The sequence below is a fragment of the Pseudomonas sp. Q1-7 genome, assembly GCF_028010285.1.
Lineage (GTDB): Bacteria > Pseudomonadota > Gammaproteobacteria > Pseudomonadales > Pseudomonadaceae > Metapseudomonas.
The window spans coordinates 3,877,252-4,334,554 of record NZ_CP116304.1; the positions used below are offsets into that span (position 1 = coordinate 3,877,252).

The 457,303-nt window shown below is 65.2% G+C and carries 413 protein-coding genes, 1 tRNA gene and 8 pseudogenes (2 of these 422 running past the window's edge); 175 read left to right on the forward strand and 247 right to left on the reverse strand.

Annotation, left to right across the window (positions count from 1 at the left end):
- The 3 genes in view from PJW05_RS18010 to PJW05_RS18020 are tightly spaced (at most 45 nt apart) and all read left to right on the forward strand, a layout consistent with a single transcriptional unit that may run on beyond the window.
- Positions 1-1,331, forward strand: partial view of an HD domain-containing phosphohydrolase gene (locus tag PJW05_RS18010; protein ID WP_271408334.1) — the 3' portion only. The gene continues 16 nt to the left of window position 1, outside the view; only the last 1,331 of its 1,347 coding nucleotides appear in the window; its start codon lies off the left edge, out of view; it ends in the stop codon at positions 1,329-1,331.
- Entirely contained in the window at positions 1,328-1,864 is a 537-nt protein-coding gene (locus tag PJW05_RS18015; RefSeq protein ID WP_271408335.1) for a response regulator, read from the forward strand. Before PJW05_RS18010 ends, PJW05_RS18015 begins: the two co-directional genes overlap by 4 nt.
- A gap of 45 nt (positions 1,865-1,909) precedes the next feature.
- Positions 1,910-7,627 (forward strand): EAL domain-containing protein, encoded by a 5,718-nt coding sequence (locus PJW05_RS18020; RefSeq protein ID WP_271408336.1) that lies wholly within the window; start codon positions 1,910-1,912, stop codon positions 7,625-7,627.
- A 656-nt stretch (positions 7,628-8,283) separates the two neighbouring features.
- Here the strand turns inward: PJW05_RS18020 and PJW05_RS18025 are convergent.
- Positions 8,284-8,988 (reverse strand): TetR family transcriptional regulator, encoded by a 705-nt coding sequence (locus PJW05_RS18025; RefSeq protein WP_271408337.1) that lies wholly within the window; start codon positions 8,986-8,988, stop codon positions 8,284-8,286.
- A 115-nt stretch (positions 8,989-9,103) separates the two neighbouring features.
- Here PJW05_RS18025 and PJW05_RS18030 point away from each other — a divergent pair, with 115 nt between their 5' ends.
- Both PJW05_RS18030 and PJW05_RS18035 read left to right on the forward strand, forming a co-directional pair.
- Positions 9,104-10,654 (forward strand): flavin-containing monooxygenase, encoded by a 1,551-nt coding sequence (locus PJW05_RS18030; protein ID WP_271408338.1) that lies wholly within the window; start codon positions 9,104-9,106, stop codon positions 10,652-10,654.
- The gene (locus PJW05_RS18035) at positions 10,651-11,535 is read left to right on the forward strand and encodes an SDR family NAD(P)-dependent oxidoreductase (RefSeq protein WP_271408339.1); all 885 of its coding nucleotides are present in this window, start codon (positions 10,651-10,653) and stop codon (positions 11,533-11,535) included. Before PJW05_RS18030 ends, PJW05_RS18035 begins: the two co-directional genes overlap by 4 nt.
- Before the next feature lie 36 nt (positions 11,536-11,571).
- On the opposite strand, the gene PJW05_RS18040 is transcribed toward PJW05_RS18035, so the two are convergent.
- From PJW05_RS18040 to PJW05_RS18060, 5 genes are all read right to left on the reverse strand, one after another.
- Positions 11,572-12,921, reverse strand: coding sequence for an OprD family porin (locus tag PJW05_RS18040; RefSeq protein ID WP_271408340.1), 1,350 nt, complete (start codon positions 12,919-12,921; stop codon positions 11,572-11,574).
- Positions 12,922-13,025: 104 nt separating this feature from the next.
- Positions 13,026-14,402, reverse strand: a complete 1,377-nt coding sequence (locus tag PJW05_RS18045) for an MFS transporter (RefSeq protein WP_442969170.1) — start codon at positions 14,400-14,402, stop codon at positions 13,026-13,028.
- 178 nt (positions 14,403-14,580) lie between these two features.
- Positions 14,581-14,919, reverse strand: a complete 339-nt coding sequence (locus PJW05_RS18050; RefSeq protein WP_271408342.1) for an NIPSNAP family protein — start codon at positions 14,917-14,919, stop codon at positions 14,581-14,583.
- Positions 14,919-16,643, reverse strand: a complete 1,725-nt coding sequence (locus tag PJW05_RS18055; RefSeq protein WP_271408343.1) for an FAD-dependent oxidoreductase — start codon at positions 16,641-16,643, stop codon at positions 14,919-14,921. Before PJW05_RS18055 ends, PJW05_RS18050 begins: the two co-directional genes overlap by 1 nt.
- A gap of 81 nt (positions 16,644-16,724) precedes the next feature.
- Positions 16,725-17,558, reverse strand: coding sequence for an SDR family NAD(P)-dependent oxidoreductase (locus PJW05_RS18060; protein ID WP_271408344.1), 834 nt, complete (start codon positions 17,556-17,558; stop codon positions 16,725-16,727).
- Between the two features lie 220 nt (positions 17,559-17,778).
- On the opposite strand from PJW05_RS18060, the gene PJW05_RS18065 reads away from it, so the two are divergent.
- The 9 genes from PJW05_RS18065 (at position 17,779) to PJW05_RS18105 (ending at position 28,001) form a co-directional block, all read left to right on the forward strand.
- Entirely contained in the window at positions 17,779-18,663 is an 885-nt protein-coding gene (locus PJW05_RS18065; RefSeq protein WP_271408345.1) for a helix-turn-helix domain-containing protein, read from the forward strand.
- Positions 18,664-18,904: 241 nt separating this feature from the next.
- Entirely contained in the window at positions 18,905-19,813 is a 909-nt protein-coding gene (locus tag PJW05_RS18070; RefSeq protein ID WP_271408346.1) for a glutamate/aspartate ABC transporter substrate-binding protein, read from the forward strand.
- 311 nt (positions 19,814-20,124) lie between these two features.
- Positions 20,125-20,871 (forward strand): amino acid ABC transporter permease, encoded by a 747-nt coding sequence (locus PJW05_RS18075; RefSeq protein WP_271408347.1) that lies wholly within the window; start codon positions 20,125-20,127, stop codon positions 20,869-20,871.
- Positions 20,868-21,536, forward strand: a complete 669-nt coding sequence (locus tag PJW05_RS18080) for an amino acid ABC transporter permease (protein ID WP_271408348.1) — start codon at positions 20,868-20,870, stop codon at positions 21,534-21,536. Before PJW05_RS18075 ends, PJW05_RS18080 begins: the two co-directional genes overlap by 4 nt.
- Entirely contained in the window at positions 21,533-22,267 is a 735-nt protein-coding gene (locus tag PJW05_RS18085) for an amino acid ABC transporter ATP-binding protein (protein WP_271408349.1), read from the forward strand. The genes PJW05_RS18080 and PJW05_RS18085 overlap by 4 nt, the downstream gene beginning before the upstream one ends.
- Positions 22,268-22,389: 122 nt before the next feature.
- Positions 22,390-24,294, forward strand: a complete 1,905-nt coding sequence (locus PJW05_RS18090; RefSeq protein ID WP_271408350.1) for a sensor histidine kinase — start codon at positions 22,390-22,392, stop codon at positions 24,292-24,294.
- Positions 24,295-24,338: 44 nt separating this feature from the next.
- Positions 24,339-25,613 carry a sigma-54-dependent transcriptional regulator gene (locus tag PJW05_RS18095; RefSeq protein WP_271412252.1) on the forward strand — a complete coding sequence of 425 codons (1,275 nt, stop codon included), beginning with the start codon at positions 24,339-24,341 and terminating at the stop codon, positions 25,611-25,613.
- A gap of 184 nt (positions 25,614-25,797) precedes the next feature.
- Positions 25,798-27,081, forward strand: coding sequence for an NTP/NDP exchange transporter (locus PJW05_RS18100; RefSeq protein ID WP_271408351.1), 1,284 nt, complete (start codon positions 25,798-25,800; stop codon positions 27,079-27,081).
- Positions 27,078-28,001 carry an aldo/keto reductase gene (locus tag PJW05_RS18105; protein ID WP_271408352.1) on the forward strand — a complete coding sequence of 308 codons (924 nt, stop codon included), beginning with the start codon at positions 27,078-27,080 and terminating at the stop codon, positions 27,999-28,001. Before PJW05_RS18100 ends, PJW05_RS18105 begins: the two co-directional genes overlap by 4 nt.
- Positions 28,002-28,112: 111 nt before the next feature.
- On the opposite strand, the gene PJW05_RS18110 is transcribed toward PJW05_RS18105, so the two are convergent.
- The gene (locus PJW05_RS18110; RefSeq protein ID WP_271408353.1) at positions 28,113-28,862 is read right to left on the reverse strand and encodes a 3-oxoacyl-ACP reductase family protein; all 750 of its coding nucleotides are present in this window, start codon (positions 28,860-28,862) and stop codon (positions 28,113-28,115) included.
- 119 nt (positions 28,863-28,981) lie between these two features.
- On the opposite strand from PJW05_RS18110, the gene PJW05_RS18115 reads away from it, so the two are divergent.
- Complete coding sequence (locus PJW05_RS18115) at positions 28,982-29,914, forward strand: LysR family transcriptional regulator (protein ID WP_271408354.1); 933 nt, start codon at positions 28,982-28,984, stop codon at positions 29,912-29,914.
- Between the two features lie 246 nt (positions 29,915-30,160).
- A complete protein-coding gene (locus tag PJW05_RS18120; RefSeq protein WP_271408355.1) occupies positions 30,161-30,397 on the forward strand; it encodes a hypothetical protein in 237 nt (78 codons plus the stop codon).
- A 288-nt stretch (positions 30,398-30,685) separates the two neighbouring features.
- Here PJW05_RS18120 and PJW05_RS18125 read toward each other — a convergent pair whose 3' ends face one another.
- Positions 30,686-31,315, reverse strand: coding sequence for a class I SAM-dependent methyltransferase (locus PJW05_RS18125; RefSeq protein ID WP_271408356.1), 630 nt, complete (start codon positions 31,313-31,315; stop codon positions 30,686-30,688).
- 111 nt (positions 31,316-31,426) lie between these two features.
- Here PJW05_RS18125 and potE point away from each other — a divergent pair, with 111 nt between their 5' ends.
- The 4 genes from potE to PJW05_RS18145 all read left to right on the forward strand — a co-directional run bounded on the left by potE (position 31,427) and on the right by PJW05_RS18145 (position 35,096).
- On the forward strand, positions 31,427-32,776 hold the full coding sequence (gene potE, locus PJW05_RS18130; RefSeq protein ID WP_271408357.1) for a putrescine-ornithine antiporter: 1,350 nt from the start codon (positions 31,427-31,429) through the stop codon (positions 32,774-32,776).
- Positions 32,773-33,663, forward strand: coding sequence for an amino acid ABC transporter substrate-binding protein (locus PJW05_RS18135; RefSeq protein ID WP_271408358.1), 891 nt, complete (start codon positions 32,773-32,775; stop codon positions 33,661-33,663). The genes potE and PJW05_RS18135 overlap by 4 nt, the downstream gene beginning before the upstream one ends.
- Positions 33,664-33,744: 81 nt before the next feature.
- Complete coding sequence (gene ada / locus PJW05_RS18140) at positions 33,745-34,809, forward strand: bifunctional DNA-binding transcriptional regulator/O6-methylguanine-DNA methyltransferase Ada (protein ID WP_271408359.1); 1,065 nt, start codon at positions 33,745-33,747, stop codon at positions 34,807-34,809.
- Entirely contained in the window at positions 34,806-35,096 is a 291-nt protein-coding gene (locus tag PJW05_RS18145; RefSeq protein WP_271408360.1) for an Ada metal-binding domain-containing protein, read from the forward strand. The genes ada and PJW05_RS18145 overlap by 4 nt, the downstream gene beginning before the upstream one ends.
- A 58-nt stretch (positions 35,097-35,154) precedes the next feature.
- Here the strand turns inward: PJW05_RS18145 and PJW05_RS18150 are convergent, their stop codons facing one another.
- Positions 35,155-35,850 (reverse strand): lipopolysaccharide kinase InaA family protein, encoded by a 696-nt coding sequence (locus PJW05_RS18150; protein ID WP_271408361.1) that lies wholly within the window; start codon positions 35,848-35,850, stop codon positions 35,155-35,157.
- A 199-nt stretch (positions 35,851-36,049) separates the two neighbouring features.
- Here PJW05_RS18150 and PJW05_RS18155 point away from each other — a divergent pair, with 199 nt between their 5' ends.
- Positions 36,050-36,394, forward strand: coding sequence for a cupin domain-containing protein (locus tag PJW05_RS18155; protein WP_271408362.1), 345 nt, complete (start codon positions 36,050-36,052; stop codon positions 36,392-36,394).
- 251 nt (positions 36,395-36,645) lie between these two features.
- On the opposite strand, the gene PJW05_RS18160 is transcribed toward PJW05_RS18155, so the two are convergent.
- On the reverse strand, positions 36,646-37,443 hold the full coding sequence (locus tag PJW05_RS18160) for an SDR family NAD(P)-dependent oxidoreductase (RefSeq protein ID WP_271408363.1): 798 nt from the start codon (positions 37,441-37,443) through the stop codon (positions 36,646-36,648).
- A 593-nt stretch (positions 37,444-38,036) separates the two neighbouring features.
- Positions 38,037-39,062, reverse strand: coding sequence for a sterol desaturase family protein (locus tag PJW05_RS18165; RefSeq protein ID WP_271408364.1), 1,026 nt, complete (start codon positions 39,060-39,062; stop codon positions 38,037-38,039).
- A gap of 91 nt (positions 39,063-39,153) precedes the next feature.
- Between PJW05_RS18165 and PJW05_RS18170 the strand changes: the two genes are divergently transcribed.
- From PJW05_RS18170 to PJW05_RS18180, 3 genes are all read left to right on the forward strand, one after another.
- Positions 39,154-40,062: a LysR family transcriptional regulator gene (locus tag PJW05_RS18170; RefSeq protein ID WP_271408365.1), complete on the forward strand. Its 909-nt coding sequence runs from the start codon at positions 39,154-39,156 to the stop codon at positions 40,060-40,062.
- 117 nt (positions 40,063-40,179) lie between these two features.
- Complete coding sequence (locus tag PJW05_RS18175; protein ID WP_271408366.1) at positions 40,180-40,605, forward strand: VOC family protein; 426 nt, start codon at positions 40,180-40,182, stop codon at positions 40,603-40,605.
- A gap of 535 nt (positions 40,606-41,140) precedes the next feature.
- On the forward strand, positions 41,141-41,827 hold the full coding sequence (locus PJW05_RS18180) for an AbiV family abortive infection protein (RefSeq protein ID WP_271408367.1): 687 nt from the start codon (positions 41,141-41,143) through the stop codon (positions 41,825-41,827).
- 90 nt (positions 41,828-41,917) lie between these two features.
- Here the strand turns inward: PJW05_RS18180 and PJW05_RS18185 are convergent, their stop codons facing one another.
- Positions 41,918-42,493: a hypothetical protein gene (locus PJW05_RS18185; RefSeq protein ID WP_271408368.1), complete on the reverse strand. Its 576-nt coding sequence runs from the start codon at positions 42,491-42,493 to the stop codon at positions 41,918-41,920.
- Positions 42,494-42,522: 29 nt separating this feature from the next.
- The gene (locus tag PJW05_RS18190) at positions 42,523-43,224 is read right to left on the reverse strand and encodes a hypothetical protein (protein WP_271408369.1); all 702 of its coding nucleotides are present in this window, start codon (positions 43,222-43,224) and stop codon (positions 42,523-42,525) included.
- A 759-nt stretch (positions 43,225-43,983) separates the two neighbouring features.
- Here PJW05_RS18190 and PJW05_RS18195 point away from each other — a divergent pair.
- Together PJW05_RS18195 and PJW05_RS18200 are read left to right on the forward strand one after the other, a co-directional pair.
- The gene (locus tag PJW05_RS18195; protein ID WP_271408370.1) at positions 43,984-44,451 is read left to right on the forward strand and encodes a BRO-N domain-containing protein; all 468 of its coding nucleotides are present in this window, start codon (positions 43,984-43,986) and stop codon (positions 44,449-44,451) included.
- Complete coding sequence (locus PJW05_RS18200; RefSeq protein WP_271408371.1) at positions 44,448-44,702, forward strand: hypothetical protein; 255 nt, start codon at positions 44,448-44,450, stop codon at positions 44,700-44,702. Before PJW05_RS18195 ends, PJW05_RS18200 begins: the two co-directional genes overlap by 4 nt.
- Before the next feature lie 85 nt (positions 44,703-44,787).
- Here PJW05_RS18200 and PJW05_RS18205 read toward each other — a convergent pair whose 3' ends face one another.
- The 6 genes from PJW05_RS18205 to PJW05_RS18230 form a co-directional block, all read right to left on the reverse strand.
- On the reverse strand, positions 44,788-45,111 hold the full coding sequence (locus PJW05_RS18205) for a helix-turn-helix domain-containing protein (protein WP_271408372.1): 324 nt from the start codon (positions 45,109-45,111) through the stop codon (positions 44,788-44,790).
- Between the two features lie 174 nt (positions 45,112-45,285).
- Positions 45,286-45,999 carry a class I SAM-dependent methyltransferase gene (locus tag PJW05_RS18210; protein WP_271408373.1) on the reverse strand — a complete coding sequence of 238 codons (714 nt, stop codon included), beginning with the start codon at positions 45,997-45,999 and terminating at the stop codon, positions 45,286-45,288.
- A 104-nt stretch (positions 46,000-46,103) separates the two neighbouring features.
- Entirely contained in the window at positions 46,104-46,556 is a 453-nt protein-coding gene (locus PJW05_RS18215) for a chromate resistance protein ChrB domain-containing protein (RefSeq protein WP_271408374.1), read from the reverse strand.
- A gap of 20 nt (positions 46,557-46,576) precedes the next feature.
- A complete protein-coding gene (locus PJW05_RS18220; protein WP_271408375.1) occupies positions 46,577-46,897 on the reverse strand; it encodes a rhodanese-like domain-containing protein in 321 nt (106 codons plus the stop codon).
- Positions 46,898-46,907: 10 nt separating this feature from the next.
- On the reverse strand, positions 46,908-48,272 hold the full coding sequence (gene chrA, locus PJW05_RS18225; RefSeq protein WP_271408376.1) for a chromate efflux transporter: 1,365 nt from the start codon (positions 48,270-48,272) through the stop codon (positions 46,908-46,910).
- The gene (locus PJW05_RS18230) at positions 48,265-49,209 is read right to left on the reverse strand and encodes a chromate resistance protein ChrB domain-containing protein (protein WP_271408377.1); all 945 of its coding nucleotides are present in this window, start codon (positions 49,207-49,209) and stop codon (positions 48,265-48,267) included. The genes chrA and PJW05_RS18230 overlap by 8 nt, the downstream gene beginning before the upstream one ends.
- A gap of 357 nt (positions 49,210-49,566) precedes the next feature.
- On the opposite strand from PJW05_RS18230, the gene PJW05_RS18235 reads away from it, so the two are divergent.
- The 4 genes from PJW05_RS18235 to osmE all read left to right on the forward strand — a co-directional run bounded on the left by PJW05_RS18235 (position 49,567) and on the right by osmE (position 51,299).
- Entirely contained in the window at positions 49,567-49,917 is a 351-nt protein-coding gene (locus tag PJW05_RS18235; protein WP_271408378.1) for a DUF3147 family protein, read from the forward strand.
- A gap of 82 nt (positions 49,918-49,999) precedes the next feature.
- A complete protein-coding gene (locus tag PJW05_RS18240; protein WP_271408379.1) occupies positions 50,000-50,293 on the forward strand; it encodes a metal-sensing transcriptional repressor in 294 nt (97 codons plus the stop codon).
- Positions 50,294-50,395: 102 nt separating this feature from the next.
- A complete protein-coding gene (locus PJW05_RS18245; RefSeq protein WP_271408380.1) occupies positions 50,396-50,821 on the forward strand; it encodes a GNAT family N-acetyltransferase in 426 nt (141 codons plus the stop codon).
- A gap of 124 nt (positions 50,822-50,945) precedes the next feature.
- On the forward strand, positions 50,946-51,299 hold the full coding sequence (gene osmE / locus PJW05_RS18250; protein ID WP_271408381.1) for an osmotically-inducible lipoprotein OsmE: 354 nt from the start codon (positions 50,946-50,948) through the stop codon (positions 51,297-51,299).
- 176 nt (positions 51,300-51,475) lie between these two features.
- Here osmE and PJW05_RS18255 read toward each other — a convergent pair whose 3' ends face one another.
- The 9 genes from PJW05_RS18255 to mtnA form a co-directional block, all read right to left on the reverse strand.
- A complete protein-coding gene (locus tag PJW05_RS18255) occupies positions 51,476-51,856 on the reverse strand; it encodes a cupin domain-containing protein (RefSeq protein ID WP_271408382.1) in 381 nt (126 codons plus the stop codon).
- 72 nt (positions 51,857-51,928) lie between these two features.
- A complete protein-coding gene (locus PJW05_RS18260) occupies positions 51,929-52,741 on the reverse strand; it encodes an AraC family transcriptional regulator (protein ID WP_271408383.1) in 813 nt (270 codons plus the stop codon).
- Positions 52,742-52,904: 163 nt separating this feature from the next.
- On the reverse strand, positions 52,905-53,591 hold the full coding sequence (gene cmk / locus PJW05_RS18265; protein ID WP_271408384.1) for a (d)CMP kinase: 687 nt from the start codon (positions 53,589-53,591) through the stop codon (positions 52,905-52,907).
- Positions 53,588-55,819: a bifunctional prephenate dehydrogenase/3-phosphoshikimate 1-carboxyvinyltransferase gene (locus PJW05_RS18270; RefSeq protein WP_442969258.1), complete on the reverse strand. Its 2,232-nt coding sequence runs from the start codon at positions 55,817-55,819 to the stop codon at positions 53,588-53,590. Before PJW05_RS18270 ends, cmk begins: the two co-directional genes overlap by 4 nt.
- A 4-nt stretch (positions 55,820-55,823) precedes the next feature.
- Positions 55,824-56,936, reverse strand: coding sequence for a histidinol-phosphate transaminase (gene hisC, locus PJW05_RS18275; RefSeq protein ID WP_271408386.1), 1,113 nt, complete (start codon positions 56,934-56,936; stop codon positions 55,824-55,826).
- 79 nt (positions 56,937-57,015) lie between these two features.
- Positions 57,016-58,110, reverse strand: coding sequence for a prephenate dehydratase (gene pheA / locus PJW05_RS18280; protein ID WP_442969171.1), 1,095 nt, complete (start codon positions 58,108-58,110; stop codon positions 57,016-57,018).
- Positions 58,110-59,195: a 3-phosphoserine/phosphohydroxythreonine transaminase gene (gene serC, locus PJW05_RS18285; RefSeq protein WP_271408387.1), complete on the reverse strand. Its 1,086-nt coding sequence runs from the start codon at positions 59,193-59,195 to the stop codon at positions 58,110-58,112. The genes pheA and serC overlap by 1 nt, the downstream gene beginning before the upstream one ends.
- A gap of 95 nt (positions 59,196-59,290) precedes the next feature.
- The gene (gene gyrA / locus PJW05_RS18290; RefSeq protein WP_271408388.1) at positions 59,291-62,065 is read right to left on the reverse strand and encodes a DNA gyrase subunit A; all 2,775 of its coding nucleotides are present in this window, start codon (positions 62,063-62,065) and stop codon (positions 59,291-59,293) included.
- A 243-nt stretch (positions 62,066-62,308) separates the two neighbouring features.
- A complete protein-coding gene (gene mtnA / locus PJW05_RS18295; RefSeq protein ID WP_271408389.1) occupies positions 62,309-63,385 on the reverse strand; it encodes an S-methyl-5-thioribose-1-phosphate isomerase in 1,077 nt (358 codons plus the stop codon).
- Positions 63,386-63,497: 112 nt separating this feature from the next.
- Here mtnA and PJW05_RS18300 point away from each other — a divergent pair, with 112 nt between their 5' ends.
- From PJW05_RS18300 to PJW05_RS18320, 5 genes are all read left to right on the forward strand, one after another.
- A complete protein-coding gene (locus PJW05_RS18300; RefSeq protein ID WP_271408390.1) occupies positions 63,498-64,823 on the forward strand; it encodes a TRZ/ATZ family hydrolase in 1,326 nt (441 codons plus the stop codon).
- A gap of 21 nt (positions 64,824-64,844) precedes the next feature.
- Positions 64,845-65,543, forward strand: coding sequence for a bifunctional 2-polyprenyl-6-hydroxyphenol methylase/3-demethylubiquinol 3-O-methyltransferase UbiG (gene ubiG / locus PJW05_RS18305; RefSeq protein ID WP_271408391.1), 699 nt, complete (start codon positions 64,845-64,847; stop codon positions 65,541-65,543).
- On the forward strand, positions 65,540-66,220 hold the full coding sequence (gene mupP, locus PJW05_RS18310; protein ID WP_271408392.1) for an N-acetylmuramic acid 6-phosphate phosphatase MupP: 681 nt from the start codon (positions 65,540-65,542) through the stop codon (positions 66,218-66,220). Before ubiG ends, mupP begins: the two co-directional genes overlap by 4 nt.
- Before the next feature lie 26 nt (positions 66,221-66,246).
- Positions 66,247-66,987, forward strand: coding sequence for a YciK family oxidoreductase (locus PJW05_RS18315; RefSeq protein ID WP_271408393.1), 741 nt, complete (start codon positions 66,247-66,249; stop codon positions 66,985-66,987).
- Between the two features lie 242 nt (positions 66,988-67,229).
- Positions 67,230-68,156 carry a GGDEF domain-containing protein gene (locus PJW05_RS18320; RefSeq protein WP_271408394.1) on the forward strand — a complete coding sequence of 309 codons (927 nt, stop codon included), beginning with the start codon at positions 67,230-67,232 and terminating at the stop codon, positions 68,154-68,156.
- Positions 68,157-68,252: 96 nt separating this feature from the next.
- On the opposite strand, the gene PJW05_RS18325 is transcribed toward PJW05_RS18320, so the two are convergent.
- The 4 genes from PJW05_RS18325 to PJW05_RS18340 form a co-directional block, all read right to left on the reverse strand.
- The gene (locus PJW05_RS18325; RefSeq protein ID WP_271408395.1) at positions 68,253-69,455 is read right to left on the reverse strand and encodes an ISL3 family transposase; all 1,203 of its coding nucleotides are present in this window, start codon (positions 69,453-69,455) and stop codon (positions 68,253-68,255) included.
- 117 nt (positions 69,456-69,572) lie between these two features.
- A complete protein-coding gene (rluB, locus tag PJW05_RS18330) occupies positions 69,573-70,784 on the reverse strand; it encodes a 23S rRNA pseudouridine(2605) synthase RluB (RefSeq protein WP_271408396.1) in 1,212 nt (403 codons plus the stop codon).
- 111 nt (positions 70,785-70,895) lie between these two features.
- On the reverse strand, positions 70,896-71,687 hold the full coding sequence (gene scpB / locus PJW05_RS18335) for an SMC-Scp complex subunit ScpB (RefSeq protein ID WP_271408397.1): 792 nt from the start codon (positions 71,685-71,687) through the stop codon (positions 70,896-70,898).
- On the reverse strand, positions 71,688-72,386 hold the full coding sequence (locus PJW05_RS18340) for a segregation and condensation protein A (RefSeq protein WP_271412254.1): 699 nt from the start codon (positions 72,384-72,386) through the stop codon (positions 71,688-71,690).
- 282 nt (positions 72,387-72,668) lie between these two features.
- Between PJW05_RS18340 and PJW05_RS18345 the strand changes: the two genes are divergently transcribed.
- On the forward strand, positions 72,669-73,028 hold the full coding sequence (locus PJW05_RS18345; RefSeq protein WP_271408398.1) for a PA2779 family protein: 360 nt from the start codon (positions 72,669-72,671) through the stop codon (positions 73,026-73,028).
- Between the two features lie 9 nt (positions 73,029-73,037).
- Here PJW05_RS18345 and PJW05_RS18350 read toward each other — a convergent pair whose 3' ends face one another.
- Together PJW05_RS18350 and PJW05_RS18355 are read right to left on the reverse strand one after the other, a co-directional pair.
- Positions 73,038-73,667: an L-threonylcarbamoyladenylate synthase gene (locus PJW05_RS18350; protein WP_271408399.1), complete on the reverse strand. Its 630-nt coding sequence runs from the start codon at positions 73,665-73,667 to the stop codon at positions 73,038-73,040.
- Positions 73,668-73,680: 13 nt separating this feature from the next.
- Positions 73,681-74,547, reverse strand: coding sequence for a PHP domain-containing protein (locus PJW05_RS18355; protein WP_271408400.1), 867 nt, complete (start codon positions 74,545-74,547; stop codon positions 73,681-73,683).
- Between the two features lie 66 nt (positions 74,548-74,613).
- Here PJW05_RS18355 and PJW05_RS18360 point away from each other — a divergent pair, with 66 nt between their 5' ends.
- The 6 genes from PJW05_RS18360 (at position 74,614) to PJW05_RS18385 (ending at position 78,629) form a co-directional block, all read left to right on the forward strand.
- Positions 74,614-75,204, forward strand: a complete 591-nt coding sequence (locus PJW05_RS18360) for a septation protein A (protein ID WP_271408401.1) — start codon at positions 74,614-74,616, stop codon at positions 75,202-75,204.
- Between the two features lie 8 nt (positions 75,205-75,212).
- Positions 75,213-75,512: a YciI family protein gene (locus PJW05_RS18365; RefSeq protein WP_271408402.1), complete on the forward strand. Its 300-nt coding sequence runs from the start codon at positions 75,213-75,215 to the stop codon at positions 75,510-75,512.
- A gap of 45 nt (positions 75,513-75,557) precedes the next feature.
- Positions 75,558-76,010 carry a hypothetical protein gene (locus tag PJW05_RS18370; RefSeq protein ID WP_271408403.1) on the forward strand — a complete coding sequence of 151 codons (453 nt, stop codon included), beginning with the start codon at positions 75,558-75,560 and terminating at the stop codon, positions 76,008-76,010.
- Between the two features lie 7 nt (positions 76,011-76,017).
- A complete protein-coding gene (locus tag PJW05_RS18375) occupies positions 76,018-76,695 on the forward strand; it encodes a response regulator transcription factor (RefSeq protein ID WP_271408404.1) in 678 nt (225 codons plus the stop codon).
- Between the two features lie 110 nt (positions 76,696-76,805).
- A complete protein-coding gene (locus PJW05_RS18380) occupies positions 76,806-77,216 on the forward strand; it encodes a Spy/CpxP family protein refolding chaperone (protein WP_271408405.1) in 411 nt (136 codons plus the stop codon).
- Positions 77,217-77,303: 87 nt separating this feature from the next.
- A complete protein-coding gene (locus tag PJW05_RS18385; protein ID WP_271408406.1) occupies positions 77,304-78,629 on the forward strand; it encodes a sensor histidine kinase in 1,326 nt (441 codons plus the stop codon).
- Here the strand turns inward: PJW05_RS18385 and PJW05_RS18390 are convergent, their stop codons facing one another.
- Positions 78,630-79,187, reverse strand: a complete 558-nt coding sequence (locus tag PJW05_RS18390; protein WP_271408407.1) for a nitroreductase family protein — start codon at positions 79,185-79,187, stop codon at positions 78,630-78,632. It abuts the gene before it with no gap.
- Positions 79,188-79,357: 170 nt separating this feature from the next.
- Between PJW05_RS18390 and PJW05_RS18395 the strand changes: the two genes are divergently transcribed.
- Together PJW05_RS18395 and PJW05_RS18400 are read left to right on the forward strand one after the other, a co-directional pair.
- Positions 79,358-80,812: a TrkH family potassium uptake protein gene (locus PJW05_RS18395; protein ID WP_271408408.1), complete on the forward strand. Its 1,455-nt coding sequence runs from the start codon at positions 79,358-79,360 to the stop codon at positions 80,810-80,812.
- Between the two features lie 71 nt (positions 80,813-80,883).
- Positions 80,884-82,338 carry a TrkH family potassium uptake protein gene (locus tag PJW05_RS18400; protein ID WP_271408409.1) on the forward strand — a complete coding sequence of 485 codons (1,455 nt, stop codon included), beginning with the start codon at positions 80,884-80,886 and terminating at the stop codon, positions 82,336-82,338.
- 99 nt (positions 82,339-82,437) lie between these two features.
- Here PJW05_RS18400 and PJW05_RS18405 read toward each other — a convergent pair whose 3' ends face one another.
- Positions 82,438-83,439, reverse strand: coding sequence for an AraC family transcriptional regulator (locus PJW05_RS18405; RefSeq protein ID WP_271408410.1), 1,002 nt, complete (start codon positions 83,437-83,439; stop codon positions 82,438-82,440).
- A 142-nt stretch (positions 83,440-83,581) separates the two neighbouring features.
- Here PJW05_RS18405 and PJW05_RS18410 point away from each other — a divergent pair, with 142 nt between their 5' ends.
- Both PJW05_RS18410 and PJW05_RS18415 read left to right on the forward strand, forming a co-directional pair.
- Complete coding sequence (locus PJW05_RS18410; RefSeq protein ID WP_271408411.1) at positions 83,582-83,899, forward strand: Mpo1-like protein; 318 nt, start codon at positions 83,582-83,584, stop codon at positions 83,897-83,899.
- 147 nt (positions 83,900-84,046) lie between these two features.
- Positions 84,047-85,420, forward strand: coding sequence for an adenylate/guanylate cyclase domain-containing protein (locus tag PJW05_RS18415; RefSeq protein WP_271408412.1), 1,374 nt, complete (start codon positions 84,047-84,049; stop codon positions 85,418-85,420).
- Here the strand turns inward: PJW05_RS18415 and PJW05_RS18420 are convergent.
- A complete protein-coding gene (locus PJW05_RS18420) occupies positions 85,410-86,459 on the reverse strand; it encodes a glycosyltransferase family 4 protein (protein ID WP_271408413.1) in 1,050 nt (349 codons plus the stop codon). The genes PJW05_RS18415 and PJW05_RS18420 overlap by 11 nt on opposite strands.
- Entirely contained in the window at positions 86,456-87,289 is an 834-nt protein-coding gene (locus PJW05_RS18425) for a UDP-2,3-diacylglucosamine diphosphatase (RefSeq protein ID WP_271408414.1), read from the reverse strand. The genes PJW05_RS18420 and PJW05_RS18425 overlap by 4 nt, the downstream gene beginning before the upstream one ends.
- A 134-nt stretch (positions 87,290-87,423) precedes the next feature.
- Here PJW05_RS18425 and PJW05_RS18430 point away from each other — a divergent pair, with 134 nt between their 5' ends.
- The 3 genes from PJW05_RS18430 (at position 87,424) to PJW05_RS18440 (ending at position 89,475) form a co-directional block, all read left to right on the forward strand.
- Positions 87,424-88,176: an AraC family transcriptional regulator gene (locus PJW05_RS18430; protein WP_271408415.1), complete on the forward strand. Its 753-nt coding sequence runs from the start codon at positions 87,424-87,426 to the stop codon at positions 88,174-88,176.
- Positions 88,177-88,258: 82 nt separating this feature from the next.
- A complete protein-coding gene (locus tag PJW05_RS18435; protein WP_271408416.1) occupies positions 88,259-88,594 on the forward strand; it encodes a tRNA-binding protein in 336 nt (111 codons plus the stop codon).
- Positions 88,591-89,475: a DMT family transporter gene (locus PJW05_RS18440; RefSeq protein ID WP_271408417.1), complete on the forward strand. Its 885-nt coding sequence runs from the start codon at positions 88,591-88,593 to the stop codon at positions 89,473-89,475. Before PJW05_RS18435 ends, PJW05_RS18440 begins: the two co-directional genes overlap by 4 nt.
- Positions 89,476-89,523: 48 nt before the next feature.
- Here PJW05_RS18440 and PJW05_RS18445 read toward each other — a convergent pair whose 3' ends face one another.
- Complete coding sequence (locus PJW05_RS18445) at positions 89,524-89,808, reverse strand: SelT/SelW/SelH family protein (RefSeq protein WP_271408418.1); 285 nt, start codon at positions 89,806-89,808, stop codon at positions 89,524-89,526.
- A 71-nt stretch (positions 89,809-89,879) separates the two neighbouring features.
- Between PJW05_RS18445 and PJW05_RS18450 the strand changes: the two genes are divergently transcribed.
- Both PJW05_RS18450 and PJW05_RS18455 read left to right on the forward strand, forming a co-directional pair.
- Positions 89,880-92,066 carry a patatin-like phospholipase family protein gene (locus PJW05_RS18450; protein WP_271408419.1) on the forward strand — a complete coding sequence of 729 codons (2,187 nt, stop codon included), beginning with the start codon at positions 89,880-89,882 and terminating at the stop codon, positions 92,064-92,066.
- A gap of 226 nt (positions 92,067-92,292) precedes the next feature.
- Positions 92,293-93,291 carry a sulfate ABC transporter substrate-binding protein gene (locus PJW05_RS18455; RefSeq protein WP_271408420.1) on the forward strand — a complete coding sequence of 333 codons (999 nt, stop codon included), beginning with the start codon at positions 92,293-92,295 and terminating at the stop codon, positions 93,289-93,291.
- Positions 93,292-93,341: 50 nt separating this feature from the next.
- Here PJW05_RS18455 and PJW05_RS18460 read toward each other — a convergent pair whose 3' ends face one another.
- From PJW05_RS18460 to ccmA, 11 genes are all read right to left on the reverse strand, one after another.
- The gene (locus PJW05_RS18460) at positions 93,342-94,007 is read right to left on the reverse strand and encodes a hypothetical protein (protein ID WP_442969172.1); all 666 of its coding nucleotides are present in this window, start codon (positions 94,005-94,007) and stop codon (positions 93,342-93,344) included.
- Positions 94,008-94,689: 682 nt separating this feature from the next.
- On the reverse strand, positions 94,690-95,124 hold the full coding sequence (locus PJW05_RS18465; RefSeq protein WP_271408421.1) for a hypothetical protein: 435 nt from the start codon (positions 95,122-95,124) through the stop codon (positions 94,690-94,692).
- Positions 95,121-96,326 carry a c-type cytochrome biogenesis protein CcmI gene (gene ccmI, locus PJW05_RS18470; RefSeq protein ID WP_271408422.1) on the reverse strand — a complete coding sequence of 402 codons (1,206 nt, stop codon included), beginning with the start codon at positions 96,324-96,326 and terminating at the stop codon, positions 95,121-95,123. The genes PJW05_RS18465 and ccmI overlap by 4 nt, the downstream gene beginning before the upstream one ends.
- On the reverse strand, positions 96,323-96,811 hold the full coding sequence (locus PJW05_RS18475; RefSeq protein ID WP_271408423.1) for a cytochrome c-type biogenesis protein: 489 nt from the start codon (positions 96,809-96,811) through the stop codon (positions 96,323-96,325). The genes ccmI and PJW05_RS18475 overlap by 4 nt, the downstream gene beginning before the upstream one ends.
- Positions 96,808-97,344 carry a DsbE family thiol:disulfide interchange protein gene (locus PJW05_RS18480; RefSeq protein ID WP_271408424.1) on the reverse strand — a complete coding sequence of 179 codons (537 nt, stop codon included), beginning with the start codon at positions 97,342-97,344 and terminating at the stop codon, positions 96,808-96,810. Before PJW05_RS18480 ends, PJW05_RS18475 begins: the two co-directional genes overlap by 4 nt.
- Positions 97,341-99,314 (reverse strand): heme lyase CcmF/NrfE family subunit, encoded by a 1,974-nt coding sequence (locus PJW05_RS18485; RefSeq protein WP_271408425.1) that lies wholly within the window; start codon positions 99,312-99,314, stop codon positions 97,341-97,343. Before PJW05_RS18485 ends, PJW05_RS18480 begins: the two co-directional genes overlap by 4 nt.
- A 4-nt stretch (positions 99,315-99,318) precedes the next feature.
- Positions 99,319-99,765 carry a cytochrome c maturation protein CcmE gene (gene ccmE / locus PJW05_RS18490; protein WP_271408426.1) on the reverse strand — a complete coding sequence of 149 codons (447 nt, stop codon included), beginning with the start codon at positions 99,763-99,765 and terminating at the stop codon, positions 99,319-99,321.
- The gene (gene ccmD / locus PJW05_RS18495; protein ID WP_271408427.1) at positions 99,762-99,938 is read right to left on the reverse strand and encodes a heme exporter protein CcmD; all 177 of its coding nucleotides are present in this window, start codon (positions 99,936-99,938) and stop codon (positions 99,762-99,764) included. The genes ccmE and ccmD overlap by 4 nt, the downstream gene beginning before the upstream one ends.
- Complete coding sequence (locus PJW05_RS18500; RefSeq protein ID WP_271408428.1) at positions 99,938-100,690, reverse strand: heme ABC transporter permease; 753 nt, start codon at positions 100,688-100,690, stop codon at positions 99,938-99,940. Before PJW05_RS18500 ends, ccmD begins: the two co-directional genes overlap by 1 nt.
- Before the next feature lie 66 nt (positions 100,691-100,756).
- Positions 100,757-101,428, reverse strand: a complete 672-nt coding sequence (gene ccmB, locus PJW05_RS18505; RefSeq protein WP_271408429.1) for a heme exporter protein CcmB — start codon at positions 101,426-101,428, stop codon at positions 100,757-100,759.
- On the reverse strand, positions 101,425-102,060 hold the full coding sequence (gene ccmA / locus PJW05_RS18510) for a cytochrome c biogenesis heme-transporting ATPase CcmA (RefSeq protein ID WP_271408430.1): 636 nt from the start codon (positions 102,058-102,060) through the stop codon (positions 101,425-101,427). Before ccmA ends, ccmB begins: the two co-directional genes overlap by 4 nt.
- Positions 102,061-102,211: 151 nt before the next feature.
- Here ccmA and fliK point away from each other — a divergent pair, with 151 nt between their 5' ends.
- Positions 102,212-103,753: a flagellar hook-length control protein FliK gene (fliK, locus tag PJW05_RS18515; RefSeq protein WP_271408431.1), complete on the forward strand. Its 1,542-nt coding sequence runs from the start codon at positions 102,212-102,214 to the stop codon at positions 103,751-103,753.
- Positions 103,750-104,079: an EscU/YscU/HrcU family type III secretion system export apparatus switch protein gene (locus tag PJW05_RS18520; protein ID WP_271408432.1), complete on the forward strand. Its 330-nt coding sequence runs from the start codon at positions 103,750-103,752 to the stop codon at positions 104,077-104,079. Before fliK ends, PJW05_RS18520 begins: the two co-directional genes overlap by 4 nt.
- Here PJW05_RS18520 and PJW05_RS18525 read toward each other — a convergent pair.
- The 56 genes from PJW05_RS18525 to flgB form a co-directional block, all read right to left on the reverse strand.
- The gene (locus PJW05_RS18525; RefSeq protein ID WP_271408433.1) at positions 104,060-104,497 is read right to left on the reverse strand and encodes a rhodanese-like domain-containing protein; all 438 of its coding nucleotides are present in this window, start codon (positions 104,495-104,497) and stop codon (positions 104,060-104,062) included. The two genes, PJW05_RS18520 and PJW05_RS18525, sit on opposite strands and share 20 nt — an antisense overlap.
- Positions 104,498-104,619: 122 nt before the next feature.
- A complete protein-coding gene (locus tag PJW05_RS18530) occupies positions 104,620-105,030 on the reverse strand; it encodes a DUF2802 domain-containing protein (protein WP_271408434.1) in 411 nt (136 codons plus the stop codon).
- Between the two features lies 1 nt (position 105,031).
- Entirely contained in the window at positions 105,032-105,511 is a 480-nt protein-coding gene (locus tag PJW05_RS18535) for a chemotaxis protein CheW (protein WP_003457037.1), read from the reverse strand.
- Positions 105,512-105,604: 93 nt separating this feature from the next.
- A complete protein-coding gene (locus tag PJW05_RS18540) occupies positions 105,605-106,426 on the reverse strand; it encodes a chemotaxis protein CheW (protein WP_271408435.1) in 822 nt (273 codons plus the stop codon).
- Between the two features lie 84 nt (positions 106,427-106,510).
- The gene (locus PJW05_RS18545; protein WP_271408436.1) at positions 106,511-107,299 is read right to left on the reverse strand and encodes a ParA family protein; all 789 of its coding nucleotides are present in this window, start codon (positions 107,297-107,299) and stop codon (positions 106,511-106,513) included.
- Between the two features lie 47 nt (positions 107,300-107,346).
- Complete coding sequence (gene motD, locus PJW05_RS18550) at positions 107,347-108,225, reverse strand: flagellar motor protein MotD (protein ID WP_271408437.1); 879 nt, start codon at positions 108,223-108,225, stop codon at positions 107,347-107,349.
- A gap of 10 nt (positions 108,226-108,235) precedes the next feature.
- Positions 108,236-108,976 carry a flagellar motor protein gene (locus tag PJW05_RS18555; RefSeq protein WP_271408438.1) on the reverse strand — a complete coding sequence of 247 codons (741 nt, stop codon included), beginning with the start codon at positions 108,974-108,976 and terminating at the stop codon, positions 108,236-108,238.
- A 16-nt stretch (positions 108,977-108,992) separates the two neighbouring features.
- On the reverse strand, positions 108,993-110,105 hold the full coding sequence (locus PJW05_RS18560; protein WP_271408439.1) for a protein-glutamate methylesterase/protein-glutamine glutaminase: 1,113 nt from the start codon (positions 110,103-110,105) through the stop codon (positions 108,993-108,995).
- Positions 110,106-110,148: 43 nt separating this feature from the next.
- A complete protein-coding gene (locus tag PJW05_RS18565; RefSeq protein ID WP_271408440.1) occupies positions 110,149-112,389 on the reverse strand; it encodes a chemotaxis protein CheA in 2,241 nt (746 codons plus the stop codon).
- Positions 112,390-112,401: 12 nt separating this feature from the next.
- Positions 112,402-113,190, reverse strand: coding sequence for a protein phosphatase CheZ (locus PJW05_RS18570; RefSeq protein ID WP_271408441.1), 789 nt, complete (start codon positions 113,188-113,190; stop codon positions 112,402-112,404).
- A 19-nt stretch (positions 113,191-113,209) separates the two neighbouring features.
- Positions 113,210-113,584 (reverse strand): chemotaxis response regulator CheY, encoded by a 375-nt coding sequence (locus tag PJW05_RS18575; protein ID WP_271408442.1) that lies wholly within the window; start codon positions 113,582-113,584, stop codon positions 113,210-113,212.
- 81 nt (positions 113,585-113,665) lie between these two features.
- Complete coding sequence (gene fliA, locus PJW05_RS18580; RefSeq protein ID WP_271408443.1) at positions 113,666-114,412, reverse strand: RNA polymerase sigma factor FliA; 747 nt, start codon at positions 114,410-114,412, stop codon at positions 113,666-113,668.
- Positions 114,409-115,242 carry a flagellar synthesis regulator FleN gene (gene fleN, locus PJW05_RS18585; protein WP_271408444.1) on the reverse strand — a complete coding sequence of 278 codons (834 nt, stop codon included), beginning with the start codon at positions 115,240-115,242 and terminating at the stop codon, positions 114,409-114,411. The genes fliA and fleN overlap by 4 nt, the downstream gene beginning before the upstream one ends.
- 67 nt (positions 115,243-115,309) lie before the next feature.
- Positions 115,310-116,659 carry a flagellar biosynthesis protein FlhF gene (flhF, locus tag PJW05_RS18590; RefSeq protein ID WP_271408445.1) on the reverse strand — a complete coding sequence of 450 codons (1,350 nt, stop codon included), beginning with the start codon at positions 116,657-116,659 and terminating at the stop codon, positions 115,310-115,312.
- A 15-nt stretch (positions 116,660-116,674) separates the two neighbouring features.
- Positions 116,675-118,798, reverse strand: a complete 2,124-nt coding sequence (gene flhA / locus PJW05_RS18595; protein WP_271408446.1) for a flagellar biosynthesis protein FlhA — start codon at positions 118,796-118,798, stop codon at positions 116,675-116,677.
- Positions 118,799-119,048: 250 nt separating this feature from the next.
- Positions 119,049-120,185, reverse strand: a complete 1,137-nt coding sequence (gene flhB, locus PJW05_RS18600; RefSeq protein ID WP_271408447.1) for a flagellar biosynthesis protein FlhB — start codon at positions 120,183-120,185, stop codon at positions 119,049-119,051.
- 41 nt (positions 120,186-120,226) lie between these two features.
- The gene (fliR, locus tag PJW05_RS18605; protein WP_271408448.1) at positions 120,227-121,003 is read right to left on the reverse strand and encodes a flagellar biosynthetic protein FliR; all 777 of its coding nucleotides are present in this window, start codon (positions 121,001-121,003) and stop codon (positions 120,227-120,229) included.
- A 1-nt stretch (position 121,004) separates the two neighbouring features.
- Positions 121,005-121,274, reverse strand: a complete 270-nt coding sequence (gene fliQ / locus PJW05_RS18610) for a flagellar biosynthesis protein FliQ (protein WP_271408449.1) — start codon at positions 121,272-121,274, stop codon at positions 121,005-121,007.
- Positions 121,275-121,276: 2 nt separating this feature from the next.
- Positions 121,277-122,032, reverse strand: coding sequence for a flagellar type III secretion system pore protein FliP (fliP, locus tag PJW05_RS18615; RefSeq protein ID WP_271408450.1), 756 nt, complete (start codon positions 122,030-122,032; stop codon positions 121,277-121,279).
- Positions 122,032-122,472, reverse strand: a complete 441-nt coding sequence (fliO, locus tag PJW05_RS18620) for a flagellar biosynthetic protein FliO (protein ID WP_271408451.1) — start codon at positions 122,470-122,472, stop codon at positions 122,032-122,034. Before fliO ends, fliP begins: the two co-directional genes overlap by 1 nt.
- 4 nt (positions 122,473-122,476) lie before the next feature.
- Positions 122,477-122,929 (reverse strand): flagellar motor switch protein FliN, encoded by a 453-nt coding sequence (fliN, locus tag PJW05_RS18625; protein ID WP_442969173.1) that lies wholly within the window; start codon positions 122,927-122,929, stop codon positions 122,477-122,479.
- A gap of 54 nt (positions 122,930-122,983) precedes the next feature.
- A complete protein-coding gene (fliM, locus tag PJW05_RS18630) occupies positions 122,984-123,955 on the reverse strand; it encodes a flagellar motor switch protein FliM (RefSeq protein ID WP_271408453.1) in 972 nt (323 codons plus the stop codon).
- 15 nt (positions 123,956-123,970) lie between these two features.
- The gene (gene fliL, locus PJW05_RS18635) at positions 123,971-124,486 is read right to left on the reverse strand and encodes a flagellar basal body-associated protein FliL (protein ID WP_271408454.1); all 516 of its coding nucleotides are present in this window, start codon (positions 124,484-124,486) and stop codon (positions 123,971-123,973) included.
- Between the two features lie 190 nt (positions 124,487-124,676).
- Entirely contained in the window at positions 124,677-125,960 is a 1,284-nt protein-coding gene (locus PJW05_RS18640; RefSeq protein ID WP_271408455.1) for a flagellar hook-length control protein FliK, read from the reverse strand.
- A gap of 83 nt (positions 125,961-126,043) precedes the next feature.
- The gene (locus PJW05_RS18645) at positions 126,044-126,397 is read right to left on the reverse strand and encodes an Hpt domain-containing protein (protein WP_271408456.1); all 354 of its coding nucleotides are present in this window, start codon (positions 126,395-126,397) and stop codon (positions 126,044-126,046) included.
- A gap of 31 nt (positions 126,398-126,428) precedes the next feature.
- Positions 126,429-128,123 carry an ATP-binding SpoIIE family protein phosphatase gene (locus tag PJW05_RS18650; RefSeq protein ID WP_271408457.1) on the reverse strand — a complete coding sequence of 565 codons (1,695 nt, stop codon included), beginning with the start codon at positions 128,121-128,123 and terminating at the stop codon, positions 126,429-126,431.
- Between the two features lie 11 nt (positions 128,124-128,134).
- On the reverse strand, positions 128,135-128,440 hold the full coding sequence (locus PJW05_RS18655; protein WP_271408458.1) for an STAS domain-containing protein: 306 nt from the start codon (positions 128,438-128,440) through the stop codon (positions 128,135-128,137).
- A 409-nt stretch (positions 128,441-128,849) separates the two neighbouring features.
- Positions 128,850-129,299, reverse strand: a complete 450-nt coding sequence (gene fliJ / locus PJW05_RS18660) for a flagellar export protein FliJ (RefSeq protein WP_271408459.1) — start codon at positions 129,297-129,299, stop codon at positions 128,850-128,852.
- 6 nt (positions 129,300-129,305) lie between these two features.
- Complete coding sequence (gene fliI / locus PJW05_RS18665; protein ID WP_271408460.1) at positions 129,306-130,658, reverse strand: flagellar protein export ATPase FliI; 1,353 nt, start codon at positions 130,656-130,658, stop codon at positions 129,306-129,308.
- Complete coding sequence (fliH, locus tag PJW05_RS18670) at positions 130,648-131,442, reverse strand: flagellar assembly protein FliH (protein WP_271408461.1); 795 nt, start codon at positions 131,440-131,442, stop codon at positions 130,648-130,650. Before fliH ends, fliI begins: the two co-directional genes overlap by 11 nt.
- 10 nt (positions 131,443-131,452) lie before the next feature.
- On the reverse strand, positions 131,453-132,469 hold the full coding sequence (gene fliG / locus PJW05_RS18675) for a flagellar motor switch protein FliG (RefSeq protein ID WP_271408462.1): 1,017 nt from the start codon (positions 132,467-132,469) through the stop codon (positions 131,453-131,455).
- Positions 132,462-134,252: a flagellar basal-body MS-ring/collar protein FliF gene (gene fliF / locus PJW05_RS18680; RefSeq protein WP_271408463.1), complete on the reverse strand. Its 1,791-nt coding sequence runs from the start codon at positions 134,250-134,252 to the stop codon at positions 132,462-132,464. The genes fliG and fliF overlap by 8 nt, the downstream gene beginning before the upstream one ends.
- 14 nt (positions 134,253-134,266) lie before the next feature.
- The gene (gene fliE / locus PJW05_RS18685; RefSeq protein ID WP_271408464.1) at positions 134,267-134,599 is read right to left on the reverse strand and encodes a flagellar hook-basal body complex protein FliE; all 333 of its coding nucleotides are present in this window, start codon (positions 134,597-134,599) and stop codon (positions 134,267-134,269) included.
- A 154-nt stretch (positions 134,600-134,753) separates the two neighbouring features.
- Entirely contained in the window at positions 134,754-136,154 is a 1,401-nt protein-coding gene (gene fleR, locus PJW05_RS18690) for a sigma-54-dependent response regulator transcription factor FleR (RefSeq protein ID WP_271408465.1), read from the reverse strand.
- A 6-nt stretch (positions 136,155-136,160) separates the two neighbouring features.
- Positions 136,161-137,369: a sensor histidine kinase gene (locus PJW05_RS18695; protein ID WP_271408466.1), complete on the reverse strand. Its 1,209-nt coding sequence runs from the start codon at positions 137,367-137,369 to the stop codon at positions 136,161-136,163.
- A 110-nt stretch (positions 137,370-137,479) separates the two neighbouring features.
- Positions 137,480-138,952, reverse strand: a complete 1,473-nt coding sequence (locus PJW05_RS18700) for a sigma-54 dependent transcriptional regulator (RefSeq protein WP_271408467.1) — start codon at positions 138,950-138,952, stop codon at positions 137,480-137,482.
- A 219-nt stretch (positions 138,953-139,171) separates the two neighbouring features.
- On the reverse strand, positions 139,172-139,468 hold the full coding sequence (locus PJW05_RS18705; protein ID WP_271408468.1) for a flagellar protein FliT: 297 nt from the start codon (positions 139,466-139,468) through the stop codon (positions 139,172-139,174).
- 26 nt (positions 139,469-139,494) lie between these two features.
- Positions 139,495-139,875: a flagellar export chaperone FliS gene (gene fliS, locus PJW05_RS18710; protein ID WP_271408469.1), complete on the reverse strand. Its 381-nt coding sequence runs from the start codon at positions 139,873-139,875 to the stop codon at positions 139,495-139,497.
- 99 nt (positions 139,876-139,974) lie between these two features.
- Entirely contained in the window at positions 139,975-141,378 is a 1,404-nt protein-coding gene (fliD, locus tag PJW05_RS18715) for a flagellar filament capping protein FliD (RefSeq protein ID WP_271408470.1), read from the reverse strand.
- A 73-nt stretch (positions 141,379-141,451) separates the two neighbouring features.
- Positions 141,452-141,832, reverse strand: coding sequence for a flagellar protein FlaG (locus PJW05_RS18720; RefSeq protein ID WP_271408471.1), 381 nt, complete (start codon positions 141,830-141,832; stop codon positions 141,452-141,454).
- Positions 141,833-141,909: 77 nt separating this feature from the next.
- Positions 141,910-142,758, reverse strand: coding sequence for a flagellin domain-containing protein (locus PJW05_RS18725; RefSeq protein WP_271408472.1), 849 nt, complete (start codon positions 142,756-142,758; stop codon positions 141,910-141,912).
- A gap of 274 nt (positions 142,759-143,032) precedes the next feature.
- A complete protein-coding gene (locus PJW05_RS18730) occupies positions 143,033-146,590 on the reverse strand; it encodes a glycosyltransferase (protein WP_271408473.1) in 3,558 nt (1,185 codons plus the stop codon).
- Positions 146,591-146,599: 9 nt separating this feature from the next.
- Complete coding sequence (locus PJW05_RS18735; RefSeq protein ID WP_271408474.1) at positions 146,600-147,400, reverse strand: class I SAM-dependent methyltransferase; 801 nt, start codon at positions 147,398-147,400, stop codon at positions 146,600-146,602.
- A 141-nt stretch (positions 147,401-147,541) separates the two neighbouring features.
- The gene (locus tag PJW05_RS18740) at positions 147,542-148,741 is read right to left on the reverse strand and encodes a hypothetical protein (RefSeq protein WP_271408475.1); all 1,200 of its coding nucleotides are present in this window, start codon (positions 148,739-148,741) and stop codon (positions 147,542-147,544) included.
- Positions 148,701-149,819: a DegT/DnrJ/EryC1/StrS family aminotransferase gene (locus tag PJW05_RS18745; RefSeq protein WP_271408476.1), complete on the reverse strand. Its 1,119-nt coding sequence runs from the start codon at positions 149,817-149,819 to the stop codon at positions 148,701-148,703. Before PJW05_RS18745 ends, PJW05_RS18740 begins: the two co-directional genes overlap by 41 nt.
- Positions 149,820-149,967: 148 nt before the next feature.
- Positions 149,968-151,206, reverse strand: coding sequence for a flagellar hook-associated protein FlgL (gene flgL, locus PJW05_RS18750; protein ID WP_271408477.1), 1,239 nt, complete (start codon positions 151,204-151,206; stop codon positions 149,968-149,970).
- Between the two features lie 10 nt (positions 151,207-151,216).
- Entirely contained in the window at positions 151,217-153,289 is a 2,073-nt protein-coding gene (flgK, locus tag PJW05_RS18755) for a flagellar hook-associated protein FlgK (protein WP_271408478.1), read from the reverse strand.
- 10 nt (positions 153,290-153,299) lie between these two features.
- Complete coding sequence (gene flgJ / locus PJW05_RS18760; RefSeq protein WP_271408479.1) at positions 153,300-154,460, reverse strand: flagellar assembly peptidoglycan hydrolase FlgJ; 1,161 nt, start codon at positions 154,458-154,460, stop codon at positions 153,300-153,302.
- Between the two features lie 10 nt (positions 154,461-154,470).
- Positions 154,471-155,571, reverse strand: a complete 1,101-nt coding sequence (locus PJW05_RS18765) for a flagellar basal body P-ring protein FlgI (protein ID WP_271408480.1) — start codon at positions 155,569-155,571, stop codon at positions 154,471-154,473.
- Positions 155,572-155,582: 11 nt separating this feature from the next.
- Positions 155,583-156,296, reverse strand: coding sequence for a flagellar basal body L-ring protein FlgH (gene flgH / locus PJW05_RS18770; RefSeq protein WP_271408481.1), 714 nt, complete (start codon positions 156,294-156,296; stop codon positions 155,583-155,585).
- An 18-nt stretch (positions 156,297-156,314) separates the two neighbouring features.
- Entirely contained in the window at positions 156,315-157,100 is a 786-nt protein-coding gene (gene flgG / locus PJW05_RS18775; RefSeq protein WP_271408482.1) for a flagellar basal-body rod protein FlgG, read from the reverse strand.
- A 45-nt stretch (positions 157,101-157,145) separates the two neighbouring features.
- The gene (flgF, locus tag PJW05_RS18780; RefSeq protein WP_271408483.1) at positions 157,146-157,889 is read right to left on the reverse strand and encodes a flagellar basal-body rod protein FlgF; all 744 of its coding nucleotides are present in this window, start codon (positions 157,887-157,889) and stop codon (positions 157,146-157,148) included.
- Between the two features lie 307 nt (positions 157,890-158,196).
- Positions 158,197-159,534, reverse strand: coding sequence for a flagellar hook protein FlgE (gene flgE, locus PJW05_RS18785; protein WP_271408484.1), 1,338 nt, complete (start codon positions 159,532-159,534; stop codon positions 158,197-158,199).
- Between the two features lie 45 nt (positions 159,535-159,579).
- Positions 159,580-160,260, reverse strand: a complete 681-nt coding sequence (gene flgD, locus PJW05_RS18790) for a flagellar hook assembly protein FlgD (protein ID WP_271408485.1) — start codon at positions 160,258-160,260, stop codon at positions 159,580-159,582.
- A gap of 15 nt (positions 160,261-160,275) precedes the next feature.
- Positions 160,276-160,722 (reverse strand): flagellar basal body rod protein FlgC, encoded by a 447-nt coding sequence (gene flgC, locus PJW05_RS18795; RefSeq protein WP_271408486.1) that lies wholly within the window; start codon positions 160,720-160,722, stop codon positions 160,276-160,278.
- A gap of 14 nt (positions 160,723-160,736) precedes the next feature.
- Positions 160,737-161,144 carry a flagellar basal body rod protein FlgB gene (flgB, locus tag PJW05_RS18800; RefSeq protein ID WP_271408487.1) on the reverse strand — a complete coding sequence of 136 codons (408 nt, stop codon included), beginning with the start codon at positions 161,142-161,144 and terminating at the stop codon, positions 160,737-160,739.
- Between the two features lie 526 nt (positions 161,145-161,670).
- Here flgB and PJW05_RS18805 point away from each other — a divergent pair.
- Together PJW05_RS18805 and PJW05_RS18810 are read left to right on the forward strand one after the other, a co-directional pair.
- Entirely contained in the window at positions 161,671-163,251 is a 1,581-nt protein-coding gene (locus PJW05_RS18805; protein WP_271408488.1) for a ShlB/FhaC/HecB family hemolysin secretion/activation protein, read from the forward strand.
- Between the two features lie 52 nt (positions 163,252-163,303).
- Positions 163,304-166,681: a two-partner secretion domain-containing protein gene (locus PJW05_RS18810; protein ID WP_271408489.1), complete on the forward strand. Its 3,378-nt coding sequence runs from the start codon at positions 163,304-163,306 to the stop codon at positions 166,679-166,681.
- A 312-nt stretch (positions 166,682-166,993) separates the two neighbouring features.
- On the opposite strand, the gene PJW05_RS18815 is transcribed toward PJW05_RS18810, so the two are convergent.
- Both PJW05_RS18815 and PJW05_RS18820 read right to left on the reverse strand, forming a co-directional pair.
- On the reverse strand, positions 166,994-168,004 hold the full coding sequence (locus PJW05_RS18815; protein ID WP_271408490.1) for a fimbrial protein: 1,011 nt from the start codon (positions 168,002-168,004) through the stop codon (positions 166,994-166,996).
- A 234-nt stretch (positions 168,005-168,238) separates the two neighbouring features.
- Positions 168,239-168,508, reverse strand: a pseudogene (locus PJW05_RS18820) (NAD(P)H-dependent oxidoreductase); the annotation flags it as partial.
- A gap of 100 nt (positions 168,509-168,608) precedes the next feature.
- Between PJW05_RS18820 and PJW05_RS18825 the strand changes: the two are divergent.
- Positions 168,609-169,034: an organic hydroperoxide resistance protein gene (locus PJW05_RS18825; RefSeq protein WP_271408491.1), complete on the forward strand. Its 426-nt coding sequence runs from the start codon at positions 168,609-168,611 to the stop codon at positions 169,032-169,034.
- A gap of 42 nt (positions 169,035-169,076) precedes the next feature.
- On the opposite strand, the gene cheR is transcribed toward PJW05_RS18825, so the two are convergent.
- Both cheR and PJW05_RS18835 read right to left on the reverse strand, forming a co-directional pair.
- Positions 169,077-169,904 carry a protein-glutamate O-methyltransferase CheR gene (gene cheR / locus PJW05_RS18830; protein ID WP_271408492.1) on the reverse strand — a complete coding sequence of 276 codons (828 nt, stop codon included), beginning with the start codon at positions 169,902-169,904 and terminating at the stop codon, positions 169,077-169,079.
- A gap of 43 nt (positions 169,905-169,947) precedes the next feature.
- Positions 169,948-170,880 carry a chemotaxis protein CheV gene (locus PJW05_RS18835; RefSeq protein ID WP_271408493.1) on the reverse strand — a complete coding sequence of 311 codons (933 nt, stop codon included), beginning with the start codon at positions 170,878-170,880 and terminating at the stop codon, positions 169,948-169,950.
- 77 nt (positions 170,881-170,957) lie between these two features.
- Between PJW05_RS18835 and flgA the strand changes: the two genes are divergently transcribed.
- The 4 genes from flgA to PJW05_RS18855 all read left to right on the forward strand — a co-directional run bounded on the left by flgA (position 170,958) and on the right by PJW05_RS18855 (position 173,541).
- Positions 170,958-171,719 (forward strand): flagellar basal body P-ring formation chaperone FlgA, encoded by a 762-nt coding sequence (gene flgA, locus PJW05_RS18840; protein WP_271408494.1) that lies wholly within the window; start codon positions 170,958-170,960, stop codon positions 171,717-171,719.
- A 129-nt stretch (positions 171,720-171,848) separates the two neighbouring features.
- The gene (gene flgM / locus PJW05_RS18845; RefSeq protein WP_271408495.1) at positions 171,849-172,187 is read left to right on the forward strand and encodes a flagellar biosynthesis anti-sigma factor FlgM; all 339 of its coding nucleotides are present in this window, start codon (positions 171,849-171,851) and stop codon (positions 172,185-172,187) included.
- Positions 172,188-172,235: 48 nt separating this feature from the next.
- Positions 172,236-172,703: a flagella synthesis protein FlgN gene (locus tag PJW05_RS18850; RefSeq protein ID WP_271408496.1), complete on the forward strand. Its 468-nt coding sequence runs from the start codon at positions 172,236-172,238 to the stop codon at positions 172,701-172,703.
- Positions 172,704-172,740: 37 nt separating this feature from the next.
- Complete coding sequence (locus PJW05_RS18855) at positions 172,741-173,541, forward strand: flagellar brake protein (protein WP_271412256.1); 801 nt, start codon at positions 172,741-172,743, stop codon at positions 173,539-173,541.
- Positions 173,542-173,544: 3 nt separating this feature from the next.
- Here the strand turns inward: PJW05_RS18855 and PJW05_RS18860 are convergent, their stop codons facing one another.
- From PJW05_RS18860 to PJW05_RS18890, 7 genes are all read right to left on the reverse strand, one after another.
- The gene (locus PJW05_RS18860) at positions 173,545-174,165 is read right to left on the reverse strand and encodes a TIGR04282 family arsenosugar biosynthesis glycosyltransferase (RefSeq protein WP_271408497.1); all 621 of its coding nucleotides are present in this window, start codon (positions 174,163-174,165) and stop codon (positions 173,545-173,547) included.
- A gap of 99 nt (positions 174,166-174,264) precedes the next feature.
- Entirely contained in the window at positions 174,265-175,593 is a 1,329-nt protein-coding gene (locus tag PJW05_RS18865; protein ID WP_271408498.1) for an MFS transporter, read from the reverse strand.
- A gap of 61 nt (positions 175,594-175,654) precedes the next feature.
- On the reverse strand, positions 175,655-176,896 hold the full coding sequence (locus PJW05_RS18870) for a glutamine synthetase family protein (RefSeq protein ID WP_271412257.1): 1,242 nt from the start codon (positions 176,894-176,896) through the stop codon (positions 175,655-175,657).
- A gap of 278 nt (positions 176,897-177,174) precedes the next feature.
- Complete coding sequence (locus tag PJW05_RS18875) at positions 177,175-187,299, reverse strand: peroxidase family protein (protein WP_271408499.1); 10,125 nt, start codon at positions 187,297-187,299, stop codon at positions 177,175-177,177.
- A gap of 832 nt (positions 187,300-188,131) precedes the next feature.
- Positions 188,132-198,331, reverse strand: a complete 10,200-nt coding sequence (locus tag PJW05_RS18880; protein ID WP_271408500.1) for a peroxidase family protein — start codon at positions 198,329-198,331, stop codon at positions 188,132-188,134.
- 671 nt (positions 198,332-199,002) lie between these two features.
- Positions 199,003-199,437 (reverse strand): hypothetical protein, encoded by a 435-nt coding sequence (locus PJW05_RS18885; RefSeq protein ID WP_271408501.1) that lies wholly within the window; start codon positions 199,435-199,437, stop codon positions 199,003-199,005.
- A complete protein-coding gene (locus PJW05_RS18890) occupies positions 199,437-200,513 on the reverse strand; it encodes a hypothetical protein (RefSeq protein WP_271408502.1) in 1,077 nt (358 codons plus the stop codon). The genes PJW05_RS18885 and PJW05_RS18890 overlap by 1 nt, the downstream gene beginning before the upstream one ends.
- Before the next feature lie 235 nt (positions 200,514-200,748).
- On the opposite strand from PJW05_RS18890, the gene PJW05_RS18895 reads away from it, so the two are divergent.
- Entirely contained in the window at positions 200,749-200,928 is a 180-nt protein-coding gene (locus tag PJW05_RS18895) for a hypothetical protein (RefSeq protein ID WP_271408503.1), read from the forward strand.
- Positions 200,929-200,958: 30 nt separating this feature from the next.
- Here the strand turns inward: PJW05_RS18895 and PJW05_RS18900 are convergent, their stop codons facing one another.
- Together PJW05_RS18900 and PJW05_RS18905 are read right to left on the reverse strand one after the other, a co-directional pair.
- Complete coding sequence (locus tag PJW05_RS18900; protein ID WP_271408504.1) at positions 200,959-201,432, reverse strand: hypothetical protein; 474 nt, start codon at positions 201,430-201,432, stop codon at positions 200,959-200,961.
- The gene (locus tag PJW05_RS18905) at positions 201,429-202,274 is read right to left on the reverse strand and encodes a winged helix-turn-helix domain-containing protein (RefSeq protein ID WP_271408505.1); all 846 of its coding nucleotides are present in this window, start codon (positions 202,272-202,274) and stop codon (positions 201,429-201,431) included. The genes PJW05_RS18900 and PJW05_RS18905 overlap by 4 nt, the downstream gene beginning before the upstream one ends.
- 229 nt (positions 202,275-202,503) lie before the next feature.
- Here PJW05_RS18905 and PJW05_RS18910 point away from each other — a divergent pair, with 229 nt between their 5' ends.
- Both PJW05_RS18910 and PJW05_RS18915 read left to right on the forward strand, forming a co-directional pair.
- Positions 202,504-203,187: a DUF3313 domain-containing protein gene (locus PJW05_RS18910; protein WP_271408506.1), complete on the forward strand. Its 684-nt coding sequence runs from the start codon at positions 202,504-202,506 to the stop codon at positions 203,185-203,187.
- A gap of 44 nt (positions 203,188-203,231) precedes the next feature.
- Positions 203,232-203,732, forward strand: a complete 501-nt coding sequence (locus tag PJW05_RS18915) for an outer membrane beta-barrel protein (RefSeq protein WP_271408507.1) — start codon at positions 203,232-203,234, stop codon at positions 203,730-203,732.
- A 154-nt stretch (positions 203,733-203,886) separates the two neighbouring features.
- On the opposite strand, the gene ppk2 is transcribed toward PJW05_RS18915, so the two are convergent.
- The 4 genes from ppk2 to PJW05_RS18935 form a co-directional block, all read right to left on the reverse strand.
- Positions 203,887-204,705 (reverse strand): polyphosphate kinase 2, encoded by an 819-nt coding sequence (ppk2, locus tag PJW05_RS18920; RefSeq protein ID WP_271408508.1) that lies wholly within the window; start codon positions 204,703-204,705, stop codon positions 203,887-203,889.
- A 176-nt stretch (positions 204,706-204,881) separates the two neighbouring features.
- A complete protein-coding gene (locus tag PJW05_RS18925) occupies positions 204,882-205,841 on the reverse strand; it encodes an HlyD family secretion protein (RefSeq protein WP_271408509.1) in 960 nt (319 codons plus the stop codon).
- A 4-nt stretch (positions 205,842-205,845) separates the two neighbouring features.
- Entirely contained in the window at positions 205,846-206,175 is a 330-nt protein-coding gene (locus tag PJW05_RS18930) for a DUF3302 domain-containing protein (protein WP_271412258.1), read from the reverse strand.
- Positions 206,176-206,356: 181 nt separating this feature from the next.
- Positions 206,357-207,010 (reverse strand): DUF3313 domain-containing protein, encoded by a 654-nt coding sequence (locus PJW05_RS18935; RefSeq protein WP_271408510.1) that lies wholly within the window; start codon positions 207,008-207,010, stop codon positions 206,357-206,359.
- A 400-nt stretch (positions 207,011-207,410) separates the two neighbouring features.
- Here PJW05_RS18935 and PJW05_RS18940 point away from each other — a divergent pair, with 400 nt between their 5' ends.
- Positions 207,411-208,070: a gamma-glutamylcyclotransferase gene (locus PJW05_RS18940; RefSeq protein WP_271408511.1), complete on the forward strand. Its 660-nt coding sequence runs from the start codon at positions 207,411-207,413 to the stop codon at positions 208,068-208,070.
- Between the two features lie 154 nt (positions 208,071-208,224).
- The gene (locus PJW05_RS18945; protein WP_271408512.1) at positions 208,225-208,491 is read left to right on the forward strand and encodes a hypothetical protein; all 267 of its coding nucleotides are present in this window, start codon (positions 208,225-208,227) and stop codon (positions 208,489-208,491) included.
- A gap of 52 nt (positions 208,492-208,543) precedes the next feature.
- On the opposite strand, the gene nirD is transcribed toward PJW05_RS18945, so the two are convergent.
- Both nirD and nirB read right to left on the reverse strand, forming a co-directional pair.
- Entirely contained in the window at positions 208,544-208,915 is a 372-nt protein-coding gene (gene nirD / locus PJW05_RS18950) for a nitrite reductase small subunit NirD (protein WP_271408513.1), read from the reverse strand.
- On the reverse strand, positions 208,915-211,467 hold the full coding sequence (gene nirB / locus PJW05_RS18955; RefSeq protein WP_271408514.1) for a nitrite reductase large subunit NirB: 2,553 nt from the start codon (positions 211,465-211,467) through the stop codon (positions 208,915-208,917). Before nirB ends, nirD begins: the two co-directional genes overlap by 1 nt.
- Positions 211,468-212,061: 594 nt before the next feature.
- Here nirB and PJW05_RS18960 point away from each other — a divergent pair.
- On the forward strand, positions 212,062-216,183 hold the full coding sequence (locus PJW05_RS18960) for a sulfite reductase subunit alpha (protein ID WP_271408515.1): 4,122 nt from the start codon (positions 212,062-212,064) through the stop codon (positions 216,181-216,183).
- Positions 216,184-216,397: 214 nt separating this feature from the next.
- Here PJW05_RS18960 and hisN read toward each other — a convergent pair whose 3' ends face one another.
- Together hisN and PJW05_RS18970 are read right to left on the reverse strand one after the other, a co-directional pair.
- A complete protein-coding gene (gene hisN, locus PJW05_RS18965; RefSeq protein ID WP_442969174.1) occupies positions 216,398-217,186 on the reverse strand; it encodes a histidinol-phosphatase in 789 nt (262 codons plus the stop codon).
- Between the two features lie 42 nt (positions 217,187-217,228).
- Positions 217,229-218,161 carry a LysR family transcriptional regulator gene (locus PJW05_RS18970; RefSeq protein ID WP_271408517.1) on the reverse strand — a complete coding sequence of 311 codons (933 nt, stop codon included), beginning with the start codon at positions 218,159-218,161 and terminating at the stop codon, positions 217,229-217,231.
- A 111-nt stretch (positions 218,162-218,272) separates the two neighbouring features.
- On the opposite strand from PJW05_RS18970, the gene PJW05_RS18975 reads away from it, so the two are divergent.
- Positions 218,273-219,022, forward strand: coding sequence for an SDR family NAD(P)-dependent oxidoreductase (locus PJW05_RS18975; RefSeq protein ID WP_271408518.1), 750 nt, complete (start codon positions 218,273-218,275; stop codon positions 219,020-219,022).
- A 12-nt stretch (positions 219,023-219,034) separates the two neighbouring features.
- Here the strand turns inward: PJW05_RS18975 and PJW05_RS18980 are convergent, their stop codons facing one another.
- A complete protein-coding gene (locus tag PJW05_RS18980) occupies positions 219,035-220,069 on the reverse strand; it encodes a zinc-dependent alcohol dehydrogenase family protein (RefSeq protein ID WP_442969175.1) in 1,035 nt (344 codons plus the stop codon).
- Positions 220,070-220,148: 79 nt separating this feature from the next.
- Between PJW05_RS18980 and PJW05_RS18985 the strand changes: the two genes are divergently transcribed.
- A complete protein-coding gene (locus tag PJW05_RS18985; RefSeq protein ID WP_271408519.1) occupies positions 220,149-221,030 on the forward strand; it encodes a LysR family transcriptional regulator in 882 nt (293 codons plus the stop codon).
- Between the two features lie 28 nt (positions 221,031-221,058).
- Here the strand turns inward: PJW05_RS18985 and PJW05_RS18990 are convergent, their stop codons facing one another.
- On the reverse strand, positions 221,059-221,616 hold the full coding sequence (locus PJW05_RS18990) for a cysteine hydrolase family protein (protein ID WP_271408520.1): 558 nt from the start codon (positions 221,614-221,616) through the stop codon (positions 221,059-221,061).
- Between the two features lie 104 nt (positions 221,617-221,720).
- On the opposite strand from PJW05_RS18990, the gene PJW05_RS18995 reads away from it, so the two are divergent.
- Positions 221,721-222,701 carry a GlxA family transcriptional regulator gene (locus tag PJW05_RS18995; RefSeq protein WP_271408521.1) on the forward strand — a complete coding sequence of 327 codons (981 nt, stop codon included), beginning with the start codon at positions 221,721-221,723 and terminating at the stop codon, positions 222,699-222,701.
- 161 nt (positions 222,702-222,862) lie between these two features.
- Here the strand turns inward: PJW05_RS18995 and PJW05_RS19000 are convergent, their stop codons facing one another.
- Both PJW05_RS19000 and PJW05_RS19005 read right to left on the reverse strand, forming a co-directional pair.
- The gene (locus tag PJW05_RS19000; RefSeq protein WP_271408522.1) at positions 222,863-223,225 is read right to left on the reverse strand and encodes a hypothetical protein; all 363 of its coding nucleotides are present in this window, start codon (positions 223,223-223,225) and stop codon (positions 222,863-222,865) included.
- A 217-nt stretch (positions 223,226-223,442) separates the two neighbouring features.
- Positions 223,443-224,765: an MFS transporter gene (locus tag PJW05_RS19005; RefSeq protein ID WP_271408523.1), complete on the reverse strand. Its 1,323-nt coding sequence runs from the start codon at positions 224,763-224,765 to the stop codon at positions 223,443-223,445.
- A 173-nt stretch (positions 224,766-224,938) separates the two neighbouring features.
- Here PJW05_RS19005 and PJW05_RS19010 point away from each other — a divergent pair, with 173 nt between their 5' ends.
- From PJW05_RS19010 to PJW05_RS19070, 13 genes are all read left to right on the forward strand, one after another.
- On the forward strand, positions 224,939-225,850 hold the full coding sequence (locus tag PJW05_RS19010) for a LysR family transcriptional regulator (RefSeq protein WP_271408524.1): 912 nt from the start codon (positions 224,939-224,941) through the stop codon (positions 225,848-225,850).
- A 211-nt stretch (positions 225,851-226,061) separates the two neighbouring features.
- Positions 226,062-226,493: a carboxymuconolactone decarboxylase family protein gene (locus PJW05_RS19015; protein WP_271408525.1), complete on the forward strand. Its 432-nt coding sequence runs from the start codon at positions 226,062-226,064 to the stop codon at positions 226,491-226,493.
- Between the two features lies 1 nt (position 226,494).
- Positions 226,495-227,376, forward strand: coding sequence for an RNA polymerase sigma factor SigJ (sigJ, locus tag PJW05_RS19020; RefSeq protein WP_271408526.1), 882 nt, complete (start codon positions 226,495-226,497; stop codon positions 227,374-227,376).
- Positions 227,377-227,589: 213 nt separating this feature from the next.
- Positions 227,590-229,677, forward strand: coding sequence for an LTA synthase family protein (locus PJW05_RS19025; RefSeq protein WP_271408527.1), 2,088 nt, complete (start codon positions 227,590-227,592; stop codon positions 229,675-229,677).
- A 269-nt stretch (positions 229,678-229,946) separates the two neighbouring features.
- A complete protein-coding gene (gene maiA, locus PJW05_RS19030) occupies positions 229,947-230,579 on the forward strand; it encodes a maleylacetoacetate isomerase (RefSeq protein WP_271408528.1) in 633 nt (210 codons plus the stop codon).
- Positions 230,580-230,721: 142 nt separating this feature from the next.
- On the forward strand, positions 230,722-231,798 hold the full coding sequence (gene hppD, locus PJW05_RS19035; RefSeq protein WP_271408529.1) for a 4-hydroxyphenylpyruvate dioxygenase: 1,077 nt from the start codon (positions 230,722-230,724) through the stop codon (positions 231,796-231,798).
- A 279-nt stretch (positions 231,799-232,077) separates the two neighbouring features.
- On the forward strand, positions 232,078-232,752 hold the full coding sequence (locus PJW05_RS19040) for a thermostable hemolysin (RefSeq protein WP_271408530.1): 675 nt from the start codon (positions 232,078-232,080) through the stop codon (positions 232,750-232,752).
- Positions 232,742-234,211 carry an AMP-binding protein gene (locus PJW05_RS19045; RefSeq protein ID WP_271408531.1) on the forward strand — a complete coding sequence of 490 codons (1,470 nt, stop codon included), beginning with the start codon at positions 232,742-232,744 and terminating at the stop codon, positions 234,209-234,211. Before PJW05_RS19040 ends, PJW05_RS19045 begins: the two co-directional genes overlap by 11 nt.
- Positions 234,208-234,882 carry a TenA family transcriptional regulator gene (locus PJW05_RS19050; protein ID WP_271408532.1) on the forward strand — a complete coding sequence of 225 codons (675 nt, stop codon included), beginning with the start codon at positions 234,208-234,210 and terminating at the stop codon, positions 234,880-234,882. The genes PJW05_RS19045 and PJW05_RS19050 overlap by 4 nt, the downstream gene beginning before the upstream one ends.
- On the forward strand, positions 234,869-235,678 hold the full coding sequence (locus PJW05_RS19055) for an SDR family oxidoreductase (protein ID WP_271408533.1): 810 nt from the start codon (positions 234,869-234,871) through the stop codon (positions 235,676-235,678). The genes PJW05_RS19050 and PJW05_RS19055 overlap by 14 nt, the downstream gene beginning before the upstream one ends.
- The gene (locus PJW05_RS19060; protein ID WP_271408534.1) at positions 235,675-236,316 is read left to right on the forward strand and encodes a tetratricopeptide repeat protein; all 642 of its coding nucleotides are present in this window, start codon (positions 235,675-235,677) and stop codon (positions 236,314-236,316) included. Before PJW05_RS19055 ends, PJW05_RS19060 begins: the two co-directional genes overlap by 4 nt.
- A gap of 8 nt (positions 236,317-236,324) precedes the next feature.
- Positions 236,325-236,987 (forward strand): response regulator, encoded by a 663-nt coding sequence (locus tag PJW05_RS19065; protein ID WP_271408535.1) that lies wholly within the window; start codon positions 236,325-236,327, stop codon positions 236,985-236,987.
- On the forward strand, positions 236,984-238,360 hold the full coding sequence (locus PJW05_RS19070) for an ATP-binding protein (protein ID WP_271408536.1): 1,377 nt from the start codon (positions 236,984-236,986) through the stop codon (positions 238,358-238,360). The genes PJW05_RS19065 and PJW05_RS19070 overlap by 4 nt, the downstream gene beginning before the upstream one ends.
- 22 nt (positions 238,361-238,382) lie before the next feature.
- Here the strand turns inward: PJW05_RS19070 and PJW05_RS19075 are convergent, their stop codons facing one another.
- Both PJW05_RS19075 and PJW05_RS19080 read right to left on the reverse strand, forming a co-directional pair.
- Positions 238,383-238,805, reverse strand: a complete 423-nt coding sequence (locus PJW05_RS19075; protein ID WP_271408537.1) for a cupin domain-containing protein — start codon at positions 238,803-238,805, stop codon at positions 238,383-238,385.
- A gap of 5 nt (positions 238,806-238,810) precedes the next feature.
- Positions 238,811-239,251 carry a carboxymuconolactone decarboxylase family protein gene (locus tag PJW05_RS19080; RefSeq protein ID WP_271408538.1) on the reverse strand — a complete coding sequence of 147 codons (441 nt, stop codon included), beginning with the start codon at positions 239,249-239,251 and terminating at the stop codon, positions 238,811-238,813.
- A gap of 115 nt (positions 239,252-239,366) precedes the next feature.
- Here PJW05_RS19080 and PJW05_RS19085 point away from each other — a divergent pair, with 115 nt between their 5' ends.
- Positions 239,367-240,287: a LysR family transcriptional regulator gene (locus tag PJW05_RS19085; RefSeq protein WP_271408539.1), complete on the forward strand. Its 921-nt coding sequence runs from the start codon at positions 239,367-239,369 to the stop codon at positions 240,285-240,287.
- Positions 240,288-240,327: 40 nt separating this feature from the next.
- Here the strand turns inward: PJW05_RS19085 and PJW05_RS19090 are convergent, their stop codons facing one another.
- The 5 genes from PJW05_RS19090 to PJW05_RS19110 all read right to left on the reverse strand — a co-directional run bounded on the left by PJW05_RS19090 (position 240,328) and on the right by PJW05_RS19110 (position 246,372).
- Complete coding sequence (locus tag PJW05_RS19090) at positions 240,328-240,810, reverse strand: GNAT family N-acetyltransferase (RefSeq protein WP_442969176.1); 483 nt, start codon at positions 240,808-240,810, stop codon at positions 240,328-240,330.
- 174 nt (positions 240,811-240,984) lie between these two features.
- Positions 240,985-242,637: a mechanosensitive ion channel family protein gene (locus PJW05_RS19095; protein WP_442969177.1), complete on the reverse strand. Its 1,653-nt coding sequence runs from the start codon at positions 242,635-242,637 to the stop codon at positions 240,985-240,987.
- A gap of 275 nt (positions 242,638-242,912) precedes the next feature.
- Positions 242,913-243,533 carry a DUF2931 family protein gene (locus PJW05_RS19100; protein WP_271412261.1) on the reverse strand — a complete coding sequence of 207 codons (621 nt, stop codon included), beginning with the start codon at positions 243,531-243,533 and terminating at the stop codon, positions 242,913-242,915.
- A 339-nt stretch (positions 243,534-243,872) separates the two neighbouring features.
- A complete protein-coding gene (locus PJW05_RS19105; protein ID WP_271408541.1) occupies positions 243,873-244,526 on the reverse strand; it encodes a DUF2931 family protein in 654 nt (217 codons plus the stop codon).
- Complete coding sequence (locus PJW05_RS19110; RefSeq protein ID WP_271408542.1) at positions 244,519-246,372, reverse strand: PAAR domain-containing protein; 1,854 nt, start codon at positions 246,370-246,372, stop codon at positions 244,519-244,521. The genes PJW05_RS19105 and PJW05_RS19110 overlap by 8 nt, the downstream gene beginning before the upstream one ends.
- Positions 246,373-246,869: 497 nt before the next feature.
- Between PJW05_RS19110 and PJW05_RS19115 the strand changes: the two genes are divergently transcribed.
- On the forward strand, positions 246,870-247,337 hold the full coding sequence (locus PJW05_RS19115) for a BRO-N domain-containing protein (protein ID WP_271408543.1): 468 nt from the start codon (positions 246,870-246,872) through the stop codon (positions 247,335-247,337).
- Between the two features lie 176 nt (positions 247,338-247,513).
- Here the strand turns inward: PJW05_RS19115 and PJW05_RS19120 are convergent, their stop codons facing one another.
- The gene (locus PJW05_RS19120) at positions 247,514-248,428 is read right to left on the reverse strand and encodes a response regulator (RefSeq protein WP_271408544.1); all 915 of its coding nucleotides are present in this window, start codon (positions 248,426-248,428) and stop codon (positions 247,514-247,516) included.
- Positions 248,429-248,432: 4 nt separating this feature from the next.
- On the reverse strand, positions 248,433-249,737 hold the full coding sequence (locus PJW05_RS19125) for an ATP-binding protein (RefSeq protein WP_442969178.1): 1,305 nt from the start codon (positions 249,735-249,737) through the stop codon (positions 248,433-248,435).
- A 146-nt stretch (positions 249,738-249,883) separates the two neighbouring features.
- On the opposite strand from PJW05_RS19125, the gene PJW05_RS19130 reads away from it, so the two are divergent.
- Positions 249,884-250,786, forward strand: coding sequence for a neutral zinc metallopeptidase (locus tag PJW05_RS19130; RefSeq protein ID WP_271408545.1), 903 nt, complete (start codon positions 249,884-249,886; stop codon positions 250,784-250,786).
- A gap of 178 nt (positions 250,787-250,964) precedes the next feature.
- Here PJW05_RS19130 and PJW05_RS19135 read toward each other — a convergent pair whose 3' ends face one another.
- Complete coding sequence (locus PJW05_RS19135) at positions 250,965-251,753, reverse strand: IclR family transcriptional regulator (protein ID WP_271408546.1); 789 nt, start codon at positions 251,751-251,753, stop codon at positions 250,965-250,967.
- Between the two features lie 103 nt (positions 251,754-251,856).
- On the opposite strand from PJW05_RS19135, the gene hmgA reads away from it, so the two are divergent.
- The 5 genes from hmgA to PJW05_RS19160 all read left to right on the forward strand — a co-directional run bounded on the left by hmgA (position 251,857) and on the right by PJW05_RS19160 (position 257,243).
- Positions 251,857-253,152, forward strand: coding sequence for a homogentisate 1,2-dioxygenase (gene hmgA, locus PJW05_RS19140; RefSeq protein ID WP_271408547.1), 1,296 nt, complete (start codon positions 251,857-251,859; stop codon positions 253,150-253,152).
- Position 253,153: 1 nt separating this feature from the next.
- Positions 253,154-254,458 carry a fumarylacetoacetase gene (gene fahA, locus PJW05_RS19145; protein WP_271408548.1) on the forward strand — a complete coding sequence of 435 codons (1,305 nt, stop codon included), beginning with the start codon at positions 253,154-253,156 and terminating at the stop codon, positions 254,456-254,458.
- Positions 254,459-254,617: 159 nt separating this feature from the next.
- Positions 254,618-255,031: an anti-virulence regulator CigR family protein gene (locus PJW05_RS19150; protein ID WP_271408549.1), complete on the forward strand. Its 414-nt coding sequence runs from the start codon at positions 254,618-254,620 to the stop codon at positions 255,029-255,031.
- 243 nt (positions 255,032-255,274) lie between these two features.
- The gene (locus PJW05_RS19155) at positions 255,275-255,568 is read left to right on the forward strand and encodes a hypothetical protein (protein WP_271408550.1); all 294 of its coding nucleotides are present in this window, start codon (positions 255,275-255,277) and stop codon (positions 255,566-255,568) included.
- A 508-nt stretch (positions 255,569-256,076) separates the two neighbouring features.
- The gene (locus PJW05_RS19160) at positions 256,077-257,243 is read left to right on the forward strand and encodes an HPP family protein (protein ID WP_271408551.1); all 1,167 of its coding nucleotides are present in this window, start codon (positions 256,077-256,079) and stop codon (positions 257,241-257,243) included.
- A gap of 115 nt (positions 257,244-257,358) precedes the next feature.
- Here the strand turns inward: PJW05_RS19160 and PJW05_RS19165 are convergent, their stop codons facing one another.
- The 6 genes from PJW05_RS19165 to PJW05_RS19190 form a co-directional block, all read right to left on the reverse strand.
- Positions 257,359-258,219, reverse strand: a complete 861-nt coding sequence (locus tag PJW05_RS19165; RefSeq protein ID WP_271408552.1) for a LysR family transcriptional regulator — start codon at positions 258,217-258,219, stop codon at positions 257,359-257,361.
- Positions 258,220-258,323: 104 nt separating this feature from the next.
- Complete coding sequence (locus PJW05_RS19170; protein ID WP_271408553.1) at positions 258,324-258,767, reverse strand: YybH family protein; 444 nt, start codon at positions 258,765-258,767, stop codon at positions 258,324-258,326.
- Positions 258,768-258,889: 122 nt separating this feature from the next.
- Entirely contained in the window at positions 258,890-260,128 is a 1,239-nt protein-coding gene (locus PJW05_RS19175; protein ID WP_442969259.1) for an RNA polymerase sigma factor, read from the reverse strand.
- 11 nt (positions 260,129-260,139) lie between these two features.
- Complete coding sequence (locus PJW05_RS19180) at positions 260,140-260,514, reverse strand: YciI family protein (RefSeq protein ID WP_271408554.1); 375 nt, start codon at positions 260,512-260,514, stop codon at positions 260,140-260,142.
- A 191-nt stretch (positions 260,515-260,705) separates the two neighbouring features.
- Positions 260,706-261,233 carry an SRPBCC family protein gene (locus PJW05_RS19185; protein ID WP_271408555.1) on the reverse strand — a complete coding sequence of 176 codons (528 nt, stop codon included), beginning with the start codon at positions 261,231-261,233 and terminating at the stop codon, positions 260,706-260,708.
- Between the two features lie 62 nt (positions 261,234-261,295).
- Complete coding sequence (locus tag PJW05_RS19190; RefSeq protein ID WP_271408556.1) at positions 261,296-262,186, reverse strand: LysR family transcriptional regulator; 891 nt, start codon at positions 262,184-262,186, stop codon at positions 261,296-261,298.
- A gap of 101 nt (positions 262,187-262,287) precedes the next feature.
- Between PJW05_RS19190 and PJW05_RS19195 the strand changes: the two genes are divergently transcribed.
- Together PJW05_RS19195 and PJW05_RS26845 are read left to right on the forward strand one after the other, a co-directional pair.
- Positions 262,288-262,986 (forward strand): CTP synthase C-terminal region-related (seleno)protein, encoded by a 699-nt coding sequence (locus PJW05_RS19195; RefSeq protein WP_271408557.1) that lies wholly within the window; start codon positions 262,288-262,290, stop codon positions 262,984-262,986.
- Positions 262,983-263,078 (forward strand): annotated as a pseudogene (locus PJW05_RS26845) (antibiotic biosynthesis monooxygenase); the annotation flags it as partial. The gene PJW05_RS19195 and the pseudogene PJW05_RS26845, both read left to right, overlap by 4 nt.
- Positions 263,079-263,230: 152 nt before the next feature.
- Here the strand turns inward: PJW05_RS26845 and PJW05_RS19200 are convergent.
- The 4 genes from PJW05_RS19200 to PJW05_RS19215 form a co-directional block, all read right to left on the reverse strand.
- On the reverse strand, positions 263,231-264,544 hold the full coding sequence (locus PJW05_RS19200; protein ID WP_271408558.1) for an OprO/OprP family phosphate-selective porin: 1,314 nt from the start codon (positions 264,542-264,544) through the stop codon (positions 263,231-263,233).
- Between the two features lie 434 nt (positions 264,545-264,978).
- Complete coding sequence (locus tag PJW05_RS19205; RefSeq protein ID WP_271408559.1) at positions 264,979-265,212, reverse strand: anti-sigma factor; 234 nt, start codon at positions 265,210-265,212, stop codon at positions 264,979-264,981.
- Positions 265,206-265,817, reverse strand: a complete 612-nt coding sequence (locus PJW05_RS19210; RefSeq protein ID WP_271408560.1) for an RNA polymerase sigma factor — start codon at positions 265,815-265,817, stop codon at positions 265,206-265,208. The genes PJW05_RS19205 and PJW05_RS19210 overlap by 7 nt, the downstream gene beginning before the upstream one ends.
- On the reverse strand, positions 265,817-266,938 hold the full coding sequence (locus PJW05_RS19215; RefSeq protein WP_271408561.1) for a beta-ketoacyl-ACP synthase III: 1,122 nt from the start codon (positions 266,936-266,938) through the stop codon (positions 265,817-265,819). Before PJW05_RS19215 ends, PJW05_RS19210 begins: the two co-directional genes overlap by 1 nt.
- Before the next feature lie 454 nt (positions 266,939-267,392).
- On the opposite strand from PJW05_RS19215, the gene PJW05_RS19220 reads away from it, so the two are divergent.
- A complete protein-coding gene (locus tag PJW05_RS19220) occupies positions 267,393-267,824 on the forward strand; it encodes an HIT family protein (protein ID WP_271408562.1) in 432 nt (143 codons plus the stop codon).
- A 416-nt stretch (positions 267,825-268,240) separates the two neighbouring features.
- Here PJW05_RS19220 and PJW05_RS19225 read toward each other — a convergent pair whose 3' ends face one another.
- The 6 genes from PJW05_RS19225 to fadD2 form a co-directional block, all read right to left on the reverse strand.
- Positions 268,241-268,771, reverse strand: coding sequence for a DUF3087 domain-containing protein (locus PJW05_RS19225; RefSeq protein WP_442969179.1), 531 nt, complete (start codon positions 268,769-268,771; stop codon positions 268,241-268,243).
- On the reverse strand, positions 268,771-272,832 hold the full coding sequence (gene hrpA, locus PJW05_RS19230) for an ATP-dependent RNA helicase HrpA (protein WP_271408563.1): 4,062 nt from the start codon (positions 272,830-272,832) through the stop codon (positions 268,771-268,773). The genes PJW05_RS19225 and hrpA overlap by 1 nt, the downstream gene beginning before the upstream one ends.
- A gap of 123 nt (positions 272,833-272,955) precedes the next feature.
- Positions 272,956-274,017, reverse strand: a complete 1,062-nt coding sequence (locus tag PJW05_RS19235; RefSeq protein ID WP_271408564.1) for an HlyD family secretion protein — start codon at positions 274,015-274,017, stop codon at positions 272,956-272,958.
- Positions 274,018-274,029: 12 nt separating this feature from the next.
- A complete protein-coding gene (locus PJW05_RS19240) occupies positions 274,030-275,568 on the reverse strand; it encodes an MFS transporter (protein ID WP_271408565.1) in 1,539 nt (512 codons plus the stop codon).
- 227 nt (positions 275,569-275,795) lie between these two features.
- Positions 275,796-277,502, reverse strand: a complete 1,707-nt coding sequence (fadD1, locus tag PJW05_RS19245; protein ID WP_271408566.1) for a long-chain-fatty-acid--CoA ligase FadD1 — start codon at positions 277,500-277,502, stop codon at positions 275,796-275,798.
- 336 nt (positions 277,503-277,838) lie between these two features.
- Positions 277,839-279,527 (reverse strand): long-chain-fatty-acid--CoA ligase FadD2, encoded by a 1,689-nt coding sequence (fadD2, locus tag PJW05_RS19250; RefSeq protein ID WP_271408567.1) that lies wholly within the window; start codon positions 279,525-279,527, stop codon positions 277,839-277,841.
- Between the two features lie 181 nt (positions 279,528-279,708).
- Between fadD2 and PJW05_RS19255 the strand changes: the two genes are divergently transcribed.
- The 3 genes from PJW05_RS19255 (at position 279,709) to PJW05_RS19265 (ending at position 281,943) form a co-directional block, all read left to right on the forward strand.
- Positions 279,709-280,452 (forward strand): substrate-binding periplasmic protein, encoded by a 744-nt coding sequence (locus tag PJW05_RS19255; RefSeq protein ID WP_271408568.1) that lies wholly within the window; start codon positions 279,709-279,711, stop codon positions 280,450-280,452.
- 64 nt (positions 280,453-280,516) lie between these two features.
- Entirely contained in the window at positions 280,517-281,476 is a 960-nt protein-coding gene (locus PJW05_RS19260) for an alpha/beta hydrolase (protein ID WP_271408569.1), read from the forward strand.
- The gene (locus tag PJW05_RS19265) at positions 281,473-281,943 is read left to right on the forward strand and encodes a MaoC family dehydratase (protein WP_271408570.1); all 471 of its coding nucleotides are present in this window, start codon (positions 281,473-281,475) and stop codon (positions 281,941-281,943) included. Before PJW05_RS19260 ends, PJW05_RS19265 begins: the two co-directional genes overlap by 4 nt.
- A gap of 180 nt (positions 281,944-282,123) precedes the next feature.
- Here PJW05_RS19265 and PJW05_RS19270 read toward each other — a convergent pair whose 3' ends face one another.
- From PJW05_RS19270 to PJW05_RS19280, 3 genes are read right to left on the reverse strand one after another with little or no spacing between them, the layout of a single operon-like run.
- A complete protein-coding gene (locus PJW05_RS19270; protein ID WP_271408571.1) occupies positions 282,124-282,981 on the reverse strand; it encodes an efflux RND transporter periplasmic adaptor subunit in 858 nt (285 codons plus the stop codon).
- Between the two features lie 11 nt (positions 282,982-282,992).
- Positions 282,993-283,199 (reverse strand): DUF1656 domain-containing protein, encoded by a 207-nt coding sequence (locus PJW05_RS19275; protein WP_271408572.1) that lies wholly within the window; start codon positions 283,197-283,199, stop codon positions 282,993-282,995.
- Positions 283,186-285,180 (reverse strand): FUSC family protein, encoded by a 1,995-nt coding sequence (locus PJW05_RS19280; RefSeq protein ID WP_442969180.1) that lies wholly within the window; start codon positions 285,178-285,180, stop codon positions 283,186-283,188. Before PJW05_RS19280 ends, PJW05_RS19275 begins: the two co-directional genes overlap by 14 nt.
- Positions 285,181-285,367: 187 nt before the next feature.
- On the opposite strand from PJW05_RS19280, the gene PJW05_RS19285 reads away from it, so the two are divergent.
- The 4 genes from PJW05_RS19285 to PJW05_RS19300 are packed head-to-tail and all read left to right on the forward strand — an operon-like array spanning position 285,368 to position 288,975.
- Complete coding sequence (locus PJW05_RS19285; RefSeq protein ID WP_271408574.1) at positions 285,368-286,006, forward strand: TetR/AcrR family transcriptional regulator; 639 nt, start codon at positions 285,368-285,370, stop codon at positions 286,004-286,006.
- Positions 286,003-286,965 (forward strand): HlyD family secretion protein, encoded by a 963-nt coding sequence (locus PJW05_RS19290; protein WP_271408575.1) that lies wholly within the window; start codon positions 286,003-286,005, stop codon positions 286,963-286,965. The genes PJW05_RS19285 and PJW05_RS19290 overlap by 4 nt, the downstream gene beginning before the upstream one ends.
- Positions 286,952-287,899: an ABC transporter ATP-binding protein gene (locus PJW05_RS19295; RefSeq protein WP_271408576.1), complete on the forward strand. Its 948-nt coding sequence runs from the start codon at positions 286,952-286,954 to the stop codon at positions 287,897-287,899. Before PJW05_RS19290 ends, PJW05_RS19295 begins: the two co-directional genes overlap by 14 nt.
- Positions 287,896-288,975, forward strand: coding sequence for an ABC transporter permease (locus PJW05_RS19300; protein ID WP_271408577.1), 1,080 nt, complete (start codon positions 287,896-287,898; stop codon positions 288,973-288,975). Before PJW05_RS19295 ends, PJW05_RS19300 begins: the two co-directional genes overlap by 4 nt.
- Before the next feature lie 137 nt (positions 288,976-289,112).
- Here the strand turns inward: PJW05_RS19300 and PJW05_RS26850 are convergent, their stop codons facing one another.
- From PJW05_RS26850 to pcsA, 24 genes and pseudogenes are all read right to left on the reverse strand, one after another.
- Positions 289,113-289,985 (reverse strand): methyl-accepting chemotaxis protein, encoded by an 873-nt coding sequence (locus tag PJW05_RS26850; protein WP_442969260.1) that lies wholly within the window; start codon positions 289,983-289,985, stop codon positions 289,113-289,115.
- A gap of 30 nt (positions 289,986-290,015) precedes the next feature.
- Positions 290,016-291,053 (reverse strand): annotated as a pseudogene (locus PJW05_RS26855) (methyl-accepting chemotaxis protein); the annotation flags it as partial.
- 46 nt (positions 291,054-291,099) lie between these two features.
- Positions 291,100-292,326, reverse strand: coding sequence for a hypothetical protein (locus PJW05_RS19310; RefSeq protein ID WP_271408579.1), 1,227 nt, complete (start codon positions 292,324-292,326; stop codon positions 291,100-291,102).
- Positions 292,327-293,174: 848 nt separating this feature from the next.
- Positions 293,175-294,131, reverse strand: coding sequence for a PDR/VanB family oxidoreductase (locus PJW05_RS19315; protein ID WP_271408580.1), 957 nt, complete (start codon positions 294,129-294,131; stop codon positions 293,175-293,177).
- Positions 294,132-294,147: 16 nt separating this feature from the next.
- On the reverse strand, positions 294,148-294,582 hold the full coding sequence (locus PJW05_RS19320; RefSeq protein WP_271408581.1) for a RidA family protein: 435 nt from the start codon (positions 294,580-294,582) through the stop codon (positions 294,148-294,150).
- Positions 294,579-295,598 carry an aromatic ring-hydroxylating oxygenase subunit alpha gene (locus PJW05_RS19325; protein ID WP_271408582.1) on the reverse strand — a complete coding sequence of 340 codons (1,020 nt, stop codon included), beginning with the start codon at positions 295,596-295,598 and terminating at the stop codon, positions 294,579-294,581. The genes PJW05_RS19320 and PJW05_RS19325 overlap by 4 nt, the downstream gene beginning before the upstream one ends.
- Before the next feature lie 23 nt (positions 295,599-295,621).
- A complete protein-coding gene (locus tag PJW05_RS19330) occupies positions 295,622-295,840 on the reverse strand; it encodes a recombinase-like helix-turn-helix domain-containing protein (RefSeq protein WP_028628871.1) in 219 nt (72 codons plus the stop codon).
- 1 nt (position 295,841) lies between these two features.
- Positions 295,842-296,159, reverse strand: a complete 318-nt coding sequence (locus PJW05_RS19335; protein ID WP_271408583.1) for a hypothetical protein — start codon at positions 296,157-296,159, stop codon at positions 295,842-295,844.
- Positions 296,160-296,166: 7 nt separating this feature from the next.
- Positions 296,167-297,132: a VOC family protein gene (locus PJW05_RS19340; protein ID WP_271408584.1), complete on the reverse strand. Its 966-nt coding sequence runs from the start codon at positions 297,130-297,132 to the stop codon at positions 296,167-296,169.
- 13 nt (positions 297,133-297,145) lie between these two features.
- Positions 297,146-298,630 (reverse strand): aldehyde dehydrogenase, encoded by a 1,485-nt coding sequence (locus PJW05_RS19345; protein ID WP_271408585.1) that lies wholly within the window; start codon positions 298,628-298,630, stop codon positions 297,146-297,148.
- 11 nt (positions 298,631-298,641) lie between these two features.
- Entirely contained in the window at positions 298,642-299,445 is an 804-nt protein-coding gene (locus tag PJW05_RS19350) for an aspartate dehydrogenase (protein ID WP_271408586.1), read from the reverse strand.
- Between the two features lie 10 nt (positions 299,446-299,455).
- Entirely contained in the window at positions 299,456-301,138 is a 1,683-nt protein-coding gene (locus PJW05_RS19355; RefSeq protein WP_271408587.1) for a thiamine pyrophosphate-binding protein, read from the reverse strand.
- Positions 301,131-301,928 (reverse strand): SDR family oxidoreductase, encoded by a 798-nt coding sequence (locus tag PJW05_RS19360; protein ID WP_271408588.1) that lies wholly within the window; start codon positions 301,926-301,928, stop codon positions 301,131-301,133. Before PJW05_RS19360 ends, PJW05_RS19355 begins: the two co-directional genes overlap by 8 nt.
- Positions 301,915-302,748, reverse strand: a complete 834-nt coding sequence (locus PJW05_RS19365; protein ID WP_271408589.1) for an IclR family transcriptional regulator — start codon at positions 302,746-302,748, stop codon at positions 301,915-301,917. The genes PJW05_RS19360 and PJW05_RS19365 overlap by 14 nt, the downstream gene beginning before the upstream one ends.
- Positions 302,741-303,610, reverse strand: a complete 870-nt coding sequence (locus tag PJW05_RS19370) for an alpha/beta fold hydrolase (protein ID WP_271408590.1) — start codon at positions 303,608-303,610, stop codon at positions 302,741-302,743. The genes PJW05_RS19365 and PJW05_RS19370 overlap by 8 nt, the downstream gene beginning before the upstream one ends.
- Before the next feature lie 8 nt (positions 303,611-303,618).
- Complete coding sequence (locus PJW05_RS19375; protein WP_271408591.1) at positions 303,619-304,149, reverse strand: cupin domain-containing protein; 531 nt, start codon at positions 304,147-304,149, stop codon at positions 303,619-303,621.
- A gap of 13 nt (positions 304,150-304,162) precedes the next feature.
- Entirely contained in the window at positions 304,163-304,924 is a 762-nt protein-coding gene (locus tag PJW05_RS19380) for an SDR family oxidoreductase (RefSeq protein ID WP_271408592.1), read from the reverse strand.
- 5 nt (positions 304,925-304,929) lie between these two features.
- A complete protein-coding gene (locus tag PJW05_RS19385; protein WP_271408593.1) occupies positions 304,930-305,706 on the reverse strand; it encodes an ABC transporter permease in 777 nt (258 codons plus the stop codon).
- Positions 305,707-305,715: 9 nt separating this feature from the next.
- Positions 305,716-306,711: an ABC transporter substrate-binding protein gene (locus PJW05_RS19390; protein WP_271408594.1), complete on the reverse strand. Its 996-nt coding sequence runs from the start codon at positions 306,709-306,711 to the stop codon at positions 305,716-305,718.
- A 37-nt stretch (positions 306,712-306,748) separates the two neighbouring features.
- Complete coding sequence (locus PJW05_RS19395; protein ID WP_271408595.1) at positions 306,749-307,600, reverse strand: ABC transporter ATP-binding protein; 852 nt, start codon at positions 307,598-307,600, stop codon at positions 306,749-306,751.
- Positions 307,601-308,099: 499 nt separating this feature from the next.
- Positions 308,100-309,413: an NAD(P)/FAD-dependent oxidoreductase gene (locus tag PJW05_RS19400; protein WP_271408596.1), complete on the reverse strand. Its 1,314-nt coding sequence runs from the start codon at positions 309,411-309,413 to the stop codon at positions 308,100-308,102.
- Between the two features lie 95 nt (positions 309,414-309,508).
- Positions 309,509-310,873: a glutamine synthetase family protein gene (locus PJW05_RS19405; protein WP_271408597.1), complete on the reverse strand. Its 1,365-nt coding sequence runs from the start codon at positions 310,871-310,873 to the stop codon at positions 309,509-309,511.
- A gap of 107 nt (positions 310,874-310,980) precedes the next feature.
- On the reverse strand, positions 310,981-311,190 hold the full coding sequence (locus PJW05_RS19410) for a hypothetical protein (RefSeq protein ID WP_271408598.1): 210 nt from the start codon (positions 311,188-311,190) through the stop codon (positions 310,981-310,983).
- 214 nt (positions 311,191-311,404) lie between these two features.
- Positions 311,405-312,127: a phosphatidylcholine synthase gene (gene pcsA, locus PJW05_RS19415; RefSeq protein ID WP_271408599.1), complete on the reverse strand. Its 723-nt coding sequence runs from the start codon at positions 312,125-312,127 to the stop codon at positions 311,405-311,407.
- Between the two features lie 261 nt (positions 312,128-312,388).
- Here pcsA and PJW05_RS19420 point away from each other — a divergent pair, with 261 nt between their 5' ends.
- The 4 genes from PJW05_RS19420 to PJW05_RS19435 all read left to right on the forward strand — a co-directional run bounded on the left by PJW05_RS19420 (position 312,389) and on the right by PJW05_RS19435 (position 314,745).
- Positions 312,389-312,610 carry a cysteine-rich CWC family protein gene (locus tag PJW05_RS19420; protein ID WP_271408600.1) on the forward strand — a complete coding sequence of 74 codons (222 nt, stop codon included), beginning with the start codon at positions 312,389-312,391 and terminating at the stop codon, positions 312,608-312,610.
- Positions 312,600-313,292, forward strand: coding sequence for a pseudouridine synthase (locus tag PJW05_RS19425; RefSeq protein WP_271408601.1), 693 nt, complete (start codon positions 312,600-312,602; stop codon positions 313,290-313,292). The genes PJW05_RS19420 and PJW05_RS19425 overlap by 11 nt, the downstream gene beginning before the upstream one ends.
- A gap of 399 nt (positions 313,293-313,691) precedes the next feature.
- The gene (locus PJW05_RS19430) at positions 313,692-314,573 is read left to right on the forward strand and encodes an alpha/beta fold hydrolase (protein WP_271408602.1); all 882 of its coding nucleotides are present in this window, start codon (positions 313,692-313,694) and stop codon (positions 314,571-314,573) included.
- Between the two features lie 98 nt (positions 314,574-314,671).
- Positions 314,672-314,745: transfer RNA gene (locus PJW05_RS19435), tRNA-Gly, on the forward strand.
- A gap of 93 nt (positions 314,746-314,838) precedes the next feature.
- Here the strand turns inward: PJW05_RS19435 and PJW05_RS19440 are convergent.
- The 4 genes from PJW05_RS19440 to PJW05_RS19455 all read right to left on the reverse strand — a co-directional run bounded on the left by PJW05_RS19440 (position 314,839) and on the right by PJW05_RS19455 (position 319,031).
- Positions 314,839-315,108, reverse strand: coding sequence for a helix-turn-helix domain-containing protein (locus PJW05_RS19440; RefSeq protein WP_271412265.1), 270 nt, complete (start codon positions 315,106-315,108; stop codon positions 314,839-314,841).
- 176 nt (positions 315,109-315,284) lie between these two features.
- Entirely contained in the window at positions 315,285-316,673 is a 1,389-nt protein-coding gene (locus PJW05_RS19445; protein WP_271408603.1) for an aspartate aminotransferase family protein, read from the reverse strand.
- Between the two features lie 107 nt (positions 316,674-316,780).
- Positions 316,781-318,274 carry an aldehyde dehydrogenase gene (locus tag PJW05_RS19450; protein WP_271408604.1) on the reverse strand — a complete coding sequence of 498 codons (1,494 nt, stop codon included), beginning with the start codon at positions 318,272-318,274 and terminating at the stop codon, positions 316,781-316,783.
- Between the two features lie 79 nt (positions 318,275-318,353).
- A complete protein-coding gene (locus PJW05_RS19455) occupies positions 318,354-319,031 on the reverse strand; it encodes a type 1 glutamine amidotransferase (protein WP_271408605.1) in 678 nt (225 codons plus the stop codon).
- 310 nt (positions 319,032-319,341) lie between these two features.
- On the opposite strand from PJW05_RS19455, the gene PJW05_RS19460 reads away from it, so the two are divergent.
- From PJW05_RS19460 to PJW05_RS19495, 8 genes are all read left to right on the forward strand, one after another.
- Positions 319,342-320,556 carry a cytochrome P450 gene (locus PJW05_RS19460; protein WP_271408606.1) on the forward strand — a complete coding sequence of 405 codons (1,215 nt, stop codon included), beginning with the start codon at positions 319,342-319,344 and terminating at the stop codon, positions 320,554-320,556.
- A 2-nt stretch (positions 320,557-320,558) separates the two neighbouring features.
- Complete coding sequence (locus PJW05_RS19465) at positions 320,559-321,854, forward strand: FAD-dependent oxidoreductase (RefSeq protein ID WP_271408607.1); 1,296 nt, start codon at positions 320,559-320,561, stop codon at positions 321,852-321,854.
- Entirely contained in the window at positions 321,851-322,291 is a 441-nt protein-coding gene (locus PJW05_RS19470; protein WP_271408608.1) for a flavodoxin domain-containing protein, read from the forward strand. Before PJW05_RS19465 ends, PJW05_RS19470 begins: the two co-directional genes overlap by 4 nt.
- 139 nt (positions 322,292-322,430) lie before the next feature.
- Positions 322,431-323,150, forward strand: coding sequence for a type 1 glutamine amidotransferase (locus PJW05_RS19475; RefSeq protein WP_271408609.1), 720 nt, complete (start codon positions 322,431-322,433; stop codon positions 323,148-323,150).
- Positions 323,151-323,457: 307 nt separating this feature from the next.
- The gene (locus PJW05_RS19480; RefSeq protein ID WP_271408610.1) at positions 323,458-324,834 is read left to right on the forward strand and encodes a glutamine synthetase family protein; all 1,377 of its coding nucleotides are present in this window, start codon (positions 323,458-323,460) and stop codon (positions 324,832-324,834) included.
- Positions 324,831-325,553, forward strand: a complete 723-nt coding sequence (locus PJW05_RS19485) for a substrate-binding periplasmic protein (protein WP_271408611.1) — start codon at positions 324,831-324,833, stop codon at positions 325,551-325,553. Before PJW05_RS19480 ends, PJW05_RS19485 begins: the two co-directional genes overlap by 4 nt.
- A 253-nt stretch (positions 325,554-325,806) precedes the next feature.
- On the forward strand, positions 325,807-326,556 hold the full coding sequence (locus tag PJW05_RS19490; RefSeq protein WP_271408612.1) for a FadR/GntR family transcriptional regulator: 750 nt from the start codon (positions 325,807-325,809) through the stop codon (positions 326,554-326,556).
- Between the two features lie 108 nt (positions 326,557-326,664).
- Positions 326,665-327,423, forward strand: a complete 759-nt coding sequence (locus tag PJW05_RS19495; protein WP_271408613.1) for a cache domain-containing protein — start codon at positions 326,665-326,667, stop codon at positions 327,421-327,423.
- A 191-nt stretch (positions 327,424-327,614) separates the two neighbouring features.
- Here PJW05_RS19495 and PJW05_RS19500 read toward each other — a convergent pair whose 3' ends face one another.
- Positions 327,615-329,120, reverse strand: a complete 1,506-nt coding sequence (locus PJW05_RS19500) for an APC family permease (RefSeq protein WP_271408614.1) — start codon at positions 329,118-329,120, stop codon at positions 327,615-327,617.
- A 725-nt stretch (positions 329,121-329,845) separates the two neighbouring features.
- Between PJW05_RS19500 and PJW05_RS19505 the strand changes: the two genes are divergently transcribed.
- Both PJW05_RS19505 and PJW05_RS19510 read left to right on the forward strand, forming a co-directional pair.
- Positions 329,846-329,989, forward strand: coding sequence for a hypothetical protein (locus PJW05_RS19505; RefSeq protein ID WP_271408615.1), 144 nt, complete (start codon positions 329,846-329,848; stop codon positions 329,987-329,989).
- Positions 329,990-330,024: 35 nt separating this feature from the next.
- Positions 330,025-330,999 carry a methyl-accepting chemotaxis protein gene (locus tag PJW05_RS19510; RefSeq protein WP_271408616.1) on the forward strand — a complete coding sequence of 325 codons (975 nt, stop codon included), beginning with the start codon at positions 330,025-330,027 and terminating at the stop codon, positions 330,997-330,999.
- Between the two features lie 112 nt (positions 331,000-331,111).
- On the opposite strand, the gene PJW05_RS19515 is transcribed toward PJW05_RS19510, so the two are convergent.
- From PJW05_RS19515 to glaH, 6 genes are all read right to left on the reverse strand, one after another.
- On the reverse strand, positions 331,112-332,317 hold the full coding sequence (locus tag PJW05_RS19515) for an MFS transporter (protein ID WP_271408617.1): 1,206 nt from the start codon (positions 332,315-332,317) through the stop codon (positions 331,112-331,114).
- 204 nt (positions 332,318-332,521) lie between these two features.
- Positions 332,522-332,902 (reverse strand): hypothetical protein, encoded by a 381-nt coding sequence (locus PJW05_RS19520; protein ID WP_271408618.1) that lies wholly within the window; start codon positions 332,900-332,902, stop codon positions 332,522-332,524.
- A gap of 260 nt (positions 332,903-333,162) precedes the next feature.
- Positions 333,163-334,440: a 4-aminobutyrate--2-oxoglutarate transaminase gene (gene gabT, locus PJW05_RS19525; protein WP_271408619.1), complete on the reverse strand. Its 1,278-nt coding sequence runs from the start codon at positions 334,438-334,440 to the stop codon at positions 333,163-333,165.
- 83 nt (positions 334,441-334,523) lie between these two features.
- A complete protein-coding gene (gene gabD / locus PJW05_RS19530) occupies positions 334,524-335,972 on the reverse strand; it encodes an NADP-dependent succinate-semialdehyde dehydrogenase (RefSeq protein WP_271408620.1) in 1,449 nt (482 codons plus the stop codon).
- 38 nt (positions 335,973-336,010) lie between these two features.
- A complete protein-coding gene (lhgO, locus tag PJW05_RS19535) occupies positions 336,011-337,261 on the reverse strand; it encodes an L-2-hydroxyglutarate oxidase (protein ID WP_271408621.1) in 1,251 nt (416 codons plus the stop codon).
- A 104-nt stretch (positions 337,262-337,365) separates the two neighbouring features.
- Positions 337,366-338,343, reverse strand: coding sequence for a glutarate dioxygenase GlaH (glaH, locus tag PJW05_RS19540; protein ID WP_271408622.1), 978 nt, complete (start codon positions 338,341-338,343; stop codon positions 337,366-337,368).
- A gap of 182 nt (positions 338,344-338,525) precedes the next feature.
- Between glaH and csiR the strand changes: the two genes are divergently transcribed.
- The gene (csiR, locus tag PJW05_RS19545; protein WP_271408623.1) at positions 338,526-339,227 is read left to right on the forward strand and encodes a DNA-binding transcriptional regulator CsiR; all 702 of its coding nucleotides are present in this window, start codon (positions 338,526-338,528) and stop codon (positions 339,225-339,227) included.
- Between the two features lie 326 nt (positions 339,228-339,553).
- Here csiR and PJW05_RS19550 read toward each other — a convergent pair whose 3' ends face one another.
- Entirely contained in the window at positions 339,554-340,219 is a 666-nt protein-coding gene (locus PJW05_RS19550; protein WP_271408624.1) for a LuxR C-terminal-related transcriptional regulator, read from the reverse strand.
- 174 nt (positions 340,220-340,393) lie between these two features.
- On the opposite strand from PJW05_RS19550, the gene PJW05_RS19555 reads away from it, so the two are divergent.
- The 11 genes and pseudogenes from PJW05_RS19555 to PJW05_RS19610 all read left to right on the forward strand — a co-directional run bounded on the left by PJW05_RS19555 (position 340,394) and on the right by PJW05_RS19610 (position 352,562).
- Complete coding sequence (locus PJW05_RS19555) at positions 340,394-340,921, forward strand: dimethylamine monooxygenase subunit DmmA family protein (RefSeq protein ID WP_271408625.1); 528 nt, start codon at positions 340,394-340,396, stop codon at positions 340,919-340,921.
- Positions 340,918-341,847 (forward strand): PDR/VanB family oxidoreductase, encoded by a 930-nt coding sequence (locus PJW05_RS19560; RefSeq protein ID WP_271408626.1) that lies wholly within the window; start codon positions 340,918-340,920, stop codon positions 341,845-341,847. The genes PJW05_RS19555 and PJW05_RS19560 overlap by 4 nt, the downstream gene beginning before the upstream one ends.
- 15 nt (positions 341,848-341,862) lie before the next feature.
- On the forward strand, positions 341,863-342,879 hold the full coding sequence (locus PJW05_RS19565; RefSeq protein WP_271408627.1) for a heme-dependent oxidative N-demethylase family protein: 1,017 nt from the start codon (positions 341,863-341,865) through the stop codon (positions 342,877-342,879).
- A gap of 32 nt (positions 342,880-342,911) precedes the next feature.
- Entirely contained in the window at positions 342,912-344,042 is a 1,131-nt protein-coding gene (locus PJW05_RS19570) for an aminomethyltransferase family protein (protein WP_271408628.1), read from the forward strand.
- Positions 344,043-344,078: 36 nt separating this feature from the next.
- A complete protein-coding gene (purU, locus tag PJW05_RS19575; protein ID WP_271408629.1) occupies positions 344,079-344,933 on the forward strand; it encodes a formyltetrahydrofolate deformylase in 855 nt (284 codons plus the stop codon).
- A complete protein-coding gene (folD, locus tag PJW05_RS19580; RefSeq protein WP_271408630.1) occupies positions 344,930-345,841 on the forward strand; it encodes a bifunctional methylenetetrahydrofolate dehydrogenase/methenyltetrahydrofolate cyclohydrolase FolD in 912 nt (303 codons plus the stop codon). The genes purU (PJW05_RS19575) and folD (PJW05_RS19580) overlap by 4 nt, the downstream gene beginning before the upstream one ends.
- Positions 345,838-347,208 carry an NAD(P)-binding domain-containing protein gene (locus tag PJW05_RS19585; protein ID WP_271408631.1) on the forward strand — a complete coding sequence of 457 codons (1,371 nt, stop codon included), beginning with the start codon at positions 345,838-345,840 and terminating at the stop codon, positions 347,206-347,208. Before folD (PJW05_RS19580) ends, PJW05_RS19585 begins: the two co-directional genes overlap by 4 nt.
- Positions 347,209-347,264: 56 nt before the next feature.
- Positions 347,265-349,610 carry a DUF1989 domain-containing protein gene (locus PJW05_RS19590; RefSeq protein ID WP_271408632.1) on the forward strand — a complete coding sequence of 782 codons (2,346 nt, stop codon included), beginning with the start codon at positions 347,265-347,267 and terminating at the stop codon, positions 349,608-349,610.
- 512 nt (positions 349,611-350,122) lie between these two features.
- A pseudogene (locus PJW05_RS26860) lies at positions 350,123-350,701 on the forward strand (methyl-accepting chemotaxis protein); the annotation flags it as partial.
- A gap of 258 nt (positions 350,702-350,959) precedes the next feature.
- Positions 350,960-352,327 carry an ammonium transporter gene (locus tag PJW05_RS19605; RefSeq protein WP_271408633.1) on the forward strand — a complete coding sequence of 456 codons (1,368 nt, stop codon included), beginning with the start codon at positions 350,960-350,962 and terminating at the stop codon, positions 352,325-352,327.
- 55 nt (positions 352,328-352,382) lie between these two features.
- Positions 352,383-352,562: a hypothetical protein gene (locus PJW05_RS19610; RefSeq protein WP_271408634.1), complete on the forward strand. Its 180-nt coding sequence runs from the start codon at positions 352,383-352,385 to the stop codon at positions 352,560-352,562.
- 102 nt (positions 352,563-352,664) lie between these two features.
- On the opposite strand, the gene PJW05_RS19615 is transcribed toward PJW05_RS19610, so the two are convergent.
- The 7 genes from PJW05_RS19615 to glnT form a co-directional block, all read right to left on the reverse strand.
- Positions 352,665-353,006 carry a DMT family transporter gene (locus tag PJW05_RS19615; protein ID WP_271408635.1) on the reverse strand — a complete coding sequence of 114 codons (342 nt, stop codon included), beginning with the start codon at positions 353,004-353,006 and terminating at the stop codon, positions 352,665-352,667.
- Positions 353,007-353,082: 76 nt separating this feature from the next.
- Complete coding sequence (locus PJW05_RS19620) at positions 353,083-353,421, reverse strand: P-II family nitrogen regulator (RefSeq protein ID WP_271408636.1); 339 nt, start codon at positions 353,419-353,421, stop codon at positions 353,083-353,085.
- Positions 353,422-353,432: 11 nt separating this feature from the next.
- A complete protein-coding gene (locus tag PJW05_RS19625) occupies positions 353,433-354,752 on the reverse strand; it encodes an ammonium transporter (protein ID WP_271408637.1) in 1,320 nt (439 codons plus the stop codon).
- Positions 354,753-355,196: 444 nt separating this feature from the next.
- Positions 355,197-356,519, reverse strand: a complete 1,323-nt coding sequence (locus PJW05_RS19630) for an FMN-binding glutamate synthase family protein (RefSeq protein WP_137822258.1) — start codon at positions 356,517-356,519, stop codon at positions 355,197-355,199.
- Positions 356,520-356,539: 20 nt separating this feature from the next.
- A complete protein-coding gene (locus tag PJW05_RS19635; RefSeq protein WP_271408638.1) occupies positions 356,540-357,214 on the reverse strand; it encodes a protein glxC in 675 nt (224 codons plus the stop codon).
- An 11-nt stretch (positions 357,215-357,225) separates the two neighbouring features.
- On the reverse strand, positions 357,226-358,125 hold the full coding sequence (locus tag PJW05_RS19640) for a class II glutamine amidotransferase (RefSeq protein WP_271408639.1): 900 nt from the start codon (positions 358,123-358,125) through the stop codon (positions 357,226-357,228).
- 39 nt (positions 358,126-358,164) lie between these two features.
- A complete protein-coding gene (gene glnT / locus PJW05_RS19645; RefSeq protein ID WP_271408640.1) occupies positions 358,165-359,499 on the reverse strand; it encodes a type III glutamate--ammonia ligase in 1,335 nt (444 codons plus the stop codon).
- 355 nt (positions 359,500-359,854) lie between these two features.
- On the opposite strand from glnT, the gene PJW05_RS19650 reads away from it, so the two are divergent.
- From PJW05_RS19650 to PJW05_RS19700, 11 genes are all read left to right on the forward strand, one after another.
- Positions 359,855-360,448: a helix-turn-helix domain-containing protein gene (locus PJW05_RS19650; RefSeq protein WP_271408641.1), complete on the forward strand. Its 594-nt coding sequence runs from the start codon at positions 359,855-359,857 to the stop codon at positions 360,446-360,448.
- A gap of 332 nt (positions 360,449-360,780) precedes the next feature.
- A complete protein-coding gene (gene purU / locus PJW05_RS19655) occupies positions 360,781-361,647 on the forward strand; it encodes a formyltetrahydrofolate deformylase (protein ID WP_271408642.1) in 867 nt (288 codons plus the stop codon).
- Entirely contained in the window at positions 361,644-362,567 is a 924-nt protein-coding gene (gene folD / locus PJW05_RS19660; RefSeq protein WP_271408643.1) for a bifunctional methylenetetrahydrofolate dehydrogenase/methenyltetrahydrofolate cyclohydrolase FolD, read from the forward strand. Before purU (PJW05_RS19655) ends, folD (PJW05_RS19660) begins: the two co-directional genes overlap by 4 nt.
- Positions 362,549-363,790, forward strand: coding sequence for an FAD-dependent oxidoreductase (locus tag PJW05_RS19665; protein WP_271408644.1), 1,242 nt, complete (start codon positions 362,549-362,551; stop codon positions 363,788-363,790). Before folD (PJW05_RS19660) ends, PJW05_RS19665 begins: the two co-directional genes overlap by 19 nt.
- Before the next feature lie 11 nt (positions 363,791-363,801).
- The gene (locus PJW05_RS19670) at positions 363,802-364,104 is read left to right on the forward strand and encodes a sarcosine oxidase subunit delta (RefSeq protein ID WP_271408645.1); all 303 of its coding nucleotides are present in this window, start codon (positions 363,802-363,804) and stop codon (positions 364,102-364,104) included.
- Positions 364,101-366,998: a 2Fe-2S iron-sulfur cluster-binding protein gene (locus tag PJW05_RS19675; RefSeq protein ID WP_271408646.1), complete on the forward strand. Its 2,898-nt coding sequence runs from the start codon at positions 364,101-364,103 to the stop codon at positions 366,996-366,998. The genes PJW05_RS19670 and PJW05_RS19675 overlap by 4 nt, the downstream gene beginning before the upstream one ends.
- Positions 366,999-367,001: 3 nt before the next feature.
- A complete protein-coding gene (locus PJW05_RS19680; RefSeq protein ID WP_271408647.1) occupies positions 367,002-367,571 on the forward strand; it encodes a sarcosine oxidase subunit gamma in 570 nt (189 codons plus the stop codon).
- A 149-nt stretch (positions 367,572-367,720) separates the two neighbouring features.
- Entirely contained in the window at positions 367,721-367,861 is a 141-nt protein-coding gene (locus tag PJW05_RS19685) for a hypothetical protein (protein WP_271412266.1), read from the forward strand.
- Between the two features lie 847 nt (positions 367,862-368,708).
- On the forward strand, positions 368,709-370,250 hold the full coding sequence (locus tag PJW05_RS19690; RefSeq protein WP_271408648.1) for an OmpA family protein: 1,542 nt from the start codon (positions 368,709-368,711) through the stop codon (positions 370,248-370,250).
- Between the two features lie 12 nt (positions 370,251-370,262).
- Positions 370,263-372,104 (forward strand): hypothetical protein, encoded by a 1,842-nt coding sequence (locus tag PJW05_RS19695; protein ID WP_271408649.1) that lies wholly within the window; start codon positions 370,263-370,265, stop codon positions 372,102-372,104.
- Between the two features lie 69 nt (positions 372,105-372,173).
- Positions 372,174-373,007 (forward strand): hypothetical protein, encoded by an 834-nt coding sequence (locus tag PJW05_RS19700; RefSeq protein ID WP_271408650.1) that lies wholly within the window; start codon positions 372,174-372,176, stop codon positions 373,005-373,007.
- Positions 373,008-373,678: 671 nt separating this feature from the next.
- On the opposite strand, the gene PJW05_RS26865 is transcribed toward PJW05_RS19700, so the two are convergent.
- From PJW05_RS26865 to PJW05_RS19750, 11 genes and pseudogenes are all read right to left on the reverse strand, one after another.
- Positions 373,679-374,542: a methyl-accepting chemotaxis protein gene (locus tag PJW05_RS26865; RefSeq protein ID WP_442969261.1), complete on the reverse strand. Its 864-nt coding sequence runs from the start codon at positions 374,540-374,542 to the stop codon at positions 373,679-373,681.
- 39 nt (positions 374,543-374,581) lie between these two features.
- Positions 374,582-375,298, reverse strand: a pseudogene (locus PJW05_RS26870) (Tar ligand binding domain-containing protein); the annotation flags it as partial.
- A 136-nt stretch (positions 375,299-375,434) separates the two neighbouring features.
- Complete coding sequence (locus tag PJW05_RS19710; RefSeq protein WP_271408652.1) at positions 375,435-376,616, reverse strand: acyl-CoA dehydrogenase; 1,182 nt, start codon at positions 376,614-376,616, stop codon at positions 375,435-375,437.
- A gap of 41 nt (positions 376,617-376,657) precedes the next feature.
- Positions 376,658-377,860, reverse strand: a complete 1,203-nt coding sequence (locus PJW05_RS19715; RefSeq protein WP_271408653.1) for a 3-oxoadipyl-CoA thiolase — start codon at positions 377,858-377,860, stop codon at positions 376,658-376,660.
- Positions 377,857-379,377 (reverse strand): 3-hydroxyacyl-CoA dehydrogenase, encoded by a 1,521-nt coding sequence (locus PJW05_RS19720; protein ID WP_271408654.1) that lies wholly within the window; start codon positions 379,375-379,377, stop codon positions 377,857-377,859. The genes PJW05_RS19715 and PJW05_RS19720 overlap by 4 nt, the downstream gene beginning before the upstream one ends.
- A gap of 9 nt (positions 379,378-379,386) precedes the next feature.
- Positions 379,387-380,331: an electron transfer flavoprotein subunit alpha/FixB family protein gene (locus PJW05_RS19725; protein ID WP_271408655.1), complete on the reverse strand. Its 945-nt coding sequence runs from the start codon at positions 380,329-380,331 to the stop codon at positions 379,387-379,389.
- 1 nt (position 380,332) lies between these two features.
- Entirely contained in the window at positions 380,333-381,097 is a 765-nt protein-coding gene (locus tag PJW05_RS19730) for an electron transfer flavoprotein subunit beta/FixA family protein (RefSeq protein WP_271408656.1), read from the reverse strand.
- A gap of 31 nt (positions 381,098-381,128) precedes the next feature.
- Positions 381,129-382,271: an acyl-CoA dehydrogenase family protein gene (locus PJW05_RS19735; RefSeq protein WP_271408657.1), complete on the reverse strand. Its 1,143-nt coding sequence runs from the start codon at positions 382,269-382,271 to the stop codon at positions 381,129-381,131.
- A 9-nt stretch (positions 382,272-382,280) separates the two neighbouring features.
- On the reverse strand, positions 382,281-383,477 hold the full coding sequence (locus tag PJW05_RS19740) for an acyl-CoA dehydrogenase family protein (protein WP_271408658.1): 1,197 nt from the start codon (positions 383,475-383,477) through the stop codon (positions 382,281-382,283).
- 44 nt (positions 383,478-383,521) lie between these two features.
- A pseudogene (locus PJW05_RS19745) lies at positions 383,522-384,364 on the reverse strand (enoyl-CoA hydratase/isomerase family protein); the annotation flags it as partial.
- Positions 384,365-384,426: 62 nt separating this feature from the next.
- Positions 384,427-385,203: an enoyl-CoA hydratase gene (locus PJW05_RS19750; RefSeq protein WP_271408660.1), complete on the reverse strand. Its 777-nt coding sequence runs from the start codon at positions 385,201-385,203 to the stop codon at positions 384,427-384,429.
- A 263-nt stretch (positions 385,204-385,466) separates the two neighbouring features.
- Here PJW05_RS19750 and PJW05_RS19755 point away from each other — a divergent pair, with 263 nt between their 5' ends.
- The 14 genes from PJW05_RS19755 to PJW05_RS19820 all read left to right on the forward strand — a co-directional run bounded on the left by PJW05_RS19755 (position 385,467) and on the right by PJW05_RS19820 (position 398,643).
- Complete coding sequence (locus tag PJW05_RS19755) at positions 385,467-387,059, forward strand: AMP-binding protein (RefSeq protein ID WP_271408661.1); 1,593 nt, start codon at positions 385,467-385,469, stop codon at positions 387,057-387,059.
- A gap of 33 nt (positions 387,060-387,092) precedes the next feature.
- Positions 387,093-387,860 carry an SDR family NAD(P)-dependent oxidoreductase gene (locus tag PJW05_RS19760; protein ID WP_271408662.1) on the forward strand — a complete coding sequence of 256 codons (768 nt, stop codon included), beginning with the start codon at positions 387,093-387,095 and terminating at the stop codon, positions 387,858-387,860.
- Positions 387,861-387,888: 28 nt separating this feature from the next.
- Positions 387,889-388,671 (forward strand): 2-ketocyclohexanecarboxyl-CoA hydrolase, encoded by a 783-nt coding sequence (gene badI / locus PJW05_RS19765; protein WP_271408663.1) that lies wholly within the window; start codon positions 387,889-387,891, stop codon positions 388,669-388,671.
- A gap of 69 nt (positions 388,672-388,740) precedes the next feature.
- A complete protein-coding gene (gene aliB, locus PJW05_RS19770) occupies positions 388,741-389,880 on the forward strand; it encodes a cyclohexanecarboxyl-CoA dehydrogenase (RefSeq protein WP_271408664.1) in 1,140 nt (379 codons plus the stop codon).
- A 40-nt stretch (positions 389,881-389,920) separates the two neighbouring features.
- Positions 389,921-390,409, forward strand: coding sequence for a MarR family winged helix-turn-helix transcriptional regulator (locus PJW05_RS19775; RefSeq protein ID WP_271408665.1), 489 nt, complete (start codon positions 389,921-389,923; stop codon positions 390,407-390,409).
- Positions 390,410-390,521: 112 nt separating this feature from the next.
- On the forward strand, positions 390,522-391,283 hold the full coding sequence (locus tag PJW05_RS19780; RefSeq protein ID WP_442969181.1) for an ABC transporter ATP-binding protein: 762 nt from the start codon (positions 390,522-390,524) through the stop codon (positions 391,281-391,283).
- Positions 391,276-391,998 (forward strand): ABC transporter ATP-binding protein, encoded by a 723-nt coding sequence (locus PJW05_RS19785; protein ID WP_271408666.1) that lies wholly within the window; start codon positions 391,276-391,278, stop codon positions 391,996-391,998. The genes PJW05_RS19780 and PJW05_RS19785 overlap by 8 nt, the downstream gene beginning before the upstream one ends.
- 92 nt (positions 391,999-392,090) lie before the next feature.
- Positions 392,091-393,302 (forward strand): ABC transporter substrate-binding protein, encoded by a 1,212-nt coding sequence (locus PJW05_RS19790; RefSeq protein ID WP_442969182.1) that lies wholly within the window; start codon positions 392,091-392,093, stop codon positions 393,300-393,302.
- A 58-nt stretch (positions 393,303-393,360) separates the two neighbouring features.
- The gene (locus tag PJW05_RS19795; RefSeq protein WP_271408667.1) at positions 393,361-394,245 is read left to right on the forward strand and encodes a branched-chain amino acid ABC transporter permease; all 885 of its coding nucleotides are present in this window, start codon (positions 393,361-393,363) and stop codon (positions 394,243-394,245) included.
- A 3-nt stretch (positions 394,246-394,248) separates the two neighbouring features.
- Complete coding sequence (locus PJW05_RS19800) at positions 394,249-395,241, forward strand: branched-chain amino acid ABC transporter permease (RefSeq protein ID WP_271408668.1); 993 nt, start codon at positions 394,249-394,251, stop codon at positions 395,239-395,241.
- Positions 395,242-395,389: 148 nt separating this feature from the next.
- A complete protein-coding gene (locus PJW05_RS19805; protein ID WP_271408669.1) occupies positions 395,390-396,652 on the forward strand; it encodes an OprD family porin in 1,263 nt (420 codons plus the stop codon).
- A 49-nt stretch (positions 396,653-396,701) separates the two neighbouring features.
- A complete protein-coding gene (locus tag PJW05_RS19810; protein ID WP_271408670.1) occupies positions 396,702-397,388 on the forward strand; it encodes a nitroreductase in 687 nt (228 codons plus the stop codon).
- A 22-nt stretch (positions 397,389-397,410) separates the two neighbouring features.
- The gene (locus PJW05_RS19815) at positions 397,411-398,028 is read left to right on the forward strand and encodes a TetR/AcrR family transcriptional regulator (RefSeq protein ID WP_271408671.1); all 618 of its coding nucleotides are present in this window, start codon (positions 397,411-397,413) and stop codon (positions 398,026-398,028) included.
- A gap of 312 nt (positions 398,029-398,340) precedes the next feature.
- Positions 398,341-398,643, forward strand: coding sequence for a hypothetical protein (locus PJW05_RS19820; protein ID WP_271408672.1), 303 nt, complete (start codon positions 398,341-398,343; stop codon positions 398,641-398,643).
- Here PJW05_RS19820 and PJW05_RS19825 read toward each other — a convergent pair.
- Together PJW05_RS19825 and PJW05_RS19830 are read right to left on the reverse strand one after the other, a co-directional pair.
- Positions 398,633-399,478, reverse strand: a complete 846-nt coding sequence (locus PJW05_RS19825) for a nitrilase family protein (RefSeq protein WP_271408673.1) — start codon at positions 399,476-399,478, stop codon at positions 398,633-398,635. The two genes, PJW05_RS19820 and PJW05_RS19825, sit on opposite strands and share 11 nt — an antisense overlap.
- Before the next feature lie 25 nt (positions 399,479-399,503).
- Complete coding sequence (locus PJW05_RS19830; protein ID WP_271408674.1) at positions 399,504-401,003, reverse strand: purine-cytosine permease family protein; 1,500 nt, start codon at positions 401,001-401,003, stop codon at positions 399,504-399,506.
- A gap of 308 nt (positions 401,004-401,311) precedes the next feature.
- On the opposite strand from PJW05_RS19830, the gene PJW05_RS19835 reads away from it, so the two are divergent.
- Together PJW05_RS19835 and PJW05_RS19840 are read left to right on the forward strand one after the other, a co-directional pair.
- Complete coding sequence (locus tag PJW05_RS19835) at positions 401,312-402,214, forward strand: LysR family transcriptional regulator (protein WP_271408675.1); 903 nt, start codon at positions 401,312-401,314, stop codon at positions 402,212-402,214.
- A 58-nt stretch (positions 402,215-402,272) separates the two neighbouring features.
- On the forward strand, positions 402,273-403,493 hold the full coding sequence (locus PJW05_RS19840; protein WP_271408676.1) for a flavin monoamine oxidase family protein: 1,221 nt from the start codon (positions 402,273-402,275) through the stop codon (positions 403,491-403,493).
- A gap of 60 nt (positions 403,494-403,553) precedes the next feature.
- Here the strand turns inward: PJW05_RS19840 and PJW05_RS19845 are convergent, their stop codons facing one another.
- The 9 genes from PJW05_RS19845 to PJW05_RS19885 form a co-directional block, all read right to left on the reverse strand.
- Positions 403,554-404,324, reverse strand: coding sequence for a substrate-binding periplasmic protein (locus tag PJW05_RS19845; protein ID WP_271408677.1), 771 nt, complete (start codon positions 404,322-404,324; stop codon positions 403,554-403,556).
- A 238-nt stretch (positions 404,325-404,562) separates the two neighbouring features.
- On the reverse strand, positions 404,563-404,745 hold the full coding sequence (locus PJW05_RS19850; protein WP_271408678.1) for a hypothetical protein: 183 nt from the start codon (positions 404,743-404,745) through the stop codon (positions 404,563-404,565).
- 9 nt (positions 404,746-404,754) lie between these two features.
- Complete coding sequence (locus PJW05_RS19855) at positions 404,755-405,792, reverse strand: GlxA family transcriptional regulator (protein ID WP_271408679.1); 1,038 nt, start codon at positions 405,790-405,792, stop codon at positions 404,755-404,757.
- A gap of 76 nt (positions 405,793-405,868) precedes the next feature.
- Entirely contained in the window at positions 405,869-407,215 is a 1,347-nt protein-coding gene (locus tag PJW05_RS19860) for an MmgE/PrpD family protein (protein ID WP_271408680.1), read from the reverse strand.
- A 72-nt stretch (positions 407,216-407,287) separates the two neighbouring features.
- Positions 407,288-408,316: a glycine betaine/L-proline ABC transporter substrate-binding protein ProX gene (proX, locus tag PJW05_RS19865; protein WP_271408681.1), complete on the reverse strand. Its 1,029-nt coding sequence runs from the start codon at positions 408,314-408,316 to the stop codon at positions 407,288-407,290.
- Positions 408,317-408,372: 56 nt separating this feature from the next.
- Positions 408,373-409,326 carry a glycine betaine/L-proline ABC transporter permease ProW gene (gene proW / locus PJW05_RS19870; protein WP_271408682.1) on the reverse strand — a complete coding sequence of 318 codons (954 nt, stop codon included), beginning with the start codon at positions 409,324-409,326 and terminating at the stop codon, positions 408,373-408,375.
- 52 nt (positions 409,327-409,378) lie between these two features.
- The gene (gene proV / locus PJW05_RS19875) at positions 409,379-410,548 is read right to left on the reverse strand and encodes a glycine betaine/L-proline ABC transporter ATP-binding protein ProV (RefSeq protein WP_271408683.1); all 1,170 of its coding nucleotides are present in this window, start codon (positions 410,546-410,548) and stop codon (positions 409,379-409,381) included.
- A gap of 248 nt (positions 410,549-410,796) precedes the next feature.
- A complete protein-coding gene (locus PJW05_RS19880; RefSeq protein WP_271408684.1) occupies positions 410,797-411,726 on the reverse strand; it encodes a DMT family transporter in 930 nt (309 codons plus the stop codon).
- 91 nt (positions 411,727-411,817) lie between these two features.
- On the reverse strand, positions 411,818-413,029 hold the full coding sequence (locus PJW05_RS19885; RefSeq protein WP_271408685.1) for an aromatic ring-hydroxylating oxygenase subunit alpha: 1,212 nt from the start codon (positions 413,027-413,029) through the stop codon (positions 411,818-411,820).
- Between the two features lie 244 nt (positions 413,030-413,273).
- On the opposite strand from PJW05_RS19885, the gene PJW05_RS19890 reads away from it, so the two are divergent.
- From PJW05_RS19890 to PJW05_RS19930, 9 genes are all read left to right on the forward strand, one after another.
- Positions 413,274-414,224 (forward strand): LysR substrate-binding domain-containing protein, encoded by a 951-nt coding sequence (locus PJW05_RS19890; protein WP_271408686.1) that lies wholly within the window; start codon positions 413,274-413,276, stop codon positions 414,222-414,224.
- Positions 414,225-414,644: 420 nt separating this feature from the next.
- Entirely contained in the window at positions 414,645-415,964 is a 1,320-nt protein-coding gene (locus PJW05_RS19895) for an NAD(P)/FAD-dependent oxidoreductase (RefSeq protein WP_271408687.1), read from the forward strand.
- A gap of 170 nt (positions 415,965-416,134) precedes the next feature.
- The gene (locus tag PJW05_RS19900) at positions 416,135-417,463 is read left to right on the forward strand and encodes an MFS transporter (RefSeq protein WP_271408688.1); all 1,329 of its coding nucleotides are present in this window, start codon (positions 416,135-416,137) and stop codon (positions 417,461-417,463) included.
- Positions 417,464-417,539: 76 nt separating this feature from the next.
- The gene (locus PJW05_RS19905) at positions 417,540-418,451 is read left to right on the forward strand and encodes a dihydrodipicolinate synthase family protein (protein ID WP_271408689.1); all 912 of its coding nucleotides are present in this window, start codon (positions 417,540-417,542) and stop codon (positions 418,449-418,451) included.
- Positions 418,444-419,931, forward strand: coding sequence for an aldehyde dehydrogenase (locus PJW05_RS19910; protein WP_271408690.1), 1,488 nt, complete (start codon positions 418,444-418,446; stop codon positions 419,929-419,931). Before PJW05_RS19905 ends, PJW05_RS19910 begins: the two co-directional genes overlap by 8 nt.
- A 148-nt stretch (positions 419,932-420,079) precedes the next feature.
- A complete protein-coding gene (locus PJW05_RS19915; RefSeq protein ID WP_271408691.1) occupies positions 420,080-420,280 on the forward strand; it encodes a hypothetical protein in 201 nt (66 codons plus the stop codon).
- Between the two features lie 142 nt (positions 420,281-420,422).
- Complete coding sequence (locus PJW05_RS19920; protein ID WP_271408692.1) at positions 420,423-421,037, forward strand: eCIS core domain-containing protein; 615 nt, start codon at positions 420,423-420,425, stop codon at positions 421,035-421,037.
- 87 nt (positions 421,038-421,124) lie between these two features.
- Complete coding sequence (locus PJW05_RS19925; RefSeq protein WP_271408693.1) at positions 421,125-421,964, forward strand: AraC family transcriptional regulator; 840 nt, start codon at positions 421,125-421,127, stop codon at positions 421,962-421,964.
- Between the two features lie 48 nt (positions 421,965-422,012).
- Entirely contained in the window at positions 422,013-422,621 is a 609-nt protein-coding gene (locus tag PJW05_RS19930; RefSeq protein ID WP_271408694.1) for a LysE family translocator, read from the forward strand.
- Positions 422,622-422,646: 25 nt separating this feature from the next.
- Here PJW05_RS19930 and PJW05_RS19935 read toward each other — a convergent pair whose 3' ends face one another.
- From PJW05_RS19935 to PJW05_RS19945, 3 genes are all read right to left on the reverse strand, one after another.
- Positions 422,647-423,381: a substrate-binding periplasmic protein gene (locus PJW05_RS19935; protein WP_271408695.1), complete on the reverse strand. Its 735-nt coding sequence runs from the start codon at positions 423,379-423,381 to the stop codon at positions 422,647-422,649.
- A gap of 383 nt (positions 423,382-423,764) precedes the next feature.
- On the reverse strand, positions 423,765-424,964 hold the full coding sequence (locus PJW05_RS19940) for a multidrug effflux MFS transporter (RefSeq protein WP_271408696.1): 1,200 nt from the start codon (positions 424,962-424,964) through the stop codon (positions 423,765-423,767).
- Positions 424,961-425,092 (reverse strand): hypothetical protein, encoded by a 132-nt coding sequence (locus tag PJW05_RS19945; RefSeq protein ID WP_271408697.1) that lies wholly within the window; start codon positions 425,090-425,092, stop codon positions 424,961-424,963. Before PJW05_RS19945 ends, PJW05_RS19940 begins: the two co-directional genes overlap by 4 nt.
- Before the next feature lie 143 nt (positions 425,093-425,235).
- On the opposite strand from PJW05_RS19945, the gene PJW05_RS19950 reads away from it, so the two are divergent.
- Both PJW05_RS19950 and PJW05_RS19955 read left to right on the forward strand, forming a co-directional pair.
- Positions 425,236-426,333: an efflux RND transporter periplasmic adaptor subunit gene (locus PJW05_RS19950; protein WP_271408698.1), complete on the forward strand. Its 1,098-nt coding sequence runs from the start codon at positions 425,236-425,238 to the stop codon at positions 426,331-426,333.
- Position 426,334: 1 nt separating this feature from the next.
- Entirely contained in the window at positions 426,335-429,409 is a 3,075-nt protein-coding gene (locus PJW05_RS19955) for an efflux RND transporter permease subunit (protein ID WP_271408699.1), read from the forward strand.
- A gap of 112 nt (positions 429,410-429,521) precedes the next feature.
- Here the strand turns inward: PJW05_RS19955 and PJW05_RS19960 are convergent, their stop codons facing one another.
- From PJW05_RS19960 to PJW05_RS20010, 12 genes and pseudogenes are all read right to left on the reverse strand, one after another.
- Positions 429,522-430,757: an EAL domain-containing response regulator gene (locus tag PJW05_RS19960; protein WP_271408700.1), complete on the reverse strand. Its 1,236-nt coding sequence runs from the start codon at positions 430,755-430,757 to the stop codon at positions 429,522-429,524.
- A gap of 17 nt (positions 430,758-430,774) precedes the next feature.
- The gene (locus PJW05_RS19965) at positions 430,775-431,821 is read right to left on the reverse strand and encodes a protein-glutamate methylesterase/protein-glutamine glutaminase (RefSeq protein WP_271412269.1); all 1,047 of its coding nucleotides are present in this window, start codon (positions 431,819-431,821) and stop codon (positions 430,775-430,777) included.
- 11 nt (positions 431,822-431,832) lie between these two features.
- Positions 431,833-432,339 carry a chemotaxis protein CheD gene (locus PJW05_RS19970; RefSeq protein WP_271408701.1) on the reverse strand — a complete coding sequence of 169 codons (507 nt, stop codon included), beginning with the start codon at positions 432,337-432,339 and terminating at the stop codon, positions 431,833-431,835.
- Entirely contained in the window at positions 432,336-433,157 is an 822-nt protein-coding gene (locus PJW05_RS19975; RefSeq protein ID WP_271408702.1) for a CheR family methyltransferase, read from the reverse strand. Before PJW05_RS19975 ends, PJW05_RS19970 begins: the two co-directional genes overlap by 4 nt.
- A gap of 28 nt (positions 433,158-433,185) precedes the next feature.
- Positions 433,186-433,716: a chemotaxis protein CheW gene (locus PJW05_RS19980; protein WP_271408703.1), complete on the reverse strand. Its 531-nt coding sequence runs from the start codon at positions 433,714-433,716 to the stop codon at positions 433,186-433,188.
- Positions 433,717-433,727: 11 nt separating this feature from the next.
- The gene (locus PJW05_RS19985) at positions 433,728-434,813 is read right to left on the reverse strand and encodes a methyl-accepting chemotaxis protein (protein ID WP_442969262.1); all 1,086 of its coding nucleotides are present in this window, start codon (positions 434,811-434,813) and stop codon (positions 433,728-433,730) included.
- 87 nt (positions 434,814-434,900) lie between these two features.
- Positions 434,901-435,374, reverse strand: a pseudogene (locus PJW05_RS26875) (Tar ligand binding domain-containing protein); the annotation flags it as partial.
- A 39-nt stretch (positions 435,375-435,413) separates the two neighbouring features.
- Positions 435,414-437,612, reverse strand: coding sequence for a chemotaxis protein CheA (locus PJW05_RS19990; protein ID WP_271408705.1), 2,199 nt, complete (start codon positions 437,610-437,612; stop codon positions 435,414-435,416).
- Positions 437,609-437,947 carry an STAS domain-containing protein gene (locus PJW05_RS19995; RefSeq protein ID WP_271408706.1) on the reverse strand — a complete coding sequence of 113 codons (339 nt, stop codon included), beginning with the start codon at positions 437,945-437,947 and terminating at the stop codon, positions 437,609-437,611. Before PJW05_RS19995 ends, PJW05_RS19990 begins: the two co-directional genes overlap by 4 nt.
- A 10-nt stretch (positions 437,948-437,957) precedes the next feature.
- A complete protein-coding gene (locus tag PJW05_RS20000) occupies positions 437,958-438,326 on the reverse strand; it encodes a response regulator (protein ID WP_271408707.1) in 369 nt (122 codons plus the stop codon).
- Positions 438,327-438,355: 29 nt separating this feature from the next.
- A pseudogene (locus PJW05_RS26880) lies at positions 438,356-438,940 on the reverse strand (methyl-accepting chemotaxis protein); the annotation flags it as partial.
- Positions 438,941-439,717: 777 nt separating this feature from the next.
- Complete coding sequence (locus PJW05_RS20010; RefSeq protein WP_271412270.1) at positions 439,718-440,293, reverse strand: response regulator; 576 nt, start codon at positions 440,291-440,293, stop codon at positions 439,718-439,720.
- Between PJW05_RS20010 and PJW05_RS20015 the strand changes: the two genes are divergently transcribed.
- Positions 440,222-440,374 (forward strand): hypothetical protein, encoded by a 153-nt coding sequence (locus PJW05_RS20015; RefSeq protein WP_271412318.1) that lies wholly within the window; start codon positions 440,222-440,224, stop codon positions 440,372-440,374. The two genes, PJW05_RS20010 and PJW05_RS20015, sit on opposite strands and share 72 nt — an antisense overlap.
- A gap of 388 nt (positions 440,375-440,762) precedes the next feature.
- Here the strand turns inward: PJW05_RS20015 and PJW05_RS20020 are convergent, their stop codons facing one another.
- A complete protein-coding gene (locus PJW05_RS20020; protein WP_271408709.1) occupies positions 440,763-441,767 on the reverse strand; it encodes an AraC family transcriptional regulator in 1,005 nt (334 codons plus the stop codon).
- Between the two features lie 713 nt (positions 441,768-442,480).
- Between PJW05_RS20020 and antA the strand changes: the two genes are divergently transcribed.
- The 9 genes from antA (at position 442,481) to PJW05_RS20065 (ending at position 451,612) form a co-directional block, all read left to right on the forward strand.
- Positions 442,481-443,875, forward strand: coding sequence for an anthranilate 1,2-dioxygenase large subunit (antA, locus tag PJW05_RS20025; protein WP_271408710.1), 1,395 nt, complete (start codon positions 442,481-442,483; stop codon positions 443,873-443,875).
- Positions 443,872-444,363 carry an anthranilate 1,2-dioxygenase small subunit gene (gene antB, locus PJW05_RS20030; RefSeq protein ID WP_271408711.1) on the forward strand — a complete coding sequence of 164 codons (492 nt, stop codon included), beginning with the start codon at positions 443,872-443,874 and terminating at the stop codon, positions 444,361-444,363. The genes antA and antB overlap by 4 nt, the downstream gene beginning before the upstream one ends.
- 19 nt (positions 444,364-444,382) lie before the next feature.
- Complete coding sequence (antC, locus tag PJW05_RS20035) at positions 444,383-445,408, forward strand: anthranilate 1,2-dioxygenase electron transfer component AntC (RefSeq protein ID WP_271408712.1); 1,026 nt, start codon at positions 444,383-444,385, stop codon at positions 445,406-445,408.
- Between the two features lie 228 nt (positions 445,409-445,636).
- Positions 445,637-446,800, forward strand: coding sequence for an ABC transporter substrate-binding protein (locus PJW05_RS20040; protein ID WP_271408713.1), 1,164 nt, complete (start codon positions 445,637-445,639; stop codon positions 446,798-446,800).
- A gap of 60 nt (positions 446,801-446,860) precedes the next feature.
- Entirely contained in the window at positions 446,861-447,772 is a 912-nt protein-coding gene (locus PJW05_RS20045) for a branched-chain amino acid ABC transporter permease (protein WP_271408714.1), read from the forward strand.
- A gap of 10 nt (positions 447,773-447,782) precedes the next feature.
- Positions 447,783-448,802 (forward strand): branched-chain amino acid ABC transporter permease, encoded by a 1,020-nt coding sequence (locus PJW05_RS20050; protein WP_271408715.1) that lies wholly within the window; start codon positions 447,783-447,785, stop codon positions 448,800-448,802.
- On the forward strand, positions 448,799-449,548 hold the full coding sequence (locus PJW05_RS20055; RefSeq protein WP_271408716.1) for an ABC transporter ATP-binding protein: 750 nt from the start codon (positions 448,799-448,801) through the stop codon (positions 449,546-449,548). Before PJW05_RS20050 ends, PJW05_RS20055 begins: the two co-directional genes overlap by 4 nt.
- On the forward strand, positions 449,541-450,230 hold the full coding sequence (locus PJW05_RS20060; RefSeq protein ID WP_271408717.1) for an ABC transporter ATP-binding protein: 690 nt from the start codon (positions 449,541-449,543) through the stop codon (positions 450,228-450,230). Before PJW05_RS20055 ends, PJW05_RS20060 begins: the two co-directional genes overlap by 8 nt.
- Before the next feature lie 128 nt (positions 450,231-450,358).
- The gene (locus PJW05_RS20065) at positions 450,359-451,612 is read left to right on the forward strand and encodes an OprD family porin (RefSeq protein WP_271408718.1); all 1,254 of its coding nucleotides are present in this window, start codon (positions 450,359-450,361) and stop codon (positions 451,610-451,612) included.
- A 123-nt stretch (positions 451,613-451,735) separates the two neighbouring features.
- Here the strand turns inward: PJW05_RS20065 and PJW05_RS20070 are convergent, their stop codons facing one another.
- The 4 genes from PJW05_RS20070 to PJW05_RS20085 all read right to left on the reverse strand — a co-directional run bounded on the left by PJW05_RS20070 (position 451,736) and on the right by PJW05_RS20085 (position 455,254).
- Positions 451,736-452,599 carry an alpha/beta hydrolase gene (locus tag PJW05_RS20070; RefSeq protein WP_271408719.1) on the reverse strand — a complete coding sequence of 288 codons (864 nt, stop codon included), beginning with the start codon at positions 452,597-452,599 and terminating at the stop codon, positions 451,736-451,738.
- Positions 452,600-452,874: 275 nt separating this feature from the next.
- Complete coding sequence (gene catA, locus PJW05_RS20075; protein WP_271408720.1) at positions 452,875-453,786, reverse strand: catechol 1,2-dioxygenase; 912 nt, start codon at positions 453,784-453,786, stop codon at positions 452,875-452,877.
- A 39-nt stretch (positions 453,787-453,825) separates the two neighbouring features.
- Positions 453,826-454,116: a muconolactone Delta-isomerase gene (catC, locus tag PJW05_RS20080; RefSeq protein WP_271408721.1), complete on the reverse strand. Its 291-nt coding sequence runs from the start codon at positions 454,114-454,116 to the stop codon at positions 453,826-453,828.
- A gap of 16 nt (positions 454,117-454,132) precedes the next feature.
- A complete protein-coding gene (locus PJW05_RS20085) occupies positions 454,133-455,254 on the reverse strand; it encodes a muconate cycloisomerase family protein (protein WP_271408722.1) in 1,122 nt (373 codons plus the stop codon).
- Positions 455,255-455,391: 137 nt separating this feature from the next.
- Here PJW05_RS20085 and PJW05_RS20090 point away from each other — a divergent pair, with 137 nt between their 5' ends.
- Positions 455,392-456,279 (forward strand): LysR family transcriptional regulator, encoded by an 888-nt coding sequence (locus PJW05_RS20090; protein ID WP_271408723.1) that lies wholly within the window; start codon positions 455,392-455,394, stop codon positions 456,277-456,279.
- A 323-nt stretch (positions 456,280-456,602) separates the two neighbouring features.
- On the opposite strand, the gene PJW05_RS20095 is transcribed toward PJW05_RS20090, so the two are convergent.
- Both PJW05_RS20095 and PJW05_RS20100 read right to left on the reverse strand, forming a co-directional pair.
- Complete coding sequence (locus tag PJW05_RS20095; protein ID WP_271408724.1) at positions 456,603-457,226, reverse strand: NIPSNAP family protein; 624 nt, start codon at positions 457,224-457,226, stop codon at positions 456,603-456,605.
- A gap of 48 nt (positions 457,227-457,274) precedes the next feature.
- Positions 457,275-457,303, reverse strand: partial view of an OprD family porin gene (locus tag PJW05_RS20100; protein WP_271408725.1) — the 3' end only. It continues 1,249 nt past the right edge of the window; only the last 29 of its 1,278 coding nucleotides appear in the window; its start codon lies beyond the right edge, outside the window — the gene reads right to left on this strand; it ends in the stop codon at positions 457,275-457,277.

The following is a 457,303-nucleotide window of genomic DNA, read 5'->3' on the forward strand; positions in this document are numbered from 1 at the left end:
GCCGTCCCACCCTGCTGCTGGTGGATGACGAAGAGCACATTCTCAGTGCCCTGCGCCGCGTACTGCGCGGCGAACCCTACGAACTGCTCACCGCCTCCGGTGGCAGCCAGGCCCTGGCCCTGCTGGCAGCGAACGACATCGACCTGGTCGTCTCCGACGCACGCATGCCCGGCCTCGACGGCCCTGCGCTGCTGGCCGAGGTGCAGCGGCGCTGGCCCGGTACCCTGCGCCTGCTGCTCACCGGCGCCACCGACCTGGAAACCAGCATCCGTGCCATCAACCAGGGGCAGATCTACCGCTACCTGGGCAAACCCTGGAACGACGACGAACTGCGCGTCACCCTGCGCCAGGCCCTGGCCCACCAGCATGCCGAACGCGAGCATCAGCGCCTGGAACGCCTGACCCTGGAACAGAACCAGCGCCTGCAGGAACTCAACGCCAGCCTGGAACAGCGGGTCCGCGACCGCACCGCCGAGCTGCAGCAGACCGCCGACATGCTCGACCTCGCCTACGACGAGCTGCGCCGCAGCTACGTGACCGCCACCGAAGTCTTCTCCGCCCTGCTCACCCAGCGCCTGCCCGGCGACAAGCAGGGCAACGCCCAGGTCATCGCCCTGGTCCGCGCCTACGCGGAAGAGCACCAGTTGCCGGAAGCGGAATCCCGCGACCTGACCATGGCCGCGGCGCTCTACAACCTCGGCAAGCTGACCTGGGACGACCACCTGCTGAGCCGGCCCAGCGACCTGCTGCACCGCGAAGAGCGGGAACGCTATTGCCGCTACCCGCAGTTGGGCGAGAGCCTGCTGATGGCGCTGGAACCGCTACACGACGCCGGGCGGCTGATCCGCCACCACCAGGAACGCTGGAACGGCACCGGCTTCCCCGACCAGTTGCACGGCGAAGCCATTCCCTTCGGCGCCCGTCTGCTCAAGCTGGCGGTGGACTTCGTCGAGCTGCAATGCGGCCTGGTGCTGCAACGCGCGGTGCCGCGCGACGAGGCCTTGCTGTTCCTCGCCCGCTACGCCGGGCGCCTCTATGACCCGCAACTGTGCCAGCCCTTCATCGACCTCTGCACCCGTTGCGCCCCGGACCTGCTGAAGACCGACCCCGACGTCCTGGCGATGGACACCCGCCGCCTGGAACCCGGCATGGTCCTGGCCCGCAACCTCCAGGCCGACAGCGGCATGCTCCTGCTCAACGCCGGCAAGCAGCTCAGCCGCGCCCTGATCGACAAGCTCATCGCCTTCGAGGCCAGCGAAGGTGCGCGCTACACCCTACACGTGCGCCTGCCCGAGGTGGACGCGGGCACCGTCAAGGAGCAGACCCGATGATCAATATCCAGCTGGTGGACGACGAACCCCATATTCTCAATGCCCTCCAGCGCATGCTGCGGCCTCAGGGCTGGGTGCTGCATGCTTTCGACGATCCCGAGGTGGCGCTGGCGGCCCTGGCCGAGCATCGCTACGCCGCCATCGTCTGCGACCTCAACATGCCGCAACTGGACGGCCTGACCTACCTGCAGTTTGCCCGCCAGCGCCAGCCCGACGCCCTGCGCATGCTGCTCAGCGCCCACGGCGACCGCGCCACCCTGATGCAGGCGATCAACCGCGCGGAGATCTACCGTTTCCTCTCCAAGCCCTGGGAGAACTACGACATCGAAAACGCCCTGCAGAGCGCCATCGACCTCTACCAGCTGCGCGAGGAGAACCACCGCCTGCTCGAACAGGTACGCGGCCAGCAGGGCACCCTCGAGCGACAGCGCCGCGAGCTGCTGCGCCTGGAGGCCGAACACCCGGGGCTGACCCGCGTGCGCCGAGACGCCGACGGTGCCGTATTGCTGGAGGGCTACGACCTGGACGATTGACCGCGATCCTCCGAACAGCCCCAGCCACCGGAACGGCAACCCCCCATGGCCAAGCACATTCGCGACCTCGCCTATCAGGCCTACCTGCACTGCCTGGCCCTCACCCTGATCGCCCTCGGCGGCATGGGCCTGATCGCCTTCCTCATCCAGGACCAACCCGCCCGCCACGAACTGGTGCTGCTACCCGACAGCGCGCTGCTCAGCCTCGTCGCCGGCGTCGCGCTGTTCGGCGCCACCCATGGAATGCGCCGGCTGGCGCTGCTGACCGGCCTGCTGCTGATCGTCCTCTCCGGCTACAGCCTCAGCCACAACGTGCTGGCCGGCGGCAGTGACCAGGGGCACTCCCTGCTCAGCGGCCACTGGCGCGTCCAGAGCGAGAAAGCGATCGTCGGCTGCCTGTTCGGCCTGGCCATGCTCCTTGCCGTGACCCGCCACGGCGGGCGCTGGCTCAGCCAGCTCTGCGGCATCACCCTGCTCGGCCTTGCGCTGGCCTCCCAACTGGCCCTGCTCGGCCCTTTCCAGAGCCTGCCGCGCTTCGCCTTCCGCCCGGAGGCCGGGCCCGTCGCCAACCTCTTCATCGCCTTGCTCGGGATCGCCGTCCTGCTGCTCTGCGCTCTGCCGGGAGGACCGCGCCGCCTGCTCGACCGCCGCACCCTGCTCACCGGCCTGCTCGGCACCCTGGCCACCTGCGGCGGCTGGTTCCTGCTCAGCCATCACGAGGTCGGTACGCTCCACACCCACAACCACCAGTTGCTGCTGCGTGCGCATTCGGCCATCGAGAACACCCTCACCCTGCATCTGCAACTGACGCAGCGTATGGCCGATCGCTGGCACAGCCTCCACGGCGCGCTTCCAGAAACACTCTGGAAACAGGAGTCCAACGCCTACCTCAGCGACTTCCCCAGCCTCCACCTGATCGCAGTGCTCGATGCCGACCTCCAAACGCTGCGCCAGCAACGCCGCGACCCGGCAGCCATGGACTGGCTGGGGCGCTTCCTCGCCCAGCCGCAGCTACGCCAATGGCTGCAGCAGGTACGCCAGGGCGACCGCGCGCAGATGAGCGAGGTACAGAGCTTCAGTCCCGACGACCACAGCGCCCTGGTGGCCGCGCCGCTGCGCCTTTACGGCCAGCCCACCGGCCTGCTGGTAGCCAGCCTGGACGTAGCCGCCGCGCTGGACCGACAGCTGGGCGAAGACCTCGACGGCTTCACCCTGGAGATCTTCGAAGGCGCCCGGCGCATCCATGCCGCCGGCGCCCGCCGCACGGATCACGGCCATCTGCCAGCAGGCGAGCAGCGCACCGAGCTCGGCCCCGAGGGGCGCTGGCAACTGCGCACCTACCAGACCCTGCTGCACCATGACTATGCCGCTGTCTACCTGCCGCCGCTGTTCATGCTCTTCGGCCTGGGTCTCACCTTCCTGCTGATGGTCAGCCAGAGCTTTTCGCGCCTGGTCATCGAACGCAGCCAGCGCCTGCGCGACAGCAACCGCGAACTGGAGCTGAGCCTGCAACACCAGGCCCGGTTGCAACTGCAGAACCAGCGGATCATGGACCACTCCATGGACGTGCTCTGCTCCATCGACGCGGACGAACGCTTCACCCAGGTCAGCCCCTCCTGCCACAGCGTGCTCGGCTACCGGCCGGAAGAGATGATCGGCCGCCCCTACACCGACTTCGTCCTGCCCGAAGACCGCGAACGCACCCGTGGCGATATCCAGGCCATCATCCGTGGCGAATCCTGGGACGCCGTGCGCAACCGCTGCCAGCGCAAGGACGGCAGCCTGGTCCACCTGCTCTGGTCCGCCGGCTGGTCGGAAAGCGAACGTACCCTGTTCGCCGTCGCCCACGACATCACCAGCCTGGTGCGTCACGAGGCCTACGCCGAAGATCAGCGCGACATCCTCAGCATGATCTCCACCGACCAGCCGCTGGCGGACATCCTCAAGGCCATCTGCCTGATGAGCGAAACCCTGGACCCCTCCACCTGCTGCTCGGTGCTGCTGGTGGACGGCGAGCACAAGCGCCTGTTCCTGGGCGCCGCGCCCAGCCTGCCGGAAGCCTTCAACCAGAGCCAGGACGGCCTGCCCATCGGCCCCCTCGCGGGCGCCTGCGGCACCGCCGCGTTCCGCCGGCAGATGGTGGTGAGCAAGGACATCAGCGAAGACCCGCTCTGGCACGAACAGCGCGAACAGGCCCTGCGCCACGGCCTGCGTGCCTGCTGGGCGATCCCGTTGATGTCCCACCATGGCGACGTACTCGGCACCTTCGCCGTCTACCTGCGCCAGCCCAGCACCCCGGACGACGAGGCCCTGCAACTGATCGGCACCGCCGGGCAACTGGCGGCCATCGCCATCGAGCGTCTGAACGACCGCCTGCGCCTGCTGGAGAGCGAGCAGCGCTACCGCTCGCTGTTCATCTTCAACCCCGACCCGGTGTTCTCCCTGGACCGTGAAGGGTGCTTCCTCAGCCTCAACCAGTCGGGCTGCGAGCTGATCGACCACCCCATCGCCGAGCTGATCGGCCGGCCCTTTTCAGACCTGGTGGATGAAGACGACGTCGGACACGTCCTCACGCATTTCCGCAGCACCCTCGATGGCCTGGCGCAACATTTCGAAGTGCGCTGCCACAACCGTGCCGGCAGTCCGCTGGAGCTGGACATCACCCTGCTGCCCATCGTCGTCGAAGAAGTGATCGTCGGCGTATTCGGCATCGCCAAGGACATCGGCGAACGCAATCGCATGACCCGCGCCCTGCAGGACGCTCTCGCCCAGTCGGAACGCAAGGCGCTGCTGTTGCGCGGCCTCAGCGACACCGCCCTGCACCTTGGCGGCATCCTCGACACCCGTGCCCTGCTGGACTTCATCTGCGCGCGGTTGCGCGAATTGGTGGGGGCTCACCAGTCACTGCTCGACCTGACCGATGACCTGGGCCTGACCGCCTGCTCGCTGTCGGCCAAATACCAGGCCTGGCCGCCGACCCCACGGCTGCCGCCCGAAGGCCTGGAGTATTACTCCCGCGCCTGCGCCAGCCACCAGCCGACCCTGCTCACCCGCGCGGAATTGTCGGTTCCCGGCGACCGGGACAGCGGCCAACTCCCCCTGCATGGCTGGCTGGCCGTGCCGCTGATCGACCACGGCGGGCACCACCTCGGCCTGCTCCAGCTTTCCGACAAATTCGACGGCGACTTCGACCAGGATGACCTGGCCATCGCCCAGCAGTTCGCCCAGACGGCCGTGGCGGCGCTGGAAAACATCCGCCTGGTGCAGCAGGTGCTCTCCGGCGAACAGCGCCTGCAGGAGCAACTGGATTTCACCTCGGCCATCACCAACAGCGTTGGCGAGGGCCTACTGGCGGTGGACCGCCACGGCCGGCTGAACTTCGTCAACCCGGCCGCCGCCGAACTGCTCGGCCAGCGCACCGACGCCCTGCTCGGCCAGGACCTGGCCGAATACCTGCCCCTGGACCTCTTCAGCCACCCGGCCACCGGCAGCCGCCATGGCGAGGTCAGCCTGGAAGGCGAGCGCCACATCGCCTATGACTGCGCACCGCTGCTACACGCGCAGAGCCTCGGGGGCTGGGTCATCGCCTTCCGCGACATCAGCCGCGCCAAGGAGTCCGAAAAGCAATTGCGCATCCTCCAGCGCAGCATCGAGGCCAGTTACAACGGCGCGCTCATCTGCGACGCCACCGCCGACGACCTGCCGATCATCTACGTCAACCCGGCCTTCGAGCGCATCACCGGCTACAGCCCCGGTGAGGTCCTGGGTCGCAACTGCCGCTTCCTCCAGGGCGACGACCACGAACAGACGGGCATCGCCGAAATCCGCCATGCCCTGGCGGAGAAACGCGAGGTCCACGTGGTGCTGCGCAACTTCCGCAAGGACGGCACGCCCTTCTGGAACGACCTCTACATCGCGCCGGTGCCCAACGAGCACGGCGAGATCACCCACTTCATCGGTGTGCAGAACGACATCTCGGAGCAGAAGCGGGTGGAATCCGAACTGGCCTACAACGCCAGCCACGACGTGCTCACCGGCCTGCCCAATCGTTCGCTGCTGGAAGACCGCCTGCGCCAGGGCTGCCAGATCAGCCAGCGCTACCGGCGCAAGCTGGCGGTGATGTTCATCGACCTCGACGGCTTCAAGCCGATCAACGACTCCATGGGCCACGGCATTGGCGACCAGATACTGGTGGAAGTGGCGCGGCGCCTGACCCAGCAGGTGCGCCCCGGCGACACCGTGGCGCGCCTGGGCGGCGACGAGTTCATCCTGATCCTGCCGGACCTGGCCCGCGAAGAGGACGTGCTGCAAGTGGCCGAACGGGTCATCGACTGCATCGCCCGCCCCTACTCCATCACCGGCAGCGAACTGCACATCACCGCCAGCCTGGGCATCGCCATGAGCGAGCAAGGCATGCAGCAGCCCATGCAACTGATCCAGCAAGCGGACCTGGCCATGTACAAGGCCAAGCAGCAGGGCCGCAACTGCTACCAGTGGTACACCACCGACCTGGAGCAGAAAGTCAGCGAGCGGGTGACGCTGCGCAACGAACTGCAAAAGGCCCTGGAAGCCAACGCCTTCATGCTCTACTACCAGCCGCAGATCGACGGCCGCAACGGCCGCATCATCGGCTTCGAGGCCCTGCTGCGCTGGCAGCACCCCCTGTTGGGCTTCATCTCCCCGTCGCAGTTCGTGCCGGTGGCCGAGGACACCGGGCAGATCATCCCGCTCAGCGAATGGGTGCTGGCCACCGCCTGCCAGGACTGCCGCGACCTGCTCGACCGGGGCATGGTCAACACCGTGGTGGCGGTGAACATCTCGGCGGTGTACTTCCAGCGCAACCTCTTCGTCGACAGCGTGCGGCGCATCCTCGAAGAAACCCGCCTACCCGCCGAATTGCTGGAACTGGAAATCACCGAAACCGTGCTGCTGGACAACGCCGAGCGCGCCATCGCCACCCTGCAGGCGCTCAAGGCCCTGGGCGTGCGCCTGTCCATCGACGACTTCGGCACCGGCTTCTCCAGCCTCAACTACCTCAAGCGCCTGCCCATCGACAAAGTGAAGATCGACCGCGCCTTCGTCCAGGAAATCATCAGCGACCGGCACGACGCCGCCATCACCCAGGGCATCATCTCAATGGCCCACCACCTACGCCTGCGGGTGATCGCCGAAGGGGTGGAGAGCGAGTCCCAGTTCGCCTTCCTGAAGAAAAGCCACTGCGACGAGTTCCAGGGCTACTACTTCGCCCGCCCCATGCCCTTCGCGCAGCTCGACCAGTTCCTCCACGAACACCACAAGAGCCCGGCGGCTTACCTGGAAACCCCCGCCGGGTCCAGCCAGAGCCAGACCCTGCTGCTGCTCGACGACGAAGAGAACATCCTCCGCGCCCTGACCCGCGTCCTGCGCCGCGACGGCTACCAGATCTTCACCGCCAGCCGCGCCCAGGACGCCTTCGCGCAACTGGCCAAGCACGATATCCAGGTGATCCTCTCCGACCAGCGCATGCCGGAAATGAACGGCACCGAATTCCTCAGCCGGGTCAAGGACCTCTACCCCGACACCATCCGCATCGTGCTGTCCGGCTACACCGACCTGAAGTCCGTCACCGACGCCATCAACCAGGGCGCCATCTACAAGTTCCTCACCAAACCCTGGGACGACGACCAGCTCCGCGCCGTGATCGCCCAGGCTTTCCTCCACCACAGCCTGGCCAAGGCCAAGGAAGAGAGCACGGTGGTAGAACAGGGTACGGAATTAAGGTGAAGGCCAATTGCTTGTGGGGGCGAATTCATTCGCCAAGCAGGCCGAAGGTCTGCCCTGCTGAGCATCGCGGAGAAGGTGCGCATCCCTTCACGAGTAAACATCCACACTCGTAGAACGTGGACTTGCTCTTGGCCCCCTGGAAGGGGGCATCCAGGTGCCGCCTGGCAAATTGGAGCCTGGAGGAAATCCGAGAGCACTGGCGGTACTTCTCCCCAAGCCCGTCCCTGCGACGAGACCGGCCACGACGACGTAGCAACGTAGGATGGGTCGAGCCGCGAAACCCATGCCGTTTGTTGGGACCGATGGGTATCGCTTCGCTCAACCACATCCTACGAACGCCATCCGTGTGCATGCCGGGGTAGACCACCTCCCGCGCATAGGACGGATAGTGCCCCGCCTCGTCGCGGATCGAGTCCAGCGGGAAGCACAGGCGCTGCTCGTGGGCGACGACGAAATGCCGGCAGTCCTTGATCCACTCCGGGACAGGTAGACGCCGGAAAGGCATTTCTGACGGGTGCCGGAAGTACACAGGGACGCGCGCCCGCAAATGAAAAGCCCGGCCCCTTTATCGGAGGCCGGGCTTTTGTGTATGAGGTAGTTACGCACTGGTGGGCGCGAATTCATTCGCGAATGAAGTCCCCCCACCATAAAGAAACCTACACCGCCCCCACCACCTGCAGCACGCTGGCGCCGGTGAAGAGGAACAGCACCTGTTCTTCCGCCTCGGCGCGGATCGCCGTGCGGCGCTCGGGCTCGCCGATGTAGTCCAGGGATAGCTGGAACAGGTTGCGGCTGACCAGTCGCGACACCCGCCGCACCACGGGTTCCGCCACCCGCGTCGGCAGCAATTTGAACGCGCGGACGTCCTCGGCCATGTCGGCGGCGAAATCCTCCATGACCTCGGCCAGGGCCGCGCGCAGTACGGGCGAGGCACCGTGCAGCTCGCGCACGCCGATGATGAAGGCCTCCGCATGGCCGTCGACGAAGTCGAAGAACAGCTGCACCGTCTCATGGCAGACCCGCCGGCCACGGCCGAGGTCGATGCCCATCAGCATCGGCGACGCCTCTCCGCCCTGCACGGCGCGGGCCGCCGCCTCGCGGCGCAGGTCCCGCAGGGGTTGGCGCAGTTGGGAGGCAATGCCGCGGATGATGGCCAGCCCCAGGTCGTCCACATCCTTGAAATGGCGGTAGAAGGTGTTGGGATTCAGCCCGGCCTCGCGTGCCAGTTCGCGCAGGCCCAGGCTGCCCAGGCTGCGATTGCGGGCCCCGAGGCGCAGGGCCGCGTCCATCAGCAGGCGCTTGCCGGGGGCTTCCGTGACAGGGTCTGGCGACTGCGGTTCGTCGCCGCTGGCGGCATTCATCTCTGGCCCTACCTAAGGTTGGTTGTGACGGCGTTGGATTGCCGGCGAGTATACAGATGTCTACCTTGGTATACAGCTGTATACGCCGCAATCAATAAGAACAGGAGCCCGGCCCATGTCTGCGTCAGCCTCACCCCACCCCGCCGCCCGCCATTGCAAGATCGCCATCGTAGGGTCCGGCTTTTCCGGCCTCGGCATGGCGATCCGCCTGAAGCAGAAGGGCGAGAACGACTTCCTCATGTTCGAGAAGGAGCCCGGCATCGGCGGCACCTGGCGGGTGAACAACTACCCCGGCTGCGGCTGCGACGTGCAATCCCACCTCTATTCCTTTTCCTTCGAACCGAACCCCAACTGGACGCGGATGTTCGCCAGGCAGGAGGAGATCAAGGCTTACCTGGAAGGCTGCTGGGAGAAGTACCGGTTGCAGGACAAGACCCTGCTGAACACCGAGATCACCCGCCTGGCCTGGAGCGACCAGGACGAGCTGTGGCAGATCGAGGACGCCGCCGGCAACCACTACACGGCGCAGTTCGTGGTGTCCGGCATGGGCGCGCTGTCCACTCCGGCAACCCCCGCGCTGAACGGCCTGGAAAGCTTCCAGGGCGAACGCTTCCACTCCCAGCAGTGGAACCATGACTACGACCTGGCCGGCAAGCGCGTGGCGGTGGTCGGCACCGGTGCCTCCAGCATCCAGTTCGTGCCGCAGATCCAGAAGCAGGTGGCCCGGCTCGACCTCTACCAGCGCACCGCGCCCTGGATCATGCCCAAGCCCGACCGCGCCATCAGCGAGGGCGAACGCGCCCGCTTCAAACGCTTCCCCTTCCTGCAGACGCTCTGGCGCGGCGCCATCTACGCCCTTCTCGAAAGCCGTGTGGTGGGCTTTGCCCTGACGCCGAAGGTGATGAAGCTCGCCGAGCTGGTCGCCAAGAGCCACATCAAGCGCAAGATCAAGGACCCGGCACTGCGCGCCAAGGTCACCCCGGACTACACCATGGGCTGCAAGCGGGTGCTGATCTCCAATGACTACTACCCGGCCCTGACCCAGCCCAACGTCGAGGTGATCACCGACGGCATCCGCGAAATCCGCGCCCACAGCATCGTCACCGCCGACGGCCGCGAGCGCGAGGTGGACGCGATCATCTTCGGCACCGGCTTCACGCCCAGCGACCCGTTGCCGCGCAACGTGGTGTTCGGCCGTGGCGGCGTCGATCTGCTGGACACCTGGCCCGAAGGCCCCGAAGCCTACAAGGGCACCATGACCGCCGGATTCCCCAACCTGTTCTTCCTCATGGGGCCGAATACCGGGCTGGGCCACAACTCCATGGTCTACATGATCGAATCGCAGATCCATTACGTGCTCGGCGCCCTCGACCTGCTCGGCGAACGCCGCCTGCGCAGCCTGGAGGTGAAGCGCGAAGCCCAGGACAGGTTCAACGGCAAACTCCAGGGCAGCCTGGGCAACACCGTATGGAACGCCGGCGGCTGCAAGAGCTGGTACCTGCACCCGGTGAGCGGGCGCAACTGCACCGTCTGGCCCGGCTTCACCTGGCGCTTTCGCCTGCTGACCCGCAATTTCGACCCGGCGGCCTACCACTTCAGCCGCAACGCTCCGGTGCACGAGGCCCAAGGCCCACTGCAACTGAACCGCCAGGAGGTGCCGGCATGAAATCCTTCGAGAACAAAGTGGCCGCCGTCACCGGCGCCGGCTCCGGCATCGGCCGCGCCCTCGCCTGCGCCCTCGCCCGCCAGGGCTGCCACCTGGCGTTGTCCGACGTGAACGCCGAAGGCCTGGCGGAAACCGCCGCCCTGGCGCGCACGCTCGGCGTGCAGGTGACCGAGACCCGGGTCAATGTCGCCGACCGCGACGCCATGCACGCCTGGGCCGAACAGGTGGCGCTGGACCATGGCCGGGTCAACCTGGTGTTCAACAACGCCGGCGTCGCCCATGCCGGCACGGTGGACGGCAGCGACTACTCGGAATACGAGTGGATCATGAACATCAACTTCTGGGGCGTGGTGTACGGCACCAAGGCCTTCCTGCCGCACCTCAAGGCCAGCGGCGAAGGGCATGTGGTGAACGTTTCCAGCGTCTTCGGCCTGTTCGCCCAGCCGGGCATGAGCGCCTACAACGCCACCAAGTTCGCCGTGCGCGGCTTCACCGAGTCGCTGCGCCAGGAACTGGACATGGAAGGCTGCGGGGTCTCGGCCAGTTGCGTGCATCCGGGCGGCATCCGCACCAACATCGCCAAGACCGCGCGGATGAACGACAGCCTGGCCAAGGTCACCGGGCAGGACGCCAGCCGCGCCCGCCAGCAGTTCAACGACCAGTTGCTGCGCACCAGCCCGGACAAGGCCGCCGCCGTCATCCTGCGCGGCGTGCTGAAGGACCGCCGGCGCATCCTCATCGGCGCCGACGCCTGGGTCCTGGATGGCATGCAGCGCCTGCTGCCGACGCTCTACCAGCGCCTGGTCACCGGCTCCATGCGCCTGGCGGCCCGCTTCGCCCCCAAGTCCCGGGCGGGCGAGGTGTCCAAGGCGGTGGAGTGAAAACGTGAGGGGCCGCCGCGCGGCCCCTCGCACCGCTTAGAACAGACTCAGCGGGTATTCCACGATCAACCGCACCTCGTCATGGTCCGGGTAGCGATAGCCGGTGGTGCCGCGATGGGTGGACTGCCGCAACCGCAGGGACAGGTTTCGCGCCGGGCCGGACTGCACCACGTAGCGGACTTCCAGGTTGCGCTCCCAATGCTTGTTGTCCTTGGCCGGGTCGTAGACGAAGCGCGCGGTGTAGAACGGATTCTCGCTGCTCGCGTTGTCCATGCCGTCGCCGCGGATGTAGCGGGTCATCAGGCTCAGGCCCGGCACGCCGAAGGCGGCCATGTCGAGGTCGTAACGCGCCTGCCAGGAACGCTCGTTGGCCTCGCTGAAGGTTACCACCTGGCCGACGTTACCCATGAACAGGCTACCGCCCTGGGTGCGGTCGAAGCCGATCCAGTCCAGGGGCTCGTCGCCGTCCACCACCTGGCGCCCGAGCAGGAAGCTGTGGGGGCCGAACGCATAAGTGGCGGTAAGGGACCAAGCGGTGTTGTCGATCTCGCCGCCCCTGGCCGCGCCGCTGTCGTGGGTGTCGTAGAGGTTGAAGGCGAAGGTCAGCGCCCGTCCCCGTGCCAGGTCGATGCGGTACTTCGCGGCGGCGTAGTGCTGTCGCCAGATGTCCTCCAGTTCCGAGGTGTACAGGCTCAGGTTGAAGCGTCCGTCCGGCGTCCAGGTGCCGCCCACATAGCTCACGCTGCGCGCAGTGGGCAACACGGCGTAGTCGGTGGTCAGCTCGCCATCGCTGTTGCTGGAGTCGACCCCGCGGGTACGGGTGAAATGGCCGGCCTGCAGGTTCAACCCGGCCAGCTCGTCCGAGACCAGACTGAACCCCGTGGCCATGCTCGGCAGCAGACGCGCCTGGCTGGCGGCGAACACCGGGACCTCGGGCAGCATCTCGCCGTACTTCAGCACGGTATTGGACAGCCGCAGCTTCAGCGCGCCGCCCAGGGTCCCGTAGTCATCGCGCGGCTCCCCATCGCGGTCGACCGGCAGCAGGCTGGTGCCGGTGCGGCCGGCGCCGCTGTCCAGCTTCAGGCCGAGCATCGCGTGGGCGTCCAGGCCGAGGCCCAGGGTGCCCCGGGTGAAGCCCGAACGGTAGGTGGCCATGATCCCGTGGGCCCATTCCTCGCGGTAGCCGTTGCGCTCGGCCAGGGGCTTGCCGGCGTTGCTGCCCAGGCCATTGGCGGCGCCGTGGCGAAAGTCCCGGTTGAAGTAGTAGTTGCGGTTGAGCAGGTCCAGGTGGCTGTCTTCCACGAAGCCCCTGGCGTCGGCCTGGCCGGCCGTGGCGCCGAGGCTCGCGCAGCAGAGCGCGGCCCCCAGCAGGAAGCGGTAAGTCATTCGCGTCTCTCTTGTTCTTGTCGGTGAGCGCCCGCCTGCCACGCAAGCGGGGATGGGGGAAAGAAAAGGGACAGGCGCCGCCCCGAGCCGGCGGCGCCTGTCAATCAGGACGGTTCGAGCCCCAGCGCCTGCGCCCGGGAAACCCGCTCCGCCCTGCGTCCCTGGGCGTGCACCGCGAGCGCCGCCAGCCCGGCGGGAATCACGAGCGCGGTGAACACCTGGGGCAGGGACCAACCCAAGGCCAGCATCTGTCCGCCGGCGAAGGCACTGAGGATGGCGCCGAAGCGGCCGATGCCACTCATCCAGCTGGCACCGGTGGCCCGCGCCTCGGTGGGATAGAAGCACGCCGCCAGGGCGTTCATGCCGACGCTGGAACCGTTGAGGAAGAAGCCCACCAGCCAGGCGATGGCGCACAGCAGGGCGAAGTCCGAGGTGGCGTGACCGATGGCGAAGATCACCGCGCCGCCCAGCAGGAAGGCCAACATGATCACTCGCTGCTTGTTCCAACGGTCCATGGCCCAGCCCACGCTGAGTGCGCCCACCGGCCCGCCGATCTGGAACATGGAGGTGATGATGGCGGCGTCCGCCACGCTGTAGCCGCCGCCTTCCTTCACCAGGGTCGGCAGCCAGCTGCTGAACAGGTAGACCAGGAACAGCGAGAGGAAGTAGCCACCCCAGAGCATCAGGGTACCGAAGCGGTAGCGCGGCGACAGCACGATGCCGATGGCGCCGCGCTGCCCCGTTGCCACGCTGGGCAGGCTGAAGCGGCTGTCGGGGCCGGCCACGCCGGGAGCCAGGCGCTCGACGATACGGCGAATGCGTGCGGCCGGGGCGTTGCGCGCCACCAGGAAGCTCACCGACTCCGGCAGGCCGAACAGCAACACCGGCGCCACCAGCAGCGGCAGCACGCCCCCCAGCACCAGCACGCTGTGCCAGCCGAAGGCCGGGATCATCCAGGCGGACAGGAAGCCACCGCCCGCCGCTCCCAGGGAGAAACCACAGAAAGCCACGGTGATGAGGAAGGACCGGCTGCGCTCCGGCGCGTACTCCGACACCAGGGTGCTGGCGTTGGGCATGGCCGCGCCCAGGCCGAGACCGGTGAGGAAGCGTAGCGCGACCATCATCTCGACGCTGGTGGAAAACGCCGTGGCCAGGGTCCAGAGGCCGAAGAAGAACACGCTGGTCACCAGCACCACCTTGCGCCCGTAGCGGTCGGCCAGGGGCCCGGCCACCAGGGCGCCCACCGCCAGGCCGATGAGCGCGGCGCTGAGCACCGGTCCCAGGGCCATGGGCGCCAGGCCCCAGTCCATTTTCAGCTGCGGGGCAATGAAGCCCATGATCGCCACGTCAAACCCATCCAGAGCGATGATCAGGAAGCCCAGGAACACCACCCACTTCTGATAGCCGCCCAGGGGCCGGCTGTTGATCAGCTCACGCACATCGATGTTCTGCGTACTGTTCACGTCTTGCACCTCTCGCATCGGGCGCTCCCGGCCTGGCCGGCCGCGCCGCTTTCTTGTTGTTGTTGAGATTGCGCGCTTCCCTGCGCGGTCCCGCCGGCAGTGGCGGGGTTGATCCGAGTTACTGGCTGTCTCCGGAGCCGAGTGGGAATCGCGCTTCGTTTCCGCCGATGGGTGGATCGGCGGAGCGTGATCCACCCTATGGCTGCAATCCCTCCAGCGCATTGAAATGGACGGGGCGGATGATCCGCGTCTCCTGGGCCAGCACCAGGCCGGTGGTGGCCGTGAGATACGGGGCGAACGCCGGGTCGCGGTCACGCGCCAGGCTGCGTTTCTCGAAGTCGGCCAGGCTGTCGTAGCCCCACAAGTGCACCACCTGGTTCAGCGGGCCAATGCTGCTGGTGTAGAAGGCCAGCGGCGGCCCCAGGTGCCTCAGCAGAACCGGCATGGCCAGGCGGTCGAAGAGCTCGAGGAACTCGCCCATGGCCCGCGGGCGGATGGTGTAGATGCGGTGGTCCACGACCGGCTTGTGGTTCATCAGGCCACCTCCTGGCGCCCGGCCTTGACGGTGGTGACACCTGCCAGGTGGCGGCCGGTGAGGTAGCCGAAGGTCATGATCGGCCCCAGGGTGATGCCGGCGCCGGGGTAGTTGCCGCCCATCACGCTGGCGCGATCGTTGCCCACCGAATAGAGGCCGGGCACCGCCTCGCCGGCGGCGTCCAGCACTTCGCCCTGAACGCTGGTGCGGATGCCGTCGAAGGTGCCGAGGTCGCCCATCACCACCTTGAGGGCATAGAACGGTCCCTCGCTGACCGGTGCTACGCAGGGGTTGGGGCGGTGTTCCGGGTCCGCCAGGTAGCGGTTGAACGCGTTGCCGCCACGGTCGAACTCGGGGTCCTCGCCGCGCTCCGCGCCCTGGTTGTACTCGCGCACGGTACGTTCCAGGCCGGCGGCGTCCAGCCCGGCGTTGCGCGCCAGCTCGGCCAGGCTGCGGCCCTTCACCAGGTAGCCATTGCGCAGCAGCGGCGCCAGCGGCATCGGCGCCGGCTTGGCATAGCCCAGGCCGTACTTGGCAATGGTGCGGCTGTCGCACACCAGCCACATGGCCGTTTCCCGTTCGCCTTCGCAGGCCTTCACCATGGCCGCGCCCACGTCGTGGTAGGAGTTGGATTCGTTGGTGAAGCGCCGGCCGTTGCGCAGCACGCCGATCACCCCGGGCTTGTAGCGGTCCAGCAGGTGCGGGAAGGCGGTGAAGCCACCGGCCATGGGCACCTTGGACACCGGCATCCAGGCCGCCGCCTCGGGATAGCGGATATCCACCTTGCCGCCCACCGCTTCGGCCATGCGCAGGCCGTCGCCGGTGTTGCCCGCGGGCACCGGCGAGAAGTGCTCGCCACCCCGGCGCACATGGGGGTAGACCTCGGCAATGCGCTTGAGGTCATGGGAGAAACCGCCGCAGGCCAGCACCACGCCGCGCCGGGCCTCGATACGCAGCCCGCCATCGGCGAGGGCGCCGCGCACCCGGCCATTGTCCAGCAGCAGCTCGCGAGCGCCGGTGTTGGTGTGGATCGGGATGCCGAGGTCCAGCGCGGACTTGGCCAGCCGCGCCGCCAGGGCATTGCCGCTGGTGACCTGGATGCCGCGCCGGTACAGCACCAGCTCCTTGAGGTGGGTGGCCAGGCGCCTGGCCACGTAGACGAAGGAGGTCAGCGAGCGGGTAGCGTTGAAGAAGTGCTTCAGGTCGGCATTGGACGAGTTGAACATCATGCCGATGAAGGTGATGGTCTTGAGCGGCGGGCGCAGGCGCGCCATGTCCTTGCCCAGGCCCCGGATGTCGTAGGGCGCGGCGAGGATGGAGCGGCCGATGTCGACGCCACCGACAATGTGCGGGTGGTAGTCCGGGTAGAGGGTGGGGACGAATTTCACCTCGGTCTCGCGCTCGAAGAACTCCACCATCTCCGGGCCGGCATCCAGGAAGGCGTCCACCGCCTCGGCATCGAAGCAGGCGCCGGTCTCGTTCTGCAGGTAGGTGCGCGCCGCCTCACGGCTGTCCTTCACACCATTGGCGCGGGCGTGGCGGTTGCCGGGAATCCACAGCACCCCGCCGGAAAACGCGGTGGTGCCGCCGAAGCAGGCGTCCTTCTCGATCACCACCACATCCAGGCCCTGTTTCTTCGCAGTGATGGCGGTGGACAGGCCACCGGCGCCGGCGCCTATCACCAGCACGTCGCAGCTGATGCGCTTGGCATTGTCTTGGTTCATGGACTGACTCTCTCGGATTTCGGGGCGAGCGCGTCCCGCCCGGCTATACGCGGGCAGCGGCGGCTCGGGGGATCGGGGCGGTCAGGCGGGGCTGACTGGCGACTCGTAGCCGGGGCGCGGGATCAGCGCCATGAGCATGGACTCGAGGCCACCGTCGACGGTGATCTCGGCGCCGTTGACGTAGTCCGCACGCGGGCTGGCGAGGAACAGCACGGCATTGGCGATGTCCGCCGGCTCACCGATGCGGCCGTTGGCGGTCATGTCCTTGCGCGCCTGCTCGACCTTCGGGTCGGCGTAGAAGGCCGCCGACAGCGGTGTGCGGATCAGGCCGGGGCAGACGGCGTTGCTGCGCACACCACGGGCGCCCCACTCCGCCGCCAACTGGCGCGAGAGCATGCCCACCGCCGCCTTCGCCGCGCTGTAGGCGCCGCTCCAGGTCTGCGGGTAATGGGCGGCGATGGAGGCCACGTGGACGATGCGCCCGCCACCCTGGGCCAGCATCGCGCGGCCGAAGGCGCGGGAGCACAGCAGGTAGCCGTTGAGGTTCACCGCGAGCACCTGGTTCCACTGCTCCAGGGTGATGTCTTCCAGCGCCGCCGGGCGCAGCACACTGGCGTTGTTCACCAGCACGTCGCAACGGCCGTAGCGGGCCAGCACCTGGTCGGCGGCGGCCTGCACGCTGGTCGGGTCGGCGATGTCGCAGGCGATGGCGGGAATCTCCTCGCCGGCCTCCTGTGCGAGTACGCCGGCCAGGTCGCGGCACTTGTCCAGGTCCAGGTCCAGCAGCGCCACACGGGCGCCCTGGCGGACCAGGGAAGCGGCGATCTCGGTACCGATGCCACCGGCGGCGCCGGTGACGACGCACACGGCGCCGGTGAGATCGAGCCAGGATTCTTGTGCTTGGGATGTGTTCATTCTTGTCTCCAGGCCAGCACGAAAAGCGGATGGCGGCGGGACGTTTGGCAGCCCGGCGCCTGGAGCCCAGCTTATGGCCGACGGCGGCGCCAGCAGAATGGACAAACTCCGCAAGCAGCCAGACATTTTCGACAAAGTGTCCGAACAACGACCGTCGGGTTTGCCCGCACCTGCCGCGATGGATAGGGTTGCAACTCGGCCTGATGGAACCACAACAACAATGAGCAGCATCCCCAACTACGACCTCTATGGCGAAGCGCCGCAGCCGGTATGGCACGAGTCGCTGCAGGTGGAGTCCATCTCCAAGCGCTCCGGTGCCTACAACTGGGAGATCGCCCCCCACCGCCACGACGGCCAGGTACAGATCCTCTACCTGATGCAGGGTTCTGGCGACGTACTGCTGGAAGGCGAGAAGGTCCGAGCCCAGGCCCCCTGTGTCATCCATATCCCGGCTCAGATCGTCCATGGCTTCCAGTGGGCCGGCCAGGTGGAGGGCCATGTGATCACCGCCCTGCAACCGCCTCTGGAAAGCACCGCACGGGTGCTCTCCCCGGCGCTGCTGCCGCAGTTGCAGAAACCCCACGTGATCCCCCTGCCCCACTGGGAACCCGGCGAAGACCCGCTGCTGCCCCTGTGCCTGGCGCTGCATCAGGAGTACCACGACCGCGCCCGCGAACACGTGGCCTGCAGCATGTCACTGCTGCTGGCCCTGGTGATCCACATCTTCCGCTTCGCCGTGGCCGACGCCGGCCAGCCGATCCCCGCCCAGGGCCGGCGCAGCCAGCAGGTACGCGCCTTCCGCGAGCTGGTGGAGGCACATTTCCGCAACCACCGCACGGTCAACGACTACGCCGCCGAACTGGGCGTGACCCTGGCCACCCTCGGCCGCCTCTGCCAGGAACAGTTGGGCATGAGCCCCATGGCGGTGATCAACGCCCGCCTGGTGCTGGAGGCCAAGCGCGAACTGGCCCACTCCGGCCAGAGCATCAAGACCATCGCCCACGACCTGGGCTACTCCGACGTGGGCTATTTCAGCCGCTTCTTCCGCAAGAACACCGGGCTCACCCCCAGCGAGTTCCGCGACGCCTCCCACGGGGACGAATAGTCGGGGGCGCGACGAATCACGTTCGGAAATCCGAACGCCGTTCGACCTGGATATTCGGCAAGCCGGACGCAGGGCGGAACCAAGCAGTCACAGCCGCAAATAAAATCTTTATTTTTCAATAACTTATAAGCAATAGAGGAATGCCATACAGCTGGCACGCATTCTGCCAATACAGATCCCCGACGGACGCGATCATCCGTTCGCGCCGATAAGAACAATTCACCATCGAGGACTGTCGTTCATGCGTATGCTCCCCAAGGTTCTGGCCACCGCTATCGCAGCAACCCTGATTAGTGCTCCGGCCTTCGCCGCCGAGCTGACCGGTACCCTGAAGAAGATCAAGGAGACCGGCACCATCACCCTCGGTCACCGTGACGCTTCCATCCCCTTCTCCTACCTCGGCACCGAGCCGGGCAAGCCCATCGGCTACTCCCATGACCTGCAACTGAAGGTGGTCGAAGCCATCAAGCAGGAACTGGGCATGCCGGAGCTGAAGGTCCGCTACAACCTGGTGACCTCCCAGACCCGCATCCCGCTGGTGCAGAACGGCACCGTGGACCTGGAGTGCGGCTCCACCACCAACAACCTGGAGCGCCAGAAGCAGGTCGGCTTCTCGGTCGGCATCTTCGAGGTGGGCACCCGCCTGCTGTCGAAGAAATCCGCCGGCATCAATGAGTTCGACGCCCTGAAAGGCAAGAACGTGGTGACCACCGCCGGCACCACCTCCGAGCGCCTGCTCAAGGCCATGAACGCCGAGAAGCAGATGGGCATGAACATCATCTCGGCCAAGGACCACGGCGAGTCCTTCCTGATGCTCGAATCCGGCCGCGCCGTGGCCTTCATGATGGACGACGCCCTGCTCTACGGCGAAATGGCCAAGGCCAAGAAGCCCGACGACTGGGTCGTGACCGGCACCCCGCAGTCCTTCGAAATCTACGGCTGCATGGTGCGCAAGGACGACGAAGCCTTCAAGAAAGTGGTCGACAAGGCCATCGCCGACACCTTCGCTTCCGGCGAGATCAACGGCATCTACGACAAGTGGTTCACCCAGCCCATCCCGCCCAAGGGCCTGAACCTGAACTTCCCCATGAGCGACGAGCTGAAGAAGCTGGTGGCCGCCCCCACCGACAAGTCGGCTGAAGAAATCTGACCTGTCTTGCCCATCCCCTTCCGGGAGATGGGCTGCTCTTCTCCCCTCACCCTTCTGGGGTGAAGAGGCACGCGTTTGGAAGCACGGCTTCCAGTGCCGATGAACGCCAAAGCGCGAAGCGCTTGGGCAGGGGCGCAGGGTGGGGACCGGGGGTGTGGGGAGTGGGCTCCGTGCGGGGTCATGCAACCCTCACCCCAGCCCTCTCCCAGAGGGAGAGGGAGATGTTCGCAGCCGGCCTGAAATATCGCCGTGCTCCTGACAGCTCCCCCACCTTCACCGCAGAACGATCGACCTGATAGGGGACAACCCTGATGAATTACAACTGGGACTGGGGCGTGTTCTTCAAGTCCACCGGGATCGGCAGCGAAATCTACCTGGACTGGTTCGTCACCGGCCTGGGCTGGACCATCGCCATCGCCCTGGCGGGCTGGATCATCGCCTTGCTGCTGGGCTCGCTGCTCGGCGTGATGCGCACCATGCCGAACCGCTGGGTGTCCGGCATCGCCACCGTCTACGTGGAAATCTTCCGCAACGTGCCGCTGCTGGTGCAGCTGTTCCTCTGGTACTTCCTGGTGCCGGACCTGCTGCCCGAGCCGCTGGAAATCTGGTTCAAGCAGGACCTCAACCCGGCCACCTCGGCCTACCTCAGCGTGGTCGTCTGCCTCGGCCTGTTCACCGCCGCCCGCGTCTGCGAGCAGGTGCGCACCGGCATCCAGGCCCTGCCCAAGGGCCAGCTCGGCGCCGCCCGCGCCATGGGCTTCCGCCTGCCGCAGATCTACCGCTACGTGCTGCTGCCCCAGGCCTTCCGCATCATCATTCCGCCGCTCACCAGCGAGTTCCTGAACATCTTCAAGAACTCCTCCGTGGCTTCGTTGATCGGCCTGATGGAGCTGCTGGCGCAGACCAAGCAGACCGCCGAGTTCTCCGCCAACCTGTTCGAAGCCTTCACCCTGGCCACCCTGATCTACTTCACCCTGAACATGAGCCTGATGCTGCTCATGCGCCTGGTGGAGAAGAAAGTCGCAGTGCCCGGCCTGATCTCCGTAGGGGGTAAATGATGGATTTCAGCGCAATCATCCCCGCCCTGCCGGGCCTCGGCGACGGCCTGCTGATGACCCTCAAGCTGATGGTCCTGGGCATCGTCGGCGGCGTGGTGCTGGGCACCGTCCTGGCCCTCATGCGCCTGTCGCACAACCCGCTGCTGGCGAAGATCGCCGGGCTGTACGTCAACTACTTCCGCTCCATCCCGCTGCTGCTGGTGATCACCTGGTTCTACTTCGCGGTGCCCTTCCTGCTGCGGGCGATCACCGGCGAAGACACCCCGGTGGGTGCGTTCACCTCCTGCCTGGTGGCCTTCATGATGTTCGAGGCGGCGTATTTCTGCGAAATCGTCCGCGCCGGCATCCAGGCCATTCCCAAGGGCCAGATGGGCGCCGCGCAGGCCTTGGGCATGACCTACGGCCAGTGCATGCGGCTGATCATCCTGCCCCAGGCCTTCCGCAAGATGACCCCGCTGCTGCTGCAGCAGAGCATCATCCTGTTCCAGGACACCTCGCTGGTGTACACCGTCGGCCTGATGGACTTCCTCAACGCCGCCCGTTCCCGTGGCGACATCATCGGCCAGCCCCACGAGTTCCTCATCTTCGCCGGCCTGGTCTACTTCAGCGTCAGCTTCATCGCCTCCCAGCTGGTCAAACTCCTGCAGAAAAGGTTAGCCGTATGATTTCCATCAAGAACGTCAACAAGTGGTACGGAGACTTCCAGGTGCTGACCGACTGCAGCACCGAGGTGAAAAAGGGTGAAGTGGTGGTGGTCTGCGGCCCGTCGGGTTCCGGCAAGTCCACCCTGATCAAGTGCGTGAACGCCCTGGAGCCCTTCCAGAAGGGCGACATCGTGGTCGACGGCACCTCCATCGCCGACAAGGCCACCAACCTGCCCAAGCTGCGTTCCCGCGTCGGCATGGTGTTCCAGCACTTCGAGCTGTTCCCGCACCTGTCCATCACCGAGAACCTCACCATCGCCCAGACCAAGGTGCTCGGCCGTGGCAAGGAAGAGGCCCTGGACAAGGGCCTCAAGCTGCTCGACCGCGTCGGCCTCAAGGCCCACGCCCACAAGCACCCTGGCCAGCTTTCCGGCGGTCAGCAGCAGCGCGTCGCCATCGCCCGCGCCCTGGCCATGGACCCGGTGGTGATGCTGTTCGACGAACCCACCTCGGCGCTGGACCCGGAAATGGTCAACGAAGTGCTGGACGTGATGGTCGAGCTGGCCCAGGAAGGCATGACCATGATGTGCGTGACCCACGAAATGGGCTTCGCCCGCAAGGTCGCCGACCGGGTGATCTTCATGGACCGCGGGCAGATCGTCGAAGACTGCGCCAAGGACGAGTTCTTCGGTGACGTCAACGCCCGTTCCGACCGCGCCCAGCAGTTCCTCGCAAAGATCCTCCAGCACTAAGTGCCTCCCCTCTCCCACCTGTGGGAGAGGGGTCGGGGGAGAGGGCAAGTTCGCCCGTACCCACTCCCACCACCCCGCCGCTCGGCGCCCGAGCGGCGACTGGCAAGGCCCGGATGACTATGATGCAATGCCCTACCCTCCGCGCCATGCCGCCCGCCCTGATCGTGAAACCGCACCTGTCCCGTCACTTGCTGCTGTTCCTGCTGCTGCTCCTGTGCATGCTGGGTTGCGGCTACCTCGGCTATTACCTCAGCGAAGAGGCGGGCATCCGCCAACTGCGGGACAACGGTGAGCGCCAGCTGGAACTCCACGCCCGCGCCGTGGAAAGCGAGATCAACCGCTACACCTACCTGCCCAGCCTGCTGGAGCTGGAATCCAGCGTCAGCCACCTGCTGCTCAACCCCACGCCCTATCGGCGCAACCTGGTCAACGACTACCTGCAAGGCCTCAACCGCCGCAGTGGCGCCCGCGCCATCTACCTGCTGGACACCAGCGGCCGCGTGCTGGCCACCAGCAACTGGCGCGACAAAGACAGCTACCTGGGCGAGGACCTGGCCTTCCGCGCCTACTTCCAGGAGGCGGTGCAGGGCCGTCCCGGCCGCTTCTACGGCATCGGCAGCACCACGGGCGAAGCCGGCTACTACCTGGCTCACGGCCTGCGCTACCAAGGGCGGATCATTGGCGTGGCGGTGGTCAAGGTGAAGCTCGAAGCCCTCCAGGAGCGCTGGGAAAAGGCCCGCCTGCAGGCCTTCGTCAGCGACGAGAACGGCATCATCATCCTCTCCAGCGACCCGGCCCTGCGCATGAAGGCGGTGCGCCCGCTGTCCGCCGAGGACAAGGAACGCCTGGCCCGCAGCCTGCAGTACTACTGGTGGGCGCTGAACGAATGGGAGCCGCGCTCGCGCGAAGTGCTCGGCGAAGGCCTGGAGGCCATCAGCTTCGCCGCCAGCGGCGCCCTGAGCGAGGCACAGGGTGAAGTCGCCTACCTGGCGCAGACCCGCCCGCTCAACGACACCCCCTGGCATTTCACCCTGCTCTCGCCGCTGGCCGACCTGCGCCGCGAGGCGGTGATCCAGGGCATGCTCGCCGCCGTCGGCGTGGCCCTGCTGGCCTTCCTGCTGATCGCCTGGAACGAGCGGCGCAAGGTCCTCGCCACCCGCCTGGCCGCCCGCGAAGCGCTGCTGGCGGCGAACAACGAACTGGAACGCAAGATCGCCGAGCGCACCCAGGACCTGCGCGCCAGCAACAGCCGCCTGCTGGCGGAAATTCGCGAGCGCAGGCAGACCGAGGTGAACCTGCGCAAGGCCCAGGACAGCCTGGTGCAGGCCGGCAAGCTGGCGGTGATCGGGCAGATGTCCACCAGCATCGCCCACGAACTCAACCAGCCCCTGGCGGCCCTGCGCACCCTCTCCGGCAACACCGTGCGCTTCCTGGCGCGCGGCGCCCTGGACACCGCCAGCACCAACCTCGCCGCGATCAACGAACTGGTGGACCGCATGGGCCGCATCACTGCCAGCCTGCGTGCCTTTGCCCGGCGCTCCGACGACCACGGCCAGGCGCGCCTGGGCAAGGCGGTGGACGCCGCGCTGTTCCTCCTGAACACCCGCCTGGAGCACACCGCCCTGACCCTGCACCGGGACTTCGCCGACGTGCTGCTGGCCATCGACCAGACCCGCCTGGAGCAGATCCTGGTCAACCTCGTCGCCAACGCCCTGGACGCCATGAGCGGCCAGACCGACTGCCAGCTCTGGCTCAGCGGCCTGGCCGACGGCGACAACTACCGCCTGCAGGTGCGCGACAACGGTCCCGGCATCGACCCGGCCAACCGCGTGCACCTGTTCGAACCCTTCTTCACCACCAAGCCCGGCGAACACGGCCTGGGCCTGGGCCTGACCCTCTCCGCCAGCCTGGCCACCGCTGCCGGCGGCAGCCTGGCGGCGCACCACCCGGAAAGCGGCGGCACCGCCTTCGAGCTCTGCCTGCCGCTGCTGCAAAACCCCGAAGATTCCGCGAGCCCCGCCCCATGACCGAGCCCCTCAGCGTCCTCATCGTCGAAGACGACCCCCACGTCCTGATGGGCTGCCAGCAGGCGCTGGCCCTGGAAGACATCCCGAGCATCGGCGTCGGCAGCGCCGAGGAGGCCCTGGCCCGAGTGGGCGAAGACTTCGCCGGCATCGTCATCAGCGACATCCGCCTGCCCGGCATGGACGGCCTCACCCTGCTGGAACGCCTCAAGAGCCGCGACCGCAGCCTGCCGGTGGTGCTGATCACCGGCCACGGCGACATTTCCATGGCGGTGCAGGCCATGCGCGACGGCGCCTACGACTTCATGGAAAAGCCCTTCTCCCCCGAGCGCCTGGTGGACGTCGCCCGCCGCGCCCTGGAGCAGCGCGCCCTGGCCCGCGAAGTGTCGAGCCTGCGCCGCCAGTTGGCCGGCCGGCAATCCCTGGAGCAACGCATCATCGGCCGTTCGCCGGCCATCCAGGCCCTGCGCGAACTCATCGCCAACGTAGCCGACACCGCGGCCAACGTGCTGATCGAAGGCGAAACCGGCACCGGCAAGGAACTGGTCGCCCGTTGCCTGCACGACTACAGCCGGCGCCAGTCAAAACAATTCGTCGCACTCAACTGCGGCGGCCTGCCGGAGAACCTGTTCGACAGCGAAATCTTCGGCCACGAGGCCCACGCCTTCACCGGCGCCGGCAAACGCCGCATCGGCAAGATCGAGCACGCCCACCAGGGCACCCTGTTCCTCGACGAGATCGAGAGCATGCCGATCAACCTGCAGATCAAGTTTCTTCGCGTGCTGCAGGAACAGACCCTGGAACGCCTGGGCTCCAACCAGCCGATTCCGGTGGACTGCCGCATCATCGCCGCCACCAAGTTCGACCTGGCCGAAGCAGGCAGGGCCGGGCGTTTTCGCAGTGACCTCTACTACCGCCTCAACGTGGTGACCCTGGAGCTGCCCCCTCTGCGCGACCGTCGCGAAGACATCCTGCTGCTGTTCGAGCACTTCCTGCAGCAGTCCTCCCTGCGCTTCGACCGCGCCGCGCCGGAACTGGACAACGCCACCCTCTCCTCCCTGATGGCCCACGACTGGCCGGGCAACGTGCGCGAACTGCGCAACGTCGCCGAGCGCTTCGCCCTCGGCCTGCCGGTGTTCAAGAAAAGCGGCCAGGCCCCGGACGGCAACGAACCGCGCTTCGCCGAGGCGGTGGAAGCCTTCGAGAAATCCCTCCTCGGCGCCGCCCTGGAACGCCACGGCGGCAACCTCAGCCAGGCCAGCATCGCCCTCGGCATGGCCAAGACCACCCTGTTCGACAAGGTCAAGAAATACGGCCTCTGATCGGGTCCCGAACCCTGTGGGGGCGAATTCATTCGCTATGGGCAGCGCAGCTGCCCCAGCAAACCCCGAATGGCAGACCTGCGGTCTGCTAAGCGATTGAAATCGCCCCCACAGAAAAGCGCCCCGCAACACCTTCCCCCGCCATGGTCTAAAAACACCAGACCACCCCACACGAAACACCGCCATGTCCCCGCTGCACCGCGCCATCCACGCCAGGGCCGGTGAACTGGCCCCGGCCCTGGCCGCCTTCACCCTGCTGCTGTGCCTGTTCGGCGGCTACTTCATGTTGCGCCCAGTGCGCGAAACCATGGGCATCGCCGGCGGCGTGGAGAACCTGCAATGGCTGTTCAGCGCCACCTTCGTCGCCATGCTGCTGGCGGTGCCGGCCTACGGCTGGCTGAACGCGCGGGTGCCACGGCGGGTGTTCCTCGATTGCGTCTACCTGTTCTTCGCCACCCACCTGCTGGGCTTCGCCTGGCTGCTCTGGCGCACGCCCGATCCGCTGTGGACGGCGCGGGCCTTCTACGTCTGGCTGTCGGTCTACAACCTGTTCGTGGTGTCCCTGGCCTGGAGCCTGCTGGCGGATGTATTCGACCGCCGCCAGTCCAGGCGCCTGTTCCCCGCCATCGCCGCCGGGGCCAGCCTGGGCGGGCTGCTCGGCCCGCTGGCCGGCGGCCTGCTGGTGGGCATCCTGGGCACCGCCGGGCTGCTGGTGCTGGCTGCCCTGCTCCTGCTGCCCACCCTGCCGCTGCGCCGCTACCTGATGGCCTGGCGCAGCAAAGGCGGCGCCGGGCGGCCCGGCGCGGAAACCGAACCGCCGGAACGCCCGGTACCCGGCAACCCCTTCGCCGGCATCAGCCTGGTGCTGGGCTCGCCCTACCTGCTGGGCATCTGCGCCTTCGTCCTGCTGCTGACCTGCACCAGCACCTTCCTCTACTTCGAGCAGGCACGGCTGGTCGCGGCCCTGTTCCCGGACAGCCAGCAGCAGGTCCGCGTGTTCAGCCTGATCGACGTCCTCGTCCAGGCCCTCTCCCTGGCCTGCCAGCTGTTCGTCGCCGGGCGCGTGGCCCAGCGCTTCGGCGTCGGCGCCCTGCTGGCGGTGGTGCCGCTGCTGGTCGCCCTGGGCTTTCTCGCCCTGGCCCTGCTGCCGCAGTTCGCCGTGCTGGCGACAGTGATGGTGCTGCGCCGGGTGGGCGAATACGCCTTCGTGCGGCCGGGGCGGGAAATGCTCTTCGTGCCGCTCGGCGCCCAGCAGAAGTACCGCGCGAAGAACTTCATCGACACCGTGGTCTATCGCGGAGGCGACGCCCTCAGCGCCTGGCTCAAGGCCCTGCTCGACGGCATCGGCCTCGGCGCCGCCCTGGTGGCCCTGGTGGGCGCGGGCGTGGCCCTGGCCTGGTCGGCCCTGGGCTGGCGCCTTGGCCGCCGGCATGAGCAGACAACAACCCCGCAGGAGGTCCAACCATGAGAACCGGCATCACCCGCGCCGAATTCCTCCGCCTCAGCGCAAGCGCGGCGCTGTTCGCCATGAGCCCCTTCGCCCTCGGCGCGCAAACGAGCAGCGCGCCCCTGCGCCGCCGCCCCATTCCCTCCAGCGGCGAAGCGCTCCCGGTGGTCGGCGTCGGCACCTACCGGGGCTTCGACATTGCCCGCAACGACGCCGAGGCCTGGGCCGACTGCCGCCAGGTGCTCGAAGCACTGTTCGCCGCCGGCGGCTCGGTGATCGACAGCTCGCCCATGTACGGCCAGGCGGAAGAAGCGGTGGGTGGCTTGCTCACCGAACTCAAGGACCACGCGCGGGCATTCGTCGCCACCAAGGTCTGGACCCAGGGCCGCCAGCAGGGCGTGAAGCAGATGCAGCAATCCATGGCGCTGTTGCAGCGCTCGCGCATCGACCTGATGCAGGTACACAACCTGGTGGACTGGCGGGAACACCTGATCACGCTGCGGCAATGGAAGGACGAAGGCGTAATTCGCTACCTGGGCGTCACCCACTACACCGCCAGCGCCTACGACCAGTTGGAGAAGGTGCTGCGGGCCGAGCACCTGGATTTCCTGCAGATCAACTACTCGGTGAGCGACCGCGAAGCCGAGCAGCGCATCCTGCCCCTGGCGCGCGAGCGCGGCGTGGCGGTGCTGATCAACCGCCCCTTCGGTGGCGGCAGCCTGCTACGTACCTTGCTGCAGCGGCCACTGCCCGAATGGGCCGGCGACTACGCCTGCACGAGCTGGCCACAACTGCTGCTGAAGTTCTGCCTGAGCCACCCGGCGGTGACCTGCGTGATCCCCGGTACCGGCAACCCCCGCCATATGCTGGACAACCTCCAGGCCGGACGGGGAATGGAAGCGGACCAGGCGTTCCGCGAACGCCTGATCCAATCGGTATGACGCTCCGCTTCTCGTAGGGTGGATGTCGCTCTTTACATCCACCAGCGGGGCCAGGCTCGGCACCGATGGTGGATCGATAAAGCGTGATCCACCCTACGAAACCACTCGCCTTCAGGCGGAGAAACCGCCATCGATCATCAGGTTGGCGCCGGTGATGTAGCCCGCCTCCGGGCCTGCGAGGTAGGCCACGAAGCTGGCGATCTCCTCGGCCTGGCCGTAGCGCGGCAGGGCCATGATCTGCTTGAGGGACTCGGCGAACTCGCCCTGGTCGGGGTTCATGTCGGTATCCACCGGCCCCGGCTGCACGTTGTTCACGGTGATGCCGCGCGGGCCCAGGTCGCGGGCCAGGCCTTTGGTGAAACCAGCCACCGCCGCCTTGCTCAGGGCGTACACCGAACCGCCTGCGAAGGGCATGCGCTCGGCGTTGGTGCTGCCGATGGTGATGATGCGGCCGCCCTCGCCCATCACGCGGGCGGCTTCCTGGCTGGCGATCACCACGCTGCGCACGTTCACCGCCAGGGTGCGGTCCAGATCGTCGATGCTGAACGCCTCGATGGGCGCCACGGCCAGCACGCCAGCGTTGTTCACCAGGATGTCGAGGCGGCCGAAGGTTTCCACCGTGTGGCGGATGGCGGCGCGGATGGCCTGCTCGTCGCGGCTGTCGGCCTGGAGGGCGATGGCGCGGCCGCCAGCGGCTTCGATGGCGCGGACCACGTCGAGGGCGCCGGCGGCGGAAGCCACATAGGTCAGGGCAACCGCGGCGCCCTCCTTCGCCAGGCGTTGGGCGATGGCGGCGCCGATGCCGCGGGAACCGCCCTGGATGAAAGCGACTTTGCCGTCGAGGGTTTTCTGGATGCTCATGTCAGGTCTCCTGAAAGGTGGGAGTGGGTGGAAGACGGCCCCAGTATTCCCCCGCGATTCACAACCGATAAGCCAGCAATCACTATATTCAGTCGATACCAACAGTTTACGGAGCCCACATGGAAACCCTCAGCAGCATCGAGTGCTTCGTGCGCGCCGCCGAGGCTGGCAGCTTCGCCGAAGCCGCACGGCGCCTGGGCCTGACCCCAGCCGCCGTGGGCAAGAACGTGGCGAAGCTGGAATCCAGCCTGGGGGTTCGTCTGTTCCTGCGCAGCACCCGTCGCCTGACCCTGACCGAAGCCGGTGAACGCTTCCTGGCGGAAGTGAGCGGCGGGCTGGCGAGCATCCAGGGCGCGGTGGCCAACCTCGCCAGCAGCCAGGGCCAGCCGGCGGGCACCCTCAAGGTGAGCATGGGCGTGGCCTTCGGCCGCGACTACATCCTCCCGCACCTGTCCGACTTCCTCGCCCGCTACCCGGCGATCATTCCCGACTGGCACTTCGACAACCGCCCCGTGGACCTGATCGGCGAGGGCTTCGACGCAGCCATCGGCGGTGGTTTCGAACTGCCGCCCGGCGTCATCGCCCGCCAACTGGGGCCGGCCCATCGGGTGCTGCTGGCCTCGCGGGACTACCTGGCGCGTCACCCGCCCATCGAATCGCCGGACGATCTGGCCGGACACGACGGCATCCTCATCCGCTCCCCCCAGACCGGCCGGGTCCGCGCCTGGCCCTTGCGCACCCGCGACAACCGCCAGGCCAGCTTCGAGCTCAAGCTGCGCATGGCCATGAGCGACCCGGAAGCGGCCTGCCACACCGCCCTGCAAGGGTTAGGCATCACCCTGGTGAGTACCGTGCATGCCCTGCCGCACCTGCAACGCGGCAGCCTGGAGCGGGTGCTGCCGGATTGGTACGTGGACACCGGCAGCCTGGCCCTCTATTTCAGCGCGCAGAAGCTGCTGCCGGCCAAGACCCGCGCCTTCATCGACTTCATCGTCGAACGCTTCCGCGCGCAGCGGCTGGCAGAGAAATTCGATGCCAATTGGCGGCCCTGAATGCACGCCGTGCCCCGGTACCCGCCTGAAAGCACTCAGCCCAACCTACGCAGTGCAAACATCGCGGCTCCGTAGGATGGGTAGAGCGAAGCGAAACCCATCAGCAACGGCCAGCGTGCAGGCTGCGCCCTCGCCATCGCGACCCTTGCGAGAAATGAAATAGTCATTATTGGCGGGGATGATTTTTCCCCCTCCCCGCCCGTTGGTAGCCTGCGCGCACTGACCAACACCGCACCGGGGACCTCCATGAAACCTGTACACACCCTTGCCCTGGCCGTAGTGGCGCTGATCCTCGCTGGCTGCGCCAGCCAACCCGAGCAGCGCCCTTACACGGACGCGGAAGTGAAGCAGTTCGCCCTGGAGATGCTCAGCCGCAGCGGCCTGCCTTACGACGATTACGAGAAGATTCGCCAGGCCCTCCTGCATCCGAAGGTGCCCGAGGCGGGGAAAGACCTCCCCGTGCAAGCACCGCGCAAGAGCTGACCCCCGTTCCGGCCGCACGTCCCTAAAGGGTGCCGTCGAAGCTTCGCGGGTAACCGCGGATGGGGAAGTTGCTCCGACGGCCAGGGGCTCTTCTCCGCGGAGCCTTATTGGCATTTTAGTCCCCTCACCTGTTCGCGGGCCGATCACGGCCCAAAGGTGCAAGGTCGGCTTGCCCTCCCTGTCCCGCCCCCGTCACGGTCAAGCCCGTGGTCGGGTTTGGCGATCCGGTTATAACGGGCGCGACAGCCCTTCAGTGCCTGCGAGAACAGCGACTGTTTTCGCAGGCCCCTACCCAGCCTTGCGCCAGACACTCGCCAGCCAGGGCTGCTGCTCGCGCGGCAGCCCCGTCGGGCGGTAGTAATGCTCCAGCTCCTCGAAGCCCGCCGTCTCCAGCAGGGCCTTCCAGCTTTCGTAGTCGTGCCAGGCGCCGTAGCGGCTGCCGCTCCAGCCTTCGTCGTTCCGCCCGCGCGGGTTGGAACTGAAGAGCACGCCACCGGGTTTGAGCGCGGCATGCAGTTGGCCGAGGACGCGGGGCAGTTCCTGGCGCGGGACGTGGAACAGGCTGGCATTGGCGAAGACGCCGTCGAAGCGTTCGGCGGGCAGGTGAAGGGCGAGAAAATCCTGGTGCCAGACTTCGCAGCCGGAGTCGGCGCGGGCCATGGCGACGAAGCTTTCCGCACCGTCCAGGCCAATCGCTTCATGGCCGAGGCGGCTGAAGGTGCGCAGGTCGCGGCCCGGGCCGCAGCCGAAGTCGAGGATGCTGAATGGCGCCTGGCCACGGATGTGCCGTAGCAGCGCCTCGACGTTCTGGCTCACGTCGTGGTCGCGGGTGCCTTCGCGAAAACCCTCGGCGTTGCGGTTGTAGTCGTCGAGGGTGGTGGCGGTGATGCTGGCGAGGTCTTCGGGTTGCAGGGGCATGGGCGGCTCGGCGTCGCGTTGCAGATTGATGAATTCTACCCCCGGCCCGGCGGCAACAATGCCGAACGCCACCTATCTTTCTGGGGACCCTCATTTTCGAAGGAACTCCCCATGGCCGATTCCGGCAAGAAAATGAGCCTGACCGGGCTCACCACGCTGGTGGCGGTGAACATGATGGGCTCGGGCATCATCATGCTGCCTTCGAGCATGGCCCAGTTGGGGGCGATCTCCCTGTTGTCCTGGGTGATCACGGCGGTGGGGTCCATGGCCATCGCCTACTGCTTCGCCCAGTGCGGCATCTTCTGCGCACGCTCGGGCGGCATGTCGGCCTATACCGAGGAAGCCCACGGCAAGTCGGCCTTCTTTCTCTGCTCCTACCTCTATTTCCTTTCGCTGGCCATCGGCAACGTGGCCATCGCCATTTCCGCCGTGGGCTACCTGACGCCCTTCTTCCCCTGGCTGGGGAGCGGCGCCCTGCCGCTGTTCCTCGGCGCCGTGGGGCTGATCTGGCTCACCACCCTGGCCAACTTCGGTGGCCCGAAGGTCACCGGGCACATCGGCTCGATCACGGTGTGGGGGGTGATCATCCCGGTGGCGGGGCTGTCGGTGATCGGCTGGTTCTGGTTCGAGCCCGAGGTCTTTCGCGCGGCCTGGAACCCCAACGGCATCGCCACCAGCGAGGCCATCACCCAGAGCATTCCGCTGACCCTCTGGGCCTTCCTCGGCATGGAGTCGGCCGCGCAGAACTCCGACGCCGTGGAGAACCCCAAGCGCAACGTGCCGCTGGCCTGCCTGCTGGGCACCCTCGGGGCGGCGGTGATCTACGTACTGTCCACCTCGGTGATCATGGGCATCGTGCCCAACCCGGAGCTGGCCAATTCCAGCGCGCCCTTCGCCTATGTCTACGCGAAGATGTTCAATCCGCTGGTGGGCGACGTGATCATGGCCCTGGCGGTCATGGCCTGCGTCGGCTCGCTGCTGGGCTGGCAGTTCACCCTGGCGCAGACCGCCAAGGTCACCGCCGACCAGCGCATGTTTCCGGCGCTGTTCGCCAAGGTCACCCTGCTGGGCGCCCCCATCGCCGGGCTGGTGGCCAACGCCGTACTGCAAAGCGCCATGGCGGTGTCGACCATCTCGCCCAATGCCTCGGAGCAGTTCGGCAAACTGGTGAACCTGGCGGCGGTGACCAATATCATCCCCTACATCACCGCACTCTCGGCCCTGCTGGTGATCATGCAGAAGGCCGGGGTGACGGGGTATCCGCACCACCGCAACGTGGTCGTGCTGATCATCGCCATGGCCTACAGCTTGTACGCGCTCTATGCCTCGGGCACGGAGGCGGTGTTCGGCGGGATGATCGTCACCGCCGTCGGCTACCTGATGTTCGGCTACATCGCCGACCGCTTCCTCGAAGAACGCGCCGCGCGACTGCGCGAGCTCGGCCTGGAGGACACCCCATGAGCTGGAAAACATCGCTCTGCCTGCTGGCGGCCCTCCTGCTGCCCACGCTGGCCCCGGCCCAGACGCTGGACCGCATCCGCGCCAGCGGCACCCTCACGCTCGGCTACCTGCCGGACCAGCCGCCGTTCTCCGCCACCGACGGCGATGGCGCCGCCGGCTATGCCGTCGACCTGTGCCAGAAGGTGGCCGACCAGTTGCGCACCCAGCCCGGGCTGGCCGCGCTCAAAGTGCGCTTCGTGCCCCTGGCGCCGGACAAGGCCCTGGAGGTGGTGCAGGCCGGCGGTGTCGACCTGCTCTGCAGTCCCCTGGTGGAAAGCCTGAAACGCCGCCAGAACGTGACCTTCTCTCTGCCCGTCTACACCGCCGGGATCGGCGTGGTGGTGCGCAAGAACGCACCGCGCTCGCTGGTCAAGGTGCTCAGCGGCGAGGTGGAGCAGACCGGCCCCACCTGGCGCGCCACCCTCAATCGGGGCCTGGCGGCCCACAGCTTCGCGGTGCAAGGCGGTAGCCTGGTGGAGGACTGGGCACGGGAAAAACTGCGCCTGCTGAAAGTGCTGGTGACGCTGGAAACCGTTGCCACGCCGGCGGAGGGCGTGGAACAGGTCGCCAACGGCCAGGTGGACGCCTTTTTCGCCGACCAGATGATGCTGCGCAGCCTGGTGGCTCGGGACGCCGCCAATGCCAACCTGATGGTGCTGGAGCGACGCTTCGAGTTCGAACCCGTCGCCCTGGCCATGGCCCGTGGCGAGGAGGACTTCCGCCTGCAGGTGGATACGGCGCTGAGCCAGGTCTACCGCTCCGGCGCGATAGTGCCGCTGTACGGCAAGTACTTCGGTGCCCCCAGCGAGCTGGATCAAACGCTGTTCAGGGTCTATTCGCGCCCCTGAATTCGACCGCAAGAGCCGGGATGCGGGCGGCCAATTGCCCGCATACTCTCTGTCATGACCGAACCTCTTGCGGACGCTGCCATGAAGCCCTCCATCAAGACCGCCATCGAACAGGACCCGCGCTGGGCCGCCGTGCAAGCCCGTGATCCGGCTGCCGACCGGCAGTTCGTCTACGCGGTGAAGACCACCGGCGTCTATTGCCGGCCCAGCAGCCCGACCCGCCTGCCGCGCCCGGAGAATGTGGAGTTCTTCGACAGCGCCGAACAGGCCGAAGCCGCCGGCTACCGCCCCAGCCGTCGCGCCGCCGCCGACGTGACCAGCGTGGCCGCCCAGCATGCCGCGCTGGTGTCCGCCGCCTGCCGGCAGATCGAAAGCGCCGAGGACGTACCGGGCCTGGAAGCCCTGGCCGAGTCGGCGGGCATGAGCGCCTCGCACTTCCACCGGGTGTTCAAGGCGGTCACCGGTGTCACCCCCAAGGCCTATGCCCGCGCCCGCCGCGCCCGCAAGGTGCGCGACCAGCTGAGGCCGGGCGCCTCGGTCACCGAGGTGATCTACGACGCCGGTTTCAACTCCAACAGCCGCTTCTACGCCGACTCCGCCCAGGTGCTGGGCATGAAGCCCGCCGACTACCGCGCTGGCGGCGCCAACAATGACATCCGCTTCGCCCTGGGCGAATGCTCCCTGGGACATTTCCTGGTGGCCCGGAGCGGGGTCGGCGTCTGCGCCATCCTCCTCGGCGACGACCCGGACGCCCTGCTGCGCGACCTGCAGGACAAGTTCCCCCGCGCCCAACTCATCGGCGGCGACGGCGACTTCGAGCAGTTGGTGGCCAAGGTGATCGGTTTCATCGAGGCACCACGCCTGGGCCTGGACCTGCCGCTGGACGTGCGCGGCACCGCCTTCCAGGAGCGGGTCTGGCAGGCGCTGCGGGAGATTCCGCCGGGCAGTACGGCGAGCTATGCGGAGATCGCCGAACGCATCGGCGCGCCCCGTGCGGTACGCGCCGTGGCCCAGGCCTGCGCGGCCAACAGCCTGGCGGTGGCCATCCCCTGCCACCGCGTGGTGCGCAGCGACGGCAACCTCTCCGGCTACCGCTGGGGCGTGGAACGCAAACGCCGCCTGCTGGAACGCGAAGCCGAGGGATGACGAACTGGACCCTGCTCGGCGCGGACGGCCAGCCCTACCCGAGCCCCGTGCCCGGCACCTTGGGCGGGCATCGGCGGACGCGCATCTACGGCCGCCTGGATTGCCCGGCCGCCCTGCGCGCCATCGCCCGGGGCGGCTATGTGAAGCAACGGGTGTTCTTCCTCGACGAAGCCAGCGCACGGGCCGCCGGCTATCGGCCCTGCGCACGCTGCATGGCGGCGTCGTACAGGGCTTGGCAGGCGCAACGAACCGCCACCGGCCCGGCCGGCAGCCCGCAGGATGGGTAGAACGTAACGAATTCCGTGCGCCCCCCGTACACGCGAGAAGGCTTTACGCGCCGCCACGCTAAGGCGCGTAGTCGCTCTCCATCACATCCCGATACGCCGTAGCGAAGGCCTTCCAGTCTTCGTCCGGCATCGGCTTGCGGTGTTGCTTGAACTGCTCGAAGTCATGCAGCGAAGCGCTGTGGGCGGTCAGGCGGTGGTTGCTCTTGGCCAGGCCCAGCAAGGCGACCTCGACCTTGTTATCGTCCTCGCCGCTGACCCTGACGAAGATGTTCTTCGGATACAGCCGGCCATGCTCCCAACCAGCGCGATGCATGCGTCCGACGGTACAGGCCAGTTGCTGGACCATCTGCTGGCGCAGGTCGGCGGAAATCGGCCGGGCATACCATTCCTCAAGGCAGACGAAGCCCTCCAGGCCCTCGGTGACGAGCAGCGCCTGCGATTCGGTCTCGGTCTTGCGCGCACCACTGAACACCACCCTGGGCACGCGCACCCCCAGTTCGGCCAGGGCGCGCAGGGCACGCCCCTCGTGAAGGATGGTGGGCTCGCCGAAAGGGTGGGTAAGGTCGCGATGGAAGTGATTGATCTGGCGCTTGCTGTAGAGCACCCGGCCGTCCGGGGCGAGCAGGCGCTGGATGCCGCTTTCGCCGCTGAGCAGTTGGTCCTGGGAGTCGAACCATTCGCCGTAGCTGTCCCACCACGTGTCGAAGTCGCCCTCCGACGCGGCTTTGTCGTGCTTGAACCACTGGATGTCCATGAGCACCTCCTGGGGAGGGCGCGCCAACACGCCTACGGGCCCGCCGCGTGCCGCTATGCCTGGGACCGGAAACGAGTCCCCTGGTTTCAACTTAGCCTGCCGGCGCGTTCACAGACAGTTCGGCGTCGAATCCAGACAACTCCCGGCAAGGCATTGGACCTATGGTGGCGGACCTTTCATCAGATCGTTTGGAGCTGAAATGTCCGACTTCATCACCGTTCTGCGCGAAACCTGCCCCACCCCGATCGTGGACGCCACCAAGTGGAAGCGCATCGGCGGCGACCCGCACACCGTAAACCTCAACGCCTACGTTTCCGCCGACGGCAGCAAGATCATGGGCACCTGGATCTGCACCCCCGGCAAGTTCGAGGTGAACTACGAGAAGTGGGAGTTCTGCCACTTCCTCGACGGCTACTGCATCATCACGCCGGAGGGCGAGGAGCCCAAGCACCTGAAGGCCGGCGACGTGTTCGTGATCGAACCGGGCATGAAGGGCACCTGGGAAGTGGTGGAAACCGTGCGCAAGTACTTCGTCTTCGCCTGACCTGCAGGGGCGAATGCGAAAGCACGGCGCAGTTGTCCAGCCGAGCCCCGTTGCTCCCCTGTGAGCGAAATCATTCGCGATGCAGGACGCAGTCCTGCCGTAGGGTGGATGACGCTCTTTTCATCCACCCGCGGTGCCCGGCCAAGCCCCACCTGGTGGACCGGTGAAGCGGGGTCCACCCTACGAATGCCGCTGTGGTACGCGAACGAGAAGGCCGGGCAAATGCCCGGCCTTCTTCATTACCCGCCCGTTCAGGCCTTGTAGCGATCAGCCGCCTTGGACAGCGACAGGTTCGGCGCCATGTGGAAGCGCGCGGCGGTGAAGCGGTCCCAGTCCTCCTTGTTCGGCAGCGCGGGGATGGTCACCAGCTCGCCCTGGTCCAGGCCGGCCAGCGCGGCGTCCACCATCTCGCCCACCTCCATGATGATTTCCTGCGGAATATTCTCGATGCCGGTGCCCGAGCGTTCCCAGATTTCGGTGCGGGTCGCGCCCGGCAGCACCACCTGCACGCGCACGCCCTTGCCCGCCACCTCATTGTTCAGCGACTGGCTGAGGTTCAACACGAAGGCCTTGGTGCCGCTGTAGGTGCCGTTGAACATCTCCGGCGCCAGGGCCAGCACGGAGGCGATATTGATGAGGGTGCCGCGCCCCTGGGCGACGAAGTTGGCGGCGGCGGCAGCGGCCAGGTGGGTCACCGCGACCACATTGAGCTGGATCATGGCGTCGAAACGGTCCAGGTCGGTGTCCAGCAGGCTGCCATTGATGGCCACGCCGGCGTTGTTCACCAACAGGCTGATGCCGGAATCGCTGCGCAGGCGCTGGGCCACGCGGGTCAGGTCGGCCTTGTCGGTGAGGTCGGCCTTCAGCACTTCCACTTGCACCCCGTACTGTTCGCGCAACTGCGCCGCCAGGGCTTCCAGGCGGCCCTGGTCACGGGCGACCAGCAGCAGGTCATGGCCCCGTTCGGCCAGGCGCTTGGCATAGGTGGCACCGATGCCGGTGGATGCGCCAGTGATCAGGGCAACGCCCGAGTGCTTCTGTTCGCTCATGGATCTGTCTCCTGGGAAAGGGCTCGTGGGATGTGAGCAGTGGGCTTAAATTACACTCGTCATATTACATGTGCAATATATCTTCCCATCCACTTGTCGCCGCGCGACCTGTGCCTGGAACCGATGAGCCTGCTGGAGGCGTGTGGTGGTATGGACGGCCTTTCGTAGGATGGGTTGAGGTACGAAACCCATCGCTCCGTGGTGACGGGTTTCGCTGCGCTCAAGCAGATCGCCGCCCGCACCACCTACAAAGGCTTGCAGCGGCGTGGACGGCCTTTCGTAGGATGGGTTGAGGTACGAAACCCATCGCTCCGTGGTGATAGGTTTCGCTGCGCTCAAGCAGATCGCCGCCCGCACAAACCACAAAGGCTTGCAGCGGCGTGGACGGCTTTTCGTAGGATGGGTTGAGGTACGAAACCCATCGTTTCGTGGTGACGGGTTTCGCACCCACTCACCCCACCCTCGCACTGTTGCCTTATCGTGCGTCAGCACCCTGCAAGCGGTAGAACGTTCTGTCGATCCCACAGCATGGGTTTCGTACCTCAACCCATCCTACGCACTGCGCACTGAACCCTTTGCGCAAGCGGGCCCGCTCAGCCATTGCGCAACGGGAGCTGCCGCGGACGTCGCGCCGATGCGAGCTTGCGGGCGGTGTCCACGAAGGGCGTCACGACCAGGCTGTAGATCGTCAGGTAACGCTCGCTGTCGCGGGCGCCCGTCCCGAACCGGATGTCCTCGGGCGTCGGGCGGGTGACGTAGAGGGTGCCGAACATCCAGTCCCAGAGCGACAGGTTGGTGCCGAAGTTCTTGTTGAAGTGCCGGGGCGCGTCGCTATGGTGGATCTGGTGCTGGGCCGGGCTGTTCAGCACATGTTCGATCACCGGCCCGAACGACAGCCAGACATGGCTGTGACGCAGGTTGGCCGCCAGCCCGTTGAAGATGAACACCAGGTAAGTCACACCGAACAGCGTGTAGCGGTCGATCGCCCCACCGCACAGGTACCAGAAGAGGCCGGCGTAGCCGCCGATGAACACGGCGCTGGCCAGCTTCTGGACGATCTTCTCCACGAAGTGCACCCGGCTCGCGGTCGCCGGCACCAGCACGGGCGCCGAATGGTGGACCTTGTGAAACGCCCACAGCCAGCGGGAATGAAAGGCCCGGTGCGCCCAGTAATGGATGAAGTCCCTCACCAGAAACACCCCCAGTCCGTAGAGCAGGGACAGCGAAAGGTTCTCCCCGACTCGCGGGCGTGCGCCCCAGAGGTTGGTGAAAAAGGCCATATAGTCCCCGGCCTTCAGAATGTACGGGTCCACCAGCCCCACGACCGGCAGCACCAGCGCGACCTTCAGGATGGCCCGCACGAAGTAATAGCGATAATCCAGCAACGCCGAACGGTGCAGATAGACCCGACTCCCGCCGATGAACTGCCAGAACGAGGCCGCCGCCGTCAGCCTCCGATGCTTGCGGTAGCGGAACAGCCCGTAGGCGATGCCATAGGACAGGCAGAGGAACAGCACGCCGAAGCGGCCATTGAAGTCGAAGATGCCAAGAAACTGCGCGGTAACCGGCTCGATCACCCACTCGATCAGGCGCTCATAGGCCCGCGAGACAACATCCATGAACGACTAACCTTCAGCAAAAAATGAGCACGGAGTATTGAATGGAATTGCGAAGCGTTTATACGCGAAATCGGCGGCCAGAGGTGGAGCTTTGATCAGAGAACTCAAGACTTTCGTCGCCGTGGCCAGGCTCGGCAGCTTTTCCGCGGCGGCACGCCAGGTCAGCCTGACCCAGGCGGCGGTCAGCGCGCAGATGAAAAGCCTCGAAGACGCCCTCGGCATGCCGCTGTTCGACCGCACCGGCAAGTCCGCCAACCTCAACGCCAACGGCCAGCGGGTGCTGCCGCTGGCAGACGAGATGCTGGAGCTGTACGCGCGCATGTGCCTGCCGGAAACCCTGGACGGCTTTCGCGGCAGCCTGAACATCGGCGCCATCGGCACCGTGCAGACCGGCGTACTGCCGCCAACCCTCAAGCACCTCAAGGAGGCCGCGCCGCTGCTGGAAGTGCGGCTGGTGCCCGGCGTGTCGCGGGACCTGGTGGGCCAGGTGGAAGCCGGCGACCTGGACCTGGCGCTGATCATCAGGCCACCCTTCCCGCTGGCCAAGGACATCCACCTCGAGAGCCTGCTGGAAGAGCCTTTCGTGCTGATCCACCCGCCGGAAACCCACTTCGACGGCGTCGCCGAAATGCTCGAACGCCACCCCTTCATTCGCTACGACAGCAAATCCTTCGGTGGGCGGCTGGTGGGCAAGTTCCTCAAGGGCCAGGGCCTGTCGGTGAAGCAGGTGATGGAACTGGATGACCTGGACGCCATCGTGCGCATGGTGGAAACCGGCCTGGGCGTGGCCATCGTGCCCTTCGCCGGCGTCTGGTTGCACAGCGCTTCGCGGGTACGGGTACAGGCGCTGGGCGAACCGGCCTTCATGCGCGAAATCGTGCTGGTGTGCCGCCATGCCAACAAAACACTGCCGCAGATCGAACTGTTCCGCTCGGTGATCCAGCAAACCGCCCGCGCCTACATGGAGGAACTTGGTAAACGCTTCGCCCGGCACGACTGACACGCCGGCCGAGCACAAGAATCCTTTGGGCTGAGCGACAGATTTATTCGCTTTCGCCGCGCCAGGTTCACACCGAACATGGACGCCACCGATTGCCCAGCCTTCCAGGAGCCACAGATGAGCCTTTCCCCCTTCCACCTGGCGATTCCCGTCTACGACCTTCCCGCCGCCCGCGCCTTCTACGGTGAAGTATTCGGCCTGGAGGAAGGCCGCTCCAGTGCCCACTGGGTGGACTTCAACTTCTTCGGCCACCAGTTGGTGATCCACGAACACCCCAAGACCGACTCGCAGAACCACGCCCACACCAACCCGGTGGACGGCCACGACGTGCCGGTGCCGCATTTCGGCGTGGTGCTGGACTGGTCCCAGTGGGAAGCCCTGGCCGAGCGCCTGAAAGCCCTTGGCACCCAGTTCGTGATCGAACCCTACATCCGCTTCCAGGGCCAGGTCGGCGAGCAAGCCACCATGTTCCTCTTCGACCCCTGCGGTAACGCCCTGGAGTTCAAAGCGTTCAAGGATATCGGCCAGCTATTCGCCAAATAGCGGACGGGCGAGCCACCGCGGGGCCGGGGCTGCCCCTCGTGGGACGTCATTTGAAAACAGCATCCCCGTGCGAGCGGCAAGGTGCATGAAAAGGCAGGGCCAACGGCATTTCGCAGGCTGGTGCTGAGCCTGCGAAGCCCAGTGATGCGCAGCGTGTCGAGCATCGCTACGCTCGACCCCGTGTGGCCCGCGCCAGCCTACGGAGTCGCTCGGATGCAATCCGGGGAAAATCCCACCACCGCTCCCGGATTTCATCCGGGCTACCAACCTGTTCACCGCCTCGTAGGATGGGTGGAGCCTGCGATACCCATCGTTTGGCGGCATGGGTAATCGGCGAGATGGTATCTACGAACGAGCACGCGCCATTGGAGCGGACGGCGTAAAGCGGCTAGAGGTGAACATCTCCGAATGGAATCGCTGAATCCATTAGCGGCCATAGACACACTGCCGACCACTTCGTAACCTCGGAACAGGTCTTGTAGCTACGCCCCTTTGTCCATATCACGCCTACTTATGGCTAGGCCCGCGGAAACCCATGGCTCGACTCCCCCAATACCGCAACCAGTTAACACTGGTGCAAATCGCTGAGGGCATGACACGTGCCCTCAACAACGCAAAGCGACTTGCAGAAGACGCCGAAAAGCTCTTGAAAGCCGGAAGCGTGCCGTCGGCAGTGGCTCTCGCAGTATTGAGCATCGAAGAGTCAGGGAAAGTCCCCATCCTCCGTCAGATGGCCACGGCCGTCGGGGAGAAAGAGTGGGCCGAACTATGGAAAGCCTATCGAAGCCACACGAAGAAGAACACGCTCTGGATCTTTGGCGAACTAGTTCAGAGTGGCGCCAGAACGCTAGACGAGCTTTGTCCAGTCGCTGATCCAGATTCAGATCACCCTGGCATCTTGGATCAGCTGAAGCAGCTGTCCATCTACACAGACTGCTTCAAAGATGCCAAGTGGTCTTCGCCAGCCGAAATAGATCTCAATGACTCTGCACATTATTTGGTCAAGATGGCACAGATTTTCGGAAGACCGAAGATTGTTGCGGCCGAAGAGATCCAACTTTGGCAAAAGCACTTGCTTCCGGTAAAAGGCGATCCCATGGAAACGCAAAAGGCGGCTGTCGCCGCATGGTTTCACGAAATGAAGCTACTTGGCCTATCCGAAGCCTCGCCAGAGGAAGTTGAAGCCTTTCTTGGCGGCTACGGTGCGAGCACGCAGGTCTAGCCATTAAGCTCGACTTTTGTCGGTCACGACCGGCAAAGATCGGCCGAAAGCGGAATCTAACGATTAAGCTAACGACAGTTGAGCGCGGTGTTATGCCCCCACCAGTTTTCTTTGGAGGGCGCGTAGCCTTTCGTATTCTGGCTTCACAATTGCTAGCAGCTCCCTGCTTGGCCAGTTATTTACTGAGACATGATTTGAAAAGTCAGATTGTTTCCAGTCTGCGAGTACTGCTTTGTAAGCAGCTATATGGGCCAAGGCGTCAATGAATGCCTTGGGGATTTCGTCAGATTCGAGGAGGTCAATATTTTTTAGAATTAGCTTCTCGGTTTCTGAGTTGAGTGGCTCAAAGACATTGGTCATCCAGTTGCGCCAGATCTCTTTCTCTCTGTCAGTAACTTTTGCGTCATTCCCAAAGTAGCTGCTGCCGCCATGTGCTGGCTGATGCTTCTTCCAAAATGCTTCCCATGTTCTGTGACTGGCCATAAGTCGGGCGTAAAGTGGGCCGTAAAGCTCTTTAAGCTGTTTGTTGACACGGTCTAGCTTGTTAGCCTTTTTGTCGAAGTGCAATTTGTGGAAATAGGTAATCACCCAACCAATTGCGGCAACCATTACAGCCGACACAACAGGAACGATTTTTATAAGTTCTTCGCGCGTCAAGTCGAGCACTAGTGGCCTCCTTGTGCATAACGATTGAGCTAGGTCTTGATCTCGTCTACGGAGACAACTATGTAGGCAGGTTTTGTCTTTATCTCCTCAATCGTAAGTTTGTACGTTTTATTGTTATGGGTGAAGGCGATTGCAGCCCCCTCAATCGCCTCATAGTTCGGCATAATATAGGAAGATGTTTTTATTTCCATGTTTGCTTTTATTATAGGTTTGCAAGGTGACAAACAGGCACCCCCTATTCCGCCTACTTTTACTGCAAGGCCCAAGGACTCCTCAACCCATGTGCCTGCAGGGGCAATCGGACTTCTCTTGGGTAATTCGATATTAGGGAGAGCACTGCTGCTTGCAGGTTGACTTTTTGAGTCGTGATTATACAAGGGGAGTCCTCGTATAATTTCTTTATATTCATCTTTAGTGAAAGTTCCGTTTGTGTACTCCACGCAAAGCCTATAATGAACCGTCTCAATGGTTTGAAGCTGTGGATCGATATCCCTTATTTTTTCGTACTTTCTTTCAATTCCAATGTTTGAATTTAGTGCTATTTTTTGGATCTCATTTAGCTTTAGGCTGAAATCGACATCTCCCTTTTTAAATGTTTCTACTATGTCCGCGGGTGGTGTGGGGCATCTTATTTCGTTACTTGTTCCTCTAGCAACATAATCGACTCTGTCATTCTGCATGTTGCTGCAGCCGGCAAGAGAAAAAGCAAGGAACACTGCTAGTTTTTTCATGTATCAATTATTCGCTATGATTTTTCTTTAAGTAGCAATCAGGACTCACGCTCTGTTTCGCCAATGCTTTAGGTGCACGCACCTACCTGATCGCATCAAGAGTCATAGATTTTTGCGCATTATTCTGACGACCAGCGGGGCGAAATAGTCTAATGGCAGCATCACATCCTTACATGAGCGAAAGTTCTTGATGTGTACTTTGCTCAAGGAATGCATGGCGTGAGTCCTTTCTCTCGGACGCCCAAGGCTTCTGAGCATATCCGAGCATGGTGCCAATGCGCCATTACCTTACCCTTGATTGGCCTGACTAGATAGCATCATCAGCCCGAGAATAAAGATAGTCTCCAGCCCAAACGAACGAAGAAAACGAGATCTACTTCCCCAGTCTGAAAGTCCGCTTTTGGCCGGTTTCTGCCAGTCCCCACCGGCCGCAGTGGGGTCATTAGCCGCCCTCCCCTTGCCGTCCCGCTCCTCCATCCCTATCCTGCCCCGGCCACGGTCAATCCCGTGGCCGGGTTTGACAGCCTGACGCAAAGGCGCGATTGCGCCGCACGGTGCATGCGAAAAACGGCGGACGTTTTTTGCAGGCATCTGCACGCATGCAGTTCTCTGAACTGCACTGCTCTATGGCGGATCGCGTGGGGAGACCCTCGTGGTCTGCCGGCTCCTTTGCCCGGTCTGTCAACCCTGCGCGATCTGCCACCCTTCGAATGACAGCGGATGGTGGCAGCTGATGAATTCAGCAAAGGACTATTCGCCATGCACGACGCATATCCCCCTCTCGTTTTCTTCCACCATTCCCATCGCCTGCGCGCGCTGATGATCGACAACCAGCCCTGGTTCGTCGCCCATGATTTCGCCCGGCTGCTGGGCCACCCCGACGCCCGCGCCTTGCTGGCGGCCCTGGCGCCGCACGAGCAACGGACGCTCCGCCTGGAGGACACCCGCGATTTCCATGAAGAGGTCTCGGCCATCAGCGATTTCGGCGCCTACAAGGCGCTGTTCCGGTTCGGCGAGCCAGAGCACGGCGATATCGGCCGCTGGCTCAGCGAGGTGCTGGTGCCGACGCTGCACGACTATCACCGGGTGCCGGATGCGGCGCCGTGCCGTGACGTCGTGAATGTTCAGGGCCGGCGGATCGGGGTGGTGACGTGGCAGGGCGAGGTCTGGGTGGCCTGGCGGGATTTGCCGGTGCTCATGACCGAGGGTCGGGAGGTGTCGCCATGAGTGCCCTTGATGAGCGGCGGCTGCAGGAACTGGTGCAGCGCTTGGAGGCGCGGCTGCACAGCACCCTGGTAATCGCCGAAGTGTTGCTGGATAACGCGGCCCTGCGCGATGGCGTGCCGGGGCCTTACCTCAACGACTACCGGGAAGGTGCCTTGCTGGATGCGGTGATCCATCTGTCCCGCAGCAGCCATGAGGATTTCTGCCGGTTGGTGAAGATGGCGAAGTTGCCGATTGGGCGTGAGGTGATCTGATCGGGAATGGATGGGGCGGGTTGATGGGTATCGCTTCATTTCGCTCCACCCATCCTACCGCTCTGACGGAGGCATCCCCGAACGCTCATTCGTTCGGGGATGGGTCGCCTTTCTTGGTCTTGGGCTTTGCAGCAGCACGGAGGGTAACGGTCCTGCTCAGTTGGCCTGCGTACTGCCGCTGCGGATTGCTGCCGCGAGCAGGCGTTTTGGAGGCCGGCGGGTTCTGCCCAAGCGTCGGCGTCTGAGCGGTTTTAGTCGCCACGGTCAGCCCCGCGCGTAGCCCGAATTTCCTCAGGATGGCGTCGAGGGTGCCAATGGGCGGATGCCCCTTGTCCTTATCGATCTGGTACAGGGCCTTGGTCGACAGGCCGCACATGGCCGCGAAGGTTTCCTGGTCGAAACCGGTCACCTCAAGCCGTAGCCGGCGAAATGCCGGTTAGTGCGGCGCAATCGGCAAATCGCGGCAATGTAGTTCCGATTAGATTGGGCATCACGCGACCAACCAGCATGAGGATGCCGATTAGCTGGACCTACGGCGGTGACGAGAAAGGACATGCCCGCAACCGCCATCCAAGGGCAGCCTCTAGCTCTCGCCGATGTCTGCCTGCCGCTCGCAAAACCAGCCGTGCATCAGCCCGGCCTGAAAGAACTGCACCGGGGCCTTGAATCCGGCCGTTTCGATCAGGCCGGCGACCTGCTGCGCCGGCAGGATCGCCACGTCCCTGGCGTAGGCGGCGCGGGCTCGCTCCAGCATGTCCGGCGGCACGCCGGCGGAGGACATCAGGGTCAGCCAGTGGCGTAGCAGCGCCTCGTAGGCGGGCGATTCGATGTCGGAGGCGAGGTCGGCGTTGGCCAGTATTCCGCCCGGCTCAAGGCGGCGGGCGATCTCGTGGAAGAAGGCACTGCGGGCGGGCGGTTCGAGCAGGAACTGGGACACCAGAAAGCAGGTAGCGCCGTCGTGGCCGGGCCCGTCAGGCAACGTGTCGAGGTAGCCCTCATGAAAGCGGCAGCGCGCGAGGTAGCAGCCCTGCTCCGCCCGCTGGCGACAGAGGTCGAGCATGGCCCCGGAGGGGTCGACAGCGGTGAAACGCCAGCCGGGGAAGCGCTCGGCCAGGTGGGCCAGTTCCGCTCCGGTGCCGACGCCGACGCAAAGAATCCGGGCGTTATCCGGCAGGCCGGCGAAGCAGGCGTCGAGCAGGAGGTAGAGGGCGTCGCGAATGGGCGCCATCCCCGCCCATTGCTTGTCGTAGTTGGCGGCCTGCTGGTCGAACAGGGCCTTGAGTTCTTCGTTGCGCATGGCTGCACCGTCCTTTGTGTGGTGGGGGGATGCACCGCGTCGGCCGCGGTGCTGCCTTCGAGTATCCCAGGGCTGTCAACCCCTCCACCGGCCGGGCGGCCGCCTCACATCCGGGGCGGCCAGTTGTGGGTTTCGCCTTGGCAGTGCTTGCACCAGGCGTAGAGCGCGTCGTAGATCACCAGGCCGTGAGCCAGCATCTGCAGGTCATCGGCGAAGTTGTGCGAGAGCCCCAGGGAGATGGCATAGAGGCCCGCCGATTGCGGGGTGAGGTCGAGCCGCGAGGTGTCGGCGCCGCGTACGATGGTCGCCAGTTGCCGCAAGGCGGGATCTTCCAGCGCGTATTTCTTCAGGAACGCATCGAAGCTGCAGAGTTCGCCGTCGTGGCTGAGTTCGACATCGGGTATATCGTAGGGCGCGGCGTGCTGCTCGGCGGCCACGCGCCGCACATCGGCCGCCGGCACATAGAGAAACTCCGGCTGGGGGTCGATGAAGCGCTGGATCAGCCAGGGGCAAGCGATGCGGTCGATCTTCGGGCGTTCGCGGGTAACCCATTTCATGGAGCACCTCCCGCCTGCGGCTACAGGCTTTGGGTGGGGCGGCCGGCGTCGCGCCAGCCGGAGAATCCGTCGACCAGGTAGCGCGCGTCGAGCCCCATGGCTTCGAGGGTCGCGGCGATGCCCTGGCTGATTTCGTGGCCGTGGGCGCAATAGAGCACCACCGGCCTGTCCCGTGGCACCTGGTCCTTCCAGGTGAACACCGATTCCGGATCGAACCAGCGCGCGCCGGGAATGGCCGCCGCGTCGGCGGCACGCGCCGCTTCGCGGCGCACGTCCAGCAGCGTGAAGGTGCGTCCTGCCGTTTGCCACTCCAGCAATTCACAGCTCGTGATTCGGTTCATTGCACACCTCTCAGGTACGCAGTAGATGCACCACCAGCCCGACCAGCGCGCAGGCCAGCAGCACCTGGATGACGCCCCGCTTGAAGCGGAACAGGGCGAGCGCCGCAGCCAGGGCGATCAGCGCCGACGGCCAGTCGAAACGGCCGGAGAAGCCTTGCGGCCAGAGCACGTGGTAGCCGAAGAACAGCGCCAGGTTGAGGATCACCCCCACCACCGCAGCGGTGATGCCGGTCAGCGGTGCGGTGAATTTCAGCTCGCCATGGGTGGATTCCACCAGCGGGCCACCGGCGAGAATGAACAGGAACGACGGCAGGAAGGTGAACCAGGTAACCAGGGTGGCGGCCAGGGCACCGGCGAGGAAGGCCGGGTCGGCGCCGAACATGGGGTGCACATAGCCACCGACGAAGCCGACGAAGGCGACCACCATGATCAGCGGCCCGGGCGTGGTTTCCCCCAGCGCCAGGCCATCGATCATTTGCGTCGGCGTCAGCCAGCCGTAGTGGCCCACCGCGCCCTGATAGACATAGGGCAACACCGCATAGGCGCCGCCGAAGGTCAGCAGCGCCGCCTTGGTGAAGAACCAGCCCATCTGGGTGAGCGTGCCCTGCCAGCCAAAGGCAGCCGTCAGCACGCCCATGGGCAGCAGCCAGAGCATGGCGCCGACGACCAGCAGCGCCAGCAGGCGCGACCAGCGGAAGCGCACGTGCGCGGGCGGCGGCGTGTCGTCGTCGATCAGTGCCGGCCCGTAGTGGGCGGCCGCCGCGCCGTGGCCGCCGCCGAGGGCGAACTTCTCCGGGGCGAGACGGCCGCCGAAATAACCGATCAGGGCGGCGCCGAGCACGATCAGGGGGAAGGGAACGTTGAGCGCGAAAATGGCCATGAACGAGGCGGCGGCGATGCCCCACAACCAGTTGTTCTTCAAGGCGCGCGAGCCGATGCGGTGGGCGGCCTGGACGACGATGGCGGTCACCGCGGGCTTGATGCCGTAGAACAATCCGGCCACCACCGGCACCTCGCCAAAGGCGATGTAGACCCAGGACAGCGCGATCAGGATGAACAGCGACGGCAGTACGAACAGCGCGCCGGCGATGACGCCGCCCCAGGTGCGGTGCATCAGCCAACCGATGTAGGTGGCGAGCTGCTGGGCCTCCGGCCCCGGCAGCAACATGCAGTAGTTCAGCGCGTGGAGGAAGCGCCGTTCGCTGAGCCAGCGCCGGCGTTCCACCAGCTCCTGGTGCATGATCGAAATCTGTCCGGCCGGCCCGCCGAAGCTGATGAAGCCAAGCTTCAGCCAGAACAGGAAGGCCTCGAACAGGCTCACGCGATCGATGCCGGCTTGCGGCGCCTGGGTGCTGCGCACGGTGGATTCACTCATGGTTCTTCTCTTCATTGGCAAAGGCAGCCAGCAGGCCCTCGAACACGGCGCTGGCGGCGGTCAGAAGCTGATCGTCATCGCTGATGCTTTCCCGCAGGCCCGCCAGCAGCCGCTCGATGCCCGCCGCTTCCGCCGGCTGGACACCGCCTACGTCCAGGTAGTGCACCAGGGCGGCGACTTTTCCCAGGGACGGCGAATCCAGCTCGAAGCTGGCTTGCAGGGTCTCGAACGTGACGCGGTTGCCGACGTGGCTGAAAGTGGCGCCATCGAAATCGAAGCCGAGGGCATCCGGCGGGCAGTCCTGGGGGGCGTCCAGCCAGAGGATGCGCGCGTCGTGATCGATGAAGCGGCGGATCAGCCAGGCACTGGCCAGGCGATCGACCCAGGGGCGCTTGCGGGTCGCCCAGAGACGGCCCCGGTAGTCCTGAGGGTTGAGCACCGGGATCGGCTGGTCGCGGCTGCCGGGCTCGTCGGCCGACAAGGCGCGGCTGACGGCGGTTTCCAGCGTCTGCAACGCCGCATCCACCTGCTGCCGGGCCGGACCGGGGAAGAAATCGATGCTCGCCAGTTGCGCGAAGGCCTTGCGCAGCTTGCGAATCTGCCGGGTAGAGGCCAGGGCGTTGTCGGCGGTCAATTGGCTGCGGCACGCCTCGATATCGGCGCTCAGGCTGGCGTAGTCCTCGCTACGGTCGAACAGCGGAATGAAACGCTCGCCCTGCGGGTCCTGGATGGGCAACAGGTAGGCGGTGCCGTTGATCGACAGGATGTCGCGCTCGATGGCGCCGAGCGCCTCCCGGCACTCGGCGGTGTCCGGCAGGAGATACACGCCATCGCGCAACACCGCCGCGCCGCTGGCCTTGACCGCGCGCCAGGCCCGCATGCGGGCGGTGGAGTTCGCCGTGGGCAGTCCGATGATCAGGCTGAGCCAAGTACTCATGTAGCGATCTCAACCAAAAGTGTTTGTAGCGCTACATTAGTCCTGATTTTGCAGATGGAAAAGCTCCGGTTATCGGGGTAATGCGGTTCACATCAGACGTCACTGGACTCGATCAGTCCCCTCGCCCCTTTGGGGAGAGAGGGAAACGACTGTTTCGCAGGGATTTCGACCCTCTCCCCCAGCCCCTCTCCCATCAATGGGAGAGGGGAGTGAGTCATGCGCGCGCTTAAGTGAACGGCATCGGCCCTTTCGCTCATTTCACGCACGTGCTCATGACGATTGAACCTATCCTGTAGGGGAGGATAGGATTCAGATCGAATAGGGTCGGCTCCGCCCATGCGCGATGGAGAGGTACTGATGTCCTGGATCATCACCAAATATGTCCTCACCGCCGGAATCGTGGTTCTGGTGTCCGAGCTCGCCAAACGCAGTGACAAGCTGGGCGGGCTCGTGGCGGCGCTGCCATTGGTGACCGTTCTGACGCTGATATGGCTCTATGTCGAGCAGCAGAGCCCGGAGAAGATCTCGAACCACGCCTGGTACACCTTTTGGTATGTGGTGCCGACGCTACCGATGTTCCTGGCGTTTCCGCTGTTGCTTCCCCGTCTGGGGTTCTGGCCGACGCTGATCTGCAGCATCGTCATCACGATGGTGTGCTTTGGGCTGTTCGCCCTGTTCGTGCGGCGGTTCGGCATCGAGCTGCTATGACGACAATGCGCGCGGGGCATTGCAGGCAGTATTCCGTCCCGGGGGATACTTGCTCGATCACTTGCGGACGAGGGATTCGAACTTGAGCAAGACCGAACTTACGCACGAGCACATCCACCAATCGCATGTCGCCATCGTCAAGCGGTTGAAGCGCGCCGAAGGTCACCTGCGCAGTATCGTCACGATGATCGAAGGTGGGCGGGCCTGTGTCGACATCGCCCAGCAACTCCACGCCGTGGAGAAAGCAATCTGCCAGGCCAAGCGCACGCTCATTCAGGATCACATCGACCATTGCCTTGAAGACACGGTCGGCGCACTGACCAGTGGTGAGAAAGCGCCATTGGAAGAGTTCAAGCAGATCACCAAATACCTCTGAACGTCGTGCAGGCCTGAAAGCGCCGATGGTGGCCTTTGGTGCCGTTCATTACCGACCCAATCACACTGTTCATCTCAGTGCGGCCATCTAAAGGATTAGCGAATGAATACCCGTATCGAACTGGCGGTAAACCCTGGAGAAGACGAGCGCGCGGCGATACTCAGGCCCTTGCGGGCTCATAACCTTTCCCGAGCGGGCGATCCAAACGCGGAAACCATTGCCCTCCTGGTTCACGATGAACACACCCAGGAAGTCATCGGTGGTCTTTATGGCGAAATTTTTTATCGCTGGTTGTTCATCGAGTTGTTGGCCATACCTGAACAATCGAAAGGACAAGGCATTGGCACACGCTTGATGGAGATGGCCGAAGACGTTGCCCGTGAAAAAGGCTGCGTCGGAATCTGGCTCGATACTTTTGATTTTCAAGCGCCGGCGTTCTACCAGAAACAGGGTTACACCGAATTCGGTCACCTCGACGATTTCCCGCCGGGACATAAGCGCTTCTTTTTCCAGAAGCGATTGGTCTAGTGGGGTGTCGGGCCGATGGCCGGCTCCGGCCAGGGGCCGGTCGCCGATGAAAAAGCGACTTTACTTCCAGTAATGCCCACGGAACCGGCGTCCTCCTTGGCGTATTCGCACCGGGAGACTTGCCATGAACACGCGGCAATTGACAGTGATCGTAGCGCTCGCGGCGGTTGGCGGCTGCATCGGCAACCCCTTGATCTATCGCGACCAACCACTGGTGGCAAAGGTCGAAATGGGGATGAGCAAGCGGCAGGTCCTTGCAATCGGTGGTGAACCCGCCATGACCATGGCACGCACGGCGCGCCCCGGCACGTGCTTTGAATATCTGTTCACCCACCAGGGCGAGCGCCAGCCGTACATGGTCAGCTTCGATGCCAACGACAGAGTGGATCACAAGGACTTCCGAACCTGCGCCTTCTGGGAGCAGGAGCAGGAAGACGCCAAGGTGCCGTTCTATATGGACCCCGGCTATGGCAAGTGATCGTCGCGTTGCACCTGCTCAGCCCATCCATTTCGGTGCGTGCGACGTCGCGCAGGTTTGCCCTGCCCTCGCCACCCGCTTCCGGTAGAGCGTCGTCACCGGCAGAACCGGTGACGCAAGACCACGCCCCGAGGCCTTGGCTTCCCAGGCTCGAAGCGTCCGCTCACCGTTCCAACCTATATCCAGACATCACTCGCGGCTGTGCGGTCCCCACCCTCGTCGCCGGTATTCACGACGCCACGGGGCTCTATGAGCATCAGCATCACTTCCTGCTCGGCATAGGGTTTGTGTTCGACGCCTTTCGGCACGACGAACAGTTCGCCACTGCCGAGCGTCACCTGCCGATCGCGGAAGTCGATGCGCAACTGCCCCTCCAGCACAAAGAAGGCTTCGTCCGTATCCGCGTGGGAGTGCCAGATGAAGTCGCCTTGAATGCGTACGACCTTGAACTGGTAGTCGTTCATTTCTGCGATGACTTTGGGTGACCACTGCTCGGTGACCAGCGACAGCTTTTGAAGGAGATTGATCGGTTGCTGGGGATGGTGATGGCTGGACATGGTTGGCTCCTCGTTGTGGCTTTTCACGAGCCTATCCAGTCGCAAGAAGCGCTTCTTGTACGATCCTGCAGCCTAGCGGGACTTCAGCAGCGACAGCCAGCGCGCCGGCGACAGTCCGAAGGCGTGAACGAAGTGGCGTGTCATGTGGCTCTGATCGTAGAACCCCGCGCAGACAGCCGCGTCGGCCAGGCTCGAGCCGGCCAGCAGAAGGTCACGGCAGATATCCAGGCGCCGCATCGTCACATACCGATAGGGGCTGGTGCCGAACAGCGCGCGAAAGTCTCGGGACAGGCCGCAGCGGTCGCGCCCGCTGACCTGCTCCAGCGCATCCATCGTGATGCTCGCACCGTTCATATCGAGGATGTACGTGCGGGCGCGCTCGGCGGCCTGGTAGTCCGGGGCGCGACGCCCCCGGCGGCTGTTGGCGGCGGCCTCCAGCGCGTGCGCAAGATCATGGAGGGCGTCGTCCTCTTCCAATGATTCGACCGGGTGTTCCATGGCCTGCAGGAAGGTATCGGTTGCCCGGAGGATGCGTACGTCATTGGACAGGCCACCCGCGATGAAGGGCAGCGCTTTGCCGCCCAGCGCCTGCTGGATCAGCACCGGGTCCACATAGAGCATGCGGTAACGGAAGCCTTCGTCGGTGCCGGCCATGCCGTCGTGAAGTTCATCCGGATGGAGCACCAGCGCCCCGCCGGGGAGGCTGTGCCGCATGGCTCCGCGATAACGAAAGCTCTGCACGCCGGACAGTGTGCGGCCGATGGCATAGGTGTCATGCCGATGGGGCTCGTAGCCGTGGCCGGTGAAATAGGCCTCGATTCGCTCCACCTTGCTCGGAAAATAACTGTGAAGCACCCAGTCTCGCCGGCTGGTACCTGCGCTCATTACGTCGACCTCCTTCGCGGCATCGAGCGGCATGGGCAACGATAAATCGCTTTGCCCGGGGTGTCTCGCCCGATGGTCGCGTGCGAGCCTGCGCGCTCCGCCCTCCCCCACAAACGAGAACGCCGCAGTCCGGGGACTGCGGCGTTCTCGTTTCAGCTCGGACTCAATCGTCCAGGCCGAGGGCGGCGAAGGCTTCGAGGATCTTGTCCTGCACTTCGTCGATGCTGAGGCTGGTGGAGTCGAGGATGATCGCGTCCGGAGCCGGTTTCAGCGGGGCCACGGAGCGCTGGCTGTCACGCTCGTCACGCTCCTGGATTTCCTTCAGCAGGGCGTCCTGATCGGCCTCCATTCCCTTGTCCTTGAGCTGCAGGTAGCGGCGGCGGGCACGCTCTGCGGCGCTGGCGGTAAGGAAAATCTTCAGCTGCGCCTGGGGGAAGACGACGGTGCCCATGTCGCGGCCGTCGGCCACCAGGCCGGGGGCTTCAAGGAAGGCCCGCTGGCGTTGCAGCAGGGCCTCGCGCACGGCGGGCAGCGCGGCGACCTGGGAGGCGCCGGCGCCGACCTGCTCGGAGCGGATCACGTCGGTAACGTCTTCGCCTTCCAGCACGATGCTCTGGCCACCGCCGGCCTTGGCGTTGAACTGCACGTCCAGGTGCGCCGCCAGGACCTTGAGCGCTTCCTCGTTGGTCAGGTCGACGCCGTGGTTGCGCGCGGCGAAGGCCAGCAGGCGGTACAGCGCGCCGGAATCCAGCAGGTGCCAGCCAAGGCGCTTGGCCAGGCGGCCGGCGACGGTGCCCTTGCCGGAACCGCTGGGGCCGTCGATGGCGATCACAGGCAGGTTGGCGTTCATGCCTGGCCCTCTTCCGCAACGCGGATGCCGGTCTGGGCCGCGAGGCCGAGGAAGTTCGGGAAAGACGTGGCGACGTTGGCGCAGTCATGGATGCGGATCGGCGCGCTGGCGCGCAGCGAGGCGACGCTGAAGGACATGGCGATACGGTGGTCGCCGTGGCTCCAGACTTCGCCGCCGCCCATCGGGCCGCCTTCGATGACGATGCCGTCCGGGGTCGGTTCGGCCTTCACGCCCAGGGTCTGCAGGCCGTCGGCCATGACCTGGATGCGGTCGGACTCCTTCACCCGCAGTTCTTCCGCGCCACGCAGCACGGTGCGACCTTCGGCGCAGGCGGCGGCGACGAAGAGCACGGGGAATTCGTCGATGGCCAGCGGAACCAGGTCTTCGGGAATGTCGATGCCTTTCAGCTTGGCCGCGCGCACGCGGATGTCGGCCACCGGCTCGCCGCCCACTTCACGCGGGTTCTCCAGGGTGATGTCGCCGCCCATGAGCTTGAGGATGTCGATCACGCCGGTGCGGGTGGGGTTGATGCCCACGTGTTCCAGCACCAGTTCGGAGCCTTCGGCGATGCTTGCGGCTACCAGGAAGAAGGCCGCCGAGGAAATGTCGGCCGGTACTTCGATCTTGCAGGCGCTGAGCTGGTGGCCGCTCTCGACGGTGGCGGTGTTGCCGTCCACGTTCACCGGGTAGCCGAAGCCTTGCAGCATGCGTTCGGTGTGGTCGCGGGTCGGCGCCGGCTCGGTGACGGCGGTTTCACCGGCGGCGTAGAGGCCGGCGAGCAGCAGGCAGGATTTCACCTGGGCGCTGGCCATGGGCATTTCGTAGCTCATGCCGGTCAGGCGCTGGCCGCCGCGGATGGTCAGCGGCGGACGGCCTTCGGCGCCGGTCTCGATCACCGCGCCCATCTCGCGCAGCGGCTTGGCCACGCGGTTCATCGGGCGCTTGGTGAGGGAGGCGTCGCCGGTCAGGGTGGTGTCGAACGGCTGGGCCGCCAGCAGGCCGCTGAGCAGGCGCATGGAGGTGCCGGAATTACCGAGGTACAGCGGGCCGGGCGGCGGCTTGAGGCCGTGCAGGCCGACGCCGTGGATGGTCACGCGGCCGTGGTGCGGGCCTTCGATGACGACACCCATGTCGCGGAAGGCCTGCAAGGTGGCCAGGGCGTCTTCGCCTTCGAGGAAGCCTTCGACCTCGGTGGTGCCGACGGCCAGGGAGCCGAGCATGATGGAACGGTGGGAAATGGACTTGTCGCCCGGTACGCGGATGCGACCGGCGAGTTGGCCACCGGGCTGGGCGAGGTAGATCAGGTCGTTGTTATGCATGGCGTCCACATAGGCCCTGCGGGCCAGGATTTTGCTGAAATGCTCGCGGGCGAAGCGGGCGCGGGTGAACACGCCCAGCAATTCATGCCCATCCCCTGCGTCGACCGCGCCGCGCAGGGCGTCGAGGTCGGCGCGAAATGCGTCCAGGATGCGCAGCACCGCCTCGCGGTTGGCGAGGAAGATGTCGTGCCACATCACCGGGTCGCTGCCGGCGATCCGCGTGAAGTCGCGGAAGCCGCCGGCGGCGTAGCGGAAGATTTCCAGGTTCTCGCTGCGCTTGGCCAGCGAGTCGACCAGGCCGAATGCCAGCAGGTGCGGCAGGTGGCTGGTCGCGGCGAGCACTTCGTCATGGTGCTCGACTTCCATATGTTCGACGTCTGCCCCCAGGGCACGCCAGAGCCGGTCGACGGACTGCAGCGCGGCCTGATCGGTGTTCTCCACCGGGGTGAGGATGACCTTGTGCCGACGGAACAGGCTGGCGTTGGCCGCCTCCACCCCGCTCTTCTCCGAGCCGGCGATGGGGTGGCCGGGGACGAAGCGCGGCGGCATGCCGTCGAAGGCCCGGCGCGCGGCGCGCACCACGTTGCCCTTGGCGCTGCCGACGTCGGTCAGCACGGCATTGCCCAGGTCAAGGTTGGAGAGTTCGGCAAGGAGCTTTTCCATGGCGAGGATGGGCACGGCCAGTTGAATCACGTCGGCGCCATGGCAGGCCGCGGCGAGGTCGTTCTCGCAGCGATCGACCACGCCGGTCTCGACGGCGATGCGGCAGGATTCCGGGTCCTTGTCGACGCCCAGCACTTCGGCGAACAGGCCCTTCTCGCGCAGGCCCTTGGCGAAGGAGCCGCCGATCAGTCCGAGGCCGATCACCACCAGGCGCCCGAAGATAGGGGTGCCCTGTTGCAGGGTCATGACATCAGCCACGGCCCAGCACCTTGGCCAGTGCCTCCAGGCAACGGGCGTTCTCCTCCGGCAGGCCGATGGAGACGCGCAGGAAGGTGGGCATGCCGTAACCGGCCACGGGGCGCAGGATCACGCCTTCGCGCAGCATGCCCTGGTTGATCGGCGCGGCATCGCGGCCGAAGTCCACGGCGATGAAGTTGCCCTTGGAGGGAATCCAGGACAGCCCCAGGGCGCGGAAGCCCGCTTCCAGCTGGGCCATGCCGGCGTCATTGACGCGGCGGCTCTCGGCCAGGTACTCGGCGTCGTCCAGCGCGGCGCAGGCGGCAGCCAGGGCCAGGCTGTTGACGTTGAACGGCTGGCGCACGCGGTTCAGCACATCCGCCACCTGGGCGCTGGACAGGCCGTAGCCCACACGCAGCGACGCCAGGCCGTAGGCCTTGGAGAAGGTGCGGGACACCAGCAGGTTCGGGTAGCGGGCCAGGTAGTTCAGGCCGTCAGGCAGGTCATCGCCCTCGGCGTACTCGATGTAGGCCTCGTCCAGCACCACCAGGACGCTCTCCGGAACCTTGGCGAGGAAGTCTTCCAGCGCCGCCGGACCGAACCAGGTGCCGGTGGGGTTGTTCGGGTTGGCGACGAACACCACACGGGTGTTGGCGTCGATGGCCGCCAGCATGGCCGGCAGGTCGTGGCCGTAGTCCTTCGCGGGTACGACCTTGCCGGTGGCGCCCACGGCCTGGGTGGCAATGGGGTAGACGGCGAAGGCGTGCTCACTGAATACGGCGTTCAGACCAGGGGCCAGGTAGGCGCGGGCCACCAGGTCGAGGATGTCGTTGGAACCGTTGCCCAGGGTGACCTGGGCCGGCGTCACGCCGCAGCGCTCGGCCAGGCGACGCTTGAGTTCGAAGCCGTTGCCGTCCGGGTAGCGGGTCAGTTCGGCCAGCTCGGCGCGAATGGCCTCGAGGGCCTTGGGGCTTGGACCGAGCGGGTTCTCGTTGCTGGCCAGCTTGACGATGCCGGCGGGGTCGAGGTCCAGCTCGCGGGCCAGTTCATCCACCGGCTTGCCGGGCACGTAGGGCGAAAGTTTCTGCACGCCCGGCTGGGCAAGGGCGAGGAAGTCACAGCTCATGGATTCAGCCTCAACTACGGGCTCAGGGCCGCCGTGGCGCGCCCCAACCCTGGCTGGAGCGCAACGGCCCGTCGCGAATTCAAAGCACCGCTTTGGGGTAGGAACCCAGCACCTTCAGGGCAACGGCTTCCTGGTTGATCTTCTCCAGCACGTCCTTGATCAGCGGGTCGCGGTGGTGGCCGACGAAGTCGATGAAGAACACGTAGGTCCACTTGCCGCTGCGGGACGGGCGGGTCTCGATGCGGGTCAGGTCGATGCCGTTGTTGTGGAACGGCACCAGGAGTTCGTGCAGCGCGCCCGGTTTGTTGCGCATGGAGACGATGATGGAGGTCTTGTCGTCGCCGGTGGGCGGCACCTCCTGGCTGCCGATGATGAGGAAGCGCGTGGAGTTGTCCGGGCGGTCCTCGATCTTCTCGCAGAGCTTGGTCAGGCCGTAGAGGTTGGCCGCCATGTCGCCGGCGATGGCCGCCGAGTTCCACTCGCTCTTCACCCGCTTGGCCGCGTCGGCGTTGCTGGGCACGGCCACGCGCTCGACATTCGGGTAGTGGGCGTCCAGCCACTTGCGGCACTGGGCCAGGGACTGGGCGTGGGAATAGATGCGGGTGATGTTGTCGGTCTTGGTGTTCTCGCCCACCAGCAGGTGGTGGTGGATGCGCAGCTCCACTTCGCCGCAGATCACCATGTCGTGTTCGAGGAAGCTGTCGAGGGTGTGGTTCACCGCGCCCTCGGTGGAGTTTTCCACCGGCACCACGCCGAAGTTGACCGCGCCGGCGGCCACTTCACGGAACACTTCGTCGATGGCCGCCATCGGCGAGCTGATCACCGCGTGGCCGAAATGCTTGAGCGCCGCGGCCTGGGTGAAGGTGCCCTCCGGGCCGAGGTAGGCGACCTTGAGCGGCTGCTCCAGGGCCAGGCAGGACGACATGATCTCGCGGAACAGCCGCGCCATCTCTTCGTTGTCCAGCGGCCCCTTGTTGCGGTCCATGATGTGCTTGAGCACCCAGGCTTCGCGTTCGGGGCGGTAGAAGACCGGCGTCTCGCCTTCGGGCAGGGACTGCATCTTCACCCGCGCCACGTCCTGGGCGCAGCGGGCACGCTCGCTGATGAGCTCGAGAATCTTCTCGTCGAGGCTGTCGATGCGCAGGCGCAGCGCCTTGAGTTCCTGCTCGGACATCAGCCGTGCTCCTTCTCGAACTCCGCCATGTAGGCCACCAGGGCTTCCACCGCGTCAAGGCCGACGGCGTTGTAGATGGAGGCACGCATGCCGCCCACCGAGCGGTGGCCCTTGAGGTTCAGCAGGCCACGGGCGTCGGCGCCAGCGAGGAAGTCCTTGTCCAGGCGCTCGTCGGCCAGGCGGAACGGCACGTTCATCCAGGAGCGGGCGTTGTGGGCAATCGGGTTGGTGTAGAACTCGCTCTTGTCGATGGTGCCGTAGAGCAGGTCCTTCTTGGCCTTGTTGCGCTGCTCCATGGCCTCGACGCCGCCCTGCTCCTTCAGCCACTCGAAGACGAGGCCGGAGAGGTACCAGGAGAAGGTGGCGGGGGTGTTGTACATGGAGCCGTTATCGGCGGCGACCTTGTAGTTGAGCATGGTCGGGCAGTGGGCGCGGGCGCGGCCCAGCAGGTCCTCGCGGACGATGACCACCACCAGGCCGCTCGGGCCGATGTTCTTTTGCGCGCCGGCGTAGATCAGGCCGAAGCGGGAGACGTCCAGCGGGCGGGAAAGGATGTCCGAGGACATGTCGACCACCAGCGGCACGTCGCCCACTTCCGGAATCCAGTCGAACTGCAGACCGCCGATGGTTTCGTTGGAGGCGTAGTGCAGGTAGGCGGCGTCCTTGGACAGCTGCCACTCGTTCTGGCCGGGGATGGCGAAGTAGTCGTAGCCCTTGGCGCTGGCGGCGACGTTGACGCGGCCGAAACGGCTGGCTTCGTCGATGCTCTTCTTCGACCAGATGCCGGTGTCGATGTAGTCGGCGACGCCGTTTTCCGGCAGCAGGTTCAGCGGAATCTCGGCGAACTGCTGGCTGGCGCCGCCCTGGAGGAACAGCACCTTGTAGTTGGAGGGGATGGACAGGAGGTCGCGCAGGTCCTGCTCGGCCTTTTCGGCAATGGCGACGTACTCGTCGCTGCGGTGGCTCATTTCCATGACGGACAGGCCTTTGCCCTGCCAGTCGAGGAGTTCCGCCTGGGCGCGTTGCAGAACAGCTTCCGGAAGCGCGGCCGGGCCGGCGCAGAAGTTAAAGGCTCGCTTGCTCACATCCATTCTCACTGGGTAGCGCGGGGGCACCAGTGCCCCCGCGGATTGTCGTCTACCGAATGGACAGGCCGGCGAAGACCTGCCCGTTTCTACACTTACTGCTCGTCGCCAGCCGGCTGGGCGTCGTCCTGCTGAACGTCGCCGGCTTCGGCATCGGCCACGGCGCCGACGGTTTGCTCTTCACCTTCCAGCTCGTCGTCCTCGTCACCGCCGGACGGCTCCTGCACGCGTTCCAGGCCGACCAGGGTCTCGTCCTTGGCCAGCTTGATCAGGGTCACGCCCTGGGTGTTGCGGCCGGAACTGGAGACTTCGTCGACGCGGGTACGTACCAGGGTGCCCTGGTCGGAGATCAGCATGATTTCCTCGCCGTCCTGCACCTGGATGGCGCCGACCAGCTTGCCGTTACGCTCGTTGATGACCATGGCGATCACACCCTGGCCACCACGACCGCGACGCGGGAACTTGCCCAGACCGGTGCGCTTGCCGAAGCCACGTTCCGATGCGGTAAGGATCTGCGCACCGGACTCGGGAATCAGCATGGAGATCAGTTGCTGATCCTTGCCCAGACGCATGCCACGCACGCCACGTGCGGTACGGCCCATGGTGCGCACCATGCTCTCGGCGAAGCGGATCACCTTGCCGGCGCTGGAGAACAGCATGACTTCCTTGGCGCCGTCGGTGATGGCGGCAGCGATCAGGGTGTCACCCTCGTCCAGACGCAGGGCGATCAGGCCGCTGGAGCGCGGCTTGCTGAACTGGATCAGCGGCGTCTTCTTCACGGTACCGAAGGCGGTGGCCATGAAGATGTAGGCACCGGTGGGTTCGGCCACCAGCTCGGGGGTATCGCCCTCGACCTCTTCGACTTCCGGCTCCACCACCTCGCCTTCGAGCACGACGCCCTCGGCCTCGTCGAGATCGTCCTCGTCGCCGGCTTCGCGCTGCAGGGCTTCCAGGTCGATCTGCAGCATGGCGGTGATGCGCTCACCCTCGTCCAGCGGCAGCAGGTTGACCAGCGGACGGCCGCGTGCGGTACGCGAGGCTTCCGGAATCTCGAAGGTGCGCAGCCAGTAGACCTTGCCCTTGCTGGAGAACAGCAGGAGGGTGGCGTGGCTGTTGGCGACCAGCAGGTGTTCGATGTAGTCCTCGTCCTTCACCCCGGTGGCCGACTTGCCCTTGCCGCCACGGCGTTGGGCCTGGTAGGCAGCCAGCGGCTGGGACTTGGCGTAGCCGCCGTGGGAAATGGTGACGACGCGCTCCTCTTCGGTGATCAGGTCGGCGATGGTCAGGTCCACCTGGGACGCAACGATCTCGGTGCGGCGGGCATCGCCGAACTCGGCCTTGACCTTTTCCAGCTCTTCGCGGATGACTTCCATCAGGCGCTCGGGGCTGGTGAGGATGCGGATCAGCTCACCGATCAGGGTGAGGATTTCCTGGTACTCGGCCAGCAGCTTCTCGTGCTCCAGGCCGGTCAGGCGGTGCAGGCGCAATTCCAGGATGGCCTGGGCCTGCTCGGGGGACAGGTAGTACTTGCCGTCACGCAGGCCGTACTGCGGGTCCAGGTCTTCCGGGCGGCAGGAGTCGGCGCCGGCGCGCTCGACCATGGCTTCCACGGCGCTGGATTCCCAAGGGGTGGCGATCAGGCGTTCCTTGGCCTCGGCCGGGGTCGGCGAGGTCTTGATCAGTTCGATCACCGGGTCGATGTTCGACAGCGCGACGGCCTGGCCTTCGAGGATGTGGCCACGTTCGCGGGCCTTGCGCAGCTCGTAGACGGTACGGCGGGTCACCACTTCGCGGCGGTGACGGATGAACACTTCGAGCATGTCCTTCAGGTTCAGCGTGCGCGGCTGGCCGTCCACCAGGGCCACGACGTTGATACCGAAGACGCTCTGCATCTGGGTCTGGGAATAGAGGTTGTTCAGCACCACCTCACCCACTTCGCCACGGCGCAGCTCGATCACGATGCGCATGCCGTCCTTGTCGGACTCGTCGCGCAGTTCGGTGATGCCTTCGAGCTTCTTCTCCTTGACCAGCTCGGCGATCTTCTCGATCAGACGCGCCTTGTTCAGCTGGTAAGGCAGCTCGGTGACGATGATCTGCTGGCGACCACCGCCCTTCTCCATGTCTTCGATTTCGGCGCGGGCGCGTATATAGATGCGGCCACGGCCGGTACGGTACGCCTCGATGATGCCGGCGCGGCCGTTGATGATGCCCGCGGTGGGGAAGTCCGGACCGGGGATGTACTGCATCAGCTCATCGACCGTGAGTTCCGGGTTGTCCATCAGCGCCAGGCAGCCGTCGATGACTTCGCCCAGGTTGTGCGGCGGGATGTTGGTGGCCATGCCCACGGCGATACCGCTGGAACCATTGACCAGCAGGTTGGGAACCTTGGTCGGCATGACCGCGGGAATCTGTTCGGTGCCGTCGTAGTTGGGCACCCAGTCCACGGTTTCCTTGTCGAGGTCGGCCAGCAGTTCATGGGCCAGCTTGGACATGCGCACTTCGGTGTATCGCATGGCCGCGGCGTTGTCGCCGTCCACCGAACCGAAGTTGCCCTGGCCGTCCACCAGCATGTAGCGCAGCGAGAAGGGCTGGGCCATGCGGACGATGGTGTCGTACACCGCGGTGTCGCCGTGCGGGTGGTATTTACCGATCACGTCGCCGACCACACGGGCGGACTTCTTGTAGGGTTTGTTCCAGTCGTTGCCCAGCTCGCTCATCGCATAGAGGACGCGACGGTGCACCGGCTTCAGGCCGTCGCGCGCGTCCGGCAAGGCACGCCCGACGATCACGCTCATCGCGTAGTCGAGGTAGGACTGTTTCAGCTCGTCTTCGATATTGACCGGGAGGATTTCTTTGGCCAGTTCGCCCATGAGAAGCCTGGTTCCTTTTTCTGATGTAACTCCGCCCCGCTCGTCCTGAGCGGTACGAAGCTCGTCACTGCGGCCAGAAGCTGCAGCGACTCACGACAAATCAACGAGTTAAGCCAAGGATCTGTGCAATTAGGCCGCCTCGATGGAGGGGCGGCAATAACTGCCGGAGCTTACCACAGTCACCGCCTTGCACCTACCCCGCCGGGCGGCCAGCCGGCGGGGCCAAGATGCCGCATCAGCGGCTCAATGCAGGCGCTTGCGACACATCAACTGGGCCATCTTGGCGGCATCGGGACGCTCGACCACACCCTTCTCGGTCACGATGGCGTCGATCAGGTCGGCCGGGGTCACGTCAAACACCGGATTCACCGCATGGACCTCCGCCGCGACCCGGCGGCCACCCAGGTCCAGCAGCTCGGAACCGTCGCGCTCCTCGATCGGGATGTCGTCGCCGCTTTCCAGGGACATATCGATGGTGGAACTGGGCGCTACCACCATGAAGCGCACACCGTGGTGCATGGCGTTGACCGCCAATTGGTAAGTGCCGATCTTGTTGGCCACATCGCCGTTGGCGGTGATGCGGTCGGCGCCGACGATCACCCAGGTGATCCCGGCGGTCTTCATCAGGTGGGCGGCCGCGGCGTCGGCATTGAGGCTCACCGGCACGCCTTCATTGGCCAGCTCCCACGCAGTCAGGCGTGCGCCCTGCAGCCAGGGGCGGGTTTCGTCGGCGTAGACCCGTTCCACCAGGCCGTCGAGGTGGGCCGCGCGGATCACCCCGAGGGCGGTACCGAAGCCGCCGGTGGCCAGGGCGCCAGTGTTGCAGTGGGTCAGCAGCGCCTGGGGGCTGCCCTGGTGCTTGCGGATCAGTTCCATGCCCAACTGAGCCATGGTCAGGTTGGCTTCGCGGTCGCTCAGGTGGATGGAAATCGCCTCCGCTTCCAGCGCCTGCAGCGGAGTTTCGCCGTCGCGCAGGCGCTCCAGGCGCTCGCGCATGCGGTTCAGCGCCCAGAACAGATTGACCGCCGTGGGCCGCGATTCGGCCAGCACCCTGAAGTCATCCTCCAGCGCCGCGCGCCAGTCGCCACCGGCGGCGATCCGCGTCCGGGCACCCAGCACCACACCATAGGCAGCGCTGATGCCGATGGCCGGCGCACCGCGCACCACCATCTGGCGAATGGCCTGGGCCACACCCTCGGCGGTTTCGTAGGACAACCAGACTTCCTCGGCCGGCAGCAGGCGCTGGTCGAGCAGATGCAGCGCGCCGTCGCGCCAGTCGATGGCCTTGACCTTCTCGGCCGCTAACAGTTGTTCACGCATCGACCACCTCACAACCCGTAACTCGCGGAAAAACCGCAGATTATAGCGAGCCGGAGCCCTTCTGGCTCGGGTATACTGCCGCCACTTCGATTTGCGCCCAGGATGCGCCGCCATGCCCAGCCCCAACGCCCCGCTCGACCTGCTCCTGCTCCCGTCCTGGATAGTCCCGGTGGAACCCGCCGGTGTCGTGTTGCGGGATCATGCACTGGGGATTCGCGACGGTCGTATCGCCCTGCTCGCCCCCCGCGACGTCGCGCTGCGCACCGAAGCCCGCGAAACCCGCGAGCTGCCGGGCATGTTGCTGGCGCCCGGGCTGATCAACGCCCACGGCCACGCCGCGATGACCCTGTTCCGCGGTCTGGCCGACGACCTGCCGCTGATGACCTGGCTACAGGAGCACATCTGGCCCGCCGAGGCCAAGTGGGTCGATGAGACTTTCGTGCGCGACGGCACCGAATTGGCCGTCGCCGAGCAGCTCAAGGGCGGCATCAGCTGCTTCTCCGACATGTACTTCTTCCCGGCCCAGGCCAGCGCCGTCATCCATGCCAGCGGCATCAAGGCGCAGCTGGCGATCCCGGTGCTGGACTTCCCCATTCCCGGCGCCGCCGACGCCGCCGAGGCCATTCGCCGTGGCGTCGAGCTGTTCAGCGACCTCAAGCACCACCCGCGCATCAAGGTCGCCTTCGGCCCCCATGCACCCTACAGCGTCAGCGACGACAAGCTGGAGAACATCCGCGTGCTCGCCGAGGAGCTGGACGCCGGCATTCACATGCACGTGCAGGAAACCGCCTTCGAGGTCCAGCAGAGCCTTGAGCTGCGCGGCGAGCGCCCGATGGCCCGCCTCGCCCGGCTCGGCCTGCTCGGCCCGCGCTTCCAGGCCGTACACATGACCCAGGTGGACGACGACGACCTGGCGCTGCTGGTGGAAAGCAACAGCAACGTGATCCACTGCCCCGAGTCCAACCTCAAGCTGGCCAGCGGCTTCTGCCCGGTGGAGCGCCTGTGGCAGGCCGGCGTGAACGTCGCGATCGGCACCGATGGCGCCGCCAGCAACAATGACCTGGACCTGCTCGGCGAAACCCGCACCGCCGCACTCCTGGCCAAGGCCGTGGCCAGTTCGGCCAGTGCCCTGGATGCTCACCGCGCCCTGCGCATGGCCACCCTGAACGGCGCGCGGGCCCTGGGTATCGACCAGGACACCGGTTCCCTGGAACCGGGCAAGGCCGCCGACCTGGTCGCCTTCGACCTGTCCGGGCTGGCCCAGCAACCGGTCTACGACCCGGTTTCCCAACTCATCTATGCCACCGGGCGCGACGCGGTGCGGCACCTTTGGGTCGACGGCAGGCACCTGCTGGACGACGGTCGCCTGACGCGCCTGGACGAAGATCGCCTGGTCGCCACCGCGCGCGACTGGGGCGATCGCATCGCCGGCCGCTGAATTCTGTTTCGAGGACATTCCATGACCAACGTCGATCACGTCGAAATCGCCAAGTTCGAGGCCCTCGCCCACCGCTGGTGGGACCGCGAGAGCGAGTTCAAGCCCCTGCACGACATCAACCCGCTGCGGGTCAACTGGATCGACGAACGCACCAGGCTGGCCGGCAAGAAAGTGCTGGACGTCGGCTGCGGCGGCGGCATCCTCAGCGAGTCGATGGCCCAGCGCGGCGCCACCGTGACCGGCATCGACATGGGCGAAGCGCCGTTGGCGGTCGCCCAATTGCACCAGCTGGAGTCCGGCGTGCCGGTGGAATACCGCCGGATCACTGCCGAAGCCCTGGCCGCCGAGATGCCGGGCCAGTTCGACGTGGTCACCTGCATGGAAATGCTCGAACACGTACCCGACCCGGCCTCGGTGATCCGCGCCTGCTTTACCCTCGTCAAGCCAGGCGGACAGGTGTTCTTCTCCACCATCAACCGCAATCCCAAGGCGTACCTGTTCGCCATCGTCGGCGCGGAATACATCATGAAGCTGCTGCCGCGCGGCACCCACGACTTCAAGAAGTTCATCCGCCCCTCCGAGCTCGGTGCCTGGAGCCGCGCTGCCGGCCTATCGGTGAAGGACATCATCGGTCTCACCTACAACCCGCTGACCAAGCACTACAAGCTGGAAGCCGACGTCGACGTCAATTACATGATCCAGACCCTGCGCGAGGAGTGACCGGCATGCGACTTCAAGCGGTACTCTTCGATATGGACGGCACCCTGCTGGACTCGGCGCCCGACTTCATCGCCATCTGCCAGGCCATGCGCACCGAGCGCGGCCTTGCCCCGATGGACGAGAAGGCGATCCGCGACGTGGTTTCCGGCGGCGCCCGCGCCATGGTCGCCACCGCCTTCGGCATGGACCCGGAAGCGCCGGACTTCGAGCCCTTGCGCCTGGAATTCCTGGAGCGCTACCAGAACCACTGCGCCGTATTCACCCGCCCGTTCGACGGCATCGACGAACTGCTGGCCGACATCGAGGCGGCCAAGCTGATCTGGGGCGTTGTGACCAACAAACCGGTGCGCTACGCCGAGCCGATCATGGAGCAATTGGGTCTGGCCGGGCGTTCCGCCGTGCTGATCTGCCCCGACCACGTGAAGAACAGCAAGCCGGACCCGGAAATGCTGCTGCTGGCCTGCAGCAAGCTGAACCTCGACCCGGCCAGCGTCCTCTTCATCGGCGACGACCTGCGCGACATCGAGTCCGGCCGCGCCGCCGGCACCCGCACCGCCGCCGTACGCTATGGCTACATCCACCCCAGCGACAACCCCAACCACTGGGGGGCCGATGTGGTGGTCGACCACCCGCTCGAACTGCGCGCCGTCCTCGACCGCGCGCTGTGCAGCTGCTGACCCGGCTGCGCCGCGAAGGAGATTCCATGTTCCAGTATTCCGCCCGCCCCGACCTGCTGAAGGATCGGGTCATCCTGATCACCGGTGCCGGCCGCGGCATCGGCGCCGCCGCCGCCAAGACCTTCGCCGCCCACGGTGCCACCGTGCTGCTGCTGGGCAAGACCGAAGCCAGCCTGAACGCGGTCTATGACGAGATCGAGGCCGCCGGCCATCCGCAACCGGCGGTGATCCCCTTCAACCTGGAAACCGCCCAGCCGCACCAGTACGACGAACTGGCGGCGACCCTGGAAGCCGAGTTCGGCCGCATCGACGGCGTGCTGCACAACGCCTCGATCCTCGGTCCGCGTACCCCCATCGAGCAGCTTTCCGGCGAAAACTTCATGCGCGTCATGCAGGTCAACGTCAACGCCATGTTCATGCTGACCAGCACCCTGCTGCCCCTGCTCAAGCTGTCCAACGACGCCTCGGTGGTCTTCACCTCCAGCAGCGTCGGCCGCAAGGGTCGCGCCTACTGGGGCGCCTATGCGGTGTCCAAGTTCGCCACCGAAGGCCTGATGCAGGTACTGGCCGACGAAGTCGACGGCGTCGCCCCGGTACGTGCCAACAGCGTCAACCCCGGCGCCACCCGCACCGACATGCGCGCCCAGGCCTATCCGGGCGAAAACCCGGACAACAACCCGGAACCCGCCGCGATCATGCCGGTCTACCTCTACCTCATGGGGCCGGACAGCGCTGGCGTGAACGGCCAGGCTTTCGACGCGCAATGACCTCCCTTCGCGGCGGTCGTTCGACCGCCGCAGCCTCCGCCGGTTTTCCGGCGGTGCCCTCTCCGTGACCGGCATCACGTTGCCATGATTTCGCCAGCAAACCGGCAAAGATTTGCCGCGCGAACCGGCAGCATAGATCCAAGCACCTGAAACTAAAGCGATTTTCAGGAAGAGCGAACTCCTGGCACGAAATTGGCTCTATGCCTGGTGTCGTCGCTTATTGCGTCAGAGGGTTCAACTCAATGGTTCCTCCCACCCTGTCCAACACCATCGATTTCGATGCCGCCAAGCTGCAGCGCCTCGGTTTCTCCGGCAAGCGCCAGCCCAAGCTGCGTCCCATCAGCCTGGCGGAACTGCGCCGCCAGCTGACCCTGCAGTTGCAGACCAGCCTGGATGTGGAGCGCATCATCAGCCTGTTCTTCGGCGAGGTGCGGCGCCTGGTTCCCCTCGACGCCCTGGCCTACCAGCACTCGAGCAGCGACCTGCGCCTGGAATACGGCGACCGCGCCAGCCACTCCGCCGGCTATCGGCTGACCCACCAGGGCGAGTACCTGGGCGAACTGATCTTCCGTCGCAACCTGCGCTTCGATGAACAGGAACTGAACCAGCTGGAATCCCTGCTCGCCAGCCTGCTCTTCCCACTGCGCAACGCCCTGCTCTACCGGACCGCGGTGCAGAGCGCGCTGCGTGACCCGCTGACCGATACCGGCAACCGCATCGCCATGGAACAGACCCTGCAGCGCGAAGTGGACCTGGCCCGCCGCAACCTGCAGCCCCTCTCGGTGCTGATGCTGGACATCGACCATTTCAAGCGCATCAACGACAGCCACGGCCACGGTACCGGCGACGAAGTCCTGAAAGCCGTGGCCACGACCCTGAAGTCACGCCTGCGCAACGTCGACATGGTGTTCCGCTTCGGCGGCGAGGAATTCCTCGTCCTGCTTTCCGGCACCTGCCGCGAAGCCGCCGCGCTCGTGGGCGAGCGCCTGCGCATGGGCATCCTCGAACTGCAATGCCTGGTGCAAGGCCAGCCGCTGGACCTGTCCGTCAGTCTCGGCTGCGCCACCCTGCTGCCGGCGGAATCGGTGGACAGCCTGCTGCGCCGCGCGGACAACGCCTTGTACGTGGCCAAGCGCGAAGGCCGCAATCGCCTGTCCATGGCAGGGTGACTGCCGCAACCGCGCGGGGCAGCGATTTCAATGGCGAATGAAGGCGCTCACACCGCGCAAAAAGAAGGGGCTCGACTGAGCCCCTTCTTTATTGGTTCATCGCGCTTTCCCGGGGAAGGCAGCCTTGATTTTCAGGAAGAAGTAGGCTGAGTCTCGGAAGCCATAGGCCATGCGCTTGATCACCTTGATACGGTTATTCACGCCCTCCAGCAGGCTGGTATGTAGGTGGAAACGCGCACTGGCGAGGATGCCCCGGGCGTATTTGCGCAGGTTGCGGGCAAAGCGTTGCAGTGGCGCCAGACCGCTGTCCCGGGCATGCCGTAGCCAACTTCGCCAGCGCCGCCAGCCCTCCTGCACACTGGGGGCGTACCAGATTGCCTTTAACGCATCCTTGAGCACATAGACCGTGGCCAGTGGTTGGTTGGCCGCGAGCAGCTCTTGCAACTGCACGGCCTGCCCGTCCTTGAGGTTGTCGTGATTGCGCAGCAGCAGCCAGCGACTCTGCTTGACCACCTTGCGCGCCGGCTTGTCCTCGCGCAGGCGGTTGGCCTGGTCGACGCGGATCCGGTCGATCACCTCGCGGCCGTAGCGCGCCACCACATGAAACAGGTCGTACACCACTTCGGCCTGCGGGCAATGCCGCTGCACCTCCAGGTCGAAGGCGGTGTTCATGTCCATCGCCACCGCTTCGATCCGTTGGCAGTGCTCGCCCAGTAATTCAAAGAATGGGCGGATCGCCTCGCGGCTGTTGCCATGACCGACCCACAGCACCCGCGTGCGCTCGGCATCCATGATCACCGTGGCGTAGCGATGGCCTTTGTGCAGGGCGAACTCGTCCATCACCAGGCGACGCACATCACCCGGCTCGAAGGTGCCGACGGCGGCCTCCAGGCGGCGCTTATCGAGCGTCTTGAGCGTGTGCCAGTGCAGGCCGGTGAGGCGGCTGACATGACTGATGGGCAGCAATTGCAGCAAGCCTTCGAGCCAGACGCGCAAGCGTTGGGTCAAACGCGACACCGGTTCCAACCAGCTGATCCGCTCGGTTACCCGCCCACAACTCAGGCAATCGACGCGGCGCACCGGTAGCTGGAGCAAGACGCGCTGGTCGAACAGATCGCGATCGCGCACCTGACGAGTCCGCCGCTCATGGATCAATGGACAGGCTTCACCACAGCGTCCGCATTCGGGGACGGAGCCGACTTGAGGCTCGAGCTCGATTAGCAGGGTGTCGTGGGTTGATTGGCGACAGGAGACGACTGCGTAGCCTGGCCAGAAAGCAGCAAGATCAATAGGATGCACGGCGGCAGCAGGGGGTGGTGGTTGGTTCGTTTGGCGACTGCCAATCTAACCACTTCCCTGACTGTCAACTCGCTCTTCCCCCTGATCCCGCGAAGAACCTCTTTATTTCGCCGCCGATCAGCGTTTGCGACCGAAGCCCGGACGCTGGCCCTCGCCCGCGGGCGGACCACTGCGCTTGTGCTGCGGCTTGCGGGCCGGGCGGTCGGCCAGCTCGACCGCCGGACGCTCGCCCTGCGGTTTGGCCGGACGCTTCTTGTTCACGTCACGCGGACGATCCGCAACAGGCGTACCGCGCGGAGCACGAGCCGGGCGTTCATCCCCCTCGCGGCGCTGGCCACGGGCCGGACGCTCATCGCCCTCGCGACGCGGGCCACGGGCCGGACGCTCATCCCCCTCGCGGCGCTGGCCGCGAGCCGGACGCTCATCGCCCTCGCGACGCGGGCCACGGGCCGGACGCTCGTCCCCCTCGCGGCGCGGTGCACGGCCACCAGCCGGCTTCGGTGACTTGCGCTGCAGGCGGTCGAGCTTCTCGCGGAACTTGCCTTTCATATTCGGCAGCGCGATGGGCTTGAGGCCCACTTCCTCACTGAGGATATCCACCTCGCTCTGGCCCATCTCGCGCCAGCGGCCCATGGTCAGGTCGGAGGTGATGAACACCGGACCGAAACGCACGCGCTTCAGGCGGCTCACCACCAGGCCCTGGGACTCCCAGAGGCGACGCACTTCGCGGTTGCGGCCTTCCATCACCACGCAGTGGTACCAGTGGTTGAGGCCTTCGCCGCCGGGCGCTTCCTGGATGTCGGTGAACTTCGCCGGGCCGTCGTCCAGCATCACGCCCCGCTTGAGGTTTTCCAGCATGTCCTCGGTGACCTCGCCGCGTACGCGCACCGCGTATTCGCGGTCCATCTCGTACGAGGGGTGCATCAGGCGGTTGGCCAGTTCACCGTCGGTGGTGAACAGCAGCAGGCCGGTGGTGTTGATGTCGAGGCGACCGATGTTGATCCAGCGACCGGATTTCAGGCGCGGCAGGCGCTCGAATACGGTGGGGCGGCCTTCCGGGTCGTCGCGGGTGCAGACTTCGCCTTCCGGTTTGTTGTAGATCAGCACGCGGCGGACGCTCTCGGCTTCTTCTTCGCGCTTGAGCAGGCGGCCGTCGAGGCTGATGGCGTCATGGCTGTCGACGCGCTGGCCGAGGGTGGCGACTTCGCCGTTGACCTTGATGCGGCCTTCGCTGATCCAGGCCTCGATATCACGGCGCGAGGCCAGCCCAATGCGGGCCAGGACCTTCTGCAGCTTCTCGCCTGCGGGGCTGTATTCGATCTCACTCATCTGGGCACCTCCCGGTGTAGCAGTAAAAAGGCCGCGCATCATACGCGGCCGCTGGCACTCAGGCTAGTTGAGCGAAGCCCTGGCGTCAGCCCGCGCGCGGACCGGCGGTTATCAATGCAGGGTTTCGTCCGGCAGCGATTCGTCGTCTGCTTCGGTGGACGCGGCTTCGGCGTCCTCCTCGTCCGGGTCCAGCAGCAGGTCGTCGAAGTCGGTCTTGAGCCCCTCTTCCATGCTGTCGAGCTCGGCCAGCAGACTGCGAAAACTGGTTTCCTCGCGCGGCTCGGCCGGCTGTTCGGCATCGACGCGGGCCTGCAGGTCGGACGGCACGGGCGCTTCGCCGTCTTCCAGGCCGAGCACCGGCTCGGGCTCCAGCTCGCGCAGGGCGGCCAGTGGCGGCAGCTCTTCCAGGCTTTTCAGGTTGAAGTGATCGAGGAAGGCGCGGGTGGTGGCGAACATCGCCGGCTTTCCCGGTACGTCGCGATAGCCGACCACCCGGATCCACTCGCGCTCCAGCAGGGTCTTGACAATCTGGCTGTTGACCGCCACGCCGCGGATGTCCTCGATCTCGCCACGGGTGATGGGCTGGCGGTAGGCGACCAGGGCCAGGGTTTCCAGCATGGCGCGGGAATAGCGCTGCGGACGCTCCTCCCAGAGGCGTCCGACCCAGGGGGAGAAACGCTCGCGCACCTGCAGGCGATAACCGGAGGCCACCTCGCGCAGCTCGAAGGCCCGCCCCTCGCAGCTGCTGGCGAGGATCGCCAGGGCGGAACGGATCACCGCCAGCTCGGGGCGCTCGGCTTCTTCGAAGAGCTCGGCCAGGCGCTCCAGCGACAAGGGCTTGCCGGAAGCCAGCAAAAAGGCCTCCAGCAGCGAGGCGAGTTCGTTGGGGTCGTTGAGGTTCATCTACTCGGCTCTGGCGCGCACGTGGATGGGGGCGAAGGGCTCATTCTGCACCAGTTCCACCAACTGCTCCTTGATCAGTTCAAGTACCGCCATGAAGGTCACCACTACGCCGAGGCGGCCCTCCTCCACGGTGAACAGGGCGACGAAGGGCACGAACGCACCGCCCTTGAGCTTTTCCAGTACCTCGCTCATGCGCTCGCGGGTGGACAGCGCTTCGCGGGTCACCTGATGGCTCTCGAACATGTCGGCGCGGCGCAGCACCTCGGCCATGGACAGCAGCAGTTCCTCCAGGGCGACATCGGGCAGCAGCTTGCGCGCGCGCGCCTCCGGGGCGTCCAGGCGCGGCACCAGGGTATCGCGGCCGACCCGCGGCAACTGGTCGATGCCTTCGGCGGCGGCCTTGAAGCGCTCGTACTCCTGAAGGCGGCGGATCAGTTCGGCGCGGGGGTCTTCTTCCTCGTCTTCCGCCTCGCTCGAACGCGGCAGCAACATGCGCGACTTGATCTCGGCGAGCATGGCGGCCATGACCAGGTACTCGGCCGCCAGCTCCAGGCGTACCGACTTCATCAGCTCGACATAGGCCATGTACTGGTGGGTGATGGCGGCCACCGGGATGTCGAGGATGTCGATGTTCTGCTTGCGGATCAGGTAGAGCAGCAGGTCGAGGGGGCCTTCGAAGGCTTCGAGGAAGACCTCCAGCGCATCCGGCGGGATATAGAGGTCCTGCGGCAGCTCGGTCACCGCCTGGCCGTAGACCAGGGCGAAAGGCAGCTCCTGCTGGGCGCCCGCCTGGGGATCCGGCGACTCGGTCGGTGTTTCGTGCATCTGGTCCTCTCGCAGCGGCAGCGCTGCCCTGGCGGTTGGGCTACCGGTCGGCACCGGTCGGCGGGAAAGCGGGCAAGTTAGCACCATGTGCCAGACTAAAAAAGCTCGACGCTGCACCCCTGGTCAGGTCTGGAGCCCAGGCTCCGGGAGGTTCGCATGAAGTCCTTGTTCCTGATGTTCAGTACCGCCCTGATGCTGGCCTGCCTCAGCCTGCTGCCGCTGGCGACGGCGCAGGCCGACATGATCGGTACCGGCGAAGCCATCGCGACCCAGCAGCCGGACTCGCCGGATCGCGCCCGGATCGACGCCTTTCTCAGCAAGTCGGAGGTTCAGGAGCAATTGCGCGCCATGGGCGTGGATGCGGCCATCGCCCGCTCCCGGGTGCAGGCCCTGACCCACGAGGAAGCGGCGCAACTGGCGCAGAAGATGGATGCTGTACCGGCCGGCGGCCGCATCAGCGGCACCGAGTTCCTGCTCATCCTGCTGCTGATCATTGTGGTGGCGATCCTGCTGTGAACGCCGCCCTCACTCCTCTTCGAGGAAGGGCTGCGGGTCGCCGCAGCCCACACGCAACACCTCGGGCTTGCCCTCGGAAAGGTTGATCACGGTGGAGGCTGCCATGCCGCCGTGGCCGCCGTCGATGATCAGGTCCACCTGGTGTTCGAGAATCTGGCGCATCTCGTAGGGGTCGCTCATGGGCAGTTCATCGCCCGGGAGGATGAGGCTGGTGCTCATCAGCGGCGCCCCCAGTTGCTCCAGCAGCGCCAGGGCGATGGGATGGTCCGGCACCCGCATGCCGATGGTGCGCCGCTTCGGGTGCATCAGCATGCGCGGCACTTCGCGGGTGGCGCTGAGGATGAAGGTGTAGGGCCCCGGCGTATGCGCCTTGATGAGCCGGAAGGCGGCGGTATCCACCTTGGCGAACACGCCGATCTCGGACAGGTCGCGGCAGACCAGGGTGAAATTGTGCTTCTCGTCCAGCCGGCGCAGGCGGCGGATGCGCTCGACCGCCCCCTTGTCGCCGATCAGGCAGCCGAGGGCGTAGGAGGAGTCGGTGGGATAGACGATCACGCCGCCCGACCTGACGATCTCCACCGCCTGCCGGATCAGGCGCGGCTGTGGATTTTCCGGGTGTACCTGGAAAAATTGACTCACGACATCTCCCTGTTCAGAGGGCAGCAGTAGGGCTGTGTGCATGGCGGAAGCGCCCCCAGATCGGCGGCAGGTCATCCGGCAAGGGTCGGTACATGCCCAGCTCCGACCAATCGCAGGGTGCATGGAAATCACTACCGGCACTGACCAGCATGCCGAATTCTCGCGCCAGCACAGCCAGGCTTCCCACCTGCTCCGCCGGCTGCAGGCCGTTCACCACCTCCAGCGCGTGGCCGCCGGCCTGGATGAAATCCGCCACCAGCTTGCGCCGCTTGGCGCCGGTGAAATTGTACTGCCAGGGGTGCGCCAGGCTGATCCAGGCATCCGCGGCACGCAAGGTACCCACGGCGTCGGCCAGGGTCGGCCAGTGCTGCTTGACGTCACCCAGCTTGCCGGCGCCCAGCCACTTGCGGAAGGCTTCGGCGCGGTCGCGGACATGGCCGGCGCGTACGAGGAACTCGGCGAAATGCGGGCGCGCCGGCGCATTGCCGCTGTCGCCCAGTTCCTGCTGCACCGCCCGCGCCCCTTCCAGGGCGCCCGGCATGCCCTTGGCGGCCAGGCGCCGGGCGATTTCCTCGGCCCGCGCCCAGCGGCCCTGGTGCAGGTCGGCGATGGCGTCCAGCAGGGCCGGCGCGTCGGTGGCGAAGGCATAGCCCAGCACATGGATGGTGGCGCCGCCCCAGGTGCAGGACAGTTCGATACCGTTGATCAGTTGCACGTCCAGCGCTTCGGCGGCCGCGCGGGCCTCGTCCAGCCCCTCCAGGGTGTCGTGGTCGGTCAGCGCCAGCAGCCGCACGCCACGCTCGAAGGCGCGGGCGACCACGGCAGCGGGGGCCAGCGCACCGTCGGAGGCCGTACTGTGGCAATGCAGGTCGATCTGCATGGGGTCTGCTTTCGCTAGGGAAATGGTTTGTTATTATGCCGCCACATCCCGCTTCTGGCTGCCGCCGTGAAACAATTCATCGACTTCATCCCGCTCATCCTCTTCTTCATCGTCTACAAACTGGAACCGCGCGCCGTCGAGCTGGCCGGGCATACCTATATGCTAGGCGGTATTTTCAGCGCCACCGCCGTTCTGATCATCAGCTCGGTGATCGTCTACGGCGCCATTTTCCTGCTCCAGCGCCGCCTGGAAAAAGGCCAGTGGCTGACCCTGGTAGCCTGCCTGGTCTTCGGCGGCATGACCCTGGCGTTTCACAGCGAAACCTTTCTCAAGTGGAAGGCGCCGGTGGTGAACTGGCTCTTCGCCCTGGCCTTCGCCGGCAGCCACTTCATCGGCGACAAGCCGCTGATCCAGCGCGTGATGGGCCACGCCCTCAGCCTGCCGCAGGCCGTCTGGGTACGCCTGAACCTGGCCTGGATCGCGTTCTTCCTGGTCTGCGGCTTCGCCAACCTGTTCGTGGCCTTCACCTTCCACGAGATCTGGGTGGACTTCAAAGTCTTCGGCAGCCTCGGCATGACCGTGCTCTTCCTGGTCGGCCAGGGCGTTTACCTGGCCCGCCACATCCACGACGGCGAAACCGAAAAGTCTCAACAATAAGGATTGCCATGCTCTACGCCATCATCGCCACCGACGTCCCCGGCTCCCTGGAAAACCGCCTCGCCGCGCGCCCCGCACACCTCGCACGCCTGGAGCAGCTGAAGGCCGAAGGCCGCATCGTGCTGGCCGGCCCGCACCCGGCGGTGGACAGCAATGACCCGGGCAGCGCCGGATTCACCGGCAGCCTGATCGTCGCCGAGTTCGACTCCCTCGAGGCCGCCAGGGCCTGGGCCGATGCCGACCCCTATCGCGCCGCTGGCGTCTACGCCGACGTCGTGGTCAAGCCGTTCAAGCAGGTCTTTCCCTAACGCCGGACAGCGCCACGCCATAGCCGCCAGGAAAAAGGAGTTCCCATGCACGTCGGTCAATTGCCCCTGCTGTTAACCGCCGCGCTGCTCTGCAGCCTGGCCCAGGCTGAAGAACCCCGCCCCGAAGCCTCGGCAACGGATAGCGCCGCCGCAGCGACGGGCGTCGCGGAGCCACCCGCGGTCGCCAACGACGCCCTGCTTGCCCAGCTCGACCAGCTCCAGCGCCGGTTGGCGGCAAGCGAACGCCAGCGCACGGAGCTGAGCCGCCAGCTGGAAACCGCCAGCGAGGAGCGGGAGAACGCCCAACTGGCCCGCCTGCGCCAGGAAAACCAGCGCCTCAAGCTGCAACTCAAGGAAGCCCAGGCCTCGCCAACGCCGCGCCTGCTGACTGAGCAGCAGACCTGGTTCGCCGTGGGTGGCGGCGTCGCCCTGCTCTCCCTGTTCACCGGCCTGATCGCCCGTGGAGGGCGCCGTCAGCGCCGTCAATGGATCAACTGACCGCACCATGAGTGAATTGCTGCTTATCGACGACGACCAGGAACTCTGCGAGCTCCTGATCAGTTGGCTCAGCCAGGAAGGTTTCAGCGTCCGCGCCTGCCACGACGGCCAGTCGGCGCGCAGGGCCCTGGCCGAGCACGCACCGTCCGCCGTGGTGCTCGACGTGATGCTGCCCGACGGCAGTGGCCTGGAACTGCTCAAGCAATTGCGCAGCGACCACCCGGAACTGCCCGTCCTCATGCTCTCCGCCCGTGGCGAACCGCTGGACCGCATCCTCGGCCTGGAACTGGGCGCCGACGACTACCTGGCCAAACCCTGCGACCCGCGCGAACTCACCGCCCGCCTGCGCGCCGTGCTGCGCCGCAGCCAGCCGCCGCAGGCCTCCAGTCAACTGGAGCTCGGCGACCTCTGTTACAGCCCGGTGCGCGGCATCGTCACCATCGGCCACCACGAAGTCAGCCTGACCCTTTCCGAAGGCCGCCTGCTCGAAGCCCTGTTGCGCCAGCCCGGCGAACCGCTGGACAAGCAGCAACTGGCGCAACTGGCCCTGGGCCGCAAGCTGACGCTCTACGACCGCAGTCTGGACATGCACGTCAGCAACCTGCGCAAGAAACTCGGCCCCCACGCCGACGGCCGCCCGCGCATCCTGGCCCTGCGGAGTCGCGGCTACTACTACAGCGCCTGAGCGCCGCCGTCTTTACCCAGGCTTTACCCACGACTGACCGCCCTTGACCTTGCCATCCCTAGACTGGGCACATCCGGCAACCGGCCGGAATCGAGACTAGGAGAACCACCATGCGCAAGACCCTCACCGCCCTGCTGCTCGCCGCCACCCTGCCGACCCTGGCCATGGCCATGCCGGAAGGCGGCCCGCGCCACGAGCGCGGTTTCGGTGGCCACCTGTTCAAGGAGCTGAACCTCACCCAGGAACAGCGCCATGAAATCGGCAAGCTGATGCGCGAGCAGATGAAGGCCCGCCACGAGATTACCCAGCGTTACCTGGACAAACTGCCGGCTGCTGAAAAAAAAGCCATGCAGGATGAACTCAAGGCCGCCGAGAGCAAGAACCGCGACGCCATCCGTTCCCAGCTCAAACCCGAGCAGCAGAAGGCCTACGACGACCTGCAGAAGAAAATGGAAGAACGCCGTGCCGAGCGCGCGGAGTTCGAAGCCTGGAAGGCCGAGAAAGCCAAGAAGGCCGAGTAACAGCCGGGCGGCCCCGACCGCCGGCATCGATCCCCGCCCCCATCAGGCCCGACGGCCTGATGGGTTTTGCCGTTCAGGAGCTTTCCCGTGCGTTCACTCTTCTGGCGAATCCTGGCCACCTTCTGGCTGGCCCTGGCCCTGGTGGCCGGCCTGGCCATTCTGCTGGGCCGCGCGCTGAACCAGGATGCCTGGATCCTCAACCACCACCCCTCGCTGCAGGGGTTGGCGGAACGCCTGGTGCAACGCTACGAGGAACAGGGCCCAGGCGACACCCAGCGCTTTCTGGAGCACTTCCGCCACCGTGCGCGAATCGACGTGCAGGTTCTCAACGACACCGGCCAGCCGGTGGTGGAAGGGACCTTCCCGCCCCGCGCCGCGGCCTTCGAGGCGCGCCACAAGAATCCGCGCCGGCTGCCCTGGCGGCGCCTGACCGAGGAGTACACCAGCGCCAGCAGCGGCGAGTCCTACCTGCTGATCTACCGCATACCCTACTCCGAGCTGGACGCCTGGCACCGTGGCAGCCTGCTCTGGCCGATGAGCGCGCTGGGTATCGCCCTGGTCGTGCTGACCCTGTTCAGCCTGGCCCTGACCCTGTCCATCACCCGTCCCCTCGACCGCCTGCGCCGCGCCGTGCACGACCTCGGCCAGACCGCCTACCAGCAGGACAGCCTCGCCCGCCTGGCGCAGCGGCGAGACGAACTGGGCGTGCTGGCCGGCGACTTCAACCGCATGGGTCAGCGCCTGCAGGGCCTGATCGGCAGCCAGCGCCAGTTGCTGCGCGACGTCTCCCACGAACTGCGCTCCCCCCTGGCACGGCTGCGCATCGCCCTGGCCCTGGCCGAGCGCGCCGAGCCCGGGCAGCGTGAAGCCCTTTGGCCGCGCCTGGGCCAGGAATGCGATCGCCTGGAAGCGCTGATCAGCGAAATCCTCGCCCTCGCCCGCCTGGACGCCGAGCCGGGCGCACGCCACACCATCGCGCTACGGCCGTTGCTGGAAAAGCTCAAGGAAGACGCCCGGCTGCTGGCGCCGGAGCAGGAGATTCGCATCGACTGCCCCGGCGAAACGCACCTGCAGGGCTGGCCCGACATGCTGGAGCGGGCCCTGGACAACCTGCTGCGCAACGCCCTGCGCTTCAATCCGCCGGGACAACCGGTGGACGTGACGGTAATGGAGCAGGAAGGCGACCTGCTGATCCGGGTCCGCGACCATGGCCCGGGCGTCGCCACCGAACACCTGGCGCAATTGGGCGAGCCGTTCTTCCGCGCACCGAACCAGACCGGCGCCGGCCACGGACTGGGATTGGCCATTGCGCGCAGGGCGGTGGAGCGCCATGGCGGCAGCCTGCACCTGGACAACCATTCCGAGGGCGGCTTCGTCGCCACCCTGGAATTACCCGTTGCGCCGCCGAGCTGATCAGCCCCAGGTCTGGACGAAGTCCGCCGGAGCCAGCTCCGGCGCGGCGCGGCGCTCCCCCTCGACACTGCCGAGATAGATGAAGCCGACGATCCGCTCGTGCCCGCCGAGCCCCAGGCCGGCGGCCACGGTCGGGTCATAGGCCATATCGCCGGTGCGCCACATGGCGCCCAGGCCCTGGGCATGGGCGGCCAGCAGAATGCCGTGGGCGGCACAGCCGGCGGACAGCACCTGCTCGGCCTCCGGCACCTTGTGGCCGGCCTGCAGGGTGGCGATCACCACCACCAGCAGCGGGGCCCGCAGCGGCATGTTGCGGGCCTTGGTAATGGCCGCGTCCGGGGCTTGCGGGTCCTTTGCCCGCACGGCGGAAACGAACAGTTCGCCGAGCTTCGCGCGCGCCTCGCCCTCGATGGTGAGGAAGCGCCAGGGCCGCAGGTAGCCATGGTCTGGTGCGCGCAGGGCCGCACGGAACAGCACCTCGCGCTGGGCGGCATCGGGCGCCGGCTCCTGCAGGCGGCCCAGGGATACGCGGTTGAGCAGAGCGTCGAGAGCCTCCATCGGCTACCTCCAGATTTCACAAAGCCGGCATTCTAGCCTGATAACGCGACTCGGTCTCACGGGCACCGGTACGGTGCCGGATGAGGCTGCCATGGCGCCCATGACGGGCGTTTCAACGGCTTCGCCGGCCCAGTAGAATGCCGCATCCGTCAATCGCCCCAGAGGGCTCCATGTCCCTGCCGACAGTGCGCACCATCGGTTTCATCATCGGCCTGTTCCTCATCACCCTGGCCGTGAGCATGATCATTCCCATGGCCACCCTGCTGCTGTTCGAGCGCACCGATGACATCTTCGCCTTCCTCTGGTCGAGCCTGGTCACCTTCATCGCCGGTCTGGCGCTGGTCGGCCCCGGACGTCCGGCGAACACCCAATTGCGCCCCCGCGACATGTACATGCTGACCACTGCCAGTTGGGTCATCGTCTGCTGCTTTGCCGCCCTGCCCATGCTGCTGATCCAGCACATCAGCTACACCGATGCCTTCTTCGAGACCATGTCGGGCATCACCACCACCGGTTCCACGGTCCTGACGGGCCTGGACCACGCCTCTCCGGGGCTGCTGATCTGGCGCTCGATGCTGCACTGGCTGGGCGGTATCGGCTTCATCGGCATGGCGGTGGCGATCCTGCCGCTGCTGCGGGTCGGTGGCATGCGCCTGTTCCAGACCGAATCCTCCGACTGGGGCGAAAAGGTGATGCCCCGGTCGCACATGGTGGCCAAGGCCATCGTGCTGGTGTACGTCGGCCTCACCCTGCTGGGTGCGCTGGCCTTCTGGCTGGCGGGCATGACGCCCTTCGACGCGATCAACCACGCCATGGCGGCCATTTCGACCGGCGGCTTCTCCACCTCGGACGCCTCCCTGGCCAACTGGAAACAACCCGCGGTGCACTGGGTCGCCGTGGTGGTGATGATCCTCGGCAGCCTGCCCTTCACCCTGCTCGTCGCCACCTTGCGGGGACACCGGACGGCCCTGGTACGGGACCACCAGGTACACGGTTTCATCGGTTTCCTGGTGGTCACCTGGCTGGTGGTCGGCACCTGGCTCTGGGCCCACTCCGAGAACACCTGGCTCGACGCGCTGCGCATCGCGGCGGTCAACGTCACCTCGGTCGTGACCACCACCGGCTTCGCCCTGGGCGACTACACCCTCTGGGGCAGCTTCGCGGTCATGCTGTTCTTCTACCTGACCTTCGTCGGCGGCTGCTCCGGCTCCACCGCCGGCAGCCTGAAGATCTTCCGCTTCCAGGTGGCCTGGCAGTTGCTCAAGGCCAACCTGCAGCAACTGGTGCATCCACGCGCCGTGATCAAACAGCAGTACAACAAGCACAACCTGGACGACGAAATCGTCCGCTCGCTGATCACCTTCTCCTTTTTCTTCACCACCACCATTGCGGTCATCGCCCTGGGCCTGTGCCTCATCGGCCTGGACTGGGTCACGGCGCTGACCGGCGCCGCCACGGCGGTGTGCAACGTGGGGCCGGGACTGGGCCCGACCATCGGCCCGGCGGGCAACTTCTCCAGCCTGCCGGATTCGGCCAAATGGCTGCTGACCATCGGCATGCTGCTCGGCCGCCTGGAAATCCTCACGGTGCTGGTGCTGTTCACGCCCAAGTTCTGGAAACACTGAGGCCATCCGGTTTACAGGGCGCCGGGGACGGTTAGAATTGCGCCTTTCGACCGCAGCCTGAAACGGACCCCATGGCCCTGCCGACCCTACGCATCATCGGCTTCCTCAACGGCATCTTCCTCATCACCCTGGCGGTCAGCATGGCCATTCCCATGCTGACCCTGGCGCTCTACGAGCGCACCGAGGACATCAACGCCTTCGTCTGGTCGAGCCTGATCACCTTCGTCGCCGGCCTGGCCCTGGTCATCCCCGGCCGGCCGGACCATGTCCACCTGCGCCCCCGCGACATGTACCTGCTGACGGTGTCCAGCTGGCTCGTCGTCTGCGTGTTCGCCGCCCTGCCCTTTCTCCTCACCCAGCACATCAGCTACACCGACGCCTGGTTCGAGAGCATGTCCGGCATCACCGCCACCGGCGCCACGGTGCTGAGCGGGCTGGACAGCATGTCGCCGGGCATCCTGATCTGGCGTTCGCTGCTGCATTGGCTGGGCGGCATCGGCTTCATCGGCATGGCGGTGGCGATCCTGCCGCTGCTGCGCATTGGTGGCATGCGCCTGTTCCAGACCGAGTCCTCGGACCGTTCGGACAAGGTCATGCCGCGCTCGCACATGGTGGCCAAGTACATCGTCGCCATCTACATCGGCTTCACCCTGCTGGGCACGCTGGCCTTCTGGGCCGCCGGCATGAACCCGTTCGACGCGGTCAACCACGCCATGTCGGCCATCGCCACCGGCGGTTTCTCCACCTCCGACCAGTCCCTGGCCAAATGGCACCAGCCGGCGGTGCACTGGGTGGCGGTGCTGGTGATGATCCTCGGCAGCCTGCCCTTCATGCTCTACGTGGCGGTGCTGCGCGGCAATCGCAAGGCGCTGACCCGGGATGAGCAGGTGCGGGGCTTCCTCGGTCTGCTGCTGGCCATCTGGCTGGTGCTCGGCACCTGGTACTGGCTCACCACCGAGCTGCACTGGCTCGACGCCCTGCGCCACGTGGCGGTGAACACCACCTCCATCCTCACCACCACCGGTTTCGCCCTGGGCGACTACAGCCTGTGGGGCAACTTCTCGCTGATGCTGTTCTTCTACCTGGGCTTCGTCGGCGGCTGCTCCGGCTCCACCGCCGGCGGTATCAAGATCTTCCGTTTCCAGGTGGCCTACATCCTGCTCAAGGCCAACCTCACCCAACTGGTACACCCGCGCGCGGTGATCAAGCAGACCTACAACAGCCACCGCCTGGATGAAGACATCGTCCGCTCGATCCTGACGTTCTCGTTCTTCTTCACCATCATCATCTGCGCCATAGCCCTGGGGCTGTCGCTGATGGGGCTGGACTGGATCACCGCCCTCACCGGCGCCGCTTCCACGGTGTCCGGCGTGGGGCCGGGCCTGGGCGAGATCATCGGCCCGGCCGGCAACTTCTCCAGCCTGCCGGACGGCGCCAAGTGGCTGCTCACCCTCGGCATGCTCCTGGGCCGCCTGGAAATCCTCACCGTGCTGGTGCTGCTGACGCCCTATTTCTGGCGGCATTGAGGCGCGGCGGCGTTCATTCGCCGGGTGGGAGCGATTTCAATCGCGAAGCAGGCCGCCGGCCTGCCCTCAGGTCACATCCCATCGCGAATGAATTCGCGCCTACAACTGCGCGCGGTACTCCCCGGGCGTGCTGTCGAACCAGCGGCGGAAGGCACGGAAGAAGTTGCTCGGATCGGCGAAGCCCAGCAGGTAGGCGATCTCCAGCAGGGTCAGCCCCGGCTGCGCCAGGTACTGCTCGGCCAGCTCGCGGCGCGTGTCGTCCAGCAGTTGCTGGAAACTCACCCCCTCTTCCTGCAGGCGTCGTTGCAGGGTGCGCTGCGACAGGTGCATCAGACTGGCCACCACTTCGCGCTTGGGCTCGCCCTGGGGTAGCAGGCGGCACAGCACCTGACGCACCTGATGGGTGACGCGGGTGCCGGAGAAACGCGCCAGGTAGTCACCGGCGAAACGGTCGTGCAGTTGCGCCAGGGATTCGTTGGCGGTAGGCAGCGGCGCCTCCATGTCGGCGCGACCGAACAGCAAGGCGCAATGCTCGGCGTTGAAGCGCAGCGGCGCCTGGAAGACCTGGCGATAGGGTTCAACGTCGGCCGGTGGCGGCCCCTGGAAGCGAATTTCCAGCGGGTTGATCGGGCGTCCCGTCATCCAGCGGCAGAATGCCAGGCAATAGGCCATGGACGCCTCGGCGCTCTGCCGGGCCGGTGGCAGCCGGTCACCATGAATGGACAGGCGCAGCTCGTACCCTTCGGGTTTGGCGCAGAAGCTCAGGTCGGAGCCCTCGGCGATGATCCGCTGGTAGCGCACCAGGCGCGCGAAGCCTTCCTTCAGGCTGCGGCTGGACATCAGCGCATAGCCCACCACATGGAAGGACGCCGGGCGCACCACCTTGGCCATGTTCAGGCCGATGGCCGGGTTGCCGGACAGCTCGACGGCACGCAGCCACAGGCGGGTCATGCCGTCCTGGGGAAAGCGGGCATCGGGATCGTTCAGGGCCTGGTAGTCGAGACCGAGCTCGGGAAACAGATTGCGGCAATCCACGCCACCCATTTCCAGGGCCTGGACGATTCCCAGGGCCCAACTCGAAGAAGTCGTGCGTTCGCTCATGGCGCCTTCTTGTTCTGCAGTTCAAGGCAACCGCCCGCGGGCGGAGTGCCGGCAAGGATACTAAAGTGGCGCCCATTGTCACTGGCCCTCGAAGACACCCGTCCTACACTCCTTCCTACAACAAGAATCTGGAGCAGCCGCCATGTCCGCCGAGTCCACCCATCGCTTCCAAAGCTTCGCCGAGTTCTACCCCTACTACCTGCAGGAGCACAGCAACGACACCTGCCGCCGCCTGCACTACGTGGGCAGCCTGCTGGTGCTGGGCATCCTCGGCTATGCCCTGGCCACCCAGCAGTGGCTCTGGCTGCTGGCCCTGCCCTTCGCCGGCTATGGCTTCGCCTGGGTCGGCCACTTCGCCTTCGAGAAGAACAAGCCGGCGACTTTCAAGTACCCGCTCTACAGCTTCATCGGCGACTGGGTGATGCTCAAGGACGCCTTCACCGGCCGCATCCGCTTCTGAGCCCCTCCGGCGGGACCGGCGCCAACTGGCCGTCGGTCCGTCGCTTGGTTATGATCCCGCATCAGCCCAAGTCATGGCCCGGGCCTTGCAGCATTCATCGAATGCCGTGACTCGGCGTCAAGAAAGCAGCAGGGACAGACCCAAGCCATGAAGCCCGCCATGCTCGACCCTTCCACCGCCACCCCCGTGCTGCGCGAATACTATTCCCGGATACTCGCCTACATGACCGTCGCGGCCAGCATCGCCGCCGGCACCTACGTCCAGCACTTCAGCCTGGACATCCTCTGGATGGTTCCCTACGCCCTGCTCTACCCGCACCTGGCCCACCACCTGAGCCTGCGTTTCCCGGGGCAACGCACCGACCAGATCCTGCTCGGCGTCGACACCTTCCATGCCGGCGCCGCCGTCGTCCTGCTGGGCTTCTCGGTAGTCCCGACGTCGATGGTCCTGCTGACACTGTGCTTCAGCGCCATGCTCCTCGGCGGCCTGCGCAAGATGAGCCTGGTCCTGGCCGGTTTCCTGGCCAGCCTGGCGGCCGTCGGCCTGGCCCTGCGGCCCGAGTTCAAGGGCGGCTCCCCGGCCCTGGTGGCCCTGGTCAGCGTGCTCTTCACCGCCCTGTACATCTGCATCACCGCCTTTTTCGTACACCAGCAGGGCATGCGCCTGGCGCAGGCTCGCAGCGAGATCAAGCGCGAACAGGAAAAGGCCGCGCGCCTGGCGCGCAACCTGGCCAAATACCTGTCGCCCCAGGTCTGGGAAATGATCTTCAGCGGCAAGAAGAGCGTGCGCCTGGAAACTCAGCGCAAGAAGCTCAGCGTGTTCTTCTCCGACATCAAGGGCTTCACCGAGCTGTCCGAGGAGCTGGAAGCCGAAGCCCTGACCGACCTGCTCAACAACTACCTCAACGACATGTCGAAGATCGCCCTGAAATACGGCGGCACCATCGACAAGTTCGTCGGCGACAGCGTCATGGTGTTCTTCGGCGACCCGGCCACCCAGGGCGCCAAGAAGGACGCCGTGGCGGCCGTGTCCATGGCGGTGGCCATGCGCAAGCACATGAAGGTGCTGCGCCAGCAGTGGCGCGCCCAGGGCATTACCAAGTCGCTGGAAATCCGCATGGGCATCAACACCGGCTACTGCACCGTCGGCAATTTCGGCGCCGACACGCGCATGGACTACACCATCATCGGCCGCGAAGTGAACCTGGCCAGCCGCCTGGAAACCGCCTCCGACGCCGGGGAAATCCTCATCTCCCACGAGACCTACTCGCTGGTGAAGGACGTGATCATGTGCCGCGACAAGGGCCAGATCAACGTCAAGGGCTTCACCCGGCCGGTGCAGATCTACCAGGTGGTGGACTTCCGCCGCGACCTGGGGGCCGCCTCCAGTTACGTCGAGCACGAACTGCCCGGCTTCTCCATGTACCTGGATACCAACAGCATCCAGAACTACGACAAAGCGAAAGTCATCCAGGCATTGCAGCAGGCTGCCGAGAAGCTGCGGGACAAGATCATCCCCTGATCGTGATGGGGTCGGATTCCTGTGGGGAGAGCGCCACACACCTCTCCCCGTCCAACAACGGCTGGCACGCCAGGAACTCCAGTGCCGAGGCGCGCCAGGACAGCTGCCCCGCCAGCTCCGCACACCGCTCCCGGTCCAGTTCCAGCGCCGCCAGGCAGGCGCTTCGCAGGTCCTGGTCCAGGCAGCCGGTAACCCCCGGCTCCAGCACATCCAGCGGCCCGGCCACGGGAAAGGCCGCCACCGGCGTGCCGCAGGCCAGGGCTTCGAGCATCACCAGGCCGTAGGTATCGGTCAGCGAGGGGAACACCAGCACACTGGCCTGGGCGTAGAACCGCGCCAGCTCCTCGCCCTGGCGATAGCCGAAGAAGCGCGTCCGGGGATAGCGCGCTTCCAGCGCCTCCCGCAGCGGGCCATCGCCCACCACCCACTTCTCTCCCGGCAGATCCAGGCCAAGGAAGGCTTCCACGTTCTTCTCCGTGGCCAGTCGGCCGACGTAGAGGAACACCGGCCGTTCCGGCCGGGGCAGCGCCAGCGGACGGAACAGCGCCGTGTCCACACCCTTGCGCCACAGGTGGAGCCAGACCAAGCCGTGGCTGGCGAAGGTTTCGCGCATACGCTCGGTGGTCACCAGCACCGCCTGGCTGGGGCGGTGGAACAGGCGCAGGAAGGCGTAGCCCCACGACAGCGGCAGCCAGGGCCAGCGGCCGTGGACGTATTCGGGGAAGCGCGTGTGGATGGCGCTGGAAAAGGCCAGGCCGCGCTTGACCAGCCAGCGTCGCGCCGCCCAGCCGAGCGGGCCCTCGGTGGCCAGGTGCACGCAATCGGGCTGGAAGGCGTCGATCATCGGCCCCACGCGCCAGAGGTCCCAGGCCAGGGGGATTTCCGGGTAGCTCGGACAGGGGCGGCAACGGAAGCCCTGGGGCGAGAGCAGGCGCACCTGGTGGCCGAGGGCCTCCAGTTCGACCACCAGGTGCTGCAGGCTGGTGACCACGCCATTCACCTGGGGAAACCAGGCATCGCTGACGATCAGTATCCTCATGCCGCCGGCTCGACCAGCTCCACGGCGCGGGCCTCCAGCTCCCGCGCCTGGGCCTCGGCCAGGCGATAGAGTTCGATGCTGCCGTCCCAGTGCTCGATCAGCGCCGTGCAGGACTCCACCCAGTCGCCACAGTTGAGGTAGTCCACCTCGCCCACCTTGCGAATTTCCGCGTGGTGGATGTGGCCGCAGACCACGCCATCCAGGCCGCGCTTGACGCATTCGTGGGCGATGGCTTCCTCGAAGTCGCTGATGAAGTTCACCGCGGTCTTCACTTTGTGCTTGAGGTAGGCCGACAGCGACCAGTAGCCGTAGCCCCAGCGCTCGCGCCAGTGGTTGAGCCAGCGGTTGAGGGTCAGGGTGAACTCGTAGGCCGAGTCGCCGAGGAAAGCCAGCCACTTGTGGTAGCGCGTGATCACGTCGAACTGGTCGCCGTGGATCACCAGCAGGCGGCGGCCGTCGGCGGTTTCGTGCACCGCCTCGTCCACCAGCTGGATGTTGCCCAGCATCAACGCCGAGTAACGGCGCAGGAATTCGTCGTGGTTACCGGTGACGTAGATCACCTCGGTGCCGCGCTTGCTCATGGTCAGCAGGCGGCGGATCACGTTGGTGTGCGCCTGCGGCCAGTAGATGCCGCCGCGCAGTTTCCAGCCGTCGATGATGTCGCCCACCAGATAGATGCGGTCGGCGTGGTACTGCTTGAGGAAGCGCGCCAGGTGCTCGGCCTGGCAGTCGCGGGTGCCCAGGTGGACGTCGGAAATCCACAGGGTGCGCACGCGCTGCTTGCGTGGCTTGGTCTTGGTGGCGGGTTCCAGGCGTTCGACGCTGCTCATGGGCGACCTCCGGCGGGGTTTCGCCGATGGTGGCCCCTGGCGGTGACCCGGATATGAACGGCTGGTTGCAGGCCTGTGACAACGCAGCCCGCGCGACAAGGAGTAGAATGGCGGCCTGCCCCGAGGTAAGCGCCATGCATCCGATCCTGTCCCTGCGCCAGTACAACCACGACCTGTTGGTTCACAGCCACCGCCATGCGCAGTTGGTATTCGGCCTCAACGGCCGCCTGGACTTCGAGGTGGATGGTCTTGGCGCGCGGGTGGAGCGGCAGACCCTGGCGGTGGTGCCGCCGGAAGCGCAGCACGCCTGCGGCAGCCCCGGTGGCAGCCTGTGCCTGGTGGTGGATGTGCCAGACGACGACTGGCTGCGCCACACCCTTGGCCGTCACTTCGATGCCGGACGACGCCTGCTGGATCGCCCCGGCGCGCTGAACCTGAATCCGGCGCAAAGCCAACTGGTCAGTTGGATCGCCGCCAGCCCCCTGGCCGACGAAGTGATCGCCGGACAGTCCGCCGGCCTGCTGCTGGCCAGCCTGGCCGCGCCCGGCGCGCCGGTACGGGACAATGGCGCCCTGCCCCTGGCCGCGCTGGATGCCCATATCGACCAGCACGCCGCCCACCCGCTGCAGGTGGTGGACCTGGCGCGCCTTTGTGGCCTCTCGGCGGCGCGCTTCCATGCCCGCTTCCTCGCCGAAACCGGACAGACTCCCATGGACTACGTACGCGCCCGGCGCCTGCGCCTGGGCCGCCAGTTGCTGTTGGACACACGCCTGGCGGTGGGTGAGGTCGCCATGCGGGTCGGCTACAACTCCCAGAGCGCCTTCACCGTCGCCCTCTCCCGCGAGTTCGGCGTCACCCCCCGGGCCCTGCGCAGCCTCCGCGAGTAACGCGACAAAAGCCGCGAGCCTGCCGACAGACAAGCACTCCCGGGGCCACTAGACTGGCCCGACGATTTTCAGGGAGAACGCCATGTCCACCATCGAATGGGACGATTTCCAACGTGTCGAGTTGCGCGTCGGCACCGTCCTCTCCGCCGCCCCCAATGCCAAGGCGATCAAGCCGGCCTATGTGCTGGAAGTGGACCTGGGCGAGCTCGGGGTGAAAACCTCCAGCGCGCAGATCACCGCCCACTATGGGGCGGAGGAGCTGGTTGGCCGCCAGGTGCTCTGCGTGTGCAACTTCGCCCCCAAGCGCATCGCCGGCATCCGCTCGGAAGTGCTGGTCACCGGCGTCCACGACGACGATAACAAGGTGGTGCTGGCCGGCTTCGACAAACCGCTGCCCAATGGGGCGCGTCTGGCATGAAGGAACGTCACGCGCTGCTCGCGATCCACCTGGGCGCCCTGCTGTTCGGACTGTCGGGCATCTTCGGCAAGCTGGCCAACAGCGCGCCGATGGTCATCACCTTCGGTCGCGGACTGTTCGCCGTGATCGCCCTGGCGCTCTTCGCCCGGCTCATCGCCCGCGGTCGCAGCGCCACCCCGGGGGTTCGCCAACTGGGCATGCTGGCCCTCGGCGGCGTATTGCTGGGCACCCACTGGATCACCTTCTTCCATGCGGTGCAGGTGGCCGGCGTGGCCATCGCCACCCTCGGCTTCGCCAGCTTTCCGGCCTTCACCCTGCTGCTGGAGGGGCTGCTGTTCCGCGAACGCATCCGTGCGCAGGAAATCCTCATCGTCGGCCTGGTCAGCCTGGGCCTGGTGCTGGTGACGCCCAGCTTCGACTGGGGCAGCGAGGCCACCCAGGGGCTGCTTTCGGCCGTGCTCTCCGGCCTGCTGTTCTCCCTGCTGTCACTGCTCAACCGCGTCAGCGTCAAGGGGCTGGACCCGGTGAAGGCGGCGCTCTGCCAGAACCTCACCATCGTGCTGTGCCTCGCGCCGTTCAGTTGGCCGCTGCTGCCCGAGGTCCAGGCCATGGACTGGTTCTGGATCGCCCTGCTCGGGGTGCTGTGCACGGGCCTGGCCCACAGCCTGTTCGTCGCCAGCCTGAAGGTGTTGAAGGCCCGCACCACGGCGGTGATCTTCGCCCTGGAACCGGTCTACGGCATCGCCTTCGCCTGGTGGCTGTTCAACGAACAGCCCGGCCCGCGCATGCTGGCTGGCGGCGCGCTGATCATCTTCGCCATCGCCCTGTCGGCCAGGAAGGGCGCTGCGGCACAGGAACGGCCGGCGACCGCCCAGGCCTGATCGAAGGATGGGAGGAGCGGAGTGCTCACCCCATCCTGCCGCCCCGTCTCAAGATCGGTCGTTGTGGCCCAGGTCCCGCGCGGGGTCGATCTGATCGCGCACCCGCTGCTTGAGCACCTTGGCCTCGGGGAAACCGCCATCGGCCTTGCGCTCCCAGATCTGCACGCCGTCGCAGGCGATGCGGAACACCCCACCGGTGCCGGGTTCCAGGCTGACCTTGCCGAGGTCGTCGCCGAAGGTGCTGAGCAACTCCTGGGCGAGCCAGGCGGCGCGCAGCAGCCACTGGCACTGGGTGCAATAGGTGATGACGATTTCAGGCTTGGCTGACGGCATGGCGAGGCTCGGCGAAGGATAGGCGCCCTATAATAGCCGGCTTCCGCCCTCCGCCTGACCAGGGATGCGTTATGCGCCGCCTTCTGCTTTGCCTGCTGTTTTTCCCCCTTCTCTGCCTTGCCCAGCCCCAGCCCGAACCGCGCATCGGCCTGGTGCTGTCCGGTGGCGCCGCCCGTGGCCTGGCCCACATCGGCGTGCTCAAGGCGCTGGAGGAACAGGGCATCAAGGTCGACGCCATCGCCGGCACCAGCATGGGCGCGGTGATCGGCGGGCTCTACGCGGCCGGCTACCAGGTGGACGAACTGGAACGGATCGCCACCCACCTGGACTGGCAGCAGGCCCTGTCCGACGACCCGCCCCGCCAGGAAGTGCCCTTCCGCCGCAAACAGGACGACCGCGATTTCCTGGTCAAGCAGCGGTTGAGCTTTCGCGACGACGGCAGCCTCGGCCTGCCGCTCGGCGTGATCCAGGGCCAGAACCTCGCCCTGCTGCTGGAAAGCCTGCTGGTGCACACCAGCGACACCCGCGACTTCGACAGACTGGCCATCCCCTTCCGCGCCGTCGCCACCGACATCGCCACCGGCGAAAAGGTGGTGTTCCGCCGTGGCCACCTGCCCCAGGCGATCCGCGCCAGCATGTCGATTCCCGCCGTGTTCGCGCCGGTGGAAGTCGGCGGCCGGCTGCTGGTGGATGGCGGCATGGTGGACAACATCCCGGTGGACGTGGCCCGCGACATGGGCGTCGACCGGGTCATAGTGGTGGACATCGGCACACCGCTGCGTTCGCGCAAGGAATTGACCACCGTGGTGGATGTGCTCAATCAGTCCGTCACCCTGATGACCCGCAGCAACTCCGAGGCCCAGCTGGCGACCCTGGCGCCCAGTGATGTGCTGGTCCAGCCACCGCTGGCCGGCTACAGCGCCACCGACTTCGGCCATTCCCGAGAGATGATCGAGGCCGGTTACCGCGCCACCCGCATCCTCGCCGAACGCCTGGCCGGGTTGCGCCCGCCAGCCGGCGGCAGCGACCAGGTTCTCGACAGCGCGCGCCTGCCCAGCGAACGCACGCCGGTGATCCGCAGCCTCCTCATCGAGAACGACTCGAAGATCGGTGACGCGGTGATCCGCCGCTACATACGCCAGCCCCTGGGCGAGCCACTGGACCTGGACCGCCTGCAGAGCGACATGAGTACGCTGTACGGCCTGGATTACTTCGAGCAGGTGCAGTACCGGGTGGTCAAGCGCAAGGACGGCAATGCCCTGGTGATCAACGCGCGCGGCAAGCGTGCCGGTACGGACTACCTGCGTCTGGGCCTGAACCTCTCCGATGACATGCGCGGCGACAGTGCCTTCAACCTGGGCGCCAGCTACCGCAAGAACGGCATCAACGAACTGGGCGCCGAGTGGCTGACGCGCCTGCAACTGGGCGACCACCAGGAGCTCTACAGCGAGTTCTACCAGCCCCTGGACGCCGGCTCACGCTACTTCGTCGCGCCCTACCTGCTCGGCGAGGCGCAGAACGTCGAGGCCATCCTCGACAACGACCCCGTTGCCGAATACCGCCTGGAGCGCTACGGCTATGGCCTCAACCTGGGACGACAGATCGCCAACAACGGCGAAATCCGCCTGGGCATCGGCCAGGCCTGGGGCCAGGCCGACGTACGGGTCGGCGAGCGGGACCTGCCCAGCTTCGAGTTCACCGAAGGCTATTACGAGCTGAAGTACTCCTTCGACACCCTGGATAACGTCGACTACCCGCACGAGGGTGAGGACATCAGCCTGACCCTGCGCGAGTACGACCCGACGCTGGGCTCGGACGATCGCTATCGACAATGGCAGTTCAGCCTGGACAAGGCGCTGGGCTCGGGCCCGAATACTTTCGTCCTCGGCGGGCGCTACGGCCGCACCCTGGACGACACCGACGTGATCACCTCCAGCTTCCTCCTGGGCGGCGCGCGCCAGCTTTCGGGCTTCCGCCAGGACTCCATCGCCGGCCAGAACGTCAGCCTGGCGCGGGCGGTCTACTACCGCCGCCTGACGCCCCGCGCCTTCCTGCCCCTGGACCTGCCCCTCTACCTCGGTGGCAGCCTGGAACGCGGCCGGGCCTGGAACAACGACAACAGCTTCGACAGCGGCTACATCAATGCCGCCAGCGTCTTCCTCAGCCTGGACACGCCCCTCGGGCCGTTGGACTTCGGCTTCGGCCTCAACGACGAAGCAGAACGGGCGCTCTACCTCAACCTCGGCCGGGTCTTCTGACGATGCGCGGACCCAACCATGATCGATGGGTTTCGCGGGCTCTACCCATCCTACAGATGGGGCGGCAGAGTCACCCGCAGGATGGGTCGGGTGGCACTCCGCGAGCGAAGCGGAACCCATCAGCCAGGCGAGCCAGACAGGCATAACAAAATGCCTTTTAAGTATTAAAAGGATATATGCCGTTCCGTTATAGTCGAGCGCCCACCTCGCCCAGAAGGACCGCCCCGTGAAACGACTGTTTTCCGCTTCCCTCCTCGCCGCCGGCCTTTCCCTGGCCGGCGCCGTCCAGGCCGCACCGACCCTGCTCAACGTCTCGTACGACGTGATGCGTGACTTCTACAAGGACTACAACGCCGCCTTCCAGAAGCACTGGAAAGAGGAGAACGACGAAAACATCACCCTGCAGATGTCCCACGGCGGCTCCAGCAAGCAGGCCCGCGCGGTGATCGACGGCCTGCCCGCCGATGTCATCACCATGAACCAGGCCACCGACATCAACGCCCTGGTCGACCACGGCGGCCTGGTACCGCAGGACTGGGCGACCCGCCTGCCGAACAACAGCGCGCCCTTCACCTCGGCCACGGTGTTCATCGTGCGCAAGGGCAACCCCAAGGGCCTGAAGGATTGGCCGGACCTGCTCAAGGAAGGCGTGCAGGTGGTGGTGCCCAACCCCAAGACCTCCGGCAACGGCCGCTACACCTACCTCTCCGCCTGGGGCTACGTGCTGAACAACGGCGGTGATGAGAACAAGGCCAGGGCGTTCGTCGGCAAGCTGTTCAAGCAGGCGCCGGTGCTGGATACCGGTGGCCGCGCCGCCACCACCACCTTCATCCAGAACCAGATCGGCGACGTGCTGGTCACCTTCGAGAACGAAGCCGAGATGATCGCCCGCGAATTCGGACGCGGCGGTTTCGAGGTGGTCTACCCCAGCGTGTCTGCCGAGGCCGAGCCGCCGGTGGCGGTGGTCGACAAGGTGGTGGACAGGAAAGGCACCCGCGCCGCCGCCGAGGCCTACCTCAAGTACCTGTGGAGCGACGAGGGCCAGACCATCGCCGCCAACAATTACCTGCGTCCGCGCAACCCGGAAATCCTCGCCAAGTTCGCCGACCGCTTCCCCAAGGTGGAATTCCTCTCCGTGGAAAAGACCTTCGGCGACTGGCGTGAGGTGCAGAAGACCCACTTCAACGATGGCGGTGTCTTCGACCAGGTCTACACCGGGCAGTAAGCGCCGGGCGTGAAAAAAGAGCGGCCTGGGCCGCTCTTTTGTTTTTCAGGTCAGGACATCGCCTGCCGACCAAGCTCGCGCCTGGCCGCGTCCGTGAGAATTCGCTGGCGCCGCTGGCCGGCCCAGGCCACCAACAGGCTCATGGCGACGTAGCCGGCGAGGATCAGCAGCGGGTAGACCACCATCAGTTCCGCTAGGCTGTACTTCCACGCCAACGGCCGTCCCACACCCAGCATCGCCGCGTAGAACCAGGACACCGCCGACACGGTACCGGCGAAGATCGCCAGGCTGCGCATACTCGGCTCCAGGCGCAGCAGCGTGCCAGTCTTGGCCAGCGCCGGCAGGATGCTCCGGTGCAGCAGAACACCATTCAGCGTCAGCAGGGAGACGATCAGTACCTTGGCCTGCAGCTTCGGGTTGAGCAGGTAGATCGCTCCCTTGCTGGCGACGTCCAGCACGACGATCAGGATGCCGGTCACCCACAGGGCCTGCAGGGCCAGCGACACCGTGCGCTTGAGTTGCTCCAGGTGATGCGTGTCGGCAGGGCCCCCGTCCGTACCCCGTAGCAATTGCCGCACCATGGCGAAATCGCTCGTCAGCACCAGGCCGACGGCCACGCAGCAAGCGATCAGGTGCGCGTAGACGACGACGAGGCGAACCATTTCCTTGGTCGTGTCCTGCCCCAGAAGTGAATTGATCAGATGAAAGAATTCCACGATTTATCTCGTTCGAAATGGCCGTACGGAACGGGAGCCAGGCAGCGGGTTCTACCCCGCCCGGCGCCAGCAGGTTGACGCCAGAAAGCATGAGGAAGCTGTGTTTCAGTTGCCAGGGGACTGGTCCGATTCCGGGGGATCGCCGACGAAAGGCAAAGTGAAACGGCGATGAGACAAATGGCCGGTTGCCGCCGACGGTTCGGTATCCGTGGCGGTGCATCCATCCGCGAGGCACGCCGTAGGTTGGGTAGAGGAACGAAACCCAACGAATCTCGGGCCGGCAGCGCCGCGTTGGGCCTCGCTGGGCTCGGACCAACGTGGCCCGCACCCACCTACTGACTGGGCTCCCCGCAGGGGGTTGTCCGTGCACGACCCCGTGGAGCGAATTCATCTGCGAGGCATGCCGTAGGTTGGGTAGAGGAACGAAACCCAACGAATCTCGGGCCCGGCAGCGCCGCGTTGGGCCTCGCTGGGCTCGGACCAACGAGGCCCGCACCCACCTACTGACTGGGCTCCCCGCAGGGGGTTGTCCGTGCACGGCCCCGTGGAGCGAATTCATCCGCGAGGCATGCCGTAGGTTGGGTAGAGGAACGAAACCCAACGATCCTCGGACCGGCAGCGCCGCGTTGGGCCTCGCTGGGCTCGGACGCCCTGCCCCCAACCCGCAGGCCCGTCCGAAAAGTTACTGGAAGCGCCGCCCCAGTCCTGCCGGCACACCGCTGGCGTCGGTAGGCAACCAGGGGCCCTGCGGGCCGTTGGAGTAGCTCCAGCCGTTGTTCCAGCGGTAATAGACGCGCTCGCGGTAGAACACATTGCGTTCGCCTTCGAGGACGTAGACACCGAGGCCGGTATCCCAATAGCAGTTACCACCGGGCGGCGGAGCGAAGCGCGGGTGAGCCTTCAACCGCGGCGCCTGCTTCGGTGGCTGCGGCTGGGCGGGCGGCAAGGGGCGGTTCTGCGGCAGGGACTGGGCCGCCGGCGGCTTGCGGGAAGGTTCCCAGTCGGGTTCCTGATAGGGGCCCTGGCCGGCGCAGCCGGCGAGGGTCAGGACGAGGCAGATCAGGGGCAGGCCGAAGCGGGTGTTCGGCGCTGAGGGAAGCGTGCTGTGGGTGGTCATTTCTTGTCCGGGCTGTCGATGGTCAGTCGTTGGATATCCGACGTACCGGTAGACAGCGGCGAACTGCTTCCTATCCATTCACCCGAAGTCGCATTGCCACTACGGGAAATCCGGGCGACCAACTGCACCTGCGGGAAGTTGGAGAGCTTGAGCTGCGGCATCATGGCGTCCGCATCGCTCAGGCTGACTTCAACCGGCAGGTCGGCCACCGTCAGGCGCTTGACCGCCAGGGGCATGGGCGGGCCGGACGTGGCGCGGGCGAAGATGAACACACTGTCGCCGGGTTGCACCTTGTCCTTCAGCGCGGCGGCCAGGTCCACGCGGACCTTGAGCTGGGCACCGGCCGGCGCGGCCGCGGGTTCCTCGACGGCCACGCCGCTGGCCTTGAGGCGCTCGCGGGCCTTGTCGATGCCGCCCTGCAGGGCGCCACGGGAGGGGTCGTCGACCGGCAGTTGGCCGATCAGGCGTTCCCAGTAGCCAATGGCGTCCTGGTAGCGGCCTTCCTCGAAGCCGGCGATTCCCAGCAGGCCGAGGCTGGTGATCTCGTTGGGATCGGCCTTCAGCGCCTCTTCGGTCAGGGCCTTGACCTCGGGGGTCAGCGTCTTCTGGCTGGCGAAGTACAGCGCCTGGGCCCACTGGCCCAGCAATTCGGGCTCGCGACCGCCGCGCTTGACCGCCTGTTCGTAGGCACGGGCGGCGTCGGCGGCACGGTCCTGGGCCATGTAGGTGCGGCCAAGGAAGTACCAGCCTTCGGCGGATTCCGGCTGCGCCTCCACCACGCGCTCCAAACGCGAAGTCATCTCCTCGATGCTGCGCGGCTGTTCGCGCAGCTCGCGGGCCAGCTCCACCTTGTCGCTGGCGCCCCAGTGCAGGTAGAGGCCGAAGCCCAGCAGCGGCACCAGGACGGCGGCCAGCAGCGGCAGGGCCTTGCCCAGGCGGGAGGAGCGGCCGTTGTCGGCGCCTTCGGTGTCGGCCAGCAGTTCACGGGCGGCCTCGGCGCGACCGGCCTCGAACTGTTCGACGTTCAGGGTGCCGGAGTCGCGCTGGGTCTCCAGCTCGTCCAGGCGCTCCTGGTAGAGGGCGACGTTGAGGGAGGTGCGGTCTTCCTCGGCCTGGGCCTTGCGACCACGCAGCACGGGGATCAGCAGGAAGGCCAGGGCGACCAGCAGGAGCAGGCCGGCGGCGAGCCAGAAATCGATCATGAGTCTTTCTTGTCCTGGTTCTCGGAATTCAGCAGGGCGTCGAGGCGGGCCTGCTCATCGGCGGAAAGCAGTACCCGGGCCGGGCTGTTCTCCACCCGGCGACGGCGTACGACGATGATGCCCAGCACTACCAGGCCGCCCACCAGCAGGCCGGCGGGACCGTACCAGAGCAGCAGGGTGCGGGCGTTGACCGGCGGTTTGTAGCGCACGAAGTCGCCGTAGCGAGCCACCAGGTAGTCGACGATCTCGTCGTTGCTCTTGCCCTCTTCCAGCATGCGGAAGATTTCCCGGCGCAGGTCGGTGGCGATCGGCGCATTGGAGTCGGCGATGTTCTGGTTCTGGCACTTCGGGCAGCGCAGTTCTTCGGTAAGGGTGCGGAAGCGCTCGCGCTCGGCCTCGTCCCTGAACTGGTAGGTGTCGATGGCGGCCCCGGCGACGCCGGTCAGGGCCAGGCCCAGCAGGGCGGCGGCGATCAGGCGCTTCATTTGCCCGCCTCGTCTTCCAGGGATTGGTAGAGCGGCGCCAGTTGCTCGCGCCAGACGACTTCGTCGATCACGCCGACGTACTTGTGGCGGATGATGCCGTCCTTGTCGATCAGGAAGGTCTCCGGCGCGCCGTAGACGCCCAGGTCCAGGCCGAGGCTGCCCTGCTCGTCGCGGATGTCCAGCTGGTAAGGGTTGTGGAACTCCTTCAGCCATTTCAGCGCAGCGGCGTTGTCATCCTTGTAGTTGACGCCGTAGATGTTCACGCCCATCTGCGCCAGCTTGTTCAGCACCGGGTGCTCCACGCGGCAGGACACGCACCAGGTGCCCCAGACGTTGACCAGCGCCGGCTTGCCCTTGAGGTCGGCCTCGGTGAGGGTGCGGTCGCCGCTGACGCTGGGCAGGGAAAAGGCCGGGAACGGCTTGTCGATCAGGGCCGAGGGCAGCTCGGCCGGATCGAGGAACAGGCCACGGTAGAGGAATACCGCGATGGCCAGGAAGCCCAGCAGGGGCAGGACGAGGATCAGACGCTTCATGCTTGTGCTCCAGCCATGCCCAGCGCCTCGCGGACGCGGGTCTTCACCTTCACCCGGTAGCGCCGGTCGAAGGCCGCCAGCAGGCCACCGAAGCCCATCAGCAGGCCGCCAAGCCAGATCCAGCGGACGAAGGGTTTCACATGCACACGTACCGCCCAGGCGCCGTTATCCAGCGGCTCGCCAAGGGCGACGTAGAGGTCGCGGGTCAAGCCAGCGTGAATACCGGCCTCGGTCATCACCGATTGCTGCACGGTGTAGAGTCGTTTCTCCGGGTGCAGCACGGTGACCTGCTGGTCGCCGTCGAAGACCACCACTGTGCCCTTGTCGGAGGTGAAGTTCGGACCTTCGTGATGGGCCGCGCCCTCGAAGTGGAAGCGGTAGCCGCCCAGTTCCACCGACTCGCCCGGCGCCAGGCGCAGGTCACGCTCGGCGCTGTACTGGCTGGAAAGCACCACGCCCAGGGCGCAGACGGCGATGCCGGCATGGGCCAGTTGCATGCCCCAGTAGCTGCGCGTGAGACCGGCGGAGCCCTTGAGCAGGCCCTTGTGGCGGGTCTTGTCGATCAGGTCGCGGACACCGGCCAGTACCACCCAGGCGGACAGTGCGCCCACCGCCAGCACCGCCCAATGGAAGTCGCCGAGGAAGACGGCGGCCAGCACGCCGAGCACCAGGCTGCCGATCAGCACCGGACCGAGCATACCCAGCAGCCACTTCAGCGGGGTGTCCTTCCAGCGCACCAGCACGCCCGCGGCCAAGGCCAGCATGAGAATGCCCATCAGTGGCAGGAACAGCGCATTGAAGTACGGCGGGCCCACCGACAGCTTGGCGCCGGTCAGGGCGTCCAGCACCAGCGGATAGAGGGTGCCCAGCAGGATCATCGAAGCGGCCACCACCAGCACCAGGTTGTTCACCAGCAGCAGGGTCTCGCGGGACCAGAGGGCGAAGCCCACCTGGCTCTTCACCACCGGCGCGCGCACGGCGAACAACGCCAGCGAACCGCCCACCACCAGCAGCAGGAAGGCAAGGATGAAAACGCCGCGCTCCGGATCGGAGGCGAAGGCGTGCACCGAGGTCAGCACGCCGGAACGCACCAGGAAGGTACCCAGCAGGCTCAGGGAGAAGGCCGCGATGGCCAGCAGCACGGTCCAGCTCTTGAACACGCCGCGTTTTTCCGTCACCGCCAGGGAGTGGATCAGCGCGGTGCCCACCAGCCAGGGCATGAAGGAGGCGTTTTCCACCGGGTCCCAGAACCACCAGCCGCCCCAGCCCAGCTCGTAGTAGGCCCACCAGGAGCCGAGCACGATGCCGATGCCGAGGAAGGCCCAGGCGATGATGGTCCACGGACGCGACCAGCGCGCCCAGGCAGCGTCGAGGCGGCCGCCGAGCAGCGCGGCGATGGCGAAGGCGAAGGCCACCGAGAAGCCCACGTAGCCCATGTAGAGCATCGGCGGGTGGACGATCAGGCCGAAGTCCTGCAGCAGCGGGTTGAGGTCGTTGCCGTCCGCCGGCATGTTCGGCAGCAGGCGGTTGAAGGGGTTGGAGGTGATGATCAGGAACAGCAGGAAGCCGATGCTGATCATCCCCATCACCGCCAGCACGCGGGCCAGCATCACTTCCGGCAGTTGGCGGGAGAACACCGACACGGCAAAGGTCCAGCCGCCGAGGATCAGCGCCCAGAGCAGCAGCGAGCCTTCGTGAGCGCCCCACACGGCGCTGAACTTGTAATACCAGGGCAGCGCGCTGTTGGAGTTGCTGGCAACGTAGGCGACGGAGAAGTCGTCCACCATGAAGGCGTAGGTCAGGCAGGCGAAGGCAAAGGTGAGGAAGGCGAACTGCCCCCAGGCGGCCGGCTGAGCCAGGCTCATCCACTGGCGGTCACCGCGCCAGGCGCCGATCAGCGGCAGGGTCGCCTGCACCACAGCCATGCACAGGGCGAGAATCAGGGCCAGGTGGCCGAGTTCGGGAATCATCGGATCAACCCTCTTTCTTCGGGAGCTGGCCGCTTTCCTTGAGGGCCTTGGTGACCTCGGGCGGCATGTAGTTCTCGTCGTGCTTGGCCAGGACTTCGTCGGCCAGCAGCACGCCATCGGCGTTCAGCTTGCCCAGGGCGACTATGCCCTGCCCTTCGCGGAACAGGTCCGGGAGGATGCCGTGGTAGCGGATGGTCACGCTCTTGGCGAAGTCGGTGACCACGAACTGCACATCCAGGGAATCACCGGAACGCTGCACCGAGCCCTTCGCCACCATGCCGCCGGCGCGGATGCGGGTGTCCTGCGGCGCCTCGCCATTGGCGATCTGGGTGGGGGTGTAGAACAGGTTGATGTTCTGTTGCAGCGCGGAGAGCGCCAGCGCCACGGCAATGCCCACGCCCGCCAGGATGGCCAGGATGATGAACAGGCGCTTCTTGCGTACCGGATTCACTTCGACTCCTCCCGGCGCAAACGGCGCGCCTCGTCTTGCAGGTAACGCCGCCGCGCGATCAGCGGCATGGCGACGTTGACGGCCAGCACCGCCAGGCTGATGCCGTAGGCGGTCCAGACATACAGGCCATGGTTGCCCATGGCGAGAAACTCGGTGAAGGAAGAAAAACTCATCAGACCTTATCCACTTGTGCCTGAATCTCGGCCTTGGCCCAGCTGCTGCGGGATTCGCGCTTGAGCACTTCAAGACGCATGCGCATCAGCGTCACGGCGCCGAAGAAGCAGTAGAAGCCGAGCACCATGATCAACAGCGGCAGCCACATTTCCGGCGGCATCGCCGGCTTCTCGGTGACCGTGAAGGTGGCCGGCTGGTGCAGGGTGTTCCACCACTCCACCGAGTACTTGATGATCGGGATGTTGATCACCCCGACGATGGCCAGCACCGCACAGGCCTTGGCGGCGCTGTCACGGTTGCTGATGGCCTGGCCGAGCGCAATTACACCGAAGTACAGGAACAGGAGGATGAGCATGGACGTAAGTCGCGCATCCCACACCCACCAGGCGCCCCAGGTGGGCTTGCCCCAGATGGCGCCGGTGACCAGCGCCACGAAGGTCATCCAGGCGCCGATGGGCGCGGCGGCCTGCAGGGCGACGTCGGCCAGCTTCATCTTCCAGACCAGCCCCACCACACCGCACACCGCCAGCATGATGTAGCAGGACTGGGCCAGGAAGGCTGCCGGGACGTGGATGTAGATGATGCGGAAGCTGTTGCCCTGCTGATAGTCCGGCGGCGCGAAGGCCAGCCCCCAGACCAGGCCGACGGCGATCAGGATCAGCGCGCCCCAGGCGAGCCAGGGGAGCCAGCGGCCGCTGATTTCGTAGAACCATTTCGGCGACCCGAGCTTGTGGAACCAGACCCAATTCATCGGGCCCACCGTGGCGCGGCGGCCTGTTCGGATATCGGCAGTATTCTCATCAGGGCAACTCGTTTCTTATTCACCGACGCTGATGGTCAGGCCGGCGGCAATGGCAAAGGGTGTCAGGGTCACCGCCAGGGCGGTGAGGCTCGCCAGCCACAACAGGTGGCCGACGGCCGGCAGTCCTTGCAGGGCCGCCTGCAACGCCCCGCTGCCGAGGATCAGCACCGGGATGTACAGCGGCAGGATCAGCAGCGCCAGCAGCAGGCCGCCGCGCTTGAGCCCGACGGTCAGCGCGGCGCCCACGGCGCCCAGCAGGCTCAGCACCGGGGTGCCGAGCAGCAGTGAAAGCAGCAGAACCGGCAGGCAGCGCGCCGGCAGGCCGAGCATCAACGCCAGCAGCGGCGCCAGCAGCACCAGGGCCAATCCGGAAAAAAGCCAGTGTGCCAGCACCTTGGCCAGGACCAGAAGCGGCAGGGGGTGCGGCGAAACGACCCACTGTTCCAGCGAACCGTCCTCGAAATCACTGCGGAAAAGCCCGTCCAGCGAGAGCAGCACGGCCAGCAGGGCCGCGACCCAGACCAGGCCGGGAGAAAGGCTTTGCAACAATTGGGACTCGGGGCCCACGGCCAGCGGGAACAATGCGACCACTATGGCGAAGAACACCAGCGGGTTGGCCAATTCCGCCGGGCGGCGTACCAGCAGGCGCGCCTCGCGGGCGACCAGCAGGGTGAAGACGTTACTCATGGGCGACGTTGCCCCAGGTCAAGTTCGCGATAGCCGGCGGGCACCGTGCCCATGCTGTGGTGGGTGGTGAAGACCACCAGGCCGTCCCGTTCGCAGTGCCGCGCCAGGTGCGCTTCGAGCTGGGCGACGCCCTGCTTGTCGAGAGCGGTGAAGGGTTCGTCGAGAATCCACAGCGGCGGCGCGTCCAGGTACAGGCGTGCCAGGGCCACGCGGCGCTGCTGGCCGGCGGACAGGGTATGGCAGGGCACATCCTCGAAACCGCGCAGACCCACCGCGTCCAGGGCGCGCCAGATGGCCTCGCGCTCGGCGGGTTGGTGCAGCGCGCAAAGCCAGCGCAGGTTTTCCTCGGCGGTGAGCAACCCCTTGATGCCGGCGGCGTGGCCGATCCACAAGAGGTTGCGCGCCAGCTCGCTGCGCTGGCTGGCCAGCGGCTGGCCGTTCAGGCGGACTTCGCCGGCAGTCGGCTGCATGAGGCCGCAGAGCAGGCGCAGCAGGCTGGTCTTGCCGCTGCCGTTGGGCCCGGCGACCTGGAGCATCTCGCCCCGGGCCAATTGCAGGTCCAGCCGCTCGAACAGCAGGCGCCAGTCCCGCTCGCAGGCGAGGGCCACGGTCTCGAGATAGGGACTGGTCACGGCATGGATACCCGGGGTGCATTCAAGTCAGGAGGGTGCCGGCCGCTATAATGGAGAACTCCAAGGCTCGCGGCCGGCCCGGACGGGGCGGCATTATACATGCCATGCCCCACCCCCGAAGCGAGCTTTTTCGACAGGTTGTAACCCCTCCATGACCGAAATCAGCGGCGCGCGCGCCCTTCCCCCAAGCCAGCCCCTCGCCCGTCCCGCGCAGAACGCAACGGACATGGCGCTGAAGCTGCTCCAGCCCCTGGACGGCCTGCTGGCCGCCGGCGAAAGCGCCGACGCCGAAGTCATCGCGCTGAAGGAAACCGCGCAGAGCTTCCAGGTGTTGCTCAAGCTGACCCTGGGTAACGGCAGCCAGACCACCCTGGAAGCCAGCAGCACGCGCCCGCTGCCCCAGGGCAGCCTGCTCAATGTCACGGCGCTGTCGGATAGCCGCCTGACCATGGCCCTGAAGGGCGGCGAACGCGCCCTCGGCAGCCTCGACCTGGACCTGCTGCCCGTGGGCACCCTGGTGCAGGGCAAGGTGACGTCCAGCGAATTGGTCGCCCAGGGCAAGGCCCAGGCCGCGGTCTACAAGGTGATGGTCAACCTGCTCAATACCTCGCTGGCCGGCAACCAGCTCAGTATCGAAAGCCCGCGCCCGCTGGCCATCGGCAGCCTGCTCAGCGCCCAGGTGCAGGGCAGCCAGATGCTGCAGTTCCTGCCGCTTTCTGCGCAGCTGGACCAGTTGGAGCTGACCCAGCAACTGGCCAGCCAGCAAAGCCGCCAGGGCTCCCTCGACGCGCTGATCGGCGCGCTGCAGAGCACCGGCCGGGAGAACCTGCCGGAGAACCTGCGGCTGGCCATCGACAAGCTGCTCGGCGCCCTCCCCGACATCCGCCAACTCGGCGATCCCAAGGTGCTGGCCGCGGCCCTGGAAAACAGCGGCGCCCTGCTCGAATCGCGCCTGCTGACTGGCCAGGCCGGCGCCCTGCCCCAGGACTTCAAGGCCAACCTGCTGCGCCTGGTCGCGCAATTGCTGCCAGCCCTGCCGACGCCTGCCAGCCTGCCCAGCACAGGCACCAGCAATGCCATGGCCCAGGCGCTGCCGGCCTTCATCCGCAACGCCCTGGGCGCCCTCGGCCAGGCCAACGCCCGCCAGCAGGCGCTGAGCTTCCCGCTGCCGTCGCGACTGGCGCAGACGGCCGAAGAGGAAGGCGACCTGGAAACCCTGCTGAAACTGGCCGCGGCCGCCGTCTCCCGGTTGCAGACGCACCAGTTGTCCAGCCTGGCGCAGACCCAGACGACCCCCGAAGGCAACCTGCTGACCACCTGGCAACTGGAAGTGCCAATGCGCAACCAGCAGGAGATCGTGCCGCTGCAGATCAAGCTGCAGCAGGAACAGGACGGTCGCCAGGAGAAGAACGAACACAACAAGGAAAGCCTCTGGCGCATCGAACTGGCCTTCGATCTGGAGCCGCTCGGCCCCCTGCAGGTCCAGGCCCAGTTGCTCCAGGGCAGCCTGTCCAGCCAGCTCTGGGCGGAACGCGCCGACACCGCCGGGCTGATCGACCGCGAACTGCCGAACCTGCGCGAACGCCTGCTGGCGGCCGGCCTCACCGTCGGCGAACTGGCCTGCAGCCAGGGGCGACCGCCTCGCGGGCCCCGCACGAACCTGGAACAACGCTGGGTGGACGAGACCGCATGAGCCAGAAGCCGCGCCAGGCCATCGCCCTCTCCTACGACGGCGTCAGCGCCCCCAACCTGACCGCCAAGGGCGACGACGAACTGGCCGAAGCCATCCTCGCTATCGCCCGCGAGTACGAGGTGCCCATTTACGAGAACGCCGAGCTGGTGCGCCTGCTGGCGCGGCTGGAGCTGGGCGACGCCATCCCCGAAGCCCTGTACCGGAGCATTGCCGAGATCATTGCCTTCGCCTGGTACCTCAAGGGCAAGTGCCCGGTGGGCTTCGATCCGGATGCCGAGCGCGACGTCAGCCCTCCCCTGCCGTTGCTCAGCCCTCCGGGTCACTGAACACCAGGCGCCCCTCCTCCAGCCCCTTGCCCTGGGGGAAATCCAGCAACTGCCAGGCGAAGTACCCCTCGCGGAAATAGAAGACCTGGCGATAACCCCAGCTCACGGCCCGCTTCACCGCCTCGGCGCCGTGGGGGCACACCTCGCTGTCGCAATAGATCACCAGCGGTACCTGGCGCGGCCAGTGCGGCTGGGCGAGGTCCTGGAAGCGGTCGAGCAGGTCGAGGTGCAACGCGCCGTGGATATGGCCCCAGGTCCACTCACGGGTGGGCCTGACGTCGATGAAGATCACTCCGCGCTCATAGAGGTAGCGTGCCTGCAGCACGTTGACCGTCATCGCGCCCTCGACTTCCATGGGGGCTTCCTGGGCCTGCAGGCAGGGCAGCAGGCAGAACAGCAGGAGTGGAAGTAGACGCATCGCCGGACCTCCTCCGGAGAGAAGCCCCGGAATTTCAGCTTAGGTCAGGCGGCCAGGCGGGATTTGGAACGATTGGAATGGGGTCGGAGCAGGCTAAGAGCCGCCGGGACTAAGGGGCCGGATCAGCCTCGGTCCTTGCGCGCCTGGTGCAGCTTGCTCACCAGCTCGGCTTCGGCCTGGGTCAGGCCGCAGGACTGGGTCAGGTCGTCGACGCTGGCGCCAAGGCCGACCAGGCGCGCAGCCTGGGAGAAGGACAGGCTGCTCGGGTCGCGCTGCTCGATCTGGCTGAGCTTGTCCGGCAGCGGCGCCACCACGCGGCGCAGCTCGTGGAGCTCCTCGCCCATGCGCACGCTGCCCTCGAGGTACGCCTCGAGGCGGCGCCCCAGTTCCTTGAGCTTCTGGTCCTGCGCCGCGTCGCGCCCGGCCTGCGCCTCCACCACTGCGCGCAGGCGTGCGGACAGGCGGTAGCAGGCGTAACCCAACGCCGCGCAGGCCACGGCGAGGGCCGCCGCGAGCAGTGCAAGCCCGATCAACTCAGATGCTCTCCAGCTCCGACCACTCTTCCTCGCTCATCATCTTGTCCAGCTCGACGAGGATCAGCAGTTCGCCGTTCTTGTTGCAGACGCCCTGGATGAACTTGGCGGACTCTTCGTTGCCGACGTTGGGCGCGGTCTCGATCTCCGACTGACGCAGGTAGACCACCTCGGCCACGCTGTCCACCAGGATGCCCACCACCTGCTTGTCCGCTTCGATGATGACGATGCGGGTGTTGTCGGTCACCGGCGCCGGGCCGAGGCCGAAGCGCTGGCGGGTGTCGATCACGGTCACCACGTTGCCGCGCAGGTTGATGATGCCCAGCACGTAGCTCGGCGCCCCCGGCACCGGTGCGATCTCGGTATAGCGCAGGACTTCCTGCACCTGCATCACGTTGATGCCGTAGGTTTCGTTGTCCAGGCGGAAAGTCACCCATTGCAGGATGGGATCTTCGGCACCTTGAGCGGACGATTTCTTCATGTTCCCTAGCCTCTCTTGAGCCACCCGGGGCGGCGTTCACGGGTTCGACCCGCTGTTGTATTCATGGGGCCCCACGGCTGCGGAGCCTCCCCCTCAATTCAGCGACATGCGCTTGATCGCGCCGCTGGCGATCAGCTCGGCCAGGGCCGAGACATCCAGCAGCGCGCACATATGTTCGATCACGGTACCGGCCAACCAGGGTCTCTGGCTACGCTGGCTGCGCCATTTGATCTCGTTCGGGTCCAGGCGGATGGAACGGCTGACCTGGTGCACCGCCAGGCCCCACTCGAAGCCCTGGACCGAAATCACGTACTGCAGGCCCTGGCGGAAGTCATCGCGATAGCGCTCGGGCATCACCCAGCGCGCGGTGTCCAGCACCTTCAGGTTGCCCGCCTGGCAGGGCAGTATGCCGAGGAACCAGTCAGGCTGCCCGAACAACGGCGTCAGTTCCTGGCCGGCCAGCGGGTAGATGGAACCCAGGGACACCAGCGGCACCGCCAGGGTCAGGCCGGCAACGTCGAACAGCAGGCATTCGAAGGGTTCTTCACCCCAGGCGGGGCGCCCTTCGGCGGTGAGCGCCGGCGGCTCCGACGGCTGCGGAACGGGGGCACTGAGTTCCACCAGGGGTTCGACGCGGGCCGGCTGCGGCGCGGCGACCGGCGCCAGGCGCTCCGCCTCGACCGGCACCTGCGGCTCGGGTTCGGCGACGACGGGGGGCTCCAGCACCAGCAGCGGCGCTTCGGCCAGCACGCGGCTCAGGCGCGCATCGCGGACCTGTTCTTCCAGCACCGCGGCTTCGAACTCGTCCCGGCTGATGCTTTCGGCCAGTTCGGTCGAAGCCTCGTGCAACAGCGCGTCCAGGTAGGACTGCAGGGCCAGTTGCGGGCGGGTGGCGGTGGCGAGGGGACGACTCATGTTGGGAACCCACGGGATTGATCTGTAGAGCCTATCGGCAGCAGGCACGCGTCTCTTGAGCCCTGGCGGTCAACGCACGGCATTTCAGGCCACCTGGGCAGCCTGCTGCTGGCCGAGCAGGTGCTTGAGCAGCGCGCGGTAGGCGATAACGCCGCGGCTGTTGGCATCGTACTGGGACGGCGTGACCCCGGCGCGGCTGGCATCCCGCAGGCGGGTATCCACCGGGATGTAGGCTTGCCAGAGGTGATCCGGGTAGTTGTTGCGCAGCACCTTGAGGGTGTTGAGCGAGGCCTGGGTCCGACGGTCGAACAGGGTCGGCACTATGGTGTAGGGCAGCGCCTGTTTGCGCGAACGATTAACCATGCTCAGGGTGCTGACCATCCGCTCCAGGCCTTTCACCGCGAGGAACTCGGTCTGCACCGGGATCGCCAGCTGCTGGCTGGCCGCCAGCGCGTTGACCATCAGCACGCCGAGCAGCGGCGGGCTGTCGATGATGGCGTGGTCGAACTGCTGCCAGAGCTGCGCCAGGCTCTTGGCGATCACCAGGCCCAGGCCGTTCTGCCCCGGCGACTGGCGTTCCAGGGTCGCCAGCGCGGTGCTCGAGGGCAGCAGGGAAATGCGTTCATGGCTGGTCGGCAGCAGCAGCTCCCGCGGCAGGCCGTCGGGCACGCTGCCCTGGTGCAGGAACAGGTCGAAACAGCTGTGTTCCAGGGTGTCCGGGTCATGCCCGAAATAGCTGGTCATCGACCCGTGGGGATCGAGGTCAACCACCACCACGCGCTTGCCGGCATCGGCCAGCAGGCCCGCAAGGGCGATGGATGTGGTGGTCTTGCCGACTCCACCCTTTTGGTTGGCTACTGCCCAGACTCTCATCTCTTTCATCCTCCCGGCTGCAGGTGCACCGAGACTCTCCACCCGCCCTACGGGGCGGGTGACGGGGAATTGACGGCACCCGTTGCCGGGGCCGGTGCTGTCGCTGCTGGTGCAGATTGCGTGCCAGTCCTCTGCATCACACTGTCCGGCCTGGCGTTGGCGCTGCCGACGCCGCTCACGCTGCGGCGCACATCGAGGTTGCGGGAAATCACCAGGACCACGCGACGGTTGCGCGCACGGCCCTCGGCGGTGGCGTTGTCCGCCACCGGCTGAAACTCACCATAGCCCACCGCGGCCAGGCGGCCGGCCGATACGCCATCCATGGCCAGCATGCGCACGATGCTGGCGGCCCGTGCGGTGGAGAGCTCCCAGTTGGACGGATAGCGGGACGTGGCAATGGGCAGGTTGTCAGTGAATCCTTCGACATGCACCGGATTGTCATAGGGCGCCAGAATCCCGGCAACCTTCTCGATCAGGGCGAAGGCGGCATCGTTGGGCAGCGCGTCGCCGCTGGGGAACAGCAGGCTGGAGTTCATCTCGATCTCCACCCAGAGCTCGTTGCCGCGCACGTTCAACTGGTCGGTCTTGATCAGGTCGCCGAAGGCATCGCGCACGCTCTGGGCGATTTCCTGCAGCGGATCGGCGTCGGTGGAGTCAGGGCTGCGCTCGTTGGCCTCCACCATGCTGCGTTCCAGCGAGGGGGTGCGCGGCTTCTCCTCGCCCACCGGGATCGGCTTGACCGAGCGGTCCGGCTGGTTGAACACCCCCACCAGGGTCTCCGAGAGGATCTTGTACTTGCCTTCGTTGATCGAGGAAATCGAGTACATCACCACGAAGAAGGCGAACAGCAGGGTGATGAAGTCCGCGTAGGAGACCAGCCAGCGTTCGTGATTCTCGTGCTCTTCCTGATGCCGCCTGCGCGCCATGGTGCGGTCCTCAATCCATGAAGCCTTGCAGCTTGAGTTCGATGGAGCGCGGATTCTCCCCTTCGGCGATGGAGAGAATGCCCTCCAGCAACATCTCGCGATAGCGCGACTGACGCATGGCGATGGACTTCAGTTTGTTGCCGATGGGCAGCAGCAGCAGGTTGGCGAAGCCCACGCCGTAGATGGTCGCGACGAAGGCCACGGCAATGCCGCCGCCCAGTTGGCTGGGGTCCGCCAGGTTGCCCATGACATGGATCAGCCCCATGACGGCACCGATGATGCCGATGGTCGGCGCATAGCCGCCCATGCTCTCGAAGACCTTGGCGGCCTGCAGGTCACGGCCCTCCTGGGTGAACAGGTCGACTTCGAGGATGCTGCGGATGGCTTCCGGTTCGGCGCCGTCCACCAGCAGTTGCAGGCCCTTGCGGGAGAAGGGGTCGGGTTCGCTGTCGGCCGCGGGCTCCAGGCCCAGCAGGCCTTCCTTGCGCGCGGTCATGCTCCAGTTCACCACGCGGGTGATGCCGCCGGCGAGGTCCACCTGGGGCGGGAACAGGATCCAGCGGATGATGCCCAGTGCACGCTTGAAGATGCTCATGGGGGTTTGCAGGAACGCCGCGCCCAGGGTGCCGCCCAGTACGATGAGCGCCGCCGGCCCGTTGAGCAGGGCCGCGGCATGGCCGCCTTCGAGGTAATTGCCGCCGATGATGGCGACGAAGGCCAGGATGACCCCGATGAGGCTGAGTACATCCATTACCTGGGTTTCTCCATTAGAGACACGCCTCGACCAGGTGACGGCCGATATCGTCCAGACCATAGACGGCGTCGGCCAGGTTGGCCTTCACCACTGCCATGGGCATGCCGTAGATCACACAGCTGGCTTCGTCCTGAGCCCAGACCTGGCTGCCGCCCTGCTTGAGCAGGCGCGCGCCTTCGCGGCCGTCGGCGCCCATGCCGGTCAGCACCACCGCCAGGACCTTGTCAGTGTAGGCCTTGGCCGCCGAGCCGAAGGTGATGTCCACGCAAGGCTTGTAGTTCAGGCGTTCGTCGCCGGGCAGGATGCGCACCATGCCACGGCTGTCGACCATCATCTGCTTGCCGCCGGGGGCCAGCAGGGCCAGGCCCGGACGCAGGACATCGCCATCCTCGGCTTCCTTGACGGAAATCCGGCAGAGCTTGTCCAGGCGCTCGGCGAAGGCCTTGGTGAAGGCCGCCGGCATGTGCTGGATCAGCACCAGGGGCGCCGGGAAATTGGCCGGTAGTTGAGTGAGCACGCGCTGCAGGGCCACCGGCCCACCGGTGGAGGTGCCGATGGCCACCAGCCGGTAGGCCTTACGCTTTGGGGCGTGGGGCGGAACCGGCGGCGCAGCGGCATGGCTCGGCGACGCCGGTGCGTGCAGCGCGCGCGCGGGAGCGCTGGCGGCCGGAGCCGGAGCCGGAGCCGGAGCCGCATGGGGCGTTGCGCTGAAGCTGCTGTAGCGGCGGTTGCTGCGGGCGATGCTGTGGACTTTCTCGCAGAGCAGTTGCTTGACCTTTTCGGGGGTGCGCGAAATGTCTTCGAAGTTCTTCGGCAGGAAATCCACCGCACCGGCGTCCAGGGCGTCGAGGGTGACGCGGGCACCTTCGTGGGTCAGCGAGGAGAACATCAGGACCGGCGTCGGACAGCGCTGCATGATGTGCCGCACGGCCGTGATGCCGTCCATCATCGGCATCTCGTAGTCCATGGTGATGACATCGGGCTTGAGCGCCAACGCCTGGTCGATGGCCTCGCGGCCATTGGTGGCGGTGCCCACCACCTGGATATTGGGATCGGAAGAAAGGATTTCCGCGACGCGGCGGCGGAAGAACCCGGAGTCATCCACCACCAGAACCTTGACTGCCATAAGAAAAAACTCCTAGCGGGCGGCCATTGCTGGCCGCCCGAGATCAACCGCGACGCGCGTAATGCTTGAGCATGCTCGGCACGTCGAGGATCAGCGCGATACGGCCATCCCCGGTGATGGTGGCGCCGGACATGCCCGGCGTGCCCTGCAGCATCTTGCCCAGGGGCTTGATCACCACCTCTTCCTGGCCCACCAGCTGGTCGACCACGAAGCCGATGCGCTGGGTACCCACCGACAGGATCACCACGTGGCCCTCGCCCTGCTCCTCCACCGCCGCGTCACGTACCAGCCAGCGCTTGAGGTAGAACAGCGGCAGCGCCTTGTCACGGACGATCACCACTTCCTGGCCGTCCACCACATTGGTGCGCGACAGGTCGAGGTGGAAGATCTCGTTGACGTTGACCAGCGGGAAGGCGAAGGCCTGGTTGCCCAGCATCACCATCAGGGTGGGCATGATCGCCAGGGTCAGCGGCACCTTGATGACGATCTTCGAGCCCGAGCCCTTCTGCGAGAACACATTGACGGTGCCGTTGAGCTGGGAAATCTTGGTTTTCACCACGTCCATGCCAACGCCGCGACCGGACACATCGGAAATTTCCGATTTGGTCGAGAAGCCCGGGGCGAAGATCAGGTTGTAGCACTCCAGCTCGGTCAGGCGCTCGGCGGCGTCCTTGTCCAGCAGCCCCTTCTCCACCGCCTTGGCGCGCAGCACGGCTGCGTCCATGCCCTTGCCGTCGTCGGTGATCATCAGGAGGATGTGGTCGCCTTCCTGTTCGGCGGAAAGCACCACCCGGCCGGTACGCGGCTTGCCGGCGGCCTCGCGCTCCTCGGGGGACTCGATGCCGTGGTCGACGGCATTGCGCACCAGGTGCACCAGCGGGTCGGCCAGGGCCTCGACCAGGTTCTTGTCGAGATCGGTTTCCTCGCCCACCAGTTCGAGGTTGATTTCCTTCTTCAGGTTGCGTGCCAGGTCGCGGACCAGGCGCGGGAAGCGGCCGAAGACTTTCTTGATCGGCTGCATCCGGGTCTTCATGACCGCTGTCTGCAGATCGGCGGTGACCACGTCCAGGTTGGACACGGCCTTGGCCATCGACTCGTCGCCGCTGTTGGCACCCAGGCGCACCAGGCGGTTACGCACCAGCACCAGCTCGCCGACCATGTTCATGATGTCGTCCAGCCGCGCGGTATCCACCCGCACGGTGGTTTCCGCTTCGCTGACCGCGGCCGGCCCGGCGGCACCGTTGCCGCCGGCGGGCGTGGCCGGCTGGCGCGGCGCGGGGGCCGGTTCGGTCCTGGCCGTCGGCTTGGGTGCTGGAGCAGGAGCGGGAGCCGGCGCAGGAGCGGGACGGCTGACCACTGGCGCCGGCGCGGCGGCCGGTTCCTCGGTGGCGCCGGTGAACTTGCCCTTGCCGTGCAACTGGTCGAGCAGCGCTTCGAATTCATCGTCGGTGATGTTATCGCCCGCCTCGGTGGCGGGCGCGGCCGGAGCACTGGGGATCGCCGCGTCCACGGCACCGCCGTTGAACTTGCCCTTGCCGTGCAACTGGTCGAGCAGGTCCTCGAACTCGTCGTCGGTAATCTCATCCCCGCCGCCGGCGGTGGCCAGGGCAGCCGCCGGGGCCTGGGCGGCAACGGCAGCGGTCGGCTCCACGGCGCCGGCGAACTTGCCCTTGCCATGCAACTGGTCGAGCAGCGCTTCGAACTCGTCGTCGGTGATCTCGTCGTCGGCAGCAGCAACCGCCGGCTCGGCGACGGTGGCGCCGCCGACGCTGTCACCCAGGGCGTCGAGCAACTGCTCGAACTCGCTGTCGGTGATGTCGCTGGCGGACGTGGACGCCTCGGCCACCGGTGCGGGAGCGGCAGGGGCCGGTGCCACGGGTTCGGCATCGGCGCCGGCGGGCTCGGCCAGTCGCGAGAGCGCCGCCAGCAGGTCCGGCGTGGCGGGCGTGGGCTCCTTGCGCTCGCGCACCTCGCTGAACATCTCGTTGACCGTGTCCAGGGCCTGCAGCACCACGTCCATCAGTTCGGCATCCACGCGGCGTTCGCCCTTGCGCAGGATATCGAAGACGTTCTCGGCGATGTGGCAGCACTCCACCAGCGCGTTGAGCTGGAGGAAGCCGGCGCCCCCCTTCACGGTGTGGAAACCACGAAAGATCGCGTTGAGCAGGTCCATGTCGTCCGGGCGGCTTTCCAGTTCGACCAATTGCTCGGACAGTTGCTCCAGAATTTCGCCGGCCTCTACCAGGAAGTCCTGGAGGATTTCTTCATCGGCGTCGAAGCTCATTCGGTGGCTCCCCTAGAAACCAAGGCTGGATAGCAGATCGTCGACGTCGTCCTGTCCGGACACCACGTCTTCACGTTTATCGGCATGGATCTGCGGACCTTCACCCCTGGAAGGATTTTTTTGTTTTTCCTGCTCGGCGCGCAGCGCGGCGTGGTCGTGCTCGATGCCGGCGTAGCGGTCGACCTGACTGGCCATCAGCACCAGCTTGACCAGGTTGCTCTCCACTTCGGTGACCAGTTGCGTCACGCGCTTGATCACCTGACCAGTGAGGTCCTGGTAATCCTGGGCGAGCAGGATGTCGTTGAGCTTGCTGGACAGGGCATCGGTATCGCGCTGGCTGCGGCCGAGGAACTGCTCGATGCGGCGTGCCAGGTCGCGAAAACCGTCGATGCCGATTTCCCGGCGCATGAAACGCCCCCACTCCTCACCCAGTTGCTGAGCGTCGTCGCTCAGACCGTTGAGCAGCGGCGCGCTTTCCTCCACCAGGTCCATGGTGCGGTTGGCGGCTTTCTCGGTCATCTGCACCACGTAGGACAGGCGATCGGTCGCGTCGGCGATCTGCGACATTTCCTGGGCATGGGGCAGGTGCGGGTCGATCTGGAAGTTGACAATGGCGTTGTGCAGCTCACGGGTGAGCTTGCCGACTTCCTGGTACAGGCCGCGATCGCGAACCTGGTTCAACTCGTGGATAAGTTGCACGGCATCGGTGAAATTGCCCTTCTCAAGGCTTTCGACCAATTCCCGCGCACGGACTTTCAGGGTCGACTCGAAGTCTCCCAGCAGGTGTTCATTCTGGTCCATGGTGCCCTCGCGGCTGACATCAGCCGTTGACCCGCTCGAAGATCTTCTCGATTTTTTCTTTCAGCACCTGGGCAGTGAAAGGTTTGACCACGTAGCCGTTCACACCGGCCTGGGCGGCCTCGATGATCTGCTCGCGCTTGGCCTCGGCCGTCACCATCAGGACCGGCAGATGCTTCAGGCGCTCGTCGGCGCGCACCGCGCGCAGCAGATCGATGCCGGTCATGCCGGGCATGTTCCAGTCGGTCACGAGGAAATCGAAGTTGCCGCTGTGCAGCATCGGCAGGGCGGTTGTGCCGTCGTCGGCTTCGGCGGTATTGGTGAAGCCCAAGTCACGCAAGAGGTTCTTGATGATCCGTCTCATCGTCGAGAAATCGTCAACGATGAGGATTTTCATGTTTTTGTCCAAGTCGACCTCCGTACAGTCTCAAACGCCCCTCTTGCCGGGAGCGCACTCATATCTGGAAGTGGTGCCGGTTCAACGCGCGCGCCATTCGCCCAGCCGCGCGCGCAGACGTGCCGCGCATTGGCTGTGCAACTGGCTGACCCGTGATTCGCTGACCCCCAGCACTTCACCAATTTCCTTCAAATTCAGTTCTTCGTCGTAATACAGCGCCAGCACCAGGCGCTCCCGCTCCGGCAGGTTCGCGATGGCATCGGCCAGCGCGGCCTGGAAGCGGTCTTCTTCCAGATCATGGGAAGGCGAGAATTGGGTGACACCGGCGTCCTCGTGCATGCCGCCCTGCTCGCCGTCCTGCAACAGGTCGTCGAAGCTGAACAGGCGGCTGCCCAAGGTGTCGCTCAGGATGCCGTAGTAGTCTTCGAGACTCAATTCAAGTTCGGCAGCAACTTCCTGATCTTTAGCGTCGCGTCCCGTTCTGGCCTCGATGGCGCGGATCGCGTCGCTCACCATGCGGGTGTTGCGATGCACCGAGCGCGGCGCCCAGTCGCCCTTGCGGACCTCGTCGAGCATGGCCCCGCGAATGCGGATACCGGCATAGGTCTCGAAGCTGGCGCCCTTGCTGCCGTCATACTTCTTCGAGGCTTCGAGCAAGCCGATCATCCCGGACTGCATCAGGTCTTCGACCTGCACGCTGGCCGGCAGGCGCGCGAGCAGGTGGTAGGCGATGCGCTTGACCAGGGGGGCGTAACGCTCGATCAACTGATGTTGCGAATCCCTCGCCTGTGCCTTGCCGTACATACGCAGTCCAGTGGCGGGTGTCATACGGGGTTTTCCGCGCTCGGCTGCCGGACCAGCCGCTCGACGAAGAACTCCAGGTGGCCCCGCGGATTGGCCGGCAGCGGCCAGCTGTCGACCTTCTGCGCGATGGCCTTGAAGGCCAGCGAGCACTTCGAGCGCGGGAACGCTTCGTAGACCGCGCGTTGCTTCTGCACCGCCTTGCGCACCGACTCGTCGTAGGGAACGGCGCCCACGTACTGCAGGGCGACGTCGAGGAAGCGGTCGGTGACCTTGGTCAGCTTGGCGAACAGGTTGCGCCCTTCCTGCGGGCTGTGGGCCATGTTGGCCAGCACGCGGAAGCGGCTCATGCCGTAGTCGCGGTTGAGCAGCTTGATCAGTGCGTAAGCGTCGGTGATGGAGGTCGGCTCGTCGCAGACCACCACGATCACTTCCTGGGCCGCGCGGACGAAGCTGACCACCGAATCGCCGATGCCGGCGGCGGTGTCGATCACCAGCACGTCGAGGTTGTCGCTGATGTCGCTGAATGCCTGGATCAGGCCGGCGTGCTGCATGGGCGAAAGCTGCACCATGCTCTGGGTGCCGGAGGCGGCCGGGACGATGCGGATGCCCCCCGGCCCCTGCAACAGCACGTCGCGCAGGTCACATTCGCCATTGATCACATCGGCCAGGGTGCGTTTGGCGGTGAGGCCGAGCAGGACGTCGACGTTGGCCAGGCCGAGGTCGGCGTCCAGCAGCATGACGCGACGACCGAGATCGGCCAGCGCCAGCGAAAGGTTCACCGACACGTTGGTCTTGCCGACGCCACCCTTGCCGCCGGTCACCGCGATCACCTGTACGGGATGCATACTACCCATTTCAAATACCTTGCCTTGGGCCACTTGGGTGTCTAGCACCGCCCTCTCCGGGGCGGTTCACACTTCTTCAACCGGCGCGCCGCGCCGGATTCTGGTACAGCCCGGCGAACAGGTCGGCCATGGCTTCTTCGCTCGGATCTTCCGGCGCCTGGAGGCTGACCGCGCGGCTCACCAGCTGGTGGCTGCGCGGAACCTGCAGATCATCCGGGATTCGCGGACCGTCGGCCAGATAGGCTACCGGGAGATGCTGGCCGATAGCCAGCCCCAAAACCTCGCCGAGACTGGCCGCTTCGTCCGCCTTGGTGATGATGCAGCCGACCAGGCCGCAACGCTTGTAGCTGTGATAGGCCGCCTTGAGTACCTGGCTCTGACTGGTGGCGGCCATCACCAGGTAATTCTTCGCGTTTATCGCCCGGCTGGCCAGCGCTTCGAGCTGCATGGCCAGGGCCGGATCGTTGACCGGCAGACCGGCGGTATCGATCAGCACCACGCGCTTGCGGACCAGAGGCGCCAGGGCCTGGGTCAGCGACTGGCCCGGATCGACCAGGGTCACCGGCACGTTGAGGATGCGGCCGAGGGTCTTGATCTGCTCCTGGGCGCCGATGCGGAAGCTGTCCATGCTCACCAGCGCGACGCTCTGGGCGCCGTACTTGAGCACGTAGCGGGCAGCCAGCTTGGCCAGCGTGGTGGTCTTGCCCATGCCGGCCGGGCCGACCAGGGCGATCACCCCGCCCTCTTCCAGCGGCTCGTTCTGCGGCGTGCGGATCGCGTGGGCCAGGTGCGCCAGCAGCATGCGCCAGGCCTGGCGCGGCTCCTTGACGCCCGCCACCTTGTCCAGCAGCGCGCGGGACAGTTCGGCCGGCAGCCCCATGCGCTGCAGGCGGCGCCAGAGGCTTGCCTGCTGCGGACGGCGGCTCTGCATCTGGCCCCAGGCGATGGAGCCCAGTTGCACTTCGATCAGTTCGCGCAGGCCGCTCAGTTCGAAGCGCATCGCGTCCAGGGCAGCCTGGTCGACGGCGGCGGGCTTGGGCGCGCCGACCGACTCCAGCGGACGCGGCACGCTGCGCGGACGGGCCATGGCGGCGGACAGGGCGGCTTCCGGCAGCTCCGACTCGATGGCGGTCAACGGCTCACCGGCGAACAATTGACGGTCCTTGCCGGCGTCGGCCTGGGCGCGGGTGGTCAGCTCCGCCTGCGCCTGGGCGATACGCGCCTGGGTCTTGCGCAGCTCGGCTTCGAGGGCCGGATTCGGCTTGCTCGGCGCCGGCGCGGGCAGTGGGTAGTCCAGCGCCGCGGTCAGCTCGACACCGCCGGCAACCCGACGGTTACCGATGATGGCGGCATCCGCGCCCAGTTCATCACGCACCAGCTTCATGGCCTGACGCATATCGGCGGCGAAGAAACGTTTGACCTGCATGGTCCTTGACCTCGGTTAGTTCTGCCCCACAGTCGCGACTATGGTGACCTGCTTGTTGTCCGGAATTTCCTGGTAGGCCAGGACGTGCATGGTTGGCACGGCGAGCCTTGCGAAGCGCGACATCATCGCCCGGATCGGCCCGGCCACCAGCAGGATCGCCTGCTTGCCGAGCATCTCCTGGCGCTGCGCCGCTTCCACCAGGGAACGTTGCAGCTTCTCGGCCATTCCGGGTTCGAGGAGAACGCCATCTTCCGAACCCTGTCCGGCCTTCTGCAGGCTATTCAGCAATATCTGTTCCAACCTGGGCTCCAGGGTGATCACAGGCAGCTCCGGCTCTAGTCCCACAATGCTTTGCACGATTGCGCGAGCCAGCGAGACGCGGACCGCCGCCACCAGCGCGGCGGGATCTTGACTCTTCGGGGCGACGTTGGCGATGGCCTCGGCGATGGTGCGGATGTCGCGAACCGGCACCTGCTCCTGCAGCAACGCCTGCAGCACCTTGAGCAGGGTCGACAGCGACACCATGCCCGGTACCAGCTCTTCGGCCAGGCGCGGCGAACTCTTGGCGAGGTTCTGCATCAGTTGCTGGACTTCTTCGTGGCCCAGCAACTCGTGGGCATGCTTGTGCAATACCTGGTTGAGGTGGGTGGCGACCACGGTGCTGGCGTCGACCACCGTGTAGCCGAGGGACTGCGCCTGGTCGCGCTGATTGACGTCGATCCACACCGCTTCCAGGCCGAATGCCGGATCCTTGGCAGCGATGCCGTTGAGGGTGCCGAACACCTGGCCGGGGTTGATCGCCAGTTCGCGGTCCGGGTAGACCTCCGCCTCGGCCACGCTGACGCCCATCAGCGTCAGGCGGTAGGCGTTGGGCAGCAGGTCGAGGTTGTCGCGAATATGCACCGAGGGCATCAGGAAGCCCATCTCCTGGGACAGCTTCTTGCGTACGCCCTTGATCCGCGCCAGCAACTGGCCGCCCTGGTTGCGGTCCACCAGCGGAATCAACCGATAGCCCACCTCCAGGCCCACCAGGTCCACCGGCGTCACGTCATCCCAGCCCAGTTCCTTGGTTTCCTGGGCACGCTGGGCGGGCAGCAGCTCCTGCTGGCGCTTCTCTTCCTGCACCGTCTCTTCCTTGGCCTTCTTCTGCTTCTGCCAGATCCACCAGGCACCGCCGGCGGCCACCAGGCCCAGGCCGACGAAAGACATGTGCGGCATGCCCGGCACCAGCCCCATGGCAATGAGGATGGCGGCAGACACCGCCAGTGCCTTGGGCGAGGCGAACATTTGCCGGTTGACCTGCTGGCCCATGTCCTCGGAGGTGGACACGCGGGTCACCATGATCGCCGCCGCGGTGGACAACAGCAGCGACGGAACCTGCGCCACCAGGCCGTCGCCGATGGTCAGCAGGGAATAGATGCGACCGGCGTCGCCGAAGCTCAGGCCGTGCTGCAGCATGCCGATGGCAATGCCGCCCAGCAGGTTGATGAAGAGGACCAGCAGGCCGGCGATGGCGTCGCCACGGACGAACTTGCTGGCACCGTCCATGGAGCCGTAGAAGTCGGCCTCCTGGGACACCTCGGTACGGCGCTTCTTGGCCTCGGCCTGGTCGATCAGGCCGGCGTTGAGATCCGCATCGATGGCCATCTGCTTGCCCGGCATGGCATCCAGGGTGAAACGCGCGCTCACTTCGGAGATACGCCCGGCACCCTTGGTGACCACCACGAAGTTGATGATCATCAGGATCGCGAAGACCACGGCACCGACCACGTAGTTGCCGCCCACCACCACATCGCCAAAGGCCTGGATCACCTTGCCCGCGGCGTCGTGGCCGTCCTGCCCGTGAAGCAGCACCACGCGAGTGGAGGCCACGTTCAGCGCCAGGCGCAGCAGGGTGGCCACCAGCAGGATGGTGGGGAAGACCGCGAAGTCCAGCGGGCGCATGGCGTACACGCACACCAGCAGCACGACGATGGACAGGGCGATGTTGAAGGTGAAGAAGACGTCCAGCAGGAAAGGCGGCACCGGCAGGGTCATCATGCCCAGCATCACCAGCACCAGCAGCGGCACCCCCAGGTTGCCGCGGCCGATGCCCATCAGGTTATTGCGGACATTGCCGATCAGTTGCGTACGATCCACTGCTGCTCCCCTACCCCTTTCGCGGAATCCTGCTCCGCACATCCAATCTTTTGACGCCCGAAGGCGGCGTCACAGCCCTTGTGCAAGAAGCTTTCCAACTTCACCAAATGATTGATTTTCGGGAGAAAACCCGTAGGAGCGAATTCATTCGCGATGCAGGTCGCAGACCTGCCCTCGAATATGACCGGGGGCTGCTGCGCAGCCCTTTCGCGAATGAATTCGCTCCCACAAGGGAGAGGTGGAGCTCAGGTCACTCGTCGCGCCGCAGCTCCGCCGGGATCGGCAGGTCGCGCAGCGGATCCGGACGCTTGCCCTTGCCGGCGCGGAACTGCTTGAGCTGGTAGACGTAGGCCAGCACCTGGGCCACGGCCAGGTAGAGGCCGGCGGGGATTTCCTGGTCCAGCTCGGTGGAGTAGTACACCGCCCGCGCCAGGGCCGGGGATTCCAGCACCGTCACCCGGCTTTCCTGGGCGATCTCGCGGATCTTCAGCGCGGTGAAGTCGTTGCCCTTGGCCAGCAGGAGCGGCGCGCCGCCCTTGTCGGCGTCGTACTTCAGCGCCACGGCGAAGTGGGTCGGGTTGGTGATGACCACGTCGGCCTCGGGCACGGCGGCCATCATGCGGCGCTCGGCCATTTCCCGCTGCAGGCGGCGGATGCGCGACTTGACCTCGGGCTTGCCCTCGGTGTCCTTGTATTCGTCGCGCACTTCCTGCTTGGTCATCATCAGCTTCTGCTTGTTGTCCCAGAGCTGGAACGGCACGTCCACGGCGGCGATCAGGATCAGCCCGCAGGCCAGCCAGACCGCGCTCCACCCCACCACCTGGACACTGTGCAGGATGGCCATGTCCAATGGTTCGTGGGCAATCGCCAACAAATCGTCGCGGTCGGAATTGAGCACCGCCAGGGCCACCAGCAGGATGAGCGCGAACTTGGCCAGGGCCTTGAGCAATTCGACCAGGGCGTGCATGGAGAACATCCGCTTGAGCCCGGACAACGGATTCATGCGGCTGAACTTGGGCAACAGCGCCTCGCTGGAGAACAACCAGCCGCCGAGGGAAATCGGCCCGGCGATGGACACCACCAGCAGGGTGATCAACAGCGGCAGCAGCGCATCGAGGGCCATCTTGCCCGAGGCGAGCAGCAGCAGCGCCATGCTGCGCTCATCCATCAGCACCGCCCGCGACAGCTCGAAGTTGGACTGCATCATCTGCATCAGCATGTCCGCCAGCCCGCCGCCACTGGCCAGCACGCCACCGGCCCCGGCGAGGGTCACGGCCAGGGTGTTGAGCTCGCGGGAACGGGCGATCTGGCCCTTCTCGCGGGCCTCCTGCAACCGTTTACCTGTGGGCTCTTCACTCTTGTCCGCCCCGCTCTCACTCTCCGCCACGGAAAACTACCTGCGTTGCCAGTGTTGCGTCGGTTGGTCGTTCATCGCGCCCTCGCCAGTTCGCGCAGGAGCTGCAGGGCGTCGCTGGCGAGGACCTGGTACTGGGCGAGGATATCGGCCATGCCGATCCAGACGATCACCAGGCCCAGGGCCAGGGTCAGCGGAAAGCCGATGGAAAAGATGTTCAGCTGCGGCGCGGCGCGGGTCATCACGCCGAAGGCCAGGTTCACCACCAGCAGCGCGGTGATCGCCGGTAGCGACAGCAGCAGGCCGGCACCCATCATCCAGCCGAGCTTGCCAGCCACCTCCCAGTGATGGGCGGTCAGCAGCCCGCCGCCCGCCGGCAGCGTGACAAAGCTCTCCGCCAGCACCTCGAACACCACCAGATGGCCGTTCATGGCGAGGAACAGCAAGGTCACCAGCATCAGGTAGAACTGGCCGAGCACCGGCACCGAAACGCCGTTGGTGGGGTCGACCATGGAGGCGAACCCCAGGCCCATCTGCATGGAGATGATCTGCCCCGCCACCACGAAGGCATGGAAGAACAGTTGCAGCACGAAGCCGAGCAAGGCGCCGATCAGCACCTGTTCGCCCACCAGCAGGATGCTGCGCAGGTTCAGGGCATCCACCTGCGGCATGGGCGGCAGGGTCGGCACCAGCACCACGGCGATGGCCAGCGCCAGGTAAAGGCGTACGCGAACAGGCACCAGCTGGGTGCCGATGATCGGCATGGTCATCAGCAGAGCGGCGATGCGAAACAACGGCAGCAGGAAGCTGCCCACCCAGCCGCCGATCTGTGCGTCGCTCAGCTCCAGCATGTCAGCCGATCAGCATGGGGATGTTCTGATAGAGCGTCTGGATGTACTCCATCAGTTGGCGGGTCAGCCAGGGGCCGGCCCAGATCAGGGTGACCAGCATCACCAGCAGGCGCGGCAGGAAGCTCAGGGTCTGTTCGTTGATCTGCGTGGCGGCCTGGAACATGGCGACGATCAGGCCCACCACCAGGCTCGGCACCACCAGGATGCCGACGATCAGGCAGGTCAGCCAGAGCGCTTCGCGGAACAGATCGACGGCAATCTCGGGTGTCATCGCTAGACGCCTCCGAAGCTTCCGGCCAGTGTGCCGATGATCAGCGCCCAGCCATCCACCAGCACGAACAGCATGATCTTGAACGGCAGGGAAATGATCAGCGGCGAGAGCATCATCATGCCCATGGCCATCAGCACGCTGGCCACCACCAGGTCGATGATCAGGAAGGGGATGAAGATCATGAAGCCGATCTGGAATGCGGTCTTCAGCTCGGAGGTGACGAACGCCGGCACCAGGATGGTCAGGGGCGCAGCGTCGGCGCTGGGAATGTCGGTGCGCTTGGACAGGCGCATGAACAGGTCGAGGTCGCTGGCGCGGGTCTGCGCCAGCATGAAGTCCTTGATCGGCACCTCGGCCCTGGCCAGCGCGTCCTGGGCGGTCATCTGTTCGTTGAGATAGGGCTGCAGGGCATCGCGGTTCACCCGGTCGAACACCGGCGCCATGATGAACATCGTCAGGAACAGCGCCAGGCCGATGAGTATCTGGTTGGACGGTGTCTGCTGCAGGCCCAGTGCCTGGCGCAGGATGGAGAAGACGATGATGATCCGGGTGAAGCTGGTCATCAGCATGACGAACGCCGGGATGAAACTCAGCGCCGTCATGATCAGCAGGATCTGCAGGCTTACCGAGTATTCCTGCTGGCCTTCGGGGTTGGTGGACAGCGTAATGGCCGGCACCGACAGGGGGTTGTCGGCGCCAAGGGCCAGGGGTGCGGCCAGTGCCAGCAGCAGAGCGATAACGAGGCGGTGCAGGGGCATCAATGCTTGTCCTTGCCGAGCAGTTCCATCAGGCGTTGGGCGAACTCCGGCGTGGCGGCCTGCGCATCGGGCAGGTGCACGGGCTCCTTCAGCACATGCAGCGGGGTGATGCGCCCGGCGCTGATACCCAGCAGGATCTGTTCATTGCCGACCTGTACCAGCACCAGCCGATCACGCGGGCCGAGGGCCTGGCTGGACACCAGCTTGATCACCTGGCCGTCACGCGGGCCGAGCTGCTGCACCCGGCGCAGCAGCCAGGCAAGCAGGACAATCAGCCCCACCACCAGCAGCAGGCCGATGGCGAGCTGACCGAGCTGCGCGGCCATGCCGCTGCCAGCCTGAGCCGCGGCGGCGGCCGGTGCCGGTGGGGTGGCGGCGATTTCGGCAGCGACGGCGCCGAGGGAGGGCAGGCAGGCCAGCGCGAGAAGAAGACGGCGCATGGTGTCAGCGCAGCTTCTTGATGCGTTCGCTCGGGCTGATCACGTCGGTCAGCCGGATACCGAACTTCTCGTTGACCACCACCACCTCGCCGTGGGCGATCAGGGTGCCGTTGACCAGCACGTCCAGGGGCTCGCCCGCCAGGCGGTCGAGTTCGATCACCGAGCCCTGGTTCAACTGCAGCAGATTACGGATGGTGATGTCGGTGTTGCCCACTTCCATGGAGATGGACACCGGGATATCCAGAATCACATCCAGGTTGGGGCCGTCCAGGCTCACCGGGCCGCTGGCCTTCGGCGCGCTGCCGAACTCCTCCATCGGCGCGCGCGGCGAAGCGGGTGCGGCCGCGCCCTGGTTCATCAGCGCGTCGATGTCGTCCTGGGACGCGTCACCGGCCTCGGCCAGAGCGGCGGCCCATTCGTCGGCCAGGGCCTGTTCTTCGGGAGTCGGGATATCCATGTCGTTTGCCATCGCTTGACCTCGGCTGGCTCTGGATTCGTGGGCAGCGCGCAATCAGCGCTGGCGTTCGATTGGTTCGAGGATCTGCAGGGACAGGTTGCCCTTGTGCGATCCCAGCTTGGCCTTGAAGGCCGGCACGCCGTTGGCGCGCATGACCATGTGTTCGGGCAATTCCACCGGGATCACGTCGCCCGGCTGCATGTGCAGGATGTCCCGCAGCTTGAGCTGGCGGCGCACCACGGTGGCGGCCACCGGCACGCTGACGTCGAGGATGTCCTCGCGCAGGGCCTTGATCCAGCGCTCGTCCTGGTCGTCGACGTCGGACTGGAAGCCGGCGTCGAGCATCTCGCGAATCGGCTCGATCATCGAATAGGGCATGGTGATGTGCAGGTCACCGCCACCGCCATCCAGTTCGATGTGGAAGGTGGACACCACCACCACTTCGCTGGGGCTGACGATGTTGGCCAGGGCCGGGTTCACCTCCGAGTTGATGTACTCGAAGTTCACGTCCATCACCGCGTGCCAGGCCTCGGCCAGGTCGACGAAGGCCTGGTCCAGCACCATGCGCACCACGCGCAGTTCGGTGGGGGTGAACTCGCGGCCTTCGATCTTGGCGTGGCGCCCGTCGCCGCCGAAGAAGTTGTCCACCAGCTTGAACACCAGCTTGGCGTCGAGAATGAACAGCGAGGTGCCGCGCAGCGGCTTCATTTTCACCAGGTTGAGGCTGGTGGGCACATAGAGCGAATGCACGTACTCGCCGAACTTCATCACCTGCACGCCGCCCACGGCCACGTCGGCGGAGCGCCGCAGCAGGTTGAACATGCTGATGCGGGTGTAACGGGCGAAGCGCTCGTTGATCATTTCCAGGGTCGGCATGCGCCCGCGGACGATGCGGTCCTGGCTGGTCAGGTCATAGCTTTTGACACTGGTGGGGTCCGCATCGGTCTCGGTTTCCACCAGGCCGTCGTCGACGCCGTGCAGCAGCGCGTCGATTTCGTCCTGGGACAGCAGGTCTTGAACAGCCATGGTCGCGTACCTTGCCTACTGCAATACGAAGTTGGTGAACAGCACTTGCTCGACGGTCATCGCGCCGGTTTCCTGCGTGGCCAGTTCCTGCACGGTGGCGGTGGCCTGCTGTCGCAGCATTTCCTTGCCGACCGGGGTCGCCAGGTTGTCGAAGCTCTGCCCGGAAAAAAGCATGACCAGCTTGTTGCGCAGCACCGGCATGTGCACCTTGAGGGCGTCCAGCTGGGCCTTGTCGCGGGCCATCAGCGACACACTCACCTGCATGTAGCGTTGGCGGCCGTTCTGGTTGAAGTTGACCACGAAGGCCGGGGCCAGGTCCTGGTACACCGCGGGTTGCTTGTCGGGCGTGGCGGCTGCCTCTTCCTGGGTGGGCTCGGCGGCCTTGTCGCCACGACTGAGAAAGTACCAGGTGGCCCCCACCGACAGACCAACCGCCAGCATCAGCGCCACCACGCCCAGGATGATGAGTTTCAGCTTGCTCTTGCTGCCCGCAGCGCCCTCTACCGGGGCCTTCGCTTCTTTCTTCGCCATGCCAATAATCCGTCGCCGGGCGGGAGAATCCCGCCATTTCCTGGGGAGTGAGCAAGTGTTATGCCAGCCCGCCAGCCGACCGGCGGTTCAGGCAACTGCTTCAGGGCTGCGGATATACCAGTGTCGGGGGCGGCTGTCACGGGGTTCCCGCCCCCGACCCTCGTGCAGGTCCGGGGCGGGAAGGGTCGCGCTAGGCGTAGAAATCCACCAGACCGCGGCCACCCGCGGCATTGGCCGGACGGATTTCGCTGTGGCTGACGCTGATTTCTTCATCGCCGCCGGCACCGAAATCGCCACGACCGCCAGCGGAACGGCGTCCGCCATCACCGTCCTGCCCCTGCCAGCCACGACTGAGCGACTGGTCGGAGACGTTCACGTCCAGCTGGTTCATGCCCTGTTGGGCAAACAGGTCGCGCAGACGGTGCATCTGCCCTTCCAGGGCATCACGGACACTGGCGTTGGGACTGGCGAAGGTCACCTGGGTCTGGTCCTGGTTCAGGTTCACCCGTACTTCGAGGCGGCCCAGTTCCTGGGGATCGAGCTGGATCTCGGCGGACTTGAGGTTCTGGCTGGACAGCCACATCACACGGTCCACCACCGCCTCGCTCCAGCCGCCCTGGTTCATTGCCACGGGCTGGCCGGGCATCAGGGCCGGCGCGCGCTGGGCCTGGGCGGTCTGCTGACTGATCGCCTGGCTCAGGGCATTGAGACGGTTGGCCAGCAGTTCGTTGCGCACTTCACCCTTGTTCTCGCCTAGGCCTTCGCTCAGCTCTGCCGAGAGCTCGGCCGAGGACAGGACCTTGTCCAGCTCGCCCTCGCCGGCTTCCAGCGGCTTGTCGGCGAACGCCGCCAGGGCATCGGCAAAGCCCTGGTCAGCGGTGGGCGCAGCTTGCGCCGCCTGGGTGGCGGCCGCCGTCTGCGCCTGCTGGGCGGCCTGCGCCCCCTGATCCAGGGCCATTTTCACCGCCGGCACACCGTTAAGCTGATCCAGCTCGGGGTCGAGGCTCGCCTCGCTCAGGCTGGCCGGAGCGCCACTGTTCACCGGCGGGGTGGCTGGCAGGTCCGGCATGGCTTCGCCGGTGCCCACGTCCACCGGTGCGTCATCTGCCGGCAACTGGCCCGTCATGGCCATCAGCAGTAGCGGGTCCATGACCGACTCATCGCCGACCTCCCGGGCTTCGCCCTCCTCGACCGGCAAGGGCTTGCCGCCATCGGCAACAGCCGGCTGGCCGACGGCAGGATCGACCGCCGGCTTGTCCGGGCCTTTCGCCTCGTCCGAGGTGTCCTTGGCCTGCCTGGCCGTCGCTTCATTGCGCTCGGCAGTCTTGGCCTGACGTTCTTTCGCGTACATCCGGGCGAAGCTGGAAGCCTCGCCCTTGCTGGTTTCCGCCGGTTTTTCCGGGGCTTTTGCGGCCGGTGCTTTCGGCTTCACCTCAGGTCGGGCCTGAAGAAGCAGATCGGGGGCAACGGGCATGGGCACTCTCCGCTCGGGTTGGTTCGTGCCGGTGGGATTGCAAGGGATGGGCCAACCTTTCCGTCGCTGGGCGCGAGCGCCACTCAGCGAGCCAGGCCGTGGCGCTCTTCCAGCATCAGGCCCTGGACAACCAGGAACTCCTGCTCGATCTGCAGGACCAGCGCGGTCGCATCGGCCAGTTGTTCACGCCGGGCGGTCTCCTCCAACTGCTTGCACAGGCCCGCCAGCACGGCGGCGCCCATGTTGCTGCAACTGCCCTTGAAACTGTGGGCGGCCAGGCGCAGGGCCTGACTGTCGGCCAGGGCGACGGCCCGATGGATTTGCCGCAGGCGTTCCGACGAGTCCGTCAGGAAGGTATCCAGCAACACCGGAAACTCACTCTCCATGACGTCCCGCAGGGCGGACAGCACAGAATGGTCGAGATGGATATCGGACAAACCCGTCGCTCCTCGTACTGAACGTCGGAAATTATGCCTGAACGGGCCAGCGGAACTCGACGCGGATGCCCTTGCCGCCTTCGACGGCTTCACAGCGCGCGGTGAGCTGGCTGACCAGGGTCAGGCCCCGGCCGCAAAGACTGTCCATCGACGGCTGGGAAGCCAGGACCGTCGCCAGGTCGAAACCCGTGCCGCTGTCTTCGACCTGGACCGTCAGGCACCCTCCCCGGCCTTCCGGAACCAGGTTCAGATGGAATCGTACATAGCCCTCGGTCAGCGCGCCCAAGCGTTCGCCTCGCTCGCGGTAGTAGCGGGCGAAGCCTTCGGCGTTGCCTTTGAGGGAGGAATCCAGCCCCAGCACGCCGTGCTCCAGGGCGTTGGAATACAGCTCGGCGAGCACCGTGTAGAGGGCACCGCCCTGGTCGCGCAGGCCCTGGACCTCCAGCAGCAGTTGCAGGAGGAACGGCAGCGGATTGAAGCGTTTGAGCGTGTTCGCCCGGAACTCGAAAGACGCCGACCAGTCCAGCGGGCTGGCCTGGCCACTGTCGGTGAACGCCAGCGTGGCGCGCTCGGTGGACTCTTCGAGCATGCGCACCTCGATCATGCTCACGTCGTCCTGGGCGTGGCCGCGGAAGGCGCTGAGGGCCAACTGGATATCGTCGAATAGCCGGTTGCCGTCGGTGTTGGCGTCGAACACCGCGCGCAGCCGCTGGTCGCCGAATATCTCATCGCTGTCGTTGCGGGTTTCCAGCACACCGTCGGAGACCAGGAAGATGCGGTCGCCGGTCTCGATGGGGAAGGACTCGAAATGCGCGTTGAAGGCGCTCTGGTCGAGCACCCCCAGGGGCAGGTGGCGCGACACCAGCGGCACCAGCTCGCCGCTCTGCGCGCGACGCAGGTAGCCGTCGGGCAGCCCGCCGTTCCACACCTCGACCAGACGCCGCTGGAAGCTCAGGTTGAGGAACGTGGCGCAGCAGAACACCCCCACCGGCAGGATGCGCTTCAGCTTGGCGTTCATCTCACGGAGGATGTCCGCCAGGGCATAGCCCTTGGCGGTCATGCCATAGAACACCTCGGCCAGCGGCATGGCGCCGATGGCCGCCGGCAGGCCGTGGCCGGTGAAGTCGCCAAGCAACACATGCATGCCGCCCGAGGGCTTGTAGGCGGCCAGCAGCAGGTCGCCATTGAACAGCGCATAGGGTGACTGCAGGTAACGGATGTTCGGGGCGCTCAGGCAGCCGGAATGCGCCACCTTGTCGAACACCGCCTTGGCCACTCGCTGCTCGGTGACCAGGTGCTCGTTGTGCCGGGCGATCAGGTCGCGCTGCTGCAGGACCGTGTCCTGCAACCGGCGCAGGCGGTCGAGGGCCTTGATCTTGGCCTCGAGGATGACCCGGTTGTAAGGCTTGGCGAGGAAGTCGTCGCCGCCCGCTTCCAGGCAGCGCACCAGCGCTTCATTCTCGGTCAGCGAGGTGAGGAAAATGATCGGCACCAGCGCTTCGCCGGCCAGTTGCTTGATCCGCCGAGCCGCCTCGAAGCCGTCCATCACCGGCATCAGGGCATCCATCAGCACCAGTTGCGGCTGTTCCTGCTGGAACAGCGCCACCGCCTCGCGACCGTTGGCGGCGGTCAGGGCGCGATGCCCCTGGCGGCTGACGATGGTGGAAAGCAGCAACCTGTCCGCCGCGTTGTCCTCGGCAATCAGGATCGTCAGCGGCGACGGCATGGCTGTGGACCTCAGGCGATCTGGAACAATTGTTCGAAGTTGGAGATGGCGAGGATCTTGCGGACGTCGGGGCTGCAATTGGCCAGGCGGATCTGCGCCCGTTCGCCGCCCGCGTGGTCGCGCAGCAGGAGCAGCATGCCGAGGGCGGAACTGTCGAGGTAGGTGGTGCCCTTGAGGTCCACCACGTAGCGCTTGGGCGTGACATTGACGCGCTCGTAGGCGTCGCGGAATTCCTGGTGGGCGCCGAAATCGAATCGTCCCTGGATGGTGATGGTCAGCTCCTGCCCATCGTCGGAGGGCATCGAGGTGATGGCCATGCAAAGCTCCTTGGTCAAGTTCGGGAAACGCGTGGTGAAGATTTAGCACCGGGCTGGAGGCGGGGCAACTGGAAAGCGCTGGAGGTTGAGAAAATAGGGTTCCGAGATGACCGGCTGAAGAACCTGGCCGAACCGGATCAGGGGGCTTGGAGTCCTGTGGTTCAGCTCATTGCCGAGTGGCCTTCAGGTTATCGCTTCGTGTCAGCCCCGAATGGGTATCGGGCAGGAAAAGACCAAGTAGGATGGGTTGAGGTACGAAACCCATGCTGACGAGGCATCAGATACACGCGTAGTCCCACTTCCGGTGCAGATGAACGCCGAAGCGCGAAACGATCGGGACGTGGGGGCATCCAGCCGAACGCTGCCAACCAAGACAGTCACTCAAACCTGCCAATCCAATAGGCGTACCCTATTCCGCGTGTTTTGTCGGCAACCGCTGCACCAGTTCGTCCAGCAGCTTCTGCTCGCGCTTGTCCTCCGCCGCGCGGGCTTCGTCGAGGTAGCGCTGCACCAGCTTGCGCAGGCCTTCCAGACGCGCGTAGCGCTCCTGCCAGGCGGCGCGGGCCTTTTCGAGGTTGTCGCGGTGCCATCGGACGCTCTGCAACTGCTGGCCGATGGCGGATTCCAGCTGGGACAGGAAGCGCTGGTAGTTCATCAGCCATTGGCCGGAAACACCGCGCTGCCCCTCTTCGATCCATTGCCGTTGGTAGTCGGCCCGATAGCGTTCGAGCTCGCCGAGCTTCATCTCCGCCTGGGTGAGTTGGCCCTGGCAGCGGCCAAGCGTGCGCGCCGCTTCGCGTTCGACGCGTTCGGCCATTTCGACCACCGGCGCCAGGCGCGCCGCGCGATGGCGGGACATGCGCTATCAGCCCTGGACGCCCAGGCTGGCGGCCAGGCGCTCGGTGCTCTGGGCCAGGCTCTCGCTCTCGTCCAGGGCCTGGCGCAGGAAGGCGCTCATGACCGGCTGACGGGCGATGGCGAGATCGGTGTCGGGATCGCCGCCGGCGACATAGGCGCCGACGCTGATCAGGTCGCGGCTCTGCTGGTAACGCGACCAGAGCTGCTTGAAGCGCTGGGCCAGCTTCATGTGCGAGGGGCTGACCACTTGGGGCATGACCCGGCTGATGGACGCTTCGATGTCGATGGCCGGGTAGTGGCCTTCCTCGGCTAGGCGCCGGGACAGCACGAAGTGGCCGTCGAGCACGCCGCGCGCGGAGTCGGCGATGGGGTCCTGCTGGTCGTCGCCCTCCGACAGCACGGTGTAGAAGGCGGTAATGGAGCCGCCGCCCTGCTCCGCGTTGCCGGCGCGTTCCACCAGCTTCGGCAGCTTGGCGAACACCGACGGCGGATAGCCCTTGGTGGCCGGCGGCTCGCCGATGGCCAGGGCGATCTCGCGCTGGGCCTGGGCGAAGCGGGTCAGGGAATCCATCAGCAACAGGACGTTCTTGCCCTTGTCGCGGAAATATTCGGCGATGCGCGTGCAGTACATGGCGGCGCGCAGGCGCATCAGCGGCGCGTCGTCCGCCGGTGAGGCGACCACCACGGAGCGCTTGAGGCCTTCCTCGCCGAGGATGTGCTCGATGAACTCCTTCACCTCGCGACCCCGTTCGCCGATCAGGCCGACGACGATGATCTCCGCTTCGGTGAAGCGGGTCATCATGCCCAGCAGCACGCTCTTGCCCACGCCGGTGCCGGCGAACAGGCCGAGGCGCTGGCCGCGACCGACGGTGAGCAGCGAATTGATCGAGCGAATGCCCACGTCCAGGGGTTCGCTGATGGGGTGGCGCTTCAACGGGTTGATGGTCGGGCCATCCATCGGCACCCAGTCCTCGGCCTTCATGCCGCCTTTGCCATCCAACGCGCGGCCGGCGCCATCGAGCACACGGCCGAGCATGGACATGCCCATGGGCAGGCGGCCGGTATCCGGCAAGGGCACCACGCGGGCGCCGGGGGCGATGCCGGACAGACTGCCGACCGGCATCAGGTAGATCTTGCTGCCGGCGAAGCCCATGACCTCGGCCTCCACCTGCACCGGGTGGTAGCTGTCGTCGTTGATCACCAGGCAGCGGCTGCCCACCGGCGCGCGCAATCCTTCGGCCTCCAGGGTGAGGCCCACCATGCGTAGCAGGCGGCCTTCCACCAACGGTTGCGAGGGCAGTTCGATGACATCGTCGTAGCCCGCCAGGCGCTTGGCGAAACTGGTGCGCTCAATACGCATGGTCGAGGCTGTCCGGGGAATCCAGGTCGACCACCAGGTCGGCGGACGGCGGGTGGACCTTCTGTTCGCGCTGCTGCTCGAACAACTGCTTCATTGCCTGGCTCAGGCGCGTCTCGATGCTGGCGTCGATACGCGAATGCTCGGTTTCGACCCGACAGCCGCCCGGCTCCAGGGATTCGTCTTCGAGGATGCGCCAACTTTCCTCGTGACGCTCGCGCAGCGCCTTCACCTGCTCGAAGTCCTGCGGGTTGATGTGGATGCGCACATTCTCGGCCCCCATGGGCAGCAGCTTCAGGGCTTCACGCAGCACATGGCGGATCTGGCTGGAGTCCATGCGCAGTTCGCGCTGGATCACCTGGCGGGTGATCAGGCTGGTGAGCTGCACCAGGGACTCCTCGATCTGCCGGTCCTGTTCGGCGATGGGCTCCAGCAAGTGCCCCATCAAGGTCTCGAGCTGGGCCAGGCGGGCATTCACGGCCACTTCGGCGTCCTGCCGGGCCTTGAGCTGGCCGGCATGGAAGCCGTCGCGCTCACCGGTGGCGAAACCCTCGTTGTAGGCATCCTGGCGGATGGCTTCGAGCTCCTCCAGCGTCAGCGGCTTGACGTCCTCGACCGGCACCTCTTCGATCTGCGGCTCGGGCTCCGCCTCGACCGCCTCCGGCGCCGGTTCTTCCACCTCGGCGGGCTCGGCGGCGTGGGGGTCGAAGCTGGGCAGCGACCAGCGGTCGAAGCCGCCGACGTCCTTGGCGCGGATCAGTTCGCTTGCCGATTCCTTGTTGGCCATGGACATCGCCTCAGATCATTTCTTCGCCGCCCTTGCCGCCGAGGGCGATTTCCCCGGCTTCGGCCATGCGGCGAGCGATGGTGAGGATTTCCTTCTGCGCCGACTCGACGTCGCTGACACGCACCGGGCCCTTGGCTTCCAGGTCGTCGCGCAGCAGCTCGGCGGCACGCTTGGACATGTTCTTGAAGACCTTTTCCTTGATCGCGTCGTCCGCCCCCTTGAGGGCCAGCACCAGCACGTCGGAGGACACCTCCCGCAACAGTGCCTGGATGCCGCGGTCGTCGACATCGGCCAGGTTGTCGAAGACGAACATCAGGTCTTCGATCTGCGAGGAGAGGTCCTCGTCCACTTCGCGGATGGAGTCCATCAACTGACCTTCGACCGAGCTGTCGAGGAAGTTCATGATGTCCGCCGCGCGCTTCACGCCGCCCATGGTGGTACGGGTGGTGCTGGCATTGCCGGCGAACTGCTTCTCCAGGATCAGGTTGAGTTCCTTGAGCGCGGACGGCTGCACGGTGTTCAGCGAGGACACGCGCAGGACGATGTCCAGGCGCACCTTGTGGTCGAAATGGCTGAGCACTTCGGCGGCCTGGTCCGGGTCCAGGTAGGCGACCACGATGGCCTGGATCTGCGGGTGCTCGTAGCGGATCACGTCGGCCACGGCGCGCGGCTCCATCCACTTCAGGCTGTCCAGGCCGCTGGTGCTGCCGCCCAGCAGGATACGGTCGATCAGGTTGTTGGCCTTGTCCTCGCCCAGGGCCTGGGTGAGCATCTTGCGGATGTAGCCGTCGGCGCCGACGCCCAGGCTGGTCTGGTCGCCCACCATATCGACGAACTCGCTCATCACCTGCTCCACCTGCTCGCGGTGGATATTGCGCATCTGCGCCATGGCGACGCCGACCCGCTGCACTTCCTTCGGCCCCATGTGGCGGAGCACCTGGGCGGCATCGGTCTCACCCAGGGACAGCAGCAGGATGGCTGCCTTGTCGACCTTGTTCAGCTTGGCTGGGAGACGGTTTTCACTCATCGGCGTTGATCCACTCTTTGACTACCAGGGCCACACGGCCAGGATCTTCGGCCACCAGGTTCTTGATGGCATTGAGCTGCGCATCATACCCATCGCTCGGGCTGGGCAGCAGGATGCTTTGCGGGCCGCCCAGGCTCACACGGTCGTCCGACAGCTCACCGGACAGCCCCATCTCGCCCAGGTCGACATCGCCGTCGCGGCCGCCCGCCAGCTCCTTGGTCTTGCTGGCGCCGCTGATGTTGTTCAGCACCGGACGCAGCACCCCGAACACCAGCACCAGGATGAAGAGCACGCCGAGCACCTGCTTCACCACATCCCAGAACCAGGGCTGGGTGTAGAACGGAATGTCGATGACTTCTTCGCTGTGGTCGGCCAGGAACGCGGTGTTGATCACGCTGACGCTGTCGCCGCGGCTGGCGTCGTAGCCCACTGCGTCCTGTACCAGGCGGGTGAAGCGGGCGATCTCGTCGGCACTCCAGGGCACACGGGTGACCTCGCCGCTCTGCGGGTCGACCTTGACCTGGTCATCCAGCACCACCGCGACGGACAGCCGGCGCAGGCGCCCTTGCTGCTGCTTGGTGTAGCTGATGGAGCGGTCCAGTTCGAAGTTGCGGGTGGTCTGGTCGCGCTTGTCGGTCGGGTACGGTGCGAGCATCGGCTTGCCGGTAGCTTGGTCGATGATCTGCTGGCCGTTGTCGTCCAGGATCGGCTGGCCCGGCTGCACACCGGCCGGTGCGGCGCCGGTGGCCTGCTGGGGCGCGGCGCCGGGCGCCGGCGGCTGGTTGGACAGCGCGCCGGGCACGCCCTGTGGGCCGCCATTGTTCTGGCGCTCCTCGGCCAGTTTCTGTTCGCTGCGCAGGGCGGGCTGGTCCGGGTTGAACATTTCGGATGTGGACTCGACGGCGCTGAAGTCCACGTCCGCCGAGACTTCCGCCTTGTAGCGGCCGCTGCCCAGCACCGGCTGCAGGATGCTGTGCACGCGCTGGGTGTAGAGGGTTTCCATGCGCCGGGAATAGTCGAACTGCTTGCCGGCCATGGTCAGCTCGGACAGTTCCTGCTGATCGGACAGCAGGTTGCCCTTCTGGTCGACCACGGTGACCTGGGACTTTTCCAGTTCCGGCACGCTGGTGGCCACCAGGTTGACGATGGCCATGACCTGGCTCGGCTCCAGGGCGCGGCCCGGATAGAGCTCCACCAGCACCGAAGCGGTCGGCTTGCGCTCGTCGCGGACGAACACCGAGCTCTTCGGAATGGCCAGGTGCACGCGGGCACCCTTGACGTTGTTCAGGCTGGAGATGGTGCGCGCCAGTTCACCCTCAAGACCGCGCCGGTAGCGGGTCGCCTCCATGAACTGGCTGGTGCCCAGACCCTGTTCCTTGTCGAGGATCTCGAAGCCGACGGTGTTGTCGCTGGGCGCCACGCCGGCGGCGGCCAGTTTCATGCGGGCGCGGGCCAGATCCTCGGACTTCACCAGCAGGGCCCCGGAGTTGGGCTCGATCTTGTAGGCGATGTCGGCGGCGCCCAGGGCTTCGACCACCTGGTTGGCGTCCATCCCGGAAAGGCTGCCGTAGAGCGGACGGTAGTCCGGCTGCTGCGACCAGAGCACCACGGCAAAACCGATGGCAACGCTGGCGGCCAGGCCGACCAGCAGGCCGACCTGACGCAGCATGCTCATCTGCGAGAGGTTCTCCAGGAAAGACAGCCCGAACAGTGGCTTCTTCTCTTCCGGGCTCTCCGACGCATCCGTCTTGGCGGGGACTTTTGCAACAGCAGCTTCAGCCATTTCTCAACCCGCCCTCAAACCGGCATCTGCATGATGTCTTGGTAGGCCTGGACCAGCTTGTTGCGCACCTGGGTCATGGCCTCGAAGGACACGTTGGCCTTCTGCGAAGCGATCATGACATCGGTGAGGTCCACGCCTTTCTGCCCGACCTCGAAGGCGGTGGCCAGGTCGCTGGCGACCTTCTGGGTGGCCGACACCTTGTTGACGGCCTGCCCGAGCATGTCGGCAAAGCTCGGCGCGGCGGCATCCGGGGTCTCGACGGGGGTGGGTTTGGCGCGCGCCATCGCATCCATCTGCATGGCCCGCATTTCCAGCATCAGTCGATTGAATTCGACGCCCTGACTCATGTTTCTTCCTCCAACTGCCGCGATTTTTTGACGCTACGCGGTCCGATGAAGGGGTATCTGCAACAAGGGTGCCAAGAGCTCAGGAATGGACATTTCCAATGCGCAGGATGGGTAGCGCCGCCCGCGCCTTCCTGCGAGGCGCGGGCGGCGTCTTTCAACTGGCGTAGAGATAGGCCTCGACGTCCATGCCCGCATCACGCATCTGCGCCAGCTTGTAGCGCAGGGTACGCGGGCTGATGCCCAGGCGTTCGGCGGCCTCCTTGCGACGGCCGCGCTCGGAACGCAGGGTATCGATGATCATCTGGAACTCGCGGCGGCGCAGGTCGTCGCCCAGGGCGCCAGGCGCCTCGGCCGGTGCGGCGGTGACCGGCATCGACAGTACCGGCGCGGATGCCGCCGGCGCGACGGGCGCCATGGCCAGGCCGATGGGCGCGGTCAGGCACAGGTCGTGGGGCTGGATCAGCCCACCCTGTTGCAGGATCAACGCGCGCTGCACGGCGTTGTCCAGTTCGCGTACGTTGCCCGGCCAGCCGTGGGCCAGCAGGGCCGCCTGGGCGTCACTGGAGAATCGCACGGCGGCGTGGTTCATTTTTTTGACGTGCTTGGCCAGCAGGCGCTCGGCGAGCGGCAGAATGTCCGCCGGACGCTCCCGTAGCGGACGCCAGGCCAGGGGAAAGACCGAAAGGCGGTAGTAGAGGTCTTCACGAAAACGCCCCGCCGCCACTTCGCCGGCGAGGTCGCGGTTGGTGGTGGCGAGGACGCGGATATCCAGGCTGATCGGCCGGCGTGCCCCTACCCGTTCCACCTCGCGCTCCTGCAGCACGCGCAACAGCTTGGCCTGCAGGCCCAGGGGCATTTCGGAAATCTCGTCGAGCAGGATGGTGCCACCATCGGCCAGCTCGAACTTGCCCGGCGCGCTGGCGACGGCGCCGGTGAAGGCCCCCTTCTCATGGCCGAACAGGGTGGCTTCGAGCATGTTGTCCGGAATGGCGGCGCAGTTGATCGCGATGAAAGGCCCGCTGGCGCGGGTCGACTGCTGGTGGATGTACTGCGCCAGCACTTCCTTGCCGGTGCCGGACTCCCCCGAAATCAGCACTGTAGAGTCGCTGCGCGCCACCCGCGCGGCCAGCTCCAGCAACTGGCGGCTGGCCGGCTCCAGGGCCACCGGGCCATCGGCGGCAGCCTGGCTCACGCGACCAAGGGCGTGGCGCGCCACCAGTTCCAAGAGGGTGTTGGGCTCGAAGGGTTTGACCAGATAGTCGGCCGCGCCCTGGCGCATGGCATCCACCGCGCGCTCCACCGCGCCGAAGGCGGTCATCAGCAGCACCGGCAGTTGCGGGTAGCGCTGGCGCACGATGGCCAGCAACTGGTGGCCGTCCATGCCCGGCATGTTGACGTCGCTCACCATCAGGCCGAAGGCTTCTTCGCCCAGCGCCACCAGGGCGGCTTCGGCGCAATCCACCGCGCGGTAGTCGTAGCCACCGATCAGCAGGGTGTCCGCCAGGGCCTCGCGCAGGGCGCGGTCATCTTCGACCAGCAGGATTTTGGCAGTCATCGTCCTTTACTCCTGAAAAACCGATTGCGCCGCGGGAATCAGCGGCAGGACCAGGGTGGCGCAGGTGCCGCGACCGGGCCGCGACTGCAGCCGCAGCTCGCCCCGGTGGGCACGCGCCACCGCCTTGACCACGGCCAGCCCGAGGCCGGTGCCGGTGGTCTTGGTGGTGAAAAAGGGTTCGCCCAGGCGCGCGAGGGTGGCGGCGTCGATACCGGGGCCGTTGTCGCTGATGGTCAGGCGCACGTCGCCGCCACGCCGATAGAGATGAACCTTCAGCCGCAGGCCTTGGCCCGCGGCCTGGCTGGCGTTCTCGATCAGGTTGAGCATCGCGCCCACCAGGGTGTCGCGATTGCACAGCAACTCGCCGTCGGTGAGGTCGCACTGCCAACGCACAGCCTTGTCCTGTACATGGGATTCGGCCGAGGCACGTAACGCGGAGAACAGCGCCGACGGCGCCAGGCGATCCGGCAGCGGCAGCTCGCCACGGGCGAACACCAGCATGTCGCGCACCTGGTGCTCCAATTCATGCAAGCGTTCCTTGAGGCGGCCGGCGAAACGTTGCTGCTGGTCGGTCGGCAACACTTGCTGGGTCAGGTGACCGGCGTAGAGCAAGGCCGCGGACAGCGGCGTGCGGATCTGGTGGGCCAGGGAAGCGACCATGCGCCCCAGTGCGGACAGGCGCTCATGGCGGGCCAGTTGGCCCTGCAGGCGACGGGTTTCCGTCAGGTCGTTGAGCAGAATCAACAGGCCGGGCTCACCGTTCAGGGAGCGGGTGGCAATGGAGACGCGACGGCCGTCCTTGAGGGAGATTTCGTGGCCATCGTCTTCGCGCGGAGAGAAGTTGCGGGCGATCACTTCGCGCCAGAGCATGCCCACCAGCGGCTGGCCGAGCAGGTGGCGCGCCACCGGGTTGGCTTCGCGCACCACGCCCTGACCGTCGATCACGATGACACCGCCGGGCAGCAGGTCCAGCAGGCTCTGCAGACGGTTGGCCAAGCGTTCCTTTTCCGCCAGTTCCTGCATGCGCTGGGCGCTGACCAGGGCCAACTGCCCCTTCAGCTCGGTGACCCGTGCCTCCAGCAAGCTGTAGGACTCGCTCAGCTGGGTCGACATCTGGTTGAACAGCGCGAAAGCGTGTTCAAGGCCCGCCCGGCTGGCCTGTTCGGCAGGGGCGGTTTGTGGGTCCTGCAGGGGTTTGACGACGGCGTGGCTCATGCTCTTCTCTCGCTCCATCGACCGTCAGCAGACGGTCGGTCGAGGGAGATATAGCAATACCCGTGCCTAAAATTTAATCCTTTAAAAACAACGAGTTGAAAAAAGCGGAACTATTCTTCCGCCAATTCCTCGTCGCGACGGCTCATGCCGTACTTGCGCATTTTCTCCACCAGGGTCGTGCGGCGGATGCGCAGGCGCTCGGCGGCGCGGGCCACGACGCCGGAGGCGTCGTCCAGCGCCTGCTGGATCAACCCCTGCTCCAGATTGCCAAGGTAGTCCTTGAGGTCCAGGCCTTCCGGCGGCAACAGCGCCGGCGAGCTGACGCCAGGCAGACCCGCCCCGATGGCCGACCGCTCTTCGATTTCCTCGCGCAGGCTGGCCTTGAGCTGTTCGTCCTCGTCATCCACATGGCGGAATTTCTTCGGCAGCTCGCTGACGCCGATGACGCCGTAGGGGTGCATGATCGCCATGCGCTCGACAAGGTTGGCCAACTCGCGGACGTTGCCCGGCCAGTCGTGGTTGCACAGCGACATGATGGCGGCGGAGTTGAAGCGGATCGAGCCACGCTTCTCGTGCTCCATCCGCGAGATCAGTTCGTTGATCAGCAGTGGAATGTCCTCGACCCGCTCGCGTAGCGGCGCCATATCGATGGGGAAGACATTGAGGCGGTAATAAAGGTCTTCGCGGAAGCTGCCAGCCTCGATCATCTGTTCGAGGTTCTTGTGGGTAGCGGCGATGATGCGTACGTCGACGTTCTGCGTCTTGTTGCTGCCGACCCGCTCGAAGGTGCGTTCCTGCAGCACGCGCAGCAACTTGACCTGCATGGGCAGCGGCATGTCGCCGATCTCGTCGAGGAACAGGGTGCCGCCGTTGGCCAGCTCGAAGCGTCCCGCCCGGCTGGTGATGGCGCCGGTGAACGCCCCCTTCTCATGGCCGAACAGCTCGCTTTCCAGCAGCTCCGCCGGAATGGCGCCACAGTTGACCGGCACGAACGGCGCTTCGCGGCGCTTGGAATGGTAGTGAAGGTTGCGCGCGACCACTTCCTTGCCGGTGCCGGACTCGCCGAGGATCAGCACGCTGGCGTCGGTGTCGGCCACCTGCTGCATCATCTGGCGCACCTGCTGGATGGCGCGGCTGGTGCCCACCAGGCTACGGAATAGATTGGGTTCGCGCTGGCGTCCGCGTTCGCGGGCGTGGTCGTACATCTCGCGATAGACCTGGGCGCGATGCAGGGAATCGAGCAGCTTGTTGTAGCTCGGCGGCATCTCCAGGCTGGCCAGCAGGCGACGGCGCAGGTCCTCGGGCCAGTCCGTCTGGACCGGGTCGCCGATTTGCAGCACGGGCAGGAATTCGTCCCAGGCCAGCAGTTGCTTGACCAGTTCAAGCGCACCGCCCTTGGCCCCCACTTCGCCCAACATGACGCAGAGGACGTCGCGGCTGGAAGTCAGAGGGCCTGTCACATCGCGCCAGTCCGAGCTGCCGCAGTGCAGGTGCTCTTCCCCAAGGAAATTCAGGATCACCGCGAAATCGCGGCGGCGATCGCTATTGTCGTCGATCAGCAGAATCTTGGTTTCACGCCACATTGTCTGGTTCTTGCTTTTTGGGCTGAACGCCGCGTTCCACGGCGCATGGGCAGACGGTGCATCCCAAGGATCGGGACTGACCGGCAATTGGCCACTAGTAAAGTGAAAAACCCTTGCCGAGTCAATTTTATGGCGTGCTTTTTTTGTTCGAGCCGACGGAATGGCTAAGCGGTTGTCGGGGCAGTATCGAATTGATGGCAGATAAGAATTACCCGGTCATCAGCCGAACAATTGGTAGACCTTGGCGCTCTGTTTGGCCTGGTTGAGTTGCAGTAATTCACCGGCAATTCGCTGCTGTTCATTGCGGCAGCACTCCACCAACTCGCGGTACAACGCTAGGAGGTCCTCCATGCGGGCGCGCAACAATGCTTCATCCGCTGGTAGTTCATCCATGGCTTCGTCAATCGCCTCGCGACATTGCCGATCAAGCACACCAATGGCTTCCCAATCTCGTCGACTCAGGGCATCGCGCAACATCGCACCCGCAGCCTCTAGAAGCTGGACAGATTTACTCATGATCACTCCTTGGAAAACCGACTCATTCAGGGCGCAATCGCATCCCAGCCGGACTTGATTGTACGCATCAGCTGAGAGACTTCATCAAGAATCGCAGAGTCATCCCTGGCATTGGCTTCGACCAGTCGAGTGCCCATGTATTCGTACAGGCGATCGAGATTGCTCGCCACCTCGCCACCGCGCTCCATGTCCAGCGCGCCACGCAAGCCGCCCACGATGGAGATGGCCTTGCCGATGAGTTCACCCTTGCTGGCCAACTGGCCCCGCTCGAGCGCACCACGTGCCTGGGCCAGGCGAGAGAGACTTCCCTCCATCAGCATCTGGATCAGGCGGTGCGGGCTGGCGTCAGCCACCATCACATTGGTGTTGACGTTCTGATACTGGCGAAGAGCGGAGGCGGCATTCATTTTCGTTCTCGCAGGGCTGCTGTCGACATACCTTGCTTATCGGTACGATGCGCAAAACCTTTAGCCACTTCCTCCGCTATATTTCAACGACCGGCCGGCTCAGGACTTCGAGCGCGCCGCCAATGCATCGAGGCTGGACAGCAACGAGTTTCCCGTACTGGTTAGTTGTCCGACCAGATTGTCCATGGCGTTGTATTGCGCATAAAGACGCTCTTCGAGCGCCGCCATTGCACGCGTGTGAGTGTCACGCTGCTTGCTGATGCTGGTCAGTGTTCCCTGGAGAGATTCGGAGCGTTCCTTGAGAATGCCGCCTGTCTGGGTATAGGTCTTGATCTGATCACTCAGCCGCTTGAACAGACCGTCGGTGCCTTTGAAGAAGGTGCCGATGGTCTCAGGACTGTTCTGAATCACCTTGTCCAACTTGCCCTGCTCGATGGAAAGGGTTCCGTCGTTCTGCGTCTTGACACCTAGGTCCGCAAGAATCCTGATCGCGTCATTGCCAGTGTCGGCGGACGTAGTCAGCTCCTTGCGCAGGATATTCATCATCTGCCGCACGGTGGAGTCACCTACCAGAGCACCGCTACTGGTCGTCGTACCATCGGCGCCCTTGGTTACCTTGGTCAGGGAACTAGTTACCTTAACGACCTGGTTGTATGCATCGACGAATTTCTGGATCGAATCCTTGAGACCAGTCTTGTTCGGCCCGACTGTTAGCGTCGTGGTCTTGCCCACCCCTTCGGCCAGAAGCTCGAAGGTCAGCCCGCTGACCGCACCATCAACCTTGTTGGTGGCACTCGAAAGCGCCAAGCCATCGATCTCGAACTCGGCATTCTGAGCCTTGGTGATGTATCCCGCCCCGCTGCCCTGCTGCTGCAGGGTGCCATCGACATTCAGCTGAGCAAGGGATGCGTTGGAGCCGGATATGGAAATATCCTTGCCAGCACCGGTAACGGTGGAGCTAAGGATTAACCGGGAGCCCGCCTGCGGATTGGCAGGGTCACTCACGACGTTGGCGGTCACGCCCTTGTCCTTGAGCTTGGCGTTAATCGCGTCGCGGACCTCGACAAGGGAAGCGCCTTCGGCGATGTCAACGGTAAAGTCGTCACCGCCGCCGAGGCTGATAGCCAGCGATCCTGCATTGAAGGTACCGTCTGAGGGGGTGAAACCAGTGGCGACCTTGGAGGCGGCGGCAAGTTGATTGATCTTAACCTGATAACTACCGGCGACAGCGTTGTTCGCCGCGCTGACGGTGATCTGCTCGATCTTCGACGATGTGGCCGCCAGAGCATTGAAAGCCTCACCGGCGCCTAAGTCCTTCATGGCCTTCTGAAATGTTTCGAGAACACTCTGCAGTTGCCCTACCCCGGAAATCTTGGCGTCGGTCTGGCTCTTGAGACGATCAAGCTGGGCGGTTTTCGGCGCGCTCTGAGCATCAACCAGCGACTTCACGATTGAGTTGATATCAAGTCCGGAGCCAAGACCGGTGCCAGTAATCGTTGCCATGTTCCTTCCCTCGACAGTCTTTTGACACTAACGACATTCGCCAGATGTAATTAGCAGGATTCGAGCCAGATGCTCAGGCCGTCGTATCGAGCATCAAGCTCCGCGCTTCCTCGAGATGCTTCAGCAACTGCAACGCCTCCTCGGACGGGATCTGGCGTATGACTTCGCCGGAAGACTGGTCCCGCACCTCGACCACAATCCGCCCGCTGGAATCATCCACTCGAAAGGACAGATCCCGCTGAATGGACTGGGCAAACTCCTGGAGAGAGGTAACGGCATTACCGATGGCCTCAGCGCTGCCTTCAGACGCCTCTCCCCGCTCACTCGTATCGGAAGGAAGCTCCCGGTCGTTGAAACGCACATCCGTCATACTGGAACGCTGCGACTTCTGCACTGCGGCCGGCCCAATATCAATCACGCCAGCGTGCCTGACGCCTTGAGCATTGATATCCATAACCGCCTCCTTGAAAAGGCAAAAACAGGGGTAGGCGTCTTGGGACCCCTCCCCTGTTCAACGTGCTGAGTTAAGCCTTATTGCAGCAGGCTGAGAACAGCCGACGGCAGCTGGTTAGCCTGGGCAAGAATGGCGGTACTGGCCTGTTGCAGCACCTGATTCTTGGTCAGGTTGGCGGTCTCGGCGGCGAAGTCGGTGTCCTTGATGCGGCTGCGCGAAGCCGAGACGTTCTCTGCAATGTTCTGTAGGTTGGCAATGGTGTTCTGGAAACGGTTCTGCACAGCACCGAGGTCGGCACGCTTGCTGTCGATGGCAGCCAGAGCGGCATCGATCGCCGAAACCGCCGCCTGGGCACCGGAAGCAGTGGTGATATCCACATCACCGGAGGCCACAGCAAGACCAGACGCGTCGAACGAGGCGGAGCCCATGGTGATGCTGATGGTTTCGTTGGCATCGGCCCCCACCTGGAAAGCCACGTTGCCACTGAAATCACTGGCATTCAGCAAGTACAGCTTGTTGCTGCCGCTACCGAAACTGGTGGTGTCGGCGATTCGGTCCAATTCGCTCTGAAGAGCCACGACTTCCTGATTGAGGGAAGTACGATCAACGCTGCTGTTGCTGCCGTTGGCAGATTGCAGGGCCAGTTCACGCATGCGCTGCAGGATGTCGGTGGACTGCTGCAGGGCACCTTCGGCCACTTGGGCGATGGAGATACCATCATTGGCGTTGCGCACGGCAACGTTCAGACCGTTAATCTGGCTGGTCAGACGGTTGGATATCTGCAGACCGGCGGCGTCATCTTTGGCGCTGTTGATACGCGAACCGGTGGAAAGGCGCTGCATCGATACACTCAGCGAGTCGGACGCACGGTTCAGGTTGCGCTGAGTATTGAGAGAAGCAACGTTAGTGTTTACGGTCAATGCCATGATTTTCGTCCTCCAAAGGACCGAGCGTGTTTGCCTGAGCTTGCGACTCTGAGCCTGCAGCTCATGAGGCCATTGAGTTCGCGTTCACTTTGCGTATCGGCGCCTCGAGAAGAACCTTTAGCCCTGATACGCAGCTTTTTTTGCCTAGCTTGAGCAAGCCGGAATCCGTACTGCTCAAGCCTTGTCAATCTCATCGGCGACATGGAGGAAAACTTTAGAGAAAGTTCGCAAGTCGGCAGCACCCATGACCGAGTGCCCCGGCATGTGACGAGTGTCAGTCAGGCAACCACGCCTTGCGCCACTCCAGCAGCGCCTCGCCCTGCAACATCCAGTCGCGATGCACCGTTTCACGCAATGCATTCCCTTTCCTGGCTGTCTCGTCCAGATCGGAGAGATGCATGCGAATAGCTTCGAGCCAGTCTTCGGTGCGGTTCTTCACTAAGGTGACTGGCATGCCGCAGCGGTAAGGTTCGATATCCGTACAGATCACCGGATATCCACAGGCCCCGTACTCCAGGATGCGTAGATTGCTCTTGCACTCGTTGAACAGATTCATTTCCAGTGGTGCCAATGCCAGATCCAGGTTCAGTCGAGCAAGGCGTTCCGGGTAGCGCTCAATGGAAATGCCCGAATGAAACTCGTGGATGTAGGGGCGAAGCAGATCCGGGCACATGCCAAAGAACACCCATTCGACCTCATTGGCCAGCTCACGGACCACATCGAAAATGAGTTCAAGATCCCCGGTGTGGCTGGAACCACCCGCCCAGCCGATCCGAGGCTTGCGCCCGACGCGCCGCTCACTGCGAAGACTGCCCCACCACTCAACCGGCAGGCGGTTCTGCATGATGCGGATATCGGGATGCAATCCTGCGAAGGCGTCGGCCAGCGGTGCGGTCGACACCACGAAGCGGTCAACTAGGCTCAGCGCCTTGTTGATGTATTCCATTACATTCTTGGGAACCTTGTTGAAGTGGATGCTTTTTGGTGGAACGCCAGGGATGAAATCGTCCATATCCATTACGCGGAACGCACCGGAATAAGTCTCAGCCTCCTCCCTGCGGAATAGGCTCTCCGGCGTGAACTGACGTTGATAAATAATGCTATCGGGAGAAAAGCGTTCGAGCTCCACCGGCGCCAGCAACGGCCCGCAGGAAACCCCCTCGATCAGCGCTTCTCGCTCCATGGCCAGGAACGGCTGATAGAGCCGATAGTGCCCGCAGCCGCCACCATCGGACGGATGGCACAGGATGCGCGGAAGCAGTGGCTGCCCGATTGGCTGCCATTCACGGGTCTTGGAATAGTCGGGGGTGAAGCCGAAGCCACTGATGGCCAGGTTCTGGTTGTAGGCCGGGTCCCGGGCAAGCACAGGCAACCATTTGTTATACATGCCGATACGGGCCTTTTGCTGCTCTTGCGATTCGAATGACGCCTCGACGCTTTCCTCCGACGCCTCTCCCGCCTGGCGAACCACAGCATGCGCGGCCCATAGGATCAGGTAACCAGCCTGACCGAGCTTCAGGCAGAAGTCGACATCAGCATGCTCTCCACGAATGTCATCGCTGCCCATGCCACCCACTTCGTCGAAAAGCGACTTGCGTACCATCATGCAGGCTCGACTTACAGCGCTATAACTCTGATCGACCTGCAAACGGCTCATGTACCCGGGCGAATCCCCCGCTTCACCAATGAAAGCGCCTCCTGCTGGGCCCCGCAGACCCAAGATGATCCCGGCGTGCTTGACCGGACCGAAGCGATAGAGAACTTTGGCCCCCACGACGGCCACTTCCGGACGCAGAGCGTGATTCAACATTTCGTCCAGCCATTCCGGCTGGCTCTGCCAAGTGTTGCTGGCAAGCAGAAGCACGTACTCACCCCGTGCCGCGCTTGCGCCCAGATTGCACATAGCCGACAGGTCGAAGCGGCCATCATAGCGTGCAACCCTGATTCGCCCAGTCCTCATCCCGGCAAGCGTCTCCAGCCAGTCGCGCACGGGCGACGAGTCGTCCAAGCTACCGACCAGAACGACTTCATAGTGCTGGTAGTGTGTGACTTCCAGGATGCTTTCGACGCACCGTTCGAGGCGAGCCAGGTCGTCTTCGATAGGGATGACAATGCTGACCAGGGGCTGGTTCTTGTGCGCGTAACGTATGCGATAGCGTCCTGGCAAGACGGATACAACCGCGGCGTCTTCATAGCCACGCGCTGCCAGATGCCGGCCGATCGCACGCAGCTCGTCCGCCTTATCGGCGGGTGCTTTGCTCGCGACGACCACCAAGGGCTCATCAACATGAGCAAGTCCCGAGAAGCCACCGTGCTCCACCATCCGCAGTATGAAGTCGAGCTCGAACGCACCGGTGAACGCAGGATCGAAGCCATCGAGGGCATGCAGGGTTTCCTTGCGGAACAACCAGTGCGAAGCCATAGCTCCGGGGAAAGCAAGCAGGTAATCGAGATTGAAGCCGGGTCTCAACAACGGCGCGCGAATGCCTTCGCCGTCGACTTCCAGCTCGTCTCCGTAGACAGCCCGACATCCTGGTGCTGCCAGCAGCTCGATCGCCAGGGTCTGCAATCCGGCCGCCGTGAACTCGGTCCCCGCCTCCACCAGCATCAGCCAGTCGAAATCGATTCCGGCGGCCACCTGATTGACCGTATCGACCAGGTTCTGCTCAGTGACCCGGACGAAACGAAGTTCCTCCGAGGAGTTTTCCCTGGGGATATCGAGCGACGTGAGCACCGTGATTTTCACGTTCCTATAGAAACAGCGGTCATTGTCCAGACTCTTGATGGTGGCAATCACTCGTTGCAGGTCACCGGCCAGATCCTTGACCACCACATTCAGCAGCGGCGCGGCCGGATTTCTCTCAAGGCTGGAATTAATCAATCGCACATGGGTTTCCGCCGGCACCCTGGCACTCATCCAGCGGTCCAGCCAGAATCGTTGGCTGGAGGCTTCCCGGTTCGCTTGCTCCTGCGTCTTCCGAGTGAATACGCCCAGTTGCTCCCAGAAGCGCTCCTCCAACTCGCTGTGCCATTGGCGAATCGCCGGAAGACTGCTAGCCGCTTTCTCCAGTGAAATATCAGAGTCGTCTAATGCAACGCCGTTGAATTGATAGAACTCCAGAGTTTCGTCAGTGAATGCAAGATGCTCGTAACCCTTGGCTTGCAAGGCGACAACCGGACAGCCGCAAAGCATTGCTTTGGTACAAGTCGAAGAGGTTTCAAACGTATAGAGGACCTTTCCGGCTCTGAATTTATCGGCCAACTGTGCCAGCGGAAGCGGCTCGGCCATCGACAGCACTTCTATATCAGGCGGTAAGCTTGAAAAATCCACCGCGTCGCGGGGGACGCGGTGGAGATAGAGGAGACGCGTAATCCGCTCGCGCACAGGGGAAGGCGAGAACATCTCCATGTCGGTTCCCGGCAAAGTCAGGAGATCGACCGCGCGGTCAGCCTCCACGAACTCGTGACGGAAATAGAAGAACAAGTCATGGACTCCTGCACCAATCTGATTGCCACCAATCAGACCTTCCTTGTTCAGGATGTAGCGCGCCACCACAGGTGTCATCAGCGCATTGCCGGAAGCAACTTCTGGATAAACGCCGATCGGGACTTTTCTAGCCTGTTTATGGCGTCTCTTGACTTCATCGGTCAGCAAGGGGGTTTTCAGCTCAGGATTGGTCCTCCTGCCCCCCGCGATATAAGCCTCGAACCCCTCCAGATTCAATGCATGGCAGAGATAGTGAAGCACACATACGCCCGAGGAAGACTCCCGGTAGTCCGGAGCCAGAATGTAGTAGGGATGCCCAGGCCTGCGGTGCAGTCTGCTTTTCATGCTATTTCCTTATTTCCGGCTGCCTAGGGATTTCATGATGAAAATAGGTCGATTGAGAAACTCTCCCAAAGCATCGTCACGCTGAACGTTGCGGTCATCGATATCTCTATAAACAAGCTCGCCATTCTGTCGCTGGGCGACACCGATAGCCTCGATATCCCAGAATCCCGAAGAACCCTCGCGGATGTAATTGATCATCTCGGTCTTGGTGCCGCGGCTGAACAGGCAACGTGCCGGATCGCCACGCCAGTTGAATCCCAACTGAAAGATCAGCCTGTCCGCCAGGCGATTCATTCTGTTCAATTGGTCGAGGATCGATACCCGGGCTTGCTCGATGGTGAGGGCCGAATCTCCAAAGTCGTCACCGACGTGATGCAGCACATTCAACAACAGCGCGACATCGAATCGACCATGCCGGAAATCGAAGTCGAAGTCGAAGTCGAAGTACCGCGAGTGGACCTCGATCGCCTCGTCCAGGCCGAGCAACGATGCCGCCTCGCGGACGAAGGCCGCGTGCGCTGCGCTACCTTCGTAGCCCGTGACCCGGGATGCTCCGGCCTGCAGCAGCTCGAATAAAAAGAAGCCCGTATTGCAGCCGATATCAAGGACTGCCTTATCACGAAACTCGACCTTCGAGCGCATGTAGTTCAGCCGTTCGAGTTCGTGCTTGGAATGAACCTCAACACCGGTATCGCCCAACAGTTTCGCTACAGGTGCAGCCAGGAGCTGATAGGCCGAATGCTTTCGAGTACGGGTGGTATCGGCTAGCAGGCGCTCGAGTTTGTTGGGCCGTTCAGTAGGCGATGACATTGCCGCCCCCTTTCTTGAGATGAATGAACCTGCACGACCCCGTTGAAACGCAACGAAATCTGGTCTTGCGCAGGACCGGGTACCAGTTCCTCGCGATAGCACTGGTGAATTTCCTCGGACAGAGCCTGATCCAGCTCACCATCACAGTGCATCCTTCACCACGCGACGGCGCAGCCTGGAGTACGCCAGGAGAAACGCATTGCCCAACTCATGCCCCAATAGACACAAGGTATCCAAACGCAGATAGATGTCCGCGCCGAGCAACGCGAAGGGACGAGATATCAGCTTGCGCAGGTACTGCGGGTAGCGACGAGGCCGGCCGCCCGCGAACAACGAGAGAGCCAGGCCGCTCGTCCAAAAATAGAGCGCGCGCCTGCTGCCAAGCTCGTGATGCGCTTCCCCTGCGATGGCCTCTGGTCGGAAGCCCGCCTTAATGGCCAGCTCGAAGGGCCCCCACAGTCTGGGATTGGCTTCGATAAGGTGGAATAAGCCATTCACCTCGATCAATTCCACCATGACGAAACCGAAGAATCGTACCGACTGGAAGCCGCGAATCAGACGCTCCTCGCTCCGGACATCCGGGCACTCGCACAGGCGGGCGGCCAGCATCGACTTGCCGTTGGGCTGCTGCAACAGATTTTCCTGGTAACGCACCGTTGGCTCACCGGTACGCGGGAAGAACGCCAGGAAGTAGTAACTGCGCCCGTCCAGGTAACGCTGGAAGAAGTAATCCTCGATCACATCGCTGGCGAGAAAGGCTTCGAGCGCCTGTTCGGTGAAGATGAGTTCCGGATAGAGCTTGCGACCGCTCCGCGGCGACACCTCGTGGAAGGGCTTGGCGACAACCGGAAGATCATTAGCGACCACCCTGTCGATGCGCGGCGGAACAGGCATGCCGACCTCAGCCATGAGTTCCAGAAAGCTGGCCTTGTCAGAGACCCTCTCGTAGAGCGATTTGTCGATCAGCGGCACTTCCAGGCCGGCAGCCTCGAACGCCTCACGTTGATCGAGCACGAGTCGAATGATCGACTCCGCGGTGGGCAGGAAGATCAGTTGCTCCCCCAAATGGAGTGCCTTGATTCGCGCGAGCGCCGCCAGCATGTCGTCGACGTCGAGCCAGTCCACACCACGGACCGCTTCGATCCAACCGGCGAAGCGTGTCTTGCGCAAAAGGTCAGTCCCCGGCCTGGCGATAAGGGAACAGGCGATCCCGTTCCGCCGGAAATGACGGCATATGGCGATCACGGCGCGTTCGTTGGCGCCGGTAAATATGACGAAGCGAACGCGATCAACCACGGCCTCAGGCTCGCGCAGCATCGAGGACGATTGCGATGACCACATCCTGCTCCCGCTCCTGCATATGTGGAAATATAGGCAGGCAGATCACCTGGCGAGATATGTCGAACGCATTGCCGAGCCGCTTGGGTTGTGCGCTGTCGAGCCCGCGGTACATGGGAAATTCCGAGATCAGTGGATAGAAGTAGCGGCGCGCGAGAATCCCCGCGTCGCGCAGGCGCAGGAACAGGGCATCGCGGGAAACAGGAAAACGCTGATCGTCCACGAACAAGGGGCAATAGGAATAGTTCCAGTCCAGCCCTCGTGCGGGCGAAACCAGACGCAGTCCCGGAGTTCCCCGGAACGCTTCGTGATAACGCTCGAACAACTGCCGACGAGCCATCAGCGCACCATCCAGATGCTTGAGCTGGAGCAGGCCGAAGGCGGCCTGCACCTCGTTCATCTTGCCGTTGATGCCAGGGGCGACCACTGTCACCTCGTCGGCGAAGCCAAAGTTCTTCAGGTAATCGATGCGCTTCTTGATCTTCGCATCCGGACAAATGATGGCGCCGCCCTCGAAGGTGTTGAACACTTTCGTGGCGTGAAAGCTCAGGATCGACAGGTCCCCACCTCGCAGGATGCTGACGCCGTTCTGGCGCACGCCGAATGCATGGGCCGCGTCATAGATGACCTTGAGACCATAAGTGTCGGCTACCCGTTGAATGCCCTCGATATCACAGGGAATGCCATAGCAATGTACGGGCATGATCGCGGAGGTGGCCGGCGTGATGGCTTCCTCGACCCGTGCGGGATCCAGATTGCAGGTAACCGGATCGACATCGACGAACACGGGCTTGAGGCCATTCCACAGCACGGAATGCGCGGTCGCGACAAAGGAATACGGGGTGGTGATCACCTCGCCGGTGATCCGCAGGGCCTGAAGGGCCGCCACCAAGGCGAGCGTGCCGTTGGCGAACAGGCACATATGCTCAACCCCCAGGTAGCTGGCCAACTCCTGCTCGAGACGCTCATGCATGGGGCCGCCATTCGTCAGACGCCGGCTTTCCCACACCTCTTCCAGATAGGGAAGAAAGTCTTCAAGCGGGGGCAGTAAGGGGCTGGTGACCGGAATTGGTTTTGTCATGCTTGCACCGTGCATTGAGTGAGCCGGCATCTAAAGGCGCCAGATTGGTGACGCGGACTCTTGTGGCTCTATGCACAGCAAGATGCCTGCCAAGAGCGGGCAAGGCGGCAGCGACACACCTCAACGCAGGTTTGGGCAAAAGGACGCATCACATCTTGCTAAACAGATTCAGCTGGGAAATCGCCACATAGCTCTTTTGGGACGCATCAAGGATCAACTGCTGGAACGACAGTCTCGACAGCGCCTCAGCGTAATCCAGCTCTCGCAGTTCGGCCTGCACAGACTTATTGGCCAAGCCGACATCTTCGTTGTCAGTCAGGCTGGATTCGACCACATTCAGGCGAGCCCCGATCTGTCCCTGGGCCAGATCCACACCCGCCATACCATTGGAAATGTTGGAGAGCCCCAGAGCGACGGCATCTCGAACTTCACGCCCATCGGTACTGTTTTCCAGCACTTGGCGCAACTGCGAGATGCTATCCAGGATGCCCGTCTTGACCGCCGGATCGCTCGCCGTTGCATTCGCGGCGGGTCCGGGCCCCTCAAGCGTGAAACTCGAAGAAGCGGGAGGCGTGCCGTTGATGTAAAAGCCGATACCACCGTAGGTGACCAGGGTATCGCCATCGTCGGCAAGGCGCCCCGTTACTGCCGTACCGGATGGCAACGGCGTGATTGTGTAGTTCTTTGGGTCGGCAACATCGAAGGTGATCTGTACTCCACCCGCTGGAAAACTGGAGAACGACACTTCGTCCTTCACCAATGCACCGCTAATGGTGCCAGTGGGCGCGGGAGGCGCCGAATTATCGGTAATGGTAAGTCGGCCGGCATTCAGAGCACTCTGGAATACCTGTCGACCGTTGTCGCTGATCGGCACTTCAAGGGAGCTGGCTATCTGCAGCATGCGCTGCCCTTCATCGCCCATGTATGCATAGCTACCATCAGCTTGGCGAACGAATGGCTGCGACTTGCCCTGAAAACCGGCGAAGAGATATTCGCCGCGGGCATTCCGGGTATTCATCAGCGCCAGCAACTCGTCTTCACGCTCGGCGAGTTCAGCAGCGATGGATTTCCGGTCATCCAGGCCAAGCGCACCATTACCCGCCTGCCCGACGAGTTCTCTCACCCGCTGCAGAACCGTGGTAACGGACTGAAGCGTGATTTCCTCCTGGCTCAGGCTATTCTTCGCCGCCGTCAAATTGGAGTTGTACTGGTCCAGCACGCCTTGCTGCTCAAGCTGCAACAGCCGCACAGAGGCAACCGGATCGTCCGCCGGCGTGAGAATGCGGTTGCCAGTGCTGATCTGCTCCTGGGTCCGGGTGACGTTGGCATAGTTGCGCTGCAGGCCCGCAATACCGTTGTTGAATGCCTGGATGGTCGAGATACGCATGGCCGCCCCGTTAACGGAAGGTATTCATGAGGGTATCGAACAGGCTTCGCGCAACTTGAATCACCTGCGACGAGGCGTTGTAGTACTGCTCGAACTTGATCAGATTGGCTGCCTCTTCATCCAGGCTGACGCCGGACAGCGAGTCCCGGTTGTCGGTGGCCTGCTTGAGGATCGCGGTCGTGGCTTCGCTGTCCACCCGAGCCTGGGCGGTCAATGTGCCGACCCGCTCGACCAGGCCGCCATAGCCATCGGAGAAACTCACACCCGTTGTGCCCGGCGAGTTCAGGTCGATGCCCACAGTTGCCTTGGATTGCAAGTCCGCCAGCTTCAGGCCGTTGCGGTTATCCGAGACGCCCTTGTCGTTGAAAGCAACGTTGAAGGTGTCGCCGTTCTCCGGACGCCCGCTGAGATTGAATCGAACAACGCTGCCATCGCTGAGTTGCAGCTCATAGGAGTTCTGCTGCCCGGATTGGAAGGCCGGCGGCACCGCCGGCGTACCGTCCTGGTTGATGCGGGTCAGAGTGGCACCGGCCGGAACTGCGAACAGGCCTGTCGTCGAGTCATAGGTCAGCCCCACCGGCAGCGCCGCGGTCAAGGCGACCGGATCGATCGGGCTCTTCATGCCTTGCAGGTCTGGCTGGGTAATCACCCCGCTGCCACGGTTCTGGGTGTTGGCCTCGGCGCGCACAGGTGCGGCCAGAGCCAACTGGTCCGGCTGATCAAGGATTGCGCCGATATCCGTCGCGCCACGACGGGTGGGTTGCAACAGGAAGACGTCGCCCTGCACCGCCTTGCCCAGTTCGGCTGCGCTGAAAGCGACCTCGAAGCCCTGGCCTCCATTCGGCGCCTTGGCCGGATCGGCGAAGCTCAGCGTGTAGCCGCCGCCAGGTGCCGGATTGGCTGTCGCCGTCACTGTCATGCTGGCGCCGTCGGACAAGCGTCGCGCCGAGAACGTCGGTGGTACGGTAGTGGAGTCCGTAATTTCCAGACGGTAGTCGCTGGTGGACAGGGTGCGGGTATCGGTAATGTTCAGCAGCGGCTGGGCATTTCCGACGTTCGAACCCAGGTTGAGCGCGCGCAGGGCCGCGAGTCCCGGATCGTTGTAGTCGGCGAACAGCGGAGAGCCTGCCTGCCCCTTGAGGTCCAGGCCCATGCCAAGCTGAGTGTTGACCTGGTCGGTAATGGCCAGGGCCAATCGTCCCAGGGAGTTCATGGCGTTATCGAGTGTTTCGGTGCGATAGCGCACCAACCCTCCCAGCTCACCACCACTGAGCAGCGTTGTTACCCCTTGGCGCGAGTCTCCACTCACGAACTCGATCTCGAAACGATTCGGATCGCCCTTCCCAGGAACGGCCTCCAGTCGGTTGGCGGAGTTTCCCACCACCAACGGCTGGCCGGAGCCGATGAAGATGCTCTGGGTACCGTCGCTCTGGGGCACCACGCTCACGCCGACATAGGTGGACAACTGGCGAATCGCTTCTTCGCGAGCATCCATCAAGTCGTTGGGCTGACTTCCGTTGGCCGCTGCGACGGCGATCGCCTGGTTCAGGCTGGCGATGGAGCCGGCAAGACGATTGACCTGGTCGCTGACGGCAGACATCTGCTTGTTCAGCGATTCGTTCTGGGCGTTCAGCCGGTCGTAGACGGTGTTGAAGCGACGCGCCAGCCCTTCGGCCTCGGACAGCACTAACTGCCGTGCCGGAATGTTGGCGGGGTCTTCCGCAGCGGTCTGCATGGCCGCGAAGAAACTCTTCAGCGACGGCGTGATACCAGTGGTGGAACCGGCCAGCAGCGAGTCGAGCTGGGATATCTGGCTCTTGTAGGCCTCGACATCGCTGCTCAGCGACGTGGTATTGCGCAACTGGGTAGTGAGGAACTCGCTGTAGCTGCGACGGATATCCGTCAGTGCCACGCCGCTGCCGATGTAACCCGAGCCGGAGAACTGGGGCAGTGTGGTGGATTGCGTCGCGCTCTGCCGGGAAAAACCGGGCGTGTTGACGTTGGAAATGTTGTGGCCGGTGATGGTGAGCTGGGTCTGGCTTACGCGCAGTCCAGACAGACCAATGTTCAACAAGTCAGCCATGACTCAAGCCTCATGTCCTGGTGGTCGTGCCGTCTACGGCGGCAACGGTCTGGTAGATCTGCATGCCGCGAGCGATCTGGGTGATCTTGCGGGCGTACTGGGGGTCGGTGGCGTAGCCGGCCTTCTGCAGCTCGCGGACGAACTGCTCGGGGTTGTCGGCGGAATCCAGCGCCTTGTCGTAGCGGTTGTTGTTTTCAAGGAAGCTCACGTAATCGTGGAAGCTCTGCTCGAAGGAGTTGTAGGCGCGGAAGGACGCCGCCTCCTTGACCGCCTTGCCCCCCTTGTATTCGGTGGTCATCACCCGCGCGGATTCGCCATCCCAGGCCTTGTGGGCCTTGATGCCGAACAGGTTGTGGCTGCTGTCGCCATCGCCCTGGCGGATGATCGACTTGCCCCAGCCGGTTTCCAGCGCGGCCTGGGCCACCAGGTAGCGGGGGTCGACACCGATGCGCTCGGCGGCCTTCTCGGCCATGGGCAACAGGGTCTCGATGAACTCTTCGCGGGACGCGAACACACGCTTGCCGACGCCCTTGCCGGACTCAGCGCCGCCAACGGCTTCGCGCTCCGGCGCGGCGTAAGCCTTGGCCGGCGTCCAGTCGTTGCCCGCCAGCGGCGCACCGGCGACCTGCGCGGTGGAGGGCGCGATGCCGGCGGCCTGGCGCTCGCTCAGCCGGCCCGGCAGGGCCAGGCGGCGCTGGTTGATCAGTGCGGAATCGTCGCGCGCCGGAGCACTGGCCTCGTCCGCCTTGGCCACCGGCTTGCCGCCCTGCGCCGGCCAGTTGGCCTGGACGCCGGACTGGACCTGGGCGAAAGGATTGGGCCGCGCCGCCTGGCCGGTCTTGGACAACTGCCGGGTGAGCACATCGGCCAGGCCCACGCCGCCCTGCTTGGACAGGGTCACGGCCAACTGCTGGTCGTGCATGTCCTGGTAGGTCTTGGTCTCGTTGCTGTTCAGGTAGTTGCCTTCGGCGAAGGCTTCGCCCGCCTGGCGCATGGACTTCATCATTTCGTTGAGGAACAGCGACTCGAATTCCTGGGCGACCTTGCGGATGTTGCCCTCGCTGTCGCGGTCCTTGCCGGTCTTGAACTGGTTGAGTCGGTTCAGGTCGGTGTAGGCGCCGCTGTCGACCTTGGAACCGCTGGCGAGGCCTGTGGAGAATTTCGAATTCATCGCCGCGTCCTTAAATCACGATCAGGTCGGCCTGCAGGGCACCGGCCTGCTTCAGCGCTTCGAGGATGGCCATCAGGTCGGAGGGCGCCGCGCCCACCTGGTTCACCGCGCGCACGATCTCGTCGAGGGTGGTGCCGGGGCCGAACTTGAACATCGGCTTGGCTTCCTGCTCGGCGTTGACCCTGGAGCGCGGCACCACCGCGGTCTGGCCGCCGGAGAAGGCTTCCGGCTGGCTGACGATGGGGTCCTCGGTGATGGTCACGGTGAGGCTGCCGTGGGTCACGGCGGCCGGCTGCACGCGCACGTTCTGGCCGATGACGATGGTGCCAGTGCGCGAATTGATGATGACCTTGGCCACGGCCTGGCCGGCCTCGATCTCCAGATTCTCGATCACCGAGAGGTAGTCCACGCGCTGGTTCGGGTCCAGCGGCGCGCTGACCCGCACGGAACCGCCATCGACGGCCTGGGCGACGCCCGGGCCGAGCAGTTCGTTGAGCTTGTCGACGATGTTTTTCGCGGTGGTGAAGTCCGGACGGTTGAGGTTCAGGGTGAGGAAGTTGCCCTGTTCGAAACCGCTCGGCACCGGCCGCTCGACCGTGGCGCCGGCGGGGATGCGCCCGGAGGACGGGACGTTGACGGTGATCTTCGAGCCGTCGCTGCCCTGGGCATCGAAGCCGCCCACCACCAGGTTGCCCTGGGCGATGGCGTAGACGTTGCCATCGATGCCTTTCAGCGGCGCCATCAGCAGGCTGCCGCCGCGCAGGCTCTTGGCGTTGCCGATGGACGAGATGGTGACGTCGATGGTCTGGCCCGGCTTGGCGAAGGGCGGCAGGTCGGCATGGATGGACACGGCCGCGACGTTCTTCAACTGCACGTTGCCGACGTTGGCCGGCACCTTGATACCGAACTGCGCCAGCATGTTGTTGAACGTTTGCAGGGTGAAGGGCGTCTGGGTGGTCTGGTCACCCGTGCCGTTCAGGCCCACCACCAGGCCGTAGCCGATCAACTGGTTGGTCCGCACCCCCTGGATGCTCGCCAGGTCCTTCAGGCGTTCGGCCTGGGCGAGGCCGGCAACGAGCAGCAGGCAGAGGGCGGTGATCAGTCGCTTCATGGTCGGCCTCATCAGAACGGGAACAGCGGGCTCATGAAGAACCGGTCGAACCAGCCGGGCTGGCTGGCATCGGCGAAGGCGCCCGTGCCGGAATAGGTGATGCGCGCGTCGGCCACACGGGTGGATGGCACGGTGTTGTCGGTGCCGATGTCGTCGGCGCGAACCAGGCCGGCGATGCGGACCAGTTCATCGCCGGTGTTCAGGGTCAGCCACTTCTCGCCTCGCACGGCGAGGATGCCGTTGGGCAGCACTTCGGAGACGGTGACGGTGATGGAGCCGGACAGGCTGTTGCTCTGCCCTGCCTTGCTGTCGCCCTTGGTGTCACGGGAGGCGCTGTATTCGGCATCCAGCGACAGGCGCGCGGCGTCCAGCGGGTTGAGCCCGCCATTGGGGTTGTTCACCGAAACGCCACCGCCGAACAACGAGGTCAGGCCAATGTTGGCGCTGCTGTCCTTCTGGATTTGCGAGTTGGCGTTCTTGCTGGCCTGGGTGCGCTCGTTGAGGGTGATGGTGATGATGTCACCCACGCGGTAGGCCTTGCGGTCGTCGTAAAGGTTGGTCTCGAACCCGGCCTGGTAGATGGCGCCGTTGTTCTGCGCGGCCGGCAACGGGGTGCGCGGCAGCACGGGGGCGTAGTACGGATCGTTCGGTCGCGGCGCCGGCTGCACGCAACCCTGGATCAGGGCGGCGCCGAGCAGCGGGAGGAGAATGATCAGCCGGTTCATGACAACTACCTCAGGGCGTTACAGGTTCTGCGTGACGAAGGCGAGCATCTGGTCGGCGGTGGAGATGACCTTGGAGTTCATCTCGTAGGCGCGCTGGGTGGTGATCATGTTCACCAGCTCCTCGACCACGCTGACGTTGGAGTTCTCCAGGGTGTTCTGCTGCACCGCGCCAAGGCCGGTGAGGCCCGGCGTGCCGACCTGCGGCGCGCCGCTGGCGGCGGTTTCCAGGAACAGGTTGTTGCCGATGGCTTCCAGGCCGCCGTAGTTGACGAAGTCGGCGGTCTGGATGTTGCCGATCACCTGGGGCGCAGGGTTGCCCGTGGTGGTCACGGAGACAGTGCCGTCCTCGCCCACGGTGAAGGTCTTGACCTCGGCCGGCAGCACGATGGCCGGTTCCAGGGCGAAGCCCTGGGAGGTGACGATCTGGCCGTCGGAGTTCAGGTGGAAGCTGCCGTCGCGGGTGTAGCCGACAGTGCCGTCGGGCAGCAGTACCTGGAAGAAGCCGCGGCCGTTGATGGCCATGTCCAGCGGTTGCTCGGTGGTCTGCAGGCTGCCCTGGGTGAAGATCTTCTGGGTGCCGGCGATGCGCACGCCGGTACCCAGTTGCAGGCCGGTGGGCAGCTCGCTGTCCTGGGTGCTCTGGCCACCCGGCTGGCGACGGATCTGGTACAGCAGGTCCTCGAATTCGGCGCGGTCACGCTTGAAGCCCGTGGTCGAGACGTTCGCCAGGTTGTTGGAAATGGTGGTCAGGTTCATGTCCTGGGCGGACAGGCCGGTCTTGCTGACCCAGAGTGCCGGAAGCATGTCGTTCTCCTAGGGCGCCGGAAACATGGCGCCGCCTACTGGTGATTAGCTGAGCTGCAAGACCCGCGCCATCGCCGAGGCATTGTCCTCGGCGGTGCGCATCATCTTCACGGAAAGTTCGAACTGGCGGGACAGCGAGAGGATCGCGGTCATTTCTTCCACGGCGTTGACGTTGCTGGCCTCGATGAAGCCGGACGTCACACGCACATTGGCATCGGCCTGCACCGCCTGCTGCGGGTCCTTGACCCGGATCAGGCCGTCGGTGCCCTTCTCCAGTTGCTGCGGATCGGGATTGACCAGCTTGATGCGGTCCACCTCGGCCACCACGTTGGGACTCTCGCCCAGAGCGCGGATGCTGAGGGTGCCGTCCTGGCCGATCTCGACTTTCTGCTCCGGCGGAATGGCGATGGGCCCGGCGTTGCCCATGACCGGCAAACCATTGCCGGTGCGCAACTGGCCGAGGGCGTCGATCTTCAGGCTGGCGGTGCGCACATAGGCCTCACTGCCGTCCGGGGACTGCACGGCGATCCAGCCCTCCCCCTCGATGGCCACGTCCATGTCGCGGCCGGTCTCCTGCAGGGCGCCAGGCGTGAAGTCGGTACCCGGGCGCTCGGTCATGGCGTAGACCCGCGACGGGAAGCTGTCGCCGAACACCGGCATGGAGCGCGCCTGTTCGAAATCGCGGCGGAAACCGGACGTCGAGATGTTCGCCAGGTTATTGGCATGGGCACGCTGGGCCAGGGAATTCTGGCTGGCCCCGCTCATTGCGACATACAGCATCTTGTCCATGAATCTCTCCGAGTGGCGTTGCCGCCCTTTGACGCTTTGCAGGCTATCCAGCAAACGCCATGCCAAACCCGAAAAACACCCACAAGACACTGAAATAAAAGGAATTTACAGAAAAGAAAAAGGCCCCTTGCGGGGCCTTGTCAAAGCACTGGCGGCGAGGGGATGCCGCCAGCGGCAAGGAAGATTGCCGTCCGGCGCCTTGGCTGGCTCCGCACACCGATGCGCTAAAGGCCAGGAAGAAATGATCCTGGCCAAACCTGTGGGAGCGATTTCAAGCGCGACTGAATTCGCGCCCACAACAGCCTCATCAGCGCAGATTGATGATGGTCTGGGTAACGGCGTCTTCCGTCTGGATGGTCTTGGCGTTCGCCTGGTAGTTGCGCTGGGCGACGATCAGGTTCACCAACTGGTCCGACAGTTCGACGTTGGAATCCTCCAGGGCGCCGGCCTGCAGGGCACCGAGGGTGCCGGAGCGCGGCGTGCCAACCACCGGCTCGCCGGATTCGAAGGACTGTACCCAGCCGGTCTTGCCCACGGGAGTCAAGCCCTGGACGTTGGCGAAGTTGGCCAGGATCACCTGGCCCTGCACCTTGGACTGGCCGTTGGTGTAACGGGCGAAGATCACCCCGGTGTCGTCGATTTCCAGGCCCGCCAGCTGGCCGGTGGTGTAACCGTCCTGGCTGACGCTGTTGACCGCGAAGGCACTGGAGTATTGCGTGGAACCACGGATATCGATGCTGATACCACCGGGGTTGGCAACGGCGCCGTTGGATGACCAGGTGGCCGGCGTGCCGCCGTCGGAGACAGCCGGCACCCAGTCACTGAGGTTCATCAGGCCGGTGACCGGGTCGTAGCTCAGCTCGCCGCCTGCCGCCATGCCGACGGTGTTCAGACTACCGTCGGTATTGAACAGAAGATTGGTGGTGTGCGGGTCGGTGCTGGTCGGATCGGACGGGTTACGACCATCCACCAGCACCGCCATGGTCCAGTTGTTGGTGACCGGCGGCGTGGCGCTCGGATCCGAGTTATTGATGAAGTACTGGGTCATGACGTGGGCATTGCCCTGGGAGTCATAGATGTTGACCGAGGTGGACGAGGTGTAGGTGGTCGGATCACTCGGATCGAACGGTGTATTGGTCGGCGCCTTGGTCGTGGAGTTCAGGTTGAATTTCTGAGCGACCTCGGTGGTGGCCCTGGGCGCCTGGTTCGCGGTCTGAATCTGCAGGTCGCTCACCACGCCGTTCTGCACATTGCCATTGGCGTCGATGCCGTAGCCCTGCAGGCGATAGCCGAAGTTATTGACGATGTAGCCGTTGCGGTCGGTGCCGAAGTAACCGGCGCGGGTGTAGCTGATCTCGCCGTTGTTGCTGGTCTGGAAGAAACCGTTGCCGTTGATGGCCAGGTCCAGAGCGTTCTGGGTGTAGTTGATGTTGCCCTGGTTGAACAGCTGGGACACGTCACCCAGCGTCACGCCGCTGCCCTGGGAGTTCTTGCCGGAGCCGAGCACCGACGCGGCGTAGACGTCGGCGAACTCCGCGCGGGATTGCTTGAAGCCGGCGGTGCCGGCGTTGGCGATGTTGTTGCCGGTGACGTTGAGGTCGCTGGTCGCCGCACGCAGACCGCTGAGACCGATGTTGAACGCCATTTCTTTCTCCTTTGCCGGTGCGTCCCGGCGTTCTGAACCGGGAAGTTACTGACCGATGACCTGGACCTGCGACAGCGGAACGCTGCCAATACCGGCGAGGTTGAGCGTCAGCTCGCCGCCGTTCGGCGCCAGGGTCACGCTGTCGACGTTGGCCGGCAGCAGGGTGTAAAGGCCTTTCGTCTCACTGCCGTACTGGGCCTGCGCCTCGAACTTGTAGGTGCCGGGCGGCATCTCCTTGCCACTGGAGTCCTTGCCGTCCCACATGAAGCTGACGTTGCCGGCGGACTGCTGGCCGAGGTTGATGCGGTTCACCAGCGCGCCGGCGTTGTCGTACACGTTGACCCAGACGTTGCTGCTGGTGACCGGCAGGACGGCGCTGGCCTTGAAAGTCTCGGCGGTGTCCACCACCGCCTTCTCGCTCGGTACGATGACCTTGCGCCCTACCAGGGACGAGGCCTGCAGGGCCTGGGACGACTGATAGCCGGAGAGCAGCGAACCCATGCTGGTGTTCAGCTTCTCGATGCCTTCCACCTGGCTGAACTGCGCCAGCTGGGCGATGAACTCGCCGTTCTCCTGGGGAGACAGCGGATCCTGGTTGTTCAACTGGGCAACCAGCAGTTCGAGGAACTCGTTCTTGCCGAGGTCCTTGCTCTTGGTTTCGTTCCTGATGGCGTACTGATCGAGGAACGACTGGCCATCAGTGGATGCTACGTTGCTGACACTCATGCTGTTCCCTCGCTATCACTGACCCAGGGTCAGCACTTTCTGCATCATCTGTTTGGCGGTGTTCATCATTTCCACGTTGGTCTGGAAGGACCGACTGGCTGAAATCATGTCGGCCATCTCCTCGACCACGTTCACGTTCGGGTAGTAGACATAGCCTTCCGCGTTAGCCGCCGGATGGTTGGGCTCGTAGCGCGGGGTCAGGGTGCTCTGGTCCTCGACCACGCCGAGCACCTGCACGCCGGCGCCAGACTGGTCCTGGTCGGCGAACAGCGAGCCACGGTCCCCATTGCCCAGGTTGTCCTGGAACACGGTGGCGAACACCGGGTGGCGGGCGCGGTAGGTCTGGTCGAGGCTGGAGGAGACGGTCTCGGCGTTGGCGATGTTGCTGGAGATAGTGTTCAGCCGAGTGTTCTGGGCACTCATGCCGGTGCCGGCGATATTGAAGATGCTGGACAGGGACATGGCTTGGCTCTCCGTTATTCGCCGCGCAAGGCCTTGGTCAGGCCGTTGAACTTGCTGTTGAGGAAGGTGAAGCTGGCCTGGAACTGCATGGCGTTCTCGGTGTAGTTCGACTGCTCCAGCTGGGCGTCGACGGTGTTCTGGTCGATGGCCGCCTGGAACGGGATGCGGTACTTCAGCGAGGCGTCGGCCAGTTCGAAGCCTTCGGCGGCGATATGGTTCGAGTGAGTCCGGGTGGCCTCGAAACTGCCGTGGGCGGCCCTCTCCGATTGCTGGGCCAGCACGCTGGCGAAGTCCAGGTCACGGGCCTTGTAGTTCGGGGTGTCGGCGTTGGCGATGTTGTTGGCCAGCACCTCGCCACGCTGGGCGCGGAAGCCGAGGGCTTGCTGATGGATGCCGAGGGCCTTGTCGAAACTGATGCTCATGATCCGGAACCTTTGCCAGTGGCAATCTGGTTTGCTTGCCAGACACTCAGCAAAGGCCGTGCCAAAACGATTTACCCTTTATTTTCAACGCATTAGGAACTTGTAAAAGCGGCAAAAGGCGGCAATGGCCTTCCGTTTGCCGCCGGCAGCGGCAAGTCGCCAGGACGCTTTTGCCGCTGCTTGCCGCTTTCGAGCCTCACTCGCCGCCCCCGTGTAGGACTCCTCCCAAGACGGCTATCGACGTTTCTCTTTCACGCCCGACCGTGTTGTGACGCAGGCCGCAGATCAGGAGCATCCACGCTCCGCACAGCCCAGGCTTTACCTGCGAGACCCGATGCCGACACTTTCCGTACGTCTTCCCCACACGCCGAATAACCCTCCGCTCCCCACCAAATGCGCTGCGCCATCGACCCTCCACGGCTCGCACCCCTGGAGCGGCCGGCTGAGCCTCGCGATCACACTTTCCCTCCTGATACCGCAGGCAATCGCCGCGCCCATACCCAACGCCGGGCAAGTCATACGCGACATGGAGCGGGAGACGCTGGATCTTCCAGCCCCCGTGGAGCTGGAACCGAAAACGCGCAAACCGGAACAGTCCGCCCCCGGCCAGGCGGCCGAACAGGGCCCGCGAATCAGGGTCGAATCGTTTCGCATCGGCGGCAACCAGCTGTTCGACGCCCAGCGCCTGCTGGCGTTGCTCGACGACCTCAAGGGCCGCGACCTGAGCCTCGCCGAGCTGAACGCCGCCGCCGGACGCATCGGAGCGTTCTACCAGGAACAAGGCTACGCACTGGCCCGTGCCTACCTTCCGCCCCAGGAAGTCGAGGACGGTGTCGTGCGTATCGAGGTGATCGAGGGTCGCTACGGTCGGATCGAGCTGCGCAATGGTTCGCGAACCCGCGAGAGCGTCCTGCGTCAGCCGCTCTCCCGGCTGGAGAGCGGCGCCGCCGTGCAGGGCGACGAGCTGGAACGCAGCCTGCTGCTGCTCAGCGACCTGCCCGGGTCGCGCACCAGCGGCACCCTCCGTCCCGGCACCCGAGGCGGTACCACCGACCTCGTGGTGGAGGCCAAACCCGCTCCCCTGCTCAGCGGCACCCTGGATGCCAACAACTTCGCCGACGACTCCACGGGCGAATACCGCGTCGGTGGCAGCCTCAACCTGAACAGTCCCCTGCGCCTGGGTGACCAGCTCAGCCTGCGCCTGCTGAGCGGCGACTGGCGCCAGCGTTACTACCGCGCGGCCTACCAACTGCCCATCGGCCCCTGGTCGACGCGCATCGGCCTCGCCCATTCGCGCGCCTACTACCACGTGATCAGGACGCCTGACCGCATGGACCTCCTGGGCCTGCAGGGAAACGCCCAGGTCGACAGCCTGTTCCTTACGCAACCGCTGGTGCGCAGCCGCGCATTCAACCTGAACGCCCAGTTGCAGTACGAAGCCAAGACGCTGCGCGACGACATCACGCTCTTCAACGCTCGCGGCAGGAAGGACATCGGGCTGTGGAGCGCCGGCATCAGCGGCAACAACCAGGACCGCCTGCTCGGCGGCGGACAGACCGGCTTTTCCCTGACCTGGGGGCATGGCCGCCTGCGCATCGAGGATGCCCAGGAGCGCGCCCAGGACCGCTATTCCGCTGGCAAGGCCGGAAGCTTCGACAAGCTCAACCTGAACGCCGTGCGCCTGCAGCACCTGGGCGATCGGCTGCAGCTGTTCGCCCAGATCAACGCCCAATGGGCCTCCGGCAACCTGGACAGCACCGAGAAGCTCACCATCGCCGGTCCCTTCGGCGTTCGCGCCTACCCCACCGACAGCAGCGGCGGCACCGGCGACCAGGGTTGGCAGGCCAGCGCGGAGCTGCGCTACGACCTCTCGCCCGGCTGGCAACTGAGCGCCTTCATCGACCAGGGCGCGGTGACCTTCAACAAGCGCCCCTGGGGGCGCGGCGGCAACCACAACCACATGGCCGGCACCGGTGTCGGCGCCACCTGGTCGGGCCGCAACCACCAGATCAGCCTCACCGCGGCCATGCCCATGGGCGAAGCGGAAAAGGGTGTGCAGCCGGATCGCTCGCCGCGCTTCTGGCTGCAAGCCACCCGCTACTTCTGAGCAACACCCGTTCTGCTGGGGATCAGCAGAGTTGAATCACAGAGGACCTGCAATGAACAAAAGCTATGCACTGATATGGAACCAGGCATTGGGCTGTTGGAACGTCGCCAGCGAAGGCACCCGTCGCCGGAGTAAATCCGGACGTGGAACGGTCGTGATCGCTGCCGGTATTTCGCTGCTGGGACTGCTGGGGCAATCCACCGCCTTCGCCCTGCCCGAGGGTGGCAAGATCGTTGCCGGCGACGGGGGGATTCAGATCTCCAACGACGGCAAGAACATGGTCATCGATCAACGCAGCGACAAGTTGATCGCCAACTGGAACGCATTCAGCGTCGGCCAGGACGAGCGCGTCAGCTTCCAGCAACCCGGCCAGAGCGCCATCGCCCTCAACCGCGTGATCGGCAACAACGGCAGTGATATCCAGGGCCGCATCGATGCCAATGGCAAGGTCTTCCTGATCAACCCCAATGGCGTGGTCTTCGGCAAAACCGCCCAAGTCAACGTCGGTGGCCTGGTGGCTTCGACCCGCGACATCGCCGACAAGGACTTCCTCGAAGGCAACTACCACTTCAGCGGCAACTCCACCGCCGCCGTGAGCAACGCCGGCAACCTGACCGCCAGCGAAGGCGGCAGCATCGCCCTGCTGGGCGCCCAGGTCAGCAACAGCGGCGTGATCCGGGCGCAAATGGGCAGCGTGGCCCTTGGCGCGGGCAAAGACTTCACCGTTAACTTCGACGGCGACGGTCTGCTCAACCTGCAGGTGGACGCCAGCGCGGTGGATGCCCTGGCGTATAACGGCGGCCTGATCAAGGCCGACGGCGGCAGCGTGCTGATGACCGCCAGCAGTGCCGACAGCCTGCTCCGGACAGTGGTCAGCAACGAAGGCGTGATCGAAGCCCAGACCCTGCAGAACAAGTCCGGCAAGATCGTCCTGGATGGTGGCAGCCGGGGTATCGTCCGGGTTGCCGGCACCCAGGACGCCAGCGCCGTTGCCGGTGGCCTGGGCGACGGGGGCCTGGTGGAAAACCGTGGCGCCAACGTCGAGGTGCAATACAACGCCCAGGTGGACACCCGTGCCGAAAAGGGCAAAACCGGCACGTGGAAGATTCGCTCGAACAATGTGGTCGTCGCCAAGGCGGAGAATCCACCCGCCCCCGACAAGTCGCGTGGCCTGATCATCAATGGCGGTATCTCGGGCAATACCGGGAAGGGTGGCGGGAACGGCGTAAACGTCGGCATCGGCATCGGTAAGCCCGGCAAAAACGGCGTGGGCGTAATCATCGGTGGTGGCAACTCCAGCAATGCGGTTGTCGCCAAGGCGGAGAATCCACCCGCCCCCGACAAGTCGCGCGGCCTGATCATCAATGGCGGTATCGAGGGCAATACCGGGACGGGTGGCGAGAACGGCGTAGACGTCGGCATCGGCATCGGTAAGCCCGGCGAAAACGGCGTGGGCGTAATCATCGGTGGTGGCAACACCGTCAATGGAAAAAGCGACACCGACACCACCGCGGGGCCGACCCTGCACGCCGATACCCTGGCCAGGAACCTGGCCACCACCCACATCGAACTGACCGGTACCCAAGGCGACGTGAAGGTGGAGGCACCGGTGGCCTGGAACAGCGGCAACACCCTCAGCCTTTCCGCCGAAAACGGCAGCGTCCTGGTGAATGGTGACCTGAAGGCGAGCGGCGACCAGGCTGGCCTGAAACTGAACGCCCGCGACGGCATCCAGCTGAATGCCGATGTCGCCCTCACCGGCCGGGGCGCGAGCCTGGAACTGAACCATCACAGCGGCTACAGCATCAAGGCTGGCAAGTCGGTGACCCTGTCCGGTTCGGGCGCCGAGTTCCGCGCCAACGGCCAGGACTACAAGGTGGTGCAGAGCCTCAAGCAGCTGAGCGAGATCGCGGACGACATGAACGGTCGCTACGTGCTGGGCGCCGCGATTGTGGGCCAAGGAAGCTTCACCACCATCGGCGATGGCAAGGCCTTCAGCGGCAAACTCGATGGCCTGGGCAACACCATCAGCAACCTGGACATCTACTCCACCGGTTCCACCGTTGGCCTGTTCGGCGTGAACAAGGGGGAAATCGGCAACCTGAACCTGGAGCGCGTATCGGCCAGCGGTGCGGCTTCCCGCGGCTTCGACACCCAGGTCGGCACCCTGGTCGGGCAGAACGAAGGCGTCATCCGCAACGTCCATGCCAAGGACGTCCAGGTGACCGGCGCGCGAAACAACAATGCGCTCGGTGGCCTGGTCGGCACCAACCTGGGTGGCACCATCGCCAACTCGTCCGCCAGCGGCACCGTGGTCGGTGACGGCAAAACCTACGCCATGGGCGGACTGGCAGGACAGAACCTGTCCTCTTCCCAGGGTGCTGGAGCGATCGCCAACAGCAGTGCGGATGTCAGCTTCTTGGGACAAATGAGCAGGAACGGCTACGGCACCGGCGGCCTGGTCGGCTACAACAAGGGCGGGGTAGTGAGCAACTCCTCCAGCACCGGCGCCATCCGGCTCTTCGGCAACCAACTGGCCTTGGGTGGTCTGGTCGGCCAGAACCACGAAGGCGCCATCGCCAACTCCAGCTCCAGCACCGACGTAACCGGCGGCAAAAACAGCAATCTCGGCGGCCTGGTCGGCGTCAACCGTTACGGCACGATAGCCAACTCTCAAGCCAGCGGTCGGGTGATCGGCAACGGCGCGGACAGCGTTGGCGGCCTGGTCGGCAACAACCTGGGTGGCACCATCACCAACAGTTCGGCGAACGGCACGGTGTCCGACGCGAACGGCAGCAGCCTGGGTGGGCTGGTCGGGCAAAGCCAGAACGGCCTGATGACCAACGTCTCGACATCCGGCTACGTAGCCGGCGGCTCGAAGGCCAGTGTCGGCGGCCTGGTGGGCTACAGCCGCAATACCTCCATCACCAACGCGTCCTCCAGCACCGCCAGTATTTCCGGCGGTGCCGACGCCCATGTGGGAGGACTGGTGGGCTACAGCTGGAATAGCGCCATCGCCAACGCCTCGTCCTCCAACTTCGTGGCCGGCGGAAATGGAAGTCATGTCGGCGGCCTGGTCGGCACCCTTCAGGGCGGCAGGATCAACAACGCATCCGCCGGTGGCAGCATCAGTGGTGGAAACAACGCTCGGGCCGGTGGCCTGGTGGGGATGAACAACGGCGAGATCACCAACGCCAACGCATCCGGCCGAGTTAGCGGCGGCCAAAAGGCCCAACTGGGTGGCCTGGTGGGGCAGAACCGCGGTTGGATCCAGCAGTCTTCGGCCGGCGGCCATGTCGAAGGTTATCCTGGCCAGATCTATGGCGGGCTGGTCGGCATGGACTACACGCCCCGGCGGCAGCAGCTCAACTCCACTTACGGCGACGCGGCCAGTATTCCGATGACCGGCAGCAAGTACCTTCCCTTCTAACCTGACCCGCGGCCCGGCATGTCCTTGTCGGGCCGCCCTTCCCCCGTCCATAAACGAAGCCCTGTCCGCAACCGCGGGCTCGGCGCATCACGCGCCCTGGCCCTGGTTCAGCCAAGCGGACAGGGCTTCCCTTCGCCCAGGTACAGGCAAGGCCCGATAACGAGCCCTTTCCGAACTCTGCTGACGCACGCTGCACACCAGCGGCATGCCGCCTATGCCGCCTATGCCGCCTATGCCGCCTATGCCGGCGAGCGTGGTGAGGCGGCAGGCCGTGGAAATCGGACCTGCCTCCTGTGTCCACACACAAGGTTCTCAGTTGTACGACAGGCTGAAGGTGAGGGCGCCGTTAGCCGTGCCCGGTGACACCCGATTTCCTGTCTGGATATAACGCGCTGCCAAGCCGATTGCATTGACGCCACTGTGAGTCACGCCCATGTCACGGGGTTTCCCCAGCGGGATCGGGGTGTTGTCCGCCGCATCGAGAATCTGGATGCCCACACCCGCCGCAGTGGAAGACGACGTCAGCGAAATGGTGCCTTCCCAGCCAGCGACTTGGTGGGTGGCATCCAGGTTCAGCTTCATCGAAGCACCCTGGTCGCACTCCAGGCTGAGGGAGAAGGGGACCTGCCGCGAGGTACTGCCCGGAGCGTGGAACTGGCTTGCCTGGACGCGGTCCATGGGCACGTTGATGCTGCTTTTCGTCAGGTTGCAGGCTGCCGTCTCAATCTGGACCGGGGAGAACGAATAAGAAAACAAGGGTTTCCGGTAGAGCCCGCCCACGAACGAGTCGGGTTCGACCGAGACCTTGAAGTCGGGAAAGCTGATGATACGGTCCTGACCAATGTTGCGGGTCTTGACCAGTTTGAACACCTGCCTGATCCAATAGGTCTTCTGGCCTCCCAGGTAAGGAAACGAAACCGTCGGACGCGGCGTGGTGCTGTTCAGGCTGCTTCCGCTCATCACGAAGGCCCCCGACTCATTTGGAGTCTCCAGCGTCCAGTGGAGGCCAATCCCAGAGACCGTCGTGTCCAGATAGATGCTATCGGACGTCCTGCTCGGGTTGTTCTTGTCTTTGAAAATCTCGGCCCTTCTGCCGGTCGGATACCACTTGTTGTTGCACTCTATGGTGCTCGATATTTCCGTACTGGCCAGTTCGTCGCCTGCTTTGGCAGTGGGCGGAATAACGAGTCTGTCTGGAAACTTGATGACCAGCGGTGACGTGCTTGTGGGCCAGCAGACGTCGTCCAGCGCCGCCTGGGCGCCGCTTGAAAGAGCGAGCAGGTAGAGCGGGAGAAACCTTGCAGCGGGTACCTGTCTGATCATGACGAACTCCGGTGTAGAGGAAGTCGTCGATCGTAGAAGAGCGGTCGACCCGTTTATTGGCCGGATTACCCATACAGGTTGTAGTTAATTTCCCAAATCCACTGCCGCCGACTCAATGACGGGTGATGGGTATCCCGTCAATCCCCACCGCGCAGGGAATTCCCGGATTTCATCCGAGCTACGAATCCAGCCATCGGTGGGTATCGCCGGGCTACGCCCTATCCCCTCGAACACTCACTGCGCCAGCGGGTACAGCCGCTCGTCGAACTGATCGAGGCGCGGAAACTGCAACGGTGTATCCGCCTCCAGTCCCTGCAGGCGCGCCTGGTAGGCCCGCAGGAAATCCTGGCGGGCTTCGTTGCTGATGTAAGGCACATGCCAGGCCACGAAGGGCGGTAGCACCTCCAGGCCGACATAGGCCAGCGTGCCCCGCAGCATGTCTTCCAGCGGGCCGTGAATCGCGCCCTCGCCAAACATGTGCTCGCGCCCGCCGAGGGTCAGGGTCGCTGTTCATCGACGGGCTGACCTTCAGTCAGCCGGGCGCAATGACGCGGCGTCCCTTGGCTAGGCTTAGGTGTCTCTGCCACCACCCCGGAGACTTGCCATGCCCATCGAAAAAGCCCTATACACCGCCCACGCCGAAGCCTACGGCGGCCGCGAAGGCCGCGCCGTATCGTCCGACGGCATACTCGACGTGAAGCTGACCACACCCAAGGAGCTGGGCGGTGCGGGCGGCGACGGCACCAATCCCGAGCAATTGTTCGCCGCCGGCTACTCGGCCTGCTTCCTCGGCGCCATCAAGTTCGTCGCCGGCAAGGAGAAGATCACCCTGAGCGAGGACACCTCTATAGAAGGCGCGGTGGGCATCGGCACCCTGCCCACGGGCTTCGGCATCGAGGTGGAGCTGAAGATATCCCTGCCCGGGCTGGACAAGCAGGCGGCCAGGGATCTGGTGGACAAAGCCCACATCGTCTGCCCCTACTCCAACGCCACGCGCGGCAATATCAACGTGACCCTGACCCTGGTATAGGGACGCGCCGGAAAGCAGAAGGGAGGCCACTGGCCTCCCTTCTTATTTCACCTTGTAGATGATCCCCGGACTGCACTGGACCATCTGGTAGAGGTCCGGCAGGCCATTGAGCGCCTCGGACGCGCCGAGGAACAGATAGCCGCCTGGTTTCAGGGTGGCATGGATGCGGGTGAGGATGTCCTTCTTCACCTCGGCGGAGAAGTAGATCAGCACATTGCGGCAGAAGACGATGTCGAACTTGCCCAGCGCGGCGTAGCTGTCCAGCAAGTTCAGCGGGCGGAACTCCACGCGGCTGCGGATGGCCGGCTTCACCGCCCAGCGCCCCGGCCCCTTGGGATCGAAGTAGCGGGCCAGGCGTTCCTGGGACAGGCCGCGGCCCATGGCCAGGCTGTCGTACTCGCCGGAACGGCAGGCCGCCAGCATCGAGGAGGACAGGTCCGTGGCGACGATACGCGCCCCGGCCTTCAGTTGCCCGAGGTTGATCTTCTCGAATTCGTCGATCGCCATGGAGATGGAGAACGGTTCCTGCCCCGAGGAACTGGCCGCCGACCAGATTCGCAGCGGCTGGTTCGGACTGGCCTTGATCAGCTCGGGCAGCACCCGGCTCTTCAACACTTCGAAGGGGTAGGTGTCGCGAAACCAGAGGGTTTCGTTGGTGGTCATGGCGTCGATGACCTGCTCGCGCAGGCCGCCATGGGAAAAACCCTGGATGCGCTGCGTCAGTTCGCCCAGGGTCTTGATGCCGTTCTGCTCCATCAGCTTGTTCAGCCGACTGGAGACCAGATACTGCTTGTTGCTGCCCAGCAGGATGCCGCAGGACTTTTCCAGGAAAACCCGGAACTGCTCGAAATCCACATTGCCTGAAGACACTAAGGGCGCCTCACCGATCTGTATCCATGTCAGGGGGCCGGCCTCAGCCCCCGTCCGTTACCTTGATGCGTTCCACGACCCGTGCCGCGAGGTCGTCCGGCTTGAACTTGGCAAGGAAGTCATCCGCCCCCACCTTTTTCACCATCGCCTGGTTGAACACACCGGAAAGCGAAGTATGCAGGAGGATATGCAGCTTCTGCATGCGTGGATCGTTGCGGATTTCCGCCGTCAGCGTGTAGCCGTCCATCTCCGGCATCTCGATGTCGGAAACGATCATCAGCAGTTCCTGCTCCGGCGCCTTGCCCTCCTCCACCATTCCGCGCAGGTAGTCGTAGGCCTGGCGCCCATCGTTGAGGGCCTTGACCTCCACACCGACGGTTTCCAGGCAGCGCATCACCTGTTTGCGCGCCACCGAGGAGTCGTCGACGATCAGGACCCGCTTGCTGACCGCCTTGCTCTGGGTCTCGATATCGACAACGCCTTCGGACACCACCTCGGAGGTCGGCGCCACTTCGGCGAGAATCTTCTCGACATCGATGATTTCCACCAGTTGCTTGTCGACCCGGGTCACGGCCGTCAGGTAATGCTCGCGGCCGGTTCCCTTGGGTGGCGGATGGATCTCCTCCCAGTTCATGTTGACGATGCGCTCCACCGAGCGCACCAGGAAACCCTGCACCTTGGTGTTGTATTCCGTAATGATGACGAAGCTGTTCTTCAGGTCATCCAGGCCTCTGCGCCCAGTCGCCATGGACAGGTCGAGAATCGGAATGGTACCCCCACGGATATTGGCGACCCCGCGTACCACCGGGCTGGACTTGGGCATCAGGGTGAGACGGGGGCACTGCAGCACCTCCTTCACCTTGAACACGTTGATCCCGTAGAGCTGCGATCCATCGAGACGGAACAACAGCAGCTCCAGGCGGTTCTGCCCGACCAGTTGGGTACGCTGGTTAACCGAATCCAAAACACCGGCCATGACCAGACTCCTGTTACAAGTCATTCGAACGCCCGCCTCAGACTAGCAGGCGGCACGACCCTTGCTTATGAATTTGCATGAACACCAAGACGACGCTTTTCCGACACCTGATGGCAAAACGCCGCAAATCGTTTGCGGCTGTTTTACCCGCTTTGTGCTGTCTCGGCTACAGCCCGATGTCGAGTGCCGCTCTGACGTCGCCTGAAGTGCTTATCGGCACAGCCGAAGGCTTTCTTGAGTACGCCGTCGAAGAATATCTGCAGCGCAGCAGCATTCAGGGGCGCAGCGAGATCGAGGTCAATCGCCTTGATCCGCGCCTGCGCCTGGCAGCGTGCGACGAAGATTTGACGTCCAGGCTGGAAAGCCCCGCGCAGCCGCTAGGGCGCGTCACGGTACGGATTCGCTGCGACGGAAGTTCGCCCTGGACTGTGTTCGTTCCGGCCCAGGTGAAGCTCTACCGGGAGGTGGTGGTCGTGACACGGCCGTTGCGCCGTGGAGCACCCATCGCCCCCCAGGACGTGACCGTTGCCGAGCGCGACGTGGGCTTGCTCAACCAGGGATTTCTCAGCGACCCGGCGCAGACCATCGGCCAGAAGACCACACGCACCCTGCTGCCCGACCAGGTATTGGCTCCCCTGCACCTGCAGCAGGCCGAAGTGGTGAGCAAGGGCGACCAGGTGGTGATCAGTGCCGCGAACTCGGCCATCAGCGTGCGCGTGCCGGGCGAGGCCCTGGCCAATGGCGCGCCCGGCGAGCAGATCCGGGTCCGCAACCTGAGTTCCGGACGGGTGGTGAAGGCCCGGGTCAAGGCGCCAGGCCAGGTCCAGGTGGACATGTAGGCATGATTCCACTGGCGCCGCAGAGGATCGATTTCCTAAAATCGGCAGGAACGAAAGAATTTTCTAAAGTTATCCCGGACAGGGCCGATAACACGGTAAGCGTCCAACTAGCGTCCGAGGTTCAGCATCATGGTTATCGACTTCAACCGGCTCAATAACGGCCCCACGCCCAGCGGTTCGGGGCGTACCGGCAACACCGAGGCCGGCAGGAACGAAACCGTCACCAGCGGCCAGGCCGTCTCGTCCCAGAACACCGGCGAGCAGGCTCCGGCTGCCAAGAGCGGCGAATCCGTGCAACTGAGCAGCGAAGCTCAGGTGCTGCAGAAAGCCGGCGAAAAACTGCGCGACCTGCCCGTGGTGGACAAGGAGCGCGTCGAAAAGCTCAAGCAGGCCATAGCCGACGGCTCTTACCAGGTCGACAGCAAACGCGTGGCCAGTAAGCTGCTGAACTTCGAATCCCAGCGCTAGTCCACGGGCAGCGCTGGGGAACTTGGACGCCCGATCCCCAGAGCGCGTATGCACGACACCAACCTGCTTCAGCTGTTCACTGACGATATCGGCCACGCCCAGCGTTTGCTTGAGCTGATGGACGAAGAATTCCAGGCCCTGGGCGAGCGCGACCTCGCCCGCCTCGAAAAACTGCTCGCCGAGAAACAGCCCCTCCTCGCCCAACTCGACCAGCATGGCCGCCAGCGCAGCCAGTTGCTGGCCAGCCTGCAGCTCAGCGCCGACCGCGCAGGCCTGCAACAGCTCGCCGAGCGCTCCTCACTGGGCCAGGCGCTGCTCGATCACGGCGATGAACTCAGCCAGTTGCTGGAACGCTGCAAGGCGCTCAACGAGCGCAACGGCCGCCTGATCCGCGCCAACCGGGCATCGGTCGGCAGCATGCTCGGCATCCTGCGTGGCGGCGACACGCCCAGCCTCTATGACAGCCGGGGTGCGGCCGCTAGAATCGGCCAGCAGCGCCCGCTCAGCCAGGCCTGACAAGACATACAAGAAAAGCGCAAAGACATGCGGCATGATGCCACTACTCTTTGCGCAGTCCGCTTTTGCGTTTGGAGAGACCTGGACCGTGTCCAACCCATTCCACGAAGAGAACGGCCCACAACCCCCCAAGGTGCTCAAGGCGCCGGTGGAAATCCTGGCCAACCTTCGTCTGCTGCAGCAACACCATGATCCGCTGATCATCACCTTCCACGACCGTAACCAGCGCTTCCAGAGCTACCTGGTGGAAGTAGACCGCGACCGCGGCCTGATCGCCCTGGATGAAATGATCCCGAACGACGGCGAACGCTTCCTGAAGAACGGCGAAACCTTCCGTGTCGAAAGCTTCCACGAAGGCGTGCGGATCGCCTGGGATGTCCAGCAGCCGGCCAGCGTCGGCGAGTTCGAGGGGGACCGCTGCTACTGGTGCGCCCTGCCCGAGGAAGTGACCTATCACCAGCGCCGCAACGCCTTCCGCGCCACCCTCAAGCAGAGTCAGTTGGTTCCCGTGGAGCTGGACGGCGACAGGATGTCGTCGCCGATCAAGGGCGTGATGCTGGATATCTCCGCGACCGGCTGCAAACTGCGCTTCGACGGCGACCTGAACGGCCGCCTGCAACCTGGCCAGGTCTATGAGCGCTTCAGCGCCAGGATGCCCATCGGCCCCATCACCACCCCCGTCGAACTGCGCCACCTGCATTTCGATGAAAAGCTCGGCGTGAGCTTCGTCGGCATTCGCTTCCACAAGATGAGCGGGCTGGTGCAGCGCAACGTCGAACGCTTCGTCTACCAGTTGCAGCGGGAAGCCCGGCGTTTCGAGAAAGACGAACTGTTCTAGTCGTCAGGCGACTCCGAACTTGAACCCCAGCCGCCCCAGGCGCGGTAGATGTTCGGGGTCGTCCAGCACCCACAACGAGGGCAGCAGCCCGTGCCGCCAATCCAGTTCCTGCAGGCGCTCGCAGGTCAGGGCCAGCACCCGGTCGCTGCCCCAGGGCATGGCCTCGAACAGCCGTGGATCGACGCGACGCAGACCGAGCAACACGTAGCGTCCGTCTTCGGTCGGCCCCAGCACCGCCTGATGCTGGTCCAGCGCCTCACAAGCGGCTGACAGGTAATCGGCATCCAGCATCGGGCAATGCTGGCCGATGAGCACCACAGCATCGTTCTCGGAAAGGCCCAGGGCGGCAATGCGCCGCATTCGCTCACCCAGGTCGCCGACCGGCTGGCCCACCACCATCCAGTCGTTATCCTCGGCCAAGGCTTCCAGGGCCTCGTCCGGTCCATCCTCGATCCAGAAGATGCGCTCACTGAAACCCAGTGGCGGAAGATTGAGTACCCGTGCCACCAGTTGCCGGTGCAACCGTTCCACGCCTTCCTCCCCCAGCTCCGGTAGCAGCCTGGGGTGGAGCTTGCCGGCCTGCGGGGCACTGGCAAGCAGATGCAGGGAGATGCTCAACGTCATGACCAGATCCTCCTTGAAGTCCCAAGGCGAGCCTTGGGCTTGAAGCTCGGGTAGCCACACCGGACGATCATTGGGCAAAAAGGCTGTGGCATTGGGCCACTAGTTGCTCGGCTGCGGTCGCTCCTGCATGTCCTCGCCCGACGGCGGGGGCGATGGTGGGGTATCGCCACTCTGCATCTGGTCGAGCACCGCCTGCTCGTCGACGCGCGGGTCCAGCGCCGCCACCAGGGGCGAACTGATCATGTTGTCCGGGGTCGGCACATGGTGCAGGGGCGCCTCGTCGACCCGGTGCAGACCGGTAACCGCTGCCGGCCGCACCCGCAACACCAGCACCACCGCGCAGAAACAGACGAACGCGTACAGCATGTTCGGCCCCAACTGCTTCATCAGGGCGCCCGTCAGCAAGGGGCCGATGCTCGCCCCCACGCCGAAGGTGATCAGCAACATGGCGGTAAGCGAGACGCGCCGCTCGGCTTCTATATGGTCATTGGAAAAGGCCACCGCCAGCGGGTACAGGCTGAACTGCAGCAGGCAGACCAGGAAGCCCACCGGGAACAGCACCTCCAGCGGCGCGTCCGGCATGATCGCCAGGGGCAAGGCGCACAGCGCGAGCAGGGCCGCCGTGATACGGATCAGCAATGCCCGGTCGTGACGGTCCGACAGCCAGCCCAGCGGCCACTGCACGAGCAGGCCAGCGAGGATGCAGCAGCCCATGAACAGACCCACCTGGTCGATAGGCAGCCCCTGGGCGGTAGCGTAGAGCGGCGCCAGGCCATAGAAGGAGCCGATTACCAGGCCGGACACCAGCACTGTGCTCAGCGACTGTGGCACCCGTTTGATGAAGAAGCGCGGCTCCAGCGGCGCCGGATGCAGGGGGGCCGGGTGCAACTTGCGCGTCAGCGCCACCGGCACCAGGCACAGGGCAAAGCACATGGCCACCAGCATCAGCAGCTCCGGACCGAGCCCCGGGTGCAGGACCAGTACCAGTTGCCCCAGTACCAGGCCCAGGTAGGAGGCCACCATGTAGCCAGCGAACACCTGGCCACGCTGGTTCGCGTCGGCCTGCTCGCTGAGCCAGCTTTCGATCACCATGTACTGGCACATCATCCCCAGGCCCACCAGCATCCGCATGAACAGCCAGGCTGGCAGGACGCTGATCAGGCCGTGTCCGAGTACGGCCGCCGTCACGACCCCGGCACAGGCCACGTAGGCACGGATATGCCCGACCCGGGCGATCAGCCGGTGGCCCAGCTTGCCGCCGAGGATCAGGCCGAAATAGTTGGCCGCCATCAAGGCGCCGACCCAGAGCCCGTCCACCTTGTCCGCCGCCAGGCGCAGACCGAGGTAGGTACTGAGCAGGCCGGAGCCGATCAACATCAACAGGGTGGCGAAATACAGTGCGCGAAACGACTTCCAGATCCGATGCATCGACGGCTCCAGCCGGCTCCTTGTGCGGGGAGGACCGCCCGGACGGGCGGCCCTTGGACGATCAGACCTGGGTGGCGAGGATGCGCCGTTCCCAGGGCGTGATCTCATCGAAGAAGCTGCTGAGCTCCATCGTCTTTGTAGCAATGTAGCCTTCGATGAACTCCTTGCCGAACAGTTCATGAGCCAGATCGCTGCGCTTCAGACGCTCGATGGCCGCATGCAAGGTACAGGGCAGCAACAACTCGTCCGGCGCCTCGAACTCACCCTGGATCGGCGGGCTCGGTTGCAGGTGCTGCTCCATCCCGTACAGTCCGGCTGCCAGGCTGGCGGCAATGGCCAGATAAGGATTGGCGTCGGCGCCGGGCAGGCGGTTCTCCACCCTTCTCGCCACCGGCGGGCTGGCCGGGATGCGCAGGCCCGCCGCCCGGTTGTCGAGGGACCAGCAGGCATTGTTGGGCGACGCGTAGGGATGGCAGAGGCGCTGGTAGGAATTCACATTCGGGGCGAAGAGCGCGGTGAGGTCCGCCATGGCCGCCTGCTGGCCGCCGATGAAATGGGCAAAGGCATCGGTCGGCACGCCATCGGCGTCGCTGAAGATGTTCTGCTCGCCTTCCAGGGTCACAACGCTCTGGTGGATGTGCATCGAACTGCCCGGCGTATGCGCCAGCGGCTTGGCCATGCACACGACCTGAATGCCATGCTTGAGCGCCACCTCCTTGAGCAAGTGCTTGAACAGAAAGGTCTGGTCGGCCAGCAGCAGCGGGTCGCCATGGAGGAAGTTGATCTCGAACTGGCTGACGCCCATCTCGTGCATGAAGGTATCGCGGGGCATGCCGAAGGCCTCCATGCCGCGATAGACCTCCTCGAAGAACGGCCGCAAGCCGTTGTTGGACGACACGCTGAAGGCCGAACAGCCCGCCTCGCGACGGCCATCCAGGCCAAGCGGCGGCTGGAAGGCCAGGCTCGGGTCAGGGTTCGGAGCGAACACGAAGAACTCCAACTCGGTCGCAACCACCGGCTTCCAGCCATGTTCGGCATAACGCTCCACCACCTTGCGCAGCAGGCCACGGGTGGACAGTCCGGAGGGCCGGCCGTCGAGCTCCTGGGCATCGCAAATGGCCAGGGCGCGCGGCCGCTCGCTCCAGGGCAGGCGGTGGATCTGCGTGGGCTCGGCGACCAGGGCCAGGTCGCCGTCGTCGCTGCCATAGAAACGGGCGGGCGGGTAACCGCCCATGATGCCTTGCAGCAGCACGCCCCGCGCCAGCTGCAGGCGACGCCCCGAGCGGAAGCCTTCCCCCGTCATCACCTTGCCCCGCATCACCCCGTTCAGGTCGGGGGTGACGCACTCGATCTCTTCAATGCCGGCCAGGCGATCGGCGAGCGGGCTGCGGACGTTACTGGTCATGATGGTTGTCCTTGTACACGACGGCCGCTCTGGATGGCGGCTCGTACAAAATACGCACCGGCTGTTCGGAATATCAAGCAGGTTCAAACACCTTTCCAGCCGGCGAGAAAAAGGGGCGAAGCACCAAGTGCTCCGCCCCTTTTCCAACGACCGCGATGCGCTTGCGAGCGATCTCCTCAACCGACGAGGAAGTCCGCCTGGGTCACGGTCGTCGCATCCGCCACGCCCACCAGGGTGATGCTGTTGGCACCAATGGTGACCAGGGTGTCCGCCCCCTGGGAGGTGATGCTGACGCTGGCCGCGAAGTTCGCCGCGGTGATGCCCAGGTCAGCGACGTGCAAGCGATCCTGGCCGCCAGCCGGATTGGCATCGAAGTCCAGGATGACGTCGTGTCCGAAACCGGGCCCGAACATGAAGATGTCGTTGCCCGCACCGCCACTCATGGTGTCGTTGCCGCCACCACCGACGAGAATGTCATTCCCGCCCAGGCCATTGAGGGTGTCATTGCCACTTCCCCCCAGTATCCGGTTGTCCAGGGTATTGCCCGTGCCACTGAAGGCTCCGCTGCCAATGAATACCAGGTTCTCTACGTTCGTCCCGAGACTGTAACTCGACAGCGTCGTGCGAACGACATCGGTACCCTCACCTATCGCCTCTGCCACGAAGTCCAGCGCGTTGTCCACGTAGTAGGTGTCGTTCCCGCTGCCGCCTATCATCGTGTCGGCACCGCCCCCTCCATTCATCACGTCGTCTCCACCCAGCCCGTGGAGAATGTCGTTCCCACCCAGGCCATTGAGGGTATCACTGGCGGTTCCGCCCACCAGCCGGTTCGCCAGGGCATTCCCCGTACCCGTGAACGCCGCCCCCCCCAGGTAGACCAGGATCTCGAAGTTGTTCCCCAGGGTATAGGTGGACAAAGTCGTGCGGACCATGTCGGTCCCCTCGCCCACGTTTTCGACCACCACATCCTGCGTGCTGTCCACATAGAAGATGTCGTCGCCCAAACCACCGTGCATGCGGTCAGCACCGGCGTTACCGTTGAGGACGTCATTGCCCCCTACACCGTACAGCACGTCGTTGCCACCTCCGCCGCTCAGGTTATCGTTCCCCGCGCCCCCCGCCAGCGTATTCGCCAGGCCGTTACCTACCCCGGTGAAGTTGCCGCTGCCGATATAGGCCAGGTCCTCGACGTTCGCCCCCAGGCTGTAGCTGGCAAGCGTCGTGCGGACCATGTCGCGCCCTTCTCCGGCCAACTCGCTCACCGAATCGAGGACGTTGTCGACATAGAAGATGTCGTTGCCGGGACCACCGAACATGCTGTCGGCTCCCGTGCCACCGATCAGCACATCGTCGCCGGCACCACCGCTGAGCGTGTCATCGCCGGCACCGCCATCCATCACGTCATCCCCGGCAGCACCAGTCAGGACATTATTGCCAGCGTCACCGATGAACACCCCACCCACCTGAGTAGTCGCCATCGACGCCACCGAGTTGTTGAAGCCGCTGTCATCCACGTAGCTGGTGACCACTCGCAGGAACAGCCCGACCTGCCCCGCACCCGGCGTGAAGTTCGCCGTCGTGGCACCGACTATGTTGGTCCAGGTCGTGCCATTGTTCGACGACTGCCACTGGAAACTGAACACCGAGGTGCGGGTGCCATCCGGATCCACGACGGTTCCACGAGTCGCCGTCAGCACCTGGCCCTGAATAGGCGTAGTGTCGCTGATCGTCGGCACGCCGGTCGGCGCATCGTTCACCTGAGTGGCTGAAACGGGAGCCGTCACCGCCGAGAACACGGTTTCCAACACCCCATTGGCGTCCTTATAGATCGCCTTCAGGCGCATGGCCAATCCGACTTGAGCGGCCGTCACCATAAAGCTCTGCCCGGTCGCACGGGCCAGTTCGGCCCCTGCATTCTCGATGATGATGTCCTCAAAGACGCCGTCACCGCGGGTGTCGGCTTGCCAGTAGTAGGTCACCGGTCCGGTAATGACGCCGCCATTGGGGTTGTCGGCATCGGTCACACCGGCAACGGAGGCCACCAGGCGGGTGCCCACTTCAGGCGTGGTATCGCTGACGGTCGCCAGACCTACCGGCCCATTATTGAGCCCCGCCACCAGGACTTCGCTGACATCATTGAACTGCAGGCGCTCGATACCAGTCAGGCGGTCCGAACCATCGCGGCCATCCACGGTATCGGTCACCGTCCAGCTGCCGTCACCGTTGTTCACCACGTTGTAGTCGGCACGGTTGCCGGTGAACTCGGCGGTATCGAAGTTGAACGAACCGTCGCCATCGACCAGCTCACGGACGATGACCAGTTGGCCGGGGTTGTAGCGGCCGGTGAGCATGTCATGGACCAGCTCGGTCATGCTGAACGCCCGGGCGATCTCCGGCCCGGAGCCATCCCTGTTCTGGCGCACGCTGATGTAGACGGTCAGGGACTTGTCGCCATCGATGAGGTCGTCGCCGCCCCGACCGGCGATGATGTCGCTGCCGTTGCCGCCGAGAATGATGTTACCCGCCCCGAACGAGGTGACCCCGGCACCCAGGAACTCCTGCAGCCCGCCGATCAACCCAATGTTGGTGAGGATGCTGCCATTGAACCCCGAGGTGGAAATGGCGGCCGCATCCCGGTTGTCGCCCTTGAGGATGTCGCTGTGGGAGGAGCCCGACAGGCCTTCCATGAACTCGAAGCGGGTCAGCAGCGATGCGGTCGACGGCGTCACCGGCGTCTCGTCGAACGCCCGCAGGTCGAACTCGATGTTGACCCCGTGCGGATCGTCGCGGAACACCGCCCAGTCGAAGCCGGAGCCGCCGACGTAGCGGTCGCCCTCGCCACCGTTGCCGAGCATGATGTCGTCGCCGCCCTCGCCGTCCATGCGGTCGATGATGCCGCGCTCGCCGATGTAGACGTCGTTGCCGGGGACGTTGTCCAGGCCGAACTCGTTGAAGTTGTCCCCGGCGTTGCCATCGGGACCGCCCAGTTCCAGCCAGTCGTCACCTTCGTTGCCGAACTGCGCTTCGTTGCCGCGGGTACCGAGGATGAAGTCATTGCCCGGTCCCCCGAAGACCTCGGAGGCGTCTTCACCGGAAATGATGAAGTCGTTGCCGAAGCCACCGAGGATCAGGTTGGCGCCGTTGCCGCCATGGATGACGTCGTTGCCGTCGTCGCCCTGGAGGTTATCGTCGCCGCCGCGATCGGTGATGATGTCGTCGCCGGCGCCACCCCGGATCTGGTCGTTACCGTCGCCACCCTCGATACGGTCATTGCCGGCATCGCCCCAGATGGTGTCGTCGCCGATGCTGGCGATCAGGATGTCGTCGTTATTGGTGCCGCCCAGCACCACATGCTCGTCGCCGGTGTAGCGCAGGTAGTTGGTGTTGGCCTCGTTGTAGAAAGGCGTCGCAATGTTGTCGACATCCACCGGGTTATCGCGGATCACCCAGGGCAGCAAGGCACTGCCGCCCACCGGGTCGGCGCGCCCATCGGCACCGAGGCCGGTGAACTGCAGGGCCTGGTTCATCTCCAGGATGAAGCCGGGCTCGGAGAAGATATCCGCCGGCAGGTGGATGGCATTGGTATTGGCCATCACCATCTTGGCGAACGAGTTGTTCTCCAGCTCGGTGAGGAAGTTCATGCTCGCCGTGCGTTCCAGGTAGTAGAAGCGGTCGCCGTCCTGGAGTTTCTCCAGCTGGTTCTCGAACACGAAGTTGAAGGTCGAGCCCAGCAGGCCGCCGAAGGGCATCTGGCGTTCAGCCAGGCCGCCGATCCAGAAGTCCACCAGGTTCAGGCCGGTTTCCACGCCGGTCCAGATGCCCGTGCCATTGAGGAAGTCCAGGCGGTCGGCGGGCGCGCCATCGCCGCCGAACACCAGGGCAAAGGCTGCCGCCCGCTTGGCTTCGAGCGTAGTGGCGGTGTCGACGCTGTCATGGGTGCCATAGGCCGCGATGAAGTTGACGATGGACGTCTGGTGCTTCAGGTGCATCGCGAAGTCGACCCAACTGGTGTAGGGCCGCAACTGGCTGTCACCGGTGGCGTTGTAGAAGTCCTGACGCGCGGCATTCAGCGACGGTACGCCGGCATCTCGGCCACGGGCGATGTTGATGGTGGCCAGGTCCAGGGGCAGGCCCAGCAGGTTGTTGCGCAGCGCCTCGGTGACGAACTCGTCGATCTCGTTACCGGTCTGCCGGGTCATGCCGCGGACGATGTTGCCGGCGGCTTCCGCGGCCGACAGGGCACCGTCATTGTTGAACGCCAGCGGGTTGAGGAAGGCATCGATCAACGCCATGCTGCCCGCATCGCTGAAGTCCGGATTCAGCCGGTCGACGGTTTCGGTGAGCATGGAGTGGCCGAAGCGATACACCACATGGGCGAACTCGGCGACGATGGCCGGGTTGATCTGGGTGTCATACACCTGGGTCGCGTTGAAGAACACATCCACCTGCGGCTGCACCTTGCGGGCGAACTCCTCGAACACCAGGTGCTGGTACTGCATCTCGGTGGTGAAGCGCGCGGCCTGGAACAGCCGCTCGCCGTTCCATACACCGGGAGACAACTGCCACTCGGCGATGAAGGACGGGTCGTTGCTGGCCAGCACCACCGCCTTGATGTAGTCGACCATGCGGTTGTGCTCGGCATGGAACACATGGTGCACGGCGGTCAGGCCGATGTTCTCGTTGCCGCGTCCGTCGCCGGTGATGAAGTGACGGTCGAGCAATTCGTTGTCGAACGTGCCCGCCGGCGGCGCATTCCCGACATCCGTGTCGGCATCCGCCGTCATCAACGCGCCGGTCTGGCTGTTGAACGGATTGGCCGCGTGGGCGATATCGTCCAGGAAGCCGTGGCCGGTCGGCAGCGCGTTACCGGGGATGGTGATGCCCAGGCCGCCATTGGCGGTCGGGTCGCCCTCCAGCAGCGTCCCATCGGACAGCACCAGTTGCGGGAAGCCGTTGTCGCCCGGAATGAACTTGCCATAGGGATCGGTCGCCAACAGCGGCACGTTGACCACATGGCCGTCGGTCAGTTGGATACCCAGCAACTGGGCGGCCTGGGCCTTGACCTCGGCCCAGGTGGGCAGGCCACCGGCCCCGTCCAGCATGCGCCCGGTCGCCACCGGCCCGTTGGCCGTCATCTCGTACTCGCGCAGGAACACCTGGTGGGACGGATGGGAGGTATAGGTCTGGTTCTGGTCGACGAAGGGCGTGGTCTGGTTGTTGTGCAGGTGCACATCGTCGGCATTGCCCAGAATGCCGTCGACCCCGGCATTGACCACGAGATTCTGTGCCCGGGTGAGGATCATGAAGTTGGAGTTGCTGCCCTCCACGTACAGCGGATCGTCCGGCTGCAGCGGGATGAAGACGAAGCCGTTGCCGCTCTTGTTCACCAGGTCCAGGCCGTGGTCGAAGAACTGGCCGAACAGGGTGAACCAGGAGTTGAAACCGGCGGACAGGCCTTCATCCGGCGCGGTATTGGGGATGAACAGCGGCTGGCCGGCCGGGATCGGCACGCCATTGAGGTCCAGCAGGACGCCATCGGGGTCCAGGGTGCCCAGGCCGGCATCCACATACGCCTGCACTGCCGCCGGGTTGGTGATGGTCTGGTCGACGATCAGGTTGGAGATGATCCGCGGATCGGCATCCACCACGTTGCCGGCGACCGGCCCGGTGGTGGCGTAGTTGTTGTTGGTGATTTCTCCGCCGGGAAGATCCGGGCCATTCATGTCGAAGCTGTCATCACCTTCATTGCGGAAGTTCTGCTTCAGCAAGAGGGGGAACGGCTGGTCGGCTGCGCCAAAGTGCTCCTGCCCCGGCACCAGGTTATTGAATGAACCGTCCACAGTGCGCAGGCCAAAGGCGCCCCGGGAGTTCGGCACGATATCCAGCAGGTTCTCACCGGCGGCATGACGCTCGGCGATGAGGATCTGGTCGAGGATGAACTGCAGGTCGCTGCGGATCAGGTGCACGCCGGGGCTGGCGACATAGGTCTCCTGCGGCACCGCCGCCGGCGGGGCCACCACCACGGTACCGTCGACCGGCGCGGTGGCGTCGGAATAGACGTTCTCCAGCACACCGTTGGCGTCCTTGTAGACCGCCCGCACGCGCAGGGCCAGGCCATCGAGGTCGGCGGTCACGCGGAAGCTATCGCGCTGGGCGGTTTGTGGCCGTTCCCCGGCTTCGGTGACGATGTCGATGAACAGACCCGAGCCCGCGGCGGTTTCGCGCTGCCAGAAATAGGCGATGGGACTGCTGATCGCCCCGGTGGGATTCTGCGCGGAAACGTTGTCCGCATCGGTCACCAACAACGCCGAAGCCCGCAGCACCTGACCGTTGACCGGCGTGGTGTCATTGATCTGCAGCTGCCCCTGCGGACCTTCGTTGAGGCCGGGGACCAGCGCGAAGGCGCCGTTGTTGAACTGCAGGCGCTCGATGCCGGTCAGCCGATCCACGCCGTCCGGTCCGATGACGGTATTGCCGTCGGCATCGGTAATCAGGTGGGTGACGGTGACCACATCGTCACTGAAATCCAGCGTCGTGTTGTTGTTGTCGATCTCGACCTGGTAGTCCTCGAAGTTCCCCGAGAACACCGCCGTGTCGTAGTTGAAGCCGGTGGTCTGGATGATTTCCCGGACAATCACCAACTGTCCCGGATTGATCGCCCCGGAGAGCATGTCCGGAATCAGTTCGCCGATGCTGTCGACCCGGCGAACCTCCGTATTGGGGTCATTGGGATTGGTGCGCACGCTGACATAGGCGTTCAGCGCACGGTCGCCGTCGATCAGGTCATCGCCGCCGCGGCCCTCGATGATGTCGCTGCCGGCGCCGCCGAGGATGATGTTGCCTCCCCCGAACGAGGTCACACCGGCGCCGAGGAACTCCTGCAGCCCGGCGATCAGGTCGATACCGGCCTGGGTCAGCACGCTGCCCAGCGGGCCGTTCTGGGCAATCTCCGCGGCATCGGCGTTGTCGCCCCGCAGGATGTCACCGAACCGCGAACCCGAGAGGCCTTCGACGAAGGCGAAGCGATCGAAGATACCGGCATTGGAAGCCGGCACCGGCGGTTCGAAGAAGTCGTCGACGATCATGTCGGCCAGCACGCCGAACGGATCGAACTTGTAGCTGACCCAGTCGAATCCGGAACCACCGTCGAAATGGTCGGCGCCCTCGGACCCGAAGAAGATGTCGTCGCCGCCTTCGCCGATCATTTCGTCGAAGCCGCCACCGCCGATGAAGACATCGTTGCCAGCCACCTCATCCAGGGCGAAGGGCGAGAAGTTGTCGCCGGGGGCGCCGTCCTGGGTACCGATCTCGATCCAGTCGTCGCCTTCGTTGCCCATGGTCTGCAGGTTGCCCTTGGCGCCATAGATGAAGTCGTTGCCGGTACCGCCAAAGGTTTCCGACACGTCTTCGCCGGTGATGATGAAGTCGTTGCCGGCACCGCCGAGGATCAGGTTGAAGCCATTGCCGCCGTGGATGACATCGTTGCCGTCGCCCCCCTTGATGACATCGTCGCCGCCCATGTCGGTGATGATGTCGTCGCCGTCGCCACCGTCGATGTTGTCGACCCCGTCCCCGCCTTCGATGCGGTCATTGCCGCCATCCCCCCAGATCGTATCGTCGCCGATGCTGCCGATCAGGATGTCGGCCTGATCGGTGCCGCCCAGCACCACATGGTCCACACCGGTGTAACGCAGGTAGTTGGTGTCGGGACCCGGCGTCGCCGGGTTGTCACGGATCACCAGGTCCCACAGGGGATTGTCATGGGTCGGGTCCGCCCGTCCATCCAGGCCGAGCCCGGTGAACTGCCGGCTCGGGTCCACCTCCAGGATCCAGGTCGGCGTCGAGAAGATATCCGCCGGAAGACGGGTGATATCGGTATTCAGCATCACCAATTTGGAGAAGGAGTTCAGCTCCATCTCGGTCAGGAAGTTGAGGCCGGCAAGGCGCGCCAGGTAGTAGAAGCGGTCGCCGTTCTGCAGGGCCTCCAGCTGGGTCTCGAAGACGAAGTTGAAGGTGGAGCCCAGCAGGCCGCCGAAGGGCATCTGCTTCTCGGCCAGGCCGCCGATCCAGAAATCGATGCTGCCGAGACCGGTGTTGGTGACGCCATCGGCATCCTTCGGCCGTGCCGTGGTGTTGGCCCAGGAGCCAGTGCTGTACAGGAAGTCGAGGCGGTCGGCGGGCGCACCGGGACCGCCGAGCACGATGGCGGCGGCGGCGGCGCGCTTGGCGTCGAGGGTGGTTGCGCCAGTAATGGTCGAGTGGGTGCCGTAGGCGGCGATGAAGTTGATCAGGGAGGCCTCATGCTTGAGGTTGCCCATGAAGTCCACCCAACTGGTATACGCCTCCAGCTGAGTGTCGCCGGTGGCCTGGAAGAACTCGCGGCGGGCGGCGTTCAGCGACGGAATGCCGGCATCGCGGCCACGGGCAATGTTGATGGTGGCCAGGTCCAGGGGCAGACCCAGCAGGTTGTTGCGCAAGGCTTCGGTGACGAACTCGTCGATTTCATTGCCCTGCTGGCGGGTCACCCCGCGAATGATGGCGCCGGCGGCCGCGTCGGGCGTCGCTCCGCTCGCAGCGAACTCCAGCGGATTGAGGAAAGCCGCGATCAGGCCGATCTCGCTGCTGGCGAAATTGGGGTCCAGGCGATCAATGGTTTCGGTCAGCATGGAGTGACCGAAGCGGTACACCACGTGGGCGAACTCGGCGACGATGTCCGGGTTGATCGTGGCATCGAAGCCGGTAGGCGCCAGGAACTCATCGATATTCGGCTGCACCTTGCGGGCGAACTCCTCGAACACCAGGTGCTGGTACTGCATCTCGGTGCCGAACTTGGCGGCCTGGAACAACCGCTCGCCGTTCCAGTCGAGGCCATCGGGAGTGCCGGGCACTGCGCCCACGGGGGTCAGCAGCCACTGGTTGAGGAAGTCCAGGTCGCCGGACGCCAGGATCACGGCCTTGGTGTGTTCCACCAAGCGGTTGTGTTCCGAGTGGAAGATGTGGTGCACGGCAGTCAGGCCGATGTTCTCGTTGGCCCGGCCGTCGCCGGCAATGTAGTGGGCGTCCAGCAGCTCGTTGTCAAAGGTTCCGGCCGGTTGTGGCCCGCCGCCGACTACTGGGTCGGCATCAGCAGTCTTCAGCGCGCCGGTCTGGCTGTCGTAGGGGTTGGCGTTGTGGGCGATGTCATCGAGGAAGGCATGCCCGGTACGTACAGCGCCCACCAGGCTGATGGGCGCGGCCGGGTTACCTTCCACCAAGACGTCGTCGGGGGTGCCGGGCAGGCCGTCCGGACCGACGAACACCACTTGCGGAAAGCCGTTGGGGCCCTTGATGAAGTTGCCGTAGGCGTCGGTGGCCAGCAGCGGGATATTGTTGACGTCGGCGTCGGTCAGGTTGATCCCGAGAATGTCACGGGCCTGGGCCTTGACCACGGCCCAGGTGGCCATGCCGCCGATTTCCTCATCGTCGGCATTGCCGAAGATGCCATCCCCCAGGTTGCGGTTGGTGATCAGGTGGCCGGTGGCGACCGGTCGACCGTCGGCATTCAGCTCGTACGCACGCAGGAATACCTGGTGCGACGGGTGAGAACTGTAGGTCTGGTTCTGGTCGACGAAGGGTGAGGTGGTGTTGGTGTGCTCGTGGATATCGTCGGCGGTGCCCAGGACGCCATCCGGCCCCGGCTGGTTGGTGGCGCGGGTCAGCACCAGGAAGTTAGTGGGACTGTTCGGGTCGAACAGCGGATCATCCGGCATCAGCGGGATGAAGATAGTGCCGCTGTTGCCCTTGGTGACCAGGTCCAGGCCATGGTCGAAGAACTGCCCGAAGAAGGTGAACCAGGAGTTGAAGGGGGCGGACAACCCCTCGTCCGGCGTGGTGTTGGGAATGAAGAAGACGTCCTGATCATCCGGCGTTCCGAAAATGCCGTCCAGGCCGGGGCTGGTGACCGGTGGATTGCCGCCGTTGGCCTCCACCGCCGCCGGGTTATTGGCGGTCTGGTCGACGATCAGGTTGCTGATAGTCCGCGGTTGCGAGTCGATCACCAGGCCGCTGGTCTGGCTATAGGTGGTCCCGCCTTGCGCATCGCGGAACAGTGGGTCAAGCATGCGCGGAAACACGTTGTCCGCCGCACCGAGCTCGGTCTGCCCCAATTGCAGATGGTTGAAGGAGCCGTCCACCGTGCGCAGGCCCCAGGGCACTTGCGAGTTGGGCAGCAGCGAGGACAGGTCGGCGCCAGCGGCGTGGGCCTCAGCGATGAGAATCTGCTGAAGAATGAATTCGAGGTCAGACTTGATGAAGTTGGCCATGGTGTTTTCCTCAATCCGACAGCAATTAGTCAGGCCGAATCACGCCCACGCGGGTGCGATTCCACGTTTCGTCGATGGAAAGCGATCAAGCCGGGCAAATCGCAGTCGCGGCCGAACCCGCCAAGCCTTGGAAGTGGCTCAGTTCCGACTGAATGGATTTGTCCCTCTCAGCGCCGCGAGCGAAGGCGGCGCCCCGCTCAGGTGAAAGGCGGGCCGTGGAAACGGCTTAGCGGAGCGGTGCAGGTGGTGGGACCGAACGGCCCACTGCACGAGGTTGAATCGATGCTCATCACGGTGTTCTCCCTAGCACTCTTGTGTGGCAGGCGCTGCAGCTGCGTCCCTCAACGCGCTGCATGCCAAAAAACAGTCATGCTCGTACACACCCTGACTAAAGCCCTGGCCTCATGCGCTGTCAATAAAACGTCAGAACATATTACAAAATGTAAAATGACATTAAGTAATTGAAAACAAACAAATATTAATAAAATAACCAGACCCATCAGCTGTTCGATGTACGGTAGCTTTCCGCCTGCACGCCTGGCACGGCCTTGTCCGCATCCTTGAAAGCACCGTTCTAGAGCGGTTTAAGCCAGTTTCCCACTTATCAGCGGAATACCACCGTTGGCTCAAATGGGAATTCCGGGCAATTCACAGGCATCGTTCTTGCTTGTAAACGGCAGGTAGAAGGACGTCAGTGCCAGAAAGCCGACACCCTATCGAGACGGCTCGATAGTGACGAAACGGGATTCTTTCCGCACATATGCAAAAGGGGCGAAGCACCAAGTGCTCCGCCCCTTTTCCAACGACCGCGATGCGCTTGCGGGTGATCTCCTCAACCGACGAGAAAATCCGCCAGGGTCACAGTCGTCGCATCCGCCACGCCCACCAGGGTGATGCTGTTGGCACCAATGGTGACCAGGGTGTCCGCCCCCTGGGAGGTGATGCTGACGCTGGCCGCGAAGTTCGCCGCGGTGATGCCCAGGTCAGCGACGTGCAAGCGATCCTGGCCGCCAGCCGGATTGGCATCGAAGTCCAGGATGACGTCGTGTCCGAAACCGGGCCCGAACATGAAGATGTCGTTGCCCGCACCGCCACTCATGGTGTCGTTGCCGCCACCACCGACGAGAATGTCATTCCCGCCCAGGCCATTGAGGGTGTCATTGCCACTTCCCCCCAGTATCCGGTTGTCCAGGGTATTGCCCGTGCCACTGAAGGCTCCGCTGCCAATGAATACCAGGTTCTCTACGTTCGTCCCGAGACTGTAACTCGACAGCGTCGTGCGAACGACATCGGTACCCTCACCTATCGCCTCTGCCACGAAGTCCAGCGCGTTGTCCACGTAGTAGGTGTCGTTCCCGCTGCCGCCTATCATCGTGTCGGCACCGCCCCCTCCATTCATCACGTCGTCTCCACCCAGCCCGTGGAGAATGTCGTTCCCACCCAGGCCATTGAGGGTATCACTGGCGGTTCCGCCCACCAGCCGGTTCGCCAGGGCATTCCCCGTACCCGTGAACGCCGCCCCCCCCAGGTAGACCAGGATCTCGAAGTTGTTCCCCAGGGTATAGGTGGACAAAGTCGTGCGGACCATGTCGGTCCCCTCGCCCACGTTTTCGACCACCACATCCTGCGTGCTGTCCACATAGAAGATGTCGTCGCCCAAACCACCGTGCATGCGGTCAGCACCGGCGTTACCGTTGAGGACGTCATTGCCCCCTACACCGTACAGCACGTCGTTGCCATCTCCGCCGCTCAGGTTATCGTTCCCCGCGCCCCCCGCCAGCGTATTCGCCAGGCCGTTACCTACCCCGGTGAAGTTGCCGCTGCCGATATAGGCCAGGTCCTCGACGTTCGCCCCCAGGCTGTAGCTGGCAAGCGTCGTGCGGACCATGTCGCGCCCTTCTCCGGCCAACTCGCTCACCGAATCGAGGACGTTGTCGACATAGAAGATGTCGTTGCCGGGACCACCGAACATGCTGTCGGCTCCCGTGCCGCCGATCAGCACATCGTCGCCGGCACCGCCAATCAACACATCATCACCCGCCATACCACGCAGGGTGTCATTGCCATCCCCACCCACCATCATGTCCGCCCAGGGCGTGCCGACCAGGCTGCTGCCCCCCGGCGCCGCTATGAACAGGCCACCAGTCGGTTCCGTCGCAGCCGACGCCACGCTGTTGGAGAAGCCCTGGTCATCGATAAAGCTCGCCACCACCCGGAGAATTTGCCCCACCTGTCCCGCGCCTGGGGTGAAGTTCGCCCCCGTGGCCCCAACGACATTGGTCCAGGTCGCGCCACCGTTGCTGGAAGACTGCCACTGGAAGCTGAACACCGAAGTAGTCGTGCCATCCGGATCCGCAATGGTGCCGCGTGAGGCCGTCAGCACCTGACCCTGGGTCGGCGTGGTGTCGCTGATCGCCGGCGCGCCGGTCGGCGCATCGTTGACCTGGACTGCCGCCACCGGTGCCAGCGCGTTGGAGTAGACAGTCTCCAGAACACCATTGGCGTCTTTGTAGATGGCCATCACCCGCAGGACGAGCCCGGCCTGGTCGGCCGTGACACGGAAGTTTCGACCCGTGGCGCGTGCCACCTCGCCTGCCGCGAAGCCGGTGATGGTCTCGAAGATGCCACTACCGGCGTTGGTTTCCGCCTGCCAGTAGTAGGACACCGGCCCGGTAATGCGTCCGCCTGGGTTATCCGCATCGGTCACGCCGTCCAGGTTGGCACTCAGCAGAGTTCCGACTTCTGGAGTCGTGTCACTGACGCCGACGGTCCCTACCGGCCGTGCGTTGGTGCCGGAGATATCGATGACGCCATCGCTGAACTGCAACCGTTCGATGCTGGTCAGGCGATCGGTGCCGTCGCGGCCCGCCACCAGGTCCGTGATGATGATCGAGCCATCCGGGTTCACCGTCCAGTCGTACTCCGACGACAGTCCGCGATAGACCGCCGTGTCGATGGCCGCTGCACCCTGCAGGATTTCCCGCACGATCACCAATTGCCCGGGGTTGTACGTGCCGTTGAGCATCAGCTGGACCATGTCGGTCATGCTGTTGAAGCTGGCGATCTCGGGCCCTGAACCATCGCGGTTCTGGCGCACGCTAATGCGCACGTTCAGCCACTTGTCGCCATCAATCAGGTCGTCGCCGCCACGCCCCATGATGATGTCGCTGCCGGAACCACCCAGGATGATGTTGCCGCCATCGAAGAAGGTGACGCTGGCGCCGAGGAACTCTTGCAGACCGGCAATCAGACCGATGTTGGTCAGCACGCTCCCCTTGGCGCCCGCGGTGGGCAGGGTGGTGGAATCGGCGTCGTCGCCGAACAGCACATCCGCAAAGGCCGAACCCGACAGGCCTTCGACAAAATCGAAGCGAGCAAGGACCGAAGCCCCCGAACCCGGCATCAGCGGCTGGTCGAAGAAGCGGCCGCTGATATCCACGGTCACGCCACGCGGATCGTTCTTGAAGGACGCCCAGTCAAAGCCGGAAGCGCCGATGTAACGGTCGCCCATGCCGGCGCTGCCGACCATGATGTCGTCGCCGCCTTCACCGTTGAACTTGTCGTTCTCGCCGCTGCCGATGAACACGTCGTTCCCGGCGATGGGGTCGTTGCCGAACGGGTCGAAGTTGTCGCCGGGCGCGCCGTCGGAGGTGCCGAACTCGATCCAGTCGTCACCCTCGTTGCCCATGTCCTGCTCGTTGGCCTTGGACCCCAGGATGAAGTCGTTGCCTTGTCCACCGAAGGCTTCGCTGGCGTCTTCACCGGTGATGATGAAGTCCTGGCCGAAGCCACCGAGGATCAGGTTGACGCCGTTGCCGCCATGGATCACGTCGTTGCCGTTGTCACCCTTGATGTTGTCGTCGCCGCCCACGTCCGTGATGATGTCGTCGCCGTCTCCGCCGTTGATGAAGTCGTTGCCGTAGCCGCCATCCAGCCGGTCGTCGCCCGCGTCGCCGTAGAGGGTATCGTCGCCCTCGCTGGAGCGCAGGATGTCGTTGCCGGCGGTGCCGCCCAGCACCACATGGTCGGGGCCACGGTACAGCAGGTAGTTGCTGTCCGGTCCCACGGTCGCCGGGTTGTCCCGCACCACGAGCGGCAGCAACGGGTTGTCGCCCAATGGATCATCCCGCCCGGTAGCACCGAGGCCGGTGAACTGCAGGGTCTGGTCGACTTCCAGGGTATAGGCCGGGGTCAGGAAGACGAGGCCCGGCAGGTGGGTGGCGTGGGAGTTGGCCATGATCAACTTGGCGAACGAGTTCCCTTCCAGTTCGGCGTTGAAGTTCAGGCCGGCGGTGCGTTCCAGGTAGTAGAAGCGGTCGCCGTCCTGGAGTTTTTCCAACTGGTTCTCGAACACGAAGTTGAAAGTCGAGCCCAGCATGCCGCCGAAGGGGGTGATCTGCTCGGCCAGGCCGCCGATCCAGAAGTCCACCCGATTCAGGCCGGTTTCCACGCCGGCCCAACTGCCTCGGCTGTTGAGGAAGTCCAGGCGGTCGACCGGTGCACCGGGTCCTCCCAGGACGATCGCCGTGGCTGCCTCACGTTTGGCCACCAGGGTGGCCGCACTCACGATAGTGCTGTGCGTACCGTACGCCGCAATGAAGTTGATCAGCGATTCCGGGTGCTTGAGGTGCAGGACGAAGTCGGCCCAGCTGATATACGGCTTCAGGTTGCTGTCGCCGGTGGCCTGGTAGAACTGGGCCCGCGCATGGTTGAGTGAGGGGACGCCAGTGTCGCGTCCACGGGCGATGTTGATGGCCGCCAGGTCCAGCGGCAGGCCCACCAGGTTGTTGCGCAGGGCTTCGGTGACGAATTCGTCGATCTCGTTGCCCACCGTCCGGGTCACACCCCGGACGATGGCGCTGGTGGCATCCTCGGGCGTCACACCGCTGGCGGCGAACGCCAGGGGGTTGAGGAAGGCGGCGATCAGGCCGAGCTGCTGGTCATTGGTCGGATGGAGCGGGTCGGCCGTGACCGGATTGAAGTTGGCATCGAAACGATCCACCGTCTCGGTGAGCATCGAGTGGCCGAAGCGATACACCGTATGGGCGAACTCGGCCACGATCGAGGCGTCGATGTCGATGTCATAGACCTGGGTCGGTGCGAAGAACGGGTCGATATTCGGCTGGATGGTCCGGGCGAACTCCTCGAATACCAGGTGCTGGTACTGCATCTCGGTGCCGAACTTGGCTACCTGGAACAGGCGCTCGCCGTTCCATTGCAGGGCATCGATCTGGGCCTGGGTGGTGGGGAAGCTCGCGACCGGGGTCAGCAACCATTCGTTGATGAAGGCCAGGTCGTTGCTGGCCAGCACCGTCGACTTGGTCTGGGCCACCAGACGGTTGTGCTCGGAGTGGAAGATCGAATGCACGGCGGTCAGGCCGATGTTCTCGTTCACCCTTCCGTCGCCGGCGATGTAGTGGGCATCCAGCAGTTCGCCATCGTAGGTACCGGCCGGCTGGGCAATGCCGGCCTGACCATTGATCACGCCGTCGTTATCGCGCACCAGCCCTGGCCCAGCCGACGGATCGGCGGCGTGGGCGATGTCGATGAGGAACTGGTGCCCCGTGGTGACGGCACCGGTCAGGTTGATGGGTGCCAGGGGGTTGCCTTCGACCAGGATGTCGTCGGCAGTGCCCGCGATACCATCCGCACCAGGGAACACCACCTGCGGGAAGCCGTTCGGCCCCTTGATGAAATTGCCGTAGGCGTCAGTGGCGATCAGCGGAACATCGAACACATTGGCGTCGGTCAGGTTGATGCCAAGGACGTCCCTGGCCTGTGCCTTGACCACTGCCCAGGTGGCCATGCCGCCCATTGGGACATCATCGGCCGTGCCATAGATTCCGTCAGCGCCGAGATTGCGGTTGGTGATCAGCTCGCCGGTAGCCCTAGGGCCATCCGCGGTCTGCACGTAGGCACGCAGGAACACCTGGTGCGACGGGTGCGAGGTGTAGGTCTGGTTCTGGTCGACGAAGGGCGAGGTGGTGTTCTCGTTCACACCCGGCGCGCCGAACTGCGTTGCCCGGGTCAGGACCATGAAGTTGGTCGGGCTCCCCGGCACGAACAACGGGTCGTCCGGCTGCAGCGGAATGAACACATTGCCGTTGCCGCCCTTGGTCACCAGGTCCAGGCCATGGTCGAAGAACTGGCCGAAGAAGGTCATCCAGGCATTGAACGGCGCGGTCAGACCGGCATCCGGCATCTCGTTGGGGATGAAATTCACCTCCTGGTCGTCCGCCGTGCCGAATACGCCATCAAGGCCCGGGCTGACGACTACGGTGGAACCGTCCCGGGCCGCGGCAGCCGCCACGGCCGCCGGGTTGTTGTTGGTCTGATCGACGATCAGGTTGGAAATCGTCCGGGGATCGCTGTCGACCACGTTGGTGTTGGAGTTGTAGTTGGTGTTGGTGATACCCAGGAACGGCGCTTCATCCTGCTCGTCGGTGAACTCCGCGGGCAGCAGGCGCGGGAACAGGTTGTCCGCGGCACCGAACTGGCTCTGGTTGAAGCCGGAGTAATTGAGCAGGTTGTTGAACTCACCGGTCACGGTGCGCAGGCCGAGCGAGCTGCGCACGTTCGGCACCAGCGACAGGATGTCGGCACCCGCGGCCTGGGCCTCGGCGATACGGATCTGCGCCAGGATGAAGTCCAGGTCGCCACGCACCAGCTGTACGCCGGGGCCGCTCTGGGTGACGCCCGGCCCCGGGTCCACCAGCGGAGTGGGCGGCGGCGGGGTGAACGGATCGACGGCTGCTGTCGGCACCGAGAACACCTGCTCCACGACACCGTGGGCATCCTGGTAGACACCCCGGACCCGGAGCGACAGCCCGGCGAGATCCGGTGTAATGCGGAAGCGCACGCCGTTGGCGCTCTGGAAGGCCAGGTCGCCGGCCGGCGCCGCGATGATGTCCTCGAATACCCCCGTCCCCGGATTGCGTTCGACCTGCCAGACGTAGGTGATGTTGGTGACGACGCCACCCGGGTTATCGGCATCGCTGACACCCGCCGCGGAAACCGTGAGGAAATCCCCCACGGCGAGCGTGCCACCGTTGGTATCGGTGATGGTCGGTCGACCCACCGGTTCCGCGTTGAGCCCGGGTACCAGCACCTGGAAGCCATCGGCGAACTGCAGCCGCTCGATGTTGGTCAGGCGGTCGCTGCCGTCGCGGCCGGCCACCGAGTCGGTGACCGTGAAGGAGCCGTCGGCATTGGCGACCACCGAGTACTCGCTGGCCAGGCCACGGTAGCTGGCCGTGTCGAAAGCGGCGCCGCCGTTCAGCAGCTCGCGCACCGCCACCAGTTGGCCGGGGTTGTAGGTACGGTTCAGCATCAGCGGGATCAGGTCGACCATGCTGTCGAAGCTGGCGATCTCCGGTCCCGTGCCGTCGACATTGGCCCGCACGCTGATGCGCACGTTCAGCCACAGGTCACCGTCGATCAGGTCGTCACCGCCACGGCCCTCGATGATGTCGCTACCGCCACCACCGAGGATGATGTTGCCGCTACCGAACTGATCGTCAGCGGTGCCGACGATGCCATCGGCCCCGGCAGCGGCGCTGCCCAGGAACGCTCTCAAGCCGGTGATCAGATCCAGGTTGGTCAGGATATTGCCGGTGGCGGTCACCCCGGCCAGCGTGGCCGCATCGGCGTCGTTACCACGCAGGATATCGGCGAAGGCAGAACCGGACAGGCCTTCCACCTCGGCGAAACGGTCGAAGATCGAGGCCGGCGACTGCGCCACCGGGAGCGCGATGTGATCGCCCACCTCACCAATGCCGAGGAATGCCGCCAGGGCCAGGTCGGCGGTAACGCCGATCCGGTCGTTCTTGTAGGTCACCCAGTCGAAGCCGGACATGCCATCCATCTTGTCCTGGGCATCGCTGCCGACGAAGATGTCGTCCCCACCCTCCCCGATCATTTCATCGAAGCCACCGCCGCCGATGAAAATGTCGTTGCCGATGACGTTGTCCGCCAGCAACGGGGAGAAGTTGTCGCCCGGCGCGCCGTCCTGGGTACCCCACTCGATCCAGTCGTCGCCTTCGTTGCCGGTCGGCGGCAGGCTGGTCTTGGCGCTGTAGATGAAGTCGTCACCCTGGCCGCCGAAGGTGGTGGACATGTCTTCGATGGTGACGATGAAATCCTTGCCGTCACCGCCGAGGATGAGGTTGCCGCCACCGCCGGCCATCATGTTGCCGACCACGATCACGTCATTGCCGGCGCCGCCTTCCATGCGGTTGTCGCCTCCGGCATCGGTGAGGATGTCGTCGCCATCGCCCCCCATCACGGTGTCGTTGCCGTAGCCGCCTTCCAGCACATCGTTGCCGGCGTCGCCGTAGAGGGTGTCGTCGCCCTCGCTGGAAATGATGATGTCGTCACCCGGAGTACCGCCCAGTACGACATGGTCAGGGCCGGTATAGCGCAGGTAGTTGCTGTCCGGCCCGACGGTCTCGGGGTTGTCGCGGATCACCAGCGGAACGATTTCCACGCCATTGATCACGATGCCGCCGGTGGGATCGTCCCGCCCGCTTGCGCCCAGACCGGTGTGCTGGAGAGCCTGGTTGACTTCCAGGGTCCAGGTCGGGGTGGAGAAGATCGCGTTGGGCAGGTGAATCACATCGGTGTGGAGCATCACCAGCTTGGCGAAGGAGTTGTTCTCCAGCTCGGTGCCGAAGTTCAACCCGGCGGTACGCGACAGGTAGTAGAAGCGGTCACCGTTCTGCAGGGCCTCCAACTGGGTCTCGAAGACGAAGTTGAAGGTCGAACCGAGCATCCCGCCGAACGGCATCTTCTCTTCCGCCAGACCGCCGATCCAGAAGTCCACGCTGTCCAGGCCGGTAATGGTGACGCCGTTCGGGCCACTGGCCCAGGCCCCCGTACTGTGCAGGAAGTCCAGCCGATCCGCGGGCGCACCGGCGCCGCCCAGCACCAGCAGGGTCGCGGCGGCGCGCTTGGCGTCCAGCGTGGTGGCGCTGGTGATGCTGGAGTGGGTGCCGTAGGCGGCGATGAAGTTGATCAGCGACTCCGGGTGCTTGATGTGATCGAGGAAATCCACCCAACTGATGTAAGGGGTCAACTGCTCGTCGCCGGTCATGCGGTAGAACTCGCGGCGCGCGGCATTGAGGGACGGTACGCCGGTATCGCGACCACGGGCGATGTTGATGGCCGCCAGGTCCAGCGGCAGGCCCACCAGGTTGTTGCGCAGTGCCTCGGTAACGAACTCGTCGATCTCGTTGCCGACGGTGCGGGTCACGCCCCGGACGATGGCACCCGCGGCCTGCTCCGCCGTCGGTCCGCTGGCGGCAAAGGCCAGGGGGTTGAGGAAGGCCGCGATCAGACCGATCTGCTGGTCGTTGGTCGGATGCAGCGGGTCCGCCGTCACCGGATTGAAGCTGGCATCGAAGCGGTCGATCGTCTCGGTGAGCATCGAGTGGCCGAAGCGGTAAACCGTATGGGCGAACTCGGCGACGATCGAAGCATCGATGGTGGTGTCGTAGCCGTTGGGCGCCAGGAACTCGTCGACCTGCGGCTGGATGGTGCGCGCGAACTCCTCGAACACTATGTGCTGGTACTGCATTTCGGTGCCGAACTTGGCGGCCTGGAACAGGCGCTCGCCGTTCCAGTTCAGGGTCGAGGTGTCGGCGGGAATGGAGACGACCGGCGTCAGCAACCACTGGTTGAGGACCGCAACGTCGCCGGAAGCCAGCAGCGTTGCCTTGGTCTGCTCGACCAGGCGGTTGTGCTCGGAATGGAACACATGGTGCACGGTGGTCAGGCCGATGTTCTCGTTGACCCGGCCATCACCGGCAATGTAATGGGCGTCCAGCAGTTCGCCATCGTAGGTGCCGGCGGGCTGCGCACCGCCGATCACGCCGTTGTTGTCGCGCACCAGCCCGGCCGCGGCCGAGGGGTCGGCACTGTGAGCGATATCGATGAGGAACTGGTGACCGGTGCCGACGGCGTTGGTCAAGTCGATCGGCGCCAGCGGATTGCCTTCCACCAGGAAATCGTCGGCCGTTCCGGCCAGGCCATCGGCGCCCTTCATCACCACCTGTGGGAAGCCGTTCGGCCCCTTGATGAAGTTGCCGTAGGCATCGGTGGCCAGCAGCGGCACGTCGAATACATTGGCATCGGTCAGGTTGATCCCGAGGATATCGCGGGCCTGCGCCTTGACCACCGCCCAGGTGGCCATGCCGCCGAGCTCGGCATCGTCGGCAGTGCCGAACCGGCCATCGACGCCCAGGTCACGATTGGTGATCAGCTTGCCCGTGGCATGGGGTTGCCCGTCAGCGCCAATCGCGTAGGCCCGCAGGAACACCTGATGCGACGGGTGCGAGCTGTAGGTCTGGTTCTGGTCAACGAAGGGCGACGTGGTGTTCTCGTTCGCTCCGGGTATGCCGCCGGCCTGGGTCGCACGGGTCAGGACCATGAAATTGGTCGGGCTCCCCGGCACGAACAGCGGATCATCCGGTTGCAGCGGAATGAACACGATACTGTTGCCACCCTTGGTCACCAGGTCCAGGCCATGGTCGAAGAACTGCCCGAAGAAGGTCATCCAGGCGTTGAACGGGGCGGACAGCCCCCCATCAGGCGCGACATTCGGGATGAACAGGGTCTGCACGTCGTCCGCGGTGCCGAACAGCCCGTCCAGGCCAGGGCTGGTCACGGTGGCCGAGCCGGGCGTCTGGTCGGCGGCGGCCTGGGCAGCGGCGTTGCCGGCGGTCTGGTCGACGATCAGGTTGCTGATGACCCTCGGCTGCGAATCGATCACCATGCCCGTGCTCTGGCTGTACGAGGTTCCGGACTCCGCAGTGCGAAACGCCGGAGGCAGCAGGCGTGGGAAGAGGTTGTCCGAAGCACCGAACTCGGTCTGCCCGGCGAACAGATTGTTGAAGGCCCCGTCGATGGTGCGCAGGCCCCAGGGCACCTGGACGTTGGGCAACAAATCGCGGATGTCCTGGCCGGATGCCTGAGCTTCAGAGATGAAAATCTGCTGGAGGATGAAATCCAGGTCCGCGAGGTTGAAATTGGCCATTTGCTGATTCCTCAATTCCGACTGCGTAAGGGCGTGCGCCATGGCAGCAAGGACAGGGCTCCACGCTTTCGACTTGACTTCGGGATTTGGGGGACTAGATGACGCCTACCTCGAAGCGACGCTGGTGCCAGCGCGATTCATGCTCTTCAGCAGGAGGTTCTATCCCTGACGATGCCGGCGCAGGGTGGCCGACACCGGGGGCTCATGGCCCCGGTGGACCGTGGAATTCGGAAAGGTGCAAGGAGATGGGCGGAATCGCCCCGGGGAATGGTGTGCGTGAAGCAGTGCTCATGACGTTCTCCCTAGCTCTTATTGTTTCCCGGCTAAGGCTGCAGCGCCCTCACGATGCAGTCGCCCGCTTGCGAAACAATTTCTTACACCCCTGACTAAAGATTCGGCCAAAAACACTGTCAAGCAACCGTCCACGAGGCATTTACCAGCCAAACATTAAACGTAAGGTATTGTTTTATATGAATTTAACACTGAAATATGTACTTACAAAAATGCGAATGCGTGGCACTTCACTGCCGCCACACCCCATTCGCAGAGCACGCACCATGCGCTGTAAAGCCCGTTCTAGAGCCTTCATGGAGACTGACTCCCGTTAATCCGCTGTTTGCCACCGCCCGGAGATCATCGCCCCTGACTTGCCATAACATCGATTTTGTGAGTCAAAAAATCCTCCTTCTGCCGGATCCGTCCACGGAAACGGTCAGCAGCTCGGAGGCCGGGCACGCCTCCCTGCCCGGCGGCGAATCGTCGGTGGCACTGAGCGGGCCGTCCTCGGCATCCAGCCCGACAAGGCCCAACACCCGGTAACAGTCGACACCCGCCTCGAGCGGGATGGCGAACAGCCGCACCGTTTCCTCCAGCCTGAAGCGATGCACCGCTTCGCCGATGGCCACGCCGTCGCGATAGGCCTCCAGGTAGAGCTCGACGGCCACCGCCGCGCCTGCCTCGTCGCGGCTCAGCACGCCGACCAGGCTGTCCTCGTCGTCGATCACCTGCAGCCAGTGGCCGCGCAGATGCACCTCCGCCGCCTGCAGCGGCGCGGCCCAGGCCAGCGCAAGCAGGCAAGCGGCGGCCAACCGGCCCGGGGCGTTCATCAGCGGCTGCTCAACCGTGCATGACTTCCCGGCGCGGGCAGACCGAGCCAGTCCTGCCAGCGCGGCAGGTCGGCGCTCGCCTTCTCGAACAATGCCCTGGCCTCCAGTTGCTCCAGCGAACCCACGCATTCCTCCAGGGACGTGTCCTCGCGCAGGCAAGGATTGCCCGGCGGCAGCTGGGTGCCGGCCAGGTAGGAGAGCAGGAAGTAGGTCGCCGCATCGTCGCTGGGGAAGATGTGCCTGCCGCCGGTACTCAGCCAGCCGCGCAGAACCTTGGCGAGATTGTCGGCGTAGGTCCGGGCGTCGGACGTGAAGTCGACCTGGGTGCAGTCCTCCAGGTAGAGGTTGCTGGCGCTGTCGTCAGTGACCTTGCCGTAGAGGGTGCAGTAGAGGTCCACGTACTTCCCTTCCACCACCGGCTCGGCGTACTTGCGCGGGTCGCTGTGGAGCTCCGCCTGCACGTTGAACAGTTCGTTGGCGCCGGGAAGCTCCAGGATCACGTCATTGGCGTAGTCCACCCGTACCGCGAGGACCTCGCCGGTGACGATGAGTTTGCGGCCCTTGAGATCGCGGTCGTCGGCCGCCACGCTTCCCTCGTAGAGCCGCGCCAGTTTCGAGCTGGGCATGCGCTCCACCGGGCTGACCATCGACAGCGCGTTCAGCGCCGACTTCCCGCCGTTCAGGGCGACCAGGTAGTCCTGCTCCATGAGGTGGCGGAAGAAGTTCAGGGCCCCAGGGTCCACGGCCGGGTGGTCTTCGTCTTGCCGGGAGGACTGGGCCAGTTCCTCGCTGAAGAAGCGCAATGGGGTGGGCACCTGGCCGGGACCTTGCGCGCGGGTGGCGACGTGCAGGCCGAGCAGGAACAGTGGTACCGCGAGAATAGCCACGGCGACGCCGCTGCCGGCCTTGCCGGTGAGGCTTTCGATTGCCCGCCAGCACGCCGGGCACAGCCAGATCGCACCGGAAAGCATCAGCAAGCCGCCAATGAGGGACTGGCTCATGACCCCGAAGGACAGCGCCACCAGGACCGAACAGACGATCCAGCAGATCAGCCGGATGACAGACACGAATTTCATTCAACGCCCCTTCTCGTAGCAAGACTGGCCCCGTGGCTCCGGGACAGTCGGATTCTTGAAAAGGGGATGCGGAAATGAAAATCACCAATCCTTATTTCACATCAGTCCCAAGGACCCGCTCCGGCCGGCCGGAGCAGGTCTGTCAGGTACCAGCGGCAATGAGCACTTTTGATTCGCATCAGCACGCGAGCGGTTTCGACAATTGGCCCCCAGACAAACCACTGGAGTGTTCGAAATGCTGGTTCTGAGTCGCAACGTCGGGGAAAGCCTGGTCATCCAACGCACCCCGGATACCCTCACCCGCATCAAGGTGATTCGCACGGAACGGCCCAGCGTGGTCCTCAGCGTGGAGACGCTCGGCCTCGACGGCCGGCTCCGGGAACGGCACGAGATCCACCTGCGGGACAGCGCCTGAAGGTCGCCCATTCCATGCTCCGGGGTGGGCTCACCGGTTCAGGCAGCGGACGCTGTCGATTTCCCGGGCGTAGTAGCAGATCACATTGGCCTGGGGCACCGGCAGGAACTCCAGGCGCAGCATCGCTCCGGTGGCCAGGCCGTACTGGCGGTTGAAGAGGACGTCCGGGACCTCCCGCAGCCGCTCGAGCGGCCGGCTGCGGCTGGTCCGGGCCTGCAGCAGTCGGGCCTCGACATGGCGTGGGCCGGTCGCCACCACCTGCGCATCCAGGGCGCCGTAGTTGACGTCCGCCCCGGCTCGCTCCATGGCGGCAAGGCTGAGCACGTCGCCGATGATCAGCCGCTCTTCGGAACGCAGCTGGACGCCATCGTTGAGCACGATGGTATTGGTGCCGTGATAGGAAACGCCCCGGGTATAGGCCGGGTCGTCGTACAGCAGGCCAGCCAGCGCCAGCAGGGCCAGGCCGCCGAGCATGAACCCGTGCTTGAAGGATCGGAGACTCATGGGCGGCCCCCCAGGCAGCGGCGAAGCATCGCCAGTGGTGCATTGGCCATGGGGTTGTCCTCGAGGAAGATCAGGTTTTCCGTCACACCGTCGCTGCGCACGCAGCTGAGGTCGTAGAGCCGGTTCGAGCGATTGACCCAGACGTGTCCGGCCAGGCCCTCCTCGCGCGCCTCCAGGGCCGCCTTGAAGAAGGCGCGGCTGCGCGCGTTCTCCTCCGCGCTGTCGCCGACGAAATGGTAGGTCAGCGGCCCCACCGTCAGGTCCTCCACCACCAGCCCCGAATCGGCGCCGAGCAACGGCCCCAGGCGGTACAGCGCCACCAGGGCCAGCAGGCCGAACATCAGGCCGTAGGCCAGCGGCAGCCGTTTCGGCGAGCGGAGCCAGGCGGCCAGGGGCCGCCGTCCCGCGTCGGGCGGTTCGCTCGGCGCGGACGGTTCCTGCGCACCGGCGTCCACCTCCGGCGCCTGCTCGACCGCTGGCTCCGCCTTAGCGGCGGAGGCGTCCGCCAGGAACTGCGCATTGAAGCGATAGCCGCGCCGCGGGATGGTCTGCAGCACGTCATGATCGGTGCCGTCATCGATCAGGTTGCGCAAGGTGAATATCGCCTGGTTGAGACTGCCGGCCGCGACGACACGATTGTCCCAGGCGTATTCCATTATTTCGTTGCGGCTGCGGGTTTCCCCCGGACTGTCCAGGAGCAGTTGCAATAGCCGCGACTCCGAATAGGACAGGGTCACCATGCGCGGCTCCCCCAGGTTCGGGCTTATATGCAGCTGATTGGTGGCGGCATCGAAGGAAGCCTGGCCGCCGCGCTTCAGGGAGAACGAGAACTGACTTTTCATGAAAACGTGCTGAGGTTGCTGATTTCAATTGCCGCGAAAGGGGAACCGAATTCTCCCCCACCTGGATTTCCAGCGGCACACGCGCCGGCATAAATAACCATTTTTGATTCTTGTTTTCTCCGTCCCAGGCCCAGAGTACAGCAGCGTCGGACCGGCCTTTCCAGCCAGGCGCTGCGCGCCCTGCGCGGTGACGAGGCGTCCGCCCGATGGGACTTCAACAGGAATCCACATGCCAATCAGAGAACTCTCCCTACTTTCACTTTCAATGGCCCTGTTCGGCTGTTCGATGGCACCCACCGTCGCGACTTCCGACGGTTACGCAAAGTCGTCCGCGACGCCGATGCAGGTCATCGAAAGAGAGCCGGGCACCATTGCCTGGAAAACCTCTCTCACGCCACTTTCCAGTGGCCATGACAAGGCCGTTTTCATCGACCTGCCCGCGCCCCTGCCCATGGACAAGGGCGACTCGGCGATCAGCCTGTCCGACGCCGATGCCGCCCAACTGCTCGTACACCTCCGTGGCCAGCTCGAACGCCAGCTGACCACCAGCGGCTACCGCCTGGTGACGCGCCCGACGCCGGGTGCGCTGTCGCTTCGCGTCTCGATCAACGACCTGCAGCGGACACCCCGCGACCCCAGCGTCATGGAGTACATCCCCATCGGCTTCCTGGTCGGCCTCTCCCTGCACGCCACCGGCATTCGCGACGAAACCCTCTACGTGTTCTTCGAGAGCGAGGTCACCGATGGCCTGACCGGCGAACCCCTCGGCCGCGCCGTCGACCGCGCCAGCGGCAGGAACCTCGAGCAATCCGCCCAGCCCGTGGTCGAGGACATCTATCCCGCCATGGACAGCGCGGCGCAGCGGATTCGCGAACGCCTGGACCGGGAGTTCCAGCCGAGCGGATCGGCCTGACCCCAGCCTTCCCCACACCTCCAACACACCATGCAGGAACACTGATGAGATTCAGCAAGCAGCTCGCAGCCGCCCTCTTCGCCCTCAGCACCTTCAGCGCCGTCGCGGATGACCGCGGCCTCTATCTGGGCGGCGGCGTGACCCGGGTGGAAACCGACGAGCACAGCCTCAGCGACGACGACAACAGCTACAAGGCCTACGTCGGCTACCGTCTCAACCCTTACCTGGCGCTGGAAGGCGCCTGGGTAGACCTGGGCAGGTTCGACGGCGAACGCGGCGATTTCGAAGGCCACTCCGTCCAGGCCGCCGTGCATCTCGGCGTGCCGGTAGGCGACCGTCTGCGCCTGTTCGCCAGCGGTGGCGTACATGCCTGGGACGCCGACGCGGATATCGTCGGCGACAGCAACGACATGGACCTGACCTACGGCCTGGGCATCGAGCTGGATGTATTCCGCAACCTCGGCGTGCGCCTGGAACAGGAAGTGCTGAAGGTCGGCGACATCGAGCTGGACCAGACCAGCGCCAGCGCCTACCTGCTGTTCTAACCCCCTTCGCGGCTCCTGCCCCGGCAGCGAGCCGCCCTCCTTCCCCCGCTTCATCCCAATGCGCCTCCAACCGGCACCGCAGGACAAGTAAGATCGTAGCCCGGGTGCAATCCGGGCTACCGACTCGACAATCGTCACCGGCGGAACCGCTGACTCAGTACGGCTCGGCGATATGCCGGAAGGGATAGTCGGGGGACTGGTACACACCCAGTTTGCCGCGCTCCGGCAGTTCCACTTCCCGCTCATCCGGCACGTCCTGGTAGGGAATCTGGTCGAGAATGTGGCGGATGACGTTGAGGCGAACCCGACGCTTGTCCTCGGAGCGAGCGACATACCACGGCGCCCAGGAGGTGTCGGTGGCGACGAACATTTCGTCCCGCGCGCGGGTGTAGTCGTCCCAGTGGTTGAAGGACTTGATGTCCATCGGCGACAGTTTCCAGGTCTTGCGGCCGTCGTGGATGCGGTCCTCGAGCCGGCGCTGCTGCTCTTCCGGCCCGACTTCCAGCCAGTACTTCAGGAGGATGATTCCCGACTCCACCACCGCGCGCTCGAACAGCGGCGTGAAGGCAAAGAACTTCTGCACCTCCTTTTCGCTGCAAAAGCCCATGACGCGCTCGACACCCGCCCGGTTGTACCAGCTGCGATCGAAGATCACGACTTCGCCGCCCGCCGGGAACTGACTGATGTAGCGCTGCACGTACATCTGCGAGCGTTCCCGCTCGGTCGGCGTCGGCAGCGCGACGGTGCGGAAGATGCGAGAGCTGGTGCGTTCGCTGAGGGCCTTGATCACGCCGCCCTTGCCGGCGCCATCCCGTCCCTCGAAGACGATGCAGACCTTCATGCCCTGCTGCACCACCCAGCGCTGCAGCCTCACCAGTTCGACGTGTAGCTTCTTCAACTCTGCCTCGTAGGCCTTGCGGCGCATCCTGGGCAGAGCGCCCGCGTTCTCGGAGTTGTCGGATTTTCCGGTCATGTTTCCCTCTCTACTCCAGACAGGCGGATCGCCCATCAGGGCGTCCGCCGATGTGTCCGGATACGCTCGGATACCTCCTGTGACCGTCCCGCATCCGGCGTGGCGGGCACCGCGCCCGCCAATCCGCGAAGCCGATGGCGGCGTGCTGCGCGCCCTGTGCCACCGGGTCCCCTGACTCAATGGAAGGGGAAGATGTAGTTCATCCAGGCCGCCATGCGCAGGAGGATCTTGCGCATGATCGCCACATGGTGGAAATGCTCGCTGTAGAGCGCCGCCTGGCCATAGGCACCACCGGGCATCAGGGCGGCGTAACGCTCGTAGTCGGGGTCGGTGATCTCGATGATCACCGGCACCCGCCCCGGCGGCGGCGAGCCGCTGAAGCTCAGCAGGTTGCCGGACGGCTGCACCTGACCTTCGCCGATCACGCCGATCACCTGCTTCACCGTGCCCTTGAACACCTGGCCGGGAATCCCGTCGAAGGCCACTTCCGCCTCGTCGCCGGGCGTCAGGCGCAACTGGCTGTTCTGCCGCATCCAGGCCGCGAAGTAATGCCCCTCGGCAGGGATGAACACCATGGAAGGCCGCATCGGCATACGCGTGGCCATCATCCCCGGACGCAACGACACATGGGTGACGAAGCCTTTGCTCGGAGCACGCACCACGGTGTTGTCCAGCTCGAACCGGGCGATGTTCAACTGCGCCTGCAGGTCGTCCACCCGCGCGGTGGTGAGGTCCACGTCGCGGCGGTTACCAACATTGCGCGCGGCCAGTTCGCGGGCGCGGGCCTGGTCGGCGCGGGCCGACACCAGTTGCGCCTGGATCGACTTCAGCCTGTTCTCGAAGGGTGTCGGGTCGATGCGGAACAGCACGTCGCCCTTTTCCAGCGGCTGGTTGGTCTTCACCGGCACCTCCACCACCTGGCCGCTGACGGTGGGAATCACCGGCGTCGACACGAAGTAGCTGCGCGCCACTTCCGAGTAGGGGTGGTTGTAGTTCATCAGGAAGATCAACGTACCGATCAGGATCACGCCGCCGAGCACCGCGGTGGGCACGCTCCACTTGTTCAGCGGGATCTTGAAGAGCTTGAAGACGGCGACGCAGATGGCCGTGTAGGTGAGAATCAGCAACAGGTCCATGTCTTCAGGCCTCCTCCGCCTGGCCGGCAGGGCGCCGACCTTCCAGGCGCTGCAGGCGGGCTTGCAGGTCGGCCAGTTGCCGCTCCAGGTCGACCTTCGGGGCACCGAAGCCCCAGCCCCGGTCCTCGCGATACAACATCGCCCAGATCCACAGGAACGGCCAGATGGCGTGGAGGGTGAACAGGCTCACCCAGCCGGCGGCATGGATGGCGTCCTGGTGAGGGTGGTTGCGCTGCCGGGCGATCTCGTAGGGGATGTCGTGAATCACGATGATCCCGTAGAACAGTACGATCACGACGAAGAACAGCAGGCCTAGGGCGAAGTAATCGAGAATCCCGTCACTGAGCATGTCATTACCTGTTTGGCAGGGGGGACCGCGTGGGGGCCGGCGGTGCGGCGCCGTCGCCATTGCGGAATCACGGCCGCTCCGCGGCGCAGCCCGGTTTCGGCACGCACGGAGGCGAACCGGCGGAGCGCCGGTTCCGGCCTTGGAGGGTTGATCGGCAGGCGGCCCGTCAGGGCCTGAAGTCGCGCGCGTCCCGCGCCCAGTCATCGAGCACCGGCTTGAGATCGTCGAGGACCAGCGGCGTCTTGCGGTTTTCCAGGCTCAGTCCCTGGCCCTTGCGCACCATGCGCACCACCGGCTGGCCGCTGGCGGCGTCCACCGCCTCCAGTTCGGCATAGAGGGTCACCTCCTGGTCGCGCGTTCCCGCGGCCGTGGTCGCGGCGGCGGCCAGCAGGGCGATCGGGATGACCTCGTAGGCCTTCAGGTGCTCGGTCGATACCGCGACCGCCGAAATGGACGGGCGCAGCACCAGGGTATCCGCCTCAGGCGTCCCCACCAGACGCAGTTGGCCCACCAGTTCCCGCTGCAGGGCCAGGCGCATGTAGGTGGCGATCTGGTCGAGGGTCTGCTGGCTCATCCGGTCGCTGGGGGCCTGCTCGGGATGGAAGACCGGTTTCTCCACCAGGAGCGAACCATAGCGACGCGGGTCGAAGTCCGGCGCCGTCCAGCGCAGCACGGGCTCGCCGCTGGCGGACAGGGTTTCCTCGAGCTGCGAGTAATCCCTCAGAAATCCCGAATACTGCTCAGGCTGGGTCACCTGGCTGGAACAGCCGGTGCCGAGCAGAACCAGGCCTGCCAGCGCAAATCCGAAAAGCGGTTTCATACGAAAACTCCACGACTGTCGGGGTGAACCCTGCCGGTTCTTCCCCCCCTTTTTGACTGGCGGAAAGCCTAGGCGCCGATGCCCCAAACGAGTTCGCATTTCACGCCAATTTCTTCGCATTTCATGACAGTGTGACCCGTTTCCTTGCAACAAAAGGTGTCGACCTGCCCTCTGCCGGATGGCCTCGTACGGCGTCCTGAAACCGCTTACCTGGACCTTCATCCGGCACTGCGACAGCCAACACCGATACAACCCTCCCTTTCGCTCATCGATCAGCTCCTGGCGGCGCAATCCGTGGGAAATTCGACGACTGTCAGTTCGCCCGGAGCCCGCTACCTGATACAACAGGCGACGGGCCCGGAAGGCGGCCCGAATCCTCAGCACAGTCAGCAGTCACTCCATGGCCGGCAGCTCATTCGAACCCGCTCCCCCGCTCTACCCGCCCCAGCTCGATCAGCCGGCGCAGCTGACCCAGGCCGAATTGCTCGCCTCGCTGGATACCACCATGGCCCGGCATCGGGGTGGGCCGGTCTGGCTGTTTGCCTATGGCTCGCTGATCTGGCGTCCGGAATGCCCCACGGTGGAAAGCCGCCGGGCACGCATCCACGGCTACCATCGCGGGCTCTACCTCTGGTCGCTGATCCACCGTGGCACCCCGGAAACCCCGGGGCTGGTGCTCGGCCTGGACCGTGGCGGCTCCTGCGCCGGTTTCGCCTACCGCCTGCCGGACACCCAACTGCGGGAACACCTGCTGGCCCTCTGGCAACGGGAAATGCCCGATGCGGCCTATCAACCGAAGTGGCTCAGCTGCCAACTGGAGGGAGGCGCCAAGGTGCAGGCCTTGGGCTTCGTGCTACGGCGCAACTTCTCCTGCTATGCCGGCGCCCTGCCGGACCACGTGCTGCGCCAGGTGTTCGACAGCGCCAGCGGCCACTACGGCAGCACCCGCGACTATGTGGAGCGAACCGCGAGCATCCTGCGCACCCACGCCATGCCCGACCGTCGGCTGGAAGAAGCCCTGGCGCGCTGTTGCCGGCAAGGCGCGCTGGATCTCGGCTGAAGGCTCTGGAATGCCGTTTCCGTGATGTTCAGGGCTTATCCCGACAATATCCCTACTCGCTAACGCGAAAATTCGGACATTGCGCCTGCCTTGAATGCCTACAGGGCGTCTGGGTAGTTTTTCCGCGCTTCTTCCGCCCCATGGAATCCACGGCATGAACACCCCGCACCGTTTTCCGACCCTGGACGACTTCTCCGATGACGTACTGGACGTGCGCGCCGACTCCAGCCCCGAGGCCTGCCGCCAGTTGGGCGACTATCGCCTGGTACAGGTTTCGCGCCTGATCGAACGCCTGCGCCTGGACCAGGACCGCAGCACCGCCGGCCGCCTGCGCCGGGAAGCCGTGCTGTCGGGCATGGAGGCGCTGCTGATGGATGCCCACCTCATGTACTCGCGGGCTCACCGCCAGCGGGAGGCCTGAGCCCCGTGAGGCCCGACGCCCCGGCCAGCGCCGAAACGTCGGGCTTCCAGCCTCAACCCAGGCCGATTTCCACCACATCCCCCACCAGGCGTACCGGCCAGACCCGCAGGCGCTGTTCCGGGTACTCCAGGCAGGCGCCGTCTTCCAGGCGGTAATGCTGCTTGTACAGCGGCGAGGCGATCACCAGGCTGCCGCCGAGGTGACCGACGATGCCGCGACCGATGACGTTGGCGCCGGCATGGGGGTCGTGGTTGTCCACCGCGAACAGTTGCCGCCCTTCCTCCGCATCCGGGAGGTAGAAGAGCGCCACCTGGGCACCGTCCACCCGGGCCACCACGCCCGAGTTGGGCACCAGGTCGCCGCGCGAGCAGAGGGCTCGCCATTGTGCCAATGCGTCGATGCGTTGCGCGCTGTGCTGGGCCATCAGACCACCTCCTCGGCCAGGGGAATCAGGGTGAGCTCGGACGCCCGCGCCGGACGGATCTGCCCACGTTCTTTGACGAAATGGATATCCGGGTCGCCGCTCGCGTCGTTGACGAAGGTGCGGAAGCGCTTGAGCTTCTCCGGGTCCTCGATGGCGTTGGCCCACTCGCATTCGTAGCGGTCCACCACCAGTTGCATCTGGGCTTCCAGTTCGGCGCCCAGCCCCAGGCTGTCGTCGATGATCACCGCCTTGAGGTAGTCCAGGCCGCCCTCCAGGCTCTCGCGCCAGACCGAGGTGCGCTGCAGCTTGTCGGCGGTGCGGATGTAGAACATCAGGAAACGGTCGATGTAGCGGATCAGGGTCGCGTCATCCAGGTCGGTGGCGAACAGCTCGGCGTGGCGCGGGCGCATGCCGCCGTTGCCGCAGACGTAGAGGTTCCAGCCCTTCTCGGTGGCGATCACGCCCACGTCCTTGCTCTGCGCCTCGGCGCATTCGCGGGTGCAGCCGGATACCGCGAACTTCAGCTTGTGCGGCGAGCGCAGGCCCTTGTAGCGGTGCTCGATGTCCAGGGCCATCTTCACGCTGTCCTGCACGCCGTAGCGGCACCAGGTGCTGCCGACGCAGGACTTCACCGTACGGGTCGACTTGCCGTAGGCGTGGCCGGTCTCGAAGCCGGCGGCGATCAGCTCGCCCCAGATATCCGGCAGCTCGTGCAGTTGGGCGCCGAACAGGTCGATGCGCTGGCCGCCGGTGATCTTGGTGTAGAGGTTGTACTTCTGCGCCACCTGGCCGATGGCGATCAGCCCCTCCGGGGTGATCTCGCCACCGGGAATGCGCGGCACCACCGAATAGGTGCCGTTCTTCTGCATGTTGGCCATGAAGGTGTCGTTGGTGTCCTGCAGCGGCACCAGCCAGGGGTCCTGGATCGGGCGGTTCCAGCAGGAGGCGAGGATGGAGCCGATGGCCGGCTTGCAGATCTCGCAGCCGACATGCCCACGGCCATGCTTGGCGAGCATTTCCTCGAAGGTCTCGATGCCTTCCACGCGGACCAGGGCATAAAGCTCCTGGCGGGTGTAGGCGAAGTGTTCGCAGAGGCTCTTGTCCACCGCCACGCCACGGGCGGACAGCTCATGCTCCACCACCTGCTTGAGCAGCGCCGCGCAGCCGCCGCAGCCGGTGGCCGCCTTGGTGCAGGCCTTGACCCCCGCCACGTCGCTGCAGCCGGAATCGATGGCGGAGCAGATGGCGCCCTTGCTGACGTTGTGGCAGGAACAGATGGTGGCGCTGTCCGGCAGCGCATCGGCGCCCAGGGCCGGCGCGCCCTCGCCCGCCGGGAGAATCAGGCTGGCAGGATCGGCCGGCAGTTTGATGCCGTTCTGCACGTACTGCAGCAGGGTGTCGTAGTAGCTGTTGTCGCCCACCAGCACCGCCCCCAGGGCCTGCTTGCCATCGGCGGAAACCACCAGGCGGCGGTAGCTGGAGGTCGCTTCGTCGATGAAGCGGTAGCTGCGCGCGCCCGGCAAGGCGCCGTGGGCATCGCCGATGGAGCCCACGTCCACGCCCAGCAGCTTCAACTTGGTGGACATGTCGGCGCCGATGAACGGGGCGGCTTCTTCGCCGCAGAGCTGCGCGGCGACGCTGCGGGCCATCTGATAACCGGGGGCGACCAGGCCGAAGATGCTGCCGTTCCAGGCGGCGCATTCGCCGATGGCGTGAATGTCCGCGTCCGACGTCAGGCACTGGCCGTCGATGGCCACACCGCCGCGCGGCCCCAGCTCCAGGCCGCACTGGCGGGCCAGGGCGTCCTGCGGGCGGATACCGGCGGAGAAGACGATCAGGTCGGTTTCCAGGCATTCACCGTCGGCGAAGTTCATCCGGTAGCGATAGGCGTCGCCGGCGCTGATCGACTGGGTGGCGCGCGACAGGTGCACACCGACGCCCAGCGCCTCGATACGCGCCTTGAGCGCCAGGCCGCCCTGGTCGTCCAGTTGCACCGGCATCAGGCGTGGGGCGAATTCCACCACGTGGGCATCCAGGCCCAGGGACTTCAGGGCATTGGCCGCCTCCAGGCCGAGCAGACCGCCACCCACCACCACGCCACGGCGGGCACCAACGGCGGCCGCGCGGATGGTGTCGAGGTCGGCCAGGGTGCGGTAGACCAGGCGCGAGTCGCCGTCGGCACCTTCGATGGGCGGCACGAAGGGGTAGGAACCGGTGGCCAGCACCAGCTTGTCGTAGGCCACGCAGCCATTGGCGGTGACCACCTCGCGGCGCGCGCGGTCGATCTCCAGCACCGGCACGCCCAGGTGCAGGGTCACGCCCGGGGTCTGATAGAGGCTGGCCGCGCCCAGAGCCAGGGATTCCGCGTCGCGGCCGCCGAAGTATTCCGACAGGTGCACGCGGTCGTAAGCGCGCAGCGGCTCCTCGCTGAAGACCTGGATGCGATAGCGGTCCAGCGCGCCGCGTTCGATCAGTTGCTCGACGCAGTGGTGGCCGACCATGCCGTTGCCGATGACGATCAGCGTCTGCACATCAGAGGTGGAAGTGTTCATAAGTAGCACCCAGCCCAAGCCAATCAGGTTTCTCGGGGCAAAAAAAAGCGCCTGGGGCTTATCGCCCCAGGCGCCTTTGCCTGTTCGTTCATGGGTGCCACCGGGCCACGCTGCCTGGTGCACCTGTCAGCCCGGTGCGGTGATCGCCTTTGATCGACCGGGCCGCCCGCCGCACACTGCACGGCGGGTCTGGCCGATCCCATGCAGTGGCTGTGCCAGTTTGCCGGCGCGGCCTGCCCAGTTGGCCCCTGGGCCCAGCAATGGCGCGGCCTGCAGCGATTGACGCGGTGCCGGCCCCGCCCGCCTGCGGCCCCCGCGACGGAGCACTGTGAAAGAACCAGAATGGTGCGACATGCACCTCCCCCGCCCCATCCTGATGCCATCCGGCAGCACCTCGGCGGCCCCCGGGAAATGCCTGCAAGCGCCGCCGCGCCAAGCCTTGGCGCCCGCCGTGGCGGACTTGGCATATGCCTTGCGATGCCCCTCACCAGGCAATCAATGCCGATTGCCCACCCACGACAAAGGCGCCGTGTCCCCCTCCGTTTCGACGGCGGGAGGCATGGCGCCTTTTCGTTTGCGCTCCAGGAAACGGATATGGCCAACAAGACAGTACGAAGCGTGTGTCCCTATTGCGGCGTCGGTTGCGGCATCGTCATGGAGGTGGCGGACAACCGCGTGGTCAAGGTGAGCGGCGACAAGGCCCACCCGACCAACCTCGGCCGCCTCTGCACCAAGGGGAACACCTGTGCCCAGCCGCTGACCGACTCCGGCCGCATGGAGCACGCCTACCTGCGCCACGAGCGCAGCCGCGACCCGGTGCGCACCGGCATCGACCAGGCCATCCAGGACACCGCCGACCGCCTGCGTGCCCTGCTCGATGCCCACGGCCCCGACGCCATCGCCTTCTATGTCTCCGGGCAGATGTCCCTGGAGGCCCAGTACCTGGCCAACAAGCTGGCCAAGGGCTTCATCCGCACCCGCCACATCGAATCCAACTCGCGGCTGTGCATGGCCAGCGCCGGCAGCGGCTACAAGCTGTCCCTGGGCGCCGACGGCCCGCCCGGCTCCTACGAGGATTTCGACAAGGCCGACCTGTTCCTGGTGAGCGGCGCCAACATGGCCGACTGCCACCCGATCCTCTTCCTGCGCATGCTGGACCGGGTCAAGGCCGGGGCCCGGTTGATCGTGGTCGACCCGCGCCGCACCGCCACCGCCGACAAGGCCGACCTCTACCTGCCGATCAAGCCGGGAACCGACCTCGCCCTGCTCAACGGCCTGCTGCACCTGCTGCACCGGAACGGCCACACCGACCCGGCCTTCATCGCCGCCCACACCCAGGGCTGGGAGGCCATGCCGGCCTTCCTCGAGGATTACAGCCCGGCGCGCGTCGCCGCCATCACGGGCCTGGCCGAGGCCGACATCCGCACCGCCGCGCAATGGATCGGCGAAGCCGGGGACTGGATGAGCTGCTGGACCATGGGTCTGAACCAGAGCACCCACGGCACCTGGAACACCAATGCGCTGTGCAACCTGCACCTGGCCACCGGCGCCATCTGCCGCCCCGGCAGCGGCCCCTTCTCCCTCACCGGCCAGCCCAACGCCATGGGCGGCCGCGAAATGGGCTACATGGGCCCCGGCCTGCCCGGCCAGCGCTCGCTGCAGGTGGAGGCCGACCGCCGCTTCATCGAGGACCTCTGGCAACTGCCGCGCGGCCACCTGCGCCAGGACGGCGGCAGCGGCACCCTGGGCCTGTTCGAGGCCATGGCCGCCGGTGACATCAAGGCCTGCTGGGTCATCTGCACCAACCCGGTGGCCACCGTGCCCAACCGCCGCCGGGTCATCGAAGGCCTGCGCGCCGCCGAGCTGGTGATCACCCAGGACGCCTTCCTCGACACCGAGACCAACCGCTACGCCGACATCCTCCTGCCCGGCGCCCTCTGGGCCGAGGCGGAGGGCGTGATGATCAACTCCGAGCGCAACCTGACCCTGACCCAACAGGCGGTGGACGCCCCCGGCGACAGCCTGCCGGACTGGCAGATCATCGCCCGCGTCGCCTGCGCCATGGGCTTCGCCGAGGCCTTCGGCTACACCAGCGCCAGCGAGGTGTTCGACGAAATCACGCGCGCCTGGAACCCCGACACCGGCTACGACATCCGTGGCGCCAGCCATGCGCTGCTGCGCCAGGGACCAATGCAATGGCCCTGCGCGCCGGGCAGCCCGGCCAATGCGCGCAATCCCATCCGCTACCTCAACGACGGCATCAGCCAGTCGCCGAAGCACCCTGCCGACGGCAGCCGCCCGGCCATCACCTTCGCCACCGGGGATGGCAAGGCCGTGTTCTTCCCCCGCCCGCACCTGGAGCCGGCGGACCTGCCCGACGACGAATTCCCCCTGGTGCTCAACACCGGTCGCGTGCAGCACCAGTGGCACACCCTGACCAAGACCGGCAAGGTGGCCACCCTGAACCGGCTCAACCCCGGTCCCTTCCTGGAAATTCACCCGGAGGACGCCCGCCGCCTCGGCATCGTCGACCAGGGCCGGGTGGAAGTGCGCTCGCGGCGTGGCCGCGCGGTGCTGCCCGCCGTGGTGACCGACCGCGTACGGCCGGGCAACTGCTTCGCGCCTTTCCACTGGAACGACCGCTATGGCGACGACCTGGCGATCAACGCCCTCACCAGCGACGCCCTCGACCCGATTTCGCTGCAGCCGGAATTCAAGTACAGCGCCGTCGCCCTGGCGCCCGTCGCCCCGGCCAGCCCCCAGCTCATCCCCCTGCGAGAAGTCGAGACGGCCACGGCCAGCGCCGCGACCGGTCCTTCGGAGGAACCCGCCGACATGCCGATCAATGCCTTCGCCCGTCTGCTGAACCTCGAGACCAACGCCGACCTCAGCCTGGCACCCAGCGAGCAGCGCTACCTGCAGGGCTACCTGCTCGGCCTGCGCAGCGAGGAAGGCCGCGCGCTCGGCGGCGTCCCGACGCTGCCGGCCAGCGCACCGCTGGCCACCGACACCCGCCTGCTGCTGGACGGCCTGCTCGCCGGGCTGTTCTCCCGCAGCCGCGACAGCCACTCCGCACCCGCTCCGGCGGCCCGCCAGGAGAAGCCGCTGCTGCTGCTCTGGTGCTCGCAGACCGGCAATGCGGAAACCTTCGCCAGCGCCTGCGCCGACGCCCTCAGGAACGACGGCCACGCCGTCGACCTGCGCTGCCTGGACGGCGTCCAGCCCGCCGAACTGGCGGGCGCCGGTCGCGCCCTGCTGATCGCCAGCACCTTCGGCGACGGCGATCCGCCGGACAACGGCATGGCGTTCTGGGCCGCCCTGAGCGCCGAGGACGCGCCGTCCCTCGACGGCCTGGCGTTCGCCGTGCTGGCCCTGGGCGACTCCAACTACGGTCAGTTCTGCGGCTTCGGCCGCAAGCTGGATGCCCGCCTGGAAGCCCTCGGCGCCCGCCGCCTGGCGCCCCGGGTGGACTGCGAGCCGGACTACCAAGCCGCGACGCACGCCTGGCTGTCCAGCGTACGCACCGCCCTGACCGGCGCCGCACCGGTACAGCCGCCACTGGAAACCGTCGGCGCGCCGGCCGCGGCCGCCGCCTCGGGCTACAGCCGCCAGCGTCCCCTGGCCAGCCGCCTGCTGCGCAACCCGGTGCTGAATGCCCCCGGTTCGGCCAAGGAAACCCGGCAGGTGGTGCTGGACCTCAAGGACAGCGGCCTCAGCTACCAGGCCGGCGACGCCCTGGGCGTGTGGCCGAGCAATTGCCCGTCGCTGGTGAACGAAATCCTCGCTGCGCTGGCGCTGGACGCCGATCAGGTCGTGGAACTCGCCGACCAGGGCGCCCTGCCCCTGGCCAGTGCCCTGGCCCGGCACTTCGAGATCGCCAGGATCACCCCGGAGCTGCTGCGCTTCGTCGCCGAGCGCTCCGCCAGCCCGGAACTCGCGCGTCTGCTGGAACCGGCGAACAAGGCCGAGCTGGACGACTGGCTGTGGGGGCGGCAACTGGCTGACCTGCTGCGCGCCTTCCCGGTGCGGGTCGGCGCGGACGAGCTGCTGGGCCGGCTCAAGCGCCTGCAACCACGCCTCTACTCCATTGCCTCCAGCCCCCTGGCCCACCCGCAGGAGGTGCACCTGACCGTTTCCACGCTGCGCTACCAATGCGGCGAGCGTGACCGCGTCGGCGTCTGCTCGGCCTTCCTCGCCGACCGCGCCGCCGCCGGGGAGGTGCCGATCTTCATCCAGAAGTCCGCCCACTTCCGTGTGCCGGCCGATCCCGAGCGACCGATGATCATGGTCGGCCCCGGCACCGGCATCGCACCCTTCCGCGCCTTCCTCCAGGAACGCGAGGCAACCGGTGCCAAGGGCCGCAACTGGCTGTTCTTCGGCGAACAGCGGGAAGCCGCGGACTTCTACTACCGCGAAGAACTGCAGGCCTGGCACGCCAGCGGCCACCTGACCCGCCTGGACACCGCCTTCTCCCGCGACCAGGCGGAAAAGCTCTACGTGCAGCAGCGCATGCTCGAACAGGGCGCCGAACTCTGGCGCTGGCTGGAAGACGGCGCGCACTTCTACGTCTGCGGCGACGCCAGCCGCATGGCCCGCGACGTGGATGCCGCCCTCAAGGCCGTGGTGCGCGAACACGGACGGATGAGCGCGGCCCAGGCCGAGGCCTATGTCAGCGCCATGGCGCGGGACAAGCGTTATGTGCGGGATGTGTATTGAGCAGCGGTTGAGCTCGCGCGCCAGGGAAAGCCGACTCCCGGTGGGTTGGCGCCGAACCTGCGGAGCCCGACGTGCGCGGTAGCCGCCGGGTGTCTGTCGGGCCTCGCTTCGCTCGGCACCCGCGTGGCCCGCACCAGCCTACCCGGTGGTCGCCCTCACGCACGCTTCGCTGGTCAGCTCCGCCACGGCAGGCCGGTGCTTTCGCGGGGACAGGTCATCCGCCCGCGCGCATCAGATCGAGGATTTGCCCATGCAGGCGCGCATCGCCACAGGCGATGACATCGCCGCCGTGCTGCGCGTCGCCACCGTCCCAGCAACTGACCACGCCGCCGGCGCCCTGGATGATCGGCATCAGCGCCTGGATGTCGTAGGGCTTGAGGCCCGGATCGAGGACGATGTCCACCAGCCCCAGGGCCAACATGCAGTAGGCGTAGCAATCGCCGCTGTAGCGCACCAGCCGCACGTGCCCCGCGAGTTTTTCGAACAGGTCGCGGTAGGGCGGCTCACGGAAATGTTCCGGGCTGGTGACCATCAGGGTGGCGTCGGCCAGCTTGCCGCAGGCGCGGGTCTGGATCGGCCGGTCGTTGAGCAGTGCGCGACTGCCGTCGCCGACGAAGCGTTCGCGGGTGAAGGGCTGGTCCATCACCCCCAGCACCGGGCGGGTGCCGTCGTTGAGGGCGATCAGGGTGCCCCAGAGCGGGATGCCGCTGATGAAGGAACGGGTGCCGTCCACCGGGTCCAGCACCCAGGTCCAGGGTTCCTCGCCCGCGATGTTCTCCTCCTCTTCGCCGAGCACGCCGTGGCCGGGGTAGCGCGCGCCGATCAGGTCGCGCATGGCCCGCTCGGCCCCTTTGTCGGCCAGGGTCACCGGGTCGAAGCGCTCCGCCTCCTTGTTCTCCACCTCCAGGGGCAGGCGGAAGTAGGTCAGGGTCACCCGGGCGGCGGCGTCAGCCAGTTCTTCGGCGAATTCCAGGTACTCGGGTGGCAGGTTTTGCTCGTTCATGGGCACTCCGGTTCAGGCCTGTCGGCCGTTTTCCAACACAGGTCAGGTATCCAGTCTGGCGTCGAAGCGCCGGGCCAGCTCCTCCCGCCGAACATGTTCGACAAGGAAGTCAATGAAGGCGCGGGTCTTGGCCGGCAGCAGGCTTCGACTGGGGTAATACAGTGCGATGGTACCGGCATCGGCATACCACTGGGGCAACAGACGCAGCAGATCGCCCCGCTCCAGCCAGGGCAGCACGTCGGGCACCGCCAGCAGCGCCACGCCAAGCCCCAGCAGGGCCGCTTCGCGCATGGCGGCGGGATCATTGAGCAGGATGCTTTCGGCCAGTGGCGCGGCCATTTCGTTGCCGGCGTTGTCGCGCATCGTCCAGTGGCGCACACGGCCGGTGCGCGAGGAGCGCATGACGATGCCCTCCAGCGCGGCCAGCGCCGCCGGGTCGGCCGGCGGCTCGCGGCCCGCCAGATAGGCCGGCGCCGCCACGGCGATCACATGGGCCGGGGCCAGGGTTCGCGCCACCACGCCCTGGGCCAGCTCGAAGCCGCCGCCGATCGCCAGGTCGTAGCCCTCGGCGATCAGGTCCACCGGCCGGTTCTCCAGGTGCCACTCAGGCCGTATGCCGGGGTAGCGAGCGCGCAAGGCCGGCAACAGCGGCAGGATGTGGGTCATGCCGAATCCCGGCGCCATGCTCAGCTTGAGCACCCCGGCGGGTTCGTCCTGGTCGCCACGCACCGCGACGATGGCGGCCTGCAACGCTTCCAGGTTGCCGCCGATGGCTTCCAGGAAGCGTTCGCCGGCTTCGGTCAGGGTGAGCTTGCGGGTGGAACGCTGGAACAGGCGCACGCCCAGGTTGCGCTCCAGCATGGCGACATTGCGGCTGACCGCGGCCGGGGTCAGGGCAAGGCGTCGCGCGGCGGCCGAGAAGCTGCCGGCTTCCGCGCTGCGGACGAAGGATTCCAGGTTGGCGAGGGTTTCCATCGGCCGAACTTATATCAACGCTTGAAAATCATTCAAGGCATTACCGACTAATCAATGAGCAATCCACGGGAGATAGTGACACCACCCCACACCAACCCGGAGCACCCGAACATGACCAGTCCCCTCCCCCTCGCCGGCAAGGCCGCCCTCGTCACCGGCGGTTCCCGTTCCATCGGCGCCGCTATCGCCAAGCGTCTGGCCGCCGACGGCGCCACGGTCGCCATCACCTACAGCGCCTCCCCCGACAAGGCCGCCGAGGTGGTGCGTGCCATCCAGGCCTCCGGCGGCCGCGCCCTGGCGATCCAGGCCGATGCCGGCGACCCGGCGGCCGTGCGCGCCGCCGTCGCCGCAACCCTCAGCGCCTTCGGCCGTCTCGACATCCTGGTCAACAACGCCGGTCTCGGCCTGGGTGGCGCCATCGAGGACATCGCCTTCGAAACCTACGAGCGCATGCTGGCGGTGAACGTCACCGGTGTCTTCGTCGCCACCCAGGAAGCCGTTCGCCATATGTCGGCGGGTGGCCGTGTCGTGCACATCGGCTCGTCGATGACCCACTACGCGGCCTTTCCCACCGCTTCGCTCTATACCCTGACCAAGGGGGCCATCGCCGGCTTCAACCGCAGCCTGGTGCGCGACCTCGGCCCACGCGGCATCACGGTGAACACCGTGCACCCCGGCCCCACCGATACCGACATGAACCCGGACGGCGGCCCGGTGAGCCAGATCGTCGGCCCCGGCATCGCCATCGGCCGCTACGGCAAGCCGGAGGAGATCGCCCATGTGGTGGCCTTCCTCGCCAGCCCGGGGGCCGCCTTCGTCAGCGGCGCCGAAATCATCGCCGATGGCGGCTTCACCGCCTGATCGCCGGCCAACTCAACGCTCGACCAGCTCCACCACCACCTTGCCCCGGGCGCCGCCGGCGGCCACCAGCCGGTGCGCGTCCAGGGCCTGTTCCAGGCTGAACCGGTTGGGGTCCAGGCGCACCTTCAACCGGCCGTCCTCCACCAGCCGCGCCACCGCGGCGAGTATCTCGCCGTGGTGCTTGCGGCCCTTGCCGGTCAGCAGCGGCAGCAGGGTGAACACGCCCGAATAGCTGGCGCCCCGGAAGGACAGCGGCGCCAGTGCGTGCTGGCCCCAGCCCAGGGCGCTGAGCGCATGGCCGGTGTAATGGCGCACGGCTTGGAAGGAGGCATCCAGGACGGCACCGCCAACCGTGTCGTAGACGATGTCGAAGCCCTCGCCGTCGGTATGGCGCGCCAGGTAGTCCTCCACCGGGGTGCCGCGGTAGTCGATGGCGGTGGCGCCGAACCCTTCGATCACCGCCTTGTCCCGCGCGGAGCCGGTGGCATAGACCTCGGCGCCGAAGGCACGGGCGATCTGCACCGCCATGTGACCCACGCCGCCCGCCCCGCCATGCACCAGCACGCGCTGTCCGGCGGCCACCCGGGTCCGGTCCACCAGGCCCTCCCAGGCGGTGATGGCCACCAGAGGCAAGGCGGCCGCCTGGCGCATATCGAGGTTGGCCGGTTTCTTCGCCAGCAGGTCGGCGTCCAGCGCCTGGTAATCGGCCAGGGTTCCGGGGTTGCCGCCGATGCCGCCGGCCATGCCGTAGACCGCGTCGCCCGGCCGGAAGGCGCTGACGCCCTCTCCCACCGCCTCCACCACCCCGGCCAGGTCCATGCCCAGCACCGCCGGTAGCGGCTGCCGGGCATGGGCGCCCTTGCCGGCGCGAATCTTGGTGTCCAGCGGATTCACGCCGCTGGCGTGGATGCGCACCAGCACTTGGCCGGGCGCTGGTTGCGGTCGGCGCGGATGGATGAGGCGAAAGGGACCATCAACGGTTTCCAGCAGCAGGGCACGGTCGGCGAGCGTCATGGCGGGGGTCTCCAGGATGAATGTGGAGGCCATTCTTGGCTCCAGGACTCATTCCCGGTAGACGCCTAAAAGGCATAGCATCCATTCTATTCACGCATGAATGGAGACGATGATGGACAAGCTCGGCGCAATGGCCGTGTTCGTGCGGGTGGTCGAAAGCGGCAGCTTCTCCGCCGTGGCGCGGGAACTGGGCAGCAGCCAGCCGACCATCAGCAAGCAGGTGCAGGCGCTGGAAGCGGCCCTGGGCGGCCGGCTGATCGCCCGCAGCACCCGCCGGCTGGCGCTCACCGACGAGGGCCAGCGCTACTTCGAGCACTGCCGGCAGATCCTCGCGGCGGTGGACAGCGCCGAGCTCAGCTTCCAGACCGGCCGCGAACAGGTGGCCGGGACGCTGCGGGTGGCGTCGTCCGTCAGCTTCGGCCGGACCTGCATCGCCCCCTTTCTCGGCGAGTTCCTCGGGCGCTACCCGCAGGTCAACCTTGAACTGCAGCTCAGCGACCGCAACGAAGACCTGGTGAGCGAAGGCATCGACGTCAGCCTGCGCATCGGCGAGCTGCCGGCCAGCGGCATGATCGCCCGCAACCTGGGCCAGATGCGGCGGCTGGTACTGGCCGCCCCCACCTACCTGGACGCCCATGGCACGCCACGAACACCCGAGGACCTGGCCCGGCACAACTGCCTGGTGTTCACCCGTCTGCCGGATGCCGGCACCTGGACCTTCAGCCACGACGGCCGGGAGCAGTCGGTGCGGGTCGGCGGCAACGCGCGCAGCAACAGTTCGGAGGCGATACGGGAAATGGTGCTGTCCGGGCTGGGGGTTTCGCTGTCGCCGGACTGGCTGTTCAGCGCCGACCTGGCAGCGGGCCGGGTCGTCCCCCTGCTCCGCGGATTCACCCCGAGGCCGCTGCCGATCCACGCCCTGTCCCCGGCCAACCGGCGCCAGTCGGCGCGGGTCCGGGCGTTCGTCGAGTTCCTCGCGGGCAAGCTGGGGTGAACGGGATCACGCGCGCATCGGCGACGGGTCACTCACCCTGCCGTGCGAGGTATTCGTCAGTGGACACCACCTGCGCATAGCCAAAGCCCAGGGCGGCCATGAACGCGGCATGGACCTGCTCGGCGGGAACGACCTTGCCGTTGAATTCCAGGTCCCGAGAGGCACAGGCGTCATGGATCACGGTGGCCTGGTAACCGTAGTCCACGGCGGCGCGGGTGATGCCGTCGACGCACATGTGGCTCATGTTGCCGACGATGGTCAGTTTCTCCACGCCATTGCGCTCGAGCACGGCCTTGAGCTCGGTCTCGCGGAAGGAGTTGATGAAGTTCTTCAGCACCACGTGCTCATCCGGGGTATTGACCACCTTCGGATGGATCTGCGCGCCGTCGGAGCCGGGACGAAAGAAGGGCGCGTCCTGGGTGGGGAACTCGTGGCGGATATGCACCACCAGGTCGCCGGCCCTGCGGGCACCGTCGATGACCCGCGCGGCGTTGTCGGCCGCGGCCTCGACGCCATGCAGGGTCCAGCGGCCGCCCGGGAAGTAATCGTTCTGGATGTCGACGACGATAACGGCTTGCTTGCTCATGATGTTCACCTTGGGTTGTGGGGTGTGGACCTGGGGCCTAAGGTGAACCTCCACGCGCCGGATGAGGATCGGCGCGACCGACAAAATCGCAGGAAAAACTGACAATGACGACCCTGCTGGAGATTGCGCTCCTGCTCTATCCCGGCGCCCAGCTGGCGGCGGCCCATGGTCTCTCCGACCTCTTCGCGGTGGCCAATCGCATGGCCGCCGAGCGCGCCGACGCCGATCTGCCGGTGCTGCGGGTCCGCCACTGGAGCGCCGGCGAGCATGGCGAAATCCACAGCACCTTCGACAGCCATCCGGGCGTCGACGGCCGCCCCACGGTGGTGGTGCTGCCGCCCTGCCTGGGCGCCCTGCCGCCAGCCGACGCCCTGCAACCCTTCGCCGACTGGCTCAGCCGCCAGCATGCGGCGGGGGCGACACTCAGCTCGGTGTGCGCCGGTGCCTTCGTCCTGGCGCAGACCGGCCTGCTCGCCGGCCGCGCCCTGACCACCCACTGGAGCCTGGCCAAGGACCTCGGCGAGCGTTACCCGGAGCTGAAGGTGGATGCCGACAAGCTGGTGGTGGACGACGGCGACATCATCACTGCCGGTGGCGTGATGGCCTGGACCGACCTGGGCCTGGCCCTGGTGGACCGCCTGTTGGGTCCGACCATCGCCGCCGACACCGCGCGCTTCCTGGTGCTCGACCTCACCCGGCATTCGCAACAGTACTTCCGCCGCTTCACCCCGCACCTCACCCACGGCGACGAGGCGATACTCAAGGTCCAGCACTGGCTGCAACGGCAGGACGCGCGCCACGTCAGCCTTGCAGCCATGGCCAGCCAGGCCGGCCTCGGCGAACGCACCTTCCTGCGCCGCTTCCAGCAGGCCACCGGCCTGCGCCCCACCGAATACTGCCAGCAGCTGCGCGCGGCCAAGGCCCGCGAGCTGCTGGAACTGACCAACCGCTCGGTGGACCAGATCGCCTGGGAGGTGGGCTACCAGGACCCGGCGGCGTTCAGGAAAGTGTTCAACCGGATGGTCGGGCTATCACCCACGGACTACCGGCGCCGATTCGGACGGCGCGGTGTGGCGGAGGGCTGAACGCGTTCTCTTGCGAACGAGCATCCACGTTCGCGAAACCTGGACTTTCTCGCGCGCCGTAGGTTGGCGCGGAGCGCAGCGAGGCCCAACACCCCGCACCTCGCCGGGCTTCGCAGGCTCAGTACCAGCCTACCCTGCATACGCCTTGCCGCCAGCGCGGCTCACTCGCTGCAGTATTCGCCGTCCTCGCAAGTGGGCGGATTGCCCTCCCCATCCCGCACCTCAACGTCCCGGTACACCCCCAGCGCCGGGTCGAAGGTGCGAATCAGCACCTGCGGCGCCTCGCTGCTCACCCGGGGCAGCTGGGCATCGCGGAACCGGTGGTAGTTCGACCCGCCCTCGAAAGCTTGCGGCGGCGGGTCGGCGAAGGGACGGGGCGGTGGGGACACATAGGGTTGCAGCGGCCGGCTCGGGGTGTAGACGGTTCCCAGGTAGGGACCGACGCCGTAGTAACCATCGCCGTACCCGCCGGCCCAGGCGTTCGGCAAGACCAGCACCAGCAACAGGATTGCGCGGCGTCCCATGGCGCTGCCCTCCACGCTGAATCCCCCAAGGATTTCAGTTATAGCAGCGCGCCCGCCCCACCTCGGAGCCGGCTGTCCACTGTGCCGTTGCGGCGTTCGTAGACCGATTCATCGGGTGGTCCGGAAGCACCCGGCCACACCCGCCGCGCCGACCGGGATAAGCCTGCGGGAGGCGCGTTGTCGCACCCCGGCGCCGGTTTCCGGCCCCGGGGGAGGCTCAGTGCGCCGGCTGGACGATAGTGCCGGGCAGGGCCGGCAGCCGTGCCAGGTGCAGGGCCACGGCCACCGCGGCCAGCAACAGTGCGCCGGTGAACAGGCCGACACCGTGCCAGCCGAAGTGGTGCCAGAACAGGCCGCCGAGGGTGCCGGCCAGGCTGGAGCCGAGGTAGTAGCTGAACAGGTAGAGGGACGAGGCCTGGCCCTTGGCGTGCTGGGCACGGCGGCCGATCCAGCTGCTGGCCACCGAATGGGCGCCGAAGAAGCCGAAGGTGAAGACTGCCAGGCCGGCCAGGATCACTCCCAGCGGGCTGAACAGGGTCAGGACCATGCCGCCCAGCATCAGCAGGATCGAGGCCCAGAGCACCTTGCGCCGGCCCAGCCGGTCGGCCAGGGAACCGACCCAGGCCGAGCTGTAGATACCGGAGAGGTAGACCACCGAAAGCACCCCCACCAGGGCCTGGCTCATCTGGTAAGGCGCGGCCAACAGGCGGTAGCCGATGTAGTTGAACAGGGTGACGAAGGCCCCCATCAGCAGGAACCCGGTGAGGAACAGCCAGGGCATGCCGGCATCGCGCAAATGCAGGCGATAGCCTTCCAGCAGGGTCGCGGGCCTGAGTGGCGTCGGGCGGAAGTGCCTCGACTCCGGCAACACGCGCCAGAACACCAGGCCGGCCAGCAGCGCCAGGCCACCGAGGACCGCCAGCGCCGCATGCCAGGAGACGAAGTCCACCAGCACGCCGCTGATCAGCCGTCCGCTCATGCCGCCGATGGCGTTACCCCCGATGTACAGCCCCATGGACAGGCCCAGGTGGTGCGGGTGGATTTCCTCACTCAGGTAGGTCATGGCCACGGCCGCCAGGCCGCTCAGCGACAGGCCCACCAGGGCGCGCATCAGCAGCACGCCTTCCCAGGTCGGCATGGCGGCGCTGGCCAGGGTGAACAGCGCGGCGGCGAGCAGCGACACCACCATCACCGGCTTGCGGCCGATGGCGTCGGACAGCGGACCGGTCACCAGCAGGCCGAGGGCGAGCATGGCGGTGGACACCGAGAGTGCCAGACTGCTCTGGGCGGCGGAGATGGAAAAGGCCCCGGACAGCACCGGCATCATCGGCTGGATGCAGTACAACAGGGCAAAGGTGGCGAAGCCGCCGGAGAACAGCGCCAGCGACGTGCGGCGGAACTGCGGCGTGCCCTTGCTGATGTAGGTCGGGAGTTCGGGATCGTTGGCGGCGGCGCCGGGCAGCTCACTGGCTGCTGCACCGGCCGCCGCGCTAAACGCGGGTTCGTCTTCGTTCTTCACTACTGCCTGGGGATTGCTCACGGGGCACCTTCGGGAGATTACGGCGAGCAGGCACAACGAGGCCGTGCCGCCTGGATCAGGGGCTGGAAAGTTCGTTGTTGGACGTTATGAGGCACAGGATATCGACGGGCTTTTATTATCTCCAATATATTGTTCGACACGTTTGATACGTTCTAAATATCAATAGGCAACCCATGGAACTGAGACATCTGCGCTACTTCATCGCCGTGGCCGAGGAGCTGCATTTCGGCCGTGCGGCCGAGCAACTGGGCATTTCGCAGCCACCGCTGAGCCAGCAGATCCAGGCGCTGGAGGAAGAGGTCGGCGCCCGCCTGCTGGAACGCACCAACCGCCGGGTGGAGCTGACCGAGGCCGGCCGCCGCTTCCTTGACGAAGCCCGCCAGGTCCTGCTCCAGGTGGACAGGGCGGTGCAACTGGCGCGCCGCGCCCACCGGGGCGAATTGGGCGAGCTGAAGGTGGGGTTCACCTCGTCCGCGCCCTTCACCTCCACCATTCCGCGTAGCATCCATGCCTTCCGTCAGGCCTACCCGGACGTGCACCTGGAACTCACCGAAGGCAGCAGTGCGGAAACGGTCAAGGCGCTGCTGGAGGACAACGTGCAGGTCGGGGTGATCCGCCCCATGAGCCTGCCGGACACGCTGCTGGCGGTGGAGCTGTTCAGCGAACCCCTGGTGGCCGTGCTGCGCGCCGACCACCCCCTGGCCGCCGGCAGCGAGGACGGCCTCGCCCTCGCGGCGCTGGCCGAGGAACCCTTCGTGTTCTTCCCGCGCACCTTCGGCACCGGCCTCTACAACCAGTTGCTCACCCTCACCCGCGAGGCCGGCTACACCCCGCGCATCGCCCAGGAAGCCAGCGAGGCCATGACCATCATCGGCCTGGTCTCGGCGGGCCTTGGCGTCTCGGTGCTGCCGGCCTCGTTCCGCCGCACCCGGGTGGACGGCGTGGTCTACCGCACCCTGCTCGACCCCGGCGCCACCAGCGCCGTCTGGCTGGTGCGCCGTCACGAGGAGCGCTCGCCCCCGGCGCTGGCCTTCATCGACCTGGTGACCCGCGAAGCCGCCACCATCCGCGAACGTCGGCCGTAGCGCGAGTCAGCATCCACGCGCGTGGAACCTGGACTGGCTTGCGGCCCTACGCAGCTGGCGGGCAATTCGTAACCCGGATGCAATCCGGGAGCGATGCTCAGACCTTCCCCGGATTGCATCCGCGACGAAAACGCCCACGCCACGTCACAAACCCGCCCCCTGGTTCGTCGTGAAGGTGCCACCCCTTCCAACTCCGAACGAGGAACCGCCCATGACGCCCGCCAGCCCCCTCAACTACCAGCAGGTCATCCCCGCCGTCATCGATGCGATGGGCGAGGTACACAGCCACCTTGACGCCCTCGGACTCCCGCGCAGCCTGCACCACCTGGTGCAACTGCGCGCCTCGCAGCTCAACCAGTGCGCGTTTTGCGTGAAGATGCACACCCGCGAGGCGCGCGAGGACGGCGAAACCAGCGAACGCCTGGACCGCCTGCTGGTCTGGGAGCATTGCAACGACTTCACCCCGCGCGAGAAGGCAGCCCTGGCCTGGACCGAGGCCCTCACCCAACTCGACCGCCGCACCGACTATGCTGCCCTGCGCATTGCCCTGCGCGAGCATTTCAGTGAGGTAGAGATCGGCGCGCTGACCGCCACCGTGGCGATGATCAACCTCTGGAACCGCATCCAGATTTCGAGGCACTGACGTGAGAGAAACCGACGCCACGGCGGTCTTCCAGGACAGCCGCCGCTTCCTGCTCAACCTGGCCTACCGCATCCTCGGCTCGCGCAGCGACGCCGAGGATGCGGTGCAGGACACCTTTCTCAAGTGGCGGGAAACCGACCTCGACAGCCTGGACAACCCACGCGCCTGGCTGACCACCCTGTGCACCCGCCACTGCATCGACCAGTTGCGCCTGGCGCACCGGGCGCGGGTGGAGTACGTCGGCACCTGGCTGCCGGAACCCATCCACAGCGACACCACGGAATCGCCCGAGCACGGGCTGGAACTCGCCGCCTCGCTGTCCACCGCATTCCTCCTGCTGCTGGAACGCCTCACACCACGGGAACGGGCGGCCTACCTGCTGCACGACATCTTCGACCTGGACTACCCGGACGTGGCCCGCGCCATCGGCGTGCAGGAGGCCGCCTGTCGCAAGCTGGTATCCCGCGCCCGCCAGGGCCTGGCCCAAGACCGGGTGCGCCAGCAACCGCCGCCGGAGCGCCAGGATCGACTGCTGGAGGCTTTCCACGCCGCCATCGCCAGCGGCGCCACCGCCGGACTCACCGCACTGCTCGCAGAAGACGTGGCGCTGGCCGCCGACGGCGGCGGCAAGGTGCCGACGCTCGGCCATGTGCTGCACGGCAAGGCCACGGTGCTGGACTTCATCCGCGGCGCCCTGCGCGAATACTGGAGCGACTACCGCTGGCTGCCCGCCGACCTCAACGGCGGACGCGGGGTGATCCTGGCCTGCGGCGAGCGCATCGCGGCCTCGGTCACCTTCGCCTACGACGGGCAGGGCCGGGTCAGCAACATCTACATCGTGCGCAACCCGGAGAAGCTGGCCGGCCTCTCATTGCCGGGGTGATGGCGACGGCCTACTCCGCCATCGAAACAGTCCGACACGCCGTGTGGGCGCCAGCAACGCACACTCGACGTTTTCTTCACATTTCCTCTGGCAAAGTCCGTCGCCTTCGGCGGACCTCTCCGGACCCAGCGTGCCATCGGGCAACCTTGCCCCCGGTACCTCGCTCCAAGGGCGCCGCCCCGTCTTGAGCCGCCCTAATGGATGCTTGATCGCATGACCGCACAGGAACCCCTGATCACCCGGCAGTCCTCATTCAACCTGGACCGCCCCACCGTCAACAGCCACCTCGCCTTCACCCTGCTCAGCGCGTGCGCGCTGTTGCTGATGTACAGCCTGCTGCGGGTCGCGCTGCTGGTCTACAACAGCGACCAGATCGGCGACAGCCCGGTCTCGGTCTTCGTCGAAGCCTTCTACAACGGCCTGCGCTTCGACCTGCGCGTGGTGGTGTTCGCCTGCGTCCCCCTGCTGCTGTCCCTGCTCAGCGTCCGCGCCATGGCCGCCCGCGGCCTGCACCGGCTCTGGCTGACCGGCTTCGCCAGCCTCACCCTGTTCCTCGGCATCAGCGAGCTGGACTTCTACCGCGAGTTCCACCAGCGCCTGAACAGCCTGGTGTTCCAGTACCTGCAGGAAGACCTGGGCACGGTCGCCAGCATGATCTGGAACGGTTTCCCGGTTGGCCGCTACCTGATCGCCTGGGCCCTGGCCACCGCCCTGCTCTACCTGATGTTCCGCGGCCTGGACCTGCTCAGCCGCCCGCGCCTGCGCTTCGCCGGCGTCCAACCGGCCGTGCCCGGGACCGCCCCCTGGCCTGGCCGCCTGGCGGTCTTCATGATCTGCCTGGTGGTGGCCGTGGTCGCCGTCCGTGGCCATCTGCGCCAGGGTCCGCCGCTGCGCTGGGGCGACGCCTTCACCACCGACTCAATGTTCGCCAACCAGCTCGGCCTGAACGGCACCCTGACCCTGGTGGACGCCGCCAAGAGCAGCTTCTCCTCCCACCGCGACAATGCCTGGAAGGCCACCCTGCCCCCGGACGAAGCCCTGGCCAGCGTGCGCCAGATGCTGCTCACCCCCAACGACAGGCTGGTGGACGCCGAGACCGCCGCCATCCGTCGCGACTTCACCCCGCCGGCGGCGAACACCCTGCCGATCCGCAACGTGGTGGTGATCCTCATGGAAAGCTTCGCCGGTCGCTGGGTCGGCGCGCTGGGCAGCAAGGCCGGCATCACCCCCTACTTCGACAAACTGGCCCAGGAAGGCCTGCTGTTCGATCGCTTCTTCTCCAACGGCACCCACACCCACCAGGGCATGTTCGCCACCATGGCCTGCTTCCCCAACCTGCCGAGCTTCGAATACCTGATGCGTACCCCCGAGGGCGCGCACAAGTTCTCCGGCCTGCCGCAACTGCTCAGTGCCCGTGACTACAACGACCTGTACGTCTACAACGGCAATTTCCAGTGGGACAACCAGTCCGGCTTCTTCAGCAACCAGGGTATGACCCGCTTCATCGGCCGCGAAGACTTCGTCAACCCGGTGTTCATGGACAAGACCTGGGGCGTGTCCGACCAGGACATGTTCGACCGTGGCGCCGCCGAACTGGCGAAGATGCCCACCGACAAGCCCTTCTACGCGCTGCTGCAGACCCTTTCCAACCACACGCCCTACGCCCTGCCGGAAAACCTGCCGGTGGAGAAGGTCACCGGCCACGGCGCCCATGACGAGCACCTGACCGCCATGCGCTATGCCGACTGGGCCCTGGGCCGGTTCTTCGACAAGGCGCGCCAGGAGCCCTACTTCAAGGACACCCTGTTCGTGGTGGTGGGCGACCACGGTTTCGGCAGCGACAAACAGCTCACCGAGATGGACCTGTTCCGCTTCAACGTGCCGCTGCTGCTGGTCGGCCCCGGCGTGCAGGAGAAATTCGGCAGCCTGAGCCATAAGGTCGCCACCCAGATCGACATCGTGCCCACCATCATGGGCCGCCTGGGCGGCGACGTACGCCACCAGTGCTGGGGCCGCGACCTGCTCAACCTGCCGGCGGACGATCCGGGCATCGGCGTGATCAAACCATCGGGCAGCGACCAGACCGTGGCCATCGTCAGCAGCGACCGCATCCTGATCCAGCCTAAGGACTTCCCGGCGCGCCTGTACCAGTACCAGCTGGGCGCCGACGCCAAGGCCGAGCGCATCCCCGGCGACAGCGACCCGCGCCTGCAGAAGTACCTGGAAGCCTTCCTGCAGACCGCCACCGGCAGCCTGCTGAACAACACCGCCGGCGTCACCGACGCCAAGCAGAACCAGTGAAGACCCGGGCCCCGCGCAATGCGGGGCCTTCCTTTTCCGGTGCCAATGTGGGAGCCAATTCATTCGCGATACGTCGCGTGTCGGGGCACGCGGGCTCCCGTCGGCCCTCCGGTCCGATTCGCGATTGAAATCGCTCCTACCGAGCCGCCCCCTGTAGCGTCGCGCTTGACAGCCCCACCCTCAGCCCGCAAATTACGCAAAGTGTAAATTGATTACGAAAACAACAATGCCGGCATCCCTTCCCGGATCGCCAGCCGCCGAGTGATGCCATGGACCTCTATACCTATTACCGCTCCACCTCCTCCTACCGGGTGCGCATCGCCCTGGCGCTGAAGGAGCTGGAAGCCCGGCATCTCCCGGTGAACCTGATCCAGGACGGCGGCCAGCAGCACCAGCCCGCCTACAGGGCGATCAATCCCCAGGGCCGCGTCCCCAGCCTGCGCACAGACGACGGTCAGGTGCTGATCCAGTCGCCCGCGATCATCGAGTACCTCGAAGAACGCTATCCCCAGCCGCCCCTGCTTCCACAAGACCTGGAAGCCCGCGCCCGCCAGCGGGCAGTGGCGGCCGTGATCGGTTGCGACATCCACCCGCTGCACAACGTCGCCGTGCTCAACCGCCTGCGCGGACTGAAGGTGGAGGAAGCGGAGGTGATGAACTGGATTCGCCACTGGATCGGCGAAGGCTTCAACGCAGTCGAAGCCTTGATCGGAGAAGAAGGTTTCTGCTTCGGCGAACCGGGCCTGGCCGACGTCTACCTGCTACCGCAGGTCTACGCCGCCCGCCGTTTCGGGCTGGACCTGTCACACTATCCGAAAATTGCCCGGGTCGAAGGCCTCGCCCTCGAGCATCCGGCCTTCATCCAGGCCCACCCCGACCAGCAAGCCGACAAACCGGCCTGAGGCCACGCCCATGAAAAGCCTCGGATTCAAAGTCACCATCGGCGACTACCTCGCCCGCAGCGTACGCGGCATTTCCTGCGCGCCACCTGCCGCCACCTCGCATTGACCCATACTTTCAATCAATTGCCAGAGGTGCCGAACAATGACTGATATCTTCGAAAACCCCATGGGCCTGATGGGCTTCGAGTTCATCGAATTCGCGTCCCCCACCCCGAACGCCCTTGAACCCGTCTTCGCCATGATGGGCTTCACCAAGGTCGCGACCCACCGTTCCAAGGACGTTCACCTGTATCGCCAGGGCGAGATCAACCTGATCCTCAACAACGAGCCCAAGAGCCAGGCCGCCTACTTTGCCGCCGAGCATGGTCCGTCCGTGTGCGGCATGGCTTTCCGCGTGAAGAACGCCCACCAGGCCTACGCCCGCGCCCTGGAGCTGGGCGCCCAGCCCATCGAAATCCCCACGGGTCCGATGGAGCTGCGCCTGCCGGCGATCAAGGGCATCGGCGGCGCGCCGCTGTACCTGATCGACCGCTTCGGCGAAGGCTCCTCGATCTACGACATCGACTTCGAGTTCATCGAAGGCGTGGACCGCCACCCGAAGGGCGCCGGCCTGAAGCTGATCGACCACCTGACCCATAACGTCTACCGGGGCCGCATGGCCTACTGGGCGGACTTCTACGAGAAGCTGTTCAACTTCCGCGAAATCCGCTACTTCGACATCAAGGGCGAATACACCGGCCTGACCTCCAAGGCCATGACCGCGCCGGATGGCATGATCCGCATCCCGCTGAACGAGGAGTCGTCCAAGGGCTCGGGCCAGATCGAAGAGTTCCTGATGCAGTTCAACGGCGAAGGCATCCAGCACGTGGCCTTCTTCACCGACGACCTGATCAAGACCTGGGATGAGCTGAAGCAGCTCGGCATGCGCTTCATGACCGCCCCGCCGGAGACTTACTACGAGATGCTCCAGGGCCGCCTGCCGGACCATGGCGAGCCGGAAGACCAGTTGCAGGCGCGCGGCATCCTGCTGGACGGCACCACCGAGGGCGGCAACAAGCGTCTGCTGCTGCAGATCTTCTCGGAAACCCTGATGGGCCCGGTGTTCTTCGAGTTCATCCAGCGCAAGGGCGACGACGGTTTCGGCGAAGGCAACTTCAAGGCGCTGTTCGAATCCATCGAACGCGACCAAATTCGCCGCGGCGTACTGAGCACCGAATAAGGGCGCCTTCCCTCGTGGAAAACCCGGCTACGGCCGGGTTTTTCTTTGCCCGCCTGTTTCGCCCGAACAAAAAAAAGCTGCCATCGCCGGCAGCTTCAGTTTGCACCCTGGCACGTCCTGTGCCCTTTCTGTTCCTGCACGCAGGATGCCTGTTCGAGATGACCGGCCCGTGACCGGATCGCTGCAGTTCGATGTCGGCGCCCAGGGTCGCGCCTTCAGGGGGCCTTAAGACTTCCCACGGATACTTTCTCCATTCGCCACGCGTCTGGAGAGCCCCCGATGAACAACGCCGAGTGGAACGCCCTGTTCCCATTCCGATTCGGTCGGAAATCGCAGCAACACTCGCTATCCCTGCTGGAGGAAGGTGACAACGGTCGCGTCCAGGCGGAGGACTTCGTCCACCGCCGCTTCCTCAGCGCCCACGGCGCCGATATCCGCCAATTCATGCCGGAGCTGTTGAGCATGCGCAATTACCATGGCGCCCTCGGTGCGGTGGCCGGCATTCGCCTGGCCGAGACGGGACCGCTATTCCTCGAACAGTATCTGGACGCCCCGGCTGAATCCCTGATCTCGACCCTGGCCGTCCGCCCCGTGGCGCGCGAGCGCGTGGTGGAAGTGGGCAACCTGGCCTCGATCAATGCCGGCAATGCGCGCCTGATCATCGTCGCCGTCACCTGGCTGCTGCACCTGCGTGGCCTGGAATGGGTGGTATTCACCGGTGCGTCGAGCCTGATCAACAGTTTCCGTCGCCTGGGCCTGGAGCCCCTGCGCCTGGGCGACGCCGACCCCGGCCGCCTGGGAGACGCCCAAGAGCATTGGGGCAGCTACTACGAACAGAAACCCCAGGTGTTCACCGGCAGCATCCACTACGGTTTCGAGCAACTGAAGCGCAACGGCATCGGCGCGCGGCTGGGGCTCCTCACCAGCGGCAAGGCAGCCCACCATGCAGCCTGAAGCCTTCCGCACCGTACTTCAGGGGCATGCACGGCGAAGTCCGCAACGCCTGGCCTTGCGCGGCGAATCGCGGCGCTACACCTATGCGCAGTTGCTGGCCGAGGTGGAACGACGTGAAGCCCTGCTGCGCGCGGAACCCGCCGGTGTACTCGCCCTCGGCCTGGACAACGGCCCCGATGCGCTGCTCTGGGACCTGGCGGCGCTGCTGTCCGGACGTCCCAGCCTGCTCCTGCCGCCGTTCTTCAGCCCCGCCCAACGCGCGCATTGCCTGGAGCAGTGCCGGGTCACCCTGGCGGTGGCCGACGCCGGTTTCAGTGACGACCTGGAATGCCTCGGCCTGCAGGCCGATAACACCTTCTGGCGCCGGCCCGGAATCGGCCACGCCGACCTGCCCGCCGGCACCGCCAAAGTAACCTACACCTCGGGTACCACCGGCCAACCCAAGGGGGTCTGCCTGGATGCGACGACCCTGCTACGGGTTGCCCATGAGCTGGAGCTGGCCAGCCGCGCCAACGCCCCTCAGCACTACCTGGCGGTCCTGCCGCTGGCCGTGCTGCTGGAAAACCTCGGCGTCCATGCCGCATTGCTGGCCGGTGCCTGCGTCACCCTGCTGCCGCAACGGCGTCTGGGCATCCAGGGCGCCAGCGGCGTGGACTGGCCCACCTTCCTCGGCGGCCTGGTGCTGAGCGGCGCCGAGAGCCTGATTCTGGTGCCCCAACTGCTGCTCGGACTGGTCACCGCCATCGAGGGCGGCCGCCTCGGCGCCGGGCAGTTCCGCTTCGTCGCCGTGGGCGGCGCGCCGGTATCGCCAGCGCTGCTGACCCGCGCATCCCGCGTCGGCTTGCCGGTATTCGAAGGCTACGGCCTCTCCGAATGCGCCTCGGTGGTCTGCCTCAACCGTCCCGGTGCCCATCGACCGGGCAGCGTCGGCCGCCCCCTGCCCCACGTGCGGGTGCGCCTGGCGGCGGATGGCGAAGTGGAGGTGGAGGGCTCCACCCTGCTCGGCTACCTGGGCGAGGCGCCCTTCGATGGCGGCTGGTGGCCCACGGGCGATATCGGCCAGTTCGACGCCGACGGCTACCTGTACCTGAAAGGTCGCAAGAAGCACCAGTTCATCACCAGCTTCGGCCGCAACCTGAACCCGGACTGGGTGGAAGCCGAACTGACCCAAGGCGGTGTGATCGCCCAGGCCTTCGTCCACGGCGAAGGACTGCCCGGCAACCTTGCCCTGCTCTGGCCGCTGGACCCGCATTGCCCGCCGCAGACCCTGGCCGATGCCGTGACGCGCGCCAATGCCGCCCTGCCCGACTACGCGCGGATCAGTGCCTGGCGTCGCCTGCCCATGCCATTCAGCGCCGCCGACGGGTTGCTCACCAGTAACGGCCGCCTGCGCCGCGACGCCATCCTCGCGCGCTACAGCGACACCCTGCTCCAACTTCAGAACGAGGTCACACCATGAGTTTCTTCGACCGCTTGCAAGCTGCCACCGCCCGCGAGCGGGACGCCCTGTTCGACGTCCCGGTGATCCGCGAAGCCCTGGCCGGCCAGGTCAGCCTGGAGGGCTACCGCGCCTTCCTCGGCCAGGCCTACCACCATGTGCGCCACACCGTACCGCTGATGATGGCCTGTGGCGCGCGCCTGCCCGCGCGCCTGGAGTGGCTGCGCGGCGCCGTCTGCGAGTACATCGAGGAGGAGTACGGTCACGAGCGCTGGATACTCGACGATATCGCCGCCTGCGGTGGCGACGCCGTGGCCGCCAGCAGCAGCCGGCCGTCGCTGCCCATCGAGCTGATGGTCGCCTACCTCTACGACCTGATCGCCCGCGGCAACCCGGTGGGTCTGTTCGGCATGGTCAACGTGCTGGAAGGCACCAGTATCGCCCTCGCCACTCGCGCCGCCGGGGCCATCCGCGAAAGCCTGGGCCTGCCGGTGGAAGCGTTCAGCTACCTGGCTTCCCACGGTGCCCTGGACCAGGACCACATGGCCACCTACCGACGCCTGATGGACCGCCTCGACGACGAGGACGACCAGCAGGCGGTCATCCACGCGGCGCGGGTGGTCTACCTGCTCTACGCGGAAATGTTCCGCGGCCTGCCCCGTGCCCACGAGGTGAGCCATGCGACTCGCTGACTGCCGCGTCCTGCTCACCGGTGCCAGTGGCGGCATCGGCCTGGCCCTGACCGAACAGCTCTGCGCGCGGGGTGCACGGGTGCTGGCCGTGAGCCGACACCCAGAAGCCCTGTCCGCCATGCGCCAGCGTTATCCCCAGCAACTCGCCTGGGTCGGCGCCGACCTGCGCCGTCCCGAAGGACGCACTCAGGTGCTGGAAGCGGCGCGCGGCATCGGCGACCTCAATGTCCTGGTGAACGCCGCCGGGGTGAACCGCTTCGCGCTGCTGGATCAGGTAGACGAAGGCGAGGCGGAGGACATGCTCGCGCTCAACGTCAGCGCCACGCTGCTGCTGACCCGCGCCCTGCTGCCCCTGCTGCGCCAGCGAAGCCACGCCCTGGTGGTCAACGTCGGCTCCATCTACGGCTCCATCGGCTATCCCGGCTACGCCATCTACTGCGCCAGCAAGTTCGCCCTGCGTGGTTTCTCCGAAGCCTTGCGCCGGGAGCTCGCGGATACCCCGGTGAACGTCCTCTACGTCGCGCCCCGCGCCACCCGCACCGCCATGAACAGCCAGGCCGCCATGGCCCTCAACGCCGAACTCAACGTGGGCGTGGACGAACCGGAGCAGGTGGCCGGCGCGGTGATCGGCGCCATCGAAAAAGACCTGAGCGAGCTCTACCTCGGTTGGCCGGAAAAATTCTTCGTTCGCCTCAACAGTATGTTGCCGGGCCTGGTGGACCGCGCCCTGCACAAGCAATTGCCGATCATCCGCCGCTTCAGCGCCACCCACCCGGGAAAGGACCATTCCAGATGAAGACACTCATCCGCACCCTCGCCCTGTTCCTGAGCCTCAGCCTCCCGACCTGGGCACTGGATGCCGCCGACAGTCAGCGGCTGGCCGCGATCCAGCAGCGCTGGGCCGAGATCCAGTACCAGGTGCCTGAAAAACAGCGCCCCGCCGAGTTCGAAAAACTGGCCGCGCAGAGCAGCGCCTTCACCCGCAGCACCCCGGAGGCCGCCGAAGCCTGGATCTGGCACGGCATCGTCACCAGCAGTTGGGCCGGCGCCGTAGGCGGCCTGGGTGCCCTGGGCAAGGTCAAGGAAGCCCGCGCGGCGCTGGAAAGGGCCCTCCAGCTTGACCCGCGCGCCCTGCAGGGCTCGGCCTATACCAGCCTTGGCGCGCTGTACGACCGGGTTCCTGGCTGGCCGGTGAGTTTCGGTGACGAGGAAAAGGCCGAACAGTTGCTGCGCCAGGCCCTGGCGATCAACCCGGACGGCATCGACAGCCTGTACTTCTGGGGCGACCACCTCTTGCGCCAGGGCCATACGGCGCAGGCCCGCGACGCCCTGCTCAAGGCCCGGCTGGCGGCGCCACGCCCCGGTCGCGAACTGGCCGACCAGGGCCGGCGACGGGAGATCGATGCTTTACTCCAGGAAATCCACAACGACTAGGGCAGCCCATGCGACTCCTTCTCGTCGAAGACGACAACGCCCTTGGCGCCGGCGTGCGGGCCGGTCTGCGCCAGGAGGGCTACACCATCGACTGGCTGACCGACGGCGCCAGCGCCCTGCACGCGCTGCAAAGCGAAGACTTCGACCTGGTGATCCTCGACCTCGGCCTGCCGCGCCTGGACGGCGTGCAGGTGCTTCGGCAATTACGCGCCGGCGGCGCCACCCTGCCGGTGCTGGTGCTCACCGCCCGCGATGCCCTCGAGGATCGCGTCATGGGGCTGGACGCGGGTGCCGACGATTACCTGATCAAGCCCTTCGACCTCAACGAACTCAAGGCGCGTCTGCGCGCCCTGCTGAGACGCAGCGCCGGCCGCCCGCAGGTGCTGATCGAACATGCCGGCGTAGTGCTCGACCCGGCGAGCCAACAGGTCAGCTACCAGGGCCAGCCGGTGTCGCTGACACCCAAGGAATACCAGTTGCTCCACGAATTGCTCTCGCAACCGGGCAAGGTGCTCACCCGCGAACGCCTGGTGCGGACCCTCTACGGCTGGGATGAGGAAGCCGAAAGCAACACCCTGGAAGTGCATATCCACCACCTGCGCAAGAAGCTCTCCGGCGAGCTCATCCGCACGGTACGGGGAATCGGCTACCTGATGGATGCGCGCCCGTGACGTCATTGCGCCGTCGCACGCTCTGGCTGGTGATGGTCCTGCTGCTGCTCGGCACCCTGTTCATTGCCTACCTCAACTACCGCGACAGCAGCCACGAAGTGGAGGAAATCTACGACGCCCAGCTGGCGCAGAACGCCCGCCTGCTGCTGGGCGTGATGCACATGCCGCACGCCAGCGACGAGCGGGAGGCCCTGTACCGGGCGTTCAACCAGGCCCTGGGCAGCGCCGAACCCCACAAGGTGGGCCATCCCTACGAGAGCAAACTGGCCTTCCAGGTCTGGGACCGCGACGGTCGCAGCCTGGTGCGTTCGGCCAGCGCCCCCGGCTTCGACGACGCGCCGACGCAAAGCGGTTTCCACAATGCCACCCTGGCCGGCAAGCACTGGCGCGGCTTCGTGCTTCCGGACAACGAACAGGGCCTGCTGATCTGGGTGGGCGAACGCGACGACGTGCGCCAGGACCTGATACGGCGCATCGTCCGCCATACGCTGTGGCCCAGTCTGATCGGCATCCCGATTCTCGCTGCCCTGGTCTGGCTGGCCATTGGTTGGGGCCTGCGCCCATTGCAGAACATGGCGCGGGTGATTCGCAGCCGCCATGCCGACTCCCTGGCCCCCTTGCAGATCGTGCCGCTGCCCCGGGAGCTGGAGCCCATGCAGGCGGCCATCAACCGTCTGCTGGCGCAGATCGAACAGATGCTCCAGCGCGAGCGGCGCTTCATCGGCGACGCCGCCCACGAAATGCGCACCCCGCTGGCAGTACTGCGCCTGCACGCCCAGAACGCCCTGGAGGCCATCGGCGAGGAACAACGGGCCGAAGCCTTGCGCTTCCTCACCCAGGGCGTCGACCGCCTGACCCGGGTGGTGCAGCAACTGCTCACCATGGCACGGGTCGAGCCACAGCTGGCGCGCCAGGACTGGCAACCCCTGGACCTGGAACCCCTGGTCCGCGAGCACCTCGCCGAACTGACGCCGCTGCTGCTGGACAAGGGGCTGGAATTGGCCCTGGAAGTGGCCGACGGCGACTTCCGCACCCACAGCGATGCCGCTGCCATCGGCATCGCCTTGCAGAACCTGGTGGCCAACGCCACCCAGTTCTCCCCTCCCGGCGGCGAGGTCAAGGTCAGTCTCCTGGCGGACGGTGCGGAAACCCTGCTGCTGCGGGTGGAAGACCAGGGGACGGGGATCGACGAAAACCAGCGCTCGCGTCTGTTCGAGCGCTTCTACAGCCAGGACAACCCCCAGGGCGCCGGTCTCGGCCTGGCCATCGTGCAGATGATCGCCACGCGCCTGGGAGGCAGTATCAGCCTCAGCAACCGAGAGGCCGGCGGGCTGCGCGCCGAATTGAAACTGCCGCGCCTGCCGCCGGTGTGAAGCGCCAGCGGGGCGGCGCGCACTAGGGTTTCAGCTTGACGGGCTGGACAACCGCCTCTTTGCCGTCGGACAGCAGCCAGGCCACCAAGGAAGCCGGTTCCGAAGCGCTGGCATTGCGGGTGATGCGGTGCAACTGCCGGGGGCTTTCGTACCAGGCGTCGCCGGCCTTGAAGCGCTGCGGAGGCTGGCCGTCGAGGGCGGATTCCACTTCGCCGCTCAGCACCGCCACGAAGACGTGGCCAGGGTGGCGATGGGGCGTCGAGGTGGCGCCAGGGGCGAAGTCCACGCGAACCGCGGTGGCCGTCCGGTATATCTGGGGCGGCAGTGTGGTCTGCGCCACCGGCGTGACGACTTCGTCTCCGGCACCGCCGCTGCCGTGGGCCAGGGCAGCGGTACTGAGCAACCCCATGAAGGCAATTCCGATGGTCTTGGCGAGCAGGTTCATGGTGCTCACTCCGGCTGCATCGCAAAGCCGACGCCGAAGCGGTTCCAGGCGTTGATCGCGGCAATGACGAAGGTCAGTTCGGCCAGTTCCTGCTCGGTGAACACGGCGGCCACCTGCTCGTAGATCTCATCCGGCGCATGGCGGGCGGCGACCAGGGTCAGCGTCTCGGTCCACAGCAGCGCGGCGCGTTCGCGTTCGTCGAAGAACGGCGTTTCCTTCCAGGTGCTCACGGCCATCAGGCGGCGGAGGCTCTCGCCTTCCTTGGCCGCATCGGTGGTGTGCATGTCGACGCAGTAGGCGCAGCCGTTGATCTGCGAAGCGCGAATCCGCACCAGCTCACGCAGGGAGCGCGGCAGCACCGATTCGGCGGCGGCCTTCTCGAGGCCGAGCATGGCCTTCATGGCTTGCGGGGCGGCCTGGTAGTAATTGAGGCGTTTGGAACTCATCGATGACTCCTCCAGTGCGGCCGAAGGATTTCGGCTCTGGAGCGCACTTTATTGATCGCCAATCGACGGATAAACTTGGAAAATTCGTTTTCATTGTGCGTAAAGCCGGACAATCATGGCATTCGATCGATTGGAAGCAATGCGCGCCTTCTGCCGGATCGTCGAGGTGGGAAGCTTCACCAAGGCAGCGGAGGCGTTGAACGTGGCGAAAACCACGATTTCCGGTCAGCTCCAGGGGCTGGAATCGCTGCTGGGCGTGAAGCTGCTGCACCGGACCACCCGGCGGGTGTCGCCGACCACCGACGGCGCCGCGTACTACGAGCGCGCACGCGCGGTGCTGGACGATCTCGACGAACTGGAGGCCTCGGTAGCGCAAAGCCGCAGCGTGGCGCGAGGCAGGGTGCGGGTGGAGATGCCGTCTCCGGTGGGGATGTGCCTGATCATCCCCTCGCTGCCCGATTTCACCCGGCTCCACCCGCAGATCCAGTTGGATATCGGTTGCAGCGAGCGGGTGGTGGACCTGGTCCAGGAAGGCATCGACTGTGCGTTGCGGGGAGGCCCGGTCACGGACCCCGGACTGGTGTGCCGGCAGGTGGGGCAGATGCGCTTCTGCCTGTGCGCCTCGCCCACCTACCTGATGAACGCCGCGCCCCTTCTCAATCCCGACGACCTGTCACAGCAGCAGTATCTCGGTTTCACCTTTCCCGGCTCCGGCAAGGCATTCATTCCGGTGCTTCAGCGAGGCCATGCCAGCTTCCGCATCGAGCAAGTACCGACGATGCGCTTCAACCACGGCGGCGCTTACATCAGCGCCGGGTTGGCCGGCCTTGGCGTCGTCTCGGTTCCGCGCGCGGAGGCCGGCCCCCATTTTCAGGCGGGAACGCTGGTTGAGGTCCTGCCCGACTGGCAGATGAACGGCATGCCGATCAGCCTCGTGTATCCCTATGCCCGGCATCTGTCGGCCAGGGTGCGGGTGTTCGCCGACTGGGCGGCCGAGCTGATGGCCAACGACCCCCTCTGGCGGCTGGACGCCTGAACGGCCCGCGGGACAGGCCGTCCACGCCACCCCCGGCGCCTCAGCCAATCGCCTTGGCCATCTCGGCGGTAGCGGCCCAGCCCAGCGCTTCATACACCGGCTTGCCGGCCTGGGTCGCGTGCAGCACCGCAAAGCTCACACCGCGCCGGGCGAACTCGACGTCCGCCAGCCGCATCAGCGCCGAAGCCAGCCCCCGACGCCGATACGCGGGCTCGACGAAGACATTCAGCACATAACCGCGCCGGTCCAGGTACGGATGGGCGGGATGTGGCGGCCAGTCGATCGTCATGAGGCCAATCGCCGCCACGGGCCGCCCATCGTCCAGCAGCGCGAAGCCGTAGTAACGGCCATCGCGCAGACGCGGGGACAGCCAGGGCCGGAAGTGCTCGGTCATCACCTGCAACTCCGCCGGAACGCCGCCGGCCTCGAGGAACATGGTTTCGCGGTGGGTACAAATCATCTGGAGGTCACTGGGCTCCAGCCGACGGACCTGCAAACCTGAAAAGTCGATCTCACCGAGCATTTCTGTCACCGCCTGAGCCTGTACGGAGTGCTCGATGCTAGGACCCGGGCCAGGCAGGCGATAGGTGCAGATCGTAGGGAAATTCACCATACAGCGCGGGCTGCCCGGAACCGCCAGGACGCCGGCCGGGAGTACCGCGATGTCGAGATGGGCGGTGATGCGGGGAGCAGGGCATCAGCCCGGCTCCCCGTCCTTGGCGGAGGATTCGTGCTTGGCGGAGGAATCGCGCGCCGGCGCGGCATACCAGTTGTCCTTGGGCACCCATTTCTCCTGCACGGGGTCCCCCAGGTAATGCGGCGACATGATCTGCACGCCGTACTCGTTGAACACATCCTGAATATTGGCGTGCAGCAGGCTCAGCAGTTCGGCGCGCGACACCGGTTCGCTGGGCACCGCCTGGGCCACCAGGCGGTACTCGGGATAGAAGTCCGACAGCTTTGTCTGGAACACCCGCGGATGCGGCTCGGGCGACACTCCCGGGGTTCTGCGCGCGGCCTCCAGCAGCATGGCCTCCACCTGCCGCCAAGGGGTGTCATAGCCGATGGTGACCGACGTATCCACCACATAGCCGGGGCCCTCGACCACCCGTGAGTAATTCTTGGTCACCGCACCGGTGATCATCGAGTTGGGCAGGGTCAGCACCTCGCCGAGGCCCGTGCGGATGCTGGTGGTGAAGGTGCCGAGTTCGGTAACGGTGCCTTCGTACTCGCCGATGCGCACGTACTCGCCGGGGCGCAGGGTGCGCGTGTAGGTGAGGATCAGCCCGGCGGCGGCCTGCCCCACCACGCTGGACGCCCCCAGGGAAATCATCAGGCCGATCAGCACCGAGAGGCCCTTGAAGGCGTTGGTGTTGGCGCCGGGCAGGTAGGGGTAGGCCATGGCCAGGGCGAACAGCCAGATGATGAGGGACGTCAGCCGGGTGGTCGGGAGCAGCGTTTCCCGATTGAGCCAGGAAATGGTTCCGGGCCGGGACAAGCGCTCCAGCATGCTTTTGCAGAACGCACTCAAGCCCCGGGCGATGAAAAAGATCAGCAGTGCGATGGTCAAGCCCGGAAAGGCACCCACCACCGCATCCAGCAGGTAGCGCGCCAGGTCGACGAGGTACTGGTTGAGGCTCTCACCCCAGGGACGGGTATAGGGAAAGCGTTGCAGAACGAAGGTCAGCCATTCGTAGGTCAGCAAGAACACCAGCGCCCAGTAGACCAGGCCCAGCAGCCGGCGTAGCAACGGGTAGATGTTGCTGACATCCAGCAGTTGAGCGAAACCGACCTTGAGGTCACCGGTGCGCTTGCGCACCTGTTTCGGCAACCAGGCCAGCGCCCAGGCCTTCCCGCGGTAGATCAGCCGCAACAGCGCGAGGTAAATCAACGTGGCCACCGCGGTAAGCCCGCCAGCGGTCAGCAGGAACCGAACATTACGCGCCTCCTTCGACTCCTCCACCACCAGGTGCAGCCGCTGGGCGACTTCTTCGGCGGCCTGGCGTACCGAGCCGTCCACCGCCGTGAGATCCTTGGGCGAGATGATGAAGGCCCGTCGGTCACCGATCAGCACCAGGTAGCTGTCGCGGATCGGGTCGATGCGGACTTCCGGGTGCTCGCTGGCGTCGAGCGCTTCGCTGATCACCCCCCTGGCCCGGGTGGCGCGCACCTCCGGCGTCTCGCCCAGCAGCGTGGCGTGAAAGACAAAGATGCTGCGATTGGCGAGCTTCAATTCGGCGGGCTCCGCCGTGATCAGCGCCACTTCATCGGCTGCCTGGGCGACAGCGGACATCGCCAGCCACAGCACCCAGAACAGACCTCTGCCCCACTCCAAGCTGCTTCTGCCCATGACCCACGCTCCAGGCTACCGCCCCTGATATCGCCCAATGGCCTGCGGCCTCTTGCAGCCTAGACCAGCGGAAGATTGCCTGTCGGAAAAAGGCCGGGGCTGATCCTACGTCCGTTGCGTCAGCAGGATGCAGCGCATGATTGACGTCGCCCCAAGGCCGCCGCTGGTGAACGGGGGCAAGCGGCCAGAAGCGGTCTCGGATCGTGTATCCGTAGGATGAGTAGGTATCGCGTCGCTCCGCCCATCCGAACGACCGTTGCCCGAGGCCCCTGTGGTCACCAGGAGCCATAGGGAATCCCGTGCTTTTCGATGTAGGCCTTGGATGCCGGGTCCAATGGCAAGGCATACTGGCCGCCGCTCCGACCTGAATCCGGGCCTTCCTTCACGACGGTGCCCTGCACCCGCGCCACATCGATCGGCGCCAAGCAAGCGCCCATCAGCCAGACCTTGGCAATCCCGCCTGGCGCGAGACCGACTGTCAGCACATCCCGATAGCCAAATATCCACTTGGCGTCGGCTTGGCAGAATGTCTTTTCTCCTTTCACCATCGCCTGCCGGGTGGGCTCGGGGATCACGATATAGGCCTCGTAGGTCTGCGGCTCCACCAGCGACTGCCAGCGCACGTAGATCAGGCGTGGCAGGTCGGCGCCCAGCACCTGCTTGCCCTTTCCAGCCCCGGGTCGCTCCGGCCAACCGCGAGGATCACCTTTGAGGTCCTTCGGGGTATTGATCGCGGCAATTCCGCTCATGGCGCGGCGAAACACGCGATCCCGCACATCCACCGCGTCGGCGGTTTCGATCCACACCTCCATGTAGTTGGGAGCAAACAAGCCCAGCCGCCAGGAGTCGTAAGGCAGCTCCGCTATGCGCCAATAGCAGCCGCTGCTTGTGCTCATCTCTACTCGCAAGCAGGGGCCGTCGATCTGAAGCTCCATGCCTTCGAATAACTCCCCGAGCTCTATCTTTTTGCGGGGGTACAGCAGTACGCGATCGTCCTCGTGTTTCCAGGTGCCTTTGGCGTAGCCGTCGGCACTGCCGTAGAACAAATTGGCTTCGAACGTTCCATCTGCATGGAGGCGGAGTTGCGACCCCATCTCCATTACTCCCCGCAGCGAGTAGGCACCCGCCAGCTCCGGCGTGTTTTCGCTGCCAGCAGCATTGGCGATACCTGAGAGTGCCAAAAGCGTGATCCAGACAATCAGCTGTTTCATGACTCGTCCTTGTTTGAGCAGCTCTTACCACGAGCCATAAGGAATTCCGTGTTTTTCGATATAGGCTCTGGATGCCTCATTTGGTGGCCGGTAATAGCCACTCGCCTCCCCCAGATACGGCCCCTCTTTCACGACGGTACCCTGCACCCGGCCCACATCGATGGCGGACAGGCACGGTCCCATGATCCAAACCTTGGCGATGCCTCCAGGGGCGAGGCCGACGGTCAGCATCTTTCGATAGTCGGTGATCCATTTGCCATCAAATGCGCAATAGGTCTTCTCGCCCTTGATCATTGCCTGCCGAATGGCCTCGGGGATCACGATATAGGCCTCATAGGTCTGCGGCTCGGCCAGCGACTGCCAGCGCACGTAGATCAGGCGTGGCAGGCCGGCACCCAGTACCTGTTTGCCCGCGCCGGCCCCGGGTTGCTCCGGCCAACCGCGAGGATCACCTTTGAGGTCCTTCGGGGTATTGATCGCGGCAATTCCGCTCATGGCGCGGCGAAAGACGCGATCCTGCACATCCACCGCGTCGGCGGTTTCGATCCACACCTCCATGTAGTTGGGAGCAAACAAGCCCAGCCGCCACGAATCGTAAGGCAGCCGATGGGCACCCGTGGCGCAGCCAGCCAACCAGAGCATCAGCCCCCCTGCCAGCATCAACTTGAACTTATTCATTGGGGTGCTCCTGGCGCTTCATCCCTTCGGCGGGGCGGTTGACGAATACAGCGCCCAACGCGCTGTTGTTCCAGCCCTTGGCGGCATTCCAGTTCGCCGAGAGGTGGATGTAGCGGCGCCGCAGCAAGGCGATTTCCTCCCCCGTCAGCGGGGTGAACGCTTCACGCAGGGCAAAGGCCTGCAATTTGGCGGCGATTGGCTGTAGTTCGGTGGGCAAGGACAAATGCGGTAGACGGTCGTTAATTTCGTCAAACGCCACCCCGGCGCGCACCGCCAACTCACGCATGATGCGCAGGTACACCCGCGATAGCTCGCCGCGTACCTCACGCTCGCCGGAGATGGCGGCGTACACCCGCTTTTCCGCCTGGGTGTCCCGCGCTCGGTGCTGGGTCTGGACCGACCAGGTGACGATGTCGAGCCCCTCGGGCGGTACATAGGCCAGCCAGCGGCGCGCCTCCCGGTCGAAGCGCTGCCGGGTGCGGAAGAAGGCCGCGCTGCGCTCGTTGGCGAGCCGGTCAACCTCGACGCTGCTGTCCGGCTTGCTCAACAGGAGCTTCTCCCTGGCCAGGGGCAGGTAGCCGCCACCGATGTCCGAATGGGAGCCCGGAAGCATGATGTCCTGCTCGGCCTGGATCAGGGAGAAGTTGTGGCGGTACTCATCGTCGGCAACCAGGTGAATCACCTTGCGGGCCGTGCCGGCTGCGAGCCCCAGGCTGAGTCCGGGGTTGTCGGCATTGTGCGGGCTGAAGTCGAAGCTACCCGGCGAGACGATGCCGGCCACGGTGTCGAACAAGCCGATGAAGTTGAGGACAAAGTCGCTGCGATGGCGCCAGGAGAAGGCTTCTAGGAATCCCGGTGTTCCAACGGGCATGGCACGGGCCAGCAGACTATTCGGTCCCTTGAGCAGGTCATTCGCGCAATGTCGCGCAGCGGCGGCGCCCCGGCTGAAACCGAACAGGTCGATCTCAAGCCGACGAATCTTGAGGCTGGGATTCGTCGCTCTGAAACGACGCAACTGTTCCATGACCAAGGCAGGCATCTGCTCGACCCGCGCCACCACGCCGGTTTCCCCTTGGCCGGTGCCCTGGCTGTAGAGGGAGTCGCTCAGGCCGCTGCGGGTGCCAATGCCTTCGAGGTACACCTTGAGATAGGCCTCTTCGGCACCCGATGGCAGCCGTTCCTCGGCCTGATCTGGATAGAGGCCATAAAGACGCGCGACATTGCTGACATCGTTGCCGTAGCTGTTGTCCGGCGTATTGCCTTTGCCGTCATAACCGTAGGCGGCGCAGTGCTGGCGGATGTCTTCGCCTATCTCGGTCGACATGCCGAGGTTGACCGCATAGCAGCCCGCCACCGCTTCGCTATTGGCCTGGTTGTTACCGGTACCGTCGAAGAACAGGCCCAGGCGCAGGACGATGCCCTCCTCCTCCAGCTCCTCCTCTTCTTCCTCCTCTTCCAGCAGACTGTGCGTTGCTGGCTTGGGAGCGGTGCTCAAGGGCGTCGCGGCAAGCGGCACCGCTGCCACGGCGGGAGCTGACGCTGGCCTTGTCGTGGCCTTGGATGCGCCGCGGTCCGACTGATAGGTAGCGTTGAACTGCGAGGGCAGCAGCAGCGCCTTGCAGGGGCAGCCACTCACGCTATCGAGCGTGCCTGCTGCATAGGTACCCGATACGAAGTGTTGGACGCCTCCTAGAATTGGGTACGACTTGCCGTCCTTGCCACAAGTCGCCCGATCACCCTGGCGTGCCAGGGGTTGCCCATCCAGACGGAAGTTTGGATTTCCTTCTAACACTGTGCCGCCGCACGTCGTCTTGTCGCCCCGACGAATGAAGTAACCGATAGCCACTGAATGCCCTCTCGACGGGGCGCCCCGCACAGGTGCGCCCCTTTCCATTGATGTTGGAAGCACCGGCTCACCAGCAGACAGGTGTTGAGCGAAGTGCTTGGCCAGAGGCTCAGTGGATGGTGTGTCGTGGGTAAATAGGCGCTCTCCGAAAGCCATGTAGGGGCGGTCGGAAGCAGCGGGTGCGGTAGGAGGGTTGCCCTTCCTCCCCCGCCTCCCTATCCTCCGCCGGTCACGGTCAATCCCGTGACCGGGTTTGACAGCCTGAAACTAACGGGCGCGATTGCGCCGCATGGTGCATGCGAAAAACGGCGGACGTTTTTTTGCAGGCATGAGCACGCATGCAGTTTTTCTGACTGCTCTGCTTTATGGCAGATCGCGCGGGGAGATCCTCGTGGTCTGCCGGTTCCCGTTAGCCGGTCTGTCAACCCCGCGCGGTCTGCCGCCCTTCGATTGACAGCGAATGGTGGCAGCTCCTTGACCCATAACGGAGAACCACCATGCAAGACGCATATCCCCCTCACGTTTTCTTCCACCACAGCCAGCGCCTGCGCGCCGTGATGATCGACAACCAGCCCTGGTTCGTCGCCCAGGACTTCGCCCAGTTGATCGGCGTGCGCCATACCCACCGAGTGCTCCGGGCACTGGAGCCCTACGAGCGGCGCGCCGTGATGCTGGAACTCACCAGCGGCCTACGTGAAGCGGTGCAGGCGATCAGTGATGCCGGCGCCTACAAGGCGTTGTATCGCCTGGCCGGCGCGGAGCAGGCAACGATCAGCCGCTGGCTGAGCGAGGTGCTGGTGCCGACGCTGCACGACTATCACCGTGTTGCGGATGCCGCGCCGCGTCGCGCGTTCATGCGCTGCGCGGACCGGCGGATCGGGATGGTGAGGTGGCAGGGCGAACTGTGGGTGGCCTGGCGGGATTTGCCCGCCTTCATGGCCGACCGTGACGCGGCATTGCCATAACGCCCCGGCTTGGCAAAAAGCCGTTCACCCCTACCCACGCGTGGGTGAGGGGCTGGGGGAGAGGGAAAACGGTCTGCTTTGCCCTCTCCCCGCCCCTCTCCCGTGGACGGGAGAGGGAACCAAAAGCCTTTCTGAACCGCATCGCCGGCTTGGCGAACCCCGCCCGCCGGGAAGGATCACGCGATCACGCGATCACGCAGGCGCGCGAGCATGCCGAGGAGGCTGCCGACCTTCTGGCTTTCGCCGGCGTCCTTCGGGGTTTCGGCCACGCGCGGCACCAGTTCCAGCGGCTGGGCACGCCAGAGGAAGGCCTGTTCGGCGGCGGCCTTCAGGCCCTTCTCGAACAGGCCCCGGCGGATCGGCTTGGGCAGGTAGCGGAAAATCTGCGCTTCGTTGATCAACTTGAGCAGCGCCTGGGTGTCGCGGAACGGTGTGACCACCAGGCTGAGCAGACGCGGGTGGGCGTGGGCCAGGGACTTCAACAGCGGCGTCAGGTCCTCGTCGCCCAGTCGCAGGTCGCTGACGAGGATGTCCACCGGCTCCAGGTTCAGGGTTACCAGCGCTTCGCTCAGGCTGTGGGCGCGCATCAGACGGTGGCCGCCGGACTGGCAGAAGGCTTCGACGCAGTGCTGGGTTTCCGGGTCGTCGTCCAGCAGCAGCAGGGACAGCGGCGCCGCGAGGTCGCTGGTGGCGGCGGTGACCGGCGCGGCGGCCTGGCGCCGGGCGATTTCCGCCGCCTGGCGCAGGGTGAAGGCCATTTCCTGCGGGTCCCAGGGTTTGGTCAGGTAACGGAATATGCCGCCGTTGTTCAGCGCGTCCACCGCCGCATCCAGGTCGGAATAGCCGGTGAGCAGGATGCGCAGGCATTCCGGCGCCACCTCCCGCGAGCGGGCCAGCAGTTCGGCGCCGCTCATCTGCGGCATGCGCTGGTCGCTGACGATGATCTGCACCGACTCGCCCTTCAGCCGCTCCAGCGCCTGCAACGGGTCGCTCTCGGTAATCACCTCGTACTGGCGGCGAAACTGCAGCGCCAGGCTGCGCAGGATGCGTTCCTCGTCGTCGACGAAGAGGATGCGGACGGGGGTGGTCATGGGCTCAGGCACTCCGTTTCAGTTCGACCGCCTGGCTGCGCGGCAGGCTGATGAGAAAGCGCGTTCCGCGCCCGGGCTCCGAGGCCACGCGGATGCTGCCGCCGTGGTCGCGGATGATCTTGTAGCTGATGGACAGCCCCAGCCCCGTGCCCTCGCCCACCGGTTTGGTGGTGAAGAAGGGGTCGAAGATGCGCTGCAGGACTTCCGGCGGCATGCCGCGCCCGCTGTCCTGCACGGAGATGCAGACGTGGCCGGCGTCGGCCCAGCTCTTGACCTGGATGCGCCCCGGCGCGTCCATGGCCTGGGCGGCGTTGGTGAAGAGGTTGAGCAGCACCTGGTTGATCTGCGACGGCGCGCAGGTGATGCGCGGCAGTTCGCCGAGCAACTGGAACACCTCGGCCTTGTCCTTGATGTGGTTGCGGGCAATCAGCAGCGCGCTGCGGATGCAGTCGTTGAGGTCCACTTCTTCGCTCATGGCCCGGTCGAGGCGGGCGAAGTCCTTGAGCCCCGCCACCAGTTCGGCGATCTGCCCGAGGCCGTAGAGGGTGTCGCCGAACAGTTGCCGCAGGTCGTCGGCCAGCAGTTCGGGCGCCGCCTCCTCGCGGCACGCGGCGGCCCCTTCCAGGGCTTTGGCCAGGCGCGCTTCGTCGCAGGCCGGGTCGTCCAGGCAGGCGGCCAGCTCAGCCTGGCTGCGGGCCAGGGCAAACAGCGGCGTGGTCAGCGCTTCCATCAGTTGCACGTTGTTTTTCACGTAGCCCAGGGGCGTGTTCAACTCGTGGGCGACGCCCGCCACCATCTGGCCGAGGGAGGCCATCTTTTCCGATTGCACCAGCTGCGTCTGGGATTCCTTCAGGTCCACCAATGCCTGGCGCAGCACCCGGTTGCGCTGGGCGATGCGCAGCTCCATGGCCTTCAGCAGGTCCAGCACCGTGCCCAATCCCAAGTAGCGTCCCTGCTCGTCCACCAGGATGAAATCTTCGGTAATCGGGTATTGCAGTTGCGCGGTGACCTGCTTGGCCGCCAGTTCCAGGCCGGAGGACAGGGCAACGCTCAGCGGCGCCGGGTTCATCACATCGATCACCGGGCGGCGGCCCCAGAGGTCGCGGCCGAAGCGCTGCATGAAGATGTCCTGCAACCGGTAGCGGCTGACCAGGCCCAGCGGCTGACCCTGTGCGTCCACCACGGGAAGGGACAGGAAGGCCTTGTGCTCATGGGTCAGCAGGCGATCGGCGACATCACTGACGCTCATGTCCGGGGCCAGCGGCTCCACGGCCTTGAGCAGGCGAGCCAGACTGCTTTCGGCTGCCATGATCGGTACTCCGCGACTGATGGGTGTCGGGCATTCAAGCAGTATCAGGTTGCCATCCTGTGACAGGTGTCTCAGGTGAGAAACAGATGGCGCGGAGGCGAGGAAGCGACAACACTGAACCCCGAGAACCTCCGGAACCCCTCACCATGCCCGAGAAAGCCGCCGCCCCAGTGCCCCGCAAGGGCCTCCTGCTCCGCCTGCTACGCATTCTGGCCTGGCTGTTGATGATCGTTGCTCTGGTCTGCGTCGCGCTCTACCTGGCCTTTGGCCCGGCCCAGTTGTACGAGCGCCTGCGCCCGCCTCCGCCGGTGTTCCCGGAACATGTCGACACCACCGAAGCGCCCACGGCGCCGGTGGCCGCCGCACCGGTTCCGCCGCCGCAGCTGGCGCAGGCGCCGGCCGATTCGCGGGAGCTGGCGACACTGATGCTGGGTAGCATCGAGGACATCTGGGGCGAGTTCCTGGCCCGTGGCGACTACGCCTACAAGAAGCCCAAGCTGGTGTTCTACGAAGGCAGCATGGAGGCGCCGTGCAAGCTTTCCGGCCGGATCAGCGGGCTCTACTACTGCGCCAAGGACATGCGCCTGTACCTCGACCTGGCCTACCTGGACGAGCTGCGGCGGCGCAGCCCGCAGGTGGGTGACCTGGCCCGCAGCTACGCGGTGGCCCACGAAGCCGCCCACCATATCCAGAACCTGGTGGGCGTCGCCGGCTGGTTCAAGGAGTTCGATCCGTCGGTCGATCCCAAACAGGCTGCCGAGGCCCTGCACCTGGGCCAGGAACTGGTGACGGATTGCCTGGTGGGCAGCTGGGTCGCCTACGCCCAGCGCAAGTACGGCTGGCTGAAGCCCGACGATATGGAAGCAGCGCTGAAGGCGGTGGTCGCCCTCGGCGAGGAGCGCACCAGGGCCCAGGACACGGGCCAGCCGACGCTGCCAGACCCCATGACCCTCGGTCGCCTGGAAACCCGCCTGCACTGGCTGAACGTCGGCATCGAATCCGGTGATCCGCGGGAATGTGGCCGGTTGTTCTCAGGGGTGGAGGAATGACCCGCCCCCATTCGGTCGATGTGGCGGGCGGGGGAAATCTGTCCGCGAGCATGCATTCACCCTGGTAGCGCCCGTACGTGCTTCGGTCGGCATAGCGGAGCACACGACGCAATCACGGCCCGGCCCCTTCAGACGACCGAGCGGCATGGACAGCGCCCCCCAGGGGCGGTGACCGGACTCAGTCCGGCGTCTGCCCACCCATGCGCAGGCTGATGGCCTGCGCCGCACGATGCAGGCGCTCGGCGGCCGAGCCCTGGGTGTCGGCACTGAATACACTGGCCGCGCCGACTACCGTGAGCACCCCGGCCAGCTTATTGCCGGTGGCGAACAGCGGCGCCGACAGGGCGTTGACCCCCGGCATCAACAGACCGTGCACCGGGTGCAAGCCGGTGGCGCGGATCTGCGCCATCTGCTCCTGCAGCTCGATAACGGCGGGGGCGCCCGGCTGGGCCAGTTCCTCGTCACGCAGGAAGGCGGTTTCGGCTTCGGGCAGGTAAGTGTTGAACACCAGGCCGGTGGACGAGCCCAGCAGCGGCAGCACCGAGCCCACCTGGGTCACCAGCGTCACCGCGCGCAGGGCCTGTTCCACATGCACCACAGTCGGTCCCTTGTTGCCCCACACCGCGAGGAAGCAGGTTTCGTTCAGGGCATCGCGCAGGTCCGCCAGGTGCGGCATGGACACCTTCACCACGTCCAGCCGGCCGATGGCGGCCAAGCCCACCAGCAGCGCCTCACGGCCCAGGCCGTAGTGGTTGGTGGCGGCGTCCTGTTCGGCGAAGCCGCTGGCGATCAGCGCCTGCAGGTAACGATGCACCTTGCTCGCCGGCATGCCGACGTGCTCGGCCAGCTTCGACAGCGACGTGGCCGGGGCCAGCTCCGCCAACCCCTTGAGGATGTCGGTGCCCACTTCCGCCGCCTGTACCTTCTGCCGCCGCGGGGCGGCCGCGCCGTCGTTGTCGTTCGTCATGTCCTGGCCCTGGAGGGTGTAAAGGGCGCTGTTATAGCTTGACCCCTTTTTCCTTTCAAATTACGTTATGCGTAATCAAATTACAAAAAACAGCGAGGTCGCCATGGTCTCCCCCACACCGCTCACTTACCAGTCCGGTTTCGATAACGAATTCAGCAGCGAAGCGCTGCCCGGCGCCCTGCCCGTAGGCCAGAACTCCCCGCAGAACGTGCCCTACGGCCTCTACACCGAGCTGCTCTCCGGCACCGCCTTCACCGTGCCGCGTAGCGAAGCCCGGCGAACCTGGATGTACCGCATCAAGCCCTCGGCCAACCATCCGCAGTACCGCCGCCTGGAGCGCCAGATCGCCGGCAACCGCCTGGGACCGGTCACGCCCAACCGCCTGCGCTGGAACCCGCAGGACATTCCCAGCGAGCCCACCGACTTCCTCGACGGCCTGCTGACCCTCGCCGCCACCGCCGATGCCGAGCAAGCCTCGGGCGTCAGCGTGCACCTGTACCGCGCCAATGCGTCGATGCAGCGGGTGTTCTTCAATGCCGATGGCGAGCTGCTGATCGTGCCGGAACAGGGCCGCCTGCGCCTGGCCACCGAACTGGGCCTGCTGGATGTGGAGCCCCTGGAGATTGCGGTGATTCCGCGCGGCATGAAATTCCGTGTCGAGCTGCTGGACGGCAGCGCCCGCGGCTATATCTGCGAGAACCACGGCGCTGCCCTGCGCCTGCCGGACCTCGGTCCCATCGGCAGCAACGGCCTGGCCAACCCGCGCGACTTCCTCGCCCCGGTGGCCCATTACGAAGACCTCGATGCGCCGACCAGCCTGGTGCAGAAGTTCCTCGGCGAGCTCTGGGCCACCGAGCTGGACCACTCGCCCCTGGACGTGGTCGCCTGGCACGGCAACAACGTGCCCTACAAGTACGACCTGCGCCGCTTCAACACCATCGGCACGGTGAGCTACGACCACCCGGACCCGTCGATCTTCACCGTGCTCACCTCCCCCAGCGACACCCACGGCCAGGCCAACGTCGACTTCGTGATCTTCCCGCCGCGCTGGATGGTGGCCGAGAGCACCTTCCGCCCGCCGTGGTTCCACCGCAATCTGATGAACGAGTTCATGGGCCTGATCCAGGGCGCCTATGATGCCAAGGCCGACGGTTTCAGCCCCGGCGGCGCGTCGCTGCATAACTGCATGAGCGCCCACGGCCCGGACAACGCCACCACCACCGCCGCCATCGCCGCCGATCTGAAGCCGCACAAGATCGACAACACCATGGCCTTCATGTTCGAGACCAGCCGAGTGCTGCGCGCCAGCCAGTACGCGCTGGAATGCCCGCAACTGCAGAGCGACTACGATGCATGCTGGGCCGGCATGGCCAAGACCTTCGACAAGGGCAGGATTTGACATGACCCAAGCAGACAACCGCCGTAGCTGGATCGCCTCCGCCAACGGCCACCCCGACTTCCCCCTGCAGAACCTGCCGCTGGGCATCTTCAGCCCGGCCGGCGCCTCGCCGCGCGGCGGCGTGGCCATCGGCGACGCCATCTTCGACCTCAAGGTGGCCGCCGACACCGAACTGTTCAGCGGCGAAGCCGCCGAAGCGGCCCGCGCCGCCTGCGGCGACAGCCTGAATGCCTTCTTCGCCCTCGGCGCCTCCGCCCGCCGCGCCCTGCGCGCCCAGCTGCAGGATCTGCTGGCCGAAGGCAGCAGCGCCCAGGAACGCCTGGAAGCCATGGGCCAGGCCCTGCTGCCAAGCGCCGCCACCTGCCAGCTGCACCTGCCGGCCAAGGTGGGCGACTACACCGACTTCTACGTGGGCATCCACCACGCCAACAACGTCGGCCGGCTGTTCCGCCCGGACAACCCGCTGCTGCCCAACTACAAGCACGTACCCATCGGCTACCACGGCCGCGCGTCCACCGTGTGCGTGTCCGGCACCCCGGTACGCCGCCCCCTGGGCCAGACTCTGCCGCCGGGCCAGGAAGCGCCGAGCTTCGGCCCCAGCAAGCGCCTGGACTATGAACTGGAACTGGGTATCTGGATCGGCCAGGGCAACGAGATGGGCGACTCCATCGCCATCGGCGAGGCCCAGCAGCACATCGCCGGCTATTGCCTGCTCAACGACTGGTCCGCGCGCGACGTGCAGGCCTGGGAATACCAGCCGCTCGGTCCCTTCCTGGCGAAGAACTTCGGCACCACGGTTTCGCCCTGGGTGGTCACCGCCGAAGCCCTGGAACCCTTCCGCACCGCCCAGCCGGCCCGCCCCGAGGGCGACCCGCAGCCCCTGCCCTACCTGCTGGACGACGCCGACCAGGCCAAGGGCGCCTTCGATATCCAGCTGGAAGTGCTGATCCTCACCGCAGCCATGCGCGAGCAGGGCCTGGCGCCCCATCGCCTGGCCCTGAGCAACACCCTGAACATGTACTGGACCGTGGCCCAGATGGTCGCCCACCACAGCGTCGGCGGCTGCAAGCTGCAACCCGGCGACCTGTTCGGCTCCGGCACCCTCTCCGGCCCCGAGCCGGATGCCTTCGGCAGCCTGCTGGAGAGCACCTTCGGCGGCAAGCAGCCCATCAGCCTGCCCAGCGGCGAAGCACGCACCTTCCTGCAGGACGGCGACGAAGTCATCCTGCGTGCCCGCTGCCAGCGCGAGGGCTTCCCCAGCATCGGCTTCGGCGAATGCCGCGGCGCGCTGCTGCCGGCGCGTTAAGTCAAGAAGGGCCAATTGACCTGCCCCCTCTCCCAGAACAGGAGAGGGGGACTCGCGGTCCATCACAGAAACCCTCCAAAGCGCTTTCCTTTTGCGGCACTCGCTGCTGAAAATCCTGTCCATCGCAGAAGGGAACCACCCCATGGAGGCCAGATGAACATGAGCAAGACCCGCACGCTGATCGCCACCCTCACCAGTCTCGCCCTGATCACCGGTTCGCCGGCCCTGCTGGCCGACCCCGGCAAAGGCAAGGGACACGACAAGGGCCATGCCGGCGCGCAAGGCAACAACTGGTCCGGTGGACCACAGGTGGATATCGGAGGCATCCGCATCATCCTCGAAGACAACCGTGCCTACTGGGGACCGGCCCAGTCCCTGCCACCGGGCATCCAGAAGAACCTGGCGCGGGGCAAGCCGCTGCCGCCGGGGATCGCCAAGAAGCTCGACGGCCGCCTGGTCAGCCGGTTGCCGCACTACGAGGGCTACGACTGGGTACGCGCCGGCACCGACCTGATCCTGGTCGCCGTGGCCACGGGGATCATCTATGAAGTGCTGCACGACATCATGGATTGAGACGCCTCGGATACCGCCTGCACCGCTCCCCCTCCCTGACAAGGAGTGGGGAGTCCGCGCCAAGCTGTGGGGGGCGAACACCGCGCAAGCCCCGACCAACGCTTAACAGACTGATTTAAAAGAGCGTTACAACTATCGATAGCGTTGATGACCCCTATCGCGAGTGATCACTTTTTAATCGACGCCCCGTCCGTAAGATTGGCTCCGTACCCGGTTTACAGCCCCCCATGAGGAGCCACGATCATGAAAGCCCAAGCCTTCGCCGCCCTGTTCATCGCCGCCCTGAGCACCAGCGCCTTTGCCCTGCCGTCCGCTTACCAGCCGGTGCTGGGAGAGTCGAAGGAAGGCACCACCCTCCAGGTCATCGAGCCGGTGGCCGTTGAAGGCGGCTTCATGGTTCTGGACCGCGTGGCAGAAGGTGGTTCTGACCGCACCAAGGCGTTCGATGTAGCCGAAGGCGGTTCCGACCGCACTCCTGGCTTCCGCGTCGCCGAAGGTGGCTCCGACCGTCTGCTGCAGGCCCAGCGCGTCAGCTGACTGCGACACTACACAGTCAATCTCACAAGCCCGGCGAATGCCGGGCTCTTTGTTCGCGAACGGCAGCGCAGCGCTGCCGCCGAAGCACGCGTCATCAGCTCGTCACAGCGCATCGCATTTCCTTTTTAATTCAATAACTTAGACCGATCACCCAACGATGACCAGCAAACCCGGCAGCGAACGCGCGGGGCAGGTGTCGCTGCGGCGAGACCCAAAGCACGACAGCATTAGTGCAAAATATTTGCACTAAAACACCAATAACATTCATTAGCCCGCTATCCGTCCTTCCCTTAGGATTCCGCCATCCCCCGACGCCCGGCCCGGCCTGCCCAGCAGACCGCCGAGGAACCGTGCGCGAGGAATAGACATTTCCATATCCAGGGATGGAACCCCCCACTTCGGTGGGTTAGAGGGGTCCCCAGGGTCTGTACGAAAGGCCGCCGAATATCGGCACTTTTCCTACAGCGCTTTGCGGCCTCTCCTTTTATCAACTGCCTTGTGTCCCCCCATGAACCAGAAGCCTCTGCGTGCCTGGCTGCGACGCTTGCTGCCGGACGCCAGCAATGTCACGCCACGGGAGTGGCTGCGCGCCGCCATCGGCGGTTGCCTGGCGGTCGGACTGGTCTGTTTCGCCTGCCTGCATCTGTTCGGTGCCGACCTGGCCCTGCGCCTGGCCGCGCCCTTCGCCGCGTCTTCGGTACTGATCTTCGCCGTGGCTTCCAGCCCCGTGGCGCAGCCCTGGGCGGTACTGGGCGGCAACCTGGTAGCCGCTGCCATCGGCATGGCCGTGGGGCATTGGGTGCATGCGCCGCTGTTGGCCGCGCCGCTGGCGTTTGGCTTGACCCTGTTGTGCCTGCAGGCGCTGCGCTGCCTGCATCCGCCGAGCTGCGCAGTGGCCCTGGCGGTGGCCCTGGGCGGGCGGCTGTTCGCCGAGCAGGGCTGGCACCTGATGATACCGGTGCTGCTGGGCTCGCTGCTGCTGGTGCTGACCGCCATGCTGTTCCACAACCTCACGGGTACCCCCTACCCGCGAAAGCTGGCACAAACGGCCAGCGGCCCGCACCTGACCGCCGACCCGCTGCCCGGCACGCGCATTGGCTTCTCCGAGGTGGACCTGGACCAGGCCCTGGCGGAATTCGGCGGCGTGGTCGACGTGACCCGCGACGACCTCCAGCGCCTGCTCCAACTTACCGAAAAGCACGCCCTGCGCCGCAGCATGGGCGGCCTGAGGGCCGCGCGCATCATGTCCCGTGACCTGCGCACCATCGCCCCCCAGGCGCCAGCCAGCGAAGCCTGGCGCCTGCTCGAACTGCATCACCTGAAAGCCCTGCCGGTACTGGACGAGCAGCAGCGACTGGTGGGCATCCTCACCCTCTCCGACCTGCTCCGCCACGCCGCCGGAACGCTTCCGCGCAGCCTCGCCGAACGCTTCCGCGCCCGCCGTGAAGTGCCGGTGTCGCGGTTGATGAGCCACCCGGTACGCTGCGTGACCGTGGATACGCCGGTGGTGGAGTTGGTGTCGCAACTATCCGACCAGGGCCTGCACTGCCTGCCCGTGCTGGACGACAGCGGCCACCTGGTGGGCATCGTCAGCCAGAGCGACCTGATCGCCGCGCTCTACCGCAATTGGCTGCAGGACCTGCAGCCGCCGCCGGTGTGGCAATTGGCGGGCTGAGGCACTTAGCGAATCGATGGGTTTCGCTTCGCTCTACCCATCCTACGGAGCGCAATTCGTAGGATGGGTAAAGGTACGAAACCCATCGCTCTCCCCCGCAGGCTCCACCTCGCCATCAGATCGGGTCCCAGCGCCGCGACCAGTCGATGTCCTCGGCCACCACGTTGCGCAAGACCTCGACGGCCTGGCGCAACGCCGGGGAGTCCTTCTCGCGGGAGTAGACCAGGTAGGTGGGGTTGGTGAATTCCGGCGCCTTCTCCACCCGTTCCAGCTCGCCGCTGTCCAGGTGGACCTGCACCACGCGGGCGCGGAAGTAGCCGGACCCGCCACATTGCAGGATGTAGTGCAGGGCCAGCGGGCCGAGGTTGGTGGTCAGCACCGCGCTGGCCTTTTCCGGCAGCGCGGCATCGTGGCGCTGGCGGAATTCCGGCCCCCAGTCGTTGTAGATGTATGGCTCCGGGTTGGACGCCGAACGCACCTGGATCAGCTTCTCCTCCAACAGCAGTTCCACCTGCAGGCCCGGCCAGTAGTCGGGTCGGTAGACCAGCGCGGCATCCAGCGCGCCGCTCTGCAATTGCTGCTGCAGATAACCCGCCTCCCCCACTTCCGCGCGCACAGCGTGGGACGGCATGCGCTCGCGCAAACGGATCACCCAGCTGAGCACCAGAGGGCTGCACAGACTGGTCTCGCCGCCCAGGTTGAGCACGTCGCGGAAACCTTCGGGTAGGGGCAGGTCGCGGCGTGCCGCCTCCCAGGTCTGCACCAGTTGGTTGGCGTAGGCGACGAACACTTCGCCATCGGCGGTCAGCCGCGCGCCGGCGCGATTGCGCACGAAGAGCCGGCAGTCCAGCTGCTGCTCCAGGTTCTGCACCCGCGCGGTGATGGTGGTCTGGGTGACGTGCAGGCGCTCGGCGGCGGCGACGAAACTGCCGCTGCGGACGATTTCCAGGAAGGTACGCGCCAGGTCGATATCCATGGGTTCGCTCGGGACTGAAGGGATGGGCGAGTTTAACGGCTGGCGACACGCCCGCCCTACCCCGCATGCGATTTCATCCGCGAACGAGTTCGCGCCCGCCGGGCTCAGGGCTGGAGATCGAACAGGGCGTTGCCGCTTTCCATGTCGAAGGGCGCGGAGAAGTGTTCATGGAGAATCTTCCACTGCCCGCCGCGCTTGACGTAGCACTGGGTGCCGCGCATCCAGCTGGTCTTCACCTCGCCGTCCTGCTCGCCGCCGCAGCGCACCAGGCAGTGCAGGAAGGCGACGCTGGCGTCGGCCTGGATGGTCGGCTCGCCCGGCTCGAAGATGCCGTCGCCACTGCACATTTCCATGCAATAGCGCCAGTGCGGGCCGTACTCGCGGAGTCCCTTGAATTGCAGCTTGAGAATGGCGTCGTAGGCAATCACGTCATCGGCGTAGCAGGTCAGGATCTTATCCACATCCTTGGCACGGGCGGCCTTCAGCCACTGGTTGAAGACTTCGTGCACTTCCAGTTCGGCGGTGGCCTTGAGGGTTTCGCTGCTCATGGTGCATCTCCTGGGTTTCCGATAAGGGGTTCCGCCCGGCGATTGGCCAGTGGCTTCATCCCTGGTCGTGGATCGGGTTTCGTCTTCGACATCGGCGGCGTCGCACGCGATGAACGGCGCGGTCAGGTTTCCAGTTCGCGCAGGCGCTTCTCGATGAAACGTCGCTCAGGTTCCTGGCGCACCCGTGCCAGGGCCTCGCGATAGGCCTCAACGGCCTCGGCCTTGCGCCCGAGGCGTCGGCAGAAATCGGCACGGGCCGCATGGGCCAGGTGGTAGTCACGCAGTTCGCCACCTTGCAACAGGGCGTCCACCTCCACCAGCCCCGCCTCGGGGCCGTCGCGCATGGCAATGGCCACGGCGCGGTTGAGCGCCACGACCGGTGACTGCAGCAGGCGCTGCAGCACGTCGTAAAGACCAACGATCTGGCCCCAGTCGGTACGCGCCGAATCCGGCGCCTGGGCATGCACGGCGGCAATCGCTGCCTGCAGCAGGTAGACGCCGACGCGCCGGCTGGCCAGGGCCTGGCTCACCAGGGCGAGGCCTTCGGCGATCTGCGCGCGATCCCACAGGGAGCGATCCTGGTCGTCCAGCAGGATCAGCTCTCCATCCTTGGTGGCGCGGGCGGCGCGACGCGAGTCGTGCAGAAGCATCAGCGCCAGCAGGCCCATGACTTCCGGGTCCGGCAGCAGTTCGAGCAGCAGCCGCGCCAGGCGGATGGCTTCGGCCGAGAGGTCGGTGCGGATCAGGCTGTCACCGGCGGAGGCGGAATAGCCTTCGTTGAATACCAGGTAGATGACCCGCAGCACGTTATCCAGGCGCTCCGGCAACTCGGCCAGTGCCGGCACTTGATAGGGGATTTGCGCGTCGCGGATCTTCGCCTTGGCGCGGACGATGCGCTGGGCGATGGTGGACGGGCTGCTGAGGAAAGCGCGGGCGATTTCCTCGGTCTTCAGGTCGCAGACCTCGCGCAGGGTCAGGGGCACCTGGGCGTCGGCCGGCAGTGCCGGGTGGCAGCAGGTGAAGATCAGCCGCAGGCGGTCGTCCTCCACGTCCTCGCCCTCCTCGAAGGCGCTGGCGGCCTCCTCCAGTTCCTCCACCAGATGGTGCTTGGAGGTATCGAAGCGGGCACGCCGGCGCAGGCTGTCGATGGCCTTGAAGCGCCCGGCCGACACCAGCCAGGCGCGCGGGTTGGCGGGGATGCCGTCCCGCGGCCACTGCTGCACGGCGGCGATGAAGGCGTCGTGCAGGGCTTCCTCGGCCAGATCGAAATCCCCCAGCAGACGGATCAGGGTGGCCAGCACACGGCGCGAGTCGCTGCGATAGATCGACTCCACGTACCGGCGCAGCTCCACGTCGTCCATCAGGCGGCCCGTCATGAAGCCTGGAGGCTCGGCCGCACCTCAGGCTCGCGCACTGGCCGCACCTCGATGCAACCCAGGCGCCCCGGCGGGATCTTCGAGGCGATCTGCAAGGCTTCGTTGAGGTCGCGGGCCTCGATCAGGTAGAAGCCGCCGAGCTGCTCCTTGGTTTCCGCGAAGGGGCCATCGGTCATCGACACGCGCCCGCCCTGCATGCGCAGGGTGGTGGCGGTGCGCACCGACTCCAGGGCATTGGAGGCCAGGTAGTGGCCGCTGGCGGTGAGCTGCTCGGTGTAGTCCAGGCATTCGCCGGCGATGGCCTGGTAGTCGGCGTCGGTCAGGCTGGCCAGCCTGGCTTCTTCGATATAGATCAGGCAGAGGTATTTCATGGCGGGTTCCTCGGGTGGCTGCGGGGTACTGACACCCATTGGTCGTTCGGCCGCGATGGAAATCGACAGGGGCGCGAGAAAATGTCCGTGCAGGAATTCATTCGCGAATGAATTCGCTCCCACAAGGAGAGGATCAGGATAGCCCCGGATCGTCACCCGGCCCGGTAAGGGGCCGAGTGGTACGCTTCGGGCTATTTCTCGGCGACGGCCTTGAGATTCAGCAGGCCCTGGTCGAACTTGCCGCCAACCATGTCGTCCATGTCGAAGAACACCTGCATCAACCGATGGGTATAGGGCGAGGGGCCGTACATGGCCCAGGTGACCTCGGTGCCGCCATTCTGCGGGCGCAGGGTGAATTCGGCGGTGTTGTGGGCCTCGAAGGGCATCTGGAAATCCAGCTTGATCTCCACCTTGGCGTCCGGCTCGCTCCGGGTGATTTCCATGCTGCCCGCGCCCACCTCGTTGTTGCCCTGCCAGGCGTAGACCGCGCCCACCCCTTCCTTCGGCCCCCTGTAGCTGCGCTTCAGGGCCGGGTCGAGCTTTTCCCAGGGCGACCAGGCGGTCCACTTGCGCAGGTCGTTGATCAGCGGGAAGACCTTCTCCGGCGGCGCCGCGATGGTGGTAGTGCGCTCGATGCGGAAATGGTCCGGGCTGATCGCGGCGTACCCCAGCACGCCCAGAATCGCGATGACGATGATGGCGAGTATGGCTTTGTACATGGCGCCCTCCAGGGGCTTGCAGGCGGGTGGACTGGCTCTTCGACAGTACGGCCAGAACAAGGTTAGCCGCTCTGCGCCGCAGTGTCCGGCAGGCGAATATGACGCCCCAGTTCCTCGAACAGGGTGGTGACCGAACGCAGGGCGCGACAGTCCGGCCGGGTCAGCAACCAGAGGGCACTGGCACAGCCGGGCAGGTTGGTCTCCAGCAACCGCATTGCCGGGTCATCGCGCACCAGGAATTCCGGCAGGGCCGCCACTCCAAGGCCGGCACGCACCAGTTGCGCCACCGACAACATGCTGTTGCAGCGGTAAGCCGGCTGCACGTCGGGGTAGCGCTGGCGCCGCCAGACCAGGCTGGGGTGGTTGGGCAGGAAATCGTCGGGGGCGATCCAGGCCATACGCGCCGGATCGGAGACGGACACCCGCGCCAGGTAGCTTTGCGCCGCGCAGAGCACATAAGGCACGGGCCCCAGGCAGCGCCCCACCAGGTGCTCCGGCGGCGCAGTGGTCAGGCGCAAGGCGATGTCGGCGTCGCGGCGGCTGAGGTTGGCGAAGTCGTTGGAGGTGGTCAGCTCCAGTTCCAGCGCCGGGTAGGCCGGCATGAAGCGCTCCAGGGCGGGCAGCAGCAGACCGTGGAGGACCGCGTCGGTGCAGGTCAGGCGCAGGGTGCCGCTGAGCACCTCGCGCCCCTGCTCCAGTCCCAGACGCGCGGTTTCCAGCGCCCTTTCCGCCAGCTCGGCCTGCTGCGCCAGGCGTTGCGCCGCTGCATTCGGCAGGTAGCCTGCGCGGCTCTTTTCGAACAGCACGCTGCCCAGCGCCTGCTCCAGGCGGCGCAGGGAACGGAATACGGTGGAGACATCCACCCTGAGCAATTCGGCGGCCCGCGCCAGGGTGCCGCCACGCACCAGCGCCAGCACCAGGGCGAGGTCGGCGTGTTCGATCCTGTATTGCATCACTGCACACTCACCTTGCCGAACTGCCAATATTGATTGCCTGAGCGCAACTATATAGTCCGCCAGAACGGGCGCAAGCCGCGCCCCCTGGGAGGACAGAGATGAAACCATTGCGCATCGGCCTGGTGGGTGACAGGGACGACGGCATCACCGCGCACCGCGCCATTCCGCATGCCCTGGAGCTCGCCGCACGGGCAACGGGGCGGGCCCTGGAAGGCGTGTGGCTGGCGACCGAGCGAATCGACGCGGCCCGCCTCGACGACTTCGACGGCCTCTGGTGCGTGCCGGGCAGCCCATACCGCGATACCGAGGGCGCGCTGCAGGCCATTGCTCACGCACGGTGCGCTGCCCTGCCCTTCCTCGGCACCTGCGGCGGCTTCCAGCACGCCCTGCTGGAACACGCACGCAACGTGCTCGGCTGGGACGATGCCGGGCATGCCGAAGAGGCCCCGGATGGACCGCGCAGGGTGATCAACCCGCTGCCCTGTGCCCTGCGGGAAACCCTGGAACGCGTGCAGCTTTCTCCCGGCTCGCGACTGGCCGAGGCCTATGGCGCCCTCGACGCCTTCGAGGGTTATCACTGCGGCTACGGGCTCAACCCCGAGTTCCGCCAGCAGCTCACCCAGGGACCGCTGCGGGTGGCGGCATTGGACGCCGCCGGCGCGGTCAGGGCGGTGGAGCTGGATGGCCATCCCTTCTTCGTCGCCACCCTGTTCCAGCCGGAACGCGCCGCGCTGATCGGCCGCCTGCCGCCCCTGGTGCACGCCTTCGTCCGGGCCTGCGAGGAACGCGCACGATGATCGCCCGTACCCCGGCACCACTCTACTACGCGGTGATCTTCACCTCCCTGCGCAGCGAAACCGATCCAGCTGGGGCGCAGGGCGGGGCCAGGGGAGAGGGATGTATCCAGCCACACATTGCCAGCCAAAGACACTCACACCAGATTGCCAATCCGGCATGAGCACCTCTTCCTCTCAAATCCGAACCATAAAAAAGCCCCGCCAGATGGCGGGGCTCAAGTAAAGGAGCGGAATCCGTGCTTTCTTAGAACACGTACTGGGCACGGAAGACCATGCCGTCGCCATCGTCGTCGCCGACCGAGTTGGTGGCGTTGTCCACCTTGGACTTGACGTAGTAACCGCTGAGCTTGACGGCTTCGTTGGCGTACCAGTTCACACCGAAGTTGTGCACCTTGGCTTCAACGTCGTCGCGGGTGGCGAAGGCACCGTTGTCGTCGTCGGCGCTGATGTTGTCGTAGCGGTAGAACACTTCCCAGGCGCCGATGCCCTTGTTGGCCGGCTTGATCTTGTCGAACTTGCCGAGTTTGTAGTCGCGGGCTTCGCCGGTCAGGGTGTAGGCCAGCTGCACGTAGTAGCCGTCAGCTTCGATGTCCTGGCGGTTGGCAGCCTTGGCTTCCACTTCGCGCTTCACGTATTCGCTCTGGATGGAGAACGGACCGGCAGCGAAAGCGGCTTCCAGGCCCCAGGTGCTGTCGTTGTCGAAAGCGCCGACCGGGGTGTTGTTGGCACCCGCCAGTACCAGGCGGTTGCCGTTGGCGCCGGCGTCCTGGCCACCGTCGGTGCTCACACCGCGGATGCCCAGGCGGCTACGGATACGGCCGTCAAAGGAGGTGTCGGACAGATCGCGCTGGGCGTAGTTGACGCCGAAGTGCAGGACGTTGCCGGCTTCGTGCATCGGCGCGAACACGCCACGGGCGTTGAACTGCTTGATGCTGTCGCCGTCCTTGTCCTGGTTGGTGGCGTCGTTGGCCATGATGCCGGCGGAGCCGTACAGGGAAGCGCCGAAGGTGCCGGACACCTGCACGCCCATGCCACCGTTGTGGGAGTTGACGTAGTCGGCCAGGTCGTAGGCGGCGTTACGCTCCTGGGCGGTCACCCACTTGGAGCTGGTGGCCTTTTCCAGGCCGAAGTCGGGGTCGAAGCGGCCCATCTTGATCACTACCGGCTGGAAGCCGATGTAGGCGATGGAAGCCTCGTCGAAGTAACCGTCTTCGCTGCGGTTGTCGCCGCCGGCGTTGTGGGAGAAGTCGTAGTTGATCTGGTAGGCCCAGTCGGAGAAGGCGATACCGCCCAGCTCCAGGAAGGCGCGGCGGAAGTAGCCGGCGTCAGCGGTATTGCCGTTCGCGGTGTAGAAACCGTCGAAACGGCTGTAGTCAGCCTGCAGACGACCGCCGAGCTTGAAGCTGAAAGCCTTGTCGGTGGTGCCGACTTCCAGGCCACCTTTGGTCTTGATGACGATATCGGCGCCGTCAGTGGTAACGGTACCGGCGAAAGCCTGGGCGGAAATGGCCAGGGCCATGGCGCTGGCGGCAAAACCGGCGAAGTGCTTACGGATCATCGAAGGGTTCCCCTATTGGTCTTTAGCGTTAGAAAACACTCGAGCTCGGTGGGCTCGTCGGTGCTGGTGGGGAATCTTGGCGCCGGGTTATTTCAGCTCGGTTGCTCCTATATAAATATTTTGTGACAACGGAACTTTTTTACTTCGAATTTTCATAAGCGACAAACCGCTCTGGAACGGGCATTCCAGCCACTCGAACGCGTCCAGGGGCATCCAAAGAAGAGAAGCAGCGTGGCTTGCGGAAATCGCGATCCGCGACTACCACCACTCGCCAGGCAGCGAGCCAGGAGCGGGTCGGGTTATTTACGGAAAGTCGCCGCGCCAAGGTCGGGCGAGGCAAACACGGTGAAGACGCGACGTTTTCGGCCTGTGGCTGAGCATTCCGAAGCACTTCTTAACCAGCATCACCAGCGCAGGTGCGCTTCCTACGGCGCCTAGGAAAGGTCCCGACGCAGGCGCGCCAGATTCGCGGCCATCGCGTCCACCCCAGCCTCCGGGGTTTCTGACAGTTGCCGGACCACCGCCTGGGTCAGCTTCATCTGCTTGATGAAGCGTCGGCAGTTGCGGCAGAGCGTCAGATGGCGGCGCAGGGCCAGGCGCTCGCGGAAGCCCAACTCGCCATCGAGGAGCGCGCTGGAACGGGCAACCAGCTCCTTGCAGCTCAGCATTGGCCTGTCTCCTCGAAATGTTCCAGTGTGGCGAACAGCTTCAACCGTCCCCGATGCAACAGCACCCGGACATTGGAGAGTGAAACTTCCAGCAAATTACAGATCTCCTCCAACTCCAGGCCCTGGCGCTCGCGCAGCAGCACCACGCTACGCTGCATGTCCGAAAGGCTGAGCAGGGTCTTCTCCAGGCACTCGCGCAGTTCGTCCTGGGCCAGCAGGGCCTCGGGCGAATCCTCGTGCCAGGCGGGAACGGCCGCCGCCCAGTGGCCGTCGTCGGTGAACCGGGAATCGCCAATGCTGCCGTGGGGTGCTGGCAGGTCGTCGAGCAGCACCTCGCGGCGGCTCTGTTTGAGCCGGGTGCGGGCGGTGTTGGCGACTATGGTCAGCAGCCAGGTCTTGAGGCTGGATCGCTGCTGGAAACCGTCCAGATGCCGCACCACAGCCAGCCAGGCATCCTGCACCACCTCATCGGCGTGGCGCTGGCCAACGATGGCGTAGGCCACCGCGCGCATGGCGCCCTGGTAGGCGCCGATCAGCTCGCAAAAGGCCCCCTGCTCCCCAGCCAGAAGCCGGGGCAGCAGGTCCGCGTCGGCGGGCAGGTTCATCAGCGCTTGCGCAGGATCACGCTGCCGATGGAATAGCCGGCACCGAAGGAGCTGAGCACGCCCAGGGCGCCGCTGGGCAGGTCGTCCTGGTGCTTGTGGAAGGCGATCACCGAACCGGCGGAACTGGTGTTGGCGTAAGTGTCGAGGATCACCGGCGCCTCGTGGGACTCCGCATCGCGGCCCAGCAGCTTGCGGGCGATCAGCAGGTTCATGTTGAGGTTGGCCTGGTGCAGCCAGAAGCGCTTCACGTCGGAGACGTTCAGCTGGTTCTCTTCCAGGTGGGCGGCGATCAGTTCGGCGACCATCGGGCAGACATCCTTGAACACCTTGCGGCCTTCCTGCACGAACAGCTTGTCACGGCTGCCCACGCCCTCTTCCGCGGCGCGGTTGAGGAAGCCGAAGTTGTTGCGGATGTTGTTGGAGAACTGGGTCAGCAACTTGGTGCCGACCACGTCGAACTGGTGTTTGGAGGTGGCCTGGTCGGCGCGTTCGATGATCACCGCGGTGGCGGCGTCGCCGAAGATGAAGTGGCTGTCGCGGTCACGGAAGTTCAGGTGGCCGGTGCAGATTTCCGGATTGACCATCAGGATGGCGCGGGCCTGGCCGGTCTGTACCGCGTTGGTGGCGGCCTGGATGCCGAAGGTGGCCGAGGAGCAGGCGACGTTCATGTCGTAGCCGAAACCCTCGATGCCCAGGGCGGCCTGGACCTCGATGGCCACCGCCGGATAGGCGCGCTGCAGGTTGGAGCAGGCGACGATCACACCATCGATATCGGCCGCTGTCCGGCCGGCGCGCTCCAGGGCCTGCTTGGCCGCGCCCACGGCCATTTCGCAGAGGATGCCCCACGCGTCGTTGGAACGTTCCGGGATGCGCGGCACCATGCGCTTGGGATCGAGGATGCCGTCCTTGTCCACCACGAAGCGGCTCTTGATGCCGGAAGCCTTCTCGATGAAGGCGACGCTGGATTCGGCCAGGGCCTCGACGTCGCCTCGCTCGATGGCGGCGGCGTTTTCCGCGTTGAAGGCCTGCACGTAGGCATTGAAGGACGCCACCAGCTCTTCGTTGGAGATGCTGTTGGGCGGGGTATACAGGCCGGTGCCACTGATCACGACATTGTGCACGGTCGATCCTCTCGAATACTGGGCCGCTCGCTCGAACGGCCGGTTCAGGCAGTCAGCCGCCGGCCCGGCCGGGCCGGCGGCGGAAAATGGTCGTCCCGCCAGGCGGGATGGAACCGCAAACAGGTTGGAGGCCAGCGCACGAACATCCTTCGCCGTGCCCCGCTGGCGCCCGATGCGCCGCCCGACGAACTCGCCGGACACTCTCAGCGGGTGCCCCCTTTCTTATCCAGATGCGAAGGTTAACGCCAGAAACGACGGCTGGCGACGGGGACTTTCGCCAATTCATCGGCGAAGTGGCGAGAACCATCGGTCAGTTCGCGACCTGCTGGAGACAAAGCGTAGCAAGGGCTGCCGAATCGGCGAACATGCCACACAGCCGTTGTCCAGGGGTTTTCCGGCACGCAGGCGTGCGAGTAAGGTGCATGGCTCGCAACCGGCAATTGGAGAGTCCTTGATGAGCCTGCACGGCACCTACGATCCGCAGAACGTCTTCGCCCAGATCATTCGTGGCGAGGCCCCTTGCTACAAGCTCTACGAGGACGACGACGTGCTCGCCTTCCTCGACATCTTCCCGCAGTCCTTCGGCCACACCCTGGTGATCCCCAAGCGTTCCAGCGCGCGAAACATCCTGGAGATCGAGGCCGAGGCCCTGGCCAAGGTCATGGCCGTGGTGCAACGACTGACCCGCGTGCTGGTGGACGAACTCGCGCCGGCAGGCGTACAGGTGGCGCAATTCAACGGCGCCCCGGCGGGCCAGACCGTGTTCCATATCCACATGCACATCGTGCCGCGCTTCGAGGGTGAGTCGCTGGCCATCCACGCCAGCCAGAAGGCCGACCCGCAAGCGCTGGAAGCCCTGCAGGCGCGGTTGCTCAAGCGCCTTTGAAGCTAATCCGTAATAGCGAACTCATTCGGCGCTGGTGGGTTGGCGCGGAGCGCAACACAGGGGTCTGCCTGATACGCCGCTTTGTTGGGTTTCGTTCCTCTCAACCTACGGGTGAGCGCGGCGCGGTTGGTAGGCGCTGAGCGCAGTCAAGCCCAACACGGGGGTCTGCCTGAAACGTCGCTTTGTTGGGTTTCGTTCCTCTACCCAACCTACGGGTGAGCGCGGCGCGGTTGGTAGGCGCTGAGCGCAGTCAAGCCCAACACGGGGGTCTGCCTGAAACGCCGCTTTGTTGGGTTTCGTTCCTCTACCCAACCTACGGGTGAGCGCGGCTCGGTTGGTAGGCGCTGAGCGTAGCGAAGCCCAACACGGGGCCTGTCTGAAAGTCCGTCTTGTTGGGTTTCGTTTCTCGACCCAACCTACGGTGCCTTCATCGCAGCCAGCCAGGCCGGGTCCAGGCGGTTCTGCTCGATATCCAGCCCTTGGGCCTCCATTGCCTCGCGGTGCAGGTCGATCTCCCGCGTCATCTGGCTGAGGTCGGAGAGGTTGCCGTCCAGTTGGTGCATCTGGGTCAGGCCCAGGTGATAGAAGCGCAGCAGTTTCATCGCCGCCGGGTCCTGGGCGGCGACGCCGGCCTTGACCTTGTGCATGACGTTGCCGACCCGCATCAGGCTGCGTTTGAGCTGCCAGCCGTAGACCGCCGGCGCCATCCAGGGACGCGGCCAGAGCTGCAGGCGCACCACCGCCACGGTAAGCGCCAGCCCTGCCAGCACGCCAATCAGGTTCCAGCGGAAGTTATCCCCACCGGGTGTGCCGAACAGTTGCACGCAGAAGGTGGACAGCAGCAGCGCCAGGGCAATGAAGATGGCGGCGATGACCAGGGTGATGCGCCGGGTTTGCCGGCGGTAGAGCTCAGGGCTCATGGGGCGGATTTCGAACAGCGTGCTCATCAGGCCTCCACCTGTGCCCATTGCTTGGAAAGTCGCTTGTCGGAGACCGGCATGCGCGTGCCCAGTTGCTGGGCGAACAGGGAAACCCGGTACTCCTCCAGCATCCAGCGATACAGCACCAGCTCCGGGTCGCGCTTGCCTTCCTGGGCGTGCTTGGCCAGGCGCGCCTGGTACTGCTCCCAGTAGCCGGCCAGCTCGCCGGACCAGACGCGGTCACGCTGCAGTTGCGCGGCAATCTTGTCGAAGCGCTGCTCGATGGCCTTCAGGTAGCGCGGCAGCTCCTTCAGCCATTCGGCCGGGGTCTCGCGGACGAAGCCCGGATAGACCAGGTTGCCCAGTTGCGCCTTGATGTCGTTCAGTGCCACCGCCTGGGCCAGGTCGATGCGGCCCTTGAAGCGCTTCTGCAGGCCATGCCAGAGCTTGAGGGTTTCCAGCGTCAGGCGCGCCAGGCGCTCGGCGTGTTCGGCCCAGGCACCGCGCTTCCTCTCGGCCAGCGACGCCAGGGCGGCGCCATCGCGCGGCAGGCTGGCTTCGCCGTCGAGGATGCAGTTGTCCAGGCTGGCCAGGAGGATGTCCTCCACCAGCGCATCGACACGCCCCATGTCGCGGTAGAGCAGGCCCAGTTCGGTGAGGCCCGGCAGCTTGCCGCGGAGGAACTTGGCGGTTTCTGCCAGTTGTTGCAGGAGCAGGCGCTGCAAGGCGCGGCGGTGCTGCCAGTCGGCTTCCGCCTGGGTCGGGAAGCGGCTTTCCTTGACGCTTCCGCCCTCCTCCACCAGCGCCGGGTAAACGGTCATGGAGAGGCCGGCGACCTTCTGCTGGGTGCTCGCGGCCACCTGGGCGAAGCCCTTGGCTTCCACCGGCTTCTGTTCCTTCTGGGTCTGCGGAATGGCCAGGGCCGCCTGGCTGGCTTCGGCGAAACGCGCGGTGATCTCGGCCAGCTCGCGGCCCTCGCCGAGGAACTTGCCGCGGGCATCCACCACTTCCAGGTTCATCTTCAGGTGGCCTTCCAGCTGGGCGGCGGCCTCGCTCCAGGCCTCATCCGGCACGCGGGCACCGGTCATGCGTTGCAGCTCGCGGCCCAGGGACTCGGGCAACGAACCCTGGCCGAAGGTGATCTTGCCCAGTGCCGCCTTGACGAAGTCCGGCACCGGCACGAAGTTCTTGCGGATGGCTTTGGGCAGGTTGCGCACCAGCGCGATGCATTTGGCTTCCAGCAGGCCGGGCACCAGCCATTCCAGGCGCTCCGGCGGCAGTTGCGGCAGGAGCGGCGCCGGCACCCGCAGGGTCACACCGTCACGCGGGTGGCCGGGCTCGAAATGGTAGGTCAGCGGCAGCTCCAGCTCGCCCAGGCGCAGCTTGTCCGGGTACTGCGCGGCGGTGACTTCGTTGGCTTCGCGGGCCAGCACGTCTTCCTCGCGCATGATCAGCAACTCGGGATTCCTCGCCCGTTCGCGTTCGTACCACTTCTCGAAGGTGGCGGTCTGGCAGATGTCCGCTGGCAGGCGCGCGGCGTAATAGGCGAAGAGGGTTTCCTCGTCGGCCAGGATGTCGCGGCGGCGGGCCTTGGCTTCCAGTTCGTCGAGGCGTTCCAGCAACTGACGGTTGGCGGACAGGCATTTCGCCTTGCTGTGGATCTCGCCGCGCACCAGCCCCTCGCGGATGAACAGCTCGCGGGAGACTTCCGGGTCCACCGGGCCGTAATGCACGGCGCGGCGACCGACGATGATCAGGCCGTAGAGGCTGACCTGTTCATAGGCCACCACTTGGCCACGGCGCTTTTCCCAGTGGGGCTCCAGGTGGTTCTTTTTCACCAGGTGGCCGGCCAGGGGCTCCAGCCAGTCGGGTTCGATCTTCGCCACCATGCGCGCGAACAGCTTGGTGGTCTCCACCAGTTCGGCGGTCATGATCCATTGCGGGCGCTTCCTGGCGATGGCAGTGCCGGGGTGAATCCAGAAACGCCGCTGGCGCGCGCCGAGGTAGTCGCCTTCCTCGGTCTTCTGGCCGATCTGGCTGAGCAGGCCGCAGAGGATCGCCTTGTGCACCCTGGCGTAGTCAATGCCGCGCGCCTGCTGCTCGGCCTTGGCGGCAACATCAGCGGGAACACTTTTCGCAGGATGGCGCTGAGCGGAGCGATGCCCATCGTGGCGGGCTGTAGGGGTATCGCTGCGCTCAACCCTTCCTGCCGGAGCATTCTTTTCACGTTCGGGGAAGAGTTTCAGTTCGCGGCAGATCAGCACCAACTGGCGGTGGGCGTCGCGCCACTCGCGCAGGCGCAGGTAGTTGAGGAAGTTCTTCCGGCACCAGCTACGCAGGGCGTTGGAACCCAGGGCCTGGCGCTGTTCCTCGAAGCCGCGCCAGAGGTTGATCAGCGCGGCAAAGTCGGAATCCACATCCTTCCACTGGGCGTGGGCCTGGTCGGCGGCCTGCTGGCGCTCAATGGGCCGTTCGCGGGGGTCCTGCACGGAGAGCGCGGCGGCGACCACCAGCACTTCGTCCAGGCTGCCCTGGCGGGCACCCTCCAGCACCATGCGGCCCAGGCGCGGGTCGATAGGCAGGCGCGCCAACTGGCGGCCGATGGGAGTGAGCTGGCCCTCGCGGTTCACCGCCGAGAGTTCCTGCAGCAGGGTGAAGCCGTCCTTGATGGCCTTGCCATCCGGCGGCTCGATGAAGGGGAAGGCCTCGATGTCGCCCAGGCGCAGGTGGAGCATCTGCAGGATCACCGCCGCCAGGTTGGTGCGGAGGATTTCCGGGTCGGTGAAGGCTGGGCGGGAAAGGAAATCTTCCTCGCTGTAGAGGCGCACGCAGATGCCCGGCTCGACCCGGCCGCAACGGCCCTTGCGCTGGTTGGCGCTGGCCTGGGACACGGCTTCCACCGGCAGGCGCTGGACCTTGGCGCGGTAGCTGTAGCGGCTGATGCGCGCCGTGCCGCTGTCGATCACATAGCGGATGCCGGGCACGGTGAGCGAGGTTTCCGCGACGTTGGTGGCCAGCACGATCTTGCGTCCCGGCATCGGGGCGAAGATCTTCTGCTGCTCGGCCGGGGTCAGCCGCGCATAGAGGGGCATCACCTCGGTGTGGCGCAGGTTGGCCTTGCGCAGGACCTCGGCGCAGTCGCGGATTTCCCGCTCGCCGGGAAGGAACACCAGCACGTCGCCGGGGCGCTTGCCCACCTCGCGCTCGTGGGCGGCGATCTCGTCCAGGGCGCGGAGGATGCCCTGGTCCACGGACAGGTCGTCGAACAGCGCCTCGCCGTCCTCGTCCACCTCGGCGGCCAGCGGCCGGTACCAGGTGTCCACGGGGTAGGTGCGGCCGGAGACTTCGATGATCGGCGCGTCGGATAGGCCGCCCCCGCCGAAGTGCTTGGCGAAGCGCTCCAGGTCGATGGTCGCCGAGGTGATGATCAGCTTGAGGTCGGGCCGGCGCGGCAGCAGGGTCTTGAGATAACCCAGCAGGAAATCGATGTTCAGGCTGCGCTCGTGGGCTTCGTCGACGATGAGCGTGTCGTAGCGTTCGAGGAAGCGGTCGTGCTGGGTCTCGGCCAGCAGGATGCCGTCGGTCATCAGCTTGATCAGGCTGCGCTCGTTGGACTGGTCCTCGAAACGCACCTGGTAGCCCACCAGTTCGCCCAGCGGGCTGCCGATCTCCTCCGCCACCCGCGTCGCCACGCTGCGCGCCGCCAGACGGCGCGGCTGGGTGTGGCCGATCAGGCCATGGGTGCCGCGGCCGATCTCCAGGCAAATCTTCGGTAACTGGGTGGTCTTGCCCGAGCCGGTCTCACCGGCGATCACCAGCACCTGATGCTTCTCCAGGGCCGCCTTGATCTCGTCGCGCTTGGCGGCGATGGGCAGGGCGTCGTCGTAGCGCATCGCCGGCACGCTGGCGCGCCGCGCCTCCACCCGCGCCACCGAGGCCTGGAAGCGCTCGACCCATTGCGCCAGCTTGGCCTCGTCGGGGTGCTTGCGCAGCTCGTGGAGCTGCCGGCGCAGGCGATGGCGGTCGGCGCCCATGGCCTGGTCGAGACGTTTCAGGAGGTGTTCGGGGCTGGGGAATTGCTCGCTCATCGGGTCCGCTGGATCTGCTGTCATTTCGGCAAGGGCGGAATTGTCGCAGACAAGCACGGCTCTGGCACGTCCGTGTGCCTCGCGCCGGGGTGAGAAGCCCTCGGCGGGTTCCGGCGGCGCCTGTCAGTCGGCCACGGCGACGGCCTCGGGCTGGCTGCGCGTATCGATGACCGCCTCCACCGACATGCCCACCCGCAGTTGCGCCAGCAGCGGCTGGCCGGCGTCCAGCACCACCTTCACCGGGATGCGCTGCACCACCTTGGTGAAGTTGCCGGTGGCGTTGTCCGGGGCGATGGCGGCGAAGGTCACGCCGGTGGCCGGCGCGATGCTTTCCACATGGCCGCGCAGGGATTCGCCGGGGAAGGTATCGACGGCAATGCGCACGTCCTGGCCAGGACGCACATGGGTGAGCTGGGTTTCCTGGAAGTTGGCGACCACGTAGACGCGCTCCAGCGGCACCACCGCCAGCAGCGGATCGCCGGTCTTGACGAAGGCGCCGACACGAATGGCGCGACGCCCGACCATGCCGTCCACCGGCGCGCGCAGGTCGGTGTGGGACAGGTCCAGTTCAGCCTGGCGCAAGCCCGCCCGCGCACGTTCCAGGGCGGCCTGCGCGGCAGCGCGCTGGGCGGTGAGGATGTCGGTCTGCTTGCGCGTGGCCAGCAACGCGGCGCTGTGCTCGGTCTGTCGTGCGCGCACGCTGTCGAAGCGGCTGCGAGCCTGCTGGGCGTTCTGCAGGGTGCCGGCGCCGCGCCCCACCAGCTTCTCGTAGCGCGTCAGCTCGTGCTGGGCGAAGACCAGGTCGGCGCGATCCGCTTCCAGGGTGGCCTGGGCCTGTTCGATCAGCGACTGTTGCCGCTCCAGGGTGGCATGGGCATTGGCCAACTGCGCCTCGGCGCTGGCTACCTCGGCGCGGGCGCTGGCGAGGGCGGTGCGGTAGTCGCGGTCATCGATGCGTGCGAGCAACTGGCCGGCCTTCACCACCTGGTTGTCTTCCACCTGCACCTCACGGACGAAGCCGGGTACCTTGGGCGCCACCAGGGTGAAGTCGGCATGGACGAAAGCGTCGTTGGTGTACTGCTCGGGGCCGTCCGCCAGGAGCTGCCAACTGCCCCAGGCCAGCAGGCCGGCGCCCAGCAACAGGGTGATGGAGAGAAAGGTCTTGGAGGAGCGTATCGATTTCATGGTGGTACCCGTTCAGGTCGGCAGGCGGGGCGGATAGATGCGCGTCGGCACCAGGGGAATGATCAGAATCAGCGCAGCCGCGACGACGGCCATGCCGAGGTAGAGATCGGCGGCGGTGAGAACCGAGGCCTGAAGCTGCAGCCGCCGGGCCAGCTCGGTACCGCCCTCGAGCAGCGGGTTGTTGCCGAGGCGGTCCACCAGTTGGTTTGAATGAACGTGATGGCGGACGGTCCCGAGCGCTTCCAGCAGGCCCCCGGCGAGCACCGCGGCGAACCCCTTCACGCTGTTGAACCAGGCCGAGGCGAAGGGCCCGTCGGTGGGCGCGATGCTGCCCGTGGCGAGCATCAGCAGGGGCAGCACCGCCATGGGCTGGCCGAAAATCTGCAGGGCCTGCACCAGGTAGAAGTCTTCGCGAATCCACGCCGATGTCAGGTGCGAGCCCAGCCAGCAGGCACAGGCGAGCATGGCCAGCCCGCAGGCCAGCACCCAGCGGCAATCGACCCAGCGCAGATTGCACAACGCAGCCACGAGCGGCAGCGCCACGAGCTGGGGCAAGGCCACCAGCAGCATCATCGGGGCGGTCTGCAATGGCCGATAGCCCTGCACCTGAGCCAGGTAACCCGAAGGAATCACGATCACCCCCAATAGCACGACGAGCACGCCGGCCAGGGTGAGCAGGGCGAAGCTGAAATTGCGCTGACTGAGCATCTGTAACTTGACGAAGGGCAGTGGGTGCTTCCATTCGTTGACCAGGAACAGCACCAGCAGCAGGCTGCCGCCGCCAAGCAATGCGCGGATCAGCGGCGACTCGAACCAGTCCAGCCGTTCGCCATGCACCAGTCCCACCACCAGCATGAACAGCGCCGGAAACCCGAGCAGCAGGCCGAGCCAGTCGAACTGTCGGAAGCGCTCCAGACGCAAGGGGTCCTGGGGCAGTCCCCAGGCGACGGCGGCCATGGCCAGCAGGCTGGTGGGAACGATCTGCCAGAACGCCCATCGCCAGCCGACGAAGTCCACCCAGAAGGCCGCCAGGGGTGTGCCGAGCCCAGGACCGAAGGTGGCGGTCAGTGCATAGCCGGCCAGGCCGTATATCTTGAGGTTGGCGGGCAGGAAGCGCAGCGCCACGGTCATCAGGATGGGCGGTAGCGCGCCACCGGCCAGCCCTTGCAGGGCGCGCAACAGCATCAGGCTCTGCAGGTTGGGCGCCAGTGGGCTGAGCAGGCCCAGCAGCATGAAGGCGCCGATGGCCGCGAGGCTGAAGCGGCGCAGGGACAGGGTCACCGCGAACCAGGGGGCAAAGGCCATGGCGCACACCGAGGGCGCCGCGTACAGGGCCACCAGCCAGGTGCCGTGGTCGCGGGTGATGCCCATGGCGCCGCGAATATCCGCCAGGGCGATCTTGGTGACGTTCTCGTTGAACCCGGCCACCAGCACCGCCAGCAGCACACCGAGCAACCCGACGACGATGCGCAGGCCGAACACGTTTGGGACAGGAGCCGCTCGCGCCGGGCTATCTGCCGGCGATTGCGCAATGGCGAGGGAGGCGTTCATCGGCGCGCCTTTCCATCGGCGCGGCAGGTTGAAAGGGTCATGGGAGCGGGTCCGGATTGCAGGTACAAGGCGAGTCTATGTTTGCGCCTTCAATGCCGGCCCCGGCAATAATCTCAACGAATCAGCAGGTTATACACAGGTATCGCCGCTGGCCCGCCAGCCCCGGGCCAGGCCCCCGGAAACGACAAGGCCCCGCAATTGCGGGGCCTTGTGCGGCGACGGATGGATCAGGCCTGGGCCTTCTCCTGCTTCGCCTTGAGCGTCTTCAACTCTTCGTCGCGCAGTTCACGGCGCAGGATCTTGCCGACGTTGGTGGTCGGCAGGGTCTCGCGGAACTCGATGGCGCGCGGCACCTTGTAGCCGGTGACGTTACCGCGCATGTGCTCCATGACCTGCTCCTTGGTGAGGCTGACGCCGGGCTTGGCCACCACGAACATCTTGATCGCCTCGCCGGACTTCTCGTCCGGCACGCCGATGGCGGCGCACTGCAGCACCCCCGGCAGGGTCGCCAGCACGTCTTCCAGCTCGTTCGGGTACACGTTGAAGCCGGACACCAGGATCATGTCCTTCTTGCGGTCGACGATGCGCATGTAGCCGTCGTCCTGGATCACCGCGACGTCGCCGGTCTTCAGCCAGCCTTCGGCGTCGAGGATCTCGTCGGTGGCTTCCTGGCGCTGCCAGTAGCCCTTCATCACCTGCGGCCCTTTCACGCAGAGCTCGCCCGGCGCGCCGAGGCCGACGTCCTTGCCCTCATCGTCCACCACCTTGCACTGGGTGGACGGCACCGGAATGCCGATGGTGCCGATCTGGATGTTCTGGAAGGGGTTCACCGACACCACCGGGCTGGTTTCGGTCATGCCGTAACCTTCGCAGATGGCGCAGCCGGTGACCTGTTTCCAGCGCTCGGCGGTGGCCAGTTGCAGGGCCATGCCGCCGGACAGGGTGAGCTTCAGCGAGGAGAAGTCCAGCTTGCGGAAGTCTTCACTGTTGCACAGCGCGACGAACAGCGTGTTCAGGCCGACGAAGCCGGTGAACCGGTACTTCGCCAGCTCCTTGGTCATCGCCGGCAGGTCGCGCGGGTTGGAGATGAGCAGGTTGTGGTTGCCGGTCAGCATCATCGCCATGCAATGGAAGGTGAAGGCGTAGATGTGGTAGAGCGGCAGCGGCGCGATAAGGATTTCGCAACCCTCGTTCAGGTTGGCGGCCATCAGCGCCTTGCATTGCAGCATGTTGGCGATCAGGTTGCGGTGGGTCAGCATCGCGCCCTTGGCCACGCCCGTGGTGCCCCCGGTGTACTGCAGCACGGCGATGTCGTCGCCTTGCGGGTTCGCCTCGTTCACCGTGCGGCCACGGCCCTTGGCCAGGGCGTCGTTGAGCTTGACCGCCTGGGGCAGATTGAAGGGCGGCACCATCTTCTTCACGTGCTTGACCACGGTGTTGACCAGGAGGCGCTTGAAGGTCGGCAGCAGGTCGCCCACTTCGGTAACGATGACGTGCCTGACACCGGTCTTCGGCAGCACTTCCTCGGCCAGGTGGGCCATGTTGGCCAGGCAGACCAGGGCCTTGGCGCCGGAGTCGTTGAACTGGTGCTCCATCTCCCGCGCGGTGTACAGCGGGTTGGTGTTGACCACCACCAGGCCGGCGCGCATCGCGCCGAAGACCACCACCGGGTACTGCAGGATGTTCGGCATCTGCACGGCGATGCGGTCGCCGGGCTTGAGGTCGGTGTGGTTCTGCAGGAAGGCGGCAAAGGCACCGGAGAGTTCGTAGAGCTCACCGTAGGTGAGGGTCTTGCCCAGGTTGCTGAATGCGGGCTTGTCGGCAAAGCGTTGGCAGGACTGCTTCAATACCGCCTGGACGTTGGGGTACTGATCGGCGTCGATCTCGGCAGGAACGCCCGCTGGATATTTGTCCTTCCAGAAGTTATCGGTCATGGAGGCCCACTCCTAAGCAACAGCTGATTTCACTGCCCTCTGGGGGCAGTTGTTTGTTGTGTTCTGTGCGATTGTGCGCCCGTCCGGGCAAAAAAACGCGCCGAGAGTAACAGCTTTGCCAGAGGCTCACCAGCACCAAACCTGCCCCAGTCGGTCATTAAAATGACCAAAACACCAGATAGCGGTCACTTTTGGAGTTTGAACTCTAATTCGCCGACAAACGGCGTATTTCGGGGCTTTCAGGGGTTCTGGAAACAGCGCGGGGATGCAAAAGGGGGGGGAACGCGGAGGGGAAGGGACCTGGGCAGGACGGAGAACCCGCCCTGCCCTGCTCGGTCAGGCGATGTCGCGCAGCTCGCGACGCAGGATCTTGCCTACCGGGGTCATCGGCAGGGCATCCTTCAGCACGATGTGCTTGGGCACCTTGTAGCCGGTGAAGTTTTCCTTGCAGTAGGCCTTCAGCTCCTCGACGCTGACACTGCCGTCGCGCGGCACCACGAACAGCTTCACCGCCTCGCCGGACTTGTCGTCCGGCACACCGATGGCCGCGCAGTTGGCCACCTTCGGGTGGGCCATCATCACGTCCTCGATCTCGTTCGGATAGACGTTGAAGCCGGAGACGATGATCAGGTCCTTCTTGCGGTCGACGATGCGCACGTAGCCGTCCGGGTCGATCACGGCAATGTCGCCAGTCTTCAGCCAGCCTTCGGCATCCAGCACCTCGGCCGTGGCCTCCGCGCGCTGCCAGTAGCCCTTCATCACTTGCGGGCCCTTGATGCACAGCTCGCCGCGCTCGCCCAGCGGCAGCTCGTTGCCGGCGTCGTCGATGGTCTTGAACGCGGTGCCCGGCACCGGGATGCCCACGGTGCCCAGCCGTGCCAGGCTGCCGTAGGGGTTGGTGCTGGCCACCGGGGAGGTTTCCGTCAGGCCGTAGCCTTCCACCACCGAGCAGCCGGTCATGGCCTGCCAGCGCTCCGCGGTGGCCTTGACCAGCGCGGTACCGCCCGAGTTGGTGACCTTGAGGTTGGAGAAATCGAGGTGTTTGAACTCGGGGTGGTCCATCAGCGCCACGAACAAGGTGTTCAAGCCCAACAGCGCGGAGAAGCGCCACTTTTTCAGCTCCCTGATGAAGCCGCCGATGTCCCGCGGGTTGGTGATGAGGATGTTGTGGTTGCCGTTGACCATCATGCACATGCAGTTCGCGGTGAAGGCATAGATGTGGTACAGCGGCAGCGGCGCGATCATGATTTCCTGGCCCTGCTTCATCAGCGGCGCGCCGTCCGGGCCCAGTTGCGAGAGGCAGGCGTCCACCTGCTGCATGTTGGCCACCAGGTTGCCGTGGGTCAGCATCGCGCCCTTGGCCACGCCCGTGGTGCCGCCGGTGTACTGCAGCACGGCGATGTCTTCCAGCCCCACCTTCACCGGTTTCAGCGCGTGGCCCTGGCCCTGCCGCAGCGCCTCCTTGAAGGACACCGCCTGGGGCAGGCGGTAGTCGGGGACCATCTTCTTCACCTTCTTCACCAGGGTGTTGACCAGCCAGCCCTTGAAGCTCGGCAGCATGTCCCCCATGCGCGCCTCGACCAGGTACTCGATCCCGGTGTCGAGCAGCACCTCTTCGACCAGCTTGCCGAACAGGTTGATGTAGACCAGCGCGCGCACCCCGGCGTCCTTGAACTGGTGACGCATCTCGCGGGCGGTGTAGAGCGGGTTGGTGTTGACCACGATGAGCCCGGCGCGCAGGGCGCCGAACACGGCAATGGGGTATTGCAGGACGTTGGGCATCTGCACGGCGATGCGGTCGCCGGGCTTGAGGTCGGTATGTTTCTGCAGGTAGGCGGCGAAGGCGGCGGAGAGGCGATCCAGCTCGGCGTAGGTCAGGGTCACACCCAGGTTGCTGAAGGCCGGACGGTCGGCGAACTTCTTGCAGGATCGCTCGAACACCTCGATCACCGACTTGTAGGCGGCCAGATCGACGTGGTTGGGCACGCCGGCCGGGCGTTTGTCGCTCCAGAAATCAGGTTGCATTGTTCTTGTCCTCTAAGCCCTGAAATAGTCTGGCCCGCGCTGCGGGGCTGCCCGGAACTTAGCAGGTCCCCGTGGCAGCGCAAATACTCGGCCGGGCGTCATTGACCGCGTGAATCTTGCAGATAGTCCGGTTAGATTCGCCTAGCCTCAGAAAAACAACGTGACACTCGGGATCCTACTTTTGCCCACGCCTCTCTCCCTGGTACTCCGGGTGCTGCTGTCCTGCCTCGTCCTCAGCGGTGCCGCCCGCGCCGACTTGCGCCTGGCAACCCTGGAATACCCGCCCTACTGCTCGCAGAACCTACCCGCGGGCGGCAGCATCGTCGAACTGACCACCCGCGCCTTCGCCACCCAGGGCCACAAGGTGCAGGTGGACTTCCTGCCCTGGGCGCGAGTACGCGCCGCCCTGCACAGCGGCCAGTACCAGGGGGCGCTGGCGCTCTGGCCACGGGAAGTGGTCGAGGAAAACCTGCGCCCCTCGCGCCCGCTGTTCTACAGCGAGCTGGGCTTCTTCGTGCGCAAGGGCACCCCGGTGCGCTTCTCCGACCTCAGCCAGCTCAAGGGCCGCAAGGTGGGCGTGGTCAGGGGCTACGGCTACCCGATCAAGGTGCTGCAGTCGGGGTTCACCGCCGAGGAAGCGGTGGACGACATCACCAACCTGCGCAAGCTGGGCGCCGGACGCTTCGACCTGGTGCTGCTGGAGCGTGTGGTGGGCCAGTACCTGGTGGCGCGCGACGACGAGTTGCGCGGCAAGCTGCAATGGCAACCGCCGGCACTGGAGCGCGTTCCCCTGCTGGTCGGCTTCACCGACCCGAGGCCCGGACAGCCGGACTGGGCGCAGGTCTACGAACGCGGCCTGAAGGCGCTGCTGGCCAGCGGCGAGTACACGCGCATCCTCGAAAGCCATAACCGCCCGCCTCGCTGAACCGGCTTTGCGCCACCCCCGCGGCCGTGCACAATGCGCCGAATCCCCGGCAAAAGGATCGGCCATGCGCCATGACGCCTTCTGGCTCGACGCCAGCGATGCAGTGCCCCTGTACGTCAATCACTGGTCCGGCGAAAACCCGCCCCGGGCGGTGATCATGCTGTCCCACGGCATGGCCGAGCACAGTGCCCGCTACGCCCGCCTGGGCGCCGCCCTGGTGGCCGCCGGTTTCGAACTCTACGCCCTCGACCAGCGCGGGCACGGACGCAGCGCCGAGCACGGCGTCCTCGGCCAGTACGCCGAGGAAAACGGCTGGGACAAGGTGATCGGCGACCTCGCCAGCCTCAACCACCATATCCGCCAACAGCACCCCCAGGTCCCGATCATCCTGCTCGGCCACAGCATGGGCAGCTACATCGGCCAGGCCTACCTGATGCGGCACAGCTGCAGCCTGCAGGGCGCCATCCTGTCCGGCTCCAACTACCAGCCGCAGGCGCTGTACAAGGTGGCCAGCCTCGTGGCCCGCTTCGAGCGCTGGCGCCAGGGCAAGCACGGTCGCAGCGCGCTGATCGAGTTCCTCTCCTTCGGTTCCTTCAACAAGGCCTTCAAACCCAACCGCACGCCCTTCGACTGGCTGAGCCGCGACCCGGCGGAAGTGGACAAGTACGTCGACGACCCGCTCTGCGGCTTCCGCTGCACCAACCAGTTGTGGCTCGACCTGCTCGGCGGGCTTCAGAACATCACCCCGTCGAAGAACCTGGCGCAGATCGACCCCGACCTGCCGCTGCTGGTGATCGGCGGCGAGCGCGACCCGGTCAGCGAAGGCCGGCGCCTGCAGGATCTGGCCGCGGCCCTGCGCCTGGCCGGCATCAGGGACGTGCAATTGAACCTCTACCCCGACGCCCGTCACGAATTGCTCAACGAGAGCAACCGCGACGAGGTGACCCGCGACCTGATCGACTGGCTGGAGCAGACCCTCGCCCGCCGTCGGCACCCTCAACCGCAAGCCAAGGAGACCGCATGAGCCAGGTAACCAATTTCACTTACGACGCCCTGGAAGTCGGCCAGAAAGCCACCTTCTCCACCACCGTCGAAGAGCGTCACATCCAGCTGTTCGCCGCCGTCTCCGGCGACCGCAATCCGGTACACCTGGATGCCGAGTACGCGGCCGGCACCCTGTTCAAGGAGCGCATCGCCCACGGCATGTTCACCGGCGCGCTGATCAGCGCCGCGATCGCCTGCGAAATGCCCGGCCCGGGCAGCATCTACCTCGGCCAGCAGCTCAGGTTCACCCGCCCGGTGAAGCTCGGCGACAGCCTGACCGTGGAACTGGAAATCCTCGAAAAGCTGCCGAAGAACCGCGTGCGCATCGCCACCCGCGTGTTCAACCAGAACACCGAGCAGGTGGTGGACGGTGAGGCCGAAGTGCTGGCGCCCAAGCAGCAGCTCTCGGTGGAGTTGCCGGAGCTGCCGCCGATCACTATTGGCTGAGATCCGACAGAACTGAAAAAGCCCGGCTGAGTCCGCGGCTTTTTCATGGGCGACGCTGCCGCTTTTGCTGCAGAGGCGAAGCCCTGCCGTAGGTTGGCGCCGAGGAACGAGGCCCAACGCAGCGGAGCCAGCGCCCGCCCCATATTGGGCCTCGCGGGCGAGGTGCCAAACTACAAGAAATCACTCCTCCCCCACCGTCACACTGGCGGTCATTCCCGCACTCAGCTGGACGCCCTCCGGCACCTTGTCGAGCTTGATCCGCACCGGAATCCGCTGGGCCAGGCGCACCCAGTTGAAGGTGGGTTCGACATTGGCCAGCAGTTGGGTATCCGGGCTCGCATTGCGGTCAGTGATGCCCCGGCTGATGCTTTCCACCCTGCCGGACAGCGGTTCGTCGGCACTCATCAGCCAGACCTTCGCCGGCGCGCCGACCTTGATGCGCGGCAGTTTGGTTTCCTCGAAGTAGGCCTGGACGTAGAAGGACGCATCGTCCACCAGGGCCATCACCGGCTGACCGGCGCTGACGTAGTTGCCCTGGGCCAGGCGCAGGTTGGTGACTTGGCCATTGCGCGGCGCACGCAGTTCGCTGCGGGCCAGGTTGATCTCGGCCACCTTCAGCTCGGCCTGGGCCTCGCGGAACTCGGCGCGCGCCACGTCGGCGGTGATCAAGGCGTTCTCCCGCAGCTCCGCGCTGATGGCCTGGGGCCCCAGGTGTTCGCGACGGGACGCCTCGTGCTCACGCAGGCGCAGCTGGTGCTGGCGGGTGTCGGCCACGGCGCGGGCCTTGGCCAGCGCCGCCTCGTAGCGCTCGCGGTCGACCGAGAGCAACAAGTCGCCGGCCTTGACCTGCTGGTTGTCCCGGACCTTGAGGTCCAGCACCCAGCCGGATACATCCGGCGCGATCACCACTACATCGGCGCGAATCCGCGCGTCGCGGGTCCAGGGCGCGAGCATGTAGTGCTGCCAGAGCCAATAGCCGGCCACCAGGGCCACCGCGACCAGGGCCAGGGTGACCAGCACACGTAACATCGAACGCATCGTCTTCTCCTTCACCACTGCCCGGTCAGCGCCACCAGCGCCGCCAGCACACAGACATACAGGGCACAATCGAACAAGGCTTCGTGCCAGATCCAGCGCGCCATACCCACCCGCGTCAGGGCCAGGCGCAACACGCCGGTCAGCAGCAGCGCCAGCACCGCATAAAGCAGAAAGGGGCTGAGCAGCACGCCGCCCAGGGACCATTCACGCAAGCCCATGGCTCGCCTCCTGTTGTTCACACCATTGCCGCCAGCTCTGCTGCAATTGCAGCAGCGCCGCCCGCGCCAGGCGGCGGTCGATGCTGCGCCCGGCACCTTGCAGGGTCGCCAGCATTTCGCCGACGGGTTCGTCGAGGGCTTGGCCACGTCCGGGCGCCGGGCCCTGCAGCAGGACACGCTGCAACTGCCGCAGGAAGCGCGCTTCCGACGCCCCCAATGGCTTGTCCGCCGCCGCCAGGCAGCGTCGCAGGTGCAGCAGTTCATCGCCCAGGTCCAGGCTGGCGATGCCGTCGTCCCAGCGGCTGCGGCTCTGTTCCGGTAGCACCGGGTAGAGTCGCGCCAGTTGCAGCAGGCGATCGGCCATGCGCCCGCCGAACCAGTTCTCCGCACCCGCCAGCCGCACGCCGGTCAGGCGCGCCAGGTCCATCAGGGTCGCCTTGAGCAGGCGCCGGCCATGCCAGGCCGGGTTGCGCAGGGGAATCAGGCGGAACGCGAGCACCGCGAAGCCCACCCCCAGCAGCATGGCGATCGCCTCGTTGAAGAACAGCCCGACATCGAAGCGCATGAGGTTCTGCGGCGCGCAGAGCACGATGAAGTGCAGGCAGAAGGACGTGGCGGTGGCGCCGAGGGCCGGCCTGGCCATACCCAGGGCGCCGAAGAACAGCGGCACGCCGAGGGCCAGGCAGAGCATGGGGAAGCCGCTGAGCTGGGGCAGCAGCAATTGGCCGACGACGAAGGCCACCGGCAGCGCGTAGAGAATTCCGCGCAGGAACATCATGCCGATCAGCTCAGCGCTCTCGCGGCTGGCGAACAGGCCGCAGATCACGCAGGTCAGGGTCAGCGCGCCCACCGCCGAGGTCCAGGCCGTGGCCAGCCAGAAGGCCGACAGGCCGAGGAAGGCCAGGGCGCTGCGCACGCCATAGATGGTGGCGGTCTGCAGATCGCGGTGGCTGGCCAGGGCCGGCGGTGCATTCTCCGGCGCTTCGCCCCGCTCCACCGCGTGCATCGCGCCCACGGCCGCCGCGGCCTGGCGCATCAGCACCGCCAGGCGCCCCAGGCAATCCTGCTGCACCGTGGACAGGGACTCATCCTCGGACGCCGCCAACAACCGATCCCGCAGGGCATCGAGGCCGGCTACGTCAGGCTCGGCCAGGGTTCGCTCCACCTCCTCCACCCAGGGCCGCAGGGCTTCACCCTCGCCTTCGCCCAGTTGACGCCACTGGCGCGCCACGCCACGGGCCAGGCGCAAGAGGCTGAGCAGGTCATGGCTGAGCACCCGCACGGCCACGGCGCGCTGGCGGCCACGATTGCCCTCGAACCAAGCATGTTCGCGCTGGGCATCGACGGCGACGATGCGCCCCAGCACGCCGAGCAACCCCTGACGCTCCTGGCGCTGCCCCTCGAGCGCGGATATCGCCGCCTGGATGCCGCACGCCCAGGCATCGCGCGCCTGACGGGCCAGTTGGCGCTCGACCCGCTGCGGCCAGAGCAGCGCGCTGGTGAGCGTCGCGCAGAGAATCCCGAGGCAGATTTCCGTGGAGCGCGCCACCGCCTGATCGAACACCGTCAGCGGATGGGCGATAGCCGGCAGACCGATGATCGCCACGGTGTAACCGGCCAGCACGAAGGCGTAGGACCAGGCGCTGCGCATCAGAGTCGACGCGGCGGTGCAGATGCCCAGCCAGGTGGCCAACGCCAGCAGGAACAGCCAGGGGGTCTGGGCGAAGAGCCCGACGATGGCCACCGACATGATCGTGCCCACCAGGGTGCCGAGCAGTCGCGCCAGGCCCTTCTGCACCACCATGCCGGACAGCGGCTGGGCGACGATGAAGGCAGTCATCAGCGCCCACTGCGGCTGCTGGAGGTCGAATCGAAAGGCGCACCAGAGCGCCAGCGCACCACCCAGCAAGGTCTTGATCGCGAATTGCAGCGCCGGGACATCGGGCGCCAGGAAGGCACGCAGGGTATCGCGCACGGGCAAGGTCCAGAGACGTTTTCGGTTTGAGTGTGACGATAGCCCGCCGGAGCCGGAGAGCCATTAGCGAAGCAGATTATTAGCTTGCTACCGGTTTTCCGTCCAGCGACCACAGCGCGTTCGTCGGCTCTCTGTTGTTAATTAATTAAATGCACATTTAAATAAACCATCGTCCTTTTCCGGAGATGGTTCCGTGACCCGCCCCCGCTCCCCAGGCCGCCCCACGGGCGACTCCCAACTCCAGCGCGAACGCCTGCTGGATGCCGCCACCGACGCCTTCGCCCATATCGGCATCCACGCCGCCAGCCTGCGCGGCATCGCCCAGCGCGCCGGCGTGACGCCAGCCCTGGTCAACTACTACTTCGGCAACAAGGAGCGCCTCGTGGATGCCGTGGTGGAGGAGCGACTGCTGCCGCTGTTCCAGGGCATGGCCGAACGCCTGCAAAAAGTCGGCGACGACCCGCTGGAACTGGTCGGCGCCTTCGTCCGCGGCATGAGCGTCACCCTCAGCGGCAACCCGTGGCTGCCGCCGCTCTGGGTCCGAGAAATCCTCTGCGAAGGCGGCGCCCTGCGGGAAACGCTCACCAGCCGCTTCGCCCCCATGGTGCCGATGCTGCTGGCCCAGCGCTTCGCCGCGGCCCAGGCCGGCGGGCGCCTGAACCCGGATATCGATCCACGCCTGCTGGTGGTTTCGCTGGTGGGAATGGTGATGCTGCCCTATGCCGCCGGGCAGATCTGGCGCGGCATCTTCGCCAGCCCCGAACTGGGCGACGAAGCCATGGTGAAACACATCCTGGCGCTGCTCGAGCGCGGCCTGGAGGTGCAGCCGTGAAACCGCTGATGCCTTGCCTGCTGGCCTGCGCCCTGCTGGCCGGCTGCGAAGACCCGGCGCGGGACCCGTTGCTCGGCACCCTGGAATGGGACCGTATCGGCCTGCCCGCCGAGGCCTCGGAAACCATCCTCGCCTGGCGCGTGGCCGAGGGTGACCTGGTGCAGGAAGGCCAGTTGCTGCTGGAACTGGACCCGCGCCGCCTCGACGCCCGCCTCGCAGAAGCCGAAGGCGATGTCGGCCAGGCCCGTGCGCGGCTGGACGAACTCAGCAACGGCGCGCGCAGCGAGACAGTGGACGCCGCCCGCGCCACCCTCACGCGCAACCGCGCCGAGCTGACCGACGCTGAACGCAGCTTCCAGCGCATCGCCGCCCTTTACCAGCGCCGCCAGGTGGCCATCGCCGAGCTGGACCGCGCCCGCGCCGCCCGCGACCAGGCCCGCGCGGCGGTGAACAACGCCGACGCCCAGTTGCGCGAACTCACCAACGGCACCCGCCCGGAACAGATCGAGCAGGCCACCGCCCTGCTCCAGGCCGCCCAGGGCCGCTTGGCGCAACTCAAGGTGACCCGCGAACACCTCAGCCTGCGCGCGCCCCGCGCCGGCCGGGTGGACGCCCTGCCCTTCAAGCCCGGCGACCAGCCGCCGCAGAACGCCGAGCTGGTCAGCCTGCTAGTGGGCGATGCGCCCTACGCGCGGGTCTACGTGCCGGCCTCGGTGCGCGCGCAGATCGCCATCGGCGATGCGTTGAAGGTGAAGGTGGAAGGCGTGGAACAACCCTTCGACGCCACCGTGCGCAGCATCGCCAGCGAATCCAGCTTCACCCCTTACTTCGCCCTGACCGGCGAGGACGCCAGCCGCCTGGTCTACCGCGCCGAACTGGTCTTGCAGGGCGAGGCGGCGCGCAAGCTGCCGGCGGGGCTGCCGGTACAGGCAGAGCGAGTGCGCCATGAACCCCACTGACAGCGTGATCCACGCCCGCGGCCTGACCAAGCGCTTCGGCCAACTCACCGCCGTCGACGGGCTGGACCTGCGGGTGAACCGCGCCGAAGTCTTCGGTTTCCTCGGCCCCAATGGCTGCGGCAAATCCACCACCATCCGCATGCTCTGCGGCCTGCTGCTGCCCAGCGCCGGCGAGATCGAGGTGCTCGGCTGCCGCATTCCCCAGGACGCCGAACCCTTGAAGCGGCGTATCGGCTACATGACCCAGAAGTTCTCCCTGTACGAAGACCTGACGGTGTACGAGAACCTGGAGTTCCTCGCCACCGTCCAGGACCTGGACCGCCGCGCGGCACGCCAGCGCATCGAGGAACTGCTGGAACGTTACTGGCTGACCGACCGCCGCACACAACTGGCCGGCACCATGAGCGGCGGCCAGAAGCAGCGCCTGGCGCTGGCCGGCGCCGTGCTGCACAAGCCCGACCTGCTGCTGCTGGACGAACCCACCAGCGCCGTGGACCCGCAGTCGCGTCGGGAATTCTGGGATTCGCTGTTCGAACTGGCCGAAGACGGCACCACCCTGCTGGTGTCCACCCACTACATGGACGAAGCCGAACGCTGCACGCGCCTGGGCATCCTCGACGCCGGCCGGCTGGTGGCCGACGGCAGCCCGGCCGACCTGATGGCCGCCCTGCCCGGCCGCCCCCTGCTGGTGGAATGCGCCCAGCCGCGCCAGGCCCAACGAGCCCTGCAAGGCGCCGAGGAAGTCATCGCCATGGCCCAGATCGGCGCCACGCTGCGGGTACTCAGCGCCGTCGGCGACGCCCGCGAACGCATCGCCCGGCGCCTCGCTGGCCTGGGCATCGAAGCCGAGGTGAAGGACACCGAAGCCAACCTCGAAGACGTCTTCGTCGCCGTCACCCACCGCCCGCTGCAGCGGACCGGAGCCTCGTCATGAACCTGCGCCGCCTGGGGGCCATCGTCCTCAAGGAACTGCGCCAGTTGCGTCGCGACCGCCTGACCTTCGCCATGATCGTCGGCATCCCGATCATGCAACTGGTGCTCTTCGGCTACGCCATCAACATGGACGTGCGCGGCCTGCACGCCGCCGTGCTGGACCAGGCCGACACCGCCCGCTCCCGCGAGGCGGTGGCCGAGCTGGGGGCCAGCCAGGTGCTGGACTTCCGCTACCGGCTGGCCAGCCCGCAACAGCTCGACCGGTTGCTCAGGGAAGGCCGCATCAGCGCCGCCCTGGTGGTGCCGCCGGACTTCGAGGCGCGCCTGCAGCGCATGGACCGGCCGCCGCTGCAACTGGTGGTGGACGGTTCCGACCAGGTGGTGCAGGCCTCGGCGCGCCAATTGGCCGCCTACCCGCTGCCCGGCTGGCCCAGCCTGACCGGCGTGCAGGTGGTGAACTTCTACAACCCGGAACGGCTGGCGCCGTTGAATACCGTGCCGGGGCTGATCGGCGTGATCCTCACCATGACCATGGTGCTGTTCACCGCCATTGCCCTGGTGCGCGAACGGGAGCGCGGCAACATGGAGCTGCTGATCACCACGCCGCTGTCGCCCTGGGAACTGACCCTGGGCAAGGTGCTGCCCTTTGTCGGCATCGGCGTGGTGCAGGTGACGGTGATCCTGCTGGTCGGGCTCTGGCTGTTCGACGTGCCAGTTCGCGGCTCGCTGCTGGCGCTCTACACCGCGTCGCTGGTGTTCATCTTCGCCAGCCTGACCCTCGGCGTCTTCATCTCCACCCTGGCACGCAGCCAGTTCCAGGCGATGCAGATGGCCTTCTTCACCTTCCTGCCGCAGATCCTGCTGTCCGGCTTCATGTTCCCCTTCGCCGGCATGCCCGTGGCGGCGCAGTGGATCGCCGAAGTGCTGCCACTCACCCACTTCCTGCGCCTGACCCGCGGCATCATGCTGCGCGGCGCCGGCCTCGGCGACCTCTGGCTGGAACTGGTGGTGCTGGTGGTGTTCACCCTGGTGATGCTCACCGTTGCGGTGATGCGGGTACACAAGCGGTTGGATTGATTCCGACCTGCAGAGGCGTTTGCTTTCCTGTGGGGGCGAATTCATTCGCGAATGGCCGCAAGACGGCCACAAGACACCACCAGGCCCCCTTCGGGCTGCTTCGCGAGTGAATTCGCTCCTCCAACGGCACGCCACCGTTACACCCTGAAGCGCCCCACCATGCCCTGCAGGTCGCGGCCGATCCGCGCCAGCATCTGGCTCGATCCAGCCGTTTCCTGGCTCGCCGCGGCGGTCCGTTCCGCCACCGCCTGGACCCGCAGGATGCTGCGGTTGATCTCTTCGCTCACTGCGCTCTGTTCCTCCGCCGCCGCCGCAATCTGCAGGTTGCGCCCGCGCAGGTCGTCGATGGCGCTGTCGATGCCTTGCAGCGCCTGGCCTGCCTGACGCGCCAGCTCCACGGTCAGTTGGCTCATGTCGCGGCTGCCGAGCATGGCGCTGGTGGTCTGCTGCACACCGTGCTGCAGTTGGCCGATCAACGCCTGGATCTGGCTGGTAGAGCTCTGCACCCGCTGGGCCAGGCCGCGCACCTCGTCGGCCACCACCGCGAATCCACGGCCGGCCTCCCCGGCGCGGGCGGCCTCGATGGCGGCGTTGAGCGCCAGCAGGTTGGTCTGTTCGGCCACCGAACGGATCACATCCAGCACGTAACCGATCTGCGCGCTGTCCTCGTGCAAGCGGGCCATCACGTCGCCCGAAGCCTGCACCCCGGCGGCCAGGCGTTCGATCTGGGCGATGGTGTCCTGCACCACCTGGTTGCCCCTGCCGGCCTCTTCACAGGCGAGTTGTGCCGCATTGGCCGCCTGACCGGCATTGCTGGCCACTTCCTGCACGGTGTAGGCCATCTCCTGCATGGCCGTGGCGACCTGGAGGGTCTCGGACTTCTGTTCTTCCACGCCGGCGCGGGTCTGCTCGGTAACGGCGGACAGCGCCTGGGCCGCGCCACTGATTTCCTCCACTCCGCCGCCGATGCGGCCAATCAATTCCCGCAGGCTGCCCTGCATGCCTTGCATGGCCTGCTGCAGCTGGCCCAGCTCATCGCCTCGGGCGGCCGGCGCCGCGCCGCAGAGATCACCTTCGGCGATGCGCCGGGCCTGGACCAGAGTGTCGCGCAAGGGACGGACGATCTGCCCGGTGATGCCCCAGGCCGCCAGCAGGGCCACCACCAGGGTCACACCGGCAATCACCAGGAGCTGCAGACGCACGTACGCGGTTTCCCGGTCGCGCCGCTCCAACAGGGATGCCTGCAGTTCGCGGCTCAGGCCCTGCACGGCGTCCGCCCGCTCGGCCATGCTGGCGGTGGCCTGGGCCATGTCGGCGATGCCCTGGCGGAAGCGCTCCAGGGACCGCTGGAACTGCCCCAGCGCCTTCAGGGTATCGCCGAGGATGGCGCCGCTGCGTTCCGGCAGTTGTCCTTGCAAGGTGCGGGTGGCCTTGGCCAGGGCCTCAGCGGCCGCGAAGACGGCACGCTCCCTTTCGGCGGATGGCGAACGCACATAGACCAGGGTGAGCAGGCGCACGTGGAGGAACTGCTGGTTGAGCCGGCCCACCGCGCGGATCTGGTCAAGCATGGCGTGGGTATCGAACAACTGCTCCAGGTCCTCGAAGAACTGTACCTCCAGCCGGGTGAAGGCCTGCATCCCCTGCTCCGCCGCCGCAATGCCGAAGCGGCTGGCCTCCTGCTGCTCGGCGCGGGCCTGCGCCAACGCGGCAAAGGCCTCGCGATAGGCGCGGGTGGCCTCGCCCATCTGTGTCATGCGCTGGCGGTCGCCGGCATCGTCCAGCAAGCGGCCGAGACGCTCGGCATCCTCCAGCATGTTGGCGGTGAGTTGCTCGACCCGCTCGCGTTGCACTTCCTCACCCTGCACGGCGAAGTCCCGTCGCACCCGGTCGGCCTGGAGGAAATGCTGGTTGAGATCGCTGCCCCGGATCAGCTGATCGCCCCGCTGGCTGAGGCTGTCCAGGCTGAGCAGCGCGGCCAGGGTGATCAGCAGTGCCAGCAGCAATACCAGGGCGAAGCCCAGGGCCAGTTTGTGGCCGACGCGCAAGTCGGCCAGCCGGGGAAGATGAGTTGGAAACATGGAAGGACTCGGTAAGGAGGCGGCGGCCCACGCCGCCTCCGAGGGGTCAGAAGTAGTAACCGATGTTCAGGTTGGTGCGGAAAATCCACTCGTCGCTGCGCGAGGAGGTGGTACTGGTGAAGCCGGTGCCGCTCTCCGCGCCGCCGTAGGGGTTGGCGTTGCGGCCCCAGGTGAAGTCCAGCCAACCCAAGATCGGCATGGCGATGAACTGCACGCCGGCGGTGTACATCTGCGAGTCATCCCAGCCGCTCTCATCTTTGAACATGCGGCTGTAGTCGTTATAGAAGCGCAGCTTCTTCAGCATGCCCATATTCGGCGTGGGCACGTCGTAGCCTACGTTGAAGGACACCACCGATGCCTTGGAGGCGATGAGGTAGGCCGGCGTCAGGCCGTTGGCGCCCATGAGGATGGCGTTGTCGTTCACCCCGGTCGGGTTCTCCGGATTGAACTCATAGCGGATACCCTGGGTGGTCACCGTCCAGTTGCCGCTGTTGATCACCGCGTGCAAGCCACCGGCCCAGTAGTCGCCATCGTCGTCGGTGGTGGCGTTGTGCAGGCGTGCCGCCGCCAGGGAAGCGCCCACTTCGGTCTTCCAGCCATCGCCGGCGAAGTTTCGCGCCACCCGCAGGTTCACCTGGTCGCGCTTCTCGTTGTCCTGACGCGAGTGGATGGCGGGGATGGCGTTGTCGTCCAGATCGGCGAAGCGCCCCACCTCCGGCGAGTAACGGATGTCACTGGGCAACATGCGTGGGAAGTAGCCGGCCTGGATATGCCAGTCGGCGTCCTTGTAGATGTACTTGGCACCGGCCCCCGCGCTCACGCCGTACCCCAGGAAGAACGGGATGTGGTAGCTCCAGCCGAACTGCGGATAGGGCTCCAGGCCAAAGGGCTTGAAGGGCGCGCCCAGTTGCACGCTGGAGGTGTCGTTGAACGTGTAGCCGATGAAGCCACGGTCGATGGATTGCTTGCCATCGTCCTGGAACCAATAGCCGACATCGGAGAAGAAGTTCCTATGGGTCGCCTGCACGTCCAGGCGGAAGGTATCGAAGAGGAAGCGTCCGTTGTTCTCGGTGGTGTCCCAGTCTTCGTCGCGGTAGTTCATCCGCAGTGCGCCGCCTATGTCCAGGGTGCTCTTGCCGTCGTCACTGCTCAGGCTGATATGGGGAAATGCCTTGGCCGGCTTGGCCACAGGCGATGCGGGGCCGGCGGACTGGTCGGCCATGGCGGAAACGGTGGACAGCGCGAGACCAAGGGACAGCAGGTACTTGTTCATTACGACCTCATCTGCAAGTTCGCTAAGGCAGAGTTTTTTTGAGCAAGCGAAACCCTTCACCGGAACTTCCAGAGCAACTTTAAAAGTTGCAGTCAAGAAAATTTCCAGAGCTTCGTTCGCCGCTCGTTAATTGTTCTTACGGCCTTTCCATCGGCCTTGCTGGCTGTTACCCGACACCGCGATACGACAGCCACTTCTCATCGCATTTTGTTTCACCTGCGATACCGTGTTTTGAGCATGAATCATGCCATTGCATCGCCATTAGGCGTAAACTCAAAAAACCCTTTAAATACAATTATTTATATACTGAACAAGAGATTTTGTACCGCCCTCGAAACGTGATGAATCGGGGGTAACAAAAGCGCACGAAGTGTGTGCGTAGAATCTTCACGGTGACACTTTATGGGGAGTTTTGTCGTTTCACTTGAGAAACATGACAGGAATAACTTCGCCAAACTTTTAATGGCCTGCGGGAATTCCCGCAGGCAAAAATTTATTCAGGGACTTTCGGGGGGTTACCTGTATTTCTGACGGCTCGACAGCATGGGTTTCGTGCCTCAGCGGAGCGCCGCCCGACCCATCCTACAAAGAGCCATCCGTGCCGGAATACACCCCGTAGGATGGCGTAGAGCGAAGCGAAACCCATCGCCATGGTTCGATGGGTATCGCGGATCGCCGCCCGACCCGTCCTGCTTTTCCAGATACGTAACCCGGATGAAATCCGGGAGCGGCCTGCCAAAATTCCCCGGATTTCATCCGGGATACCTGGCCGGGTGAATGTCCAACGGGCAAAAAAAACCGGCGTCACGAGCGCCGGCGAAAGGGTGAGCAAAGGAACAATCGGTGGATCAGAGGTCAAGCACCAGGCGTGCGCCCTTGCAGCCGGACACGCAGACCATCATGGTCTGGTTCGCCGCCTTCTCGGCCTTGGTCAGCACGCCGTCTCGATGCTCGGGTTCGCCTTCCAGCACGCGGGTCTCGCAGGCGCCGCAGACGCCTTCGCGGCAGCTGCAGTCGACTTCGATGCCGGATTCCAGCAGGGCATCCAGCAGCGACTTGCCGGCCGGCACTTCGATGTTCTTGTTGCTGCGCGCCAATTGCACCTCGTAGGTGCCCTGGGGCGCAGCAGCAGCCGGGGCGGCGGCAGCGAAGCGCTCGATATGCACATTGGGGTGGCCGAGGCTTTCGCAATGGTTCTCGAAGGCGTCGATCATCGGCGTCGGGCCGCAGCAGTAGAAATGCGCCGTGGATGGCCGCGCGGCGAGGAAGGCCTTGAGGTCGATGGGGCCGCCCTTCTCGCCGTCGAAGTGCAACTGGATATTGGCGCCGCTGGCGGCCAGCTCCTCGACGAAGGCGGCCTCCTTGCGAGTGCGCGCGCAGTAGAGCATCTCCACCGATTTGCCCAGGGCACGCAGGCGGTTGAGCATGCAGTAGATCGGCGTCACGCCGATGCCGCCGGCCACCAGTACGCTGTGCTCGGCGCTTTCGTCCAGCTGGAACAGGTTGCGCGGCGGGGATATCTGCAGCTGCATGCCCACCCGCAGGTGCTGGTGCACGTACGCGGAGCCGCCACGGCTGTTGCGGTCGCGGAGGATGCCGACCACATAGCGGCCGCTGTCCTCGGGAGAATTGAGCAGGGAATAGCTGCGCACCAACCCGTTGGGCAGGTGCAGGTCGATATGGGCGCCGGCGGCGAAGGTCGGGAAGATCTGGTCGCCATGGGGACGGAGCTCGACGCTGATGATGCCTTCCGCTTCGAAGCGCAGGGTGTGGACGAAGGCCGTCAGTGTGTGGGTGTGAGTCATCTTGCTACCTCTGTGTTCAGGCTTCGTCGCAGTTCGCCAGGTCGATGTCCAGGCGCGCCCAGGCGTCGATTTCCACCCGCAGTTCGGGGAACACCAGACCGCTCACCTCCACCAGGGTGGAAGCGGGAAAGGTGTCCTGACCGGCGAAGAATCCGCGCCGCGCGCGCCCGACCTCGTCCTTGTCGGCGATGCGGGTGACATAGACGTTGAGCTTGTAGATGTTGCCGACATGGCCGCCCGCCGCTTCCAGCAACGCCTTCACCTTGCCCAGCACCACCAGGGTCTGGGCATGAGCGTCCAGCGGCTCGCCACGTTCGGCGGCCTGACGGGTGGCCGGATGCCCGGTCATGCCGGACATCACCAGCTCATGCCCCACCAGCAGGGCATTGGACCAACTGGCGGTGGGCAGGTCAGGTGCGCCGGCGGCGCGGATGCGGCGGACCGGGGTCATAGTTGCTTGGCCTCGATCAGTTCCAACTGGGCCTTGGCCAGGTTCTTCATGTGTCGGCGCAGGCGCACCAGGCCGAGGTCGTGCTGGTAGAGGTTCTCGCGCTGGTTGGCGTCCGGGTCCATGAACTCGAGGATCTCGCGGTCCTGCTCCAGCACCGCCCAGTGGCGCTCTTCCAGGCGGTTCTTGTAGAGGAAACGCCAGGTGTCACGCTGCCAGCCGGTGAGCGGGCGGCAACGCCAATGGAAGACTGCGCACAGGTCACGGGAGACGGGCGTGTAGCTGCCGACGATGTGGAAGTTGCCACCCGGGCCGCCGGTCTTCGGATAGGGGATTTCCAGGCGCATCCAGTGCACGCCGGTGTCGGCCCACTCGGTCCAGTCGAAGTTCACCCCGCGCTGGCCTTCCTTCTCGAAGATGAAGCCGGTGTCGGTGTCACGGGTGACGAACTTGGCCTGGTTGTCACCTTCGGACATGGAGTGGGACTGCTTGTGCAGGTAGGTGCCGTGCATGGGGTCCATGACATTGTCCAGCACATAGCGGTAGTCGCCGCGCCACTCGGTGTAGCAGAGGAAGTGGGAGAAGGCCGGGTCGGTCAGTTGCTCGGGCAGCACCAGCGGCGGTGCTTCTTCGACGTTGCCCGCCGAGTTGTACAGCCAGACCGCGCCAGCCGCCTCGGTGACATGGAAGAAGCGAGTCGCCTGGCTGCCTTCCAGCTTGCAGCCGGGGCTGCCGGGCACGCGGGTGGTGACGCCGTCGCAACGCACCTCCACGCCGTGGTAGGGGCACTGCAGGCGGTCGCCCAGGTTCACCCCGCGCGAGAGCGGCGCGCCACGGTGCGGGCAGTGGTCTTCGAGGGCATGCAGGGTGCCGTCGGTGTCGCGCCAGAGGGCCAGCTTGTAGCCCAGGCGGCGCAGGGAGACCGGCTTGTCCTGGATAAAGCCGACCGGGCAGATGGGGTACCAGAGGTTCTTCAGGCCATTGGCGAGGAGTTGTTCAACAGGGTCCACGGTGCTCATAGCAGGTTCCTCTTGGAGGGAATTCATTCGCCCAGGCGGGCCATCAGGGTCTTGTAGGCGTCCTCGGTCCACGGACCGCCACCCGGGCAGGTGGGGCCGGCCTGGTTGAGGTAGCCCAACAGCCCCGGCAGGTCGTGCAGGCCGGCGGCGTAGGCGCGCTCGATGGAGTCACCGAGCAGGTCTTCGAAGGAGTTCGGCTCGCGCGAGCGGGCCTGATGGGGTTCCAGGTAACGGTCTTGCATTTCATTGGCCTCCATTGCGGACCCGTTCGCGGATGGTTTCGCGAACCGGGACGAAGTCGTAGGTCGGGTAGCATTCGGTGCGGAACACGCCCCAGGCGGAGCGCTCCAGTTCAACATTGATGCGTGGCAGCAGAGCCGGCGGCAGGCGCAGGGTGACGATCTGCCCCAGGCCCATGGCGACGGTCCAGGAGACGATCTCGACGCCCTCGCCAGGGAATCGTTCCCACCAGTCCACGGCCTTCATGTGGGCCTGGATGTCTTCGAGGTTCTTCGACTGGTCATGCTTGAGCAGCACAGTCAGCAGCATCGTCTCGCTCATGCTCGCCTCAGCGCTTGGGCTTGTCGGTGAGGAACTTGCCTTGCGGCGCCTCGACGTTCTTCTGCCGCCGGGTGTTGCCGTCCAGGCCGCCGGCGATGGCCCACTCGGCGAACACGGTGGGGCCGGGCTCGAACTCGCGGGCCTGCCATTCGCCGGTCAGTTGGTCCTCGTCGGCGTAGTACTCCACCAGGGCCCCGGCGGGGTTGCGGAAGTACCAGAAGTAGGCCGAGGACACCGGGTGGCGGCCCGGGCCGATCTCGGTGTCCCAGCCGCAGCGGGAGATGTGCATGCCGCCGCCGAACACCTCGTGGATGTCGCGCACGGTGAAGGCCACGTGGTTGAGGCCGGCGCGCGGCTGCGGCAGTTGCAGCATGAACAGGTCGTGATGGCCGCCCTCCTCCGCGCAGCGCATGAAGGCGCCACGGTCCGGGTAGCGGTCGGAGCAGACGAAGCCGAAACGCTCGCTGTAGAAGCGCTCGCAGGCGTTCACGTCCTTGACGAAGAACACCACGTGGCCGACTTCGACGGGCTGGGCACGTTCGTAGATCGGGCTGGCCTGGTTGATCCGGCCCTTGAACTGCCAGGTGTTGGATTGGCCGCACTGGACCTGGATATCGCGCTTGCGGGTGACCTGGAAGCGGATCGCCAGGCCATTCGGGTCGGTGCAGCCGATGCGGTCCTCGCCCTCGACAAAGCCGGGGTCGTTGGCGATGCGCTCGGCGTACAGCTTGAGATCCGCCGCGCTTTCCACGCCCCAGACCACTTCACGCAGGGTCGAGCCGGCCTCGATGGCCGGCGGCAGGCCAGGCTTGTCCAGAGCCGCGACAATCACGCGGCAGCCGTTGAGGCATTCGAAGACCACCTGGTCGCCGCTCGCTTCCACCTGCTTCAGGCCCCAGTCGGCGAAGAAGCGGGCACTGGTGGCCAGGTCCTCCACACCGTAGGTGATTTCGTCGATTCCCAATACGCTCATCGCGCTTTCCTCATCAGTGGCGGCCGGCCCAGGCCAGCGGCTGTTCGTTCAGGCCCCAGTAGAGGCTCTTCTGCTCCATGTACTGGAGAATCCCCAGGCGGCCCTTCTCGCGGCCCAGGCCGCTGTCGCGCCAGCCGCCGAAGGGCGTGGAGATGGAGAACTGCTTGTAGGTGTTGATCCACACCGTACCGGCCTGCACCGCGCGGCCGAGCTTCCAGGCGCGCTGGAAATCGCGGGTCCAGATGCCGGCGGCCAGGGCATAGCAGCTGTCGTTGGCCTCCTCGATCAGGGCCTCTTCGCTGTCGAAGGGCATGGCCACCAGCACCGGGCCGAAGACTTCTTCCTGGCACAGGCGGGCGTCGTTGGAGAGGCCTTCGATGATGGTCGGGGTGTAGAAGTAGCCCCGGTCGAAGGCTGCGCCGTGGGGACGCACACCACCGGTGCGCAGGCGACCGCCCTCGGCCACGCCCATCTCGACGTAGCGCTCCACCGATTCGCGGTGACGCGCGGAGATCAACGGGCCCATCTGGGTGCGTTCGTCGGCCGGGTCGCCGAGGCGCAGGGCGGCGGCGCCAGCGGCCAGGCGGTCCAAAAATTCCTCGTAGTGTTCATGGGCGACGAACAGCCGCGAGCCGGCGATGCAGGACTCGCCGCTGGAGCTGAAGATGCCGTAGAGAACGCCAGCCACCGCGTGGTCCAGGTCAGCATCGGCCAGCACCATGGTGGGCGACTTGCCGCCCAGTTCCATGGACACCGGCATCATCTTGTCAGCGGCAATACGCGCGATGTGCTTGCCGGTGCTGGTGCCACCGGTGAAGGACACGCGCTTGACCAGCGGGTGGCGGGTCAGCGCATCGCCGATCAGCGAGCCCTTGCCCGGCAGCACGCTGACCAGGCCGCGCGGCAGGCCGGCTTCATCGCAGATGCGCGCCAGGGCCAGGGCCGCCAGCGGGGTGATCTCCGCCGGCTTGACCACCACCGCATTGCCCGCAGCCAGGGCCGGAGCCAGCTTCTGCGCCTCGGAGGCGATGGGCGAGTTCCAGGGGGTGATGGCGGCCACCACGCCCATGGGCTCGTAAACACTCATGGTGACGAAGTCGCCGCGCGACGGGGTGATGGTTTCCTCCAGGGTTTCGCAGGCGGCGGCGAAGAACTGGAAGGTGGCGGCGGCGCTGGCCACCAGGTTGCGGGTTTCCTGGATCGGCTTGCCGTTGTCCAGGCGTTGCAGCTGCGCCAGCTCTTCGCTGCGCTCACGGATCAGCGCGGCGATGCGGTAGAGCACGGCGGCCCGCTCATGGGGCTTGCGCTGGGCCCAGCCGCTTTCGCGGAAGGCGCGGTGGGCGCCCTGGATGGCTTCTTCCACGTCGTCCTGGCTGGCGGCGTGCAGGCGGGCGATGGCTTCACCGGTGGCCGGGTAGAGGCTCTGGTAGAAGTCGCCGCCGCCCAGGCGCCACTCGCCGGCGATGCAGATGGGTTGGATCGGGTTCAGATCAATCACGGTTCTTGTCCCTAGATCGAAATCACATGGGCGTGGTTGCCCAGGGCGCGGACCACGCTGTACACGGTCAGCGCCGAGGTCTTGGGGTTGGCTGCCAGCGGCTTGCCGCGCAGGGTCAGCTCGAAGCCGCCGAAGGCGCCGCTGGCTTCCACCTGATGCACGTTCTCGCTGCTGGCCGGATCGGCGATCAAGCGCACCTGGGTGCGGTCCAGGCCGAGGCCGGCCAGCGACAGGGTGGCGGCGACGTTGGCGTTCTTCGGGTAGAGCCGCGCGGCTTCGCGGGCGCTGCCTTCGAAGATCACCCGCGCTTCGGCCAGGTGTTCCAGGTCGCAGACCTGCTCACCCGGCGTGCCCAGCCAGGCGCGCGCCGGCTTGCGCCCGGTGTAGCGCACCGACGCCAGCCCGCCGACCTTGGCCGCCGACAAGGCATCGATGCCGCCGATGGCGCCGGGCAGCAGTTCGATGCGGGTGCCGCCGAACTCGGCGGCGGCCTCCAGGCGCTCCACCAGCCCCGGCTCGGACAGCGCGCCCACCGACACCACCAGGCAGGGAATGCCCTGGGCCAGTGCCGGCAGCACATGCTGCTCGATGGCGCGATGCCCGGCGCACTCCACCAGCAGATCGGGGCGCGCCCCGGCCGGCAGTTCGCTGAGCACCCGTGGTGGCTTGCGCAGGCCGGTCAGGCGCTGGCGTACCAGTGCCTGGGAGTCTTCCGGGACTATCACCGCATCGACGCAGAGATGCGGGTCGCTCTCCAGCAGTTCCAACACACCGACGCCAATGGCGCCGCAACCGATCATGGTGATATGCAACATGGCGTTCGCCTCAGGCAGTGGCTTTGGCGGTCTTGTTTTCGTTCACCGGCGGGCCGGCGAAGATGGTCTTGAAGCTGCCGATGGAGAGCATGTCCACCTCCAGCAGGAAGGGGCCGGATTCGGCCAGGGCGCCATCCAGCACGCCGCTGAAGTCCTTCAGGTCGCTGACCTTGGCGTGGCGCAGGCCGAGGGATGCGGACAGCTGGGCGTAGTCCGGGGTGTGCAGGTCGACGTAGCAGCGGCGGCCACCGTAGGCGGCGTCCTGGATGTTCTTGATCACCCCGTAGCCCTGGTCGTTCATCAGCACGATGACCATATCGGCCCGCTCCTGCACGGCGGTGGCCAGCTCGCCCAGGTTGAGGATGAAGCCGCCGTCACCGGCCAGCACGAAGGTCTTGCGGCCACGGGCGGTTTCCGCCGCACCGACAGCCGCGCCGATCCCCATGGCCAGCCCCTGGCCGATACCGCCACCGAGGGCGTGCACGCCGGCGCAAGGGCTGAAGATCTTCAGGTGACGGTTGCCCCAGGTGCTGTTGGAGACGGTGACGTCACGCACCCAGTTGAAGTTCCTGCCGGCCAACGCCTGCAACTGCTCCACCAGGGAGGCATACGGGCCGAGGCCATCCACCAGTTGGGCGCGGGCCTGGTTGCGCGCGGCGGCGAGGTCGGCGGCGAAGCCCGGGTCCACTGACAGGCGCCCTTGCAGGCGATCGGCCAAGCCCTTGAGGACCCGTTCGGAGTCGCCACAGACGAAGAAGTCGCTGGGGTAGCAGCGGCCCTCCGCCGTGGCATCGGCGTCTACCCGGTAAAGCGGACGCGGGAGCTTGAGCTCGTACTTGAGGGTTTCGTTGCCGCGCAGGCGCGAGCCGACGACAAGCATGGCATCGCAGGTCTGGTAGAACTGCTCCACGGGCTTGTTCAGGTTGAAGGCGCCGAGGGAGCGCTCGTCGTCTTCGGGGACGATGCCGCGGCCCTGGGTACTGGTGACCACACCCACGCCCATGGCCAGCAGGCGCTGCACCTGCTCACCGGCATGGCGGGCGCCGCCACCGAGCCAGAGCATCGGCCGCTTGGCCTTGGCGAAGCGCTCGGCGAGGTCATCCAGCACCTGCTCGGAAGGCTTGGCCACCGGCACCGGCAGCGGCGAGAGGTCGGCCGGCATGTTGATCAGGGCCGATTGGATATCGATCGGGATTTCCACGCTCACCGGGCCGGTGGGCGCGGTCAGCGCGGTCTGCACGGCCAGCTTGATGGTGCTGATGGCAGTGTCGACGCTGCGCACGCGGAAGGCCGCCTTGGAAATGGCCTTGAGCATGGTCAGTTGGTCCGGCGCCTCGTGGATGTAGGCCAGGCTCTGGTCCAGGTAGGGGGTCTCGATCTGCCCGGTCAGGTGCAGCAGCGGCGTGCCGGCGGTGAGCGCCTCCACCATGGCGCCGGCGGCGTTGCCGGCGGCGGTGCCGGTGCTGGTCAGGCACACGCCCAGTCCCCCGGTGGTACGGGCGTAAGCATCGGCCATGTTGGCCGCGCCGGCCTCGCCACGGGCCATCACGAAGCGGATGTTGCCGCGGATGGCAAAGGCGTCGAGGATCGGCATGTTGTGGATGGAGATCACCCCGAACGCGGCCTTGACGTCGCACTGTTCGAGGAAGGCGGCGATGGCGGCGCCGACGGTGACTTTGCTTTCGTTACGCATGACGGGACAAACCTCCGGAGACATCGATGTGACTACCCGTCGTATAGGCAGACAGGGGGGATGCGAGGAAAACGATGGCGCGGGCCGCTTCGATCGGCTTGCCCAGGCGCCCCAGGGGAATCTGTTTGCGTTGCGCCAGCTGGCCGGTCCACTGGGCCCAGTCCAGCTCACGCTCTTCGCGGGCCTCGAAACGGCGGCGCCACTGGCCGGACTCGACCAGGCCGATGAGGATGCCGTTTACCCGCACGCCCTTCGGCGCGAACTCGAAGGCCATGGAGCGCACCAGGTTCTTCACCCCGGCGCGGGCGGCGCTGGTGGCCACCATGTGCGGCTCCGGCTGGCTGGCCAGCAGCGAGTTGACGCAGACGATGGCGGCGTCGGCCTGGCCCTCCAGTTGCGGCAGGAAGCCACGCACCGGGTGGATGATGGAGAAGAACTTCAGCTGCAGTTCCTCGCTCCAGGCCTCGTCCGTCGTGTCGGCGAAGGTGGAGACGCGGCCCTGGCCGGCGTTGTTCACCAGGATGCTGGCGCGGCCCAGCTCGCGCTGACTGGCCTCGGCGAAGGCTTGCACCTGCGCCGGGTCGAGTACGTCGCAGGCTTGGGCGAACAGCCGTGCGGCGGGGAAGCGTTCGCGCAAACCGGCTTCGGCGCTCCGCAGGCGGTCGCCGTTGCGGCCGCAGAAGGCCACTGCAGCGCCGGCCTCCAGCAGCAACTCGACGGTGGCCAGGCCGATGCCCGAGGAGCCGCCGGTGACCACCGCCACGGCTGAGGACAGATCACACAGGCTCATGCTGCTTGCTCCGGAAGATGGAGGTGACGTTGTCGTGGCTGTCCGGGGTGTAATTGAGCAGGTGCGAGAGTTCGTCGGCGCTGTCGCGCACGCTGTACACCAGGCTGTCGATGCGGACCGGCTCGATATGCGCCGAGGGAATGGTGGCGCCCATGGCCGCGACCACCTTGCCACTGTGGTCGCGCACCGGCGCGGCCACCGTGGAGATGGTCGACTCGAAGAAGCCCTCACCCTGGACGAAGCCGCGCTGGCGGTCGCCCTGCACCAGGTCGAAGAGCTCCAGCACGGTCTTCGGCGTGTTCGGCGAGAACTGTTCCAGATGCTCTTCCGGATACAGTTCGCGCAGCTCACCGAGAGAGAGGTCCTGCAGCAGGATGCGACCGAACACGGTGGCGTGGGCCGGCAGACGGGTACCGACGTTGACCGTGCTGGTCAGCAGGGTGGACGGCGACACCTTGGCCACGTAGACGATGGAACGGCCGTCACGCACCACCAGGTTGCAGGGGTAGCGGATGTCGTCGCACAGCCGGTTCAGCAGCGGCTGGCCCAGCTCGGTCAGTTCTAGCGACGCCAGGTACTCGAAGCCCAGACGCAGCACGGACATACCCAGGCGGTACTCGTTGCCGATGCGGTTGACGAAGCCCATGGTTTCCAAGGTGGTCAGCAGGCGGAAGATGGTCGAGCGCGGCAGCTTCAGGCGCCGCGCCAGCTCCGGCGCCGACAGGGTGCGGTTCTTCCGGCTGAACTCGCAGAGCAGCAGCAGGCCGCGCTCAAGGCCGGGCACGATGTACTTGTCTTGCTGATCGTCGGGCTTATCCATTGGCGGTTCCCTCAAGAGAGTGGCGTTGCGCGTGGCCGATGCGTCCTGCGACCACTTCGGGTTGTTCGATGGGGCTGGCATGGCCAGCTCCGGGAATCAGCGAGAACGACGCGCCGAGCAGGTGGGCGATGGCGCCGCAGGCCTGGGGCGTGGTGATGCCGTCGTCCTCGCCGCAATGCACTTCGCAGGGTGCGACCGGCACGCCATGGCCCAGCAGGTCGTCGCCACAAAGCAGCTCGACGGCCTGGCGGTAGCCGCCGGGATTGAGCCTCGCCATGTTCCAGCGCACCCAGGCCAGGGCGTCTTCGCTCGGCCGGCGCCCCAGCAGGCGCGCAGTGCGCTCGCTGGCCATGCCGTCGATGCCCAGGCGCTCCAGGTTGTCCAAGCGTTGGCGCCGCACCTGCGCGCCGATGTCGCGCAGTTCCTCGGCACCGTAGCCACGGGCAGGGCTGAGCAGCACCAGGCGGCGCACCCGCGCCGCACCGATGCCAGCGGCATAGGCGGTGGCCATCAGCGCGCCGAGGGAATGGCCCACCAGCAGGCAGCTGTCCACGCCCAGCGCGTCCAGCAGCAGCTCCAGGCGCATGGCGTAGTCGGCGGCCTTCGGCCGGGCCTGCGGCAGCGGGGTGGACAGGCCGTAGCCCGGCGCGTCCCAGGCGATTACCCGGTTCCCGGCGGCCAGGCGCTGGGCGCAATGCAGCCAGGACGCCGAGCCCGAGCCGATTCCGTGCAGCAGCACGACCACCGGGCCCTGGCCGCACTCGCGGATGGCCACACGGGCGCCGTCGGCGAGCGGCACCAGGCGCTCGGGAAAGCACTGTTGCAGGCTCGGGGCGGGGATGTGGGTCTGCGCCATGTTCATCGTCGGCCTCAGCGCTTGATGCTCGCCAGAGGGTGCTCCGGCGGGTAGGTCGGGGTGATGGGCTTCTTCGCGCCGAGCATCACGCACATCAGCGCGTCCTCGTCGCCGATGTTGATTTCTTCGCGGTAAACCCCCGGCGGCACGGAAATCACGTCGCGGTCGGTGAGGATGGTTTCGAAGCGCTCGCCGTCCTTCTCCAGCACCACCTTGAGCTTGCCGCGCAGGACGAAGAACACTTCTTCGACGTCGATGTGCAGGTGCGGCGGGCCCTCGTGGCCGGCCGGAATCACCATGGTGGAGAAGGTGAAGTGCTCGGACGGGATGGTGTTCATGTCACTGGCCACGCCGGTGCCGCCGGTACCGATGTAACGCATCTGCGCACGGCGGAACTTGGGGTCGTAGTCGGCCTGGAACTTCAGCGCGTTCCAGTCGTACTTGCGGGTGGAGTAACGAGCGATACGGGTGTTGCACCACTCCTCGAAGCTGGCGCTTTCGGGGCGGTCCCAGGATTTCGGGGCGTTCTGGTTCAGATCGGTCATGGTGTCCTCCTGATCAGGGCATGACGAACCCGCCGTTGACCGGCAGGGTTTGTCCAGTGATGAAGCGGGAAAGGTCGGAAAGGGCGAACAGCACCGCGCCGCAGACGTCGTCGGGCACCTGGCCGCGCTGCAGGGCGCGCTGGTTGCGATAGAGCCGGTGGCGGGCGGCGGGCACGTACTGGGTGGCTTCCACCTCCACCAGACCGGGGGCGATGGCGTTCACGGTGATGCCGTCGGCGCCCAGCTCGCGGGCCAGGCTGCGGGTCATGGCGATCACCGCGCCCTTGCTGGCGGTGTAGGCCAGCAGGTTGGGCGCGCCCCACAGCGGGGTGTCGGAGGCCAGGTTGACCACCGCGCCGCGCCCGGACTCGCGCAGGGCCGGCAGGCAGGCGCGGGTCATCAGCCAGGTGCCGCGCACATTGACCTGCAGCACGCGGTCGAACATCTCGATCGCCAGCTCCTCGCAGCCCTTGCCGCCGGAGTTGGTGATGGAGGCGTTGTTGACCAGGCCGTCGAGACCGCCGAGACGCTCGACGGTTTCAGCCGCACAGCGCTCGATGGAGGCCGGGTCGGCCAGGTCCAGGGCCATGCCGCTGACGTCCAGGCCCTGGCTCTCCAGCTCGCGGGCGGACTGCTGCACGCGATCTTCGAGAATGTCGGCGATCACCACCCGGGCGCCGGCGCGGGCCGCCGACTCGGCGAAGGCGAAACCGAGCCCACGGGCACCGCCGGTGATGAGCACGCGGCGGCCGCTGAGAAGGGAGTTCAGGCTCATGGCGTTCACACCGTGCTCAGGTTGGCTTTGGGCAGGTAGTGCAGGACGCGCTTCTCGGCCCAGACCACCGCGCTGTAGGCCAGCACGCCGATCAGGGTGAGCATGACGATGGCGACGAACACGCCAGCGGTGTTGCCCTGCCCTTCCGAGTCCACCAGCAGGAAGCCGAGGCCCTTGTTGCCACCGACCAGCTCACCCACGGTGACGCCGATCACCGCCAGGGTGGAGGCGATGCGCAGGCCGGAGAACAGCGCGGCCATGGCCGAGGGGAACTCCACCAGGCGGAAGATCTGCCAGCGGCTGGCGCTCATGGCGCGCACCAGGTTGATCATGTCCGGGTCGACGGTGCGGATCGCCGAGAGCACGTTGATCATCACCGGGAAGAACACGATCAGCACGGCGATGAGGATCTTCGGGTACACGGTGTAGCCCAGCCACATCACGAACAGCGGCGCAAAGGCCACCTTCGGCGCGATCTGCAGCGCCAGGATGTAGGGCGAGAGCATGGCTTCGGTGGTCGGCGACAGGCCGAGGGCGACACCGATCATCACCCCCAGCAGGGCGCCCAGGCCAAAGCCGACGATGATCTCCAGGGTGGTGATCGCGGTGTGCTCGATCAGGTTGGCGTTGTGCCACATGGCCACGCCCTCCTCCATCACCCGGCTCAGCTTGGGCAGGACGAACTCGGGCATGCCGAGCAAGCCGGGACCCCACTGCCAACCGGCGAGGAACAGGACCAGCAGCAGGATGCTGCCGAGCATGGGTTTGTTCAGACTGTTCATCGGATCCCCTTATTGCTTGGCGGCCACGCCGTCGTTTTCGACGAAACGGTTGGTGTAGAGCTCGTCCAGCGGGGTGTCGCGGCCGACGATGCCCTCGCTGACGTAGAAGGCGCGGACCCTGTCCAGGCGCTGCGGGTCGATGCGCCCCAGCGGCTGCTGGTTGGCGTAGACGTGCTCGACGTAGAGGCGCAGGACCCTCTCCAGGCCGGCTTCCTTGCCCTTGTAGCTGGGCACCGCCTCGGCGAAGGTGGCGGCAGCGGCCTTCGGATCGGCGATAATGTCGCGCATGCCCATGAGGGTGGCCTTGACCACGCCCTGCACCACCTCGGGCTGCTTCTCGATGGCCTCTTCCGAGGCGAGGATGGCCTGGGCCATGCTTTCGAACACTTCACTGCTTGGCAGCAGCCTCACATCGAGACCAGCGTCCTCGGCATTCACCACCCAGTCCGGCACGCCAGCCATGGCCTGGGACTTGCCGGCGGAGAACAGCTGCCAGACGCCGGACGGGCCAGCGGCCTGGACTTCCACGTCGGACTTGTTCAGCCCGGCCTTGCGCATGGACGCCAGCAGTGCGTAGTAGGTGGTGTCGGAGTAGGACATGACGGTCATGGTCTTGCCCTTGAGGTCCTTCACGCTGTTGATGCCGGCCTTGCCGTCGGTGGCGATCATGGTCACGCCGCTGGCGCCCAGCACCGCCACCGCCTTCACCGGCACGCCGTTGGCGCGGACGATGATCGGGGTATCGCCGATGGCGCCGCCAACCAGGGCATTGCCGGCACCGATCTGTTTGGCCACGTCCACCCCGCCCTTGCCGGCAACGAAGGTGACCTTGAGGTCCTGCTGGGCGTAGTAGCCCTTGTGCTGGGCGATGATCCAGGGCGCGAAAGCCGGCGAATTCGGCGGCGCGGGCAGCAGGTAGGTGATTTCCTTCGGCGCGGCTTGCGCGGACGCACCGGCAGCCACGGCCAGGGAGAACAGCGAGGCGTTGATCAGGGACTTGAACATCTGCAGCTCCTGTTGAGGATTCGGGTCGATGGGTCGGTCAGTGCAGCTCGGAGTCTTCGCCGACCTTGAGCAAGGTCATCAGGCGGCCGGCCAGCGGGCCGATCTCCTGGAGCTTGCGGCGTTCGAGCGGGTTGTCGCGCAGGGGCAAGTTCACCTCGATTTCCTCGATGATGTTTCCCGGGCGGGCGCTCATGACGAGGATGCGATCGGACAGCGCGATGGCTTCGATCAGGTCGTGGGTGATGAACAGGGCAGTCTTCTTCTGCTCATAGAGCATCTGCGCCAGGTCCTGCTGGAGGATCATCTTGGTCTGGGCGTCGAGGGCCGAGAACGGCTCATCCAGGAACAACACCTGAGGGTCGGTAGCCAGGGTGCGGGCCAGCGCGGCGCGCTGGCGCATTCCACCGGAAAGCTGGAAGGGATAGTGGTCGCCGAAACCGCTGAGGTGACACTTATCCAACATCTGCTCGGCAATGGCGCGGCGCTCGGCGGCCGGACGGCCCTCGATCTCCAGCCCCAGCTCGATGTTGCGGCGAATGCTGCGCCAGGGCATCAGCAAGTCCTTCTGCAACATGAAGGACACCTTGCGCACCGGGCCGGTGACCCGCTCACCGCCGACGTACACCTCGCCCTCGGTGGGGGTATAGAGGCCGGAGCCCATGTTCAACAGCGTGCTCTTGCCGCAACCGGACGGACCGATGATGGACACGATCTCCCCGCTGCGGATGCTGAAGTTCAGCCCCTGGACCGCGACAGTGGGCTCGGCCTTTCCCTTGACCGGAAAACGCTTGGTGACACCCCGGAATTCGATCTCGACGCGGGCATCATCCGCCTTGGACGCGCCCTGCGGCTTTTCTGAGGTGTAGATACTCAACGAGGTGGCTCTCATCTTCTTAGTGGCCTCACACTTGTTTCATATACGAAACACTGTTTTGCTTATGAAACTTGCAGAAGGCGTGCCAGGAAAAAGGCACAAGAAAGAGGACCCTTGTTTCGAGTATTAAACCTTTAAAATCAAATAGTTATGATTGAGTTGATGCGCGATGGGATAAAGCATCCCGACGAACGCAACTAAACGGTCCGATTCGAGGCGCGGTCAGTCATCGCTGGAATGGGGTGTCACTGCACAACTTCGGAGCAGGTGCGCTCCATTAAGTAACAGGCGTTGCTGTTCTACACATAAAACAGCGTTTTATATCTGGAACAAACCGAGATGCGGGGAGCCTGCATCGCGATTGAAATCGCTCCCCCAATTCACCTCAAGCTCATTCGCGAAAGGCCACGCAGTGGCCCAATTCGGCAGGCACTCACACCCACTGAACAATCACCGGACAAAAAGAAGCCGGCGCGAGGCCGGCTAAAGACGCACAGCTATTTGGAAATTCAGATCAGCGCAGCTTTTCCAGCATCTGGTAGTACCACATGCCTAGTGCCAGCATGTGATTGCCCAGGCGCTCGCTCAGCGGCACGCGGATGTGCTGGCATTGGGCAAAGGTGTCGAACTTCTCCAGGCTGCCGCTCATGGCATTGGCCATGACCTCGCCCATGATGTGGGTGGTGGCGACGCCGTGGCCGGAGTAGCCCTGGCAGTACCAGACGTTCTTCGACAGCTTGCCCAGCTGCGGGATGCGGTTGATCACGATGCCCATGGCGCAGCTCCACTTGAAGTCGATCTCCACACCCTTGAGCCTGGGGAAGGTGCGCTCGATGCAGGGCCGCAGTTCGGCTTCGATGTCGCGGGAGTCGCGCCCGGAGTAGTTGGCGCCGCCGCCAAAGAGCAGGCGGCCGTCGCCGGTCATGCGGTAGTAGTCGAGGACGAAGCGGCAGTCGTAGACGGCCAGGTCCTGGGGGTTGATCTGCTTGGCCAGGTCGCCCAGGGGCTTGGTGGTGACGATGCCGCCCATGGCCGGAAAGATCATGCCCTTGAGCTGCTTGCGCTCCAGCTTGTGGTACACGTCGCCAGCGAGCAGTACCTGCGACGCATTGATGCGGCCGCGGCTGGTGATCACCGCCGGGCGATCGCCATGGAGGATGTCCTGCACTTCGGAGTGTTCGAAGATCAGCGCCCCCAGGCTCTCGGCCGCCCTGGCTTCGCCGATGCACAGGTTGAGCGGGTGCAGGTGCATGTTGCGGGTGTTCTTGATGGCGCCGACATAGAGGTCGGAATCCAGGTGCTCGCGCACGCCGGCAGCGTCCAGGAGGGTCACGTCGTCGGCCATGCCACGGCGCACGGCCTCTTCATAGGAGGCTTTCAACTCATCCATGTGCGAGGCCTTCATCGCCGCGTGCAGGTGACCGTGCTTGAGGTCGCACTGGATGCCGTACTTCGCCACCCGGTTCTTGATGATCTCGTGGCCGCGCCAGCGCAGGTACCAGATGAAGTCATCCACATCCTTGCCGAGGAAACGGCCCATCTGCTTGCGCATGGCAGCGTCGCCGGAGAGGCTGCCGGTGACCTGGCCGCCATTGCGCCCGGTGGCGCCCCAGCCGATCTTGTGGGTCTCGACCAGCGCCACCTTGTAGCCACGCTCGGCCATTTCCACCGCCGTGGCGACGCCGGTGAAACCGCCGCCGATGATGGCGACGTCGACATTCACCTCCCCTTCCAGGGTCGGGTAGGCGGTTTCTTCATTGAGCGACGCGGAGTAATAAGAAGGCGCACGCTCGGCGGCGGGCAGCGGGTGTTTGAATGCAGCGGTCATGGTGAATCCTTCTTGGCCACCTGGGCCTTATCAACAGCGGGGAGCGATTCGCGAATGAATTCGCCCCCACGAAAACAGAAACGATCTTCGTCGGTTCAGGCCTGGTTCAGGTACCAGCGCCAGTCCTGCTCGCCCACTTCGGACATGAACTGGCGGTACTCGGCGCGCTTCACGGCCAGGTAGACGCCGAGAAAAGCGGTGCCGAAGGCATCCCGCGCCCAGCTGGACTGCTCCAGCGCGCGCAGCGAGGTCAGCCACTCGGTGGGCAGCAGTTCCTTGGCCTGGGCATAGCCGTTGCCCTCGATGGGGTCGCCTGGGTCGAGGTTCTCGCGGATGCCTCGATGGATGCCGGCAAGGATGGCAGCGGCGGCCAGGTAAGGGTTGGCGTCAGCGCCGCAGATACGGTGCTCGATGTGCCGGCTGTTGGCCGGGCCGCCGGGCACGCGCAGGCTCACGGTGCGGTTATCCACACCCCAGGTGGGCGCCAGCGGCGCGTAGCTGTTGGCCTGGAAGCGGCGGTAGGAATTGGCGTTGGGGCAGAACAGCAGCAGCGAGTCCAGGAGGCTTTGCAGCATGCCGCCCACCGCCTGGCGCAGCAGCGGCGTTCCGGCGGGGTCTTCGCTGGCGAACAGATTGCGGCCTTCGGCGTCGGCCAGGCTCACGTGCATGTGCATGCCGGTGCCGGCGATCTCGGCAAAGGGCTTGGCCATGAAGCAGGCCTGCATGCCGTGAGCATGGGCCACGCCCTTGACCAGGCGCTTGTAGCGCACGGCCTGATCCATGGCTTCCAGGGCATCGCCGTGCTCCAGGGTGATTTCCACCTGGCCGGGGGCGTACTCGGAAATGGCGGTGCGCGCCGGAATGCCCTGGGCCTTGCAGGCGGCATAGAGATCGGCAAGGAACGGCTCGATCTGTTCCAGCTCACGCAGGCCGTACACCTGGGTACCGCGCGGACGATGACCGTCGGCATCCAATGCCGGCTGCGGGCGGCCATCGGCGTCGCGTTTCTGGTCCAGCAAGTAGAACTCCAGCTCGCAGGCCATCACCGGGTGATAGCCATCGGCCTTGAGGCGCTCGATCACCTCCACCAGTACATGGCGCGGGTCGGCGATGGCCGCGGGCATGCCTTCCTGCGGGTGCATGCTCACCTGCACAGCCGCAGTGGGCATCTTGCGCCAGGGCAGGCGCACCAGGCTGCCGGCCAGCGGGTAGGCGCGGCAGTCGATGTCGCCCACATCCCAGACCAGCCCGGAGTTTTCCACATCCTCGCCGTGCAGGGTCAGGCCAAGGATGGTGCTCGGCAGCGGCCGGCCGCTGTCGTAGACGGCCAACAGCTCGTCGCGGTGCAGCAGCTTGCCGCGCGGCACGCCGTTGGCGTCGAGAATGAAGAGTTCGAAGACATCGATGTCCGGGTTCTGCTCAAGGAAATCCTGGGCTTCCTGCACGCTGGCAAAGGTCATGGCGCTCTCTTTAGTGCCGCAGGGCACGCAAACAGCCCTCGCCATCTGGGGCAAGGGACAGCAATCTCGTTCTGGGGGAGGTTTGGCCACCTCGTCGGTGGCCGGAATCAGGCGCGGGCGCTATCCGGCGGACGAGCGTGACGGCAGTGCCAAAGCGCCCAGAAGGCGAGTTCGAGCGGCAGGGAGATCAGGAGACGGGAGGCCCACTTGCGGAAGAACTGGACCTTGGGTGCGACTCCGGGAGCACCACGCGCGGCGCGCACCGGCCCGAGGGGCGTGGCGGCCAGCAGCGATTGGTGCGGAGTGGGACAACCCATGGGGGAAAGCCGTGTTATTGGAATGCCCGGCAGGCTCGCACGGCGTCAAGGGTGATTAAAATTCAGGTTTTCCTATCTTTGGTTCAGTGACGGCTAAACAATTCCAACCGCTGTCTCCCTGCCTGCTCTCCGTTTCCATCGAGCGAGGCAGGAGTCCCGTCGGCTCGCGACGCGCTGCAGCATCCGCGCGGCGTGGCTCTGTGAGCGTGGGTCGTCAGGCCTTCAGCTTGTGGGTCCAGTCCAGCAGGCTGCGCCACAGGCAGATGCCCACGAAGTAGGCCGAGGCGAACCACCAGATGCCCAGCACCAGGGATTTGTAGAAAGGGTGCTGGAGGATGAGGAACATGCTGCTGATCATCCACACGAAGGTGACCACTATGTTCAGCGGCATCAGCTTGCGCACCCGGAAAGGGTGGAGGAACTTCAGCCTGGTCAGGGTCAGCGCGGCCAGGAAGCAGATCAGCAGCAGGCTCACCACCGGCAGCGGTTCGATGATCCAGACATACAGCGCCACCACGTTCCACGCCGCGGGGAAGCCGACGAAGTAGTTGTCGCTGCTCTTCATGTTCAGGTTGCAGAAGCAGAACAGCGACGACACCAGGATCAGGCTCACCGCCACCAGCGCCGTGTGCTCGGGCAGGTCGATGTAGCGGTAGATGAAGATCGCCGGGATGAACACGTAGGTGAGGTAATCGATTACCAGGTCCAGGGTGGAGCCGTCGAAATTCGGCAGCATGGTGCTGGTTTGCACCCGGCGGGCAAGTGTGCCATCGAGGCCGTCCACCAGCAGCGCGGCACCGAGCCAGAGCAGGCAATCGCGGGGCTGATTGTCGAACAGCGCGAGAATGGCCATCAGGGCCAGTACGACGCCGGTGGCGGTGACACCATGAGCCGACCAGGCCTTGGCTTTGTTGACGACAGTGATGTTGGTGGACACGAGGCAGCTCTGCTCTGAATGTGGGTGACAGAATCGATAGACCGCGATTATGCGTCAGCTTCTCAGGGGTCTTCAGACTTTGTGAATCCGGCCTTGTCGCTTTCCGGCATCTTCACCTTTCTATTCGAGCCTAGGCGATCCGCGCCGGACAGCAACGCCGGCCACCGCGCGATCATCGGGAAAATGGCGCCCATCGGCGCGGACTTGCAGCCCGGCCCCGCAGGCTTCACCCTTGCGCCCTTGCCACCCTGAAGCCGCCTCATGAACACCCCATCCGACCCCGCCCGCTGCCCGCTCTGCGGCCAGAGCAACCAGTGCAGCCTGGCCGACCCGGCCCGTGCCGACATGGATTGCTGGTGCTTCTCGGCGAAGATCGACCCGGCCGTGCTCGAATCCATCCCGCCACAGGACATCGACCGCGCCTGCCTCTGCCCGCGCTGCGCCCAGGCCCTGCCCCCAACGCACCAAACTGATGCGCCTTGATCGATTCTTGAGCAATTTTCCCGAGCTCAGCCGCCTCGATGCGCGCCTGGCGCTGGCCGCCGGTCGGGTTCGGGTGGATGGGCGGCCGGTGGCCGACGGACGTCACGAGGTCCGCGAATTCAACCGCATCGAACTGGATGAACGCCTGCTCCAGGCCGGCAAGCCGGCCCGCTACTTCATGCTCTACAAGCCGTCCGGCCATGTCAGCGCCACCGAACACCCGGAACATCCCACGGTGCTCGACCTGCTCGACGAGCCGGACAAGCACGAGCTGCACCTGGGCGGACGCCTGGACCTCACCACCACCGGCCTGCTGCTGATTACCAACGACGGGCACTGGTCGCGCCGCCTCACCCTGCCCGGCAGCAAGCAACCCAAGGTCTACTACGTGGAAACCGAGGACCCCATCGCCGACGAATGCGTCCGGACCTTCGCCCAAGGGCTCTATTTCGCCTACGAAGGCCTCACCACCCTCCCCGCCCAGCTGGACATCCTCGGCACCCGCGCCGCCCGCCTGACCCTCCATGAGGGTCGCTACCACCAGGTCAAACGCATGTTCGGCCACTTCCGCAATCGCGTCGTGCGACTACACCGCGAAAGCGTCGGACCGCTGAAACTGGACCCGCACATGCAGCCGGGCGACTACCGGTCACTTACCGATGCGGAAGTGGCCTGCTTTTAGCTTGATCCTCCTCGAGTCACATCGGGATCGAAATAACCCGACGAACTGCAAGAATTTTTCCTTTCAATGAACTTGCGGGTGAAAAGATGGCCTGCTTAAATCGGACACAAGGTCAAAGCGTGACCAAAGAGTCAGCCTGGCCGTCTAAGCGTTCCCTGCGATTCCTTGTGCTCTGCACGCGTAGGTTCCCTGCCTGGTTAGAAGACGCTCTCCGACGCCCTTCAACGCGCCGGAGCCCATCGTCTTTTCTCGAACTAACCGCCTGAAAAATAAAGAATTTTTAAAATCTTCGCCTGACACTTGTTTGTCATCGAAAGGCGTTTTCCTACTGCCAAGACTTAGAGCGGGCCAAGCCGTTGAGAGGGCTCGCATGACCCATCTGCGCCAGGAGGAAACGACATGAGGCCGGAAACCGCCATCGTCGAGATTCACAGCCAGTACAAGGTTCACACGGAGTTCTACGGCAACCCAGAAGCCAAGGAGACCATCATTCTGGTCAATGGCTCCTTGTCGACGACCGCCTCGTTCGCGCAGACAGTGAAATACCTGCAACCGCACTTCAACGTCGTGCTCTTCGACGAGCCCTATGCCGGCCAGTCCAAGCCGCATAACGACAACACCCGCTTCATCAGCAAGGAGACCGAGGCCGACATCCTCCTCCACCTGATCGAGCACTTCCGGGTGGACTACCTGATGTCCTTCTCCTGGGGCAGCGTCTCCGCCCTGCTCGCCCTGGCCCAGTGCCCGGCACGCATCAAGAAGGCCGTCGTCACCTCCTTCTCGCCCATCCTCAACGAACCGATGATGGACTACCTCACCCGCGGCCTGGATTGCCTGGCAACCATCGACCGCGACGCGGTGGGCAATCTGGTGAACAACACCATCGGCAAGCACCTGCCGGGCTTGTACCAGCGCTTCAACCACAAGCACTGCGCCAACCTGGACGAACACGAATACCTGCAGATGCACCACCACATCCGTCAGGTGCTGAACATGGACTCGCGCTGCTACGTGGATTGCCTGGTCAACGTCGACATCCCGCTGCTGTTCATCAACGGCGATCGCGACGAGTACACCTCCGCCGAAGACGCCCGCCACTTCGCCAAGCACGTGCGCGATTGCCAGTTCGCCATCATCGACAACGCCGGCCACTTCGTCGACGTCGAGAACAAGGCCGGCTGGCTGCAGACCCAGCAAGCCATGCTGGGCTTCCTCAAGACTTCGGCCAATCAGGGCAAGGCTCGCCCGCAGGTCGCCGACTACCAGGCCATGGCCGTTTGAACGCGTGGCCGCCCGGGCGTGTGCAAGTATCTTTCAGTAACTTGTGACCGCCCCGGGCTTCACCTCGCCCGCCGCTTCTGGTAAAAAGAGCACCCTTCGCGGGCGTCGTATAATGGCATTACCTGAGCTTCCCAAGCTCATGACGAGGGTTCGATTCCCTTCGCCCGCTCCAAAATCCCCTGACTAAGCCCCTGATTTATGGGGTTTTTTCGTTTCTGGGGCTTGGTGGTGTCGAAGAAGTGTCGAAATCGACCCGCCCACAGGCTCAGTGAGACAGTGCCTGGATGACGTGCTTAGGGTCGTTGTGGATGGCCCGCAGCAGTGCTTTGGCCGGGCCAGTGGGTTCGCGTCGACCCTGTTCCCAATTGCGCAACGTGCCGAGCTGCACATCGATCATCGCCGCGAACTTGGCCTGGGTCAGGCCGGTGGCCTTGCGGATTTCCTTCACCTGCAGCGCGTCGACTGTGAACTCCCGCGAGGGCTTGCGCTCGCCACGGTGGATCTCTCGACCCGCGAAAGCTAATAGACAGACAATGAAAAACGCCGCGCCCCCTCTTGGGAGCGCAGCGCTTTTCTTAAGTGAACAGCTTTAATACCTGGAGCGGACTTTCAACCAATCCTGCGTTCGTCGAAAAGGCCCCGCGGATGCGGGGCTAAGCAGGGATGACTGATTGGCGGCCACATGGGCTCGATCAACCGGGCCACTTGCTCTCAAGACGTCCGCATACGGCTGTGGTCGAACCAGCGCTCGGTGTCATCAAGGGCACGGCCAAAGGTCTCCAACATGAGCTGGATCTCCGACTTTGTAGCGATAAGGGGTGGACAGAATGCAATCGAGTCGCCCATCGCCCGGGTGATCATGCCGTGCTCCTGGGCACGTCCGGCCAGGTAGCGGCCCAGCCTGCCAAGCGCATCCATTGGTGCCCTGGTTTCACGATTGGCGACCAGTTCCACGGCGGCAATCAGGCCGCAGCCACGCACTTCGCCCACCAGGGGGTGGTCGGCGAAGTGGGACAACCCGACCTGAAGCCGTTCGCCCATTTCGGCAGCGTGCTCGACCAGGCGTTCTTCATGGATAACCTTGATGTTCTCCAGTGCCACGGCGGTGGCAACCGGGTGACCACTCCCGGTGAACCCGTGTCCGAGCGTACCGAGGGCGTGGCTCTGGTCGGCGATACCCTGAAAGACTGCGTCGTTGATCAGGATGGCCGCAATGGGCTGGTACGAGGACGACAACTGCTTGGAGACGACCATGACATCCGGCCGGATGCCGAACGTCTCGCTGCCGAACATCCTGCCGGTACGCCCGAATCCGCAGATGACTTCGTCGGCGACAACCAGTATGTCGTACTTGCGGCACACGGCCTGGATCTTGCTCCAGTAGGTACGCGGCGGCACGATCACGCCACCGGCCCCCATCAGCGGCTCGCCGTAGAACGCCGCTATGGTTTCAGGGCCTTCCCGCAGAATGACGCTCTCCAGTTCGGCCGCCAGGCGATCCGCGAACTGCTCTTGGGTTTCGTCCGGCTTGGCGTAGCGGTAATGGTGCGGGCAGCTGACGTGTAGGAAACCGGACAACGGCACGTCGAATCCACGCTGGTTGGCGGACAGGCCGGTGAGGCTGGCACTGACGGTGGTGATGCCGTGGTAGGCGTTCAGGCGGCTGATGAACTTCTTCTTGGCCGGCTTGCCGAGGGCGTTGTTGCGGTACCAGATCATCTTCACGACGGTGTCGTTGGCTTCCGATCCCGAGTTGGTGAAGAAGACCTTGCTCATCGGTACGGGCGCGAGCTCGATCAGCTTTTCGGCCAGTTCGATGCTAGGGGCATGCGCCTTGTGACTGAACAGGTGATAGAACGGCAACGTGCGCAGCTGCTGCTCCGCCGCCTTGATCAGGCGCTCGTTGCTGAATCCCAGCGCCACGCTCCAGAGCCCCGACATGGCCTCCAGGTAGCGCTTGCCCTGGGTGTCAAAGACGTAGACGCCCTCTCCACGCTCGATGATCAGCGGCCCGACTTCCTGATGCAACCGGGCGTCGGTGTAGGGATGGAGTTGATGCTGGACGTCCTTCTCGGCGAGGGAAGGTTTTGGCTGGTTCATGAAACGGGACTCCGGGGGACTGGACTCGGGCAGGCCCGCCAAGGCGCCGGAGGAGGATCTCCGGCCCTTAATCGAGCCATTTATCGCGGGCGGTCGGAGCTCGTTGTTCAGAGCTTGATCCAAGTCGCTTTCAGCTCGGTGTACTTGTCGAACGCGTGCAGCGACTTGTCGCGGCCGTTGCCGGACTGCTTGAAGCCGCCGAAGGGCGCGGTCATGTCGCCGCCGTCGTACTGGTTGATCCAGACGCTGCCGGCGCGCAGGGCCTTGCCGATCAGGTGGGCGCGGGACAGGTTGCTGGTCCACACCGCCGCGGCCAGGCCGTAGATGGTGTCGTTGGCGATGGCGACCGCTTCGGCGTCGCTGTCGAAGGCGATCACCGACAGCACCGGGCCGAAGATTTCTTCCTTGGCGATGCGCATGGCGTTGTCCACGCCGTCGAAGATGGTCGGCTCGACGTAGGTGCCGCCGGTTTCTTCCAGCACGCGCTTGCCGCCAGCCACCAGCTTGGCGCCGTCGTCATGGCCGGCCTGGATGTAGGACAGCACGTTGTTCATCTGGGTGGTGTCCACCAGGGCGCCGACGTTGGTCGCCGGGTCCAGCGGGTTGCCCGGTTTCCAGGCCTTGATCGCTTCGACCACCATGGGCACGAACTTGTCCTTGATGGAGCGCTCCACCAGCAGGCGCGAACCGGCGGTGCAGACTTCGCCCTGGTTGAAGGCGATGGCGCCCGCAGCGGCTTCGGCGGCGGCCTGCAGGTCAGGGGCGTCGGCGAAGACGATGTTCGGGCTCTTGCCGCCGGCTTCCAGCCAGACGCGCTTCATGTTGGATTCGCCGGCGTAGATCATCAGTTGCTTGGCGATCTTGGTGGAGCCGGTGAACACCAGGGTGTCGACGTCCATGTGCAGGGCCAGGGCCTTGCCCACGGTATGGCCGAAGCCCGGCAGCACGTTGAACACACCGGCCGGGATGCCGGCTTCGATGGCCAGTTGGGCGATGCGGATACCGGTCAGCGGCGACTTCTCGGACGGCTTGAGGACGATGGAGTTGCCGGTGGCCAGGGCCGGGCCGAGCTTCCAGCAGGTCATCAGCAGGGGGAAGTTCCACGGCACGATGGCGGCGACCACGCCCACCGGCTCGCGGGTCACCAGGCCCAGCTCGTTGTGCGGGGTGGCGGCGACTTCGTCGTAGATCTTGTCGATGGCCTCGCCGCTCCAGCGGATGGCGCGGGACGCGGACGGGACGTCGACACTCAGGGAATCACCGATCGGCTTGCCCATGTCCAGGGTTTCCAGCAGGGCCAGCTCCTCGGCATGGGCGTCGATCAGCTCGGCGAAGCGGATCATCACCGCCTTGCGCTTGACCGGTGCCAGGCGCGACCACACGCCGGATTCGAACACCGCGCGGGCATCCTTCACCGCCAGCTCGGCGTCGGCCAGGTCACAACTGGCGACCTTGCCCAGCAGGCGGCCATCGACCGGGCTGATGCAGTCGAAGGTCTCGCCGGAAACGGCGTGGGTGTACTCGCCATGGATGAAGGCGCGAGTCTCGATCTGCACGGACTTGGCGCGTTGTTCCCAGTCAGCACGGGTCAGGGTGGTCATGGAGCTTTCCTCTTGTAGTGATACGGCATCGCTAGATGTCCCCGAACGGTCACCGATCCGGGATTTACCGAGGCAGGCCTCAGATGTGGTTCAGGAAGTCGTGGAGCAACTCCATGCAGTTGGCGCGGTTTTCCGGCTCACGAGCCTCGATCTCCATGCGCATGCGCTCTGGCAGATCGCCGGCCGACGCAAGGAACTTCCGCCCCTCCTCGGTTTCGCGCCAGTAGGCGGTCCAGGTATCGAACATCCGTGCATCGATTTCGGGATGGAACTGCACGCCCATCGCGCGCCCAATGCGATAGGCCTGCGCCGCCAGCTCGGTCTTGCCCAGCAGCGTGGCGCCGGGTGGGGGCGTGAAGGCGTCGAAGTGGAAGTTCAGCCAAGGCCCCTTGTGGGCCCAGCCATCGGGGGTCTCCAAGGTCGTCCAGCCGATTTCCGGCGCCACGTTCCGATAGACCTGCCCCCCCAACGCACGGGCCAGCAGCTGGCTGCCGAAGCAGATTCCCAAGGTCGGCACGCCCCGCGCCTGCACCGCCTGAAGCCACGCCAGCTCAGGGGCGAGCCAGGGCAGCCGGTGGTCGTAGGCGGACTCGGGACTGCCCATCACAACAGCCATCTCCAGACTCACCGGATCCGGCAGCCCAGCGGAAACCGGGGTGACGTCCAGGCGGATACCGAGATCGGCGAACAGGTCCGGGAGGCTGCCGGCCACGTCGGTTTCGGAATGGATAATGGCTACGGCGCGGGCTGGTTTCATGGGAGGTCCTTGGCAGAATAAATCTTATGAAACCATATCTTAAAGATTTTATTCTGCCAATGCCCACCATAAATCACCTTCTCAGCCCCCACCCGTAGACGTTCAAGGGGGCCTAATCCACCTTTCGCTCAACGCTTTCAGACTGAGGGCGGCAAAAACTCTATTGAAAGATATGAAACCATATTTTAAATTGAAGACATCCCCTCCCAGGGGAAGGCCACCCGAGGCCTTGCCGGGAGGAACAAACGGCATAGCGCTGAGCCCGAAAGGGGCCGCCCCAGAAGCCTTTAACAAGATCGGAGGTGTCTAAATGTCATCCAGTGCCCCAACCACACTCGAGGCCGCGCCATATCTTGATGTGGCCGATCCGTCCTTCTCCATGCGCTCCGAGGCGGTTGCCCGGGCGCGCGAGCAGAGCTGGTTCGCCCGCACGCCCTATGGCATCGCGGTGCTGCGCTACAACGAAGTGAACGCCCTGATCCGTGACCAGCACCTGCGCCAGGGCAGCTATGCCTGGCCCGCCCATAACAAGGCGACCGGCAGCTTCGCGGATTGGTGGGTGCGCATGCTGCTGAGCCGCGAAGGGGCCGATCACTCCCGTCTGCGGCGCCTGGCCAATCCGGCCTTCTCGCCCAAGCTGGTGCGCAAGATGACCCCCGAATTCCAGGAAATGGCCAATGAGATCATCGATGGCTTCATCGATGCCGGCCAATGCGAGTTCGTCTCCCAGTTCTCCGAACCCTATGCGACCCAGGTCATCTGCTCGCTGCTGGGCCTGCCCCGCAGTGAATGGCGCGGCCTGGCCGAACTGGCGGTGGATATGGGCCTGGCCCTGGGCGTGACCTTCAAGCAGGACGAAGCCCGAATCAACGCGGCTACCGACAAGATGTACGGCTATGCGAAGACGGCGGTCGAGACCCTAAAGCGCAACGGCCTCGGCGAGGACTTCCTGAGCATGCTGGTGAGGGCCAACGAAGAAGACAAGGCAGCCCTGAGCGACCAGGAGCTGTACGACATGATCATCCTCGCCATCTTTGGCGGCATCGATACCACGCGGAACCAGATCGCCCTGGCCATGGACACCTTTGTTCAGCACCCCGACCAATGGAAGCTGCTCGGGGAGCAACCCGACCTGGCCCGGGCCGCCGTCGAAGAAGTGATGCGCGTACGCCCCACCGTTACCTGGGTTACCCGCGAGGCCCTCGAAGACTTCAATTTCCAGGGCCTGGACATCCGCAAGGGCACCACCGTCCACCTTTTCAGCCAGGCCGCCGGCACTGATCCGAAAGCCTTCGAGAACCCCGGCTTCGATATCACCGCCAAACGCCAACCGCACTTCGGCTTCGGCGCCGGCGCCCACCACTGCATCGGCCACTTCATCGCCCGCGGCGACATGACCGAGGCCCTGAGCCTGCTCGCCCAGCGCCTGCGTAATCCGACCTACAACGGCGAGGTCAAATGGCTGCCCGACAGTGGCAATACCGGCGCCATTAGCATGCCGCTCTCGTTCGACCGAGGACTCTAAGCATGGCCAACCCAACAGTGGCGATAGTCGGCACGGGCCCATCGGGCTGCTACGTGGCCCAGGCCCTTCGCAAGGCGTGGCCCGGGGCGGAGATCGCGATGTTCGACCGGCTGCCCGTGCCCTACGGACTCGTGCGCTATGGAGTCGCCCCCGACCACTCCGGCACCAAGTCGGTCATCCGCCAGTTCGAGCGCCTGTTCGAACGGGAACACGTCCGCTTCATCGGCAACCTGGAGATAGGCAAGGATCTTCCACTGGAGGAGCTGCGTCGCGCCTACGACATAGTCGTGCTCGCCACCGGCCTCTACGGCGACCGCCGGCTGAGCATCCCGGGTGACGATCTGGAACGGATCTACGGAGCAGGCCGCATGACCCGCCTGCTCAACGACCATCCCGACGAAGTGGATTTCGTTCCGCGACTGGGTAGACGCACGGTAATCGTGGGCAACGGCAACGTCGCCATCGATCTGCTTCGACTGCTGACCAAGTCCCATGACGAGTTCGAGGGTTCCGACCTCTCGGACGAGTCCCTCGCCCAACTGCTGTCTGCTCCTCTCGACGCCATCGACATCGTCGGGCGCTCGCCGGCGGCGCTGGCCAAGTTCGACACCGTGATGGTTAAGGAGCTGGCCAGGCTGGCCAACGTGCGCTTCGAAATCGGTGCGGGCTCCACGTTGGAACCGGCCACGAGCGCCCAGGAGCAGGCGAAGATCGAGGCAATCCTGGCCCTGCGAGAAGCGGGCAGCCAGGCGATGCCACGGCATACGACCGTGACCTTCCACTTCGGTTGGGTGCCCGAGGCGATCCACGGCGAGGAAAGGGTCGAGGCGATTTCCTTCGTCTCCGCCGATGGCTCGGGCCAGCACATTCGCCTGGAAGCCGACAGCGTAGTAACCGCCATCGGCTTCCAGGAACAGGCAGGCACTGGACTGAACCGGGACGCGCTGTCCAGCGAAACCACGGACATCGACTCGGGGTTCTTGGCCAGCGGCCTCTATTGCGCCGGTTGGTTCAGGCGCGGCCCGCGTGGAACCATCCCGGAGAACCGGGCCGACGCCAAAGCGATTGCCGACAACATCGTCCAAGCCGTCTCCGACGGCGCGCTGGCGATCGGCAAGCCGGGATATTCCGCCATCCCCGATGCCGTGAAGGAGCATCTGGTTGATTACCAGGGCTGGAAACGCATCGATAAAGCCGAGCTTAGCAACGCCCCCGGCGGGCGCGTTCGCCGCAAGGTAAGAACCAGAACCGACATGCTGAGCATCGCTCACGAGAACCTCCCGGGAGTCCAACAATGAACATTCAAGTCCTCTTCGGAACCGAGACCGGAAACGCGGAAATGGTCGCCGACGACATCGTCGACGCGCTGGCCCATGAGGTGGCGATCTCGGCAACGGACATGTCCAGGTTCGAGGTCAGCGCGCTGAACGACGATACGTTCTACATCATCGTCTGCTCCACCTACGGCGACGGCGAACTGCCGAACTCCGCCCAACCCTTCTTCACGGCACTGGAAAACGGCAAGCCGGACCTTTCGGGGCTGCGCTTCGCGGTCTTCGGACTGGGCGACAGCTTCTACGCCACCTTCAACCGCGGCAGCGAGATCATCGCCGAACGCCTGGTGGCCCTAGGTGGCCAGCAAGTGGGCGAGCGTGGCGTGCACGATGCCTCCAGCGGTGAACTGCCCGGCGATATCGCGATGCAGTGGGCCAAGGAAATCCTCGCGGCGATCTGACTGCCCCACGCCGTTCGCCGCCAGTGCCCCGGCGCGTCGGGCGGCGTCCCCCCCCAATAGAATATCGATATCCTCCATCTACCTCCGCGAAGCCAAGGCGGCGACGAACGCGCGACCGGGCCCTGACAGAAGGTGAACCATGACCTCCAACACACTCAGAATCTGCATTCTCGAGAACGGACAGACACCGGACGACCTCGTCGGAGAGTTCGGTTCCTACCCCTCGATGATCGAACGCTGGATCGCCCCCTTCCTGCCCGAAGCCACATTCACCTACCTGTCGCCGGTCCGGGGCGAAGCCCTGCCCGATCCCGATGCGTTCGATGGCTACATCCTCTCCGGCTCCAAGTACAGCACCTATGAACGCGCGCCGTGGATGCTGGACCTCATCGCCTTCCTGCAGGCGCTCAAGGCACGGGCCATCCCGGTCTTCGGCATCTGCTTCGGCCACCAGATCATGGCCGACGCCTACGGCGGCAAGACCACCAAGGCCAGCAACGGCTGGGGGGTTGGCGCCCAGCACTACGAATACACGGAAGGTGCCGGCCCGACGGCAGCGCCCGCTTACATCTTCCACCAAGACCAAGTGACCACCCTGCCTCCGGGCGCGACCTGCATTGGAGGCTCCCTCCACTGTCTTAACGGTGTGATTTCATATGATTTTCCGGCCCTCTCGGTACAGTATCACCCCGAGTTCACGGCCGCATACATCCACGCCCTGGCGACCAAGTACCGCGGTTCGCTGTTGCCGGAAACCATCTCCCAAGGTGCGCTGGACAGTATCGAAAGTCTGGAAGTCGACAACCGCCAGATATCCAACTGGGCCGCTTCGTTCTTCCTCGAACACGCCCAACGCTGATTCCACAGGGCCTGGCCGCTTCGCTCGCGCCCTCCTGGCGAGCGCAGTCATTCTTTGCCGGCCCACGTATTCCGCACTGATCGATTGAGTGCTGCGGACGCATTTCTGCGTTTCTGCAGTCTTCCACTCACCTCCTGAACCTGGCTTATCCCTCCATTCATCTCGTAAAAAATCTGTTGAAAGATATAAAACCATATTTTAAATTTAAATCACTCCTGCCGAGTACCACCCAACGTCACCCGAGCAGGAGTAACAAGAATCAAGCAGCTGCAGAGCCTTGCGAACGCTGCGCCAGAGGAGAACTCGAATGACAGCGCTAGACCTTCACCGGGAACACAACACCAGCTCCAGCTCAGCCCAGGAGCTCGCGGCTCGAATCCGCGAGAGCGGCGTCGAGTACCTCTACTACCAGGTGGTGACCCTTTCTGGTCGCGTGATCGCCAAGGTCGTCCCGGCCAAACATCTGCTGCGCAACCTCGAGAAGGGCGTGCAGTTCCACCGCACAGCGATCTCCGACCTGCAGACCTCCCGCTCCGGCGAGCTGCTCGGCGGTGGCGCCCAGGCCGCCGAGTTCACCGCCCTGCCTGATATCGGTAGCTTCCAGGTACTGCCCTGGGACCGCTCCATCGGCGCCTTCTTCTGCCGCCTGTACGAACCCGATCACCGTGTCGAGAACGGCGGCGCGCCTCTGGCGACCGACGCCCGCGGCCACCTGATCCGCTCCCATGAGGCCTTCATCAAGGAAACCGGCCTGCGCCTGAAGTCTGGTTGCGAGCCGGAAATGACCTGGTTCGGCGAGAAGCTGGAAGTACAGGTGCGTCCGGGTGCAAGCCCGGCCTATCACCTAGGTAACCTCGAACTGATGCGCCCGATCTTCAAGCGCGTCATGGAATACGCCGGCGCCATGGACCTGGACATGATCGAAGGCGACTACGAGGACCCGGGCCAGCTCGAGCTGAACTGGATGTTCGATTCCTGCGAACTGACCGCCGACCGCCTGATGACCTACCGCCTGATCTGCCGCCAGGTGGCCCGCGAGTTCGGCGTGACCGCCAGCTTCATGCCGAAGCCGAGCACCGGCAGCATGGGCAATGGCTGCCACCACAACGTCAGCCTGTGGAAAGGTGACCAGAACGTCCTGGCCGAGCCGGGCCGTCGCGAACTGCACCTGACCGAAACCGGCCTGCACGCCCTCGGCGGCATGCTGTCCCACGCCCCGGGCTCGATGATGGTCATGGCCTCGACCGTGAATTCCTACAAGCGCTTCTGGGACACCGGCCAGTTCGCCCCCACCCGCATCAACTGGGGCATGGACAACAAGACCTGCACCGTGCGCCTGTCCGCCAACGGCCGCCTGGAATACAAGCTCCCCGATGCCAGCGTGAACCCCTACCTGTCCCACACCCTGCTGCTGGCCGCGATGCTCGACGGCCTGCGCAACCGGATTGATCCGGGCCCGTCCGAAAACAAAGACAGCTACGTCGAAGGCGGCAGCGCGTCGTGGCGCCTGCCACTGACCCTGGGTGAGGCCGTCCAGGCATTCGACCAGGACGAGGTGATCCGCAATGCCGTCCCCGCCGAGATGAGCAAGCTCTACCGCGACCTGAAGGCCGACGAGTGGGCGCGCTCCTGCGGCGTGGTCACCGACTGGGAACGAAAGATGTACCTGGACTACCTGCCATGAATACGACCATCAATGACACTCCGAACGAACTGCGGATCATCTGCTGTGACCTGCCGGCACCACCGCTGTTCTGGAAGGACGACAGGGGCTACCGGCACGGCTACGAGTCGGATCTCGGCCGCCTGCTGGCAAGCACTCTGGGCATCCCCTACTCATTCGCCTATCAGAGCTGGGCTGACTTCTACCCGGCTCTGCAGGCCGGCAAAGGCGAGATCGTGCTGTGCGGCCAGGGTATTTCCGACTACCGCAAGACACTGGCCGACTTCACCGAGCCCTACGCGGTGTTCGACGAGGCGGTGATGGTGTTGCGCGGCAGCAATGTCCGTAGCCCGGCCGACCTGGTGGGCAAGAGGGTCGGGGCCATAGCCAACAGCCTGAACATGGCGCTGGCCGAGACCTTCACCGGCTGCATCTGCGTCCCCTTCGGCGGCGACAGTGACGATGTGCTGGGGGATATGGTTCAGGCCCTGCGCGACGGCAACATCGATGCCTTCGTCGACGACGATGTGGCGCTGGTGCCTCTCACCGAAGAGACCGACTTGGCCATCGGTTTCAGCGTACCGACGCAGAACCGTTGGGGGATCGCGGTGAAGAAAGATAATGGCGAGCTTCTCGCCCGAGTAGACCAGGCACTGGCGACGGTGAAGGCCAACGGGCAACTGGAGCAGATCTGGCGCAAGTGGATGCCATCCCTGGTCTACCCGTTCCGTAACGACTGACGCAGCCTCACCCTGCGCTCAGTTGGTCGGAGCCCGATGTCACCAGATAGGCTTTTTGAGGCCGCTCCCCGCCGGGGAGCGGCCTTTTTTGATGACAAGAACAACCAAGACATCTGGAAAGAGGTTACAACGATGTGAACGAGGGAAACTCTGGTAAATTTCCAGGCGCATCGAGTGCACACAGACGGAGGATGGGCATGGGGGGATTGTCACCTGGCAGCAGGTGAAGGTACTTCAGGCCGGCAGAATGGGTATGAATGAAACCACGAGCGCACGTACAGCCTCTTTCATGCGGCTGCGCCAGGAAGGGCGAACCGAAGAAGTGGTGCGCCGCCTGATTGAAGTGATCGACCTCGGCCTGTTCGCCGAAGGTGAGCAACTGCCTAGCGAAAGCGAATTGGCGATGCAGTTCGGCGTCGCCACCGTAACGCTCCGCGAAGCCCTGGCCTACCTGCGCGAGCGTGGGCTGATCGAAACCCGGCGCGGCCGCAACGGCGGCAGCTTTATATGCCCGCCCGTGGAAATCTCGGAAGAACTCCTCTTCGCCCGTCTGGCCGAGATGAGCGCCCTGGAGCTGCGCGACCTCTGCGATGAGCACGTCGCCATCTCCGGTACGGCGGCACGACTGGCCGCCAAGCGCTCGGCCCAGGAACACCACGCCCGGCTCGAGCACTACATCCGAGCCCTGGGCGGTGCGACGACGCGGATGGAAAGGCGCCGCGCGGATGCACGCTTCCATATCGAGATCGCCGTGGCCGCGCAATCCGTTCGGCTGACCCATGCCGAGATGAGCCTGCAGGCGGAAATCGGCGAGCTGTTGTGGATCCCGGTTTCGGGCGCCCAGAGCCCCGAAGCGGTGCAGCAAGAACATCGTGCCATCGCCGACGCCATCGTTGCCGGTGACGCCAACTTGGCCGGCGCCTTGGCAGAAGCCCATGTCACCCGCGGCATCAAAAGGCTTATAGATATGAGGCTGAATCTTTTAGCCCAAGAAGAAGAGTAGCTGGCACACCACTTGCTGCCTGTTTCTGGAGCAAGAATGTTCCGGGATTGTGTGTGAAACCTACTCACACGATTTCAGACCCGACCACATGCAGCGAGACAGTAAGCCATGCCTGCAGAACTTCTTCGAGACGAACTCAACGAGTGTGCATCTCGTATCGACGTATCGATCTGTAACGTATTCAGCCAACTGATGGTGTTGGCCGACGAGGTCACCCACACCTGGAAGCGCCTCGGTGCGGAAGGCCGCAAGCCCACGTCGAAGGACTTGGCCTGCCTCAAACCGAAGATCGATACTCACCTGCTGGCTGAGCGCACCCCCGTCCATGGAACTGGCGTGGTAATCGAGCCGGGGGAGCTAGCGGACCAGGAGATGTACCTTGAATGGTGGCGCATGGGTGCCTCCGGCAAGGTCATCCCCATGACCCTCAACTTCAACCGCCGTAGCGAAAGCTATTACAACTACCAGAGCATGCCCTGGTTCTCCCGTCCGAGGGAGAGCGGCCGCAACATCGTCGTTGGTCCCTACGTCGACCTGTATGGCGCCGACATGTACATCCTGACCTTCTCGATGCCCATCTACGTGGATGGCCGCTTCGTCGGCATCGCGGGTGCCGACATCGCCCTGCATCGTTTCGAGCGCGTGCTGCTGTCGAGCCTGATGAAAATGGAGCACGAAGCGCTGATCGTGACCGAGGAAGGTCGCGTCGTCGCCGCCAATACCGCGAACTTCACCGTCGGCGAAATGGCCCACCATGCCTTCAACCGCGCGGAGGTCGATTGCCGGATTATCGAGCTGGGTGACGCCGCGGCCCATTGGTCGCTGATCCAGCGCCCCTACCAGCGCAACATGGTCGGCGCCGCCTAGGCAGCCTGCAATCCACGGGAGAGACGCCAGGTCGGCGTCTCCCCGCCCCGCCATCGCCCCTCCCCACTCGCTAGCGCCTGATCGCACCACTGCTCCTGATCGCCTTCAGGCCATAACCGATACCTGACTCCAGAAAGCAGTACGCCCTTGCAAGCAAGGGCGTACCGGTTCGCGGAATTCGATCGACGGGACTAAACGGCGTTCACCGTCACCTGCTGAAAGTCGCTCCCGGGAATGGCGTCGCCATGAGGCGCGTCACTACGACTGTGGGGGCGGGAGAAGCCCATGTAGAGGAAGCCAATGACAATCACCGCGACAGCCGACAACAACACGATCCAGTTGTCGAACCAGGCCGCGTCCGGGGTACGCGGCCAACAGATGTTGATGATCGCCGCAACACCGTAGACCAGGGCCCCGACATTGACCAGCAGGCCATAGCGGCCCAGTTGGTACTCGCCCGACGGCTTCCAGCCTTTTAGACGCGCACGCAGGGCGGCGAGGATCACCATCTGGAAGGCGATATAGATGCCGACCGAGGAGAAGGAGATGATCTTCAGCAAGGCATCGGTGGACACCATGGAACCAACGACGATGATCCCCGGAGCGATCGCCGACAGCAGCAGGGCGTACGGCGGCACATGGCGTTCTTGTGAGAAGCGGGCGAGCAGGCCACTGCCGAACACCATCCGATCCCGTGCATAGGCATACACCAGGCGGCTGGCGGCCGCTTGCAGGCTCATGGCGCAGGACAGGAAGGAGATCAGCACCACACCGATAACAGCCCAGGCCCCGACCGGGCCGAACGCGGCGGTCAGCACGCCGGTCACCGGGTCGCCACCTTCACCCTTGATCACGGCCTGGAAATCCACCACCGACAGGGTGAGGGCCAGGCAGACGAAAGTCGCGGCGGCGCCGCCGATGTAGATGGTGCGGCGCATGGACTTCGGGATACGCCGGCCAGGATTCGGCACTTCCTCGGCCACATCCCCGCAGGCCTCGAAACCGTAGTACTGGAATACGCCGATCAGGCTGGCGGCCAGGAAAGCGCTCAGGTAGCTACTGGAGCCCTCCGCACCGAAGCTGTCGAACAGCACGCTGAGGTCATGGTGGCGTTCAAAGATCAGCAGGTACCCACCCACCACCAGGGCACCGAGAATCTCCGCGGCGAAGCCGATGATGGCGGCCTGGGCCAGGACCCGCGTGCCCATGAGATTGATCACGGTGGCCAGCGCGAGCACCGCCAAGGCACACAGGACGGTCGCCTCGGTGGTCGGCTCGAAGCCAACAATGGCCGCCGTGTAGGGCGCGGCACCATAGGAGACACCGGCGATGGTGGAGAACAGGGCCATCACGTAGACCCAGCCCGTCATCCAGGCCCACTTCCGGCCCCAGAGGCGACGCGCCCAGGGGTACACGCCGCCGGCCAGGGGATACTGGGAAACGATTTCGCCAAACACCAGAGCTACCAGCATCTGGCCGACACCGGCGATCAGCAGTGCCCAGATCATCGGCGGCCCGCCCAGTGCCAGGGATGTAGCGAACAGGGTGTAGATACCCACAACCGGCGACAGATACGTGAAGCCAAGCGCGAAGTTTGCCCACAGACTCATGTCCCTACGGAACTCGGACTTGTATCCCAGCGAAGCCAGCCGCTCGGCATCAGCGTCCAAGGGGGTGTTTACGTGATGATCGGTCATCATGCTACCTCGTATATTTTTGTGTTTTCAGGCAGTGACGTGGCGGGTGGGGCCTGTTTTCTCGGTACCAGGCTCGGTGGTGCGCCTGCTTCGGTTGCGACACAACCTAGGAATACCCTCATAAACATATTAAATCAAATGACATCTTTTTATTTTAATCACAATGCATATTCTAAAAACCTATAAAAAAGCAGATAAACACCACGAACTAGGCAGGTATCGCGGGTAACCGGGAAAACCGAACACAAAACGATCCTCATGACGCTTGACTAAACATATGATTTAATATTTTTATTTGACCATCCGCCCTCCGATCTCGGTGGCGCTTCCCCGCCAGCCGTCGGTAACCGAACAGGGGCGGAAGAAACCAGCAGCGATGCGCTGCTATCAACCCGTGAGCGCTGAATGACCCACGAATACCAGCCAAGGAATGCTTTCTCGCATCCGCCTTACGCGAGGGTGTCTTGTCGTTCCCCCGAAACAGATCGCTGAATGCACAGAGGAGAACTCGCTCCACGACCGACAGGTGACGCGGGCCGAAAAGCAGCGAATTCGATGGGACGACCTGGTGATAACCACCGGGATGCGCCCCCGACGGCTCGCGCGCCAGGGATATGAGGCCAATGGCTTCGTCGTGCGCACGCTCAATCCGCCCCACAGGGCCCAGACAATCCGCCAACTGGTGGTCAACTCCCTGGAAGCATCCAGAAAAGAGGTGTTGGAACATGCATGACGTAATAGGAAGTTTCGAGATCGGCGTAATGATCGACGAGCGCATCCAGATCCCCCCTCCCCCACCCCATACCGCGAATACGTCCCTGCTCGAATGCCTGATCGGGATCTTCGCCAATTTCAGCCTCAACTACTGAGCGAGCACCCATCAACTGAACGGAATGGAGAGCCCATGTTCACTAGTAAGAAGCCCAGGCTTTTGGCCAGGGAAGTCGTCGATTACATCGAGTCACTGCTGCGCGACCAACCCGACGAACTGAGCAGCAAAACCCTCATCGGTCGACATCGAACCCTCGAGGAATGCTTGGCAAGGCTTTCAGGTCGCATCGCGCCGTCGGTCCAGGTTCAATCACCCGCTGCGCCGGAGCAGGACCTCGTGGAGGACCTGAAGCAGACCCTTGGGCAATCGCAGCAAGAAATAGCGGCACTGCGCAACGAGCTCGAGCAACAGCGGATCGCCGCATTCGAAAACGCCGAACAGATTCAGCGGCACCTTCAGGATGTGCAGATCTGGGAAATCACCAAGCAGACGCTCACCGAGGGATGCTGGGAGCTTTCGGTCATCGATGGCGATATCGACAATCCGTTGAATGTACCGTGCTGGTCCAGGCAGTTCAGGGAGCTGATCGGTTATTCCCAGAGCGAGTTCCCCGACGGCTGGGAGCGCTACATGGAAGTGGTCAACCAGGACGACCTGAAGCGAATGATGAAAGTCGTGACGGACTATGCGCGATCCGGCGACTACTCCCTCCCTTACACCGTTGAATACCGGATGCACCACAAGACCCGGGGCGAGACCTGGTACCGCGAACGCGGCCAGGGCGTGAAGGACCGCAGCGGAAAACTCTGCCGCGTGATCGGGGCGGTACGCGATATCTCCGACGAGAAGCTGGCCGAAACGCTTCACGCCCGTGAGCTGGCGGGGATTCAAGCGACCTATGAACAGATTTCCCAAGTGGTGAGCGTGATCAAGGGCATTGCCGACCAAACCAACATGCTTGCGCTGAACGCCGCGATAGAGGCAGCCCGAGCCGGGGACGTCGGACGCGGTTTCTCCGTCGTTGCCGACGAGGTGAAGAAACTCGCCGGCAGGACTCGCGAAGCGACACAGAAGATTCAGGAAATGCTCGCTTCGCGATCCGCGTAGCGACGGCACGGAGCCTTGCACATTCGCGGGCTCCATTCCTCGTTCCGGCTTTGCGCCGCCCAGAGTGGCTTGTCGCTGCACCTGTGCGACAAGCCATGGACGAGCAATGACGCTAGGCCGCAGTCGCTACCCGGTCGTCAGCCGAAGCCTTTTCACGGCGTATCGCCGACAGCGGAACCATCACGGCCAGCAAGGTCAGCAGCACCATCGCCGCGAGCCCCCAGCCCACCAGCAGGAACCCGCCCTGCTCCGCCAAGAGCCCAGTCAGGGCCGGCCCGACGGCAATTCCTAAGGTCAGGAACGAGCCGGAAGCCGCCGCGATACGCCCCTCGCGATCTAGGGTGGCCGCCAGTGCCGTCAGGTAGGCGAGTGCATAGAAGTAGGTGGTCGAGATCATCATCACCGCAATCGTGTACATCGGCTTGGAGTGCTCACCCAGGACGTATCCAAGGCTGACCGCGCCGCTTGCCAGGATGCCGATGATGACCGGTGTCCGCATACCGAACCGTTTGCCAACGATCGCGGCGGCCAGGGGGCCCAGCAGTCCGATGAAGGACTGCAGGGAGAACAGCCTGCCTAGCTCTGCGCTGGTGTAGCCGACGCTGACCCCCACCTGCTCGACGAACGCCCAGCCCATGGTGTCGCGCATCGAGAAGCAGAACATTGCGAACATCATGCAGATGGAGGTCGCGGAGAGCAGGCTCTGCCGTTGCGCCCCATGCTGGGAATGCGCTGCGTGCTCATGTGCGATGGCCCGCTGCGGCATGAAGCAGATGAACGCCAGCATCACCGCGTTGGTCGCAGCGATCGCGTAGTACAGCCCAGCCAGCCCATTGGCGGCCATGGCGTCGGCGAACGCGATCATCACGATGGCCATAAGGCCCACAAACAGGATGTTCATGTGCCCGGCGGCCTGATCGGGGTTTCTGGCGCTGGACACCGATGCGTTACCACACGACAGGCAGAGGCCGGCGCCGATACCGGCGATGCAGCGCACGACCGCGAGCGCGTAAACATCGTGCAGCGACGCGGAAACCAGGTTGGCAACGATCACTACCACGGCGCCAGCGAGCGCAAGCGTGCGACGCGGCGCCCGTCCCATCGCCGGCGCGACCAGCAGCGACGCCAGCATGGTGGAGATGAATTCCGCCGACATCAGGAATCCAGCCTGCGCCGCATCCAGCTGGAGGTCCTTCATAATCGCACTGACCAGGAACGGCAGGGCGAGCAGGGCAAGTAAGCCCACTCCATAGGCTGAAGCGAAAGCCGAGAACACGAGACCCCAGTTGTCTGGGAGTAGTTGTCGCATATTTTTCATTGTTCGAATCCGGTTCTTAAGGGCGAGAGACTTGGCAGCCTGGAAGGCTGCGATGCGAAATCCGCGGTACGCAATTAACCTTCCAGTTGCCGATGTCCGGGCGCAGCCGGGCATCGTCTCAATTGCAAGCACAGGCCATGCCATAAAACATTAGTTTTTAAATGATTGTTTTGAGGGGACTTTTCCTACACGCTTAGTCGACCATTACGCACAGCAACAGGGCATTCCTACCCATAATGCTCCTTTAGGTAACACCGACAGCTGTGCGAGCCATGCTGAGACGTGCCCAGTAGGTATGGCAATCACCGGGCACACACGCATGGCGATGGCGCCTGAGCCAGCCATGAGGAAGCCGAACACCTCCGACAGCGCCAGGTGGTTAACGATCTCGGTGCGGAACACTGCGCCAGTGGAAAGCAGCAAGGCATAGATCGGCGTACCGCTGCTGGTTACCGAGGTCAGCACCACGAAGTTGATGACGGTCCTGGCGTGGGGCGCGCCCTGGGTGTCCAGAACGGTCACATAGGAGCCGTCAGTGACCAGGCGAGGGTCCTTCCAGGGCAGCAGGGCGATGACGGAGAGCATGGTCGCGTGTCGGGGCTTCAACCCGTAACTCAGGTTGTTCTTGTCTTGCTGTCTGGTATTACCTTTGCCCTTGTACGACTCGCTGCGGCCTCATCGGTCTCCACGCTCACCGCCTCGGGACGAAAAAACGCCCCACCGAGGACGGTGGGGCGGGCGAGCAGGGACCAGGGTGACGCTCAAAACCAATCGATCCGGAAAAGCCGTGGCGCGAACGTCAGGAGCGCCGGTTGTTAACGACGCACCACCGACGCGCCGGCCTTTCAGGCGAGCTCGTCGAAGCACTCGCCGATGATGGCCAGGCCACGTTCCAGGTCGGCATCGCTGACAGTCAGCGGCACCAGGATGCGCAGTACGTTGTAGTAGGTGCCGCAGGACAGCAGGATCAGGCCCTTCTCGCGTGCCTTGGCCACCACCTTGCTGGTGAGTTCGGCGGCCGGCTTGTTCAGGTCGCCACCTTCGAACAGTTCCACGGCGACCATGGCGCCGAGGTTGCGCACATCGACCAGGCTGTTGTGGCCCTCGCCGATCTTGCGCAGGCCGGCGGTGAGGATTTCACCCACGGACTTGGCGCGGTCCAGTAGCTTCTCGCTTTCGAAGGCCTCGATCACCGCCAGGGCGGCGGCGCAGGCGATGGGGCTGCCGGCGTAGGTGCCGCCCAGGCCGCCCGGGGCCACGGCGTCCATGACGTCCGCACGGCCAGAAACACCCGCCAGGGGGAAGCCGCCGGCGATCGACTTTGCGAAGGTGGTGAGGTCGGCGGCGACGCCCAGCTGTTCCATGGCGAAGAAGGTGCCGGTACGGCCGGCGCCAGTCTGCACTTCATCAGCGATCAGCAGGATGCCGTGCTGGTCGCACAGCGTGCGCAAGCGGGCCATGAAATCCTTCGGCGCGACATTGAAGCCGCCCTCGCCCTGTACCGGCTCGAGGATGATCGCGGCGATGTCGCTGGGAGCGGCGTCGTTCTTGAAGATGCGCTCGATGCTGGCGATGGCCTCGTCTGTGGACACACCGTGGATCGCGTTCGGGTACTGGGCACGGTACACACCGCCCGGCATCAGTCCCATGCCGGCGGAGTACGGCACCACCTTGCCGGTGAGGCTCAGGGTGTACTGGGTGCGGCCGTGGTAGGCACCGGTGAAGGCGATCACGCCGGCGCGGCCGGTAGCGGCGCGGGCGATCTTGATGGCGTTTTCCACCGCTTCAGCACCGGTCGTGACCAGCAGGGTCTTCTTCTGGAAGCTGCCCGGCACCAACTGGTTGATCTTCTCGGCCAGGGTCACGTAGGGCTCGTAGCCGAACACATGGAAGCAGGTGTGGGTCAGCTTAGCCAACTGCTCCTGTACGGCCGCCATCACCTTCGGATGCAGGTGGCCGGTGTTCAGTACGGCGATACCGCCAGCGAAGTCGAGGTACTCACGGCCTTCGACGTCCCAGACGGTAGCGTTCTCGGCGCGCTCGGCGAAGATTTGGTGGATCTGGCCGACGCCACGAGGAATGGCGGCCATGCGGCGTTGTTGCAGGCTCTGGTTGGTGTTCATCTTTACTCCGGTATCGCAATCGCCCCACACGGGAAGCCGCCGCAACGGTCACCGATGCAGGAAAGGTGGGTAATCCGCCGTGCTTACACGCCGAGGCAGAGATACTTGATCTCCAGGTAATCCTCGATGCCGTATTTGGAACCTTCGCGGCCCAGGCCAGAGGCCTTCACGCCGCCGAAGGGCGCCACTTCGTTGGAGATGATCCCAGTGTTGATGCCGACGATGCCGTACTCCAGCGCCTCGGCCACGCGGAACACGCGGCCCAGGTCGCGGGCGTAGAAGTAGGCGGCCAGGCCGTACTCGGTGTCGTTGGAGAAGGCGATCACCTCGGCCTCGTCCTTGAAGCGGAACAGCGGGGCCAAGGGGCCGAAGGTCTCTTCCTTGGCCACGGCGGCGCTCGATGGCACGTCGACCAGGATGGTCGGCTCGAAGAAAGTGCCGCCCAGGGCATGGGACTTGCCGCCAGAAACGACACGGGCGCCCTTGGACACGGCGTCGGCGATGTGTTCCTGCACCTTGGCCACGGCCTTGGCGTCGATCAGCGGGCCGGTGGTGATGCCGTCTTCCAGGCCGTTGCCGATCTTCAAGCGGGCCACAGCCGCTTGAAGCTTGTCGACGAAGGCGTCGTACACAGCGTCCTGCACGTACAGGCGATTGGCGCAGACGCAAGTCTGGCCGTTGTTGCGGTACTTGGAGATCAGCGCGCCTTCGACGGCGGCGTCCAGGTCCGCATCATCGAAGACGATGAAGGGCGCGTTGCCACCCAGCTCCAGGGAGACTTTCTTGATGTCCTTGGCGCATTCGGCCATCAGTTGGCGACCGATCTCGGTGGAGCCGGTGAAGGTCAGCTTGCGCACGATGGGGTTGCTGGTCAGCTCACCGCCGACTTCGCCAGCGCTGCCGGTGACCACACTCAGCACGCCTTTCGGAATGCCGGCGCGCTCGGCCAGTTCGGCCAGGGCCAGGGCGGAATACGGGGTCTGGGACGCGGGCTTGAGCACCATGGTGCAGCCGGCGGCCAGGGCCGGGCCGGCCTTGCGGGTGATCATCGCCGAGGGGAAGTTCCACGGAGTGATGGCGGCGGTGACACCGATGGGCTGCTTGATCACCATCAAGCGCTTGTCGGCCTGGTGGCCGGGGATCATGTCACCGTAGACGCGCTTGGCCTCTTCGCCGAACCACTCCAGGAAGGACGCCGCGTAGGCAATCTCGCCGCGGGATTCCACCAGCGGCTTGCCCTGCTCCAGGGTCATCAGCCGGGCGAGGTCTTCCTGGTTCTGCATCATCAAGTCGAACCAGCGGCGCAGCTTGTTGGCGCGCTCCTTGGCGGTCAGCGCACGCCAGCCCGGCAGCGCGCGCTCGGCGGCCTCGATGGCGCGGCGGGTCTCAGTGGCGCCCATCTTCGGCACGGTGCCGATGACTTCGCCGGTGGCGGGATTGGTCACCTTCAGGGTCTGGCCGCTGTCGGCATCGACCCAGGCACCGTCTATATAGGCCTGCTGGCGGAACAGGCTGGAGTCTTTCAGTTGCACGCTTGTCATCCTCTGGATTGAGCAGTGGTGACGTCGGCTCAGCCGGCGGCCCGCTGCTTGTTATCGGTGGCTTTGACGGTGAAACGGGCGCCGGAGGCGGCGATCTGCTCGCGAACCTTATCGACAATGTGGGCGCCGATCGGGATCGCGGAGGTGGCTGCAGGGGATGGTGCGTTACACACGTTCACACTGCGCGGGGTGTTCACGAAGAGGAAATCGTCGATGAGCTTGCCTTCGCGAGAGACCGCCTGGGCGCGCACACCGGCCGGGTATTCGGTAAGGTCGGCTTTGGTGATGCTCGGGCAGTATTTCTGCACTTCCTTGAGGTAACCGCCCTTGAACAGCGAGTTTTTCATCTCGATCAGACCGGGGCGCAAGTTCCTCGCCAGCACCTTGAGGATGCCGGGGGACGTCAGGGTCTCGAACAGGTCGGAGACAGAGATATCGGACTTGCGGTAGCCCTCGCGTTTCATCGCCAGCACGGCGTTGGGGCCGACGGTGACGGTGCCGTCGATCATCCGGGTCAGGTGCACGCCGAGGAACGGCATGGACGGGTCTGGGATCGGGTAGATCAGGTGGTTGACGATCTGGTTGTGCTGCTTGGGCAGCAGGTAGTACTCGCCACGGAACGGGCAGATGATGAAATTCGGCTCGATGCCGAGCATGCGCACCACGCGGTCGGCCATCAGCCCCGAGCAAGTGATCAGATAGCGGCTGCGGAACTCGTCGGTGCGGGTGCGCACGACGACTTCATCGGCACGCTCGTCGAGGCCGGTGACTTCGGCGCTGTAGTGGATCTCGCCACCGGCGCCCTGGAACTCGCGGCCCATGGCGGCGGTGACTTCGGCATAACTGACGATGCCGCTGGAAGGCACGAAGATGCCGCCCATGCCGACGATGTTCGGCTCACGCTCGCGCAGTTCGGCGGTGGACAGCCAGTAACGCTCCAGGCCGTTGGCTGCGGTGCGTTCCCAAAGCGCCTTCATGCGCTCCATTTCCAGCTCGTTGGTGGCCACCAGCAGCTTGCCGCACTCGTCATAGCGGATGCCGTGCTTGCTGCAGAAGGCCTTGGTGGCCTTGTTGCCTTCCAGGCAGAACTTCGCCTTGAGGCTGCCGGGGGTGTAGTAGACGCCGGCGTGAATCACGCCGCTGTTGTGGCCGGTCTGGTGCCGGGCCGGGCCGGATTCCTTCTCCAGGAGGAGAACCTTGGCGTCCGGGTAAACCTGCATCAGCTGCATAGCCGTGGACATGCCCACGATGCCGCCGCCGACGATGATGAAATCGTACACAGTCGCTACCTCACGCAAGGGCGCTGAAAATCGTTATTCGGTCGAACCCTTGTAGCGGGTACACCGAAGGGCTGCCCGTGGCAGCCCCCGTCGCGTTTCATGGATTATTGACCACGCTGGTAGCGTGGCTTCTCGTAGCTGATGTAGCCACGCTGGCGCATCAGTTCGCGACGCAGGCCCTCGTGGGGGATGAAGCGGTCGCGGCCATGGAGCCAGAAGAGGTTGTTGATCAGGAGGAAGCTGCCCACCGGCACCGGCACGGAGAGCTTCTGCGGGCTGGCCTCCAGAGACTCGGACAGGGCGTTCAGCCAGATGCCTTCCTCGAAGTTCTCCGGCTGCACGAACTGGTCGATGTAACGCATGGTCGGGCGGCCCACTGCATCGGTGTCGAACACCGGGTGGAACACATCCTCGGCGACCTTCTTGCTCGGCGGCGCGGTCCAACGCATTTCACGACGGGCCAGTGGGTGGTCGAAGAAGGTGCGACAGTCTTCCCAGTCGTCCAGGTGCAGGATCAGGGAATTGCCACCTTCCATGTTCTTCTCGTCGATCTTCAACATCAGCACATAGTCGGTGATCTGGTTCACGAAGGTGCCGTCGTTGTGCAGCTCCATGACGCGGTGCGGCTGACGCAGGTAGCTGTCGGAATTGTCGGTGTTGACCACCACGAAGCGGGCGTAGAACTGGCCGCTCATGGCGTCGTAGTTGGAACGGCCGATCAGGTGGGCGCAGGCGGTGGTGAACTTCACCATATCGTCGGCCTGGCTAACGTCATCGAGGCCTTCCGGCTTGATCAGCATGCCGCCGGAAGCGCGGCTGAGGATGGTGTTCAGCAGTACCGGACGCAGGGTGCCTTCGCACAGCTCGTCGAGAATCTGGCCAACGCGGAAGCGCAGGAAGGATTTGTACTCCAGCGCCTGCACCGGCCACTCGCCAACCGCCTTGACGAAGGCCTCTACCGTTTCGCGGGCGAAGGTCAGCACGAGCAGGCGCGACGACTGCTCGGAGGGCGCGACCGTGAACCCGCGGGTTTCCAGCGGCATCGGCATCACAAGGTCCTCGATCTTCGTAAAAGCGTTCATGGCGGTTTCCTGGCAAAGAGGTGGTAGGCAGCGCCCGGATCAGGCGGGCAAGCAAAAAATATCGCCACAACATTAAAATGTCTACATTTTTATAAAACGAAAACAAAATACAGATTTGTCCACTATTTTCCGTGGAAAAGACGTTTCGGTATGATCGGCAAAACGTTTTGAGGAACAGCACCTTGGAAGCACTCGCCCCTCGTCAGAACTCGGCATTCAGCGGGTATGAGTGGCTCAAGCAGGACATCATCCGCGGCGTGTTCAAGCCCGGTGAAAAGCTGCTGATGAGCGCCCTGAAGGAACGCTACGACCTGGGCGTGGGCCCGCTGCGCGAGGCCCTGTCGCAACTGGTGGCGGAGAAGCTGGTGGTCGCCATTAGCCAGAAAGGCTACCGGGTGGCGCCCATGTCCCTGGAAGAGATGAAGGACATCTACGACGCCCGCGCCAATCTTGAGGCGATGATCGTAGGCCTGGCTATCGAGCGCGGCGACGACGCCTGGGAAGCCTCAGTGCTGGCCCAGTCCCATACCCTGGCCAAGGTGATGGAAGTGAAGACCCGCGAACAGCGCCTGGACGTCTGGGACCAGCGCCACAAGGCCTTCCACACAGCCATTGCGGCGGGCTGCGGGTCGAAGCATCTGTTGCAAGCGCGCACCTACCTGTTCGACCAGGCCGAACGCTACCGCCACCTCTGGCTGACCCAGACGGTATTTTCCGAAGAAGCCCTGGAGACCAAGCGCCAGGAACACGCTGCGCTGGTGGAAGCCATCCTCGCCCGCGACGCCAAGCGCGCCAGTGAAATGATGTGCGTCCACCTGATGACCCCGGTGCCGATCATCGCCGAGATCATGCGGGCCGAGGGGATGGGCAATCCCTCCCACTGAGTCGCCCTGGATGACGATCCACTGTTGAGTTGGCCGGAGACGGATTGCGCGAGCCTCCACTGGGTAGTTTGCAGCTTTGCGTCAGGTCTTTCAGAGTCGCGCGTTCAGCACGTGCTCATGCAAACGTGCAAGCGTTTCAATAGCCGGCAGCCTGACCACGGCATGTGGCTTGCCCCGGGCTGAACGGACACTGACTTGAGTGGTCACGAAGGAGCAAAGGCCCGAACGATCGCTGGATTCAACGCTGCGTTCCCTGATTGTTATGACGCCAGTTTGCGACATTGAATCGGCTAGGGCCTTACTATCCCTTGAGTTCTGCACGGCGATCAGCCCGCCCGCTCGAAGATCGCCCCCTCAATCCCTAGTACCTCGCCCGAGCTCGAGTAAACACCTACCCCTGTTTCCCAGACGTTCTTGATTCGCCCGTCGGCGCAGCGGATGCGGTAGCTGAGCTGGTAGGGCTCGCGCTTGAGCAGCGCGCACTGCACGCAGTACCAGATGTAGTCGGTGTATTCGTCGAGGATCAGCGAGCCGTAGCTGTGCTTGGGGTCGCGGGTCAGGTACTCGGCGGTGTAGCCGGTGAGGGTCAGGCAGCCGGCGCTGACGTACTCCATGTACCAAGTGCGATCGTTGTCGCCCCGATAGATCAGCCCTGGCAGTTCATCGAGCAGCTCCAGAACGGGCGGAATCGGTGCAGACGGTGCCGGTTTTGCCCCCTCGCTGGGCAGCGGCAGGTCGTCCGCCATGCGCCAGGAGGCGCCACTGCGATGGACCCGGGTAGCCAGTTCCAGACGTGAATTGAGACGGAATTTGCGCAGCAGGTTGCGCACATAGATCTTCACCGTGCCATCGCTAATGCCCAGTTCGCGAGCGATTTTCTTGTTGCTGAGGCCCGTGGAGATCAGCGCAAGGGTCTGGCCCTCGCGCTCGGTCAGATCATCCCAAGGAGACACTGACGGTGCGGCGGTCCGTAACAGGCTGGCGTTGTTCATCCCTCTCCTCCTCCGGCGCTCGACTCTGGGTTGGCGGGTCCCCAGAAAGAGCAATTTCCATGCCTCCATGTGGGCACTACCCCTTTTGGCGTATCTCCTCCTGCGGATTGAGCCCCCATTCCCAAAGAGAAAATATTTTCCCCACGAGGAAACAGGCGAATCCGCGAGGACACCATGAGCCCCACTGCAACCGACCACCCGTTCAGCGTGCCCCGTTACCCCAGCGGCCAGCCGAACCCGACAGCCGACGCGCACCTGCTGGTGACCCAGGGCGCGGGACGCGACGACTGTGCCGCCCTGACCGCTCAATTGGGCAAGGGCCGGATGATGCACCTGGCCCTGCCGGACTTCCCCAGCTTCGCTGCCTTGCAACTGGCCCTGAATGAGCAGCTGAAGAACGCCTGCGTCGGCCTGTGCCTGGACCTGCGCGGCGATGAAGCCTTCATCTGGCCGCTGCACGCCCTGGCCCGCGCCGCCGGGCTGCAAGTGGACGAAATCCTCATGAGCAGCAGCCCGAACGGCATTCGTCGGGTGTTCTGTGTGCACTGCTCCACATGCCAGCCGGCCAGCAACGACGCTCACCTGACCTGCACCACGTGTGGCGTCGTTCTGGAAGTGCGCCGTCACTTCTCCCAACGCCTGGGGGCCTACCTCGGGGTCTGCGCCGATGCCGATCAGCCGTATCAGGAGATGCACTCATGAGTGCCCTGCTCGATGTCCGCGTCGCCGCCATCCACGCGCTCACCCCGGTGATCCGCGAGTACCGCTTCGAATCCCTGGCTGGCGCTCTGCCGGGCTTCTCGGCGGGTAGCCACGTGCAACTGCACCTGCCCAATGGAAGACGCAATGCCTACTCGCTACTGGGTGACCCGGCCGACACGCGGCAGTACCGCATCGCCGTGCGCCACCAAGATGCCTCGCGTGGCGGTTCGCGCTTCTTGCACCTGAATTTGAAGGTCGGCGACAAGCTGCGTCTGTCGCCACCGGCCAACCTGTTCCCGCTGCATGGCGAGGCGCGCCAGCACCTGCTGGTGGCCGCCGGCATCGGCATCACCCCCTTCCTCGCCTACAGCCGGGAGCTGCTGCGTCGGGGGGCCGACTTCGAGCTGCACTACGCCTACCGCTCCGGCACCAGCGACGCCTATGTCGGCGAGCTGCGCGAGCTGCTCAGCTCGCGCCTGCACGAATACCAGAGCGGTGTGCGCCGGCTCGACATCGCGCCCCTGCTCCAGGGGCGCGGGCTGGGCGCCCACCTCTACGCCTGCGGCCCGCAATCCCTGCTGTTGGAGCTTAAGGAACAGGCGGCGGCGCAAGGCTGGAGTCCGCGCCGCGTGCACTGGGAAGCCTTCGCCGCCCCCGAGCCGGGCCAGCCGTTTCGCGTCGAGCTGGCGCGCCGTGGCCAGCAACTGGAGGTGGGCGCCGAGGAGAGTTTGCTGGAAGCCCTGGAAGCCGCCGGCGTGGAGGTCCCCAACCTGTGCCGGGGCGGCGTTTGCGGCCAGTGCCAGACGCCCTGGCTAAAGGGCGACGTAGAACATCGCGATCACTTCCTCAGCGCTGAAGAGCGCGCCAGCAGCCTGATGCCCTGCGTCTCGCGCGGCTGCGGCAGCCCGATCCTGCTCGATATCTGACCCCGGAGACGCCCCATGACCCTGACCTTCAAGCCGCTGGAAACCTACCGGGACGACTTCAGCTTCCGTAACAGCCCCGCCGCCATCGCCCGCTTCCCGTTCCCCTTCCCGGAAGACCAGTACATGTACTCGGTCAACCTGGAGCCGGCGGTATCCCGCGACCCGGGCTCGGTGTTCGAGCACAGCTTCGACGTCGACGAACATTACGTCTCGGAAATGGCCGAACGCGCCCGCGTACTGGAGCTGGACCCCGACCGCTGCCTGGTCATGCCGCACATGGCCCAGGCTGCCTGGGACACCTTGGAAATGCTCATGGAGCACCTCGCCCGGGATTACCCACAGCACTTCCGCCTGACACGGAATGGGGATGCCTGGCACTGGCAGAACCTCGCCCTGGGCATCGACCAGCACTTCACCTACGGCGACCCGGCTACCCTGCCCTGCGAGCCACTGGAGTACATCACCCGGCAGATGCAGGGCGACTTTGCGCTGCTCGACCAGCGCGACGGTGACCTCTACATGGACGCCGGCATGGTCACCTGTCCGGCGGACTGGTCGCTGCGCTTCGATGCCGGCATGAGCTTCAAGCAGTGGCATGCGCCGGTCCCCATGGCGCACCAGATCGGTGTGTTCGACCGCGCGCTGAAGTACCTGCTGAACATTCAGGTGGGCCATCCGGTGCGCCGCCTGAACTGGACCCTGACCATCAACCCACGCCTGGACACCTCGCCCGAGACCTACCACGAGTGGGGCAGCGACCGCGGCACGGTCACCCCGGAGAACGTCGGCCGCCTGGTGCACCTGCGCGTCGAGCTGCAACTGATGGCCCGTTTGCCGCGCTCCAACGCGCTGCTGTTCGGCATCCGCACCTACCTCATCAGCCTCGACGAACTGGCCACCAACGCGGCGTGGGCGCAGCGCCTGCACCGGGTGATGCGCGACCTGCCCGACCCTATCGCCGACTACAAGGGCATCACCCGCTACCGCCAGGCACTGGTGGACTGGCTACGCCAGTTCGATGCCGAAGCCTGAAGCAACCCCACTGACAACAAGAGGACTTTCCCATGGCTAATTCATGGCGCATCAGCGCGCTCCGCGAACGCCACCTGGCACTTGGCTCGAACCTGGAAGACTGGAATGGCATGGGCACCGCCTGGACCTACGCCAGCGATCTCGCCGACCACCACGAAGCCATCCGCACCCGTGCCGGACTGATGGACGTATCCGGTCTGAAGAAGGTGCATTACGTCGGCCCCCACGCCGAAAGCCTGCTGGACTTCGCCACCACCCGCGACATCAGCAAGCTCTACCCCGGCAAGTCGGTGTACGCCTGCATGCTCGACGAAGACGGCAAGTTCATCGACGACTGCATCGTCTACCGCACCGGGCCCAACGCCTTCATGGTGGTGCACGGCGCCGGCACCGGCTACGAGATGCTCATCCGCTCGGCCCAGGGCCGCCAGGTTGCTGTGTTATTCGACGACGACCTGCACGACCTGTCCCTGCAAGGCCCGAAGGCCGTGGACTTCCTTGCCGAGCAGGTACCAGGTATCCGTGACCTGCCCTACTTCCACCACATGCAGACCAAGCTGTTCGACCGCCCGGTAATGATTTCCCGCACCGGCTACACCGGCGAGCGCGGCTACGAGATCTTCTGCAAGGCCGCCGACGCGCCGGCCATCTGGGACGGCATCCTGGCCAAGGGCAAGAGCCTCGGCATAATCCCCTGCGCCTTCACCGCGCTGGATTGGCTACGGGTGGAGAGCTACCTGCTGTTTTTCCCCTACGACAACTCGCAGATGTACCCCTTCGCCGACCAGAAGGCCGGCGACACGCTGTGGGAACTGGGCCTGGACTTCACCGTATCGCCCGGCAAACAGGACTTCCGTGGCGCCGGTGAGCACTACCGGCTCAAAGACCAGGAACGCTTCAAGATCTTCGGCGTGCTGCTCGACGGTCACATCGCTGCGCAGAACGGCGACACCCTCTGGCACGACGGCCGCCAGGTGGGCGTGATCACCTGCGCCATGTACTCGCGCCTGACTGAGCGCTCCATGGCCATCGCCCGCGTCGAGCCGCAGATCGCCGAACAGGGCATGCCCCTGGAGGTACGCGGCAGCCTCAGCGTGAAAGCCGTCGCCCACACCCTGCCGTTCGATGACCCCGAGAAGAAGAAGCGCACCGCCAAGGGCTGAACGCCACCTTTTCTTGCCTGTACGAGAGCCACCGAGATGAATCACTACATCCTCAAAATCAGTTGCCCGGCAACCTCCGGCATCGTCGCGGCCGTCACCACCTACCTGGCCGGGCGGCAGTGCTACCTGAGCGAACTGGCCCAGTTCGACGACGAGTACACCGGGCGCTTCTTCATGCGCGCGGTGTTCCGCTTCAACACTGGCAGCAAACCGGACATCGACACCCTGCGCCAGGGCTTCGAAGACATCGCCGTCCCCTTCGACATGGACTGGGAATTGTTCGAAGGCAACCGCCCGATGCGCGTACTGCTGATGGTGAGCAAGTACGACCACTGCCTGACCGACCTGCTCTATCGCCACCAGAAAGGCGAGATGGACATGCAGATCACCGCCATCGTCTCCAACCACCTGGACCTGCGTCCGATGGCCGAGCGCGAGGGCATCCGCTTCATCTACCTGCCAGTCACCCGCGACACCAAGGCCCAGCAGGAAGCGGCGCTGATGCAGATAGTCGACGAAACCGGCACTGAACTGGTGGTGCTCGCGCGCTACATGCAGATCCTCTCCGACGACCTGTGCAAGCAGCTCTCCGGCCGCGCCATCAACATCCACCACTCGTTCCTCCCCGGCTTCAAGGGGGCCAAGCCCTACCACCAGGCTTACGAGCGTGGTGTGAAGCTGATCGGCGCCACCGCCCACTACGTCACCTCGGACCTCGACGAAGGCCCGATCATCGAGCAGGAAGTGCAGCGCGTGGATCACGCCTACCTGCCAGATGATCTGGTCGCCATCGGCCGGGACACCGAGACGGTCGCGCTCTCCAAGGCGCTGAAGTACCACCTGGAGCACCGGGTCTTCCTCAACGGCGACAAGACGGTGATCTTTCGATGAGTGCCGCCCTGTCTCCCACGCTCATCGACGGCAAGGCGGCCGCCACCCGCGTGCTGGCCGAAGTCAGCGCCGAGGTGCAGACCATGAAGTCCCAAGGCTTCGCTCCGGCTCTGGCCGTGGTGCTGGTCGGCCAGGACCCGGCCAGCCAGGTCTACGTGCGCAACAAGGTGCTGCGGGCCGAGGAATGCGGTATCCGTTCCCTCGAACACAAGTTGCCGGCAAGCACCGCCGAAGCCGACCTGCTGGCACTTATCCGCAGCCTCAACGCCGACAGCGGCGTCAACGGCATCCTCGTGCAACTGCCGCTGCCGGCGCATATCGATGAAACCCGCGTGCTGCAGGCCATCGACCCGCTGAAGGACGTCGACGGCTTCCATGCCGAGAACGTCGGTGGCCTCAGTCAGGGACGCGAGGTGCTCACCCCCTGCACCCCGGCCGGCTGCCTGCGCCTGCTGCAGGACACCTGCGGTGATCTGTCCGGCAAGCACGCGGTGGTGATCGGCCGTTCCAACATCGTCGGCAAGCCGATGGCCGCCCTGCTGCTCAAGGCCCATTGCTCGGTGACCGTGGTGCATTCGAAAAGCGCCAACCTGCGCGAGCTGTGCCGCCAGGCCGACATCGTGGTCGCCGCCGTCGGCCGTCCACGCCTGGTGGACGCCGACTGGCTGAAGCCCGGCGCCGTGGTCATCGATGTCGGCATCAACCGCATCGAGGAAGACGGCCGCGCAAAGCTCGTCGGTGACGTCGACTTCGACAGCGCCCTCACCCGCGCCGCCGCCATCACCCCGGTGCCCGGCGGTGTCGGCCCCATGACCATCGCCTTCCTGATGAAGAACACCCTGGCCGCGGCGCGCCTCCAGCACCCGGCTGCCGGCCCGTCCCAACCTTCCGTGGAGAACCCAGCATGAAACAACGAGTCGCCATCATAGGCGCCGGCCCATGCGGCCTCGCCCAGTTGCGTGCTTTCCAGTCCGCCCATGCCAAGGGCGCCGAGATCCCTGAATTGGTCTGCTTCGAGAAGCAGGCGGACTGGGGTGGCATGTGGAACTACACGTGGCGCACCGGCCTGGACGAGCACGGCGAACCGGTGCACGGCAGCATGTATCGCTACCTCTGGTCCAACGGGCCGAAGGAATGCCTGGAGTTCGCCGACTACAGCTTCGACGAACACTTCGGCCGCCCCATGGGTTCCTACCCGCCCCGCGAAGTGCTTTGGGACTACATCAAGGGCCGTGTGGAAAAAGCCGGAGTGCGCCCCTACATCCGCTTCAACACCGCCGTGCGAGGAGTGACCTGGGACACCGCCAGCGGCACCTTCGAGGTCACCGCCCACAGCTACGAGAAGGACCTGACCTACAGCGAAACCTTCGACTACGTGGTAGTCGCCAGCGGCCACTTCTCCACGCCCAACGTGCCCTACTTCGAGGGCTTCGAAAGCTTCGCCGGCCGCGTGCTGCACGCCCACGATTTCCGCGATGCGCTGGAATTCAAGGACAAGGATGTGCTCATCGTCGGCGGCAGCTATTCCGCCGAAGACATCGGTTCGCAGTGCTTCAAATACGGCGCCCGCACCATCACCAGTTGCTACCGCAGCGCGCCGATGGGCTACAAGTGGCCGGAGAACTGGGAGGAGAAGCCACTGCTCACCCATGTAAAGGGCAGCACCGCCTTCTTCTGCGACGGCAGCAGCAAACACATCGACGCCATCATTCTCTGCACCGGCTACAAGCATCACTTCCCCTTCCTCCCGGAAGATCTGCGCTTGAAGACCGGCAACCGTCTCTGGCCGCTGAACCTCTACAAGGGCGTGTTCTGGGAGCAGAACCCCAGGCTGATGTACCTCGGCATGCAGGATCAGTGGTACAGCTTCAACATGTTCGACGCCCAGGCCTGGTACGCCCGCGACGTTATCCTCGGCCGCATCGCCCTGCCCGACCAGGCCGCCATGCACGCCGAGGACCTGGCCTGGCGCCAGGAAGAGGAAACCCTGGAAACCGCCCAGCAGATGTTCGAGTTCCAGGGCGAGTACATCCGCCAGCTCATCGACGCCACCGACTACCCGAGCTTCGACATTGCCGAGGTGAACAAGACCTTTCTGCAATGGAAGAAGGACAAGTACGAAAACATCATGGGCTACCGCGACAAGAGCCACCGCTCGCTGATCACCGGCACCCTGGCGACCACGCACCACACGCCCTGGCTGGAAGCACTGGACGACTCGTTGGCGACGTACCTCGCTGACAAGCCGGCGGATGCCTTCAAAACGGCCCTCTGAGCATTCCTTGGGGCAGCCTGGCTGCCCCGCTTCCTTGCCATGCGCGGAGCGTGCCCATGAACCTGCCCGTGATTTCCCGGCCACTGGAGCCGGCCCTGTTTGCCCGAGCCCCTGGCGTGGAACGCCACCGCATCGCCCCCGGCGGATTGACGGTCGTGGCCCTGGAGCCGGGCGACCGGCTGGAGGTGATCGATCTCGAAGGCGACCAGCCCGCTGAATTGCTGGCCTTCGCCGACAACGGCCACGCGGCACTCGCCGCCCTCGGCCTCGCCGCCAGCACCGGCGCCGACTTCATCGCCCACCTGCTGCACGACGGCAGCCGGGACGCCGCCCATGTGAGCGCCGGGCTGGTCCGGCGTGGTATCGACTGCCGTCACCTGCCGACGGCCGCAAGACTCTGGCAACCCGGTACACCGGCCGGCTTCAGCCGCGTCTTCAGCGCCAGTGAAGCGCTACTCGTGATAGTCGCCGCGCCCGGCGGACAAACGCCGGTGGACAGCCAATCCCGCGCCAGCGAACTTCGCCTCGTGATCCACCGCGCCACTCCGCGCCGTGTGCTGGCACCGCCACTACCGACACCGCTGGGCGAACTGGTGGATGAGTTCACCCTCACCCCCGGCACCGCGCGGGACTACGTTGTGGGCGCCGGTCAGTACATCCAGGTGCTGGATGTCGCCGGCCGTCAGTGCTCGGACTTCGTCGCCTTCGACCGTCGCGGCCTCGACGCCGGCCGCGAGATCGACCTCGATCCTACCGTCACCCGTACCCTGAACGGTAACGCCTACCCCGGACCCGGCCTCTACAGTCGCTTCTTCGATCGCAACCTGCAGCCGATGCTGGAAGTCGTGCGCGACACCGTCGGCCGCCACGACACCTTCGCCCTCGCCTGCACCGCGCGCTACTACGAATCCCAAGGCTACTTCGGCCACGCCAACTGCAGCGACAACATCAGTCGTGCCGTGGCGAAGCACGGCGTACAAGGCCGCGCCGGCTGGCCGGCGATCAATTTCTTCTTCAACACCGGGATCGATGCACACCAGCACCTGACCCTCGATGAGCCTTGGTCGCGCCCCGGCGACTACGTGCTGCTGCGCGCCATGACCGACCTCGTCTGCGCCAGCAGTTCCTGCCCGGACGACATCGACCCCGCCAATGGCTGGCAGCCCACCGACATCTACATCCGCGTGTATTCCGAACAGGAGCGTTTCAGTATCGCCATGGCCAACCGCAAGACGCCCGACGCCGACCCGGTGCTGACCCGCGAGAGCGGCTTCCACCGCGGCACCTCCGCCCTCACCCGCCAGTTCGTCGACTATCGCGGCTTCTGGACGCCGACCCAGTTCGACGGCTACGGCGCCCTCTCGGAGTACCACGGCTGCCGCGAGAAAGTGGCGGTGATGGACCTGTCCGCCCTGCGCAAGTTCGATGTGCTGGGCCCCGATGCCGAAGCCCTGCTCGACTACTGCCTGACCCGCGACGTACGCAAGCTCGCCGTCGGCCAGGTGGTGTACTCCGCCATGTGCTACGAGCACGGCGGCATGCTCGACGACGGCACGCTGCTGCGCCTCGGGCCGGACGCTTTCCGCTGGATCGGCGGTGAGGACTACGCCGGCGACTGGCTGCGCGAGCAAGCCGCCAAACTGGGCATGAAGGTGTGGATCAAGAGTGCGTCGGAGCAGATCCACAACATCGCGGTGCAAGGTCCCCTCGCCCGCGCGCTGCTGAAGGAGATGATCTGGACGCCCGGCACCCAGCCCGCGCTTGCGGACCTTGGCTGGTTCCGCTTCCTCGTTGGGCGCCTCGACGACTACAACGGCCCACCGCTGATGGTGTCGCGCACGGGCTACACCGGCGAGCTGGGCTACGAAATCTGGTGTCACCCGAGTGACGCCATGCAGGTGTGGCAGCGCCTCTGGCAGCTCGGGGAACCGCTGGGCCTGGTAGCGCTGGGCCTGCATGCGCTGGACATGCTGCGTATCGAGGCCGGGCTGATCTTCGCCGGCTACGAGTTCAGCGACCAGACCGATCCCTTCGAAGCCGGCATCGGCTTCTGCGTACCGCTGAAGACCAAGCAGGCTGACTTCATCGGCAAGGAAGCGCTGCTACGCCGCAGCGCCCATCCGCGACAGAAGCTGGTGGGGCTGGAACTGGACGGCAATGAGCCGGCCGCCCACGGCGATTGCGTGAACGTCGGCCGCACTCAAGTCGGGGTCATCACCAGCGCCACGCGCTCGCCCGTGCTGGGCAAGAACATCGCCCTCTGCCGGCTCGATATCAGCTACTGCGAACCTGGCACGGTGGTGGAGATCGGGAAGCTGGATGGCCAGCAGAAACGCATCCGCGCCATCGTCGGCAGCGGCACCGTGGCCTATGACCCGGAGAAGACTCGCGTGCGTGGCTAATGCGTGAACTGGAGAGGAGTTTGCTAGGGAAGAAGCAGCAACTGCAGGGGCGAGCTTCGCTCGCGAGCAGCGCTCGTTCCTACAGGTTCATTACACCAGACAAGGAGATTCGGCCGATGTGGTTCAGCAACGCCTCCAGCAACCTGGCCAACGAGCTCAGTCAGTGGCTCGACCAACTGTCCAACGCCCCCGGAGCGGTCAGTGCCCCCCCGCCCCTGCAACGCCAGCCCCGCTTGCTCAGCAGACTGGAGAAACTGCAACGGGACTGGCATGAGCTGCAACGCATCCGCGAACACGCCGAGCACCAGGCTCCGCCAGCGTGCAGCAGCGAAGAGTTCGCCGAACTGACTCACCGCCTGGCTCAGTCAGAGAAGCAGAATGCGCAGCTACGCGGTGATCTGGAGGCCGTGCAAGCGCGCCTCGCCACCTTGCAGGCCGAACAGTTGAAATGGGATGAAGAGCGCGAGGTCTGGGAGCTGACCAAGCGCACCCTGACCGAGGGCTGCTGGGCGATGAACGTGGTAAACGGCGACCCGGATCACCCGCAGAACCTGATCCGCTGGTCCGAGCAGTTCCGCGAGCTCATCGGATACAGCCGCGCGGAGTTTCCCGATGGCTGGGACAGCTACTTCGGCGTGGTCAATGCCGAAGACCTGAAGGCCGTCATGAAGACCTTCAACGCCTCGATGGTGGATAGCAGCGGCGATGGGTCCTACGCCGTCGAATACCGCATGCGCCACAAGACCCGTGGCGAAGTCTGGTTCCGCGAACGGGGCCGCTGCCTGCGCGACAATCGCGGCCGCCTGCTCTACGTCACCGGCGCAGTGCGCGAGATCAGCGACGAGAAGACCGCCGCCAGCCTGCATGAAAGGGAACAAGCGAGCATCCAGACCACCTACGGGCAGATCGCCCAGGTGGCCGGGGTGATTCGGGGCATCGCCGAGCAGACCAACCTGCTGGCCCTCAACGCCGCCATCGAAGCAGCCCGCGCTGGCGAGCAGGGACGGGGCTTCGCCGTGGTGGCCGACGAGGTGCGCAACCTGGCACGGCGAACCCAGGAGTCGGTGCAGCAGATCCAGGCGATGCTGCAGCAACAACGCTGAGGTTTCGACCCAATTTCAGGCACCGTGCCGGGAGGATGACTACAAACAGGGCATTTCCCAGCCAGTAGGGGGCACCGTGGGTACCCTGCGTGGCGGAGATCGCGATGCCATGGACTGGCACAGGGATTGCCTTTCTCAGGACGCACTTTTCTTGCATGGAAATAAAAACAAGAAGCCCCACGGCGTGCTTTCGATTCGATCTGCCTACCAACGCTACTCCAACGAATTCGTATCGAGGATTGAGTGATGGAAGAACAGAAGACACTGACCCTGGAGGAGTTGCAGGGCCTGATCGAGATGACCAACACGTTGAACATGGAGATTTTCTACTGGTGGTGCATCGCCCTGATGATCCTGATCCATGCCGGCTTCCTGTCCTACGAGATAGGCGCCTCGCGCCTTAAGAACGCCTTGGCCGCCGGGGTGAAAAACATCCTCGCCTTCGGCTTCATCGTGCCGACCTTCTTCCTCTTCGGCTGGGCCATCTACAACGCCTTCCCCGACGGCCTGGTGCCGCGCATGGACGCCCTGATGAACGCCATGCCCTGGAGCCAGGCCATGGGCCCGAACATCAAGGACAACGCCACCGGTATCTTCTGGGGCGCCTTTGCCCTGTTCGCCGCCACCACCGGCTCGATCCTCTCCGGCGCCATCATCGAACGGGCGCGGATGAGCGCCTTCATCGTCATGACCATTCTCCTCGGCTCGGTGCTCTGGCTGTTCGGCGCCGCCTGGGGCTGGCACCCGGAAGGCTGGCTGACCGTGCAGTGGGGCTACCATGACGTCGGCGCCGCCGGCGTGGTGCACATGATCGCCGGCTTCTTCGCCCTGGCGGTGGTGATCAACCTCGGCGCGCGAATCGGCCGGTTCAACCCCGACGGCAGCGCCAACGCCATCGTCGGCCACAGCATGCCGATGAGCGTGGTGGGCCTGATGCTGATCATCGTCGGCTTCTTCGGCTTCCTCGGCGGCTGCATCATCTACAACTCCGGCGCCCAGTGGATCAACATCTACGGCGCCCCCACCACCCTCTCGGCGTTCGCCTTCAACACCCTGATGGGCTTTGCCGGCGGCCTGATCGGCGCCTACCTGACCACCCGCGAGCCCTTCTGGATGATGTCCGGCGGCCTGGTGGGCATCATCTCCGTGGCACCGGGCCTGGACCTCTACCACCCCGGGCTGGCCTACCTGATCGGCATGGGCGTGGCGGCCGTGGCGCCGCTGGTGCACAACCTGCTGCTGAAAATGCGCCTGGACGACGCCGTGGGCGCCTTCGCCGTGCACGGCTTCGGTGGCTTCGCCGGCCTGGTGCTCAGCGGCGTGTTCCTCGCCGGCTACCCGAACGTCAACGGCATGGCCGAGATCAGCTTCCTCGGCCAACTGGGTGGCGCCGTGGTGATGGCGAGCCTTGGCTTCATCCCCGGCTACCTCATTTCCTATGCGCTGAAAAAGGCCGGCGTGCTGCGGGTCCCGGCCCACGCGGAAGAACGCGGTCTCGACCTCACCGAAGTCCCGGCCCAGGCCTACCCGGAATGGACCGCCATCTACGGCGAGACGGTGAAGCCGAACGGCAGCGTGGAAGCCACCCTGGTGGTGGAAAGCAAACCGGCCTGACGGCCTTCGCTGCGCCGCTCCCGGCGGCGCATGACTTCAGAACAGGAGCATTCGAATGAGCATCAGCACCTACGAAGGCGCCAGCGCCGTCTTCACCTTCGCCAACAACCCCACCGTGCTCGCCGCCGTCACAGTCGTGGTGATCGCCGTCACCCTCTACGCCCTGGCGGCCACCTTCATCCACGAGAAGCACAGCTACGACCTGCCGGACGACAAGCTGCCGAAGTTGAAATAGCCCTCTCCCCCGACCCCTCTCCCTGAAGGGAGAGGGGTGACTCTCGCCAGAAGTATCGAAATCGATCCCGAAGTAACGCACGGACCACGTATTCCCGCCGTCCTACGCCACCTGCGCCTCGCTCACCAGCTTCAGCCCGACTATCCCACCGATGATCATCGCCAGGCACAGGCCCTTCAGCACGCCCAACTGCTCGCCCATAAACAGGGTGCCGTAGGCCACGGTGCCGAGGGTGCCGATGCCCACCCACACGGCATATGCCAGGCCCAGGGGTAGCACGCGCACCGAAAGACTCAGCAGGTAGATGCTGAGCAGCAGGAAGAACCCGCAGTAGAGGCTCGGCCAGAGCCGGGTAAAGCCTTCCGTGCGCGGGATGATCGACGCATACAACACCTCGCAGAACCCTGCCAACAGCAGGAATCCCCATCCGTTCAACCATGCCATCGCTTGTCGCTCCTGCTTTTCCGTGACCCAAAACAAGCGCCGACGCAATGCGTCGGCGCGAGGTACTTCACATCATTCAAATAGCGTCTTCGCCCAGTTCCCCGGTGCGTATCCGCACCACGCTTTCCAGGTCCATGACGAACAATTTGCCGTCGCCGATCTTACCCGTGCAGGCCGCCTTGAGAATGGCGTCGATGGCGGCTTGGCACAGGGCTTCGCCAACCACAACCTCCAGCTTGACCTTGGGCAACAGCTCCACCACGTACTCGGCGCCCCGGTAGATCTCCGAATGGCCCTTCTGCCGGCCGTAGCCCTTGACCTCGGTGACGGTGACGCCGTTGACGCCGGCCTCGGTCAGCGCCTCGCGCACATCGTCCAGGCGGAAGGGTTTGATGATTGCGGTAATGAGTTTCATGGCCGCTGTCCTCAGCTCGAATACTTGTAGCCAACTTCACCGTGGGCGGAGAGGTCCAGCCCATCCACCTCGGCCTCTTCAGCCACGCGCAGCCCACCGCACAGTGCTGCAGCCACCTTGAAGGCGATCAGGCTGGTCGCGGCCGAGAAGAGAATGCTGAAGAGGATGGCGCCGCCATTGACCATCAACTGGTCGGCAAGGTCACGGCCTTCGGGGAAGCCCTGGCCACCGAGAGAAATGAGGGCGAACACCGGTGTCAGCAGTCCGCCGAGGATGCCGGCAACGCCATGCACGCCAAATACGTCGAAGGCGTCGTCCAGGCCGATCATCGGCTTGAGCTTTTCCACCGACCATACGCACACCGGACCGGCGATCAGGCCGAGCAGGATGGCACCCATGGGGCCGACGTAACCACAGGCCGGGGTGATCGCCACCAGGCCGGCAATGGCGCCGGAGACTGCACCGAACAGGCTCGGGCGACCACGGTGCTGCCACTCCACCAGCATCCAGGCCAGCGCACCGGCGCAACTGGCGAGCATGGTGTTGACCATCACCAGCATGGCGAAGCCGTTGGCGGCAAGGGCGCAACCGCCGCAGAAACCCAGCCAGCCCACCCACAGCAGCGAACCGCCGGTGAGGGTCATGGTCATGTTGTGCGGCGCAAGCGCCGGGGTGCCGAAGCCGCGGCGGCGGCCCAGCAGCCAGGCGCCCACCAGGGCGGCGATGCCCACGTTCAGGTGCACCACGTTGCCGCCGGCGAAGTCTTGCACGCCGAGATTGAAGACCCAGCCGCCGCCCCAGGCCATGTGCGCCATGGGGAGGTAGTTGATGGTCAGCCAGACCGCCATGAACACCATGACCGCAGCGAACTTCATGCGCTCGGCAAAGGCACCGACGATGATCGCCGGGGTGATGGCGGCGAACAGCAACATGAACAGGAAATAGAGGTACTCAGGAATGGTGCCGACGACCGAGTCCTTGGTGATGCCAGCCATGAACAACTTGTCGAAGCCACCGATCACCGCTTGCAGGGAACCGCCGTCGGTGAAGGTCAGGCTGTAGCCATAGATGGCGAACAGCACCGACATCAACGAGGCCGTGCAGAACACCTGCATGAGGATCGACAACACGTTCTTGGTCCGCGCCATGCCGCCGTAGAACAGCGCCAGGCCCGGCAGGGTCATCAGCAGCACCACCAGCGAGCAGAGCGCCACGAAGGCGGTGTCGCCGCTGTCGATCACCGGTGCAGCCTCGTCCGCCAGAGCGGCGACACTGCCCAACAGAAGGGAAAGGCCCAACATACCGCGGCCCACATGCGAAAACCGGATCATTGCCTGTTGCCTCCAACCGACGGGGATTCGGCTGGGCCGCTGTCGGAAGTGCGACCCGCCGTTTTACGCCCTGGCAAGGGAAGGCCGGGCCCGCACCTTCGACTTCCTGCAGGGCAATTTATTTTCCCTACAGGCAAAGCAATTGGCCTGCCAAGCTGGCGCAAGCCACTTGGGATTCTGCTAAGTCGTTGAATCGGATTGGGTTTGTTGGAGGGTCCGCATCAACGCGGTTTGTCGCGACAGCACCCAACGCATTTTCTTGGTGCGAATTTGATTTTCCTGCCAATTAAGAATGCACCGAGCAGTAGGCCGGGTAGAGCGAAGCGAAACCCATACCGTAGTGCACGGCCATGATGGGTTTCGCTTCGCTCTACCCATCCTACGGATAAAAGAAAAAGGCCGGCGATTTCTCGCCGGCCTTCTCGGTTATCCACAGCAAACGGATCAGTAGCCCTGCCCCGGAATCCAGCTGGTGCCGGCCAGCGGCACGCGGGCCATGGCGGCGGCTTCCACGGTCAGCGCCACCAGGTCCTCGGGGTCGAGGTTGTGCAGGTGGGATTTGCCGCAGGCGCGGGCCATGGTCTGGGCTTCCAGCACCAGCACCCGCAGGTAGTTGGCCAGGCGGCGGCCGGCTTCCACCGGGTCCAGGCGCTTGGACAGCTCCGGGTCCTGGGTGGTGATGCCGGCCGGGTCGCGGCCGTTCTGCCAGTCGTCGTAGTAACCGGCGGCCGAGCCGATCTTCTTCAGCTCGTCATCCAGGCGCGGATGGTTGTCGCCGAGGGCCACCAGGGCGGCGGTGCCGATGGCCACCGCGTCGGCGCCCAGGGCCATGGCCTTGGCCACGTCGGCGCCGTTGCGGATGCCACCCGAGACGATCAGTTGCACTTTCCGGTGCATGCCCATCTCCTGCAGGGCCTGCACGGCTTGTGGAATGGCTGGGAGGATCGGGATGCCCACGTGCTCGATGAACACTTCCTGGGTGGCGGCGGTGCCGCCCTGCATGCCGTCGAGGACGATCACGTCGGCGCCGGCCTTCACCGCCAGCTTGACGTCGTAGTAGGGGCGGCTGGCGCCGATCTTCACGTAGATGGGTTTTTCCCAGTCGGTGATTTCTCGCAGTTCGGCAATCTTGATCGCCAGGTCGTCCGGGCCGGTCCAGTCCGGATGACGGCAGGCGCTGCGCTGGTCGACGCCAATGGGCAAGGTACGCATGCCGGCGACGCGCTCGGTCACCTTCATGCCCAGCAGCATGCCGCCGCCGCCCGGCTTGGCGCCCTGGCCGAGGACGATCTCGATGGCGTCGGCCTTGCGCAGGTCATCGGGGTTCATGCCGTAACGCGACGGCAGGTACTGGTACACCAGGTGCTGCGACTGGCCGCGCTCTTCCGGGGTCATGCCGCCGTCGCCGGTGGTGGTGCTGGTGCCGGCGATGCTGGCGCCACGGCCGAGCGCTTCCTTGGCGTTGGCGGACAGCGCGCCAAAGCTCATACCGGCGATGGTCACCGGAATCTTCAGGTGGATGGGTTTCTTGGCGAAGCGGGTGCCAAGCACGACGTCGGTGCCGCATTTCTCGCGATAGCCTTCCAGCGGGTAGCGGGACACGGAAGCGCCGAGCAGCAGCAGGTCGTCGAAGTGCGGCAGCTTGCGCTTGGTGCCACCACCGCGGATGTCATAGATGCCGGTTTCGGCGGCGCGCTGGATTTCCTGGATGGTCAGGCGATCGAAGGTGGCGGATTCGCGCAGCACCGGAGTGTGTTTTTCGCTCATGGGGTAGTCCTCGCTGCGGATCAGTACGCGGATGCGTTATCGACTTTGAAGTTGTACAGCTGGCGAGCCGAGCCGTAGCGCCTGAAGCTGGCCGGGTCTTCGTTGAAGCCGGCGCGGTTGAGCAGCTCCTTCAGTTCCTCCAGGTGTTCGGCGCGCATTTCCTTCTGGATGCAGTCCGAGCCCAGGGACTTCACCGTGCCCTTCACGTAGATGCGGGTTTCATAGAGCGAGTCGCCCAGGGCGTCGCCGGCATCGCCGCACACCACCAGGCGCCCGGCCTGGGCCATGAAGCAGCTCATGTGGCCGATGCTGCCGCCGACGACGATGTCGACGCCCTTCATGGAAATACCGCAGCGTGCGCCGGCATCACCTTCGATCACCAGCAGACCACCATGGGCGGTGGCGCCGGCGGCCTGGGAGGCATTGCCCTTCACCCGTACAGAGCCGGACATCATGTTCTCCGCCACACCGACGCCGACGTTGCCGTGCACGGTGACGCTGGCCCTCTGGTTCATGCCTGCACAGTAGTAGCCGGCATGGCCCTGGATATCGATGCTCACGGCCTGATTCACGCCCACGGCGAGGTTGTGCTTGCCGTCCGGATGGGTGACCACCCATTCGCGGTCCTGCACGTCGCCGTGCAGGGCCTGGTTCAGTTCACGCACCGAGGCAGTGGAAAGATCAACGGTTTTCATAGTTCAGCTCCTCAGGCGCGTTCCCAGATATACATGGTGGCGGGTTCGGGCTCCCAGACCTTGGCGTTGTCGATGCCCGGCAGGCTGGCCAGCGCCTGGTACTCAGAGGCCATGGCGACGTAGTCGTCGGTTTCGGCGAGGATCGCCGGCTTGCAGGCGATCGGGTCGCGAATCACCGCGAAGCCGTTGCGGGTACCGATGGCAAAAGTGAAGAAGCCATCGAGGTCTTCCAGGGAGTGATCCAGCGCTTCCTTCAGGCTGTCCCCCTGTTGCAGGCGCCAGGTCAGGTAGCCGGCCGCGACTTCGGTGTCGTTCTCGGTTTCGAAGTTAATGCCCTGGCGCTTGAGTTCCTGGCGCAGGCGCGAGTGGTTGGAGAGCGAACCGTTGTGCACCAGGCAGAGGTCGGCGCCAGTGGAGAACGGGTGGCTGCCTTCCATGGTCACCGCGCTTTCGGTAGCCATGCGGGTATGGCCGATGATGTGGCTGCCCTTCATGTTCGCGAGTCCGAAGCGCTCGGAGATCTCCTTCGGCAGGCCCATGCCCTTGAGAATTTCGATGCTCTGGCCGGCGCTCATGATGCGCACGTCGGGGGCAAGTGCGGCGAGCGCGGCGCGTGCGCGCTCTTCATCGCAGTTGACCTTGAGGACGGCAGCGCTGGCGTTCTTGAACCACTCCAGGGAGCAGCCGAGACGTCCTTCCAGGGCACCCATCAGGTGCTTCCAGCCATAGTCGGGGGCCGATGCTTGCAGGGTCAGCTTGACCCAACCGTCGGCCACTTCATCGCCGTAGATGGCGAAGCCGGCGCTGTCCGGACCACGGTCGGTCATGGCTTCGAGCATGGGTTCGAACAGTTTGCCGAGCTGGCCTTCCAGCTCGGGCTTCTTCAGGTAAAGGCCTACGATTCCGCACATGGCGTATCTCCTCGGGGGCAGGTAAATGGGCGAAGGTTCTCAGAAGAATTCGGTGTAACGCTGGATCTCCCAGTCGGAGACGTGGCGGCTGTACTCCACCCACTCCATGCGCTTCTGCTTGATGAATTCGTCGACGATTTCGGGGCCGAGTACCTCGCGGAACAGCGAGTCGGCTTCCAGGGCGTCGGTGGCTTCCTTGAGCGATTGCGGCAGGGTCTTGATGCCGCGCGCGGATATTTCCTCCAGGCTCAGGTTGTAGAGGTTCTCGTTACAGACGGTGTCCGGCTCCAGCTGGCGGTCGATGCCGTCGAGGCCCGCGGCAATGATCGCGGCGGTGACCAGATAGGGGTTACAGCCGGCATCCGGCAGGCGGAACTCCAGGCGGCCGTAGGGCACGCGCACCATGGCCGAGCGGTTGTTGGCGCCGAAGGCGATGAAGGCCGGTGCCCAGGTCGCGCCAGACAGCGAGCGACCCACCACCAGGCGCTTGTAGGAGTTCACCGTGGGGGCGGCAAAGGCGCACAGGGCCGGACCATGGGCCAGGAGACCAGCGGCAAAGTGGTAGGCCAGCTTGGAGAGCCCCATGCCGCTGGGGTCGTTCGGGTCGTGGAAGAGGTTCTTGTTGCTGGCGCTGCCGATCGACAGGTGGAAATGCATGCCGTTGCCGGCGCGCTTCGGATCGGGCTTGGGCATGAAGGAGCAGATCATGCCCATGTCGTTGGCGATCTCGCCGGCAGCCATGCGGAAGAAGGTGAAGCGGTCCGCCGATTCCATGGCGTCGCTGTAGGTGTAGTTGATCTCGAACTGGCCGTTCGCGTCCTCGTGGTCGATCTGATAGATGTCGAAGCCCACCGGTTGCAGGGCTTCGGTCAGGCGTTCGAGGAATTCGCGGGAGCGCGACAGGCCCTTGTAGTCGTAGCAGGGCTTATCGAGGTTGTCGGTGGCGTCCACCAGTTGCAGCTTGCCGTCGGCGCCGCGGCGGAACAGGCTGAATTCCGGCTCCAGGCCGGTGTTCAGGGTCCAGCCCTTGTCGGTCAGGCGCTGGACCTGTTGTTGCAGCACATAGCGGGTGTCGTACGGCCAGGGCTTGCCATCCACATGGCCAATGCACACTACCCGGCCGTAGCCCGGCTGCCACGGTACCGGGATCAGAGTGGAGAGGTCGCCACGCGCCATGAAGTCCGGACCGTGGGGTTCCATACCCATGCCGCAGATAGCGAAGCCGGCGAATCCGGCGCCATCCTCGGCCACCGTCTTGAGGCCAGACACCGGCACGGACTTGGTCTTCGCGGCGCCGTGGATATCGACAAACTGGGCCAGCACGTACTTGATGCCGTGCTGGTCGATGATGCGCTGCGTTTCAGTTGGCAACATGGGTCTTCACTCCTGGAAAAGGGCAAGGCGGTCGTTGGATGGCAGGCGATCAGAGACAGGGCGGCGCACGACTGCCACCGTGGTCCGGGTCGTCTGAATGAGCAGGTGGCGGTCAGGCTTTTTCATTGAATTCCATACAGGAAACTTAGTTTCCCATCAGGAATGCAATCAGCTTGCCAATCTGAAATGCGCGGGGAGGAAGAACTCGGTTTAGCTCCGAGCTACTGTTTATATGGGAAAATCCTTTTCACTGTGGGAAAGTCCCGTGTCCCCATCCGGAGTGGGACGCCCGGAGTCGCACTTTCTCAGTGCGAAAAATAATTTCTTGAACTGAAATCGTGCAGGACAGCCACTCATGACCACTGAGACCCCTCCCCGCCTCCGCCTGGAGCAGTACCTGGGCATGCAGATCAAGCGCCAGCGCCAGGCGCAGGAACTGAAGCTGGCGGACGTGGCGCGTATCGCCGGAATCAGCCAGGGCATGTTGAGCAAGATCGAGAACGCCCAGGTGTCCACCAGCCTGGATACCCTGAGCCGTCTGTGCGACGTGCTGGGCATGCCCATGTCCAAGCTGTTCAGCCAGTACGACCAGCCCGACGGCAACGCCATCCTGGTGAAGGCCGGTGATGGCCTGGAAGTGGTCCGCCGCGGCACCGAGAAGGGCCACACCTATCACCTGCTCAACCACACCCGTGGACCGAAGAAGAACTTCGAGGCCTACATGGTGAGCATGGATGACGCCAGCGAAGAGTTCCCCACCTTCGCCCACCCCGGCACGGAGTTTCTCCACCTGCTGGAAGGCGAACTGGTGTACCGCCACGGCAACCAGCTCTACCACATGCAGGCCGGGGACAGCCTGACCTTCGACGGCGACGTGCCCCATGGTCCGGAGAAGCTGCTGCAGGTGCCGATCCGCCTGTTGTCGGTGATGAACTACGGCAACGAGTAAAGCCCTCCCGATTTCCCCGTAGGAGCGAGCCCTGCTCGCCCACAGCCCGAGCGCGAACCTTCGCGATCAGCGCGCGCTTCTACCGGTTCAGTTTCAGCGCGCAGCCCGGATGCAAACCGGGAACCCCCGCCCCGCCGTCCGCCGACGTTAGTTTCCTACCACGATAAAAATTTTCCCAACAGGCTAGACCTGCACCCGCGCTTCGCCTATAAAAGCGCCAAGGGAAAGTTTTATTCCCATCAGTAAAAACAACACCACCGATAAAACCCCGTTCCACCCTTGAAGATTTCCGCCTTGCGCTGAGCTGCCGCCACTCCAACAGAGGACCAGTCATGCAACACGCCACCAGCCATTTCATCCTCAAGATCAGTTGCCCGGCCGTATCGGGCATTGTCGCGGCGGTGACCACCTACCTGGCGGAAAAGGGTTGCTACATCAGCGAGATGTCGCAGTTCGACGACGACACCAGCGGCCGTTTCTTCATGCGCGCGGTGTTCCGCTTCAACGACCAGTACGACGGCGACATCGACGAAATCGAGCAAGGCTTCGATGCCGTCGCCCGCCGCTTCGACATGGAGTGGACCCTGCACAGCACCACCCAGCCCATGCGCGTGTTATTGATGGTGAGCAAGTACGACCACTGCCTGTCCGACCTGCTCTACCGCCACCAGAAAGGCGAGATGGACATGCAGATCACCGCCATCGTCTCCAACCACCTGGACCTGCGTCCGATGGCCGAGCGCGAAGGCATCCGCTTCATCTACCTGCCGGTCACCCGCGACACCAAGGCCCAGCAGGAAGCGGCGCTGATGAAGATCATTGATGAAACGCAGACCGAGCTGGTGGTGCTCGCGCGCTACATGCAGATCCTCTCCGACGACCTGTGCAAGCAACTCTCCGGCCGCGCCATCAACATCCACCACTCGTTCCTCCCCGGCTTCAAGGGGGCCAAGCCCTACCACCAGGCTTACGAGCGTGGTGTGAAGCTGATCGGCGCCACCGCCCACTATGTCACCTCGGACCTCGACGAAGGCCCGATCATCGAGCAGGAAGTGCAGCGTGTGGATCACGCCTATCTCCCCGACGACCTTGTGGCGGTGGGGCGTGATACCGAAACCGTGGCCCTGTCCAAGGCGGTGAAATATCACCTGGAGCACCGGGTCTTCCTCAATGGCGACCGCACGGTGATCTTCCGGTGAACGCTCAAGCCCCCATCAAGCTGATCGACGGCAAGGCGGCCGCTGCCCGCGTGCTGGCCGAAGTGGCCGAGGAAGTACGCGAGATGAAAGCCGGTGGCGTTGCCCCTGCACTAGCAGTCGTGTTGGTCGGCCACGATCCGGCCAGCCAGGTCTACGTGCGCAACAAGGTGCTGCGGGCCGAGGAATGCGGTATCCGTTCCCTCGAACACAAGTTGCCGGCAAGCACCGCCGAAGCCGACCTGCTGGCACTTATCCGCGGCCTCAACGCCGACAGCGGCGTCAACGGCATCCTCGTGCAACTGCCGCTGCCGGCGCATATCGATGAAACCCGCGTGCTGCAGGCCATCGACCCGCTGAAGGACGTCGACGGCTTCCATGCCGAGAACGTCGGTGGCCTCAGCCAGGGACGCGAGGTGCTCACCCCCTGCACCCCGGCCGGCTGCCTGCGCCTGTTGCAGGACACCTGCGGCGATCTCTCCGGCCAACATGCGGTGGTGATCGGCCGCTCCAACATCGTCGGCAAGCCGATGGCCGCCCTGCTGCTCAAGGCCCATTGCTCGGTGACCGTGGTGCATTCAAAAAGCGCCAACCTGCGCGAGCTGTGCCGCCAGGCCGACATCGTGATCGCCGCCGTCGGCCGTCCACGGCTGGTGGATGCCGACTGGCTGAAACCCGGCGCCGTGGTCATCGATGTCGGCATCAACCGCATCGAGGAAGACGGCCGCGCGAAGCTCGTCGGTGACGTCGACTTCGACAGCGCCCTCACCCGCGCCGCCGCCATCACCCCGGTGCCCGGCGGTGTCGGCCCCATGACCATCGCCTTCCTGATGAAGAACACCCTGGCCGCGGCGCGCCTCCAGCACCCCGCTCCATCCACTCCTGCCCAGTTCCCGGAGGCGCCATGCCCTTCAATCTCCTGAAATACGGCCTGAGCTCCGAGTACCCGGTGGAGGTGGACCTGCCACCGCCCACCGATCTCAAGCCGGCCTACGACGTGGTCATCATCGGCGGCGGCGGCCACGGCCTGGCCATCGCCTACTACCTCAGCAAGTACCACGGCATCACCAATGTCGCGGTGCTGGAGAAGTCCTACCTGGGCGGCGGCAACACCGCGCGTAACACGGCGGTGATCCGTTCCAACTACCTCACCTCCGAAGGCGTGCGCTTCTACGCCGAGTCGGTGAAGCTGTTCCAGAACCTCTCCAACGAGTTCGACTTCAACATCATGTACTCCGAGCGCGGCCAGCTCACCCTGGCCCACACGGACGCCACGGTACGCGCCTTCCGCCAGCGCGCCGAAGTGAACAAGCACTTCGGTGGCCGCACCGAGATGATCGACCGCCAGCAGATCCGCGAACTGGTGCCGACCCTCAACCTTGACCCTGGTCATCTGCCGGTGATTGCGGGCCTATGGCACATCGACGGCGCCACCGCCCGCCACGACGCCGTGGCTTGGGGCTACGCCAAGCAGGCCGCCAAGCGCGGGGTGGAAATCCACCAGCTCACCGAAGTGCAGGACCTGGTGATCGAGAACGGCCGCATCACCGCGGTGAAGACCAACCGCGGCACGGTGAAATGCGGTTGCGCGGTGCAGGCCATCGCCGGCGCCAGTTCGCTGATGCTGGCCAAGGCGGGCATTCGCGCGCCGATCCACACCTACCCGCTGCAAGCGATGGTGACCCAGCCGTTCAAGCCCTTCCTCGACCCGCTGGTGAGCTCCTCCGCCCTGCACTGCTACGTGCAACAGACCAGCCGGGGCGAGATCGTGTTCGGCGGCGGCTCGGACCCGTACCCGCTGTACAACACGCGCTCCACCCTGGACCTGAAGGAAAGCCTGCTGGCCCACGCCATCGAGATGTTCCCCTTCATGGCCAACGCCAAGCTGATGCGCCAGTGGGCGGGCATCACCGACATGACCCCGGACTACAGCCCGATCATGGGCCTGTCGCCGGTGCAGAACTATTACCTAGACGCCGGTTGGGGCACCTGGGGCTTCAAGTCCACGCCCATCTGCGGCAAGACCATGGCCGAACTGGTGGCCAGCGGCGGCAAAGTGCCGGACCTGATCAAGCCCTTCGCCCTCGACCGCTTCAGCACCTTCCAACAGGTCAACGAAATGGGCGCCACGGCAGCAAGTCACTAAGGGGAACCACCATGAAAATCATGAACTGCCCGCTCAACGGCCCCCGGAACATCAGCGAATTCACCTACGGCGGTGAGTTCAAGGTCATGCCTGACCCGGCCACCTGCACCGACGCCGAATGGGCCGATTACGTATTCAACAGCGACAACGCCGCCGGCGTGGTACGCGAGTGGTGGATGCACAACGCCTCCAGCTACTGGTTCCTCGCCGAACGCCATACGGTCACCGACCAGATCATTCGCACCTTCGACCCGAAGGAACTCTTCACCCAGCGGGTCGAGTTCGCCACGCACGCCCAGGAGATCGCCGGATGAGTCGCCTTCCCGCCCCCATGGGGCTGCTGATCGATCGCGACCAGCCGCTCCGCTTCAGTTTCGACGACACGGATTACCAGGGTTTTGCCGGCGACAGCATCGCCAGCGCCCTGCTCGCCAACGGCCGCTGGCTGCTCTCGCGCTCGTTCAAGTACCACCGTCCGCGCGGCCCGTTGACCATGGCCGGGCAGGACGCCAACACCCTGGTGCAACTGCCGGACGAACCCAACGTGCTGGCCGATGCCCAGCCGCTTCGCTCCGGGCTCAGCGTTACCGGACAGAACTTCAATGGCTCGCTGGACAACGACCGCGATGCCTACCTCGGCAAGTTCTCCAAGTTCATGCCGGTGGGTTTTTACTACCGCTCCTTCTACAAACCCAAGGGCATGTGGAAAGTCTGGGAACCGCTGATCCGCAAGAAGGCTGGCCTCGGCGTGCTCGATCTGAACGTCAAGCCGCAGTACTACGACAAGGCATACCTCTTCGTTGATATCGCCATCGTCGGTGCAGGCCCAGCCGGGTTATCTGCCGCACTCATCGCGGCCAATGCCGGCGCCAAGGTGCTGCTGATCGAGCAGCAACCGGTGCTGGGTGGCTCGCTCACCTACGCACGCTTCGACATCGAAGGCCGCCGCGCCGAAACCCTGCGCCGGGAACTGGTGTCCGCCGTAGAAGGCCACGCCAATATCCAGGTGCTGAAAGAAGCTACCTGCAACGCCTGGTTCACCGAAAACTATTTGCCGGTGATCCAGGGCCGTCGGATGTACAAGGTGCGGGCGAAGCAGTGCATCGTCAGCGCCGGTTCCTTCGACCAGCCGGTGGTGTTCCGCAACAACGACCTGCCTGGCGTCATGCTGGCGAGCGCCGCCCAGCGCCTGATGAAGCTGTACGCCGTGAAACCCGGCAAACGCGCCGTGGTGCTCACCGGCAACGACGACGGTTACCTGGCCGCCCTTGACCTCGCCGAACAAGGTGTACAAGTCGCGGCCCTGGTGGACATGCGCCAGCAGCCCGCCGATGCCGCGTTGAAAGTCGCCGTGGAGAAGCAAGGCATTGCCTGCCACCTTGGCAGCACTGTCTATGAAGCCCTGCACGAGAAAGGTATGCGCCATGTCAGCGGCGTGGATATCCGCCGCATCACCGCCCAGGGCCAGGTGGCCGCGCACGGGATGCAGCTTTCTTGTGACCTGCTGTGCATGTCGGCCGGCTACATGCCGGTGTACCAGCTGCTCTGCCAGGCCGGCGGCAAGCTGACCTATGACGAGCAACGTGCCGAGTTCGCCATCAGTGGCCTGCCGCAAGGCCTGACCATCGCCGGTTCGGTGAACGGCCGCCACAGCCTGGACAATGTGCTGCTGGATGGCGCCCGCGTTGCCGCCCAAGCCGCCGAAGCCTTGGGACTGGACGCTGGCATCGGCGAAGCCGGGTTCAACGGCGAGGCGCGGGTCAACTTCGACTGGCCGATCTTCCCCCACCCCAAGGGCAAGGATTTCGTCGACTTCGACGAAGACCTGCAGGTACGTGACATCGTCAACGCCACCCGTTGCGGCTACCGCGACGTGCAGCTGGTCAAGCGCTTCTCCACCGTCGGCATGGGCCCGTCCCAGGGCCGCCATTCAGCGCTGCCCACCGCACGCCTGGTGGCCCTGGCCACCCGCCGCAGCATCAGCGAAACCGGCGTGACCACCGCACGGCCGCCGTTCGAGGCGGAAAAGCTCGCCCACGTCGCCGGTCGCGCATTCGACCCGTACCGCCAGACCGCCATGCACAGTCGCCACGTGGCCGCCGGCGCCAAGCTGATGCCGGCCGGCATCTGGCAGCGTCCGGCGTTCTACGGCAAGGCCGAGGACCGCGAACGCTGTATGCAGGAAGAAGCCCGCCATGTGCGCGAGAAGGTTGGCCTGATCGACGTCTCCACCCTGGGCGGCCTCGACATACGCGGCCCGGATGCTGCCGAGCTGCTGGAGCGCATCTACACCCTGCCCTTCAAGAAGCAGCCGGTGGCACGCACCCGCTACGCGCTGATGACCAACGAGCATGGCGTGGTGATCGACGACGGCGTCTGCACCCGACTGGCCGACAACCACTTCTATGTCACCGCCACCACCAGCGGCGTCGACCGCATCTACCAACAGATGCTCAAGTGGAACGCCCAGTGGCGCCTCAACGTGGATATCGCCAACGTCACCGCCGCCCTGGCCGCAGTGAACCTGGCCGGGCCGCTGTCGCGCCGGGTCCTGGAAAAGCTCTGCGACGATGTCGACCTGTCCGCCGAAGGCTTCCCCTACCTCGCCGTACGCACCGGCACAGTGGCCGGCATTCCGGCGCGGCTGATGCGGGTCGGTTTCGTGGGTGAGCTGGGTTACGAAATCCACGTCCCCGCCCGCCATGGCGGCAAGCTGTGGGACGCGCTGATGACCGCCGGAACCGAGTTCGGCATCCGCCCCTTCGGTGTCGAGACCCAGCGCCTGCTGCGCCTGGAAAAAGGCCACGTGATCATCAGCCAGGATACCGACGGCATGACCCATCCGGGCGAGATCGACATGGAATGGGCCATCGGCCGCAAGAAGGCCTTCTTCGTCGGCAAGCGCTCAATCGAGATCCTCGAAGCGCAACCGCTCAAGCGCAAACTGGTGGGCTTCACCCTGCCCAAGGGCAGCGCGCAGCCCCTGGAAGGTCACCTGGTGCTGAACGGCCCGGACATCAGCGGCAACGTCACCTCCTGCGAGTACTCCAGCACCCTCGGCCAGATCATCGGCCTGGCATATGCCGGCGCCGACCAGGCAGAACCGGGCAAGCGGATCCCGATCCGCGTCGAGGGCGGCCAGGTGGTGCAGGCCACCGTGGTGCAACTGCCCTTCTTCGATCCCGACAACAAGCGCCAGGAGCTCTGAGACATGACCAGCCTCAATCCCATCGAGCGCTGTGCGCTCATCGACCTGACCGACCTGCCGCGCGTGGGCTTTCGCGGCATCGACGCCGCCGTCTTCCTGAACCAACGCGGCTACCATCTGCCGGAGGCGCCCAACCGGGCGCTGACCCAGGAAGACGGTTCGCTGGTGGCGCGCCTGTCGCAAACCGAGTACCTGCTGCTGGGCAGCCTGGCCGACCGGGGCGAACGTATCGCTGCCGAGGAGACCGGCTGGCAACTCAGCGACCAGGGGAACTACCTGCTGCCGCGCCAGGACAGCCACGCCTGGCTGCAACTATCCGGTCGCCATGTTGCCGAGGTGATGGCCAAGCTCTGCGGCGTGGACCTGCGGCCGGAGGCCTTCCCCGTCGGAGCCGTGGCCCAAACCTCCGCGGCGCGGATCAACGTCATCGTGATCAACGCAGACACCGGTGAGCTGCCGCGCTTCCACATCCTCTGCGACCGCGCCTCCCTGGAGTACTTCCACGGCGCGATGCTGGATGCCATGGGTGAGTTCGGCGGACAGCCGGTGTCCATGGGCGCGCTGCTCTCGTAGATTGCGCCAAGCCCGGCGAGGCCCAACGTTGGGCTTCGCTGCGCTCTGCGCCAACCACAAGAGCCCGCCTGACCGCCATCGAGCCCCCCCCGGAGCGCGATGCCGACTACCGCGTGCCCGCCCTGCAACGTGGGCTCACCATCCTCGGCATGTGCACTGCGCGAACGCGCGCACTGAGCATGAACGACATGCCCGAGCGCCTGGGCGTCAGTCCCTCGGCCGTCTATCGCATCGTGCAGACGCGGGTCGACAAGAGTCGCTTGCAAAAAAAGTGGGCGCAATACCTTTGAGCAGCGCCCCCAGGTGATCCGTGACGGTTTTTCCAATCTGGCCAGCCGCGACATCATCGAAGTGGCCATGCCCTATCTCAATAACCTGCGCGACCCTACATCGCTGTCTTGCCAGTTGAGCATCCGTGAACACTACCGCATGGAGACTTCGAGATCAGGGGAACGGTGGCCAGCCCCTAAACCCGGACGGCAGCGCACAGCCATAATGCTGAAGTTGGCCCCTGGAGGGACGGTTATCTGAACTTCAGCGTTCAGGTTGACCCTTGCCACATGCCCAAAGATTAACGATGACCAGTCGAGAACTGCTCATGTGTCTGTTGAGGCCTACTGAATGGACAAGGGGCTCTGGACTGCAGCGGTCAGCCTGTTCGAAGAAAGCTTGCAGGCCCAAGTAACCTTGCCAGGGATTGTTTCTTTCAAGGGCGTCAGGTTCATGACTCAATCTGCGCCTCGGTAGGTTCCCTCCTCATTGGGCGATGGCATTTTGACCATCTAGCTCAAACCTTGACCACTACAACCGTCCCAACTCGCTCACAGCTTGAAATGGTGCGGGTTCCGTAGTAACTAGTGGCAGTTCGCCACAAAACGCCCAGGACGACGGCGTATCCCTTCAAGAAAAAGGAGTTTCTGGCAGCAATTCCTCCATATCGCATCCCTACTCGGGCCGGAACAGAGCTCTGTTTCGCAGCCCGGCTTCGGCACGCGCCTCGGAAGTACGTGAATCACTCCACCCGGCCGTTACGGTCGAGGTGGTTCAAGGGAAGTTGACGGCCCCCGGGCCGCAATGAATTCAGCGGAGACGCTGGAAGTCGTCTGCGCACAGCGGACAGAAAGCAGAGGATAGGAAATGTTCAGCTCGAATGTCATGCGGCCAACGGCGTTGGCAGTAGCAGTTGCGGTTGGCCTGAGTGGCTGCGCCACGATCGATAAGACCCTCGGTGAAAACTCCAGCAAGTTCGCATGCGGGGTAGGGGCTGTAGCGGGTGCCGTGCTCGTTGGCGGCATCGTCGCAGCCGCCGGCGGCGACTCAGGCCAGATCGCAGGCGGCGCCGCGGCGGGCGGTGCGCTGGGGTGCGCTGCCGGCTACTTCTACAAAAAACGGGTCGACCGCCTGAAAGCCGTTGCGGCTCAGGAAGGTCTGGAAGCCGAGGTCCGCGAGATCGAATTGGTGGACGCCAGCACTGGCAAGAAGGAGTCCGTAGGGGTCGAAGCCCAGGTCCAGGTGCAGGAGATGTTCCCGTCCGGCTCTTCGACCTTGACTCCCGAGGGCTATCGCAAGCTGACCACCCTAGCGCAAGAGTTCGGTCGTGAGCGTTCCAAGGCAGAGCCAGGTAAGCCTTCGAAAAAAGTCTTGGTGGTCGGCCACACCGACTCCACCGGTGGTGCAGAGATGAACCAACGGCTCTCTGAGGCTCGTGCCCGCGCCGTGGGCGATATCCTCGCCTCTGTTGGAATTCCCAAGGAGGACATCTACTACCAAGGTGCCGGTGCGTCGCGCCCAGTCGCCGACAACACCACCGAAGACGGCCGCGCAAAGAACCGCCGAGTCGAGTTTGTCGAAGTAGATAGCGAGCAGGTACTGGTCAAGCGTGTGCGGGACGAGCGCAGCAACTCCAAATACCTGGCCCATGGCACTGCATCCAAGCCTCAGGTCAAGCCAGTCTCCGCCAGCGCGGGCAAGTCAGCCCCGTCTACCAAGCCAGCAACAAGCGCACCGGTCGTGCTCGAGAGTCCGGCTGCGGACAGCCACCACGAAGCACCTGCCCTCCCCTCCACCCCGGCTTCGCCAGTTGTCATCCAACTGGACGGTAAGGGCGGTATCGACTTCGGCGGCCAGCCGGTAACGAGCACCCAGTCGCAGTTGGCGTCGAGAATTTCGCCGAAGAGTTCGACCTTCTCACTCATCAGCCCGGCCTATGCCAGCGCTCCGGTTACTTCGTGTGTGGGCGACCTGCCGCGAATCGATGGCGAAGTGAAAAACCTCGCTACCGGTACGACGCTGAAGGACTTCAACACCAATGAGTTCTACCCAGGCCTTAACGGCGGGGTATGGGCCAGTAAGGTCAATGGCCACGTGGCTACCGTGGGCCCCGTTGGCATCCTCCGCGATGACGGACAGGTTGCCGTGGCTCCGAAGATGCAGTTCATCTCGAACTATGCCAGCTCGGCCAAGAAGCAGACCCCACTCATCCAGTCGGTAGCCAACACCTACGAAGGCGAAACACAGATCCTGTATCGCGTCTTTGCCGTGGACCAGCAAAACACTCCGGTCTCCTGCATGGACATCGTGTTCGACAAGCGCGCCGGCTCGGCTGTAGCTGGCGAGATCTACTACCCGAAGAAGGGCGAAGCCTACGTCGCCTCCTTCAAGCCGCAGCTGTCGCGTTAAAAGGAATAGCCAATGCTCGAAGCAATCCGCACGTTTTTCACCCTCTACTGGCACATCGTCATTCCGCTTGTGGCTACTGTTTTCCTGGCCATCCCGGTCATCGTCTACTGGTACGAGTTCCGGTACTGGTTGATGAAGGTCCGAATCGGCATGCCGTGGCGCGGCCGCATTGCCCACTGGGTGAAACACCCTGGCTCGAAGGATGAGCCCAGCTCCGACAACCCGAATGCTGTCGGCTTTTACGAGTCCGAGGCGCAGCTGTGCCGCCTATACGAGACCTATTACCGGAACCACCAACCCTCAGAAAGCCATTTCAAACGCTGCCAGGATTACCTGGGTAAGATCGACGAGGACGCGCGAAAAGAAAAAGGCATCCTGCTTTGGGGGCTCATCATTGCCCTCATGCTGATCGAGGCCACAGCCTTTGGTTTTGCCCTCGCCCCGTTCGCCCTGACCCTGGCCACACCGAACACCGCCATCGCCGGTGCCTTCGCGATCGGCCTGGTGATCTCGATCATCGGCCTGTTCCTGTCCGAGTTCGCGGGACGCCAGATGTACCTCAACAATGTGGTCGCCAAGATTCTCTCATTCGAGAACATGCGCAGCGCGGGTTCGGCAGGCGACATGGTGCGAACTCACATCGTGACCATCGACAACACGAACGTCGACGATGACAAGCCGCATTACCAGCAGATGCTGAACCGCGTGAAGCTGCCGAAGGACGGTGAGAAGCCGGCCAAGCGCTTCGGCCTGATCATCGGCTATGCGGTATTCATCATCGGCCTGGCGATCGCTGCGTTCTGGGTACGCACCGAAACCCTGAACGCCCAGGAAGCAGACCTGATCGCGAACCCGCCGGCCGTTTCGCAGTCCGCCGATGACTTCCCGACCGCCAGCGAAGACGACTTCCCGATGCCGACCGACATGCAAGGCATCGCCAACGAAGCCGCCGGCAAGTCGGCCCAGGATCAAATCGACGCCCTGCACCGCGCATCGCTGGTGACCTTCGCCGTACTGAGCGGCCTGTTCATCTTCATCCAGCTGACCAGTACCTTCCTGGCCTACATCTACGGCTTCGCCGGCACATACTCGCGCGTGGCCTGGGAACTGATCCACAAGTTCTCCAGCGCCGATGACTTCGTGCGCTACCACGAAGCAAAGGCCCGTAATGTGGCCACCGACGCCCAGGAATCCCTCGGCAAACTGCAGACCTTGCAACTGAGCGTGTTCCGCGCCAACGGCACCGATCGCGAGCAGCTGAAAAAGGACAACATCAAGCGCACATTTAGCGTGTTCATTTCCGAGCAGGACAGCAAGCTGGCCTTCAAGCGCCAAAAGGAGGTCCTCGATAAGCTGGGCAACGACAGTCAGCAAGTGATCCGGTCTTACATCGAAAAGGCGATTGCCGATCTTCAGGCTGCCATCGCTACCGATGACAACGCGCGCATCCAGGAAATCATTCGCACTGCCCGCCCCCGCTTCGCGCAGATCAAGGACCCGGCACTTTTCCCGTTCAGGGACAAGTTCAACGGGATTGTCGAGATGTTCAGCGCCGACGTTAACCATCCCGCCGCTGCCCCGGCGTCTACTCCTGCTCCGGTAGTAGCCCCTGTAGCAGCCTCTCCAGTTGAGGAAGCAGTGCCCGTCCCTGCCGCTCCGGCTGTTCAGGCGGCACCAGCGGTTGCTTCGGCCCCGGCTGCCGGCGGATTCGATCCGTACCAGTTCGGTGACCTGACCGAGTTCCACGACGACGACCTGGCGTTCGTGGCTCAGCGCAAGGGTACGGACCTCGACACCATTAAGCGTGCTCGCCGCCTGCAACTGCTGGACAAATCCAGCTCCCAACCGGCTTAAGCCTGACACCCGAGGCGGAGCCACATTAGGTGCAGCTCCACCTCGGGTGACAAAACCTCTGGAGGTACGATGAAACTCAAGAGCCTGCTGCTCGCCCTGGTCTTCGCGCCGACCGCCCTGATGGCGGCGGAACGCAATGACCTGCCGAGCTGCTACTCCCTGGCCCGCATCGACGAGTTCCGCAGTGCGCCATCCGGCCGCATGCTGACCGTAGTGGTTGACCAAACCACCCCGCTGACCACCGACCTGCAACGCACTGCCTGGGGCCACATCAAGCGCTTCATGCAGCCTGGCGACAAGATCCGCCTGTACTCCTTCAGCGCCTATCTGGAAGGCCACTACACCCGCCTGCAATTCGCCGGCGAGCTGGAAAAGCCGATCGCCGAGGAGGTGCTGGGTAACGTGCCCATGATGGCTACCCGCAAGTTCGACAGCTGCCTGAAGGGCCAGCCGGCCATGCTGTTCCAGCGCTTTGGAAAGGCCTTCGCCGGCACGATGGGCAAGTCGAGCTCGGACATTCCACGTAGCGAGATCCTCTTCAGCATGAAGGCTGTCGCCGAAGACCTGAGTAAGGCCGAAAACGTCAATGAGCACGTCATCCTGCTCATGTCGGACATGCTGGAATACAGTGAATTCGGCAGTTTCTACCAGGCCAATGGCATCCGCCAGATCGATCCGAATGTCGAGATGGCCAAGGTCGAGAAACAACACCTGCTGACCGATTTCAACGGCGCACGTGTTTACGTCCACGGCGCGGCATTCGTTCCGACAGCGGCCAAAAATGGCTACCGCAGCGGCAAGATGATTCAGAACCTCGAAGGTTTCTGGCGCCTGTACTTCGAGAAGTCGAACGCCAGCCTTCAAGGCTTCGGTAACCCGGAGCTGACCCTGGCGGTCGAGTAACCTCAAGGCCGGCGATGCCGTAATGCTGTTCACATAAGAAGTAACGGGACTCGATCAGTCCCCTCGCCCCTTTGGGGAGAGGGGAAAACAACTGTTTCGCAGGGATTTCGCCCCTCTCCCCCAGCCCCTCTCCCATAAATGGGAGAGGGGAGCGAGTCATGCGCGCGCTTAAGTGAACAGCATTACGGCGATGCCGGCCTTTTTCATGAGTGAGGCAGTTCCATGGATTTCCTGAGGAACCTCAAGGACAACGTAGTCCAGGCAAAACCATGGTGGCGGGCCAGTGCGATTGCTACCACGGTCCAGAACAAGCTGAAACCGGCGAAGATCAATGACTTCCGCCCCCTGCGCGTTCGATAGACCGATGGGCCAGCAGCCCGGGTGTAGTAGCCACTCCCCCAGCTCAATTCGCACTTAGGGTCAGGAGGGATCGGCATGCTAGGTGCAGTTGAGCCCCAGGGCTTCGTCCTGCGCAGAGTCCCGACTGCTCAGATCGTGGTGAGCCGAATGAACGCCGAACAACATCCAGAGCGGATCCCCAAGCCGCTTGCACTCCTCCAGCGCCCGCATGGCGCTCCGCTTGTGCCGTGGCGAGCGCGCGCGTTGGTGAGGAAATTGCGTTCCCTTGGGAGAAGGAGCCGAGCGAAGGGGCGACAATGGCGTGCCTCTGTTCACAGAGCGAATTGCCTCACCAGGCCATTGAGCGAAGACGCCAACCGCGCCAGTTCCTGCGTGGCCACGCTGGCCTGCTGGGCACCGGTGGCCGTCTGTACCGACAGGTCGCGAATGCTGACCAGATTGCGATCCACCTCGCGTGCCACTTGCGCCTGCTCCTCGGATGCGCTGGCGATCAGCAGATTGCGCTCGTTGATCCCAGCGACCGCCTCCGTGATGCTCTCCAGCGCCTGGCCTGCAACGTCGGCTTTCGCCATGGTGCTTCGCGCTCGCTCGGCACTCTGGCGCAAGGCCTTCACGGTTTCTCCGGTGCCCTCCTGGATGTTGGCGATCATGCCCTCGATCTCGCGCGTCGACTCGCCCGTGCGATGGGCCAGGGCACGCACCTCATCCGCCACCACGGCGAAGCCGCGTCCGGCATCGCCGGCGCGCGCCGCCTCGATGGCGGCGTTCAGCGCCAACAGGTTGGTCTGCTCGGCGACGGCGCGAATGACATCCAGTACGCGACTGATGGTCTGAGTCTGTTCCGCCAGCGACGCAGCGCGCTCCGATGCGCTCATTACATCGTCCGTCAGCACCTGGATCGACCGGATCGCTTCCGCCAACTGCGCTCGCCCCAGTTCCGCCGACTGGTTGGAGGCACGGGACGCTTCAGAGGTTGAGACGGCATTCCCGGCCACTTCCTCCACCGCTACGGTCATTTCATTGACGGCAGTGGCCGCCTGTTCTATTTCGCCATTCTGGCGCTGCAGGCCGCGCGTGCTTTCATCCATGACCGTGGTCATTTCCTCCGCCGCCGCCGACAACTGCTGGGCTGAATCGTGAATCTGTCCGAGGGTGTCCCGCAAATTGCCCCGCATGCCACTTAGCGAGCAGAACAACCGGGCCACTTCATCTCTTCCATCGACGTGGATGCCTTGTCTCAGATCGCCCTGGGCGATCAGGTCGGCGAATCCTACCGCTCGGCGAATCGGCACGACGATGCTGCGAGTCAGCATCAGGGCAAGTACGACAGTCGCCGCCAGGGTGACAAGGATGACCGTCAGGATTGCGGCCTGTGCGGAGGCATGAGTCTCAGCGGAAAACCGCGTGGCGGCAGACGCTCCCTGCCGATTCCACTCACGCAGCGCGATCAGGTTGTCATTCAGGACCGGTGCAAGACTCTTCAACTCGCGACTCACCAGAGCCAGCTCGGGGTCGCCGGGATCGCTCATCAGTGACTGCAAGCGGGTCAACTTGTCCGCGTATTGCTCGAAGGTATCCCTGGCCGCCCGGAACACGCTCCGTTCCTCAGCGCCGTTTATCAGCGGTTCATACGCCTTGAACCCCGCATCAATGGACGTGATCGCCGCCCTGATCAATTCCTCGCTTTCTCGATAGGTCTGGGCATCCTTGAATGCCAGTTGTCGCAGTAATTCGGTACGGATCTGCGCAAAGTGCAGGGCGATGTCTGCCGCAGTGGCCTGGCTTCGCATCCAATGTGTTTCGACTTCAACCCCCGAGTTCCGGATATCGGACATCTTCCGCAAGCCGAAAAGGCCTTGGCAGGCCAACAGCACGGCGACAAGTGCAAAGAAGATCAGCGTTCGAGTGGCAATCTTGATATTTCTCAGCATGGCATTCTCAGATCGAGCCTGGGGCAGGAGACGCAGCGGAGGCGCCCGGGATGGTGTCACCTCCTGATCGCGAAAGGTCGAACAGCACGTCGATAAAAAAAGCCGGAGCGGCAAGACACCCCGCTCCGGCCCACACTCAAAAGAACGCCTGGATACCAGTCTGCGCGCGACCGAGGATCAGCGCATGGACGTCGTGGGTCCCCTCGTAGGTGTTCACCACTTCCAGGTTGACCAGGTGGCGCGCCACGCCGAACTCGTCGGAGATGCCGTTGCCGCCCAGCATGTCGCGGGCCAGACGGGCGATCTCCAGGGACTTGCCGCAGGAGTTGCGCTTCATGATGGAGGTAATCTCCACCGCCGCCGTGCCTTCGTCCTTCATCCGGCCGAGGCGCAGGCAGCCTTGCAGGGCCAGGGTGATCTCGGTCTGCATGTCGGCCAGCTTCTTCTGGATCAACTGGTTGGCGGCCAGGGGACGGCCGAACTGGTTGCGGTCCAGCACGTACTGGCGCGCGGTGTGCCAGCAGAACTCGGCGGCCCCCAGGGCGCCCCAGGCGATGCCGTAGCGCGCGGAGTTCAGGCAGGTGAAGGGGCCGCGCAGGCCGCGCACATCCGGGAAGGCGTTCTCTTCCGGGACGAACACGTTGTCCATCACGATCTCGCCGGTGATGGAGGCACGCAGACCGACCTTGCCGTGGATGACCGGCGCGGACAGGCCCTGCCAGCCCTTCTCGAGAACGAAGCCACGGATCTCGCCGGCATCGTCCTTGGCCCAAACGACGAAGACGTCGGCGATCGGGCTGTTGGTGATCCACATCTTGGCGCCGGTCAGGCGGTAACCGCCGTCGACCTTCTTCGCGCGGGTGATCATCGAGCCCGGGTCGGAGCCGTGGTTCGGCTCGGTCAGGCCGAAGCAGCCGATCCACTCGCCGCTGGCCAGCTTGGGCAGGTACTTCTGCTTCTGCGCCTCGGTGCCGAATTCGTTGATCGGCACCATCACCAGGGAGGATTGCACGCTCATCATCGAGCGGTAGCCGGAATCGACACGCTCCACTTCGCGGGCGATCAGGCCGTAGCACACATAGTTGAGGCCGCTGCCGCCATAGGCCTCCGGAATGGTCGCGCCGAGCAGGCCAGTCTCGCCCATCTCGCGGAAGATCGCCGGGTCGGTCTGCTCGTGACGGAAGGCTTCCAGCACGCGCGGAGCCAGCTTGTCCTGGGCGAACTGCTGGGCGCTGTCGCGCACCATGCGCTCTTCTTCGGTGAGCTGCTGGTCCAGCAGCAGCGGGTCGATCCAGTTGAAGCTTGCTTTGTGGGCCATGGTCGGGGTCTCCGAAATCGTTGTCGTTGTGATGTGCTGTTTCAGTCCAGGCGCTCAATGACGCAGGCGATGCCCTGCCCCAGGCCGATACACAGGCTGACCAGTGCATAGCGGCCACCGGTCCGTTCAAGCTGGCGCACGGCCGTAAGGGCCAGGCGGGCGCCGGATGCTCCGAGCGGGTGGCCAACGGCAATGGCACCGCCATTGGGGTTGAGGCGTGGATCGTCGAATTCCAGCCCCAATTGCTTTGCGCACCCAAGTACCTGGGCGGCGAATGCTTCGTTGATTTCGATCAGGTCCATGTCCTCCAGGCGCAGGCCGGCGCGCCGTAGCGCCTTGGCGCTGGCCGGCACCGGTCCAAGCCCCATGAGCCGGGGTTCGACACCCGCGACCGCGCCGGCGAGGATTCGTGCGCGCGGCTTGAGGCCGTACTGTTCTCCGACGGCCCGCGAGCCGATCAACAAGGCGGCGGCGCCGTCGTTGACGCCCGAGGCATTCCCGGCAGTGACCACGCCGTCGACGAACAACGGCTTCAACCGGGCCAGCACCTCGGCCGTGCTATCCGGCCGGGGATGCTCGTCGCGCTCGACCTGCAGAGGGGCCTGCCTGCGCCCCTGCGGCACCTCGATCGGCGTGATCTCCCCGGCGAAGAAACCCTCCTGCTGCGCGGCGTTGAACAGCGCCTGGCTGCGCGCGGCAAAGTCATCGGCCTGCTCGCGGCTGATGGCCAGCTCAACGGCAACGTTATCGGCGGTTTCCGGCATGGAGTCCGCACCAAACCCGGCCTCCACCTTCGGGTTGGGAAAACGCGCGCCAATGGTGCTGTCGAAAACCCGGAACTCGCGGGAGTAGGCACTTTCGGCCTTGGCCACGACGAAGGGTGCGCGGCTCATGCTCTCCGCGCCGCCGGCGATGAACAGCTCACCCTCGCCGGAGCGCACCGCACGCGCGGCATCCAGCACCGCCGCCAGGCCGGAACCGCACAGGCGGTTGACCGTCAGGCCGCCCACCGACACGGGAAGCCCAGCCAGGAGTGCGGCATGGCGAGCCAGGTTTCGGCCATCCTCGCCCGCCTGGCTGGCACAGCCGGCGATCAGGTCCTCGTACTCATCGACGGCGAAGGGATTGCGCGCCACCAGGGCGCGCACCACGGTCGCCAGCAGGTCATCCGGCCGCACGCTGGCCAGGGCGCCGGCATGCCGACCGAAGGGGGAACGCAGGCCATCGTAGATGTAGGCGGTCATACGCCCTCCTCCGCTGCGGTCAGGGGCAGGCCGAGCTGCACACGGCGGCGCAGCCAGGGACTGAGGCGATAGCGCGGCTCCTGGTAGAGGTCATGCAGTGCATGAAGGATCTGCACGATCTTCCGAGCCCCATAGTGATCGCCAAAGCCCAGCGGGCCATGGGGGTAACCCAGCGCCAACTGCACCGCGCGATCCAGGACGGCGGGCGCGGCGATGCGCCGCTGGGCGATTTCGCAGCCCAGATTGACGATGCCGGCCACTACCCGCTGGGCGATGAAGCCGGGGGAATCGTTGATCACCTCGACGGGCACGCCATCGGCGCCCAGCGCCTGGCGCGCCTGTGCCAGCACCTGCGCGTCCAGGGCTGGCTGGCGCATCAGCACGCGGCGCCTGTCGAAACCGGCGAGGGTCTCCAGGGCCAGGGTGCGAGCGGGCGGCAACTGCTCGCGAGCGATCACGCTGCTGGCATCCTCGCCCAGCGGTGTCACCAGACAGATTGCCTGCGCGCTGGGTCGCTCGCCCTGCTCCAGTTCCACGCCGGCGCTCGCCAGCACGGCCGCCACCCGATCACGCACCGCCGCATCGCGGGCGTCGAGCCAGAACGGCCGATCAAGGGTGACCGCAGCCTGTGCTGCCGGCGCTTCCGGCACCGCCTTGCCATCCACGTAACGGTAGAAACCCCGACCGCTCTTGCGCCCGAGCAGACCAGCGGCCAGTCGCGCCGGCACCAGCGCCGACGGGGTATAGCGCGGTTCCTGGTAGAACTGGCCATGGATCGATTCCATCACCGCGTGGGACACATCCAGCCCCGTCAGATCGAACAGCTCGAAGGGCCCCATGGGAAAGCCGAGGCAATCCTTGAGGATGCGGTCGATCTGAGCCGGGCTGGCAATCCCTTCGGCGAGGATGCGCAGGGCTTCCGGGCCATAGGCGCGGCCCGCGTGGTTGACCAGGAAGCCCGGAGAGTCCGGCGTGACCGCGGCGAAGTGTCCGGCCGCTTCGGCCAGCGCGGCCAGCCGCTCGACCACCTGTGGGTCGGTCAGCTCGCCGCGCACCACCTCGACGACTTTCATCAGCGGCACCGGGTTGAAGAAGTGGAAACCGGCGACGCGCCGAGGGTGCTCGCAGGCGCTGGCGATCCGGCTGATGGACAGCGACGAGGTATTGCTCGCCAGCACCGCATCCTCGGCCACCAGTTGCTCCAGTTCACGGAACAGCGCCTGCTTGGCCTCCAGGTTCTCGACGATGGCTTCGATCAGCAGGTCGCAGCCCGCCAGTTCTTCCAGGGCGTAGGCCGGGCGCATGCGTGCCAGGGTCGCGGCGAGCGCCTCGGCACTCAGCTTGCCCTTGGCCACCGCGCGCTGCAGCAGGTCACGATTGAACGCCAGTGCCTGCTCGATGGCCTCGCCACGGCTGTCGTGCAGCAGCACCTCCACCCCAGCGCCAGCGAACAGCTGGGCGATGCCACGGCCCATGGCGCCACTGCCGATCACGCCGATACGCTTGAACGTACTCATAGCGCCTCCTTACAGGGCGTTTTGCAGTTCCGGGATGGCTTCGAACAGGTCAGCCACCAGGCCGTAGTCGGCCACCTGGAAGATCGGCGCTTCTTCGTCCTTGTTGATCGCGACGATCACCTTGGAGTCCTTCATGCCGGCCAGGTGCTGGATGGCACCGGAAATGCCCACCGCGATGTACAGCTGCGGCGCGACGATCTTGCCGGTCTGGCCGACCTGCATGTCGTTCGGCACGAAACCGGCGTCGACCGCGGCACGGGACGCGCCCACGGCGGCGCCCAGCTTGTCGGCCAGGGCGTAGAGGTGCTTGAAGTTGTCGCCGTTCTGCATGCCACGGCCGCCGGAGACGACGATCTTGGCAGCGGTCAATTCCGGACGGTCGGACTTGGCCAGTTCTTCGCTGATGAAGCCCGACGTGCGTGCGTCGAACGAACTGGCCAGCGTTTGCAGGTTGGCCGAGCCGCCTTCGGCCGGCGCGGCGTCAAAACCGGTGGTGCGCACGGTGATCACCTTCACGGCCGCGGAAGACTGCACGGTGGCGATGGCGTTGCCAGCGTAGATCGGACGCTTGAAGGTGTCGGCGCTCTCGACGGCGATGATCTCGGAGATCTGGTCGACGTCCAGCAGGGCGGCCACGCGCGGCAGGTAGTTCTTGCCGTTGGTGGTGGCAGGCGCCAACACGTGGCTGTAGCTATTGTCCCCCTGCCCCTCGACAAGCAGCGCGATCATTGGCGCGACGTTTTCCGGCAACTGGTGCGCGTAGGCGGCGTTGTCGGCGACCAGGACCTTGGATACACCGGCGATCCTGGCGGCGGCCTCGGCGACCGCATCGACGCCCTGCCCTGCCACCAGGATGACCACCTCGCCGCCGATCTGTTGCGCGGCCGTCACGGTGTTGAGGGTGGCAGCGGCCAGTGTGCTGTTGTTGTGTTCAGCGATTACCAGGATTGCCATCTCAAATCACCTTCGCTTCGTGCTTCAGTTTCTCGACCAGCTCGGCCACGGACTTGACCTTGATCCCCGCCTGGCGGGCGGCCGGTGCTTCGACTTTCAGGGTCTTCACGGTGGACCCGGTGGCAACGCTCAGGGCCTCCGGCGTCACCACGTCCAGCGGCTTCTTCTTGGCTTTCATGATGTTCGGCAGCGACGCGTAGCGCGGTTCATTCAGGCGCAGGTCGGTGGTGACGATCGCCGGCAGGTTCAGCACGACGGTCTGCAGGCCGCCGTCGATCTCACGGGTGACCTTGACCTTGTCGCCCGCCAGTTCAACCTTGGAGGCGAAGGTGCCCTGGGCGTAGCCCGTGAGGGCGCCGAGCATCTGGCCGGTCTGGTTGTTGTCGCTGTCGATGGCCTGCTTGCCGAGGATCACCAGTTGCGGCTGCTCCTTGTCGACTACGGCTTTCAGCAGCTTGGCCACGGCCAGGGAGCTCAGCTCTTCGGCGCCCTCCACCTTGAGAGCATCCACCAAGATCGCGCGATCGGCGCCCAGGGCCAGGGCCGTACGCAGCTGTTCCTGAGCGGCGTTCGGACCGACCGACACCACCACGATTTCCGTGGCGATACCGTGTTCCTTCAGGCGCACCGCTTCTTCCACGGCAATTTCGCAGAAGGGGTTGAGGGCCATCTTCACATTGGCGAGGTCGACGCCGGAGTTGTCCGCCTTGACGCGAACCTTGACGTTGTAATCGACCACGCGTTTTACCGGGACCAGTACCTTCATCGTGTTTTCCTGTGTCAGGTCGAATGGGGGATCAGGCGCAACGCAGCAAGTCGGCGTAGGCCCGCAGGTGGTGATCGTCGTCACCCAACTGGTGGCTCAGCATCACCAGGCGCTTGGCGTGGTGGGACAGGCTGTATTCCCAGGTCATGCCGATACCGCCGTGGAGCTGGATGGCCTGCTCGGCGATGAAGCGCGCCGCGCGGGTAACGACGAACTTGGCCGCGGCCAGGCGCCGGCTGCGTTCGTCGCTGTCGGGCTCGTCGGCCACGCAGGCCGCGAGGATGGCCATGGAGGTGGCCAATTCCAGTTCGCCGCGCATGTCGGCCATGCGGTGTTGCAGCACCTGGAACTTGCCGATGGGGGAACCGAACTGCTGGCGGGTCTTGAGGTAGTCCAGTGTCAGGCGGAAGCATTCCTCCATGCTGCCCACGGCTTCGCCGCACTGGGCCGCGATGGCCCGGCCCTGCTGGTAACGCAGCGCCGGCAAGGCCTTGCCGGTCGCACCAAGCAGACTGCCTTCGCCGACCACCACGCCATTGAGGTGAAGCTCACAGGCACGTGGGCCATCGATGCAGGGGTAGCTAAGGCGCTTCACGCCAGAGGCAGTCGGGTCCACCAGGAACAGGCTGATACCCGTCTCGTCCAGCGCCGCCCCCGAAGTGCGTGCCGACACCAGAATCAGGCCGGCGCTGTCCCCACCGACCACCACGCATTTGGCGCCGGTCAAACGCCAGCCACCGACACAGGGCTCGGCACGGGTCTGCACATCCTGCAACTGGTAATGGCTCTGGGATTCCTCCAGGGCGACCGCCAATTGCAGCTCGCCCGCGGCCACGCGCGGCAGCAGTTCGGCGCTCTGGTCGTCGCTGCCCAGTTGTTGCAGCAGGCCGGCGCCGTAGACCTGGGAATGGAGGTAGGGCTCCAGGCAAAGGTTGCGTCCCAGTTCGGTCATCACCAGATAGGTGTCCACCCCACCGCCGCCCAGGCCGCCATGCTCCTCCGCCAGGGGCACCGCACAGATGCCCAACTCGCCGAGCTGTTGCCAGAAGTCCCGGCTGAAGCCCGCCTCGCTGCGGTAGAAACCCTCGCGCTGCTCGAAGCCGTAGCTGTCCCGCGCCAGGCGGGCCACGGTGTCCTGCAGCATCTGCTGCTCTTCGCTGAGAGTGAAGTCCATGGGGCCTCCTTAGAGTTCGAGGATCATCTTGGCGATGATGTTCTTCTGGATTTCGTTGGAGCCGCCGTAGATGGACAGCTTGCGCAGGTTGAAATACTGGCTGGCCGGACCGGCGCTGTAATCGCCATGCAGCGGCTCCGGGACGCTGTCGCGCTCCAGTTCGTCCGCCAGGAACGGCAGCGCGTGCATGCCCAACACCTTGCGTTGCAGGTGGCTGATGGCCTGGCGGATTTCCGAGCCCTTGATCTTCAGGATCGAGCTTTCCGCACCCGGCACGCCGCCGCCCTGGACCGACGCCAGGATGCGCAGCGTGCTCATCTCGATGGCCATCAGTTGCATCTCGACTTCGGCGATCTGCACCCGCAGCAGCGGGTCCTCGATCAGCGGCCGGCCACCGCGCAGTTCCACCGCGGCCACCCGCTTGAGCTGGGCCAGGGCCGCCTTGGAATGGGCGATGCCGGCCTGGCCGGTGCGCTCGTGGGTGAGCAGGAACTTGGCGCAGGTCCAGCCCTGGTTCTCCTCGCCCACGCGGTTGGCCACCGGCACTTTCACGTTGTCGAAGAACACTTCGTTGACTTCGTGATCGCCGTCGAGGGTGATGATCGGCCGCACGCTGATGCCGGGGCTGTCCATGTCCATCAGCAGGAAGGAAATACCGCGCTGCTGCTGCGCCTCCGGGTCGGTGCGCACCAGGCAGAAGATGCGGTTGGCATGCTGGCCCAGGGTGGTCCAGGTCTTCTGGCCGTTCACCACGTAGTGGTCTCCGTCACGCACGGCGCGAGTCTTCAGACTGGCCAGGTCGGAGCCGGCGCCGGGCTCGGAGTAGCCCTGGCACCACCAGTCTTCACCGGAGAGGATGCGCGGCAGGTAATGCGCCTGCTGCTCGGCGGTGCCGAACTTCATGATCACCGGCGCCACCATGTTGACCCCGAAGGAGATCAGCCGCGGCGCGCCGAAGGCCGCGCACTCCTCCTCGAAAATGTGCCGCTGCACCAGGCTCCAGCCGGTGCCGCCGTGTTCCACCGGCCAGTTCGCCGCGTACCAGCCGCGACCGGAAAGGATGCGCTGCCAGCGCTGATGGTCTTCCTTGCGCACGTGCTTGCCGAGGCGAACCCTGGCGGCGATATCGGCGGGCAGCTCGCGGGCGAGGAAGTCACGCACCTCGTCGCGAAACGCCAGCTCGGCGGGGGTGAACTCGATATTCATGGGAATACCCTCGATGGATGGGCTCAGGGGTTCTGGCGCCGGGCCTTGGCCGCTTCGCGCTCGGCGAAGAAGCGGGCCACCCGTTCGGCGCGCTGGGGCGATTGCAGGCATTGCAGGAACAGTTCGCGCTCGCGGCGCAGGCCCTGTTCCAGGGGAAGCTGGATGGCGGCCTCGATGGCATCGATGCAGCGCGGCGGGGAAAAGTCCTCCGGCTGGCGGGCGCGGACCTCGGCACGCCGGGCTTCCAGCAGGCGGGCGTGATCGCCCCGCTCCGCAATGGCGGCCTGGCCGCTGCGGCGAGGGCCGGCGCCACACGCCAGCAGCCCGGCGGCATGGGCCAGGCCAGCAGGTAGCGGCTCACCGTCGAAGAGTTCGTCGATCAGGCCGTGCCGCACGGCCTGGTCGGCCGTGATGGGTTCGCCGCCGACGATCATCTCCAGGGCCAGCTCGACGCCCGCCAGGCGTGGCAGGCGCTGGGTGCCGCCGGCACCGGGCAGCAGACCCAGCTTCACCTCGGGCAGACCGACGCGGGCGTCGCGGCTGGCGATGCGGTAATGGCAGGCCATGGCAACTTCCAGCCCGCCGCCCAGGGCCGAGCCATGCAGCACCGCCAGGGTCGGTTTGGCGCAATTCTCGATGGCCAGGGTGACATCGGGCAGCAGCGGCGCCTGCGGCGGCTGGCCGAACTCGCGGATGTCGGCACCGGCGATGAAGGTGCGGCCGGCGCAGACCAGCAGGATGAGTTCAATGGCGGAATCCCGCTCCGCTGCGGCGAAGGATTCCAGCAGCCCTGCCCGCACCGACTGGGACAAGGCATTGACCGGCGGGTTGTCGACGCGAATGACAGCGACGCTGCCCTCCCGCGACAGGCTCACGAAAGATGACATCTGACCGCTCCTGCAGGCTCGGGGCCCGCGTTTGTTGTTGTATGGCGGATCGACCGGGTGAATCAGCGGTGGCGCCAGACCGGCGGGCGCTTATCGAGGAAGGCGGCCATGCCCTCCTTGCGGTCCTCGCTGCCGAAGCTGGCGTGGAGCAGGCGCCGCTCGAAATGCACCCCTTCGGCCAGGGTGGTTTCGAAGGTCCGGTTCACCGCCTCCTTGTTCAACTTGACCGCCACCTCCGACAGGCCGGCGATCTGCGCGGCCACCTGCAGCGCCTCGTCCAGCACCCGTTCGGCCGGTACCACGCGACTGACCAGCCCGCAGCGCTCCGCCTCCCGGGCGTCCATCAGGCGCCCCGTCAGGCACAGGTCCATGGCCTTGGCCTTGCCGATGGCGCGGGTCAGCCGCTGGGTTCCGCCGGCGCCGGGCAAGGTACCGACCTTGACCTCCGGCTGGCCGAAGCGCGCGTCCTCGGCGGCAATGATCAGGTCGCACATCATCGCCAGCTCGCAACCGCCTCCCAGGGCCAGGCCGCGCACCGCCGCGATCACCGGCTTGCGGCAGCGCGTGGCCTCTTCCCAGTTGGCGGTCACGAAATCCTCCAGATAGACGTCGGCGAAGGCCTTGTCCCGCAGCTCGGCGATATCCGCGCCGGCGGCGAATGCCTTCTCGCTGCCGGTGACGACCATGGAGCGAATCGCACGGTCGCCTTCGAAGGCGCGCAGCGCCTCGCCCAGTTCCGTCATCAACTGCCCGCTCAGGGCGTTGAGCACCTGCGGGCGATGGAGGGTGATCAACCCGACCGACTCATGCCGCTCGACCAGGATGGTGCTGTAGCTCATGGCGCGTCCTCCGCGTGATTCCGTTTCCAGGCAGGGCCCGGGTGGGCCGATCTGGGACCGAGTCTATCCACCGACAAAAATAAAGACAACATGTTGACATAATAATTTTAAGCGGCGTATCGTCAGCCCCATCGCAGCACGAACACGTGAAACCTCGAATAACAATAGCGATATATAGGGTAAAGCCCATGACTATCCGTACTGACCTGTCGCCCGAGCGGCGACTTTCAATGCTGGAGTCGGGAGCCTGGAATGACATGATCATGACAGACTATCTCGACCAGGCCGTTGCCGAAGACGCCGACAGGACAGCCCTGGTGGCCTACCGCGTCAGCGATGACTCACGTCACGCGATGAGCTACGGCGAGCTGGACCGGGTGGTGACCCGGATGGCGGCCGGACTGGCATCGCTGGGTGTGGCGAAGGGCGACGTGGTGTCCTGCCAGTTACCCAACTGGTGGCAGATGAGCGCGCTGCACCTGGCCTGCGTGCGCATCGGCGCCGTGCTCAATCCGCTGATGCCGATCTTCCGCGAACGCGAACTGCGCTTCATGCTCGGCCACGCCGAAAGCCGCGTGCTGGTGGTTCCGCAACGTTTCCGGGGCTTCGACTACGCCGCGATGATCGACGGCCTGCGCGGCGATCTGCCGGCACTGCGCCAGGTGCTGGTGATCGACGGCGACAACGACGCCACCGACTTCGCCCGCGTCCTGCTGGACCAGCCCTGGGAGGAGCGCCTGGATACCCGCGCGCTCTTCGCCGAGCGCCGTCCGGCGGGCGACGACGTGGTGCAGCTGCTCTACACCTCGGGCACCACCGGGGAGCCCAAGGGCGTTCTGCACACATCCAACACCCTGTTCAGCAACGTCCGCCCCTATGCCGAGCGCCTGCGGCTGGGCGCCGAGGACATCGTCTTCATGGCATCGCCCCTGGCCCACCAGACCGGCTTCCTCTACGGCCTGATGATGCCGGTCTACCTGAAAGCGACCGCCGTGCTGCAGGACACCTGGGACCCGAACTTCGCGGCCAGGATCGCCAAGGCCGAGCGCCCCACCTTCACCATGGCCTCGACGCCCTTCCTCGCCGACCTGGTGGACGTGGCGCCGCAGCACCGCGATGCGCTCGCTTCGCTCAAGGTCTTCGTGGCGGCGGGCGCCCCGATCCCCAGCGCACTGGTGGAAAAGGCCGGCAACTCGGTGAACGCGCGCATCGTCTCCGCCTGGGGCATGACCGAGAACGGCGCCGTGACCACGACTTGCCCGGACGATCCGGCGGAGCGCGCCATCCATACCGATGGCCGCGCCCTGCCTCATATGGAAGTGGCGGTGCAGGACGACCAGGGCCGGCCGCTGGCCAGCGGCGAGGAAGGCCACCTGATGGTCCGCGGCGCCAGCCTCTTCGTCGGTTACCTCAAGCGCCCCGAACTGTACGGCGTGGACCGCGACGGCTGGTTCGCCACCGGCGACCTGGCGCGCATGGACGAACAGGGCTACATCCGCATCACCGGGCGCACCAAGGACGTGGTGATCCGCGGCGGCGAGAACATCCCGGTGGTGGAGATCGAGAACCTGCTCTACAAGCACCCGGCCATTTCCGCCGTGGCCCTGGTGGGCTGCCCCGACCCGCGCCTGGGCGAACGCCTCTGCGCCTACGTCACCCTGCACGACCCCTCCGCCAGCCTGGCGCTGGAAGAGGTCACCGGCTTCCTGCTGGAGCAGCGCCTGACCCGCAACTACCTGCCCGAATACCTCGAAGTGCTGCCGGCCTTGCCCCGCACGCCCTCGGGAAAGATCCAGAAATTCAAATTGCGCGAGCAAGCCCGGGCCATCCGCCTGGAACCGGCCAAGCGCTCCTGACATCACCATCCCGAACCATCGAGAGGACTGCCCATGAAAGGCCTGACTGGAAAAACCGTGATCGTGACCGGTGGCGGCGGCGGCATCGGCCGCGCCGTGTGCCTGCGCTTCGCCGAGGAAGGCTGCAAGGTCGCCGTGCTGGACCGCGACGCCGCAGCCGCGCAAGCCACCACCGACCTGGTCACCGAGGCTGGCGGCAAGGCCCGCGCCTACGCCGCCGACATCACCGACCATGGGGCGATCGTGAACACGGTGGCCGCCATCGAGGCGGAACTCGGCACGCCGACCGTACTGGTCAACAACGCCGGCTTCGACCGTTTCCTGCCCTTCCTCAAGACCGAGCCGCAGCAGTGGGAGCAGTTGATCGCCATCAACCTCACCGGCGCCCTGAACATGCACCACGTGGTGCTGCCGAAGATGCTCGAAGCCGGCGGCGGCAAGGTCATCAACGTCGCCTCCGACGCGGCCCGCGTGGGTTCCTCCGGCGAGGCCGTGTATGCCGCCTGCAAGGCCGGCCTGATTGGCCTGTCGAAGACCCTGGCGCGCGAGCTGGCGACCAAGGGCGTCAACTTCAACGTGGTCTGCCCGGGCCCCACCGACACCGCGCTGCTGAAGAGCGTGGCGGCCACCTCCAACAACCCGGAAAAGCTGCTGGAAGCCTTCAAGAACGCGGTGCCCATGCGCCGCCTCGGCCAACCGGAAGACTACCCCGGAATCATCGCCCTGCTGGCCAGCGACGATGCCAACTTCATCACCGGACAGGTCATCAGCGTGTCCGGCGGCCTGACCATGGCCGGCTGACCAGCCCCCGGACTCCAGGAGAGAACCCATGAACTACGAAGACATCCTGTACGAAGAGAAAGACGGCGTCGCCACCATCACCATCAATCGCCCCGAGCGCTACAACGCCTTCCGTGGGCAGACCTGCATGGAGCTGATCGACGCCTTCAACCGCGCCGGCTGGAACAAGGCCATCGGCGTCATCGTCTTCACCGGTGCCGGCGACAAGGCGTTCTGCACCGGCGGCGACCAGGGTGCCCATGAAGGCCAGTACGACGGGCGCGGCCTGATCGGCCTGCCGGTGGAGGAGCTGCAAGGCCTGATCCGCGAAGTGCCCAAGCCGGTGATCGCCCGCGTCAACGGCTTCGCCATCGGCGGCGGCCACGTGCTGCATGTGGTCTGTGACCTCTCCATCGCTTCCGACAAGGCGGTGTTCGGCCAGGTCGGGCCCAAGGTCGGCTCGGTGGACCCCGGCTTCGGCACCGCCTACCTGTCGCGGGTAGTCGGCGAAAAGCGCGCCCGCGAAATCTGGTACCTGTGCCGCAAGTACAGCGCCCAGCAGGCACTGGAATGGGGCCTGGTGAACGCCGTGGTACCCCACGAGGAACTGGATGCGGAAGTGCAGAAGTGGTGCGACGAGATCCTCGAGAAGAGCCCCACTGCCCTCTCCATCGCCAAGCGCTCGTTCAACGCCGACAGCGAGAACATCGCCGGCATCGGCGGCCTGGGAATGCAGGCCCTGTCCCTGTACTACGACACCGAGGAATCCAAGGAGGGCGTGGCCGCGTTCAAGGAAAAGCGCAAGCCCGATTTCCGCAAGTTCTATCGCTGACGCCTTTCCCGCCCGGATGCCTTCCGGGCGGGCTTCCCTGCCTCGCGCCGAACCGGCTCGGAGAGAAACATGAACTTCGCATTCAACGAATACCAGAACGCCATCCGTGAAAGCGTCGCCCGCTTCAGCGCCGAGGTCCTGGCGCCCGGATACCGTAAACGCGACCAGGCCGGCGAGATCGAGCGCCCGGTCATCCGGCAATTGGGCGAAATGGGCCTGCTGGGTGGCGAGCTGCCGGAAGAGTACGGCGGCAGCGGCCTGGACTGCGTCACGGCCGGCATCATCATCGAAGAGATTTCCCGGGGCGACTTCAACGTCGGCTACATCCCGCTGCTGACCTCCCTCAACGGCCAGATCATCGCCCAGCACGCCGCCCCCGAGCTGGCCCGCGAATGGCTGCACGAGATCACCGCCGGGCGCAAGATCGTCTGCATCGCCCTGACCGAACCCAGCGGTGGCTCCGATGCCGCCAGCCTGCGCCTGAAGGCCGAGCGCAAGGGCGACGTCTATGTGCTGAACGGCGAGAAGACGTCGATTTCCATGGCGGACCAGGCCGACGTCGCCGTGGTCTTCGCCCGCACCGGCACCCCGGAGCAGCGCGCCAGCGGCATCAGTGCCTTCCTGGTGCCCATGAACCTCCCTGGCATCAGCACCACCCGCTTCGACGATGCCGGCGAGCGCGCCATCGGCCGTGGCTCGATCTTCTTCGACAATGTGGAAGTACCCGCCAGCCACCGCCTGGGCGACGAGGGCAAAGGCTTCAAGCAGGTGATGCAGGGCTTCGACTACAGCCGTGCGCTGATCGGCCTGCAGTGCCTGGCGCTGGCCCAGCAGTCCCTCGACGAAACCTGGAAATGGCTGACCGAACGCCAGGCCTTCGGCCAGCAACTGGTGGCCTTCCAGGGCCTGACCCATCCGCTGGCGGAGCTGCAGACCTATGTCCACGCCGCGCGCCTGCAGTGCTACCACTCGCTGTGGCTGAAGGACAACGGCCTGCCCCATAACGCCGAGGCGGCGATGAATAAATGGTGGGCGCCGAAGCTGGCCTTCGACGTGGTCAAGCAGTGCCTGCTGGCCCACGGACACACCGGCTACGGCGAGGACCTGCCGTTCGCCCAGCGCCTGCGCGACGTGCTCGGGCTGCAGATCGGTGATGGCACGGCGCAGATCATGAAGAATATCATTGCCCGCGAACTCACTCCGAAATAGCGCCTTGTCTGCCCCGCAGACGGGGCTGCAAGGATTCCCGATGACCGAGAACGAGCAAAAAGGAATACCCAACAGACTGTTTTTCCGGCTGTTCCAGACCGGCAACGTGTTGCAGCGCCAGGTCCAGAACGAGATGGGCATCAGCACCGTGCAATGGGCGGTGCTCGGTGCGCTGTCCAGGGAAGGCTTCACCCAGGGCATCTCCTTCAACCAGTTGACGGAGTACCTGTTCGTCAGCCGGCAGAGCCTGGACGGCGTGCTCAAGCGCATGGAGCGCGACAACCACGTGCTGCGCGTGCCCCATCCCGACGATGGGCGCGCCCGCCTGGTGCGGCTGACCGAGCAGGGACGCGCCTACTGGGACAGCCTGCAGGAACGTATCTACCAGTTTTACGAGCAGGGATTGAGGGGCTTCAGTTTCGACGACAGCGTCAATTTCCTGCATTACCTGAACAAGTTGCAGCACGACCTGGCCCGTATCGACCTGGGCCTGGGTCAGGCGGGAACGGAGGAACAGGCGGAGCTTTAAGCCAGCGTTTCTCGTTCCTGCCCAGCGCTTCGGCGCGGATTGGGTCCACCCCATGCCACACGGCAGGGTGCCGGTTGAATAACAACAATCACTACCTGGCAGGAACGAATCAATGATGCACAACGTCATCCTCGAAACCCGGGGATTGACCAAGGAGTTCAACGGCTTCACCGCCGTCGACTCGGTCGATCTCAAGGTACATGAAGGGCATATCCATGCCCTGATCGGCCCCAACGGCGCCGGCAAATCCACCGTCTTCAACCTGTTGACCCGATTCCTGCCGGCGACGCGCGGCGAGGTGCTCTACCAGGGGCAGTCGATCGGCAAGCTGCGGCCCCACCGCGTGGCCCACCTGGGCCTGGTGCGCTCCTTCCAGATTTCCGCCGTGTTCGCCCAGATGAGCGTGCTGGAGAACGTGCGCGTGGCCCTGCAACGCCGTCTGGGCACCTCCTTCCACTTCTGGAAGCCGCTGCGCACCCTCGACCCGCTCGACGAGCGCGCCATGCAGTTGCTCGAAGCCGTGGACCTGCAGGACTTCGCCGGATGCAAGACCGCCGAACTGCCCTACGGCCGCAAACGCGCCCTGGAGCTGGCCACCACCCTGGCCCTGGAGCCGAAGGTCATGCTGCTGGACGAGCCGACCCAGGGCATGGGCCATGAGGATGTCGAGCGCGTGGTCGAACTGATCCGCCGGGCCGCCGTGGGGCGCACCGTGCTGATGGTCGAGCACAACCTGCACGTGGTCAGCAGCCTGTGCGACCGCATCACGGTACTGGCCCGGGGAAGCGTGCTCGCGGAAGGCGACTACGCCGACGTATCCCGCGACCCCGCGGTTCGAGAAGCCTACCTGGGCAAGGAGGCCGCTCATGCTTGAGCATCCGGCCCCCAAGCAGGCGCAATTGCGCCTGTCCAACGTGCAGGCCTTCTACGGCGAATCGCACATCCTCCATGGCATCGACCTGCACGTGCATCGCGGCGAGCTGGTCACCCTGCTCGGGCGCAACGGCTCCGGGCGCAGCACCCTCCTCAAATCGATCATGGGGATGGTCGGCCGACGCACCGGCTCGATCCTGATCGACGGCACGGAAAGCACCCGGCTTCCGGCCTTCCGGATTCCGCGCCTGGGCGCCGGCTACTGCCCCGAGGAACGCGGCATCTTCGCCAGCCTGGATGTCGAGGAAAATCTCCTGCTGCCCCCCACTGTCCGCAGCGGCGGCATGACCCTCGACGAAATCTACGAGATGTTCCCCAACCTCTACGAGCGGCGCCGCAGCCAGGGTACCCGCCTGTCCGGCGGCGAACAGCAGATGCTCGCCATGGCGCGCATCCTGCGTAGCGGCGCCGACCTGCTGCTGCTCGACGAAATCACCGAAGGCCTCGCGCCGGTGATCGTGCAGAAGCTCGCCGAGGTGCTGGTCAAGCTGAAGCAGAAGCAACTGACCATCCTCCTCGTGGAACAGAACTTCCGCTTCGCGGCGCCGCTGGCCGACCGGCATTACCTGATCGAGCACGGGCGAATTCTCGACGAGATCAGCGCCGCCGAACTACCCGGCAAGATGGACCTGCTGCACCGGCAACTGGGCGTCTGACCCGGCCCCCCATCGCAACCGAACCATTGGCTCACCGCCCAGGAGCCAGGGGCGCCCCTGGCCCGACAACCCCCAAAAGAGAGGGAACAACCATGAAAACAACAATAAAACCCGTGGTAGCAGCACTCGCGCTGAGCTTCGCCGGCATGGCCAGCGCACAGATCAGCGACAACGAAATCCGCATCGGTTATCTGGCGGACATGTCCGGCGCCTACCGCGACCTGGGTGGCCCTGGCGGCCTGGAAGCCCTGAAAATGGCGGTCGAGGACTTCGGCGGCCAGGTCAACGGCGCCAGGATCGTGATCCACAGCGCCGACGACCGCAACAGCCCGGATGTCGGCGCCAACACGGCGCGGGAATGGATCGACCAGCGCGGCGTCGACATGGTTGCCGGCCTGGTGTCGTCGGCCGTGACCATCGCAGTGACGCGCATCCTGGAAGAAACCGACAGGCTCGGCCTGGTCTCGATCTCCGCCTCCTCGGCGATCACCAACGAGTACTGCACGGCCAATCACATCCACTGGGTCTACGACACCCACGCAATGGCAAACGGCACCGCCAAGGCCATCGTCCAGGAAGGCGGCGACAAGTGGTTCATCCTCGCCGCCGACTACGCCTTCGGCCACGCCATGGAGGCCGATGTGGAGCGCACGGTCACCGCCTCCGGCGGCCAGGTCGTCGGCAAGGCCCGCCATCCGCTGGCCTCCAGCGACTTCTCGTCGTACATCCTGCAGGCGCAAAGCTCGGGGGCCAACGTCATCGGCCTGGCCAATGCCGCCTCCGACACGGTCAACGCCATCACCACCGCCAGGCAGTTCGGCCTGACCGAGTCGGGCCAGAACCTCGCCGGCCTGATGGTGTTCATCAACGACATTCACGCCCTTGGCCTCGAAGCCACCCAGGGCCTGCAGCTCACCACCGGCTGGTACTGGGACCAGGATGAGCAGAGCCGCGCCTGGGCGCAGCGCTTCTTCGAGCGCACCCAGCGCATGCCGACCATGGTCCAGGCCGGCATCTACTCCAGCACCCGCCACTATCTGCAGGCGATCAAGGATGTCGGCAGCGACGAAGCCCAGGCCGTGCGCCGACAAATGATCGCCACGCCGGTCAACGACATGTTCACCCGCAACGGCCAGATCCGCGAGGACGGCCGCATGGTCTACGACATGTACCTGGCCCAGGTGAAGAAGCCGGCCGAATCCCGGGGTGAGTGGGACCTCTACCGGATCGTCCGGACCATCCCAGCGAGCGAGGCCTTCCGCCCCCTCGCCGAGAGCACGTGCAAGCTGATCAGCAAGTCCTGACCCTTTCAGCCGGCCCGCCGTCGCGTGACGGCGGGCCACTCGGGATGGAGAACTGCCCATGTCTATCTTCGATGTTCCGGCCGTCGCCCTGTACGGCCAGCTCATGCTCGGCCTGATCAACGGCGCCTTCTACGCCCTACTCAGCCTGGGCCTGGCGATCATCTTCGGCCTGCTGAAGGTGATCAACTTCGCCCACGGTGCGCAATACATGCTGGGGGCCTTCACCGCGCTGTTGCTGCTGCAGCACTTCGGCGTCGATTACTGGACCGCCCTGCTGCTGGTTCCCGTCCTGGTGGGCCTGCTGGGTATCGCCATCGAGCGCTTCCTGCTGCGCCCGCTGGCCGGCGAAAGCCACCTCTACAGCCTGCTGTTGACCTTTGGCCTGGCACTGATCATCCAGGGCCTGTTCACCAACCTGTTCGGCAGTTCCGGCATCGGCTACCCGACGCCGCAGGCGTTCCGTGGCAGCCTCGACCTGGGCTTCATGCACCTGCCGATCTATCGCGCCTGGGTGGTGGTGGTCGCCCTGGTGCTCTCCTTCGCCGTGTGGTTCGTCATCGAGCGCACCCGCCTGGGCGCCTACCTGCGCGCCGGCACGGAAAACCCCCGGCTGATGCAGGCATTCGGCATCAATATTCCGTTCATGGTGACCCTGACCTATGGCTTCGGTGTCGCCCTCGCCGCCTTCACCGGCGTCCTCGCCGCGCCGCTGTACAGCGTCTCGCCGGGCATGGGCGCCAACCTGCTGATCGTGGTGTTCGCCGTGGTGGTGATCGGCGGCATGGGCTCCATCGTCGGCGCCGTGCTCACGGGCCTGGCCATGGGCCTGATCGAAGGCCTGACCAAGGTGTTCTACCCCCAGGCCGCCACCACCGTGATCTTCCTGGTCATGGTTCTGGTGCTGCTGTTCAAACCCACCGGCCTGTTCACCAGGGAGGCATGAAAAATGAACGACACCGCGCTCTCGCAGAACGCCCTGATCCAGCCACGGCGGTACAAGCCACTCTGGTTCGCCCTGGCAGTGCTGGGTATCGCCATGCTGGCGCCCCTCGCCATCTATCCGATCTTCCTGATGAAGCTGCTGTGCTTTGCCCTGTTCGCCTGTGCGTTCAACCTGCTGCTCGGGCATGTCGGCCTGCTGTCCTTCGGGCACGCCGCATTCCTCGCCACCGGCGGCTACACGACGGGTTGGCTGCTGTCCGCGCACAGCGGCCTGACGCCGGAAGTGGGCATTCTCGGCGGCACGGTCGCGGCCACCCTGCTCGGCCTGCTGTTCGGTGTGCTGGCGATCCGCCGACAGGGCATCTATTTCGCCATGATCACCCTGGCCCTCGCGCAGATGGTGTACTTCATCTACCTCCAGTCACCCTTCACCGGCGGCGAGAACGGACTGCACGGCATTCCGCGCGGCAAGCTGTTCGGCCTGGTGGACCTGCGCAACGACCTGACCCTGTACTACGTCGTCCTGGCCATCAGCCTGGGCGGCTACCTGCTGATCCAGCGCACCGTGCACTCGCCGTTCGGCCAGGTGCTGCGCGCCATCCGCGAGAACGAGCCGCGCGCCATCTCCCTGGGCTACAACGTCGACGCCTACAAACTGCTCGCGTTCGTGCTTTCCAGCGGGCTGGCCGGCCTGGCCGGCGCCACCAAGACCCTGGTGTTCCAGTTCGCCAGCCTGACCGACGCACACTGGCACATGTCCGGCGAGGTCATCCTGATGACCCTGCTCGGCGGCGTCGGCACCCTCCTCGGCCCGGTGGTGGGATCGGGGCTGGTGGTCTGGCTGCACCACGTGCTCGGCGGCGGCGCCCTGGGCAGTTGGATGGGCGTGATCCTCGGCGTGATCTTCGTGCTCTGCGTCCTGCTGTTCCGCGCCGGGATCGTCGGCTACCTGCGCCTGTACGCCGACCGCTCGGCAGACAGCCACCGCATTTTATGACAACATCTTGCTATTTATTTGAAGCAGACTTAGTTTTCACATACGCCTGAAAGGCCACAAAAAACCAACAAATCAGCATCCTGCGAGATTTTCAGCTCGTACCAGGACGCCTGACGACTGCACACAAAAACAATTAAAGGTAAACACCATGCAGATTAATCGCCACATCCAACGCAACGCCCTGGTCCTGCTCGGACTCCTCCCCTGCGTCGCCCAGGCCGGCTTCGTCGAAGACAGCCAACTGAGCCTCGAAGCCCGCAACTTCTACATGAACCGCGACTACCGGGACGCCGACCGAGTCGATACCCCGCGCTTCCAGGGCCAGAGCAAGGCCAAGGCCGAGGAATGGGGACAAGGCTTCATGCTCCGCTACAGCTCGGGCTTTACCGAGGGCACCCTGGGATTGGGCGTCGACGCCCTGGGGCTGCTGGGCATCAAGCTGGACTCCGGGCGCGGCACGAGCGGCGCGGGTGCCCTGCAGGTGCAGCGCGATGGCGACGTATCCGACGAGTTCGGCTTCTTCGGACCGACAGCCAAGGCCAGGCTGGGCAAGTCCGTGCTCACGGTGGGCACCCACGCGCCCACGCTGCCGATCGCCTTCCGCAACGATACCCGCCTGTTGCCGCAAACCTTCGAAGGCGCGCAGATCGTCTCCAACGACATCGACACGCTCACCCTGACCGCAGGCCAGTTCCGCGCCACCCGCCTGAGAAACTCCAGCGACTACGAGGACATGAACATGTTCGCCGACGGCGCCACGGGCGGCGTGGCCAGTGACCGTTTCAACTACGCAGGCGCCACCTACACGCCCCTGCCGAGCCTCATCGCCACCTATTTCCATGCCGAGCTGAAGGACAACTACAGCCAGCATTACGGGAACCTCATCCACAGCCTGCCGCTGGCCGAGGGCCTCACGCTGAAGTCGGATATCCGCTACTTCGACAGCGACGATGAAGGCCGCACCACGGTGGACAACCGCAACCTCGGCGCGATGTTCACCCTGATGTACAAGGGGCATGCGCTCGGCATGGCCTATCAGGACCAGAGCGGCGATACCGGCATGCCGTTCATTGCCGGCGGCACCGATCCCTGGACCCTCAACACCGTCACCTACCACCACTTCCTGCGTGCCCGGGAAGACTCCTGGCAAGTGCGCTACGACTACGACTTCGCCGCCATGGGCATCCCCGGCCTGTCGCTGATGACCCGCTACGTGTCCGGCGACAACTTCGAAATCGGCGGGCAGGACGCGCGGGAATGGGAACGCGATACCGATATCGCCTACGTGGTGCAGAGCGGCCCGCTCAGGGGCCTCAACCTGCGCTGGCGCAACGTCAGCTATCGCGGCAGCCACACCACCGACATCGACGAGAACCGCTTCATCGTCGGTTACACCCTCAAGATCTGGTAAATGGCTCGGCGGGGCGACCACCTCGCCCCGTCCTCAAAGGAGGTCCAGCATGCACGTCGACGCCGCCATCCGCTCGCGCAAATCCGTTCGTCGCTTCCAACCCTGGCCGGTGCCCCGGCACACGATCGAGCAGCTGCTCGAACTCGCCGCGCGCGCGCCGAGCGGCAACAACATTCAGCCCTGGCACGTGCATGTCATCACCGGCGGCAAGAAACAGGCACTCTGCGACGCCATCCTCCGCCACGCGGAAACCGGCTCAGCCACCACCGCCGAGTACAAGTACTACCCGGACGACTGGTTCGAGCCCTTCAAGACGCGACGCCGCGAGGTGGGTTTCGGCCTCTACGAGGCGCTGGGAATCGACCGCCACGACGTCGCCGCGCGCCGCCACCAGGAACTGCGGAACTACAGCTTCTTCGACGCCCCCGTCGGCCTGCTGGTCAGCCTCGACCGTCGCCTCAACACGGGCAGCTACATGGACCTGGGCATGTTCATCCAGTCCTTCATGCTCGCCGCCCGAGGCAAGGGCTTGCACACATGCCCACAAGCGGCCTTCGCCTGGTACCACGAGATCGTCCGCGAGCACGTGCCGCTGGCCCCGGAGCACATCCTGGTCTGCGGCATCGCCCTCGGCCACGAGGACCAGGGTGCCGCCGAGAACGCACTGGCCACGCCGCGCGAACCGATCAGGACCTTCACCTCGTTCCACGGATTCGATACGGCCAACGAAACCTGACCACAGCCGAGCGAAGCGCCCCATGATCACCGCTACCGAACAGGCCATCCGACAATCCGCGATCGAACTGATCGCCCGGCAGGGTTACGACGCCATGACCTTGCGCGGCCTCGCCGCCCACGCCGGGGTGAACCCCGGCACCCTGTACCTGTACTACAGGGGCAAACAGGAGCTGCTGGCCAGCCTGGTCCTCGACTACTACGACCAGCTCCGGGACGCCTGGCTGAAACTCAAGCCCGCCGGCAGGGCGGCAGAATCGGTATGGGCCGCGTTCGTGGCGTTCCACATCAGGCAGCACCTCGATAATCGCCAACTGGGCTTGCTCGGCAACCTGGAGTTCCGCTGCCTGGAAGGCGGCGAACTGCGAGCGATCAAGCTCGCGCGCAGACGCTACCTCGACGAAATCCAGGCGATCATCCAGCAGGGTATCGAGGAAGGGGTTTTCGAGTGCGCCGAACCCAAGCTGTACGCCAACGTGCTGTTCAATCTGCTGACCCATAGCTGTTCCTGGTACCGGGAAGGAGACCGCCTCTCCCAGGAGCAGGTCATCGAGCACTATCGCCGCCTCACGACAAAGGCCCTGAGCGCGCCTCTCGCCATCGACCAGGGGCAACCCCGGGAAGCTCCCGGGTCGTCATAAACAGACACGCCACCCGGCGCACACCGTTCATCGCCCTCCGGCCGCGGAAGCGATAAGCATTGATCCAGGTTCGGTTGGCCCCTGCCAGCACCGTGGAAGAATCGATCCGTCCCCGCGCTGGACAGGCCGGACGTCGGCCCATTGCCGATTGGTCCGGGCTGCACTCGGCGCTGGTCTAGACTGCATCCCTGTTGTGTCGGCGGGGAGGTCAGCCTTGGCAACGCCCCTCGCGCGAGCGGGACTCCATCCCATTCATCCTGTATTCCGCTGGCCAGGGAGGGCCGACGTTTCGAAGGAAAAGAGCGCGTAATCATGCCCCTTATAAAACATCGGATCACCGCTGCCGGATTCCTTGCAGCCGGTCTTGCCTTGACTGCCCAGGCCAACGAGTCGGCCATCCAGGCCCATTGCCAGAACAGGTGGAGCGGCGACGCCATGCGCGCCTACTGCCAGGAAGAACAGCGTCGAGCGGCGGCGGCGATCGCCGCCTACAGCGGGCCCGTGCGCAGTCGCTGCGAGGCCGAATGGGGCAGCGACTACCACATGGTGCTGTTCTGCATCCGCGAGCAACAGAAGCCGTCCCGGGCCGCCGTCGCGGACCTGGCTACGGATTAGCGGCGAGCACCCCATACAGCTCGGGGCGGCGGTCCTCATGCAGGTGGTTGTGCGGGCTGATGCGCTTGTTGCGTGCCTCGTCCAGCTTCAGGCTAGCCAGGAGAATCTGCTCGCCGCCCGCCTCGGCCGGCCCGGCGAGGGGATAGCCATCCGGGTCAACGATCACCGAACCCTGCACCCAGTTCACGCCACGCTCCGTGCCATGCCGGTCGCAGGCCGCGATGAAGAGGCGATTGACCGCCGCGTTGGCCTGCACCCGCACCACTTCGGCCGGGCGCTCCATGGGCGGGCGCGGGCCGTCCGGCCAGTTGACCGGCGCACAGATCAACTCGGCGCCGGCCAGGGCCGGCAGCCGTACCCACTCGGGAAATTCCAGGTCGTAGCAGACCATCACACCGATCCGCCCGAAGGCGGTTTCCACCACCGGCGGCGGTTCGCTTCCGGCGGTGAACAGGGCGTTCTCGGCATCCCACAGGTGCGCCTTGCGATAGACCGCGCGCAGGCCGGTGGCATCGACCAGGGCCGCGCTGTTGGCGACCTGCCGCTCGTCCAGCCGCTCGCAGAAGCCGCCGACTATGACCACATCCAGCTCGCGCGCCAGGGCCTGCCACAACCGCAGGGTCGGCCCATCCACCGGCTCGGCCAGCGCCAGAGCCTCGGCCAGGTCGCGGAACACGTAGCCGCTCTGCACCAGCTCGGGCAGCACCACCACCCGTGCGCCGCGCTGCGCCGCCGCGCGGATGGCCCGCTCGGCGATGCGACGGTTATGGGCGAGATCGCCGACCTTCGGCGCCAGTTGGCAGCAGGCCACCGAGATGTTTCGGGATGGGTTCACAGCACGCTACTCCTTGTCGTTGCGCTCACGGCACCTGGCGGTCGCCGGGCTGGCTGATGGCGAGGATGTCGCGCTCGCGGATGCCGTCGATCAGGCGCCTTTCGCCCTCCAGGTCCAGCGTGCGACTGAGGACGAAGTAGGTCAGGCCGGAAACCACCAGCCCCACCATCCAGGCGATGTCCACGCCATCCAGCAGGCGCGCCATGGGCCCCACGAAGACCTCTTCGCCCGCCGCCGCATCGAAGATGAAGAAGAACGGCACCATGCAGGCGAAGCCCACCAGGTAGGCGGCTATGCCGCGCAGTTGCCAGGCGCCGTAGATACCCTTGGCGGTGAAGAAGTGCGGAATCGCGTAGCGCCCCTTGCGCACGAAGAAGTAGTCCACCAGGTTCACCGCGGTCCAGGGCACCAGGAAATAGAGCATCAGCACCAGGAAGGTGTTCAGGATGGAAATGCCGTTGCCGGGGATCGACATCACGCAGCCCAGCACCACCAGGGTGATGAACAGGATCGCCAGCACCCGCGCACGGGGTGTGGGGTCGATGGGGCGTACCGAATCGATGCCGGTAAGCAGGGTCAGCATGGCGCTGTAGGTGTTCAGCGCGATCACCGGCAGGAAGCCCAGCACCGACACCAGCACCAGTACATGCCCCAGCCCCGGCATCAGGGACGCGCCGACGCGGTCCAGCGCCACCAGCGCATCGGACGCTTGCAGCAACTGCGCCAGCCAGGCCCCCAGGCCGATCATCCAGGCGCCGGACAGCGACGCGCCGAGGAACACCGCCGCGATCAGTTTCGGCCGGCTGGTGTCCTTCGGCAGGTAGCGCGAGTAATCGGACACGTAAGGCGCATAGGAAATGTTGTAGCTGGCGGCGATGGCGAACTGGGTGGCGAAGGCGACCCAACTGAAGCCCAGGTTGGCCGGTTCGGCGCTCGTCTCCTGCCCGGCGCCGAACGCCAGCGCGAGGGTCACCAGCGCATAGAGCGGCAGGGTCAGCATCAGCGCCCACTTGAAGGCCTTGTGCATCAGGTCGTGGCCATAGATCGACAGCAGCGCGCCGATGGCGATCACCGCGCAGGCCACGGGAATCGGCTCCAGCCCGAAGACGTTTTGCAGGCCATCGACGATGAGCGTCACGTTCACCACGTTGAACCCGACGAACACGAACAGGGTCGCCATCAGCGCCAGCACCACCCCGCGATAACCGAACTGGGCGCGCGACTGGATCATCTGCGGCAGGCCCATCTCCGGCCCCTGGGAACCGTGGAAGGCCATGAACAGGGTGCCGAACATGATGCCCAGCGCGCCGGCCAGGGTCGTCCACAGGGCGGACAGCCCGAGACTCGGCCCGACGAAGCCGATGGAGATGGTGAAGAAATGGAAGTTGCCGAGGAACCAGAACGGCCCCTGGCTGCTCAGCCTGGCGTGGCGCTCGGACTCGGGGATGTAGTCGATGGAGTGGCCTTCGATGGCCAATCCGCCGCCGGCTTCGGCCGCGCGGGCGTGCTGGGTGGACCCTGACATGGGATGCTCCTGCGCTCTGGATCGAGCGAACTGTTGTTCTTGTGAGGATGCCGCCGACGCCTTGTTCGGCCCGGTCATACATCGGGTTCATCTATGTTGGGTGAGGTCGCATCGCCCAAGCCCTGTGGCGGACGCCCCTGCTGGCGGCCTATGATGGCCCGCCCGCGACCCGCCTCCCGCCCACATCCCTGTTGGCCATCGAGCGAGTCGCCGAGGCTGCAATCTAGGGGGATGGCCAGGCGCATAAAATAGCGCGACGCCACTGTTCACATAGAACGCGACCTATGTAATGCGCAATCGGAGGCTGCATGCTGGGCAACGTATCCGAGCTGGATATCCGCTTGATCCGCGTCTTCCTCGCCGTCGTCGAGGCGGGTGGCATTTCTGCCGCGCAGGGCGCGCTGAACACCTCGCAACCCACCATCAGCGCGCAACTGGCGTCGCTGGAAACCCGCCTGGGCTTTCGCCTCTGCCAGCGCGGCCGCTCCGGGTTCGCCCTGACGCCCAAGGGCAGCCAGTTCGTGGAAGCGGCACGCCGCCTGCTGGCCGCCGCCGAAGGCTTCCGCCTGGAAGTGCAGCACATCAACCGCACCCTCACCGGCACCCTGAACATCGGCCTGCTCGGGCAGATCGACCCGACCGCCAACAAGAAGATCGCCCACGCCATCGCCTGCCTGCGCGCACGCAACCAAGGGCTGTACTTCCAGTTCACCGAACTGTCGTCGTCCCTCCTCGAAGAAAAACTGGTCAACGGCCATCTGGACCTGGCCATCGGCTACTTCTGGCGGCGGCTCGACAGCCTCGACTACTTTGCCCTGTTCCGCGAAACCCAGGAGGCCTATTGCAGCGCCTCGCACCCGCTGTATCCACGGGCCGGCGACCTGGACAGCCAGGACGTCGCCGAGCACGAGTGGGTCTGGCCCAGCCACCCGCTGCCGGAGATGCCCGCGCCCACCACCATCGACCACCTGACCGCCCTCACCGACAGCATGGACGGCGCCGCCCTGCTGATTCTCTCCGGCCAGCACCTGGGCTTCCTGCCGCAGCACTACGCGGCGCACCACGTGGAGCTGGACCAGCTGCGCGCCCTCAACCCCGGGCAGCTCCGCTACGAGGTCCAGTTCCATGCGGCGGTGCGCCACGCCACCCGGCAGAGCGAACTGGTGAGCACCTTTCTGGCGGAGCTGATGGATGTGTTCCAAGTGAGCTGACGCCCGACAGCCCAGGTTCTGCTATAAGGCAAGCACCTCCCGCCCCCAGGTACAGCCCATGCACCGCCCCCGCCGATGGCACGTCACCCGCTGGCACGAAGATCCGTACAGCGGCGGCGCCTACGCTTCGCTGCTGCCGGGCGGCCAGATCGGACATCGGCTGTTGCTGGCCGAGCCGCTGGACGGGCAGTTGATCCTGGCCGGCGAGGCCTACCACAGCCATCCCGGCATGACCCACAGCGCTTGGGAAAGTGGCAACTGCGCCGCCCGCCATGCCCTGGAGGGTGGGGCACGCCGAGTCCTGGTCATTGGCGCGGGCCTTGCCGGGCTCGCTGCTGCCCGTGCATTGGTGGCAAGCGGCGCGACGGTCCAGGTGCTGGAGGCGCGAGAGCGCATCGGCGGACGCACCCACAGCATCGAACTGGGCGGCATCCACGCCGATGCCGGCGCGGCCTGGCTGCAGCAATATGACCGCAACGGACTGGCGCGCCTGGCAGAACAGCTGGGACTGGCGACGGTCGCAACGGACTTCTCCCGCCCCCTGGCCGCCGCCCATGACGGCCCGGTGCCCGATATCGACGAAGCCTATGCACGGTTCCTGCGCCATGTGGATCGCAGTCTGCCACTGGAACAGGCGGTGCGAGGCCATGCTGCGACCCTGTCCCCGGCCGAGCGCCGCGCCCTGGGTTTTGCCCTCGACGGCAACCTGATTCTGGAAGCGGGCCTGCCCCTGTCGCGGCTGTCCATGGCGGCGCTGGAGGAAGAGGGCGTGGGTAACGGCGACCGCTATCTTCCCGGTGGCTATCGGCAGTTGGTCGATCACCTGGCCCAAGGCCTGGATATCCGCCTCGGCCACGAGGTGCGCCGCATCGAGCGAAGCGCTTCCGGCGTCCGGGTCGATGGCATCGCCGCCGACTGCTGCATCTGCACCGTTCCAATCGGTGCCTTGGGCCGAATCGACTTCCTACCCGACCTGCCGGGACGCTATCGCGAAGCCCTGTCCTACCTGGCCATGGGCCAGGTGGAGAAAGTCATTCTGCAATTCGAGGAACGCTGGTGGCCGGTGTCCCCAAGCGGATACCTGCGCTGGTACGACGAGCCGGCCAACTGGGGTGAATGGCTCGACCTCACTGAAGGCGTGGGCTCTCCCACTATCGCCGGACTGATCGCCGCCGATGCCGTCGAGCGGGAATTCCGGGGCCGCACGGATGAAGAAATCGCCCACTCGGCCGCCTACCAACTGCAGCGCTGGGCGGAGCGAGTCAAAAGCTATGGCTGACGGCGCCAGCGCTGAGGGAAGGGAGGCAGGTGGACTGAAGTCCCGCTCGCCGATCCCGCTTCAAAGCCCGTACTTGGCCTTGAGCGCCTGCACCGCCTCGCGTTCGCGCTGCAGGAAGGCGTCGAAGCGCTGGATCAGCTCCGGGTGGCGGATGCTGGACAGGTGGTAATAGCTGTCCCTGAGCGGCAGCAGGGAGCGCTCCACCACCAGGCTCTGCTCGCGGCCCTGGCGCTTGAGGTGGAAGTGCGCCACCTGCTGCGCCATGTTGGCGGCGTCGATGTACCCGGCGATGACCATGTGGATGAGCCCTTCGGGATTGGGCGCTTCCTTGATGACCACGCGCCCGGCGGCGATGTCATCGCGGAACTTCCAGGGCGTGAAGCCGCGCACGAAGCCCAGCCGGCGGAACGCCTCGCGTGGCTGGCCACGGCGCTCCGGCAGCACCAGCATGGCGTCCTGGAACTGCAGCACCGGCTGCGAGTAGGTGACGCCGGCGGGTTTCCGGTGTACCTCCCAGCGCGGGTTGTCCGGGAACACCAGGTCAAGCTGGCCGGACCAGTAGGTGTGGGACAGTCGCCGCACCGGCAGCGGCACATAGGTCAGACGCAGGTGCTCACGGTCGGCAAAGAGGTCGAGCAGTTCGCGGGCATAGCCGCGGTACTGGTTCTCCGGCGGCACCGCGGAATAGATCGGGTAATAGTCCACCTGCTCCACGCCGACGCGGTACGCCTCCGGTTCGCTGGCGTAACCGGCGCAATACCACGTCTGGGCGGACAGCAGCGCAACGAACCACAGCGCTCGGCAACGGCGTAATACCAGCGGGCTCGGCATAAAGAGGGTATGGACCTGGCGAAAGTGCCTCGCAGTTTAGGCCGGCGCAGTGGCAGGAGTCTCCCCCCACTTTGGTCAATCCTGCAGCGGCACCCAGACCTCCACCCAGCCGGTGCCGGCCATGGGGTCGTCCCAGAGGGGACCGGCTCAGTGTGCGAAGCGCGCCGGAGCGTCGCTTGATCGTTCTTGCAGCACCGGTGTGGCTAGGGGGGCGGAATAGCGTGTACCGCCAATCAGCCTATTCCCACAGGTCAACGGCGTTGCCGCTCGCCTGCGCCGTCCATGACGCGCCGAAAAAACGCTCAATCAAGCAGCGGCTCATCAGCACACGTAACTCGCTGAGCGGGCACAGTTCAAGCTCGATAAGGAACAAGCGCAGCAGGCCAGGTCCATGCCACTGTTCCCTTGCTGGATCGTCCATCCGGAAGCATCAAACCTTGAAATGGCTCCGTGCGCGAAACTGGCCCGGGGCAATATCAAACTTCTCACGGAAACAGCGGCTGAAATGAGGAAGGGTGGTGAAGCCGCTGGCAACCGCGATCTCGGTCAGAGATTTGTTGGTGTGCTGCAACAGCTGGCGTGCATGGGTGAGACGTAGTTCCATGTAATAGCGCGGCGGCGTCGCCTTCACATAACGTCGAAACAGGCGCTCTAAATGGCGTCTGGAGATGCGCGCATATCGCGCGATCTCATCAATCTCGATAGGGTCCTCGATATTGCTGTGCATCAGCTCCAGAGCAAGCTTTAGCGTTCGCGGCAGGGTTGGATTGAAGTCGATCGAGACCACTGACACATCCACGGTTTCCCGCATTTTGTCGCAGCCCAGCACCTCTTCCACCGCGTCCAACAGTTCGCGGCCAGCGCTGTGCCCCACCACTTCCAGCATCATGCCCAACGAGCTGTTCGCACCCGCGCAGCTGATGCGTTTGCGGTCAAGTATGTGGGAATGGCTGGTCACGCTCACTTTCGGGAACAGCTCGGACATCATTGCCCGGCCGTCAGGGTGAAAAGCGCACTCATGGCCATCCATCAGACCCGCCTCAGCCAGGAAGTACGTGCCGTTCCAAAGCCCGCCGAGCACCGCTCCAACAGCGTCGGCATGGCGCAGCTTGGACCGCAGCAGGGGGTCGCTTTCGAGGCGGACGCGAAACCCACCGCACACCACCAGGATGTCCTGGTGCTTCTCATTCAATTCGGCCAGCGAACAGTCGGTGGAGATGGCGATGCCCAGGTCGCTGACTACCAGATTGCGGTCACCACCAACGACCTTGACCTCGAATACCGGCGTCGAACTCATGAGATTGGCGGTAACCAGCGCATCCACCGCGCCAGTGAAGGCCATCATCGAAAAATGCTCGCGCAGGATGAATGCCACCCGACGCATGGGTGTAGTCAGCCCGGCACGGCTGGCCCTGTCCAGATGCACCAGGTTCTTGCTCTTCAATACGCTTTCGAAGGACGTTCTCATCTCTGGGCCCATTGCAGTTCCAGAGCCACATCGAAGGTCGCGGCATCCCTACCGGCAACCCAACCCGCAGAACCTTTCACACCGATTCCGTTGGCCCGCACACCAACGCCAGCAAGCGCTCGCAACTGGAGCGCCCCGGTAGCGCAGCAATCTCTGCTTCGATTTCCTGCCGTTGCTCATCGGACAGGCTGATACCCGCCAGCACGTTGAACTTGTCACGGAACTCCGTACGGCTCATGCCCGTTTCGGGATCGCCCTTGGCCGCGGTAATGGGGCTGGCGAAGGATTGGCCATCCTTGAGCTGCACCAGGACCCTGGAAAGAATCTCCCGGGGGAAGCGCGCGGAGAGCTCATCGCTCTCGACGATCTCGATGCGCCGGCTGACCGCCAGGATGTCGGGGGCGTGGATGGCCTCCCCCGTCACCTCCAGCGGACCGACCCGGCCTCGCGCCACGAGCGCGGCCAGGGGGAAGGCCAGCGCGTACTGGGCCTCGTCAGCATTGGCGGGGGTGTGCCCCTGCAAGCGCATGGATTCGTGGAAGGTCTGCACCTGAATCTGCTCGATGCTCTCGCCACGGATCTGCGGATGCTCGACCATCAGCGCCGTCATGGCGGTGAGGGCTGGCTGGGCCCAGCGGCAAACCGGCCAGGGTTTGAAGTACTGGGCATCGATTTCCCAGCGCTGGCCGAGATCGCGCCAATGGGCAGCTACCGTCTCGTCTTCCACTGTCTCGGCGGGAGCCCCGGTGACGCCGGCCTCGGCGAGCAGCAAAGCATTGAGCCCTGCGTAGGCACCTGCTCCATGGGCATCACGCAGCATCGAAGGATGATCGACCAAACGCATCATCGGGCAGCGCGGGCCAAAGTATTCGGCGATACCTAGCGCATGACGGAAGCGCTGCTCGTCCAGCCCCAGCAGGCGGGCGCCACCACAGACCACACCGACACCCGAGAAGGCACCGGACGCATGGTATTGTGGAGCGCTCGCCATCAGCGCAACGCCGGCCCGCAGCGCCGTCTCGTAGGCAATGCACAGGGCGCTGAGCAGCTCTTCGCCGCTGATGCGTCTGCCCTGCTCGCACCAGGCATCGGCCAGCGCCAGCAATGCTGGGACCACAGTAGCTCCAGCGTGCCCCTTGGAGGTGAAATGCCCTTCATGGGCATCCAGGCTGTCGACGCTGAAGCCCCCCGCCCAAGCGGCCCCAAGCGGGTGTACCGGGCGGCCATCGAACAGCAAGCGACTGGCCAGATTTCCGGTCGGGTAATGGCTCAGCGCATAGTGTTTGAGCGCCTGGCTGGTTTGATTGTCACGCGCGCCGGCGGCAACACCGAGAATATCCAGCAAGCAGGTCTGCAACAGCTCACGGGTATGGGACGGCGCATCGCGGAAACGGAACTCGCGGACGAACGAATAGAGCGACATGTGGGTGCTCCACAATCGGGATTAGATTTGGCTGGAGGTGAGGTGCCCGCTACCGGGCACCCGTTTTGGCGATCAGTTCGATGCTTGGCTGGCGGCGGCACGCGAGGCCTGCAGCCAGGCGTCGAACTGCTGGCGGTGCGCGGCGACCCACTCCTTGGCATGGCGCTGGATGTCGGCGGGCTTCTTCTCGCCCTGCTGCATCTTCAGGTTCTGCGCACTCTCGTCGGCGGTGCTGATCTGCACCAGCGAGAGGAACTTCACAGCCGCCGGGTTCTCTTCGGCGAAGTCCTTGTTCAGCACGGCCACGACCTTGTCTACGGCGAACCCGAGGTTCTTGCCCTTGTACAGGGTGTCCACGTCGTTGTTGCCGTCCGGCAGATCGGTCTTCGGCACTTCCAGCCAGACCACGTCCGTGTTCTCGACCAGCACGCTGGCGATCCACTGCGGTACCCAGGTGAAGTACAGGATAGGCTTGCCTTCCTTGTAGCGGGTGATGGTGTCGGCCATCAGGGCGAAGTACGAGCCCTGGTTGACGTGCACGCTGCTGTCCAGGTCATAGGCCTTCATGTGGTGGGAGATCACCAGCTCGCACCCCCAGCCCGGGTTGCAGCCGGTCAGGTCCGCCTTGCCGTCGCCGTCGGTGTCGAACAGCTTGGCGATCTCCGGCTTCTTCAGGTCGGTGATGTACTTGATGTTGTATTGGTCCGCGGTTTTCTTGTCGATCAGGTAGCCCTGGCTGACACCCGGAATGACGTTTCCGGTCTTGACCATCACCTCGTCACCGCCGGCCTGTTGGTAAAACTTGTCGTGCAGCTTTTCCCACAGGTGCACGGTGAAATCGGCATCGCCGTTGGCCAGGGCCACCATCATCACGCCGTACTCGGTTTCCTTCGGCTCCTGGACGTCGTAGCCCAGTTCACGCAGGCCTTCCATCGCCACTTCGCCGCGGAAGCGCTCTTCGGCAATGGAGGGGAAGATCGGCGTGACCTCGACGTCCTCGCCCGGCTTGTCGGCCGAAGCGCTGGCACTCAGGGCGGCGACCGTCAGGGACAGGGCGGTGGCGCATTGCAGCATGCTGCGAGAGAACTTGGATCGATGCATCGTCTCGTACCTTCATTCAGTTTTCTTGTCGGGTTCGGTAGATCGAATCAATCGGCTCAGGCAGCCTTGCGCCGCCCGGCGTGTTGTCCGGCACCGCATAGGCGCAGCAGCGCGCCAAGGGGGCCGGTGTGGTACCAACGCAGGCTCGGATCGGCGCTTGAGCGCGCGCCCATGGCCTGAGTCAGTCGGTCGAGAAAGATGGCCAGCAGCACCAGCCCTACCCCACCGACGGTGGCCAAGCCCATGTCCAGGCGACCGATGCCGCGCAGGACCATCTGCCCGAGGCCGCCCACCGAGATCATCGAGGCGATCACCACCATCGACAGTGAAAGCATCAAGGTCTGGTTCATGCCGGCCATGATGGTCGAGGTGGCCAGCGGCAGTTGCACGCGGGTCAGCATCTGCCGCGGGGTGCAGCCGAAGGCGCGGGCGGCCTCGATCTTGTCTTCGGGTACCTGGCGGATGCCCAGGTTGGTCAGGCGCACCAGCGGCGGCAGGGCGAACACGATGGTCACCAGCACCCCGGGCACGTTGCCGATGCCGAACAGCATCACCACGGGCACCAGGTAGACGAATGCCGGCAGCGTCTGCATGGCGTCGAGCACTGGCCGAACAATCCGTTCCAGGTGGTCGCTGCGGGCACAGAGAATCCCCAGCGGGATGCCGATCACGGCGCAGAAGAACACCGAGGTCAGTACCAGCGCCAGAGTGGTCATGGACTCCGACCACACGCCGATGAACCCGAGCAGCGTCAAGGTAACGAAGCACAGCAGGGCCATGCGCTTGCCGGCCAGCTGCCAACCCAGCAACGAGGACAGGATGATGCCGATGGTCGGCGGGATGCTCTGCAGGACGTACTCGATGCCATTGAGCACCTGGTCGATGGGCCAGCGGATGGCACGGAATACATCACGGAAATTGTGCACCAGGTATTTCAGGGTGGTTTCCACCCACTCACCCAGAGGGATGACGGCACTTTGGAACGGATCGAGAAGACTGAACTCAGACATGGTGGTTACCTATTCTCCGAAGTTGCGACTGCTGCGTGATCGAGGGATTCGCTCAATGGCGACTCAACGTGTGCAACAGCTGACTCTTGGAAATGGTGCCCTTCAGAGCACCGCTGCGATCCAGGACAGGCACCGGGTAAGGCAGCTCCGCCACGATGTTCAACACGTCGTGCAAGGGCGTATCGGTGTAAACCGGATTCTGCGTGTGCAGGTTGAATGCGTCCCCCGATTGCCCCATTACCGCGCCACTTTCATCGGCCCCGACCACGGCCAGCAGTTGGTCGCGCTCGTCGATCAGGTACCCGAAAGAAACACCTGAGCTGAACTGCGGAGCCTTGCCATTCACCCGACAGATCATCGCCGGGTCGAGCCGGGCAATGTCGCCAGCCTTGAGCACCCGGGAGCTGTCGAAACCCTTGAAGAAGGTCTCGACGTACTCATTGGCGGGCTGGTTCAGCAGCTCCTGCGGCGTACCGATCTGAACCACCCGGCCACCTTCCATGATCGCTATGCGATGGCCAATGCGAATGGCTTCTTCAATGTCGTGGGAGATGAAGATGATGGTGCGCTGCTGCTCCGCCTGGAGGCGCATGAGCTCGCCTTGCATTTCACTTCGGATCAGTGGGTCGAGGGCCGAGAAGGCTTCGTCCATGAGGAGAATCGTGGGGTCGTTGGCCAGCGCTCGCGCCAGGCCAACGCGTTGCTGCATGCCGCCTGACAGCTGGTGCGGATAGCTGTGCTCATGCCCGGCCAGCCCCACCTGGCGCAGGGCCTCGCTGGCTCGGGCATTACGCTCGCGCTCACTGACCCCGGATATCTCCAGGCCGAAGGCGGTGTTTTCCAGGACGCTCATGTGCGGCATCAGCGCGAAGGACTGGAAGACCATGCCCATGTCCTTGCGGCGGACATCGAGCAGTTCCTTGTCCGACAGCCCGGTGATCTCGCGCCCATTCAGGTGAATGCTGCCGGAGGTGGGTTCGATCAGGCGGTTGAAGAGCCGCACCATGGTGGACTTGCCCGAACCCGACAATCCCATGATCACGAAGATTTCGCCGCGCTTGACCGAGAAGCTCGCATCAAACACACCGACGACATGACCGGTCTTGTGGAAGATTTCGTTCTTGTCCGCGCCCTTGCGCAGCATCTCCATGGCAACTTCGGGGTGTGGCCCGAATACCTTGAAGATGTTCTTCACTGAAAGAATATCGTCGGCCTGATTCATGCAACCCTCTTTCTTATGCTTATCAACCAATCAGTCAACTTCGCGCCTTCCAGCCTCTCGGGGGGACTGAAACAAGCGTCCAGACAAACCGGAAATCCATTCGTCTCTGACGTGGGTAAACCGGCGCGCAGAAAATCCTGCTCCATAAAAACGACATCGAATTCAACGATCTCGTGTATGGCTCCAAGTTAGGATTTGCCCCTTGCAGCGTCCAACGACATTTGCTCAGCCTTAACCATAACTTCATGTTATTGATCGGACGTGGCGTCGCCCTGCAGCGGCGCGGCTTCCCGCTCCACGCCACCCTGGCGCGCTAGGAACACAGCCGCGAGAAGAACCATCAGCCCTCCACCGAGCATGGCACTGGTGATCTGCTCGCCCATGAGCAGCACGGCGATGGTCACGGCCACCACGGGCTCCAGCGTCGACAAGGTGGCAGCCGATGAGGAGCCTATGCGCGGCGCCCCCGCCAGGAATGCAATGACCGGCACCAGCGTGGCGAAGAGGGAAAGGCCGACAGTCGCCCCCCAGGCTGTTCCGGATGCCGGCAAGACCGCTCCGCGAGAGAGCGCCACGACCGCGAAGCTCAGGGCGCAGCCGAGCAGCAGCATCACGGCCGAGGCCAGTGGATTTTCGTGACTGATGCGATGAGTGCCGTAGATGATCGACGAGCCGTAACAGACCGCGGCGAACAACGCCCAGAACACCCCAAGGGATGATCCGGCCAGGTTCAGACCAGTGGCCAGGAGCACGCCTCCCAGCGCCAATACCAGGCTGGCCAGCTTGAGCAGGCTGGTGCGCTCCCTCAGGCAAGTGATGGAGACCGCCGTGACAAAGGCCGGAAAGGTGTACACCAGGATGATGGCGAGACTGACGGAGGTGGAACGACAGGCGCTGTAATACCCCATCGCCGCCAGCCCGTATCCCACGCCTAATATCAGGTTCTGCCGCGCCAGCCGACCCGAGGGAAGCGCTATTCCCCGCCAGCGCAGGAACAGCAGCAATGCACCGGCGGCGATCGAGAAGCGCGCGAGCAGTAGCCCCACCGGATCGGCCCCGCCGGCATAGGCGTACTGGGCGAACAGGGGCTGAAGGCCATAGCAGAAGGCCGCCAGCAGCACCAGGAAGAACCCCTTGGCGTGGCGACCGGAGTCGAAAGACGAGGGAGCGCGATGCATGACCCGATCCTTGGCCCCGAGGGCCTCCAGACAGAAAAAACCCCGTATCACCACGTGAGTGAAACGGGGCCGAGGCGAAGACGCACAGAGATCAGTCGGTGAGTTGGCGGAGCATGGTCGTGCAGTACCAATCCACGAACTGGCACACACCATTTTCCGCAATGGACGAGTAAGGGCCCGGCTCATAAGCGGGAGAGCTGAGGCCCGCCTGCGCCCCTTCGACAAGGCGACGGTCCTGGTCATTGGTGGCGATCCAGACTCGGGTTAACCGCTCCAGGTCATAGTCGATGCCTTCCTGCGCGTCCTTCGGCACCAGCCATTTTGTGGTCACCAGGGTCTCGTTGGGGCCCTGCGGCAGAACGCGGAAACTCAGAGCGTGGTCGCCAAGAAAATGGTTCCAGGTGGACGGGTAGTTGAAGTACAGCAGCGCGCCGATACTGTCCACGCCGCTGTGATCGAGGCGCCTGGCCACCGCGGCCTTGCCGTCCATGGTGTAGCTGACAGCGCCGTTGGCCAGCGGGATGCGCGTCATGCGGTATTGCCCCGCCTCGTCCATCACCAGACGGCTGGGCAGCCCCGCCGCCTCGCAACGGTTCCAGTGCGCCGCCAGCTCGGGGTCATCCTCCCCTCCCACGCCCGCCACCGAGAGGTTTTCGACGAAGGAGTTGAGCAGCTCCGGATGGGTACCGTCGCAGTGATAGCACTCGCGGTTATTCTCGAAGACCAGCTTCCAGTTGCCCCGCTCCACCAGGTTGGATTCGAAGGCCACCTTGCAGTCTTCGAGATTGTGCGGCGCGATGAAGGGAGAAACCGCACCACGGAAGTCTTCGAAGTCCGGCGCCTGCTCGGCTACACACACATAGATGTAGGTGTTGACCACCTCGCAGTGCGCTGGCTTGAGACCATACTCGGTCGGATTGAATTCGGGCCCCATGTTGCCGGCGAAGAGCAGCTTGCCGTCGAGATCGAACACCCACTTGTGGTACGGGCAAACCAGCTTGGCCACCTTACCGCTGCTTTCCGTGCAGACCTTGGAGCCCCGGTGCCGGCAGGCGTTGTGGAAGGCTCGTACCTGACCGTCGCCACCGCGCACCACGGCAACGGGATAGTCACCAATCTGCAGGGTGAAGTACTGACCGGGCTTTTCCAATTCGAAAGTATGCCCGGCGAAGATCCACGTCTTGTGCCAGATCTGTTCCAGATCCTGGCGGTATACCTCGGCGTCGGAGTAGGCCGCGCGAGGAAGGGCATGACGTTCTTTGCGTTGGCGAATCAGGTTCAGTACAGCGGTTTTGTTATCCATTGTTATGTGCACTCCGAAACAGGCGCGGGAAATGGCGGCGCTTGCTCGAATCGGCTATGACGGGAGTGGGTCAACTCGCCGACTCGCGCTTCCAGGACCAGGGCTTTCTGTACGAGAACCCTATCGGTTAACCTCGACCCAGCAGCGAAGCCGCCCCGCTGCGATAGCAGCTTGGCCCAGTCTAGGGTTATGCCCGCGCCCGGCAGAACCGACTTTTTATTCAGGAATTTGATTACTTGTCGTTATGGTTAAACACACCGAACCCGATCAGACCCTGATCAAGATGCCTTCGCTACGCGCTGTGAAATCCTTCGTCGCGGCGGCCAAGTACCAGAACTTCACGCGGGCGGCCGAAGCGCTCTGCGTGACTCAGGCCGCCATCAGCCGGCAGATTCGCGAGCTGGAAATCTACCTGGGCGCCGACCTGTTCAAGCGGGAAGGACGCGCGGTGGAGCTCACGGCCGCCGGCTCGATCTTCTTCGATGCGGTGCAGCTCTCCTTCGTCAACATTTCCCAGGCCGCCGAGCGCATCCGCAACAAGAGCACCACCAAGCGCGTCATCACCCTCTGCTGCTCCCCGGCCTTCTCTGCGCACTGGCTCGGCCCGCGTCTGCCGAGCTTCTTCAGCGCGAACCCGGATGTCGATCTCAACCTCATCACCACACAGAACTTCCTGTCCATGGAGCCGGGGGTGCGGCCGGACATCTTCATCACCAAGATTGCCAAGATCCGTGAGGGTTACCGCAGCTATCCGCTGATGCACGATGTGATCTACCCGGTGTGCACACCCAGGTATCTGGAGGAGCACCCGGAGATCCGTTCCCTTGAAGGCCTGCGCGACACCGTGCTGCTGAACCTGAGCCCCTACGGCCGCTCCCAGGTCGCCGAGCATGTGGACTGGAACGTCTGGCTCGCCTTCCACGAAATCGATCTGGAGGCACGCGCCGCCAATGCCCCGCACTTCTTCAATGCCAACGACTACATCCTGTTGATCCAGATGGTCCTCAATCACCAGGGCGTGGCCCTGGGCTGGAATCATCTGGTAAGCCGCCTCGTGGAGCAGGGACTGCTGATCAGGCCGGTCGAACAGGAGCTGGTGCTCAAGGACAGCCTGCACTACCTGACATTCAACGAAGACAAGGAAGATGACGACGCCTGCCGACGCCTGCGCGACTGGCTACTGGAGCAGATCTGATAACCTGGCGTTATTATCAGCCTGCACTTTTTGTTGCTTGGTACAGCCTGCCATCGGCATTAAAGTAAAAAATTGAATCTTCCAAAATAGAACCTGCCCGGTGCAGGTTTTTTATTTCCCGCACCACTCTTCCATAACCTCTGATCATCGATTGCCAACCCTAAATGTTGCTTGTTGGCGTCGCAGCCCTGTCATTAACCTTCATGTCGTCCGCCTCATGCAATGAGGCCCTAAGTCGACCCTGATGGTCGCGATCAGAAAATCTTCTTTTTGCATATCGATGTACACCGTATCGATGTCGCCACTGGGTAGTGTTCAAGAGCAGGGCGGTTATCCGAGCAACAGTTGATTTGCGGGACCGCGAATTATCAATCGCAGCGGATGCCTATCAAGCAGAAATAAGAAAGTCAGGTCTCTGAAATGACGAAAATCACCTCTTTACCTGCCGACGATAAGAGCTGTGGCTGGTATCACCTCAGCAACCCCCGGCAGCCAAGACCTGGTCACTGCGGCAAAAGCTCCGCACGCTGGGTGGTAGTAGGCGCCGGCTTCACCGGACTTGCTGCGGCCCGGCAATTGGCACTCAACTTCCCCGATGAAGAAATCATTCTTGTAGAAGCCCAGGAAGTTGGTTTTGGTACTTCCGGCCGCAATGCGGGCTTCGCCATCGACCTACCCCACGATATCGGCGCCGAAGACTACATTGGCGATATCGCCACGGCGCGGACCAGCCTGAAGCTGAATCTCACCGGCCAGTCCCTGCTCAAGGAGCTCGTGGAGCAACACGGCATTGACTGCCAGATGAAGGCCTGCGGCAAATACCAGGCTGCCGTCGAGGATCGTGGAATCGCCGTGCTGGAAGCCTACCGGCGAGGTCTGGACAAGCTCGGCCAGGCCTACGAAATGATCGAAGCCGATGAACTCCCGGGGCACATCGGCACGCACTTCTACCGAAAGGCCCTGTTCACGCCGGGTACGGTACTCATCCAGCCGTCCGCCCTGGTCAAAGGCCTGGCCGACAGCCTCCCCGGCAATGTCAGCCTCTACGAGAACACCCCCATCACCGAAGTGGACTACGGTGAAAAGGTCGTCCTCACCCATGCCCTCGGCAGCATTACCACCGACAAGCTCGTGCTGACCAACAACGCCTTCGGCATGAGCTTCGGCTTTCTAAAGGGCAGGATGCTGCCGATCTTCACCTACGCCAGCATCACCCGTCCGCTCGATGCACAAGAGCAGGCACGGCTTGGCGGAAAGCCCTTCTGGGGCGTCATCCCGGCCGATCCCTTCGGCACGACTGTACGTCGCACGCCGGACAATCGCCTGCTGATCCGCAACAGTTTCAGCTTCAACCCGGACGGGCGCAGCAGGGACAAGTTCATCGAGCGTTTCGTCAATCGTCACCGGGCCTCTTTCGCGAGACGCTTTCCGATGTTGCCCAATGTCGAGTTCAAGTACACCTGGGGCGGCGCATTGGCCCTGTCGAGAAATCACATGGGGTATTTCGGCCAGTTGGCTCCCAATGTCTACGGCGCGCTTTGCTGCAATGGACTGGGCGTTACCCGAGGAACCGTGACCGGCAAGTTGTTGGCCGACTGGCTGAGCGGCCGGAAAGATGAACTGATCGATTTCCTGCTCAGGTCGCCGGGCCCCAACTCCAACCCTCCCGAACCCTTGCTCTCGGTAGGCGTGAACCTCAACTTGAAATGGGGACAGTACCGGGCCGGAAGAGAGAGCTAGCCCACCATTTTTTTGTCCGGGAGCGTCTGGCCAACCCTTGGCCAAGTCTCGACTTCCACGGCACACCGATCTCGATTCGGGCGATTCAAAAAACCAGACATGAGGCAACTCATCTGAAAGTTTCACTATCGCCCGAACACCCTCAAGAACAATTAAGCCCAGAGATAACAATGACAACTTCCAGCACCTCTATCGAAGACATCCCCATCAACAGCTTTCACAAACTATTGACTATTCGATCGGGTGGCGGGTCATTTGTTGACGGCTATGTATTGAGCATTATTGGCGTTGTCATGGTGCAAGTAACAACGGCTTTGAACCTCAGCAGCTTCTGGCAAGGCCTGATCGCCGCCTCAGCACTGGTTGGCATCTTCTTCGGCGGTTTTCTTGGCGGCTGGCTGAGCGAGCGCTTTGGGCGCAAGAGAATCTTCTTCGTCGGTCCGGTCCTGTTCATGCTCGCGTCCCTGGCCCAGTACTGGCTCGACTCCTGCCAGGAACTGTTCATTCTGCGTTTCATCATCGGCGTGGCCGTGGGCATCGAGTATCCGGTGGCCACTGCGCTATTGGTCGAGTTCCTGCCAAAACGCTGCCGCGGGCCGCGGCTGGCCACCCTGACCATTCTTTGGTTCGCCGGCGCCGCTGCCGCCTACGTGGTTGGCGAAGTCATCTTGCGCCTGGGCGGCGAAGAGGCCTGGCGCCTGGTCCTGGCCAGCGCGGTGGTGATAGGCGTCCTGCTCTTCCTCCTGCGCCTGGGTACTCCCGAGTCGCCCCGTTGGCTGTTGAGCAAGGGCCGCGCCGCCGAGGCCGAGCGTGTGATCAAGTCGGTTTACGGACCTGACTTTTCCCTCGGCAACCTGCCCGAGCAGCAGGAACGGAAGCCGCTCTCCTTCTGGCACCTGCTCCACTCCGGCTACGGCAAGCGCATGCTGTTCGTCACGGCCTTCTGGACCTGCTCGGTGATCCCGGTCTTCGCGGTCTACGCCTTCGCGACCACTGTCCTGCACGCACTGAATCTGAAGGGCGACTGGGCGTCATTCGGCTCGGTGGGCATCACGCTGTTGTTCGTCCTCGGCTGTGTCCTGGCGACACGCATGATCAACACCATCGGCCGTCGCAGCATGCTGATCTACAGCTTCCTCTGGTCCGGCCTCGCCCTGCTCGGCCTGGGTGCCTGCCACGCCAGCTCGCCGCTGCTGATCCTCTTCCTGTTCGGCACCTACGCCCTGTTCATCGGCGGTGCGCAGGTACTCACCCTGGTCTACCCGAACGAACTCTTTCCCACCGAGATCCGCACTTTCGCAGTCGGCATCGGCACCTCGCTGTCACGCATTGGCGCGGCGGTCGGGACCTACCTCGTGCCGGTTTCCCTGCAGACCTTCGGCATCGCCACAACCATGTACGCCGCCGCGGTCGTGACCTTGGTGGGCCTGCTGTTCGCCATGGTCCTGGCCCCGGAAACCCGATCGCTCAACCTGCAGCAAGCGGCCTCTCTGACCTGAAGCCCACTCGCCGTGTCGCCGGGTCGAATCTGCGACGCGCCCCCCACCCAACCGTCACCCCACTGGAGAATGCATCGTGAACTTTGATGGCATCTTTACCCCGGCAATCACTCCCCTGACCGCAGAGGGAGCCATCGATAAATCCGCCTTTGCCAACGTGCTCGAGTACCTGATCGAGTCGAAGGTCCACGGCATCGTCATTGGTGGCTCCACGGGCGAGTATTACGCCCATACCACCGAGGAACGCTTCGCGCTCGCCGCACAGGCCAAGGACGTCATCAATGGCCGCCTACCCCTGGTGGTGGGTACCGGCGCCATCCGCACCGAGGAGTCAGTCGCTTACGCCGAACACGCCAGGACCATCAAGGCCGACGCCATCCTCGTCGGCTCGCCGCCCTACGCGCTGCCCACCCAGAAGGAAATCGCCACCCACGTCCTCGCCGTCGATCGTGCCGCCGGCCTGCCAATCATGCTGTACAACTACCCCGCCCGCATGGGTGTCGGCATGGGCGACGAGTTCTTCGCCGAAGTGGCCGGCTGCAAAAACATCGTTGCCATCAAGGAAAGCTCGGGCGACACCGCCCGCCTGCATCGCCTGGCGGTACAACACCCGGAAATCGCCCTGTCCTGCGGCTGGGACGACCTGGCCCTGGAGTTCTTCGCCTGGGGCGCCCGCAGCTGGGTCTGCGCTGGCTCCAACTTCATCCCCCGCGAGCATGTCGCCCTGTACGAGGCCTGCGTGCTGGAGAAGGACTTCGATAAGGGACGCCGCATCATGGCGGAGATGATGCCGCTGATGGACTTCCTCGAAAGCGGCAAGTTCGTCCAGTCCATCAAGCAGGGTTGCGAGCTGAGTGGCCTGCGCGCCGGCGGCGTGCGCGCACCGATGCAACCGCTGGAGGGCGAGGAGAAGGAGGCGCTGCAGAGCGTCCTCACCACCCTGAAGCACAACATCGCGAAAATCACCGAGGGTTCCAACCATGGCTGAATTGCTGAGCAAACAGGACTACGTGGCCATTGCCGCGAAGATGAACTTCCCTACCCAGGCGTTCATTGACGGAGGTTTCCGCGATTCGCAGTCGGGCAAGACCTTCACCTCCACCAACCCGGCAACCGGGGAAGTGCTGGCTGAGATCGCCGCCTGCGATGCCACCGACGTGGATATCGCCGTGGCCAATGCGCGCCAGGCGTTCGACGATGGTCGCTGGCACAAGCGCTCCCCTGCAGAGCGCAAATCGGTGCTGCTGCGCTTCGCCCAACTCCTCGAAGACAATGCCCATGAACTGGCGGTAATGGAGAGCCTGGACAGCGGCAAACCAGTCCGCGAATGCCAGACCATCGACGTTCCCGAGACCATCCACACCCTGCGCTGGCACGCCGAACTGATCGACAAAATCTACGACAGCACGGCTCCCGTCGGCGGCGCCGTGACCCTGGTGGTCCGCGAGGCAATCGGCGTAGTAGGCCTGGTGCTGCCGTGGAACTTCCCGCTGCTGATGCTGGCCTGGAAGATCGGTCCTTCGCTGGCTGCGGGCTGCTCCATCGTGGTCAAGCCGGCCAAGGAGACTACCCTCACCGCCCTGCGCGTTGCCGAACTCGCCCATGAGGCCGGTGTACCGGCCGGCGTGTTCAATGTGGTACCGGGCGGCGGCAAGGACGCAGGCGAACCCATCGGTCGCCATCCTGACGTGGCCATGGTGAGCTTCACCGGCTCCACCGACACCGGCCGCCTGTTCCTCAAGTACGCCGCGGAGTCCAACCTCAAGCGCGTGGTCCTGGAGTGCGGCGGCAAGAACCCGGCCGTGGTGATGAACGACGTGGAAGACATTGATCAGGTCGCCCAGCATGTGGTCAACGGAGCCTTCTGGAACATGGGCGAGAACTGCTCCGCTTCGTCGCGCCTGATCGTCCATGCCGACATCAAGGATGCTCTGCTGGAGCGCATCGGCGTACATATGCGCAATTGGAAAATGGGGGATCCGCTGGACCCGGCGAATCGCCTGGGCTCGATGGTCAGCAAGGCTCACTTCGACAAAGTGAACGGGTACATCGAACAGGCCCGGGACGACAAACTCACCTTCATTTTCGGCGGCACCACCGAAGACGGCATCTTTGTCGAACCAAGCGTGGTGGACAACGTACCGCCCGAAAGTCGCCTGTTCCGCGAAGAAGTCTTCGGTCCCGTTCTCGCGGTCACAAGCTTCACCAGCATCGATCAGGCCATCCTGCTCGCCAACGACACGGTCTATGGACTAGCGGCCTCGGTGTACACCGGCAACCTACGCCACGCACTGCGGCTGTCCCGGGAGATTCGTGCCGGCATCGTCACGGTCAACTGCTTTGGCGAAGGTGACGCCTCGACACCATTCGGCGGCTACAAAGAGTCCGGCTTCGGCGGCCGCGACAAGTCGATCTGGGCCCATGACCAGTACACCGAACTCAAGACCATCTGGATCGATGCGTCATGACGCCTTGGTGACGTCGCCCTTCGGGGAGGTGTGAGCGCCCCCACTGCCGCGTCGCTAACGGCGTGACTGGCCCCGATATGACAAGACGCCGTCCCGTCAGGGTTCGGCGTCTTGTCTCACATTCGGCTCACCCCGGCTCAGGCTCCAGTTGCGTACCCTGCTGCCGGACGACCAGCCCTGGTTCGCCGTGAGCGACCTGGGCCGGTTGATGCAGCACCCGCGCCTGGCCGAGGGCGTGGTGTGCAACCTGGCGAAGACCAGTGGCAACGCGCCTGGTTGCACTGGCAGGGCCAGGCCTGGCTGCCACTGGGCGATTGTCCGCAACTCGTGCCACGGCCCTTGCCGGTGATCGGCTAGCGGGCGCCGCGGGTGCAAGTCCCGGCAGGACTTCCACCCCGTACAGGCCGACAGCCGGGGCGGCGGCCGCGCAACCAATCATCGCGGCCGCTGTCCATAATCGCGCGCTTCGTCAGTGCCTCCGGGAGGCCCACGTGTTCGCTGTAACCCTTCGCTCGTTGCTTCGTCAGACCACCCTCGCGCTGTCCTTCCTCTCCACCGCCGCCCTCGCCTGCCCCGCCGGGCAATCGGAAGTGTGCGTGGTGACCTGCTTCTGCGCGCCGGGCGCCCAGGGCGACATGGCGCCGCTGCTGGAGAACGTGAACCGCATGGCCGCCACCAGCCTGCAGCAGTGGATCGTGCAATCGCGCAACAACCTGGCCGCCAGCCAGTTGCAGCCCATCCCGCTGCACATCCGCGCACAGTTGGAGCCCTGGTACGACCTGCGGGTGCTGGACAGCGCACGCTACAAGGTGGGCGTCGACGGCGAAGCCAACGCCGCCAACACCCTGATGCAGAACCCCGACGTGGAAGCCGTGACCCTGGTAGACGTGATCGTCTTCCGCAACGAGGATGACGCGCAGAACGACGTCGCCCTCTGGGCCCATGAGCTGTTCCATGTGCAGCAGTACCTGGACTGGGGCGTGACGGGATTCGCCCAGCGCTACACCCGCGACTACAACGCCGTGGAAGCGCCGGCCTACAAGATCCAGGCTGAAGTGGCCCGGGCCATCAAGCCGACGGTGGCGAGCAACGGGCAGACGCCCTGACTGCACAAATCTTCCAGACGCGCCGGACGCGGGGGCTAAGATGGAGCGTCGTCACTCGCCGAACCCGTGCCTTCCCACCGAGCCGTCATGGATAGCCACAGCTGGATCGACCTGAAGCAGGACCCCGAAAGCGGCATCGAGACCATCCGTGCCCACTTCGAGGGGCACGCCTACGATCCCCACTGGCATGACAGCTACCTGATCGGCTTCACCGAGCAGGGTGTGCAGCAGTTCAATTGCCGCCGGTTGCTGCACAGCAGCACGCCCGGCCAGGCGTTCCTGCTGGAGCCGGGTGAAATCCACGACGGCCAGGCACCGACGCCGGGCGGCTTCACCTATTCGACGCTGTACCTGGAACCGCGGTGGGTCGAGCAGGCCCTGCTCGGGCTGTTCGAGCACGCACCGGAGAACTGCCAGCCGAGCGTGGACCACACCCTCCCCGACGCCCCCGATCTGGTCCCCTGCATCGCCCGCGCCTTCCTCGCCCTGCAGACGCCCGAGTCGCGCATGGTCCGCCAGGCTGCGCTGGACGAACTGCTGGAACGCCTGTCGCGACAATTGCGCTGGCGCATGCGCGATGTGGCGGACCCTCGCCTGCCCTCGGTGGCCCTGCGTGCCCGCGATTACCTGCACGGCCATTTCCAGCAGGACATCAACCTCGACGATCTGGCCCGCGCCTGCGGGGTGGACCGCTTCCGCCTCACCCGCGCCTTCAAGGCGGCGTTCGGCCTGGCGCCCCACGCCTACCTGGTGCAACTGCGCCTGGCCCGCGCGCGGCGCCTGCTCGCCAGCGGCTGGTCCCCGGCGCAGGTGGCAGCGGACCTGGGGTTTGCCGACCAGAGCCACCTCGGGCGTTGGTTCCGCCGGGCCTACGGCTTTACCCCGGCGAGCTATCGCAGGTCCTGCACAAAGCTTCCAGATTGCTGAGGACGGGGGGCGGACAATCGGTCGGAGCCCATCACTGGAGTCCCGCCGATGACCACCCTGCCCCTCGGCCAGTTGCTGCCATTCATCCTTTTCGCCTTCGTCGCCTCCATCACGCCGGGGCCGACCAACCTGCTGGTCCTCGGCAATGCCATGCGCCATGGCCTGGCCGCCTCGCTGGCCATCGCGGTGGGCGCTGCCAGCGGTGTCGCGGGCATGCTGCTGGTGGTGGGGCTCGGACTGGGGGAAGTGCTCCTGCGTCATCCGCCGCTGCAGGCGGCGCTGGCCTGCGTGGGGATGGCGTGGATGGGCTGGTTGGCCTGGCAGCTCTGGCGCAGCCCGGCGGTGGGCGTGCAAGGCGAGGCCGGCGAGCGACGCCCCGGCGCGCTGACCGGCGCCGGTCTGCAACTGGTGAACCCCAAGGCCTGGATGATGGCACTCTCGGCCACCAGCCTGTTCGCCGGCACCGACGCCGACGGCGCCCGCTACGGCCTTTACGCCCTGGTGTTCCTGCTGGTGGCGTTGCCCTGCCTGACGGCCTGGGCGCTGCTGGGGCGCGGGGCCGCGCGACTGCTCCCCTCACCACAGGCCGTGCAGCGCTTCAACCAGGGCATGGCGCTGTTGCTGGTGACATCGGCCGGCATGGCGTTGCTGGGCTGATGCGCCCGGCATGAAGCGGATTTCATCAGCGCAATTCCCGGTCCACCTTCCAGCGCGCCCTCAATTGCTGCAGGCGGCCATCCTCGCGCATGGCCTCCAGCGCCGCCTGCCAATGCTCGATCACCCGCGGGTCGGTCCGCAGGGAGAAGGCGATGTAGCTGCCCTGGGTCGACAACGGCAACTGGTAGCGCAGCATCGCGGGCGCCAGCCCCACCTCGGCGGCGAGGGTCGCGGCGGTGAGGGTGTCGGTGGCGATCAGGTCGGTGCGCCCCAGGCCGAGCAACCGCATCATCTGTTCCGGGGTGTCCACGCCGTAGAGGTTGGTGAAACCCTGCTCCTGCAACTGGCTGTAGGCCAGCCACTTGCGCGGCGCGACGATGCGCCCCACGGCACGGGCTTCGTCCAGGGTATGGACCTGGACGGAGGAATCGCTGCGACCGTAGAGGGCCGTTTCCAGCTCCATCAGCGGTCCTACCCAGAGGTAGCGCGACTCGCGCTCGGGCGTGCGCAGGACGGTGAACAGCCCGGTATCGGCCGCCGCACTGACGGCGGCCAGGGCACGCAGCAGGGGCTCCTGTTGGATAACGACCCGGTCGCCGTCCTGCTCCGCGAGGCTGCGCACCACGTCGACGGCAAAGCCGCAGAACTCGCCATTGCGCTCGAAATGCAGTGGCGGGTGGTTGTCGGTAAGCAGGTGCAACTCCGCCGCCCCGGCGGTGCAGGAAAGGAATAACAGCAGAGAACCGACGATACGCCTCATGAACCACACTCGATCGGACAACAGACGCAGCCTACTGCCCGCGCATGACAACTGTCGTGGCGGGCCTGCGATCAAGCGGAGAACCGATTGCGCCGCAGCGGCCAGTCAAGCGCCCGTGCCGAAAGATCATCGAGGCATGACGAAAAATGAAAGGCGACCAGGCTGTTCAGGGGAGGCAAGGGATGGACCGTCATGGTTCAGGCCAACGGCGACGGGGCTTCTCATCGATGGCGCGATCTTAGGGTGCCGCTATCCCGCCCGTCGCCGGGGCGGGCCAGGTGCTTGCAGGCCCAGGTCGAGGCCATTCGGCGTGGCCTGGGCATGCAGCGTGCAAATCACCGCACGGCCTCCGGTCATGCAGTCGTGCCCGGCCAGGGCGCCGCTCAGCCGGGCGTCGAGACCGCCGCGGCGCGCGGCTTGCGCGTCATCAGCATGAAGCCGCTGAAAGCCGTCACGGCGAACACGGCCTGCACGCCGATCATCGGCGTAGCGCTGCCGTCCTGCAGGGCGCCGAGGATCAGCCCGCTCAGGGTGGCGCCGAGCATCTGGGCGAAGCCCATCAGCCCGGCGGCGAGCCCCGCGCGGTGGGCATTGGGCATCACCACGCCGGCCACCGAGGCCGGAATCAGCATGCCGCCGCCCAGGGTCACCAGCACCTGCGGCAGCGACAGGCCGACTACCGACAGGCCGAGGGTGGCGTACACCACCAGGGTGGCCAGGGCGCCGGTGATCACCAGGCTGACGCCGATTCCGACGATGCGCTGCGGCCCCAGCTGCATGATCTTGCGCTGGGTGAACAAGGCGCCAGCGATCAGCCCGGAGATGGTGGCGCCGAAGGCCAGGCCGTACTCCGCCGCGCTCAGTCCCAGCAGGCCGATGTAGACGGACGAAGAACCGGCCACCACCGCGAACATCGCCCCATAGGTGCCCGCCAGGGTGAAGGCCAGGGCGCGGCTGGATTTCTGCCTGAGCAGGTCAAAGTAGTCCCGCGCCAGGGTCGCCGGGTGGCCGGCCTGGGGGTCCAGGCTGGGGTTGGACTCGCGATAGAAGGCCAGCACCGCCAGCAGCGCCAGGCTGCCGATACTCAGCGAGGCGACGATGGGAGCGTGCCAGCCGCCCCACTGGGTCAGCAGGCCGCCCGCCATGGGCGCCAGGGCGATGGCGCTGAGCATGCCGATCACCGTCATGGCCAGGGCCGGCGCCGCCTGGGCCTTCCACACGTCACGCACGATGGCGCGCGCCAGCACCAGCGCGGCGCAGGCGCCGAGGCCCTGGACCACGCGACCGAGGATGAAGCCGGTCATGCTGTCGGCCAGCAGCATCCAGGCGGTGGCGGCGAGGTAGAGGCTGAGGCCGCCGATCAGCACCGGCCGGCGGCCGACCCGGTCCGACAGCGGCCCCAGCAGCAACTGGCCGATGCCGAAGGCGGCGACGAAGCCCGACAGCGCGGCGAGGCTGGCGCCATGTCCGGCGCCCAGCCCCTGCTCGATGCCGCCGAGGGCGGGGATGATCAGTTGGGTGGAGATTTCCCCCAGGGCGGTCAGCACCATGAGGATGGCCAGCAGCAGGCGGGACGGATTCATTGCTCGGCTCCTGCTTCGTCGGCATCCAGCGCCAATGCCATCAATTGCCACTCCATGGCCTGCCAGTCGTCGGCGCTGACACCAGAAGGTGCGCCGCAGTTTTCTACCGTCTCGTGCTCGTGGTTCATCGCTCTACCTCCGTTGGTCGCTTTGCCCTGGGGCTGCCGATTCAGATGACGAGTGACATATATACATGAAATTAAATTATGCCTATCATATTTTCGACCTGCGGTAGCCCCGCCCCGCCGTCGCCGAACCCGAGGATCGCTCCATGAATCGTCCGCACCTTGCCCTACTTGCCCTGATTCCCGCCGCCCTGCTGACGTTGAACGGCTGCAACAGCCAGGCCGACAGCACCATCAGCGCCCCGCTGCCGCGCGCGGTGCTGGCGACGGACGTGCAGGCCGCCAGCCAGCAGGACGCGCTCTATACCGGCGTGGTGGCGGCCCGCACCGCCAGCGACCTGGGCTTTCGCGTCGGCGGCAAGGTGATCGCCCGCAAGGTCGACCCCGGTACCCGCGTGAAGCGCGGCGACACCCTGCTGGTGCTGGACAACACCGATTTCGAACTGGCCCTGCGTGCCGCGCGCAACCGTGTTACCGCCGCCGAGGCCGAGCTGCGCCAGGCCCGTGACGACGAAGCCCGCTACCGCCGCCTGGCCGGCACCGGCGCGGTATCCCGCCAGGTGTTCGACCAGGCCGCCACCCGTCTGCGCGTCGCCCAGGCCGAGCAGGCCGCCGCTACCTCGGAAGCGGCCCAAGTGGAGAACCGGCGCGCCTACTCCACCCTCAAGGCCGACGCCGACGGCGTGATCACCGACGTGCGGGTGGACCGTGGCCAGGTGGTCGCCGAAGGGCAGATAGTCGCCAGCCTGGCTCATGACGGCGCCCGCGAGGCGGTGATCGACATCCCGGAAACCCAGCGCGGCCTGGCCAACCATACGGCCCGCGCCTACCCCTACGGCGCCTCGGGCGAAGCGGTTCCGGCCAGCCTGCGCGAACTGTCCGCCGCGGCGGATGCCATCACCCGTACCTTCCGCGCCCGCTACACCCTGGGCGGCGAGTCCAGCGCCCTGGCCATCGGCTCCACCGTCACCCTGCGCCTGGACGGCGGCGCCCGCCAGCAACAGGTGCGCGTGCCCCTGGGCGCCCTGCACGACAAGGGCCAGGGCCCCGGCGTCTGGATCATCGGCGCGGACGGCAAGGTGCAGCTGCGTCCCGTGACCCTGGTGCGCCTGGAGCAAGAGGAGGCGGTGCTCGACGGTGGTGTGCAGCCGGGCGAGCGCATCGTCGCCCTCGGTGCCCAGCTGCTGAACGCCGGTGACAGCGTGCGTGAACTGCCGGCGCCGTCGCTGGCCCTGGAGCAGTGAGATGAGCCGCTTCAACCTCTCCGCCTTCGCGGTGCGCAACCCGGCGGTCACCCTGTTCCTGATCCTCGCCGTCCTGGCGGCCGGCGCCATCGCCTTCACCAAGCTGGGCCGCGCCGAGGACCCGTCCTTCACGGTCAAGACCATGACCATCACCGCCGCCTGGCCCGGCGCCACGGCGCGGGAAATGCAGGAACAGGTGGCCGACCGCCTGGAGAAGCGCCTGCAGGAACTGGACTTCTACGACCGGGTGGAAACCATCGCCCAGCCCGGCTTCGTCTCCATGAAGCTGCAATACCTGGACTCCACCCGCCCGAAGGATATCCAGGCGCTCTTCTACCAGACCCGCAAGAAGCTCTCCGACGAAGCCAAGCGCCTGCCCCAGGGCGTGATCGGGCCCTTCTTCAACGATGAATATTCCGACGTCTATTTCGCCCTCTATGCCCTGGAGGCCGAGCAACTGCCCCACCGCCAGCTGGTGCAGATGGCCGAGGACCTGCGCCAGGGGCTGTTGAACCTGCCCGGCGTGAAGAAAGTGAACATCCTCGGCGAACAGGCCCAGCGCATCTTCGTCGAGTTCTCCTACGAACGCCTGGCCACCCTCGGCCTCAAGCCCGAGCAGATCTTCGAGGCCCTGGCCAAGCAGAACGGCGTGGCCCCGGCCGGCTTCGTCGAAACCGCCGGCCCGCGCGCCTACATCCGCCTGGACGGCGCCTTCGACAGCCTGAAACTGATCGAGAACGTGCCGATCAACGCCAACGGCAAGCTGCTGCGCATCGCCGACGTCGCCACGGTGAAACGCGGCTACGAGGACCCGCCCACCTACCGCATCCGCCACCAGGGCGAACCGGCGCTGATGCTCGGCGTGATCATGGACACGCATTTCAACGGCCTGGAACTGGACAAGTCCCTGCAGGCCGAGGAAGACCGCATCCATGCCGAACTGCCCCTGGGCGTGACCTTCGACAAGGTCTCCGACCAGGCGGAGAAAATCCGCATCGCGGTGAACGAGTTCATGGTCAAGTTCTTCGTCGCCCTCGGCGTGGTCATGCTCATCAGCCTGCTGGCGCTGGGCTTCCGCGTCGGCCTGGTGGTGGCCGCCGCCGTGCCGCTGACCCTGTCCATCGTCTTCGTGGTGATGCTGATGACCGGCCGCGAGTTCGACCGCATCACCCTCGGCGCACTGATCCTGTCCCTGGGCCTGCTGGTGGACGACGCCATCATCGCCATCGAGATGATGGTGGTGAAGCTGGAAGAAGGTCTCGACCGCCTGCAGGCCGCCACTTTCGCCTGGACCTCCACCGCCGCGCCCATGCTCACCGGCACTCTGGTGACGGTGATCGGCTTCCTGCCGGTGGGCTTCGCCAAGTCCGGCGCCGGGGAGTACGCCGGCAACATTTTCTGGATCGTCGGCTTCGCCCTGCTCGCGTCCTGGGTGGTGGCGGTGTTCTTCACGCCCTACCTGGGGGTCAAGCTGCTGCCCCGGATCAAACCGGTGCAGGGCGGCCACGACGCGCTCTACGCCACCCGCCTCTACCAGCGCCTGCGCGCGCTGGTGACCTGGTGCGTGAACCACCGCAAGTCGGTCACCGCGCTGGTGGTGCTGGCCTTCGTGCTGGCCGGCCTTGGCATGGGCGTGGTGAAAAAGCAGTTCTTCCCCAATTCCGACCGCTCCGAGCTGCTGGTGGAGGTCTACCTGCCGCCGGGCAGCGCCTTCAAGGCCACCGAAGCGGTGGTCGCCCAGGTCGAGAAGGCCCTGCTGGAAGAACCCCAGACCAGGCTGGTGGACGCCTATGTGGGGGGCGGCGCGCCGCGCTTCTTCCTCTCCCTGAACCCGGAACTGCCGGACCCGGCCTTCGCCAAGATCATCGTGCAGACCGCCGATTCCACGGCCCGCGACGCCCTGCGCGAGCGCATGCAGGCACGCATCGCCGCCGGTGAGTTTCCCTCGGCGCGGGTGCGCGTGACCCAACTGGTGTTCGGCCCGCCGGTGCCTTTCCCGGTGGTGTTCCGCGTCTCCGGCCCGCACCTCGATCAACTGCGGCACATCACGGAAGAGGTGCGCCAAGTGGTGGCGGCCAACCCGATGACCCGCGACACCTTCGTCGACTGGGGCGAACGCGCCAGCGCCTATCGCCTGGTGCTGGACCAGGACCGCCTGCGCCTGCTCGGCTTCACCCCGAACGAGGTGAAGAGCCAGCTCAACGCCCTGCTCACCGGCAACCCGGTGACCGAAGTGCGCGAAGGCACTCGCACGGTGGCGGTAACGGTGCGCGCGCAAAACGCCCAGCGGGAGAACCTCGGCGGCATCGAGGGCCTGACCATCACCAACGCCGCCGGCGTCTCGGTGCCCCTGGAACAGGTAGGCCGCTTCCAGCCGGTGATGGAGGAGCCCATCCTCAAGCGCCGCGACCGCGAGCTGACCTTCGAAGTGCGCGCCGACATCATCAAGGGCACCCAGCCGCCGGATGTGGAAAAGGCGGTGTACGCCGAGCTGCAGCCGCTGATCGCCAAGCTGCCGGCCGGCTACAAGGTGACCATCGGCGGCCCGGTGGAAGAAAGCGCCAAGGCCAACAAGGCCCTGGCCGTGCTGTTCCCGGTGATGATCCTGCTGACCCTGGTGGTGATCATGTTCCAGGTGCGCTCATTCGGCGTCATGTTCATGGTCTTCGCCACCGCGCCCCTGGGCCTGATCGGCGCCATCCCGGCCCTGCTGCTGTTCAACCAGCCGTTCGGCTTCAACGCCATCCTGGCGCTGATCGGCATCGGCGGCATCCTGATGCGTAACACGCTGATCTTCACCGACCAGATCGAACAGGAGCAGGCCCATGGCCGCGCCCTGCGCGAGGCCATCATCGAAGCCACGGTGCGCCGCGCCCGGCCAGTGCTACTCACCGCCCTGGCCGCCGCTTTGGCCTTCATCCCGCTGACCTTCTCGGTGTTCTGGTCATCGCTGGCCTACGTGCTGATCGGCGGTGTCCTGGTGGGCACGGCGCTGACCCTGCTGTTCCTGCCGGCGCTCTGCGCGCTGGTGTTGCGGGAGAAGAAGCCCGTGGCGGCCGTCGTGGCGATGGCCTGAGGCAGCCCCCGTGCGAATTCATTCGCGATTGTGGAGCGCAGGATCGCCTGGCGTCGTGCGCGGCGGCAGCCCACAACGGAGCGGGGCCGGTAGAACGTTCAACCGGCCCCGTTCAACGGGCTCCGCCCCGGCTTCCCAGGGCGCGGATACGTGCCTCGTTGGCCTGCCACCAGCCCAGCAGCTCGCCACCCGCCATAGGCCTGGCAACGAAGTAGCCTTGGGCCTCGCCACACCCCAGGCTGTGCAGCAACGACCAGTCCTCCTGGGTTTCCACCCCCTCGGCGACCACCCGCAGGTCGAGCTTGCGGGCGATGTCCAGGGCACTCTCCAACAGCACGCGCAGGTGCAGGCTGCCACTGGCGCCGTGGACGAAAGCACGGTCCACCTTCAGTTCGGTGCAGGGCACACGGGAGAGCTGGAGCATGCAGGAGAAACCGGTACCGTAGTCATCCACCGACAGGCCGAAGCCTCGCAGGCGCAAGCGGGCCAGGGTCCCCAGCGTGGTGCTGAGATCCGTCATGATGGCGCTCTCGGTAATCTCCAGGATCACGTAGCCAGGGTCGATGCCGCTGGCCGTCACCCGGTCGATGATGGCATCGGCCAGCAGCGAGTCCGCCAGGGAGCGAGCGGACACATTGATGGAAAAACTCAGCCGCATGCCTGCGGCATGCCAGGCACGGCAATGCCGCAGTGCGATGTCGAGCATCTGCAGGGTCATATCGGAGATGAACTGGCTGCGCTCGATCAGTTCCATGAAGCAATTGGGGGTCAGCAGGCCGTGCTCGGGATGTTGCCAGCGGGCCAGCGCCTCGACACCGTGCAGTGTGCCATCGCGCAGGCTGACCTTCGGCTGGAAGTAGGCGACGAACTCCCGGTCGCGCAACGCGCGCTGCACGTCCCGCACGCTCAGGTCGGGCCCGGCGGCGCAGCCCTCATGGCTTTCGGAGCGCAATTGGACCACCGAAAATCGGCTCAGGCTGGAGGTCAGCTGCTCCATCAGCACCGGCTTCTGAAGCACCCCCAGGAGGCGTAACCCCAGGCTCTTGCCGAGATTCTCGACCACATTGAGCAGGGTACTCTCACGGGCGCTGGCAACGATCACCGCAAGGTCCAGGCCGAGGTTGACCAGTTCGTGGAGCACCTGCACACCATCCATGCCAGGCATTTCCAGGTCGAGGATGATCGCCTCGATCTGTGGATTGGCTTTCAGCTTGGCAATGGCCTCAAGACCGTCGCTGGCCTGCTGGACGTTCTCGATTCCCATGTCGCGACACAGCTGCACCATGAAATGCCGCTGCAAGTCGCTGTCGTCGATGACCAGCAAGTGTTCGGGAAGTCTGTCCGGCATCTTCATGTTCGCCTCGCTCAACGCCAGTCCATGAGAACCTTGGGAATCTCGTCCAGGGCAATCACCTGATCGACTCCCCCCATCCTGATCGCTTCCTTCGGCATGCCGAAGACCACGCAGCTCTCTTCATCCTGGGCGCAGGTCCGCCCCCCCGCCTCCCGAAGCTCCTTGAGCCCGCGCGCGCCGTCGTCGCCCATGCCGGTCATGATCACCGCCAGCGCATTGCGCCCGGCCTGCACGGCGGCGGAACGGAACAGGACGTCCACCGACGGCCGATGCCGGCTGACCAGCGGCCCGTCCTTCACCTCCACCAGGTATTGCGCGCCGCTGCGCCTGACCAGCATGTGCTTGCCGCCCGGAGCGATCAGCGCCAGCCCCGGCAACAGGCGGTCGCCGTCGCGCGCCTCGCGTACGCCGATGGCACAGATCGAATCCAGGCGCTGGGCAAAGCTGCGGGTAAAGTGCTCGGGCATGTGCTGGACGATGGCGATGGCCGGTGCGTTCGTCGGCAACTGGCGAAGCACCTGCTCCAGCGCCTGGGTACCGCCGGTGGAGGTGCCCAGCAGGACGATGCGTTCGGTGGTGCGCAGATTCCGCAGGCCCGGTGCCGGCAGGTCGACCAGCGCGTCAGCGCCCAAGCGTGCCTGCCGCTCCATCGGCGCAGCGGCCATGGGCCGTACCCTGGCCCTGGCGGCGGTGCGAATCGCGGTGACCAGTTCCTGGGCGCTGTCCTGGAGAAAATCGCGCAAGCCGGCGGTCGGCTTGCAGATGACTTCCACCGCTCCGGCGGCCAGGGCCTGCAGGGTGACGTCGGCCCCCCTTTCGGTCAGGGTAGAACAGATCACCACCGGTGTCGGCCGGGTCGACATGATCTGGCGCAGGAAGGTGATACCGTCCATGCGCGGCATTTCCACATCGAGCAGAATCAGATCGGGCCAGTTTCGCGCCATCTTCTGCTGGGCGAGCAGAGGGTCCATGGCGGTACCTATCACGTCGATATCGCGATGGGCGGCCAGCATTTGCTGCATCACCTCGCGCATCACCGCGGAATCGTCAATGATCATGACCTTGATGCTCACGGCAACGCCTCCTTGCCCGGCTGGACCATCAACGCGGCGCCACGGCGCACCCAGACCTCGCCACTGGCAAGGTCGAAACGGATGTACCGGCATCCCTCACCGCCCAGGTCACGCCCGACGACGCGAACACCCGCGTCCTTCATCAGGCGCTCGACGAACTGGATGTTCTGCCGGCCGATGTCGCTGCACGGTTTTGCGGCCGAGCCGGCCAGGCTGCGCGCCCCACCGAAGAGCTTGACCTCGGCCTCGGACAGCTTCAACGCATGCACCCGCGCCTGTTGCTTGAGCCAGATCCAGGCATCGCTGCCGTAACGGCCGTCGAGATCGCGGGAATGCTCGAACACCCGTCGCGTACCGGGCAGCTGGAAATGGCACATGCCGCCCAGCCGCGCGCCGGGATACCAGAGCACGATGGCAATGCAAGGGCCTAGCAGGGTCTCCACCGCCACCTCTCCCTTGCCGAAATGCAGCTCGCCCGGGTTCAGGAAACGCCTCGAAATCATCGATCCACCTTGCGGTAGATGGACGATGTCACCAATTCCAGCGGCAGCGCGGTGTCGTGCAGTGCCTCCGAATGGCCAACCATCAGCCAGCCACCGGACTTCAGCCGGTCAACCACGTTGCGCAAGACCTGCAGCTTGGTCGGAACGTCGAAATAGATGAGCACGTTGCGCAGCAGGATCAGGTCGAACAAGCCCAGCTCCGGCGCGGACTTGATCAGGTTGCCCTGGCGAAACTCGACCCGCTCGCGCAGGTCGCGCTCCACCAGGAAATGCCCCTCGTAACGGTCCTTGCCCTTGAGGCAATAGCGCTTGAGCAGATGCATGGGAATCCGCTCGCCCCGCGCCATCACATAGAGCCCGCGACGCGCGCTGCGCAGCACCTGCTGACTGATGTCGGTGGCGACCACGCTCCAGGAGCTGTGGGGCCGACCACTGTCCAGCAGCATGGCCAGGGTGTAGGCCTCCTCCCCGGTTGAGCTGGCGGCGCTCCAGACACGAAAGTCCTCCCGGTCGACCACTTCGGGAAGGATCTTCTGCTGCAGGAATTCGAAGTGCTTGGGTTCACGGAAGAAATAGGTTTCGTGGGTGGTGATCAGGTCGATCGCCACCTCCAGCTCGTCTTCGCCCGACGGCGAGATCAGGTGCTGGTAGTAGGCCTGGTAGCTGTCCAGACCGAGGGCCGAAAGCCGCTTGGCCAGGCGCCCGCAGATCAAGGGCTTCTTCACCGGCTGGAGCTGCAGGCCGACCCGTTCGTGGAACAGGCGCTGCATTTGCCGGAACTCCTGCTCGCTGAGCGCGATATCCAGTCCGCCACTCATTGTCACGCAGCCATCCGCCATGGCCACCTCAGGACGCCACCTGGTCGAGCGCACCAACCAGCTCCGCCAGTTCGTCGAGAGACAAGACCTGGGGAATGTTGAGGACGATGATGAATTGCTCGTTCTGCCTGAGGATGCCGGAAATGAAATCGGCCCGAATATGGGCGCCGAACGCCGGACGCGCCTCCAACTGCTGGCCGTCCACCGCCAGCACCTCGTTCACCGCGTCGACCATGATGCCGAGCAGTTGCAGGCCATCGCCCTGCTCCACCTCGACGATCACCACGCACGTGCGCCGGGCAATCGCCGTGTGTTCGCGACCGAAGCGCACCGCCAGGTCGATGACCGGTACCACGGCGCCGCGCAGGTTGATCACCCCGCGCAGGAACTCGGGCATCAGCGGAATCCGCGTCAGGCCACCGAACTCGATGATCTCGCGGATGTGTTCGATGGGCAGCGCGAACAGCTCTTCCCCCAGGGTCAGGGTGAGGAACTGCTGCGTGGAAGACTCCGTCTGGACCCGGGTCTTGCCCGTGGCCTGGATAGGCAGGCTTGTCATGCGGCGAGCTCCTAGAAACGGGTGAAGGCCGATTCGTCGATGGGCTCATCCAGCAACGTGCGACGCGGGCGTTCCCGAGACATCACGCGCGGCGCCGGCCCGGATTGGCGATCGGAAGGCGGCGGCAGATGTCGGCTGCTGGCAAGCGAACGCTCCTTGATCTGGAAGAACTGGATCATCTCCTGCAACTGTACGGCCTGGCCGCTCATCTCCTCCGAGGTCGACGACAACTCCTCGGAGGCCGAGGCGTTCACCTGGGTGGTCTGCGCCAGTTGAGTCACCGCCAGGTTGATCTGCTCCAGGCCGGTGTTCTGCTCCCGCGACGCCGAGGCGATCTCCTGCACCAGGTCCGCGGTCTTGCGGATCGACGGCACCATCTTCTCCAGCAGGTCGCCGGCCCGCTCGGCCAGGGTCACGCTGTCCGACGCCACCGCGCCGATTTCCTGCGCCGCCACCTGGCTGCGCTCGGCCAGCTTGCGCACTTCCGCCGCCACCACCGCGAAGCCCTTGCCGTGGTCTCCGGCCCGCGCCGCCTCGATGGCCGCGTTCAGCGCCAGCAGGTTGGTCTGGTAGGCAATGTCGTCGATGATGCCGATCTTGTCGGCGATCTGCCGCATCGCCTCGACCATCTCGCGCACTGCCGTGCCACCCTCTTCCGCATCCTTCGATGACTGGCTCGCCATACCATCGGTGATCCGCGCGTTCTCGCTGTTCTGCGCCACGGTCGCCGCGATCTGCTCCACCGAAGCGCTGGTCTCCTCCACGTTCGCCGCCTGTTCCGAGGCGTTCTGGCTCAACGCCTGCGCCGACGCCGCCACCTGTTCCGAGGCCGACGCCAGCGAATCCGCGGTGATGCGCACGTCGCCCATGATCGAGCGCAGCTTCAGCACCATCTGCCGCAGGCTGTAGAGCATGCTGTGCTGGTCGCCGTCACGCAGAACGATATCCACGGTGAGATCGCCGGAGGCGACCCGTTGCAGGCATTCGGCTGCCTCGCGGGGTTCACCGCCGAGCTGGCGCAGCAGGCTGCGGCTGATCAGGGTGCAGAGCAGCCCGGCCAGTAGCAGGGCGGCAACGATGCAGACGATCACCATCATGAAAACCTGCTGGAAACGATCGTGGGCCAGGTCATATTCATGCTTGGCGACGCGCAACTGCAGATCGACCAGTTTGCTGAAACGGTCGGTGACCGGATCGATCTTCTGGTACAGCTCGTTGGCGATGAAGTGCTCCAGCGCCATCTGGTCGCGATTGTCCAGGATACGCCCGAGTTCACTCACGGACAGGTCCGCCATCTTGAGCAGCGCGTTGAGCTCGTCCGCCAACGCACGCTCCTCGTTCACCATGCTGGTGGAGGCGTAGCGATTCCAGCCGTCGCGAATATCGCTCTCGGCGCGTTGCACGTTGCGCAAGCCCTCCTGCCAGCCCAGAGCACCGATGCGCACCTTGTGCGTGGTGTCGACGATGTTCACTGCATAGCGATCAGATATCAGCTTGAGGTCCTTCAACGGCACCACGCGGTCGTTGTAGACCGTATCCAGTCCCTCATTGGTCGCCCGCATGCCCAGTATCCCGAGCAAGCCGATTCCCAGCAGGAAGAGGATAAGAACCCCCGCCACCACGATGAGGCGAGTCGCCACTTTCATCTTGTCCAACATATTTCTCTCCCGCTCTCTTCTATGGAACCCGTGCAGGCTTCAGGCACCCAGGGTGCCGACCAGCCCCGCCTGGGCCTGTCTTTCCGCAGCGACACAGGCGCGCTGGATCAAGTGTGGTACATCGAGGATCAACGCCACGCTCCCGTCGCCGAGAATCGTCGAGCCACTGAGCACCTTGTTCATTGCAAAAATCTGCCCGAGGGGCTTGATCACCGCCTGAAACTCGCCCCCCAACTGGTCGACCACCACCCCGGCGCGCTCTTTCCCAAACTGCAGGACCACCAGGCTCTCCCGCTGCCCTTCCCCCGGTGCGAGGCCGAACAGTTCGCGTACCCGCACGTAGGGCAAGGGTTCGCCGCGCAGGCTGACCAGGTTGTGCCGGTTGTCCTGCTCGACCAGGTCGACGCACTCCACCACGGAGTCCAACGGCAGCACGAAGGACTCCCCGCCCACCCGCACCAGGAAACCGTCGATGATCGCCAGCGTCAGTGGCAGGCGAATGCGCACCCTGGTGCCCTCGCCGTACTCGCTGATCACATCCACTTCGCCGCGCAACTGCTCGATATTGCGGCGCACCACATCCATTCCCACGCCACGCCCGGAAAGGTTGGTGACCTGCGCGGCAGTGGAGAAGCCGGGCTCGAAGATGAGGCGGAAAATCTCGTTGTCGCCGAGCATCTGGTCAGGCTGCACCAGCCCCTTCTCGACGGCCTTGGCGAGAATGCGCTCGCGGTCCAGGCCGCGGCCGTCGTCACTGACCTCGATGACGATGCTGCCAGACTCGTGGTAGGCGTTCAGGCGCAGCGTGCCGCGCGCCGGCTTGCCCTTGGCATGGCGCTGCTCCGACGGCTCGATGCCGTGGTCCATGGCATTGCGCACGATATGCATCAGCGGATCGGCGAGCTTCTCCACCATGGACTTGTCCAGTTCGGTGTCGGCGCCGGTGACCAGCAGTTCGATGTCCTTGCCGAGCTCCTTGCTGATATCCCGCACCACCCGCGGGAAGCGCTGAAACACTTCGCCAATGGCCACCATACGCAAGGACAGCGAGGCATCGCGGATACGCTCGACCAGGCTGGTGACCCCCTCGTTGGCCTCGGCCATGGCCGTGGTGTCGCCCTGGCGCAGGGACAGGCTGGCGGCGGCACCGGCGATCACCAACTCGCCCACCAGGTTGATCAACTGGTCGAGCTTGCCCGCCTCGACCTTGATGAAGACCTGCTCGTGGTTGCGCTTTTCCTCTACCTGCTTCTGCTTGTGCAGGGCCGCGGTCACCACCGGCGGCGCCACCAGACGCTCCTTCACCAGCATGGCACCCAGCTGCGCGGGGGGGTTGGCTTCGTTCTGCCGGACCAGCACCCGCTCCAGCTCGAAGGGCGTCAGCGCGCCGCTACGCACCAGGATTTCGCCAAGTCGGGCCGGGGTTTCGGGCAGGCTGGCGATCAGGCTGTTGAACGACTCGATGGCGCTGTGCGGCGGCATGATGTGTAGCCGGCAATCGTCGCGGATGAATTCGAAGGCGTCTTCGATCTCCTGCTTGCTGGCACTGGAGTCGAACGCGATTTCATAGCCGAGGTAACTGCTCTCCGGGTCGAAGCCGGTGGCCTCCGGCAGGTTGTCGGTCAGGGTGTGCAGGTAGACGATGCGCCCCAGTTTCTGCAGGTAGCGGATGAATGACAGCGGGTCCAATCCGTTGCGCAGGACATCGGCATTGGGCCGCAGGGAGATGTGCCAAAGATCGCTGCTCACACCCTCCTGCGCGAGCACGTCGATACGCTCCGGATTTGGCGCACGGGAGAGAACCGGACCGCTGGCGCTGTTGGCGGCCGCTGGCACCGTCGGCACAGCCGACTCAAGGTAACGGTTGAGCTGTTCGAGCAGGTACTGGCGCCGTTCCGGGTCGGGGTCGTGGGCCTCCTGCCCGTCATCCACCGCATCGAGCATCCGTCCGATGTAGTCGCCGCAGCTGAGCAGCAGCGAGAGCATCGCCGCATCCAGATCGCGTTCGTCGTTACGCACCTGGTCCAGCAGGCTTTCCACCACATGGGTGAAGCTGATCAGCGACTCCAGACCGAACAGGCCGGCCGACCCCTTGATGGTGTGTGCGGCACGGAAGATCGCGTTGACGCGGTCGCTGCTGTAACCGATGGTTTCGATCTCCAGCAGGGCCTCTTCCATCGCGGCCAGGAGTTCGCGGCCTTCCTGCACCAGCGCGCCGCGTGCCTGATCCAGATTCATGGACGTACCCTCGGGTTGCTGAGCGGCAGCACCAGCGGGTCCCCCAATTCCGAGACCAGGTTGAGCAGTTCGATGACCTCGGTGACACAGGAGGAATGGTTGACCAGGCTCAAATGCTTGTCCTGCCGGCGCGCCTCGCGCTTGAGCAGCAGCAGCAGTTGCACGCCGCTGCTGTCGCAGTCTTCGACGTCGGCGAGATCCAGGTCCAGCGCGGACTGGTTGGACAAGACTGCGAGCAGTTCATCCTTCAGATGGGCCGCCTGGTAGATATTGAGTTCGCCCTGAATGGCAACGAGCGGACGGTCACCTTCGGTGAGGTAGCAGATCTTGGCCATCCGGAAGCCCTCAGGGCAGGATCAGCTTGGACACTGCATCGAGCAGCACCGGTGGCTGGAAAGGCTTGACCACCCAGGCGCGAACCCCCGCGGCCTTGCCTTCGGCCTTCTTTGCCTCGCCGGCTTCGGTGGTCAACATGATCACGGGAGTGAACTTATAGGCCGGCAATTGCTTGGCGGATTTGACGAAGGTGATGCCGTCCATGACGGGCATGTTCACGTCGGACACGATCAGATTGATCTTGCGACCATCCAGCTTGCCCAGCGCATCTTTTCCGTCGCAGGCCTCCAGCACGTCATAGCCGGCACCTTTCAGCGCGATGCCGACGACCTGCCTGAAGCTCGCCGAGTCATCCACCACCAGCACGGTCTTGCCCATAGACTTGATTCCTGTTTCCTGACAACGATTCAGAAGAAAGTGACGGAGGATTGCTGGACACCCGCCGCGTGCTGGCCGACATGCACGCGCTGCTGCTCCAGGGTGGTGTAGCTCGCCTCCAGGTTCCGCAGCCACTCACGGCTGTCGGGAATGCCTGACTCATCCAGGCGCGCGCAAAGGCGCGCCATGTCGGAGATGACAAGGGAAGTGATCTGGCTGACTCGGTCCTGGAACTGCAGGTCCACCAGCACAGCGTTGATCGTCCGCTCGATGCCGCGATTGGTATCCTGCAGCGCCCGCAGGCGGTGTTCCTGGGTAGCCATGCCCCGGCCCAGTTCATCCAGCACCTTGGCGACTATGCCCTCGGCCTCCTGGATGCTGGCGCTATTCATCTCGGTCATGCGCTCGGCGTTCTCCACCATGGCCTCCATGGCACGTCCCATGACCTGTACCTTCTCGGTGATCCGTGCGCCAGTGCCGCCGGACAGGGACGACAGCTTGCGCACCTCGTCCGCGACCACGGCAAACCCCCTACCGCTCTCGCCGGCGCGGGCGGCCTCTATGGCGGCATTGAGTGCCAACAGATTGGTCTGCGAGGCAATGGTGGCAACGTCTTCGGCCATGCCATGCAGCTCGGTGACAAAGCTGCTCAGCTCACGGATTTCCACCAGGAAGCGCTCGCGTTCCTCGCGGCTGTCGCCCAGCCGCTGCACCGCCCCGGGCAACTCAACCTGGGCGCCGTGGAGCACGTCGGAGACACGCGCACCGTCCTGTTCGGCGCTCAGCTCCAACACATCACGAATCTGCCGGCTCATCTCGACAAAGCACTCGGCCAACCCGCCGGTGGCATCCCGGGTCTGGCCCTGCACCAGCTCGATGTTGCCCTGCCAGAGGGGCAGCACGCGCGCCACCAGCTCACGCAGGGCTAGCAGTTCCTCGTCGGCCTGTTGCGTCTGGAAGGCAGTGGAAGCTTCGCTCGCGTCCGGCGCGTCGATACGCGGACGCGCCAGGAACATGAACAACCAGCCGCACAGGCCCGCCGCGCCGACCAGGCCCTGCCACCACACATCGGCCAGCATCAGGGGAATCACCAGCAGCAGGGTGCAGCCACACGCCACCCAGGCGCGTGGCGCGCTCGCCATCAGTGATGAATTCTTGGCCATGCAGACCTCTCCAGACTTCTCGGAAGCATTCAAGCCCGCTTACCAAAGGGGCCACCCCGCCAGGGGAAGGGGTCGACAGGCATCGATTACCAGCCTCGCCGGCGCCTCTAGTGGCAACCTGACATATCCCGATCCAGCGAATCGAAGCTTAAGAAAATCGGGCGCAACGGCTATCAGCGATTTGGGAAGCGGGACTAGGTACTTTTACTGAATCGAGGCCCCACCCATTCACTCATCCAGCTTGATGACGCCCTTGCGCAGCGCATAACGGACCAGGCCGGCAAGGTCGCGGATTCCCAGGCGCTCCATGATCTGTGCGCGGTGGGTGTCCACCGTCTTTGCGCTCAGGTTGAGGATGAAGGCGATTTCCTTATTGCTCTTGCCCCGGGCGAGCCAGTAGAGAACTTCCTGCTGACGGCTGGTGAGCTGTTCGGCTGGCGCCTCGCTAACCGGCCTGGACAAGGCGTCGATGACCTGGCCAGCCACGCGCGGACTCAGGTAGCGGTGGCCGCCCAGTACGGACTGAATGGACAACTGCAGCTCCACCACGGCGGCATCCTTGAGCAAGTAACCGGTTGCCCCCATCTGCATGGCCTTCACCACGTAGTCGCGGGTGTCATGCATGGACAGCAGGATGACCGGGAGTTCCGGCCAGCGGGAGCGAACGATGGACAGGGCTTCGAGGCCCGAGCGACGACGCATAGTGAGGTCGAGCATGAGCACATCTGGATCATGGGACTCAACCAGCGCCTCGACCTGATCGCCGTCGTTCCCTTCCGCCACCACTTCATATCCGGCCTCTATCAACAAGGAGCGGATACCTGCCCGGACCAACTCATGGTCATCAACCAATACAACCCTAACGGGCATGCTTTCGTCTCCTAACAGGCTTACCTGCCAGATTGATCGATCAACCACTCCGTTAGTTGATTGCTGCAAGGCACTCCGGCCGAAACGTCACCGAAGAGAACAGAAAATGCTGATGGAGTCGAAAGACGATGGCAATAAGCCATATCCCTAGTCATTTCATCAGAAGATTCAGGGACATCCACTACATTGGGACTATCACTGAGCTGGGCGAATCTAATAGCAGCAGGACGATCCACATACTCCCCTCGGCAGGGGGGACCGACACTTTGGCCGAAATGCCATGCCACGTACGTCCTTCACCCTCCCCCGTCAGCCAGTGGACACTCTAGCGGCCTCGACTTTTCCGGCGGTAAGCAATTGCTGCCAATTTCTCAGCTTTGCATGACAAATTCGGCCAGACCGGCTAGCGGATGCGCCTGGATTCGGCGCGCTGCACCGTCATGCTTGGCGTTTCGTCGAACAACTTGCGGTATTCGCTGGAAAAGCGTCCCAGGTGATTGAAGCCCCAGGCCATGGCGATTGCGGAAATATTGCGCTGGCAGCGGTCCTCGAGAATCTCCTGACGCACGGCCGTCAGGCGGTGCTTCTTGAGAAAGGCCATAGGCGACTGGCCGAAGTATTTCTTGAAGCCTTCGAACAGCTTGAAGCGCGAGACGCCGGAGGCCCGCTCGATGTCCTCCAGGCACAGCTCCTCGCGGGCATGGGTCTGGATGAAATCGCGCGCCCGCACCAGGTAGTGGGGCAGCTTGATCTCCAGCCGCTCGCGCAGCTCGTCGGAGTAGTTGCTCGGCTGGGCGAGGATCAGCCCCTTGATCAGCACGCTCTCCAGGTCGCGGGTGAAAAACAGCTGGCCGTACAGGTCACGGCTGCGCTCCAGCTCGTCGATCAGGTGCCGCGCCATCCGCCACCAGGATGCAGCGGCGCCTTGCGTGGCATCCATTTCGGCCTGGAAGCACAACGGTGCGTCCACGCTGCGCTGAAGCAGGTCCTCCAGGGTCTTGTGCATCGCCGCGCGGGGAATGGCCACCTGCAGCTTGTGGCAGTCGCCGGCGATGGTCAGCTCCTGGTGCTCGTGGGGCGACACGATCACCCCCCAGTCCCGGTCCGAACGCAATAGGCGCCCCGACTTGGACAGTTCCTGCTCACCAGTCAGCGGCAGGCTCAGGCTGTAGCAGTTGAGGCGGAACTCCTCACCCACGCCGATGGTGACATCGGTGCCGTACTCCACGTACCCGAGGGTGGTGGACATGGACGGCAGGACGTTCCCGCTGTGGTGGAACTGGATGCGCTCCGGCCTGGCGGCCTTGAGATGGTGGGGCCCGCAGATGTTGGACATCCAGGAGCGGGCCCCGGCCAGGTCATAGCGATCGGCGGAAATATCTTGGAAATGATGGTTCTTCGTACTCATCACGCGGCACCCAACACGGCAAGTGGACATGCGCGCTCTGACGGCGCGTCGGGGTGATTGAGGCAAGCTCCATGCCACGCCCTGGCGATCCATCGCTGTTCGAAACAAGTGGACAAGATCGGCCAATTCTCCGGATAGGCATCTGCCCCTGAAGCCCCACGCTACAGGGCTGGGCACCCAAGCCCGCCTCAAGGCGGAGCCTGGCCGCCCCACCATGGCGCGAGACCTGAATACGCCGATGGTACGTGCTTGCGAGCTGACTGCGGAGGCCATTCGGCCCGGCCCTGCCATGAGGTGTTACCGAATCGGGCGACATATCGCACACAAAGGTTCGACACCGAATTTTTTGGACATCTTTTCCGTACTTTCCGGATAGCCCCGCCACTGCGCTTCTGCTAGCCAGGGATAAAAGCGTTACCCCACGCAGCCAGGGCCTTGGCAAGCGTTACCCCCACCCGCCGGACTCCCCGAGCCTGGGTACTCCACGACCAGCACACCTCCCGGACATCCGTTTTTTTCACCAAGGCTATCCACATCTTTTGTCCACCCGATAGTTCCTACAGCCCTTTGCGCACGGGGCCTGCGCGCCACCGCGGAAGGCACCGGGCGCCCCAAAATTTACGGCCCGGCTTTGCCAACTTAGCGGATAGACCGTCCCGGCCCCGGCTCCTTCTAATGGCCCCCACTGTTTCGCCCGATGTGGAAGGTGCCCCATGAATATTTCGAACAAGAACATTGCGCAGTGGAGAGAGTACGTCGCCGGTTGCCTGGACTTCCGCCCGGAGGACGGCGTGTACCGTATCGCCCGGGACATGTTCACCGAGCCGGAGCTGTTCGACCTGGAGATGGAACTGATCTTCGAGAAGAACTGGATCTACGCCTGCCACGAGAGCGAGATCCCCAACCCGCATGACTTCATGACGATGCGCGCCGGCCGCCAGCCGATGATCATCACCCGCGACGGCAACGGCCAGCTGCACGCGCTGATCAATGCCTGCCAGCACCGTGGCGCCACCCTCACCCGCGTCGGCAAGGGCAACCAGTCCACCTTCACCTGCCCCTTCCACGCCTGGTGCTACAAGAGCGACGGCCGCCTGGTGAAGGTCAAGGCGCCGGGCGAGTACCCGGAGGGCTTCGACAAGGCCACCCGTGGCCTGAAGAAGGCGCGCATCGAAAGCTACAAGGGTTTCGTCTTCATCAGCCTGGACGTCGCCGCCAGCGATTCCCTGGAAGACTTCCTCGGCGACGCCAGGGTGTTCTTCGACATGATGGTGGCCCAGTCCCCCACCGGCGAGCTGGAAGTGCTGCCCGGCAAGTCCGCCTACACCTACGACGGCAACTGGAAGCTGCAGAACGAGAACGGCCTGGACGGCTATCACGTCAGCACCGTGCACTACAACTATGTGGCCACCGTGCAGCACCGCCAGCAGGTCAACGCCGAGAAGGGCGGAGCCAGCGACACCCTGGACTACAGCAAGCTGGGCGCCGGCGACGCCGAGACCGACGACGGCTGGTTCTCCTTCAACAACGGCCACAGCGTGCTGTTCAGCGACATGCCCAACCCCACCGTGCGCCCCGGCTACGCCAGCGTGATGCCGCGCCTGGTGGAGGAGTTCGGCCAGGCCAGGGCGGAGTGGATGATGCACCGCCTGCGCAACCTGAACATCTACCCCAGCCTGTTCTTCATGGACCAGATCAGCTCGCAGCTGCGCATCGTGCGCCCGCTGGCCTGGAACAAGACCGAGGTCATCAGCCAGTGCATCGGCGTCAAGGGCGAATCCGACGCCGACCGCGAAAGCCGCATCCGCCAGTTCGAGGACTTCTTCAACGTCTCCGGCCTGGGCACCCCCGACGACCTGGTGGAATTCCGCGAGCAGCAGCGCGGCTTCCAGGGTCGCCTGGAGCGCTGGAGCGACATTTCCCGCGGCTACGGCAAGTGGGTCACCGGCGCCACGCCGAACAGCCAGACCCTGGGCATTGCCCCGGTGATGACCGGCACCGAATTCACCCATGAAGGCCTGTACGTGAACCAGCACGCCAACTGGCAGCGCTTCCTGCTCCAGGGGCTGGACCAGAAAGCCCTGAAACCGCAGGAGGTGCAGGCATGAATCCGCAGCTGCAATACCAGATCGAACAGTTCCTTTACGCGAAGTCCGCCCTGTGCGACGCCCAGGACTGGGACGCCTACCTCGACCTGTTCGACGAGCAATGCGAATACCACCTGCCGCAGTGGGACTCCGAGCACGAGTACACGAAGGACCCGAAGCGCGGCATGTCGCTGATCTACTACGCCAACCGCTCGGGCCTGGAAGACCGGGTGTTCCGCATTCGCACCGGCAAGGCCGCCTCGACCATCCCGATGCCGCGCACCCTGCACCAGATCGGCAATGTGCGCATCGCCGAACGCGAGGACGGGCAACTGGAGGTGAAGGCCAACTGGCACACCCTCTACTACCGGCTGGGACAGAGCGAGCAGTTCTTCGGCTACGCCACCTACCACCTCAGGCCCGTCGGCGAGAGCTGGAAGATCACCCGCAAGCACATCGTGCTGCTGAACGACACCATCAACTCGGTGCTCGATTTCTACCACCTCTGATCCACCGGATGTACGTGCCATGAATCACAAGGTCGCCTTCAGTTTTGCCGACGGCAAAACCCTGTTCTTTCCCGTGAAGGGCAACGAAATCCTGCTCGACGCCGCCCTGCGCAACGGCATCAACATCCCGCTGGACTGCCGCGAGGGCGTCTGCGGCACCTGCATGGGACGTTGCGAGTCCGGCAGCTACGAAATGGACTATGTGGACGACGAAGCCCTGTCGGCCAAGGACCTGGAGCAGCGCAAGATGCTCACCTGCCAGACCCGCGTGCAGTCCGACGCCTCCTTCTACTTCGACTTCGACTCGTCGCTCTGCGGCGCGTCGAAGACGGTGCAGGAGCGCGGCGTCGTCACCCACGTGGAACAGGTCTCGCCGACCACCGCCATCCTCCACCTGGATGCCGGCGTCGACAGCCAGCAACTGGACTTCCTGCCGGGCCAGTACGCCCGCCTGCAGGTGCCGGGCACCGACGCCAGGCGCTCCTATTCCTTCGCCAACCGGCCCAACGCCGAGAACAAGCTGCAGTTCCTCATTCGCCTGCTGCCGGACGGGGTGATGAGCAACTACATCCGCGAACGCTGCAAGGTGGGCGACGAGATCCGCTTCGAGGCCCCGTTGGGCGCCTTCTACATGCGCCACATCGCGAAGCCGCTGCTGCTGGTAGCCGGCGGCACCGGCCTGTCGGCGTTCCTCGGCATGCTCGACGACATCGCCGCGAACGGCGGCTGCGGCCAGCCGGTGCACCTCTATTACGGCGTGCGTCAGGTTGCCGACCTCTGCGAGTTGCACCGCATCCAGGGCTACGCCGCACGCATTCCGGGCTTCAGCTTCACCCCGGTGATCAGCGACGAAGGCCAGGATTGGGACGGCAAGCGCGGCTACGTGCCCGAGCACTTCGACGCCACCGCCCTGCGCGAGGCGCCCTTCGACATGTACCTCTGCGGCCCGCCACCGATGGTCGAGTCGGTGAAGGCCTGGCTCACGGAAAACGCCATCGACAACGGCCACCTGTATTTCGAGAAGTTCACCGAGAGCACTACCTGAGGACCGCCCCAGACCCATACGCATTCGTAGGATGGCGCGGGCGGCGTTCCGCTAGAGCGAAGCGAAACCCATCACCGCCATCGATGGGTTTCGCGGGCTCTACCCATGCTACGACTTCAGCGCCGTGCCCATAACCACAACAAATCGCTCCATCCGCTTAACCAAACTGCCCACACAACAACTAAGCAGGCCGGGTCACGACGGCACTGCGCAACCAAGGCGGTAACCATGAAGAAGACCCTGAACCTTGCGATGCTCGGAGCCGCTCTGGCCTCCTCCCTTCCCGCCCTGGCACAGGACCCTGTGCGCATCGGCTTCATCACCACGCTATCCACGCCCGCCGGCTACCTCGGCGAGGACGCCCGCGACGCCTTCCGCCTGGCCATGGACCAGGAAGGCGGCAAGCTGGGCGGCATACCGGTGGAACTGGTGGTGGAGGACGATGGCCTGCAGCCCGCCAAGGGCAAGCAGATCATCGACCGCATGAGCCTGGACGGCATCTCGCTCTACACCGGCGTGATGTTCTCCAACGTCCTCGCCGCCGTGGTCAACGGCGCTACCCAGGGCGACCGCTTCTACATCAGCACCAACGCCGCGCCGTCCAACCTGGCCGGCAAGCAGTGCAAGCCGAACTACTTCGCCGCGTCCTATCAGAACGACGTGCCCCACGAGATGGCCGGCGTCGCCGCCAACGACCTGGGCTACAAGAAGATGGTCATCCTCGCGCCCAACTATCAGGCCGGCCGCGACGCCCTGGCGGGCTTCAAGCGCACCTTCAAGGGCGAAGTCACCGAGATCTACACCAAGCTCAACCAGCTGGACTTCTCCGTGGAGCTGGCACGCATCCGTGCGCAGAACCCCGACGCGGTGTTCCAGTTCCACCCCGGCGGCGGCGGCATCAACTTCGCCAAGCAGTACGGCAGCGCCGGGCTGGGCAAGAGCATCCCGATGGTAGTGCCGGTGTTCTCCATGGACGAGCGCATGCTGGCCGCCACCGGCAACGTGGCCGAAGGCGTGAACGTGGTCAGCGGCTGGAACCCGCAGTCCGATACCCCGGCCAACCTGGCCTTCGTCAAGGCCTTCACCGAGAAGTACAAGCGCGCGCCAACCATGTACGCCGCCCAGGGCTACGACACCGCGCGCCTGATCGGCTCGGCGCTGAAGGCCACCAGCGGCAGCCTCGACGATGCCGACGCCTTCCGCGCCGCCCTGCGCGAGGCGCGCTTCGAGTCGGTGCGCGGCGACTTCCGCTTCGGCAGCAACCAGCACGCAGTGATCGACTGGCACCTGCTCAAGGTCCAGACCGGTGCCGACGGGACGCTCACCGAAGTGCCGGTGAAGACCATCGCCAAGGCCCAGGTGGACAGCTACGCGCCCCAGTGCCCGCTCTGATCCCCCGCTGATCCTCCAGCCCGCCGGGTTCCCGGCGGGCCTTCACCGCAGGACTTCGCCATGCTGTTGCTCGAACAACTTCTCAACGGCCTGCAGTACAGCGCCTTGCTGTTCCTGCTCGCCTCCGGCCTGACGCTGATCTTCGGCATCATGGGCGTCATCAACCTCGCCCACGGCGCCTTCTACATGGTCGGTGCCTTCTGTGCCGCCTACACCGCCATCGCCAGCGGCTCCTTCTGGCTCGGAGGCCTGGCCGCCCTCGCCGGCGCCGCGCTCTACGGCCTGGTGATCGAGACCGGCGTCATCCGCCGGCTGTACAACCGCGATCACCTGGACCAGGTGCTGGCCACCCTGGCCGTGGTGTTCTTCACCAACGAACTCATCACCCTGCTGTTCGGCCGCAGCCCGCCGGCCATGCCGACACCCGACTGGTACAGCGCCTTCGTGGAGGTACTGCCGGGCCTGATGTACCCGGTGAGCCGCCTGCTGTTCATCGGCGCCGGCCTGCTGGTGGCGCTCGGCATGTGGCTGCTGATCAACCATACGCGGCTGGGGATGCTGATCCGCGCCGGTGCCGACGACCACGAAATGGTCGGCGCCCTGGGTGTGAACATTTCGCGCCTGTACACCCTGGTGTTCGTCTTCGGCTGCATGCTCTGCGGCCTGGCGGGTTTCATGGCCGCGCCGCTGCTCTCGGTGGAGATCGGCATGGGCGAGAAGGTGCTGATCACCACCTTCGTGGTGATAGTCGTCGGCGGCGTCGGCTCGGTGCGCGGCGCCCTGGTCGGCGCCCTGCTGATCGGCATGGTCGACAGCCTGGGCCGTGCCTACATCCCACCGCTGCTGGACCAGTTGCTGCCCGCCGACGTGAGCGGAGCGCTTGCCGCCGGCCTGATTTCCGCCAGCGCCTACATCGTCATGGCCCTGGTGCTGCTGGTGCGTCCGCGCGGCCTGCTGCCGGCCCGCGCCTGAGGAGAACCCCATGTCCCGTCGAATCATCATCGACCTGGCCTGCCTGGCCACCTTCGCGCTGATGCCGCTGCTGGCGGCGCTGCTCGACGAACCCTTCCTGGTCAGCCTGTTCACCCGCCTGGCCATCTACGGCATGGCCGCCGCCAGCCTGGACCTGCTGATCGGCTATGGCGCCCTGGTCAGCTTCGGCCATGCCGCCTTCTTCGGCCTGGGCGGCTACGTGGTGGGCATCGTCGCCTTCCATACCGCCCAGGGCATGCCGCTGTGGGGCTGGGAAGGCAGCAACAATGCACTGGTGGTCTGGCCGCTGGCCCTGCTCTGCTGTGCCCTGTTCGGCCTGGTGATGGGCTACCTGTCGCTGCGCACCAGCGGCGTGCAGTTCATCATGATCACCCTGGCGTTCAGCCAGATGCTCTACTTCATCCTCGGTTCGCTGTCGCTCTACGGTGGCGATGACGGCACCCTGCTGAACGAGCGCAACAGCCTGCCTGGCCTCGACCTGAACGACGCCAACCAGTTCTATTACGTCTGCGTGGCCCTGCTGGTGGCCTGGCTGCTGTTCTGCCGGCGCCTGGTGGGATCGCGCTTCGGTTTCGTCCTGCGCGGCCTCAAGCAGAGCGAGCGGCGCACCATCAGCCTTGGCCTCAAGCCCGTGCGCTACCGCCTCACCGCCTTCGTCATCGCCGGCCTCGGCGCCGGCCTGGCCGGGGTGCTCTGGGCGAACTACGCGCTGTTCGTCAGCCCCGACATGGCGTCCTGGCAGAAGTCCGGCGAGCTGATGGCCATGGTCATCCTCGGCGGTGTCGGCAGCCTGCTCGGCCCGGTGCTGGGCGCGGCCGTCTACCTGGGCCTGGAACAACTGCTGAGCCTGTGGACGGAACACTGGCTGCTGATCTTCGGCCCGCTGCTCCTGCTGGTGGTGCTGTTCGGCCGCCAGGGCCTTTACGGCCTGTTGCTGGCCGGCCAGCGGCCGCGCAAGGCCGCCGCCAGGCCCACGCCCGTCGCCACCGCCCGCGAGGTGCATCCATGAGCGCGCAACTGTCGATCCGTGGCCTGGAAAAGGCCTTCGGCGCGGTGAAGGCCACCAACGGCGCCAACCTGGAGCTGGCCGCCGGCGAGCTGCACGCCATCATCGGCCCCAACGGCGCCGGCAAGTCCACGTTGATCTCGCAGATCGCCGGGGAAATCCGCCCGGACAAGGGGCAGATCCTCTTCGCCGGCCGGGACATCACCGCCGTGCCGGCCCATGAGCGTCCACGCCTGGGCCTGGCGCGCTCCTTCCAGGTCAGCCAGCTGTACCCGGACTTCAGCCTGCTGGAGAACGTCGCCGTGGCCATCGCCGCCCGCGAGGGCAAGAGCTTCGGCATGTGGAGCCCGCTGTCCCGCGACCGCCGCCTGCTCGACCCGGCGCGCGGCTACCTGGAGCAGGTAGGCCTGGGCCCGCGCGCCGCAGACCGGGTGAGCGAGCTGTCCCACGGCGAACGCCGCCAGCTGGAACTGGCCCTGGCGCTGGCCCAGGAAGCCTCGGTGCTGCTGCTGGACGAACCCATGGCCGGCATGGGCGCGGAGGAATCCGCGCGCATGACCGAGCTGCTGATGTCGCTCAAGGGCCGCTACGCCATCCTGCTGGTGGAGCACGACATGGACGCGGTGTTCGCCCTGGCCGACCGCATCACCGTACTGGTCTACGGCCAGACCATCCTCACCGGCACCGTCGAGGAAGTCCGCAGCAACGCGCAGGTCCGCGCGGCCTACCTGGGAGAAGAACATGCTTGAAGTCAGTGGATTGCAGGCCGGCTACGGCCTGAGCCAGGTGCTGTTCGACATGCACCTGAAGATCGACCGGGGCGAGGTGGTCTCGCTGATCGGGCGCAACGGCATGGGCAAGACCACCACGGTGAAATCCATCATGGGCCTGCTCAAGCCCAGCGCCGGGAGCATCCGCATCCAGGGTACGGAAATGCGCGGCGCCACGCCCTACCGCATCGCCCAGGCCGGTCTCGGCCTGGTGCCGGAAGGCCGCCGCGCCTTCGGCAGTCTGAGCGTGAAGGAAAACCTGCTGGCCACCGCCAGCAAGGGCGGAAAATGGGATCTCAAGCGCATCTACGCGCTGTTCCCACGCCTGGAGGAACGCCAGGAGCAGTTGTCGAAGACCCTCTCCGGCGGCGAGCAGCAGATGCTGGTGGTGGGCCGCGCGCTGATGACCAATCCGCAGTTGCTGATCCTCGACGAAGCCACCGAGGGCCTGGCCCCAGTGATCCGCGAAACCATCTGGAACTGCCTGGCCAGTCTCAAGGCCGAGGGCGAGACCATCCTGGTGATCGACAAGAACCTCAAGGAGATGGCGCGGGTGGTCGACCGCCACCACATCATCGAGAAGGGCCGACAGGTCTGGCAGGGCACGCCGGAGCAATTGGCCGCGACACCGGAGCTGTCGCACCGCTACCTGGGCGTCTGAGCGACGCCTTAATTCCCGGCCCGTAGTCACGACGGACCGGCCACCCGACGCAACCGCCTCCCGCCGGCCCGCAGAGAAGCCGGCAGAGGACGGCTGCGCCTGAAAATCAGAAGAAGAAGAGTCCAGAGATGATCGACAAGTCCCGTGTGTTACCCCTCCTTGTGAGCACCCTCCCCCTCAGCGCGCTGGCCGCGGAATCCAGCTTCATCGACGACGCCAGCGCCACCCTGCAGCTGCGCAACTACTACTTCAGCCGCGATTTCTCCGGCATCGTCGGGCCGAACAAGCAGTCCAGGGCCGAGGAGTGGGCGCAAGGCTTCATCCTCAACATCAAGTCCGGCTATACGCCGGGACCGGTAGGTTTCGGCCTGGACGCCATAGGCACCCTGGGCCTCAAGCTCGACAGCAGCCCCGACCGGGTCAACACCGGCCTGCTGCCGGTCAAGGAAGACGGCGAGGCGGCGGACGACTACAGCCGTCTCGGCGTGGCCGCGAAGATGCGTGTTTCCAAGACCGAACTGAAAGTGGGCGAACTGCAACCCAACCTGCCGGTGCTGATGTTCAGCGACATCCGCCTGCTGCCGCCGAGCTACCAGGGCGCCAGCCTCGTCTCCAGCGAAATCACCGGACTGACGCTGCAGGGTGGCCACCTCACCGGCACCAGCCTGCGCAACGAGGCCGGCGACGACAAGCTCCAGGCCCAGATCGGCTACCAGCCGCAACGCCAGGCCTCCTCCGATGCCTTCAACTACGCCGGCGCCGACTACGCCTTCAATGGCAACCGCACCAGCCTGGGCGCCTGGTATGCGCAGCTGGAAGACATCTACGACCAGCGCCTGATCAGCCTCAAGCACGCCGAGCCGGTGGGTGACTGGGTGTTGGGCGCCAACCTGGGCTTCTACGACTCCGGCGAGGACGGCAAGCACCTGATCGGCAAGGTGGACAACCAGGCGTTCTATTCCCTGCTGTCGGCCAGGCGCGGCGGCCACACCGTCTATGTCGGCTACCAGGCGATGTTCGGCGACCAGGGCTTCCCCAAGGTATTTGCCAATATCACCCCGCTGGGCAACGAGGTACCCACCTACGAATTCGCCTCGGCCGACGAGCGTTCCTGGCAGGTTCGCCACGACTACGACTTCGCCGCCCTCGGCATGCCCGGCCTGACCACCACGCTGCGCTACATCCGGGGGGACAACGTCGACACCGGCCGTGGCTTCGAAGGCGAGGATTGGGAACGCGACCTGGACATCGGTTACGTCATCCAGAGCGGAAGCCTCAAGGGCCTGGGCGTGCGCATCCGCAATGTCACCGCGCGCTCCAACTACCGCACCGACGTCAACGAGAACCGGCTGATCCTCAATTACACCCTGGCGCTGTTCTAGGACCTGTGGGGGCGAATTCATTCGCGATGCAGACCGCAGGACTGCCCCTTTAGCCTCACCTGGGGGGCACTGCGTGCCCCTTTGCGATTGAAATCGCCCCCACAACAAGTAGGCACCTGCGACTTACAACCCCATCAATTCCATCACCGCCCGATACAGCGGCGTCCCCGGTTGCCCCAGCTCCAGCACCACATCGAAGTGGTTCCTGCCCGGCGCTTCGACGAAGCGTCCGGCCAGGCCGCGCGCGGTCCAGGCATCGAGGAACGCGTGGCTCTGGCGAGCGAACTCGGCGGTTTCCAGGGCCCCGTAGCTGATCATCAGTTCGGCGCCCCGCGCGGGCAGGTGGAAGGCCGGGCTGTTGCGCTGCGCCGCCGCCGCGTCCATGCCCATCCAGTCGTTGATATGGGTGTCCAGCAGCGGATGCAGGTCGAACAGCCCGCTGATGGGCAGGGCGCCGCGCAGCACGTTGTCCGGTACGCCGTAGCGGGCGTGCCAGCCGCCCGCCAGGAGCATCCCGGTCAGATGCCCGCCCGCCGAGCTGCCACTGGCGTACAGCCGCTGCGGGTCGCCGCCGAACTCGGCGATGTGCCGGTGCAGCCAGGCCAGGGCGCGACGCACCTGGTCGACGATGTGGTCAAGGGTCACGGCGGGCGCCAGGTCGTAGTCCAGCACAACCACGCAGGCACCCGCGGCGGTCAGCGCTGGCGCCATGAACGCCGAATCGGCCTTGGACAGGGCCCGCCAGTAACCGCCATGGATAAACAGCAGCACCGGGGCATCCGGCCGCGCGGCAGGGAAGATATCCAGCCGCTCCCCGGGTCCCGGCCCATAGGCCACATCCTTGAAGCAGCGCAGCGTGGCGTGGGCGGCATCGCTCAGGGCGCGGTACTGGCGCGGATACTGGTCGAAATCCTCGACGCTGGCGCGGGCGTTGTATTGCACGTCGAAATACGCGGCCCGTTCGGCCGGATCGCTGGGATGGGTCATGGGTACCTCCGGTGGATTGTCCGAGGATTAGGCGGCAATCGGCGGCGGCGGGATATCCGGATAGTCGGGGATGGTTATCCGGGGAGTGAGACGGGATTGCTTCGCTACCTGTAAGCGCATTCATTCGCGAGAGACCGGGCGCGGGGCCAACCACCCTCACCCCAACCCTCTGGGGTTGTCCGTGCAAACGGGTGTCTGGAGCGCACGCATAAAAAAGCCGGCCAATCGGCCGGCTCAAACAGCGGGGGAACCAGCCTCCCCGCCAAGACGGTGACTCAGGCTTCGGCGCGAACGCGGTCGCGGATGATTTCCTGAGCGGAGCTTTGGGCCTTTTGCAGCTGGAAGCTGAAGTCGATCTCGGCGACGCGACCTTCCACGCCGTGGAGGTTCTCGCCGAAGCGCACTTCACCCACCAGGCCATCGCGGGTGGCGTAGGCGAAGTCGTCCCACAGGTATTCGTCGCCCGACAGGTTGATCTGGGTGGTCAGGTGACGGTAGCCCGGCGCGGAGATGAAGAAGTGGATGTGCGCCGGACGGTTGCCGTGGCGGCCCAGCAGGTTCAGCACTTCCTGGGTGGTGCCATCCGGCGGGCAGCCGTAGCCCGACGGCACGATGCTGCGGGCGCGGTAACGGCCTTCGGCGTCGGTGACGATGCGGCGACGCAGGTTGTACTCCGACTGGGTGGTGTCGAAGTAGGAGTAGGTGCCCTTGGTGTTGGCATGCCACAGGTCGACGATGGCGCCGGCGATCGGCTGGCCTTCGCTGTCCACCACACGACCCTGGAGGAACATCGGGGTGCCCGGGTCGGTGCCGTCGTCCATGCGGGTTTCGCCTTCGGAGAGCGGTGCGCCGGCCACGTAGAGCGGGCCTTCGATGGTGCGCGGGGTGCCGCCGGTGAGGCCGGCCGCCTCGTCCTGGGCGTCCAGCAGCAGGTCGAGGTAGTGTTCCAGGCCCAGGCCCGCCACCAGCAGGCCGGCTTCGCCACGGGCGCCCATGCGGTTGAGGTAGTCCACCGCCTTCCAGAATTCCTCGGTGGTGACTTCCAGGTCCTCGATGATCCGGATGGTGTCCATCAGGATGCGGTTGACCAGCTGCTTCATGCGCGGGCTGCCCTGGTCGTTGTTGAGGCCGCTGGCTTCGTGGAAGAACTTCTGAACGCTTTCGGTACCGGACAGTTTGATAGTCATGGCTATTTCCTCATCTTGTTTTTATCGGTGGCGAAACGATCAGCGATCGTCCGCGTGAATCGACGACGGGTGGCGGCACAAGCCGTCGACCTCGATTTCCATGTAGGGGAACAGCGGCAGCTGCATCAGCGTATCGTGCAGCTCCTCGACGCTGGCCAGGTCGAAGATGCTGTAGTTGGCGTAATGCCCGGCGATGCGCCACAGGTGGCGCCACTTGCCCTCGCGCTGCAGGCGCTGGGCCAGTTCCTTTTCGTCGGCCTTGAGCTTGGCTGCCTTGGCCGGGTCCATGTCGACCGGAAGTTTCACGGTCATCTTCACGTGGAACAGCATGGGTTGATTCTCCTCCTTACTTGCGGCGGAAGAACGCCAGGCGCTCTTCGTCCAGGGCCAGGCCGAGGCCCGGGGTACGCGGCACGTGCAGCTGGAAATCACGGTACACCGGCGCTTCGCTGACGATCTCCTCGGTCAGCAGCAACGGGCCGAACAGCTCGGTGTGCCAGGTCAGTTGCTTGAGGGTGACGAAGGCATGGGCCGACGCCAGGGTACCGATGGAACCTTCCAGCATGGTGCCGCCGTACAGGGCGATACCGGCCGCCTCGGCGATCTGCGCGGTGCGCAGCACGGCACGCGGGCCACCGTTCTTGGCGATTTTCAGGGCGAAGATGCTGGCGGCGCCATCGGCGGCCAGGCTGAAGGCGTCCTCGACACTTTCGATGGATTCGTCGGCCATGATCGGCGCCGGGCTGCGCTGGTTCAGGCGAACCTGGCCGGAACGGTTGATGCGCGAGATGGGCTGCTCGATCAGGTCGATGCCGTTGTCGCCGAGGATGCGGCAGGCACGCAGGGCCACGGACTCGTCCCAGGCCTGGTTGACGTCGACGCGTACGCTGGCGCGGTCGCCGAGGGCCTTCTTGATGGCGATGACATGGGCCAGGTCCTTGTTCACTTCACCGGCGCCGATCTTCAGCTTGAAGATGCGGTGGCGGCGGATTTCCAGCATGTGCTCGGCCTCGCCGATGTCCTTGGCGGTGTCGCCGCTGGCCAGGGTCCAGGCCACCTCCAGACCGTCGCGCACGCGGCCGCCGAGCAGCTCGCTGACCGGCAGGCCGAGGCGCTTGCCCTGGGCATCCAGCAACGCGCTTTCCAGGCCCGACTTGGCGAAGGTGTTGCCCTTGGCGGCCTTGTCCAGGCGCAGCATGGCGGCGTTGATGTTGCAGGCGTCCTGCCCGACCAGCAGCGGAGCGAGGTGGCTGTCGATATTCTGCTTGATGCTTTCCGGGCTCTCGTTGCCGTAGGACAGGCCGCCGATGGTGGTGGACTCGCCGAGGCCCTCGATGCCGTCGGAGCAGCGCAGGCGGATCACCACCAGGGTCTGGTTCTGCATGGTGTGCATGGCCAGCTTGTGCGGGCGGATGGTCGGCAGGTCGACGATGATCGCCTCGACGCTTTCGATCAGGACTTGACTCACTTCAATACCCATCAGGTTCGTTTCATCTGGTATCGGATAGTGGCCGCGACAAACAACGGGGTCCAATATAGAGTTTGTCTAGCTCGATACCCACAGAGTATCGAAAACGCCAGAACCGCCACCTGCCCGGAGTCCCCATGGAACTTCGCCACCTGCGCTACTTCCAGGCGCTCGCCGAAACCCTCAACTTCACTCGCGCCGCAGAACGCCTGCATATCGCGCAACCCCCGCTGAGCCGGCAGATCCAGCAGCTGGAAGACGAACTGGGGGTGACCCTGCTGGAACGTGGCCGACCCCTGCGCCTGACCGAAGCCGGGCGCTTCTTCCATGAGCATTCCAGCACCCTGCTCGAGCAGTTGACCAAGGTCTGTGACAATACCCGGCGGATTGGCTCGGGGGAAAAGGCCTGGCTGGGCATCGGCTTCGCCCCGTCCACCCTCTATGGCGTGCTGCCCGACCTGATACGCCGCCTGCGCAGCGATGCCGGGCTGGAACTGGGCCTGTCGGAAATGACCACCCTGCAACAGGTGGAGTCCCTCAAGGCGGGGCGAATCGACGTCGGCTTCGGCCGTATCCACATCACCGACCCCGCCATCCAGCAGCAGGTGCTGACCCTCGACCCGCTGGTGGCTGCGCTGCCCGCCGGGCATCCCTTGCTGCCCGGTCCGGTGAGCCTCACCGACCTCGCCCAGGAACCCTTCGTGCTCTACCCCGGCAATCCGCGGCCGAGCTACGCCGATCATGTGCTCTCGCTGTTCGCCGCCTACGGCCTGCAGATCGAAGTGGCGCAATGGACCAACGAACTGCAGACCGCCATCGGCCTGGTGGCGGCCGGCATCGGCATCACCCTGGTGCCGGCCTCGGTGCAGGTGTTGCACCGCATCGACATCGGCTACGCCACCCTGCAGGAGGCCCAGGCCACCTCGCCCATCATCATCAGCCGCCGCGCGGGCGACGCCTCGCCGGCGTTGACCCATTGCCTGGCATTGATCGAGGAGCTGGCCGAGGGGCGGATCGGAGCGTGATGCGGAAATGTAGGATGGGTAGAGGCACGAAACCCGTCGCGTCAACTGCATGGGTTTCGCTCCGCTCGCGGAACGCCGCCCGACCCATCCTACGGTTGTGCAACCAGTTCGTAGGATGGGTTGAGCTTGCGATACCCATCAACCGTGGTCCGCATGGGTTTCGTACCTCAACCCATCCTACGGTTCCGCATGTCCACCGCAGGGGCAACTGCGCTGCCCATTCGCGAATGAATTCGCTCCCACGAAAAGCAATCGCCCACCACATCAAAAAAAGGCCCGCAAAGGAGTGGAACGGGCCGAGGTAAAGCGTGAAAAAGATGCCGCTACTGCAATGGCGAGAAGGTCGCTGGCAGGTAGACGGTGGAATGCATTTCGCGCAGCTGCGGCCCGGAGTTTTCCGGCGGCCAGACGCCGTCGGCCACCGCGCGGGTGCGCACGTCCAGGCGTTGCTCCAGGCTCGCGTAGGGCCAGATGTGCAGGTAGCGCGGGGTGCGGCCATCGGTGGCGTAGAAGGCCGCGTACACCTGTGAATAACGGTCCGTCGTGCGCGGCCCGACGGCCTTCTTCCAGCCCTGCAGGGTGGGGGCCAGGCCGGAGGGGATCAGGTTGTATTCGCGCAGTTCGTAGAAGGGGCCGTGGGCGCCCGGCGCCAGGGGTTCGAGGAAAGGAAAGAGGCTGTAGTTCTCCACCTTCATGTCGAGCATGAAGGCTTCGATGCCGAAGGCGTCCCGCGCCAGCAGGAAGCGTTCGCGCTCGGTCTGGCGTGCCGCCTCGTCGCTGAACCCCCGCAGCACCGCGATCTGGTTCAACGGGCCGATTTCCGAAGACCAGCAGCCGACCAGGGTGCAGCCCGGAGCCGCTTCGGCCAGTGTGGACTCCAGGCGCGCCAGGGCCGCCGCCGGAGTACGCACGCGCAGGGTGAAGGTAATGAGTTCGTAGAGTCGCATCGGGGTCTCGCTCGCGGGGCCGACCGTTTCCGGCCGGCCCTCGATGGGTCAGAACTTGAAGGTGTAGGTGGTGATCA

Excerpts from the sequence above, each read along its gene's own strand:
- PJW05_RS19950 (WP_271408698.1), top strand. The coding sequence starts at position 425,236 with ATGAATCGTCCGCACCTTGCCCTACTTGCCCTGATTCCCGCCGCCCTG.
- PJW05_RS19785 (WP_271408666.1), top strand. The coding sequence starts at position 391,276 with ATGCTTGAGCATCCGGCCCCCAAGCAGGCGCAATTGCGCCTGTCCAAC.
- PJW05_RS26865 (WP_442969261.1), bottom strand. The coding sequence starts at position 374,542 with ATGCGGGGCAATTTGCGGGACACCCTCGGACAGATTCACGATTCAGCC.
- PJW05_RS19385 (WP_271408593.1), bottom strand. The coding sequence starts at position 305,706 with ATGAACAGTCTGAACAAACCCATGCTCGGCAGCATCCTGCTGCTGGTC.
- fliJ (WP_271408459.1), bottom strand. The coding sequence starts at position 129,299 with ATGTCCCGCCATCGCGCGGCGCGCCTGGCGCCGGTGGTCGAAATGGCC.
- PJW05_RS18420 (WP_271408413.1), bottom strand. The coding sequence starts at position 86,459 with ATGAGGATACTGATCGTCAGCGATGCCTGGTTTCCCCAGGTGAATGGC.
- PJW05_RS19640 (WP_271408639.1), bottom strand. The coding sequence starts at position 358,125 with ATGTGCGGAATCGTAGGCCTTTACCTGAAGAAGCCCGAGCTGGAAGGC.
- proV (WP_271408683.1), bottom strand. The coding sequence starts at position 410,548 with ATGAATCAGGCCGACGATATTCTTTCAGTGAAGAACATCTTCAAGGTA.
- PJW05_RS20090 (WP_271408723.1), top strand. The coding sequence starts at position 455,392 with ATGGAACTTCGCCACCTGCGCTACTTCCAGGCGCTCGCCGAAACCCTC.
- PJW05_RS20070 (WP_271408719.1), bottom strand. The coding sequence starts at position 452,599 with ATGACCCATCCCAGCGATCCGGCCGAACGGGCCGCGTATTTCGACGTG.
- PJW05_RS18030 (WP_271408338.1), top strand. The coding sequence starts at position 9,104 with ATGTCTGCGTCAGCCTCACCCCACCCCGCCGCCCGCCATTGCAAGATC.
- PJW05_RS18500 (WP_271408428.1), bottom strand. The coding sequence starts at position 100,690 with ATGAATTGGGTCTGGTTCCACAAGCTCGGGTCGCCGAAATGGTTCTAC.
- PJW05_RS18870 (WP_271412257.1), bottom strand. The coding sequence starts at position 176,896 with ATGACGGGGGAAGGCTTCCGCTCGGGGCGTCGCCTGCAGCTGGCGCGG.
- PJW05_RS19635 (WP_271408638.1), bottom strand. The coding sequence starts at position 357,214 with ATGAAAACCGTTGATCTTTCCACTGCCTCGGTGCGTGAACTGAACCAG.
- PJW05_RS19925 (WP_271408693.1), top strand. The coding sequence starts at position 421,125 with ATGGATAGCCACAGCTGGATCGACCTGAAGCAGGACCCCGAAAGCGGC.
- nirD (WP_271408513.1), bottom strand. The coding sequence starts at position 208,915 with ATGGCCCAGCACAGCGCGCAACGCATCGACGCATTGGCACAATGGCGA.
- PJW05_RS19490 (WP_271408612.1), top strand. The coding sequence starts at position 325,807 with ATGAATGAAACCACGAGCGCACGTACAGCCTCTTTCATGCGGCTGCGC.
- PJW05_RS19275 (WP_271408572.1), bottom strand. The coding sequence starts at position 283,199 with ATGGGCTTGCGTGAATGGTCCCTGGGCGGCGTGCTGCTCAGCCCCTTT.
- PJW05_RS19320 (WP_271408581.1), bottom strand. The coding sequence starts at position 294,582 with ATGACCCCGGTCCGCCGCATCCGCGCCGCCGGCGCACCTGACCTGCCC.
- PJW05_RS18535 (WP_003457037.1), bottom strand. The coding sequence starts at position 105,511 with ATGAAGAAATCGTCCGCTCAAGGTGCCGAAGATCCCATCCTGCAATGG.
- PJW05_RS18540 (WP_271408435.1), bottom strand. The coding sequence starts at position 106,426 with ATGAGTCGTCCCCTCGCCACCGCCACCCGCCCGCAACTGGCCCTGCAG.
- PJW05_RS18085 (WP_271408349.1), top strand. The coding sequence starts at position 21,533 with ATGATTTCCATCAAGAACGTCAACAAGTGGTACGGAGACTTCCAGGTG.
- PJW05_RS19060 (WP_271408534.1), top strand. The coding sequence starts at position 235,675 with ATGAAGACACTCATCCGCACCCTCGCCCTGTTCCTGAGCCTCAGCCTC.
- PJW05_RS18370 (WP_271408403.1), top strand. The coding sequence starts at position 75,558 with ATGCACGTCGGTCAATTGCCCCTGCTGTTAACCGCCGCGCTGCTCTGC.
- PJW05_RS19570 (WP_271408628.1), top strand. The coding sequence starts at position 342,912 with ATGGCTAATTCATGGCGCATCAGCGCGCTCCGCGAACGCCACCTGGCA.
- PJW05_RS19495 (WP_271408613.1), top strand. The coding sequence starts at position 326,665 with ATGCCTGCAGAACTTCTTCGAGACGAACTCAACGAGTGTGCATCTCGT.
- antA (WP_271408710.1), top strand. The coding sequence starts at position 442,481 with ATGAATATTTCGAACAAGAACATTGCGCAGTGGAGAGAGTACGTCGCC.
- PJW05_RS19450 (WP_271408604.1), bottom strand. The coding sequence starts at position 318,274 with ATGACCACCCTGACCCGTGCTGACTGGGAACAACGCGCCAAGTCCGTG.
- folD (WP_271408630.1), top strand. The coding sequence starts at position 344,930 with ATGAGTGCCGCCCTGTCTCCCACGCTCATCGACGGCAAGGCGGCCGCC.
- PJW05_RS19930 (WP_271408694.1), top strand. The coding sequence starts at position 422,013 with ATGACCACCCTGCCCCTCGGCCAGTTGCTGCCATTCATCCTTTTCGCC.
- PJW05_RS18260 (WP_271408383.1), bottom strand. The coding sequence starts at position 52,741 with ATGAGCGCAGGTACCAGCCGGCGAGACTGGGTGCTTCACAGTTATTTT.
- PJW05_RS19270 (WP_271408571.1), bottom strand. The coding sequence starts at position 282,981 with ATGCGTTCGATGTTACGTGTGCTGGTCACCCTGGCCCTGGTCGCGGTG.
- PJW05_RS19735 (WP_271408657.1), bottom strand. The coding sequence starts at position 382,271 with ATGGACTTCACTCTCAGCGAAGAGCAGCAGATGCTGCAGGACACCGTG.
- PJW05_RS18245 (WP_271408380.1), top strand. The coding sequence starts at position 50,396 with ATGAATACCCGTATCGAACTGGCGGTAAACCCTGGAGAAGACGAGCGC.
- PJW05_RS18975 (WP_271408518.1), top strand. The coding sequence starts at position 218,273 with ATGACCAGTCCCCTCCCCCTCGCCGGCAAGGCCGCCCTCGTCACCGGC.
- PJW05_RS19065 (WP_271408535.1), top strand. The coding sequence starts at position 236,325 with ATGCGACTCCTTCTCGTCGAAGACGACAACGCCCTTGGCGCCGGCGTG.
- PJW05_RS19710 (WP_271408652.1), bottom strand. The coding sequence starts at position 376,616 with ATGGCCCACAAAGCAAGCTTCAACTGGATCGACCCGCTGCTGCTGGAC.
- PJW05_RS19985 (WP_442969262.1), bottom strand. The coding sequence starts at position 434,813 with ATGATGGTGATCGTCTGCATCGTTGCCGCCCTGCTACTGGCCGGGCTG.
- PJW05_RS19760 (WP_271408662.1), top strand. The coding sequence starts at position 387,093 with ATGAAAGGCCTGACTGGAAAAACCGTGATCGTGACCGGTGGCGGCGGC.
- ccmB (WP_271408429.1), bottom strand. The coding sequence starts at position 101,428 with ATGAGTAACGTCTTCACCCTGCTGGTCGCCCGCGAGGCGCGCCTGCTG.
- PJW05_RS19885 (WP_271408685.1), bottom strand. The coding sequence starts at position 413,029 with ATGGATAACAAAACCGCTGTACTGAACCTGATTCGCCAACGCAAAGAA.
- fliM (WP_271408453.1), bottom strand. The coding sequence starts at position 123,955 with ATGGCTGTTCAAGACCTGCTGTCCCAGGACGAAATCGACGCGCTGCTG.
- PJW05_RS19970 (WP_271408701.1), bottom strand. The coding sequence starts at position 432,339 with ATGATTTCGAGGCGTTTCCTGAACCCGGGCGAGCTGCATTTCGGCAAG.
- PJW05_RS26850 (WP_442969260.1), bottom strand. The coding sequence starts at position 289,985 with ATGCAAGGCATGCAGGGCAGCCTGCGGGAATTGATTGGCCGCATCGGC.
- PJW05_RS20045 (WP_271408714.1), top strand. The coding sequence starts at position 446,861 with ATGCTGTTGCTCGAACAACTTCTCAACGGCCTGCAGTACAGCGCCTTG.
- flhF (WP_271408445.1), bottom strand. The coding sequence starts at position 116,659 with ATGCAGGTCAAACGTTTCTTCGCCGCCGATATGCGTCAGGCCATGAAG.
- fliP (WP_271408450.1), bottom strand. The coding sequence starts at position 122,032 with ATGCCCCTGCACCGCCTCGTTATCGCTCTGCTGCTGGCACTGGCCGCA.
- PJW05_RS19615 (WP_271408635.1), bottom strand. The coding sequence starts at position 353,006 with ATGGCATGGTTGAACGGATGGGGATTCCTGCTGTTGGCAGGGTTCTGC.
- PJW05_RS18430 (WP_271408415.1), top strand. The coding sequence starts at position 87,424 with ATGCATCCGATCCTGTCCCTGCGCCAGTACAACCACGACCTGTTGGTT.
- PJW05_RS18065 (WP_271408345.1), top strand. The coding sequence starts at position 17,779 with ATGAGCAGCATCCCCAACTACGACCTCTATGGCGAAGCGCCGCAGCCG.
- PJW05_RS18545 (WP_271408436.1), bottom strand. The coding sequence starts at position 107,299 with ATGAGAGTCTGGGCAGTAGCCAACCAAAAGGGTGGAGTCGGCAAGACC.
- PJW05_RS19455 (WP_271408605.1), bottom strand. The coding sequence starts at position 319,031 with ATGAAACCAGCCCGCGCCGTAGCCATTATCCATTCCGAAACCGACGTG.
- PJW05_RS19260 (WP_271408569.1), top strand. The coding sequence starts at position 280,517 with ATGCGCCATGACGCCTTCTGGCTCGACGCCAGCGATGCAGTGCCCCTG.
- PJW05_RS18815 (WP_271408490.1), bottom strand. The coding sequence starts at position 168,004 with ATGATCAGACAGGTACCCGCTGCAAGGTTTCTCCCGCTCTACCTGCTC.
- PJW05_RS18075 (WP_271408347.1), top strand. The coding sequence starts at position 20,125 with ATGAATTACAACTGGGACTGGGGCGTGTTCTTCAAGTCCACCGGGATC.
- PJW05_RS18060 (WP_271408344.1), bottom strand. The coding sequence starts at position 17,558 with ATGAACACATCCCAAGCACAAGAATCCTGGCTCGATCTCACCGGCGCC.
- PJW05_RS18575 (WP_271408442.1), bottom strand. The coding sequence starts at position 113,584 with ATGAAAATCCTCATCGTTGACGATTTCTCGACGATGAGACGGATCATC.
- PJW05_RS18445 (WP_271408418.1), bottom strand. The coding sequence starts at position 89,808 with ATGCCGTCAGCCAAGCCTGAAATCGTCATCACCTATTGCACCCAGTGC.
- ccmI (WP_271408422.1), bottom strand. The coding sequence starts at position 96,326 with ATGATCGATTTCTGGCTCGCCGCCGGCCTGCTCCTGCTGGTCGCCCTG.
- PJW05_RS18190 (WP_271408369.1), bottom strand. The coding sequence starts at position 43,224 with ATGAAAAAACTAGCAGTGTTCCTTGCTTTTTCTCTTGCCGGCTGCAGC.
- PJW05_RS18890 (WP_271408502.1), bottom strand. The coding sequence starts at position 200,513 with ATGAAATTCGTGTCTGTCATCCGGCTGATCTGCTGGATCGTCTGTTCG.
- rluB (WP_271408396.1), bottom strand. The coding sequence starts at position 70,784 with ATGAGTGAGATCGAATACAGCCCCGCAGGCGAGAAGCTGCAGAAGGTC.
- PJW05_RS18895 (WP_271408503.1), top strand. The coding sequence starts at position 200,749 with ATGCTGGTTCTGAGTCGCAACGTCGGGGAAAGCCTGGTCATCCAACGC.
- PJW05_RS19040 (WP_271408530.1), top strand. The coding sequence starts at position 232,078 with ATGAACAACGCCGAGTGGAACGCCCTGTTCCCATTCCGATTCGGTCGG.
- PJW05_RS18835 (WP_271408493.1), bottom strand. The coding sequence starts at position 170,880 with ATGGCCGGTGTTTTGGATTCGGTTAACCAGCGTACCCAACTGGTCGGG.
- PJW05_RS20015 (WP_271412318.1), top strand. The coding sequence starts at position 440,222 with ATGGGACTCAACCAGCGCCTCGACCTGATCGCCGTCGTTCCCTTCCGC.
- gabT (WP_271408619.1), bottom strand. The coding sequence starts at position 334,440 with ATGAACACCAACCAGAGCCTGCAACAACGCCGCATGGCCGCCATTCCT.
- ppk2 (WP_271408508.1), bottom strand. The coding sequence starts at position 204,705 with ATGACCGGAAAATCCGACAACTCCGAGAACGCGGGCGCTCTGCCCAGG.
- PJW05_RS19165 (WP_271408552.1), bottom strand. The coding sequence starts at position 258,219 with ATGGATATCGACCTGGCGCGTACCTTCCTGGAAATCGTCCGCAGCGGC.
- PJW05_RS20060 (WP_271408717.1), top strand. The coding sequence starts at position 449,541 with ATGCTTGAAGTCAGTGGATTGCAGGCCGGCTACGGCCTGAGCCAGGTG.
- PJW05_RS19330 (WP_028628871.1), bottom strand. The coding sequence starts at position 295,840 with ATGCAAGACCGTTACCTGGAACCCCATCAGGCCCGCTCGCGCGAGCCG.
- PJW05_RS18155 (WP_271408362.1), top strand. The coding sequence starts at position 36,050 with ATGTCCGACTTCATCACCGTTCTGCGCGAAACCTGCCCCACCCCGATC.
- PJW05_RS18050 (WP_271408342.1), bottom strand. The coding sequence starts at position 14,919 with ATGAACCACAAGCCGGTCGTGGACCACCGCATCTACACCATCCGCCCG.
- catA (WP_271408720.1), bottom strand. The coding sequence starts at position 453,786 with ATGACTATCAAACTGTCCGGTACCGAAAGCGTTCAGAAGTTCTTCCAC.
- PJW05_RS18810 (WP_271408489.1), top strand. The coding sequence starts at position 163,304 with ATGAACAAAAGCTATGCACTGATATGGAACCAGGCATTGGGCTGTTGG.
- PJW05_RS19410 (WP_271408598.1), bottom strand. The coding sequence starts at position 311,190 with ATGGGTTGTCCCACTCCGCACCAATCGCTGCTGGCCGCCACGCCCCTC.
- flgD (WP_271408485.1), bottom strand. The coding sequence starts at position 160,260 with ATGAGTGTCAGCAACGTAGCATCCACTGATGGCCAGTCGTTCCTCGAT.
- PJW05_RS19350 (WP_271408586.1), bottom strand. The coding sequence starts at position 299,445 with ATGTTGCATATCACCATGATCGGTTGCGGCGCCATTGGCGTCGGTGTG.
- PJW05_RS19775 (WP_271408665.1), top strand. The coding sequence starts at position 389,921 with ATGACCGAGAACGAGCAAAAAGGAATACCCAACAGACTGTTTTTCCGG.
- PJW05_RS19205 (WP_271408559.1), bottom strand. The coding sequence starts at position 265,212 with ATGCTGAGCTGCAAGGAGCTGGTTGCCCGTTCCAGCGCGCTCCTCGAT.
- PJW05_RS19675 (WP_271408646.1), top strand. The coding sequence starts at position 364,101 with ATGAGTCGCCTTCCCGCCCCCATGGGGCTGCTGATCGATCGCGACCAG.
- fliO (WP_271408451.1), bottom strand. The coding sequence starts at position 122,472 with ATGCGCCGTCTTCTTCTCGCGCTGGCCTGCCTGCCCTCCCTCGGCGCC.
- fahA (WP_271408548.1), top strand. The coding sequence starts at position 253,154 with ATGACCCAAGCAGACAACCGCCGTAGCTGGATCGCCTCCGCCAACGGC.
- PJW05_RS19430 (WP_271408602.1), top strand. The coding sequence starts at position 313,692 with ATGAGGCCGGAAACCGCCATCGTCGAGATTCACAGCCAGTACAAGGTT.
- PJW05_RS19725 (WP_271408655.1), bottom strand. The coding sequence starts at position 380,331 with ATGGCAATCCTGGTAATCGCTGAACACAACAACAGCACACTGGCCGCT.
- PJW05_RS19300 (WP_271408577.1), top strand. The coding sequence starts at position 287,896 with ATGAACCTGCGCCGCCTGGGGGCCATCGTCCTCAAGGAACTGCGCCAG.
- PJW05_RS18985 (WP_271408519.1), top strand. The coding sequence starts at position 220,149 with ATGGACAAGCTCGGCGCAATGGCCGTGTTCGTGCGGGTGGTCGAAAGC.
- PJW05_RS19910 (WP_271408690.1), top strand. The coding sequence starts at position 418,444 with ATGGCTGAATTGCTGAGCAAACAGGACTACGTGGCCATTGCCGCGAAG.
- PJW05_RS19085 (WP_271408539.1), top strand. The coding sequence starts at position 239,367 with ATGGCATTCGATCGATTGGAAGCAATGCGCGCCTTCTGCCGGATCGTC.
- PJW05_RS19050 (WP_271408532.1), top strand. The coding sequence starts at position 234,208 with ATGAGTTTCTTCGACCGCTTGCAAGCTGCCACCGCCCGCGAGCGGGAC.
- PJW05_RS19965 (WP_271412269.1), bottom strand. The coding sequence starts at position 431,821 with ATGATCATTGACGATTCCGCGGTGATGCGCGAGGTGATGCAGCAAATG.
- cmk (WP_271408384.1), bottom strand. The coding sequence starts at position 53,591 with ATGAACGCCAACCTGCCTGTGATCGCCATCGACGGCCCCAGCGGTTCC.
- PJW05_RS19420 (WP_271408600.1), top strand. The coding sequence starts at position 312,389 with ATGAACACCCCATCCGACCCCGCCCGCTGCCCGCTCTGCGGCCAGAGC.
- PJW05_RS18900 (WP_271408504.1), bottom strand. The coding sequence starts at position 201,432 with ATGAGTCTCCGATCCTTCAAGCACGGGTTCATGCTCGGCGGCCTGGCC.
- PJW05_RS18905 (WP_271408505.1), bottom strand. The coding sequence starts at position 202,274 with ATGAAAAGTCAGTTCTCGTTCTCCCTGAAGCGCGGCGGCCAGGCTTCC.
- PJW05_RS19225 (WP_442969179.1), bottom strand. The coding sequence starts at position 268,771 with ATGAGCACGCTGTTCGAAATCCGCCCCATGAGCCCTGAGCTCTACCGC.
- PJW05_RS19560 (WP_271408626.1), top strand. The coding sequence starts at position 340,918 with ATGAGTGCCCTGCTCGATGTCCGCGTCGCCGCCATCCACGCGCTCACC.
- nirB (WP_271408514.1), bottom strand. The coding sequence starts at position 211,467 with ATGAACACTTCCACCTCTGATGTGCAGACGCTGATCGTCATCGGCAAC.
- PJW05_RS18135 (WP_271408358.1), top strand. The coding sequence starts at position 32,773 with ATGAGCTGGAAAACATCGCTCTGCCTGCTGGCGGCCCTCCTGCTGCCC.
- osmE (WP_271408381.1), top strand. The coding sequence starts at position 50,946 with ATGAACACGCGGCAATTGACAGTGATCGTAGCGCTCGCGGCGGTTGGC.
- PJW05_RS19880 (WP_271408684.1), bottom strand. The coding sequence starts at position 411,726 with ATGCATCGCGCTCCCTCGTCTTTCGACTCCGGTCGCCACGCCAAGGGG.
- PJW05_RS19730 (WP_271408656.1), bottom strand. The coding sequence starts at position 381,097 with ATGAAGGTACTGGTCCCGGTAAAACGCGTGGTCGATTACAACGTCAAG.
- flgE (WP_271408484.1), bottom strand. The coding sequence starts at position 159,534 with ATGGCGTTCAACATCGGTCTCAGCGGTCTGCGTGCGGCGACCAGCGAC.
- PJW05_RS19200 (WP_271408558.1), bottom strand. The coding sequence starts at position 264,544 with ATGATCCGTAAGCACTTCGCCGGTTTTGCCGCCAGCGCCATGGCCCTG.
- PJW05_RS20055 (WP_271408716.1), top strand. The coding sequence starts at position 448,799 with ATGAGCGCGCAACTGTCGATCCGTGGCCTGGAAAAGGCCTTCGGCGCG.
- PJW05_RS19995 (WP_271408706.1), bottom strand. The coding sequence starts at position 437,947 with ATGGCCAAGATCTGCTACCTCACCGAAGGTGACCGTCCGCTCGTTGCC.
- PJW05_RS19555 (WP_271408625.1), top strand. The coding sequence starts at position 340,394 with ATGAGCCCCACTGCAACCGACCACCCGTTCAGCGTGCCCCGTTACCCC.
- PJW05_RS18405 (WP_271408410.1), bottom strand. The coding sequence starts at position 83,439 with ATGAGCGAACGCACGACTTCTTCGAGTTGGGCCCTGGGAATCGTCCAG.
- PJW05_RS18560 (WP_271408439.1), bottom strand. The coding sequence starts at position 110,105 with ATGGCAGTCAAGGTTCTGGTGGTGGATGACTCCGGGTTCTTCCGCCGC.
- catC (WP_271408721.1), bottom strand. The coding sequence starts at position 454,116 with ATGCTGTTCCACGTGAAGATGACCGTGAAACTTCCGGTCGACATGGAC.
- PJW05_RS19395 (WP_271408595.1), bottom strand. The coding sequence starts at position 307,600 with ATGAGAGCCACCTCGTTGAGTATCTACACCTCAGAAAAGCCGCAGGGC.
- PJW05_RS18925 (WP_271408509.1), bottom strand. The coding sequence starts at position 205,841 with ATGGACCTGTTGCTGATTCTCACCTACACGGCCATCTGCGTCGCCGTC.
- PJW05_RS18730 (WP_271408473.1), bottom strand. The coding sequence starts at position 146,590 with ATGAAAAGCAGACTGCACCGCAGGCCTGGGCATCCCTACTACATTCTG.
- PJW05_RS19820 (WP_271408672.1), top strand. The coding sequence starts at position 398,341 with ATGCCCCTTATAAAACATCGGATCACCGCTGCCGGATTCCTTGCAGCC.
- PJW05_RS18825 (WP_271408491.1), top strand. The coding sequence starts at position 168,609 with ATGCCCATCGAAAAAGCCCTATACACCGCCCACGCCGAAGCCTACGGC.
- PJW05_RS18915 (WP_271408507.1), top strand. The coding sequence starts at position 203,232 with ATGAGATTCAGCAAGCAGCTCGCAGCCGCCCTCTTCGCCCTCAGCACC.
- PJW05_RS18315 (WP_271408393.1), top strand. The coding sequence starts at position 66,247 with ATGTTCCAGTATTCCGCCCGCCCCGACCTGCTGAAGGATCGGGTCATC.
- PJW05_RS19265 (WP_271408570.1), top strand. The coding sequence starts at position 281,473 with ATGAGCCAGGTAACCAATTTCACTTACGACGCCCTGGAAGTCGGCCAG.
- PJW05_RS19310 (WP_271408579.1), bottom strand. The coding sequence starts at position 292,326 with ATGAACAAGTACCTGCTGTCCCTTGGTCTCGCGCTGTCCACCGTTTCC.
- PJW05_RS18485 (WP_271408425.1), bottom strand. The coding sequence starts at position 99,314 with ATGATTCCCGAACTCGGCCACCTGGCCCTGATTCTCGCCCTGTGCATG.
- PJW05_RS20000 (WP_271408707.1), bottom strand. The coding sequence starts at position 438,326 with ATGGGCAAGACCGTGCTGGTGGTGGATGACTCGGCGAGCTTCAGGCAG.
- purU (WP_271408642.1), top strand. The coding sequence starts at position 360,781 with ATGCAACACGCCACCAGCCATTTCATCCTCAAGATCAGTTGCCCGGCC.
- PJW05_RS19025 (WP_271408527.1), top strand. The coding sequence starts at position 227,590 with ATGACCGCACAGGAACCCCTGATCACCCGGCAGTCCTCATTCAACCTG.
- flgC (WP_271408486.1), bottom strand. The coding sequence starts at position 160,722 with ATGTCCCTGTCCAGCATCTTCAATATCGCCGGCACCGGCATGAGTGCC.
- PJW05_RS18320 (WP_271408394.1), top strand. The coding sequence starts at position 67,230 with ATGGTTCCTCCCACCCTGTCCAACACCATCGATTTCGATGCCGCCAAG.
- PJW05_RS18160 (WP_271408363.1), bottom strand. The coding sequence starts at position 37,443 with ATGAGCGAACAGAAGCACTCGGGCGTTGCCCTGATCACTGGCGCATCC.
- PJW05_RS19740 (WP_271408658.1), bottom strand. The coding sequence starts at position 383,477 with ATGAATATCGAGTTCACCCCCGCCGAGCTGGCGTTTCGCGACGAGGTG.
- PJW05_RS18235 (WP_271408378.1), top strand. The coding sequence starts at position 49,567 with ATGTCCTGGATCATCACCAAATATGTCCTCACCGCCGGAATCGTGGTT.
- PJW05_RS18720 (WP_271408471.1), bottom strand. The coding sequence starts at position 141,832 with ATGGATATCAATGCTCAAGGCGTCAGGCACGCTGGCGTGATTGATATT.
- PJW05_RS19750 (WP_271408660.1), bottom strand. The coding sequence starts at position 385,203 with ATGAGCTACAGCACCATCCTGGTCGAGCGGCATGAGTCGGTCGGGTTG.
- PJW05_RS18740 (WP_271408475.1), bottom strand. The coding sequence starts at position 148,741 with ATGTGGTCATCGCAATCGTCCTCGATGCTGCGCGAGCCTGAGGCCGTG.
- PJW05_RS19160 (WP_271408551.1), top strand. The coding sequence starts at position 256,077 with ATGAACCAGAAGCCTCTGCGTGCCTGGCTGCGACGCTTGCTGCCGGAC.
- PJW05_RS19240 (WP_271408565.1), bottom strand. The coding sequence starts at position 275,568 with ATGAACGCCTCCCTCGCCATTGCGCAATCGCCGGCAGATAGCCCGGCG.
- PJW05_RS18440 (WP_271408417.1), top strand. The coding sequence starts at position 88,591 with ATGAAGGAACGTCACGCGCTGCTCGCGATCCACCTGGGCGCCCTGCTG.
- PJW05_RS20040 (WP_271408713.1), top strand. The coding sequence starts at position 445,637 with ATGAAGAAGACCCTGAACCTTGCGATGCTCGGAGCCGCTCTGGCCTCC.
- PJW05_RS19800 (WP_271408668.1), top strand. The coding sequence starts at position 394,249 with ATGAACGACACCGCGCTCTCGCAGAACGCCCTGATCCAGCCACGGCGG.
- PJW05_RS19960 (WP_271408700.1), bottom strand. The coding sequence starts at position 430,757 with ATGCCGGACAGACTTCCCGAACACTTGCTGGTCATCGACGACAGCGAC.
- PJW05_RS18960 (WP_271408515.1), top strand. The coding sequence starts at position 212,062 with ATGGCCAACAAGACAGTACGAAGCGTGTGTCCCTATTGCGGCGTCGGT.
- PJW05_RS19830 (WP_271408674.1), bottom strand. The coding sequence starts at position 401,003 with ATGTCAGGGTCCACCCAGCACGCCCGCGCGGCCGAAGCCGGCGGCGGA.
- PJW05_RS19360 (WP_271408588.1), bottom strand. The coding sequence starts at position 301,928 with ATGAGCCTGTGTGATCTGTCCTCAGCCGTGGCGGTGGTCACCGGCGGC.
- PJW05_RS19175 (WP_442969259.1), bottom strand. The coding sequence starts at position 260,128 with ATGGACGACGTGGAGCTGCGCCGGTACGTGGAGTCGATCTATCGCAGC.
- PJW05_RS19550 (WP_271408624.1), bottom strand. The coding sequence starts at position 340,219 with ATGAACAACGCCAGCCTGTTACGGACCGCCGCACCGTCAGTGTCTCCT.
- PJW05_RS19000 (WP_271408522.1), bottom strand. The coding sequence starts at position 223,225 with ATGGGACGCCGCGCAATCCTGTTGCTGGTGCTGGTCTTGCCGAACGCC.
- fliL (WP_271408454.1), bottom strand. The coding sequence starts at position 124,486 with ATGGCGAAGAAAGAAGCGAAGGCCCCGGTAGAGGGCGCTGCGGGCAGC.
- PJW05_RS18415 (WP_271408412.1), top strand. The coding sequence starts at position 84,047 with ATGAAGCCCGCCATGCTCGACCCTTCCACCGCCACCCCCGTGCTGCGC.
- PJW05_RS18020 (WP_271408336.1), top strand. The coding sequence starts at position 1,910 with ATGGCCAAGCACATTCGCGACCTCGCCTATCAGGCCTACCTGCACTGC.
- PJW05_RS19670 (WP_271408645.1), top strand. The coding sequence starts at position 363,802 with ATGAAAATCATGAACTGCCCGCTCAACGGCCCCCGGAACATCAGCGAA.
- PJW05_RS18995 (WP_271408521.1), top strand. The coding sequence starts at position 221,721 with ATGACGACCCTGCTGGAGATTGCGCTCCTGCTCTATCCCGGCGCCCAG.
- PJW05_RS18200 (WP_271408371.1), top strand. The coding sequence starts at position 44,448 with ATGAGTGCCCTTGATGAGCGGCGGCTGCAGGAACTGGTGCAGCGCTTG.
- PJW05_RS19700 (WP_271408650.1), top strand. The coding sequence starts at position 372,174 with ATGAAACTCAAGAGCCTGCTGCTCGCCCTGGTCTTCGCGCCGACCGCC.
- PJW05_RS18365 (WP_271408402.1), top strand. The coding sequence starts at position 75,213 with ATGCTCTACGCCATCATCGCCACCGACGTCCCCGGCTCCCTGGAAAAC.
- PJW05_RS19465 (WP_271408607.1), top strand. The coding sequence starts at position 320,559 with ATGGCCAACCCAACAGTGGCGATAGTCGGCACGGGCCCATCGGGCTGC.
- potE (WP_271408357.1), top strand. The coding sequence starts at position 31,427 with ATGGCCGATTCCGGCAAGAAAATGAGCCTGACCGGGCTCACCACGCTG.
- PJW05_RS18410 (WP_271408411.1), top strand. The coding sequence starts at position 83,582 with ATGTCCGCCGAGTCCACCCATCGCTTCCAAAGCTTCGCCGAGTTCTAC.
- PJW05_RS19315 (WP_271408580.1), bottom strand. The coding sequence starts at position 294,131 with ATGACTCACACCCACACACTGACGGCCTTCGTCCACACCCTGCGCTTC.
- PJW05_RS18480 (WP_271408424.1), bottom strand. The coding sequence starts at position 97,344 with ATGAAGCGTCTGATCCTCGTCCTGCCCCTGCTGGGCTTCCTGGCCATC.
- fliR (WP_271408448.1), bottom strand. The coding sequence starts at position 121,003 with ATGCTGGAGCTGAGCGACGCACAGATCGGCGGCTGGGTGGGCAGCTTC.
- PJW05_RS19180 (WP_271408554.1), bottom strand. The coding sequence starts at position 260,514 with ATGAAATACCTCTGCCTGATCTATATCGAAGAAGCCAGGCTGGCCAGC.
- glnT (WP_271408640.1), bottom strand. The coding sequence starts at position 359,499 with ATGTTGCCAACTGAAACGCAGCGCATCATCGACCAGCACGGCATCAAG.
- PJW05_RS18450 (WP_271408419.1), top strand. The coding sequence starts at position 89,880 with ATGCGCCGCCTTCTGCTTTGCCTGCTGTTTTTCCCCCTTCTCTGCCTT.
- PJW05_RS19620 (WP_271408636.1), bottom strand. The coding sequence starts at position 353,421 with ATGAAACTCATTACCGCAATCATCAAACCCTTCCGCCTGGACGATGTG.
- hisN (WP_442969174.1), bottom strand. The coding sequence starts at position 217,186 with ATGAACGAGCAAAACCTGCCACCCGAGTACCTGGAATTCGCCGAAGAA.
- PJW05_RS18270 (WP_442969258.1), bottom strand. The coding sequence starts at position 55,819 with ATGACCCTGCAACAGGGCACCCCTATCTTCGGGCGCCTGGTGGTGATC.
- PJW05_RS18565 (WP_271408440.1), bottom strand. The coding sequence starts at position 112,389 with ATGAGCTTCGACGCCGATGAAGAAATCCTCCAGGACTTCCTGGTAGAG.
- PJW05_RS18175 (WP_271408366.1), top strand. The coding sequence starts at position 40,180 with ATGAGCCTTTCCCCCTTCCACCTGGCGATTCCCGTCTACGACCTTCCC.
- PJW05_RS18220 (WP_271408375.1), bottom strand. The coding sequence starts at position 46,897 with ATGAACCGAATCACGAGCTGTGAATTGCTGGAGTGGCAAACGGCAGGA.
- PJW05_RS18850 (WP_271408496.1), top strand. The coding sequence starts at position 172,236 with ATGCACGACACCAACCTGCTTCAGCTGTTCACTGACGATATCGGCCAC.
- hisC (WP_271408386.1), bottom strand. The coding sequence starts at position 56,936 with ATGAGCTGTGACTTCCTCGCCCTTGCCCAGCCGGGCGTGCAGAAACTT.
- purU (WP_271408629.1), top strand. The coding sequence starts at position 344,079 with ATGAATCACTACATCCTCAAAATCAGTTGCCCGGCAACCTCCGGCATC.
- PJW05_RS18940 (WP_271408511.1), top strand. The coding sequence starts at position 207,411 with ATGGCCGGCAGCTCATTCGAACCCGCTCCCCCGCTCTACCCGCCCCAG.
- PJW05_RS18195 (WP_271408370.1), top strand. The coding sequence starts at position 43,984 with ATGCACGACGCATATCCCCCTCTCGTTTTCTTCCACCATTCCCATCGC.
- PJW05_RS19945 (WP_271408697.1), bottom strand. The coding sequence starts at position 425,092 with ATGAACCACGAGCACGAGACGGTAGAAAACTGCGGCGCACCTTCTGGT.
- PJW05_RS19500 (WP_271408614.1), bottom strand. The coding sequence starts at position 329,120 with ATGACCGATCATCACGTAAACACCCCCTTGGACGCTGATGCCGAGCGG.
- fliN (WP_442969173.1), bottom strand. The coding sequence starts at position 122,929 with ATGGATATCCCGACTCCCGAAGAACAGGCCCTGGCCGACGAATGGGCC.
- PJW05_RS19650 (WP_271408641.1), top strand. The coding sequence starts at position 359,855 with ATGACCACTGAGACCCCTCCCCGCCTCCGCCTGGAGCAGTACCTGGGC.
- PJW05_RS18425 (WP_271408414.1), bottom strand. The coding sequence starts at position 87,289 with ATGAGCAGCGTCGAACGCCTGGAACCCGCCACCAAGACCAAGCCACGC.
- PJW05_RS19715 (WP_271408653.1), bottom strand. The coding sequence starts at position 377,860 with ATGACCGCCTACATCTACGATGGCCTGCGTTCCCCCTTCGGTCGGCAT.
- PJW05_RS18045 (WP_442969170.1), bottom strand. The coding sequence starts at position 14,402 with ATGCGAGAGGTGCAAGACGTGAACAGTACGCAGAACATCGATGTGCGT.
- PJW05_RS19210 (WP_271408560.1), bottom strand. The coding sequence starts at position 265,817 with ATGAACCTGCCCGCCGACGCGGACCTGCTGCCCCGGCTTCTGGCTGGG.
- PJW05_RS18390 (WP_271408407.1), bottom strand. The coding sequence starts at position 79,187 with ATGGAGGCTCTCGACGCTCTGCTCAACCGCGTATCCCTGGGCCGCCTG.
- PJW05_RS18855 (WP_271412256.1), top strand. The coding sequence starts at position 172,741 with ATGCCACTACTCTTTGCGCAGTCCGCTTTTGCGTTTGGAGAGACCTGG.
- PJW05_RS19790 (WP_442969182.1), top strand. The coding sequence starts at position 392,091 with ATGAAAACAACAATAAAACCCGTGGTAGCAGCACTCGCGCTGAGCTTC.
- PJW05_RS18375 (WP_271408404.1), top strand. The coding sequence starts at position 76,018 with ATGAGTGAATTGCTGCTTATCGACGACGACCAGGAACTCTGCGAGCTC.
- PJW05_RS18165 (WP_271408364.1), bottom strand. The coding sequence starts at position 39,062 with ATGGATGTTGTCTCGCGGGCCTATGAGCGCCTGATCGAGTGGGTGATC.
- PJW05_RS19475 (WP_271408609.1), top strand. The coding sequence starts at position 322,431 with ATGACCTCCAACACACTCAGAATCTGCATTCTCGAGAACGGACAGACA.
- PJW05_RS19810 (WP_271408670.1), top strand. The coding sequence starts at position 396,702 with ATGCACGTCGACGCCGCCATCCGCTCGCGCAAATCCGTTCGTCGCTTC.
- PJW05_RS18080 (WP_271408348.1), top strand. The coding sequence starts at position 20,868 with ATGATGGATTTCAGCGCAATCATCCCCGCCCTGCCGGGCCTCGGCGAC.
- PJW05_RS19055 (WP_271408533.1), top strand. The coding sequence starts at position 234,869 with ATGCGACTCGCTGACTGCCGCGTCCTGCTCACCGGTGCCAGTGGCGGC.
- fliF (WP_271408463.1), bottom strand. The coding sequence starts at position 134,252 with ATGGCTGAAGCTGCTGTTGCAAAAGTCCCCGCCAAGACGGATGCGTCG.
- PJW05_RS18705 (WP_271408468.1), bottom strand. The coding sequence starts at position 139,468 with ATGAGTAAATCTGTCCAGCTTCTAGAGGCTGCGGGTGCGATGTTGCGC.
- PJW05_RS19695 (WP_271408649.1), top strand. The coding sequence starts at position 370,263 with ATGCTCGAAGCAATCCGCACGTTTTTCACCCTCTACTGGCACATCGTC.
- fliG (WP_271408462.1), bottom strand. The coding sequence starts at position 132,469 with ATGAGTGAAAACCGTCTCCCAGCCAAGCTGAACAAGGTCGACAAGGCA.
- PJW05_RS19120 (WP_271408544.1), bottom strand. The coding sequence starts at position 248,428 with ATGACCACCCCCGTCCGCATCCTCTTCGTCGACGACGAGGAACGCATC.
- PJW05_RS19630 (WP_137822258.1), bottom strand. The coding sequence starts at position 356,519 with ATGAGCGAAAAACACACTCCGGTGCTGCGCGAATCCGCCACCTTCGAT.
- PJW05_RS19610 (WP_271408634.1), top strand. The coding sequence starts at position 352,383 with ATGAGCATCAGCACCTACGAAGGCGCCAGCGCCGTCTTCACCTTCGCC.
- PJW05_RS20020 (WP_271408709.1), bottom strand. The coding sequence starts at position 441,767 with ATGAGTACGAAGAACCATCATTTCCAAGATATTTCCGCCGATCGCTAT.
- PJW05_RS19095 (WP_442969177.1), bottom strand. The coding sequence starts at position 242,637 with ATGGGCAGAAGCAGCTTGGAGTGGGGCAGAGGTCTGTTCTGGGTGCTG.
- PJW05_RS18745 (WP_271408476.1), bottom strand. The coding sequence starts at position 149,819 with ATGACAAAACCAATTCCGGTCACCAGCCCCTTACTGCCCCCGCTTGAA.
- PJW05_RS19015 (WP_271408525.1), top strand. The coding sequence starts at position 226,062 with ATGACGCCCGCCAGCCCCCTCAACTACCAGCAGGTCATCCCCGCCGTC.
- PJW05_RS19485 (WP_271408611.1), top strand. The coding sequence starts at position 324,831 with ATGAATACGACCATCAATGACACTCCGAACGAACTGCGGATCATCTGC.
- PJW05_RS19835 (WP_271408675.1), top strand. The coding sequence starts at position 401,312 with ATGCTGGGCAACGTATCCGAGCTGGATATCCGCTTGATCCGCGTCTTC.
- PJW05_RS19585 (WP_271408631.1), top strand. The coding sequence starts at position 345,838 with ATGAAACAACGAGTCGCCATCATAGGCGCCGGCCCATGCGGCCTCGCC.
- PJW05_RS18090 (WP_271408350.1), top strand. The coding sequence starts at position 22,390 with ATGCAATGCCCTACCCTCCGCGCCATGCCGCCCGCCCTGATCGTGAAA.
- PJW05_RS18435 (WP_271408416.1), top strand. The coding sequence starts at position 88,259 with ATGTCCACCATCGAATGGGACGATTTCCAACGTGTCGAGTTGCGCGTC.
- PJW05_RS19755 (WP_271408661.1), top strand. The coding sequence starts at position 385,467 with ATGACAGACTATCTCGACCAGGCCGTTGCCGAAGACGCCGACAGGACA.
- fadD2 (WP_271408567.1), bottom strand. The coding sequence starts at position 279,527 with ATGCAACCTGATTTCTGGAGCGACAAACGCCCGGCCGGCGTGCCCAAC.
- PJW05_RS19815 (WP_271408671.1), top strand. The coding sequence starts at position 397,411 with ATGATCACCGCTACCGAACAGGCCATCCGACAATCCGCGATCGAACTG.
- PJW05_RS19195 (WP_271408557.1), top strand. The coding sequence starts at position 262,288 with ATGAAACCATTGCGCATCGGCCTGGTGGGTGACAGGGACGACGGCATC.
- fleR (WP_271408465.1), bottom strand. The coding sequence starts at position 136,154 with ATGACTGCCAAAATCCTGCTGGTCGAAGATGACCGCGCCCTGCGCGAG.
- PJW05_RS19080 (WP_271408538.1), bottom strand. The coding sequence starts at position 239,251 with ATGAGTTCCAAACGCCTCAATTACTACCAGGCCGCCCCGCAAGCCATG.
- PJW05_RS18355 (WP_271408400.1), bottom strand. The coding sequence starts at position 74,547 with ATGCAGATCGACCTGCATTGCCACAGTACGGCCTCCGACGGTGCGCTG.
- glaH (WP_271408622.1), bottom strand. The coding sequence starts at position 338,343 with ATGAACGCTTTTACGAAGATCGAGGACCTTGTGATGCCGATGCCGCTG.
- flgK (WP_271408478.1), bottom strand. The coding sequence starts at position 153,289 with ATGGCTGACTTGTTGAACATTGGTCTGTCTGGACTGCGCGTAAGCCAG.
- fliA (WP_271408443.1), bottom strand. The coding sequence starts at position 114,412 with ATGACACCCGCCACTGGACTGCGTATGTACGGCAAGGCACAGGCGAGG.
- PJW05_RS19480 (WP_271408610.1), top strand. The coding sequence starts at position 323,458 with ATGACAGCGCTAGACCTTCACCGGGAACACAACACCAGCTCCAGCTCA.
- PJW05_RS19390 (WP_271408594.1), bottom strand. The coding sequence starts at position 306,711 with ATGTTCAAGTCCCTGATCAACGCCTCGCTGTTCTCCCTGGCCGTGGCT.
- PJW05_RS19405 (WP_271408597.1), bottom strand. The coding sequence starts at position 310,873 with ATGACCTTTGCCAGCGTGCAGGAAGCCCAGGATTTCCTTGAGCAGAAC.
- fliI (WP_271408460.1), bottom strand. The coding sequence starts at position 130,658 with ATGCGTATTGAGCGCACCAGTTTCGCCAAGCGCCTGGCGGGCTACGAC.
- hrpA (WP_271408563.1), bottom strand. The coding sequence starts at position 272,832 with ATGAGCGAGCAATTCCCCAGCCCCGAACACCTCCTGAAACGTCTCGAC.
- PJW05_RS18400 (WP_271408409.1), top strand. The coding sequence starts at position 80,884 with ATGGCCCTGCCGACCCTACGCATCATCGGCTTCCTCAACGGCATCTTC.
- PJW05_RS18990 (WP_271408520.1), bottom strand. The coding sequence starts at position 221,616 with ATGAGCAAGCAAGCCGTTATCGTCGTCGACATCCAGAACGATTACTTC.
- PJW05_RS19840 (WP_271408676.1), top strand. The coding sequence starts at position 402,273 with ATGCACCGCCCCCGCCGATGGCACGTCACCCGCTGGCACGAAGATCCG.
- PJW05_RS18210 (WP_271408373.1), bottom strand. The coding sequence starts at position 45,999 with ATGCGCAACGAAGAACTCAAGGCCCTGTTCGACCAGCAGGCCGCCAAC.
- PJW05_RS18025 (WP_271408337.1), bottom strand. The coding sequence starts at position 8,988 with ATGAATGCCGCCAGCGGCGACGAACCGCAGTCGCCAGACCCTGTCACG.
- PJW05_RS18885 (WP_271408501.1), bottom strand. The coding sequence starts at position 199,437 with ATGAACGCCCCGGGCCGGTTGGCCGCCGCTTGCCTGCTTGCGCTGGCC.
- PJW05_RS19125 (WP_442969178.1), bottom strand. The coding sequence starts at position 249,737 with ATGGCAGCCGAAAGCAGTCTGGCTCGCCTGCTCAAGGCCGTGGAGCCG.
- PJW05_RS19445 (WP_271408603.1), bottom strand. The coding sequence starts at position 316,673 with ATGAACCAGCCAAAACCTTCCCTCGCCGAGAAGGACGTCCAGCATCAA.
- PJW05_RS19295 (WP_271408576.1), top strand. The coding sequence starts at position 286,952 with ATGAACCCCACTGACAGCGTGATCCACGCCCGCGGCCTGACCAAGCGC.
- PJW05_RS18765 (WP_271408480.1), bottom strand. The coding sequence starts at position 155,571 with ATGAAGCGACTGATCACCGCCCTCTGCCTGCTGCTCGTTGCCGGCCTC.
- PJW05_RS18035 (WP_271408339.1), top strand. The coding sequence starts at position 10,651 with ATGAAATCCTTCGAGAACAAAGTGGCCGCCGTCACCGGCGCCGGCTCC.
- PJW05_RS18860 (WP_271408497.1), bottom strand. The coding sequence starts at position 174,165 with ATGACGTTGAGCATCTCCCTGCATCTGCTTGCCAGTGCCCCGCAGGCC.
- proX (WP_271408681.1), bottom strand. The coding sequence starts at position 408,316 with ATGCATCGATCCAAGTTCTCTCGCAGCATGCTGCAATGCGCCACCGCC.
- PJW05_RS19235 (WP_271408564.1), bottom strand. The coding sequence starts at position 274,017 with ATGAAATCGATACGCTCCTCCAAGACCTTTCTCTCCATCACCCTGTTG.
- pheA (WP_442969171.1), bottom strand. The coding sequence starts at position 58,110 with ATGTCCGAGCAGGAACTCAAGGCGCTGCGCCTGCGCATCGACAGCCTC.
- PJW05_RS18725 (WP_271408472.1), bottom strand. The coding sequence starts at position 142,758 with ATGGCATTGACCGTAAACACTAACGTTGCTTCTCTCAATACTCAGCGC.
- PJW05_RS19090 (WP_442969176.1), bottom strand. The coding sequence starts at position 240,810 with ATGCTCGGTGAGATCGACTTTTCAGGTTTGCAGGTCCGTCGGCTGGAG.
- PJW05_RS18345 (WP_271408398.1), top strand. The coding sequence starts at position 72,669 with ATGAAGTCCTTGTTCCTGATGTTCAGTACCGCCCTGATGCTGGCCTGC.
- PJW05_RS19425 (WP_271408601.1), top strand. The coding sequence starts at position 312,600 with ATGCGCCTTGATCGATTCTTGAGCAATTTTCCCGAGCTCAGCCGCCTC.
- PJW05_RS20065 (WP_271408718.1), top strand. The coding sequence starts at position 450,359 with ATGATCGACAAGTCCCGTGTGTTACCCCTCCTTGTGAGCACCCTCCCC.
- proW (WP_271408682.1), bottom strand. The coding sequence starts at position 409,326 with ATGTCTGAGTTCAGTCTTCTCGATCCGTTCCAAAGTGCCGTCATCCCT.
- PJW05_RS19370 (WP_271408590.1), bottom strand. The coding sequence starts at position 303,610 with ATGAACATGGCGCAGACCCACATCCCCGCCCCGAGCCTGCAACAGTGC.
- PJW05_RS19460 (WP_271408606.1), top strand. The coding sequence starts at position 319,342 with ATGTCATCCAGTGCCCCAACCACACTCGAGGCCGCGCCATATCTTGAT.
- PJW05_RS19375 (WP_271408591.1), bottom strand. The coding sequence starts at position 304,149 with ATGACCGATCTGAACCAGAACGCCCCGAAATCCTGGGACCGCCCCGAA.
- mtnA (WP_271408389.1), bottom strand. The coding sequence starts at position 63,385 with ATGCGTGAACAACTGTTAGCGGCCGAGAAGGTCAAGGCCATCGACTGG.
- PJW05_RS19565 (WP_271408627.1), top strand. The coding sequence starts at position 341,863 with ATGACCCTGACCTTCAAGCCGCTGGAAACCTACCGGGACGACTTCAGC.
- PJW05_RS19505 (WP_271408615.1), top strand. The coding sequence starts at position 329,846 with ATGCATGACGTAATAGGAAGTTTCGAGATCGGCGTAATGATCGACGAG.
- PJW05_RS19720 (WP_271408654.1), bottom strand. The coding sequence starts at position 379,377 with ATGAGTACGTTCAAGCGTATCGGCGTGATCGGCAGTGGCGCCATGGGC.
- PJW05_RS18070 (WP_271408346.1), top strand. The coding sequence starts at position 18,905 with ATGCGTATGCTCCCCAAGGTTCTGGCCACCGCTATCGCAGCAACCCTG.
- maiA (WP_271408528.1), top strand. The coding sequence starts at position 229,947 with ATGGACCTCTATACCTATTACCGCTCCACCTCCTCCTACCGGGTGCGC.
- PJW05_RS19400 (WP_271408596.1), bottom strand. The coding sequence starts at position 309,413 with ATGACCGCTGCATTCAAACACCCGCTGCCCGCCGCCGAGCGTGCGCCT.
- fleN (WP_271408444.1), bottom strand. The coding sequence starts at position 115,242 with ATGGGTAGTATGCATCCCGTACAGGTGATCGCGGTGACCGGCGGCAAG.
- PJW05_RS18380 (WP_271408405.1), top strand. The coding sequence starts at position 76,806 with ATGCGCAAGACCCTCACCGCCCTGCTGCTCGCCGCCACCCTGCCGACC.
- PJW05_RS18150 (WP_271408361.1), bottom strand. The coding sequence starts at position 35,850 with ATGGACATCCAGTGGTTCAAGCACGACAAAGCCGCGTCGGAGGGCGAC.
- PJW05_RS19855 (WP_271408679.1), bottom strand. The coding sequence starts at position 405,792 with ATGAGAACGTCCTTCGAAAGCGTATTGAAGAGCAAGAACCTGGTGCAT.
- PJW05_RS18055 (WP_271408343.1), bottom strand. The coding sequence starts at position 16,643 with ATGAACCAAGACAATGCCAAGCGCATCAGCTGCGACGTGCTGGTGATA.
- PJW05_RS19325 (WP_271408582.1), bottom strand. The coding sequence starts at position 295,598 with ATGAGCACCGTGGACCCTGTTGAACAACTCCTCGCCAATGGCCTGAAG.
- fliE (WP_271408464.1), bottom strand. The coding sequence starts at position 134,599 with ATGAGTCAGGGCGTCGAATTCAATCGACTGATGCTGGAAATGCGGGCC.
- PJW05_RS19355 (WP_271408587.1), bottom strand. The coding sequence starts at position 301,138 with ATGCGTAACGAAAGCAAAGTCACCGTCGGCGCCGCCATCGCCGCCTTC.
- PJW05_RS18255 (WP_271408382.1), bottom strand. The coding sequence starts at position 51,856 with ATGTCCAGCCATCACCATCCCCAGCAACCGATCAATCTCCTTCAAAAG.
- PJW05_RS19845 (WP_271408677.1), bottom strand. The coding sequence starts at position 404,324 with ATGCCGAGCCCGCTGGTATTACGCCGTTGCCGAGCGCTGTGGTTCGTT.
- fliD (WP_271408470.1), bottom strand. The coding sequence starts at position 141,378 with ATGGCAACGATTACTGGCACCGGTCTTGGCTCCGGACTTGATATCAAC.
- PJW05_RS19780 (WP_442969181.1), top strand. The coding sequence starts at position 390,522 with ATGATGCACAACGTCATCCTCGAAACCCGGGGATTGACCAAGGAGTTC.
- PJW05_RS18520 (WP_271408432.1), top strand. The coding sequence starts at position 103,750 with ATGAGCCAGAAGCCGCGCCAGGCCATCGCCCTCTCCTACGACGGCGTC.
- antC (WP_271408712.1), top strand. The coding sequence starts at position 444,383 with ATGAATCACAAGGTCGCCTTCAGTTTTGCCGACGGCAAAACCCTGTTC.
- PJW05_RS19335 (WP_271408583.1), bottom strand. The coding sequence starts at position 296,159 with ATGAGCGAGACGATGCTGCTGACTGTGCTGCTCAAGCATGACCAGTCG.
- PJW05_RS19135 (WP_271408546.1), bottom strand. The coding sequence starts at position 251,753 with ATGACGAACGACAACGACGGCGCGGCCGCCCCGCGGCGGCAGAAGGTA.
- flgL (WP_271408477.1), bottom strand. The coding sequence starts at position 151,206 with ATGCGTATCTCGACCATCCAGGCATTCAACAACGGTATTGCGGGCCTG.
- PJW05_RS19850 (WP_271408678.1), bottom strand. The coding sequence starts at position 404,745 with ATGGACGATCCAGCAAGGGAACAGTGGCATGGACCTGGCCTGCTGCGC.
- PJW05_RS19115 (WP_271408543.1), top strand. The coding sequence starts at position 246,870 with ATGCAAGACGCATATCCCCCTCACGTTTTCTTCCACCACAGCCAGCGC.
- gyrA (WP_271408388.1), bottom strand. The coding sequence starts at position 62,065 with ATGGGCGAACTGGCCAAAGAAATCCTCCCGGTCAATATCGAAGACGAG.
- PJW05_RS19155 (WP_271408550.1), top strand. The coding sequence starts at position 255,275 with ATGAAAGCCCAAGCCTTCGCCGCCCTGTTCATCGCCGCCCTGAGCACC.
- PJW05_RS19665 (WP_271408644.1), top strand. The coding sequence starts at position 362,549 with ATGCCCTTCAATCTCCTGAAATACGGCCTGAGCTCCGAGTACCCGGTG.
- PJW05_RS18105 (WP_271408352.1), top strand. The coding sequence starts at position 27,078 with ATGAGAACCGGCATCACCCGCGCCGAATTCCTCCGCCTCAGCGCAAGC.
- PJW05_RS18115 (WP_271408354.1), top strand. The coding sequence starts at position 28,982 with ATGGAAACCCTCAGCAGCATCGAGTGCTTCGTGCGCGCCGCCGAGGCT.
- PJW05_RS18655 (WP_271408458.1), bottom strand. The coding sequence starts at position 128,440 with ATGGCCATCACCTCGATGCCCTCCGACGATGGGCAGGAGCTGACCATC.
- PJW05_RS19685 (WP_271412266.1), top strand. The coding sequence starts at position 367,721 with ATGTGCACTGCGCGAACGCGCGCACTGAGCATGAACGACATGCCCGAG.
- PJW05_RS18695 (WP_271408466.1), bottom strand. The coding sequence starts at position 137,369 with ATGAGCCACGCCGTCGTCAAACCCCTGCAGGACCCACAAACCGCCCCT.
- PJW05_RS18555 (WP_271408438.1), bottom strand. The coding sequence starts at position 108,976 with ATGGATGTACTCAGCCTCATCGGGGTCATCCTGGCCTTCGTCGCCATC.
- PJW05_RS19380 (WP_271408592.1), bottom strand. The coding sequence starts at position 304,924 with ATGAGCCTGAACTCCCTTCTCAGCGGCCGCCGCGTGCTCATCACCGGC.
- scpB (WP_271408397.1), bottom strand. The coding sequence starts at position 71,687 with ATGAACCTCAACGACCCCAACGAACTCGCCTCGCTGCTGGAGGCCTTT.
- PJW05_RS18215 (WP_271408374.1), bottom strand. The coding sequence starts at position 46,556 with ATGAAATGGGTTACCCGCGAACGCCCGAAGATCGACCGCATCGCTTGC.
- ada (WP_271408359.1), top strand. The coding sequence starts at position 33,745 with ATGAAGCCCTCCATCAAGACCGCCATCGAACAGGACCCGCGCTGGGCC.
- fliH (WP_271408461.1), bottom strand. The coding sequence starts at position 131,442 with ATGGCCAACAAGGAATCGGCAAGCGAACTGATCCGCGCCAAGGACGTC.
- PJW05_RS19470 (WP_271408608.1), top strand. The coding sequence starts at position 321,851 with ATGAACATTCAAGTCCTCTTCGGAACCGAGACCGGAAACGCGGAAATG.
- PJW05_RS19515 (WP_271408617.1), bottom strand. The coding sequence starts at position 332,317 with ATGAAAAATATGCGACAACTACTCCCAGACAACTGGGGTCTCGTGTTC.
- PJW05_RS18180 (WP_271408367.1), top strand. The coding sequence starts at position 41,141 with ATGGCTCGACTCCCCCAATACCGCAACCAGTTAACACTGGTGCAAATC.
- PJW05_RS18640 (WP_271408455.1), bottom strand. The coding sequence starts at position 125,960 with ATGCCCGTTGCCCCCGATCTGCTTCTTCAGGCCCGACCTGAGGTGAAG.
- PJW05_RS18700 (WP_271408467.1), bottom strand. The coding sequence starts at position 138,952 with ATGTGGCGTGAAACCAAGATTCTGCTGATCGACGACAATAGCGATCGC.
- PJW05_RS19795 (WP_271408667.1), top strand. The coding sequence starts at position 393,361 with ATGTCTATCTTCGATGTTCCGGCCGTCGCCCTGTACGGCCAGCTCATG.
- PJW05_RS18040 (WP_271408340.1), bottom strand. The coding sequence starts at position 12,921 with ATGACTTACCGCTTCCTGCTGGGGGCCGCGCTCTGCTGCGCGAGCCTC.
- PJW05_RS18100 (WP_271408351.1), top strand. The coding sequence starts at position 25,798 with ATGTCCCCGCTGCACCGCGCCATCCACGCCAGGGCCGGTGAACTGGCC.
- PJW05_RS18120 (WP_271408355.1), top strand. The coding sequence starts at position 30,161 with ATGAAACCTGTACACACCCTTGCCCTGGCCGTAGTGGCGCTGATCCTC.
- antB (WP_271408711.1), top strand. The coding sequence starts at position 443,872 with ATGAATCCGCAGCTGCAATACCAGATCGAACAGTTCCTTTACGCGAAG.
- ccmD (WP_271408427.1), bottom strand. The coding sequence starts at position 99,938 with ATGAGTTTTTCTTCCTTCACCGAGTTTCTCGCCATGGGCAACCATGGC.
- PJW05_RS18865 (WP_271408498.1), bottom strand. The coding sequence starts at position 175,593 with ATGCATCGGATCTGGAAGTCGTTTCGCGCACTGTATTTCGCCACCCTG.
- PJW05_RS19605 (WP_271408633.1), top strand. The coding sequence starts at position 350,960 with ATGGAAGAACAGAAGACACTGACCCTGGAGGAGTTGCAGGGCCTGATC.
- PJW05_RS19590 (WP_271408632.1), top strand. The coding sequence starts at position 347,265 with ATGAACCTGCCCGTGATTTCCCGGCCACTGGAGCCGGCCCTGTTTGCC.
- PJW05_RS19860 (WP_271408680.1), bottom strand. The coding sequence starts at position 407,215 with ATGTCGCTCTATTCGTTCGTCCGCGAGTTCCGTTTCCGCGATGCGCCG.
- aliB (WP_271408664.1), top strand. The coding sequence starts at position 388,741 with ATGAACTTCGCATTCAACGAATACCAGAACGCCATCCGTGAAAGCGTC.
- PJW05_RS18125 (WP_271408356.1), bottom strand. The coding sequence starts at position 31,315 with ATGCCCCTGCAACCCGAAGACCTCGCCAGCATCACCGCCACCACCCTC.
- PJW05_RS18145 (WP_271408360.1), top strand. The coding sequence starts at position 34,806 with ATGACGAACTGGACCCTGCTCGGCGCGGACGGCCAGCCCTACCCGAGC.
- flgB (WP_271408487.1), bottom strand. The coding sequence starts at position 161,144 with ATGAGCATCAGTTTCGACAAGGCCCTCGGCATCCATCAGCAAGCCCTC.
- flgF (WP_271408483.1), bottom strand. The coding sequence starts at position 157,889 with ATGGACAAGATGCTGTATGTCGCAATGAGCGGGGCCAGCCAGAATTCC.
- PJW05_RS19365 (WP_271408589.1), bottom strand. The coding sequence starts at position 302,748 with ATGGATAAGCCCGACGATCAGCAAGACAAGTACATCGTGCCCGGCCTT.
- PJW05_RS20050 (WP_271408715.1), top strand. The coding sequence starts at position 447,783 with ATGTCCCGTCGAATCATCATCGACCTGGCCTGCCTGGCCACCTTCGCG.
- PJW05_RS18300 (WP_271408390.1), top strand. The coding sequence starts at position 63,498 with ATGCCCAGCCCCAACGCCCCGCTCGACCTGCTCCTGCTCCCGTCCTGG.
- PJW05_RS19890 (WP_271408686.1), top strand. The coding sequence starts at position 413,274 with ATGGTTAAACACACCGAACCCGATCAGACCCTGATCAAGATGCCTTCG.
- PJW05_RS19935 (WP_271408695.1), bottom strand. The coding sequence starts at position 423,381 with ATGAGGCGTATCGTCGGTTCTCTGCTGTTATTCCTTTCCTGCACCGCC.
- PJW05_RS18935 (WP_271408510.1), bottom strand. The coding sequence starts at position 207,010 with ATGAAACCGCTTTTCGGATTTGCGCTGGCAGGCCTGGTTCTGCTCGGC.
- PJW05_RS19190 (WP_271408556.1), bottom strand. The coding sequence starts at position 262,186 with ATGCAATACAGGATCGAACACGCCGACCTCGCCCTGGTGCTGGCGCTG.
- PJW05_RS18970 (WP_271408517.1), bottom strand. The coding sequence starts at position 218,161 with ATGGAAACCCTCGCCAACCTGGAATCCTTCGTCCGCAGCGCGGAAGCC.
- PJW05_RS19975 (WP_271408702.1), bottom strand. The coding sequence starts at position 433,157 with ATGAGTGGCGGACTGGATATCGCGCTCAGCGAGCAGGAGTTCCGGCAA.
- PJW05_RS18465 (WP_271408421.1), bottom strand. The coding sequence starts at position 95,124 with ATGACCACCCACAGCACGCTTCCCTCAGCGCCGAACACCCGCTTCGGC.
- fadD1 (WP_271408566.1), bottom strand. The coding sequence starts at position 277,502 with ATGACCGATAACTTCTGGAAGGACAAATATCCAGCGGGCGTTCCTGCC.
- PJW05_RS19805 (WP_271408669.1), top strand. The coding sequence starts at position 395,390 with ATGCAGATTAATCGCCACATCCAACGCAACGCCCTGGTCCTGCTCGGA.
- PJW05_RS19220 (WP_271408562.1), top strand. The coding sequence starts at position 267,393 with ATGAGCCTGCACGGCACCTACGATCCGCAGAACGTCTTCGCCCAGATC.
- chrA (WP_271408376.1), bottom strand. The coding sequence starts at position 48,272 with ATGAGTGAATCCACCGTGCGCAGCACCCAGGCGCCGCAAGCCGGCATC.
- PJW05_RS18735 (WP_271408474.1), bottom strand. The coding sequence starts at position 147,400 with ATGTCATCGCCTACTGAACGGCCCAACAAACTCGAGCGCCTGCTAGCC.
- PJW05_RS18475 (WP_271408423.1), bottom strand. The coding sequence starts at position 96,811 with ATGAAGCGCCTGATCGCCGCCGCCCTGCTGGGCCTGGCCCTGACCGGC.
- PJW05_RS18015 (WP_271408335.1), top strand. The coding sequence starts at position 1,328 with ATGATCAATATCCAGCTGGTGGACGACGAACCCCATATTCTCAATGCC.
- PJW05_RS19990 (WP_271408705.1), bottom strand. The coding sequence starts at position 437,612 with ATGAATCTGGATCAGGCACGCGGCGCGCTGGTGCAGGAAGGCCGCGAA.
- PJW05_RS19340 (WP_271408584.1), bottom strand. The coding sequence starts at position 297,132 with ATGAGCGTATTGGGAATCGACGAAATCACCTACGGTGTGGAGGACCTG.
- PJW05_RS19680 (WP_271408647.1), top strand. The coding sequence starts at position 367,002 with ATGACCAGCCTCAATCCCATCGAGCGCTGTGCGCTCATCGACCTGACC.
- PJW05_RS18230 (WP_271408377.1), bottom strand. The coding sequence starts at position 49,209 with ATGAGTACTTGGCTCAGCCTGATCATCGGACTGCCCACGGCGAACTCC.
- PJW05_RS19690 (WP_271408648.1), top strand. The coding sequence starts at position 368,709 with ATGTTCAGCTCGAATGTCATGCGGCCAACGGCGTTGGCAGTAGCAGTT.
- PJW05_RS19075 (WP_271408537.1), bottom strand. The coding sequence starts at position 238,805 with ATGAACCTGCTCGCCAAGACCATCGGAATTGCCTTCATGGGGTTGCTC.
- PJW05_RS19105 (WP_271408541.1), bottom strand. The coding sequence starts at position 244,526 with ATGAATAAGTTCAAGTTGATGCTGGCAGGGGGGCTGATGCTCTGGTTG.
- PJW05_RS18395 (WP_271408408.1), top strand. The coding sequence starts at position 79,358 with ATGTCCCTGCCGACAGTGCGCACCATCGGTTTCATCATCGGCCTGTTC.
- PJW05_RS19940 (WP_271408696.1), bottom strand. The coding sequence starts at position 424,964 with ATGAATCCGTCCCGCCTGCTGCTGGCCATCCTCATGGTGCTGACCGCC.
- PJW05_RS19955 (WP_271408699.1), top strand. The coding sequence starts at position 426,335 with ATGAGCCGCTTCAACCTCTCCGCCTTCGCGGTGCGCAACCCGGCGGTC.
- PJW05_RS18650 (WP_271408457.1), bottom strand. The coding sequence starts at position 128,123 with ATGCCGTCGCCGCTGACGATCCTGATTGCCGAGGACAACGCGGCGGAC.
- PJW05_RS18875 (WP_271408499.1), bottom strand. The coding sequence starts at position 187,299 with ATGGCCAACTTCATCAAGTCTGACCTCGAATTCATTCTTCAGCAGATT.
- PJW05_RS18570 (WP_271408441.1), bottom strand. The coding sequence starts at position 113,190 with ATGGACCAGAATGAACACCTGCTGGGAGACTTCGAGTCGACCCTGAAA.
- PJW05_RS18910 (WP_271408506.1), top strand. The coding sequence starts at position 202,504 with ATGCCAATCAGAGAACTCTCCCTACTTTCACTTTCAATGGCCCTGTTC.
- PJW05_RS19045 (WP_271408531.1), top strand. The coding sequence starts at position 232,742 with ATGCAGCCTGAAGCCTTCCGCACCGTACTTCAGGGGCATGCACGGCGA.
- flgA (WP_271408494.1), top strand. The coding sequence starts at position 170,958 with ATGAACACCAAGACGACGCTTTTCCGACACCTGATGGCAAAACGCCGC.
- PJW05_RS19010 (WP_271408524.1), top strand. The coding sequence starts at position 224,939 with ATGGAACTGAGACATCTGCGCTACTTCATCGCCGTGGCCGAGGAGCTG.
- PJW05_RS19895 (WP_271408687.1), top strand. The coding sequence starts at position 414,645 with ATGACGAAAATCACCTCTTTACCTGCCGACGATAAGAGCTGTGGCTGG.
- hppD (WP_271408529.1), top strand. The coding sequence starts at position 230,722 with ATGACTGATATCTTCGAAAACCCCATGGGCCTGATGGGCTTCGAGTTC.
- PJW05_RS18980 (WP_442969175.1), bottom strand. The coding sequence starts at position 220,069 with ATGGCCTCCACATTCATCCTGGAGACCCCCGCCATGACGCTCGCCGAC.
- flgJ (WP_271408479.1), bottom strand. The coding sequence starts at position 154,460 with ATGAATTCGAAATTCTCCACAGGCCTCGCCAGCGGTTCCAAGGTCGAC.
- PJW05_RS18805 (WP_271408488.1), top strand. The coding sequence starts at position 161,671 with ATGGAGCGGGAGACGCTGGATCTTCCAGCCCCCGTGGAGCTGGAACCG.
- PJW05_RS20095 (WP_271408724.1), bottom strand. The coding sequence starts at position 457,226 with ATGCGACTCTACGAACTCATTACCTTCACCCTGCGCGTGCGTACTCCG.
- PJW05_RS18945 (WP_271408512.1), top strand. The coding sequence starts at position 208,225 with ATGAACACCCCGCACCGTTTTCCGACCCTGGACGACTTCTCCGATGAC.
- flgH (WP_271408481.1), bottom strand. The coding sequence starts at position 156,296 with ATGAACCGGCTGATCATTCTCCTCCCGCTGCTCGGCGCCGCCCTGATC.
- PJW05_RS19100 (WP_271412261.1), bottom strand. The coding sequence starts at position 243,533 with ATGAGCACAAGCAGCGGCTGCTATTGGCGCATAGCGGAGCTGCCTTAC.
- hmgA (WP_271408547.1), top strand. The coding sequence starts at position 251,857 with ATGGTCTCCCCCACACCGCTCACTTACCAGTCCGGTTTCGATAACGAA.
- ubiG (WP_271408391.1), top strand. The coding sequence starts at position 64,845 with ATGACCAACGTCGATCACGTCGAAATCGCCAAGTTCGAGGCCCTCGCC.
- flgM (WP_271408495.1), top strand. The coding sequence starts at position 171,849 with ATGGTTATCGACTTCAACCGGCTCAATAACGGCCCCACGCCCAGCGGT.
- PJW05_RS19520 (WP_271408618.1), bottom strand. The coding sequence starts at position 332,902 with ATGCTCTCCGTCATCGCCCTGCTGCCCTGGAAGGACCCTCGCCTGGTC.
- PJW05_RS18525 (WP_271408433.1), bottom strand. The coding sequence starts at position 104,497 with ATGCGTCTACTTCCACTCCTGCTGTTCTGCCTGCTGCCCTGCCTGCAG.
- badI (WP_271408663.1), top strand. The coding sequence starts at position 387,889 with ATGAACTACGAAGACATCCTGTACGAAGAGAAAGACGGCGTCGCCACC.
- PJW05_RS19900 (WP_271408688.1), top strand. The coding sequence starts at position 416,135 with ATGACAACTTCCAGCACCTCTATCGAAGACATCCCCATCAACAGCTTT.
- PJW05_RS19625 (WP_271408637.1), bottom strand. The coding sequence starts at position 354,752 with ATGATCCGGTTTTCGCATGTGGGCCGCGGTATGTTGGGCCTTTCCCTT.
- PJW05_RS19170 (WP_271408553.1), bottom strand. The coding sequence starts at position 258,767 with ATGAGCAGCGAAACCCTCAAGGCCACCGCCGAACTGGAAGTGCACGAA.
- PJW05_RS19185 (WP_271408555.1), bottom strand. The coding sequence starts at position 261,233 with ATGTACAAAGCCATACTCGCCATCATCGTCATCGCGATTCTGGGCGTG.
- PJW05_RS18110 (WP_271408353.1), bottom strand. The coding sequence starts at position 28,862 with ATGAGCATCCAGAAAACCCTCGACGGCAAAGTCGCTTTCATCCAGGGC.
- PJW05_RS18880 (WP_271408500.1), bottom strand. The coding sequence starts at position 198,331 with ATGGCCAATTTCAACCTCGCGGACCTGGATTTCATCCTCCAGCAGATT.
- PJW05_RS19150 (WP_271408549.1), top strand. The coding sequence starts at position 254,618 with ATGAGCAAGACCCGCACGCTGATCGCCACCCTCACCAGTCTCGCCCTG.
- PJW05_RS19510 (WP_271408616.1), top strand. The coding sequence starts at position 330,025 with ATGTTCACTAGTAAGAAGCCCAGGCTTTTGGCCAGGGAAGTCGTCGAT.
- flgG (WP_271408482.1), bottom strand. The coding sequence starts at position 157,100 with ATGCTTCCGGCACTCTGGGTCAGCAAGACCGGCCTGTCCGCCCAGGAC.
- fliS (WP_271408469.1), bottom strand. The coding sequence starts at position 139,875 with ATGAATGCCGCCTCCGCTCTTCGCCAGTATCAGAACGTCAACACCAAT.
- fliK (WP_271408431.1), top strand. The coding sequence starts at position 102,212 with ATGACCGAAATCAGCGGCGCGCGCGCCCTTCCCCCAAGCCAGCCCCTC.
- fliQ (WP_271408449.1), bottom strand. The coding sequence starts at position 121,274 with ATGACACCCGAGATTGCCGTCGATCTGTTCCGCGAAGCGCTCTGGCTG.
- PJW05_RS19130 (WP_271408545.1), top strand. The coding sequence starts at position 249,884 with ATGCCCGAGAAAGCCGCCGCCCCAGTGCCCCGCAAGGGCCTCCTGCTC.
- motD (WP_271408437.1), bottom strand. The coding sequence starts at position 108,225 with ATGGCGCGCAGGCGGCATCAGGAAGAGCACGAGAATCACGAACGCTGG.
- PJW05_RS19980 (WP_271408703.1), bottom strand. The coding sequence starts at position 433,716 with ATGACAAGCCTGCCTATCCAGGCCACGGGCAAGACCCGGGTCCAGACG.